We start from the raw sequence: 461373 nt of genomic DNA, 5'->3' as shown, positions 1-461373 counted from the left end.
GATCACGGTCGACGGGTGGGAGGCGCACCGTTTCGAGCCCGGCACCACCGTCGTCCGCGATCCGGCCGTCGTGCGCGCAGCCGGTCGGCTCCTGCATGCACGGCTGGCGATCGAGGTGCGTCGGCCCGCCGGGGTGGGGCTCCCCGATCTCGTCGAGCTGCCCGCGACCTCGCCGACGGGGGAGCAGCAGCGACTCCTCCAGCGGATCGAGGAGGCCGGCCGGAGCCTGGCAGCACCGCCGTCGCGTACGCCCCAGCTGGTGCATGCCGGCCTGCCGGGTCGGGTGCTGCTGGACCCCTCCGGCTCCCCGGTGGTCCTCCAGGTGGTGCCGGCGTGGGACCTGGCGGCGCGAGCGGACGCGCGGTGCGTGGTCACGGCCGTCCTCGACGGTGACGCGCCCGGCGAGACCCTGGCGGCGCTGTCGTCGGTGCAGCGCACTCGCGTGCTGGAGGTGCTTCCGGCGATGCTGACCCGCGACACGCTCCACGACGCCACGGCGTACGCGGAGGTGCTCGACGAGCTTGGGGCCTGATCTCGGCCCGACGCTCACGGACCGCGCGGCAGGATGGGGACGATGCCACCCCTGCTGCTGCCCCTCGCCCCCGAGCAGACCTACGCCCGCGACCTCGACGGCCTCTACGCGCCCTGGCAGGGCGCGGCCCTCAGCGCGCCGCAGGTGCTGCGACTGAACCGCCCGCTGGCGGCCGAGCTCGGGCTCGACGCCGACGCGGTCGCGGCCCTCGACTCGGCTGCCGGCGCGCTGCTGCTCACCGGTGCCATGGCGCCGGAGCAGGGCACACCGCTGGCGATGGCGTACGCGGGCCACCAGTTCGGTGGTTTCTCGCCGCTGCTCGGCGACGGCCGCGCGATGCTGCTGGGCGAGGTCGTCGACACGGCCGGGCGCCGGCGCGACGTGCACCTGAAGGGCTCGGGGCGTACGCCGTTCTCCCGCGGTGGCGACGGCAAGGCGGCGCTGGGCCCGGTGCTGCGCGAGTACCTCATGGGCGAGGCCATGCACGCGCTGGGCATCCCCACCACCCGGGCGCTGGCGGCGGTGACGACAGGTGAGTCCGTGCAGCGCGACGAGCCGGAGGTCGGCGCCGTCTTGGCCCGTGTGGCCGCCTCCCACCTGCGCGTCGGCACCCTGCAGCTGTTCGCCTCTCGCGGGCAGACCGAGGACGTACGCCGCGTCGCCGATTTTGCGATCGCGCGCCACGACCCGGACCTGCTCGATCTGCCGGCCGAGACCGGGGAGCGGTACGTCGCGCTCCTGACCCGGGTGCGGGACCGCCAAGCCGCACTGGTCGCCTCCTGGATGGCCGTGGGCTTCGTCCACGGCGTGCTGAACACCGACAACGTGACGCTGTCGGGGGAGACGATCGACTACGGGCCCTGTGCCTTCGTCGACGCCTACGACCCTGCTGCGGTGTTCAGCTCGATCGACACCGGCGGGCGCTATGCCTTCGGGCAGCAGCCAGGCATCACGCAGTGGAACCTGGCGCGGCTGGCCGAGTCGATGCTGCCGCTGCTGGTGCCTGCGGCGCAGCGCGAGGACCAGGACGCCCAGGTCGCGGCAGCGGTCGGCGTGCTCGACGGCTTCCCCGCGGTCTACGCGAGGGAGTGGACGGCGCGGATGCGGGCCAAGCTCGGGCTGAGCCCCGAGCTCGACGAGGATGAGCGCGACCAGGCGCTGGCGACCGAGCTCCACGAGCTGATGCAAGCGCAGGGTCTCGACCTGACACGCACCAACCGGTCGCTGTCGGCGGTGGTGCGCGGTGACTCCGAGCTCCTCCGGGCGGAGTGCACCGACCTGGCCGCGGTGGACACGTGGCTCGACGCGTACGCCACCCGGAGCGCCCGCGAGACCCGCCCGCCCGAGGAGCGCGCCGCGGCGATGGACGCGGTGAACCCGGTGTACGTGCCGCGCAACCGCCTCGTCGACGAGGCGATCATCGAGGCTCGCGGCGGAGACATGCAGGCGTTCGACCGGCTGCTGGACGTGCTGGAGGACCCGTTCACCGAGCGGCCGGGTCTCGAGGCGTACGCCCAGCCGGCGCCGGACTCCTTCGGTCCGTTCGTCACCTATTGCGGCACGTGACCCGACGTCGCCTGGTCCGGACTGGTCGTTGCCGTTTTGTGATCGCGCTCACGCGGTAGGTCTCAGGGACAACTATCACCGACCGTGAGGTCGGGGGAGGAGTCACCATGGCCGAGAGCAACGGCAACCGGGTCGTCGTCTACAAGGGTCCGGGCGAGACGGCGGTCGAGTCCATCGACTACCCCAAGCTGGAGATCCCGAAGGAGGTCGCCGACCACTTCGGGATCAAGCAGGCGGCACCCCACGCAGTGATCCTGAAGCTGGTGACCACCAACATCTGCGGCTCCGACCAGCACATGGTGCGCGGCCGCACCACGGCCCCCGAGGGCCAGACCCTGGGACACGAGATCACCGGCGAGGTCGTCGAGTGCGGTGACGACGTGCTCTTCGTCAAGGAGGGCGACATCTGCTCGGTGCCCTTCAACATCGCCTGCGGGCGCTGCCGCATGTGCAACGAGGGCAAGACCGGCATCTGCCTGAACGTGAACCCGGCCCGCGCCGGCGCGGCGTACGGCTACGTCGACATGGGCGGCTGGCTCGGAGGCCAGGCCGAGTACGTGATGGTCCCGTACGCCGACTTCAACCTGCTGAAGTTCCCCGACCGCGACCAGGCGCTGGAGAAGATCCTCGACCTGACGATGCTCTCGGACATCTTCCCGACCGGCTACCACGGCGCCTACACCGCCGGCGTGACCACGGGCTCGACCGTCTACGTCGCCGGCGCCGGACCGGTGGGCCTGGCCGCCGCGCACGCCGCCCAGCTGCTCGGTGCCTCGGCCGTCATCGTCGGCGACATGGTGCCGGAGCGACTCGAGCAGGCGCGCAGCTTCGGGTGCGAGACGGTGAACCTGTCCGACTCCGGTGAGCTGCCCGACATGATCGAGCAGATCCTCGGCGAGCCGGAGGTCGACGCCGCGGTCGACGCGGTGGGCTTCGAGGCCAACGCGCACAGTGGTGAGGCGGCCCCTGCCGCGGTGCTCAACGCCGCCATGGAGGTCGGCCGCGCCGGCGCCGGGCTGGGCATCCCCGGGCTCTACGTCACCGGCGACCCGGGCGCGCCGAACGATGAGGCCAAGGAGGGTCAGATCGGCGTACGACTCGGCCTCGGCTGGGCGAAGTCGCAGTTCTTCATGACGGGCCAGTGCCCGGTCAAGAAGTACAACCGCCAGCTGATGAACATGATCCTGGCCGACAAGGCGCACATCGCGAAGGCCGTGAACGCGGTGACCATCGGCCTCGACGAGGCTCCGGCCGGATACCAGGAGTTCGACGGGGGAGCGGCGAAGAAGTTCGTCATCGACCCCCACGGCATGGTTCCGGCCTGACGACGAGAGGACTCCCGATGAGCGCCACACCTTCCCCCGCCGGCGGTGCCGGAGGCAGTCCCGGTCGCCGGAGTCTGACGCGGCCACGTCAGCGGTGGATCGCCGGCGTCTGCGCCGGGCTGGCGCAGCGCTTCGGCATGTCGCCGAACACCGTGCGACTGCTCTTCGTGCTCAGCGTGCTGCTGCCGGGACCGCAGTTCGTCGTGTACCTGATCCTGTGGGTCGTGATGCCCTCGGAGTGATCAGCCAGAGCGACAGGCAGTTCTCGCCCGCCGACGGGTCCCGAGCCCGTCGGCGGGCGAACTGCATGTCGTGATGGCGGTCAGGCGCGCCGGTGCAGACGCGCCATCGCCGTCGCGCCGACCGCGGGTCCGGCGGCGAGCAGGAAGAAGGCGTACTGCCAGCCGACGACACCGGCCACGAGCTCGGTGAGGTGGATCGTCGCCACCGTGACGGTGTAGCCCACGGCGGTCATCGTCGTCAGGGCGGTGCCCACGTAGCGCGGGTCGGCGACCTCGCTCAGCGCCGTGGAGAAGACCCCGGAGTCGGCGATCACCGCGGCGCCCCACACGAGGACGAACGCCAGCAGCACCGGCAGCGGACGACCGAAGGCGAGGGGTGAGAGCAGGCAGCAGGCGCCGCTGAGGGTCAGCGCACCGGCCGCGGCGACCGGTCTCCCGCGACGGTCCGCCACGCGCCCGCCGAGGACGCAGCCCACGAAGCCGGCCACGCCGATCGCCGCGAAGGCCGTCAGGTTCACCGCCGACCCCGTCACGGCGCCGCGGGACTGCTGACTGACCAGCACGAACGTCGGCAGCCACGTCCACAGGGCGTACAGCTCCCACATGTGGCCGTGGTAGCCGAGGTTGACCAGCCGCGGGCCCCGCTCGGTGAACATCCGAAGCGCGTAGCGGGGGTCCAGGCTCACCCGTCCTGCTCCGGCCAGGGGGCCGGGTCGCAACGCGTACGCCGCCACCACCCCGCCGACCAGGGTCGTCGAGGCGGCGCCGAGCATCACCCCCTGCCACGGCAACGCCGCGAAGCCGCGGATCAGCTGCGGCAGGGCGGACCCCATGGTGAGGGCGCCGATGAGGACGCCGAAGTGCCACCCACGTGTGGCCGAAGGCGCCCAGGTGGCCATGACCTTCATGAGCACCGGATAGACCCCGGCCAGCGCGGCGCCGGTCACGAACCGCAGCGCGACTGCCACGCCCAGCCCGTCGGCCAGCACCGCCAGCGCGGCCGTGGCGAGGGCAGCAGCGGCGCACGACCAGGCCACCACGCGGGTCGGGTCGACGCGGTCGGCGAGGTTCAGCGCCGCCGAGCCCACGGCGCCGACCACGAAGCCGACCTGGACGCTCGAGGTCAGCAGCACCGCCTGGCTGCCGCTGATGCCGAAGTCGGTCTGCAGCGAGGGCGAGACGGCCGTCGCGGAGAACCAGCACGAGAGTCCGAGCAGCATCACCAGCGAGACCAGACGACGCTGCCGTCGGGCGTACGCCGAGGTCTCGAGGTCCTCGACCGCGGTCACGAGAGGCAACCGGGGCGTCGGTCAGGGCTGGTTAGGGTCGGCCCATGAGCTTCCCGCCCGAGGTGACCGAGGCCGTGCTGAGCCACATGAACGACGACCATGCCCAGGACAGTCTCACGATCGTGCGGGCGCACGGGTACCCGGCGGCGCGCTCGGCGGAGATGACCGGCGTCGACGAGCACGGCGGCACCTGGCACGTGGTCGACGCGGTGGGGGAGGCCTCCGTGCGCATCGGCTGGCTCGGGGGAGAGGTGACCGAACGCGCTCAGCTGCGGCAGGAGGTCGTACGCCTCTTCGAGGCCGCCCGCGCCACCCTGCCGGACTGACCTGCTCGCGTCCCGCGTGGACGCCGGGGTCAGGATGGGGCCATGAGCACGGTCGTCTTCGTCCACGCCCATCCCGACGACGAGGGCACCGGCACCGCCGGGACCATGGTCCGGCTCGTGCGCGAGGGGCATCGCGTCGTCGTCGTGTACGCGACGGGCGGGGAGTGCGGCTCGGTCCCGGACGACCTGCGCGCGGACGAGTCGCTGACGATGCGCCGTCAGGCCGAGGCCGAGCGGTCCGCCGAGGTGACGGGCGTGCAGCGCCTGATCTGGCTCGGGTACGTCGACTCCGGCATGACCGGGTGGGAGCAGAACGCTGCCGACCGGGCCTTCGGGCGGGTCGACGTCGACGAGGCGGCCGAGCTGATCGCGACGAAGCTGGCCGACGAGACCGTCGACGTCCTCGTCGGCTACGACTGGCACGGCGGGTACGGCCACCCCGACCACGTCATGGTGCACCGCGCCACCCTTCGCGCTCGCGACCTGCTGCCGAGAGCGCCGCGGTACCTCGAGTCGACGATGAACCGCGACCGCATGCGCGCGATGTACGAGATGGCGAAGCAGATGGCCGACCCCGGCGCGGACCCGGAGATGTTCGACCCCGATGCGCCCGCCGACGACGGCAACCCCTTCGGCACCCCGGCCGCGGAGATCGACTGGGAGGTCGACATCGCCGAGGCCGTCGCGACCAAGCGCAAGGCGCTGGAGAGCCACGCCAGCCAGGGCGACGTGCAGCAGATCCTCTCCATGCCGGAGGAGATCTTCGCGCACGCCTTCGGCCGCGAGTACTTCGTCGAGCCGGGCCTCGGGCAGGACATGCAGACCGGCTGGCCCTTCACGTCAGACTGAAGGGATGCGCCTCCTCCTGAACGTCATCTGGCTGGTCTTCGGGGGCCTCTGGATGGCACTCGGCTACCTTCTCGCCGGGTTCCTCGCCTGCGTGCTGATCGTGACGATCCCCTTCGGCATCGCCTCGTTCCGCATCGCGGCGTACGCGCTGTGGCCCTTCGGGCGACGGGCGGAGCGGCGCCGCGACGCCGGGGCCGGCTCGACGATCGGCAATGTGGTGTGGGTCGTGCTCTTCGGGTGGTGGCTGGCGCTGGGCCACATCGTCACCGGGATCGCGATGGCGGTCACGATCATCGGGATCCCGCTCGCGATCGGCAGCTTCAAGATGGTGCCGCTGTCGGTGCTGCCGCTGGGACGCGAGATCAGACCGACCTGACGCGGGCGCGGGCTGGGTGGTGACGACGCGGTGGGGCTGACGGAGTCCACCGGCTGGTGCCGTTCGCTACGGTCGACGACGAGACACGGGGTGCCCGAGCGCGGGCTGAGATCACACCCGTCGAACCTGCTCTAGTTCGCACTAGCGAAGGGATGTCGCGGATGAGCGTCCGCCAGCCATCTGACCCTGCGACCGCGCTGCGCGCCCCCGACGTCGCGTCCTGTGCCGCGGTGCTCCAGCGCGTACGCGACCGGTCACCGCTCGTGCAGTGCCTGACCAACAGCGTCGTCATGCCGTTCTCCGCCAACGTCCTCCTCGCCGTGGGTGCCTCGCCCGCGATGGTCGACATCCCTGAGGAGGCCGGTCCGTTCGCCCAGGTGGCCGACGCGGTGCTCGTCAACGTCGGCACCCCGTACGCCGAGCAGCGCGACGCCATGGTGGAGGCCGCTCGGAGCGCCGGGTCCCACGGCACGCCCTGGGTGCTGGACCCCGTGGCGGTCGGCTCGCTGGCGGTCCGGACCCGGCTGGTGGCACAGCTCCTCGAGCTGGGACCCGACGTGGTGCGCGGGAACCCTTCGGAGGTGATGGCGGTCGCCGGGACGGCCGACGGCGGACGCGGCGTGGACTCCACGGCGGCCACCGAGGAGTCCCTCGACGCCGCCGTGTCGCTGGCGACCACCCTGGGCGGTGTCGTGGCGGTCTCCGGCGCGGTGGACGTCGTGACCGACGGCGACCGCACGACCCGCGTAGCCAACGGTCATCCCTGGCTCACGCAGGTCACCGGTGGGGGATGCGCGCTGGGGGCCGTGGTCGCTGCGTTCCGGGCGGTCGAGTCCGACACCCTGTCCGCGACGGTCGCCGCGGTGGCCTCCTACACCGTGGCGGCGGAGGTCGCCGCCGCCACGGCATCGGGACCAGGAAGCTTCGCGTCATCGCTGCTCGATGCATTGGCCGGTCTCGACGGCGAGACGCTGCGCGAGCGGATCGTCCTGCGGTGAGCACGTCGACACCCGCTCGTCCTCGGTTCGCTCCGGGGCCGTACCTGATCGCCGACACCGGTGTCTGTGCGGCTCGCGGCCCGATCGACGTCGTGCGTGCAGCGCTCGTGGCCGGCGTCACCGCGGTGCAGGTGCGGGCGAAGCACGAACCGTCCTCCCGCGTCCGCGACCTCGTCTGCGAGGCAGCCGAGGTCTGTCGAGGACGGGCGCTGCTCATCGTCAACGACCGGGTCGACGTCTTCCTCACGGTGCGCGAGCAAGGAGCGGAGGTCGCCGGCGTCCACGTGGGACAGGACGATCTCGACCCCGTGGTCGTCCGCGACGTAGTGGGGTCGCACGCCATCGTGGGGTGGAGCGCCTCGACGGCCGCGGAGCTCGCTGCGGCAGCGGCCCTGCCACCGGGCACGCTCGACTACCTCGGGGTGGGGACGATACGCGCCACCGCGACCAAGTCCGACGCTCCTGCGGCACTCGGCGTCGCGGGCTTCGCCGAGGTCTGCCGCGCCACCTCCCTGCCATGCGTGGCGATCGGGGGCATCAGAGCTGCGGACCTGCCGGGGATCCGTGCGGCGGGCGGCGCCGGTGCCGCTGTGGTCTCGGCGGTCTGCGCGTCGGAGGACCCTCGAGCCGTGTGCGAGTGCCTGGTGAGGGAGTGGGACCGTGGCTGACGACGGACGGGTGCCCCGGGTCCTGAGCATCGCGGGCACGGACCCCACGGGTGGTGCCGGAATCCAGGCGGACCTCAAGAGCATCGGAGCCAACGGCGGCTACGGCATGGCGGTGGTCACCGCGCTCGTCGCGCAGAACACGAGGGGCGTATGCAGCGTGCACACCCCGCCGCCGGCTTTCCTGCGCGAGCAGCTCGATGCCGTCAGCGACGACGTCGACATCGATGCCGTGAAAATCGGGATGCTCGGCAACGAGGAGACCGTCGACGAGGTGCGGACATGGCTGGGGAGCGCGCAGCCCCCCGTGGTCGTCCTCGACCCGGTGATGGTCTCCACCAGCGGCGACCGGCTGCTCGATGCCGCCGCCGAGGAGGCGCTGCGGGGCCTGGTGCCTCTCGCCGATCTCGTCACGCCGAATCTCAACGAGCTCGCCGTGCTCATCGACGCACCCGTGGCCACGACGTGGGCACTCGCTCTCGACCAGGCCCGGGCGCTCTCCTCCTCGACGGGGACGGTCGTGCTCGCCAAGGGCGGTCACCTCGACGGCGCCGACTGTCCGGACGCCCTGGTCGACGCGCGGGGCGCCCTTCCCGGCGAGATCGTCGAGGTCGAGGGTCGACGCGTCCGCACACGCAACACCCACGGCACGGGCTGCTCGCTGTCCTCGGCCATGGCCACCCGTCGCGTCGTCGACGGTTCGTGGCCTGAGGCGCTGCGACGCACCAAGCAGTGGCTCGCCGAGGCGATCGCGCGCGCCGACCGGCTGCACGTCGGCCGGGGAAACGGGCCCGTCCACCATCTGTACGAGCTCGACCCGACCTCCCGAGGGAGCCGCGCGAATGCAGCTGTCTGACCGAACCGTGCTGGTGACCGGCGCCGGTCGCGGACTGGGCCGGGCCATCGCCCGCGCCGTCGCGCGCGAGGGCGCCCGGGTCGTCGTCAACTACCGCCGCAGCCGCGAGACCGCGGAGGATCTGGCAGGCGAGCTGGGCGACCGCGCCGTCGCCGTGCGGGCCGATGTGACCGACCGCGAGCAGGTCGCCAGCATGGTGGAGCGGGCCGAAGCTCAGCTCGGGAGCCGCGTGGACACCGTCGTCAACAACGCGCTCGCCGACTTCTCCTTCGACGGGGACGACCGAGCTACCGCCGACGTCATCGACTGGCCCGCCTTCGAGTCGCAGCTGGCAGGAAGTCTCCGCGGCGCCCTGAACACGGTGCGGGCCTGTCTGCCGGGCTTGCGGACCTCCGGCGACGGCCGTGTGGTCAACATCGGCACCAACCTGCTGCAGAACCCGGTGGTGCCCTACCACGACTACACCGCCGCGAAGGCGGCTCTGCTGTCGTTCACGCGTACGTTCGCCGCCGACCTGGGTCCCGACCAGATCACCGTGAACATGGTCTCGGGCGGCCTCCTGCGCACCACCGATGCCAGCGTCGCGACGCCGGAGGCGGTCTTCGACCTGATCGCCGACACCACGCCGCTGCGTCGCGTCGTCACGCCCGACGAGCTCGCGGACGCCGTCGTGTTCTTCCTCTCGCCGTGGGCTCGCGCGATCACCGGCCAGAACCTGGTCGTCGACGGTGGCTTGGTCATGAACTGAGGGCCGGCGCAGAATCTCGGGGCGCAGCCTCGACATCTGATGAAGATTGATGAAAGCATGCCCAGATGATGAAGGATGATGAACGGCAGGGCCGTCTGCGTACGACGTCGCGCAGCCCCTTCCGGCCGTCCTTCGGGTCCAACCCGCCGCTGGTGACGGGCCGCGACGCGGTGCTGGACGAGATCGCCGACGCGCTCGACAGCGGCCCGGGAGCCGCCGGGCGCGCGGCGCTCATCACCGGCAACCGCGGCATCGGCAAGACCGTGGTGCTGAACGAGGCCGAGGCGCTCGCACGCGAGCGCGGCTGGGTCGTCGTCTCCGAGACCGCGACCCCGGGGCTGCTCCAGCGTCTGGCCGAGGAGGGCCTGCCCGAGGTGGCCGACGTGCTGCGTCAGGCGCCCGCGCCGGGCACCCGGCCCAGGCTGCGAGGTATCACACTGCCGGCGGGGCTCGGTGGTCTGCAGATCGACAACCCGCCGGCGTCGAGCCGAGGGGGCGTACGGCCACAGCTCAACGCCCTCACCGAGGCGCTCGAGGACCACGGCACCGGCATCATGCTCACGCTCGACGAGGTGCACGCCGGGGCCGCCCGTGAGGAGGTCGCCCAGCTGGCCACGGTGGTGCAGCACGCCTTCCGCGAGGACCGTCCGGTCGCGTTCGCCGCCGCCGGCCTGCCGGCCGCGGTGCAGGACCTGCTCACCGCTGACGTCTCGACCTTCCTGCGTCGCGCGCGCCGCTTCGTGCTCGCCCCGCTGAGCGAGGTCGCGGCGCGCGACGCGCTGCGTCTGCCGATCCGGGACGCGGGCCGCGAGGTCTCCGAGGAGGCGCTCGCGCTCATGGCGGAGGCGACGCTGGGCTACCCGTACCTCATCCAGGTCGTGGGGGACAGGGCCTGGAGGCAGGACACGCGCAGTGCGCGGATCACGACGGAGCACGCGCGGGTCGGGGTGGCAGAGGCGATCTCGGAGTCGTGGTTCGCGCTGCACGAGCCGGCGGTCAACGACCTGTCGGAGAAGGACCGCAGCTTCCTCGCCGCCATGGCCGCCGACGAGGCCGAGTCCTCGATCGCCGACGTGCAGCGGCGGCTCGACCGGGACCACGGGTACGTCTCGCGCTACCGGTCGCGGCTGATCGTCGCGGGACTCGTCGAGCCGAGCCGCCGCGGATACCTGCGCTTCACCATTCCCTACATGCGCGACTTCCTGCGCTCCCGGCTCGACGTCTGAGGACGGCACCGTCCGACTCCTGACCCTGCTGCGGCCGCACGCGTCGGGCGTACGCTCGCGCGGTGGACGCTGAGACCTCTCGGACGGACGGGCTCGATCCCGTGGGGGAGACGCTGCGCGCGTCGAGTGCGCCCGTCGCGTGGGCGGACGCGCGAGCCGCGAACCTGGCCAACTGGCAGGACCGGGTGTCGATCCACGAGGTGGCCTACGGTCTCGACGACTTCGACGACCCCGCGCATCTGAGCGACGTGGTGACGTACGACCTCGAACGGCTCGCCGAGCACCTGGGGGAGGGGCCGCTGGACGGTCTCGAGGTCTGCCACCTGCAGTGCCACATCGGTACCGACACCGTCTCCCTGGCACGTGCGGGCGCGGCACGGGTGGTCGGGGTCGACTTCTCGCCTGCGGCGCTGGCGTCGACGGCGACGCTGGCCGAGCGAGCGGGTGTCGCCGAGCGCACCGCGTGGGTCGAGACCGACGTGCTGGACGCGCGGGCGGCGGTGTCGGGGGAGTTCGACGTCGTCTACACCAGCATCGGCACCATCAGCTGGCTCGAGGACCTCGACCGTTGGGCACAGCAGATCGCAGCCCTGCTGGGGCCGGGGGCGCTGTTCTACTTCCGCGACGGCCACCCCTTCATGGACACCCTCGACGAGCATGCCCCCGGCCTCACCGCGGCGTACCGCTACTTCCCGAACGGCCGCGCCCGGGAGTGGGACGACGCTGGCAGCTACGTCGGCGACGGCACGGTCGAGCACTCCTGTCACTACGACTACCCGCACTCCATCAGCGAGGTGCTGAACGCCCTCGTCGGCGCCGGCCTGTCGATCGTGGCGATGCACGAGGACGACGTGCTGCCGTGGCAGTTCAGCCCGCGGATGGTGAAGGTGGCCGGCGGTTGGGCCTGGCCCGGCGTCGACCGCGAACGCGTCCCGCTGACGTGGACCGTCGTGGCGAGGGCGGCTCACCGACCGTGAGCACACCGCAGACCGAAGAGGTCTTCCGCGATCGTGAGCGTGCCGAGTCCTTCGGCTCCGTCGCCGAGGCGTACGACAGGTTCCGACCGGGCTACCCCGACGGGATGTTCGACGACCTCGGAGCCATGGCCCCAGGGTCGGACGCGACCCTGCTCGACATCGGCTGCGGCACCGGACGCCTGAGCATGGGCCTGGCGCGGCGGGGGATGGACGTGCTGGGTCTCGAGATCGACGCCGGGATGGCCAGGGTCGCCCGTGAGCACGGCCTCGATGTCGATGTCGACTCCTTCGAGGACTGGGACCCCGCTGGACGTTCGTTCGACCTGATCACCTGCGCGCAGGCATGGCACTGGCTGGACCCGGAGGGCGCCTTCGAGAAGGCTGTCTCCCTGCTCCGCCCGGACGGTCTCCTGGCCTGCTGCTGGAACTACCCGCGGTCGCTGCCGTGCCAGGACGACCACCTGGCGCTCTATCGACGGCTGGCGCCGCAGCTCGAGATCGAGCCGCCCACCGGCGTCGTCGAGCCGAACCTGGACCAGTTCGAGGCTGCTGCCGCCATCGAGGTCGTCTCCACGCATCGCTACGAGTGGACCGAGGTCATGACGGCGGAGCAGTGGATCGGCCGCGTCGCCACGCACAGCGACCACATCCGGCTCGACCGGCAGCATCGTGATCATCTGTTCTCGGAGCTCCAGCGTGTGCTCGAGCCGCAGGAGCCGTTCGAGGCGGCGTACGCGACCTGGCTCATCACCGCGAGGCCGCGCAGTCGGCAGGGGGGCCGGGGGCGTGGTCAGATCTAGACGAACTGACATAATGCATATTATCGGCGCTTTGCAGGAGCCGGCCACCACCCACCCTTGAAGGCTGATTGCGCGGGCTCCCAGGTGGCTACGGTCCTGAGCATGACGATGATCTTCAGCCGAACCCTCAGCGCTGCCACCGCGGCGTACGCCGGCTACTGCTTCGCCGAGCCGGCGCACCTGCCGCAGGCGCTCGGGTGGAAGGCCGACAGGACCGAGACCGGCAAGCGCATCGCGTACGCCCTTGGCATCCGCGACGCGGCCATCAGCTCGGTGGGTGTCTTCGGTGACCGGCACCAGGTCCGTCGCGCGATGCAGGCCCGCATGTTCTTCGACGTGTTCGACGCCGCAGTCCTCGCGCCGCAGGGTGCCGACCGCACCGCCCAGCTCAAGGTCGGCGGCACGGCGCTTGCGTACGGCGTGCTCAACCTCGCGGCGCTGACTGCCGACTCCCGTCGCGTACGCAAGGCCTCGCAGCTGCTCACGCTCACCACTCCGGCGGGCGTCGCGCGCAGCGTGCTGCGCTAGGTGGTCATCACCCGGCGGCCGTCCGAGGCCTGCGGGAGCCCTCCTCGGCATCTGAGAAGGTGCTGCCATGAGGATCGGACTCCTGACCAGCGGCGGTGACTGCCCGGGGCTCAACGCCGTCATCCGCGGCGCCGTGCTGCGCGGCGTCAAGACGTTCGGGCACGACATGGTCGGCATCCGCAACGGCTGGCGCGGCTTGCTCGACGGCGACGTCATGGCGCTCCCCCGGACGCGTGTGCGCGGCCTGGCCGGCGTCGGCGGCACGATTCTCGGCACCTCGCGGACCAATCCGATCGACGCGTCGGGGGGTGGTGTCAAGGCGATCCGCGCCAACCTCGAGCGGCACGACATCGACGCCGTCATCGCGATCGGCGGCGAGGGGTCCCTGGCCGGTGCGAAGCGTCTTTCCGACGCCGGCCTGCCGGTGGTGGGCGTGCCGAAGACCATCGACAACGACCTGGCCGGCACCGACTACACCTTCGGGTTCGACACCGCCGTCGCCATCGCGACCGACGCCATGGACCGCCTGCGCACGACGGGCGAGTCCCACCACCGCTGCATGGTCGCGGAGGTCATGGGTCGGCACGCCGGCTGGATCGCCCTGCACTCGGGCATGTCCGCTGGAGCCCATGCCGTGCTGATCCCCGAGCAGCGCGTGACCACGGCCGAGCTGTGCACCTGGGTGCGGGAGGTGCACGAGCGCGGCCGGTCTCCCCTGGTCGTCGTCGCGGAGGGCTTCATCCCCGAGGGCCACGGGGAGGTCGTCAACGGCAAGGGCGTCGAGCTCGACGGCCGGCCCCGGCTCGGAGGGGTCGGGGACTTCGTCGCGGCCGAGATCGAGCGCCTGACCGGCATCGAGACCCGTGGCTCCACGCTCGGCCACGTGCAGCGCGGCGGTGCCCCGACGGGATACGACCGGGTGCTCGCCACCCGGATGGGCATGGCCGCGACCGACATGGTCAACGACCGTGCCTGGGGTCAGATGGTCGCGCTCCGCGGCACCGAGATCGAGCGGGTCGACTTCGCCGAGGCCCTGACGGGGCTGAAGACGGTTCCGCAGCACCGCTGGGACGAGGCCAAGGCGCTCTTCGGTCGCTGACCTCAGTCCTGGCCGGTGTCCTGGCCGGTGTCCTCCTCGGCATCCTGCTCGATGTCGAAGGCCTCCCGGTCGACCTGGTCACCGGTCTCCGCGTTGCCCTCGGGCATCGCGTCCAGGGCCGCCGAGCGCTCCGCGGAGTCGTCGTGACCCTCGTCGAGTCCCGGGTCGTGGTACGCGGTCGCATCGGGGTCCTGGGGCAGTTCCGGAGTCATGAGAGGAACGTATCCACGACCTGCCGTCCGCACGCGGCCGCCGGTGTGGCGCACCTCTCCCCCACGAGTGTTCGTTCGGATTGCCCATGACGTCACGGCGTGGCAACATGAGTGTTGAGCCGGTTGGCTCATGACAGGGCGGAGGCGATCCGCCATCCACGACTCCACCAGGAGGTGCGTCTCATGACCCGCATTCGCAAGGCTTTCCACGCTATCGACCAGTTCACCGCGGCGTTCGAGCCGTGGTTCCTGGACACCAAGCGCAACGCTCGCTGACACGCGAGCTCCGCTCCGCCGGGCCGGTCACCGCGAGGTGACCGGCCCGGCGTGCGTCTCAGGCGGGGAGGCGTTCGGCCAGCTCCTTCCAGGTGAGCAGCTGCTTGCGGGCCATGACCAGGTCCCCCACGCTGACCGCCGGGGCGGCCCACCGGTGACGCCGCATCACGATCTTGAGCAGCAGCCGCGTCCGCCGGGCGCCCACGGGCACCAGCACGTACGACATCACGGCCCCGAGGATCTCACCGGTCAGCTCGCGACCGGGGTCGACCGCCAGCACCTCGCCGAGCGGCCGGCCGGCGCAGGCCAGGAACGGGTCGCCGACCCGCGGGTCGTCCAGGTCGCGGAGCTCTCGCGGCGACGTGCGACCCAGGTTGTCGATCCAGTCGTAGGAGTACGGCGCGAGCCGGATCTGGCGGACCCACCGCCACACGTGCTCCGCGGGGGCGTCGACGGTGATCCCCCGCCACGCCTCCATGGCCGGTGAGGGCACCAGCCGGTCGCACGGGTACGTCCGCGCCGTCTCCTCCCCCGACACGCCCCACCGGTCACCGATCACGCGACCATGATGCCTCGTGCGGCTCCCTAGGCCCGGACCTCGCCCAGTGCCTGGGCCACGGCGCTGCTGACCGCCGCTCCCCCGTCCTCGACGCTGGCGACGGCGACGCCGTCGACGAGCACCGCACCGGGTCGCATGGCCACGCTCGCCGCCCGCGCGGCGTGCAGCGGGCCGCGCTCGGGGCGGACACGACGGAACGCCCAGCCCAGCAGCCACACGTTGTCGGCCGGCGTGACCTGCACGTCCACCCCGGGGTGGTCCCGACGCAGGCGTCGGTACACCTCGCTCGTCGGACCACCGTGGTCGCGCGTACGCGGCCCCGCGAGGGCGAGCGGAGCGGGCGCGACGCCGTCGCGCACCGTGCCCCCGCAGCACCCGCCGCCCCCGTGGGCCTCGACCCAGGGGCGTACGACGACCACCCGCACCGTCACGGGCGCCTCACCGCCCGGCGCTCTCCGGCGTGGCCTCGACCTCCGGGACCGGACCGAGCTGACCCGAACGCGCCTTGCGGAGCGCCCCGAAGGCCTCGACGACGAGCCAGATCGCCAGCACGAAGATGACGCCGTCCAAGGGGGCGAGCACCCACTGGCCCGCCTCGACGAAGTTGAGGAGGTTGGCCACCAGGGCCCATGAGGTCATCACGAGCAGGAACACCAGCGGGACGAGCGTCGCGAGCGCGTTCGAGCCCTTGCGGGTCACCCACACCGCGATCACGGCGAGCGCCAACCCGGCCGTGAGCTGGTTGGTCGTGCCGAACAGCTGCCAGAGGACGCCGAAGGTGTAGCCGTCCTCGCCGCCACCGGGCAGCAGTGCCATCACCATCGGCACCGCGACCGCGACGAGCCCCGAGAGCGTGAGGTTGCGCGCGAGGGTGTTCCACCCGGCGAGCTCGGCGATCTCCTGGACGACGTAGCGCTGGAGGCGTACGCCGGTGTCCATCGTGGTGGCGGCGAAGGAGATGACCACGACCGCGGCGAACGTCGCGGCGATCGCGGCGGGCGCGCCGAGGTTCGCCGCGAACTGCGCGGTGCCCTCGACGAAGTTGCCGACCGCGCCGTCGCTGGCGGTGGTGAAGTCGGGATAGAGCGCGTCCCAGTCGGCGCGGCTCGCGGCGACGCCGGCGGTCACCGCGAGCAGGGCGCCGACGGCGAGCGATCCCTCGCCCACCGCGCCCATGTAGCCGACGTAGCGGACGTCCTCCTCCTTGTCGATCTGCTTGGCCGTCGTGCCCGACGCGACCAGCGAGTGGAAGCCGGAGATCGCACCGCAGGCGATCGTGATGAACAGGAACGGGAGGATGGAGGGTGAGCCCTCGGGCACGTCGTTGAGCACCGGCGCGACGATGCGGTCCATGCCGACGAGGATGCCGAGACCGATGACGCCCAGGGCGATGAACAGCTGGTGGGAGTTGATGTAGTCGCGCGGCTGCAGCAGCAGCCACACCGGCAGCCGCGAGGCGACGAAGGTGTAGACGAACAGCAGCACCACCCACACGTTGCGCGGCTCCATGCCGACGAGCTCGCCGACCGGGGTGATGTCCAGTGGCAGCACCTGCCCCACGGCGATGAGCACGTACAGCAGCACGACGCCGACCAGCGAGGGGATCAGGGCCGCCGAGCGGGTGCGGTAGATCAGCTGGCCGATGCCGATGGCGAGGGGGATCTGCACCAGGATCGGCAGGACCGCCTCGGGATAGGCGACGAAGAGGTTGCCGATGACGACGGCGAAGACCGCGTTGACCAGGGTCAGCAGGAAGAAGATGATCAGCAGGAACAGCGTGCGCGCCCGCGCGCTGATGACCTCGCTGGCGATCGTGCCGATGCTGCGGGCGCCCTGGCGCACCGAGACGGCCAACGAGCCCATGTCGTGCACGCCGGCCGCGAAGATCGTGCCGACCACGATCCAGGCGAGGGCCGGGCCCCAGCCCCAGAACGCGGCGATGGCAGGGCCCACGATCGGAGCCGCGCCCGCGACCGAGGTGAAGTGGTGGCCGAAGACGACGTGCTTGTTGGTCGGCACGAAGTCGACGCCGTCGTCGACGGCGTGCGCCGGGGTGACGAAAGCAGGATCCATGCCGTACACGGACTGCTGCAGGTAGCGCGAGTAGTAGCGGTACCCGAGGCTGAAGAGCACCGCGACGACGGCGGCGACGATGATGGCTGGCACGAGATCCCCTCCTGGCCGCACGCGGCCGGCGGGTGCCGGGCTCACGCATCGGACGATGCACTCTGCAACGAGTGGTGCCCGTCACGCAACACCCGGGGGGTGGACGAGCGGCCCCCTACGGTGGACAGGTGCCCCCTGTCGACCCCTCCGACCCCACTGAGCCCGCTGAGCCCGCTGAGCCCACCGTGGTCGCCGACGCCGTCCGCGCCGCCCGTCGCGGTGGACTCGCCGACCTCGCGTGGCGTCCCGCAGACGCCGACGGCCCGTGGCCTCGCGTACGCGGGGTGCTCCCCCTCCTCGACACCGCAGCCGACGCCACGAGGGAGGGACCGTCAGCCGGCACGCTGGTTATCGCGCTGACGTACGCGGAGGCGGCCGACGCCCGCTCGCTGGCGACGGGCGGACGGGCGACGCTGGTGCTGGAGGCGGTCGCGGGCGAGGTCGCCGTGCGGCGTGCGCTGGAGTGCGATGTCGACGTCGACCCGGACACCGAGGGGCACGAGTTCGTCGACCGGCTGCTCGACCAAGAGCTGCGACGGTGGCCGCCGTCGCGGCTGCTCGCCGACTCGCCGATCCTCCGCCGGGAGCACTGGTGGTACCTCCCGCGGCTGCTGGTGCGGCTGCACCCGCGGTCCGTACGGGACCTCCCGGTCACCGCTGCCGCGGATCACCTGCTCGTCGTCGACGCAGAGGGGGCGGGTTCCCGGGCGGGAGGGCCGCTGGATCTCGCTGCGGTGCCGAGGCCGGACGGGCTCACCACCGACCACCGTGGTCCGACTCCTCTCGATGCGCCGCGTGCTGCGGTCCCCGACGGACCCGCGACGCTGTACGGCCGCGCGCAGTCGCCGGACCGCGAGCGGTGGAGCCAGTGGTCCTGGCACGGGCCTCGGGAGGGCTCGGACCTGCACGTCGTCGGGGCGCGAGGTGTGGTGGGACTCGGTGCGACACCGGGGGTCCTCACGCGGTGGCGTACGCAACGTCGTCTCGAGCGCGCTTGTCGCGCGGAGCTCCGACGGACGGACGCGCTCGCCCCACGCCCCGTGGAATAGCTCGGGTCGCCGCGTACGTTCGACCGGCGTGAGCGACGCCGACGAGTACGCCTCCCTCTCCCCCCTGTCATCGGGCTCCGCCGGGGCAGGAAGTCCGGGGTCCACCTACCGTGACGCGCACGCGCTCCTGGTCGAGCGTGAGCCCGCCGCGGCGCTCGAGATCATCGAGCCGGCCTTGGACGTCTCCCCCGCCGACCGTGGCCTCCGGTCCCTGCGCGCCTGGGCGTTCCTGATGCGGGCGCAGCTGGAACGGGCGGAGTCCGAGCTCACCCGTCTCGTCGAGGACGACCCGAGCGACGCGTGGGCGCGTCACGCACTCGGACGCAGCCTCGAGCGGCAGTCGCGGCAGGCCGAGGCGTTGCCGCACCTGCGTCTGGCCGAGGCCATGACGGGCGACGCGGTGCACGGGGCTGCCGTCCGCCGGGTCGAGGCCGCCGTGAAGGCCGGCGCATGAGCCACTCCACCGCTGAGGTGGGCACCGACCGCGCCGCACCGGCCCCGCGCCGGCTCTTCCGGGTCGTCGCGGTGACCGAGGCCGTGACGTGGACGCTGCTGCTGGTCGGCATGTACCTGAAGTACGTCAGCGAGACCACGGACGCCGTGGTGTCGGTCGGGGGCATGCTGCACGGCATCGCCTTCATCGCGTTCGTCGTCACGACGGTCGCCGTCGCGATCGATGCACGGTGGGGTCTGCGTCGGACGGTGCTGGTGCTGGCGAGCAGCATCCCCCCGCTGGTCACCGTGCCCGTCGACCTGGTCCTCGAGCGACGGGGCGCCTTGCCCGAGCGGTGGCGTCTCCGCACGGAGGCGCCGACGACGCGGCTCGACAGGCTGCTGGCACCGGGCGTACGCCACCCCGGCCGGGGGCTGCTGGTCGGCGTCGCCGGCGTGGCGGTGCTCACCGGCGTCGCTCTCCTGGTCGGTCCGCCGGTCGGCTGACCGGCGGCTCACCCCTCGACGAGCTCGGCGACGGCGACAGTCCGCTCGCCGTGGGCGACGGAACGCAGACCCGCGACGACGGCGTCGAGCCACGCGGTCACCGACTGCTCGGCCTCCGGCGTGCCGGGGTAGCGGCAGCGCAGGTGCAGGCCCGCGGCGGTCAGGACGAACCAGACCATGACGCCGTCGGTCTCGATCACGGCGCCCACGAACTGTGCGTCCAGGGCGAGGGTGTCGACGTCGACGGGGAGCCGTCGCAGGTCCAGCCAGGACAGGGCGAACAGCCCGGGGGCCACGGGCATGTCGCCGTACGGGGCGAGCACGTCGGCCAACGGCCACGACCCGAGCACGACCGCGGCCGCGAGGGCCTCCCCGGACGCATCCAGGTCGGGGTCCGCGACCTCCAGCACCGAGTTGGTGATGAACCACCCGACCGCGTCGTGCCACCCCGCGTCGTGCCGGCTGTGCACGGGGAACAGCGCCCGCAGCGGTGCCTGCGCGAGGTCCCGGGTCACCGCCGTCATCACCGAGACGGCCACGGTGGCCGGGCGGGCGCCGTGGGCGCGCGCGCGTACGCCTCGAGGTCCGCTGCCTCGTCGGCGTCGAGGACGTCGCGCACGACGAGCCGTTCGGGCACGGGCGCGGTCACCTCGCCGAGCGGCAGGGGGAAGCACGGCATGGCGTCGCCCCCGGCGGCGAGGGCGCGCCACCAACGGTGGCGTACGGACGCCGGCGCGGGCGGCAGGGCCGCGAGCGCGGAGGTGTGGTCCGCGAAGTCCGCGGCACGCGGACCGAGGCGGTCGGGGCCGTCGGCCCAGGCGGTCACGAGGTCACGCAGCACCACGAGCATCGACCACATGTCGACGTGGGCGTGGTCGGACCCGACGACGACCACGGGGGACTCGGCCGCGTCGTGCGGGTCGATGAGCAGCAGACGGTGTGACGGCTCCGCGTACGGTCGGCAGGTCGCGTCGAGCACCTGCCGCACCAGGTGGCGCGTCTGCTCCTCGTCCTCACCCGCGCCGTGATCGACCCAGTGCGCGTCGAGCACCTCCAGCCGGTGCAGCAGCAGCCGGTCATCCGTGCGGGCGAACGCCGAACGGAAGGTCGGGTGCCGGGCGACCACGGCGAGCCACGCGGCAGCCAGACGACCGGGGGTCTCACCCGGGGTGCCACCGGGCGTGTCGCGTGGGAGTCGCGCGGAGACGGCCATCCAGGACCCGGGGCGGTCGACGAGACCGACATGACGTCGCTGGTCGAAGGAGATCGGCAGGGTCTCGGTGCCGCGCCGGCACGTCAGCGTGAGGCCGTGCACGCGCCCGGCGGGCAGCGTCATCAGGGCCACGCTCGTCAGCCGCACGTCGTCACTCTAGGTGCCGGACCGGCTGCGTACGTGTGCTCGCTCACGATCGGCACGCGGGGTGTCGGGATGAGGGCGGACCGGTCCTACGCTGGACCATGCCTTCCCTGACGGTCCGCGACGCGCGTCTCGCCCGCGACGTGCAGGGACGCAGCGGCCCGGCGGTCGTGCAGCTGCACGGGCTGACCTCCAGCAGGCTGCGCGAGACCCAGCTGGGGCTGGACCTGGCCCGCGAGGTCGTGCAGGACGCGTCACGAGCGCGCGTGCTGTCCTACGACGCGCGAGGTCACGGTCGCTCCACCGGCGCCCTCGACGGGACCGACCGACCCGCGGACTTCGCCTGGGAGCACCTGGCGAGCGATCTGCTCGAGGTCCTCGACCTGACCTTCGGGGACCAACCCGTGCACGGCGTCGGGCCGTCGATGGGTGCGGCCACGCTGTTGCACGCCGCGGTGCGCGAGCCGGAGCGGTTCACCGGTCTCACCCTCACCGTCCCTCCGACGGTCTGGGAGTCGCGGGCCGCGCAGGCGGCCTCGTACGAGGAGTCCGCCCGACTCGTCGAGACAGAGGGCGTCGAGGCGTTCCTCGCGGCGGGCGAGCTGGCACCGCGACCCCCGGCGGTGGCCGACCACCCGCTCACCCCGCCCGACGTCGCCGCCGAGCTGCTCCCGACGGTGCTGCGCGGCGCCGCGCTCAGCGACCTTCCCGCGCCCGAGGCCGTCGCCGGTCTGAGGGTGCCGACGCTGCTGCTCGCGTGGACCGAGGACCCGACCCACCCCCTGGACTCGGCCCGACGTCTGCAGTCGCTGATCGCGGGGAGCGAGCTGGTGGTCGCCGAGTCACCCGCGCACGTCGCGACCTGGCCGGCGCGGTTCCGCGCGCAGCTGGAGACCGCGGTCGAGGGCGGCCTCAGGCAGTCAGGAAGACCCGCAGCGACGCGGTGAATGCCTCGGGGCGCTCCGCGTGCACCCAGTGACCGGCGCCCTTGATGGTGAGCTGGCGCGTCCGCGGGAACAGCGCCCGCATCGCCGGGTCGTGCGCGTCCTGGACGTAGTCGGACCGCTCCCCCGCGATCCACAGCACGGGGTGGTCGAAGGTCGCGTCGAGCTCGGGGAAGCCGCCGATCACGGGGAGTCCCTCCCGCAGCAGGTCGAGGTTCGCGCGCCAGGAGAACTCCTCGCCCTGCTGGTGCAGGTTCTGCAGGAGGAACCCGCGTACGCGGGCGTCGTCGACCCGCTCCGCGAGTCGTTCGTCGGCCTCACCGCGACGCTCGAGCGTCGCGAGGTCGAGGGCGGCCAGCGAGTCGAGCAGGTGCGCGAACTCCCCGGACTCACCCGTGCCCTCGCTCTGCGTGGGGCTGATGTCGACCACCACCAGACGGTCCACGAGATCGGGGTGCCGCAGCGCGAGCACCATCGCGACCTTGCCGCCCATGGAGTGACCCACGAGGTGTGCGGGCTCGGCGTACGTCTCACGCCACCAGGCAGCGATGACGTCCGCGGTGGCGACGTAGTCGACGGAGTCCGTCCACGCGGACCGACCGTGGTTGGGGAGATCGACGAGGGTCGAGCGCAGGTCGGGCCGCAGGTCCTTCGCGATGGTCGTGAAGTTCTTGCCCTGCCCGAACAGGCCGTGCAGGAAGATCACCCGCTCGCCGGAGTCCCCGATCTCGCGGACGTGGAGCGGGTCGTCGCGGTGCTCGTGCTCGGCCACGGGACGAACCCTAGGCGCTGCGCGGTGGCGGGCGGCCGCTGGGCAACCGCGGTCTGCGTACGCTCGAGGTCATGTCCGTCATGTCCGGTTCGCGGGTGCGCGCCCTCGCCGCCGCCGCGGTGCTCGCGCCTGTGCTGGGCTGCGCGGACGCCGGGCCGAACACCGCGTCGGACGCCGGGCCGGACGAGACCGTGCGGACGGTGGACACGGCCGCGGTGGAGGAGCCGGCCCCTGAGGCGACACCGATCGAGGCCACGCCCGAGGCCGTACCGGCTGACGACCTGGAACCACCGAAGGCTCAGCCCTCGGACGGCCGCGCCCGTGACGCGCTGCTGAGCATCCCCGCGCTGGGCATCCGGGACGTGCAGGTCGTGTCCTACCGCGGGTTCACCGACGACGCCGAGGGCACCGACATCCGGAACGGCGGCGTCGCGGCCAGCCCCACCGGGCCCCGCGGCGGCGCCGGGCCCGGCGGTGTCGGCAACTACCAGGTCACCGCCCACCGGCTCTCGGCCGGCGGCATCTTCCAGTACCTGCCCGACCTCGGTCGGGGGGACCGCATCCGCGTCGCGGCCGGGGACACGACCTACGTGTACGCGGTGCGCCGCACCCGCATCACCAGCTTCCGCAGCGCCGAGTCGCTGCGCGAGCAGCGCGCCGCCGTCCCCGGTCGACCGGGCGTCGAGCCGACCCGCGCGATGGTGACGCTGTCGACGTGCCGGACGCTGGAGGACCACGCCGAGGGCAACTACTGGTCGGACGAGTTCGACAACCCCGAGAACCGCATCGACAAGATCGGTGTGCTCGTCCGCACCATCGAGGGCTGACCTCCACGCTCGCGGAGGGGTACCCTCGTGCGGCCCACTGGCCTCGGCCAGCCTCACGTCGCCCTCGGGAGCCCCGTGACTTCTCGTCCTACCGTACGCCGGCTCACGCTCGTGCCTCTCGTGGTGCTCGCCCTGTGGCTGCCGCTGTTGCCGGTCACCGCGCAGGCTGCGGACGCACCGTCGTCCGGGTCCACCTTCTCGGCGACGCCGCCCGGGGCGCGCAGCGCGGTCGTCCGCGACCTGCGTCGCGCGTTGCGCGCCGCCGACGCGAACCGCCGCATCCCTGCGGGCACCGAACCGGGCCGTGTCGACCTCGTGGGTGACACCCGCACCCTCTCCCCCGCGTGCACCGCGGACCCGGGCGAGACCCGACACCGCATCTGCGCCCGCGGACGCACCGGCTCCGACCACACGGTGGTCGTGCTCGGAAACTCCAAGATGGCGATGTGGTTGGCGGGCCTGGAGTACCACGCGCGCCGTGAGGGCGTCCGCCTCGTGCCGTTCATCAAGTACGGCTGCGCGCCGTACATGTTCGAGATGTGGCGCAAGGGCAGCCCGTGGCCCGAGTGCTCGAACTGGCGTGACTGGGCGCTGCGCAAGATCAAGCGGATGAAGCCCGACCTGGTCGTCACCGCGGCGCACACCTGGCTGGAGTTCGAGGGACCCAACGGAGGTCAGATGCCGAAGGGTCGTGCGTGGGACCGCACGTGGCAGACGGGCGTGGAGCGCACCGCACGTCGGCTGGGACGTTCCGCGGACCGGGTCGTCGTGCTCGGCGACGCACTCACGCGCAGGGACAATCCCGGCGACTGCGCCCGACGCCCCGGACCGACCATGCGGTTGTGCGAGGTGACGATGGTCGGTCGTACGCGACAGCTGCTGCGACTCACCGAGCGCGGCGCGACCAGCGGCGGGGCGGAGTTCCTCGACATGAACGCCTTCACCTGCATCGAGGACCGGTGCCCGATCGTCGCGGGCGGCAGCTACGTCTTCCGTGACAAGTGGGGGCACCTGACGGCGACGTACTCACGGCAGATCAGTCGTGCCTTCGCTACGTCGATCGGACTGCGTCGGTGAGGGCGCGGGTCACGTCGACCGCACTGGTCGCGCTGCTGGCGGTCGTGCTGGCCGTGTTGCCGAGCGGGGCGCCCGCCACTTTCGCCGCGGACCAGACCTCGACCGGCGGAGGTACGACGACGGCCACGGCTGCCGAGCAGACGTCGGCTGCGCGGATCGTGGACGTACGACCCCCGGGGCCGCGCAGCGGTGTCGTGCGGGCTCTGCGGCGTGCCCTGAGGGCGGCGGACCGTGGCCGGCCGATCCCGGCACGTACGCGACCGGCCGACGCCGACCTGGCTCGGGACGTACGCACCCTGCCGCCGCGGTGCACCGCCGACCGTGGCGAGTCGCGTCATGAGCTGTGCCCGCGCGGTGCCGTCGACTCCCCGGTCAGCGTCGCCGTGCTGGGCAACTCCCACATGGCGATGTGGCTGGCAGGTCTGGAGCCCGAGGCCGAGCGCCTCGGGATGCGGATCGAGCCGTACGTGAAGTACGGCTGTCTGCCCTATCGCGCTCAGCAGTACCGCGAGGGACAGCCGTGGACCGAGTGCTCGGACTGGGCCCGGTGGGCGACTGACGAGATCGCTGCGGGAGCCCACGACCTTGTTGTGGTGGCCTCCCACACGTGGCTCAAGCTGCTCGACGACAACGGTGAGCCGTCACGCCGGAGTGCCGCGTGGGACCGGCAGTGGCAGGAAGGCATCCGAGCGACCGTCGAGACGCTGCGTGCGAGCGGCGCCCGGGTCGTCGTCCTCGGGGACTCCACCACTCGCCGTTCCCAGCCCGGCCGCTGCGCGCAACGACGCGACGCCTCCATGCGCCGCTGCGAGCAGCGACTGACGCCGCACACGCTCAAGCTGTTGAGCATGACGTCGAGTGCGGCGACGGCAGGCGGCGCACAGTACCTGAACATGAACGACTTCCTGTGCCTGCGCGACCGCTGCCCGATCGTCTCGCGGCGCCTCTACGTCTTCCGCGACAAGCTGGGGCACATTCCCTCGACCTACTCCTTCGCGGTGCGCCGAGCCTTCTCGCGTTCGCTCGGGCTGCGCGCCTCGTAGCCCGGACCCGGCCGAGCACATGGCGCTCAGAAGGGTGCGGGTGTGCGTTCTCGTGCCGGCGCATGTACGGGGACGTGCTCGGCCGGCAGGGCTGGTGGGGGTGGTGGGTCGATGCGGATGGTGGCGGGTCCGTCGCGGCCTCCGGGGAGCCCGGCGAGGCGTCTGGTCTGCGGTGGTCCTCCGGGGCGGGTGGTGACGAGGAATCGTTGGCGGTGCGGAGAGGTCCACTCATAGGCACCGGGCCCGGTGCGGGCGTAGGCCCACCCGCCGTGGGTCTTGAGGCGGTGGTGGAACCGGCACAGCGGGGCGAGGTTCGCTGAGTTCGTCTGCCCGCCGGCCGTATAGGGGTGCAGGTGGTCCAGGTCGCAGGAGCGGGCCGGGCGGGTGCAGTCGGGGAACACGCACCCGGTGTCGCGGATGATGATCTGCTCGGCCAACTGGGTCGACGGCTCGTAGCCGTCGCTGGTGAGTTCAGCATCGGGGTCGAGGACGGGACGCAGGGTGATGCGGGTGGTGGACGCAGCACCGCACCACTGCCGCACCAGCTCCACGGGGACCTGCCGCAGCGGACCCTGCTCGACCCACGCGATGCTGGCCGCGGCGGGGTCGCCGAGCGCGGCTTCGGAGAGGTGGACGTGGAGCACGACCTCACGCGACGCCCGCGGCAGCGCCACCACCCCCGAGCGAGTGCCGGTGTCGGTCTCCTGGACTGCGGACTCGTCCAGGAGCATCTGGTCGCCGCGGGCGAGTGCGCCGAGGGCCTTCGCGCGGCGTACGTCGAGGGACTCGGTGGACCCGGCTGCGGCGAGTGCGGCGGCGCCGGCGGCGACGGCGCGTTCGAGGTCGAGGGCATCGAGGTGGTCCAGGGTCGCGGCGACGTCCGCGGTGAGGGTGTGAGTGCCGTCGCCGAGGAAGACCCGCACCCCGCGGGTCTGGGCGCAGCGGTCCAGCAGCGCGTGGGCCTGCTCGGGGTCGAGTCGGTGGCGGGTGCGTGTCACGACCTGGTCGATCGCTGCGGGCCCGAGGGTGTGGACCCGGTCGGCGACCTGGGCGTCGACCGCGGCGGCGACCTCGGGGTGCAGGTCCAGGGTGGCCTGGGCGACGCGGCGGGCCCGCCACAGCGGGACCTGGAGGTCCTCGACACGTGCCCAGCAGCCACGGAGCCGGTGACGGAGCTCGAGGAGGTCACCGACCAAACGACGGGTGCTCGCGACCGACAGCCCCAACGTGGCACCCAGCTCAGCCAACGCGAACTCGGCCACCAGAGGTGTTCCGGCCCCGCCCGGCTGCACCGCTCGTTCACCACCCAGCGCCGGGCCTGCACCCGCGCCGGCCTGATGGTCGGGCTCACCGTGCCACGCGATCGGCGCGGTGCCGTCGGACACGAGGTGGTCCCCGGGGTGCGCGTCGGCCCAGGCCAGCACCAGCTGCGCGCGGCGCAGCTCGACACCGGCCTGCTGGACCTGCACGCCCTGCAGCGCCGCGACCAGCAGGCGCGGCGTCTCAGGAACGGGCAGGGACTCGATCACGAGGACAACGCTAGGGACGACCACCGACACTTCCGACGCGATCGGCCCTGCACGTCTCGAGGTGTGGACAACACCTCCCACGGGGTCACGGCTCCGAGGGCACGCACCACCGGTACTGCAGTCGAGCGGCGGGGACGGAGAGAGTGGCGATCGTGCCGGCCAGCTGCGCGGCGCGCCCGAGCACCAGCGTGACGTGCCGATGCGCCGGACGGCTTCCGACGTAGAGCGCGGCGGGCCCCGGGGCGTCGGCGACGGCCAGGACCCTGGCGAAGGCCGCGGCGGATCCGAGGGCAGCAGGCTCGTGACGTACGCGTGGCGCGTCATGTCCTGCATCGTGCCTGCCAGTGCTCACGGCGAGGTGCGCACGGCATGCGGCCAGGGCGCCTGCAGACGCCTCGGCGCCGCACCTCCAGCTGCCCGTCACCCGGCCAGGTGCCCCCACTCCTCCTCGAGCTCGCTCCACGTGCCCGTTCCGACGACCTCGCCTGCGTCGAGCACGACCACCCGATCGGCCCGCGCCAAGGCTGCGCGCTTGGACGTCGACGCCAGCACCGTGCCGCCGCGCGCACGCAGGGTGTCCCAGAGCTCGATCTCCGTTGCCGCGTCCAGCGCCGACGACACGTCGTCGGCCAGCAGCAGGTCGGGCTCGCAGGCGAGCGCCCGAGCGAGGGCCAGGCGCTGCACCTGGCCGCCGGACAGGCGTACGCCGCGGTGCCCGACACGTGCCTTGGGTCCGCCGGCGTCAGCGACGTCCTCGTCCAGCCGCGCTGCCGACAGCGCCGCAGCCACAGGCCGGTCGTGGTGCATCGCGACGTTGTCCTCGAACGTTCCGGACAGCACCCGTGGCACCTGCGCGACGTACGCTACGTGCGGCGGCCGCAGCTCGCGCTCCGCATCCGTGATCGCGGTGCCGTCGCGGCAGACCTCGCCGGTCCAGGAGACCAGGCCCGCCAGCGCGGCGAGCACGCTCGACTTGCCGGAGCCGACCGGGCCGAGCAAGAGGACCAGCTGGCCAGGATCCAGAGTCAGGGAGACCCCGCGCACTCCGACCGTGCCGTCGTCGTGGACGGCCGTCAGGTCGTGCACCTGCCATGTCGCTGCCGGCGTCCGGTCCAGCGGATGCGGCGGCGGAGCAGCGCCCGCGACGAGGTCGACTCCCTCCGGCAGGTCGACCAGCTGGCCTCCCCCGCCGAAGGCCGAAGTGGCCTCGATCCAGGCCCGGGTGCCCGGCGCCTGGGTGACCACGGCACCGGCGACCCGTCCGAAGAACTCGAACCCGGCGATGGAAGACGCCAGCAGCAGCGCGGTGGGCAGCCCCCACCAGCCCAGCAGCAGACCCAGCCAGGCGACCACCGCGCCGGTCTGCACCATCAGCCGCGGCACCGCGTCGAGCAGCGCACGCACGCGGTGCTCCACGAGCGCAGCCTCCACGCGCCCGCCGTCGACATCGGCGAGGTGGCCGCGGGCGTACGCCGTCGCGCCGGCCAGCTTGATGGTGCGCAGCGACTCCAGCACCGAGACCAGGGAGCGACCGAAGCCGGCGCGGGTCGTCGAGGCCCGGCTCTCGGATCGCCCCGCGACCGCCCGACCACCCCACGACGCGCCAGCAGCCGCGAGCAGCACTGACGCGGGCACGAGACCGGCGAGCGGCTCTCCCGCCAGCGCTGCCGTGAGCACCACCAGCAGCGCGCCGTTGGTCAGGTCGACCCACAGGTCGCAGTAGTGCACGTAGCGGTCGGCGTCCATCGCCCGCCCGACGACCTCGCCTGCCGGGTCGCGGCGCAACCGTCGCGTGCGGGTCTGCCCGACCAGCACGGCGTTGCGTACGCGCAGCAGCACCTCGACCCACCAGCGCGGGTACAGCCAGATCCCCGCCGACAGGAAGAACGGAGCCACCAGCAGCGAGGCGCCGACGGCGACCAGCAGACGCGTCGGGTCCGCCCCGTCCTGCAGCCCCGCGACCAGGTTCCCCCACAGCCACGCCGTCGCCGCGCCGAACGCCCCCGTGGCTGCCGAGAAGAGGAAGAACGGCACCGTCGCGATCCCCCACAGCTTCCTCACCATCAGCGCCCGCCACGTGGCCGACACCAGGGACGGCGTCGGCTCCAGCACCGGCGCTGGAGGCGGCGCGGCCTCCCGTCGTGAGCCCGACCCGATCCCTGTGGAAGCACCGATCTCTGGCGCGGATGCGGCGTCCGCCTGTGACTGCTCGTCGCGCGCGGCAGCTCGCACCAGGTCCGCGAAGCGACCCGGCGTACGCGCCAGCTCGGCCCGCGGCCCCTGCTGCACGATCCGGCCGCCCTCCATCACTGCCACCAGGTCGGCGCGGTCCGTCGTCGCCAGCCGGTGAGCGACCAGCACGCCCGTACGCCCCTGCAGCAGTCGCGAGGAGGCGGCGACGACGCGGGCCTCGGTCACCGGATCCATCCTTGCCGTCGCCTCGTCGAGCACCACGACGCGTACGTCGCGCACCAGGAGCCGCGCGAACGCGACCAGCTGCTCCTCACCGGCGGAGAGGGTCGTCCCGCCGGGTCCCAACGGGGTGTCGAGACCGCGGGGCAGACCGGCGATCCACGCGGTGAGGCCCAGGTCCGCGACCGCGGCCTCGACGCGTGCGCGCGGCACCGGCGCCCACAACGTGATGTTCTCCGCCAGCGTGGCGGCAAGCAGCTCGGTGCGCTGGGTGACGACACCCACCTCCCGGCGCAGCGTGGCCAGGTCGACCTCGGTGATGTCGAGACCGCCGAGGAGCACGGTGCCGGGCGGCGGGTCCGCGGCGCGCGACAGCAGCGAGACCAGCGTCGACTTGCCCGAGCCCGTACGCCCCACGAGCGCCAGCGTGCTGCCGGCGGGAACCTCGAGGTCGAGGTCGCGCAGGGCGAAGTCGCCCGTGGGGTACGCGAAGCGCAGCCCTTGCAGCGAGATGTCGAGGTCTCCGTCGGGGAGGTCGGCCCCACCCGCGGGCTCCGCCGGCGACGCGAGCAGTTCCCGCAGCCGCAGCACGGCCCCGAAGCCGCTCTGCAGCTCGGGCAGCCGGCGCGCAGCGGAGTCGGCCTGCCCCACCAGCTGCGAGAAGACGAGGAACAGCGTGACCAGCTCCGCGACTCCCAGGCGACCGGCGTCCACGAGCAGCACCCCCGCCACCGCGACCGCTGCCAGCAGCGCATGCAGGAGCAGGCCCGTGGCCAGGCCGATGCCCGCCTCGAGGTTCAGCACACGGACGAACCGGCGATGCACCTCGGCCGCGAGCTCCGCGGTACGGCGCACGACGAAGGGCTGGCCGAGGCTGGAGCGGATGTCGTCGCGGGCCGCGATGCCCTCCTCGACCATCGCGGCGTGGTCCGTCCACGCGGCCTCCTCCACGACCTTGCGCTCGGAGATCTCGGCGAGACGGGAACGGACGACCCAGACGACGGCCGCGAGGCCGAGAGGGACGAGGACGAAGGCAGGAGTCCACGTCAGCCCCGCGACCACCCACAGCGGCACGAGCGCCGCGACGGTGCGCAGCGCCTGCCACGCGTCGCGCCGCAGCAGGTTGCCGACCTGGTGCGTGTCGTCATCGACCCGGTCCAGCAGCTCGCCGACGGCCTGCTCGGCGGCGACGTCCAACGGTTGCGCGAGGACGACGTCCACCAGGTCGGCGCGGAGCCTGCCCTCGGCACGGTCGACGACGGCGGACCAGGCGACGAGAGCGCCGTTCTCCAGCACCACCCCGCCCACGACCAGCATCGCGAATACGGTGACGAGGATGCCCGTGGCGGACTCGGCCAGGCGACCCGCGACCACCGTCGACGAGGCCGCTGCCGTCGTGGACACGACGAGCAGCCCGAGGGCTGCGACCGACCGTCCGTTGGCGACGCGACGCAGGTCCAGACGGCGCGACTCACCCGCCGTTTGCCCGACGATTCCGGGGCGCCCGAGAGACCCGGTGGCGTTGCGAGACACCACGTCACCCTAGGTGCGCCGTCGACCGAATTTTCGCGATCGCAAGCGGCGCATGCGGGCGCCGTCGGTGCTGCCGGTTCAGTCGGCGTCGAGCGCGGCGAGCTGCTCGTCGGTGAGCTGCAGGTCCGCCGCCGCGGCCGAGTCCGTGATCGACTCCGGCCGCTTGGCGCCCGGGATCGGGATGACGACGTCGGCCTGGGCCAGTTCCCACGCAATCGCGATCTGCTGCGCGGAGACCTCGTGCTCCTCGGCGACGCGGGCGAAGGCGGGGTGCTTCTCGGCGAGCTCCTTCGCGTCGTTGAGACCGCCCAGGGGCGACCACGGCAGGAACGCGATGCCCAGGTCCGCGCAGACCTCGATCTCACGCGCCGAGGAGCGGAACTTGGGGCTGAACTGGTTCTGCACGCTCACCAGGGCGCTGCCGAGCACCGCATGGGCGGTCTTGATCTGCTCGGGATCGGCGTTGGAGAGCCCGATCATGCGGACCTTGCCGGAGTCGTGGATCGCCTTCAGCGTCTGCAGCACCTCCTCGTACGGGGTGTCGGGGTCCGGCCGGTGGTGCTGCCAGAGGTCGATGTGCTCGACGCCGAGCCGCTCGATCGAGGCGTCGACGGCGTGACGCAGGTGCTCGGCGGAGGAGTCGGTGTCCCAGCCGCCGTCCGGATCGGTGCGCACGTGGCCGGCCTTCGTCGCCACGAGCGCGTGCTCGCGTACGCCGGCCTCGTCGAGCAGGGAGGCGAGCAACCGCTCGTTCTCACCGTTCGCCCCGGCTCCCAGCTTGCCGGGCCCGTACGCGTCCGCGGTGTCGAAGAGCGTGACGCCCGCATCGACCGCGGCACGCACGGTCGCGAGCAGCTGGTCGCGAGGGGCGCGGCCCTCCTGGTCCATGGTCATGCAGCCGATGCCGACCGCCCCGACCTGGTGGGTGCCGACGGTGTCGTTGCCGAGTGTGCGTGTGTGCATGCCCCTCCCCTGCCCCGCTCCGCGCCCGGCCAGTCGTGCGCTACCCCCGGGTAAGGGGCGGAGGTGGTTGAGTTCTCCCATGGCCGCCACCACCTCCTCGTACTCGATCACGATGCGTCTGCACACGACGACCGACTACAACGTCGTCGGTCAGATCGCCACCTGCGTGGGAGCGGCCGAGGGTGTCGTCACCGCCATCGACGTGGCGGAGTCACGGCACGACCGTCTGGTCGTCGACGTGACGTGCTCCGCGAGCAACGAGGAGCACTCCCACCGCATCGTCGAGAAGGTCGAGGAGCTCGACGGCGTCACCGTCCACAAGGTCTCCGACCGCACCTTCCTGCTGCACATCGGCGGCAAGATCGAGGTGTCCTCCAAGGTCTCGCTGAAGACCCGTGACGACCTCTCGATGGCCTACACGCCCGGCGTCGGCCGCGTCTCCCGCGCGCTGGCCGACAACCCCGAGGACGTCCCCCGCCTGACCGTCAAGGGCAACTCCGTCGCCGTGGTGACGGACGGATCCGCCGTGCTGGGTCTCGGCAACATCGGCCCCGGGGCGGCGCTGCCGGTGATGGAGGGCAAGGCCGCGCTCTTCAAGCGCTTCGCGGACATCGACGCCTGGCCGATCTGTCTGGCCAGCCAGGATCCCGACGACATCGTGCAGGCCGTCGCCATGATCGCGCCCGGCTTCGGCGGCATCAATCTCGAGGACATCGCGGCGCCGGGATGCTTCGAGGTCGAGCGTCGCCTGCAGGAGATGCTCGACATCCCCGTCTTCCACGACGACCAGCACGGCACGGCGATCGTGGTCACCGCAGCGTTGAAGAACGCGCTGAGGGTGGTCGAGAAGGACCTGAGCGACGTCACCGTCGTGGTCGCGGGCGCCGGAGCCGCCGGCTCGGCCATCGTCACCCTGCTCCTGGCCGGCGGGGTGGGCGAGGTCGTCGTGGTCGACAAGGAGGGCGTGCTTAGCCGCGATGACACGTCCCTGGCACCGGCCATGGCCGAGCTCGCCTCACGCACGAACCCGCGCCGCCTCACCGGCGGGCTCGACGTGGCGTTGCAGGGGGCGGACGTCTTCATCGGGGTCAGCGCGCCCGACATCCTCGCGGAGGAGTGGATCCCCACGATGGCGCCGGACCCCATTGTCTTCGCCCTCGCCAACCCCGACCCCGAGATCGATCCGGCGGTGGCCGGCCGTCACGCGGCGGTCGTGGCCAGCGGCAGGTCGGACTATCCCAACCAGATCAACAACGTGCTCGTCTTCCCCGGTGTCTTCCGAGGCCTTCTCGATGCCCGCGCCACCGATGTCACGGTCGAGATGATGCTCAAGGCCGCCGACGCGATCGCCCGGGTGGTGGGCGACGACGAGCTCAACGCGAGCTTCATCATCCCGAGCGTCTTCGACTCCCAGGTGGTCACCAGCGTCGCCGAGGCCATCGCGGGGGACGAGAAGGACTGAACACCCCGAGACCGGCTGCTGCGGCATTTCGCCCCAAGCCCCTCCAAGGTCGCGCAAACAGCCCCGGGCACTCCGGCGGATCGTCTACCGTGGATCCTGCCCTCGACCCGCCACGGCGGGGCCGTCCCGACGTGGAGACCGACCAGTGACGCCAGGCCCGCGAGCCGACGAGACCACGCCTCGGCGCCACGTGCGTCGCGGCGCGGCGGTCGTCGGCGCCCTCGGTCTGGTCGCGGCGATGATCGGCTGGTCCACCGCCAGGTCCGAACCCTCCACCGGCATCGCGCCGGCCGTCGACTCCGCCGTCAGCACGGCGGTCACCACGGTCGCCGTGGGGCGCTTCGACGCGACGTACGCGGGGCTGGTCACGCCCCTGACGACCGAGCGGGCCTCCCGCGCGGCCGGCCCGCGCTCGGTGCCCGCCGGAGCCGGTGGTGCGCTCGGCACGCCGCAGGTGGGCGTCGGTACGACCTCCGCGGTCGCCCCGGCCGAGACGCCGAGCCCCGTCAGCGCCATCGAGGGCGACCTGCGCGACGCCCTGCAACGGGCCGACCGGCGCGAGCGTCTCCCCCGCGGGCTCGCCGAGCAGGGCTCGGTTCTGCGGGACGACGCCCGTCCCCTCCCGGCCCGGTGCACCGCCGAGCCCGGGGAGTCGCGCCACCAGGTGTGTGCCGTCGGTGACCGGGCGAGCGACCGCACCGCGGTGCTCATCGGTTCCTCCCACGTGATGATGTGGCTCCCGGGCCTCCGCGACCAGGCCGAGCGTGCCGGCGTACGCCTCCTCGTCTACGTCAAGTACGGCTGCGCGCCGTACACGTTCACGATGCGGCGCGGCTACGTCCCGTGGACGGAGTGCATGCAGTGGCGCGACTGGGCGATCGACGACGCCGTCGCGCAACGGCCCGAGCTCGTCATCGCCGGCTCGCACGCCTGGGTCGACATCTCCTCACCGAGCGGATCGGCACTGACCGGGTCCTCCTTCGACGACGCCTGGCGCGGGGGCGTCAGCGGACTCGTCACCAGGCTGGCGCCGGTGACGGACGCGGGCGGCCGGGTCACGGTGGTCGGTGACACCACGCGCCGCACCCTCGACCCGGGACGCTGCGCGGAGTCGCGGCGCGGCAACTACGGGCGGTGCGAGCAGCGCATCACACTGGACACCGTGCACCTCAACGACCTGACGCGTGAGGCGGCCGAGGGAGCCGGAGGCGACTACTACGACCCGGGCGAGCTCGTGTGCCTCGACGCCCGCTGCCCCGTCGCCTCAGGTGGACGCTTCGTCTTCCGTGACCGGCTCGGTCACGTCTCCGCCACGTACGCGCGTCACGTGGGTGCCGCGCTCGCCGAGCGTGTCGGACTGATGCGGTGAGGTCCGGACGCGGCGGTGCTCGAGCTCTCGTGACGACGGTCCTGCTCACCGCTGCCACGGCCCTCGGCGCCGCCTCCACCGCCTCCACCGCCGCGGCCGTCCCGACAGCGACACCCGCCGCCGCTGCCACGCAGGACCGTCCGCTCCCGAGCGTGGCCGAGCGCGAGGCGCTCGTGCGGCCCGCGACCGACAGGCTCGTCGCGCAGCTCCGCCAGTCGCTGACGCGGGCCGACGAGGGCCGGCGCGTCTCCGCGCGCCACCGACCCGCGGTCGACCGGATCCGCAGGAACCTGTGGGACGGACCCGGCATCTGCGCGAGCTCGGGGACGACCTCGCGCCACGGCATCTGCACCTTCGGCGACGTCGCCGGAGACCGCACCGTCGTAGCGCTCGGCAGCTCGCACATGACGATGTGGATGGCAGGGCTCACCGCCGCGGCCGAGCGGCGCGGCACGCGCGTCGTCGGCCTGTTCAAGTACGGCTGCACGCCCTACGACCTGCGCAGCACCCGCGACGGCACCGAGTGGCAGGCGTGCTCGGACTTCCGCGAGTGGGCCGTCGACACCATCGCGCGCATCGCTCCCGACACCGTCATCGTCGGGTCGCACTCCGCGTTCGACGTGCTCGGCGACGACGGGTCCCTCCTCGAGGGCCGGGCGTGGACGCAGGAGGTGACCGCGGGCGCGGCCCGCCTGGTCTCCCGGGTGCTCCCCCACACCGACGACGTCGTCGTGCTCGGCGACGTGACACCCCGCACCCGGGATCCGCAGCGTTGCCTGCAGCGCACGAAGCGGTCCTACCGCCGGTGCGAGTCGCCCGAGGACCCGGCGCACCGCGCCCTGGTGCGGGCGACCGGCGACGCGGTGCGCGCGGAGGGTGCGGACTTCTTCGACACCAACCACCTGATCTGCGTTCAGGGCCGCTGCCCGGTCGCTGCCGCCGGTCGCTACGTCTACCGCGACGCCTCGCACGTCTCGCGGGTCTGGTCCCAGCGGGTGGGCTCCCTCATGGCGACCCGGGTGGGTGTCCGATGAGCAGGACGCACGACGCGCGGCGGCGTACGCTCCTGGCCGTGATCCGAGCCCTCCTGCTGGTGCTTGTCGCCGGTCTCCTCCCCCTGCTGGGCACCTCCTCGACCTCGACGTCGGCCGACGGCGGCACCAGCGACGCGGCGAGCCGCGTCGCGAGCGGCGCCGATCTCCGGCTCGTCGCGCGCACCCGGGGGCCGGCCGCCGACATGGCCCAGCTGCGTCGCGAGCTGCGTACGAGCCTCCGTCGCGCCGATCGCGGCCGGGGTATCCCGCCCCGGACGCAGCCGAGGCTGCAGAAGCTGCGGCAGAACAAGTGGAACGGCCCCGCGCGCTGCACGGCGGATCCCGGTGAGACCACGGCCGACATCTGCGCGCTCGGGGACCTCGACGGCGACCGCACGGTCGTGCTGCTCGGCGACTCCCACCTCAACATGTGGATCCGGGGCATCCAGCGTCCCGCCCGCGAGGCGGGCATCAGGCTCCTGCCGATCATCAAGTTCGGCTGCCCGCCGTACGAGCTGCGGATGTGGCGCTTCGACCTGGGTCCCTGGGAGGAGTGCTTCACCTGGCGGGAGTGGGCCCACGAGCAGATCGAGCAGATCCGCCCCGACGTCGTGGTGACCTCGGGCCACCGCAACTTCACCATGAGCCGGGACGGCGAGACGACACCGATGCCCGAGGACGAGCGCGACCAGGCGTTCCTCGACGGTGTCTCGGAGACGATCGAGCGTCTCCAGGACTCAGCGGGCCGCGTCGTCGTGCTCGGTGACATCAACTACCTGAAGGAGGACCCGGTGAAGTGCCTGAAGCGCAAGCGCGCCTCGATGCGCCGCTGCGAGTCCCCCGTCACCGCGGACACCCGTCACCACAACGAGATCCTCGCGACCGCCGTCGCGCAGGCGCCGTCCCGTCTCTTCGACCCGCCCGTGGACTTCCACGACCCGAACGACCTCATCTGCCTGCGCGGGCGCTGCCCGATCCTCGCGAACCTGACCTACATGTACTTCGACTTCTTCCACGTCTCGCGCACCTGGTCCAAGCACGTCGGCCCGCTGCTGGCGCCGCAGATCGGCATCGCACCCCGGGAGCCGGGAGGACTGCTGTCGTGAGCGCCCCGGCCAGCTTCTGGCAGCGCTTCGGCACCCTGCCCGTGGGCGAGAAGGCCTCGCGCCGCGACATCCAGGGCCTGCGCGGCTTCGCCGTGCTGCTCGTGCTCCTCGCCCACGCCGGCGTCCCCGGCTTCGGCGGCGGGTTCCTCGGCGTCGACGTCTTCTTCGTGGTCTCCGGCTTCCTCATCACCGGGCTCCTGGTGCGCGAGGTGCGCAAGACGGGCACCGTGTCGATCGGCGGCTTCTACGCCCGCCGCGCCCGCCGCATCCTGCCGGCCGCGACGGTGCTGCTGGTGGTCACCGTGGCTGTCGCGGCGCTGATCCTCCCCTTCGTGGAGGCCGACCGGATCGGGCGCGACGCCTTGTGGGCGGCGTTCTTCGCCGCCAACATCCACTACGCCCTGCAGGGCGTAGACTACTTCGCCGCCGACCTGTCCCCCTCGGCGTTCCAGCACTTCTGGTCCCTCGCGGTCGAGGAGCAGTTCTACATCGTCTGGCCGGTGCTGGTGCTCGGCCTCGCCTGGGTCGCCGCACGACGCGGGCGCCGCACGACCGCGGGCACGGTCGGCATCGTGGCCGCCATCGCCGTGGTGGCCTGCTTCGCGTGGTCCCTGTACGCCACGAGCACCTCACCCAGCACGGCGTACTTCTCGACCCTCGCCCGCGCCTGGGAGATCGGCGTCGGAGCCCTGCTGGCCTGCGTGGCCGCTCCCCTGTCGGCGTGGCTGACCACGCGCCGCCGCGAGGTGCTCGCCGCCGGCGGCATGATCGCGATCGTCATCGGCCTGGCCTCGGTCGACCCGACCACGCCGTGGCCGGGAGCGTGGGCCCTGCTGCCGGTGCTCGGCACGGCGGCGATGCTCGCGGCCGGCCTGCCGCACCCCCGCAACCCCGACGGGTCCTTCCGCCCGATGCCCGGTCCGACGTACGCCAGCCGTCTCATCGAGATCGCCCCGGTGCGCTGGATCGGCGACATCTCCTACTCGCTCTACCTGTGGCACTGGCCCCTGCTCATCGTGACCGCGTCGTACCTCGGGCGCGACCTCACCGTGTGGGAGGCCACGGGCCTGATGGTGCTGGCGGTCCCGGTCGGCGCCATCAGCTACTACCTGATCGAGAACCCCTGGCGCCACGGCGTGGAGGAGCTCGACCTGCGAGGTCAGCGCCGCTCGCTGGTGCTGTGGCCCGCAGCCCTCGCGATCTCGGTGCTCGCGGTGCAGGGCTCGACCTGGTACGTCGCGGCGCAGCAGTCGAACGGCGCCTCGACCGTGGCCCTGGGCGCGCCCGCGGCGCCGTCTGCCGGCGACGGTGTCGCCGGCGCGGACGCGCCCGACGCAGGCGCACTCCTGACGGCTGCGCTCGACGTGGTCACCTCCGACGCCGCCCAGCAGGCGCCGATCCCCTTCCCGCTGGGTCAGGACCTGCTGGAGCTCAACGAGGACCGTGTGCAGTTCGACGAGCGCTGCACCGCCGAGCCCGACGAGACCAGCCACGACATCTGTCCCGCGGGCGACCGTGACGCCGCGACCACCGTCGTGCTGATGGGCGACTCCCACCTGAACATGTGGTCACCGGGTGTCGACCGGGTCGCCAGCCAGGCCGGCGTACGCGTGGTGCCACTCATCAAGTTCGGCTGCACCCCGATCGACATCGAGATCCTCCGGGTGGACGTCGACCGGTCCTACACCGAGTGCGACCAGTGGCGCGACTGGTCGCTCGACCAGATCGAGAAGCTCCAGCCGGCCGCTGTGATCCTCGGTACGCACACCCACTTCCAGGCGCTCGACGCCGGCGGCAGCGTCATCGAGGGGCCGGCCCGCGACGCGGCCTGGAGCGACGGCGTACGCCGCACCGCTGAGGCACTGGCCCCCGTGACCGAGGAGGTACGTCTGCTCGGCGACCTCAACTTCCTCGACCAGAGTCCGGCCGACTGCCTCTCCCGGCGCGACGCCACCATCGGCGACTGCACGTTCCCGATCAGCCGCACCGTCACCGCCATGGACCAGCTGGCGCAGGAGGCTCTCGAAGGCACCGGCGCCGAGCTGGTGCCCCTGACCGACATGTTGTGCGTGGACGGTCGGTGCCCGCTCGTGGCGGCCGACCTCAGCGTCTACCGCGACGTGCAGCACGTGAGCGCCTCGTGGGCGGAGTACGCCGCGCCCGCCCTGTGGGAGCGGCTGGACCTCGACATCGGACGCGGCGACACGACCGGGAGCTCGTCCGACGACGTGACGGCATCAGCAGGCTGAAGGGCCCGAACGACGCGATTCGGTCACGCGTCGCGCGACCTCGGCCCTGCGGGCCGTCCCGGGACTACCGTTCCTCTCGCAGCGTCAGTGATCGACCAGACCCACCCGGAGTCCGCCGTGCCCTCTGCCTTCCTCCCTCTCCTCACGGCGCTGACGGCGTCGCTCGCGCTCGCGGCGGCCCCGGCCACCGCCACCCCGCCGTCCCAGGTGGCCGCCTCGGTGGCCCCGTCGACGGCGACCGTCGCGGCGTCGGCAGCCGTCGACGACCGTACGTCGCTGTCCAGGCAGCTGCGCCGGGGTCTGGCTGCGGCGGACGCCGGTCGCCGTGCGCCTGCCCGCACCACCCCGCAGTTCAGCCGGCTCGGTGAGGACGGGTGGGGCTTCCCCGACAGCTGCGGCGCGGACAAGCGGGAGGTCAGGCACGAGATCTGCACCTTCGGTGACCCCGCCGGCGAACGCACGGTGGTGCTCCTGGGCTCCTCCCACGCGACCATGTGGGTGCCCGGGCTCGACGCAGCCGCCGCGGCGGGCGGCACCCGACTCGTGGGGTTCTTCAAGTTCGGCTGCTCCCCGATCGTGCGCAAGACGCAGGTCGACGGCAAGGCGTGGCCAGAGTGCGCCGCGTGGCGGGAGTGGGCGCTCGACCGCATCGCGGAGCTGGGCCCCGACGCCGTCGTCGTCGCCGGCCACCACTACGTCAACATCGAGGGTCGCAACGGTCGTCTGATCCGCGAGGACACGCCCCGCTACGACAAGGCGTTCGCTGCCGGCACCCGCAAGCTGGGACGCCGTCTCGGTGCGGTCGCCGACGAGGTCACCATCCTCGGCGACACGGTGGCGCGCGTGCCGCGCACGCGACCCACGGTCTGCCTCGAGGCCAACGACATGCGCCTGAAGCCCTGCGTGCAGCGTCTGGACAAGCGCACCCGGGCGATGAACGCCCGTGACCGCCGCGCCGTACTCGCCGTCGGCGCCTCGTTCTACGACCCGAACCGCCTGCTCTGCGTGAAGCGCCGCTGCCCGGTCGTGGCTGCCGGCCACTTCGTCAACCGCGACTTCTCCCACGTGACCCGCACCTGGTCACTGCACGTCGGCCCGCTGCTGGCCCGCGAGCTGCGGGTGGTGCTGTGAGAGCCGTCCGGGTGGCCCTGGCCGTGCTGGTCGTCCTCGCTCTCGCGGCGCCGGCCGCGGGTGCAGTGGGCGCGCCTCGGGCGGCGGCGGACGTCTCGACACTGCTGCCCTGGCCCTTCGATCCCGATCCCGAGCCGGAGCCCGGTGCACCGCCCACCACCGACCCGCCGCCGTCCTCTCAGCCGGCCACGGCGGCGCAGGTGCGGGAGTCGCTGCGCGTCGCCCTGCAGGCCGCCGACCGCGGTCGGCGTGTGCCCCGGCGCACCGGCCCCCCGCTGGAGACACTCGTCGACGACCGCGGCACCCTCGAGGACCGCTGCATCGCCGGCCTCGACATCGACGACACCCAGCACGACATCTGCCCCCTGGGCGACACCTCGGGTCGACGGACCGTCGCCATCATCGGCAGCTCACACGCCTCGATGTGGGTGAACGGCCTCGAGGGTCCCGCGGCCGACCGTGGCGTACGCCTGGTGCCGTTCGTGAAGTTCGGCTGCTCACCGCTGGTCATGCGCACCCGGGTGTACGGCAAGGCGTGGCCGGCGTGCGCGGAGTACCGGAAGTGGGCGCTCGCGCGCATCGCCGAGCTCTCGCCCGACCTCGTGGTCGTCTCGACCCACTCCTACACCAACATCGACAACGGCCGCGGCGGTCAGCTGCGAGAGGGCTCGAAGCGCTACGAGCGCACGTACGCCAGGGGCATGCGACGTCTCGTCTCGCGACTCGGAGCGGTCTCCGACGACGTCGTCGTGCTCGGCAGCGTGGCCCGACGCGGGCCGGCGGTCCGTCCGCTCAGGTGTCTCGAACGGGAGGACGACCGGCTCGCACCGTGCGAGAACCGCCTGGACCGCCGTGACAACGCGATCCGCGACCGCGACCGCACGGCAGCGCGCGCGGCCGGCGGCCGGTATGTCGACGCCAACAGGCTGACCTGCGAGCGCCGTCGCTGCCCGGTGGCGGCGGCGGACACCTACGTCTACCGCGACTTCTCCCACGTCTCGCGCACGTGGTCGCTCTACGTCGGTGGGGTGCTGGCGCAGCGGCTCGGGATGTGAGGCCCGGGCTCAGCCGTCGCCGCGGCCCGTCGCTGCCTGGAGACGCTCGATGTGCGAGGAGGCCTCGGCCTTGCTCATCGTCGGGTCGAGCTGCTCGCCGGCCTCCCGGGCGAGGGTGTCGAGGTAGCTGCGCTGCGCCTCGGTCATCGGCTCGTCTCCGGTGACCCAGGCGGCAGGGTCCTTCTGCGCCGAGGTGTCCGCGTCCTCGGGACGGGCGGCACCGAGCGGCTCGCGCTCGATCGGCTCGTTGGTCGTCGGGGTCTGGTTCGAAGAGATGTTCGAATCGGTCATGACCACGACGTACCCGGGGTCGCGGCCGGCAAACGGTCAGCGCACCGTGCGTACGCCGGTCTCGTCGACGTGCACGTCCGCGGCCAGGCGCAGCACCGGTCGGCCGTGGTCGTCGTCGACCACGTCTCCGGTCGCCCACCACATCCGCAACCCGGACGCGGTGACGTCCAACGTCGCGATGTTGTTCTCGAACCAGGGTCCTGCCTTCTGGTCCCAGCGCCACGGTGACCGGGGCGCGGTCCTCGTACGCCGGGTGACGCGGCCGATGACGTCGGCGACGCCGTAGGCGAGCGCGAAGGTGACGTGGCGGTAGACCCGGTGCAGGGGGTTGCGCATCGGTGAGCAGACGGCCTGCACGACGGTGCTGCGGTCGGGGACCCCGGAGCCGCGGCCGTCACCCAGGTCGACGACCTCGGCGACGTAGCTGTGGTGGACGTCGCCGGAGAGGAAGGTGACGGTGCGGGGCGCGGCTCCGCGGGAGCCGGTCGCGACCTCGGCGACCATGCCGCAGACCCGCTGGAAGCTGCTCTGGAAGGCCGCCCAGTGCTCGAGGTCGACCCCCTGGCGGATGCGCTCGCCCACGCGTGCCCACCGCGGGCCCCACGCGCCCTCGGCCAGCGCCTCGTCGAAGGCCTCGATGTGGTGCAGGCCGGTCGGCAGCAGGAACGGGATCGAGGTGCCGATGAGCAGGTGCTCCACGTCGCCGGTCAGCTGGCCGTCCAGCCACTCCATCTCGACGTCGTCGAGCATCTCGCGGCGGTCCTCGCGCAGCAGTCGGCCGGCGCGGGAGTCCACGACGACCAGGCGGCAGCCGGCGACCTCGCGGACGAAGGACCACCGGTAGGTCTCCGGCGCACGGTCGACGCGCTCGGCGAAGGCGTCGAGGGTCTCGGAGAGGTCCAGCTCCTCGGCGCCGTCGTGATCGAGCACCACGCGGTAGATCTCGTCCGCCGCCCGCTGGGCCGGTGAGAGGTTGCCGAGGTGCTGGTAGACCCAGTACGACGCGAGGCCGGCCACGATGCGACCGTGCCACCACTCCTCGGCGCGCACCTCCTGCAGCCACGGCAGCGAGGTGTTCCAGTCGTCGCGGACGTCGTGGTCGTCGAAGATCATCGCGGTCGGCAACGTCGAGAGCAGCCAGCGGTTCGCCGGGTCGCTCCAGGCGAGGCGGTACAGCTCGGCGTACTCGGTGAAGTCCGCGAGCTCCTCCCCCGGCGGCTGCTCGATGTCACGCCGCGCGGCGATGAAGTCGTGCATCGGCTCGGTGGTCTCGTCGGCGTACACCTGGTCGCCGAGGAACAGGGCCGCGTCGGGCCAGCGCATCGTGCCCGGGGGCTCGGTGATGCCGGCCATCGCGAGCGCGTACGCCCGCAGGGCGTCGACGCCGTGGGTGCGGTTGCCCTCCTCGTCGTGCGCGACCGAGGTGCGGCACGAGGCGAAGGCCAGGCGCAACGGCTTGTCGGGCTCCAGCGTCGCGAGCACCGGGGGCGGCAACGGGAGGTCGGGATCGGGCGGGGGCGGCCAGACGTGCCGGCCCGCGACGGTCACCTCGTACGCCGGGGCGCTGCCCGGCGCGAGTCCCTCGACCTCGACCAGCGCGTAGTGGTGGCCGTGGACGGCGAAGGTGCGCGCCGTCCAGGTGCCCTGGTCGGTGACGACCGCCACGTCGGCGTCGTCGCTGGTCTGGACCCACACCGCGGCCGTCGTCGTGTCGGTGTACCGCAGCAGCGGTCCCAGCACCAGACGGGCGTCGCCGGTGATCCCGGTCTCCTCGTTCATCACGACACCCTGTCCCCCGGGGCGACGCGGCTCAAGCAGCGGGGCCGCGCGCGTGCTGTCGGGGGCGCCGGCGAGATACCGTCCACCCATGACCGACGACCACCGTCAGCGCATCGGCCACCTGATCCGCGACGCCCGCTACCACCGCGGATGGACCCAGCGGCAGCTCTCCGAGGAGCTGGGCATGGACGAGGGCGCGGTGGCGCGTGTCGAGCAGGGCCACCAGGAGCTCACCTTCGACATGCTCGCCCGCATCGGCCAGGTGCTCGACTCCCAGCTCGTGTCCCTGGGGTCCGGGCCCGTGCACCTGCGTGTCTCCGGACCGACCCGCCTCAGCGGGTCCATCGACGTCAAGACCTCCAAGAACGCCGGCGTCGCCCTGCTGTGCGCCAGCCTGCTGAACAAGGGCCGCACGACGCTGCGCAAGGTCGCGCGCATCGAGGAGGTCAACCGGCTGCTCGAGGTGCTGGACTCGATCGGCGTCGAGACGCGTTGGCTGAACGCGCAGAACGACCTCGAGATCGTGCCGCCGGCCGAGCTCGACCTCAGCGCGATCGACGAGACCGCCGCGCGGCGTACGCGCTCGATCATCATGTTCCTCGGCCCGCTGCTGCACCGCGAGCAGCGCTTCGACCTCCCGTACGCCGGTGGTTGCGACCTCGGCGAGCGCACCGTCGAGCCGCACATGAGCGCCCTGCGTCCCTTCGGTCTGGAGGTCAAGCCCTCCGACGGCGCCTACCAGGCCGAGGTCACCCCGGGCACCGGCCCGGCGCGGCCCATCGTGCTCACCGAGCGGGGCGACACCGTCACCGAGAACGCCCTGATGGCAGCGGCGCTCCACCCGGGCACCACCGTCATCCGCAACGCCTCCTCCAACTACATGGTCCAGGACCTCTGCTTCTACCTCCAGGAGCTCGGGGTCGGGGTCGAGGGCATCGGGTCGACCACGCTGACCGTCACCGGACGCCAGGAGATCGACGTCGACGTCGACTACGCGCCCAGCGAGGACCCGATCGAGGCGATGAGCCTCATCACCGCCGCGATCGTGACCGACTCCGAGGTCACCGTGCGCCGGGTGCCGATCGAGTTCATGGAGATCGAGCTCGCCGTGCTCGAGGAGATGGGCTTCCGCTACGAGCTGAGCCAGGAGTACGTCGCCGGCAACGGGCGGACGCGGCTGGTCGACGTCACCACCAAGCCCGGTCCGCTGCGCGCGCCGCTGGACAAGATCCACCCGCTGCCGTTCCCCGGCCTCAACATCGACAACCTGCCCTTCTTCGCCGCCATCGCCGCGGTCGCCGAGGGCCAGACGCTGCTGCACGACTGGGTGTACGAGAACCGCGCGATCTACCTCACCGAGCTCAACAAGCTGGGCGGCGACGTGAAGCTGATGGACCCCCACCGCGTGATGATCCAGGGCCCGACGCACTGGTCCGGCGCCGAGCTGATGTGCCCGCCGGCCCTGCGCCCCGCCGTGGTCATCCTGCTCGCGATGCTGGCCTGCAAGGGCACCTCGGTGCTGCGCTCGGTGTACGTGATCAACCGCGGTTACGAGGACCTCGCCGACCGGCTCAACGCCCTGGGCGCGAGCATCGAGATCTTCCGCGACTGAGCCGACCGGCCACGTGCTCTCCCGACGGACGCCCGACTGGCGCGCGACCCCGCACACCGGCCTGCCGTTCCTCGACGTCGTCGCCGAGCGGCCGGGCAGCGTGATGGCCTTCGCGCACCGCGGGGGTGCGGGGCACCCGGAGCTGGAGGGGTTGGAGAACACCGCGGCCGCCTTCCGGCACGCCGTGGCTCTCGGCTACGACTGCCTGGAGACCGACGTGCACCTGAGCCGCGACGGGGTGCTGCTGGTCTTCCACGACGACGTGCTGGACCGCGTGACCGACCTGACCGGGGCGATCGCCGGCCTGGACCTCGCGGAGGTGCGTCGCGCCCTGATCGGGGGTCGGGAGCCGGTGCCGACCTTCGCGGAGGTGCTCGAGGAGTTCCCCGACGTCCGCTTCAACATCGACATCAAGTCCCCGGCGGCCGCGGTGCCGCTCGCGGACGCCGTGCTGCGGCGCGGTGCCGAGCACCGCGTGTGCGTCGGCTCCTTCTCCGCGCGGGTGCTGCGGGCGTTCAGACGCGCCACCGGGGGTCGTGTCGCGACCTCGGCACACCCGGTCGAGGTCGCCGCGTGGCGCTTCGCCCCACCGCGGGCCGCACGGCTCCTGGAGGGTGGCGACTTCGGCGTCTTCCAGGTGCCGGCCCGACGGGGTCCGGTCGACGTCGTGACGCCGGCCTTCGTACGCCGCGCCCACGCCGCCGGCAAGCACGTGCACGTGTGGACCGTCGACGAGGCCGAGGAGATGCACAGGCTGCTCGACCTCGGCGTGGACGGTCTCTTCACCGACCGCACCGACACGCTGCGGTCGGTGCTCATCGAGCGTGGCGCCTGGAGAGGACCGGTGTGAGCAGCCGGGCCACCACGGCTCCGCCGCCCGAGTCGCCGGAACGCCGGGCGGAGCAGCGCGCCTGGTACTGGTACGACTGGGCCAACTCGGCGTACTACACCTCGGTCGTCACGGTGCTCTTCGCGCCGTACATCATCGCGGTCGCGGGCGATGCGGCGGAGGCCGCGGGAACCGACCGGGTGAGCCTGCTGGGTCTGTCGGTGGCTCCGGGCGCGCTGCCGTCGTACCTCATCACGATGACCACGGTGCTCTCGGCCGTCCTGCTGCCCCTGCTCGGACCGGTCGTCGACAGGGTGGTGCGCAAGCGGCTGCTGCTCGGCGGTCTCGCCTGGACCGGTGCGGCGTTCGGGTCGCTGCTGTGGTTCGCGCGCGACGGCAACTGGCAGATCGGGGCGATCGCGCTGGTGGGAGCGAACCTGGCGTTCGCGGGATCGGTGGTCGTGCAGGACTCGATCCTGCCGCTGATCTCCTCCACCGAGCGACGCGACGCGGTCTCCTCGCGCGGATGGGCGTTCGGCTACCTCGGCGGTGGGCTGCTGCTGGCCCTGAACCTCGTCGTGGTGACCGCGCACGAGGCGATCGGCCTCACCGAGGGCGAAGCGGTGCGGGTGGGGATGCTCTCGGCGGTCGTGTGGTGGGCGGGGTTCACGATCATCCCCGTCGTGCGACTGCGCGACCACCCGCCGGTGGAGCTGAGCGAGCGGCGCCGTCCCTCCGGCGGCATCGTCTCGCAGAGCTTCGGGCAGCTCGCCGGCACGTTGCGCGAGCTCCCCCGCTACCCGATGGCACTGCTGTTCCTCCTGGCGTACCTCTTCTTCAACGACGGCATCCAGACCGTGATCGCCTCGGCCTCGACCTACGGTGCCGAGGAGCTCGACTTCGGGCAGTCGGTGCTGATCGCGACGATCCTGCTGGTGCAGTTCGTCGCCTTCGCCGGCGCGCTCGTCTTCGGACGGCTGGCGGCGCGCATCGGGGCCAAGCACGCCATCCTGCTGGGTCTGGCGATCTGGGGCGGCATCGTGACCGCGGCCCTCGTGGTGCCCGCCGGGGCGCTGGTGCCCTTCCTCGTGCTCGCCGTCGCCATCGGCGTCGTGCTCGGGGGCTGTCAGGCGCTCGCGCGGTCGTACTTCTCGGTGCTCATCCCGGTGGGCAAGGAGGCGGAGTACTTCGCCTTCTACCACGCAGCCGACCGTGGCACCTCCTGGCTCGGCACGCTCACCTTCGGCGTGGTCTTCCAGATCACGGGCTCCTACCGGCCGGCGATGTTCGCGCTGATCGCGTTCTTCGGCCTCGGCGCGCTGCTGCTCTCCCGAGTGGACACCGAGCGCGGCATGCGGGACGCTGCCCGCTCCGCATCAGCGCGCTGAGCACGGGCTCGCCTCGACTGGCAGCGCGGTCCCGAATCGGACATACTGGTGCGAATGTCGCATTCGTACGCGGTGTCGGTGGAACACACCGGTGCCGCCGTTCGTTACACACCTGAGCGGGTACGACTCACTCGCCGCCCGTCACGCATCGACGGGCGACACCACGAGTCCGGGAGGACAACCATGGCAGAGAGGACACTGCGAGGCGCACGCCTCGGAGGGCAGTCGTTCGAGGACGAGCGCGGCATCGAGTTCGCCGCCCGTCAGCAGATCGCCTACAAGTGCCCCAGGGACCACGAGTTCGAGATCACCATGTCGACCGAGGCCGACGTGCCGGCGACCTGGGAGTGCCCGCGCTGCGGCGAGGTCAGCATGAACGTGCAGGGCATCGAGCCGGAGAAGAAGGCCGAGAAGCCCGCGCGTACGCACTGGGACATGCTGCTCGAGCGTCGCTCCGAGAAGGAGCTCGAAGACATCCTCGCCGAGCGCATCGACTTGCTCCGCACCGGGCAGATCGGTCCGGCGCACCTGCACCGTCGTACGAAGAAGTCACGCGCTTCCTGACGTCTCCCGCGCCCCGTCGACGAGCTCCGGCTCAGCGGCGGGGCGCTGTCGCGTCCGGAGGACGCTCCGCCTCGGGCGGGTCCTGCCCGTCCTCGTGGGACTCCACGACGACTCCCTCGACGACCCCGTCGCGGGGCGTACGACCCCGGCCGGGGCCCGGGCGGCCGTACGCGCCCGGCTCGGCCGTGGGTCCGAACGTCACGCCGCCGAAGCGTCCCGCGGGACCACCCATCGTCTGCACCCGGGCTGAGAGCCGCCTCGCGAGCGCGCCCCGCAGCAACGGCCGCGTCACCGGGAGCACGAGCAGGAGGCCCATGGCGTCGGTCAGGAAACCGGGTGTCACCAACAGCGTGGCGCCGATGAGCAGCAGCGCTGCGTCGGCCAGCCCGGTGGTGGGCGCGCGTCCGGCCTGCAGGGTCGCCTGCAGGTCACGCCAGGCGCGCGTGCCCTCGCGGCGCACCAGCGCCACCCCGACCACGCTGTCGAAGACGAGCAGCAGGATCGTCCACCCGGCGCCGATGACCTGACCGACCTGCACCAGCAGGTAGATCTCGATCAGCGGGACCACGATGAACGCCGCGAGCAGCAGTCCCCAGGGGGCGCTGCGACGTCGGGAGCCGGGCGCGGACATGCTCACAGCCTAGGAGGTGGCCGAGAACGACCCCCGCACGCGGCGCCACGCCCGCCGCGCACGGTCCTCGGCCTCGGACGCGCGGGCCCGCACACCCCATCGGGTGACCAGCCGCAGGGACTCCCAGGCGACGTCCGCGGTCATCTTGGACTCGCCCCGGGTGCGCTCGACGAAGGTGATCGGCACCTCCACGACCCGCAGACCGCGCGCGATGGCGCGGCGGGCGAGGTCGGCCTGGAACACGTAGCCGTGGGACTCGACGTCCTCGAGCGAGATGGTCTCCAGCGCAGTGCGGCGGAAGGCGCGGAAGCCCGCCGTGCTGTCCCGCAACGGCACGCCGAGAGCGGCACGGATGTAGAGGTTGCCACCTCGGCTGAGCAGCCGGCGCGACAGCGGCCAGTCCTCGACGCTCCCGCCGGGGACGTAGCGCGAGCCGATCACGACGTCCGCGTGCTCGAGAGCCGCCAGCAACCGGACGAGCTGCTCCGGCTGGTGCGAGCCGTCGGCGTCCATCTCCACGACGACGTCCGCACCGTGGCGCAGGGCCCAGGCGAACCCGTGCAGGTAGGCAGCGCCCAGCCCCTCCTTCGTCGTGCGGTGCAAGACGTGGAGCCAGGGCGTACGCGCGGCGCGCTGGTCGGCGTACTCCCCGGTGCCGTCGGGTGAGCCGTCGTCGACGACCAGCACCTCCACCGCGAGCTCGAGGGCCTCGATGCGGTCCAGGAGCGGCGGCAGGCTCTCGCGCTCGTCGTACGTCGGCACCACCACGACGACCGAGCCCGGCCCCGAACCCGGACCCGCGTCCGGGTCCGCGAAGGCCGGGGTCACGCCGCCTCACCGCCGGACCGGACGGACGTCTCCCGGCGGCCCCGCAGCCGCGCAGCCATGACGGCGAGCAGCACACCGAGAGCGGCCACGAGCCACACGATCCGGTCGATGAGGAGCCCGTGCGCGACCGCGGGCACGAGGTCCGCGCGAGGCTTCACCGCCGCGGTCAGCACGCCGGTGTCCTGCAGGGGCAGCTGCGTACGCACCTCGCCGTCGGCGTCGACCAGCGCGGTGAGGCCGTTCGTGGCGGCGATGAGCAACGGACGATGCGTCGCCATGGCCGTGGTGCGGGCGATCTGGAGCTGCTGCGCGAGCTGCGGCGTGCCGAGGTACGTGGCGTTGTTCGTCGGCACGGCGATCACCTGCGCGCCGTCGGCCACCGCGTCGCGGGCGAGGCCGACGTCGGCCACCTCGAAGCAGATCAGCACGCCGACGGGGAGGGTCCGGGGCTGCTCCTCGGGTGCCTGGCCCCCGGCCGGAGCACGCTCGCCGACGCGGGGCACCGCCAGCACCCCCGGTCTGATGCCCGGGCGCATGTCCTGCGGCACCGCCGCCAGCTGGGGGAACAGCGGCGTCAGCAGGTCGCGGAGCGGGACGTACTCCCCGAACGGCACGCCGTGCTGCTTGTCGTAGGACCCGCGGGGCTCCCCCGCGGCGTCCCAGACCTGCACCCGGTTCGCCCAGCGCAGTCCCGCAGCTCGGGAGGCCGGGTCCCGGTCGACGACGATGCCGGTCAGGGCGGGCGCGCCCACGGCACGCACAGCACCCGTGATGGCGGCGAACACCGTGGGGTCACGGAAGGGGTCGTCGTCCGAGGCGTTCTCCGGCCACACCACCAGGTCCAGGGGCGGCAGCTCACCGGCATCGACCGCTGCCGCGAGCTCCAGCGTGGCGGCCACGTGGTTGTCCAGCACGATGTCGGGTGAGGAGATCGTCGAGGAGCCGGCGGTGATGCCGCCCTGCACCAGCGCGACCTGCAGGTCCTCCCCCGCGACGCCCGTGTCCGCCGCCGCGTGGACGGGCAGCAGCAGCAGCGTCACGAGACTCGTCCCGGCCACGACGACGACGCCCACGGTGGCGCCGAGCACACGGCGGGGCCGGCGGGCGTACGCCGCGAGCAGCACCGCGCACAGCGAGGTGCCCACCAGGGCCACGGCGAGACTCGTGCCGACGACGCCCAGCAGCGGCAGCAGCGAGGACAGCGGACTGTCGGGTGTGGTGTGCGCGAGCCGCAGCCACGGGAAGCCACCGAGCGGCCAGCTGCTGCGCACGGTCTCCACCGTCGCCCACAGCGCGGCCTGCCACCACGGAGCGGCCGGCAGGCGCGAGAGTGCTGCGAGACCCACGGCGAGCACGGCCACGTACACGCCCTCGACGAGGGCCAGGCCGGGCCAGGCGGCGAACGCCACCCGCGAGACCCAGGAGACCGCCACACCGAACCAGACGAGGCCTGCGAGGAGTCCCAGCCAGGCGGCCGTGCGCAACCTCGCCCGCCAGACGGCCAGGCCGAGCGCTGCGACACCCAGCGGCGCCGCCCACCACAGGGACAGCGGGGCGACCGAGACCGCGAGCAGCATGCCGGTCACGACGGCGGCGCAGGCGCGGGCGAACGTCACGCCCGGCAACCTACGTGAGGGGGCCGGCGCAGTGCCGGAGGGGATCCGCGTCCTTCGGACCTGACCGCGCCGACCTGGATGGCCGGTACGGAAAGTTGTCTAGCGAACGCGGGCCCCCTCCGGGTCCCTCCCCGCCTCGGGTCGCGCGGCGCGATGTGGTGCCGGCTGTCGGTGGACCCCCGACCCCGGCTCCCACTCCGTCTTTCCGCACTCTTCCTCGGCGTTCTGCACAGGATGACGGGGATCACTTTCTGATCTCGGCCCTGAGGTGTCAAGGCGGGTCTGACCTGGGGGAACGTGAAGAACCTGCAGGTCATGGGCAGCTCGCGGTCCATGAAATCTCCGAGAATTTTTCGCGCCATCGACGTTTGCGGGCGTGTCGTCAGGGAATTCGAACTCGCTCCGCTGGTGCGCAATAGTCACTTCGGGTCATGTCGGTCGACGCGTCGGCCGTTCACCCACAGCGATTCGCAAGTGGGGACCGGCACCGACGTCGTCGACGAAGAGCTCGTGAGCGTCCCCGGCAGCCAGCCCGAGTCCGTCGGCTCCTCCCGGACACGCCATGCGGCGAGGTGGGCTCGCCAGCCCGGGGCCAGACGCCCGGCGTCGTCGACACGGGCCGCGCGCCAGCCCCCGAGGGTGTGCGCCGCGAAGGCGGTCGCGGCGTCGATGCCGTGACCGGGCGTACGGTGCGCGACGGCAGCGCGGGTGGCCTCCCACGGGCCCACCGGGGTGACGGGGCCGTCGGAGCCCAGCGCCAGCGGCACACCGGCGCCGTGCATGGCGGCGAACGGGTTCATCTCGCGCCACCGCTCCCCCAGCCGGTCGGCGTACATGCCGTGCGGGCCGCCCCACAGCGCGTCGAAGACGGGCTGCACGGAGGCGACCACGCCCAGGCGCGCCATCGTGGCGCGGACCCGGGCACTGGGCATCTCGACGTGCTCGAGGCGGTGCCGACAGGCCCGCAGCGCCTCGTCGCCGACCGTGCGCGCCGCTGACTCGAACCCCGCCGCCACGACCTCCAGCGCCGCGTCACCGATGCAGTGGAATCCCGCCTGGACACCGCGGGAGGTGCAGGCCAGCACGTGCGCTGCGACCTCGTCGACACTCAGGAACTCGTGGCCACGGTGGGTCGATGCCTCTCCGTGACCGTCACCGTGACTGTGGTCGGGGAGCGCCGTGTACGGCGTACTCATCGCCGCGGTGCACGAGCCGATCGCGCCGTCGGCGTTGAGGTCGCCCGCCAGCCCGACGGCGCCGTACGCGTCCATCACGTCGAAGGCGTCCCGGGCCCCCCAGTAGAGGGTCGCGTGGAGCCCCCGCTCCTCGGCGGCGCGCCGCACCAGGCTCATCTCCTCGGCGGGGCCCAGGTGCGGGGCGGCGTTCTCGTGGAACCCGGCGATGCCGGCTGCGGCCATGGCCGCGACAGCGGCGCGGGCCGCTTCCAGGCGCTGGCCGGGACCCACCAGGGTGCCGAGGGCAGCGTTGACGGCGGCGTACGCCTCCCGCTCGACCAGCCCCGAGTCGTGCCAGCCGGGCAGGGAGCGCACGTCGGGGACCTGCTCGGCGAAGCGAGCACTGACGACCGCCGAGTGCCCGTCGACACGTGCGACGTAGACCGGCCGGCCGGGCGCGGCCCGGTCCAGCTCGACTCCGGTGGGGGCTCGCCGCTCGGGCCAGGCGGTCTCGTCCCACCCGGTGCCGAGCAGCACGTCACCCGATCGGTCGGGGTCTTCCCGGCGCTGCCGCTCGTCGTGCTCCGCGACCGCGCGCAGGCAGGCCTCCAGGCTGGGCAGGCCGATGAGATCGAGCTGGGTGCGGAGGAAGCCGGTCGCCACGGTGTGGACGTGCGCGTCGACGAACGCCGGTGCGACCCAGGCCCCGGCGAGCTCGACGACCTCGTCCGCGCCGTCGTATGCGGACGCCCAGGCGTCGTCCCCCGAGCCCACGAGGCGGTCGCCCTCGATCGCGAGGGCGGTGTGCCGCTCGTCGTGGCGCCCGGTGTGCACCACACCGCCGCGGAGCAGGGTGCGTCGCGTCGGTGAGGAGTCGGCAGCCACCCGCCCAGCCTAGGGACCGCCCGAGTCGTCCCGGTCTGGGCCGAGGGGTGAACTCTGCGTGTCCTGCCTGTTTCGTGCGGCGTGGCGTCACCTGGCGTTCATCCCGACCGCGTTGGCTCGGGTCCGGCCGATCGGGCGGCCCGCACCCATCCACCGATGACCGAGGACCACCGTGACCCCACGATCTCCCCGGACGGCCCTTGCCGTCCTCTGTGCCGCCGCAGTCGCCGGCGGCACCGCCGGCCTGACCGGCCTGTCCCCCGCGTACGCCGCCGTGCCCACGACGCCGTTCGTCTCCGAGCTGCACTACGACAACGCCGGCACGGACACGGGCGAGTTCATCGAGGTGCAGGTGCCGGACGGCACGAGCGTCGAGGGCTGGTCCGTCGTGCTCTACAACGGCAACGACGGCGCCCCGTACGGGTCCGCCCGCACGTTGGCCGACGCCGACGTCGTCGATGGCGTCCTCGTGCTCGACTACCCCTCCAACGGCCTCCAGAACGGCGCCTCCGACGGGCTCGCCCTCGTGCGGGGTGACGGGAGTGTCGCCGAGTTCCTGTCCTACGAGGGGACGCTCACCGCGGTCGGCGGTCCCGCCGACGGCATGACCTCGACCGACATCGGGGTCGCGGAGGACGGAACTGGCCCCGCCGGGGCCTCGCTGTCCCGTCAGGCCGACGGCACGTGGACCGTCACGGATCCCTCCTCCAAGGGGACGGTCAACCCGGGCCTCGGTGGTGAGCCCGGTGACGGCGGCGAGCCCGGTGACGGTGGTGAGCCCGGTGACGGCGAGGAGCCTGCTCTCGACGCCTCCCCGGACAACGGCGCGTACACCTCCGAGATCCACTACGACAACGACGGCGGTGACGTCGGGGAGTTCCTCGAGGTGACCGTGCCGGTCGGCGCGAGCATCGAGGGCTGGTCGCTGGTCCTCTACAACGGCAGCAACGGCATCGTCTACGGAACGATCCCCGTGAGCGGTGAGGCGCGCGACGCGACTCAGGCGTTCGCCTTCGACTACAGCGGGATCCAGAACGGCGAGCCCGACGGCTGGGCACTCGTCGCCGCGGACGGCACGGTCGTCGAGTTCCTCTCCTACGAGGGCGACTTCACCGCGACCGGCGGCCCGGCGAGCGGGTCGACCTCGACGGACATCGGCGTCGCGGAGACCGGCTCGACCCCGGTCGGCCAGTCGCTCCAGAAGCTCGACGGCGTCTGGACCGGGCCGTCCAGGGCGTCGCGGGGCATCGTCAACGGCGAGGAGGCGGAGGAGCAGCCCCCGGTCGCCCCTCCCGCCCCGAGCTGTGACGCCGGACCCACGCTCATCTCGGCCGTCCAGGGCCCGGGGGACGCCTCGCCGCTCGAGGGCCAGGAGGTCGTCGTGAACGCCGTGGTCACCCAGGTCGCGCCCGACCTCGGTGGCTACTTCGTGCAGGAGGAGGCCGCCGACGTCGACGACGATCCCGCGACCTCCGAGGGCCTCTTCGTCTACATCGGCGACCCGGCGGGCGCGGAGGCCGACTCGGTCCGCGACCGCGTCGGCGAGGTCGCCGTCGGTCAGCAGGTCGCCGTCGGTGGCACGGTGGACGAGTTCTTCGAGCTCACCGAGCTGACCGAGGTCACGGCCGCCGCCGTCTGCGCCACCGGCGTCGACGTGCCTGCGGCGACCGACCTCGACCTCCCGGCGACCGAGGAGGAGCGCGAGTCGCTGGAGGGCATGCAGGTCACGGCCTCCGACCTCACGGTCTCGAACCTGTTCGACACCTGGCGCTTCGGAGAGGTCGGCCTGTCCGTCGACGGCGTGCTGCGTACGCCCACCGACGTCGCCCCGGTGGACGACGGCGCCCAGGAGGTCGCCGAGCAGAACTTCGAGCGCGGCATCGTGCTCGACGACGCCGGCGACCGGGACGCGGCCCGCGCGAAGTACCTCGACGGTGAGGACGGCGCACGCCTCGGCGACACGGTGGAGTCGGTCACCGGGGCGCTGTCCTATGGCTTCGGCAAGTGGCTGCTCGAGCCCACCGTGCTTCCCGACCTGGTCGAGATGCCGCGTCCCGAGGCGCCCGAGCTCGACGCAGACGGCCCGCGGGTGGCCACGTTCAACGTGCTCAACCTGTTCAACGGCAACGGTGACGGCACCGGGTTCCCCGGCGCTCGCGGTGCTCGAAGCGTTGCGGAGTACGAGGCGCAGCTCGACGGCATCGTCACCGCCGTCAACGACCTCGACGCCGACGTCGTCGGGGTCATCGAGATCGAGAACGACTACGGCGACGGAGAACTGTCCTCGATCGCGCAGCTCGTCGACGCCCTCGACGCGGCCGACGACGGCGAGACCAACGATTCCTGGGCGTACGTCGACCCGGGCGCCGCGCTGCAGAACGGTGAGCTGGGCACCGACGAGATCGCGGTCGGCATCCTCTACCGGCCCGAGACGGCGACCGAGGTCGGTACCGCGGCCACCACGGACCTCGACGAGTTCCTGGTCGACGGCAGCGGTGCTCCGGCCTTCAAGAACCGGCAGCCGCTCGCGCAGACCTTCGACATCGAGGGCGAGGAGCAGACCCTGGTCGTGAACCACCTCAAGTCCAAGGGCTCCTCCTGCGAGAGCGATGGCACGCGCACGTCGGACGCCTACACCGGCGCCGGTGCCTTCGAGAGCGACCCCGACACCGAGCTCCTGGGCAACTGCAACAACACCCGGGTCTACGCCGCGAACCGGCTGCTCGACTGGCTCGAGGGCTCACCGACCGGGACGGACGACACGGACTACGTGCTCGGCGGTGACTTCAACGCGTACGCGATGGAGCCGCCGGTGCAGGTGATCAAGGACGCCGGCTACGTCGACCTCATCGCCGAGCTCGGTGAGAACGAGCCGACCTACAGCTTCGACGGGGCGGTCGGTCGTCTCGACGACCTGTTCGCCTCCCCGAGCGCCGTCGACAACTTCGACGACGCCACCGCCTGGCGGATCAACTCGGTCGAGCCGTACGTCTACCTGTACTTCGCGTACTCCAACGACCCGTACGACGCGCCCGGTCCGTACGCCTCGAGCGACCACGACCCGGTGATCGCCTCGATGGTGACGCCTGACCCGACGACCCCTGACACCACGGCGCCCGAGGTGACGGTCTCGGTCTCACCGGGCCGCATCAAGGCACCGAACGGCAGGCTCGTGCCGCTGACCCTCGACATCGAGGCCACCGACGACTCCGGCGAGGAGCCGACGATCGAGGTCGGCGTCACGAGTGACGAGGCCGACCGTGGGCTCTACGGCGGCGACCGTCCGGGGGATGTCCAGGGAAGCCAGGTTGACGGCTTCGAGGTGCGTGCCGAGCGCGATCCGCGCGGCGACGGCAGGACGTACACGGTGACCGTGACGGCGACCGACGCAGCCGGAAACGTCGCAACTGCAACCGACACCGTGGTCGTTCCTCACGACCAGGGCAAGGGGAACAAGGGCAAGGGCAACAGGGGCAAGGCCGAGAAGGGCAAGCCCGGCAAGGGCCGCTGACCCGCGGCACGCCCGCACAGGGCCGAGGAGGCGTTCATTCGCTTCCTCGGCCCTGCTGCGTCGAGGCGGTGGCAGGATGCCTGGATGACCGACCGGCGCCTGATGCTCCTCGACACCGCCTCGCTGTACTTCCGCGCGTTCTACGGGGTGCCCGACACCGTGACCGCCCCCGACGGCACGCCGGTCAACGCGGTGCGCGGCCTGATGGACTTCATCTCCCGACTGGTGGGTGAGTACGAGACCACGCACCTGGCCTGCTGCTGGGACAACGACTGGCGTCCGGCCTGGAGGGTCGAGCTGCTGCCGTCGTACAAGGAGCACCGTGTGGTCGAGGAGGTCGAGACCGACCCCGACGTCGAGGAGGTGCCCGATCCGCTCGCTGCGCAGGTGCCGGTGATCCGCGACGTGCTGGCCGCTTGGGGCATCCCGGTCGTCGGGGCGGACGGCTACGAGGCGGACGACGTGATCGGGACCCTGGCCACGACGTACGCCGGGCGCGGCATGCCGGTCGACGTCGTCACCGGTGACCGCGACCTGTTCCAGCTCGTGACCCCGGCCGACGTCGCACCGGCTGTCCGGGTCCTCTACGTCGCCCGCGGCGTCTCGAGGCACGAGCGGGTCGACGACGCCTGGATGCGCGCGAAGTACGACGTGACGGGTGCGCAGTACGCCGCCTTCGCAACCCTGCGCGGCGACGCGTCCGACGGTCTGCCCGGTGTAGCCGGAGTGGGTGAGAAGACCGCCGCCACCCTGCTGGGCAGGTTCGGTGACCTGGACGGCGTCAGAGCCGCCGCGGAGGACCCCGCCGCGGCCATGGCGCCGGGTGTACGCCGCAAGGTCAAGGACGCGGCCGACTACCTCGACGTCGCGCCGCGGGTGGTCGCGGTGGCTCGCGAGATCGACCTCGGCGACCCCGACCTGACGCTGCCGACGACCGGTCCGGTGGACCCCGAGGCCGCGGCCGGACTGACCGAGCGATGGGGACTGGGCTCTGCCGCCGAGCGTCTGACCGAGACGCTCGGAGGCTGAGTCGCGCGGCTGACGCTGTCGCCCGGCCCACAGGCCGTGTGCCTCGCCCGTGAACGGGCAGGAGTCGCTTATGAGTCGAATCGCAGTCGTCGGTGGCCACGGCCAGATCGCCATGCACCTCCACCCCCTCCTGGTGGAGAGCGGCAACACCCCCGTGGCCCTCATCCGCAAGCCCGAGCAGGTCGGTGACGTCGAGGCGGTGGGCGCCGAGGCCCGCATGCTCGACATCGAGAACACCGACGCCGAGGGCTTCGCCAAGCAGTTCGAGGGCTGCGACGCTGTCGTCTTCGCCGCCGGTGGTGGCCCCGACGGCGACGTCGAGCGCAAGAAGAGCGTCGACCTGGGCGGGTCCCTGAAGTCGATCGAGGGCGCGAAGATCGCGGGCATCACGCGCTTCGTACAGATCTCGGCGATCAGCGTCGACGAGGACCCCGGCGACGACGCCGGAGAGGTCTGGCAGGCCTACGTGCACGCGAAGCGTGACGCCGACACCGCCCTGCGGGACTCGGGTCTGGACTGGACGGTCATCCGTCCCGGCGGCCTCACCGACGACGCCCCGACCGGCAAGGTCACCGCGGCCGAGAAGGTCGAGCGGGGCGAGATACCGCGCGCGGACGTCGCGGACGTCGTACGCCGTTGCCTGCAGGACTCGACCACCGTCGGCAAGCAGTTCGAGCTCGTCGGCGGCGACACCGGCATCCCGGAGGCGCTCAGCGCTCTCTGAGCGCACTCTGAGCGCCAATGGTGGTCAGGGGTGGTCAGACCTCGGCCATCGAGGAGTACGCCACCACGCCGCGTCGCATCTGGTCCAGGCACTGCCTCGCGGTCTTCTGCAGCGGGGTCCCCGCGGCAGCGGAGGCGACCTGTCCGGCGAGGTCGAGGATCTGCTTGGTCCAGCGCACGAAGTCTCCGGCAGCCAGCCCGGAGACGCGCAGCACCTCGTCGAGGTCGTCGCCCTCGGCCCAGCGGTAGGCGGCCATCACGAAACCGAGGTCCGGCTCGCGCAGGAACTGGACCTTGTGCTCGCGCTCGACAGCCTCCAGCTCGGCGAAGAGCCTGTGCATGTCGGTGAGCACCCCCGGCAGGGGGCCTCGACCCGGCAGCCGCGGGGGCGGGCCGTCCTCGGCGCGGCGGGCCTCGTACACCAGGGCCGAGAGGGCCCCGGCCAGCTCCGAGGGCGTGAGCTCGACCCACAGGTCACGTCGCAGACACTCGGCCGCGAGCAGGTCCATGTCGGTGTAGATGCGGCGCAGCCGCTCGCCGCGGGCGGTGACCTGGTCACCGTCGAGGTACTCCAGGTGGGTCAGCACCTCGCAGACCCGGTCGAACTGGCGGGAGATGGTGTGCGTACGCGACTCGATGCGCTTGCGCAGCGTCGAGGCGTCGCGGTCCAGCTTGTGCCAGCGGTCGTACCACCGCAGGTGGTCGGTCAGGTCCGGGCAGCCGTGGCAGGGGTGAGCTCGCTGCGCGTTGCGCAAGGACTCGATCTCGCGGCGGGTGGCCGGGTCGACGTCGGGCATGGCGTCGCGGGCGTCACGACCGCGCTGCCCGGGCGGCAGCAGGAAGCCGTGCGTCTTCGCCTTCAAGGCGTTGGCGAGGTCCCGTCGCGACTGCGGGTTGCGTCCGTTGAAGGACTTCGGCACGCGCATCCGGGTGAGCGCCTCGACCGGGGTCGGGAAGTCGAAGGTGCCCAACCGGCGCGCCTGCGCCTGGGACGTCAGCACGTACGGCCGCTGCCCGTCGCGGTCGTGCGGGTTGCCCGGGTCGATGACCAGCGCCAGCCCGGAGAACTTGCCGGCGGGCACCTCGATGACGTCGCCGGGCCTCAACTTCGTCAGGGACTCCGAGGCCGCCTGCTGCCGGTCGGCCCGGCGCACCTTCGACGCCCGCTTCTCCAGCTCGGAGATGCGACGGCGCAGCGCGTCGTACTCCGCGAAGTCGCCGCGGTCGCAGCTCGCCGCCTCGGCGTACCCGGCGAGGGCCTCGTCGGCCTTGCGCAGCTGCTTGGCCAGCCCCACGACGGCCTTGTCGGCCTGGAACTGGGCGAAGGAGCTCTCCAGCAGCTGTCGTGAGGTCTCCCGCCCGACCTGCCGCACCAGGTTGACCGCCATGTTGTACGACGGGCGGAAGCTCGAGCGCAGCGGATACGTCCTCGTCGACGCCATGCCGGCCAGCGCCGAGGGGTCCAGCCCGGGCTGCCAGAGCACGACCCCGTGACCCTCCACGTCGATGCCGCGTCGCCCGGCACGACCGGTCAGCTGGGTGTACTCCCCCGGCGTCAGCTCGGCGTGGGTCTCACCGTTCCACTTGCTGAGCTTCTCGATGACCACCGAACGGGCCGGCATGTTGATGCCGAGGGCCAGGGTCTCGGTCGCGAACACGACCCGGCACAGGCCGGCCTCGAAGAGCGTCTCCACGCACTCCTTGAAGGTCGGCAGCAGACCGGCGTGGTGGGCGGCCACGCCGCGGGAGAGGCCGTCGAGGAAGTCGTGGTACCCGACCGCGTGCAGGTCCTCTGCGGGGATGTGGGCGCAGCGGCTCTCCACGAGCTCGATGATCGTGTCGCGCTCCGCCGGGGTCGTCAGCCTCAGGTTGGCGTCGAGGCACTGGCGTACGGCGGCGTCGCACCCGACCCGGCTGAAGATGAAGTAGATCGCCGGCAGCAGGGCGGCGCCCGCGAGCCGGTCCACCACCTCGAAGCGGCTCGGCACCCCGGGCCCGCGCTGGCTGGTGGGCTTGCGGCCGTGCCGTCCCGCTCCCCCGGACCCCTTCTTGCCGCGGTAGTCGCGCATGCGCGAGCGCTGGGCGTCGTCGCGGCTGATGCGCAGCACGTCGGGGTTGACCTTCGCCGACGCGGCGTCACCGGGGCGGGCGTCGCCCGGGTCGTCGAAGAGGTCGAAGATGCGTCGCCCCACCATCACGTGCTGGTACAGCGGCACGGGTCGGCTCTCCTCGACGATGGTGCGGGTCGAGCCGCGGACGGTGCCCAGCCACTCGCCGAACTCCTCGGCGTTGGAGACGGTCGCCGACAGCGAGACGACGGCGACGGACTCGGGGAGGTGGATGATGACCTCTTCCCACACCGCCCCGCGGTGACGGTCGGCGAGGTAGTGCACCTCGTCCATGACCACGAAGCCGAGGCCGTCGAGCGTGCGGGACCCCGCGTAGATCATGTTGCGCAGCACCTCGGTGGTCATCACCACGATGGGCGCCTCGCCGTTGACGGTGTGGTCCCCGGTCAGCAGACCGACGCGTTCGGGGCCGTAGCGGTCGACGAGATCGGCGAACTTCTGGTTGCTCAGCGCCTTGATCGGCGTCGTGTAGAAGGCCTTGCGTCCCTGCTCGAGCGCGAGGTGCACGGCGAACTCGCCGACGAGGGTCTTCCCCGACCCCGTGGGGGCGGCCACGAGGACACCGTCGCCGTCCTCCAGGGCACGGCAGGCCTCGAGCTGGAACTCGTCCAGCCCGAAGGAGTAGAGCCCGACGAAGTCGGCCAGCACAGGGTGCTGGGCGCGCTGGCGGGACCGGGCGTAGCGCTCGGCGGGGGTGCTCACGGCGGCTCGCATTCGCGGTGGAGGTCGGGTCCGGGTGCGACTGCGACACTAGCCCGCAGGGGCTCAGATCAGGCTCAGGGACGCAGCAGCGCGCGGAAGGTGTCCTGGCGCACGCCCACCGCGCGCGCCAGTCTCCCCAGCGCCTCGAGCACCAGGTCGGCGTCGAACGCGTACGCGGGGCACGCGAGCACGAGCCGTTCCCGGTCTCCGGCGCCTCCGTCGAGCAGCAGCACCTCGCCGCGGGCCCAGTCCGCGTGGGCGCGGGCTCGCCACCGCTCGCTCACCAGAGCGCGCGGGTGCGCCACGTCGACGGCGAGCAGGTCGCAGGCCAGCAGCGTGTCGGCCGGGTCCGTACGCCGCGTGGCCTCGGCGAGGTCCAGCGGTCGCAGCGCACCGACGGCACGTGCCACCCCCCGCGAGGAGTCCTCCGCCGCCCACACCACGGCACCCTGGGCGAGCCACTCGGGCAGGTCGAACGGGTCCGACTCGGCCGGCTCGACCAGCGGCGCGGGTGCGCTCACAGCGGTGACATCTCGTCGTCGGCGAGCTCGGCGAACGGATCGTCGCGCTGACGGCGACGATCCACGACCCGCGCGACGACCTCGGAGACGAAGAACAGCAACGTCATCGGGATCGCCAGCATCAGCATCGAGAACGGGTCGGTCGACGGGGTCGCCACGGCGGCGAAGATGAAGGTGCCGAGGATGATCCAGGGGCGGTGGCGGCCCAGCGTCTTGCCGGAGACCACGCCGGCGAGGTTGAGCATGATGACGAAGAGCGGGATCTCGAAGGCGATCCCGAAGACGAGCAGCATCTTGGAGATGAAGCCGAAGTACTCACCGAACTCGACCAGGTTGGTCAAGCCCTCGGGCGTGAAGCCGATGAGCACCCGGATGCCGGTCGGCAGCACGTAGTAGCCGGTGAGCACCCCGAGGATGAACAGCGGCCCGGCGACGGCGACGACCACGCGCGTCCACTTGCGCTCCTGGTCGTGCAGGCCCGGCACGATGAAGCCCCAGATCTCCGCCGTCCACCACGGCGCCGTCGCGATCAGCGCGGCGACTCCGCAGAGCTTCAGCTGCAGCAGCAGCGGGCCGCCGATGCCGCTGAGCACCGGCTCGGTGACGACGTCCTCGCCCAGCGCCACGCGGGCGTCGTTGTAGGGGCCGAGGAGCAGGGCGTACAGCTGGTCGTAGAAGAACAGCGAGACGATGAACCCGGCGACGACGACCACGATGCTGCGCAGCAGACGGGCGCGCAGCTCGCGCAGGTGGTCACCGAGTGCCATCTGGCCGCCGGGACCGGCGGCGGTGCCGGAGTGGGGACGGGTGCTGAAGAGTCGCAGGAACCCCTTGAGGGACACGGGGCCTCAGCCGACTCTCAGCGCTCGGTGCTGCGGCTCTCGGGCCGGCTCTCGAGGTCGGACTCGGCGTCGAGGACGTCGTCACGGCGGGTGTCGGGCTGCTGACGGATCGCACGCGTGCGATCGGCCTGCTCGGCGTCGTCGTAGTCGTCCCGGTCGTCATCGTCGTCGTGCAGGCCCTTGGTCTCGGCCTTGAAGATGCGCAGGGCTCGACCGGAGCCCCGGGCGAGCTCGGGCAGCTTCTTCGCGCCGAAGAGCAGCACGAGGATGATCGCGATGATGATGAGCTCTTGAGCACCGAGGTTCATTGTTCTCTCCCGTTCGCGACTGCGGTCGACGACGACCAGCCGTCCCGGTCATCGTACGTCGCCAGTCGCGAACGGGCGACGACCACGCGGTGTCCGCGTGGGTTCCGCGGGATGTCCCTCAGGTGTACGCCGCCAGGGCACGCCGCGCCTCGGCTCCGACGGCGTCGGCGAGTGCGGCCGGGCTCTCGATCTCCGCGTGGGGTGCCAGGCGCAGCGCGAGGCGTACGAGCCACTGCGGGTCCGAGGCCTGCAGCGTCACCCGCAGGCCACCCCCGGCGACCTCCTCGGCGTCGACGACGGGGTAGTACTCCGCGACCCAGCGGGCCTCCCGCCCCAGCCGGAGCGTCGCGAGAGCCGCGTCGGGCGAGCCCTGGAAGATGCCCTCGGAGACGTCCAACGGCGCGAGTCGTGGCGGGTCGGCCGCCACGTCGAGCACGTGGACCTCGACGATCCGGTCGAGCCGGAACGTACGACGGCCCTCCGCGAGGTGGCACCAGCCGTCGAGGTAGTCCCGGCCCTCGGCTCCCTCGCCGGTGAGGATCTCCAACGGGTCGACGTCGCGCTCGGTCGTCTCGTCGCGGCTGGGCGTCCAGTAGGACAAGCGCACCCGTCGCGACCGGGCCAGGGCGTCCTCGAGCGCGACGCGTACGGCCCGGGTGCGGGGGTCGGTGCCCTCCTCGCCCACGGTCACCTCCACACGGTCGGCGAGGTCGCTGCCGTCCTCGGCGACGGCCTCGAGCTTGACCAGCGTGCGGTCCACGAGCTCGCGCACCTCCGGGGTCACGGCGTCACGGAGCGTACGCAGCGCCACCACCAGCGCCGCGGCCTCGGTCGCGCCGAGGCGGAGCGGTCGGGCGAGGTAGTCGGCGTTGCTGACGCGCAGCACGCCGGCCTCCTCCGCCGCGGGGATGTCGACCTCGATGAGGTCGCCGCCGAACAGCCCGGGCAGGCCACACATCCACAGCACCTTGAGGTCCTTGATGAGCTGCTTCGGGGTCGTGCCCAGCCGTTCCGCCGCCAGGGCCAGCGGCAGCTCCCGCTCGGCCTGCACCCACGGCACCAGCGTCAGGAGGCGTCGCAGCTGGCCGGCGGACCCGCTGGCCGAGCCGCTCACCGGGTCTCCCCCGCCCCGGTGACGGTCAGCACCCGGAGCCTCCCCACCACGCGTTCGCGGAGCGCGTCGGGTGCGTCGACGACGACGTCGGAGCCGTAGGACAGCACCTCGTCCGCGGCAGCATCGAGGTCGGTCAGCTCGACCGCGACCTCGTCCCAGCGACGATCGCCGTCGCCGCCGGACGTCGTGGAGACCGCCCGTCGACGGAGACCGTGACCGCGACCCGGACGGACGCGCAGGCGGGCGGTGAACCGGTCGGTGTCGCGGACGACCTTCGCCGCGAGACCGCGGACGTCGGTGTCCGCCGGCACGTCGTACGCGCCTGGGCCGCCCTCGGGGCGCACCGGCCCGACGACGCGGGAGAGGCGGAAGACACGGTGGTCGTCGCGGTCACGGTCGAAGCCCACCAGGTAGGACCGGCTGCGCACGCTCACGACCCCCCACGGCTCCACGTGCCGTGTCTCGGGCGTGCTGCTGTCGCCGCGCCGGTAGTCGAAGGCGATGCGGGTGCGCGAGCCGAGGGCCTCCCACACCGGGTCGAACGCGGGCTCCGGCGCCGCGACGCGCGGTGAGACGACGTCGAGCCCCGAAGGGTCGACGTCCGCGCCGGCCGCACGCAGCTTCATCAGGGCGTCGGAGGTGGCCGAGGCCAGTCCGGCGTTCTGCCACACCCGCGCCGCGAGTCCGACGACGGCCGCCTCGTCGCCGTCGAGGGTGACCTCGGGCAGCGCGTACGCCTCGGGCCGGATGCGGTAACCCTGCTCGTCCTCGAAGTAGGAGTCCATGAAGCCGACCTCGATCGGCACACCGAGGCTGCGCAGCTCGTCCTTGTCGCGCTCGAACTTGCGCTCGAACGCTTCGTCGGTGTCACCGTGGTACTGCGGCACGACCTGCCGGATCGTCTCCTTGGAGACGAAGTGGCGCTGCACCAGCATCGCGATGAGGAGGTTGAGCAGACGCTCGCTCTTCGTCGTGGTCACCGTGCCCAGCGCTTCCTGCCGTCAGGAGACAGCGAGCACATCGATGATGAAGAGCATCGTGTCGTCGCCCCCGATGCCGGCGCTCGGCTGACCTTGCTCGCCGTAGCCCTGGGCCGGTGGCACCACCAGCGCGACACGACTGCCTGCCGGCACGCCCACCAGGCCCTGGTCCCAGCCCTGGATGAACTGGCCGAGGCCGATCGGCTGCACGAGCGGATCGGCGTCGAAGGACTGGTCGAACGGCTCGTCGGCACCCCAGACCTGTCCGAAGTAGTTGAAGGCGGCGAAGCTCGGCGCCTCGATCTCGGGGCCGTCACCACGGATCAGGTAATACAGCTGGAGCCCGCGCGGCGGCTCGGCGGCGGCGTCGGAGAAGTCGAGGCCGGTCACGGCGCCGTTCTCGGTCTCGATGCTCGGCAGGAGGTCCGGCACGTCCTGACGCTCGCCCTGCGGGAGGCGGGGGTACTCGGTGGGCGCGGCGGAGAGCAGGTCGACCACGACGACGAGGTCCTGGCCCGCCTCGAGGTTCAGCTGGGGCTGGCCTTCCGGGCCGTACCCGTCCTCGGGCTGCGCGACGATCGCGACGCGAGTGCCGGCCGGCTGACCCGAGAGGGCCTCGTAGGCCGCGGGGAAGACCGCGTCGGCGGACAGTGTCGTGGCGACCGGGGTGCCGCTCTCGTGCGAGGACCCGATGGTCTCGCCGGTCTCGGCGTTGGCCAGCCACAGGTCCAGGAGCACCGGGGTGCCGTCGGCGACGGGCTCGCCCTCGCCCTCGATGACGATCTCGGAGACGGTCTCGTCGAGGTCCAGCGGGGAGTCGAACTCGACCTCGGGCTCGCTGCCGAGATCGCCGGACACCTCGAGGGGGAACTCGCCGGAGACACCGCTGGTGCCTCCGCCGTCGTCGGCGGACGTCGAGGCCGAGGGCGTCCCGGAGGCGTCGGGGGTCTCGTTCTCCGCGCCACCGCCACAGGCGGCGAGCGTGGCCGTGAGCGCGGCGGCGACGGCGACGCTGGCCAGGGCGGGACGACGGGGGCTTCGGCGCACGGTGATCCTCGGTGACGGGGGCAGGGCGGTTCGAGACTACTGGCCGAGGCTGAGGACGACGCTCAGGCGCCCAGGCGTGGGACTCCGCCTCACATGCTCTCCACGAGTCGTGCGACCCGTTCGTCGGTGGCACGGAAGGGGTCCTTGCACAGCACGGTGCGCTGAGCCTGGTCGTTGAGCTTCAGGTGCACCCAGTCGACGGTGAAGTCGCGGCGGCGCTCCTGGGCGCGCTTGATGAAGTCGCCACGCAGCCGGGCGCGCGTGGTCTGCGGGGGCACCGTCTTGGCCCGGAAGATCTGCAGGTCGGTCGCGGTGCGTGCGACGGCGCCGCGCTTCTCGAGCAGGTAGTACAACCCGCGTCGCCGGTTGATGTCGTGGTAGGCGAGGTCGAGCTGCGCGATGCGGGGGTTCGACAGCTGCAGGTCGTGCTGGTGGCGGTAGCGGTCGATCAGCCGCCACTTGATCACCCAGTCGATCTCGCGCTCGACGAGGCCGAGGTCGTCGGTCTCCAGGGCGGTGAGGGTGCGGTCCCACAGCTCCAGGGCGCGGCGTACGACCGGGTCCTCGAGGCCACGGCGGTCGGCGAAGGCGGCGGCCTTGGCGTGGTACTCGCGCTGCAGGTCCAGGGCGCTCGCCTCGCGTCCGTTGGCGAGCCGCACGGTGCGACGGCCGGTCATGTCCGAGGCGATCTCCCGGATGGCCCGGATCGGGTTCTCCAGGGTGAGGTCGCGCATCACGACGCCCTCCTCGATCATCCGCAGCACCAGGTCGCAGGTCGCGACCTTGAGCATCGTGGTGGTCTCCGACATGTTGGAGTCGCCGACGATGACGTGGAGGCGGCGGTAGCGCTCGGCGTCGGCGTGCGGTTCGTCGCGGGTGTTGATGATCGGGCGCGAGCGCGTGGTCGCCGAGGACACCCCCTCCCAGATGTGCTCGGCGCGCTGAGACACCGCGTACGTCGCCCCGCGCGGGGTCTGCACGACCTTGCCGGCGCCGCAGATGATCTGCCGGGTCACGAGGAACGGGATGAGCACGTCGGCCAGTCGGGAGAACTCCCCCTCGCGGCTGACGAGGTAGTTCTCGTGGCAGCCGTAGGAGTTGCCGGCGGAGTCGGTGTTGTTCTTGAACAGGTAGACGTCACCGTTGACGCCCTCGTCGGCCAGACGCTTCTCGGCGTCGGCCACCAGGCCCTCCAGGATGCGCTCGCCGGCCTTGTCGTGGGCCACGAGCTCGCCGATGTCGTCGCACTCCGGCGTCGCGTACTCGGGGTGCGAGCCGACGTCGAGGTAGAGGCGCGACCCGTTGCCGAGGAACACGTTGGAGCTGCGGCCCCACGACACGACCTTGCGGAAGAGGTAGCGCGCGACCTCGTCGGGACTCAGGCGCCGCTGACCACGGAAGGTGCAGGTCACGCCGTACTCGTTCTCGATCCCGAAGATGCGGCGGTCCATCTCCCCACCCTAGACGCGCTACCAGCGAGGAACGCGGACACACAACGGGGAGCGTGGGACACACATGCTGTGTCCCACGCTCCCCGATGACGCAGGAGACAGGTCAGAGCAGGCCGAGATGGTCCAGGGCGAGGTAGGTCTGCTCGGTCGTCCCCAGCGAGCCCGTACGCAGCTCCTCGCGCAACCGGGTCACCGGCCAGGTGAGGACCTCGATGTCCTCCAGCTCGTCGAGGCGCTGCTCACCGTCGGGCACGCACCCGTACGCGATCGCGGACCACCGCGGGTTGACGGCGTTCGGCGCCTGGGTGGCCCCGACGACCTCCACGTGCGAGCAGGCGAAGCCCGTCTCCTCGCGGAGCTCGCGGGCCGCCGCGGTGGCGACCTCCTCGCCGGCGTCGACCAACCCGCCGGGCAGGCTGACCACCAGCCGACCCGGACCTGTGCGGAACTGACGCACCAGCACGGCCTCCTCGCGGTCCGGCGTCAGGGCGAGCACCGAGACCGTCGGGGGCACACCCTGCATGTCCCACTGAGCGAGCGTGCCGTCGGGCAGCTCGTACGTGCGCTGCCAGATGCGGTGGAAGCCTTCGTACGCCAGCCGGTCCTGCCCGACCTGCCGCCACTCACGACCGGTCACGACGACGCGGTCTGCCCGAGCAGCTCCTCGAGTCGGGCGGGCGAGAGACGCACGAACTTGCGCGTCAGGGTGCGGGTGCGGTCCAGCGCCGCGGCCTCGAGGTCGGGGGCCGGGATGTCGCGGGCCTCCCCCTCGCTGCCGTGGCCCAGGGCCGTGACGGCCAGTCGCAACGCGTCGGTCAGCGCCATCCCGTCGCTGAAGTGCTCGGAGAGGTAGGCCGCCACGTCGTCCGCGGCACCACCCATGGCGGCGTACCCGTGCTGGTCGGCGACCTGTCCGTCGTAGGTGAGGCGGTAGATCTGGTCGAGCTCGGCGGACTCGCCGAGCTCGGCGACGAACAGCTCCACCTCGTACGGCTTCTCGCCCCCGGAGGAGAAGATCGCACCCAGGGTCTGCGCGTACGCGTTGGCGAGTCCGCGGCCGGTGACGTCACGACGGTCGTACGCGTATCCCCGCATGTCGGCGTGCCGGACCCCGGCGATCCGCAGGTTCTCGAACTCGTTGTAGCGGCCGACCGCGGCGAAGGCGATGCGGTCGTAGATCTCGGAGATCTTGTGCAGCGCCTGCGAGGGGTTCTCGGAGACGAAGAGGACGCCCTCGGCGTACTGCAGCACCACGACCGACCGGCCGCGGGCGATGCCCTTGCGCGCGTAGTCCGCACGGTCCTTCATCTGCTGCTCGGGTGAGACGTAGTACGGCGAGCTCATCAGGGGTCCTCGGCAGTTCTGGGAGAAGACGGATCAGGTCAGCGGGGCGTGCGGTCCGTCGGGGCGTACGTGTCGGGCGGCGACGATGTCGTCGACGAGCGCTGCGACGGCGTCGTCGCTCATGCGGGTCTGACCGTCGGCGGTCAGCACGTGCACGATCGGGAAGATGCGCCGCGACATGTCGGGTCCGCCCGTGGCGGAGTCGTCGTCGGCCGCGTCGTAGAGCGCCTGCAGCACCACGGTGGCGCAGCCGGTGGCGTCGAGGTCCTCACGGTAGAGCTTCTTCAGGGCCCCGCGGGCGAAGAGCGAACCCGAGCCGACCGCGTGGAACGCGGTCTCCTCGTAGCGGCCGCCGGTGACGTCGTAGGAGAAGATGCGGCCAAGGTCCGCCACGAGGTCGTAGCCCGCGAAGAGCGGCACGACAGCCAACCCCTGCATCGCCAGGCCCAGGTTGCCGCGGATGAGGGCCGAGAGGCGGTTGGCCTTGCCGTCGAGGGAGAGCGTGGTGCCCTCGATCTTCTCGTAGTGCTCGAGCTCGGTCTGGAAGAGCCGCACCATCTCCACGGCGATGCCGGCCGTGCCGGCGATGCCGACGGCGGAGTACTCGTCGGTCGGGAAGACCTTCTCGATGTCGCGCTGGGCGATGATGTTGCCCATGGTGGCGCGACGGTCGCCGGCCATCACCACGCCACCGGGGAACGTCGCGGCGACGATCGTGGTGCCGTGGGGGGCGAGGTCGGCACCGCTCGCGCCCTCGGGCAGCCGACGGCGGCCCGGCAGCAGGTCAGGCTGCTGGGCGTCGAGGAACTCGGTGAAGGAGGCGGAACCGGTGGCGCGGTAGGCCGGCGGCAGGCCGCCGTGGAACGCCCCTTGGGTGCGGCCGGTGTCGTGGGAGGTCACTGGCCACCCTTCTGCACGAAGGACTTCACGAAGTCCTCTGCGTTGGTCTCCAGCACGTCGTCGATCTCGCCGAGGATCGCGTCGATGTCCTCGTCGAGCTGCTCCTTGCGCTCGGCCACGGACTCCTCGGCCGAGGTGGTGTCGACCTCGGTGTCCTCGGACTCGGTGGACTTGCGCGACTGCTTGCGCTCCTGCGCCATCTGCTGCTCCTCTGCGGTGCGGGGCCCGGCTGCCCAGACCCAACCTAGTCAGGAGGCGGTCAGCGACGCGTCAGCCCCCGGAACAGGTCGGTGGCCGTGTCGCTGGCGTCGATGAGGTCGCCCACGGTCTCGGCGGTGCCACGCAGCGGGTCGGTGGTCGGGATCCGCTGCAGGGTCTCGCGCCCGGGCAGGTCGAGCACGACCGAGTCCCAGGACGCGGCCGCGACCTGCTCGCCGTACTTCTCCATCACCCGGCCCCGGAAGTACGCCCGGGTGTCGCGCGGCGGCGCGTGCACCGCTGCCGCGACCTCCTCCTCGCCGAGCAGCCGCTGCATGCGACCGAGGCGTACGAGGCGGTGGTAGAGGCCCTTCTCGGGTCGCAGGTCGGCGTACTGCAGGTCGATGAGGTGCAGCTTCGGGTCGTCCCAGTCCAGGCCGTCGCGCGAGCGGTAGGAGTTCAGCAGCTTCAGCTTCGCGACCCAGTCCAGCTCCTCGGCCAGCAGCATCGGATCGGTCTCGAGGCGGTCCAGCACGGACTCCCACCGCGCGAGCACGTCCTCGGTCTGCTCGTCGGCACCGTCGGGCTGTGTGGCCGCGACGTGCTTCCGGGCCATCTCGAGGTACTCGCGCTGGATCTGCAACGCGGTGAGCCTGCGCCCGTCACGGAGCTCGACGGTCAGGTTCAACGACGGGTCGTGGGAGATCGCCCTCAGCGCGGCCACCGGGTCGGCGAGCCGCAGGTCCCGGTCGATCGCACCCGCCTCGATCATGTCGAGGACCAGGGCCGTGGTGCCGACCTTGAGGTAGGTCGAGATCTCGGACAGGTTCGCGTCACCGACGATGACGTGCAGGCGCCGCCACGTCTCGGGGTCGGCGTGCGGCTCGTCGCGCGTGTTGATGATGGGGCGCTTGAGCGTGGTCTCGAGGCCGACCTCGACCTCGAAGAAGTCCGCACGCTGGGACAGCTGGAAGGCGTGCACGCGTCCGTCCTGCATCAGCCCCACCCGTCCGGCACCGGTGACGACCTGGCGCGACACGAAGAACGGGGTCAGGTGGCGCACGATCGCGGCGAACGACGTGGACCGCTTCATCAGGTAGTTCTCGTGGGCGCCGTAGGAGGCACCCTTGTTGTCGGTGTTGTTCTTGTACAACGTGATCGGGTCCGAGCCCGGCACCTGCGCGGCCAGCCGCGCCGCCTCGACGATGACCGTCTCCCCCGCCTTGTCCCACAGCACGACGTCGCGGGGGTTGGTGCACTCCGGCGTGGAGTACTCCGGGTGCGCGTGGTCGACGTAGAGCCGCGCCCCGTTGGTCAGCACGATGTTGGCCAGGCCGAGGTCCTCGTCGGTGAGCTGGCTCGGGTCGGCCTCCTCGCGACCGACCTCGAAGCCGCGCGCGTCCCGCAGCGGCGACTCCTCCTCGTAGTCCCACCGCGAGCGTCGGGCCCGCGGGGTGACGCCGGCGTACGCGTTGACGAGCTGGGTGCTGGCGAGCATCGGGTTGGCCCGTGGCTGGCCCTGCACCGAGATGCCGAACTCGATCTCGGTGCCCATCACGCGTCGCACGGTCATGTCCCGGAGCGTACGAGAACCGCCCACCCCGGGGGTGGACGGCTCTCGAGGGTCGAGGGTCGAGTGCTCAGACCCGACGCCAGATGAAGAGTGCGAGCGCGATGATGGCCAGGACGATCAGGATCGTGTAGAGCACGATTACCTCCGTGTCGGGGATGGCGACGGTCTGTCGTGATCGCTACCTACCCCTGCGAGAGACACTTACGCTCCCGGCCAGACCGGTCTGGGTCCGGCTGCCGCACGAAACCGCAGGTCAGACCCCTGAGGGTGGGCCTCAGAGGTACTGCCCCGTGTTGCTGGCGGTGTCGATCGAACGGCCCGGCTCCGATCCCTGCTTGCCCGAGATCAGCGTGCGGATGAAGACGATGCGCTCACCCTTCTTGCCGGAGATGCGCGCCCAGTCATCAGGGTTGGTCGTGTTCGGGAGGTCCTCGTTCTCCTTGAACTCGTCCACGCACGCCTGCAGCAGGTGACCGACGCGCAGACCCTTCTGAGCGGGGTCCATGTCGGACTCCAGGAAGTCCTTGATCGCCATCTTCTTCGCGCGGTCGACGATGTTCTGGATCATCGCGCCGGAGTTGAAGTCCTTGAAGTACAGGACCTCCTTGTCGCCGTTGGCGTAGGTGACCTCGAGGAAGCGGTTCTCCTCGGTCTCGTTGTACATCCGCTCGACCGTCGCCCGGATCATGCCGTCGACGGTCGCCGCCCGGTCGCCGCCGAACTCGGCGAGGTCGTCGGGGTGCAGCGGCAGGTCGGCCACCAGGTACTTGCTGAAGATGTCGCGGGCCGACTCGGCGTCCGGACGCTCGATCTTGATCTTCACGTCCAGGCGACCCGGACGCAGGATCGCGGGGTCGATCATGTCCTCGCGGTTGGAGGCGCCGATCACCAGCACGTTCTCCAGCAGCTCCACGCCGTCGATCTCGCTGAGCAGCTGGGGGACGATCGTGTTCTCCACGTCGGAGGAGACCCCCGAGCCGCGCGTGCGGAACAGCGAGTCCATCTCGTCGAAGAACACGATGACCGGCGTGCCCATCGACGCCTTCTCGCGCGCCCGCTGGAACACCAGACGGATGTGGCGCTCGGTCTCGCCGACGTACTTGTTCAGGAGCTCGGGGCCCTTGATGTTGAGGAAGTAGCTCTTGCCCTCCTGCCCGGTCCTGGCCGCGACCTTCTTGGCGAGGCTGTTGGCGACGGCCTTCGCGATGAGGGTCTTGCCGCAGCCGGGAGGCCCGTAGAGCAGGACGCCCTTCGGCGGGCTGAGCTGGTGCTCGGTGAACAGGTCGGGGTGCAGGTACGGCAGCTCGACCGCGTCGCGGATCTGCTCGATCTGCCCGCCGAGACCGCCGATGGCCTCGTACGCGATGTCGGGGACCTCTTCGAGGACGAGCTCCTCGACCTCGGACTTCGGCACCTTCTCGTAGACGTAGCCGGCCTTGGTGTCGAGAAGCAGGCTGTCGCCGGCCCGGAGCGTCATCTGCTGCAGCGGCTCGGCCAGCTGCACGACACGCTCCTCGTCGGCGTTGGCGACGACGAGCGCACGCTCTCCGTCGCTCATCAGCTCCTTGAGCATGACGACCTCGCCCACGCGCTCGAACTGCAACGCCTCCACGACATTGAGCGCCTCGTTGAGCATGACCTCCTGGCCGCGGCGGAGATCGTCGAGCTCGACGCTCGGGCTGACGTTGACCCGCAGCTTGCGCCCGCCGGTGAACACGTCGATCGTGTCGTCGTCGTTGCGCTGCAGGAAGGTGCCGAAGCCGGCGGGCGGCTGGGCGAGCCGGTCGACCTCCTCCTTCAGCGTCGTGATCTGGTCACGGGCCTCGCGCAGCGTGGTCGCCAGGCGCTCGTTCTGCGAGGAGACCGCCGCCAGGTTGCGCTGGGTCTCGCCGAGCCGCTGCTCGAGCGAGCGCGACTCCGCCGGGGCGGTGCGTACGCGGTGCCGCAGGCTCTCGACCTCCTCGCGGAGGTAGCGCAGCTGCAGCTCGAGCTCCTCGCGCGTGCGCTCTCCGGGCCGGTCGTTCGCGTCGTACATCGAGCTCTCCCTCATCCGAGGACGTCTTTGCTCGACCCTACCCAGGTGCCCGGCAGTTCGGCGGGACCCGCGCTCCTCGCCGCGGAGCGCCGCTCAGTCCTCGGCGGGCTCCTCCGGCACCCCGGGCGGCCGGGGGCCGGCGTAGTCGGGCCCGTACGCCCCGGGTGCCGGTCGCCGCTTCTTGCGCGGGGCCTTCTCGCCTGGCGCCATCCGGCGCGCGGTGACGAGGAAGGCCGTGTGGCCGTTCATCTTGTGGTCCGGACGCACCGCCAGGCCCTCGACGTGCCAGTCGCGCACCAGCGACTCCCAGGAGTGCGGCTCGGTGAACTCCCCGTGCACCCGCACCGTCTCCACGAACTTGCTCAGCTGGGTGGTCGTGGCGACGTACGCGCAGAGGATGCCGCCGCCCCGCAGCGCGTCGGCGGCGACGTCGACGCACTCCCACGGGGCGAGCATGTCGAGGATGACGCGGTCGACGCTGTGGGCGTCGTGCGTACGCGGCAGGTCCTCGACCAGGTCGCCGACCGTGAGCCGCCAGGACTCCGGGCGCCCGCCGAAGAACTGGGTGACGTTCTTCTCGGCCACCGCGGCGAACTCCTCGCGGCGCTCGAAGCTGGAGACCGTGCCGCGTTCGCCGGCCGCACGCAGCAGCGAGCACGTCAGGGCTCCGGATCCCGCCCCGGCCTCGACCACGGTGCAGCCGGGGAAGATGTCGACGGCGGCGACGATCTGCGCGGAGTCCTTCGGGTAGATCACCGCGGCGCCGCGCGGCATCGACACCACGAACTCACTCAGCAACGGGCGGAAGACCAGGTAGTCGCCGCCGTGCGTGGAGCTGAGGGTGAAGCCCTCCTCGCGGCCGATCAGGTCGTCGTGGCTGATGGCGCCCTTGTTGGTGAAGAAGCCCTTGCCGGCCTCGAGCCGCAGGTTGTGCTTGCGGCCCTTCGCGTCGACGAGGCGCACCCACTCCCCCTCGACGAGGGGTCCGGAGCGGACACCGGCGAGCGGTGCGGGACGGTCAGGCTGGTCGGTCACCGGGCGAGCGTACGAGGCGCGGTCGCCTCGTCAGACCCTCAGGGGGCCGACCGGCGGAGCACCCGCTCGACGTCGGCGGTGACCAGCACGCCGTGCAGCGCGCCGTCGGCGAGGACGACGTACTCGGTGGCGGGTGTGGCCTGGAGCGCCCCGAGGAGGTCCATCCCGGCGAGGTCGGCGCCGAGCACGAGGCCGTCCTCGAGGGTGCGCGCGACGTCCCCCGCGGTGAGGGCGTGGCGTACGGCGGGCTCGGTCGCCGCCACGGCCTCCTCGCTCACGACGCCGTGGATCCCGCCGCCACGGGTGGTGACCATGCCGCCGACCGAGGACTGTCGCGCCCGGGCGAGCGCCTCGGCGAGCGAGAGGTCGGCCGGGACGCTCTCACAGGGCCGTGCGAGGTCCCCGGCGCGCAGGGCCGGCATCCGCGCCCGCCACCGCGCCACGGACACCGCCGCGCTGGCGCCCTGCCACAGGAAGGCTGCGATGACCACGCCGACCACGAGGTCGAGCACCGTCAGCGTGCCCTGGACCAGCAGGAGGAGCGGCAGCGCGAGAGCGAGCACGGCGACGACCCGACCCGTGAGGCCCGCGACCAGCAGACCGCGGTCGTTGTCGCCCGTGACCTTCCAGACCACGGCGCGCAGCAGGCGCCCACCGTCCAGGGGCAGGCCCGGCAGCAGGTTGAACACCCCGACGAAGAGATTCACCCCGGCGAGGCCGCGCATCACCAGCAGCGCGAGACCGTCGGGGCGGACGACGAGCTCCGTGGCCAGCACCGCGAGCCCGACCAGGATCGAGGTGATCGGTCCGACCACGGCGACCACGAACTCCCGGCCCGGCGTACGCGACTCCTCACCGACCTGGGTGACACCACCGAGGAAGTGCAGCGTGATGCCGTGCACCGGCATCCCCAACCGTCTGGCGACCACGGCGTGGGACAGCTCGTGGAGCAGGATCGACGCTGCCAGGAGCACGGCGAGGAGGAGGCCGACGGCGTACGCCCCGACCACGGAGACCCCGGGCGAGAAGCGCGTGGCGACCGGAGCCAGCGCCACGGCGATGACCGCGGCCAGGACCAGCCAGGAGGCGCTGACGTGGACGGGCACCCCGCCGATGCGGGCGATCCGCAGGCCCGTGACCGACGATCCGGGGTCGCGGGAGGTGCTCATGCGCGCACGGCAGCCAACGACGCCACGTCCAGGCCCGCGAGGGAGTCACGGAACCTCCGCCGCTCCCCCGTGGGCACCTCGACGTGGCAGGGCACGACGAGCACGGTGCAGCCCGCGGCCTCGGCCGAGGCGGCGCCCGTGGGTGAGTCCTCGATCGCCAGCGCGTCCTCGGGGGCCACACCGAGGCGGGCACAGGCCAGGGCGTACGCCTCCGGGTCCGGCTTGCCCCTCTGCACCTGGTCGCCGGTCACCACGGTGGCGAAGGTGCCCTCGGGCAGCGCCCCGACGACCGGTCGGGCCAGGCGCTCCCACGACATCGTGACCAGAGCGCACGGAGTGCCCGACACAGCGAGTCCGGACAGCAGCTCCCGGGCCCCCGGCCGCCAGGGCACCTCGGTCTCGACCTGGGCGACGACCGCGTCGAGGAGTCGCTCGACGATCTCGCGCGGCTGCAGCGGGACCCCGCCGCGGTCGCGGAGCGTCTGCCCCGTGACGAGCAGGTCGTTGCCGACGCAGCTCATCGCGTCCTCGTGGGTCCAGGTGCCGCCGTGCTCGTGCACCAGCGCGTACTCGGCGTTCATCCAGTACGGCTCGGTGTCGACGAGGGTGCCGTCCATGTCCCAGAGCACCGCTGCCGGCCAGGGACCGGGGTCGGTCACGTCGCGGACTCCGGCAGGTAGCCGAGGTTGGGGCTGAGCCAGCGCTCGGCCTCCTCCACGCTCCAGCCCTTGCGCTCGGCGTAGTCGACGACCTGGTCCTTGCCGATGCGACCGACCACGAAGTACTGGCTGGCGGGGTGGGAGAAGTACCAGCCCGAGACCGCCGCGCCCGGCTGCATGGCCATCGACTCGGTCAGGGTGATGCCGGTGCCCGCCTCCACGTCGAGGAGGTCCCACAGCGTCAGCTTCTCGGTGTGGTCGGGGCAGGCGGGGTACCCGGGCGCGGGACGGATGCCGTCGTACCGCTCCTTGAGCAGCGACTCGTTCGTCAGCTCCTCGCCGGGGGCGTAGCCCCAGTGCTCGGTGCGGACGCGCTCGTGCAGCCACTCCGCGGCGGCCTCCGCGAGCCGGTCGGCGAGCGACTCCAGCAGGATCGCGGAGTAGTCGTCGACGTCGTCCTTGTACGCCGCCACGCGCTCGGCAGCACCGTGGCCCGCGGTGACCGCGAAGCCACCGATCCAGTCCTCGAGCCCGGAGCCCTGCGGTGCGACGTAGTCACTGAGGCTGCGGTGCGGGACACCGTCGCGGTGGCTGCTCTGCTGACGCAGGTGGTGCAGCGTCGTGCGCACCTGCGTGCGCTCGGCGTCGGCGTACACGCACACGTCGTCACCGACGGCGTTGGCCGGCCAGAAGCCCCACGTCACGCGCACGTCGAGCCAGTCCTCGGCGACGATGCGGGCGAGCATCTCGCGGGCGTCCTCGTAGAGCCGGGTGGCCGCTTCCCGTGTGGAGGGGTTGTTGAGTATGTCGGGGAAGCGTCCCTTCATCTCCCAGGCGTTGAAGAACGGCTGCCAGTCGATGTAGTCGACGAGCTCACCCGCCGGCACCGAGGCGGCGCGGATGCGGCCCCCCGCGTACTCGGGGTGCGCCTCGTCGACCAGGTCCGCCGGCCGCGGCGGGGTGTAGCCGTCCCAGTCGATCGGCGTGGCGTTGGCACGCACGGTCTCCAGCGGCTCGCTGGGGCGTTCGGTCTTGGTCGCGTGGCGCTCGCGGAGGTCCGCGAAGTCCGTACGCACCTCGGCCAGCAGCGTCTCGCGGCGCTCCGGGCTGAGCAGCTGGGCCGCGACGGGCACCGAGCGGGAGGCGTCCTTGACCCAGACGACCGGACCCTCGTACGCCGGGGCGACCTTGACCGCGGTGTGTGCCCGCGAGGTCGTGGCTCCGCCGACGAGCAGCGGGATCTCGAACTGCTGGCGCTGCATCTCCGTGGCCATCGCGACCATCTCGTCCAGGCTCGGGGTGATGAGCCCCGAGAGCCCGATGATGTCGGCGGAGTGCTCCCGCGCGGCGTCGAGGATCTTCTGCGCGGGCACCATGACGCCGAGATCGATGACCTCGTAGTTGTTGCACTGCAGCACGACGCCGACGATGTTCTTGCCGATGTCGTGCACGTCGCCCTTGACCGTCGCCATGACGATCGTTCCGTTGGTGTCCTTGGCCTTCGCCAGGGCGGGGTCGTTCTTCTTCTCCTCCTCGATGAAGGGGATCAGGTAGGCGACCGCCTTCTTCATCACCCGGGCGCTCTTGACGACCTGCGGCAGGAACATCTTGCCGGCGCCGAACAGGTCGCCGACGACGTTCATCCCGTCCATGAGCGGTCCCTCGATGACCTCGATGGGGCGTCCGCCCCGCTCGGAGATCTCGGTGCGCAGCTCCTCGGTGTCGCTCTCGACGTGGGTGTCGATGCCCTTGACGAGCGCGTGTGTGATGCGCTCGGACACCGGCAGCTCACGCCACTCGTCGACGGCCTTGTCCGCGGGGCCCGCGCCGGAGTCGCGGTGGGCCTCGGCGAGCTCGAGCAGGCGCTCGGTGGCCTGCTGCGGGTCGTCGGTGCGGTTGAGCACGACGTCCTCGATGGCCTCGCGCAGCTCGGTGTCGACCTCGTCGTAGACGATCAGCGCACCGGCGTTCACGATGCCCATGTCGAGCCCTGCCTCGATGGCGTGCAACAGGAACACCGCGTGGATCGCCTCGCGCACGGCGTTGTTGCCGCGGAAGGAGAACGAGACGTTCGAGATGCCGCCGGAGACCTTCGCGCCCGGCAGGTTCTGCTTGATCCAGCGCGTGCCCTCGATGAAGTCGACGCCGTACGCCGCGTGCTCCTCGATGCCGGTCGCGACGGCGAAGACGTTGGGGTCGAAGATGATGTCGGTGGGGTCCCAGCCCTCCTCCTCCACCAGGATCCGGTACGCCCGCCCGCAGATCTCCCGGCGGCGCTCGAGGGTGTCGGCCTGGCCGTCCTCGTCGAAGGCCATCACCACGGCGGCGGCACCGTACTTGCGGCACAGGCGCGCGTGGGCCCGGAACGGCTCCTCGCCCTCCTTGAGGCTGATGGAGTTGACGATGCACTTGCCCTGGGTGACCTTGAGCCCGGCCTCGATGACCTCGAACTTCGAGGAGTCCACCATCACCGGCACCCGGCTGATGTCGGGCTCGGCGGCGATGAGCTTGAGGAAGCGGTCCATCGCCGCGACGCCGTCGATCATGCCCTCGTCCATGTTGACGTCGATGACCTGCGCGCCGTTCTCGACCTGCTGCGCGGCGACAGCGAGCGCGGTGTCGTAGTCGGCCTCGCGGATCAGCTTCTTGAAGCGCGCCGAGCCCGTGATGTTGGTGCGCTCACCGACGTTGACGAAGAGGCTGTCGTCGTCGATGGTGACCGGCTCGAGACCCGAGACGCGGGTCGCGGGCGACACCTCGGGGACCGTACGGGGCGCGAGGCCCGCCACCGCGCCGGCGATGGCGCCGATGTGTGCCGGCGTGGTGCCGCAGCAGCCGCCGACGAGATTGACCAAGCCGGACTCGGCGAACTCCTTGACGATGGCCGCGGTCTCCTCGGCGGCCTCGTCGTACTCGCCGAACGCGTTCGGCAGACCGGCGTTGGGATAGGCCGAGACGAAGGTGTCGGCGACGCGGCTCATCTCCGCGACGTACGGGCGCATCTCCTTCGCTCCGAGCGCGCAGTTCAGACCGACGAGCAGCGGGCGGGCGTGGCGTACGGAGTTCCAGAAGGCCTCGGTGACCTGGCCCGAGAGCGTACGTCCCGAGGCGTCGGTGATCGTGCCGGAGATGATGACCGGCCAGCGGCGCCCCGTCTGCTCGAAGAGCGTCTCGACCGCGAAGATCGCGGCCTTGGCGTTGAGGGTGTCGAAGATGGTCTCGATGATCAGCAGGTCCGCGCCGCCGTCGACCAGGCCCTGCGCGGCCTCGAGGTAGGCGTGCACCAGCTCGTCCCAGGTGATGTTGCGGGCGCCGGGGTCGTTGACGTCGGGGCTGATCGAGGCCGTGCGGCTCGTCGGGCCGAGCGCGCCCGCGACGAAGCGGGGCCGGTCGGGGTCGGCGGCGGTGACCTCGTCGGCGGCCGCGCGGGCCAGCCGGGCGGAGGTGTGGTTGAGCTCGTAGACGAGGTCGACCATGTCGTAGTCGATCATCGAGATCGCGTTCGCGTTGAACGTGTTGGTCTCGATGATGTCGGCGCCGGCCTCGAGGTACTCCCGGTGGATGTCGGTGATGATCTGCGGCTGGGTGAGGCTCAGGAGGTCGTTGTTGCCCTCGACGTCGCTGGGGTGGTCGGCGAACCGGGCGCCGCGGTAGCCGGCCTCGTCGGGCCGGTCGCGCTGGATCGCGGTGCCCATGGCGCCGTCGATGACGAGGACGCGCTCGCGCAGCATGGCGGAGAGGGTGTCGGTGGCGTCCGGACGGTGCTCGACGGGGAACTCGGGGGCGGCCGCCTCGGCTGAGGACTTGAGAGTGGTCACGACGCACCAGCGTACGGCGTGCTCGGCATCGGCGGATCGCGCGACTAGGCTGCGGACGTGATCGAGATCGAGGACGTGGGTGCGCTGGTCGATCCGGTGCTCATCGCCGCGTTCGAGGGCTGGAACGACGCCGCGGAGTCCGCCACCGGTGTCATCGACCACCTCATCGACGTCTGGGGCGCCCGGGTCGTCGCGGCGATCGATCCCGAGGACTACTACGACTTCCAGGTCAACCGCCCGGTCGTGGGCACCGAGATCGACGGCGAGCGTCGCCTCACGTGGCCCTCGACGCAGGTGGCGGTCGTCCGCCCACCGGGGTCCTGGCGCGACGTGGTGCTGGTGCGCGGCATCGAGCCCAACATGCGCTGGCGAGGCTTCTGCGCCGAGATCCTCGAGACCGCCGAGCGGCTCGGTGTCGAGCTCGTCGTGACCCTGGGCGCCCTGCTCAGCGACACCCCGCACTCGCGCCCGATCCCGGTCTCCGGCACGGCGTCGGACCCCGACCTCGCCGAGCGCCTGAAGCTCGAGCAGTCCAACTACGAGGGCCCCACCGGCATCGTGGGGGTGCTGCAGGACGCGTGCGTACGCCTCGACATCCCGGCGCTGTCGTTCTGGGCGGCGATCCCCCACTACGTCTCGGCGCCGCCGTGCCCGAAGGCGGTGCTCGCGCTGATCGGCTCGCTCGAGGACGTGCTCGAGGTCAGCGTCCCGCTGGGCGAGCTGCCCGAGGACTCACGCGCCTGGGAGCGCGGCGTCGACGAGCTCGCCGAGGAGGACGAGGAGATCGGCGACTACGTGCGCGCCCTGGAGGAGAACCGCGACACCGCAGAGCTCCCCGAGGCGTCCGGCGACGCGATCGCCCGCGAGTTCGAGCGCTACCTGCGCCGCCGCGACCTCGACGGTTTCTGACCGCTCCTCCACGGCCCCGACCGGGAGGTCAGAGGGCGACGCCGAGGCAGGCGTCGACAAGCGTGCGTACGTCTCCCCCGGCCGCCGAGGTCGTCTCGCCGCTCGCTGCGTCGCCGGCGAGTGCCTGCGCGGTCCACGCGTCGACCGCGGCCACCGCCCGGGGGGCGTCGAGGTCCTCGGCCATCGCGGCGAGCACCTCGCGCACGGTCGCGCGCGCGTCCGGGGCGGAGTCCAGCTGCACCGCCCGTCGCCAGCGCGCGAGCCGCTCCTCGGCCGCGAGCAGCAGCTGCTCGGTCCACTCCCAGTCGCTGCGGTAGTGCTGCGCGAGGAGCACGAGGCGTACGGCCATCGGGTCCCGCCCCGCTCTGACCAGCTTCGAGACGAAGACGAGGTTGCCCAGCGACTTGCTCATCTTCTCGCCGTCGAGGGCGACCATGCCGGCGTGCGCGTACGCCTTGGCGAACGGCTCCCCGTGGGCCACCTGCACGTGGCCGGCGCTCATCTCGTGGTGCGGGAAGACGAGGTCGGACCCGCCGGCCTGCACGTCGAACGTGCCGCCGAGGTGGTCGTACGCGATCGCGGAGCACTCGATGTGCCAGCCGGGGCGGCCGGGCCCCCAGGGCGAGTCCCAGGAAGGCTCGCCCTCGCGGTGGGCGCGCCACACGAGCGCGTCGAGGGGATCGCGCTTGCCCGCCCGGTCGGGGTCGCCGCCCCGCTCGGGGAAGACCTCGAGCATGCGCTCCCGGGCCCACCCCGAGACCGCACCGAAGGCCGTGTCGGCGGTGACGGAGGCGTACACGTCGCCGTCGACCGTGTACGTCGCCCCTGCCTGCTCCAGGCCCTCGATCAGCGCGACGATCTGCGGCACGGCCTCGGTGACCGAGGTGTAGTGGTCGGGCGCGATGACCCGCAGGGCCTCCATGTCGCCGCGGAAGAGATCGGTCTGGGACTCCCCCAGCTCGCGCCAGTCGACACCGTCCCGGGTCGCCCGCTCGAACAACGGGTCGTCGACGTCGGTGACGTTCTGGGCGTAGAGGACCTCGTGGCCGGCCGCACGCCACGCGCGCACCAGCAGGTCGAAGGCGACGTAGGTCGCGGCGTGCCCCAGGTGGGTCGAGTCGTACGGCGTGATGCCGCAGACGTAGAGCCGTGCCCGCTCCCCCGGGTCCGTGGCGATGACCTCACCGCGGGCGGTGTCGAAGAGGCGTACGGGTCCCGCGTCGGCGGCGTCCCACGGCGTCTGGTCGGGGAAGGTCGGGGACGTCCAGGCACGCATGCGGCGAGCCTATCGAGGCAGCTCGGCCGCCCGGCGCTCAGACCGGTCGCTCAGATCGGCGGCCAGGGGATGACCGGCCAGGCATCTCCGGGCTCGGGGAGCACGCGCGTGCGCAGCAGCCGCTGGCACCGACCGCGCAGGGCCTGCAGCTCGAGGTCGACCAGCAGGGCCGACAGCGCTTCGGTCAGGGGCGCCGCGGGGTCGAGCAGCTGCTCGAGCAGGCCCGCGACGTCGTCGACCTCGGCCTCGGTCAGCGGCTCGTCCGCCCACCCCCACAGCACGGTGCGCAGCTTCGGCTGGTGGTGGAAGGTCAGACCGTGGTCGATGCCGAGGGTGCGCCCCTCGGCCGTACGCAGCACGTGGCTCCCCTTGCGGTCGGCGTTGTTCGCGATGACGTCGAAGAGCGCGATGCGGCGCAGGGCGTCGGAGTCGTCGTGGACCAGGGTCACCTCGTTCTCGGCGCCGTCGAAGCCGTCGAAGACCGCGTGCCACCCCGGCGGCACGGCACCGGCCGGTACGACGTCGACCGGGTGTCCCTCGAGCACCACGTCCTGCCACTCCTGCACCATGCCGGTGCCCGCGGGACCGTCGCGCAGGACCGTGGGAGGGACCACGTGCCAGCCCAGCGCGTCCGAGACGAGGAACGAGGCGAGCTCGCGTCCCGCGAGCTGCCCGTGCGGGAAGTCCCACAGCGGGGCCTCGCCCGAGACGGGCTTGTAGATGCAGCGGACGGGCTCGCCCGCCCCGGTCTCGACCTCACCGAGGAACGCCACGTTGGACGCGGGCCGGATGCGACCCAGCACCGCGAGCTCTCCCCGCAGGAGTCTCTCGATCCGCGCAGCGGCGCCAGCGGTGTCGGCTGTCACTCAGCGACCGCCGGAGCGTCGGAACCCGTTCGCGCGGACGCACAGGTGACCGTTCGGGTCCATCGGCTCGCTGCAGAACGGGCACTGCGCACGGCCCGCGGAGACGACCTTCTCCGCGCGGGAGGCGAAGGCACGGGCCTGCCCGGCGCTCAACCGCACCAGCAACAGCTCGCCCGGCTCCCCCTCCTCGACCTCGACCTCGGCCTCGGTGCCGTCCTCGGACTCCTCGAGCACCGTCACCTGCGTCTCGGCCACCGAGAAGATCTCGAGCACGACGCGGGCGTCGGCCGGCTCCCACGACAGCGTCATCGTGCCGACGCGGAACTCCTCGTCGATGGGCTGCTCCAGCGGTGCGTCGTCGAGCAGCTCGTGCGGGGTCACGGCCGGCACGACGGCCTCGGTGTCGTCCCCCGACGAGCTGATGACCTCGTCGAGGAGCTCGTCGACGCGCTGGCCGAGGATCTCGACCTGCTGCTTCTCCAGGGCCACCGAGGTGATGCGGGTACCCGCGCGGGCCTGCAGGAAGAACGTGCGCGCGCCCGGTTCGCCGACGGTGCCGGCCACGAACCGCTCCGGAGGGTCGTAGGTGTGGGTCACGGGCGCCATTCAGCTCTCCTCGCTCGTGGGGCTCGCGGGGGTCTCATCGGTGCGTACGCCGGTCTCGCCGCCGACGACCGCGTCGCTGCTCGCGGCCGCCGTCTCACCCTCGGTGGGTGGGGCGTACAGGGAGGTCAGGTCGCCCGCGACGGTGTTGCTGGACACGACGAAGGCGCGGGTGGCCGTGTAGCGGATCACCGACAGCGAGGCGGTGTCGACCATGATCCGCTGGAAGCTGTCGAGGTGCAGCCCGAGCGCGTCGGCGAGGATCGCCTTGATGACGTCGCCGTGGCTGACCGCGAGCCACACCGCGTGGTCGCCGTGCTCCTCCTTGACGCGGGAGTCGTGGCGGCGGACCGCCTCGACGGCACGGTGCGCCATGTCCGCCATGGCCTCGCCACCGGGGAAGACCGCGGCCGAGGGATGCGCCTGAACGACCTTCCAGGTGTCCTCGCCGGTGAGCTCGGTGATCTTGCGGCCCGACCAGTCGCCGTAGTCGCACTCCACGAGTCCCGGCTCCCCCGTGAGGACGGGCGTCGGGGGCGCGTCGTGCTCGCCCGCGTACGCCTGGCGGCCGAGGATCTCCGCCGCGGTCTCTCGGCAGCGCTCGAGCGGGGAGCTGACCGCGGCAGCCAACGGCACCCCGGCCAGGCGGGAACCCGCCGCACGCGCCTGCTCGACGCCCGTGTCGTCGAGGTGGACCCCCGGGGTGCGGCCCGCGAGCACGCCGCCGGTGTTGGCGGTGCTGCGGCCGTGACGGGCCAGGACGAGAGTGGGCACGCGTCGAGACTAGCCAGACGGCCTGTCCGTGCGTCGCGCGCCGCTCCCCCGCCCCCGCGGACACCTAGAGTGACGCCCGTGCTCCAGGACAACGCGCTCTACCGCGACGGCGCCCGGGTCGACGTCGGCTGCGATGCCGACGATCTCGCGGGGGTCCGTGACCGTGCGCGCGAGGGCGACTTCACCTGGGTCGGCCTGTGGGAGCCGACCACCGAGGAGCTGGCCGAGGTGGAGCGGGTCTACGACCTGCCGTCCTTCGCGGTCGAGGACGCCCTGAAGGCTCACCAGCGGCCCAAGCTCGAGGCGTACGAGGGTCTGCAGTTCATGGTGCTGAAGACGCTGTGGTACTTCGACGAGCGCGACGCCGTGGAGACCGGTGAGATCGCCCTGTTCATCGGCGCGGACTTCGTGGTGACCGTGCGCCACGGCGAGGGCAACCCGCTGCACGACGCCCGGCGGCGCATCGACCAGCGGCTGCGCACCGACGCCCGGGGGCCCTCGGCCGTGGTCTACGTGGTGGCCGACTCGGTCGTGGACGGCTACGAGGCCGTGGCCACCGAGCTCACCGTCGACGTCGACGAGGTCGAGGCGGCCGTGTTCTCCGAGGAGCGTACGAACGACTCCCGGCGCATCTACACGCTCAAGCGCGAGATCCTGGAGTGCCGACGTGCGGTGATGCCGCTGCGCGAGCCGATCGGCCGCCTCGCGGGCGGGCGGGTCCAGGGCATCGACCCTGCGTCCTCGCAGGGCTTTCGGGACGTCGCGGACCACGTCGACCGGGTCGCGGAGATCATCGACTCGCTCGACGACCTGCTCTCCACGGCGTTCAACGCCCACCTGGCGATGATCGGCGTGCAGCAGAACGACGACATGCGCCGACTGTCGGCGGCCGTGGCGCTGGTGGCCGGACCGACGCTGATCGGGGCGGTGTACGGCATGAACTTCACGAACATGCCCGAGCTCGACTGGACCTACGGCTACCCGTACGCGCTGGGTCTGATGGCGGTGACCTCGCTGGTGCTCCTCTTCTTCTTCAAGCGCTCCGGCTGGTTCTGACACGTACGCGTGTCGGTATCGATGAGATACCGGTCTGCGGCGACCCCGACGTGAGGCGTGTGTGAGGTACGTCATGCGGGCACGGGCGTCGGAATCGTCCCGAGCCAGGAGGACCCGATGCCACGACCGACCCCGAGGTTCCCGACCCGCGTGCTGCTCGCGGTCGACGGTTCCGCCAGTTCCGACCTCGCCCGCGACCACGCGCTCGCCCTGGTGCACGACACGCGCAGCGAGCTCCACGTGCTGCACGTCGGCCTGCTCTCGGCGTGGACGAACTCCAAGACGCTGAACCGCGAGCAACGTGACCGCGTCGAGCAGGAGGCCCGCGTCATGCTCGACGCCGAGGTCGCCCACCTGCGCACGGTCGACCCCGGGTTGGACCTGCACGAGCACGTACGGGTGGGGCGCGCCGTCGACCAGATCCTGCGGCTGCGCGACGAGATCGAGGCCGACCTGATCGTCCTCGGGTCGCGAGGACTGAACACCTTCACCCGGGTGCTGCTCGGCTCCGACGCCGAGTCCGTCGTACGCCATGCGCCGTGCCCGGTGCTCGTCGTCAGGAGGGACCGCTGATGAGGCTGCTGAACGCCACCACGGACGAGGTCCTGCTCGCCGCCGAGGGCGGCGGGGGCGGTGGTGCCCCCAACTTCGCCGTCGGCTGGATCGACCTGTCGGTGATCATCGGCTACCTCATCCTCAGCCGCATCATCCCGCTCGTGTTCTCCCAGCGGGCCTCGAAGAAGAACAAGGAGGAGGGCGGCGACGAGTCCGAGCAGTACTTCCTCGGCGGCCGCAACTTCCTGTGGCCGTTCGTCGGCCTGTCGCTGGTGGCGACCAACATGAGCGGTGCGACGTTCGTCGGCCTGGCCGGCGGGGCGTACGACCAGGGCATCTCGATCTTCGCCTACGAGTGGATGAGCGCGGTCATCCTCGTCATCTTCATCTTCTTCATCCTGCCCTTCTACCTGCGCAGCAAGGTCTTCACGCTGCCGGAGTTCCTCGAGAACCGCTTCGACCACCGCTCCCGCAAGGCATTCGCCGGCTTCAACCTCTTCGCCAACATGTTCATCGACATGGCGGCGGCGCTCTATGCCGGCGCGATCCTCATCAAGGCGATCTACCCGCAGGTGCCGATCTGGGTGTCGATCGCCGCGCTGGCCCTGCTGGCCGCCGTCTACACGGTCATCGGCGGTCTCGGCGCGGTCATGATCTCCGACTCGATCCAGGCGACCATCACGATTGTCGGCGGCGCGCTGGTCTTCTTCTTCACCCTCGAGGCCGTCGGGTCGTTCGAGAACGTGCGCGAGGCCGCCGGCGACCGACGGATGAGCCTGATCCTGCCGCCCGGCGACCCCGACCTCCCGTGGCCCGGGCTGATCACCGGCGTCATCGTGATCGGGCTCTACTACTGGACGACCAACCAGCTCGTCGTGCAGCGCAGCCTCGGGGCGAAGAGCCTGGACCACGGCCGGTGGGGCTCCTTGCTGGCCGGCTTCATCAAGCTCGCGTTCCTGTTCCTGTTCATCTTCCCCGGCGTGATGGCGCTGGTGCTCTACCCGAACCTGCAGAACCCCGACACGGTCTTCCCGACGCTCGTCTTCGACCTGCTGCCGGTGGGGTTGCGAGGGCTGATCCTCGCCGCGGTCATCGCGGCGATCACCTCGACGGTGGACTCGATCCTCAACTCCGCCTCCACCATCGTCACGATGGACTTCGTCAAGCCGGTGAAGCCCGACATCAGCCAGCAGCAGCTCGTCCGCGTGGGACAGCTCTCCACGGTGGGCGCCCTGGTGGTCGCGGTGGTGTGGGCGCCGACGATCGCGCAGTTCGACACGTTGTACGGCTACCTGCAGTCGGTGCTGTCCTACCTGGTGCCGCCCGTGGTGGCCGTGTTCCTGCTCGGCATCGCGGTCAAGCGCATCAACGCGACCGCGGCGTTCAGCACGCTGGTGATCATGCAGCCGCTCGGGGCTCTCACGTTCGTGCTCATCGAGGTGATGGGCGTCTTCGAGACGCTGCCGGTGCCCTACCCGTCGGGGCTGATCGAGTTCTCGACCTTCGACATCCCCCTGCAGTTCCTCTACGTCGCGGGCATGAGTCTGACGTTGTCGGTCCTGCTGTTGTTCCTCATCAGCGCGCTGGGAGAGACGCCGGACACCGAGAAGACCGGTGAGCTCACCTGGGACAACCGCTACTGGACCGAGGAGACGACGCGGCTGAAGGAGCAGTCGGTGCCGGTCTGGGCGAACTACCGGGTGCTCAGCGTGATCCTGCTGCTGTGCACCGCCGGCCTCGTCTGGGCGTACGCCTGACCCCCGGCGAGAGGTCGATTGTCGCGACCGTAAAGCCGCGACAATCGACCTCTCGCGGGAAGTGACCTCTCGCGGGAAGTGACCTCTCGCGGGAAGTGACCTCTCGGCGTACGGGGGGGGTCAGGCGGCCAAAACGCCCGCCGAGAGCAGCACGAGCACGCCCGAACCGAGGATGATCCGGTAGATCACGAAGGGCGAGAAGGTGTTGCTCTGCAGGTAGCGCAGCAGGGCGGCGATGACGACGTAGCCCACGGCGAAGGCCACGACCGTCGCGGCGAGCGTCTGGCCGTTCGTGTACGCGTTGACGCACTCCTCCGCGGCCGACCCCGCGTTGCACTCGAGCACGGACTTGAGCTCGAAGACACCGGCGCCGATGACGGCCGGGATGGCGAGCAGGAAGGCGAAGCGCGTGGCGGCCGCACGGTCGTACCCGAGGAACCGTCCCATCGAGATGGTGCCGCCCGAGCGTGAGACGCCGGGCACGAGCGCCGCGGCCTGCGCGAGGCCGTAGAGCACCGCGTGGCGCCAGGTGAGGTCCTTCGCGGTCTTCTCCGTCGACCCGACCCGGTCGGCGATGCCGAGCACGATGCCGAAGACGATCAGGGTGGTGCCGACGATCCACAGCGAGCGGAACTGGTCGCGGATGACGTCCTGCAGCAGCAGCCCCAGGATCACGATGGGGAGGGACCCGATGATGACGTACCACCCCATGCGCGCATTCAGGTCGCCGCGCAGCTCGGGCTTCCACAGCGACTGCGTCCAGGTGGTCGCGATGTTCCAGATGTCCTTGCGGAAGTAGAGCAGCACCGCGACCTCGGTGCCGATCTGGGTCACCGCGGTGAACGCTGCGCCGGGATCGCCCCACCCGAACAGCTCGGGGAAGATGCGCAGGTGGGCGCTCGAGGAGATCGGCAGGAACTCCGTCAGCCCCTGGAGGGTGCCGAGCACGATGGCCTGCAGGTAGTCGATCACGCAGGTCAGCGTAGGGCGCGTGGGCTGCCGGTCAGGGCCCGACGCTCGCAGTAGCGTGAGCCTCATGCAGCAGCGCCACGTCGGAGCCTCGGGACTGCGCGTCTCGCGCCTGGGCCTCGGCACGATGACGTGGGGGCGCGACACCGACGAGCACGAGGCGCGCGAGCAGCTGCGCGACTTCACCGCGGCCGGCGGCACGCTCGTGGACACCGCCGCGGGCTACGGCGACGGTGCCTCCGAGGAGCTCCTCGGGTCGCTGATCGGCGACGTGGTCGCACGCGACGACGTCGTGGTCGCGACCAAGGCGGGCCTGGGGCGGCGCCGCGGCGTACGCGAGGTCGACCTCTCCCGCGGCGGCCTGCTGCGCGCGCTCGACGGGTCGCTGCGCCGCCTGGGCGTCGACAGCGTCGACCTGTGGCAGCTGCACACCTGGTCCGACGACGTGCCGCTGGCCGAGACGCTCTCGGCGCTGGAGACCGCCGTCTCGACCGGCCGTGCCGCGTACGTGGGTGTCTCGAACTACAACGGCTGGCAGACCGCTCGGGCCGCGACGCTGTGCGAGCTGCGCGACGCCTCGCCGACCCTGGTGGCGGCCCAGGTGGAGTACTCGCTGCTGTCCCGCGGCATCGAGCACGAGGTCCTCCCGGCGGCCGACTCCCTGGGGATGGGCGCGCTCGTGTGGTCGCCGCTGGGGCGCGGGGTGCTCACCGGCAAGTACCGCACCGGCACACCGGCCGACTCCCGCGGCGGGTCCGACCACTTCGCGGGCTTCGTCGCCCCGTACCTCGGCGCCGGTGCCCGCGGGGTGGTCGAGGCAGTCAGCAAGGCCGCCGACGGTCTGGAGTGGACGCCGCTGGAGGTCGCGCTCTGCTGGGTCCGCGACCGCCCCGGTGTGACGGCTCCCCTGGTGGGGGCACGCACGGCCGCCCAGCTCCGCGGGGCTCTCGCCACCGAGGAGCTGTCGTTGCCGCCCGCGCTGGCCTCCGCCCTCGACGACGTCTCGGTCGGCTTCGCCGGCGGGGTGGCGAGCCCGGGCGGCGCGGGGCCCACGTCGCTCTCCCGGGCCTGAGGCACACTGGCTCGCATGGCAGCCAAGGACCGCCGCGCGACCCGACCCGGCATCGAGTGGGAGTTCCGCTCGGTGCTCCTGGACCGCACCCTGTCACGCAACGTCGTCCGCAAGGTCCTGGTCGAGCACGCCGAGACCGGCGGCTGGGAGCTCGACCGGGTCCGTATCGGCAACGACGGCGTACGCCGCGTGAAGCTGCGCCGCAAGATCATCCGCCAGCGGCGCGAGGAGCTCTTCGTCTAGCGCCTCACCAGTCGGGTCTGCGCCTCGCGGCCTTGACCTGGCCCCGCTCCTTCTTGCCCTGCAACCGGCGCTCGTTGGAGCCGCGCGTACGCCTCGTGGGCCGCCGCTTCGGCGCGGGCGGGGCGAGCGCACCCCGCAGGAGCGTCGCCATGCGGTCGCGGGCCGCGCGACGGTTCGCCAGCTGCGTACGGTGCTCGCTCGCCGTCACCGTCAGCACCGATCCGGTGAGACGGTCCCCCAGCCGGCTGGTCAGCCGTGCCCGCTGGCCCTCGGTGAGCACCGCCGAGGCCGCGAGGTCGTAGAGCAGCTCGACCCGCGAGTCGGTGGTGTTGACGCCCTGCCCGCCCGGCCCCGAGGACCGGGAGAACCGCTCTCTCAGCTCCGCGTCGGGCACGACGAGCGAGCCGTTGACCCGAAGGCCGCTCACGACCGGCTCATGACCGCGCGGTGGCGACCTCGTCGAGGAACCTGTCGAAGACCCGCGTGCCGAACTGCAGTGCATCGACCGGGACCCGCTCGTCGATGCCGTGGAAGAGGCCGGTGAAGTCGAGGTCCTCGGGCAGCCGCAGCGGCGCGAACCCGAAGCACCGCATGCCAAGCTTGTTGAAGTGCTTGCCGTCGGTGCCACCGCTCATCACGTACGGCGCCACGAGCGCCTCGGGGTCCTCGGCGGCGAGCGCCGTACGGATGCCGTCGACGATACGGCCGTCGAAGGAGGTCTCCAGCGGGTCCTGCAGGCTGTGGAAGCCGATCTCGATGTCCTCGCCCACGAGGTCCTCCATGGTCGCGAGGAACTGCTCGCGCTGCCCGGGCAGGAAGCGTCCGTCGATCGAGGCCTCGGCCTTCTGCGGGATCACGTTCACCTTGTAGCCCGCGTCGAGCATGGTCGGGTTGGTCGTGTTCTTGATGACCGCGCCGAGCATGCGGCTCGCCGAGCCGAACTCGGCGACCAGGTCCTCGACGTTGTCGGGCGTCACCTGGGTGCCGGCCATCTCGGCGACGACCCCGAGCAGGGTCTCCATCGTCGGGGTCAGCTGCACCGGCCAGTCGTACGCCCCGACGCGTGCGACGGCCGCGGACAGGGCGGTCACGGCGTTGTCGGGGTGACGCATCGAGCCGTGGCCAGCGGTACCTTTCGCGGTCAGCCGCATCCAGGCCATGCCCTTCTCTGCGGTCTCGATGAGGTACAGGCGCCGTCCGCGGATGGTCGCGGAGAAGCCGCCGACCTCGCCGACGGCCTCGGTGGCACCGTCGAAGAAGTCGCGGTGGTTCTCGATGAGGTACTCCGCGCCCTTGTGGCCACCCGCCTCCTCGTCGGCGGTGAAGGCGAGCAGCACGGGTCGGTCGGGTACGCGTCCTTCGCGCTGACGCTGGCGTACGACCGACAGCAGCATCGCGTCGAAGTCCTTCATGTCGACGGCGCCGCGGCCCCAGACCATGCCGTCGCGGACCTCGCCCGAGAACGGGTGCACCTGCCAGTCGTCGGCCTCCGCGGGAACGACGTCGAGGTGCCCGTGGATCAGCAGCGGATCGCCGACGTCACCACCCCACCGCGCGAGGACGCTGGCGCGACCGGGCTCGGACTCGTGGATCGTGGCCTCGATGCCCACCTCGTCGAGCAGCCCGACGACGTGCTCGGCGGCCTTGCGCTCCCCCGGCCCGCCGGCGTCCCCGTAGTTCGTCGTGTCGATGCCGATGAGGTCCGAGCACATCTGCACGACCTCGTCAGCTGCCGTCACGTGGTCCGGGCCCGCGGTCTGGTTGTCGCTGTCACCTGCCATGCCGCCATCGTGGCATCCGAGCGGTGGGGGCACCACCCGGAGGCAGGCCTCTCTGCTGCTACAGTTGCGGCCGCGCAGGTGGCCCCGTGAGGGCTGCGTACGCACCACTCGTCCGGGTGGCGGAATAGGCAGACGCGCTAGCTTGAGGTGCTAGTCCTCGTATAGAGGGTGGGGGTTCAAGTCCCCCCTCGGACACCGACACCCCAGGTCCATGACCTGGGGTCTCTGCTTCTCCCCAGGTCGGCGCGTTCGAGGTCTTTCGAACGTGTGTTCGAGTAGTGTGTATGCATGACCTCGCTCCTCGACCCCACCCCGATCGCTGGGCGGTCGCGTGAGCGGGGTGCTCGGGAGACGGTCAGCTCGGTTCATGACGCCCTCGACGCTGCGGGTCCGGTCGAAGGGTTGTCATCGCGGGAGTGTGACGCGTTGATCGCGGAGGTCGCTCGGGCGAGGGCGCGGTTGCAGGCGTACGAGCTGCGGCTGGTCGCCGCGGCCGCGAAGACCACCGTGGCCTCTGATGCGGGGGTGCGTACCACCAGTGACTGGTTGGCTGCTCGCACCCGCACCACCGGTGCAGCCGCTGCCCGCACCGTGGGTCTGGCCTCCGACCTCGATGACCGCCTTCCCGCGACGAGTCAGGCCCTAGACGCGGGGCTGGTCTCGCGTGAGCACGCCGCGGTGATCGCGCACGCCACCGCGCAGCTCCCTGCCGGGCTGTCCGCGCAGGACAAGGCCATCGTGGAGCAGCGGCTCGTCGAGCGCAGCCGCACCCTGGACCCGACCCAGCTGCGACGCCACGCCCGCCGGGTCCTCGAGGTCGTCGAACCCGACCCCGCCGTGGTCGACGCCCACGAGGACGCCCAGCTGGTCGATGAGGAGACCCGGGCCCTGGCCAAGGCGCGGTTGACGGTGCATGACAACGCTGACGGCACTGTGACCGGTCACTTCACCGTCCCGCACCTGGCGGGGTCGGTGCTGCGGAAGATCCTGGCCGCGATGACCGCCCCCCGCCGCGCCGCCCTGGGAGCATCACACGCGCGGGGCGGTCAGAGCATCGATCGGGACTGGGCGCACGAGCGGGGGGTCGCGTTCGCGGACCTCCTGGAGCACCTGCCGACCGACCGGCTCTCGGGCAAGACCGCGACCACGCTCGTGGTGACGATGGACCACACCACGCTCGCGGGGGCGGTGAAGGCGGCTGGGATCGACACCGGTGAGCGGCTCTCTGCCGCGACCACCCGGCGGCTCGCGTGCAGCTCCGGTCTCGTGCCCGTGGTGCTCGGTGGGGAGTCCCAGCCGCTGGACCTCGGCCGGCAGCGGCGCCTGTTCTCCGAGGCCCAACGCCTCGCGGGAGCGACCCGGCACACCACCTGCGCCGCGACCGGGTGCCAGACCCCGTACGCCTGGACCGAGCTGCACCACGCCAGACCCTGGTCCCACGGCGGCACCACCGACCTGGCCGACATGGTCTCGCTGTGCGCGTTCCACCACCGCCGCATCCACGACGGCCGCTACCAGCATCGTCGAGAACGCGACGGCACCATCACCTTCACGCAGGGACGAGGCTGAGGTCGTCGTCCGGGCGCGACCGGTCGTGCCCGTACGGTCGTGGGACGTCGACGGTGTCAGTGGGGCGGTGTCGTGGCCGCCCGCCTGTCTAGGCGACGCGGACTGGTGGACCAGGCTCGAGGACTACCCCTGGGCGTTGTTCGGTGGCGTTCAGGACCAGGCCGAGTAGCCCGTCCGGTTCAGGACGTAGGACCCGGGTCCAAAGCCTTGGTCAAGGAACCGGGAAGTGAGCGCGGCAGGTGCCCTCGCGACCGCACTCTCGTGGCCTCATCCCGCCACGGAAGGCCCCCACGTGTTCCACGACCGCGCTCCCGGCGTGCCCCAGCAGGCCGCGCTCCCCCGCCGCTCCACCCACCTGGCCGTCATCCTCGGAGTCATGCTGCTCTGCGCCACGCTCCTCCCCGGTGTGGCGGGCTCTGCGCGAGCCGACACCGCGCCGTCGCCTCGCCTGGAGTTCGGGAGCCAGTGGCACGCAACCTGGAGCGGACAGACCGATTCGGACCGGACCCGAGAGGTCGACACCCTCGCCGCGCACGGCACGGGCTGGGTCCGCATCGACGTCGGCTGGGCGATGCTGCAGCCGAAGCGGGACAGCTTCGACACCGTCTGGGCCGTGCCGTTCGTCGAGCGGCAGATCGACGCGGCCCGTGCGCGGGGTCTGAAGGTGCTGCTGACGTTCTGGCTGACCCCCTCCTGGGCCAACGGCGGCAAGGGCGAACGCGTCGCCCCGACCGACCCCGCGGACTACGGCAAGGCGCTCGCCTGGCTGGTCGACCGGTGGGGCGACAAGGTCGAGGCGTGGGAGATCTGGAACGAGCCGAACTCCGGCGACTTCCTCGTCGGCGCCGACCCGGTCCAGTACACGGCGCTGCTCAAGGCGGCGTACACCGCAGCCCACGCCGTCGACCCGGACGTCACGATCGTCTACGGCGGACCCATGTACGTCGACACCGACTGGATAGCGAAGACGTACGCCGCCGGCGCCCACGGCTACTTCGACGTCATGGCCGTGCACCCCTACATGGGGGTCGCCGACCAGGCACCCGAGGTGCCCGACGACGGGACCATGTGGACGATGGGGCACACCGACGAGCTGGTGCGGCTCATGGCCCGGCACGGGGACGGCGACAAGCCGATCTACTTCACCGAGTTCGGCTGGTCGACGCACGTCAACGCGCCCGGACAGCCCAACTGGAGCCGCGGCGTGACGGCCGCCCAGCAGGCGGACTTCCTGGTGCGCAGCATGAAGCACATCGCCTCGCGGTGGCCCCAGGTCACGCTGGCCATCTGGTACAACTCCCGCGACAAGGGCTCCGGGGACATCCACCAGGACGGCTACGGTCTGATGAACCGCGACTTCTCCCCCCGCCCCGCGCTCACGGCAGTGGCGACGCTCGCCGGCTCGCCCACGCCCGAGCCCACGCCCGAGCCCACGCCCGAGCCCACGCCCGAGCCCACGCCCGAGCCCACGCCCGAGCCCACGCCCGAGCCGCAGCCCTCCACGGTGTCCGTCGACGCCGTCGCGGACGCCTGGGTCGGTCAGCGCGCCCCCACCAGCAATCACGCCGGCGCCTGGTCGCTGAGCTCGGACGGCTCCCCGCGCGAGCGCAGCTACCTCGCGTTCGACCTGCCTGCAGCCCCGGCGGGCACGCGCCTCGCACGGGTCCAGATGCTGATCAGCTCCGAGGGCTCCACCGACGGCGGCAGCGTCGACACCCACGTCGTACGCCTCACCGCCGCGGGGTGGTCGGAGACCGGTCTGACCTGGCGGACCCAGCCGCGCGGCATCGCCGACATCGGCTCGTTCCGGGCGCCCGACCGCGGGCGTCGCTACGCCATCGACCTGAACCCCGCCGCGTTCTCCGCGAACGGCGGTCGCACGTCGCTGATGGTGAGCAACAACGGGGGCGACGCGCTCCGGTTCTGCTCCCGCGAGCACGCCAACGTCGACGTACGCCCCCGCTTGCTCCTGACGTACGCGCCGATCACGAGGTGACCACAGTGAGCACGGGGGCGGGCCGCGCGTCAGTCCCAGCCGTACGCCGCGTCCACGGCCCGCCAGTACGCCCGCCCCATGCGCTCCGCCTCGCCTCGGTCGGCCCGGAGAGGACCGGGCAGGTCCACCCGACACGTGGCCCCGACACAGTCCTTGTAGTCGTCCCACAGGCCCCGCAGCGTCCTCACGAGCTCGCGTCGGTGGGGATCGCGCGCGACGTTGTCGAGCTGCAGCGGGTCGGCGAGCAGGTCGTAGAGCTCGACGAAACCGTCGGCGTACCGGGTGTAGGAGTACTGCGCCGTCCGGAGTCCGATCGAGACGCGGACGTCGGTGAAGCCCCGTCGCCGCTCGAGGGGCCGCAGGGGCCTGGTCAGCTTCTGCTCCCCCCACGCCCCCTGGGTGAGCACGGCGTGGCGCCACCCCGGCGACGGTGAGCCGCGCAGCGTCTCCCAGTGCGAGGCGCCGTCGGGTGTGTGCGGCGGGCGTGCGTTCGCCGCGTCGAGCAGGGTCGCGGTGAGGTCGACGAGCGTGAACGGCTCCCAGACGTCGCGACCGGCCTCGATCCCCGGACCGGCGACGACGAGCGGGATGCGCAGCGACGGCTCGTGGGCCTTCATCTTGCCGGCCCGCTGCCGGTGCTCGCCCTGGAAGTAGCCGTTGTCGGACACGAACACGAAGACCGTGCGCTCCCACTCCCCCGACTCCTCGAGCTGATCCACCAACCGCTCGACCTGCTGGTCGACGACGTGGATCGCCTCGGCGCGCTGGCGGGTGACCTCGCGGAGCGCCTCGCGCTCGTCACGGCTCAGCGGCGGCAGGTCGGCGAAGAACCGCGGAGTGCCCTCGACGGTGTCCGGCACGTCGGCGTCGTCGCGCGGCATCCCCGCACCGCGGTCGATGACGTCGTCGTAGATGCCGCGCACGTCCTTCGGCACCGACGGGGTCGAGTAGCCCTCGATCTCCCCGTCGGCCAGCCGGATCGGCGCCGGGTCGTCGGGGTCACGGGGCAGTCCCACGTGCGGAGCGACGTGGGAGAGCCACATGAAGAACGGCTCACCCGTCCGCGCCCGGTCCTCGGTGAACTGCCGCGTCATGTCCAGCGAGAAGTCACCGAGCACCTCGGTCTGGTAGCGCCCGTGCCAGTGCTGGCTGACCTCGCCGTCCATGGTGAACGGGGTGCGGCGGTAGTCGTACGTGCCGCCGACGATGCTCGGGTCGTCACGGTCGGGGTCAGAGATGCTGGCGCGCCAGTCGTCCCAGCCGGGCGGCACGTACGTCGCGGACGGCTCCCCGGTGACCAGGGAGGGATCGATGCCGTACTCGTTGAGGTACTTGCCGATGAACCCGGTGCGGTAGCCCGCATCGGAGAGCGACGTCGCCAAGGTCTCGGAGTCGTCGAAGGCACCGAACCCGTACGGGGGCTGGTGGCTGAGCACCTCGTGGTTGTGCGCGTACTGGCCCGTCAGGAACGACGCGCGCGCCGGGCAGCAGAGCGGGAAGGTGCTGAAGGCGTTGCGGGCCTCGGCACCGCGTGCGGCGACGAGACGGCGTACGGAGGGCGCGAAGCGCAGGTCGTCGACCCGCATGTCGTCGGTCATCACCACGACGATGTTGGGGCGCGGGTCCGCGTCACCGAGGTCGGCCGAGGGTCCGGACGACCCGGGACCGAGAGGTCGACAGGCCGCGAGCATGAGCACCAGCACCGCGATCAGCGAGGCCACCCGAGAGGTCCGCACGTCTGGAGACCGTACGTATCGAGAAGGTCCGGACCAAGTCCAGCACGCCGGCGTGACCGACCTGCAACGTGCGCTGTGCCGCGTACGCGGCGCCGCCACTAGATTCGGCGCGTGAGCGCCCAGGCCCCGACCTCCGTCATCCTCGTCCGCGCGCAGCGGTTCCTCCCCAACCCGGCCACGGCTGCCGACAACGCCTTCCAGACCTCGATGCCCGCAGGCAGCTCCGCGGAGGCGATCGCGTCCCGGGCCCTGGCCGAGATGGACGCCGTCGCCGACACGCTGCGGGCCCAGGGCGTCACGGTGCACGTCTTCGAGGACGCCGACCACACGCGGCCCGACAGCGTCTTCCCGAACAACTGGATCTCCACCCACGCCGGCGGCAGCGTCGCGATCTTCCCGATGTACGCCTCCAACCGACGGCACGAGCGGCGTGCCGACGTGCTCGAGATGCTGAAGTCGACCTATCGCGTGCAGACGATCGTGGACTACTCCGGGCTGGAGGCGGACGGCATCTTCCTCGAGGGCACCGGTGCGATGGTGCTCGACAACATCTCGCGCGTCGCCTACATGGCGCGCAGCCACCGGGGCGACAGCCACGTGCTCGAGCGCTTCTGCACCGACTTCAGCTACGAGCCGATGGCCTTCGACGCCGCCGACTCGACCGGGGTGCCGGTGTACCACACGAACGTCATGGCCTGCATCGGCACGGACGTCGCGCTCTTCGCGCTCGACATGATCGCCGACCCCGTACGCCGTGAGCAGGTGCGCGAGAGGCTCACGGTCAACGGGCGCGCCCTGATCGAGCTCACCGAGGCCCAGGTGCGTGAGTTCGCCGGCAACGCCGTCGAGCTGCATCGCCCGGCGCCGCACGACGGACGGCACTTGATCCTCGCGATGTCGGCTCGTGCCCGCCGCAGCCTGACCGCGGCCCAGGTCGAGCAGATCGAGCAGACCGCCGAGATCGTCGCGGTGGACATCCCCACCATCGAGCTGGCGGGGGGCTCCGTGCGCTGCATGATCGCCGGCGTGCACCTCGACCACCGTCGTCCGATCGACGCCTCCCGGCTCACCGACGCGGTCAAGGCGATCAACGAGGACGCCCCCCGCACCCAGGACGGGAGGTTCGTGCGATGACCGACGAGTCAGGGGTCGCGATGAAGGCGCTGGCGTACGACCGCTTCGGGGGCCCCGAGGTGCTGCAGTGGCGCGACGCGCCCGACCCGGGCGAGCCCGGACCCCGCCAGGTCCTCCTGGAGGCTGCGGCGGGGGGCGTCAACCCGAAGGACGTCTTCCTCCGCCAGGGCAAGTTCTCGAAGACGCTGGCACGCGATCCGTTGCCGCGTACGCACGGGCTCGACGTCGCCGGCACCGTCCTCGCGGTCGGGGCCGAGGTCTCGGACCTGTCCCCCGGCGACCCGGTCTTCGCGATGAGCAACCGCTTCATCGGAGCGGCGCACGCCCAGCGGGTGCTGCTGGACCGCGACGAGGCGGCTCGGGCGCCCGCGAGCCTCACACTCACCGAGGCCGCGGCGGTGCCGCTGGCGGCGCAGACGGCGTTGCAGGCGCTGCGGGACTGTGCGGACACCGGTCCCGGCACCCGCGTGCTCGTCGTCGGGTGCACCGGCGGGGTGGGGCACTTCGCGGTGCAGGTGGCGAAGGCGCTCGGGGCGCACGTGCACGGTGTCTGTGGTCCCGACAGCGTCGCGTTCGCCCGACAGCTCGGCTGCGACGAGGTGACCGACTACCGGGTCACGCGCGCGGACCGTCTGGAGCAGACCTTCGACGTCGTGCTCGACGTCTTCGGCCGCGGTGACGCGACGCAGCACCGGCACCAGCTCGGGGGCCGCTCCGGGGACGGCGTGTACGTCAGCACCACCGTCACCCGTGACTCGATCATCGGGGAGGCGCTGGCGCGCGTACGCCTGACCCGTCGCAACCGTCTCGTCACCGTGCGCTCGCGCAGTGCCGACCTCGAGCAGCTGGCGGCGTGGATCGACGCGGGCCTGGTGGAGCCGCGCGTCGACGCCGTCTACCCGGCCGCGCAGGCGTCCCGGGCCCACGAGCACGTGGCGACCTGGCACACCAGCGGCAAGGTCGTCATCGACCTGACCTGACCCGAGGGCTGCGCGAGGCGAGGTGACCCGTGCCGGCCCTGGTCACGGCCCGGTAGGTGGCGCGGGCGTTCGTACGGATCTTGAAGACGGCCGTGCCGCGGGCGTTCGTCCGCGCGACGCCGACCCTGCTCCACTTCTGCCGGGGCGCCTTGACCTTGAGCACGACCGGCGCGCTGGCCACAGGACCGAAGGCCGTGCGCACGACCGCCTTGAACCCTCGCCGGAACGCCGTGAGCGCCGTGGTGCTGGGCTCCTTCACCGTCTGCGGCGCCCCGCCCACCGTGACCGTGGTGCGCTCGCTGTCGGAGTCGCCGGCGCCGACCGCACTGGCCAACAGGGTCACCGGGCCCGAGGCGCCGGACCCGCAGCGGACCGTCGCCCGGTTGCCCGTGGGCGTGACGGTGCAGTCGTCGGCGTCGATCTCCCAGGTCACCGTGGCGGGGAGGTTGGTCCGGGCGGTGTACGTCGCGCTGCCTCCCTCGGCGAGTCGCGCGGGACCGTCGATGCGGACGGAGAGCTCGGGCACGACGTCGTACCCGGTGCTCAGGGTCAGCGCGCGGCCGTCGGTGAGGGTGACGACGACCTGCAGGGAGTCTTGCGACCGCTGGGTCGAGACCGGGGGCTCCACGGTGTACGACGCGCGGTCCGTGGCACCCGTGCCGTGACCGCCGCGACTGCTCCACGCGTACGCCGCGACGCGTGCCCCCTCGACGACGGCGCGGAAGCCGGCGGGGTCGCCGACCGCCACCTGGGCCGGCCCCTGGATGCCCACGGTCGGGAACCCGGGCTCCTGGATCTGCACCGGCACCGAGCGGTCCTGGCTCGACCCGTCCTCGGCGCGGGTGGAGACCGCCCCGACCAGCACGCGCGCCCCCTGGGCGGCCGCGCCGCAGGTCACGGTCGCGGACTCGGGTCCGGTCCGGCTCGCGCGGCAGTCGGGGTGCCGCGCGTACCAGGTCGTGGTCCAGGTGCCGCTGCGTCGGTTGAGGAGCTCGGCGGAGACGTCGAAGGAGGACCCGGCGCCGGTCACGAGCGGTGCGGAGACCGCGAGACGAGGCAGTCCGCTCGAGGTGAACGTGACCGGGACGCTCAGGTGCGAGGCGGTGGGACCGGCGCCCACGACGGTGCCGTCCACCATCACCGTGCCGGCGTTGAAGCAGCGGACGGTGAAGCCGAGGCCCGTGGCCGGTGCGTCGGCGGTGTCACACCGTGGGTCGTCCATCGCCCAGCGCACCGTGGCGCCGGGCGGCACCTCGGCCCGGAGGCGTGCGACCTCGCCGGCGACGGTCGACGGGGTCGTGGGCGCGGCGACGCCGACGGGTGCGGCCGGCATCGCGGGTGCGGGGTCGAGGAAGGAGGAGGACGCGAGGTTCCAGTGCGTCGCGAGGTACGACCCGGGCGCCGGGGCGGTGTTGAAGTAGTCGTCGCGCCCGCAGTCGAGCTGCCATCGCTGCTGCTCGGGACACACCTGGCGCGGCGCGCCGCCGCCGCTGGCCGAGTCGTCGTAGCACATCACGTCGGCGGCGTCGGAGCAGTGGCCGGAGCCCGAGGAGTTGGGTGCGCTGTCCTGCAGGGCACCCATGGTGTGGAGCAGCTCGTGGAGGGCGGCCGAGACGTAGGTGCGGTCGTCGACGCTCCAGCAGTCGCGGTCCACGCGTGCGTGCTGGGCGCGGGTGCCGTCGTTGGCGTTGCCGGTGGCGACGTCGTCGTCGAGCTTGTACGCCATCCCGCACGCGCCGCCGGGCAGCTGACCGACAGCGACATCGGCGAAGGCGAGGTACTTGCGGTCGGCGCGGTCGTGACCGAGCGCCTCCAGCGCGCGTGCGGTCGCATCGAAGGAGCGCAGGGACCCGTCCGGGACGACCACGTCGAGCACCTCCGGCGCGCACCCCGTGCCGGACCGGGACCAGCGCACGCGCCGGCCCTCGGTGCCCGGCTCGGCGGACATGGCGAAGACGTCGTCGATGTAGCGCAGCTCGGCGGTGATGACCGGCCGTGAGGCGGCGAAGCGGTCCGGCGCCGAGCGCTCGCGCACGTACATCGCGGTCACCCGCGGCCCGTCGCTGCCGGTCCCGCTGCAGGTCGGGTCGACGTGCCGGGCGAGGCCCGGCGGGACGACCTGACCGGACGCGTCACGGTAGACGACGACGCGGTCCGCCGGCGACGCCTCGTCGGCGACGAGAGCGGCCGTCGGACCTGCCGCGGCGGGAAGGGCCGACGCCGTCGCAGCCGGCGTCGTCGTGGGCAGCGTCGCCGCGAGAAGGGGCGCCGAGGCGAGGACCAGGGCCCCGACCACGGAGCGTGCCAACGACCGGCCGAGCGGGGAGGACGTCGTAGCGGCCATGCGGACTCCAGAGCAGGCGCGGGAGACCCGTGGTCGGTCGATCCCCTGCCCCGCGGCCCCCCGTGACGGACAGGTGGCGCCGATTCTGCGCGCGTCACCGGGCCGCTCTCAGCAGAACGGCGATTTGTCCCCTCCGGGGATCACCAGCTGCTGGAGAGAGGGCGCCCCTCGGTGAACCCGGCGCCGGACTGGACGCCGACGCGGGCGCGGTCGTGGAGCTGGGTCAGGTCGGCGGCACCGGCGTACGTCGCGGCCGACCGGACGCCCGCGCAGATGTGGTCCACGAGGTCCTCGACGCCGGGTCGCGCGGGGTCGAGGAACATCCGCGACGTCGAGATGCCCTCCTCGTAGAGCGCCTTGCGCGCCCGGTCGTACGCGGTGCCCTCACCGCCGGTGCGGTTCTTCACCGCCCGGGCCGAGGCCATGCCGAAGCTCTCCTTGTACGCCCGCCCGTCCGGGGAGGTGTGCAGGTCACCCGGCGACTCGTGGGTGCCGGCGAACCACGAGCCCACCATCACCTGGCTGGCGCCGGCCGCGATGGCGAGCGCGACGTCCCGGGGGTGGCGCACTCCCCCGTCGGCCCACACGTGCGCGCCGAGCTCGCGTGCCGCGGCCGCGCACTCCAGCACGGCGGAGAACTGCGGTCGGCCGACCCCGGTCATCATGCGCGTGGTGCACATGGCGCCGGGTCCGACGCCGACCTTCACGATGTCGGCGCCGGCCTCGACGAGGTCGCGTACGCCGTCGGCGGCGACGACGTTGCCGGCGCAGACGGGCACCGTGGGCGACTCCTTGCGGACGAGGGACAGCGCCTCGACCATGCGCTCCTGGTGGCCGTGGGCCGTGTCGACGACGAGGCAGTCGACGCCGGCGTCCAGGAAGGCCCGGGCACGCGCTCCCGCGTCGCCGTTGACGCCCAGGGCGGCGGCGACACGAAGCCTCCCGGCGTCGTCGGCCGCCGGGGTGTAGATGGTCGAGCGGAGCGCACCCGCCCGGGTGAGGACGCCGACGAGCGTCCCGTCGGAACCCACGACCGGTGCGATCTTGCGTCGCCGTCCGGCGAGCTCGTCGAAGGCGTCGCGTGCGCTGATGCCGTCGGGCAACGTCTGCAGATCGGTGCTCATCACCTGCTCGACCGTGGTGAAGCGGTCGACCCCGCGGCAGTCGTCCTCGGTCACGACACCGATCGGTGCGCCGGACGCGTCGACGACGACGGCCGCCCCGTGGGCGCGCTTCGGGATCAGGGCGAGCCCCTCGGCGACGGTCTGGTCGGGCGTGAGGGTGATGGGGGTGTCGTAGACGGTGTGACGGCTCTTGACGTACGCCACGACCTGCTCGACGACCTCGACCGGGATGTCCTGCGGGATCACCGCGAGGCCACCGCGGCGGGCGATGGTCTCGGCCATCCGCTTGCCGGAGATGGCGGTCATGTTCGCGACGACGAGCGGCACGGTGGTGCCGGTGCCGTCGCTGCTGGCGAGGTCGACGTCGTAGCGGCTGGCGACCGCGCTGCGGCGCGGCACCATGAAGACGTCGTCGTAGGTCAGGTCGTACGCGGGACGGTCGCCGAGGAACTCCACGTGGCGACGCTACCCCGCTCCGGGGACTCAGAGCTCCTTGGCGAGCTTCGTCTTGGGAGGCAGCGGCACGAAGCCGGAGGTGTTCTTGATGTAGTCGGCGTACCCGGGGCGTCGCTCCTCGATGTCCTTCTCGAGCAGTGCTGCGCCGGTGCCCTTCGCCAGGTTGAACACCATGGCGACAGGAGAGAGCACGAGCACCCAGATCCAGGCGTCGGCGCTGACGGCGACGAGGAACAGACCGACCATCACGCACGCGTCACCGAAGTAGTTCGGGTGACGGGTGTAGCGCCACAGACCGGAGTTCAGCACCTCGCCCTTGTTGGACGGGTCCTTCTTGAACTGTTCCAGCTGCCAGTCGCCGACGGTCTCGAAGAACATGCCGAGCGCCCAGACGAGCAGGCCGAGGAGCGTCAACCAGCCGAAGCCGGCCGAGGTGGCCATCGCCGCCTGGATCGGCAGCGAGACGAACCAGGCGACGGCCGCCTGGGTCAGGTAGACCTTGCGCAGCATGAACACCTGCGGGTTGCCGTCGGCGCGGGACTGCAGGTCCTCGTAGCGCGGGTCCTCGCCCTTGCCGCGCGAGCGGAGGAAGATGTGACCGCCCAGGCGCAGGGCCCAGATCCAGGTGAGGAGCAGGGTGAGTAGGGCAACGGCTCCGGGGGGCCCGTCGACGCCCGCGGCCGCGTCCCCGTCGGAGAAACTCGCGTGCACGTAGGTCGCGAGCGCAGCCACACCGAAGGCAGGCCCCCAGAAGATGTCGACGACGGCGTGCTTGCCGGTGACGAACGACAGCGCGAAGACGCCGCCGAACAGCACCACCAGGGCGACGGCTGCCCACAGCAGGCCGACGAGGAAGAGCGACCAGTCGATCATGGGCGCCTCCTACCCGATCCCGGCCCGCCTACGTCGGACCGACCGTGATCGGTTGCGCGTCACATCCAGGTGCGCGTCCAGGGCATGTGGCTGCGACCGTCCCTGGACGGCTTGACGGCCAGGATCTGGTCCACGCCCATGCGGTTCTCCTCGAACGCCAGCGCCCCGCCGACGAGGTACAGCCGCCAGACGCGGGCGACCTCCTCGCCGACCATGTCGACGACCTCGTCCCAGTTGGCGTCGAAGGTGGCGTACCAGGCGTCCACGGTGCGTACGTAGTGCTCGCGCATCGCGTGCACGTCGCGCACCTCGAGGCCGGCCTGCTCGATGAAGTTGACCGTCTCCCCCACCGGGCGCATGTGCATGTCGGGCGCGATGAACGCCTCGATGAAGGGCCCGCCCCCGGGCTTGGTGGTGCGCGACATCTGCTGGATCACCATGCGGCCGCCGTCGCGGAGCAGGCGGTGGATCTGCCCGACGTACACGGGGTAGTTCTTCTCCCCCACGTGCTCGCCCATCTCGATCGAGCTGATGGTGTCGAACGGACCGTCCGGCACGTCGCGGTAGTCCTGCAGGCGCACCTCAAGCTTGTCGCCGAGGCCGCGCTCGGCGATGCGGGCGTCGATGAACGCCTTCTGCTCCTTCGAGATGGTCACGCCGACGACCTGGCAGTCGTAGTTCTCCGCGATGTGCAGCACCATCGAGCCCCAGCCGCACCCGATGTCGAGGTGACGGCTGCCGGGCTGGATGTCGAGCTTGCGGCAGACGAGCTCGAGCTTGTCCCGCTGCGCGTCCTCGATCGTGTAGTCGGGCGCGTCGGAGGTGAAGTAGGCCGAGCTGTAGGCCATGTGCTCGTCGAGGATGAACTGGTAGAAGTCGTTGGAGAGGTCGTAGTGGTGCGCGATCGCCTCGCGGTCGCGACCGATCGTGTGGAGCCTGCCGCGCAGGTTGGCCTGCGACGCCGGCGGCACCGGCGGGCGACCGACGGCACCGAGCTCGCGGACCGCCTTCAGACCCTCGACCACCACGCCGGGACGCAGCTTCGGGGAGGCCCCCTGCTCGCGGACGGCCTTCCAGAGACGACGGAAGCCGTCGAGGAGGTCGCCCTCGACGTCGATCTCGCCGGTCACGTACGCCTGCGCCATGCCCAGCTCGCCCGGGTGCCACAGCAGACGGGTGAGGGCGTTGGCGGAGTTCACGACGACGGTCGGGGCGTCGTCGGGTCCGGCCACCGACCCGTCCCAGGCCTTCACACGCAGCGGCAGTGACCCACCGAACATCGGCTCGACGAGCCTGGCGAGCTGCTGGGCGGCGCCCTCGGCGTGGCCGCCGGGGCCCATGGCACGGTCGGGACGGGCAGCGGTGTCGGTCATGAGGTCCTCTCGCGGGTCGCGTCGTCGCGCTGGACGCGCGCGACACAGTCTGCCGTGGGTTCGCCGCCGGCGAGCGGGCGGATGGTCAGACGGGGTCCACGCCGCCGATGCGGCCCTCGCGGAACGCCTCGACGAACAGGGCGTGGTCCTCGCGCACGGTGGCGGCGTACTCGATGCCGAAGTCGACGAGCGCCGCGACGAACTCCTCGCGCAGCCCCTCCAGGCACGACACCACGGCCTCCTCGACCTGGAACGTCACGAGGTCCTGCTCGCTGTCCTCGTCGGAGGTGCAGTGCACCTTCGCCGTGGCCCGCCCGAGCACCTCGACCACGCGGGCCATGACGTCGGGGTCCACGACGTCGTCCCACTCCAGGTCGTGCTCGTAGGGCGAGACCTCGGAGACCATGTAACCGACGCCGTCGACGGTGGTCCAGCCGAGGAGCGGGTCCGTGTGGGCCTGCAGCGCACGCTGGCTGACGACGGTGCGCTGCCCCTCGTGCTCGAAGTAGGACTCGACCGCGTCGTGGTCCAGGAAGCGTGAGACCGCCGGCACGTTCGCCTGCTTCATGCTCAGCACGACGTCGTTGTCGAGCGCCTGGTTGAAGCCCTCGACGAGCACGCTGTACTTCGGCAACCCCGCCGACCCGATGCCGATGCCGCGCTTGCCGACGACGTCGATCACCTCGTAGAAGACGTCGCGGGTCATGCGCTTGTCGGAGGGGATGGTCTCGACGTACGCCGCGAAGGCCTCCTCGACCGTCGTGCGCTCGTCCTCGTCGAGCCGGCGCGTCGAGTCGTCGTCGAGGAACCGACGCCGGCCCTCGCGCACCTCGGTCATGCCGTCGAGCAGGTCCACGCGTGCCGTGGCCCGGGCCGTGGACAGCAGCGAGTGCACCACGCCCTCGGTGTTGTCCAAGCGCAGCGCGTACTCGTCGTCGTCGTGCCCGGCGTAGTGGTCCACCTGGTCGAGGTAGGCCCGCAGGTAGGTCTCGACGAGGCTGCGGACGGCGTCCTCGGGCAGCGCCTTCTGCCAGCCGAGCAGACCGATGCTGGCGGCGAAGCGCATGAGGTCCCAGGTGAAGTGCCCGACGTACGCCTCGTCAAAGTCGTTCACGTCGAACACGAGACGACCGTCGGAGTCCATGTAGGTGCCGAAGTTCTCCGCGTGCAGGTCGCCGTGGATCCAGATGCGCGCGGTGCGGTCGTCGACCCAGGGGTCCTCGCGGGCGGTGACGTCGTGGTGGAACAGGCACGCCGAGCCCCGGTAGAAGGCGAACGGGTCGGCGGCCATCTTGCGGTACTTCGTGCGGAAGGCGGCCGGGTCCGCCCGCATCAGGTCGCCGAAGGCGTCGGTCAGGGTGCCGACGATGGTCTCGGTGCGCTCGCTCATCCGACCAGCCTCCCCGTCGTCCGGCCGCGTACGCCGGACGACGGGAAGGCGGGTCACTTCAGCTCGGAGCTGGAGAGCCCCAGGATGCGGCGGGCGACGATGAGCTGCTGGATCTGCTGGGTGCCCTCGAAGATGTCGAGGATCTTGGAGTCGCGCGCCCACTTCTCGAGCAGCTCGGTCTCGGAGTAGCCGAGCGAACCGGCGAGCTCGACGCAGCGCAGCGTCACCTCCGAGCCCATGCGGCCGGCCTTGGCCTTGCTCATCGACGCCTCGAGCGAGTTCGGCTGACGGTTGTCGGCCTTCCACGCGGCCTCGAGCATCAGCAGGTACGCCGCCTCCCACTCCGCCTCCAGGTGGAGGAACGTGGCGGCTGCCGCGGACTGACGCAGCGCCGGCACGTCGTAGTCCACCTCGACCCCGGCGTCCTTCAGCAGGTCGCGGGTCAGGTCCAGGGAGGCCTTGGCGCACCCCACGGCCATCGCGGCGACCAGCGGCCGGGTGTTGTCGAAGGTCGCCATGGCACCGGCGAAGCCGGCCTTGGTGTCGATCTCCTCGTTGCCAAGGATGTTCTCCCGCGGCACGCGGCAGTCGGTGAAGGTGATGACCGCGGTGTCGGAGGCCTTGATCCCGAGCTTGTGCTCCAGGCGCTCGACCTTCATGCCGGGCGTGCCCTTGGCCACGACGAAGGACTTGATGGCGGCGCGGCCCAGGTCACGGTCCAGGGTCGCCCAGACCACGATGTGGTCAGCGCGCTCGCCCGAGGTGACGTAGATCTTCTCGCCGTTGATGACGTAGTCGTCGCCGTCCTTGACCGCGGTGGTGCGGATGTTGGCGGAGTCCGAGCCGACGCCCGGCTCGGTGATCGCCATGCCGGCCCACACGCCCTCGAACTTCTTCAGCTGCTCGTCGGTCGCCACCGAGGCGATGGCGGAGTTGCCGAGGCCCTGGCGCGGCATGCTGAGCAGCAGGCCGACGTCGCCCCAGCACATCTCCATGACCGAGAGCACCGAGGCGAGGTTGGTGCCGTTCTTCGTGCCCTCGGGGTTCTTGGGCTTCTTCTTGCCGTCCTCGTCCTCGGAGCGGCGTACGCCACCCGCGCCGGCACCGCTGGCGGCGCCGGACTCCGAGAGGCCGTCGATCATCGCGGCGAGCATGTCGAGCTCGGTGGGGTACTCGTGCTCGGCCTTGTCGTACTTGCGGCTGATGGGCCGCAGCATGTTGGCCGCGACCTGGTGGGCCTGGTCGGCGAGCGGGCGGAACTTCTTCGGGGCGTCGAGATTGATCACGGGAGTCTCCTGGTCAGCAGTCGATGAGGGCCGGGCGGGTCAGACGAGGACGCCGCCGTCGAGGACGCCGATGGCGCGCAGGTCGCGGTACCAGCGCTCGACCGGGTGCTCCTTGACGAAGCCGTGCCCGCCGAGCAGCTGCACGCCGTCGAGACCGATCTGCATGCCCTTCTCGTTGCAGACCTTGTGCGCGAGGGCGACCTCGCGGGTGAAGTCCTTGCCCTGGGCCGCACGCGAGGCGGCCTTGTACGTCAGGAGCCGCATTCCCTGCAGCTCGATCTGGATGTTGGCGACCATGAACGCCACCGACTGACGGTGGGCGATCGGCTCGCCGAACGCCTCGCGCTCCTTGACGTACGGGACGACGTAGTCGAGCACGGCCTGGCCGGTGCCGACCGCCAGGGCGCACCAGGCGAGCCGGGAGAGCTTGACGGCCTCGCGGTAGGTGGACCCGTCGTCGGCGCCGAGCAGGCTGATCTCACCGACCTCGACGTCGTCGAGGACCACGCGGCCCATGCCGGCAGCGCGTACGCCCATGCCGGGGTCGGACTCGATGTACATGCCGTCGCTGCCGCCCTCGACCAGGAACAGCGCCGGTCGTCCCTCGAGCATCGCGCCGACGATGAACAGCTCGGCGTCCGCTGCCCGGGGCACCATCGACTTGGTGCCCGACAGCACGTATCCCTTGCCCTTGCGGGTGGCGGTCGTCGTGGGCTCCATGGCGTCGAAGAGCATCGTGGGCTCGCTGAGCGCGAAGGCGGCGGCGGGCACGTCCTCCCCGGTGAACGCCGGGAGGTAGGTCTGCTGCTGGGTCTCGTCGCCGTACAGCCCGAGCGCCGTCGAGACCGCCCCGGCGGCGAGCGAGGCGACCGCGAGTCCCATGTCGCCGCGGGCGAGCTGCTCGGCCACCAGGACGCCGGCCATCGCCGAGCGCTCCTCGGAGATGCCGCCCAGCGCCTCGGGGACCCCGAGGATCGGCAGGCCGATCTCGAGGGTGGAGGCCAGCAGGTCCTCCGGTGCGGCGCAGGCCTCGTCCGCCGCGGTGGCGGCGGGGCGCAGGACCTCGTCGGCGAAGTCCTTCACGACGTCGACGAGCATCTGCTCGTCCTCGGTCGGGGTGAGGTCGAAGACACCTGCGGGGTTCGCGGGCTTCGTCCGGGTGCCCGAGCCCGAGCCCTGCACCCGCTTGAACCCACGCGAGACGGTGCCGACGGTCGAGAAGCCGGTCCTGGTCGTGGTGTAAACGACCTGCTCGGCGGTCTTGCGCAGACCCACCCGGTCGAGGAGGTCGCTCTGCGCGAGCCGGTTGAGGGCTGCGACCGCGAAGCCGATCGGGTCGGGCCTCTCCGAGCTCGCGAGCCCGTGCTTGCGGGGAGTGGTGGTGTTCGCCATGCATCGACTGTAACTGCGAGTTACAACGCGTGCCACAGGCTCGCCGCGTGGCGCAGCCCACACGCGGCTGCGTGGACGGCTCCGCCCCGGTGCGCTGCCCGCCGGTGGCGTCCTAGGGTCGTCCCATGTCCGCCGATCCCTCGTTCTTCCCTCCGGACGGCACCGTGCGCCCCGTCACCCGGTGGGGTGCGGAGGTGATGCACCGCCCGCAGCGCCGCGTCGAGTCCTACGACGAGGAGCTGCGGTCCCTCGTCGCCGACATGGCCGCCACGATGTACGCCGCCGACGGCGTCGGTCTGGCCGCCTGCCAGATCGGGGTCGACCTCGCCGTCTTCGTCTTCGACTGCCCCGACGACGACGACGTGTGGCACCGAGGAGTGGTCTGCAACCCCCAGGTGGAGGTCGCGGAGGGCAAGGACCGTCGCCTCGACGAGGACGAGGAGGGCTGCCTCTCCTACCCCGGCGCCTTCGTGAAGCTCGCCCGGCCCGACTACGCCCGCGTCACCGGCACCGGACTCGACGGTGAGCCCGTGACGTACGCCGGCGACGGGTTGCTGGCCCGTGCCCTCCAGCACGAGACCGACCACACGCTGGGCACGGTCTTCGCCGACAGGCTGGCGGCCAAGCCGCGCAAGAAGCTGGTCAAGGAGCACGACGCCGCCGCCGAGGACTACCCCGAGGGCTGGCCCGCCTGAGGCCTCCGTACGCGTCTGCGCGCCGTGCTGGTCGGCGGCGCTGCTCAGCGGCGCCGCAGCACGTAGCAGGCCACCGCGGTTGCCGCGGCCACGTTGAGCGAGTCCACCCCGGCCGCCATCTCGATCACCGCCCGCCGGTCGGCCGCCGCGCGCCAGTGCGGCGTCAGGCCGGGGCCCTCCGACCCCATCAGCAGTGCTGCCTTCTCCAGGCCGGCCACCGCGGTCTCCAGCGGCTCGGCGTCCTCGCCCAGGGCCATCGCCACGGTGGTGAAGCCGTGCTCCGCCAGCAGCGACGGGGCGGCGTACCAGTCCTCCAGCCGCGTCCACGGCACCGAGAACACCGCGCCCATCGCGACCTTGACCGAGCGGCGGTAGAGCGGGTCCGCGCACCGCGGTGAGAGCAGCACCGCGTCGACCCCGAGCGCCGCGGCCGACCTGAGCACCGCGCCGACGTTGGTGTGGTCCACGACGTCCTCGAGGACCACGACGGTGCGGGCGTCCGCCAGCACCGCCTCGACCGAGGGCAGCGGCGTCCGTTCCAGCGACGCCAGGGCCCCCCGGTGCACGTGGAAGCCGGTGACCGCCTCGGCCAAGGCTTCCGGCACCACGAAGCACGGGGCGTCGGTGGCGGAGAGCACGTCCGCGAGCCCGTCGAGCCACCGTGGGGCCATCAGCAGGGACCGCACCGGGTACCCCGCCTCGACGGCGCGACGCACGACCTTCTCGCCCTCGGCGAGGAACAACCCGTGCGCGGCCTCGAGCGAACGCCGCAACGTCACGTCGCGGAGGTCGCGGTAGTCGGCCAGCCGCGGATCGTCCGCGTCGTGGATCTCGACGAGCTCAGCCACCGGGAGTCCGCTCAGCCACGGTCGCCGGTCGCGGGGTCGAGGTCGGTCAGCCGGTCGGGGTAGGCGTCCGGGTGGCCGACCGCGACCACGTCACCCACGACGATGACGGCGGGCGGCTCGATCCGCGCGATGTCGGCGGCGAGGGACTCAAGGCGCGTCAGCACCCGCCGCTCCCCCGGCATCGTGCCCTCGGCGATGACGGCCACGGGCGTACGCGGGTCGCGCCCGCCCGCGACCAGCGCGTCGGCGATGGCGCCTGCGTTGGCGACCGCCATCAGGCACACCACCGTGCCGCGGAGGGCGCCCAGCGCGGACCAGTCGACCAACGAGCCGGGGTGGCCCGGGGCGAGGTGGCCCGAGACGACCGTGAACTCGTGGGCGACGCCGCGGTGCGTCACGGGGATGCCGGCAGTCGCCGGCACGGCGTAGGAGGAGGACAGCCCCGGCACCACCGACCAGGCGACACCGGCGGCCTCGCAGGCCAGCACCTCCTCGAAACCGCGTCCGAACACGAAGGTGTCGCCGCCCTTGAAGCGCACCACCTGCTTGCCGGCCAGTGCTTCCGCGACGCACCGGGCGTTGATGGCCTCCTGCGGGGTGTGACGGCCGCGCGGCAGCTTGGCGACATCGACCACCTCGACCCCGTCGGGCAGGTCGCCCAGCAGAGAGCGAGGGGCGAGGCGGTCGGCGATCACGACGTCGGCGTCCGCGAGGGCGCGGCGCGCGGCGACGTTGACGAGGTCGGGGTCACCCGGTCCGCCGCCGACCAGCACCACACCGGGCCGTCGCACACCGTCCTCCCGCGCCGAGACCAGGCCGTCGCGCAGCGCGGCCACTAGTGCGTCCCGCGTGCGCGCGGTGCGGCGCGGCTCGCGTGCGCCGAGCACGCCCACGGTGAGGGAGTCGTGGCGTCCCGTCGCGGGGGTCCAGGCGGTGCCGGCGTACGCGTCGTCGCTGCGCACGCAGAACACCCGCCTCGCCTCGGCCGCGGCACCCACGGCGGCGTTGACCTCCGCGTCGTCGGTGGCCGCGACGACGTACCAGGCATCGTCGAGGTCCTCCTCGACGAAGGTGCGGTCGTGCCAGGTGATCTCACCGGCGTCCGCGATCGCCTGCAGGGCGGGCGAGACCTCGGGCGCGACCAGCAGCACGTCGGCCCCGGCGTCGATCAGGGCCGGCACGCGACGCTGGGCGACCTGACCGCCGCCGACCACCACGACGCGACGCCCCTGGAGCACGAGGCCGGCGAGATAGGGGGAGGTCATGGACCCATCATCGTGCCTGCGGGCCCGCCCCGCGGACGCGGTCCAGGTCGCGGAACGCGTGGCCGGCCGCGCCCCGGGTAGGTACCGGGCGTACGCAACCGATCTCCAGGAGGAGCCCCATGAGCCTCGAGCGCCCCCGCGCCGCCAACCCGTACGAGATGCTGCCGGAGGTGCCGTCGTTCACCGTGACGAGCACCGACGTCACCGACGGGGAGCCCATCAAGGACGACCAGGTGCACGCCCAGGGCAACACCTCGCCGCAGTTGAGCTGGGAGGGCGCCCCCGAGGGCACCAAGAGCTTCGTCGTCACCTGCTTCGACCCCGACGCGCCGACCCCGTCCGGCTTCTGGCACTGGACCGTCGTGGACCTCCCGGCCGACTGCACCTCCCTGCCCGCCGGCGCCGGCTCGGGTGACGACGCCCTGCCCGGTGACGCCTTCCACGTGCGCAACGACATGGGCAGCCGCGACTTCGCAGGCGCGGCCCCGCCGGAGGGCGACGAGCACCACCGCTACTACTTCGTGGTGCACGCGATCGGTGAGGAGAGCCTGGGCATCGACAAGGACGCGACCCCGACCTTCGCCTCGTTCAACACGGTGTTCAACACGCTGGGCCGCGCGGTCCTGATGGGCACCTACCAGGCCTGATCGCCATCCGCACGTACGCTCGACGCGTGGACCACAGCGACACCGTCACCCGCAGCCTGCGCGACGCAGGTCTGCGGGTGACGCGTCCCCGCCTGGCCGTGCTGTCCGCGCTCGAGCACCGACCCCACGCGACCGCCGACGACGTCAGCCGCACCCTGCGCGACCACCCGGCCACCGCCGAGGTCAGCGTGCAGGCGGTGTACGACGTGCTCGCCGCCCTGCACCGGGTCGGACTGGTGCGTCGGTTCCAGCCGGCCGGTTCCTCCGCACGCTACGAGCTGCGGGTCGGCGACAACCACCACCACCTCGTGTGCCGCTCCTGCGGTGCCGTGGCCGACGTCGACTGCGCCACCGGCGAGGTGCCGTGCCTCGACGCCGGTGAGACCGCCGAGGTGGCGGGCTTCGTCGTCGACGAGGCCGAGGTGACCTACTGGGGCCTGTGCCTGCGCTGCGCCGGTCCTTCCGCCGCCGCCACCCAGCGGTAGGCCGCGACGGCGCCGAGCACGACGAGTGCCAGCAGGACCCACAGCGCACGCACGTACCAGCGTCGCGGGTCCTCGAGCCCGAGCCGCTCCGATGGCTCGCTGAAGGGGGCCGCCCACAGATCTGCGGCGAACTCCGGGGGGTTGATCCAGTCGCCCACGATCGGCAGGGGCAGCGGCTCGAGGCCGCCGGCGGTCGCGGTCGCGAGCCGGTCGATCCGGGTCCGCACGACGAGCGTCTCCTCGTCCCGCCATCCGAGGAAGGCCTGGAACGACCCCTCGGCCACGACGGTCTCCCGTGCGGCACGTGCCCCCTCGCCCAGGTGCAGCGACTCCTCGGCACCATGGCGACGTTGCGCTCGTGTCGGCCCTTGCACGTACGCCAGCGTGTCGCCGCTGGGCGAGGTCGTGGCGGAGTAGACGCGCGGTCCGAGATCGATCGACGTGCCCCGGCCTCCGAGGGGCAGCAGCGTCTCCAGACGGCCGTCCTGGATCCAGGAGACGCCGTCGGAGGGCTGCACCTCGGGGATGCCGAAGCTCGTTCCCGGCTCCACGAGCTGGATCTCGCGGCCGTCACGGAGGTCGAAGGCCACGAGCCTCGTCGCGCGCGGCCCTGGAGCCCCTCGTCCCAGTGCGTACGGCACCAGGAGGTAGCGGCCGTCCCCGGAGAAGCGGATCCCCCAGGACGGACCGGATGACAGCGGACCCGTGTCCGGCACCAGCTGTCGCCGCGTGCCGTCGACGAGGTCGATGACGTCCCAGCCGTCCACGCGCGGGACGCGGACACGGCCTCCGAGGCCGAGCCCAGCCGGGCCGCCGCCGCACGGAGATGCGCTCGACGGCCAGGTAGCGACCGTCGGGTGAGAGCGCGAACCAGTCGACCAGGCTGCGGGCACCGATCGTGCGCAGCTCGGGGAGCTGCAGCCAGGTGCTCGGGCCGCCGTCGGCGGGCACGCCGTACATGGCGATCCGCTCCCGGCTCTCCGTCAGCCCCACGGTCTCGCGCCGGTAGCCGAGCCCGACGGCGGCCATCGGTTCCTGGGGCGGCGCGGGTTCGGCCCAGGACCCGGGCAGTCTCAGCGCGGAGGGGATCGCCGGCCGGTCCGAGGGCGTCGTGCCGTCCGCGCGGCCCGTGCCCGCCGCGGCGACCGCGGACGGGGCAGTGAGCGCGAGGACGATGAGCACGAGGAGCAGCCGGGACACGACCGGATCGTGTCACGACCGGCGGTATCGCGCGATCAGCTGCTCAACACGAAGAAGACGACAGCCGCGATGCCGACGACCGCGATGACGCCGCGCAGCGCCCAGGGGGGCAGCCGACGGCCCACCGACGCGCCGAGCTGCCCGCCGATGGTCGAGCCGACAGCGATGAGGGCGACCACGAGCCAGTCGACGTCGGCGACGAGCACGAAGACGACGGCGGCCACGGAGTTCACCACCAACGAGAGCAGGTTCTTCAGCCCGTTGAGGCGCTGCAGCGCGTCGTCGACCCCCAGGCCGAGCACCGCCACGAGGATCACGCCCTGGGCGGCGCCGAAGTAGCCGCCGTACACCCCGGCGAGCGCCACGACCGGCCACACCCAGCGCGCGACGTCCCTCGATGCGTCGACGCCGCTGCCGGCGGCCGCCCGTCGCTCCCGTCGGGACGCGACCCAGCGCGACACCCGCGGCTGCACCAGCACCAGGACCACGCCCAGCAGGATCAACGCCGGCACGATCGCACCGAAGGCGGACTCCGGCAGCACCAGCAGCAGGATCGCGCCGACGGTGCCGCCGAGCAGCGACGCGACACCGAGCACCAGCGCCCGGCGTCGCTGGCCGCGCAGCTCTCGCCGGTAGCCGAACGTGCCCGACGCCGACCCGGGCACCAGCCCGATGTTGTTGGAGACGTTCGCGACCACCGGGGGTACGCCGAGCGCCAGCAGCGTCGGGAACGTGATGAGCGTCCCCGACCCGACGACGGCGTTGATGGCACCCGCTCCCACACCCGCGAGGGCGACGAGGAGCATCTGCCACCAGGCGAGATCGGTCACGCGATCACGCTATGCCGACACCCTCACCCCGGGGCGACCGGCCCCGGGATCAGGTCTGCGGGTTGCCCGGGGCGGGGGTGTCACCCTCGCCGCCGACGTCGTCACCGGAGAGCGCGCCCGGCTCCTGGGCGCGTGCGTTGGGGTTCGCAGCCTGGCGGGCCTCGGCCAGGGCCGCCTCGACCGACGCCGCGGCCTCCTCGCGTGCCTTCGCGGCGGCCTCGTCGACGTCACCGCCGCCGGGCAGCTCGACCTCGTCGAGGTCGATGCGGTGCTTGACGCCGTCGGTGTGGGCCGGGACACCGGAGACGTTGCCGCCGATCGCGTTGCCGAGTCCCTCGAGCGCCTTGCCCATCTCGCTCGGCACGATCCAGACCTTGTTCGAGGTGCCCTCGGCGATCTTCGGCATCATCTGCAGGTACTGGTAGGCGAGCAGCGCCTGGTCCGGCTGACCGTCGTGGATGGCCTGGAACACCATCTGGATCGCCTGCCCCTCACCCTGGGCGCGCAGGATCGAGGACTCCCGGTCGGCCTGGGCGCGCAGGATGGCGGACTCGCGCTCACCCTCGGCCTCCAGGATCGAGGACTGCTTGTTGCCCTCCGCGGTGAGGATCGCCGACTGCCGGTGACCCTCGGCGTTCAGGATCGCGGCGCGCTTGTCGCGGTCGGCGCGCATCTGCTTCTCCATCGAGTCCTTGATCGAGCCCGGCGGGTCGATGCCCTGGATCTCGACGCGGTTCGCCTTCAGACCCCACTTGCCGGTGGCCTCGTCGAGGACCGCGTTGAGGCTGGTGTTGATCTTGTCGCGGCTGGTGAGCGTCTCCTCCAGGTCCATGCCGCCGACGATGTTGCGCAGCGTGGTCATGGTGAGCGTCTCGATGGCGCGGATGTAGTTCTCGATCTCGTACGTCGCCGCGACCGGATCGGTGACCACGAAGTAGATGACGGTGTCGATGTTCACCGTCAGGTTGTCCTGGGTGATCATGTTCTGCGGCGGGAAGGCCACGACCTGCTCGCGCAGGTCGATGCGGTAGGCCGGCCGGTCCACGAAGGGGATGATCAGGTTCGGCCCGGCGTTCAGGGTCGTGCGGTACTTGCCGAACCGTTCGACGATGTCGACCCGCGCCTGGGGCACGAAGCGCACCGCCTTGAACAGCGACAGCGCTGCGAGCACCACCAGCACCAGCAGCACGATCAGCACGACGGATCCTCCGTCAGTCATCACTTCTCCCTCCCGAGCAGGTCAGCCCAGCTCGGTCATGTCAGGTCTCTTGACCACGTGCACGGAGGACCCCTGCACGTCATAGATGTCGACCAGGTCGCCGACGTCCATCGACTCACGCTCGTCGAGAGGACGAGCCGTCCAGATCTCGCCGTTGACGAGCACCTTGCCGGGCGTGCTCGCGCTGATCGGCTGGTCGACGGTCACGGTCATGCCGATCATGCTGCGCGGCCCCATCGTGATCTCCGGACCGCCGTGCAGCCGCTTCAGCACGGTGGGGCGCACGAACGCGAGGGTCGCGGCGCTGACGCCGACACCGACGAGGATCTGCAGCACCAGCGGCGCACCGACCAACGCTGCGACCCCGGCCGAGGCAGCCCCGGCGGCGAGCATGATCAGCACCAGGTCCAGGCTCATCAGCTCGGCGACGACGAGCAGGCCGGCGAGCCCCAACCAGGTGGCCCAGATCTGCTCGCCGAAGGGATCCATGACCCGAGCCTACGCGGGACCAGGTCTCAGGCCGAGGCGCGACGGGCCGTCCACCGGCCCGCTTCGTGACGGATCTTCAGCGGCATCCCGAAGGTCTCGCTCAGCACGGCCGGGGTGATCACCTGCTCGACCGGCCCCTGGGCCACGACCCGACCGCCGCGCAGCGTCAGGGCGTGGGTGAATCCCGGGGGCACCTCTTCCACGTGGTGGCTGACCATCACCATCGCGGGGCTGTCGAGGTCGTCGGCGAGCGTGGTCAGTCGCACCAGCAGGTCTTCGCGGCCCCCCAGGTCGAGCCCCCCGGCGGGCTCGTCGAGAAGCAGCAGCTCGGGGTCGGTCATCAGCGCCCGGGCGATCTGGACCCGCTTGCGCTCCCCCTCGCTCAGCGTGCCGAACGTCCGTCGCTCCAGACCACCGAGCCCCAGCTCCTGCATCAGGCGCGCGGCCCGCAGCACGTCGGCGGGCTCGTAGCTTTCGCGCCACCGGCCGAGCACCGCGTACGCCGCGGACACGACCAGGTCGCCGACCCGCTCGCCCCGGGGCACCCGCTCGGCCAGCGCGGCGGAGGTCAGCCCGATGCGCGGGCGCAGCTCGAACACGTCGACCGTGCCGAGCACCTCGTCGAGCAGCCCCGCCACGCCGGAGCTCGGGTGGATCTGCGCGGCGCACAGCGACAGGAGCGTGGTCTTGCCGGCGCCGTTCGGCCCGAGCACCACCCAGCGCTCGTCCTCCTCGACGCGCCAGTCGACGCCGTCGAGCAGGGTGTTGCCACCACGCACCACCGAGACGTCGGCGAGATCGATGACGGCGTCGGCCACGACGGGGTCCTCCCAGGACGTACGGGGGTGGGCGGGCAGGCCCCAACCTACGCACCGCCGCATCCGTACGCTCGGCACGTGTCTGCCGTGTCCTCCTCCGTCTCCTCGCGGGCTGCTGACGCCGACCCCGTGTGGCCCGACGCCGTGCGCTGCGCGGTCTGGCTGGGCGCCTGGCTCGACGGTGTCGCGGCCACCGACGACGTCCTCGACGCCATCACCGCGGACGACGTCGCCCACCACGTCGCCGGGCTGCCCGGGGGCGACCCCGACGAAGGTGCGGTGCCGTTGGCGCTGGCCCTGGGCCGGCTGCGGTCCTTGGGCGCAACCGGTGCCGGTGCCGCGTTGCCGACGCCCGGGGATCCGGTCGGGCTGGCCGGCCCGGCCGCCTTCAACACCGAGGCGATCGACGTGGGAGAGGCCGTCGTCGTCGCCGGCGCCGAGGTCGGGCTCGTGCCTCACCGGGTGGGTCGCGGGGTGGTGTGGCAGGCGTACGCCGCGCACTCGCGACGCCAGGTGCCCGACCCGGGCGAGGCGTCGACCACCCTGCGCCGCACGCTGCTGCAGACCCTGGAGGCACTCGCCGATCTCGAGGTCGCCCGCTGGCGTCCCGAGGTCGCGGACGAGCTGCAGTCCCTGCGCGCCGACCGACGCCTCGTGCTGCCCGAGGGGCTGCACCGGGCCGCCCTGCCCCTCATCGCCCAGGGCGACCGCTGCTGGCGCATCGTGGAGCTCGCGTTGGTCGACGACGGCGGCGCGGTGACGGCGGGTGAGGCCGAGCAGCGACGGGCGGCGCTCGTCCCGCTGGAGCGAGCGGCCAGACGCGCTCTCGTGGCGGCCTGCGAGCTGCCCGTCGGCGCGCCGTAGCCTTCTGGGCGTGACTGCGACCGCGCCTTCCTCCGCACCGGGCCCGGCGCTGCCGACGCTCCTGATCACCCTCACCGGCCGCGACCGGCCCGGCGTCACGGCACAGGTCTTCGGCACCCTCGCCGCGCACGGCTGCACCGTGCTCGACGTCGAGCAGGTCGTGATCCGCGGTCGGCTCGTGCTCGGCGTGCTCGTCACTCCCCCGGCCGGTGGCACAGGGAGCGCCTCGCTGGAGCAGGCCCTGGCCGCGCAGGCTGCCGAGCTCGGCCTGGAGGTCGAGCTCGAGCAGGGCTCCGGTGACGCCCCGGCGCGCGGGGCGGGGCGGACGCACGTCACCGTCCTCGGGCAGCCCCTCGCGGCCGCCGCCGTCGCCGCGATCGTCGACGAGATCGCCACCACCGGCGCGAACATCGACCGGATCGCCCGGATGGCGCGCTACCCCGTGACGGCGCTGGAGCTGAGCGTCTCCGGCGTCGACCCGGCGCGTCTGCGCGAGCTGCTCACCGCCGAGGGTGCGCGTCAGCAGGTCGATGTGGCGGTGCAGCCCGCCGACCTGCTGCGCCGCGGACGACGGCTGATCGTGATGGACGTCGACTCGACCCTGGTGCGCGGCGAGGTCATCGAGATGCTCGCCGAGCGCGCCGGCTGTCTCGAGCAGGTCGCGGACGTCACCGAGCGTGCGATGCGCGGCGAGCTGGACTTCGAGGAGTCCCTGCGTGAGCGGGTCGCCCTGCTCGAGGGGCTGCCCGCCTCGGCGCTCGACGAGGTCTACGAGTCCATCGAGCTCTCCCCCGGGGCACGCACCCTGGTGCGTACGCTCAAGCGGCTCGGCTACCGCTTCGCGATCGTCTCGGGGGGCTTCAGCCACGTCACCGACCGCCTCGCCGAGGACCTCGGCATCGACCTCGCCGAGGCCAACGAGCTCGAGATCCTCGACGGACGGCTCACCGGCAGACTGCTGGGTCGGGTCGTGGACCGGGCGCGCAAGGCCGAGGTGCTGCGCGAGTTCGCCGCCGAGCTCGGTGTGCCGCCCCGCGCCACCGTCGCCATCGGCGACGGCGCGAACGACCTCGACATGCTCTCGGCGGCGGGGCTCGGGGTGGCGTTCAACGCGAAGCCGGTCGTGCGCGAGGCCGCCGACACGGCGGTGAACGTGCCTTACCTCGACACCGTGCTCTACCTGCTGGGCATCAGCCGCGAGGAGGTCGAGGCCGCGGACGCCGACGACGGGTACGTCGGACCCACGGACTGAGCCGCGCCCTCAGGGGCGCCAGGAGCGCAGGAGACGCGCGGAGCCGTCGGCCAGGTCGGCCCAACCGCCCTCAACCTCGAGCAGGGCGCACGAGGCGGGCGGGAACCCGTCCATCACAGCCATCAGCTCGGCAGGGTCGCCGTCGCCGTCGTCCAGGGAGTTCGCCAGCCACGCGACTGTCGGGTTGTGGCCCAGCAGCAGGAGCGTCACCACCTCCTGCGGTACGGCTCGCAGCACGTCGAGGACCGCCTCGGGACCGGCGTTGTAGACACCGTCCTCCACCACGGGCTCGAGCGTGACTCCCGCAGCCTCCGCGAGTGCGGTCCAGGTCTGCTGCGTCCGGGTCGCCGAGGAGACCACGGCGTGGTCGGGCAACCACTCCTGGGCGGCCAGCCACCGGCCGAGCGCCTGTGCGTCCTCCGCACCGCGGGGCGTGAGCTCGCGCTCGTGGTCGTCGGCGGCGTACGCCTCGGCCCTGCCGTGGCGCACGATCACCAGGCGGCGCGCGCTCACTCGTCCTCGAGCCGGAAGCCGAGCTTCAACGTCACCTGGAAGTGCTCCACCTGACCGTCTTTCACGTGCCCGCGGATGTCGGTCATCTCGAACCAGTCGACGTGGCGCAGGGTCGCGGCCGCACGCTCGACACCGTTGCGGATCGCCTGGTCGATGCCGTCGGGCGAGGTGCCGACGATCTCGGTGACGCGGTACGTACGGCTCGACATGGCAGTCCTCTCTCCGCGGCGCCCGGACGGCGCCGACCGTGAAGGAGCAGGCTAGCCGCGTCGACGCGGCACGGTTGTTGTTCCCCCCGCTGCTGTGGCGCTCGCGACGCGATCGCTGCGGTTTTGAGATGTGCGGGCCGACATAGGATGGAGGCATGGCGAGGAACCGCAAGGACCAAGTCCAGGTGGTCGAGGTCACCACCGCCGCGGAGTCCCGAGAAGCCGAGATCTCCGCCCGCCAGCGCCGTTACGTCCTGTCGATGACGATCCGCACCCTGTGTTTCCTCGGTGCGGTGTTCACCTACTCCTTCAGCCCGTGGATCGCGGCCGTCCTCATCACCGCGGCGTTCCTTCTGCCCCTCATCGCGGTGACGGTGGCGAACGTCGAGGCCGAGCTGCGGGCCGGCGCGCCCGAGGTGGTCAACCCGTGGGAGAACGAGGGGTACGCAGCCCTCCCTCCCGGTGGTCCCGTGGTGCAGAGCGAGTCGCGGGCCTGACAGAGTCGGGTGCCATGAGCACCGGCCTGGAGGAGAAGTCCGCGCAGCTGCTGTGCTCGGCGAAGGACTGCCGGGCAGAGGCGGCGTACGAGCTGCGGTGGAACAACCCGAAGATCCACGACGCCGACCGGCGCAAGGTGTGGCTCGCCTGCGCCGAGCACCGGGAGTCGCTCGGGCACTTCCTCGACCTGCGAGGGTTCCTGCGCGACGTGGTACCGCTCGGGTCCTAGGTCGCGAGGCGTTCAGCCGCCGATGGCGGACATCGGTCGGGTCGGCTGCAGGAAGCTCTCGTCGTCGATGCCGTGGCCGGCGCGCTTGGTGGCCATCGCGGCCAGCCAGCGGCGCGCCAGCTCCTCGTCGTCGGCGCCGTCGCGCATGGCCAGCCGCAGGTCGGACTCCTCGCGGGCGAAGAGACAGTTGCGCACCTGGCCGTCGGCGGTGAGGCGTACGCGGTCGCAGTCGCCGCAGAACGGCCGGGTCACCGACCCGATGACCCCGACGGTGCCCGGTCCGCCGTCGACGACGAACTTCTCCGCGGGCGCGCTGCCGCGCGGCTCCTCAGCCGGTGTCAGCACGAAGCTGCGCTCGAGGCGCCTGAGGATCTCGTCGGCGGTGATCATGGTGTCGCGCCGCCACCCGTGCTGCGCGTCGAGCGGCATCTGCTCGATGAACCGCAGCTCGTAGCCGCGCTCGAGGCACCAGCGCAGCAGGTCGGGGCCGTGGTCCTCGTTGACCTCGCGCAGCAGCACGGCGTTGACCTTCACGGGGCCCAGTCCTGCGTCCTGCGCGGCCGCGAGACCACGCACGACGTCGTCGAACCGGTCGCGGCGCGTGATCTCGAGGAAGGTCGCCGGGTCGGTGGTGTCCAGGGAGACGTTCACCCGGTCGAGGCCCGCGGCAGCCAGCGCCCGCGCGGTCTTGTCCAGCCCCAGCCCGTTGCTGGTGATCGACGTCTCCGGTCGCGGCCGCAACGCCGCGGTGGCCGCCACGATGTCGATGAGTCCCTTGCGCACCAAGGGCTCGCCGCCGGTGAACCGCACCTCGGTGATGCCGAGTCGCTCCACCCCGATCCGGATGAGGCGCACGACCTCCTCGTCGGTGAGCTGCTGGCTCGTCGGCATCCAGTCCAGACCCTCGGCGGGCATGCAGTAGGTGCACCGCAGGTTGCACTTGTCGGTCAACGACACGCGCAGGTCGGTGCCGACACGACCGAACCGGTCGACCAGGGGCAACGTCGGCAGCGGGGTCGGAGGCGTCGGGGACATGCGGCAACCCTACGTTCCACAGAGACGTACGCCACCCTCTGTGACGATGCGTGGCCGGAACGGGCTCGTACGCTGGAGCCGTGCGGCTCTTCCTGTCCCGACGCTGGCTGCTGTTCGCGGTCACCGTCCTCCTGCTCGCGGCGCTGTGCTGGCGCCTGGGCGAGTGGCAGTTCGACCGGCGCGAGGCCCGCCTCGCGGAGAACGCGCTCGTGGAGCGCAACCTGGACTCCCCCGCCGTGCCGGTCGACCAGGTGCTGCGGGTCGGCGCCGACGCCGCGCCGGAGGACCAGTGGCAGCGGGTCACCGCCACGGGCACCTACGACGACGCCGCGACCGTGGTCGTGCGCTACCAGACCCGTGACGGTGCGGCCGGCGTCGACCTGGTGACACCGCTGCGCACCAGCGAGGGACCGTGGTTGCTGGTCGACCGGGGCTGGACCCCGACCCAGAACCGCGGCGGGGAGCGACCCGAGGGCGTCACGGCACCCACCGGGCAGGTCACGGTGACGGGCTGGGTCCGGTCCAACGCCAGCGAGGACGTAGCCACGGTCACCGACGGGTCCACCCGAGCCGTCAGCTCCGTGGCGATCGCACCGCTCCTCGAGGGTCCCGTGTACGGCGGCTTCGTCGACGCCGAGACCGAGTCGCCGCCCGCGGCGGAGCCGCTCGTGGCGACCGAGCTGCCCGAGCTCGGCGGCGGCCCGCACTTCTTCTACGGCCTGCAGTGGTGGTTCTTCGGGGCGCTCGCTGTCTTCGGGTTCTTCTACCTCGCGTACGACGAGCGCCGCCAGGCTCGCCGCGTGGCGGCCGGGCTGCCGGCACGCAAGCCGCGACGCCGCAACCAGCCCACCGCCCAGGAGCGCGACCTCGACGCGGGCCGCGCCACGGTCGGCACGTCACTCAGGCGCCGGTGAGCGTGTGGCCGGAGTCGTCGACGAACTGCGTGCGGTAGAGGTCGGCGTACAACCCCCCGGCCCGCAGCAGCTCGGCGTGGGTCCCGCGGGCGACGACCTGCCCGTCCTCGACGACGAGGATGAGGTCGGCGTGACGCACCGTGGAGAGCCGGTGGGCGATCACCAGGCTCGTACGCCCCTCCAGGGCGGTGTCCAGCGCCCGCTGCACCGCGACCTCGGACTCGGAGTCCAGGTGCGCCGTCGCCTCGTCGAGCACCACGATCGGCGGCGCCTTGAGCAGGAGCCTCGCGATCGCCAGCCGCTGCCGCTCACCGCCGGAGAGGCGGTAGCCGCGGTCCCCGACGACCGTGTCCAGACCCTCGGGGAGGCTGCGGACGAGCGCGTCGATGCGCGCCGCCGCCAGCGCGTCCCAGATCTGGTCGTCGCCGGCACCGGGCCGGGCGTACTGCAGGTTGGCACGGATGGTGTCGTGCCACATGTGGGCGTCCTGGGTGACGTACCCGACCATGTCCTCCAGCGACTGCAGCGTCACGTCGCGCACGTCGTGGTCGCCGACGCGCACCGACCCGCGGGTGGCGTCGTAGACCCGGGCCACGAGGTGGGTCACGGTCGTCTTTCCCGCACCGGAGGGCCCGACCAGGGCGACCATGCGGCCCGGTTCGGCGACGAAGGAGATGTCGCGCAGCACGTCCTCGTTGTCGCGGGCGTCGGCCCGGGCGATGGACTCCAGGCTCGCGAGCGACACCTCGTCGGCGCGCGGGTAGCGGAAGCCGACGTCGCGGAACTCCACGCGTGCCGGCGCACCGGTGACGTCGACCGCGTCCGGCTTCTCCTGCACCTGGCTCGGCAGGTCGAGCACCTCGAAGACCCGGTCGAAGCTCACCAGGGCGGTCATCACGTCGATGCGTACGTTCGAGAGCCCCTGCAGCGGCCCGAGCAGGCGGAGCAGCAGCGCCGCGAGCGCGACGAGCGTGCCGAGCGAGAGGTCCTGCTGGATGACCAGGTAGCCGCCGACGCCGTAGACCAGGGCGGTCGCCAGGGCGGGCACCAGGGTCATCGCCGCGGTGAAGACCCTGGTGATCAGCGCGATGCGTACGCCCAGGTCGCGCACCGCACCCGCCTTCTCCGAGAAGAGCCGGTCCTCCTCCTCGCGGCGCCCGAAGAGCTTCAGGAGCAGGGCGCCGCCGACGCCGAACCGCTCGGTCATCGTGTTGCCCAGCGCGGCGTTGCCGTCCATCTGCTCCCGGCTGAGGCCCGCCAGCTTCGCGCCGACCCAGCGGCTCGTCGCGAACAGGATCGGGAACAGCGCGAGGCACAGCAGCGTGACCTGCCAGCTCAGCGCCAGCATCGTGATGCCGACGACGACCACGGCGATCGTGTTGGCGACCGTGGAGGACAGGGCGGAGGTGAACGCGCGCTGCGCCCCGATGACGTCGTTGTTCAGACGCGAGACGAGGGCACCGGTCTGCGTCCGCGTGAAGAAGGCGAGGCTCATGCGCTGCACGTGGCCGAACACGCGACCACGCAGGTCGTAGATCAGCTGCTCCCCGATGCGTGAGGACATCCAGCCGAGGCCGATCGAGACGACGGCGGTGAACACGGCGGCGACCGCCATGAGGGAGGCGTAGAGAGCGACCAGCCCGGTGTCGCCGGGCACGATGGCGTCGTCGATGATGCGCTGGGCGAGCAGCGGGACGACCACCACGGTGGAGGCGTCGACGACGACGAGGGCGAGGAAGACGCCGATCAGCCGCTTCTGCGGTGAGGCGAACGCCAGGATGCGCCGCACGGTGTCGCGGCTGACGTACTGCTTGGAGACCGACCTGTCGGACCTCAGGTGGCGCCACGCCATCCCCATGCCGCCGTGCATGCTCGACACGTACGCCTCCTCTCACCGGCTCCTGGACCAGAGGACGGCGCCGCCGACCTCAGAGTCCGAACAACGCCGCGAGCTCGCGGAACCTTCCCACCTGCACCTCGCGCTCGAGCCGTGCCTGCTCCTCCAGGCTGTTGCCCGAGGCCTCGAGGAGGATCTGCTTGGTGCCGCGCACGGCACCGTGCATCGGGCTGGTCAGGGCACCCACGAGATCCTCGACGGCGCCGTCGACCTGGTCGCCGGGCACGACCACGTTCGCGATGCCGAGGGCCTGGGCCTCCTGCGCCGCCACCGTACGAGCGGTCGCGCAGATCTCCAGCGCCCGGCCGTAGCCGACGAGCTCGACCAGGGGCTTGGTGCCCGTGAGGTCCGGCACGAGCCCGAGCGCGGACTCCCGCATCGAGAACTTCGCGTCCTCGGCACAGACCCGCAGGTCGCAGGCGAGCGCGAGCTGGAAGCCGGCGCCGATCGCCCAGCCCTCGACCACGGCGACGGTGACGAGTTCGGGACGACGGGCCCACAGGAAGCCCTGCTGGTACTCCCCGATCTTCTCCGACATCTGGGCGTCGGTGAGCTTCATCAGGTCCAGGGTCGACTCGGTCTCCCCCGGCAGCTGCTTGCCCTCCAGCGCGCCCTTGTCGAGACCGGCCGAGAAGTGACCACCGTGACCGCGGACGACCACGACACGCACCTCCTCGGGCAGCGCGGCAGCGGCCTCCGCCAGGGCGTACCAGGTGCCCGGCGTCTGCGAGTTGCGCGAGGCGGGACGCTCCAGCGTGAAGTGCGCGACCGCTCCGTCGACGCGGGCCCGCAGCCCCACCTGCAGCCAGTGCTCCTCGTCGGGGAAGCCCGTGCTGGGGAGGGACTCGTCCTCGGACAGTGCCGCCATCGCGGACTCCGGCATCTCGCTCATGGCGGCGAGCGTACGCGGCGGTAACCTCGCCGGGTGATCGAGATCCTGAGCCCGGCCCAGGCCACGCGTGCCCGCGCCAGCGGGGCGCTCGTCGGCGAGATCCTGCAGACGCTCCGCCACCGGGTCGCGCCGGGCACGAACCTGCTGGAGATCGACGCCTGGACGCGGACGATGATCCTCGACGCGGGCGCGGAGTCCTGCTACGTCGACTACGCGCCGTCCTTCGGTCGCGGCCCGTTCGGCCACTACATCTGCACGGGTGTGAACGACGCGGTGCTCCACGGACTCCCCCACGACCACGAGCTCCGCGACGGCGACCTCCTGAGCCTGGACCTGGCGGTGCTGCTCGACGGGGTCGCGGCGGACTCGGCACTCAGCTTCGTGGTGGGCGACTCCCGTCCGGCCGAGAGCCTCGCGCTCATCGAGGTGACCGAGCGGGCGCTGGATGCCGCCATCGCCGCCACGGGCCCCGGCGCGCGTCTCGGCGACGTCTCCCACGCGATCGGCACCGTCCTCACCGACGCCGGCTACCAGGTCAACACCGACTTCGGGGGCCACGGCATCGGCTCGACGATGCACCAGGACCCCCACGTGCCGAACCTCGGCCGACCCGGCCGGGGCTACCGGTTGCGCCCCGGTCTCATGCTCGCGCTCGAGCCGTGGGTGATGGCCGACACCGACGAGCTCGTCGTCGACGACGACGGCTGGACCCTGCGCAGCGCGACAGGCTGTCTGACCGCGCACAGCGAGCACACCGTGCTCGTCACCGACGACGGCGTCGAGGTGATCACGGCCCGGGACCGGGTGGGTGGTCAGGCCAGCGAGACCAGCTCGGCGTAGTCGTCGTTCCAGAGGTCCTCGGTGCCGTCGGGGAGGATCAGCACCCGATCGGGCTCCAGCGCCGTGACGGCGCCCTCGTCGTGCGTGACGAGCACGATCGCGCCCTCGTACGAGCGGATCGCGGCGAGCACCTCCTCGCGGCTGGCCGGGTCCAGGTTGTTGGTCGGCTCGTCCAGCAGCAGCACGTTGGCGCTGGAGACCACCAGCGAGGCCAGGGCCAGCCGGGTCTTCTCGCCACCCGAGAGCACCGACGCGGGCTTGTGCGCGTCGTCGCCGGAGAAGAGGAACGAGCCGAGCACCGAGCGGGCGTCGGTGTCGGTGAGCTGCGGGGCGGCGGACTGCATGTTCTCCAGCACCGTACGGCTCGTGTCGAGCGTCTCGTGCTCCTGCGCGTAGTAGCCGAGCTTGAGGCCGTGCCCGGGCTCGAGCTGCCCGGAGTCCGGGGTGTCGACACCGGCGAGGATGCGCAGCATCGTGGTCTTGCCCGCACCGTTGAGTCCCAGGATCACCACCCGGGAGCCCTTGTCGATCGCGAGGTCGACGCCGGTGAAGACCTCCAGCGACCCGTAGTGACGTGACAGGCCGGACGCCATCAGCGGGGTCTTGCCGCACGGGGCCGGGGCCGGGAAGGCGATGCGGGCGACCTTGTCGCTCTGGCGCTCGGCCTCGACGCCGCTCATCATCTTCTCGGCCCGCTTGAGCATCGACTGCGCGGCCTGGGCCTTGGTGGCCTTCGCGCGCATCTTGTTGGCCTGGTCGGTGAGCTGCTTGGCCTTCGACTCGGCGTTGACGCGCTCGCGACGACGCCGCACCTCGTCGGTCTCGCGCTGGGTCAGGTAGCGCTTCCAGCCCATGTTGTAGACGTCGATGACCTGGCGGTTCGCGTCGAGGTGCAGCACCTTGTTGACGGTCTGCTCGAGCAGGTTGTTGTCGTGGGAGATCACGATGAACCCACCGGTGTGCGCCTTGAGGTAGTCGCGCAGCCAGATGATGGAGTCGGCGTCCAGATGGTTGGTCGGCTCGTCGAGGATCAGCACCTCGGCGTCGGAGAACAGGATGCGGGCCAGCTCGACCCGGCGCCGCTGACCACCCGAGAGCGTCTTGAGCGGTTGGTCGAGGATGCGGTTCTCGATGCCCAGGCTCGCCGCGATCGTGGCGGCCTCGGACTCCGCGGCGTACCCGCCCTGGGCCTGCATCTCCTCCTCGGCGCGGGCGTAGCGACGCATCGCCTTCTCGCGTACGCCCGGGTCGTCGGAGCCCATCTGCTCCTCCGCCTGACGCATGCGTCCCACCGCGGCGTCGAGGCCGCGTGCCGAGAGGATCCGGTCACGGGCGAGCACCTCGGGGTCCCCCGTCCGCGGGTCCTGCGGCAGGTAGCCGACGGGACCGGTGGAGCTGACCTGCCCCGCGGCCGGGAGCTCGTCGCCGGCGAGGATCTTGGTCAGCGTCGTCTTGCCGGCGCCGTTGCGGCCGACGAGGCCGACCTTGTCGCCCTTGCCGACGCGGAACGAGACGTCCTCCATGAGGAGTCGGGCTCCCGCGCGCACCTCGACCTTGCTCGCGGTGATCACGCTGCTGCTCCTGCACGGTCGAGGTCGGTGGGGCCGGACGGGCCCTCTGCACGGGCCCTCTGCACGCCCCGTGTGCCGGGGCCGGGGGCCAGCCCTCGAGTCTAGGACTCCGCGGTGGGTGAGCCGAACCGAGCGAGGCCCGCGTGAGCAAGGCGACACGCGCCGGACTGTCCGGTAACCGAGCGTCTGCGGTCTACTGACGGCCGTGAGCGAACAGACGCACGACGACAGGAGCGCGGACACCGCGACCATCGACCGCGCCCGTGAGCTGACGCTCGTGCCGGTGTTCGCCGGCATCGTGGCCGCTCTCGGTGCGGTGCCCGCGATCAGCATGCCGATCGGCGTGCCCATCACCGCGCAGTCGCTCGGCGTGATGCTCGTGGGGGCGATCCTGGGTGCGCGTCGGGGCTTCCTGGCACTGCTGCTCTTCGTGGTGCTGGTGGCCGTCGGACTCCCTCTGCTCTCCTCGGGCGCGGCGGGTCTCGGCGTCTTCGTCGGTCCCACCGGTGGCTTCGTCATCGGCTGGCCCTTCGCCGCGTACGCCGTCGGCTGGCTCACCGAGCGGATCGGCACGCCGTACTCCGTGCCGCGCGGCATCGTCGCAAACCTCCTCGGCGGCATCGTCGTGATCTACGCCTTCGGCATCGTCGGGCTCGCCCTCGTCGGCGACGTCACGCTGCTCGAGGCCACCACCGGGTCGGCGGTCTTCGTGCCCGGCGACGTCGCCAAGGCCGTGATCGCCGCGCTGGTCGCGAAGGGGGTCCACGCGGCGTACCCGGGTCTGATCCCCGCGAGAGCGGCGCGCACCCCGAAGGATCCGGCAGGCGTCTGACCGGTGCTCATCGAGCTCGACGACGTCTCCCACCACTTCGGCGACGGTCCGTCGCGGCGACAGGTGCTGCGCGAGGTGGCATGGCGCGGCGACGAGGCGCGCATCGGTGTGATCGGTGCCAACGGGTCGGGCAAGTCGACGTTGGCGCGGCTTCTGAACGGGCTCGTCCTCCCGGCGGACGGCCACGTGCGGCTGGACGGGCTCGACACGCGACGCAGGACGAAGGCCGTGAGACGGCGCGTGGGGTTCTGCTTCACCGACCCCGACAGCCAGATCGTGATGCCGACCGTCGCCGAGGACCTCGCCTTCGGACTGCGCAGGCGCCTCCCGAAGGAGCAGGTCGAGGAACGGGTACGCCACTACCTCGAGCGCTTCGGGCTCACCGAGCACCGCGACCATCCCGCCCACCTGCTCTCCGGCGGGCAGAAGCAGCTGCTGGCTCTCGCCAGCGTGCTCGTGACCGAGCCCGACCTGCTGGTCATGGACGAGCCGACGACGCTGCTCGACCTGCGCAACGCCGCCGAGGTCAGCCGCGTGGTCGCCGGTCTCGAGCAGCAGGTCGTGCTCGTGACACACCAGCTGGACCTGCTCGCGGACTTCGACAGGGTGCTGGTGGTGCACGAGGGACGCGTCGTCGAGGACGACGCCCCCGCCGCCGCGATCGCGAGCTACCGCGAGCTGATGTCCGTCGACGGCGCTCCGTGAGCCAGCTCGGGGTCTACCAGCCGGGCGGCTCGGTCCTGCACCGCGCACGCCCCGGGCTCAAGCTCACCGCGCTCGTGGCGGTGGGCGGCCTCGTCGTGGCCCTGCCCGGGTGGGTGTCCGTCACGGTCGCGCTGGGGCTGGTCCTCGCGGCGTACGCCGGGGCCGGACTCCCGATGCGGTCGGCCTGGAAGCAGTGCCGACCGCTGCTGCCGATCCTCGTGGCGCTCGGGGTCTTCCAGACGTTGTCGGTCGGTGCCGGCCGGGCGGCGGAGATCGTGCTGACGCTGCTCACCCTCGTGCTGCTCGCCGGACTGGTGACCTTGACGACGCGCACCACGGCGATGGTGGACGCGCTGGTCGTCGCCGTCGGTCCGTTGCGGCGGTTCGGTGTCGATCCCGACCGTGTCGGCCTCTCGCTCGCGCTGGGGATCCGAGCGGTGCCCCTGGTCGTCTCGCTGGCCCAGCAGGTGCGGGAGGCGCAGCTGGCCCGCGGTCTCGGGTTGAGTCCCACGGCCTTCGCGGTCCCTCTGATCGTCCGCGCGCTGCGACGGTCCGACGCCATGGCCGAGGCACTGGTCGCCCGCGGGGCGCTCGACGACGACATCGATGCCTCGACCTCCACTCGAGGGTGAGGCTCAGGTGAGCATCGGCTCGATGTCGGCGTACGCCCGCTGCAGAGCGCGCACCGACGGAGCCACGGCGGGATGGCGCAGCTTCGCCGACCACCCGCCCTCTCCCCCACGCACCCTCTCGAGCACGCGGTCGAGCCTGGTCAGCACGGTGAAGGCCATGTGGACCCGCGCCCCGAGCAGCACGTCGTCGGGCTGCACCCTCACGCCCGCCGCCTCGGCGGCGGTGACGTACGCGTCGGCCAGCGGCAGGAGTCTCGACCTCGTGTGGAGGGCGAAGAAGCCGAGGTCGAGACCGACCGGGCCCGTCCCGGCCGCCGACCAGTCGCAGGCGACCACGGTGGCTGCGCCCGGGCTCAGGCTGTGCGCGGCTCCCGCGCGACCGAGCAGGTTGCCGGGCGTCACGTCCCCGTGGGTGACCACGCGCGGCAGTGCGGCGAGGCGCCCACGCCACTCGGTCCGTCGGCCCCACACCGCCCGGGCGACCTCCGAGGCGGGGGTCTCCGCCAGCGTGGTCCACCCGCCGGTGGCCTCCACGCCGCGCCACCGGTCCCCGACCAGGTCGTCGCACACCCACGCGTCCGTCGGGATGCGCGCCGCCGTGAGCGTGCCGAGGGCGTGGGCGACGGCGACCTCGTCGGCTGGTGGTCGTTCCACCCACGGCCACCAGAGCGTGACGCCGTCGTCGTCCTCCTCGACGAGGCCGCCCCCGGGACCACGCAGGCCGGGCAGCCCCTCGGCCCACCGCGCCTGCACCACGTCCGCCTCACGCCGCCACCACAGGACGTGTCCGGGGTCCAGCGGCGCGAGGTCGGCCTCGTCGAGCTCGGCGCCTGCCGGGTGTCGCGCGAGCGGCGACACCAGACGCTTGCCCACCCACGGCCCGCGGTCGGGCACCTCGCGGCGCCAGACGCGGGAGCCGTCACCGACGGCTGCGAGCCGCTCCCAGGTCGGGTCGGGTGACCACACGGGTCGATCGTAGAGCCGGCGGAGCGAGGGATCAGGCGTTGCGGACGGTGACACGCACGGCGCACGCGGACTCCACGGCCGCGTCCAGCACCTTCCCCGTCGGGTCCGGCACGTCGAGGAGATCCCTGACGACGGCCTCGCCGAGCGTACGGAGCCGCGGATCGGCGAGCACGGCCTCGATCCCGGCGCGGTCCCCGCCGACGACGACGAGCGGCACCGCGGGAGCATCCGACGGCGCGAGGATCCTCGCCGCGTGACCGGCTGCCGCCTCGTACGCCGCGATCGCCTGGTTGGCCCGCCGCCTCGCGAACCGCTGCTGCGACTGACCTCCGGCCTTGGTGCGCCCCTGGACGTGCCGCTGCCCGACCTTGCGTCCGCGGGGCTCGCGCCCGCTCAGGCGCACCACGGCGAACCCGCCCCTCCGCACCAGCAGCACCCCCCAGTCGGGCGGCGGCTCGCACGCCGCGGCCAGTGCCTGGACGGCGGTGCCGGCACTCATCGCGGCTTCCGGTGGGACCTCGCGACCGAACGGCGCCTGCAGGTGCGCCCAGGAGCCGTCAGCGGCCTGCAGCGTCACGCAGCCGTCGTCGACCGCCCACACCGTCCCCCCGTGGGCGGCGACGAAGTTGTCGCACCATCGCGCGACGCGGTCGGCGGCCACGCGGACCACGCGCGCCGCCGGGTCGGTCACGGACTGATCAGACGTTGAAGCCCAGGGCGCGCAGCTGCTCCCGGCCGTCGTCGGTGATCTTGTCCGGGCCCCACGGCGGCATCCAGACCCAGTTGATGTGGACACCGTTGACGAGGCCCTCCAGGGCCTGGTCGGTCTGGTCCATGATGACGTCGGTCAGCGGGCACGCCGCCGAGGTCAGCGTCATGTCGATGACCGCGGACTGGTCAGGCTCGACGTGCACCCCGTAGACGAGGCCGAGGTCGACGACGTTGATGCCCAGCTCGGGGTCGACGACGTCCTTCATCGCCTCGGTGACGTCCTCGACCGTGACCGCGGTGCCGGCGACGGGCTGCGGGGAGTTCGCCGCGTCCGTGACCTGCTGCAGGTCGGAGTGGTCGGGCTGCGTGGCAGCAGCGGTCGTGTCGTGCTTGATCGGCTCGGCCATGGGGGCCTCCTCGTCGATTGTCAGGTCTGGTTGCTCTGGTGCAACGCGTCCTCGAAGGCCATCCAGGCCAGCAGGGCGCACTTCACGCGGCCGGGGAACTTCGCGACGCCCACGAAGGCGACGCCGTCGCCAAGCAGGTCCTCGTCGGGCTCGGTCTCGGGCCTGCCCTTGGACTGCATCAACGCCTTGAACCCCGCCAGCGATTCCAGTGCTGCGGGCACGGGACGACCGACCAGCTGCTCGTGGGCGACCGAGGCGCCCGCCTGGCTGATCGAGCAGCCCTCGGCGTCGTAGGAGACGTCGGCGACGCGCCGGTCGTCGCCGTCGCCCTCCAGGGTGAGGCGCAGGGTGATCTCGTCGCCGCAGGTCGGGTTCACGTGGTGCACCTCGACGGCGTACGGCTCGCGCAGACCCGCGCCGACGGGATTCTTGTAGTGGTCCAGGATGATGTCCTGGTACAGCGAGTCGAGCTGGCTCACCGCGCTCACCTCCGTCCGAAGTAGTCGAGGCACGCACCGAGACCGTCGATCAGAGCCTCCACCTCGGAGGGCGTCGTGTACAGGTAGCCCGAGGCGCGTGTCGAGCTCTGCACCCCCAGCCGCGCGTGGGCGGGCTTCGCGCAGTGGTGACCGGCCCGCACCGCCACACCCCGGCTGTCGAGCACCTGGGCGACGTCGTGCGGGTGCACGCCGGCGAGCTCGAAGCTCACCGCGCCCCCGCGGTCGGTCATGTCGGTCGGGCCCAGCACACGGACGCCCGGCACCGTCTGCAGGCCCTCGAGCAGCTGCGCGGTGACGGCGCGCTCGTGGGCGTGCACCGCGTCCATCCCGAGGTCCCGCAGGTAGGTCAGGGCAGCACCCAGGCCCACCGCCTCGACGATGGGTGGGGTGCCCGCCTCGAAACGGTGGGGCAACCCCGCGTACGTCGACCGCTCCATGGTGACCGTCTCGATCATCTCGCCGCCCCCCATGAACGGGGGCAGCTGGGAGAAGACCTCGGAGCGTCCCCACAGCACGCCGATGCCGGTGGGGCCGACACACTTGTGCCCGGTGAAGGCCAGGAAGTCCGCCCCGAGGGCACCGACGTCGACCGGCATCTGCGGCACGGCCTGGGAGCCGTCGACGACGACGAGCGCACCGAGGGCCTTGGCCTTCGCGGCGAGCCCGGCGACAGGATTGACGGTGCCGAGCATGTTGGAGACCCACGTCAGGCTGAGCACCTTCGTGCGCTCGGTCAGCAGGTCGTCGAGGTGCTCCAGGTCGAGGCGACCCTCGTCGGTGAGGCCGATCCACCGCAGCGTCGCGCCCGTCCGCTCGCACAAGAGCTGCCACGGCACGATGTTGGAGTGGTGCTCCATCTCGGTGACCAGCACCTCGTCGCCCGGCCCGACGCGCAGGTCGCCCGGTGCCCAGGCCAGGGTCTGGGCCAGCAGGTTCAGCGCCTCGGAGGCGTTCTTGGTGAAGACGACCTCCTCGCGCGCCGTCGCCCCGATGAACGAGGCCACGACGTCGCGGGCGACCTCGAACGCCTCGGAGGACTCGGCCCCCAGGGTGTGCATCGCGCGCGCGACGTTGGCGTTGTGGTGCTCGAGGTGGTCGACCATCGTGTCGATGACGACCTGCGGCTTCTGCGAGGTGTTCGCGGAGTCCAGGTACACCAGCGGCTGGCCGTCGCCGACGGTGCGGGACAGGATCGGGAAGTCCGCGCGCACGACCTCCAGGTCGGGCAGCAGCTGCCCGACCTGCGCCACGCGCGGCGTCTCCGTCACCTGTCCGGTGCTCATCAGGCCTGGGCCCCCGCCTTCACGAAGCGGTCGTAGCCCTCGGCCTCGAGCTGGTCGGCCAGCTCGGGACCGCCCTGCTCGGCGACGCGGCCGTCGACGAAGACGTGCACCTTGTCGGGCTTGATGTAGCGCAGGATGCGCGTGTAGTGCGTGATCAGCAGGACGCCCTTGTCACCGTTCGCGGCGAACCGGTTGACGCCGTCGGACACGACGCGCAGCGCGTCGATGTCGAGACCCGAGTCGGTCTCGTCCAGCACGGCGACCTTCGGGTCCAGCAGCTCCAGCTGGGCGATCTCGTGACGCTTCTTCTCACCGCCGGAGAAGCCCTCGTTGACCGAGCGCTGGCTGAAGGACTTGTCCAGGTCGACCTGCTCCAGCGCGGAGTTGACGTCCTTGACCCACGTGCGCAGCTTGGGGGCCTCGCCGTCGATGGCGGTCTTCGCCGTACGCAGGAAGTTCGCCACGGACACACCGGGCACCTCGACCGGGTACTGCATCGCGAGGAAGAGGCCCGCCCGGGCACGCTCGTCGACCTCCATGGCCAGCACGTCCTCGCCGTCGAGGAGCACCTCGCCGGAGGTGACCTGGTACTTCGGGTGTCCGGCGATCGAGTACGCGAGCGTCGACTTGCCCGAGCCGTTGGGCCCCATGATCGCGTGCACCTCGCCGTCGTCGATCACGAGGTCGACGCCCTTGAGGATCTCCTTGGGACCGTCCTCGGTGTCGACGCTGACGTGCAGGTTGCGGATCTCCAGAGTTGACATGTCGTGTCCTTCGTTCGAATCGGGTGGACGCCGGTCAGGCGTCGTTGGTCTGCTGGTCGATGTCGACGAGCACGAGGCCGTCCTCGATCTTGGTGGCGTACGTCGCGACCGGCTCGGTGGCGGGCGGGCCGCTCGGCTCGCCGGTGCGCAGGTCGAACATCGAGCCGTGCATCCAGCACTCGATGCGGCAGTTCTCGACGTCGCCCTCGGACAGGGACACCGCGGCGTGCGTGCAGAGGTCGTCCACGGCGTACACCGCGTCGTCGACCTTCACGACGGCCAGGTCGAACCCGTCGACGGTGAGCTGGTGCGGCTTGTTGTCGGCCAGGTCCTCGAGCCGGCAGACCTCCGCGTACGCCATCAGGACGCACCTCCGTCGTGCTCGACCGGACGCGGCGCCTCGGCCGGCACCGCGGTCGTCGGCGCCGAGGTGCTCACGGCGCCGACCTCCTTCGCGAGCTCCGCCTCGACGGCGGAGGAGAGCCGGCTCTCCAGCTCGGGCACGCCGATGCGTCGCACGAGCTCGTTGAAGAAGCCGTGCACGACCAGCCGACGGGCCTCGACCTCGTCGATGCCGCGGCTGCGCAGGTAGAACAGCTGGTTGTCGTCGAAGCGGCCGGTCGCCGAGGCGTGCCCCGCTCCCTCGATCTCACCCGTCTCGATCTCCAGGTTCGGCACCGAGTCGGCCTGGCAGCCGTCGGTGAGCACGAGGTTGCGGTTCTCCTCGTAGGTCTCGATGCCGGTGGCCTCCTTGCGGATCAGCACGTTGCCGATCCACACCGAGTGCGCGCCCTGACCCTGCAGGGCTCCCTTGTAGGAGACGTTGGAACGCGTACGCGGCTCGTTGTGGTCGACGAAGAGCCGGTGCTCGATGTGCTGACCCTCGTCGGCGAAGTAGAGGCCGAGCATCTCGACCTCACCGCCGGGGCCGGCGTACTCCGCGGTCGTGTCGTGGCGCACCACGTCACCCCCGAAGGAGACCGAGACGTGGCGCAGCCGGGCGTCGCGCCCGACCCTGGCGAACTGCGTCGAGTGGTGCACCGCGTCGTCGGCCCAGTCCTGCAGCGAGACCACGGTCAGCTCCGCGCCGTCCTCGACGACGATCTCGACGTTGTCGGCGGCGGTGGCACTGCCCTCGAACACGAGAGCGACCGTCGCCCGGGAGAACTTCTCCGCCCGGATGACCACGTGACCGGCCGTGCCGTCCTCGACGCCCGCACCCTTGAAGGTGAGCGTGGTGGCGGCCTCGACGACCTGCTCCGTGGGCACCGTGACGACGATGGCGCCGTCGGCGGCGTCCCAAGCGCGGGCCGAGACCCGGTCGCGGGGCACCAGGCCCGAGGAACCGCGGGCCGCGTGGTCGGCGCCCACCTGGTCGACGCTCACGCCATCCGCGGCCGACACCTCGACCTCCAGGCTGCCCGCCAGCGACGCGTCGTCGTGGAGGCCCTTGAGGCGCTTGAGCGGTGTGAAGCGCCAGATCTCCTCACGGCCGGTCGGCACCGGGTGGTCGGCCAGGTCGAAGGATCCCTCGGGGTGCAGGTGGGAGCTGACCTTGCCGCGCGGTGCGGTCTCGATCGCGCTCGACACAGCAGTCTCGTCTGTCACAGTCACTTCGCTATCGATGTCCTTGTTCTTGTGGTGACCCGATGGCCCCACCGTGTGCGTGGTCGTGGACGGCCGGAGGACGGCCGCCCCGAGGAGCGTCAAGCGGCTTGGCCGCGGCGAGCGCCGGCGGCGCGTGAGCACGGCGTACGCCATGCGCTCGACGCGCCGCCGCAGCGACGGGGGTGGCTGTCCGCAGGACGGCCGGGGCCACGTGCACGCCCGGCAGTCGGGTCGGCACCGCCCGCCGCGCAGGCGCTACCCGACCCCGCCCTCCATCTGCAGCTCGATCAGGCGGTTGAGCTCGAGGGCGTACTCCATCGGGAGCTCCTTGGCGATGGGCTCGACGAAGCCGCGCACGATCATCGCCATGGCCTCGTCCTCCTCCATGCCGCGGCTCATCAGGTAGAAGAGCTGGTCCTCGGAGACCTTCGAGACCGTGGCCTCGTGACCCATCGAGACGTCGTCCTCGCGGATGTCGACGTAGGGGTAGGTGTCGGACCGGCTGATCTGGTCGACGAGCAGGGCGTCGCAGAGCACGTTGGACTTGGAGCCGTACGCGCCCTCGTCGACCTGGATGAGGCCGCGGTAGGAGGTGCGACCGCCGCCGCGGGCCACCGACTTGCTCAGGATCGAGCTCGAGGTGTGCGGCGCGGCGTGCACCATCTTCGCGCCGGCGTCCTGGTGCTGGCCCTCGCCCGCGAAGGCGATAGAGAGCGTCTCGCCCTTGGCGTGCTCGCCCATCAGGTAGATGGCCGGGTACTTCATGGTCACCTTGGAGCCGATGTTGCCGTCGACCCACTCCATGGTCGCGCCGGCCTCGCAGGTGGCGCGCTTGGTGACGAGGTTGTACACGTTGTTCGACCAGTTCTGGATGGTCGTGTAGCGGCAGCGGCCGCCTTTCTTCACGACGATCTCGACGACGGCTGAGTGCAGCGAGTCGCTGGAGTAGATCGGCGCCGTGCAGCCCTCGACGTAGTGCACGTAGGCGTCCTCGTCGACGATGATCAGCGTGCGCTCGAACTGGCCCATGTTCTCGGTGTTGATGCGGAAGTAGGCCTGCAGCGGGATCTCGACGTGCACGCCCTTGGGGACGTAGATGAACGAGCCGCCGGACCACACCGAGGTGTTGAGCGCGGAGAACTTGTTGTCACCGGTCGGGATGACGGTGCCGAAGTACTCCTGGAACAGCTCGGGGTGCTCCTTGAGCGCGGTGTCGGTGTCGAGGAAGAGCACGCCCTGCTTCTCGAGTTCCTCGTTGATCGAGTGGTAGACCACCTCGGACTCGTACTGTGCGGCGACACCGGCGACCAGGCGCTGCTTCTCCGCCTCGGGGATGCCGAGCTTGTCGTAGGTGTTCTTGATCTCCTCGGGCAGGTCGTCCCAGGTCTGGGCCTGCTTCTCCGAGGACCGCACGAAGTACTTGATGTTGTCGAAGTCGATGTCGTCGAGCTCGGCGCCCCAGCGCGGCATCGGCTTGCGGCCGAAGAGCTTGAGGCCCTTCAGACGCATGTCGAGCATCCACTGCGGCTCGGACTTCTTCTCCGAGATGTCGCGCACGACCTCCTCGGTCAGACCCCGCTTGGCGGACTCGCCGGCGGTGTCGGAGTCGTGCCAGCCGAACTCGTACCGCCCGATGCCCTCGAGTCCTGGGTTGCGCTCGTCGATGGTCGTCATCGCGGTGCTTCTCCGTCCCGTTGCTGAATGGTGCTGAAGGATGCTTCTGTGCTGCTGTCCGGTGCTGCTGATCCGGCTGCTGAACCGGTGCGTACGTCCGGTGCAACGCCTCAGGTGCGCTGCGTAGTCCTGCCGTCCGGGATGCAGGTGGTGCACACGGCGTCGCCGTGCGCGATGGTGGCGAGCCGCAGCACGTGGCGGTCGAGCACCCGCCCGATCACCTCGGTCTCCGCCTCGCAGAGCTGGGGGAACTCCCCCGCCACGTGGGCGACCGGGCAGTGCTGCTGACACAGCTGCTGACCGGCCGGGCCCTGCTGGACCGAGGCGGCGTACCCGTGCTCGGAGAGAGCCCGGGCCATCGCCTCGGTCGGTGCCATGTCGGTCTCGTCGCTGATCCGCGCGTACGAGGTCTCGATGGCAGCAGCTCGCTGTCGCGCGAACGCCGTCACCGCCTCCTCACCCTGGGTGTCTGCGAGGAATCGCAGCGCCTGGGCGGCGAGGTCGTCGTACCCGGGCTTCAGCGCGTCGCGGCCCGACGGCGTGAGGAGGAACTCGCGCGCCGGCCGACCGCGGCCCCGGGTGCCCCGCACGGCGGCGTCCCGGGTCGTGAGGGTGCCGTCGTCCACCAGCAGCTCCAGGTGACGCCTGACCGCCGCCGGGGTGAGATCCAGCCGCTCCGCGAGGGAGGCGGCCGTCGCCGGACCGTGCTCGAGTAGGGCAGAGACGACCCGCTCACGGGTCGGCTGCTCACGCTCGGTCATTTGCACAACACCACTGTGACGTAATTCGGGTGGGGCGTTCAAGGAAGGGTGCCCTTGCCTGTCGCTTGCCTGTCGCTTGCCTGTCGCCTGCCTGTCGTGGCGCGTGCGCAGCATTCCTACACTGGCAGCATGCCGCCCCCCGACGCGTCCGCCGTGGCCGTCGAGGGACTCCGGATGACCTACGGCGACAAGACGGCACTCGACGACCTCGGGCTGCACGTCGAGCGCGGCTCGATCACCGCCCTGCTGGGCCGCAACGGCGCCGGCAAGACGACCCTGCTCGAGACCTGCGAGGGCTACCGCCGTCCCGACGCCGGCACCGTGCGTGTGCTCGGTCTCGACCCCGTCGCGGACCGGGCCGCCCTGATGCCGCGCATCGGCGTGATGCTGCAGTCCGGTGGGGCCTGGTCGGGCGTGCGCGCCGTGGAGATGCTCGAGCACCTCGCCCGTCTGCACGCGGACCCGGTGCCCACCGCCCTGCTCGTCGACAGGCTGGGGCTCACCGACTGCGGCAGCACGCCGTACCGCCGGCTCTCGGGGGGTCAGCAGCAGCGGCTCTCGCTGGCCATGGCCCTGGTCGGACGGCCCGAGCTGCTCTTCGTCGACGAGCCCACCGCCGGCATGGACCCCGGGGCGCGACGCACCACCTGGGAGCTCCTGGAGGAGGTGCGCGCCGACGGTGCGACGGTCGTGCTGACCACGCACTACCTCGACGAGGCCGAACGCCTGGCCGACACGGTGCACATCCTGGACCGGGGCCGCTTGGTGGCGTCCGGCTCCCCGGCCACCCTGACCGCCTCCACCGGCACCATCCGCCTGGTCGCCTCCGAGCCGCTGCCCGCCTCCGCGGCCGAGCAGCTGGCCGCGCACCTGTCCGTACGCGCCGCAGCCGCGACCGTGACCGCCACCGACGCCACCACGCTGCTCGTCGCGGGCGACGTGGACCTGGACCACCTCGGCGCCGTCGTCGCGTGGTGCCGCGAGCACGGCGTCGGCGCCGACCAGCTCACCCTGGGCAGGCGCACGCTGGAGGACGTCTTCCTCGACCTCACGAGGGTCGCGGCCACGCCTCCGGCCCAGCCCGCGGCCGACCCGGGGGTGGTCGTGTGAGCGGCACGTTCACCCCGTCGCCGGGCGGGTCGTCGTACGCAGCCCAGGTGCGTGCCCAGGGCCTCATGGAGACACGGCTGCTGCTGCGCAACGGCGAGCAGCTGGTGCTGGCCCTGGTGATCCCGGTGCTGGCCCTCGTCGCGGGCGTGCTGGGGGCTGCGCGCGTCGGGATCGACCTGGCCGAGCCCGCGGTCGACGTGCTCACCCCCGGGGTGCTGGCGCTCGCCGTCATGTCGACGTCCTTCGCCTCGCTGGCGATCGCCACGGGCTTCGAGCGGCGGTACGGCGTGCTCAAGCGCCTCGGCACCTCTCCCCTGCCCCGCACCGGCCTGCTCCTGGGCAAGGTCGTCGCGTTGCTGAGCGTGCAGGTCGTGCAGGTCGTCGTGATCAGCGCCGTCGGCCTGGGCCTGGGATGGCGTCCCTCGCCCGACCTGCCCGCCGCGGTCGCCGCCCTGGTGCTCGGGACGGCGGCGTTCGCCTCCCTCGGCCTGCTCGTCGCCGGGGCGCTGCGTGCCGAGGCGACGCTCGCCCTGGCCAACCTCGTCTTCCTGCTCCTGATGGTCGGCGGCGGGGTCGTGCTGCCGACCGAGGAGTACGGAGCCCTCGGTGGTGTCGTCGCGCTGCTGCCCTCCGGGGCGCTCGGGGACGCGATGCGTACGGCCTTCATCGACGGCGCCTTCGCCGGGGGCTCGCTCCTCGTCCTGGCGGCATGGGCCGCCGCCGGCACCGCCCTGACCGCCCGCACCTTCTCCTGGGAGTGACGTCGTGACCAGCTCCGCCCCTCGTGCGCCCGCCGGCCGGCCGGCCGGCCGGGACCCCCTGCGCAAGCGGCACACCGGACGACCCGTCGACCGCTGGCTGCCCCACGTCGCCTGGGCGACGCTGCTCGCGAACATCGGGATCATCCTGACCGGCGGGGCCGTGCGCCTGACCGGTTCGGGCCTCGGGTGCCCGACGTGGCCGCGCTGCACTGAGGACTCCTTCGTGCCGACCGGGGAGCTGCAGATCCACTCCGCGATCGAGTTCGGCAACCGGCTGCTGACCTTCGTGCTGACCGCGGTGGCGATCGCGACCCTCGTGGTGGTGTGGCGCTCCTCGCGACCCGACCTGCGACGGCTCGCCGTCGTGCTCGCCGTCGGCATCCCCCTGCAGGCGGCCATCGGTGGGATCACCGTGCTCACCGGCCTGAACCCCTGGACCGTCGGCGTGCACCTCGTCGTCTCGCTCGCCATGGTGAGTCTCGCGACGCTGATGCTGTGGCGTCTGGACCACCCGGTGCCCGACGAGCGGCCCGGGGCGATGCCACGACTGGCGCTCGCGACGTACGCAGCGGCATGGGCGGTGCTGGTCGTCGGCACCGTGGTGACCGGGTCCGGTCCCCACGCGGGCGATGCGGACGTGGCGCGCAACGGGCTCGACCCGCTGCAGCTCTCCCAGGTGCACGCCGACCTGGTGTTCCTCCTGGTCGGGCTGACCGTGGCGTGCGTGCTCGTCTCCCGCGGCCCGGTGCGGGCGGCCGCGCTCGCGCTACTGGCCGTGGAGCTGGCACAGGGCGTCGTCGGCTTCGTGCAGTACTTCCGCGACCTCCCGATCGTGCTCGTCGAGCTGCACCTGCTCGGCGCCGCGCTGGTCGCCGTGTACGCCACGCGGCTCCTGCTCGTCGCCCGCGAGGTGCGGCCCGACGAGCCGGCGACGGAGCGGGTCCAGGCAGCCGCCACGGTCCGCTGAGCCGTGACGCGTCTCTTCGTCGTCGCGGGCATGCCGGGTGCGGGCAAGACGACGAGGGCCGCCGCCCTCGCCGTACGCCACGACGCGGTGCACCTGCAGACCGACGCGTGGCTGTCGGCACAGGGCCTGGACCTGCTCGACGCGCCCCTGCGGCGACGGACGGAGCGGCAGCTGTGGCGGCACGGACGCGACCTGTTGGGCCGTCGGGTGAGCGTGGTGCTCGACTTCGGGGCCTGGTCCCGCCTGGAGCGTGAGCGCTACCGCCGCGGTGCCCGCGAGCTCGGGGTCGCGGTGGAGCTGCACTGTCTCGACGTGCCGCTCGAGGAGCGCGTACGCCGGGTCACAGCCCGCGCGGCCTCGGCAGCGGCCGCCGGCCGGGCGGTCGCCGAGCCGACAGCTGCGGAGCAGGCGGCCTGGGCCACCCTGTGGCAGCCCGCGACCCCGGACGAGCTCGCCGCGTACGACCCTCCGATCGCCCCACCGCGCATGTAACCCCATGTTGTCGCCGCTCCGCGCGGCCCCGGCGCCGCGCGGAGCGACCACAACACCGTCGGAGTCGTTTGAGTCGCGCGACAGCGTCGATCACCGTCGGGCCGGCGCGGACGACGTCACTCACTCGATCGCTCACCCCGTCAGGGAGACCGAGTCGCGAGTCTTCGACGGTGATGTGGCTGCTCCGCATGCTCCCGGCGACGCGCGAAGCCGCCACAACATGGGGTTACATGCCGGGTCGCGTGCCGGGTCGCGTGCCAGGTTGCACGCCCATGGGGTCAGCGCGAGATGAGGGGCTCCAGCGCCACCGCGACGAAGAGCAGTGAGAGATACATGTTGGACCAGTGGAACAGCCGCATCGGCTTGACGACGCTCAGCTCGTCCGAGTGCCTCGCCCGGCGCAGCAGCAGGTGCGCCTCCACGAGGAACGCAGCACCCAGCACCACCGCGGCCGACGGGTAGAACCAGCCGGTGTCGGCCACCGGCCACAGCAGCAGCGAGACGCCGACCATCACCCAGGAGTACGCCACGATCCGCTGCCCCACGGTGCGGGCGTCGGCGACGACGGGCAGCATCGGCACGTCGACCTGGGCGTAGTCCTCGCGGTAGCGCATCGCCAGCGCCCACGTGTGCGGCGGTGTCCAGAAGAAGACGACCGCGAACAGCACGACCGGGGCCCAGGCCAGCTCGTTCGTCACCGCGGTCCAGCCGATCAGCGCCGGGAAGCAGCCCGCGAGACCGCCCCAGACGATGTTCTGCGTCGTGCGTCGCTTGAGCACCATCGTGTAGCCGAAGAGGTAGAACAGCTCGGCGGCCAGTGCCAGCACAGCGGACAGGGGATTCACCAGGAACCACAGCAGCGCGGTCGCCAGCACCCCCAGCGCGACGCCGAAGACGAGCGCCGACCGTGGCGTCACCACGTGCCGGGGAAGGGCGCGCCGGCGCGTACGCCGCATCTGCTCGTCGATGTCGCGGTCGTAGACGCAGTTCAGCGCGTTCGCAGAGCCTGCTGACAGCGTGCCGCCGACCACCGTGGCGACCACGAGCCCCAGCGCCGGGACGCCGCGCTGGGCGAAGAACATGACCGGGACCGTGGTCAGCAGCAGCAGCTCGATGACCCGCGGCTTGGTGAGGCCGACGTACGCCGCGACGACGTCCTGCCAGCGCGCGCGCACGGGCGCGTCGGGGCTGGTGGTGCCGGTGCTGACACCGGTGTCGAGCGTCGCCACGCCTGGGGAGCCTCACGGTCGGGGACGGGCGCCGGTCGTGCTGGAGAACGGCGCCGGATCAGGTCTCCTGAGTCTATCGGCCCCCGCACGGACCCGTCTGCCCGGCGACCCCCGATCGCAGGTGGGGTCCGACACAGGATTGGGTAGGGCTCGAACAGCGCGGGACGCCTCCTCCACCGGGCTGTCCCCGACCAGACATCGACCACGGCACTCCCGTACGGAAGGACTCCCGTGAGCATCCCCTCCCCCCTGAAGTGGACCGACCTCGACGACCGCATCGTCAACACCGTCCGCGGTCTCGCCATGGACTCCGTGCAGAAGAAGGGCAACGGGCACCCCGGCACCGCCGTGAGCCTCGCCCCGGTGATGCACATGCTGTTCCAGAAGGTCATGCGCCACGACCCCACCGACCCGGGCTGGATCGCCCGCGACCGGTTCGTCCTCTCCTGCGGGCACTCCTCGATCTCGCTCTACAACCAGCTCTACCTCGGCGGCTTCGGCCTGGAGCTGGAGGACCTGAAGTCGCTGCGCACGTGGGGGTCGAAGACACCCGGCCACCCCGAGCTCGGCTACACCGCGGGCGTCGAGACGACCACCGGACCCCTCGGCCAGGGCATCGGCAACGCGGTGGGCATGGCCATGGCGCAGCGGCGGCTCAAGGGCATGCTCGACCCGAACGCGGGCGACGGCGCCTCGCCGTTCGACCACCACGTCTACTGCCTCGCCTCCGACGGCGACATCGAGGAAGGCGTCTCGGCCGAGGCGTCCTCGCTCGCCGGCACGCAGCGCCTGGGCAACCTCACCCTGATCTACGACAAGAACCAGATCTCCATCGAGGACGACACCTCCGTCGCGCTCAGCGAGGACGTCGCCGCGCGCTACGAGGCCTACGGCTGGCACGTGCAGCGCGTCGACTGGACCACCGCGGGCGAGGACGGCGGCTACAAGGAGGACGTGCAGGCCCTCCACGACGCCCTGAAGGCCGCCGAGGCGGACGAGCGTCCGAGCTTCATCGAGCTCTCCACGATCATCAGCTGGCCGTCGCCGAACCTGCAGAACACCGGTGACGCCCACGGCTCCGCGCTGGGCGAGGACGAGGTGAAGGCCACCAAGGAGCTCATCGGGCTCGACCCCGGGGCCACCTTCGCCGTCTCCGACGACGTGCTCGAGTCGACCCGCGGTCTGCAGAAGATGGGCCGGGAGGCCCGCGACCTGTGGCAGGCCGACTTCGAGGACTGGAAGGCCTCCAACCCCGACGGCGCAGCGATCCTCGACCGGCTCTCGACCCACAGCCTCCCCGACGGCTGGGACGCCGACCTCCCCACCTACGAGGCGGGCAAGGGCGTCGCCTCCCGCAAGGCCTCGGGTGAGGCGATCAACGCGATCGCCGCGCACATGCCGGAGTTCTGGGGCGGCTCGGCGGACCTCGCCGGGTCGAACAAGACCACGATCGACGACGCGACCTCCTTCATCCCGAAGGACCGGTCCTCGGACATGTTCACGGCCGACCCGTACGCGGGCCGCGTGCTCCACTTCGGCATCCGCGAGCACGGCATGGGCGCGGTCCTGAACGGCATCTCCGCCCACTCCGGCACCCGGGTCTTCGGCGCGACGTTCCTGGTCTTCAGCGACTACATGCGCCCCTCGGTGCGCCTGGCGTCGCTGATGAAGCTCCCGGTCACCTACGTCTGGACCCACGACTCGATCGGACTCGGCGAGGACGGCCCGACCCACCAGCCCGTCGAGCACCTGGCGTCGCTGCGCGCGATTCCGCGGCTCTCGGTGGTCCGCCCCGCCGACGGCAACGAGACCTCGGCAGCGTGGAAGGCGGTCATGGAGCACACCGACGGCCCCTCAGGCCTGGTGCTCTCCCGCCAGGACCTGCCGACCTTCCCGCGCGGGGAGGACGGGTTCGTCGACGCCGCCGGCATGACCGAGGGCGTCAAGCGGGGTGCCTACACCCTGGTCGACGCCGAGGACGGCCAGCCCGACGTGGTCCTGGTCGCCACCGGGTCCGAGGTGCAGCTCGCCGTCGAGGCGCGTGAGCAGCTCGCCGCCGACGGCGTCAGCGCCCGCGTCGTGTCGATGCCGTGCCGTGAGTGGTTCTTCGAGCAGGACCCCTCCTACCGCGACCAGGTCATCCCCCCGCAGGTCAAGGCCCGTGTCTCCGTCGAGGCCGGTGTGTCGCTCGGCTGGCGGGAGATCGTCGGCGACCACGGCCGCAGCGTCTCGCTGGAGCACTACGGGGCCTCGGCGGCGTACGAGAAGCTCTACGAGGAGTTCGGCATCACCACCGCGGCCGTCGTCGCCGCAGCCCAGGACAGCCTCGCCGCCGCCCGGACCTGAGCGTCCGCGCCCCGATCGCACACTCCACAGAAAGCAGGAGGAACCATGACCAACCCTCTCGCCCAGCTCTCGGACCTCGGCGTCGCCGTCTGGCTCGACGACCTCTCACGCTCGCGCATCCGCAGTGGCGGGCTCGCCGACATGATCCGTGAGGACCACATCGTCGGCGTGACCACGAACCCGTCGATCTTCGCCAAGGCGCTCGCCGACAGCGATGCCTACGTCGACCAGGTGCGCGAGCTCGCGCAGTCCGACGTGGATCTCAACACCGCGATCGAGGAGATCACCACCACCGACGTGGCTGAGGCGTGCGACGAGATGGAGCCCGTCTTCGAGCGCACGCGCGGCAAGGACGGCTGTGTGTCCATCGAGGTCTCCCCGCGGCTCGCCCACGACACCGAGGGCACGCTTGCCTCGGCACGCACGCTGTGGAACAAGGTCGACCGCGAGAACCTGTACATCAAGATCCCGGCCACCGAGGAGGGTCTGCCCGCGATCACCCAGGCGCTGGCCGAGGGCATCAGTGTCAACGTCACCCTGATCTTCGGGCTCGACCGCTACGAGCAGGTCATGCGCGCGTTCCAGGACGGCATCAAGCAGGCCCACCGCAACGGTCAGGACCTGTCCTCCATCAACTCGGTCGCGTCCTTCTTCGTGTCCCGCGTCGACGTCGAGATCGACGACCGACTCGAGAAGGCGGGCGCCGACGAGGGCCTCAAGGGCAAGGCGGGCATCGCGAACGCCCGCCTGGCGTTCCAGCGCTACGAGCAGTTCTTCGACACCGAGGCGTGGGCAGAGCTGAAGTCCGCCGGCGCCAACGAGCAGCGCCCGCTGTGGGCCTCGACCGGTGTGAAGAACCCCGACTACCGCGACACGATGTACGTCGTCGACCTCGCCGTGGACGGCACGGTCAACACGATGCCCGAGGACACGCTGCGCGCGGTCGCCGACCACGGTGAGATCCAGGGCGACCGGGTGCACGGGCACTACGACGAGGCGAAGGCACACATGGACGCCCTCGCCGAGGCCGGCGTCGACTACGACGACGTGATCGCCGTGCTCGAGAGGGAGGGCGTGGAGAAGTTCGAGGACGCCTGGGGCGATCTCGAAGGGTCCGTCCAGGAGCAGCTGGACCGCGCCAAGAACGGCGGCACGGGTGGTGCCGCGTGACCGGGACCCGCGTCCACGTCCACGCCGCGGTCCCGGAGGCGCTGGGCGCGACGATCGAGCAGCTCGTCGCCGACCAGGTGGCCTCGGGCATCGCCGCCCAGGACCCCACCCTGTGGGGGCCCGACGCGGAGGACGAGGCCGGCAAGCGGTTGTCCTGGGTCGACCTGCCCGAGCAGTCCCAGCACCTGGTGCCCCGCATCACCGCGCTGCGACAGACGCTCACCGAGCGGGGCGTACGCCGCATCGTGCTGTGCGGCATGGGCGGCTCCTCGCTCGCCCCCGAGGTGATCTGCGCAGCCCACGGCGTCGACCTGGTGACCCTGGACTCCTCCGAGCCCGACATGGTGCGGGCGGCGGTCTCGACCGATCTCGCGAGCACCGCGGTGGTGGTCTCCTCCAAGTCCGGCAGCACCGTGGAGACCGCCTCGCAGAAGCGTGCCTTCGAGCAGGCCTTCCGTGAGGCGGGCATCGACCCGGCCGACCGTGTCGTCGTCGTCACCGATCCGGGTTCACCGCTGGAGCGGGAGGCCACCGAGGCCGGCTACGAGGTCTTCCACGCCGACCCGGAGGTCGGGGGACGCTACTCCGCCATGACCGCCTTCGGGCTGGTGCCGTCCGGCCTGGCCGGAGCCGACATCCAGGGCCTGCTCGACGAGGGTCGTACCGTGCTCGACCAGCTGCGACTCGACGCGGCCGACAATCCCGCGGTGCAGCTCGGCGGCCTGCTGGGACTGGCCGCCAACGGTGGGGTGGACAAGCTCGTGCTGGCGGACGCCGGAGCGTCCTTCGCGCGCATCGGCGACTGGATCGAGCAGCTGGTCGCCGAGTCCACGGGCAAGCACGGCAAGGGAATCCTGCCCGTCGTCGTCGAGTCGGCGTCCGCACCGAACTTCGTTCCGTCCACGACCGACTCGGTGCTGGTCGCCACCGGGCCCGACGACGTGCTGGCGGGCACCTCCCCCGCGTCGGGCTGGGCAGCTCGCATCGACGCGTCGCTGGGCGCGCAGATGGTGCTCTGGGAGTTCGCCGTCGCCGTCGCCGGGCGGGTCATCGGCATCAATCCCTTCGACCAGCCCGACGTCGAGTCCGCCAAGGCAGCGGCGCGGTCGATGCTGGACGGGGGTGACGGGACGGGCTCCGAGCCGGACGCCGTCGACGGTGACATCGAGCTGCGGACGCCCGGGGGCTGGGCCGCCGAAGAGTCGACCGACACCCTCGAGGAGGCGCTGCGCGCGCTCCTCGCGCAGCTCGACCCCGCCCGCGGCTACGTCGCCGTCATGGCCTATCTCGACCGGCACGCGCTCGGAGAGCTCGAGCGCATCCGTGCCTCGTTGGCGACGCGCACGGGTCGTCCGGTCACGTTCGGCTGGGGGCCCCGCTTCCTGCACTCCACCGGACAGCTCCACAAGGGCGGTCCCGCCGTGGGGGTGTACCTGCAGATCACGGGTGAGCCCACCGCCGACCTCGAGGTCGAGGGTCAGGACTTCAGCTTCGGGCGACTGGTCGCCGCCCAGGCTGCCGGCGACGCCGGCGTGCTGGCCGACGACCACGGTCGGCCGGTGCTCCGCCTCCACCTGCGCGACCAGAGAGGCGGCATCGACCGACTTCTCGCCGCGGCGGAGGGCTGACCCGTGACCTCGACGCCCACCGGGCCGGGGGCACGCCCCGCCGGAGTCACCGACGAGGTGTGCGCCGACGCCGACACCCTCGCGACCGCGGTCGCCGAGGCCCTGATCGCGCGCATCGCCGAGCTGCAGACCCCGGACCGCATCCCCTCGGTGGTGCTCACCGGCGGCAGCATCGCGCGGCGCATCCACACCGAGGTCGCGCGGCTCAGCGGCGCGGGGCACGAGCCCGCCGTGGACTGGCGCCGCGTCCGGCTCTGGTGGGGTGACGAGCGGTTCGTCGCCCGTGATCACGACGAGCGCAACGCGGCCCAGACGTACGCCGACCTGCTCGACCACGTCGACATCGATCCGGACCACGTGCACACGGTCGGTGCGACCGGTGAGGTGCGCGACGTCGAGGCGGCCGCCGAGGCGTACGCGGCCACGCTCGCCGCCCACGGCCCGGAGACGTTCGACCTGGTGATGCTCGGGCTGGGTCCGGACGGCCACTGCGCCTCGCTCTTCCCCGGCCACGCCGCCCTCACCGAGACCGACGCCACGACGGTGTCGGTCACCGACTCCCCCAAGCCGCCACCCGAGCGCGTGTCGTTGACGTTCCCTCGTCTCAACGCCGCGGACGCGGTCTGGTTCCTCGTCAGCGGCGAGGAGAAAGCGGACGCCTGTGCTCGGGCCCGCCGGGACCAGGTCGGCCTCGCCGGCCTGGGGTCGGACCAGGTGCGGCAGACCCCGGCGGCGGGGGTGCTGGGGCGGAGCGAGACCGTCTGGTGGCTCGACGAGGCAGCCGCCGGACACCGTTGACCCGTCACACACGACGGGCCGGACACCTCGCGGTGTCCGGCCCGTCGTCGTCTGCGTCTGGTCAGAAGATGATCTCGCCGCTCTTGCGCTTGCTGCGCAGCGTCTTCACGGCCTCCTCCAGGATGACCTTCGCCTCGCCGTCCGATCGGCGCTCCTTCACGTACGCCAGATGGGTCTTGTAAGGCTCGATCCTGGGAGCCGGCGGCGGGTTGTCCGCGTCGGTGCTTGTCGGCAGCCCGCAGCGCGGGCAGTCCCACGACTCCGGCACGGCTGCGTCGTGCGCGAAGGCGAGCGCGGTGACGTGACCGTTGGCGCAGAAGAACTCGACCTCCTGCCGAGGAGCGGCGTGGCCTCGCTCCGCCTCGCCCATCGGTCCGGCGCCGACTCGGCTGCCCCTGATCGCGTTTCCTGCACCTGCCACCGTCGAGCTCCTCGTGTGCCGTGGGACGTGTTGCCTCGCAGCGGCCGTCGTGCGGGGCGCCGCAGGAGCACGCTAGTCGGTGTCGGTCCCCGGGTGAACCGCGGGCCCGCGTGTGTTGCCTACTTGTTGAGGAGGCCGATGCCGATGACGCAGGCGCCCCACACGACGCCGGTCATGACGGTGAGACGGTCGAGGTTGCGCTCGGCGACCGAGGAGCCGCCCAGACCGCCCGAGACGCCGCCGCCGAACATGTCGGACAAGCCGCCGCCACGCCCCTTGTGCAGCAGCACGAGGAGGATCATGAGGAGGCTGGTGGCGAAGAGGAGGACGGTCAAGGCGATACGCACGGTGCCTGATCCTACGCGACCCCGGGCCCCGGACCCACGTGCGCCCCGCTCGAGCTAGAGCACGGGCATGTCGCGGAAGCGGCAGATGCCCGCGAAGTCCTCGGCGTCGAGGCTGGCACCGCCGACCAGTGCACCGTCGACGTCGGTCTCGGCCATGATGCCGGCGACGTTGGCGGGCTTGACCGACCCGCCGTAGAGGACGCGCAGCCCCTGCGCCGCCTCGTCGCCCAGACGCTCCGCCACGTCGGCGCGGATCGCACCGCAGACCTCCTGGGCGTCCGCCGGCGTCGCGGTCTCGCCCGTGCCGATCGCCCAGACGGGCTCGTACGCGACGACCATCCCGGCGACCTCGTCGGCGGAGAAGCCCTCGAGCGAACCGCGCACCTGCGCGAGCACGTGGGGCACCTGCTCACCGGCCTGACGCACCTCCAGCCCCTCACCGACGCACACGATCGGTGTCATGTGCGCGTCGAGGGCCTTGCGGGCCTTGGCCGCGACCAGCGCGTCGTCCTCGGCATGGTTGTCGCGGCGTTCGGAGTGCCCGACGACGACGTAGGAGCAGCCGAGCTTGGCCAGCATCGAGGCAGAGACCTCGCCCGTGTACGCCCCCGCGTCGTGCGCCGAGACGTCCTGCGCGCCGTACGCGATCGTCAGACCGTCACCGTCGACGAGCGTCTGCACGCTGCGGATGTCGGTGAAGGGAGGGATCACGGCCACGTCGACCGTGCCGTGGTCGAACTTCTTGTCCGCCAAGGTGAAGGCCAGCTTCTGCACCAGGTGCACGGCCTCGGCGTGGTTCAGGTTCATCTTCCAGTTGCCCGCCATCAACGGGGTGCGGCCCGTGGCCACGCTCCTGGTGCTCACTGGTCGTCCTCCAGCACGTCGATCCCGGGAAGGTCCTTGCCCTCGAGCAGCTCGAGGCTCGCGCCGCCGCCCGTGGAGATGTGGCCGAAGGCGTCGTCGTCGAAGCCGAGCGTACGGACCGCCGCCGCCGAGTCACCGCCGCCGACGACCGACAGACCCTCGACCTCGGTCAGCGCCGCCGCGACCGCCCGGGTGCCACCGGCGAACTCCTCGACCTCGAAGACACCCATGGGTCCGTTCCAGAACACCGTCGCCGCCTCGCGGATGCGCGCGGCGAACGCCTCCCCGGAGTCGGGGCCGATGTCCAGACCGATCTGGTCGGCTCCGATGGCGTCGGCCGGCACCGTCTCGTGCTCGTGGGGGCCGTCACCGGAGGGGAACGAGGTGCCCACGACGACGTCGGTGGGCAGCACGATGTCGACCCCGGTCTCCTCCGCACGCCGCAGGTAGTCCCGGCACGTCTCGACCTGGTCGGACTCCAGCAGGCTCGAGCCGACCTCGTGCCCCTGGGCCTTCAGGAACGTGAAGACCATGCCGCCGCCGATGAGCAGCGTGTCGGCCTTGCCCAGCAGGTTGTCGATGACCCCGAGCTTGTCGGAGACCTTCGACCCGCCGAGGACGACGACGTAGGGCCGCTCAGGGTCCTCGGTCAGCCGCCGCAGGACCTCGATCTCGGTCGAGACCAGCCCGCCCATCGTCGAGGGCAGTCGCCGCGCGACGTCGTACACGCTCGCCTGCTTGCGGTGGACGACGCCGAAGCCGTCGGAGACGAAGCCGTCGGCGAGGGCGGCGAGCTTGTCGGCGAACTCCCCGCGCTCGGCGTCGTCCTTGCTGGTCTCGCCCGGCGCGAACCGGACGTTCTCCAGCACGAGCACGTCGCCGTCCCCCATCGCCAGGGCCGCCTCGGAGGCCGAGGCACCCACCGTGTCGTCGGCGAACGCGACGTCCCGTCCGAGCAGCTGCCCGAGCCGCGCCGCCACCGGCCGCAGGGAGTACGCGGGGTCCGGCTCGCCCTTCGGCCGGCCGAGGTGCGCGCAGACCAGCACGCGGGCGCCGGCATCCGAGAGCTCCCGGATGGTCGGCACGCTCGCGCGGACGCGGCCGTCGTCGGTGATGCGGGCACCGTCGAGCGGCACGTTGAGGTCGGAGCGGACCAGGATCCGCTTGCCGGCCAGGCCGCCCAGGGCCTCGGACAGCTGCTGGAGGCTCACCGGCTCAGAGGCTCGTGCCGACGAGCTCGGTGATGTCGACGAGGCGGTTGGAGTAGCCCCACTCGTTGTCGTACCAGCCGACGACCTTGACCTGGTTGCCGATGACCTTGGTCAGCGGCGCGTCGAAGATGCAGGACGCGGGGTCGGTGACGATGTCGGTGGAGACGATGGGGTCCTCGGAGTAGCGGAGGAATCGTCCGTCGGCTGCCTTCTTGATGATCTCGTTGACCTCCTCCACGGAGGTCTCGCGGGACGCCTCGAAGGTCAGGTCGGTCGCCGACCCGGTCGGTGTCGGCACGCGCAGGGCGTAGCCGTCGAGCTTGCCCTTCAGCTCGGGCAGCACCAGACCGATGGCCTTCGCGGCGCCGGTGGACGTCGGCACGATGTTGATGGCCGCCGAGCGGGCGCGGCGCATGTCCTTGTGCGGGGCGTCGAGCAGGTTCTGGTCGCCGGTGTAGGCGTGGATCGTCGTCATCAGGCCTGTGACGATGCCGAGCCCGTCGTTCAGGGCCTTCGCCATCGGCCCGAGGCAGTTCGTGGTGCACGACGCGTTCGAGATGATGTGGTGGTTCGCGGCGTCGTAGTCGCCGTCGTTGACCCCCATGACGATGGTGACGTCCTCGTTCTTCGCGGGCGCGGAGATGATGACCTTCTTCGCGCCGCCCTCCAGGTGAGCCTTCGCCTGCTCGGCGTCGGTGAAGATGCCGGTGGACTCCACCACGACGTCCACGCCGAGGTCGCCCCACGGCAGTGCACCCGGGTCGCGCTCGGAGAAGACCTTCAGCAGCGTGCCGTCGACGGTGATGCCCTCCTCGGAGGCGGAGACCTCGGCGTCGAGGCGACCCAACGTCGAGTCGTACTTCAACAGCGTCGCCAACGAGGCGTTGTCGGTCAGGTCGTTGACGGCGACGATCTCGATGTCGGCGCCGAGGACCCGCACCGCCCGGAAGAAGTTGCGGCCGATGCGGCCGAAGCCGTTGATGCCCACGCGTACGGTCACGGTGGTGTGCTCCTGTCGAGGTCGGGATCGAGGCACGGTCCGTCCTGAGGGACCGGTTCGACCCTAGCGCTCGACGGCCGCACGAGGCACCCCGGGCTGAACGGCCACGGGCCGCCGGTCAGGCCTCGTCGGCCAGCATCTCCTCGGTGAGCGCGGACTCCGTGCCGGGGATCCCCAGCTCGGTCGCGCGCTTGTCCGCCATCGCGAGCAGCCGTCGGATGCGGCCTGCGATCGCGTCCTTGGTGAGCTGCGGGTCGTGGAGGCGACCCATCTCCTCGAGGGAGGCCTGCTTGTGCTCCAGGCGGAGGCGGCCGGCCTGCCGCAGGTGGTCGGGCACCTCGTCACCGAGGATGTCCAGCGCACGCTCCACACGAGCCCCCGCGGCGACGGCCGCGCGGGCCGAACGGCGCAGGTTGGCGTCGTCGAAGTTGGCGAGCCTGTTCGCGGTCGCCCGGACCTCGCGCCGCATGCGCCGCTCCTCCCACGCCATGAGCGCCTCGTGGGCACCGAGCCGCGTCAGCATCGCGCCGATGGCGTCGCCGTCGCGGATCACGACGCGGTCGACGCCGCGAACCTCGCGCGACTTCGACGCGATCTGGATGCGGCGGGCAGCACCGACGAGGGCCAGGCCTGCCTCCGGACCGGGGCAGGTCACCTCGAGGCTGGAGGAACGACCGGGCTCGGTCAGCGACCCGTGCGCGAGGAACGCACCGCGCCACGCGGCGACGGAGTCGCAGACGGAGCCGTTGACGACGTGCGGAGGCAGGCCCCGGACCGGCCGGCCCCGCTGGTCGAGCAGACCCGTCTGGCGGGCGAGGGCCTCGCCGTCGCGGACGACGCGTACGACGTAACGAGACCCTCGACGGATGCCGTTGCCGGAGACCATGCCGAGGTCGGCGACGTGGCCGTACACCTCCGCGATCTCCCGACGCAGACGCCGGGCAGCGGCGCCCGTGTCCAGCTCGGCCTCGACGACCACGCGCCCGGACACGATGTGCAGACCGCCGGCGAAGCGGAGCATGGCCGTCACCTCTGCCTTGCGGCAGCACGTCCTGCTGACAGGGACAGCTGCCAGCTCGGCCTTGACCTGAGCGGTCATCGCCATGATGCGAGCCTCCGGTGGTCTCGGTGCAGACCGGTCGTCGGTGAGAGGAAGGATCCCGTCCTGTGGGAGGGACGCCGCACAGACTACGACCCTCCCAAGATCTCCGTGAAGGCACGGGCGAGCTTCACGGGGTCGTGCGCGGCGGCGCCGTCGTCGTGCCTGACGTCCCTCACCACCAGCTCCGCGCCCAGCCGCTCGACCATGGCGTCGAGCCCGCGGTCGCGGCCGACGCTGCTGGGGTCCGCGAGCACGACGTCGAGTCGCAGGTCAGGAGCATGGTCGAGCAGCGCGCAGAGATGATCGGCGGCCGAGTAGCCGTCGGTCTCACCCGACTGCGGCGTCAGGTTCATCACCACCAGGCGACGGGCGTCGGCCTCCACCAGGGCGGATCTGAGGTCGGGGACCAGCAGGTGGGGGATCACCGAGGAGTACCAGGACCCGGGACCCAGCACGAGCCAGTCGGCCGCCCCCACGGACTCGACGGCCTGGGGGCAGGCGGGCGGGTCGTCGGGGTGCAGGGCTATCGACACGACCTCCCCGGGCGTCAGGGCGACCTGCTCCTGACCCCGGACGGTCGTGACCGCCTCCGGTGCGCCGGGGTGCTCCCCGCGGACTCGCGCGGTGATGTCGAGGGGTTCCAACGACATCGGCAGGACACGTCCCTCGACGCCCAGCAGCCGGGCCACCCACTCCAGCCCGAGCACGCGGTCCCCCATCAGGTCCCACAGGCCCACCATGAGCAGGTTGCCGACGGCGTGCCCGCCCATCGGACCCTCGCCGGGGAACCGGTGCTGCATCAACCGCGCCCAGGTGCTGCCCCACTCGTCGTCGCCGCACAGCGCGGACAGCGCCATGCGCAGGTCGCCCGGCGGCAGCACGTCGTACTCACCGCGGAGCCGGCCCGAGGAGCCGCCGTTGTCGGCGACGGTGACGACCGCGGTGAGGTCGTCGACCACGCGACGCAGCGCCGACAGCGAGGCCGCCAGACCGTGGCCGCCGCCGAAGGCCACCACCCTGCGCGGGAGGAGTCCGTCGCCGGACCAGCGGGCCGGCGCGGGCCCCGCGCCCGGGCTCTCACTCACGGCCGAGGTCCCGGTGCACCGCGACGGCGTCCATGCCGGTGCCGCGCAGTCGCAACGCCATCTCCTCGGCCATCGCGACGCTGCGGTGCTTGCCGCCGGTACACCCGACGGCCAGGGTCATGTACCGCTTGTTCTCCCGCAGGTAGCCCCGTCCGACCGTGCGGACGACCTCGACGTACTGGTCGAGGAACGTCTGCGCCTCCGGGCGTTCGAGGACGTACTCGCTGACTGCCTCGCTTCGGCCGTTGAACGGCCTCAGCGCGGGCACCCAGTACGGGTTGGGCAGGAAGCGCATGTCGGCGACGAGGTCGGCGTCGACCGGGATGCCGTACTTGAAGCCGAACGAGACCACCGTGATCCGCAGCCGTGTCGCACGGTCGCTGCCGAAGAGGTCCGCCATCTTGCTCGCCAGCTGGTGCACGTTGATCGAGGAGGTGTCTACCACGACGTCCGCGACGCCCCGCACGCTCGCCAGCAGGTTGCGCTCGGCCTCGATGCCGTCGAGCAGCCTGCCTCGTCCCTGCATCGGGTGCGGCCGGCGGGCGGCCTCCTGACGTCGGACGAGCACGTCGGTGTCCGCGTCGAGGAAGACCAGCGTCGTGTCGCGTCCCGACACGTCCTGCGCCAGCTCGTCGAGGTGGGACTCGAAGAACACACCCGATCGCACGTCGAGCACGACCCCGACCGGGAGCGTGGGACCCGAGGACTTGTCGACCAGGGACACGACCGCTCCGACGAGCTCGCTCGGGAGGTTGTCGACCACGTAGTAGCCGAGGTCCTCCAGCGCCTTCGCCGCGGTGCTCCGCCCGGCGCCGGTCATGCCTGTGACCACCACGAGGCTGCCCGGGTCCCCCGCCGGGGCCGGACCGGTGCCCGGACGGCACAGGGTCGGGTCGGACGCGTCGTCGTCCTCGGCCATCAGTCCTCCTCGATCTCGCCGGTCGCGGTGTTCACCCGCAGGCCGGGCTGCGTCCCCTCGGCTGCAGGTGCATCCTTGCCCACGCTGACCGCCGAGGCGATCGCCTCGGCGGTGCGGGGACCGATGCCCGGCACCTCGGCGATCTGCTCGGGTGTCGCGGCCCGCAGCTTCCTGAGCGACCCGAAGTGCTTGAGCAGCGTCTTGCGCCGCACCTCGCCGAGCCCCGGGACGTCGTCGAGCGCGGACTCCACCATCGTCTTGGAGCGACGCGATCGATGGTGGGTGATGGCGAAGCGGTGGGCCTCGTCGCGGATGCGCTGCAGCAGGTACAGACCCTCGCTGGAGCGCGGGAGGATCACCGGGTCCTCCTCGGCGGGCAGCCAGACCTCCTCCAGGCGCTTCGCGAGTCCGCAGACGGGCACGTCGTCGATACCGAGCTCGTCGAGGGCACGCTGTGCCGCAGCGACCTGCGGCGGTCCGCCGTCGACCACGAGCAGCCCGGGGGCGTACGAGAACTTGCGGGGTCGCCCGGTCTCCGGGTCGACCAGCATCGGTCCGCCGTCCTCCGATACGGACGGAGGACCGTCCACCTCGCCGAGCTCGGCCCGCTCGTCGAGGAGGCGGCGGAAGCGCCGGGTGACGACCTCGTGCACGGACGCGACGTCGTTCTGCCCGTCGACGCCGCGGACGACGAACTTGCGGTACTCGCCCTTGCGCGGCAGGCCGTCCTCGAAGACCACCAGGGAGCCGACGACCTCGGTGCCCTGCAGGTTGGAGATGTCGATGCACTCGACGCGCAACGGTGCGCCGGGCAGGTCCAGCGCCTCGGCGATCTCCTCCAGGGCGAGGTTGCGGGTGGTGAGGTCCGAGGCGCGCTTGGTCTTGTGGAGCACCAGGGCCTGCTTCGCGTTCTTCGCCACGTTCTCCATCAGCGACTTCTTGTCGCCGCGCTGGGGCACCCGGATCGCCACCCGCGACCCCCGGCGCTCGGCGAAGAGCTGCTCGAGCTCGGCGTGGTCCGGTGGCAGCGCCGGCACCAGCACCTCGCGCGGGAGGGCGTCGGCGTCGTCGGCGTACAGCTGCAGCAGGAAGTCCTCGACCAGCTGCGCGGAGTCCGACTCCTCGACGCGGTCGGCCACCCACCCCCGTTGACCTCGGACGCGCCCGCCGCGGACGTAGAAGATCTGGATCGCGACCTCGAGGGGGTCCTCGGCCATGGCGATGACGTCCGCGTCGGTGCCGTCGCCGAGCACCACGGCCTGCTTCTCGAGAGCCCGGTTCAGCGCCCCGAGGTCGTCGCGCAGCCGCGCGGCCCGCTCGAAGTCCATCTCGGCGGACGCGGCGTACATCTGCCTCTCGATGCGCTTGGTGAACTGCGCCGTGGACCCGGCCATGAACGAGCAGAAGTCGTCCACGATCTCGCGGTGCTCGGCCGGCGAGACCGACCCGACGCACGGGGCGCTGCACTTGTCGATGTAGCCGAGCAGACAGGGGCGCCCCACCTGCTGGGACCGCTTGAACACCCCGGCGCTGCACGAACGCATCGGGAAGACCCGCAGGAGCGTGTCGACGGTGTCCCGGATCGCCCAGGCGTGGCTGTAGGGACCGAAGTAGCGCGTGCCCTTGCGCTTGGCACCCCGCCCGACCATCACCCGCGGGAACTCCTCCCCCGTCGTCACCGCGAGCCAGGGGTAGGACTTGTCGTCGCGGTACTTGACGTTGAAGCGCGGGTCGTACTCCTTGATCCAGGAGTACTCCAGCTGCAGGGCCTCGACCTCGGTGCCGACCACGGTCCACTCGACCGAGGACGCCGTACGCACCATCGTGGCCGTGCGCGGGTGCAGCGCGGTGATGTCCTGGAAGTACGAGGACAGCCGGGCACGCAGGTTCTTCGCCTTGCCGACGTACACCACGCGACGCTGGTCGTCGCGGAACCGGTAGACGCCGGGATCGGTCGGGATGGAGCCCGGGGCCGGGCGGTACGTCGACGGGTCGGCCACGGACTCCACCCTACGGAGAGCCCTCCGGGATCGGCCAAGCAGCGCCGCAGGCGTCCGGTCCTCGCTAGCGTGGCGGCATGGACCTCGTGCCGGGCGTCGACCGCGACCTGTGGAGCGACCTCGCGCTGGCGTCGCAGAACGTCTTCGCGACCCCCGAGTGGCTCGAGACGTGGTGGCGGCACTACGGCAGCGGTGAGATCGTCTCGGTCCACGACGACCGGGTGGTCCTGCCGCTCCACGTCACCGGCGGTCTCGTCAGGCAGCTGCGCTTCATCGGCAGCGGGCAGTCCGACCAGCTGGGCCCGGTGTGCGCGCCGGAGCACCTGCCGCACGCGATCGACATGCTCATGGACGTCGCCGCGCGCGAGAAGGTGGACGTCGTGCTCGTCCAGGACGTACCGGTGCAGGACGAGTGCTGGGACCGTCTGCACGGCACCCGGCTGCGCCTGACCGCATCCCCTGTCACCTGCTTCGACGAACGCTTCAACGACCCCGGCGAGGCCGAGGTCAAGGATGGTGTCGAGGCGTGGGAGCGCTTCGTCGCATCCCGGTCGCGCAACACGCGCGGACAGCTGCGCAAGAAGCCCGACCGGTTGCGGTCGGAGTTCGCGGACGTGGCGTATCGCCTCGCCGACGTCTCGACCGTCCACGGCGACCTGGACCGCCTGCTCGAGCTGCACGAGGACCGGTGGGAGGGCGAGACCCCGCTCGCCTCCGAGCAGCTCCAGGCCTTTCTGCACGACTTCGTCGACGTCGCCCGCGAGCGGGGATGGCTGCGGCTGACCAGCCTCGAGCTGGACGGCACGGTGCGCGCCGCGCAGCTCGACTTCCGCTACGGCGACCACGAGAGCTGCTACCAGGTCGGGCGGGATCCCGCCTACGACGAGCACTCCCTCGGCTACGTCCTCATGGCGCACTGCATGGAGGCGGCCGTCGCGGACGGCGCCCGCGAGTTCCGGTTCCTCCGGGGCAACGAGTCCTACAAGTACCGCTTCGCGACCCACCACGGCGACGTCCACGGTCTCGCGGTCGCGCGCACCCTCAGGGGCAAGGCAGCCGTCAAGGCAGCCACGTTGCGCGACGAGCCCGACGAGTCACCCGTCACCGAGCTGCCCGCCCGGCCCCGCTGAGCCCCGGGCTGCGGGAGGTCAGGAACCGAGGACGTCGGCGACGATCTCCTGCGCGGCTGCCTGCACCTGCGCGAGGTGGTCGGCGCCGCGGAAGGACTCGGCGTAGATCTTGTACTTGTCCTCGGTGCCCGAGGGTCGCGCCGCGAACCAGGCGCTCTCCGTGGTCACCTTCAGGCCGCCGATCTCCGCGTCGTTGCCGGGCGCACGGGTGAGCCTCGCGGTCACGGGCTCCCCGGCCAGCTCCTCGGCCGTGACGTCCTCGGGGCTCAGCGCCTTCAGACGAGCCTTCTGGTCGCGGTCGGCCGGGGCGTCGAGGCGTGCGTACGCCGGCTCGCCGTGCGCCGCCACGAGGGAGGCGTACCGCGCGCTCGGCGTCTCCCCGGTGCGTGCCGTGATCTCCGAGGCCAGCAGCCCGAGGACGATGCCGTCCTTGTCCGTGGTCCACACCGACCCGTCGAAGCGCAGGAACGAGGCCCCCGCGGACTCCTCGCCGCCGAACCCGATCGACCCGCCGAGCAGTCCGTCGACGAACCACTTGAAGCCGACCGGTACCTCGACGAGGTCCGCCCCGACGTCCCGGGCCGCCCGGTCGATCATCGAGGAGCTGACCAGCGTCTTGCCGACCGAGGCCGCCGGCCAGTCGGGGCGCGCCCCGCCGAACAGGTACCCGATCGCCACCGCGAGGTAGTGGTTCGGAGCCATCAGACCGGCGTCCGGGGTGACGATGCCGTGGCGGTCGGCGTCGGCGTCGTTGCCGGTGGCCAGGTCGAACTCCCCACGCTGCTGCACCAGGGAGGCCATGGCGTCGGGAGAGGAGCAGTCCATCCGGATCTGCCCGTCGCTGTCGAGCGTCATGAACCGCCAGGTCGGGTCCACCAGGGGGTTCACGACGGTCAGGTCGATGCGGTGGCGGTCGGTGATCGCGCCCCAGTAGTCCACGGCTGCTCCGCCCAGTGGGTCCGCCCCGATGCGGAGACCCGCGTCGCGCACGGCGTCGAGGTCGACCACCGCGGGCAGGTCGTCGACGTAAGTGCCGAGGAAGTCGTACGCCTCCGCCGCGGCGCGGGCGCGCGCGAAGGGCACGCGACGCACGCCGTCCAGTCCGGCGCGCAGCAGGTCGTTGGCACGATCCGCGATCGCCGCGGTCACCTCGCCGCCGGCGGGTCCGCCGTGGGGCGGGTTGTACTTGAAGCCCCCGTCGCGCGGCGGGTTGTGGGACGGCGTGACGACGATGCCGTCCGCGGTGCCGCGTCCCTGCCCGTCCCCGCGGTTGTGCCGCAGGATCGCGTGCGAGACCGCGGGGGTGGGTGTCCAGCGGTCGTCGGCGTCCACGAGCACCGTGACGTCGTTGCCGACCAGCACCTCCAGCGCCGTCGCCCACGCGGGCTCGGACAGGGCGTGGGTGTCACGGCCGAGGAACAGCGGACCGTCGTACCCGTGCGCGGCGCGGTGCTCGCAGATCGCCTGGGTCGTGGCCACGATGTGGTCCTCGTTGAAGGCGACGTCGAGGCTGCTCCCCCGGTGCCCGGAGGTGCCGAACGAGACCTGCTGGGCCACGTCCTCGGGGTCGGGACGCAGCGCGTAGTACGACGTCACCAGGTGCGCGACGTCGACGAGGTCCTCGGGCTGGGCAGGGGTTCCGGCGCGGTCGTGGCTCACACGCCCACCCTTCCCGTCCGCGTACGCCTGTGCAACGTCGGGACGGGTAGGGGACCGACATGCGCATCTTCTTCACCGGAGGGTCCGGCAAGGCCGGACGTCACGTCGTCCCCCTGCTCGCCGAGCACGGGCACCAGGTCACCAACGCCGACCTCACCCCGCTGGGTCACCCCGGTGTCCACGACCTCAGGGTGGACCTCACCGACGGAGGACAGGTCTGGTCCGCTCTCCGGGCACCCGTGCACGGGGGCGAGCTGGAGCCGGGCGGCCCGGGCTACGAGCCGGCGTACGACGCGGTGGTGCACTTCGCCGCGATCCCCGCACCGTTCATCGCACCGGACTCCGAGACCTACCTCAACAACATCGAGAGCACGTTCCACGTGCTCGAGGCGGCCAGCAAGCTCGGGATCCCCAAGGTCGTCTTCGCCTCCTCGGAGACGACGTACGGCATCTGTTTCGCCGCCGGTGAGCGCAAGCCGCTCTACGTGCCCGTCGACGAGGAGCACCCGACGGTGCCCGAGGACACGTACGCGATGAACAAGGTCTGCAACGAGGTCACCGCACGGTCGTTCGCCCAGCGCACCGGGCACGACGTGTACGGCCTGCGGATCAACAACGTGATCGAGCCCCACGAGTACGCCGAGTCCTTCCCCGCCTACCTCGAGGACCCGTCGCTGCGACGCCGCAACGTCTTCGCCTACATCGATGCCCGCGACCTCGGCCACATGGTCCAGCGGTGCCTGGAGACCGACGGGCTGGGTTACGAGGTGTTCAACGTCGCGAACGCCGACATGTCGGTGGCCGCGAAGACCGACGAGATCATCGCGGAGTTCTACGAGGGCGTGGAGGTGCGACGCGAGATGGGCGCCGACGAGACCTTCTACTCGATCGAGAAGGCGCGAGAGCTCGTCGGGTACGAGCCGAAGCACTCCTGGCGCGACGTCCTCGCGGACCCGCGGGCCTAGGAGTCCCTGAGGAGTCCCCTAGAAGTCCTCGTCGTCCTCGACCGCGTCGAGCTCGGCGTCCGTGGGGACGTGCTGCCCTTTCGCGATCACCGTCAGGCCGTCGTCGACGGCGAAGCCGCGACGGCGGTCCGCGTCCTGCGAGAGGCCGATGGAGACGCCCGCGGGCACGGCCACGGACTTGTCGATGATCGCGCTGCGCACGACTGCGCCGGCGCCGACGCGTACGCCGGGCAGCAGCACGGCGTCGGTGACCTCGGCGCCGGACTCGACGACCACCCCCGTCGAGAGCACCGAGTGGTGCACCGTGGCGCCGGCGACCACGCAGCCCGGCGCGAGGAGCGAGGCGGAGACGCGCGACTCCGTGCCGTCCTCGCCGGTGGTCACCTTGGCGGGCGGCAACGGTCCGTACCTCGTGTGCAGCGGCCAGTCCCGGTTGTGGAGGTTCAGCACCGAGTCCGGCCCGACCAGGTCCATGTGCGACTCGTAGTAGGAGCGCAGTGTGGACATGTCGGCCCAGTAGCCCGCGTCCCGGTCGGTGGCTCCGGGCACGTCGTTGTCCGAGAAGGAGTACCAGCCGGCCCGTCCCTCCGCGACCAGGCGTGGCAGCACGTCGGCACCCATCTCGTGGGAGGAGTCGTGGTCCTCGGCGTCACGGCAGACGGCCTCGCGCAGCACGTCGGCGTCGAAGACGTAGTTGCCCATCGAGGCGAGCACCTGGTGGCGGGCGTCGGGGAGGCCGGTCACCCGGCTGGGCTTCTCGGTGAACTCCGCGATCACGCCGTCCTCACCGGGCGTGATGACGCCGAGCCGGCCCACGTTGCCCACCGGCTGCCTGATGGCGGCGACCGTGCACGGCAGCCCCGAGGAGACGTGGTGCTCGACCATGGCGGCGAAGTCCATCCGGTAGACGTGGTCGGCACCGACCACCAGCACCAGGTCGGGACGCTCGTCGTCCAGCAGGTTCAGGCTCTGGAAGATCGCGTCGGCCGACCCGGCGAACCACCGCTTGCCCGTGCGCTGCTGCGCGGGCACCGGAGTCACGTGGTTGCCGAGCATCGTCGACATGCGCCAGGTCGTCGTGATGTGGCGGTCGAGGCTGTGCGACTTGTACTGCGTCAGCACGACGACCTTCAGGAAGCCCGAGTTGACGACGTTGGAGAGCGCGAAGTCGATCAGTCGGTACATCCCGCCGAACGGCACCGCCGCCTTGGCCCGCTCCATCGTCAGGGGCATCATGCGCTTGCCCTCACCGCCCGCCAGGACGATGGCGAGCACGTTGCGGCGCGTCCCGGGAGAGCTCATGGACCGAACATAGCGATCCGAGCGGTCATCGGCTCCTGACCGGATCGCCGAGGGCCACCCGTCCAGCCCGGCTCACCCGCGCCTGCACCCCGAACCACGGCTCCTCCCCCGGTCCGAGGTCCTGGGCGGCGGCGAGCGCACGGAGCAGCCGTACGTCGCGTACGCCGGTCGCCGGGTCGAGGTCGATCACCGCGCAGCGCGGCACCGTGCCCCGGACCTCGAGGACCGCCGACCCCACCTCGAGCGAGCGGCCGACCCACGCCTGCTCGGGTGGGACGCGCTCGGCGTCGGTGCGCACCACCAGCGTGGAGCGGAACCGCTCGGCCGCCGCGTCCATGCCACCGAGTGCGCGGAGCGCGGGCAGACGCGCCAACGAGGCGGTGGTCAGGACCGTCACCGCCTCGCCGTAGACCACGCCGCCGGCGGGCGCGCGGACGAGGAGGACCTCGTACCCGAGATGGCGCGAGCAGGCCGCGCTCCAGGGCCCGGGCACCACCTCGACCGTGGTGGGCCGACCCCAGTAGTCGACCTCGAGGGTCTCCCCGCCGCGCCCCGGGTCGCCGGGGGTGCCGTCGTGGCTGCCGGGCGGGCCTGCGAGCCTCAGCATCCCCTGCTCCCAGCGCCACGTGAGCGCCATCAGCGAGGGGTTCTCCACGGTGCGGAGCACACGACGGCGGGCGGGATCGACGAGGCAGAAGACGCGGTCGCCCACTGGGCCGGTCGCCGACAGCTCGACCGAGGCAGGGGTGGCGTGTCTGCCTCCCTTGACGGGGGTGAGCCCGATGCGTACGACCTCCACGGGGGCGCCGACCCGGTCAGGCCAGGTCGAGACCGGGGTAGAGCGGGTGGGCGTCGAGCATCTCCTCGATCGCGCCGTGGCTGCGGTCGGAGACCCCGTCGCCCAGCACGTACGACGCCTTGGAGGTCCGGCCGTCCTTGGTGGTGCCCGCGGTGGTGCCGGACAGCACGTCGACGACGAGGTCGGCGACGCGGTCGAACTCGTCGTGGCCGAAGCCCCGCGTGGTCAGCGCCGGGGTGCCGAACCGGATGCCAGAGGTGTACCAGGCGCCGTTGGGATCGTTCGGCACGGAGTTGCGGTTGGTCACGACGCCCGCCTCGAGCAGCGCCTGCTCAGCCTGCCGACCGGTGAGCCCGAAGGAGGTCACGTCGAGCAGCACGAGGTGGTTGTCGGTGCCGCCGGTGACCAGGTTCGCCCCGCGCGAGGAGAGGCCCTCGGCGAGCGACTGGGCGTTGTCGGCGACCGCCTGGGCATAGGTGCGGAACTCCGGCGTCTTCGCCTCGGCGAAGGCCACGGCCTTGGCCGCCATCACGTGCGACAGCGGGCCGCCCAGCACCATGGGGCAGCCGCGGTCGACCGAGGGGGCGTACTCCTCGGTGGCGAGCACGATGCCCCCGCGAGGACCGCGCAGCGACTTGTGGGTCGTGGAGGTGACGACGTGGGCGTGCGGCACCGGGTCCTCGTCGCCGGTGAAGACCTTGCCGGCCACCAGGCCCGCGAAGTGGGCCATGTCGACCATGAGGGTCGCGCCGACCTCGTCGGCGATCTCGCGCATCTTCGCGAAGTCCACCCGGCGGGGGTAGGCGGAGTAGCCCGCGACCAGCACGAGCGGCTTGAACTCCCGCGCCTTCGCGGCCACCTGGTCGTAGTCGAGCAGGCCCGTCTCGGGGTCGGTGCCGTACTGCTGCTGGTGGAACATCTTGCCGGAGATGTTCGGCCGGAAGCCGTGGGTGAGGTGACCGCCGGCGTCGAGGCTCATGCCGAGCAGCCGCTGGTTGCCCATCTGGGCGCGCAGCTTCTCCCAGTCCTCGTCGGTCAGCTCGTTGACGTTGCGCATCCCCCGGCCCGCGAGCTCGGGCTGCTCGATGCGGTGGGCCAGGATCGACCAGAAGGCCACCAGGTTCGCGTCGATGCCGGAGTGCGGCTGCACGTAGGCGTGCTCCGCGCCGAACAGCTCCCGCGCGTGGTCGGCGGCGATCTGCTCGACGGTGTCGACGTTCTGGCACGCGGCGTAGAAGCGGTGCCCGACGGTGCCCTCGGCGTACTTGTCGGAGAACCAGGTGCCCATGGTCAGCAGCACGGCCGGCGAGGCGTAGTTCTCGCTCGCGATGAGCTTCAGCGAGGCCCGTTGGTCGGCGAGCTCCTGGCGCGTCGCCTCGGCGATGCGGGGCTCGACGGAGCTGATCACCTCGAGCGCGTGGCGGTACGCGGCGCTGGCGGAGTCGTTGCGGTCGGCGCTGGTCGCGGTCATGCTCGAATCGTACGGCGCCCCGCTGCTGTCGCCCGCTGGTCCAGGCGGCGAATGGCTCACACGGGACGCCCCTGCGGCGCAGTCACTGGGCCTCGTCTCGACACGTGAGATGTCATCCCGCATAGCAGGATGTCGGCTTGGTTGAGTGCGGCCGCGCGGAGCAGACTGTCCGCATGCACCGTGACGCGACCACCCATCTCGTGACGCGTCGTCACGTGGACCTGGGTCGCCTCCAGAGCATGATCTGTCGTCCTGCCTGACGCTGCCGCCCCCGACCACCGCGTGGTCGATCCATCGCACCTCCGGGTGCCGGGCGCCGTCGGCACCCCGGGCTGGCCCCGGCGGGTCGACGTGCGCCTGCACGACACCTGCCTGACAGAGGACTCATCGTGACCGAGACCCCCACCCGTCCGCGACCGTCGCGCGCCAAGGGCCAGGGCCAGTGGGCCCTGGGCCACCGCGAGCCGCTCAACGCGAACGAGCAGCAGAAGAAGGACGACGCCCCGCTCAACGTCGAGGCGCGCATCCGCCACGTCTACGCCAAGCGCGGCTTCGACTCCATCGACCCCGCGGACCTGCGCGGCCGCATGCGGTGGTTCGGCCTCTACACCCAGCGGGCCCCCGGCTTCGACGGCGGCAAGACCGCGACCGTCGACCCTGCGGAGCTCGACGACCGCTACTTCATGATGCGGGTGCGCTCCGACGGCAAGCTGCTGGGCGCGGATGCCGTCCGCGCGCTGGGCTCGGTGGGCGTCGACTTCGCCCGCGACACCGCCGACATCACCGACCGGCAGAACATCCAATACCACTGGATCCGCATCGAGGACGTGCCCGAGATCTGGGACCGGCTCGAGGCCGTCGGTCTGTCCACCATGGAGGCCTGCGGCGACTCGCCCCGCGCCGTGCTCGGCTCTCCCGTGGCCGGCATCGCCGCCGACGAGCTGCTCGATGCCACGCCCGCGGTCGAGGAGATCACGCGCCGCTACCTCGGCGACCCGGAGTACGCCAACCTCCCGCGCAAGTTCAAGAGCTCGCTGTCGGGCCATCCCTCGCAGGACGCCGCGCCGGAGATCAACGACGTGTCGTTCGTGGGCGTCGAGCACCCCGAGCACGGCCCGGGCTTCGACCTCTGGGTCGGCGGCGGTCTCTCGACCAACCCGATGCTCGCCAAGAAGCTCGGCGTGTGGGTGCCGCTCGAGGACGTCGCCGACGTCTGGGAGGGCGTCATCAAGATCTTCCGCGACTACGGCTACCGGCGCCTGCGCAACCGCGCGCGCCTGAAGTTCCTCGTCGCCGACTGGGGCGTGGAGAGGTTCCGGGAGATCCTCGAGACCGAGTACCTCGGTCGCGAGCTCGTCTCGAACCCCTCCCCCGCGTCGCCGTCCAGCCAGGTCACGGGCGACCACATCGGGGTGCACGCCCAGAAGGACGGCCGCAACTACATCGGTGCCACCGCCACGGTCGGGCGCATCGACGGACACACCCTCCTGGGGCTGGCCGACCTGCTCGACCGCCACGACGTCGCGGGCGTACGCCTCACGGCCTACCAGAAGCTGGTGCTCATCGGTGTGCCCGCGGAGGCCACGGACGCCGTCGTCGCGGAGCTGGAGTCGCTCGGACTCAGCGCGAAGCCCTCGGCCTTCCGCCGGGGCGCCATGGCCTGCACCGGTATCGAGTTCTGCAAGCTCGCGATCGTCGAGACGAAGAACCGTGCGATCCGGCTCATCGAGGAGCTCGAGAAGCGGTTCCCCGACCTCGACAGCCCCATCACCGTCAACATGAACGGCTGCCCGAACTCCTGCGCCCGGATCCAGGTGGCCGACATCGGACTGAAGGGCCAGCTCGTCCCCGACGCGGACGGCAACCAGGTCGAGGGCTTCCAGGTGCACCTGGGCGGCGCCCTCGGCGCCGAGGCCGGCTGGGGACGCAAGCTCCGCGCACACAAGGTCACCAGTGCGGGCCTCGACGACTACGTCTCGGCGCTGGTCACGGCCTACCTCGCGGAGCGCACCGAGGGCGAGAGCTTCGCCGCCTGGGTCGCCCGCGCCGAGGAGCCGACGCTGCGAGCCGAGACGGCGCTCGAGGGGGCCGACGCATGAGCGGGCGCGCCGTCCCCTTCCACTGCCCGTTCTGCGGCGACGAGGACCTGCGGCCCCACCTGCCCGCCGACGGCAGCGAGGGCCACGGCCAGTGGGAATGCCACAGCTGTCAGCGCGCGTTCAAGCTCAGCTTCATCGGGCTGCTCTCCCGGGCGGCCGACACGACCGGCACCGGAGGTGCGTCATGACCACCGCGAGCTCACGCGCCGCCTACGCCTACCGGGGCAGCCACACCGAGGGGCGCTCCCGCGACGAGCTGCGCGAGATCGTGCGGCACGTCGGCATGGAGCTGGAGCTGGCGCCGGCCGAGGACATCATCGAGTGGGCGGCTGCGACCTTCGGTCCGCGCTTCGCGGTGACCTCGTCGATGTCCGACGGCGTGCTCGCCCACGTCGCCTCGCGCGTCGTGCCCGGCATCGACGTGGTCTTCCTCGACACCGGCTACCACTTCGCCGAGACGATCGGCACGCGCGACGCCGTGGCGGCCACGATGCCGGTCAACGTCGTCTCGGCGCGTCCCGAGCTCACCGTCGCCGAGCAGGATGCCGCGTACGGCAAGGACCTCTTCGCCCGCGACCCCGACGCCTGCTGCCGCATGCGCAAGGTCGAGCCGCTCTCCCGGATGCTGGCGGGCTACGACGCCTGGGCCACCGGACTGCGTCGCGCGGAGACGCGCGACCGCGTGATCGCCCCCGTCATCGGCTGGGACGAGTCCAAGGGCAAGGTCAAGGTCTCACCGCTCGCGCGCTGGACGGACGAGGACGTCGAGGCGTACGCCACCGAGCACGGCGTGCTGGTGAACCCGTTGACCTACGACGGCTACCCCTCGATCGGCTGCGAGCCCTGCACCCGTCGGGTCGAGCCGGGCGAGGACGCCCGCGCGGGTCGCTGGTCGGGCACCGGCAAGGTCGAGTGCGGGATCCACCTGTGAGGTCGCGATGAGCGCTCCAGCGCTCGTGCTGCTCGGGTACGGCTCGCGCGACGCCCGCGCCACCGGTGTCGTCGATGCGTACGCGGCGCGCCTCCGCGCGAGACGTCCCGACCTGCCGGTGTCGGCGGCGTACCTCGCACACTCCTCGCCGACGCTCGACGTCGTCGTCGCCGGTCTCGCGGCAGCCGGTCACGACGAGGTCGTCGTCGTCCCGCTGCTGCTGACCGGCGGACGCCATGCGTCTCGCGACGTGCCCGCCGCCGTGGACGCCGCGCGGTCGGCCGCACCGGGCATCCGCGTGACGACGGCACCCCGCCTCGGGCTGCGCCCGACGTGGCTCTCGGTGCTCGACGAGCGGGTCCGGGACAGTCTGCGGGTCGCCCGCGTCGCCGAGCTGGACGCGCTCGTGCTCGCCTGCGCCGGGTCGGCGGACCACCGGGTGACCGCGGCCGTCGCGCGGCTGGGCCGCCTGTGGTCCCAGCAGCACCGGCTGCCGGTGCTCACCGCGTATGCCGCCGTGGCCCCGCCCTCGCCCGGCGAGGCGGTCCGTCAGCTGCGCGCCGAGGGCCGCCGGGCGGTGGCCGTCGGCTCGTTCTTCCTGGCGCCGGGTGTCATGAGCGACCGTTCGGCCGAGCTCTCGCTCGAGGCGGGAGCCGTCGCGGTCTCGGCGCCGCTCGGCGTGCACGAGGCATTGGTCGAGCAGCTGCTGCACCGCTACCAGGTCGCCGCGCTCGGTGCGCTGACACTGGCCTGACGCGGCCCCGCCGGAGCGCCCGGCTCAGTCGTCGGAGCGTCCCCGCTCCTTGTCCTCGTCCTCGTTCATGCGCTGCATCGCTGAGGCGTTCTCCGCGTCCTGGCCGTACTCCACGTGTCCGTCGCCGCCCGGCTCGCTGCGGGCCTGGTCGGCCGGCGGTACACCGTCCGCGTTGACCTCGTTGGCGCCGGTCTCGCTCGGTGACAGCTTGGAGACCTCGCTGACCTGACCTTCGTCGTTGCTCATGGCTCCCTCGTACCCACCCGGTGGCGATCCGAGTGCGATCCGGGTGCGATTCGGCTGCGTCGTCCCTGTGACGTGCATCTGCCGGTCAGCGCAGCAGCGTTCCCGCCAGCCGGGCCAGCTCGCCCCCCGGGTCCTGCGCGAGACCTCCGTGCACCGGGCCCGGCTGCACGACGGTCGAGCGGGGTGCCTTGAGGAACCCGAACCGCACTCCGGCGGGCTGTTCCGCCACCAGACCCACGGAGCGGTCCCCGCGGCACACGGCGTCGACACGGTCCAGCGCGTCCCGCACCGCGCCCGGGTCGAGAGCGGGCCAGAGGGCGGCGAGTCGGGCCTCGTCGACGTGGGTGGCGCACTGCAGCAGCGGAACCCCCTGCGCGTAGAGGACGACCCCGACGTTGACGAACTCCTCGCGGTCCACCCGGGGCACGCAGCGCAGCACGACGTACTGGTAGGCGTGCTGCGTCGAGGGGTCCGGGCCGTTCACGCCGCGCCCCCGGGCAGCCAGGGGCGTACGCCGTCGACGCCGGCGATGCGCGCGGCGAGGAAGTCGACGTATGCCGCCCGCAACGCCTCCGCGTCCTCGGCGCCGGGCACCGGCTGGAGCCACGCGTGGGGCACCTCCGCGACGACCTCGGTGAGCAGGGCGCGCGTCACCTGCGGGGCGAGGGCCGCGTCGGCCTCGCGGACGCCGGGCAGCCAGTCACGCAGCACGTGGTCCTCCACGCTCCACGGCTGCGCCGCGAAACGCGAGGGTCGGGTCAGCCCTCCCGCCCAGGCGTGGTGGAAGTACAACGAGGCGCCGTGGTCGATGAGCCACACGTCACCGTGCCAGAGCAGCAGGTTGGGGTTGCGCCAGGAGCGGTCGACGTTGGCCAGGAAGGCGTCGAGCCAGATCACGCGTGCGGCGAGAACGGGGTCCGGGTCGCAGCCGGCGTCGAACCCGAACGCGCCCGGCAGGAAGTCGACGCCGAGGTTGGGGCCGAGCGAGGCGGTGAGGAGGTCCTGCACCTCCTCGTCGGCCTCGTAGCGGGCGATGTCGCGGTGCAGGTCGAGCACCACGAGACGGGGCGTGTCGAAGCCGAGGCGGCGAGCGATGCCCGCCGCGATGACCTCGGCGACCAGCACCTTCGGGCCCTGGCCGGCCCCGGTGAACTTGCAGACGTAGGTGCCGAGGTCGTCGGCCTCGACGAGGCCGGGCAGCGAGCCCCCCTCGCGCAGCGGGGTCACGTACCGGGTGACGCGGACGGTGGGCAGCACCCCGGGATCCTACGAGGCGCGGAGCCGCGCCAGCTCGGCCTCGACGTCGATGTCGGGCTCGGGCCAGTCGAGGCCGAGGCCCTCGAGGGTCTCCAAAAGCAGAGAGGTCACGGCCAGCTTGCGGTACCACTTGCGGTGCGCCGGCACGACGTGCCACGGCGCCCGATCGCTGCGGCACCGCGCGAGGACCGTCTCGTACGCCGCCGTGTAGTCCTCCCAGAAGGCACGCTCGTCCACGTCTGACGGGTCGTACTTCCATCGCTTGCCCGGGTCGGTGAGACGCTCCTCCAGGCGCTCGGCCTGCCGCTCCTTCGACACGTGCAGCATCACCTTCAGCACGACGACACCGGCCTCGGTCAGCTCGGCCTCGAACTCGTCGATGGCGCCGTACCGCCTCTCGATCTCCTCCGGCGGTGCGAGGCCGCGCACCGCGGCGATGAGCACGTCCTCGTAGTGCGAACGGTCGAAGACACCGACCTGTCCCACGCCCGGCAGCTCGCGGCGCACCCGCCACAGGAAGTCGTGCGCGAGCTCCTCGGACGTGGGCCGACCGAACGCCGCCACGTGCAGCCCCATCGGTGCCACGGCGCCGGTCGCCGCAGTCAGCGCCCCGCCCTTGCCGCTGGTGTCCATGCCCTGCAGCACCAGCAGCACGCGAGGTGGCTCCGACCCGGCGACGCCGTGGGCCCACATGCGCTCCTGCAGCTCACCCACGCGACGGGTACGTACGGCGAGCGCTGCCGCACCCGCGTCGCGGCCTTCGCTCCATGCCGGGGTGGCCCGGGTGTCGATCGCGGCGAGGTCGACGCGGCCCTCGGGCAGCCGCAGGGCGTCGGTGAAGGGCGTCGCGGGCTCGGGGCTCGCGCTCACCGAGGACTCACCCAGCCTGCGTGCGCGACCCCGTACGGCGAGGTGGTCGTGCCCACGCCGTCGGCGTACGCGTACGCCTGCCTACCCCGGACGAAGACGCGCTCGACGCGGCTCATGACGTCCAGCGGGTCCCCGCTCCAGATGACGACGTCGCCGTCGAGGCCCGCCCTCAGCGCGCCGACGCGGTCCTCGACGCCGCTGATGCGCGCGGGGTTGACGGTGATCGCACGGAGCGCGGCGTCGCGGTCCATGCCCGCCTTCACGGCAAAGGTGGCCTGGTGCACCAGGAAGTCGATCGGCACGACCGGGGCATCGGTGGTGATGGCCACCTCGACGCCGGCCGCTGCGAGCAGGCCGGGCGTGCCCATCTGGCGCTGCCGCAGCTCGGCCTTGGAGCGCGTCACGATCATCGGCCCGACGACGCACGGGATGCTGCGCTCGGCGAGGTAGTCGGCGAGCAGGAAGCCCTCAGTGGCGTGGTGCACGACCAACCGGTAGCCGAACTCCTCGGCCAGGCGTACAGCGGTGGCGATGTCGTCCGCGCGGTGGCAGTGCTGGTTCCAGGGGATCTCGCGCTCGAGCACCCGCACCAGCGTCTCCATCGTGAGATCACGCTCGAAGGGCGTGCCCTCGGCTGCACAGTGGTCCCGCTTGGCTCGGTAGTTCTGCGCCTTCACGAAGGCGCCGCGGATCACCGCGGCCACCCCCTGGCGCGTCGACGGCGTCTGCTTCTTCTCGCCGTAGATGCGCTTGGGGTTCTCCCCCAGCGCGCTCTTGACCGCCACGGGCGACCGCATCACCATCTCGTCGACGACGCGGCCCCAGCTCTTCAGCGCCACCGCCTGCCCGCCGATCGGGTTGCCGCTGCCGGGCTTGACCACCAGCGAGGTGACGCCCCCGGCGAGGGCGTCGCGGAAGCCCTCGTTCGCCGGGTCGATGGCGTCGATGGCACGGAACCTGGCGCCGACGGGATCGGTCATCTCGTTCGTGTCCTCGCCCGACCACCCCTCGCCCTCCTCGTGGATGCCGACGTGGGCGTGGGCGTCCATGAAGCCCGGCAGCACCCACCGGCCGGCGGCATCCACCGTCTCGACCCCGTCGGGCACCACGACGTCGGCCGTACGCCCGACCGCCGTGATGACGCCGTCCTGCACGAGCACCGTGCCGTCGTCGATCGGGGCGCCGTCCACGGGCACCACGTGCCCGCCGACGACGGCGACGCTGCCTCGGGTGGCGGCAGGGACGTCCGCGGGAGAGTCGGTTGCGTTCTGCAAGGTCGTCATGGAGCCACCGTAGGGTGCGGTCGTGGACCTGCCTGTGATGCCTCCCGTGCGGCCGATGCTCGCGAAGTCGGTGGCCAAGACGCCCGCGAAGCTCGTGGGCTCGACGGCCGGGGCGGCGGGGGTCAGCTTCGAGCCCAAGTGGGACGGCTTCCGCTGCCTGGTGTTCCGCGACGGCGACGAGGTCGAGCTGACCAGTCGCAACACCAAGCCGATGACGCGCTACTTCCCCGAGGTGGTGGCCGCGGTGGCGCGTCAGCTGCCCGACCGCTGCGTGCTCGACGGCGAGATCTTCACCGTCGACCCCCAGGCCGGGGACAGGCTCGACTTCGAGACCCTCCAGCAGCGGATCCACCCCGCCAGCTCGCGGGTCGACATGCTCGCCGCGACGACGCCGGCCTCCTTCGTCGCCTTCGACCTGCTCGCTCTCGGCGACGAGGACCTGACGGGCGAGCCCTTCGCCGTACGCCGGGCGCGCCTCGAGGCCGCGCTGTCCCACCTCGACGCGACCGGACCCTGTCACCTCACGCGCACGACGACGGACCCCGAGACCGCTGCCCGATGGTTCCACCAGTTCGAGGGCGCCGGTCTGGACGGCATCATCGCCAAGCCCCTCGACGCCGTGTACGAGCAGAACGCACGCACGATGCTGAAGCTCAAGCACGCACGCACCGCCGACGTCGTGCTCGCGGGATACCGGCTGCACAAGAACTCCACCGACGCCGAGCCCCTGCTCGGCTCGATGCTGCTCGGCCTGTACGACGACCGGGGCCGGTTGCAACACATCGGTGTCGCCGCCTCCTTCACCGCCGCCCGCCGCGCCGAGCTGGCGCAGGAGCTGCGCGCCCTGGAGATCCCGGCGGCTGAGCACCCGTGGGCCGCCTGGGCGGACCCCGAGGCGCACGAGGGTGCGGACGGCGACAGGATGCCCGGCGGCCAGAGCCGGTGGTCCGCGGGGAAGGACCTCTCGTTCGTGCCCTTGCGCCCCGAGCGGGTGCTGGAGATCGGCTACGACCACATGGAGGGCTCGCGGCTGCGCCACACCGGCCAGTTCAAGCGGTGGCGACCCGACCGCGACCCCGAGTCCTGCTCGTACGCCCAGCTCGAGGAGGTCGTCTCCTACGACCTCGCCGAGGTCCTCGGCGCCTGACCACCCGCCAGAAGCCACTTCTCGCCAGGGGTCACTTCTCGCGAGGGGTCAGTTACCGCGGTCAACCATCCGGGTAGGCGACCTGCATGCGAGCCATCGGAGTGACCGAGTTCGGAGGACCTGACAAGCTCCAGGCCCTCGACCTGCCGACCCCCGAGCCCGGTGCGGGCGAGGTGCGGATCCGCGTGCACTACGCGACCGTCAACCCCACCGACACCAAGCTCATCGAGGGTGCGTACGGACCCGAGATGCAGGGTGACGTCGGACCGTGGGTGCCGGGGATGGACGTGGCGGGCATCGTCGACGAGGTCGGCGACGGCGTCGCGGACCTCGCTGTCGGCGACCGGGTCATGGCCATCGTGACGCCGACGGGGGCCCACGGTGCCTACAGCGAGCAGGTGGTGGTGCCGGCCATGTCCGCGGTACCGGTCCCGGCGGGGATGGACCTCGACGCCGCGTCGACGCTGCCCATGAACGGCCTGACGGCCCAGGTGTCCCTGGCCGACCTGGCGCTGGGTGAGGGGGACACGCTGGCGGTCACCGGTGCCGCGGGGTGCTACGGCGGCTACGTCGTGCAACTGGCGAAGACGAGAGGACTGCACGTCGTCGGCGACGCCAAGGACGACGACGTCGACCTCGTCCGTTCACTCGGAGCCGACGAGGTGCTGACCCGGGGGCCGGAGTTCGCAGGTCGCGTACGCGAGAACCACCCCGACGGCGTCGACGCGTTGGCCGACGGCGCGGTGCAGCACGGGGAGGTCGCCGATGCGGTGCGCGACGGCGGACGCATGGCGGTGATCCGTCCCTACGAGGGTGAGCCGGGCCGGGGGGTGTCGGTGCACACGACGTTCGTCTTCGACCACGCCACCCGCCACGACTGGCTCACCGAGATGGCCCACCTCGCCGCGCAGGGCGCCGTGACCCTGCGGGTCAACCGCGTGCTCCCCGCGGAGCGGGCGACCGAGGCGCAGCAGCTGCTGGCCGAAGGCGGTCACCGTGGACGGATGGTCCTGGACTTCACCTGAGCTCGCGCGGCACGTCGGGTGCGACGACCTCCAGCCGGCTCAGTGCTCGGCCGGCGTACCGGCTCCACTGGGGACGCAGCAGCGACTCCAGGGCGCCGGAGAGCCGGTTCGGAGGCGTGACCGCCCAGCTCCAGGCCACTCGGGAGCCGTGTCGGTGGGCCTCGAAGGTCCAACAGACCTCGATGTGTGAGGCGATGAGGCGGAGAGGCCCGCGCATCGAGGTCATCGTGTAGCCGATCCGGTCCGGTCGGTGCACGTCGAGGAGCGTCTCGTCGAACGAGCTGCCGTCGGAGGTCCGCAGCTGCCTCCGGCCACCTGGGTGACCCCAACCCGGAAGCGTGTCGTACGCGACCACGTGCGAGAAGACGAGGTACCTGCGGTCGAAGATGCGCAGCAGATCGCCGTGCAGCACCCCGTCGAACGCCGCCTCCGGGGAGATGGCCAGCGTCCTGGCGAACGTCAGACGATAGGACATGTCTCCATGAGAACCGACCGCGGACGATGTTGTCTCGCAGACGCCAAATCCGAGCGCAAGCGCTTGCCCGTTGATCAGTCCAGCCTGTTGCCGTCGGCGTCCCAATGGGCGTCGACCTTGCGACTGGGCTGCACCCGCGGCGGCTCGCCCGGCATCTTCGGGTGATCGGGTGGATAATTCATCTCCCGCGGGTCCTCAGCCCACAGCTCGAGCAGCGGCTCGAGCGAGCACGCGGCCTCGTCCATCGCGGCCCAGGCGTCGCCCCGGTCACGCAGCAACGCCGGCACCGTCCTGGCGGTGAACCGGGCCGGATCCTCGACCTCGGCCAACCCGTCCCAGGTGAGCGGCATCGAGACCGGCGCGCCCGGCAGCGGTCGCAGCGAGTACGCGGAGGCGATGGTGCGATCACGTGTCATCTGGTTGAAGTCGACGAAGACACGCTCACCCCGCTCCTCCTTCCACCAGGCGGTCGTGACGCCGGGGTCACGGCGTTCCAACGCGCGGCCGAAGGCGATCGCAGCGTGTCGGCACTCGGTGAAGGTCCACCGCGGCTCGATGCGTACGAACACGTGAACGCCGCGGTTGCCCGACGTCTTCGGCCAACCCGTCATGCCGAGGTCGGCGAGCAGGTCGCGCGCCACGCCGGCGACGCGGCGTGCGTCGGCGAAGTCCGTGCCCGGCTGGGGGTCGAGATCGATCCGCAGCTCGTCGGGATGGTCGACGCTGCCGCGCCGCGAGGGCCAGGGGTGGAAGGTGACCGTGCCCATCTGCGCCGCCCAGCACGGCACCGAGGCGTGGTCGGGGCACATCTCGTGCGCGGTGCGTCCTGAGGGGAAGGTGACCTCGCAGGTGTTTACGTACGCAGGGGCCCCTCGCGGCAAGCGCTTCTGGTAGAACGCGTCCGCCTTCTCCCCCGGTCGACCAGTCGCGAGGCGCATCCCCGGCTGGACCCCGGCGGGCCACCGCTCCATGGCGGTCGGACGGTCCCGGAGGGCGTTCAGCAAGCCCGGCGCGACGTCGGCGTAGTACTGCACGACGTCGAGCTTGGTGAGCGCCGGGCCCGCCGCCGTCTCCGGGAAGATGACTCGATCGGGGCTGGTGACGCGCACGGCGCGACCGTCGGCGTCGATCTCGACGGCGGGAGCAGGCACCCGACCAGGCTAGCGGTGGAGCACCGGCATCCGGCCGATGACCGCGTTCGGGCTGAGCCGGGGGCGGTTGTCGGCGTCCCCCTTGCCGGCGCGGTGGTGCTCGAACCCGCCGGTGGTGACGATCTCCCACTGGTGCACGGGCCCGTCCTGACCGAGCATCTCCCACGCGTCGCCATGGTCGGCGACCAGCTGCTCGGCGCACTCCAGGTGCATCGGGGGAAGCACGAAGACGTTGGACCGCACCGCCTCGCCGTCACCGAGGAACGCGATGGGGCGTCCGAGCGAGCCGGCGCAGACCCCGCAGATGCGGGAGAGCGCGCACTGCGTGACGCGAGCACGACGCAGCCGAGGGCTGCCGTCCGCCGTGAGCTCCACGGCGAACGGCAGACCCTCGTGCATGGGTCGCTGGGGAAGCGGCGCCATCAGGCCGTCTGCCTCCCGTTGTTGCTCCAGCCGCCGAGCTCCGAGCGCTTGCCGGGCAGCTCCTCGGGCTTCTTGCGACCCCGCGGCACCTCGGGCGACTCGGCGGGCGAGGCGTACACGCGGTCGGGCTTCGTGTACTTGTTCGGCAGCGACAGCTTCATGATGGTGCGGAGCGTCTGGCCGTACTGCTTGTGCAGCGGTCCCGTCGTGTAGGGGATGCCGTACTCGGCGAAGAGCGGCCGGACGCGCTCGGCGATCTCGGCGTAGCGGTTCGACGGCAGGTCGGGGAACAGGTGGTGCTCGATCTGGTAGCCGAGGTTGCCGCTCATGATGTGCAGCACCTCGCCACCCTCGAAGTTCGCCGAGCCGAGGGCCTGGCGCAGGTACCACTCCGCGCGGGTCTCCTCCTCGACCTCGTCCTCGGTGAAGTGCAGCGCCCCGTCGGGGAAGTGTCCGCAGAAGATGATCGCGTACGCCCACACGTTGCGCATCAGGTTGGCCGTGACGTTGGCCGTCATCGTGGACTTCCAGTTCGGACCCGAGAGCGCCGGGTACACGACGTAGTCCTTCACGAACTGACGGCGACCCTTCTTCCAGATCTGAAGAAGCTGCTTCTTCATGACCTCGGGGTCCTTCTCGAGCTTGCGGATCGCCTCGATGTCGAGGTCGTGCAGCGCGACGCCCCACTGGAACAGCAGGGCCAGGAGCGTGTTGTAGACCGGCTGGCCGAGGTTGAAGACGTTCCACTTCTGCTCGCGCGCCATCCGGAGGATGCCGTAGCCGATGTCGTTGTCGTAGCCGAGCACGTTGGTGAACTGGTGGTGCACGTAGTTGTGCGAGTGCTTCCACTGCTCGGCCGGCTGGGCGGTGTCCCACTCCCAGGTCGAGGAGTGGATCTCGGGGTCGTTCATCCAGTCCCACTGGCCGTGCATGACGTTGTGGCCGATCTCCATGTTCTCCAGGATCTTGGCCGTGCCGAGCATGGCGGTGCCGGCGACCCAGGCCGGCTTGAAGCCGGAGGCGAACAGCGTGATGCGGCCGGCGGTCGCGAGGCGCCGCTGGAAGGTGATCATCTTGTGGATGTACGCCGCGTCGTCGGCGTTGCGCGAGTTCTCGATGTCCTCGCGGATCTGGTCCATCTCGGCCCCGAAGGCCTCAACCTGCTCCTCAGTGAGGTGCGCGTACTCCTTGACGTCCGAGATGGCCACGGGCGCCTCCTTCTGTGGTGTGGATGTGCGGGACGGTGGTGGGTCCTGTTCCCCGGCGGGGTCGGATCACTCGTTCTGTGTACAGGTGTCTCAGATGTCGATCGTGCAGTCACCGGCTGCTGCAGTGACACAGGTCTGGATCTTCTCGTTGGGACCGGTGAACTCCTCACCGTTCCGCAGGTCGCGTACGCGGCCCTCCACGAGCGTCAGTGTGCAGGTGTGGCAGATGCCCATGCGGCAGCCGTACGGCATGCCGATGTTCTTCTCCTCGCCGGCTTCCAGGATGGTGGTGGCACCGTCGGCCTCGATCGTCTTCTGCGAGTTCTGGAAGGTCACCGTGCCGCCCTCGGCACCGTCGCCGCCCAGGTCGAGGCTGAACCGCTCGAGGTGCAGCCTGTCGCCGACCTCGTGCTCCTCCCAGTGCTCCTCGGCCGCGTCGAGCATGGGACCGGGACCGCAGGCCCAGGTCTCGCGCTCGAGGTAGTCAGGGCAGATGCCCTCGATGTCCTCCATGCCGAGCATGCCCATGTCGTCGGTGAACTGCTCGTGCAGCGTGAAGCCCGGGTGCTTGTCCTGCATCGCCTCGAGCTCCTCGCGGAAGATCATGCGGTCCTTCGTCGGCGAGGAGTAGATGACCATGACATCAGGCATCACTCGGCGACGGTCGAGGGTGCGCAGCATGGACATCACCGGGGTGACACCCGAGCCGGCGACCAGGAACAGCACCTTCTCCGGAGGCGGGCTCGGCAGCACGAAGTCGCCCTTGGGCGTGGCGAGCCGCACGATCGTGCCCGGCTCCACACCGTTGACGAGGTGGTCGGAGAGGAAGCCTTCGGGCATGGCGCGCACCGTGATCGTGATGGTGCCGCCGGAGCGTCGAGGAGCCGAGGACAGCGAGTACGAGCGCCAGTGGATCTTGCCGTCGACGTCGAGCCCGATGCCGACGTACTGGCCGGCCTCGTGGTCGTAGCGCCAGCCCCAGCCCGGGCGGATCACGACGGTCGCCGCGTCGTCGGTCTCGGGGACGACCTTCTCGATGCGGCCGCGGAGCTCGCGCGAGGACCACAGCGGGTTGATGAGGGTCAGGTAGTCGTCGGGTAGCAGCGGGGTGGTGAGCTGGCGGCCGAGACGGCGCACCTTCTCCCACGAGACGTTGGTCGACATGCGCGTGGCTGCTCCTTAGCGACTGGCTGTCCGTGACTTCAGTGAACATGCGTCCACAGAATGCGTCAAGCGTTTGCCTGACGTCCTGAGTGACTTCCGTCGCACAGTAGCGTCGAAACGTGCCCTATGACGTCCGGAAATCCGATTCGCAATGGAGGGCCGAGCTGACGGCCGAGGAGCACGCCGTGCTGCGGCAGGGCGGCACCGAGCGGCCGTTCGTCGGCGAGTACGTCGAGACGCGTACGCGCGGTGTCTACCGGTGCCGTGCGTGCGCGGCGGAGCTGTTCTCCTCGGCCGCGAAGTTCGACGCGCACTGCGGCTGGCCGTCGTTCTTCACCCCGCTCGCCGGGGACGCCGTGGAGCTGCGCGAGGACTCCTCGTTGGGCGGCGCGAGGACGCGTACGGAGGTGCTGTGCGCGACCTGCGGATCGCACCTCGGCCACGTCTTCGAGGGCGAGGGGTACGACACCCCGACCGACCAGCGGTGGTGCATCAACTCCATCTCGTTGACCCTCGAGCCCCACGAGGCGTTCGTGGAGGGTTGATCTGCTCTCCGAGGCCCCGCGGGCGTCAGGGCAGCTGCGCGAGCAGCGGACCGACCTCGATGCGTCGGCCCGTGTAGAAGGGGATCTCCTCGCGCACGTGTCGACGGGCGGAGGAGGCTCGCAGGTCGCGCATCAGGTCGACGATGCGGTGCAGCTCGTCGGCCTCGAAGGCCAGCATCCACTCGTAGTCGCCGAGCCCGAAGGACGCCACGGTGTTGGCCCGCACGTCCGGGTACGGCCGCGCCTGCATGCCGTGCTCCTTGAGCATCTCCCGGCGCTCGGCGTCGGGCAGCAGGTACCACTCGTAGGAGCGGACGAAGGGGTAGACGCAGACGTAGGCGCGCGGTTCCTCGTCGGCGAGGAAGGCGGGGATGTGCGACTTGTTGAACTCCGCCGGGCGGTGCAGCGCCATCTGTGACCACACCGGCTCCAGGCGCCGCCCGAAGGCGGTGCGACGCAGCGCGTGGTAGGCCTCCTGCAACGCGTCCGAGGAGCCGGAGTGCCACCAGACCATGACGTCGGCGTCCGCGCGCAGGCCGGCGACGTCGTAGACACCGCGCACGGTGACGTCCTCGGTCGCGAGCTTCTCGACCAGCTCGGTGACCTCGGCAGCCTCGGCCTCGCGCAGGTCGGGCGCGGCGTCGCCGTAGAGGTCGGCGAGGCGGAACACCGACCAGGTGGTGTAGCGGATGACCTCGTTGAGCTCCTTGGCCGCCTTGCCCTGTCCGGGCCGCTTGCCGCTCGGCCTCGCGGCGGTCTCGGACGAGGTCGGGGCGGGGGTCTCGCTCATGTCGCCCATTGTGCCGCGTCGGCAAGGAGAGCCTCGGCGGCCCTCGTGCCGGAGGCGATGCAGGCGGGCACCCCCACGCCGTCGTACGCCGCGCCGCACACGGCCAGTCCCGCCACGCCCGCGACCTGGTCGCGGACGGAGGCGACCAGGTCGAGGTGACCCGGCGCGTACTGCGGGAGGCCGCCGCCCCACCGGGTCACGCGGGCGTCGACGACAGCGGGCAGCGGTGCGCCCAGAGCTGCGGTGAGGTCGACGAGACAGCGGCGTACGAGCTGCTCGTCGTCGACCTGCAGGTGATGCTCCTCCCCCACCCTGCCCACCGAGACCCGGATCAGGGCGACCGGCCGGTCGGCGGTGGCCCCGGCCTCGTGCACCCAGGACCACTTGCGTCGGGAGAAGGTCGCGGCCTTGACGAGACGACCCTCCACCGGAGGAACGAGGAAACCCGAGCCCTCGAGCGGCACGTCCGCGCCGTCGCTGCCGGCCTCGAGCGCGAAGGTCACGACGGCACTGGAGGCGTACGCGATGCCGCCGAGGGCACCCGCGGCGGACGGCAGCAGGTGCGCGAGCAGGCGGCTCGACGGTGTCGCGGGCGTCGCCAGGACGACGGCGTCGACGTCGAGGTGCTCCGGCGCGGGCGCGGGGCCCGTGGTGAGGCGGAAGCCGCTGGGCGTCCGCGTCACCTCGCGCACGGTGACCCCGGTGCGCACGGTGGCGCCGCGTCGCTGCAGGTCCGCCGCGAGCGCGGCGGGGAGACGGCCGACGCCACCGCGGAGCCCGGCGAAGACCGGCACCTGGCTCGCGGGCGCCGCGAGGACCGAGGCAGCGGCCGCGGTGAGCGACGTCCCCTGGTCGGTCAGGGCGAGCACCTGAGGGGTGCAGGCGCGCAGCGAGAGACGTCGGGCCTCACCGGCGTACACGCCGCCGAGGAGGGGTTCGAGGAGCCGGTCGACCACCTCGTCGCCGAAGCGGGCGGCGACGAGCTCGCCGACGCCCACGTCCTCCCCCGCCGCGATCAGCCGCTCCACGTCGGTCTCCGGCAGGTCGGGTTCGGCGAGGGCACGGCGCAGTCCCTCGGCGGAGAGCAGCCCGGACTCCTCGAGCGAGGCCTGGTCGCCGGGCACACCCATGACCGACCGTGGCAGCGGGCGCCGGGCGCCGCGGCTCCACACGCGGGCGGCGTAGGTCGCCGGGTGCTCGAGGTCGTCGCCGAGCCCGACCTCACGGGCGAGGTCGACCGCCTCGGGTCGGCGGAAGAGCAAGGACTCGGCGCCCACGTCGACCTCGACGCCGCCGACCTCGGCGAGGCGGAGCTTGCCGCCGACCCGGTCGGCCGCATCGAGGACCACGACGTCCAGGTCCGGCCGTCCCAGCAGCAGCCGCCGAGCCGCGGACAGGCCCGCGATGCCGCCTCCGACCACCGCCACGACCGGTCGCGGGCCCGGTCGCACGGCCGGTTGCCAGGCCGGTCCGGGGTCGGTCACTCCTCGGTGCCGCTGCCCAGACGGCGGACGAACAGCTCGGCGGCCCAGGCCACGACACCCGTGGCCACGATGCCGGCGACGATGAGGAGACCCATGGAGTAGTCCCGGTCGAGGAGCGACGGGTTGGACGGCACGACGCGCCACTGGACGAGCACCGGGATCGCCATGATCGTGATCGATCCGAGCACCACCACACCGCCGGCGAGCGGGCCGGAGACGACCGCCGGCAGGTACCGGCGCGCGAGCCACCACGCGCCGACGGTCAGGGGCGCGAGCACGAAGTCGTGCAGGATCACTCCCGCCACGAGCCACTTCGCCACGCCGACGAGGGTGGAGCCGGCGAGCTGCAGCATCAGGGCGGCGCCGTAGACCCCCACCAGGACGCCGATCGTGCCGATGGCGCCGCGGACGGCCAACCCGGCGCTCACGTCATCACCTCGATGCGGGTGACCCATTTCGTCTGCATCACGCCAGGCCTGTTGGGCGCGATGACACGGGCGGGGTAGCCGTGGTCGAGCACGAGGTCATCGCCGTAGAGCTTCAGGGCGAGCAGCGTGCTCGGGTGGCGGGCGAAGTTCGCCGGCATGACGGTCTGGGAGAACGCGCCCCGCTCCTGCAGGGAGATGATGCGCAGGTCGGCGTCGCGGGGGGCGTCGACCGCGTCCAGCAGCGCGGCCACGCGGGGGCCGGTCCAGGTGCCGTCGGCCGACCACCCCTCGACGCAGGCGATCGGCAGGGTCTCGGTGACCTGCGGCATGTCCAGGAGCTGCTGCCGCGTGAAGGTCTCGGTGCGGTCTCCGACGACGATCTCCAGGGCGTACGACGGGTCCTGCGCCGCGTCGATGACGCGGGCCTGGTCGGCGGTGACGTTGATCGGCACGCCCTGGGGGCCGGTGCCGGACCGCGTGGCGAGCACCGAGACCTGCCTGAAGCCCGGCAGCGACTGCCCGACGGTGGTCAGCAGGGCGCCCAGGCCGGCGATGCCCGTGACGGTCAGCAGTCCTCTCCGCGACAGTCCGGAACCGGACTCCAGGTGGTCCGGATCGAGGTCGCGGGACTCCAGTCGTGACCCGAGTGCGGCGCTGATGGTCGGAAGCTTCACCGCGATGTGCACGACGAGTGCCCCGATGAGCACCCAGGACATCGCGTAGTGCACGGACCGGAAGGGGAACGGGAAGACGTACTGCTGGGCCTGGTTGAGGACGCCGATGGCGACCTGGAAGACCGCGGCGGCGACCAGGACGGCGATGGAGAGGCGTTCGGCCACCTCGAGGGCCAGGGCCTTGACCCGGCGCAGCGGCGGGGGCCTGCGGAACAGCTTGGGATAGACGACACCGAGCTTGACCAGGAGAAGCGGCACGCTGACGAAGCCGGACGCGATGTGCAGCCCCTGATTCAGGCGGTAGCCCCAGGACGGGGCGGTCGGGAAGGGGATCCAGGGGTTCGGCGCGTACGCCCAGTGGCTCACGAGTCCGGTGACGAAGCAGATCGTGAAGGCGATGCCGAGCCAGGACCCGACCCGCGCGGTCACAGCGGGACTGTGGACGTCGGAGGTGAAGGACTCGGGCGTGGGGACCCGTTCGTCGATGCGTGTGGCGATCTGGCTCACTGCTCGTCCTCCCTGGTCAGGGCGGCCACCCAGCGCGAGTTCTCACCGCGGCCGATCCGGTGGATCTCCGTCAGCTCGAGCGGGAGATCCCTCACCAGGTGTTCGACGTGGTCGACCGCGAGGACTGCCCACGGGAACGGCGAACTCTGCAGCTGCCCGGCCTGGAGCCGCACCTCGTGCACCTGGAGACCGCCACCCGGAGGGGCCGCCTCGACGATCACATGGCCGCCGGGGGTGACGAGCTCGACCATGCGTGCCAGCAACGTCACGGGGTCGCCGCCGATTCCGATGTTGCCGTCCGCCAGCAGCGCCGTCTGCCAGCGACCCTCGCCCGGGAGGCGCTCGAAGAGGTCGCGCTGGATCGCGGACACGCCACGGTCGCGCGTGCGGCGCACCGCGGCGGCGACGATGTCGACACCGAGCACGACGTGCCCGAGCTCGGCCAGCCGCGAGGCCATGCGCCCCGGACCGCATCCGACGTCGAGCGTCGGCCCCTCGCAGAGCGCCAGCAGCGTGTCGTCGGAGTCGTCGGCCTCGCCGGCCCACCGGGCCATGGGCAGCTGCTGCTCACCCACCGCGTCGCCGATGACGCTGCAGGTGGCGCCCGCCAGCGCCGCGGCGAAGACCTCGTGGAACTCGACCGTACGGGTGTCGTCGGGCAGCTGGTCGGCGGAGCGGCGCCGGCGGCGCGCCGGGGTCGGCGTACTCCCCTGGAGACTCGTCACGGGGCCTCCTCCGCGGGCGGGTGGAGCTCGGCGGCCGCGTCGCCGCGGGTCGTCGTCGCCGCGAGGGCCGTCCAGGCGCGCCCGAAGCGTGAGTGGGGTGCCTGCGCGGCGACGCGGGCGGCGTCGCCGACGTGGTCGACGTCGGTGAGCACACGGCAGGGCCCGACGATGACGCCGCTGCCGACCAGCGCGGCGAGCGTGTCCGCGTACGTCGTGGGGGTGCTCATGGGAACCGTCGCGACCGCGTCGGCCACCCGGGGATCGCGCGTGCCGAGCACCCACCAGCCGCCGTCGGTGGCCTCGCCGAGCAGAGCGTCCGGCCCCGCAGGGTCGAGCAGCGCGAGGGCGAGCTCGTGCAGACGGTCGACGTCGACCTGGGGGGTGTCCATGCCGACCTGCAGCACGGGGCCGCGGACGCCGGCCTCGGCCAGGTCGCGGTGGGCCGCGGCGATGCGTACGCCCAGCTGGCCGTCGACCTGGGGTCGCACGGTCCAGTCCAGGAGCGCCTCGCGCAGCTCGCGGGAGCGTACGGCTTCCAGCAGGTCGCCTTCGAGGGCGAGATGGCAGTGCTGCGGTCCGAAGGCGCCGGCTCCCGCCTCCAACGCGTCGAGCAGGCTGAGGGCGGCGAGGTCGGCCGCCGCCTCCGCGCCGATGTCCGCGCCGAGACGTGTCTTGACCCGGCCGGGCACGGGCGCCTTGGCCATGACGAGGTACTCGGTCACGTCAGGACCCTCGCGAAGTCGCGTGCGACCCGGACGGTGCCACGCACCGAGCCGGAGACCTTCGACCGGGTGCCGGCCGCCCGCGGGTGGTAGGTGACGTCGTGCTCGACCAGGCGCCAGCCCGCGTCCTGGGCGCGGGAGAGCAGCTCCAAGGGGTAGCCGAAGCGCCGGTCCTCGACCCCGAGGTCGAGGAGTGCCTGGGTGCGGCACACGCGCATCGGGGCGATGTCGTGGGCCGCGAACCCGCTGCGGCGGCGCAGGATGGCGACGACCAGGCGGTTGCCCGCGCGGGCGTGCCACGGCCAGACGCCGCGCCCGACCGGTCGGCGGCGCCCTACGGCCATGTCGGCGCGCCCCGAGACGACGTCGTCGAGCATCGGGAGGAGCTCGTCGGGGTCGAAGGACCCGTCGCCGTCCATGACGGCGAGGTAGTCCGCCCCGGCGGCCTCCACTCCTGCGTGCACGGCGGCGCCGTACCCGGACACCTGCTCGGTCACGACCGTGGCGCCGTGGGCCAGGGCCACGCTCGCGGTGTCGTCCACCGAGCCGTTGTCCACCACGATGACGTCGAAGACCTCCGGGACCCGCGGCAGGAGGCCGCGCAGGGCGGGACCCTCGTCCTTGCAGGGAAGGACGAGATCGCACAGCCCTGGCATGGCTCCACCGTAGAGGGTGCACCAGACCCGCACGGACGGATGGCGGCGCGGCGCGTCCCCGACAGGTCACGCGCGGCCTCGGCCACCGCCCGCACCCGAACACCTAGGGTGACCGGGTGCCGACCACCGACTCCGCGTCCGACCGCGGGGCCGTGGCCGGGTCGGCGTCCGGTCCTGCGGCGGCGTCCCTGGACCACGGCGTGCGCGTCGGGCTCGTGGTGGCCGTGGTGCTGGTGCTGCTGACCATGTCGGTGCCGGAGATCTTCGGCTGGCTCGTCCACCCCTTCGGCGGGCCGAACGGCGTCGAGCCGCTGCACTCGCGCTGGTCGCCGCACCTCGGTCCGGGCACGGTGCCGGCCGTGGTGCTCGCCGTGCTCGGTGTGCTGCACGGCCCCCGGCTCGCGGCCGAGCTCGGCTGGCGTCGACTGCTGCTCGCGGTCTTCGGGCTGGGCTGGCTGTGGATCGTGTCGCTGGCGCTGGTCGACGGCGTCTCCGGGCTGGGATCGGTGCTGGGAGAGCCGTTCGAGTACTTCCGCGAGGCACGGCGTACCGAGGACGTGGGTCTGCTGCTCGAGCAGTGGGTCGATCGCATCCCCTTCGCCCACCCCGACACGCTCGCCGCCAACGTCGCCGGCCACCCGCCCTTCCTGTTCCTGCTGTTCGTGGCGATGGAGCGCCTCGGCTTCGATCCCGCCCCCTTCTCCGGGCTGATCGTGGTCACCGTCTCCGCCACGGCGCCCGTCGCGGTGCTCGTCGCCGCGCGACGGCTCGCAGGCGAGGCGTACGCGCGGCGTGCCGCGCCGTTCCTCGTGCTCGCACCGATGGCGGTCTTCATCGGGGTGAGCGCGGACTCGATGGTGACGGCGGTCGGGGCCTGGGGCATCGCGCTGCTGGCGTACGCGGCGACATCGCGAGGGCTCCGCGCGGTCGCGTGGTCGCTCGCGGCGGGGCTGGTGCTCGGGTCGGCCGTGATGATGTCGTACGGGGCCGTCCTTCTCGGACTCGTGGCGCTCGCGGTGCTGCTCGCGGTGCGCTCGTGGTGGCCCCTACCCCTCGCTGCCCTGGCCGCGTGCGTGCCGACGCTGCTGGTGCTGGCGCCGTTCGGATGGCACTTCTTCCCCGCGTACTTCGCGCTCGAGGACCGCTACTGGAACGGCATTGCCGGGATGCGCCCGCCCGCGTACTGGGTGTGGGGCAACGGCGGCGCGCTGCTCCTGTCGGCCGGTCCTGCGCTCGCAGCGGCACTGGCGGTGCTGGTCGTGGTGCTCCGGTCGCGACGTCGGTCCCGGGGACGGTGGGCGGATCTGTTGGACGACGGGTCCGACCTCGCTGTCGTCGTTGGCGGTCCGCTGGCCGATGCTCAGGTGCGTACGAGGGCCGCCGTGCTGCTCCCACTCGGCGGTCTCGCCTGCGTGCTCGTCGCGGACCTGTCGCTGATGAGCCTGTCGGAGGTCGAACGCATCTGGTTGCCCTTCATGCCGTGGATGCTGCTGGCGGCCGCCCACGTGCCGAGGTGGTGGTGGACGCGGTTGCTGGGGCTGCAGGTGACCGTGGCGCTGCTGCTGAACCACCTGCTCGACACGCACTGGTAGCCGGCGGCCGGCCGTCGTGGTGCCGTCTCACGCCGATGGCGAGGTGTGAGACTCCGGCAACCCGGTGGTCGAGGTGCGAGGCGCCAGCCGAGCCGCGAGACCCGGTGACCCATGACCCTTTAAAACCGATCCACAGACCGTCTCATCATTCGAACACGCGTTCGAAGAACTGTCGGTGGTCGCACCTAGATTCATGCTCGTGACCAGCACCCACGACAGCGCCGAGGGATCAGGCGGATCGGGCACGCCCGCCGATCTGCTCGCGGCCGTGCGCGCCGGTGACCGGGCAGCTCGTGCTGGAGAGGTGGCCCGCGCCAGGGCGGTGCTGGCCTGGCTCGACGCTCACCCGGCGGAGTCGATCCATGATGCCGCCGGTCACGGCCCGGACACCGGTGGCGCGCTCCACGGCGACCGTGCCCTGCTCCTCGGTGGGCCCGGGACCCTGATGATCGCCGAGTTCTGTGTGGCCGACCTCGGTGCCGCGCTCGGAACGACGACCGACTCCGCCCGGATCCTGGCCTCGGACCTCCTCGAGCTGCGCCACCGCCTCCCCGCCACGTGGGCACGGGTGGAGGCATTGGATCTGCCGTTGTGGCGGGCCCGACGCATCGCCACCCGCACCACCGTCCTCGACCTTGACCGGGCTGGTGCCGCGGACCGGTGGCTCGCTCTCAAGGCGCACCGGCTCGGGGTGCCGGCGCTGGACCGCACCCTCACCGGCCTGCTGCGCGTGCAGCAGGCCGAGGCGGAGCTTGTCCGTGAGGCCGGCGGTCTCGAGGCGCTGGCGCTGACCGACGCGACCACGGTGCACGAGCGTCTGCGCGAACAGACCCGCGCACTGTCCGAGGCGGCCGCAAAGCTGCGGAACCAGCAGCACGTGCGGATCGCGCTTCCGGTGCAGAACCGGTCCGGGTCACCCACCGCCGAAGACCTCGCCGGGCTGGCGTGGGTCGACGGGCGCATCGATGCCCTCGACGCCGCCGACCTCGACACCTCCCTGGACCTCATCGCCACCCGCCTCGCAGCCACCGCACCCGCTCACACGAGCGACGGGTGCCTCCGCGCCTAGGCCCTGGGGGTCCTCGCCCGCGGCGAACTCGTCCTCCCCTACGACACCAGCGACGCCGATACCGCGGAGAGGTCGACCGACGGTGCCGAGCGGATCATCGACCGCGAGCACCGCACCCGCGCAACCCGCGAGCTCGTGCTCCACGTCCACCTCTCCGCCGCCGCCCTCACCCGCAGCACCGATGGGCTCATGCACGCAGCCGGGTTGGCGACCATCGAGTCCGGCCCCGTACGCCTGGTCGACGAAGCCACCGTCCGGGCCTGGGCCCACGCCGCCCTGACCGACACCGGCCCCACCGCCGGACAGACCCGCCTGACCATCCGGCCCGTCCTCGACCTCACCGAAGAACGCACGAGCAACGGGTACACCCCCGGGCCCCGGCTCCGCGAACAGGTGATCCTGCGCGACCGCACGTGTGTGTTCCCGCACTGCCACCGCCCCGCCCGCGCAGCCGACCTCGACCACATCGACAGGTGGCGACCACCGGACCCCGGCGGCCAGGACCCCGACCCGCACGACATGCCTCAGACGTGCACCGACAACCTCGCCGCGCTCTGCCGCTTCCACCACCGCCTCAAGACCCACAGCGGCTGGACCTACCGACGCACCGGACCACCCACGTCCGCGACGTACGAGTGGCGCTCACCCACCGGACACACCTACCGCCGTGGACCCGACGGAGATATCGACGACCTCGGGCCACCCGCGCCACCGATCTGACGCTGCCCCGACGCGGCCGTTCTCACTGCCGTCGGCGAGCCGTCCTCACGACCGCCCACCCGAGAAGCACCAGCAGTGCCACCACCGGTGCGGTGTAGACCCACTGATCGACCGGGGGTCCCTGACCCACCAAGCCTGACGAGACGGGTTGGCGTGTCAGCAGCGCGGGAGGCGGTTTCTCGTCATCATCGAGACGGAAACTCGAGCACGTGCCTGTCGCCAGGTGGGTGCGCGAGCCGTACGCCCCGATCGCATATCTGGCGCCTGGCACCACGCTCAGGTCGACGGAGCTGGAGACATCGCCGCCGAGCAGGCTCGACGGCCAGCCCGCCGTCGGGGTCCCCGTCAGCACCCACACCTCCGGCGCCAATGCCGGCCCCGTCGACGCCTGACCGAGCACCCGGAAGCGGGCGTACGGACCGTCGGTCTCGACGACGCGACCCACGAATGCCTTCTCGGCGCGAGCGGGCTCCGGCGGGCCTGCGCACGAAGCCGCCGCGGGCCAGGCGGGAACGGCCATCAGTCCGACCCCCAGCACCACAGCACTGATTCCCTGCGCCGTGCGTCGACCCGTCATGACCATGGGACGCATCAGCTTCTCGACCGGTTCCGTTCCCCGGCTCGGACCCTGCCGGGGTCAGGCTCGCAGCGGCGCCGTGGCGAAGGCCGCTAGCCCCTCGGCAGGCAGCACCTCGGCCGAGAATCCCAGCTCGCGACGCGCCTTCTCCGGTGAGGCCACGACGTGCCGCACGTCTGCTGACCGGTACCCGCCCGTCACCTCCGGAGCGATGTCGCGGCCCGTCCCGGCTGCGACCATCTCGGCGACCTCCTTGATCGAGATCGGATGGCCCGAGGCGACGTTGTACGCCGCGTACGCCTCCGCCGCGCCCGTCGGCATGCCGACGACCGCGTCGATGCTCACCACGTTCGCCCGCGCGACATCGGAGACGTGCACGAAGTCGCGCACCTGCGCTCCGTCCTCGTACACGGTCGGTGGCTCGTCCCGTTCCAGCGACGACCGGAACATCGCGGCGACCCCGCTGTAGGGCGTGTCCTTGGGCATCCCGGGGCCGTACACGTTGTGGTACCGCAAGGCGACCGCCGCGGCCTCGGCCTGCCTGACCCACGCGCTCGTGTAGTGCTCCTGGGCGACCTTCGAGGCGGCGTACGAACCCCGAGGGTCGAACCGGGCCGACTCGTCCACGAGCGCCCACCCCATCGGCTCACCACAGATCGGGCAGGGGTTGTCGAAGCGTCCGGCGTCGAGGTCGGGGACGGCGCGCGGCCGCGCAGGCTGCTCCCCGTGCTCAGGACACTCGTAGCGGCCCTCTCCGTAGACGACCATCGACGACGCGAGCACCAGACGGTCGACGTCCGCCTCGTGCATCGCCGCCAGCAGGGCGGCGGTGCCGAGGTCGTTGTGCGAGGCGTACGCCGGCAGGTCCGCGACCTTCACCCCCGCGCCCACCACCGCGGACTGGTGGCACACCACGTCGACGCCGGAGAGCAGCTCGGCCCACCGCATCGACTCGGCGGCGTCGCGGACATCGAGCTGCTTGACACCCTCGGGCGGCGCCGCCGACCCGTGCGCCATCGGCAGCATCAGGTCGATCGCCACGACCTCGTCACCGCGCTCGGTCAGCTGCCGCGCGATCTCGGCGCCGATGAACCCGGCCGCGCCGGTCAGCAGCACCTTCACCGTGTCGCCCCCGACGCCGCACCCGGGATCTCGTACGTCAGCTCCATCCCGTCCGCCCAGGACGCGCAGCTGCAGCCGGCCGGGTCCGGCAGGTCCGCGATCACGCCGGCGATCAAGGTCTTCAGCCGGTCGATGTTCTTCGCGAACAGGGCGAACACCTCCTCCTGGCCGACACCCTCGCCGGACTCGACCCCGGCGTCCATGTCGGTCACCAGCGCGATCGCGGCGTAGCACATGCGCATCTCGCGGGCGAGGACGGCTTCGGGGTGCCCGGTCATGTTGACGAGGTTCCACCCCGCGGCCGCGTACGACCGCGACTCCGCCCTGGTGGAGAACCGCGGCCCCTCGATCACCACCATCGTGCCGCCGAGCGTCACGGACTCCTCGGCGGCGAGGGCGGGCGAGAGCCGGGGACAGTACGGGTCCGCGAACGGCAGGTGCACCGCCCCGCGCTCGACGTAGGACTGCACCCGGGCGTACGTCCGGTCGACCAGCTGGTCCGGCACCACGAGGTCGCCGGGTGCGACACCGTCCGCACCGCCACGCAGCCCGCCGACGGCACACGGTGCGATCACCTGGCGCACCCCGAGCGAGCGCAGCGCCCACAGGTTGGCGCGGTAGTTGATCTGGGTCGGGGGGTACGCGTGACCCGTCCCGTGCCTCGGCAGGAACGCCACGCGCCGTCCCGCCACCGTGCCCAGCGCGATCTCCGCGCTGGGGTCCCCGTACGGCGTGCTCACCGCGACGTGTCGCGGCTCCTCCAGGAAGGAGTAGAAGCCGCTGCCCCCGATCACCGCCACGTCGGCCTGTGCGGCGTCCGCCGGCGGCTCGAGCTGGGTGTCAGGCGGCTGGACCGGCAGGGAGCGGGTCTCATCACTCGAGGACATGGGTGCCACTCTGCCAACACGGTGCGGCCGACACACGGTCGGGGAACCGCGGCCGGCCCTGGCGCGTCCCAGCACCATGACCGCCACCACCACGCCCCGCCCGGGCCGCCGTCCGGGCTCCCGTCCAGCTCTCGCGTACGCGGCCCTCGTGGCCGCCGGAGCCTTCGCCCTCGGTGCCTGCAGCGGTGGCGCCGAGACACCGGCCGGGGTCGCCGGAGCGCCCTCGACCGCGTCGATGGACGACGGCATCTCCTCGCAACGGTCCTTCGGTGCCGGCGAGTCCCTCGCCGGCACCGCCGAGACGGCGTACGACAGCACCGCGCGTGTCCCGGTGAACCGCGCGTCCGCGGTCGAGCCGGGCGACATCAGTGACGGCCGCTCGATCATCCGCACCGGGAGACTGGACCTCACCGCCGACGACGTGCCGGGCGTCCGGGCCGACCTGGTCACGGAGATCGCCTCGCTCGGCGGCGAGGTGGCCTCCGAGGAGTCCGAGGGCGACCGACAGGGCCGCCTGCGGCGCGTGCTGCTGGTGGCCGAGGTGCCGACGGAGTCCTTCGCGGACGCCATGGACGCCTTCGCCGGTCTCGCACGCACGACGAGCCGCAGCTCCGATGCCACCGACGTCACCGAGGAGGTCGTCGACGTCGCCGCCCGCGTCCGCACCCAGGCCGCGGCGGTGCGTCGCATGGAGGACCTGCTCGACCGTGCCGACACCATCGGCGAGGTGATCCGCGTCGAGAATCAGCTCGTGCGCCGCCAGGCCGCGCTGGAGGCTCTGCAGGCTCGGCAGGAGTCGCTGGCGCAGAAGACGTCGTCGGCGACCATCCGCGTGGACCTGCAGCGAGCGGCGCCCTCGCGGGAGGAGACCGACCGCAGCCCCGTGCAGGCCGGCCTGGTCACGGGATGGGACGCCTTCGGTGACGCCACCCGGTCCCTGGTGGTGCTCGTCGCGACCGCCCTGCCGTTCCTCGTGACAGCCGCGCTGCTCGGTGCGCCCCTGCTCTGGTGGCGACGACGCCGGACGGCCTGAGCGACGGCCCGGACGACCCACCTCTCCGCGCCGGCCTGCCAGACTCGTCCGACGTGGAGCAGTCGAGGGCCGTCGAGAGCGTCGTCGAGGAGGGCCCGGCGAGACCGCCGACCCTCCTGCTGCTGCACGGCGTCAGCCCGACCGGGGCCTACGAGGGCTGGCACGACGCGATCGAGGAAGGGCTCCGCGCCGCGGGCTTTCCCGGCCTCGACGACGTCACCGTGATCGCCCCCTCCTACGCCGACCTGCTGCTCGGCGACGGACCGCTCGAGGACGCGCCGTCCCTCCCGTCGCGCACCGACTTCAAGCTCGGCGCGACCGAGTGGGGGCGCTTCCGACGGCTCCGGGAGCGGCGCACCCACGAGTTCGAGAGGCTGCTCGGGCACCACCAGCGGGGCAGGCTGCAGCCGCGCTTCGACACCACCGCCCACCTCGCGAACATCTGGTTCCCCCAGGTGCGCGCCTACCTCGGCGAGCCCACCCGCCGCGCAGCGACCGTCGCCCGGGTGCTGGAGCACATCCCCTCCGAGGGCGACCTCGTGGTGGTCGCGCACAGCCTCGGGAGCGCGGTCGCCCTCGACGTCCTCGCACGCCTCCCCCGCGGTGTGCGCGTGCACGGGCTGCTGACCATCGGCTCCCCCGCCGGGCGTCGCGACCTGCACGTCGGCAGCGACCGGTTCGACCTGGCCGAGCGACGCGTGCCCGTCGAGGTGTGGGTCAACGTGTGGAACCCCGCCGACGTCATCTGCGGCCGACGCGGGGTGTCCCGCATCTTCGGCTGGGCGCTCGACGTGCCCGTCGACCTGGGCGTACGCCACTCCGCCGCCACCTACCTGACCTCGCCGCCGGCCCGCGAGGCCCTCGGCCGGATGCTCCACGGGAGCCCCGGCAGCGAGCTGGTGCTCGCCGGCAGCTCCCCGGACGTGGTGCCGACCGACGCCGAGCGCGCCCTGCTCCTCAGCATGCTGACGGCACATCTCATCGGAGACCGTCTCTCCGGTGACAAGCAGGAGCGCTGGCGCGACGCGCTCGCGATCGTCCAGCGCGACGCGGCGCACCAGGCCGTGGCCCCGTACGCCGCCTCCGGTCGGCACGCCCCGCTGGTGCTGCAGCGCCTCGAGGCCGGTGAGCGTCCCGACCCGTCCCCGGACCTCTCCGTCGACGCCGCGATCGACCTGCTGGTCGCCCTGGGCACGGCGAACCTGGTCGCCCCGTACGAGATCCGCGTCGAGGGCGCCGTCGTCCGCGGGGCACTGCAGGACCTCACGGCCGCGCTCGAGCTCGGCACCTCGGTCGGCATCGACGTGTACGAGTCCCTCCGCGAGGCCGCCGCCGCGCTCACCACCAAGAAGTCCTCGGCGACCCGGTGGCTCCTCGCCGGGGGCGGGGTGGCCATCCTGGCCCTGGGCCCGATCGGCCTGGCCGTCGCGGCACCCGCCGGGCTGGCAGGCGGGGCCGCGGTCGTCGGAGCGCTCGCGGCGTTCGGACCGGGCGGCATGGTCGGCGGACTGGCGACCGTCATGGCCCTCACCGGCGCCGGCGCCGGCACCACGTCCGCGGCACTGGCCCGAGCCGACGCCACCCCGGAGGCGGTCGAGGGCGTCGTGCTGCAGACACTCTCCGCCGCGCTGGTGAGGCACCGTCAGGGCATCGAGCAGGACCCCGGCACGGTCAGCGGTCTGCTGGAGCTCGAGATGGCGCTGTCGCGCAAGGTCGCCCACCTCGAGCGGTTCTCCGACGGTCGGGCCCCGAGCGTCCGGGAGACGCGGACGAAGCTGGCGACCGCCTCGCTCGCCCTGCGCCACCTGCGCAAGCAAGGACTGGTCCCCATCCAGCCTCTCCTCGAGGAGCCCGAGCAGCCGACGTCGACCTGACCGGCGACGGCGACCGCCGGTGGCCTCACCGCGGACGGAAGTCCCGCTGCCCGGATCGGATCTGCTCGACGAGCTCGTCGATGCGTCGCCGTGAGGCTTCTTCGCCCTCGACGCGTTCGGTGTGCGTCACCCGCGGGCCCGACCAGGCTTGGAACGTGTCGGCAGCCGGCAGCGCCACGATCCCCACGACCCACTGATCGTCGCGGGCGGCCCTCGCTCGGCGTACCCGTCGCCACGACCAGAGCAGGAACGCGAACGGGAGGAAGACGAGCGCGATCGGATCGGCCGACCACCACGCGACGTTCCCCGACGTCAGGCTCGTCTCGTCGCGCACCTGGCGTACGTAGTAGACGACGTCGCCATGGCGTACGCGCTCGTCGTTGACGTGGAAGCGTTGGTCGGGGAACAGATCCCTCCGGGCGCGCTCGGCGTCGACGGCCACGACGACCGGCCTCAGGCCTGCGTGGTCTCGTGCACGTGGTCGACCAGCTTCGTGAGCTGGTCGGGGTCGGTGGAAGGGATCACGCCGTGACCGAGGTTGAAGATGTGGCCCGGCGCGGCCTGGCCCGCCGCGATGATCTCGTCGGCCCGCGCGGTCATCACCTCGGTGGGCGCGAAGACCAGGGTCGGGTCCAGGTTGCCCTGCACCACGCGACCGCCGACACGGCGTACGCCCTCCTCGAACGGCACGCGCCAGTCGACACCGACGACGTCGGCGCCCGCCTCCCCCATCAGTGCGAGCAGCTCACCGGTGCCGACGCCGAAGTGGATCCGCGGGACCCCGAGGTCGGCGACCTCGGCCAGCACCCGCGCCGAGCTCGGCATCACGAAGCGCTGGTAGTCGGCCGGTGACACCGCCCCCGCCCAGGAGTCGAAGAGCTGCACCGCCGAGGCGCCGGCCTCGACCTGGACCCGCAGGTACGCCGCGGCGATCCCCGCGATCTTGTCCATCAACGCCGCCCACACCTCGGGCGCGCCGAACATCATGGCCTTGGTCTTGGCGTGCTCCTTCGACGGACCGCCCTCGACGAGGTAGGACGCGACCGTGAACGGTGCTCCGGCGAACCCGATGAGCGGCGTGGAGCCGAGCTCACCGACGAGACCCTGCACGGACTCGGTGATGAAGTGCACGTGCTCGGGCCTCAGGTCGGGGATGCGCTCGACGTCCGCGAGCGTCCGCACCGGCTCCGCGACCACCGGACCCACACCGGGCTTGATGTCGAGGTCGACCCCGACCGCCTTGAGGGGCAGCACGATGTCGGAGAAGAAGATCGCGGCGTCGACGCCGTGGCGCCGCACCGGCTGCATGGTGATCTCCACGACCATGTCGGGCCGCATGCAGGCGTCCAGCATCGCGACGCCCTCACGGATCGCGAGGTACTCCGGCAGCGACCGCCCCGCCTGGCGCATGAACCACACCGGCGTGTGCGGCACCTCCTCCCCGCGGGCGGCGCGCAGGAAGGCGGAGTCGCGGACGGCGGTGTCGACGGAGGCGGCAGCAGGCACGGCCACATCCTCGCAGGCACCCCGAGACCCGTCCCCGGGCGTGTCCCGGCGGACGATCGGCGCACGGGCGGCATAACCTGCACAACATGTCGGCAGGTCAGGGCAGCCGCGTGGATCCCTCCGCATGGCCCGAGGAGTTCCGCGAGGCCGTGGAGCGCATGAAGGCGGCCGCCGTGCGGCCCGATGTGCTCGTCGAGCCGATGCCGGCGCCGCAGCGCATCGCTCCGTACGCCTCGGCGCTTTCGGCCGACGTCACCGTCAGGGGCGAGGACCTCGCCACGGGCCGCATCGTGCTGCTGCACGACCCCGCCGGCAACGACGCGTGGGGCGGCACCTTCCGGTGCGTCGTGTACGCCCGCGCCGAGATCGACCGGGAGCAGGCACAGGACCCCCTGGTCGGCGAGGTGGCCTGGTCCTGGATCGACGAGGCCCTCACCGAGCACCGGGCCACCGCGGCGAACCCCTCGGGCACCGTCACGGTCGTCTCCACCGAGAGCTTCGGCGGCATGGCCGAGGAGGCCCCCACCGCGCAGCTGGAGATCCGCGCCTCCTGGACACCCTGCGACGACGTCGCCGGTCACGTCGAGGCCTGGGCCACGCTGCTCTGCCAGGTCGCAGGCCTGGAGCCCGTCCCGGCGGGCGTCGCGGTGATGCCGAGCCGACGCGGGCAGCGCGGCTCGGTCTGATGACCTCCGACCCCCCGGAGCAGCCGGAGCAGCCCGAGCAGCCCGAGGTCCCGCTGCTGACCCTGCGCGACGGTCTGCCGGCCGTGGTGGACACGCCCGAGGCGTACGCCGAGACGGTCGCGGCCATCGCCGCCGGCACCGGGCCGGTGGCGATCGACGCCGAGCGTGCGTCCGGCTACCGCTACTCCCAACGCGCCTACCTGGTGCAGCTGCGTCGCGAGGGTGCCGGCACCCACCTGGTCGACCCCATTCCGCTCACCGCCGACGGCGGCGACCTGAGCGCGCTCGACGAGGCGATCGGCGACGCCGAGTGGATCCTGCACGCCGCCACCCAGGACCTCGCCTGCCTGCGCGAGATCGGGCTGCAGCCCCGCGCGCTCTTCGACACCGAGCTCGGTGGTCGCCTGCTCGGCTTCCCGCGTGTCGCGCTCGGCACCATGGTCGAGCAGCTCCTGGGTCGGCGGCTGCGCAAGGAGCACTCCGCCCAGGACTGGTCGAAGCGTCCGCTGCCCGAGCCCTGGCTGGAGTACGCCGCGCTCGACGTCGAGGCGCTCATCGAGCTCCGCGAGGCGATGACGACGATGCTCGCCGAGCAGGGCAAGACCGAGTGGGCACGTGAGGAGTTCGCCTCTCTGCTGGACTTCACCCCGGCCGTCCGCGCCGAGCCGTGGCGGCGTACGTCGGGCAGCCACAAGGTGCGCGGCGGGCGCCGCGGGCTGGCGCTGGTCAGGTCGCTGTGGCAGGCCCGCGACGACCTCGCCCGCCAGCGCGACACGACGCCCGGCCGCCTGCTGCCCGACAGCGCCCTCGTCGCCGCCGCCTCCGCGGCGCCGACGTCAGTCCCCGACCTGCTCGCGGTGCCGGGGTTCCGGGGTCGTGGGGCCCAGCGGTACGCCCGCACCTGGGTCGCGGCGATCAACGAGGCCCTGGAGCTGGCCGAGGACGACCTGCCGGCCCGCCGGGCCGCGAGCACCGGACCTCCGCCTCCGCGCGCCTGGGCCGAGCGCGACCCCGAGGCCGCCGAGCGGCTCACCCTCGCCCGCGCCGCCGTCGGCGAGATCGCCGAGGCGCACGACCTTCCGGTCGAGAACCTCCTCGCCCCCGACCACCTGCGCCGCGCGATGTGGCAGCCTCCCGCCACCCGCGACGAGGACGACGTGCGCGCTGCGCTGACGTCACGACTGGTCGAGCTCGGCAGTCGCACCTGGCAGGTGGAGATGTGCGTCGACGCCCTCGTCGACGCCGTGCTGCGAGCTCCCGAGGTCGTGGCGACACGGCTCGCGACCGAGGCCACCGCGGAGAACCCCGGCCCCGCAGAGGCCACCTGAGCGCAACGGCCCCGACGCCGTGTCGTGACCCGCCCGCGTCCTCGCGCTGCCTAGCCTGGAGCCATGATCCGCACCCGTCACCGCGCCCCCGCCGCGCGCGCCGCCGTCGCCGCCCTCGCCGTCCTGCTGCCGCTCTCGGCCTGCGGGAGCGACACCGAGGAGCCGCAGAACGCCTCGGGTACGGCCTCCCCGACCTCCTCCGCGAGCGAGACCCCGAGCCCCTCGCCCTCGGCCGACGCGACGGCCACGCCCACCGACGCTGCGAGCGAGGACACCCCGAGCCCGTCCCCGGCGAGCGATCCCGGGACCGGGTCCGGCGAGGAACCCGCCGCCGGCCAGGAGGGTCAGGAAGGGGTCGCCCCCGCCCCCGGCGCTCCCACGCCGACCGGCGGTCGCTACGGCCGCCTCCTCGACGCCGGTGAGCTCCCGGGCTTCGGCGACGACTGGGCCTGGAGCGAGTTCGAGACCGTCCCTCGTGATCGCGGGCCCTTCACGGTGTGCCAGCGCTTCAGCTTCTCCGACATCGGCGCCACCGGGGTCGTCGTACGCCGCTTCGACGCCGCCGTCCCGGGCGCCGACGGCGACACCGCCGGCCAGGCGGTGGCGACCTTCCCCGACGCCAAGCAGGCCCGTCAGGCACTGTCGGTCTTCGAGTCCTGGGCGGAGGACTGCCAGACCTCCCAGAGCGGCATCGACGCCGAGGTGTCCCGCTGGACGAAGGTGCAGGTGCCGGACGCGACCGCCTACTGGTACGCCGCCCGCATCAACTCCTCCAGCCCCGAGGAGGCCCGCACCGAGCGGGTCACCGTCGTGCAGCGCGGCCCGCGCCTGGCCGTGGTGCGTACGCAGCTCCTCGGTGACGAGCGCGAGTACCCCGCCGCCCAGGACCCGGCTGCACTGACGGCGACGCCGACCGCGAGCAAGCTCGGTGGCTGACGGCGACGACGCCGGTCGGCGCGCACACCGCCACCACCGTCCGTCGCTGCCGGGTGCCCGCGCCTTCGAGCACCAGCCGGGTGGCGAGGACCACGCGCTGCGGGCCGCGGCCGCCGAGCGGGCCGCCGAGGTGCTCGTGCGCGGGTCCCGCGCCGACCTCGACGAGGCGGCCGTCTCCCGCGTGGTGACGCTGGCGCGCGACGAGGGCATCGACGCGCTCGCCGAGGTGTGGGCCGGTTCGCCCGCGGACTCCCTGTCGGGCTGTCTGTGGCGGCTGTACGTGATCCGCGAGTTCGTGCACGCCAACCCCCTGACCGTGGCCCGCGACTTCGCGGCGGGTCGTTCCGCCAGCGAGGTCGCCGAGGTCGTCGCCGGCGTCGTCGACCCGCCGGGACCCGACGCGGTCCGCGACCTCACCGACCAGGTGCTGCGCGGCATCGTCACGGGCGACTTCGCCGACACGCTGTTCCGGGCAGCCGCCTTCACCCGCGTCCTGGCCCACGGCCACGCCGTGCTCTCACCGGGCCGCCGTGAGACCGGCGGCACGGTCGAGGACGACGCCGAGCCCCTCGACGCAGGACGTCTGCTCGGGATGGCCGAGCAGCTCGAGGCAGCGGGACACCTGGAGCTGTCCGGTCAGCTCTGAGGCCGACCCGGACTCACCGAGAAGAAGAGCGAGGAACGCCGGACCGGGAGCGCCTCACGGCGCGTGGCCGCTCGTAGCGGCTTGTGTTGGGACCCGGGGCTGCCGCGGCCCGGCGCCCTCGCCCACCAGTGTGCACGGCGATCGGCTCATGACAAACCCTCGACGGGGTGTCGAGGCGCACGTGTCGCGCGGGAATTGCCCGCAGGTGGTCGGCGGCGCTCAGCTGCCGTCCAGCGCCGTACGGATGCGCTTGTCCGACACCTTCTGCGCGGTGCCGAGCTGCTGCGCCCACAGCGAGACGCGGTACTCCTCGATGAGCCACCGGGCCTCGCGCAGCGACGCTCCGGGCGGCCGCCCTGCGGGCAGCGCCTCGACCCGGTGCAGCCACGATTGCTGCAGCGGCGCCACGGCCTCGTGCTTGCGCCGGTCGTCGGTCGGCGCCTGCTCCAGGCGCGCGCGCCGCAGACCGACCGCCCGCAGGTAGCGCGCGAGGTGTCGCAGCCGTGCCGCCCCGACCTCACCGACGAACCCGTCGTGCACCAACCGGGCCACCTGGGCCCGCATGTCGGTCAGCGCCGGCAGCTGGGCGATGTCGGCCCGCCCCGTCAGGGCCCGGTCGGCCTCACGCCACGCGGCGAGCACGCGGCGCACCTCGGCGAGCACCTCCGACGCACGTGCCGGCACCTCGGCACGCACTCTGGCCACGAGGGCGTCGTACGCGGCCCGGTCCCACACCCCGCCCTCGGCGGTGAGCGCCTCGTCGACGAGGTCGGTGACCACGGCGGCACCGCAGTCGGCGAGGAGGTCGCCGACCGAGGCGTACGGGGTGCCCGCGATCTCCAGCTTCGCGGTGTTGTCCAGCGCGTCCTTGAGCGTCCGACGCACCGAGGGGGCGGCGAGCAGGGCGAGACGGCGTACGCCCTCGCGGTGCACCGCCTCCTGCTCGGCGGTCGACCCGCACACCCGCAGACCCACGGTGGTGCCCTCGTCGACCAGGGCGGGGTGCACCCGCACCTCCTGGCCCGCCCGGACCGTCGTCACAGTGCGCTCGAGCGTCCCGACCTCCCAGGTCGTCATCCCGCTGCGCCGCATCCCCGCCTCGGCGGCGACCTCGGCGATGGCGTCGTCGAAGGAGCCGCGCAACGGAGCCTTGAGCGCATCGAGGTCCTTGCCCTCCCCGACACGCGCGCCCGAGGCATCGACGACCGCGTACGTCGGACGGAGATGGTCGGGGAGCCGCGAGAGGTCCCACGCCTCCCGGGGCACGTGCACGCCGGTCGTGGCGCGGCACCAGCGCTCCAGGGCGTCGAGCAGGGGCTCCTCCCCCGCCGGCACCTCGGCGAGGAACCGAGCTGCGTGGTCGGGCGCCGGGACGAACGACGTGCGCAGGTTCTTCGGCAGCGACCGGAGCAGGGCGATCACCAGCTCCTCGCGCAGTCCCGGGACCAGCCAGGAGAACTGGTCGGCCCCCACCCGGTTCAGCACCGCCACGGGCACCTCGATCGTCAGGCCGTCATGGGCCGACCCCGGCTCGAAGCGGTAGTCGATCGGCAGGGTGAGGTCCTCGCTGCGCCAGCTGGTCGGGAACTGCTCGTCGGTGATGCCGGCCGCGGCCTCGTTGACGAGCATCGCGGGGTCGAAGGTCAGCAGGTCGGGCTGCTCGCGGCGCACCTGCTTCCACCAGGAGTCGAAGTGAGCGCCTGAGACGACGTCGGCGCCGACACGCTCGTCGTAGAAGTCGAACATCGTGTGCTCGTCGACGACGAGATCGCGGCGTCGGGCACGGTGCTCGAGCTCGCCCACCTCCTCCAGCAGCTCACGGTTGTGGTGGAAGAACCGCTGCCGCGTTGACCACTCGCCGTAGACGAGCGCGTGGCGGATGAACAGCTCGCGGGAGAGCTCGCGGTCGACCGTGCCGTACTGCACGAGCCGGTCGGCGACCAGCGGGACGCCGTAGAGCGTCACCCGCTCGCGGGCGACCACCGCGGCGCGCTTGCGGGACCAGTGCGGCTCGGCGTACGACCGCTTGACGAGGTGAGCCCCGAGCCGCTCGGCCCACTCCGCCTTGATGCCGGCGTTGGTACGTCCGAACAGGCGCGAGGTCTCCACCAGCTCCGCCGCCATCACCAGCTGCGGCTGCTTCTTCGCCAGGCCCGACCCGGGGAAGATCGAGAAGCGCGTGCCCCGCGCACCGAGGTAGTCGCGGGTCTCGGCGTCCCGCAGCCCGACGTGGGACAGCAGCCCGGCGAGCAGCGACTGGTGGATGGCGTCGGCGTCCGGCTCGTCGGCCGGCTGCCCCACGGTCAGACCGATGTCCTTGGCCACGCGACGCAGCTGCGACTCGTAGTCCTGCCACTCCCGGATGCGTACGTAGTTGAGGAACTCGCCCCGCACCTCGCGCCGGAACGCCGAGGACCCCTGCGCCTGCTGCCGCTCCCGCAGGTGACGCCACAGCGTGAGCCAGGTGAGGAAGTCGCTGCTCGGGTCCTTGAAGCGGGCGTGCAGCTGGTCGGCCTGCGCCTGCTTCTCCACCGGGCGCTCCCGGGGGTCCTGCACCGACAGGGCCGCCGCGATGACCAGCACCTCACGCAGGCACCCCCGACGGTCCGCCTCCAGGATCATGCGGGCCAGGCGCGGGTCGATCGGCAGCCGGGCGAGCCGACGGCCGGTGTTCGTGAGACGCACCTGTCCCCCGGATGCCCCGGAGGCGGCGGGGGCGACGGCCCCCAGCTCGGTCAGCAGCTCCACGCCTGCCCGTACGTTGCGTCGGTCCGGTGGCTCGACGAAGGGGAACCGTTCGACCTCTCCCAGCCGCAGCGAGGCCATCTGGAGGATCACGGACGCGAGGTTGGTGCGCAGGATCTCGGGATCGGTGAACTCCGGGCGTCCCTCGAAGTCCTCCTCGGCGTACAGGCGGATGCAGATGCCGGCCTCCACCCGGCCGCACCGTCCGGCCCGCTGGCGTGCCGAGGCCTGGCTGATCGGCTCGATCGGCAGGCGCTGCACCTTGCTGCGCGTGGAGTAGCGCGAGATGCGCGCGACGCCGGAGTCGATGACGTACCGGATGCCGGGCACCGTCAGCGAGGTCTCCGCGACGTTCGTGGCGAGCACGACGCGGCGTCTGGTGTGCGGTGCGAAGACCCGGTGCTGCTCCGCGGCGGAGAGCCGTGCGTACAGGGGCAGCACGTCGAACCCGGGTCGGGTGCGCGCGGCCAGTGCCTCCAGCTCCTCGGCGGTGTCGCGGATCTCCCGCTCGCCGGGCAGGAACACGAGGATGTCGCCCTGCCCCTCGGCGCACAGCTCCGTCACTGCGTCCGCGACCGCCTCGGTCTGGTCGCGGACGACGAGCTCGCCCTCCTCGTCCGGGTCGTCGCTCTCGTCGACCTCCAGCATCAGTGGCCGGTAGCGGACCTCGACCGGGTACGTACGCCCCGACACCTCGATGACCGGCGCCGGCTCGCCCGCCGCGTCGGCGAAGTGTCGCGCGAACCGCTCGGGGTCGATGGTCGCGGAGGTGATGACGACCTTCAGGTCCGGGCGCCGGGGCAGCAGTCGCTTGAGGTAGCCCAGGATGAAGTCGATGTTGAGGCTGCGCTCGTGCGCCTCGTCGATGATCAGGGTGTCGTACGCCAGCAGGTCCCGGTCGTGCTGCAGCTCCGCGAGGAGGATGCCGTCGGTCATCACCTTCACGCTGGAGGCCGCCGAGGTCTTGTCGGTGAAGCGCACCTGGTAGCCGACCGTCTCGCCCAGCTCGCTGCCGAGCTCGCTCGCGATGCGCTCGGCGACGCTGCGCGCGGCGATACGGCGGGGTTGGGTGTGCCCGATGCGTCGTCTGCTGCCACGGCCGAGGTCGAGGCAGATCTTCGGCAGCTGGGTGGTCTTGCCCGACCCCGTCTCGCCGGCGACCACGACGACCTGGTGGTCGCGGATCGCCGCGGCGATGTCCTCGCGGCGGGCGCTGACCGGCAGCTGCGCCGGGTAGGTCACCGGCACCGGTGGACGCTGTGGCAGGTCCTCCTCACGGACCGCGCCCCGCCCGCCGTCGCCGCGGCCGCCGTCCCCCCGGCGACGGCCTCCGCGACGGGAACGACTCGAGCGGGACCGCCGTGTCTGCTCGCTCAGGGCAGGTCCAGCCGCTCGTCGGCCGCGGCCGCCGCGAGGTCGGCCGCGCTCAGCTCGGCGATGTCGACGGCCGAGACGATCACCTTCTGGCCCCCGGGCTGCTCGAAGCCGACCGAGATCTGCGTACGCCCCGTGGCCAGCGCCTGCGCCGTCGCGCCCTCGACACCGGGCACCGGGACGCTGCGGCACCCGGGGTAGGCGTCCACGCACAGCCACCCGTCGGGCCAGCTGTCCGCCACGACCAGGCCGACCAGGCCGCGGGGACTCCACTCGGCGTTCATGCTCCACCCACCGCGCACCGTGCCGGCACCCACGCCCGAGGCGGGCTCGTTCGTGCCGTCGTAGGCCGCGAGCCGCTCCTGCCGGGGATCGAGGCGGTCCGCCAGCACGGCGTACATCGTGGCCGGCACGTCGCTGGTGTCGGGGACCGGCGACTCGGACTCGGTGAAGGGGACGTCGGTCTCCTCCAGGGGCACCTCGGGGCTCGCGGCACCCGAGCCCTGAGTCGAGCCCTGACTCGAGCCCTGAGTCGAGCCCTGTGTCGCGCTCGGTGTCGGACCTGGGGAGCCGCCCCCCGTCTCGGAGCACCCCACCACGGCGGTGGCCAGCACCACGGCGAGACAGGAGAGACGACGCATGGGACCCATCATGCAGGGACCCCGGGGACTAGGCCTGTCGGGGCAAGGAGGTCAGCCCGGCCCAGAGCGCCGAGGTCAGCGAGGTGATCAGCTGGTCCTCGCTCAGTCCGGCGTCGTCGAGGACCCAGTCGAGCACCGCGTCCTCGGCCATCGACGCCCAGGCGCGCGCGAGCCGGCGGCTGGCGGTGGTGTCGGTGATGCCGAGCTCCGCGAGCGCCCCGGCTCCGGCGGCGGCGAAGATGCGGTCGGTGAGGTCGCCGCGGGCCCGCTCGTAGACACCTCGCAGGTCGTCGCTTCCGCCGCGAGCCGCCCGCACCAGCGAGGCGTAGCCGGTGTGGTTCGCGCGCACGTACCGCACGTACACGCGCATCGACTCCAGCATCTGGGTCAACGCGTCACCGTCTCCGGTGGGCGCGGTGGCCTCGAAGATCTCCCGGGCTGCCCGCTCGACGACGGCCACGTGGAAGTCGTGCTTGCCGCCGAAGTAGTGGTACAGCAGCCCGCGCGAGATGCCTGCCTCCTCGGCGAGCAGGTCGATGCTGAGCTCGTCGAGCTGCCGGGTGCCGAGCAGCCGGACGCCGTGGTCGAGGAGCTGCTCCTTGCGTTCACGGGGGGTCAGCCGGGTTCGGCGGGCGGGCTGACTCATGGCGGCAGCCTAGCCGCGACGACGCGGGCGCGCGTGATCTGTTGAACATTGTTCAGCACATCTGTTGACGGTCGTTCAACAAGCCTCTAGGTTCCTGCCATGACGACATCCCTCACGGTCCTCCCGGACCACACCCGGGTCGCGGTCGTCGGGTCCGGCTTCGCGGGCCTCGGCACGGCCATCCAGCTGCAGCGCCACGGGCGTACGGACTTCGTGGTGCTCGAGAAGGCGTCCGAGGTCGGTGGCACCTGGCGCGACAACACCTACCCCGGCGCCGCGTGCGACGTGCCGAGCCAGCTGTACTCCTTCTCCTTCGCCCTCAACCCCGAGTGGTCGAGCAGCTTCAGCCCGCAGCCGGAGATCCAGGACTACCTGCGGCGCACCGCCGCGGAGTCCGGTGTGCTCGACCGGTTCGCCTTCGACACCGAGGTGCTGGAGGCGACGTGGGACGACGAGGCGGCCCGCTGGCGCATCAGCACCAGCCGTGGCGAGATGACCGCCGACGTGCTCGTCACCGGGTCCGGAGGCCTCTCGGAGCCGAAGATGCCCGACATCGAGGGCATCGACGAGTTCGGCGGCACGATCTTCCACTCGGCTCGCTGGGACCACGACGCCGATCTGACCGGCAAGCGCGTGGCCGTCATCGGCACCGGCGCCTCGGCGATCCAGATCGTCCCCGAGCTCGCCGAGAGCGTCGACCACCTCGACGTCTACCAACGCACCGCGCCGTGGGTCATGCCGCGCCACGACCGCCGCTACACCGCGGTCGAGCGCTTCGGCTTCCGCCACGTGCCCGGTCTGATGCGGCTCTACCGCACCGCGATCTACTGGGGCCGCGAGGCGTACGTGCCCGCCTTCGTCTGGAAGCCCGCCATCGCCAGGCCGGCGCAGCTGATGGCGAAGGCCAACATCGCCCGCGGCATCGACGACCCGGCCCTGCGGGAGAAGGTCACCCCCGACTTCGCCTTCGGGTGCAAGCGGGTCCTGATCTCCAACACCTACTACCCGGCCCTGGGCAGCGACCACGTCGACGTCGTCGACACCGGGATCGCCCGCGTCACCCCCACCGGCATCGTCGACCGCGACGGCGTCGAGCGCGAGGTGGACGCCATCGTGGTGGCCACCGGGTTCCACACCACCGACCAGCCCATCGCGCACCACGTCACCGGCCGCGACGGTCGCACCCTGGCCGACGTCTGGTCGGCCCGCGGCATGGCGGCCTACAAGGGCACGACCATCAACGGGTTCCCGAACCTGTTCCAGCTCGTCGGCCCCAACACGGGGCTCGGCCACTCCTCGATGGTCTTCGTCATCGAGAGCCAGATCCGCTACGTCCTCGCCGCGCTCGACGCGATGGACGCCGACGGCATCGCCGCCCTCTCCCCCACCCCGGCCGCGCAGGAGGCGTGGACCGAGGAGGTGCGGGAGCGCATGGAGCCCACGGTCTGGAACACCGGCGGCTGCGCCAGCTGGTACCTCGACGAGCACGGCAACAACACCACCCTGTGGCCGAGGGCCACGTTCACCTTCAGGCGTCTGCTGGGAGACTTCGACGTGGCCGCGTACGAGACCGTCCCGGTCGCGGCCGAGACCCGAACCGCAGCAGACGCCGCCACCACCGAGAGGGAGACGATCTCCGCATGAAGACGCTCAACGACAAGGTCCTCGTCATCACCGGGGCCGGCTCCGGCATCGGTCGTGCGCTGGCCGTGCGCGCCGCAGGCCAGGGCGCCAGGCTGGCGATATCGGACGTGAACGCCGAGGGTCTCGACGAGACGGCTCGCCAGGCCAAGGACGCGGGTTCCCCCGAGGTGCAGTCCCTGCGGCTCGACGTCTCCGACCGCGAGGCGTTCGGGGCGTACGCCGAGCTCGTCGTCGAGCAGTTCGGCCGTGTCGACGCTGTCGTCAACAACGCCGGCGTCGCGCTGCACGGCGACTTCGAGGACATGGACTACTCCGAGATCGAGTGGATCGTCGGGGTGAACTACTGGGGCGTCGTGCACGGCTCGAAGGAGTTCCTGCCGCACCTGATCGCCTCCGGCGACGGCCACCTGGTCAACGTCTCGAGCCTCTTCGGTCTCATCTCGATGCCCGGGCAGAGCGCCTACAACGCCACCAAGTACGCCGTGCGCGGCATGAGCGAGGCGATCCGCGAGGAGATGATCGTGGCCGGCCACCCCGTGGCCGTCTCGGTCGTGCACCCCGGCGGCATCAAGACCGGCATCGCGCGCAACTCCCGGGTGACCAAGGGCCAGGACCAGGCGAGCACCGCGAAGTTCTTCGACGAGAAGCTCGCGAAGATGACCCCGGAGAAGGCGGCACAGATCATCCTCGACGGGATGCTGGCCTCCAAGCCCCGCATCATCGTCGGCATGGACGCCCACGCCCTGTTCACCCTGTCGAAGGTGGTCGGCCCCCGCTACCAGGACATCGTGGCGCGCACCGCGCGCAAGGTGCTCCCCCGCACCACCGCGCGCTGAGCTGATGGGCCGCGGGCGCCCGGCGACGCTGCTGGCAGCCGTGCTGCTGGTCGGCGTCGCCGGCTCCTGCACCGGGACAGACCCCTCCCCGGGCCCGGCCGCTGGTCCGGCGTCCGGTCCGGCGTCCGGCCCGGCGCCCAGCGGGGGCCCCGCGCCGCTCTACCCCGGGCTCGGCAACCCGGGCTACGACGTGCTCGACCAGGCCGTCGACGTGACCTGGGTGCCGCAGACGCGGGGCATCGACGCCACGGCGCGCATCACGCTGCGCACCACCGAGGTCCGGCGCACCGTGCGATTCGACTACCGCGGGCCGTACGTGCTCGCCGTGCGTGTCGACGGCGCCATGACCTCCTTCGACCGCACGGCCACCAAGCTGCACGTCGGGCTCGGACGGCGTGCGGGCGCCGGGGAAGAGGTCGTCGTCGAGGTGCGCTACCGCGGACGGCCGGCGCAGCTGACCTCACCCGCGGAGCGTGCACCCGGCTGGTTCCCCACCGACGACGGGCTGCTCGCCTACGGCGAGCCCTCGGCCCCCGCCGCCTGGACGCCGGCCAACGAGGCGGTCACCGACAAGGCCACCTGGACCGTGCGCCTCACCACACCCGAGGGCCTCCTCGGCGTTGCGGGCGGCACGCTCGCCGACCGCGTGGACGCCGACGGCACCACGACCACGACGTGGCGCCTCGCCCAGCCGGCCGCCCCGTACCAGCCCTACCTCGCGATCGGTGAGTTCGAGGAGGTCGTCGAGCGCGTCGGCGGCATCGAGCTGCGCTCCTACCTCGAGCCCGGCGTCGACGACGCGGTGACCTCCGAGGCGTTGGCGGTGCAGTCCGAGGGGCTGCGCTGGATGGTCGAGCGGTTCGGCCCGTACCCCTTCGACGTCGGCGGCTTCACCCTCGACGACAGCGGCGGCGAGATCGCCCTGGAGAACCAGACCCGCCCCGTGTACGACGGACTCGTCACCGAGACGCTGGTGATCCACGAGCTCGCCCATCAATGGTTCGGCAACGCGGTGACGGTCAGCTCGTGGCCGGACATCTGGCTGAACGAGGGGTTCGCCACGTACGTCGAGTGGCGCTGGCGCGCACGCAACGCGCCCGAGCGCGCCAGCATCGCCGCCCAGCTGACCGGCGCGCTCGACTTCTACCCCGACGAGTTCTGGGACTTGCCGCCCCACCCGATCCGCCGCACCTCGCAGGTCTTCGCACCGCAGGTCTACGTGCGCGGCGCGATGACGCTCGCGGCACTGGAGCTCCGGATCGGCACGGACACGGTCGACGAGCTGCTGCGCACCTGGGTTGAGCGCCACCTGTACGGCAACGCCTCCTCCGCGCAGTTCGAGCGGCTCGCCGCGCAGGTGGCCGGTGAAGACCTCGACGCATTCTTCGAGGAGTGGCTCAGGACCCCGGGTCGACCGGACGCCCCGCAGGACTGAGCCACCGGGCTCGGGCTCTCGCAGCGGCGCTTAGCGACGGTCGAACAGGCCGCGCACGTTGTCGGGGGTGCCCTCGACCCTGCGCTCGTCGCCCGAGACGTGCTCGGGGCGCTCGTCCCTCTCGCTGGGATGCATCGGCCCCTCGCGTTCCTCCGAGGCGAGAGCGGGGCGGCTCCGTGGCGTGATCGCACCGTCGAGTGCCACGGGCAGGAGCAGGCACACCCTGCTGCCGCCCAGGTCGCTCGGCTCGACCCAGCAGCGACCCCCGTGGGACTGCGCCACGGCGCGGACGACGGCCATGCCCAGTCCCCGGTCCCCCTCGTCCGTGCCGCCCGCCCCGCCGTCGAGGGCGACGCGGAGCTGGCGAGCACGACCGGGCGGCCCGTCGTCGTCGAGGCTGACGACCACCTGGTCGCCCTGCACCTGGGCGTCGATCTCGACGTGCTCTGCGCGCTCGTGCTCACGGCCGGCGATCAACGCGCCGGCGAGCACGTGGTGCAGCGCCCTCTCCACGGCGGCACCGTCGACCAGCAGCCGCACGTCACGGCTGCTGACCACCGACACACCGCTGCCGGCGGTGACGTGGCCCTGCGCGACGAAGTGGTCCAGGGCTGCCTCGACCAGGTCCTCGAGCCTGTGCACCTCCGGCTCGCCCGGCTCGAGACCCTCGCGAGCCACCGAGGCGTCGTCGAGCACTCCGCGGAGCTCGGTCGCGAGCGCCTGGGCCCGCTCGAGGGGCGCCCGGTCGGCTGACGTCTGCGTAGCCGCGATCTCGCGCAGCACCGTCCTCAGCTCCCCCAGGTGCGTCCGCAGGCTGCCCGCCACGTGGAGGCGCAGCTGCTCCTCCTGCGCCATGCGGCGCTCCACGGCACCCTGGGTCATCGTCACCGCGGAGGAGAGCTCCTTCTCGGTGCGCAGGAGGTCCTGCACGCTGAGCAGGTCACCGACGGCGTCCGCGGTGGTCAGGAGGCGCCGGTGCGCCCCGGCCCCCAGCGGGGTCCGGGCGCGGGCAGGGGTGTCGTACGCCACGAGCCGGCCTCGCACGCCCCCGGCGCGGTCACGCACCTCGACCTCCTCGCGCTGCCAGGAGCCCGGCACCCCGACGTACGCCTCCAGGTCGGCGGCGTGCGGATCGGTCGGATCCGGGACGACGCTGAGCGCTGCGACGCCGCAGGCGGCCCGGCCGAGGTCGAGCAGGGCCTCCAGGCGCGCGACCGACGGGTCACGTTCGGGGGGACTGATCTGCGGCTCCTCTCGGGGCGTACGGTCGTGGCAGCCCCAGTGGATCACGGGCCGCGTCGACCCGCACGGGAACCAGGAGCAAGCATGAGCGTGGCGTTCGCCGACTCCCCCGCGCACACCCTCGGCGTGGAGTGGGAGTTCGGCCTCGTCGACCGTCGCACCCGTGACCTGGTCAACTCCGCCGAGCTGGTGCGCTCGTCCTTCCACGGCGCCCACCCCGACCACGCGCCCCGGCTGCACCGTGAGCTCCTGCGCAACACCGTCGAGGTGGTCAGCGGCGTCGGGGAGGACGTCGAGGAGGTGATGGTCGACCTGCGCGACATGGTCGACCGGGTCCGCGGGGTCGCCGCCGACCACGGGTGCGCGCTCTACTGCGCCGGCACGCACCCCTTCGCCACCTGGTCCGCGGAGTCCCTGACGCCGTCGCCCCGTTACGAGGAGCTGATCACCCGCACGCAGTGGTGGGGACGGCAGATGCTGATCTGGGGCGTGCACGTGCACGTCGGGGTCAAGCAGCACCACGTGATGCCGGTCATCTCGGCGCTGCTGACCTGGTTCCCGCACCTCCAGGCGCTCTCGGCCTCCTCCCCGGTGTGGGCGGGCACCGACACCGGCTACGCGTCGAACCGGGCGATGATGTTCCAGCAGCTGCCGACCGCCGGGTTGCCCTTCCAGCTGGCCGACTGGGGCGAGTACGAGCGGTTCGTCGAGGACCACCGCACCACCGGCATCATCGACTCCGTCGACGAGATCCGCTGGGACATCCGCCCCGCGCCGAAGACCGGCACCATCGAGGTGCGGGTGATGGACGGCATCTCGACCTTCTGGGAGATGCGCGCCCTCGTCGCCCTCGTCCACTGCCTGGTGGTCGACCTGTGCGAGCGCACCGACGCAGGTGAGCAGCACGACGTGCTCCCGCCGTGGTTCGTCCAGGAGAACAAGTGGCGCGCGGCCCGCTACGGCCTCGACGCCTGGGTGATCACCGGTTCCCACGCGACCGAGCGGCTCCTCGCCGACGACCTGCCCGACCTGCTCGCACGCCTGGCGCCCGTGGCACGACGTCTCGGCTGCGTCGAGGACCTCGCGCTGGTGGCCGCCATCCCGCGGTCCGGGGCGGCGTACGCGCGGCAGCGGGCCGTCGCCGAGCGCACGGGTGGCGACCTGATGGCCCTCGTCGACTCGGTGCTCGACGGGCTCGACGAGGACGCGCCCGAGCCCGACCGGGCCTGAGCCGGCTTGACCCCCGGGACCTGACCTCAGCCCGGCGCGGGCGGCAGGGCGTCGGTGGCCTCCAGCACGTCCATGCCCGAGAGCTGCAACAGGTCCGCGACGAGGGACCGCACCTGGGCGAGCACGACCTCACCCGAGAGGCTGTGGGCCCGGGAGACGATGCCGGTGTGCTCACCGACCTCGAGCAGGCGTACGCGCGCCCCGACGACGGGCTGGCCGGAGCGCAGCTCGTCGGTGATCTCGTCGAGGGCCGCGGCGAGCTCGGCCAGCAGCGCGACGTACTCCTCGGGGACGTGCTCGTGCCGGTGCGCCGCCACGGCCACCCGGCGGGTCAGCACCCGGGTGTTGACCATCGCCCGGCGCAGCGGGCCGACGAGCTCGCCCATGCGTTGCACCTCGCCGGTGTGGCGGTGGCGCACCCACGGGGAGGAGGTGACGACCGAGAGCCCCTCCGAGGCCGCGTCGGAGAGCTCGCGCAGCAACGGCTCGGTCGCCCGCGCCCGCGCCAGCACTGACAGCGCGTTGTCGACGTCGCGGTCCTGCAGGCAGCTCGCGGCGGCACGCACCAGGTCGGCCATCGTCGCGGTGACCACCGCGGCCTGGGTGCGTGGGCGGCGTACGACCGAGGCCGGGACGACCGCGGCGGCGACGATGGCGACCGTCCCCCCGATGACGGCGTCGAGCCATCTGGTGAACGAGGCCTCGGCCGTGGTGGCGAAGGCGGTGATGATGATCGACTGCACCGCCGCCTGCGTGACGAAGAGCGTGCCGGCGTCCAGGAGCAGCGCCGTGCTCATGGCCAGCGCGACGACGATGCCGATCTGCCACCAGCCCGAGCCCAGACCCAGCACGAGCAGGTCGGCGAGGAGCACCCCGACGGCGACGCCGAAGGTCACCTCCAGCACGCGACGCAGCCGCTGCCCGTAGGAGGTGCCGAGCCCGATCACCGCCGCGATCGGGGCGAAGAACGGGTTCTGGTGCCCGAGCAGGTCGGCGGCGATGAACCACGCCGCCGCGGCGGCCAGGGCGCACTGCGCGACGACGAAGCCCTTCTCGCGGAGCCGCTGCCAGCGAGCGGCGGGTGCGAGCCTCGTGGCCGCCGACCGACCCAGCAGCGCACCCGCGTGGCGCAGACGGGGCACCCGGCTGCCGGGCGCCGACCCGGAGTCGTGTGCGGCGGACATGAGGTGATTCTCCCGCACGCGGCCGCAGCTCAGTCCTGCGTCGCTGCCGGTTAGGCCGTGCGCAGCGAGGGGCAGGAACGACGAGACAAGCGTCACTCCGGCGATCATCAGGCTTCCCGGGCGCACGTTCCCGTACCGACTCCTCAGGAGGACCATCCGTGGCCCGCATCGTCGACCCGACCTCAGCCGGCTTCCTCACTGTCGAGAGTCGGTCGCAGCCGATGCACGTCGGCGGGCTGCAGCTGTTCACGCCGCCGGAGGGCGCGGGTCCGGAGTACGTCCGTGAGATGTACGAGTCGGCGCTCGCCGACACCGACGTGGCTCCGCTGTTCAGGAAGCGTCCGCAGCGGGGCGTCGGCACCGCCGGGCAGTGGACGTGGGCCGAGGACGACCAGTTCGACATCGAGCACCACGTACGCCACAGCGCCCTGCCGCGACCCGGTCGCGTCCGTGAGCTGCTCGAGCTGTGCTCGCGACTGCACTCGACCCGCATGGCGCACGAGCGGCCCCTGTGGGAGGCCCACATCATCGAGGGGCTCGACGACGGGCGCGTCGGCCTGTACACGAAGATGCACCACGCCCTGGTCGACGGTGTCGCGGCGATGCGCCTGACCCAGTCGGTGCTCTCCACCGATCCCACGCAGCGCGGCATGCCCTCGGCGTGGGCGCGCCGACCCGAGACGGACAACCTCGAGTCCGAGCGGGAGGAGCGTGACGCGTCGCTTCTCGAGATCCCGTTGAGCGCATTCCGCACGGCGTACGGCATGGCGGCCGAAGCGGCCGGCATGCCCGCGGCGCTGCTGAAGACGCTGAGCCGCTCGATGCGCAACGAGAACGCACCCGTCGCGCTGTACGCACCCCGCACGATCTTCAACGAGAAGATCACCGGGTCCCGCCGATTCGCGGCACAGGACTGGTCGATGGAACGCCTGAGCGCGGTGCAGCGCGCGGCCTCGGCGACGTTGAACGACGTGGTGCTGGCGATGTGCTCCGGCGCGATCCGCTCCTACCTCCTCGAGCTGGACTCCCTGCCCGACGCCGGACTGGTCGCCATGGTCCCGGTCAGCCTCAAGCTCGACAAGGCGCAGGAGGCCTCGGGGGCCGGCGGCAACGCCGTGGGCCTCGTGATGGCGCAGCTCTCCACCCATCTCGCCGACCCGGTCGACCGGCTCAGTGCCATCAGCAGCTCGATGGACGACGGCAAGGAGGCGATGCGCGCGATGAGCTCGGTGCAGCTGCTCGCCATGAGCGCGCTGGGCATCGCCCCTGCGGTGCTCCCGCCGCTGCTGGGCGTCCACGGGGTGGGGCGTCCGGCGTTCAACCTCATCATCTCCAACGTGCCGGGCCCTCGGCAGACGATGTACTACAACGGCGCCGAGCTCGACGGCCTCTATCCGCTGTCGATCCCGATCCACGGCATGGCGTTGAACATCACCTGCACCAGCTACGTCGACAAGCTCGCGTTCGGGTTGACCGGCTGCCGCCGCACGGTGCCGAGCCTGCAGCGTCTGCTGGGGTTCCTCGACGACGAGCTCAGCGCCCTGGAGAGGGCCCTCGGCGTCGCCTGAGATCCTCGTGGTGGGCAGGCAGTGTGGCCGGCGACGCGAGGGAGGTGTGCCATGAGCTCGTCCCCCGACCCAGGTGCCTCGCGCGCGCAGGCACGACAGGCGCAGCGGGCACAGCGGGGTCGCACCTCGGCGGTGGTCCTGCTGACGCTCGGCTTCCTGCTCGGCGTGATCGTGCTGGCGCCGGGTGAGGGACCGGTCGACGGCGTACGCCGGGTGCTGGGCGTGACTCCCGAGCGGCCGCTTCCCGTGGTCGAGCCCCCGACACGGAGCGGGGCGTACGCGTTCATGCAGACGACGGCCGAGGGCGAGCCGATCGGCTTCGACCCCTGCACGCCGGTGACGGTCCGCATCAACCCGGACCGTGCGCCCCGGGGGTCCGAGCGGCTCGTGGAGTCCGCCGCCTCTCAGCTGTCGCAGGCCTCCGGTGTCGCCCTCGAGCTCGGTGAGGAGACCGACGCCCGCCCCCTGCTGGGCCAGGTCGGCGAGCTGCAGCGTCAGCAGAGCGCGGCACCGCCGGCGGAGCCGGAGATCGTGGTGCTCTGGTCCCGGCCGCGTGAGACACCGACCCTGTCCAGGCGCACCGTGGGCGTCGGTGGCTCCACGGCGTACGCGATCGGGGAGGCCAGGCCCTACTTCCGGCAGGGTGCGGTGGCGCTGGACACCGGTCCGCTGCGGGAGGCGTTGCTGCGCGGCGACGGCGCACGCCGCGTGACCGCGGTGATCATGCACGAGCTGGCCCACGCCCTCGGCCTCGACCACGTGGCCGCCGACGGCGAGCTGATGAACGCCCGCAGCCTCGGCCGGCTGGAGCTCGGCCCCGGGGACCGCACCGGGCTCGCCCTGCTCGGCGCCGTCCCCTGCGCCTGAGGACGCGGCCGAACTGACCCGGTGCTGACCCGGTGCTGACCCGGTGGGGTCCGGTGGTCAGTCGCGCAGCGGGGCAGCCGACGGAGCGAGGGTCGCATCGTCGCCGTCGCCGTCGCCGTCGCCGTCGGCCGCGGCGTGCGCCGCGTCGCGCACCTCGCCGATCAGCTCCTCGAGCAGGTCCTCGAGGGTCACCAACCCCAGCAGCGTCCCGTCGTCGGCCACGACGCGGCCGAGGTGGGCACCCCGGCGTCGCAGCGAGGCCAGGGCCTCGTGCAGCTTGTCGCCGGGACGCACGGTGGCGAGCGGACGCAGCCACTTGTCCTCGATGGGACCGCGGTCGCCGTCGCGCTCGGCGTCGAGCACGTCCTTGATGTGGAGGTAACCGACGAGCTCGGTGTCGCCGCCCGTCGGGGAGGCCGCGCCGGTGACGGGGAACCGCGAGAAGCCGGTGTCGGCGCAGAGCTCCTCGACGTCGTCGACGGAGGCGCCCCGGGCGACCGTCACGACGGTCTCGCGGGGCAGCAGCACGGTGCGTACGTCGCGCTCGGTGAACCCGAGAGCGCCGGCGAGCCGGTCGTACTCGCCGTCGTGGAGCGCGCCCTCCTGGCGGGACTCGTCGACCATCGCCGCGACCTCGTCGCGGGTGAAGGTCGAGGAGACCTCGTCCTTGGGCTCGATGCGCACCATGCGCAGGATCATGTTGGCGACCGCGTTGAGAGTCACCACGATCGGCTTCATCACGTAGACGATCGCCATCATCGGCGGACCGAGCACGAGGGCGGCGCGCTCGGGACCGGCCAGCGCGAGGTTCTTCGGCACCATCTCGCCCAGCACGACGTGCAGGTAGACCACGAGGCCCAGCGCGATCACGAACGAGATCGGGTACACCATGCCCTCGGGCACGCCCACGGCGTCGAAGATCGGCTCGAGCAGGTGCGCGATCGCGGGTTCGCCGATCGCACCGAGCCCCAGGGAGCAGGCGGTGATGCCGAACTGGGCGCCGGCCATCACCAGCGAGACGTTCTCGATGGCCTTCAGGGTCGTACGCGCGGCGCGCGACCCCTCGGCCACACGCGGCTCGATCTGCGTACGCCGTGCCGAGATCAGCGCGAACTCCGCGCCCACGAAGAAGGCGTTCAGGGCCAGCAGCAGGACCGCCAGCGCCACGCCCCACCAGTCACCCACGGGTCCGCTCCCGATCGCTCGCGTGCTCGTCCTCGTCGCTGACCGCCGCCTCGAAGGTCGTCATCGTCAGGCGGTCCACCCGCAGACCGGCCATGCGCTCCACCGTCAGCACCGCCGTCGTGGCCGGCAGCGGGTCGCCGTCCTCGTCGACGAGCACCGGCAGGGCGATCTCGACGGCGTCGCCGGCCTCGGGGATGCGGCCCAGGTGTCGCACGAGCAGACCGGCGACGGTGTCGTACGCCTCGTCCTCGGGCAGCGGCACACCCGTCTCGGCCTCCACCTCGTCGGGGCGCAGGAGACCCGAGAGCGACCACGCGCCGTCCCGGCGCCGCCGGGACCTGCCGCCGATCTCGCGGCGGTCGTGCTCGTCGGTGATCTCGCCGACGATCTCCTCGACCACGTCCTCGAGCGTGACGATGCCCGCGGTGCCGCCGTACTCGTCGACGACCACGGCGACCTGGAAGCCCTCGGTGCGCAGCAGCTGCATCAGCGGGTCCAGCCGCAGCGACTCGGGGATCGTGGCGATGTCGACCATCAGCTCTCGTACCCGCGTGGCACGGCGGCGGTCCCGCGGGACGGCGACCGCGTGCTTGACGTGGATCGCGCCCACGACCTCATCGGCGTCGCCGGTGACGACCGGGAAGCGGGAGAAGCCGGTGACGCGGGCGAGGTCGATGACGGTGGCGGCGGAGTCCTTGACCGTCACCGAGGCCATGCGTACGCGGGGCGTCATGATCTCGCCGGCGGTCCGGTCACCGAACGCGACCGATCGCTGGACGAGGCCCGCGGTGTCCTCGTCGAGGGTGCCCTCGGACGCCGACCTGCGCACGAGGGACGCGAGCTCACCGGCGCTGCGGGCCGAGCGCAGCTCCTCCTGGGGCTCGGCCCCGAGTCGACGGACCAGGGCGTTCGCGGTGCCGTTGAGGACGCGGATGGGACGCGCCATCACCGCCGTGAAGAGGCGCTGGGGCCCCTGGGTGGCGCGGGCGGTCGCGAGGGGGGCGGCGATCGCGATGTTCTTGGGGACCAGCTCGCCGAAGATCATGGTGAGGAACGTCGCCAGCACCAGGCCCACCAGCAGGGCGATGCCGCGCACCGAGCTGTCGGGCACACCGAGCGCGGTCAGCGGCCCCGACAGCAGGCCGGCGAGCGCGGGCTCGGCGAGGAACCCGATGGCGAGGTTCGTGATCGTGATGCCGACCTGCGCGCCGGAGAGCTGGGTGGACAGCTGGCGCAGCGCGGTCTGGACACCGTCGGCGCCCTTGACGTTGTCGTCCACGGCACGGTCGACGGCGTTGCGGTCGACGGTGACGAAGGCGAACTCGGCCGCGACGAAGATGCCGCAGGCCACGATGAGCAGCACGGCTGCGATGAGGGCGATCGCCTCGGTCACGAGACGATCCCGGGTTGGACGGGGTCGGTCATCGGGTGGCGCTCACAGCATGGTCCCCTGGGGTCACGGGCCTACGGTACCGGCTGGCGGGACCTGGTCGGCACCTCACCGGCACCTCACCTGCTCAGGGCGTGGAGCTCCTGCCACCACGACAACCGGTCGGGGCGTCCGTCGTAGGTGTGCCGACGGTTCGCGCCGCTGGATCCCGGCAGCACGAACACCGCGCAACCTGCCCAGTCCCACCCGGTGGGTCCCAGGCCCGGCGCCTGCAGTCCGAGGTGGCGGGCCACGATGCCGCCGACCGTCTTGCTGCTCAGGGCCAGCCAGGTGGGCTGCCACCGAGCCAGGTCCGCCTCCAGCTCCTCGACCGCGTACGCCCGTCCTCTCCCGTCGGCACCGGTGCGCTCGGCCGGGATGTCGGTGAGCCCGAGCCCGAGTCCGGGAAGCAGGTCGTCCTCGTCCGGCGCGAGTCGACGCCCGGTGAAGCCGCTGGTGTGCAGCAGCTCCCAGAAGGCGTTCCCGGGCGTCTCGAAGTAGTGGTCGCGGTGCCGGTGGTCGCCGACTCCGGCGACACCGCAGAACACGACGTCGGCGCGTCGCGGCGGCGGGGGCACCAGGGGCGGGAGCAGGTTGACCATGTCGAGAGCAGTGTGCCCAGGAATCCGCGGACGCCCACGCTCGTTCTGCCTCGTGGGGAGACTGGCTGTGACGAGGTCCGATCACCGGGAGGGGGCGTGGCGTGGGCGAGTGGGAGCTGTCCGAGCCCGAGCGGCGACGCAACGCCCGCGAGCTCGAACGTCTCATGGCCGAGCTCGACGAGGTCGACCGTCGTCACGGCCTCGGGGCGCACCCGGCGACCCTGGGATCCCCGGGCGAGAGCCGCACGAGGCGCGAGCGGCCTGCTCGTGGTCGCTCCGGCCGTGGTCGCTCGAGTCGTACGAGCCGCCGTCGTACGCGGGGCGAGCGGAGTCGTACGGCCCTGATCACGTTCGTCGTGGCCGTCACGATGTTCGGCTTCGTCGTCGTCGACACCGTCGACGTCGGTCTGACCGTGGCGCGCGTGCAGGCCTGGCTGACCGGCGAGCCGGCGCCGCCGCGCGAGGGGCGCGGGTACTCCTTCGCCCAGACCCAGCCCAGTTCCGACGAGCCGGTGGGCTGGAGCCCGTGCGAACCGATCCGCGTCCTCGTCAACAGCGACGGGGCACCAGCGGGCGGCGTACGGATGGTCGAGGAGGCGTTGCAGAAGACGAACGAGGCGAGCGGCCTCGACCTGCAGCTGGTCGGCTCCAGCGACTCCCGAGACTTCTTCGACGCGGGCCGCGACCTGGAGGAGCCGGTGCTGGTCGGCTGGGCGGGCCCCCAGGAGGTCCCGGCGCTGTCCGGCCGCATCGCCGGTCTCGGTGGTGCGGTCAGCGAGGGCGTCCAGGGTGCGCGGCAGTACCTCGTGTCGGGCACGGTGGTGCTCGACAGTCCGCTGTTCCGGACGCTGTCGCGCTCGTCCGGGGGCATGCGGGAGGCGCAGGCGATCGTCGACCACGAGATCGGACACCTCGTCGGGCTCTCGCACGTGCGGGACTCGACCCAGCTGATGAACGCCGAGTCCGGCGCGACCGACTACGGCGCGGGCGACCTGGCCGGTCTCGCGGCGCTGGGCGAGGTGCCCTGCCGGGTGCCGGGCTTCTGACCCGGCGCCCCGGGCGCGGCTCAGCTCGCTCGCAGGAAGCGCCCGTGGCGTCGTGACCCGAGGTCGTCGGTCGGTCGGCCGTGCTCGACGACGGTCTGTCCGGCGACCATGACGCGGCGTACGGCGTCGTCGTTGCGGTTCACTATGCGCGAGAGCCCGTCGTAGGCCGGCACGGTCGCCTCGGCGTAGTCGTCGAGTCGGTCGTCGAGGGCCTGCGGGTCGATGACCACGAGGTCGGCGCGGTCCCCCACGCGCAGGTGGCCGGCCTCGAGGCCGTACCAGTCGGCCAGCTCACCGGTGAGCCGGTGCACCGCCCTCTCTGCGGTCAGGAACGGGACCCCGTCCGCCTCGGCGGTGAGCACGTGCCGCAGGAACCGCAGACCGAAGTTGTAGAAGGCCATGTTGCGCAGGTGCGCGCCCGCGTCGGAGAAGCCGAGCTGCACCGCGTCGCTCGCACCGAGGCGTCGCAGCACCTTCGGGCGGTGGTTCGAGATGGTCGTACGCCAGCGCAGCTTCGTGCCGTGCTCGACGACGAGGTCGAGGTAGGCGTCGACGGGGTGCGCTCCCCCACGCTGCCGACCCACCTCGCCGAACGTCATGCCGATCACGTCGGCGTCGGGGCAGTCGACGATCTCGGCGTCGAAGAGGTCGCGGTGCCACACGCGCATGCTGAACCGCTCGTCGTACTCCTTGCGGAAGCGGGCCCGGTAGTCCTCGTCGGCCAGCAGCGTGCGGCGCTCCACCTGGTCGGCCAGGTGCAGGGCGGCGGCGCCGGCGTTGAGCTCCTCGAAGATGACGAGGTCGATGCCGTCGGCGTACACCTCGAAGGGCACCGGCAGGTGCTGCCACCGGAAGTCGCCCCCGCCGCCGTTGACGGCGCCGGCCAGCAGGGGCATCAGACGCCACAGCAACGGGTTGGCCTTCAGGTCGGCGGCCGAGAGCAGGCTGGTGCGCAGCGGCTCGCCGCCCGAGCGGCGCCACGGCAGCGGGACGGCACCGAGCGTCATGGCGCCGATCGAGACCGGTGAGGCGATGTCGGGCCCGCCCTGCAGGACGCGGCCGGACTCGCGCAGCAGGCGGTTCAGCCCCCGGCGCTCGCGCCGGGACGCGTACGTCGACGGCAGGGTGCGGGAGCGTGCTACGTCGCCGTCGAGCTTGTCGAAGAGCAGCTCCTGCGCGGACATGCCGACGAAACCGGCCTCGAGGGCCGCCGTGAGACGCCGCTCCATGGTGCGCTGCTCGGCAGCGGTGGGGCGTACGCCCTTGCGGGTCGCACGGTCCAGGCCCATGCCGGCGGCGCGCAGGTCGCTGTGCCCGATGAAGGTCGCGACGTTCGGGCCGAGCGGCAGCGTGTCCAGGGCATCGGCGTACTCCGCGGCGGTGCTCCACCCGCCGTGGGTCTCGAGGGCCTTGATGACGTGCTGGCGCGGGATCGCCTCCACACGACCGAAGAGGTCACCGGCAGTCACGGGGTCGACGTGCACCGTGGACAGCGAGCAGGAGCCCACCAGCACGGTGGTGACACCGTGGCGTACGGACTCGGCCAGGCCGGGCTGCTCGAGCACCTCGACGTCGTAGTGGGTGTGGATGTCGACCATGCCCGGTGTGACCCAGCAGCCGTGGGCGTCGACGACGTCGGGACAGCCGTCGGCGTCGAGGTCGATGCCGACCGCCGCCACGTGTCCGTCACGCAGCCCGATGTCGCGGACGGCTGACTCACCCCCGGTGCCGTCGAACCACCGGGCGCCGCGGATCAGCGTGTCGAAGGGCATGCTCCATTGAGGACCGTGACAGCGATGGTGTCAAGGACCGTCGTCGTCGCAGCGGCGGCACCGCCGGACATGAGCCGACATGAGCGGACATGGGCCGACCCGGCCCCGTGGGGACGGGACCGGGTCGGCGGGGGTGCTCCGGCGTCCTGGGAGGGAACGCTTGGGGGTGGAGCACCGGGCGCCCCTGGGAGGGTGGCGCCCGGGTCTAGCGGGTCAGCTGCAACCCGAGGTGGAGCCGCAGCCCTCGCAGACGAAGCACGAGCCGGCGGGGCGCATCTTCGTGCCGCAGGTGAAGCACAGCGGGCTGTCCACGGCCTGGCCGGTGATCTTCTCCATCAGCTCGGCGGAGGTGTGGGCCTCGCTGGTGGCGGTGGCCGGCACCTCGCGCTGGTCGGACCCGGTGGTGTCCTTCGTGACCACCGGGGCGGTCGACGCGACGGGCTCGGTGACCTCGGCGGCGGCGCCGGTCTCCTCGACGATCGGCTCGTACGAACCGGTCTCGAGGTGACGCTGGCGCTCGTCGGCGGAGTAGATGCCCATCATCGACCGCTCGGAGAAGGACAGGTAGTCCAGCGCCAGGCGACGGAAGATGTAGTCCATGATCGACTGCGCCATCCGCACGTCGGGGTCGTCGGTCAGACCGGCCGGCTCGAAGCGCAGGTTGGTGAACTTCTGGATGTAGGTCTCCAGCGGCACGCCGTACTGCAGGCCGATCGAGACTGCGATCGAGAAGGCGTCCATGACGCCGGCCAGGGTCGAGCCCTGCTTGCCCAGCTTGAGGAAGACCTCGCCCAGCTCGCCGTCCTCGTGGGCGCCGGAGGTCATGTAGCCCTCGGCACCGCCCACGGTGAAGCTCGTCGTGCGCGAGGCACGCGACTTCGGGAGCCTCTTGCGGGTCGGCCGGTAGACGACCTTCTCGACGACCTTGACGTCGGCGTCGGACTGCTCGCTCGTGTCGACGTCCTTGGCCTTGGCCTTCGCGTCGGCGAGCGGCTGGCCCACCTTGCAGTTGTCGCGGTAGACGGCGAGGGCCTTCAGGCCGAGCTTCCAGCCCTGGACGTAGACGTCCTGGATCTCCTCGACCGAGGCGTCCTCGGGGAGGTTGACGGTCTTGGAGATCGCTCCGGAGAGGAACGGCTGGCAGGCCGCCATCATGCGCACGTGGCCCATCGGCTTCAGGGCGCGGGCCCCCATCGCGCAGTCGAAGATCTCGTAGTGCTCGGTCTTCAGACCCGGCGCGTCGATGACGTGACCGTTCTCGGCGATGAAGGCGACGATGGCCTCGACGGTCTCCTCTGCGTACCCGAGCTTCTTCAGCGCCCGCGGGATCGTCTGGTTGACGATCTGCATCGACCCGCCGCCCACGAGCTTCTTGAACTTGACCAGCGAGAAGTCCGGCTCGATGCCGGTCGTGTCGCAGTCCATCATGAAGCCGATGGTGCCGGTGGGCGCGAGCACCGACGCCTGGGCGTTGCGGTACCCGTTCTTCTCGCCCAGCTTGACGACCTCGTCCCAGGCCTTGGTCGCGGCCTTGAGCACCGCGGTGTCGGCGACGTGCATCGGGCGCAGGTCGTCGTTGGCGGCCTGGTGCTTGCGCATGACGCGCTTGTGGGCGTCGGCGTTGCGGGCGTAGCCGGCGTACGGACCGACCACGCCGGCGAGCTCCGCGGAGCGCTTGTAGGAGCGCCCGGTCATCAGCGAGGTGATCGAGGCGGCCATGGCGCGGCCGCCGTCGGAGTCGTAGCCGAGACCCATCGCCATGAGCAGGGCGCCGAGGTTGGCGTACCCGATGCCCAGCTGGCGGTAGTCGCGCGTGGTGTCACCGATCGGGTCGGTCGGGAAGTCCGCGAAGCAGATCGAGACGTCCATCGCGGTGATGATCAGCTCGACGGCCTTGCCGAACAGCTCGGCGTCGAAGGTGTTGTCGTCCTTGAGGAACTTCAGCAGGTTCAGCGACGCCAGGTTGCACGAGGAGTTGTCGAGGGACATGTACTCCGAGCACGGGTTCGACGCGGTGATGCGGCCGGTCTCGGGGTTGGTGTGCCAGGCGTTGATGGTGTCGTCGTACTGGATGCCGGGGTCCGCGCAGGCCCAGGCGGCCTCGGAGATCTTGTTCATGAGCTCGCGGGCGTCGACGGTCTCGATGACCTCGCCGTCCATGCGGCCTCGCAGGCCGAACTCGCGGCCCTCCTCCACGGCGCGCATGAACTCGTCGGAGACCCGCACCGAGTTGTTGGCGTTCTGGTACTGCACCGAGGTGATGTCGTTGCCGCCGAGGTCCATGTCGAAGCCGGCGTCGCGCAGGGCGCGGATCTTGTCCTCCTCGCGGGCCTTGGTCTCGACGAACTCGACGATGTCGGGGTGGTCGACGTCGAGGACGACCATCTTGGCCGCGCGTCGGGTGGCACCGCCCGACTTGATGGTGCCGGCGGAGGCGTCGGCGCCGCGCATGAACGACACGGGTCCCGAGGCGGTGCCGCCGGAGGACAGCAGCTCCTTCGAGGAACGGATGCGCGAGAGGTTGAGGCCGGCGCCGGAGCCGCCCTTGAAGATGAAGCCCTCCTCCTTGTACCAGTTCAGGATCGAGTCCATGGAGTCGTCGACCGAGAGGATGAAGCAGGCCGAGACCTGCTGCGGGCTCTGGGTGCCGACGTTGAACCAGACGGGGCTGTTGAACGAGAAGTACTGGTGCACCAGGAGCCAGGTGAGCTCGTGCTCGAAGACCTCGGCGGTCGCCTCGTCGGCGAAGTAGCCGTGCTCGAGACCGGCCGCCGTGTAGGTCTTCACGACGCGGTCGATCAGCTGCTTGAGGCTCCACTCGCGGGCGTCGGTGCCGACGGCGCCGCGGAAGTACTTCGTGGTGACGATGGTCGAGGCGTTGACGGACCAGAAGTCCGGGAACTCGACGTTGCGCTGCTCGAAGACGGCCTCGCCGGTCTTCCAGTTCGTCTGGACGACGTCGCGACGCTCCCAGGTGAGCTCGTCGTAGGGGTGCACGCCCTCGGTCGAGAACACTCGCTCGATGCTCACGCCCTTGGCCTTGCCGCGTCCCCGGTTGCTGCGGCTGCTGACCGTCTCCGTCATGGTCTCCCTCTCGTCGTGCTTCGTTCAGCGGCGCCTCGCGCCGGACTGGTGTGGTGGTGCTCCGGCCGCTTCCGTGCGGCCCTCCCGGTGGTGCTCCTTGCTGGGAGACCCGGCGCGCAGCTTCCCCACCACGCACCGGGTCGACTGTGGGTCAGTCCGCCCCGGAGGGCATGACCGACGCGGGTCGCGACGAGTGCTGCATCGACGCGATCTCCTTCTCGAAGTCCTCGGCGGACTCGAAGGCCTTGTAGACGCTGGCGAACCGCAGGTAGGCCACGGCGTCGAGCTCGCGCAACGGCTCGAGCACGGCCATGCCCACCTCGTGAGCGGCGACCTCGCCGCCTCCGCGGGCCCGCAGCGTGTCCTCGACCTGCTGGCCGAGACGAGCGAGGTCGCCGTCGTCGACGGGACGCCCCTTGCAGGCTTTGCGGGCTCCTGCGACGGCCTTGTCACGGAGGAACGGCTCGGCCGCTCCGCTGCGCTTGCGGACCAGCAGCTGGATCTGCTCGACGGTCGAGAAGCGACGCTCGCACTGCGGGCAGCTGCGGCGACGGCGGATCGCGCCGCCGTCATCAGCAGCCCGGCTGTCGACGACCCGCGTGTCGTCGTGCTGGCAGAACGGACAATGCATCGCGGGCCTCCTTCCGTCGTCTGCTGCGGGTGCTGTGGTCACCTGATCAGTTCACCGGTCACCACCGACACTTCTGGTGACCCAGCCCCTCACACAGGGCCCTCTGTGGAGGAAACTGTGGATGGCCTGGGGAGAAGTCCCGGATCCGTGTGCGTAACTCACCACAACCTGTGGAGAATCACACCTGTGTAACTACTAGATGTTGTGGTGAACCGTACGCACGCACACCAAGCCGTGCAACAGGTCTGGCGCGTCGTCACCGAAAGATTTTCGCGGCGTACGAAGTTGCAGGTCAGAGCACGGGTCGACGACGACGCGCGGCGTGTCGCAGACCACAAGAGGTCGGTACGGGCCCGCACGGGCAGCGTGGCCGGGCGCCGCAGGAACGCCACGAGCGCCGCCCCCTGACAGGGGACGGCGCTCGTCGTACACGCAGCGTGGGGGCGTCTCGCCCGGAGGTCACCAGGCGCCGAAGGGCTCCCCGGTGACCACGTTCTCGCAGCTGATCAGACGATCGCGGGCGTCGCGGCGACCCGCGTACGCCACCGTGTCGATGCCGTTGCCGCAGTCGATCTCGTCCCGCTTGCCGTCGCGGCGCAGCTCGATGATGTCGTGGCCGCCGTTGCCTTCGACCCGGTCGCGTCCGGGGCCGGGGTTGATGACGTCGCCGCCGCCGCCGCCGTAGATCACGTCGTTGCCGCGGCCTCCGTAGATGATGTCCATCCCACCGCCGCCGGAGATGGCGTCGGGGCTCCCCTGGCCGTAGAGGTAGTCGTAGCCGCCGTTGCCCCAGATGAAGTCCAGTCCGTCGCCACCGCGGACGACGTCGTCGCCACGGTCGCCGTAGAGCTTGTCGCGACCGTTCTGGCCCAGGACGGTGTCGTTGCCCGGGCCGCCGTGGATGCTGTCGTCGGCGTTGCGCCCGGCGATCCTGTCGCCACCGGCACGGCCGCCCATGCTGTCGGGGAAGCCGGTGCCGGTGAGGCGATCGTCGCCGGCGGTGCCACGGACGGTGTCGGCGAAGGCAGGCGCCATCACCATGCCGGTGGCGAGTGCGACAGCGCAGGTCACGGAACGGATACGAGACATGCACGCGAGTATGGAGAGCCGACGGCGTCGAGGCCAACCGAGACCGCCTGGTGTGACGAGCCTGACGCGCTGCGGCGGGCACTGGGACCTGCCCTCACTTGACCCGGAATGTCCGTTTCGGTGTGATAGGGCGGGCGCTGCCTGTGGATGACGCGGCCGCCCGACTCACCGCCGGCACTAGCGTGCCGGTGACGCAGACACCCGTGACGACCCGAGGTCCACCGTGAACCTGACCTTCGATGCCGCCTCTGGCCTCCGCACCGCCGCGACCGTCGCCGCGACGACAGTCGCCGCCGTGGTCTTCGCCGGCTGCAGCGGGGAGACGAACAGCCCCACTGGCACGACGACCACGGCAGCGCCCTCGCCGTCCAGCACCGCCACGGCCACGCCCAGCCCCACGCCTTCCCCGACACCGGCGACACCTACCCTGCCTGCAGCTGCTCAGGGGTCGGGCAAGCAGGCCGCCGAGGCGTTTGCCCGCTACTGGGTGGCCACCTTGAACGCCAGTGGCGAACGCCTCGACGGCAGCGCCCTCAGACGTATTTCGGCAGAGACCTGCGGCGCCTGCTTGGGCATCGCCGACTCCATGGACTCAATCCGCGAGCAAGAAGGGTTCTCGGAGGGTGGGACTTGGAAGGTACTGCGCGCGGGCGCTATTCGTTCTGAAGGATTCGTCGAGGTGTCCATGCGAATCGAGTCCGAGCCCCAGAGGTATCAGAACACAACTGGTTCACAAGTCATTCGCGCTCGGAGCAACGAGTTTGGAGTCGTTCTGCGCGCGCAGCGACGCGGGGACACTTGGATTGCCCAGAACCTCATCTTCGTTGACGAGTGAACACATGCTTTCGACCTTCACTCTGGCTGTCGCACTGACGCCTGCGACGCTCAGCGCAGGCGGCATTGATGGCGTCGCCGACAATGGGGCATGGGAACTTAGCGGTAGAGATACTCAAAGCAGCAGTACTGCACCCGCTTCCCGCGAGGACGAAGTGGTCTCGATAGCGGAGGAAAACGATGCACCGTCGGCCTATGCCTGGACTTACGCCTGCACACTGACGTACCCAGGCCCCGTACGAAGCCCGGATTGCGGCATCAATAGTTCCTGCGGCGATCCAGATGAGGTCTTGTGGCGCCTATGGGGCCAACTGCCAGACGGATCTTGGGCCGATCTTGACACTCGTTCGTGCTTTGACGCGGACGCTGACCCGGCCGCCCCCTCAGCTCCCGCAGCGGTCATCACGCCGGCGATGGTGCTCAACGAGATCCGGCGGATCGGCCTGCCCGACCCTGAGCTGACCACCGAGCCACCCGGCAGCACGCTCATCAACCTCGACACTCGGTTCCTCACCACCGACGAGACGTTCACCGCGGACACGACGCTCCTGGGCCGTCCGGTCGCGCTGAGCGCCGTTCCCGTCAGCTACGCGGTGGACCACGGAGACGGCACCTCCGGCACCAGCTCCACGACGGAGGACTCCTCAGGACTCCTGATGCACACGCACACCTACGGTGCGACCGGCCGAGTGAACCCCCAGGTGACCACCGTCTGGGCAGCGTCGTTCTCCGTGGCGGGCGGCCCGGCGACCGACATCGACGAGACCATCACCGTCGTCTCCCCCGCCACCGATCTCTTGGTGCGCTCCTCGACGCCGCGACTGGCGGGCACCGACTGAGGTCAGCTGCGATCAGCCAGAGGTCGTTCGCTGAATGCCCGCCCAGGCCGACGCACGTGACTAGCCTCGCGACGTGAAGCCGTCCCGTAGGCGCGTCGCCGCATACATCGTCGCTTCGACCGTCGACGCCGCCATCGCCGGCGCCGACCGCGGCACATGGCAACCTCGACGCTGGGCGACCAAGCCGCTGCTCATGCCCCTGCTGATGATCGACACCGTCACGGATACGAGCCGCCGCCCCCACGCGCTCACCCTCGCTCAGACGGCGACCTGGGCAGGCGACGTGCTGCTGATGCGCGACAGCGACGACCGGGCTTTCCGTGCCGGGATCGCCTCGTTCGCCGTCGCGCACCTCGCGTACACCGCAGCACTCCTGCCGCACGCTCGCCTCAGCCGATCGGGCCGACGACGCGCTGCCGCGGTCACCGCCGTCTCGGCACTCGGCGCGGTGATGCTGCGTCGCGACGCGACGCGCACCCGGCCTGACCTGGCAAATGCGGTGGCCGCGTACAGCCTCGTCATCGGTGCGATGGGAGCCACGGCGGCCGCCGTGCCCACGGACCGCGCCAGAGGGCGGGCGTTGCGGGCCGGCGCCGTGCTGTTCATGGCTTCGGACTTACTCATCGGCGTGACGACCTTCACGGTGCCGGAGGCGTCTCGGCGCCTCGAGACACTCGTCATGGCGACGTACACCGCAGGTCAGCTCATGCTCGACCGCGGCATCACCGAACTCGCCGAGCGCTGAGGCCGAGGCTCAGCCCAGCGGGACCTCGAGACGCTGACCCACGGCGAGCGAGACCGACGCCAGCGAGTTGAGCCGCTGGATCTCGATCACGGTCGCCTGGGTGTCACCCGGCTCCGCGACCTCTGCAGCGATGTCCCACAAAGTGTCTCCCGAGGAGACGGTCACCGTGCGTGTGGGAAGAACCGAACCGCCCTCGTCGGTCGCTTCGGACCTGCCCGCGGTCAGCACCAGTGCCAGGACCAGCAGCGACAGGAGCGTGAGGGTGACGGCCAGTCGTCCGCGCCGGGTGAGGCTGACGGAGGACGACGTGAGCTGCGGACGGATGCTGTGGGACAGGGGAGACATGGGGTACCTCTCGACGTGGGGAAGGACGGGGCTCACCAGGAGCGCTCGGTCGGCGTTGCGGGCTGTCTCGGTCATGCATCCAGGTGTAGAAGTGACCACTGACAGTTCTGCGTCGCCGACGTACGCAGCCGCTGCACCAGCTGTCGATCGTCGAACACGTGTTCGAACCTAACGACAGGCTTCTACCCCGGTCAAGCCGGATCGAACATGTGTTCGTTCCGTTACCGAGTGCTCGGCGCCGCGACACGCTTCGAACAGGTGTTTGAACCCGGCACCCCGCCGGGTCTAGCGTGCTGCCACACCGTCGAGGTCCCAGACCCACTTCCCCGGGTCGCCAGACGGCCGGCAGAGAGGACACCGCCATGGCCGAGTCACGCGGCAGCACCCGCCACGAGAAGGGCGCGACCGCGCCGACCGTCCGCGAGCTGCCCGACGGTCCGGCGGACGCCACGGGGCTCACGCCGCGACAGCAGCGCGTGCTGACGGTCATCAAGGAGGCCATCGAGCGGCGCGGCTACCCGCCGAGCATGCGCGAGATCGGCGAACAGGTCGGCCTCACGAGCTCCTCCTCGGTGGCGCACCAGCTGCGCACGCTCGAGGAGAAGGGCTTCCTCAAGCGCGACCCCAACCGTCCTCGCGCGATCGAGGTCCTCTCCCCCGACTCGCTGGCCGCGTCCCGCACGCTCGGTTCCGCGGAGGAGACGAGCATCGACGAGACCGGGGTGGGCGACTCGGTGCCTCCCGCGACGTACGTGCCCGTCCTCGGCCGCATCGCTGCCGGCGGGCCGATCCTGGCCGAGGAGCGGGTCGAGGACGTGTTCCCCCTCCCCAAGTCCCTGGTCGGCGACGGCACGCTCTTCCTGCTCGAGGTGTCCGGCGACTCCATGATCGACGCCGCGATCTGCCACGGCGACTACGTCGTGATCCGTCAGCAGCCGACCGCCGACAACGGCGACATGGTCGCGGCGATGATCGACGGCGAGGCCACGGTAAAGACCTTCATGCGGCGCGACGGAGGCGTGTGGCTGCTGCCGCACAACGAGGCGTACGACCCCATCGACGGCACACACGCCACCATCCTCGGCAAGGTCAGCGCGGTCCTTCGCAGGGTCTGAGGTGGCCAGCGCGTGAACGGCCCCTGAAGGTTGGGGCGCACCCGGACGACATGCCCTGAATCGGTCGCGTCCGCCCGCGGCGGGCCGCACACTTGCCTCCACCGTCACATCGACCAGGAGGACCGGTGACCACCGAGCCCGCCCCCACCGCCGAGACATCGGCCCGGCCCTCGCGCCGCACCGTCCTCGCCGGCACCGCAGCAGGCACCACGGCCATCGGCGTGGGCCTCGGCGCCACCGTCCCGGCCGAGGCGGCGGGGCGCCGCCGCCAGGTCTTCGCCCACGGTGTCGCCTCGGGCGACCCGCACCCCCGCAGCGTGATCCTGTGGACCCGTGTCACTCCGACACCGGCGAGCCGACCCGGGTCCCGCAAGGGGCCGCGGGTGCAGGTGCGCTGGGAGGTCGCCACCGACCGTCGATTCCGCAGCGTCGTGCGCCGAGGGTCGATCACGACCGGGCCCTCCCGCGACCACACCGTCAAGATCGAGGCCGGCCGCCTCGAGCCGGCGACCGACTACTTCTACCGCTTCACGTGCCGCGGCGTGCGCTCGGCGACCGGTCGCACGCGTACGGCACCCGCACCCGACGCACGCGTGCGTCGCCTGCGCTGGGGCGTGGTGTCCTGCGCGAACCTGCAGGCGGGCTGGTTCAGTCCCTACCGCCACCTCGCCGACCGGGACGACCTCGACCTCGTGCTCCATCTCGGCGACTACCTCTACGAGTACGCCCCGGGCGAGTACGGCTACGGCAACGACCAGACCGACATCCGCTCCCACGTCCCGGCTCGGGAGATGGTCAGCCTGGCCGACTACCGGCAGCGACACGCGCAGTACAAGACCGACCGTGACCTCCAGCGTCTCCACGCTCGCTACCCGTTCGTGGTCACCTGGGACGACCACGAGACGACCAACGACGCCTGGCGCCACGGGGCCGAGAACCACCAGGCCGGTGAGGGCGCCTTCAAGCGGCGCAAGCGCCGGGCGCACCGCGCGTACGACGAATGGATGCCGGTGCGCATGGGGCGTACGGGCTCGGCCGACCTGAAGGACGGTCGCCGGCTGTTCCGTCGCCTCACCTTCGGCCGGCTGGCCGAGCTGACGATGCTGGACCTGCGTTCCTACCGGTCGCTGCAGTCCCAGACCGAGGTGAGCGACCCCGCACGCACCATCACCGGGCAGCAGCAGATGGACTTCCTGAAGGCCTCGCTCGACGAACGGCGCGCGCAGTGGAAGCTCGTCGGCAACCCCGTGATGATCACCCCGGTCGTCTTCCCGCCCCTCCCGGCCGAGCTCACCGCCCAGGTCAACGACGTCACCGGGATCCTCCCGGACAACGGGGTGCCCTACAACGTCGACCAGTGGGACGGGTACACCGCCGACCGGCGCGAGGTGCTCGAGCACATCGTGGACGAGGGCGTGAAGAACACCGTCTTCCTCTGCGGCGACATCCACTCCTCGTGGGCCAACGACGTGCCCTTGGACGCCGGCACCTACCCGCTCGAGCTCGGCCGTTCCGTGGCGAACGAGCTGGTGTGCACGTCGGTGACGAGCAACAACCTCGACGACATCACCGGTACGCCTGCAGGCACCAGCAGCCGCCTGGTCGAGACGGCGTTCAAGGTGTCCAACCGTCACGTGAAGTACCTCGACTTCGACCTGCACGGCTACTCGGTCTTCGAGGTCACCCCCGGCCACGCCCAGATGGACTACTTCGTCATCAGCGACCGTGCCGATCGCCGCGCCACCTCGCGGCTCCTCACCTCCTGCGAGATTCCCACCGACACCGCCACGGTCCGACCGGCCGCTCAACCCTTGCGGGAGCGCTGATGTGCACACACCACGACCGGTCCGGTCGGACGTGCTTCACCGATCACGGCGCTGATGCCGCAGACCTCGGTCCCGGCGAGTCACGGGCGGTGGGTCCGGGCCGACGCACCCTCCTCACCGCCGCAGGGGCCGGAGGTGCGGGGTTGCTCTTCAGCAGCATCACCTCCCCCGCCGACGCCGCCGGGCGTGCGCGCGCCGGACGGCTGAGGTCGAGACGACGCGCGTACGTCATCGTGCTCGACGGGTGCCGGCCCGACGAGATCACCTCGACGCTCATGCCGACCACGGCCCGCCTCCAGCGCAACGGCCACCGCTTCCCCAGGGCGCGGTCGATGCCGGTCATGGAGACCATCCCCAACCACGTCATGATGATGACGGGCGTACGCCCGGACCGGAACGGCGTACCGGCCAACGCCATCTACGACCGTGACGAGGGCGTCGTACGCGAGCTCGACAGGCCGAGCGACCTGCGCTTCCCGACTCTGCTGCAGCGGATGAACCGCCGTGGCTACACCACCGGCACCGTGCTGTCCAAGGACTACCTCTACGGCATCTTCGGCACCCGGGCGACCCACCGGTGGGAGCCGGCGCCGATCATCCCGGTCTCGGGTCACGCGCCCGACAACTTCACCATGGACGCGACGCTCGCGATGATCGAGGAGTTCGACCCGCACCTCGTCTTCGTGAACCTCGGCAACATCGACCGGCTCGGCCACACCGACTTCACGGGCACGTCCCTGAGGCTCGCGCGTCAGGCGGCCCTGCTGACCACGGACATGCAGGTCGCCCGCCTGGAGCGGGAGCTGAAGGGTTCGGGTCGGTGGGACGACTCCCTGCTCCTCTTCCTCGCCGACCACTCCATGGACTGGTCCCTGCCGAACAAGGTCATCACCCTCACCGACGACGTCGAGGCCGACCCGTTCCTCGCCGGCCGCACGGTCGTCGCGCAGAACGGCGGCGCAGACCTGGTGACCTGGACCGGCCCCGAGAACGCGAGAGCGCGGGCCGTACGCCGTATCATCGCCCTGGCCGAGGCCCAGGAAGGCGTGCTGCGGGCCCACGACATCCGGGCAGAGCAGCGTCGGCTCCACCTCGGTGAGCGGGGCGGTGACGTGCTCGTCTACTGCAAGGCCGGGTGGCGCTTCTCCGACCCCGACCCGTTCGCGAACCCCATCCCCGGCAACCACGGCCACCCGGCGACGCGGCCGATCCCGTTCTTCCTCTCCGGCGGGCACCCCGCGGTGCCGCGTCGACGCACCACCTCACGGCTGGTGCGCACCATCGACGTCGCGCCGACCGTCGGCGACTTCTTCGGGATGGGAGCCCCCCGCGGCGGCTACGACGGGACCTCCCGGCTGTAGACCGGGTGGTCCGCACGTCCAGAGCGGCTGGTCGAGACAGCTGCGGCGCCGCTCCGCGGCCTGTGCGCCCCATCGTCCGATTCGCACCCGGGGCCGGTGTAAAGGCAGCCTCAAGATCCGCCCGACACGGTCCGTGGACGCCGCGGACGTCGCACTCTTGTGGTGCGGCTCCTCAGGCCCCGCGGCCGCGGGTCTCGGAACCGTGCGGCAGCCGCTGCGTCACCATCCCCTCCCCGGAGACGTGGCGGCTGCCGAGGCCTCCCTTGGCAGCCGCTGTCGGCCGCTGTCAGCCGCCCGTCAGCCGCGTCAGGGCTCCTCGGGCCACCGCCGGGTCCGTGGTGCGCCAGAGCGGCGGCAACGAGGCGGCGAGGAAGGCGCCGTAGCGCTTGGTGACCACACGCGGGTCGAGGATCGCGACCATCCCACGGTCCTCCGTGGAGCGTACGAGGCGGCCCGCTCCCTGGGCGAGCAGCAGCGCGGCGTGCGTCGCGGAGACGCTCATGAAGCCGTTGCCACCCGCCTCGTCGGCGGCCTTGGCGCGGGCCGACATCAGCGGGTCGTCCGGTCGGGGGAAGGGGATGCGGTCGATGATCACCAGCGAGCACGTCTCCCCCGGTGCGTCGAATCCCTGCCACAGGCTCAGGGTGCCGAACAGCGAGGTGTGGGGGTCGGCCATGAACTGGGCACGCAGCTCCGGCAGCTGCGCCTCGCCCTGCACCAGCGTCGTCAGGTGGGGAAGACGCTCGCGCACCACCTCGGCCGCCGCCTCGGCCGCGCGGCGGGAGGAGAACAGTCCCAACGTGCGTCCCTCGGCGGTGTCGACGAGGTCCACGATCTCGTCGAGCTGCGCCGGACCGAGGCCGTCGCGCCCCGGCGGGGGCAGGTGCCGGGCGACGTAGAGGATGCCCTGGCGGGGGTAGTCGAACGGTGACCCGACGTCCACGCCCCGCCACGGCACCGGCTCGGAGGGGTCGATCTCCTCGCTGTCGCGGCGGTGCGTGACCACCAGCTCCGGCTGCTCGGTCCTGGAGTCGTCGGGCAGCTGGGTGACCTGCTCGTCGGGCACGAGGCCGACCGAGCGCGCCAGCGTGGCGAAGTCACCGCCGAGCATGAGGGTCGCCGAGGTCATCACGACGGTCTTCTCCCGCATCAGCTGGTTGCGCATCTGGCGCCACACCTGCAGCGGCGCGACGTGGAGCTGCGGGCCGCCCCGTGAGCGGTCGCGGTCGGAGACCCACAGCACGTCCGCGTCGGAGAACGCCGCCATGCGTTCGGCGTGGTCGAAGAGCTCCTGCGCCCAGGCCTTCGCCTGCTGGCGTGTCGCGTCCACCTCTCCCTCACGCTCGCGGGGGAACGCCGAGACGAGACCTCGGGCCGCGTCCCGGACGCCCGCCAAGGCGTCCAGGAGATCGTGCCCGGGCCGGTCGATGCGGCCCGCGCCCGTGGACTCCAGCACCGCGGCGAGCTCCTCGCCCGCGTCGGCCAGCAGGTCAGCGGGGTTGTCGAGGGCGCCCTCCCGGGCCTCGACGTGCTTGCGGGAACGTCGTGCCACCCGGTCGACCTCGGTCGGGCTCAGGTCGTCGGTGGATGCCTGCGTGACGCGGGCGACCAGCTCGTGCGCCTCGTCGACGACGACGGCGTCGTACTCGGGGATCATCGGGACGCCCTCGATGGCGTCGATGGCCAGCAGGGAGTGGTTGGTCACCACGACACGGGACTGCCCGGCACGCTCCTTGGCGCGCTCGGCGAAGCATTCCTCGGCGAAGGCACAGCGCGTCGCACCGAGACACTCACGGGCCGAGACCGAGACCTGTGACCAGACGCGCTCGGTGTGCCGGGGGGCGATGTCCCGCTCACCGGTGCCCTGCGTACGCGCCTGCTCCTCGACCCACTCCCGCAGCGCGAGCACCTCCGAGCCCAGCGAGCCGTCGGCCGGGACGTCGACGAGCGTGCCCTGGTCGTCGGGCACACCCTCGCGCACCCGGTGCAGGCAGGCATAGTTGGAGCGGCCCTTCAGGACCGCGTACGAGGCCCCCTTCGGCAACCGGTCGCCGGCCGCCTCGACCAGCGCGGGCAGGTCGCGCTCCACGAGCTGGTGCTGCAGCGCCAGGGTCGCCGTCGCGACGACGACCCGGCGTCCGTGCAGCAGAGAGGGCACCAGGTAGGCCAGCGACTTGCCCGTGCCCGTGCCCGCCTGCACCAGCAGGTGCTCGCCCACCGACAGGGATCGCGAGACCTCTTCGGCCATGCGCACCTGCCCGGAACGCTCGGTGCCGCCCAGCTCCTCCACCACGGCCGCGAGGAGGTCGCGCACCCGCCCCTGGCGGGCGGCCACGGTCTCGGGCCCACGCGCGTCGTCGGCGGGCACGCCGGACGGTTCGATGTCGACGGCGTCGTCCTGCTCGGTCTCGCTGGGCACACGCGAACCCTACGATCCGACCCCGACGCATCCGACCCGCCGCGGCGGGGCCTGTGGAAGGGACTGCTTGACTCCAGACGTGGGCAGACGACGCGACACCACCGAGGAGCCAGGGGACGCGTACGCCCCGAAGACGTGCGCCTCGTGCGGGCGCGAGATGACCTGGCGCAAGGCCTGGGCCAAGAACTGGGACTCGGTGCGCTACTGCTCGGACGCCTGTCGTGCCCGCAAGGTCACCGACGTCGACAAGCGGCTCGAGGCGTCGCTGCTCTCGTTGCTCGAGCGCCGCGCCCGCACCGCGACCGTCTGCCCGAGTGAGGCGGCCCGCCAGGTCGGGGGCGAGGACGAGGAGGCGTGGCGACCGCTGATGGAGCCCGCCCGTGCCGCCGCTCGTCGGCTCGTCGCGGCCGGCGAGGTGGAGATCACCCAGCGTGGTCAGGTCGTCGACCCGTCGACGGCCACGGGCCCGATCCGGGTACGCCGCGCCCGCTGAGCAGCCGGCGGCAGCCACGAGGGTCCGGGGCATGCTCGTCACCACCGACGTCGACGCCCCGGCCGAGCGCGTCTGGGAGATCCTCACGGACCTCGACGGCTCCCCCGCGCGCCTCACGGCCATCGAGTCCGTGGAGCGGCTCGACGGCGGCGGCCCCGTGCAGGTCGGCACCCGCTGGAAGGAGACGCGCCGCATGTTCGGTCAGTCGGCCACCGAGGAGATGGAGGTCGTCGCGATGGACGCGCCCCGGTCGTACACGGTCGGTGCCGAGAGCGGCGGCGCCGTCTACCGCACGGTGCTGGCCGTCGACCCGCTCGGCGAGGAGCGGTCGCGGCTGAGCATGAGCTTCGACGCCGCGCCGACCGGCCGCGTGGCCGCGGTGCTGGCCACGGTGATGTCCCCGGTGGTCTCGCGCTCGATGCGCAGGGCTCTCGCCCGCGACCTCGCCGACATCAAGGACGCCGCCGAGAGCGCCTGAAGACCGAGCCTCGGGCCTCAGGCCTCAGGCCTCGGCGACCGCGTACGCCTCGAGCTCGGCCGCGAGGTCCGGAGCCACCAGGGCGTCGACGCGGGTGCCCTCTCCGGTGTGCTCGAGAGCGCTGACCTCGCCGTGCAGGTGGATGCGGTTCAGCAGGTCGCCCCGCTCGTACGGCAGCAGGATCTCCACCGCGACGTCCGGGCGCGGCAGGTCGTGCTCGACCGCCGCCAGGGCTGCCTCGATGCCCTCGCCGGTCTTGGCCGAGACCACGACGGAGTGCGGCTCGCGCTGCAGCAGCCGAGCGACGACCAGGGGGTCCGCTACGTCGGACTTGTTGAGCACGACGAGCTCGGGCACCTTGTCGGCGCCGATGTCGGCCAGCACCTCGCGCACCGAGGCGATCTGGCCCTCGGGGTCGGGGTGGGAGGCGTCCACGACGTGCACGAGCAGGTCGGCGTCGGCGACCTCCTCCAACGTCGAGCGGAACGCCTCGACGAGCTGGTGGGGCAGGTGGCGTACGAAGCCCACGGTGTCGCTCATCGTGAACACGCGACCGTCGGAGGTCTGCGTCCGCCGGGTGGTCGGGTCCAGCGTCGCGAAGAGCGCGTCCTCGACGAGCACGCCGGCACCGGTGAGCCGGTTGAGCAGCGAGGACTTGCCGGCGTTGGTGTACCCCGCGATCGCGACGGCCGGCACGGCCTGCCGCTTGCGGCCCGAGCGCTTGGTCTCCCGCGTGACCGACATGTGCGCGAGGTCCTTGCGCAGCTTCGCGATCTTGGTGTTGATACGACGACGGTCGGTCTCGATCTTGGTCTCACCCGGACCGCGACCGCCGATGCCGGCACCGGCGGCGACGCGGCCACCGGCCTGGCGCGAGAGGTTGCCACCCCAGCCGCGCAGACGCTGCTTCATGTAGGTCAGCTGGGCCAGCTCGACCTGCGCTTGACCCTCCTTGCTCTTCGCGTGCTGGGCGAAGATGTCGAGGATCAGTGCGGTGCGGTCGACGACCTTGACCTTGAGCTTGTCCTCGAGGTTGCGCAGCTGGCTCGGGGCGAGCTCGCCGTCGCAGATGACGGTGTCCGCGCCGGTGGAGCGTACGACCTCGGCGAGCTCGGCCACCTTGCCCGACCCCACGTACGTCGCCGGGTCCGGTCGCTGCCGGCGCTGCACGAGAGCCTCGAGCACCTCCGAGCCGGCCGTCTCGGCGAGCAGGGCGAGCTCGGACATCGAGTTGTCGGCGTCGTCGGCGCTGCCCTCGGTCCAGACGCCGACGAGCACGACCCGCTCCAGACGGAGCTGCCTGTACTCGACCTCGGTGATGTCCTCGAGCTCGGTCGAGAGACCGACGACGCGTCGCAGCGAGCGACGCTCCTCGAGGTCGTAGGAGCCTGCGCTGTCGTCCTCGGCGTCCCACCCCTCGGTCTCGGCGAGCGCGCCGGAGAGGTCGTGCTGGGCACCCGCCCCGTCGCGGGCGTGGAAGTCGCCGTCCAGGCGGATCGACCCGTCGCGGGAGGACACGGCGGGGACGCGGCCGTCGCCGGCCAGGGTCTGTGCGTCGTCGTTGTCGTCGAGGGCGGCGTTGCCGCGGGTCTCAGCAGCGATCGTGATGATCCTTCGCTCGGGTGCAGGGGGTGGTGCTCAGAAGTGTCTCAGGGCAGATAACGCCCGGTCGAGGCATTTTCTTCCCCTTCGCTGGGCGAGGAGGCGAGGAACGAGCCCCCTCGGAACCATCCCTCCGCGACCAGCACGGCCGGACCGCTCATCAGGACCCGGCCTTCCCCGGTCCACTCGATCTCGAGCGTGCCGCCGGGCAGGTCGACGGTGTACGGCTCCGCACCTGCGCCCTGGCCGTCCTCGAGCGCGGTCGCCACCATGACCGCGCACGCACCGGTGCCGCACGACCACGTCTCGCCGGACCCGCGCTCGTGCACGCGCATCGCCACGTGCCGGGCACCGACCCGGCGTACGAACTCCACGTTCACGCCCTCGAAATAGACCCCGCGGTCGTAGGCGGGCTCCGCCGTCAGGGCGCCCGCGTCGGCGAGGTCAGCGACGTAGGCCACGGCGTGCGGGTTGCCCATGTCCACGTGCCGGGCGCGCAGCGCGGCGCCGGCAGCGGGGCCGTCCGCGACGGAGACGACGGAGTGCCCGAGCACCTCCGGGGCGCCCATGTCGACGGTGATCCAGGCGGCCGGGTCCCCGTCGCGCGCGGCGAACCGGAGCGTCTTGATGCCACCACGCGTACCGATCGGCAAGGGTCGGGCCGGGTCGTGCCCCTCGTGCTCGACGAGGTAGCGGCCCAGCACCCGGACCCCGTTGCCGCACATCTCCGAGACCGACCCGTCGGCGTTGCGGTAGTCCATGAACCACGTCGCCTCGTCGCGGGCGCCCACGGCCCAGGGGTCGTCGTACGCCTCGGTGCGGACGACCCGGATGACTCCGTCGGCGCCGATCCCCGCGCGTCTGTCGCACAGCTCGCGCACCAGGTCCTCGGACGGCTCACCGAGGGCTCCGTCGGGGTCGGGGAGCAGCACGAAGTCGTTGCGGGTGCCGTGGCCCTTGAGGAACCGCAGGCCGTGTCGGATCTGCTCGCCACCGGTGGTCTCGGACACGGCTCGGAGTCTACGGGCGTGGGCGCGCGCGGACCTCGCTAGATTGACCTCGTGCTGCGCAACGCTCTGATGGGTCACCTGTGGCCACAGGTGCGTCGCGCTCTGCTCGGACTTCTCGGCCTGCAGGTCGCCCTGGCCCTCATCCTGACCCTCGTCGACTCCTGGCGGCGGCGCGGTCGCAGGCCCAAGCCCTTCCCTCGCGTCGATCCCGTCTCGGCGCAGGTCGGCGGCTCGGAGCTGACCGTCTACACCTACGGCGAGGACCTGTACGGCGACATGCTCGCCGCCATCGAGAGCGCCCGCGAGACGGTGCTGATCGAGTCCTACATCTGGAAGGGCGACACGCTCGGGGAGAAGTTCCGCGACGCCTTGGCGCGCGCGACCGAGCGGGGCGTCGAGGTGTACGCGGCGTACGACGGCTTCGCCAACCTCGTGGTGCGGCGCAGCTTCTTCGCGAACTTCCCCCCCGATGTGCGCCTGCACCGTGTGCCGGTCTACAACGCCGGGTGGCGGTTCTGGGACCTGCGTCGCTACGGGCGGAACCACCGCAAGATCCTCGTGGTCGACAACGAGGTCGGCTTCGTGGGTGGCTACAACATCGGCACCGCGTTCGCGACGCAGTGGCGTGACACGCACGTACGCCTCACCGGTCCCGCGGTGACCGACCTGACCAGGGCCTTCGCCGACCTGTGGAACATCTCGAAGGAGGGTCGCCGCGACCCGCTGCGGTTCCGGTCGACCCGGGAGTGGGAGCCGCGGGTGCGGGTGCACCGCAACGTGCCGCGCACGTGGGTCTTCCCGATCCGCGGCATGTACCTGGAGGCGATCAATCGCGCCGAGCGCAGCCTGTGGATGACGCACGCGTACTTCACTCCCGACGACGACTTCGTTGCCGCCCTGACCGACGCGGCCCGACGCGGTGTCGACGTGCGCCTGCTGCTCCCGCGTACGTCGAACCACGTCGTCGCCGACTGGATCAGCCGTGGGTACTTCGACCGCATGCTGCGGCACGGCATCCGCGTGTTCCGCTACGAGGGCGCGATGGTGCACGCCAAGACCGCGACGGCCGACGGGCGCTGGGCCACGGTGGGCACGGCCAACATCGACCGTCTCTCGATGAGCGGCAACTACGAGATCAACCTCGAGATCATCGACGAGGGGTTCGCCGAGACGATGGAGAAGGTGTTCCTCACCGACCTCGGCAACTGCAGCGAGCTGTCGTTGAACGACTGGCGCGAGCGAGGGCCGGAGCGGCGCTTCACCGAGGCCGTGCTGCGGCCGTTGCGCCGCATCCTCTGATCAGGCGTACCGCCCCGGTGTCGACGGGTAGTGCGTCGGCAGACTCATCCGCGCGCCTCTCCGCGGTCGATGCAACCCCGCGGCCTCGACGAGCCGTTGCACCCGGCCCCGGTGCGGCCTGAAGGGCTCGAGAAGCACGGCGAGCCCGTCGTCGTCGAGGTCGTCCTCGCACTTGGTCAGCGCCCAACCGATGTTCTTCGCGACGTGGTAGTCGTAGAAGCTGACCGCATCGGCGTGGCCGTGGGCGCGTTGACGCACCTCGGCGGAGGTCCACACCCCGATCCCGCGGATGCTGCGGAGCCGCCGGTCGACCTCGTCGGCGCTCAGTCCGACGGTGCGCTCGAGGGCGTCGGCCACGCGCGCGGCCGTCACGGCCGTGCGCGCGCGGGCCGGGTCGACGTGCAGGCGTGTCCACTCCCAGCTCGGCAGCATGCGGACGACCTCGGCAGTCGGCGGCACGTGGAGCCGCAGCGAGGAGTCGGGGGCGCCGGCCGGGCCCGGTGCGGGCTCGCCGTGCCGGTAGACCAGCGCCCGGTAGCTGCCGAAGGACTCCTTGCCGGTGACCTTCTGCTCGAGGATCGAGGGCAGCAGGCTCGACCAGACCTGGTCGGAGGCGCCGAAGCGGATGCTCGGGAAGCGCCGCCACAGGTCGGCGACCACGTCGTGCCGCTCGGCCCTGAACGAGGTGACGTCGTCGTCGCAGCCGAGCATGCGCGGCAGCCGGTCGAGGGCCCACTCGGCGCCCGGACCCCACGCGCGTGCGTGCACCTCGCCGGCACCGGCGCCCGACCCGGCACGCTGGGAGACGGCGAGCGTGGTGTCTCCTGCCTGCGTACGCATCCCGCGCCAGTGGGTGCCCGCGTCGTCGATGCGATAGGTCGGATCGCCGGAGCCGCGGCGGTGCACGCGCAGCGTCTGCGGCATATTGCACGGGAAGTCAGGGCGCCAGGTGCGCTCCCTCGCCGCCTCGTGTGCCACGGGCCCAGGCTACGGATCGCGTCCACCGGGCACGGTGCAGACGTGCTCCTCACCGATCTCGTCGACACGTCCGCCGTCGTCTCCGCGACCCGCTCACGACTGGCGAAGACCGCGGCGGTCGCCGAGCTGCTCGCCGCCGCAGAGGTCACCGAGCTCGAGGTCGTGGTGTCCTACCTCTCGGGGTCGCTCACGCAGCGGCGTACGGGACTCGGGTGGAAGGGGGTCGTCGACCTTCCTCCACCCTCCGTGGAGCCCGAGCTGGAAGTGGCCGAGGTGGACGCGGTGTTCGAGGAGATCTCGACCGTGTCCGGCACCGGTTCCCAGGCCCGCCGGCGGGCGTTGGTCGACGACCTCTTCGGTCGCGCGACCACGCAGGAGCAGCGACTGCTGCGGGGCCTGGTCACCGGCGAGCTGCGTCAGGGCGCACAGGAGGGCACCGTCGTGGAGGCCATCGCGAAAGCCTCCGACGTGCCGGCAGCAAGCGTCCGCCGCGCGGTCATGCTCGGCGGATCGCTCGGCCCGGTGGCTGTCGCGGCGCGTACCGGTGGGGTGGAGGCCCTGGAGGAGTTCTCGCTTAAGCTGATGCGGCCGGTCCGCCCGATGCTCGCCGCCTCTGCCGCGACCGTCGAGGAGGCTGCCGCGAACCATCCCGGCGAGGACCAGGTCTGGGACACCAAGCTCGACGGCATCCGCATCCAGGTGCACCTAGATCGAGCAGCGGACCAGCACGTACGCATCTGGACGCGTTCTCTCGACGAGATCACCTCGCGCCTCCCGGAGGTGGTCGAGCTGGTGCTGTCGTTGCCCGCCGAGCGGCTCGTGGTGGACGGTGAGGCCATCGCCCTCGACGACGGGGGTCGACCTCGGCCGTTCCAGGAGACGGCGTCGCGCACGGCGACACGGTCGCCGGCGAGCGCCGAGGAGGTGCCGGTGACCGCGTTCTTCTACGACATCCTCCACGCGGACGGTCGAGACCTGCTCGACGAGCCGCTGGCCACGAGGTTGACCGAGCTCGACCGGGTGGTCCCGGAGGACTCGCGTACGCGGCGACTCGTCACGGCCGACAGCGGAGCGGCACAGGACTTCTTCGACGACCTCGTCGCACGCGGCCACGAGGGCGTGATCGTCAAGCGGCCGGAGTCGGCGTACGAGGCGGGGCGGCGTGGATCGGGCTGGGTGAAAGTGAAGCCGGTGCACACCCTCGACCTCGTGGTGATCGCGGTGGAGTGGGGCTCGGGACGGCGCCGGGGAAAGCTGTCGAACCTGCACCTCGCGGTGCGCGACGCCGACTCCCCCACCGGCCTGACGATGGTGGGCAAGACGTTCAAGGGGATGACGGACGAGATGCTGGCCTGGCAGACCGAGCGGTTCCTCGCGCTTGAGACAGGGCGGGACGGCCACGTCGTGCACGTGCGCCCGGAGCAGGTGGTCGAGATCGCGTACGACGGGGTGCAGACCTCGACCCGCTACCCCGGCGGCGTGGCGCTGCGGTTCGCGCGGGTGCTGCGCTACCGCGACGACAAGACGCCCGAGCAGGCCGACGTGCTCGACGCCCTTGCAGCCGGTCTCTGACCGAGTCGTGCCTGTGTCGACGACCTGGGGCTCGTCCTCGCACGCACGACATGCATCGACGGGACAGCTTCACGAACCCGCGCGCGCTTACGGGCCACGCCATGCTCGTAAGGGGGCGTACGCCGCACGACCTCTTCGAGCCGAAGCGCCGCCTGCGAAGGCTCGCGGCCGCGTGACAGTTCGCGATGCTCGGCCCACGGGACGGGTATGGGTTGCCGCATGTCAGTCTCGGAGAGCCGGTGGTCCAACAAGCAGCGCGAGTACCCGGCGGCGGTCTACCTGCTGCTGGGGGCGGCGTTCGCAGCAGCCGGGGTCTCGCTGCTCACCGCGGGCTACGACCCCGACACGGCCAAGGGTGAGAGCCTCCCCTTCATCTTTCTCGCGGTCGGTCTGCTAGTGATATTCGGCGGTCTGCGCGAGTGGCGCCGCACGGGATCGCCACTCAGGAGGCGCGTGAAATCCGCGGAGGAGATCCGCGAGGACCAAGCCCGTGCCCGATCTCATCGACGTGCTCAGTACTGGCGCCTCGCGCTCACCGTCGTCGTCGTGGGCGTCGCGGTCGTCCTGGCCGCGAGTGGAGTCCTGTGAGCTCCGACGACGGCCTGGGCCCGCGGTGTGCACCCGTCCGCCCTCGGCAACGTGTTCTTCGCAGGCCTGCTCGGCATGGGCGCCTGAGCCATCTGGGGTGACACTGCTGCTGGTCGTCCTCCAGATCGGCGCGTTCGCCGCTCTGCAGGAGTGACGCGCAAGGCGACGCGGCTCACATGTAACTCGCAGTTGCACATCTCGTACAGTGACCCTCGTGACCTCGACCCGCGCCTCACGCTCGGACGGTCGCCGCACCGCGGTGGCCGCCCGCCGCCGTGAGCGCGAGGCAGAGATCATCCAGGCGACACGCGCTCTCTTCGACCGCCAGCGCTCCGGCGAAGCCCAGATCGGCGAGATCGCCGAGGCCACCGGTCACAACCGCGCGATCCTCTACCGCCACTTCACGGGCAAGGAGGAGCTGGTCGCGCTGACGCTGGTGGACTACCTCGACGAGCTGAAGCAGCGCCTCGACACGGTCACCGGCGCCACCCCCACCGAGCGCGTCGCCCGCCTCACGGAGACCTTCGTCGACTTCGGCATGGAGTTCCCGGCCTTCGTCGACTGCGCGTACGCCCTCATGCGTCGCCCCGGGCCCGAGCTGCTCGACGAGATCTCCGAGAGCGCGATGCTGCGGCTGGGCCGCGCCATCTCGGCCTGCCTCGGCGTCCCCCGCCGCACGCTGCACGAGGGCAACGCGACCGGCGAGTTCGCCGTCGAGGACCCCGACCTGCTCTCCAACACCCTGTACGCCGTGCAGCTCGGCGGCATGCAGCTCGCCCGGGTGGGGCTCGCCGTCACCGAGGGCGGAGCCGGCGCGCCCGGGGTGGCGTCCGTGTCTCCTGAACAGGTGCGGGAGCACCTGGTCGCCAGCGCCCTTGCGATGGCGACGAACGGCGTACGGACCTAGTCCAGCAGATCACAGCACCCAGACGTCGTCGAGGGCCGTACGCAGCAGGTCGCAGTCGAGCTCGATGATGCGGTGGAGCGGCAGCGCCTCGCACTCGAGCCGGATACGCAGGGCCCTCACGTCATCCGGCACCGGCAGCATCCACGAACCGTTCGCCGTCGTCGCCGTGAACCCGGCGCTGTCCGAGACGATCTGCCCGCTCGAGGAGCGTAGTTCGACCCCATCGACCACGGCGACCACGTCGATAGGCAGCCGCGGCGCCATGCCCAGGTCTTCGAGTTCGTCGTCGTTGAAGGCGCCGTCGGGGTGGGCGAACCACGGCACGCGCTCGGACACCGTCAACCTCACGCTCGTCTGGAACGACAGCGCCCCGCGCCAGCGACGGAACCCGTCGAGCCACAGCACGGTGTCCCGGTCCGGAGTGATGCGCACCTGGATCGGGAGCTGCGACGGCACCTGGCGTCGGGTCGGGACGGCGATCGCTTCGTAGAGCGCCGCCCCCGACAGCGGCTCGCCCTCAAGCACCGGAGATGACCGAGTCCGGGGTGACCGCCTCCATCCCGTGGGCCTCCCCCACCGCCAGGTTCGTCAACACGCCGTCGTGCGAGCTCAGCCCTTTCAGCAACGCGTCATCGGCGGCACAAGCCTGCTCCCACCCCTTGTCGGCGACGGCCACGACGTACGGCAGCGTCGCGTTCGTCAGCGCGTACGTCGACGTGCGCGGCACCGCGCCCGGCATGTTCGCCACGCAGTAGAAGATCGAGTCCGCCACCGTGAAGGTCGGGTCGTCGTGCGTCGTCGGTCGCGTCGACTCGAAGCAGCCGCCCTGGTCGACGGCGATGTCGACCAGCACCGACCCGGGCTTCATCTTCGCGACCAGCTCGTCGGAGACCAGCGTCGGCGCCTTGGCCCCGGGCAGCAGGACCGCGCCGATCACCATGTCGGCGCCCATCACCTGCTCCTCGATCGTCAGCGACGAGGAGTGCAGGCCCTTCACGGCGTTGCCGTAGCGCCAGAACGTCATGCGCAGCTTGTCGAGGTCGGTGTCGAGGATCGTCACGTCGGCACCCATGCCGAAGGCGATGTTGGCGGCGTTCTGACCGGAGGTGCCGCCGCCGATGACGACGACCTTCGCGCTCTGCACACCACCGATGGCGCCCATCAGCACCCCGCGGCCACCCTGGGCCCGCATCAGCGTGTGCGCGCCGACCTGGGGCGCGAGGCATCCGGCGACCTCGCTCATCGGGTACAGCAGCGGCAGAGCCCCGGAGTCCAGCTGCACGGTCTCGTACGCGATCGAGGTGCACCCGGAGTCCAGCAGCCGATCGGTCAGCGGCTTGTCGGCGGCCAGGTGCAGGTAGGTGAACAGGGTCAGGCCCTCACGGAGCATCGGGTACTCCGACTCGACCGGCTCCTTCACCTTCAGCACCGTCGAGGCGTCCCCCCACACGTCCTCGGCGGTGGGCACGATCTGGCCGCCCGCCTCGACGTACTCGGCGTCGGTGATCTGCGACCCGAGGCCCGCACCCTCCTGTACGAGCACCTCGTGGCCGTGGTCCACGAGCGCGCGTACGCCGATCGGTGTCAGGGCCACCCGCCCCTCGCCGCTCTTGACCTCCGTGGGGACCCCGATGCGCGTCATCGCAGCAGCCTAGGGAGTTACCCCCGCGTACGCACGGAGGCCCCGACCGCCGGAGCGGTCGGGGCCTCGTTAGCGACGTGGGTCAGGCGGCTTCCATGATCGCCGTGACGCCCTGGCCACCCGCGGCGCAGATGGAGATGACGCCCTTGGAGCCCGAGCCCTTCTCGGCCAGCAGCTTCGCGAGGTTGGCGACGATGCGGCCGCCGGTCGCGGCGAAGGGGTGGCCCGCGGCAAGCGAGGAGCCTTTCACGTTGAGCTTGGTGCGGTCGATGGAGCCCAGCGGCTCGTCGAGGCCGAGGCGGTTCTTGCAGAACACCGGGTCCTCCCACGCGGCGAGCGTGGTGAGAACCTGCGAGGCGAACGCCTCGTGGATCTCGTAGAAGTCGAAGTCCTGCAGCGTCATGCCCTCGCGTTCGAGCATGCGGGGCATCGCGTACGCCGGGGCCATGAGCAGGCCCTCGCCGCCGTGCACGTAGTCGACGGCGGCGGTCTCGTACGCGGTGAAGTAGGCCAGCGGCGTCTGGCCGTGCTCCTTCGCCCACTCCTCGCTCGCGAGCAGCACCACGGATGCACCGTCGGTCAGCGGCGTGGAGTTCGCGGCGGTCATCGTGGCCGACTCACCCTTGCCGAAGACCGGCTTGAGGCTCGCGAGCTTCTCCAGCGAGGAGCCGGGACGCAGGTTGTTGTCCTTGTCCAGGCCCTTGAAGGGCGTCATCAGGTCGTCCTGCCAGCCCTCGTCGTACGCCGCGGCGAGGTTGTGGTGCGAGGCGACGGCGAGCTCGTCCTGGGCCTCACGGGCGATCTTCCACTCCACGGTGGTCAGCGCCTGCGACTCGCCCATGGACTTGCCGGTGCGGGGCTCGGAGTTCGCCGGGATGGAGGGGATCAGGTCCGAGGGGCGCACCTTCGCCAGGGCGGCGAGCCGGCCCTGGGTGGACTTGGCACGGTTGGCCTCGAGCAGCTTCTTGCGCAGACCCTCGCCGAGGGCGATGGGCGCGTCGGAGGTGGTGTCCACGCCACCGGCGATGCCGACGTCGATGGTGCCGAGGGCGATCTTGTTGGCGACCTGGATCGCGGCCTGGATGCCGGTGTCGCAGGCCTGCTGGATGTCGTACGCCGGGCTGTCGGCGTCGAGCTTGGAGCCCAGCACCGACTCGCGGGTCAGGTTGAAGTCGCGGGCGTGCTTGAGCACGGCGCCGGCGACGACCTCGCCCATGCGCTGCCCCGCGATGCCGTAGCGGTCGACCAGGCCGTCGATGGCCGCGGTGAGCATCTCCTGGTTGGACGCCGTGGCGTACGCGGTGTTGGAGCGGGCGAACGGGATCCGGTTTCCACCGATGACGGCTACGCGTCGAGTCTCTTTCTGCATGGCAGCATCCTGTCGTCTCAGGTGTGGGCGGGGAACAGTCTGAGGGTCACGTCACGAAAAGTGGACCGTGAGTTACACCGCTCGTTACATTTTCGCCGGGCCCGGCCCTGCTCTCGACTCCCCTGCACTCGACTCCTCGGAGGAACCTCGCACATGAGCGACCGCTACCAAGCCTTCACCAAGACCCCCGTCGGCAAGCTGCTGGTGAAGAACCTCGGTCTGCCCGACCCGGTCGAGCTCGACCGCTGGTCCGAGGGCGACCCGCTGGTGCAGGGCACCGTCGTCATCGGCGGCGAGGGTCGCCTCGCCGACGCCGTCGCGACCTCCTGCCAGGCGCTGGACATCTCCGCGGTGCGCACCACCAGCCAGGGCGAGAAATACAAGGCCCTGGTCTTCGACGCCTCGGGTCTGACCGACCCCACCCAGCTGGTCGCGCTCACCGAGTTCTTCACCCCGCTGCTGCGGAGCCTGGAGAAGTGCTCGCGCATGATCGTGCTCGGCACCCCGCCCGAGCTGTGCAAGGACAACAACGAGCGCATCACCCAGCGCGCGCTCGAGGGCTTCGTACGCTCCCTGGGCAAGGAGGCCGTCAAGGGCGGCACCGCCCAGCTCGTGTACGTCGCCGAGGGCGCCGAGGGCTCGCTCGACTCCACCCTGGGCTTCCTGCTCTCGCCGAAGTCGGCGTACGTCTCGGGCCAGGTCGTGCGTGTCGGGGCCGTCGGCTCGAAGAAGGCGCAGCCCATCGCCGACGCGGCGAAGCCGCTGGCCGGCAAGGTCGCGATCGTCACCGGCGCCTCCCGGGGCATCGGCGAGCAGATCGCCCGCGTGCTGCAGCGCGACGGCGCGAAGGTGCTCGGCATCGACGTGCCGCAGGCCGCCGACGAGCTCGTCGCCGTCACCACCGAGCTCGAGGGCGACCACCTCGCCCTGGACATCACGGGCAAGGACGCGCCGCAGCGCATCGCTCAGTACGTCAAGGACACCTACGGCGGCGTCGACGTCGTCGTGCACAACGCCGGCATCACCCGCGACAAGAAGCTCGCCAACATGAGCGAGGACCGGTGGACCTCCACCATCAACGTCAACCTCGTCGCGCCGCAGAAGATCACCGCCGAGCTGCTCGAGCAGGGCCTGATCAACGACAACGGCCGCGTCATCGGGGTCTCCTCGATCGCCGGCATCGCCGGCAACATGGGCCAGACCAACTACGCCGCCTCCAAGGCCGGCGTGATCGGCTTCGTCGACTCCCTCGCGAAGGACCTGAAGAAGGGCGTGACCGTCAACGCCGTCGCCCCGGGCTTCATCGAGACCAAGATGACCGCCGCCGTGCCGCTCGCCACCCGCGAGGTCGGTCGACGACTGAACTCGCTGTCCCAGGGCGGCCAGCCCGAGGACGTCGCCGAGACCATCGCCTGGTACGCCTCCCCCGGCTCCACCGCCGTCAACGGCAACGTGGTGCGGGTCTGCGGCCAGATGATGCTGGGCGCCTGATGGCGGGCTCCACGACCGAGACCCGCCTGGTCGAGGACCCCTCGGCCGGCATCGGCACGATCCTCAAGGCCGCCCTGCCGCTGGTGCCCGGCCTGAACCAGGTGCCGGGCATCAAGAAGTCCGGCGGCGACCTGCCCGACCTCACCCTGCGGTCCGAGGGCGTCGAGATCGACCCCGAGCACGTGCGGGCGTACGCCGAGCTCTGTGGCTTCGAGCCGAGCGAACGACTGCCGCTGACCTACCTGCACATGCTGGCGTTCCCGCTGCACATGGGCATCCTGACCGACAGCTCCTTCCCGTACCCGGCGGTCGGCACGGTCCACCTGGAGAACCGCATCACGCGGCACCACCACGTGGCCCGGGGCGCGAAGGTGGACGTCGAGGTGACCGCGACCAACAAGCGTCCCGCCGCGAAGGGCAGCGTCTTCGACATGGTCGCCTCGGTGACCAGCGAGGGCGAGGTCGTGTGGGAGTCGACCTCGACCTACCTGCGGGTCGGCAAGCGCAACGAGGACGGCGAGAAGGGCACCGAGTTCGCCGAGGTGCCCAAGGGGCCGATCACCTGGAAGCTCGACGCCGACCTCGGTCGGGAGTACGCCGCCGTCTCGGGCGACTACAACCCGATCCACCTCTACCCGCTCACCGCGAAGGCGCTCGGCTTCCCCCGCCAGATCGCCCACGGCATGTGGACCAAGGCGCGCTGCGTCGCCGCTCTGGAGAACCGGATCCCCGAGAGTGCGACCGTCGCGGTGGCGTGGAAGAAGCCGGTGCTGCTGCCCACGAAGGTCGACTTCGGCTCGGCCCGCGCCGAGGGCGGCTACGACTTCTCCCTCACCCGTCCCAAGGACGGCGCACCGCACCTGCTGGGGTCCGTCCGCGCCACCTGACGCCGAGAGGGGTCAGTAGCGCGGTCGGCCGAACTTCTGGCTGCGGGCCGCTGCGGCGCGCCGCTCGAGGGAGTTCACGACCCAGCTCGTCCACGTGGCGGTCGCCGGGTCCCACAGGCCGAGGTCGTCGCGGCCGTCACCGTCCCAGTCGCCCACGGCGGGCAGCAGGGCCGAGGCGAGGTCGGTCTCGGTGTTGAGCTCGAAGGCCTCGGGCTCGGGCGCCGGCTCCGGGGTCGTGGGCGGCGCCTCCGCGGTCTCCGGCTCGGCCGGGTCGGCCTCGGGGTCGGTGAGGGTCGGGTCCGGTGCCGGATCGGCCTCGGGGTCGGTCGGCTCCTCGACCTCCACCTGGCCCGTCACCGGGTCGGGATCGGTCACCGGGTCCTGCTCCACGTCCTTCTCGACCGGCCCGGTCACGGGCACCCGGACATCGAAGGGCTGACCGGTCCCCGGGTCGATGACACGCAACGAGAACTCGGCCGCGGCCGGGTCGAAGGAGCCGACGTCGTCGAGGCCGTCACCGTCCCAGTCCCCCACCAGCGGCAGGGAGCCGTCGCCGCCCCACCGCACCCGCGTACGCTTCTTGTCCGCCCGCGGCATGACGAACATCCCGGCCTTCGGTCGGTAGAACGCGAGGGTGTCGCGGCCGTCGCCGTCGAAGTCGCCGGCCAGGAGCTGTGCCGTCCGCGGGGCGAAGCGGCGCGAGGTCTCCTGCCCGTCGAGCCCGCGGAGGACGACGGTACGGCTCAGCGCGTCGCGCGCTGCGACCCCGTCGCGCCCGTCGCCGTCCCAGTCGCCGGCCACGACCTGGTCGGTCGCGGACCCCAGGGCCACGCGCTGCACCTGCTTCGGCGCCACCTTGACCCGGAAGACACCCTGGGCGCCACGCGCGAAGACCCCGCGGTCGCTGGTGCCGTCACCGTCCCAGTCGCCGGTGAGGGGCGCGTTCGCGCAGTTCTGGCTGCGCAGCTCCCGGTCGTAGACGAACGGGTACTGGTGGAAGAACGGTTGGCCCACACTGGAGCCGTAGCGCTGCTCGTAGTGCAGGTGCGCACCGTAGGAGCCGCCGGAGTTGCCCAGCAGCCCGATGACCTCGCCCTGGTCGACGTACGCGCCCTCCTGCACCAGGAACTTCGACAGGTGGGCGTAGACCGTCGACTCGCCGTTGCCGTGGTCGATGAAGACGTACTTGCCGTAGCTGGTGTCACCCACGTCGTTGACGCGGTAGACGTGGCCGGCCGCCGAGGCGACCACGGGCTTGCCGAAGTCGTCGGCGGCGTTGAAGTCGATCGACCAGAAGCTGGGCGAGTGCGACGCCCGGGTGCTGCCGGCCCACCGCTCCCCGCACGGGAACGGCAGCTCCTGGTCCACCGACGGCGCCGCGTACGCGACTCCTCCGCTGCCCCAGATCAACGCAGCGGCGAGTCCCGCGGTCAATGTCGTGGTCCGAGCCGTTCTCAGAGCAGGCTTGCGCACGGGCTTCCCCTCCCAGGTCAGGCCGCGACCCTTCCCCAGGCCCCGACCGCGTGGATCTCACGCTAGGTCGGGGTGTCCCCCCACGTCCGACCAACGGACCGAACTTGACTCTGGCGTCCGGTCCGCTCAGGGACTCTGCCACGCATCCGCGCCGCTGCCCACCCTTTCGGGTAGATCCGCCGGGCGGCCGCCGCTCAGTCGCGCAGCCGGATGAGGCCTTCCTGGGCGACCGTCGCGGCCAGCACCCCGTCACGGGAGAAGACCCGGGCCAGTGCCAGACCGCGCGATCCGACGGCCGAGGGCGAGGCCTGATCGTAGAGCCACCACTCGTCCGCGCGGAGCGGTCGGTGGAACCACATCGCGTGGTCCAGGGAAGCAGGCTGGAGGCGCGGCGAGCCGATCGAGATGCCGTGCGGCACCAGCGCCGACCCCAGCAGCGTGAGGTCGCTGGCGAAGGTCAGCACGGCGGTGTGCTCGACCGGGGAGTCCGACAGCTCGCCGGCCACGCGGATCCACAAGCGCTGCTGGGCCACGTGCTCGGGGGACTCCAGCTGCCCCTGCGGTGCGCTGGAGCCCGCGTACCGCACCTCCAGGGCGGACCACTCGCGCTCCCAGTGGTCGGCGCGCTCGGGAGAGCGGGCACGGAAGACGTCAGCGATGCTGATGCAGTCCTCGGGGTCGGGGACGTCCGGCATCGGCTCGGCGTGGTCGAGACCCTCCTCGATCACCTGGAAGCTGGCGGTCAGGTAGAAGATCGCGTGCCCGTGCTGCCGGGCGACGACGCGACGCGTCGCGAAGGATCGCCCGTCACGCAGCGCCTCGACGTCGTAGATGATCGGGACGCTCGGGTCACCGGGCCGCAGGAAGTAGCTGTGCAGCGAGTGCACCGGCCGGTCGGCGTCCACGGTGCGCGCGGCGGCCACCAGCGCAGAGGCGGCGACCTGCCCGCCGAAGACCCGCTGGAGCGTGGTGTCGGGCTGCTTGCCGCGGTAGAGGTTCGGGTCGATGCACTCGAGGTCGAGCAGGTCCAGGAGCTCGTGGACGCTGCTGGGCATCAGAGATCGCCGTCCTGGTCGTCGCCGCGCTGCTCGGGCCGGTCCGGGCGGGGCGGACGGTCGGGGTCGAGCCCAGCGAGGAACGCCTCGAACTGCGACCCGAGCTCGTCGCCGGTGGGCAACGGCTGCTCGGTGGCCAGCAGCCCCGCGCCGGACTCCTCGGCACGGGCGAAGGCGTCGTACTGCTGCTCCAGCCCCTGCACCACCTCGCGCACCTCCTCGGAGTCCGCGATCTGCGCGGCGATCTCGCCCGCCTTGCGGGCGGCGTGCTCGCGCAGCGCCTCGCCGTCGAGCTGCAGGTGCAGGGCGCCGGTGAGCGCCTCGAGCAGGGCGACGGAGGCGGCCGGGTAGTCGAGGTTGGCGAGGTAGTGCGGGATGTGGGCGACGTACCCCATCGCGTCGTGGCCCCACTCCCCCAGGCGCAGCTCGGTCATCGACGACGCCGAGGCGGGTACCCGGATCTCGCCGGACCACATGTTGGCCTGGCTCAGCAGGTGTGCGCCCGTGGCGTGCTGGGTGAGCTTCACCGGCCGGGTGTGCGGCACCGCCATCGGCACCGAGCCGATGCCGACGGTCAGGCGTACGCCCAACCGGTCCACGACGTGCTTGACCGCCGAGGCGAACCCCTCCCAGTGCATGTCGGGCTCGGGACCGTGCATGAGCAGGAACGGGGTGCCCTCGGCGTCGGTCATCGCCCGGACGACCAGGCGCGGGGTGTCGTACGCCTCGTAGTGGTCCTGCGCGAAGGTCAGGGCGGGGCGACGGGCGCGGTAGTCGTGGAGCTCGTCGACGGCGAAGCTGGCCACGACCTTGCCCGGGCCGGCCACCTCGGTCGAGAGCAGGTGCTGGACCAGCAGCGAGCCGGCGTTGCCGGCGTCGAGGAAGCCGTCCAGGCAGTGCAGCAGCACGGGGCCCTCACCGTCGTCGGCGCCCTCGACCTGCCTCACGACGTCGTCGACGACGTGGACGAAGCGGGTGGGGTCCGGCATGGGTCTCCTCGTGGTGCGTACGGATGGGTCCGCCCAGCCTAGTGAGGTGCGGGGCGCGCGTGCTCACCGGTCGTAGGTGGTGAGGACCAGGTCCACCGCGTTGCGCACCAGCTGCTCGGAGTCGATCCCGATCACGGCTCGGAGCACGGCGTCCTGGTCCTCGTCGCTGGTGCCGTCCCCGGCCGCCATCCGGCGCACGAGCCGCCACACCGCGGCCTCGCCGCGCTCGGCCGCGATCCACTCCATGGCGTACCAGGACAGGCCGTAGTGCCAGTCGGCCCCAGGACCGTTGAACGTGGCGGACGCAGGCAGCGACAGGTCCACCGGGCGCCCTTCGGCCAGTCGGGTCTCGATGCGGCGGGCCCGCTGCACGACGCTGATCGCGATCCTGGTCTCGGTCGGTGCGAGACCGAGTGCGCCGACGTACTCCGCGAGGCCCTCGGAGACCCACACCGGTGCGCCGTCGTCCCTGGTGCCGACCGCGACGTGGAGCAGCTCGTGGGTCACCAGGCGCCGCAGGAAGAGGCTGTCGGACCGCAGCACCTCGGGGTTCAGCGCGAACCGGAACGAGGCGATGCCCGGCCGGCCCGGCTCCTCGTAGACGGGGAAGGCCAGCGCCCCCACCCGCGCGACGTCACCGCCGGGCACGTCGTCGATGGCGGCGATGACCTCCTCGGCGCCGGTGGCGTAGGCGACCACGTCGCCGTCCCAGTCGAAGGGCACCGCCTCACGCACGCGCGCCGTGCCCTGCGCCATCTCCTCGAGCAGTGTCGGGGCGCGGTCGGCGCTGGCCGCGTCGAGCAGCAGGAGCGTACGGCCCACGTCGTCCTGGCGGCGCACGTCGAGCTCCACCAGGTCCCACGGTGCCCGCCCCAGGGCAACGTCCTCGGTGCCCTCGACGTCATCGACCGCCACGACCTTGTACCCCTCGTCGGTGCGCGAGACCGTGAAGCCGCCGACGCGCGAGACCGGTGCGTCGTCGAAGCCGCGCAGCCTCATGGTGGTGGTCACCACCGGCAGGAACATGCCGCTCGCGCGGCCGCGCCGGGCCGGCAGCGCGGCCGGATCCCACTGCTGGGTGCCGACCTCGTAGCTCAGCACGCCGACGGGCAGCTGCTGGAGGTTGCGGAACCACCGGCGCTGCTGCTGGACGAAGCCCTCGGCCACCCCGGGCCCGGTCGCCAGACCTGCGGTGAACGCGGTGAGGTCACCGGCACGGACGGCGGCCGCGCGCTCGTCGAGGAGCTGCTGCACCAGGGCGTAGCGAGGGTCGGCGGTGGGCCCGTCCGGGCCGAGGGTCGGCCCGGCTGTCGGGTCCGGCGATTCGGTCCCCGGCGTGGGATCAGAGGTCGGTTCGGTCGTCGCGGCGGGTGTTGCCGGCGCAGAGGGCGTGCACCCGGCAAGCAGCAGGGCGCCCGCACCGAGGGTCGCGGCCAGGCTCCGGCGTACGCCAGCCCTCACGGTCGCTGCTCAGGACCGGTCGGCGGGTTCACCGGTCGAGGTCCCGGTTGCTCCGGCTGTGTCGCCGGCGGTCTCCCAGCTGGTGACCTCCTCGACGATGCCGCGGGCCAGCGTCTGGGCGGACAGGCCGCTGCGCTCCAGCAGCACCGGTCGCTTGGCGTGCTCGAGGAACTCCTGGGCGATGCCGTGGACGCGTACGGGCACGTCGACACGGGCGTCGGAGAGCAGCTGGGCGACAGCGGCGCCCACGCCGCCGACACGGCCGTTGTCCTCGACGGTGACCACGAGCCGGTGCTCGCGGGCGACGTCGACGAGGGCCGGGTCGAGAGGCTTGACCCAGCGGGGGTCGACGACGGTGACGCCGACTCCTTGGGCGACCAGTCGCGAGGCGACGTCGAGGCTCGTGGTGGCCATCGCGCCCGCCGAGACGATCAGCACGTCCTTGGCTCCCTGACGGGCCAGCACGTCGCACCCACCGACGGTGTCGACGGCCTCGACGTCCTCGGGCGGGGCGCCCTTGGGGTAGCGCAGCACCGTCGGCGCGTCGTCGACCGCGACGGCCTCGCCCAGCAGCTCGCGCAGCCTGGCCCCGTCGCGCGGCGCCGCCAGCCGCAGACCCGGCACGACCTGCAGGATCGACATGTCCCACATGCCGTTGTGGCTGGCGCCGTCGTCGCCGGTGACGCCGGCGCGGTCCAGCACGAAGGTGACGCCGCAGCGGTGCAGCGCGCAGTCCATCAGCACCTGGTCGAAGGCGCGGTTGAGGAAGGTGGCGTACACCGCGACGACGGGATGCAGGCCGCCCATCGCCAGACCGGCGGCGGAGGTGGCGGCGTGCTGCTCGGCGATGCCGACGTCGTAGGTGCGGTCGGGGAACGCCGCCGCGAAGCGGTCGAGGCCCACCGGGTGCATCATCGCCGCGGTGATGGCCACGAGGTCGGGACGCCGGGCGCCCAGCGCGACGATCTCCTCGGCGAAGACGTCGGTCCAGATGCGGCCCTTGGGTGCCTCGACGCCGGTGTCGATGTCGAACTTGCCGGGGGCGTGGAACTGGTCGGCCTCGTGGCGCTCGGCGGGGTCGTAGCCGAAGCCCTTGCGGGTGATGACGTGGACGATGACCGGGCCGTTGAACTTCTTCGCCGCGGCCAGGGCCTGCTCCAGGGCCTCGAGGTCGTGCCCGTCGACCGGCCCGACGTACTTCAGGCCCAGGTCCTCGAAGAGACCCTGGGGCGCGAAGGCGTCCTTCATGCCCTTCTTCATCGCGTGCAGCGCGTCGTACACGGCGGGCCCGACGCCGCGCACACCGTGCAGTCGGTGCTTGACCAGGTCGAGCACCTGCTCGTACCGAGGGCTCGTGCGCAGGCTCGTGAGGTGCTCCGCGACGCCGCCGACCGTGGGGGTGTAGGAGCGTCCGTTGTCGTTGACGACCATGACCAGGCGCCGGTCAGGGCCGGCCGCGATGTTGTTCAGCGCCTCCCAGGCCATGCCGCCGGTGAGCGCCCCGTCGCCGATGACGGCGACGACGTGGCGGTCCTCGCCGCGCACCGCGTACGCCTTGGCGAGCCCGTCGGCGTATGACAGCGCCGTGGAGGCGTGGGAGTTCTCCACCCAGTCGTGCTCGGACTCGGTACGGCTGGGGTAGCCCGAGAGGCCGCCCTCCTGCCGCAGACCGTCGAAGTCCGCCAGGCGCCCGGTGAGCATCTTGTGGACGTAGGTCTGGTGGCCGGTGTCGAAAACCACGGGGTCGCGCGGGGAGTCGAAGACGCGGTGGATCGCCATGGTCAGCTCGACGACGCCGAGGTTGGGGCCGAGGTGGCCGCCCGTACGCGCCACGATGCTCACCAGCGCGTCGCGGATCTCCGCCCCGAGGTCGGTCAGCTGCTCGGCGTCGAGCGCGCGCAGGTCGCGCGGGGAGGTGATCGACTGCAGCAGACCCATGGCACCGATTCTAGGGGGCCGACGAGGGCCGGACCCGTGACCGGTCAGAGGTCGACGACCGCGACCGCGGGCTCGACCAGGCTGCCCAACCACAACCGCCCCTCGTGCTCGCGCGCTCCGGTGACCATGTGGAAGCTCCCGGCGTCGAGATCGATGTCGCGCTGGGTGCGGCCCTGGTCGTCGACCGCGAGGGCCCGCGCGGTGCGGCGTACGCCCGGCTGCAACCTCTGCGGCAGCCGGAGCGCGGCACGGCGTACGCCCAGGGGCATGCGGTGCTGCAGGATCTCCAGGGTCCGGTCACGCGGCGAGGCCAGCGTGATCCAGATGCGGTCCTCGTGCCGGGAGAGGTTGTCCGGATAGCCCGGCAGGTCCTCGCACAGGGCATCGGTCTGCCCCGCCCGACGGCCCGTGAGCCAGTAGCGAGTCACTTCGCGCCGACCGGTCTGCGCGACGGCGACGAAGCTCTCGTCGCGTGCCATCACCACGCCGTTGGCGAAGGCCAGACCCTCGAGCTCGACGGTCACCGTGCCGTCCGGTCGCAGCCGCAGGAGCCGTCCGGTGCAGGTGTGCTCGGCCAGGTCGTGCTTCCAGCCCTCGACGCCGTGCTCGGTGCTGGAGTCGGTGAACCACACGTCGCCGTTGCTCGCGACGGTCGCGTTGTTGCAGAACCGCATCGGCCGGCCCATGACGAGGCCCACGAGGGTGCGTACGCGGCCCGTCTCGACGTCGACCGCCAGCACCCCCTTCGACGCGTCGCAGACCAGCAGCCGGCCGTCGGGCAGCCACTCCAGACCCAGGGGCCGGCCGCGGGTGCGGGCGAGCACCTCGCAGGTGCCGGTGTCGGGGTCGACGCGGTGGATGATGCCGTCGTCGGTGCCGGTGAGCACGCGTCCCGCGGTGTCGACCAGCACGTCCTCGCAACCGTTGCCGGGCACCGGGACCACCGTGGGGGCACCGGTGGTCGTGCGGGCAAGCATGCTGCTGAGACTAGACGCGCGTCGGTGGTCACACGGCGCGCATCGACGACGCGTCGTCCTGGGACAGCTGCGCGCGCAGTCGTCGCAGGCCCGCGTGGGTCTGGGACTTCACCGCGCCCACCGAGCACCGCATGGTCTCGGCGGTCTCGCGCTCGGAGAGCCCGAGGTGGTGTCGCAGGACGACAGCCGTCCGCTGCCGTGGCGTGAGGTCGGCGAGCGCCTGCCGCAGGGCGAGGACGTCGGCGGTGTCGGCGCGACCGGTGTCGGGCGGTGGTTCCGGGATCTCGGCGTGTGCCACGACGCGGCCGCGGTGACGGCGCCACCGGGACACGTGCTCGCGGGCGATGACGGTACGTACGTACGGCTCCGGATGGTCGGCCAGGCGCTCCCAGCGCGAGGCCGCCTTCACCAGCGCTGCCTGCACCAGGTCCTCGGCGTCCGGTTCGGACCTGGTCAGCAGTGTCGCGAAGCGTACGAGCGGCGTCCAGCGATCGGCGACGTACGCCTCGAAGTCGGCCTCGAGCTCAGCGGGCAGCACGACGTCTCCTGACCAGCACAGCCGCGGCCGTGAGGAGCAGGACGGCGGTTGCGCCACCTGTGAGCACGGCGCCGACCGACACCGAGCCGGGCATCGGCAGCGCGAGGAACGACGACCGCGTGTCAAACTCCACGCCCGCCACGAAGGGCTCCGCGAGCAGGCCGGCGGCGACCACGACGCCACCGTCCCCGACCCTGGACGTGTCGAGGACCCGTGTGCCGGCCACCTCCCCGGAAGGGCGGAACAGCTGCCATCGGCTCTGCCCCGGGATCGGGATGCCGCCTCGGTCGGCCGGGCGGGTCAGCTGCACCACGATGCGTCCGTCGGGCAACCATGCCGCGACAGAGCCTCCGCCCGGGATGTCGCGCAGGCTGTCCACGTCCGGCGGCACGTCGAACCCACCGACTCGGAGCGTCGCGATGTCAGGTGAGCTCCCGGGCTGGAAGTCCGTCTCGACCGTTGCGAGGGTGTCGCCGTCGCGTGAGACGCCCGCCGCACCGAGGCTGAGTCCACGCGGACCTCGATAGTCCGCGTTGCGTCCTTCGACGGGATCCGCGCCGATGTAGACCCGGCGCCCGACCGTGAGGACGGGCTGCTCGGACGCAGCCCCGGCGAAGGTCGGCACCTCGGCGCCTGACACCAGCGTCGTCACCTCGCCGGTCGCGGGCTCGACGGCGTACAGAGACTGGCCAGGCGCCTCGTCGGTCGGGACCAGCAGCACGCCTCCGCTGAAGCCCATGGGACGAAGTCCGCTGATGCGGAGGACCTCACGCGAGGGCATGTCGGCGACCAGGTCCTGCCCGGAGCGCAGGTCACGGACGACCAGCTCGGCACCCTGCCCCTGCCCCATGCCGAAGCGGCCGCCGCGGGCGTACGCGAGAAGCGTGCCGTCGGGCGACAAGGCGTAGCGCGGACCCCCACCGACGCCGTCACCTGCCGTGGCGGGGACGCCTGGCAGGACGACCGTGCGACCGTCAACCGCGGAGACACCTGCCACGACCGAGCCGCCGTCGTCGTCGAGGTTCGTGAACGCGTACGCCGCGGCCAGCTGCCCGGGCGCCCGCGCCGCGGGTGCCTCGTCGGGCACCGGGTAGAGCGTGTCCGGGATCGCCGGTGCCGAGCGCTCGGTGTCGGAGGTGCCGGCCGGGTCGACCCCCTCGTCGGATCCGACCCCGACCACCGCGGCCGCGGGCAGCACCAGGGCGATGGCGGCTGCCACGGCGCCGATGCCGGCGGCGACATGACGCGTACGCCGGCGTCGTCGCCCCTGCTGCCACAGACCGTCGGGAGGCGCGGACGGGTGCACGGCGCCCGCCGTGGCGTCCAGGTCGTCGGACAGGTGCGCGGGGAGATCTTCGGGCTGGCTCACGAGCCCTCCTTCTCGGGGTTCACCTCTTCTCACGCTGCACGCCCCAAGAAGGTTCGGTCACAGTCAGGTCACGGTCTCAGGCGTTCGGCAGCTCGGGCGGCAGGCGTGCGGCCTCACGCTGCAGCTGCGGACGCTCCGCCGAGGCGAGGAACTCCTCCAGGATGATGCCGCCGGACTCGGATGTCGTCAGCGTCGCAATCTCGTGCGGGTCGACGAAGACGATCTGACGGCCCTCCCCCAGCACGATGTCGTCGTCGGTCGCGGTCGTCGGGGCGACCCACACCGAGAACCGGCTGGGTCGGTCGCGGCCATCCACGTCCTCGAGCACGACGGTGCGCCAGTGCCGGAGGAGCTGATCGGTGAGACCGGTCTCCTCCGCGAGCTCCCGGTGGGCCGCCGTCTCGTCGTCCTCCCCGGCTTCGACATGGCCGCCGCAGAGACTCCAGCAGTCCGGCGCGATCGGAGCGCCGGAGTCCCGCTCCTGCAGGAGCAGCCGGCCGTGGGGGTCGACCAGCAGGACCACCGCGAGGCGTACGGGCTCCGTCACGAGCGCACGTGGTCGCTGAGCAGCTCGTCCATCGCGGCGACCAGCTCGCGGCGGAGGTCCGCGTCCCGCGCGTCGGCGTGCGGCTCGGCGAACTCACCCGCCTGGCCCGCATCGCCGTCGAACCAGGCTCCGTCGGCCTCACCGAACTCCTCGCCGACCGCGGCCTGCTGCAGGATGCGGGCGCCGCGGTCCGGGTCGTTGGCGCTCGAGCCGCTCAGGCCGAACGCGTCGGCGACCATCTTGGTGGCCATGAGCGAGCTCGGGTTGAGGGCGACGTACGCAGGCTTCGGCCCCGGGCTGCTCTCGGCGGACAGGTGCAGGGTCCACATGGTCATGGCCAGCTTGCTCTGGGCGTACGCCGCGCCGTCGGACAGCTGCAGCTCGCCGCGGAGTGCAGCCAGGTCGACGGTGCTCTGCGCGGCCGAGGCGACCGACACCACGCGGGATCCGGCGCCGAGGAACGGCCCGAGCCGACGCGTGAGGAGGTAGGGCGCGAGGGTGTTGACCACGAAGCGCACGTCCAGCCCGTCGGCGGTGCGCGGGTCCTCGGCGCCGTAGACGCCGGCGTTGTGCACGATCGCGTCCAGCGAGGCACCGTCGTCGGCGTCGAGCTGGGTCTCGAGCAGGACGGCCAGGTCGCTGACGGCGGCGAGCGAGGACAGATCCGCGCGCAACGTGGTCACCGAGCTGGCACCGGCCTCCTCCACCTCGGACTCGACCGCGGCGAGCTTGCGCGCGCTGCGGCCGTGCAGCAGCAGCTCGTGACCCTCCTCGGCGAGGCGCAGCGCGGCGAGCCGGCCGATGCCGTCGGTCGCTCCGGTGATCATCACGGTCCTGGCTCGCGAGCTCATGCACCCATCGGAACACAGTCGGGCTCAGGTGCGCCCCTTTGGCTCGGGCACCAGCTCGGGGGCCAGCGCGGGCAGCAGCGACCGCAGGCGCCGGAGCGCGTCCGAGGTCTGCGACTTCACGGTGCCGGTGGAGCAGCCGAGAGCCTCGGCGGTGGCTGCGACGTCGAGGTCCTCGAAGAAGCGCAGCACGACCACGGCCCGCTGGCGCGGAGCGAGCGCTGACAGAGCCGCGGCAAGGGAGAGCGAGTCCTCGATCCGTTGCGTCTCGTCCTGGCCGCCGGCAGCGTGCGCGGTGCCGGGAACCTCTGCCACGGTGCACGTGCGTCCCCGGTGCCGACGCCACCAGGACACGTGCTGATTGACGATCGAACGTCGCACGTACGCCTCGGGGTCATCAGCGAGACGGGACCACCGCGACGCCGCAGAGACCAGCGCGGCCTGCACGAGGTCCTCGGCCTGCGCGTGGTCGCCGCACAGCAGGTAGGCGGTACGGAGCAGGTGGTCGCGCCGGGCGGTGACGTAGGCGCCGAAGGACTCGCGGAGGTCAGCGCGCATCGCCGTCCCACCAGTCGTCGGAAGTCGTTCCCCGGCTCGCTCGCTGTCGCTGGGTGCTTACACCCAGCCAGACGAGGCTCGCGATGACCGCGCCGACGAGTCCGAGCACGGCCGTCGTTCGCACCGCCGGGGCGCGGTACCAGTACGACGGCGCCTGGGCCGCGGGTCCGAGCGGACGGTCGAGCAGTTCGACGGCCAGCGCCGTCGAGGCGTGGTCGACCACCTCAGGGGGCAGGTCGGCGCCGTAGGGCCTGCTCGACCCGTCGAGGCTGCGCACGGTCAGCGAGTCTGCATCTCGCTCCTGAACCACGACGGCGTCACCGCCGACCCACCCGACGACCTGGGCCACGGCAGGACCGGGCACGGTCGACCAGGAGCCGTCGGTCGGGGGCCACGCCGTGGTGCGCAACGAGCCGTCGTCGGTGACGCCGACGGCCTGCGGGGCGAAGGGAGCGACCACGACCTGCCGGGCACCCTCGGCAGGACCGACGTCGCGGACGCCCTCGCGGAACTCCCACTGATGCACCACGTCGTCACGGGTCCACAGAACTCCCGCGGGGGAACGTCCGACCACGATGTCGGACGCCTGGTCGATCTTTCGGATCGCCATGGAGTCGGACACCTGGTGGCGGTCGACGTACAGGGCCGGCTGATCGTCGAGCTCGGTGAGCAGCAGGCTCACTGCGCGTCCGTCGCCGGACCAGGCGAGGCTGCTGTCGCAGATGGTCCATTGGCGTCCGCCTCGACCCACCTGGGCTCCCCTCAGGTCGCGATCGACCGTCTCGTACGTCAGGAGCGGGGCGTTGCTGCTCCGGCAGCCGTCGGGGGCCGTCGAGCCGGAGTCCGAGAAGAGGGACAGGCGTGCGACGGCCGTGCCGTCGGTCGCCAGCGCCGTCGAGGAAACATCGAGTGCGGACGACCTGAGGTCGAGGAACCGGTACGTCCCGTCGGTCGTCAGCGCGTACACCCAGGAAGCGTCGTACTCGGTGCCCACCTGCCACGGCAGGGGGGCCGGGCCGCTCTCGCTGTCGGTGGTGATGGTGGCCTCGCCCAGCATCGCGACGCGCACTCCGTCAGCGGACGCATCTGCCAGTCCGGCGAGACCTTCACCGTCGAGGACCGGAGTACGCGGCGCCGGCTGCTCGACCGAGGCCGGGATACCCGGTGCGCGGTCGAAGCCGTCCGCGACGCCGGTCGACGGCGCGCCGTCCACGACCAGGAATCCGATGCCGGCCATGCCCACCGCCATCGCTGCGACTGCTCCGCCGGCGACGGTCTGGCGCAACCGGCGCCGACGCGTGCCGCGGCGCCACAGGTCGTCGACTTCGAGGCCGGCTCCTGGTGCCGGGGCCGGCGCGGCCTCGCGCTCGAGCGCGACGCGCAACGCGGTGGTGTCGGGGTGGGTCATGGGTCCTCCTGGTCGATCCTCACCCCTCTCCACGCAGGCGGCTCCGATCTGGTTGGGCCTTCCTGCGAAATCCTCCGCGCTGCTTCACAGTCGTGCCACGAACCGCTTGCCGCGCAGCGCCTCCTCGACCAGGGCGACGGCGCGGCGTACGCCGGTCAGGCGAGCCTCCTCGGCCAGCCACGTCTCGACGGCCGCGTCGATGACATCGGGGTGCGCGACGTCGCGCAGCTCACCGCGTGCCTCGGACAGTCCTCGCTTCGTCGCGACGAGACACCCCTGGACGTGGATCGCAGCAAACCGGGCCAGCACCACGTCGTGGCGACGGAGCACCGGGATCGTGCGGTACTCCGGCGGACAGATGTCGAGCAGCCAAGCCACAGCCGTGCGCTCCCAGTCCGGCGCGTCGGGCGGTCGCACCTGGTGCGGCCACCCCGGAGGAGCGACGAGACGGTCGGGCATGCACGGAGCGTACGCGACGCTTCGAACATGCGTTCGACACCAGGTGGACTCTCAGCCCGCCAAGAAGCTGAACCTGACCTCGCGCTCATGGTTGTCGACGTTGAGGTCCACCAGGCACACGCTCTGCCACGTGCCGAGCGCGAGCCGACCCTCGACCACGGGGATGGAGGCGTACGGCGGGATCAGCCCCGGCATCACGTGCGAACGACCGTGGCCCGGCGTGCCGTGCTGGTGCTTCCACCTGCCGTCGGCGGGCAGCAGGTCCTCCAGCGCGGAGAGCAGGTCGTCGTCGGACCCGGCGCCGGTCTCGATGATGGCGATGCCGGCCGTCGCGTGCGGTACGAAGACGTGGGCGAGGCCGTCGCCACGACCCTGCACGTACGAGGCGAGGTCGCGCGTGATGTCCATGACGACGTCGGAGCCGCCGGTGCGGTACTGCTGCAGTTCGGAGTCCATGCCTGACGACTACCCGCCCCGCTCGACCTGACGCCGCCCGTCACGTCCGGTTCGACGTCAAACCGCCCTGATCCGACAAGCTCCCGACAGGCTCCGGTCCGGTTGCGACAGATTGCGCGCCATGGAGTCGACAGCGTTTCGTACGCCGTCGGCCCCGGGCATGCGACGAGTGCGCCGCGACGGCACGCCGCCGGCGCCTCGGATCCGACAACGGATCGCCCTCACCGCGTGCCGTCGACGAGAGGACACCTCATGGCCGATGTCAACACCTCCACCACGCTTCACGTCGAGGACTCCGGCGGCGATGGCCGTCCCGTGATCCTCATCCACGGCTGGCCGCTGAGCGCCGAGGCCTGGGGCCACAACGTCGACGCCATCAAGAACGCCGGCTTCCGCACCATCGCGTACGACCGTCGTGGCTTCGGTCGGTCGGAGAAGCCCGAGGGCGACTACGACTACGACACGCTGGCCAAGGACCTCGACGAGATCATCGACAGTCTGTCGCTGAGCGACGTCACCCTGGTCGGCTTCTCCATGGGCGGCGGCGAGGTCGCCCGCTACGTCGGCAACCACGGCGAGGACAAGATCCACTCGCTCGTCTTCGCCTCCGCGGTGCCGCCGTACCTCTACAAGGGCGACGACAACCCCGAGGGTCCGGTCGACGACGAGCTCGCCGGGCAGTTCGAGGACGGCGTGAAGAACGACCGCGAGAACTTCATGGCCGGCTTCGTCAACGACTTCTACTCCGCAGACGGTGAGCTGAAGGTCTCCGAGGACGAGGTCAGCAAGGCCAAGGAGCTGTGCGGCCAGGGTCGCCAGGAGGCCGTGCTCGGCACGATGGAGGCCTGGGCGACGACCGACTTCCGCAAGGACCTCGACAAGATCACCAAGCCCACGCTCGTCATCCACGGCGACAGCGACGGCGTCGTGCCCTTCGAGGGGTCCGGCAAGCGCACCCACGAGCAGGTCGACGGCGCCGAGCTCGTGCTCATCGAGGGCGCGCCCCACGGCGTGAACGTCAGCCACGCCGAGGAGTGGAACAACGCGGTCGTGGAGTTCCTGAAGAAGTGAGCTGACCGCTAGCGCATGCGCTCCCAGTGACGCTGCGGCTGCGTGAGCCTCCGCTCCTCAGCCTCAGCGTCACTGGGAGCTCTACCGTCGTCGAGCAGGTGCGGCGCGACGCGGCGTACGGCTGCCAGCGCCTCGCGCGCCGTCGACTTCACGGTGCCCAGCCGCATGCCGGTGAGTTCCGCGGTCTCTCGCTCGGTGAGGTCCTCGACGTAGCGGAGCACCAGCACGGTGCGCTGTGTGCGGGTGAGTTGGCTCAACGCATCGCGTACGTCCCACTCGACCCCTTCAGGTCCGCCGGTCATTGGCTCGGCCCGGCTCCGCGACGGATCGTCGGCCGGGTGCTCGCGTCGTGTCCGCCGCCACCGCGAGATGTTCGTCGTCACGATCGCGCGGCGTACGTACGCCTCCCGGTCGCCGGTCAGGCCGTGCCAGCGGGGAATCACCTTCTCCAGTACCGACTGCACCACGTCCTCGGCGGTGGCGACGTCGCCGGTGTGCATGACGGCGTAGCGGACGAGCGCCTCCCAGCGATGGCGGACGAACTCCTCGACGCTGTCGCGCCCAGCCTCAGGCACGACGACGCCTGAGCAGGAGCAGGCCGACTGCGAGCACCAGGCCGATGACTCCTGCCCCAAGGCCGGCGACCAGGCGCGGACTCGTCGGTGTCTCCGGCGCGGGACGCGTCACCGTCGGGACGGCCCAGAGATCCGACGCGTACGACGGGGGCGTAGAGACGCCGCTCTCATCAGTCGTCTGCGGCGTCGTCCCGGGGCCTCGGATCAGAATCTTTTGCTGCGGCCCGCCTCCGAACTGGATGCTGAACGGCAAGCGCACCACGCGCGACTTGCCGCCTCGCTCGTCTCGGACGATCACCGACTGCGTTGTCTCGACTGCAAGCAACTCCCTGACGACGGTCCCGTCGAGCGTGACGACCGCCGGATCACCCGGCAGACCACGCGACGGCTTCCGAAGTTCTAGGCGAGAGCCGTCGATCGCCGCGACGACTATCCCGATGAACACAGGCGACCCGATGCGTGCGCTCTCCACCGAGGCACCGTCGGGAACGAGCAGTTGAGCCTTCTCCTCGTCAGTCCCGGCGCCGCGGGTGATGATCGATGGGCGGAGACGTCGTCCGTCGGCGTCGGTGGAGATGTAAGTGACCCCGTCGGACGTCGCTATTGCCCGGACCGGCAAGCCGGGTGAATACGTGTCCGGACCGAATCCCTTCATCGTGGGCCATCGGACAGCTCGGACCGACATCCCGACGGTGCCACGGCCACTGACGTCGGGACTCGTCGCGCTCCAGTCGACGGTGACGTAGGCGATCGTCGAGTCACCCACCCACGAGAGCAGGCTCGGCGTCGTCGTCGCCCCCGGCATCGGCGCCGGCTGACGCCGACCTGTTCGCAGGTCCACGATCTGGAGCGACGTCACGGGTGACGCGTCGCTGCCGACCACTTGCCAGTACGCCAGAAGCGACCCGTCAGGCGACAAAGCGAAGGGCTTACCGTCGGCACGGAAATGCACACGAGGATCGGCGAGGTCCGCGAGCGGCAGCCACGTGTACTCCCCGGTCGTCGCCGACACGACGAACACCCCCTCACGTGACGTCGACGTGAGCGTCTTGTGCTCACCCGCCAGGACGACCGCTGCCCGCCCCGGCGTCTCGTCGACCGGCAACCACGGCGACGGCACCTCGAGCCGATTCGGGATCGCCGCCTCGCCGCTCCGCGCCTCCTCGGTCCCCACGGCGTCACCACCACGGTCACCGAGCAGCGCTCCCATCCCACCGATGACCAGCGCCAGGATCACGAGGACGCTCGTAGCCGCGAGCAGCGCCGGCTGCCAGGTGGGACGCAGGCGGGCCGGACCACCGCTACGTGCACCTGTCGCTCGCTGCAACAGGTCCGCCGGCGGCGGGCTGACCTCGACGCCGTCGGCGTACGCCCGGACGTGGTCGGCCAGACGCGGGTGGGATGGGCTCATGGTGCCTCCGAGGATCTCTGGCTCGCGGCGTGCGCCGAGCCTTTCACCATGAACACGCGCGAGACGGCCTCTTCGGAGGGGTCTGCCGCCACTTCGACATGCAGTTCTGACTCACTGGCGTCGTGAGGCCACGGATCTCGGAGAACTGCCTGTCGAGATGGCGGGGTCAACGTCGAGCAGATGGGGAGCCAGGCGGCGCACCGCTGCCAGCGCCTCCCGGGTCGTGGACTTCACCGTCCCCTCCCGCATGCCCGTGAGGTCTGCGGTCTCGGCGATGCTGCGGTCCTCGACGAAGCGCAGCACCAGCACCGTGCGCTGTCGCGGCGTCAGCCTCCGCAGCGCAGGCCCGACGTCCCATTCCGCCGTCTCGGGCCCCGCAGCAGCGCCTTCGCGCCCGGACGTCGGGTCGGCAGCCAAGACCTCCCGCCCGCGATGCCGTCGCCACCGCGAGATGTTCGTGGTCACCATGACGCGGCGTACGTACGCCTCCGGGTCGCCCTGCATCCGGTGCCAGCGCGGCGCGACCTTGAGCAGCGCGCTCTGCACGAGATCCTCACCGTCGAGGTGGGAGCCGGTGAGCATGGCCCCGTGCTTGAGGAGCGCCTGCCACCTGTCGCGCACGAAGGACTCGAGGTCGGGCGCGGAGGAAGGCGAGGCCGCGTCCGTCATCGGCCACCCCCGGCCCGTCGGCGCCGAGCGAACCGGATCGCCACGACTCCCACGACGAGCACGAGCACGCCTCCGACGACCCGGTAGGGCCCGCTGGGTGACGCGTCGACGTCGCGGGAAAGCGTCGGTCGCGCCCACAGGTCGCTGGCGAACGTGGCGTCGGCCCGCACCTGGGTGAGCGACTGCGACCTGCCCGTCCGCACGTCCACGCTCAAGACGCGATACGCAGCGCTGGTGGACGCGTCCGCCCCCCTGTCGGCGGCGGCTTCCGCGAGAACGTGCCGATCGTCGCGCCACCCGATCAGCGACAGCAAGGCGGCCGACGGCTCGGTCTCGACGATCTCGCCCTCGCGCTCGGCATCGTCGATCCCGACGTCCGCCTGCTCCGCGTCGCCGGGCTCGTACGGTTCGACGCCCGCGCGGTGCAGGATCTCGAGGCGCGGGTCAGGGTTGTTGACCTCGATCGACACGATGCTCGTACGGGAGGGTGAGATGGTCATCGCGCCCAGCAGGCCCCCGGTGGGGAGCGGCTGCCGATAGCGACCGATGATCGCCCCGTCGAGAGCGAACTCCACGAGCCTGGCCGAGGCGCCGTCGCCGCGGGCAGCCACGAGAGGATTCCCCGGCACGCTGAAACCGGTCCGGATGGACCGAGCGAGCTCCGTGCCCCCGACCTGACGGACTGCGCCGGAGACCGCGTCGAAGACGACCGGTACGCCGGCTTCGCCCTCGCCATCGCCGACGCTCCGCGAGAAGGTGACGAGCGCCTTCTCTGCGCCCACCCAGCTTGTCTCGAAGAATTGGATCCCACCGGGCTGGTCCTCGGGCCGCCAGCTCCGTTCCGTGCCGGTGACCAGATCACGCACGACGAAGCGCGAGTACGGGCCCGGGACGCCGTCGGCGGCAGCCCAGTAGGCGAGGAACCTCCCGGTCGGCGACAGACTCACGTCGCCCCCACGGACGTCGACGTCGCGACCCTCGGGCAGAGGCAGCTCCAACCAGGTGTAGGCACCAGTCCTCGCAGACACGACAGCGACGCCCGGCTCCCCTGTCCCCCACGGCAGCCTGCTCGGCCCCTCACTGCCGCCGACGACCGCAGCAGCCACGCCCGGCGCCGGGTCGACGTCGATCCACCGCCCGGGCTCCTCGACGCGGTCGGGGATGGCTCCGACGAGCTTCTCGGGCGCCGGCAGGTCCTGGCTCGTCTGCCCAGTCACCGCTGCGCGGTCGTCCCCCGTGAGTAGCACCGGGAGGCCCGCGACGAGCCCGACCACGACGGCGATCACCGATGCGGCGGCAGCAAGAGCCGGCACGTACGCGGGCAGCGTCCGCCTCCTGCGCTGACGTCGGCGGAGCGTACGCATCAGCTCCGCCGGCGGCGTGCGCGACGGCTCAGCTCCCGCTGGCGGTGCGTCCGCGAAGCGCTCGACTGCCTCACGCAGTCTCGTCGTCTTCGTGCTCATCTCTCACCCCGAGGTGTCACGCCTGCCGGACACAGGCTCTCACCCTCCTCTACGCGTTCGGAGCCCGTCGGGAGGTGTGTGGTTTCGAGACGGCCCGCTCAGCCGCTCAGCGACCTGACCAGCAGCACCAGCGCCGACAGCCCGCACACCGCCAGCACGGCACGACGACTCGCCCGCGTCGGCAGGACCGGCCGCAGCCGCCGCCCGGCGAACTCCCCCACCAGCAGCAGCGGCGCCATCACCAGGGCCAGGAACAGGTGCGACACCTCGAGCTCGCCACTGAGCCACAGTCCGACCAGGCTCATCACCGCGCCGACGAGGAAGAACACCGCGAGGGTGGTGCGCAGCTGCCGTGCGGGACGGTGCTGCAGCAGCAATGCCGTCGGTGGACCGCCGATCGAGGTGGCGGTTCCTGCGACGCCGGATGCGAGGCCGGCGCCGATCAGGGTGGTCGGGGTGATGGGCAACCTGGGCGCGTACGCCGTGGCGGTGACCGCCACCAGCACCATCACGGCGACGGCGATCCCGATGACCCGCGGGCCCACGAGCGCCACCACGGCCACCCCGACCACGGTGCCGGGAACGCGCGAGGGCACCAGCCACGCCAGCGCTCGCCAGTCGATGTCCGCCCGTTCCCGGGCCAGCGTCGCCACCGGCAGCAGCATCGCGAGGGTGATCGGGAGCACCGGCACCAGCTCAGGTGCCGCGAGTGCCGTGATCGGTGCGGCGACCAGCCCGAGACCGAGCCCGACGAGGCTCTGCACCGTCGCGCCGACGAGCACCGCGACCGCGAGGACGAGGAGGACCGAGGTGGGTTCCGCCGGGAGGCTCACTCCGGGACCTCGACGCGACTCCGCACGCCTCGATTGTAGGAGGCAACGATCGTCACGAGGGGCGGGGCCGCACACAGCGACGCCCCGGTCTCGGCTGAGACCGGGGCGTCGAAGCGGTGGTCGCTCAGACGGTGCCGCGCAGCGAGCGCAGCACGTACTGCAGGATGCCGCCGTTGCGGTAGTACGCCGCCTCACCGGGGGTGTCGATGCGCACCTTGGCCTCGAACTCGACGTCGCCCGCCTTCACGGTCAGCGTCCGCGGCATGCCGTCGTTGAAGCCGTCGATGCCAGAGATCGAGATCTCCTCCTCACCGGTCAGGCCGAGCGACTCGTGGTCCTCGCCCTCGGGGAACTGCAGCGGCAGCACGCCCATGCCGATGAGGTTCGAGCGGTGGATGCGCTCGTACGACGTCGCGATGACAGCCTTCACGCCCAGCAGCAGGGTGCCCTTGGCGGCCCAGTCACGGCTGGAGCCGGTGCCGTACTCCTTGCCGGCCAGGACGACCAGCGGGGTGCCGGCCTCCATGTAGTTCGTGGCCGCGTCGTACACCGAGGTCACCGGGGCGTCCTCGCCCTCACCCTGGGTGAAGTCGCGCGTCCAGCCGCCCTCGGTGCCCGGCGCCAGCTGGTTGCGCAGCCGGATGTTCGCGAACGTGCCGCGCACCATGACCTCGTGGTTGCCGCGGCGCGAGCCGTAGGAGTTGAAGTCGCGGTGCTCGACGCCCTTGTCCTGCAGGTAGCGACCGGCAGGGCTGTCCTTCTTGATGGCGCCGGCGGGCGAGATGTGGTCGGTGGTGACCGAGTCGCCGAGCTTCAGCAGCACCCGGGCGCCGCTGATGTCCTGCATCGGCTCGGGCTCGGCGCCCATGTCCTCGAAGAACGTGGGGCGGCGTACGTAGGTGGAGTCCTCGTCCCACTCGAAGATCTTGCCTTCGGGCGTCGGGAGCGACTTCCACTTCTCGTCGCCCTCAAAGACGTCGGCGTAGTCCTCGACGAACATCTCCGAGGAGATGGTCTCGCCGATGATGCGGTCGATCTCCTCCAGCGACGGCCAGATGTCCTTGAGGTAGACCGGCTCACCGTCGCTGCCGGCGCCTAGGGGCTCCTCGAAGATGTCGACGTCCATCGAGCCGGCGAGCGCGTACGCCACCACCAGCGGCGGGGACGCCAGGTAGTTCATCTTCACGTCGGGGCTGATGCGACCCTCGAAGTTGCGGTTGCCGCTCAGCACCGAGACGACCGCCAGGTCGGCCTCGTTCACGGCCTCGCTGACCTCGGGGATGATCGGGCCGGAGTTGCCGATGCAGGTGGTGCACCCGTAGCCGACGAGGTTGAAGCCGAGCTTGTCGAGGTACGGCTGGAGGCCGGCCTTCTCGAAGTAGCCGGTGACGACCTGGGAGCCGGGCGCGAGGCTGGTCTTGACCCAGGGGCGACGCTGCAGGCCCTTCTCGACCGCGTTCTTCGCCAGCAGGGCGGCGCCGATCATCACCGAGGGGTTCGAGGTGTTGGTGCAGGAGGTGATGGACGCGATCGCGACGTGGCCGTGGTCCACGTGGACGGTCTCGCCGTCGATCGTGATCTCCTGCGGGTTCGACGGACGGCCCTCGGCCTTCTTGCCGCCGTGCGCCGGCGGCTCGGCCGCCTCGGTGCCCCCGCTCGCGGCGGCGTCGGAGGCGGGGAAGGTGCCGGCGACCGCCTGGTCGTAGCCCTTCTCGCTGTGGTCGTCGCCGTTGCAGAAGTCCGGCAGCGAGCCGCGGAAGGACGACTTCGCGGCGGTCACGGCGATGCGGTCCTGCGGGCGGGTCGGTCCGGCGATCGAGGGGACCACGGAGGCGAGGTCGAGCTCGAGCGTGGAGGAGAACCGCGGCTCGCTGGCCGGGTCCAGCCACATGCCCTGCTCCTTGGCGTACGCCTCGACCAGCGCGAGCTGGTGGTCGGTGCGGCCGGTCAGGCGGAGGTACTCGATCGTCTGGTCGTCCACCGGGAACATCGCCGCCGTCGAGCCGAACTCGGGGCTCATGTTGCCGATCGTCACGCGGTTGGCCACCGGCAGCTTGGCGCAGCCCTCGCCGTAGAACTCCACGAACTTGCCGACGACCCCGTGGTCGCGCAGCATCTCGGTCACCGTGAGCACGAGGTCGGTCGCGGTGGCACCCTCGGTCAGCTCGCCGGTCAGCTTGAAGCCGACGACCTGCGGGATGAGCATCGAGACCGGCTGCCCGAGCATGCCGGCCTCGGCCTCGATGCCGCCGACGCCCCAGCCCAGGACGCCGATGCCGTTGACCATGGTGGTGTGGGAGTCGGTGCCGACCAGGGTGTCGGGGTAGGCCTGCAGCACGCCGTCGATCTCGCGGGAGAACGTCACGCGGGCCAGGTGCTCGATGTTGACCTGGTGCACGATGCCGGTGCCGGGCGGCACGACCTTGAAGTCGCTGAAGGCGCCCTGGCCCCAGCGGAGGAACTGGTAGCGCTCGCGGTTGCGCTCGTACTCGATCTCGACGTTGCGCTCGAACGCCTCAGGGGTGCCGAAGACGTCGATCTGCACCGAGTGGTCGATGACCAGCTCGGCAGGCGCGATCGGGTTGATGCGGTCGGGGTCGCCGCCCAGCTCCGCGAAGGCCTCGCGCATGACGGCGAGGTCGACGATGCAGGGCACGCCGGTGAAGTCCTGCATGACCACGCGGGACGGCGTGAACTGGATCTCCTGCTCGGGCTCCTTCGCCGGGTCCCAGGCGGCGATCGCCTTGATGTCCTCGGCGGTCGTGTTCTCGGCGTCCTCGGTGCGGAGCAGGTTCTCCAGCAGCACCTTCAGCGAGTACGGCAGCGACTCGACGTCGAGGCCGTCACCCGCCACGGCGTTGATGTCGAAGATCTCGTACGTCGTGCCGTCGACATCGAGGTCCTTCTTCGCTCCGAAGCTGTTGGTGCTGCCCGCCATCGGCGTCTCCTCACGTGGTCCCGTGCGGCCGATACCGACCGCCTGCGTGGCGCGTCGCGCGTCATGCGCCCCCTGCCCACTGACGTGGCACCTAAGCCTCCGGGACCGGGTCGCGACACGATGGCGACGCTCCGTACGCCACCCTATCGGCGCGGACGGCCCGCCCGGTCCGGGCTCGTCAGAAGCCGAGCACCTTGCCGACCGCGGAGAAGAAGGAGTTGAACGTCCGGACCAGAGGATTGGCCTGGTCCTCGCCCACGGACTTCTGCCAGAAGAAGACCTCCTCGCCGGTGAACCTGCGGTCCACCAGCGGCCGTTTGCCCCACAGGTACGGCCAGAAGACGTCGGTCCGGGACACCCCGGCGAGCAACCGGGAGTCGAAGCCCATCAGCAGGTCCTGGTCCATGCGCGTGGGCCGATGACCGGGACTGGTGGCCTGCACGTCCCCCGAGCCCTGCACGATGAGGCTGCCGGTGCCCGCGAAGAGGATGTGGCGCACCTGCCCCGTGGCCAGCGCCTGCAGCCCCCACCGCCATCGCGTGGTCACCTCCGGCGCCCCGATCACCGCCACGACGTGTCTCGGGTGCATCGAGATGCCCGGGTGATCGGCGAAGTCCACGCGCATGAGGTAGGCGTCGGGGTCGTCCGGCGGAGCGAGCGAGGCCTCGGTCGGCTCGCCCTCCGCACTGATGCGGCTCAGCCCGAACAGGCCCGCGGCGAAGCTCACGAACGGCGAGCCCCAGTCGTACAGGATCCGGCTCGAGATCCGGCTCCCCTGCACCGGGCGTACGTGCTCCGAGCGGGCCGAGAGCACCTCGTCCTCGGTCAGCGGCACCACCAGCGTGCGTACGGCCGTCGACGTGCGCAGCGTCGCCTCGGGAGCGGGCCGGCCCTCCGCCAGGTGGATGGGGCGGTGCGAGCGCTGCACGAGGGGCATCAGGACGTAGTAGGCGAGGGTGCGGAACAGCAGCGGGGCCACCAGCACCGCCGCCGCGATCAGTGCCAACCAGCGCCACGAGGCCGCCCACTGCCGTACGACCCAGCCCGCGGCGGAGTCCTGACTCTCCTGCAGACCCGCCTGCACGCTCCGTACGCGACCCAGGTCCGCGCGCGCGTTCTCGATCTCACGCAGCAGGTCCGCGCGGCTCTCCTCGCCGTCTATCCGGGCCAGCTTCTGCTCGTTCGTGAGGGTCGGGTCGGTGAGGACGGCGAGGTCCTGCTGGGCCGAGTCCAGATTCCCCTCGAACGTCGTGAGGGCGCGCTGCGCAGCCCGCACCCTCTGCTGCGCCAGGTCGCACGGGTCGGGGCCGGGCAGGATCTTCTCGGGGAGCGACGTGAGGAACCCGCAGACCTCCCCCTCCGCCGACCTCAGTCCCGCCACCCGCGAGCGCAGACCGGTCACCTGACGCCGGGCCGCCGCGACCTCGCGCGTCACACCCGCGGTCAGGGTCGCCACCGCCTGCTGCTGCCCCTCCGCGTACGCACGCTCGAGCCGGGCGACGTCGGCCTCCAGGGCTCTCCGCTCCTGGGACACCTCGGTCAGACGCTGCTGGTCGGCCCGCGCCTGCTGCAGCGCCGGCACCAGGGCCGAGACGATCAGCACCACCAGGAACAGCGAGAGCACCAGGCCCACGAACAGACCGGCCTTGCGCAGGACGAACCCGAGGACGGCCGAGATCAGGCGCATTCCGCCGAGGATAGGCCTCGGACGGCGCCCCTCTCAGGAGCCGGGCACCAGCCGCGCCACGCACTCCACGTGCTGGGTCATCGGGAAGAGGTCGAAGGCCCGTAGGACCTCCACCCGGTAGCCGTGCTCGGCGTACAGCGCGACGTCGCGCGCCAGGGCTCCCGGGTCGCAGGCCACGTGGACGACCGCTCGCGGCGAGCGGGCGAGGACCTCCTCGACCACGGCGCGGCGAGCACCCGTGCGCGGCGGGTCGAGCACGACGACGTCGGCGTCGGGGGGCACCGAGCCGTCGCCGAGCGCCTTCTCGACGTCGGCCGCGACGACGGTCGCGGTCGGCAGGTTGCGTCGCGCGGACGCCGCCGCGCGTCCGTCGCCCTCGACCGCGACGAGCCAGCCCGTGCTGCCCGCGGCGCGGGCGAGCTCGACGCTCAGCAGACCGGCGCCGGCGTACAGGTCGAGCACCGTCTCGCCCTGGCGTACGCCCGCCAGCTCGGCCACGACGCTCGCCAGGGTGACCGGCGCGCCGGGGTGCACCTGCCAGAACGAGCGCGTCGAGACCTCGAAGTCGTGGTCTCCGGACGGGAGCGCCACCCGCTCGGTCAGGCGGCGGGGGCCCTCGACGCGCACGCGTTCGCGCCGGTCGACGGGATGACGGACGCGGGCCGTCTCACCGGTGGCGGACACGACGGTCTCCAGCGCGGTCGTACGCCGCCAGGGTCGCTCGTGCACCGCGGGCGCGTCGGGGTGCGCGATACGGCAGGGCCCCAGCTCCTCGGTCAGCACCACGAGCTCGCGCGAACGGTGCTGCCGCAGCCCGGCGCGTCCGTCACGGCCCACCGCGTACTGCACCCGCGTCCGCCAGCCCAGGCCGTCCGGTGCCCCGGGCACCTCCTCGACCTGCACGTCCCAGGACAGCCCGGCCACACGCTGGAGCTGTTCGGCGACCACGGCCGCCTTGAGCCGACGCTGGGCGTCCAGCGTCGCGTGCTGGAAGTCGCAGCCACCGCAGACGCCGGCGTACGGGCAGGGCGGCTCGACCCGGTCCGGAGACGGCTCGAGCACCTCGACGGCGTCCGCCCGCAGGAAGCTCGACCCGGTGTCGCCCTCGGTGACGCGTACGCGGACCCGCTCACCGGGCAGCGTGTGCCGCACGAACAGCACCCGGCCCTCGTGCCGCGCGACGCAGTGCCCGCCGTGCGCGACGGCGCCCACTTCGACCTCCCACTCGGTGCCGACCAGGGAGTCGCCCCGGCTCTGCCTGGTGCGCGCCCCGTCGCGGCCCCTGCTGCGCTGCCCTGCCACCCCTCAGTCCTCGTCGCGGGTGGAGTCGTAGATGCGGGAGACCTGCTTGCGCTGCGCCCGGATCTCCGCCCGCGCCTGCGGGTTGTCGACCACGCGGCCCCGGCGCAGGTCCCCCGGCCGCGGCCGCAGCTCGTCGCGTGCGTCGCGCTCCACCGCGGCCGCGGAGGACTGCAGCTGGAACGGCACCGAGATCACCATGATGCCGGGGCTGAACAGCAGACGGGCCTTCAGGCGCAGCGCCGTCTGGTTGTGCAGCAGCTGCTCGTACCAGTGGCCAACGACGTACTCGGGCAAGTAGACCGCCACCACGCCGCGCGGGTTCGCCTCCCGGATCGAGGCCGTGTAGTCGACGATCGGACGGATGATCTCGCGGTAGGGCGAGTAGAGGATCTTCAGCGGCGCCTGGATGCCGCGGGCGTCCCACTCCCCGGTGAGGCGGTCGGTCTCGGCGGCGTCGGTGGAGACGTAGACGGCCTCGAGGATGTTGGGGCGGGAGGCCTTCGCGTACGCCAGCGCCCGCATGGTCGGGCGGTGCAGCTTCGAGACCAGCACGACCGCGTGCACCCGCGTGGGCAGGTGCTGGTCGACCTCGGTGATCGTCAGCTCCTCGCTCACGGCGTCGTAGTGGCGGCGGATGCTGCGCATGCCCATAAAGAACACCGCCATCACCACCAGCGTGATCCAGGCGCCCAGCAGGAACTTGGTGATGAGCACGACCACGAGCACCGTCGCCGTCATGATCAGGCCGAAGGTGTTGATCGCGCGACTGCGCATCATGCGGCGCCGCGCCGCAGGCTCGGCCGAGGGCATCTCGCGCGTCCAGTGCCTGATCATCCCGAGCTGCGACAACGTGAAGGAGACGAAGACACCGACGATGTAGAGCTGGATGAGCCGGGTGGTCTCCGCGTCGAAGGCGAGGACGAAGGCCGCAGCCATCGCGGCGAGGATCAGGATGCCGTTGGAGTACGCCAGTCGGTCGCCGCGCGAGGCGAGCTGGCGCGGCAGGAACCCGTCGCGGGCGAGGATCGAGGCCAGCACCGGGAAGCCGTTGAAGGCCGTGTTGGCCGCGAGCACGAGGATGACGCCGGTCATCGTGATCACGAAGTAGAAGCCCGGCGGGAACCCGTCGAAGACCGCCAGCGCGATCTGTGCCAGCACGGTGTGCTGGTCGTACCCGTCCGGCAGCGGCGACCCGTCGGCCTGGCGCAGCCGCTCGATCTCCAGCGGGTCCACGTAGTTCACCGCGACCTCGCGGGCCAGGATGATGACGCTCATGATCATCGTGATCGCGATCATTCCGAGCAGCAGCAGCGTGGTCGCGGCGTTGCGCGACTTCGGCTTGCGGAACGCGGGTACGCCGTTGCTGATGGCCTCGACACCGGTCAGCGCCGCACAGCCCGAGGAGAAGGCTCGGGCCAGCAGGAAGATCAGCCCGACCTGCGTGATCTCCTCGCCGTAGCCCTCGGTCGGCACGATGATGTAGTCCGCGGACTCCGAGGCCGGCAGCTCCCCGAACGTCAGGCGCAGGAACCCGAAGGCGGCCATGCCGAAGACCGCGACCATGAACCCGTACGTCGGGATCGCGAACGCCGTGCCCGACTCGCGCACCCCGCGCAGGTTGATCGCCGCCAGCACGAAGACGACCACCGCCGCGATCAGCCCCTCGCGTCCAGAGATGAACGGCAGCGCCGCCGCGGCGTTCTGCACGCCGGCCGAGATCGACACCGCCACGGTCAGCACGTAGTCGATCAGCAGCGCGCTCGCGACCGTCGTGCCCGCCGTACGCCCCAGGTTGACGCTGGCGACCTCGTAGTCACCGCCGCCGGAGGGGTAGGCGTGCACGGTCTGGCGGTAGGAGGCGATGACCGCCGCCATCACCACCGCCACGGCGATGCCGATCTGCCAGCTGAAGACGTACGCGGACGCGCCCGCCGCGCTGAGCATCAAGAAGATCTCGTCCGGCGCGTACGCCACGCTCGAGAGCGCGTCGGAGGCGAAGACCGGCAGCGCCACCCGCTTCGGCAGCAGGGTCTCCCCCAGCTGGCTCGACCTCAGCTTGCGCCCGATCAGCAGTCGTTTGCCGACGTCGGTCATCCCCACGCCGCAAAGGCTACGCCTGGTCAGGCGCGCGGGAGACCACCACCGCCGCCACCGCGGGTAGTAGCGTCGCACCCGTGCACGTCGTCATCATGGGCTGCGGCCGGGTGGGCTCCACCCTCGCGCGCAGCCTCGAGCAGCGGGACCACACCGTCGCGGTCGTCGACTCCAACCCCGACTCGTTCCGGCGGCTCGGGCCCGAGTTCGCCGGCACCAAGGTCACCGGGGTCGGCTTCGACCGCAAGGTGCTGCGCGACGCCGGCATCCACGACGCCGGCGCCTTCTGCGCCGTCTCCAGCGGCGACAACTCCAACATCATCGCCGCCCGTGTCGCGCGCGAGCAGTTCGGCATCGAGAACGTCGTCGCCCGCATCTACGACCCCGGCCGCGCCGAGGTGTACGAGCGGCTCGGCATCACCACCGTCGCCACCGTGCGGTGGACCGCCGACCAGGTGATGCGTCGCATCCTCCCCGCCGGCGACGAGCCCGACTACCTCGACCCCTCCGGCACCATCCGCATCGACACCGTCGAGGTGCCCGACGCGTGGGTCGGGGGCCGCAGCATCACCTTCCAGTCCGAGTCGCGCTCCCGCATCGCCTGGATCGACCGACTCGGCCGGGGCATGCTGCCCACCCGCGAGACCGTGCTGCAGGAGGGCGACCGCCTGCACCTCGTCATGCGCGAGGAGGACGCCGCCGGCGTCTGGTCGGCACTCGAGTCCGGACCGGAAGGGGACTGATGCGCGTCGCCATCGCCGGAGCGGGGGCCGTCGGCCGCTCCATCGCCGCCGAGCTCATCGAGAACGGCCACCAGGTGCTGCTCGTGGACAAGGACGCCCGCGCCATCAAGCCCGCCCGCGTGCCCGGCGCCGAGTGGCTGCTCGCGGACTCCTGCGAGATGTCCTCCCTCGAGGAGGCCCAGCTGCAGGACTGCGACGTCGTCATCGCCGCCACCGGCGACGACAAGGTCAACCTCGTCACCTCGCTGCTGGCGAAGACCGAGTTCGCCGTGCCCCGCACCGTGGGCCGCGTGAACCACCCCGACAACGAGTGGCTCTTCACCGAGGCCTGGGGCGTCGACGTCTCGGTCTCCACCCCGCGCATCATGTCGGCCCTGGTGGAGGAGGCCGTCGCCGTCGGCGACGTCGTACGCCTCTTCACCTTCCACCAGTCCAACACCAACCTGGTCGAGCTCACGATCCCCGCCGAGAGCCCGTACGTCGGCACCGCCCTCGGCCTCGTCCCCTGGCCCGAGAACACGTCGCTGTGCACGATCCTGCGCGACGGCCAGGTCTACGAGCCCGACGACGACCAGGCGATCGAGGCGGGCGACGAGCTGCTGTTCGTCGCCAAGGAGGACCGGGAGGCGGAGCTCAAGGAGCTCCTGAGCCCCAACTAGTCCGCGCCCCGGTCACGCCGGGGTGTACGCGGTGCGGTTGCGGCTCAGCAGCCAGGCCATCCCGGCCAGGGCGGCGATCTGCAGCGGCCACCCCATCACGATCTTGCTGGCACCCAGCAGCGCGATCATCGTCTGCGGGTCGGCCCACTCGTTGCTGCCCGCGAGCCACAGCGGCGCCTGCACCACGACGCGGACGACGCACGGCAGCGCCAGCAACCACGTCAGCCGTGCGCACAGGCGGACGACGGCCGGGTCCGAGCGCCACGCGGTGGCGTCCCCGGTGACCGACCCCACGACGAAGCCGAGGGCGGGCCACCCGACGACCACCGACAGCGCGAAGACGCCCGCGTACGCGGCGTTGTAGAGGATGCCCGGCAGGAAGTACGCGAGCGCCGCGTCGTCGGCGTCCCCGCCACCGGCCAACGCGCGGTAGGCGAAGAACGCCCCGATGCCGATGCCCACGAGCGCGTTGACCACGAACTGCACCGGGCTGCGCTGCACCACCCTGATCACGAGCAGCACCACGGCGATGCCGACGCTGACCAGCAGGGGCGTACGGATCTCGTCGAGCAGCAGGAACAGCACCGTGAAGGTCGCCGTCGGCACCGCCGCCTCGACCATGCCGCGCCGACCGCCGAGGGCGTCGCTCAGCTGCGAGCGCACGACCTCCTCGACCGTGAGCGGGGTCGGCTGCCCTGGCTTCTCGGGCAGCTCGCGCTCGGACGAGGGCTCCGTCACGCGGTGAACTCGTAGCGAGGGTTGTACATGACCGGGCCCTCCGCGGCGTGACCGACGCGTCCGCACACCGTCAGGGCGCGGCCCGGCTCGATGCCGCCGATGCGGCGACGCCCGAGGAAGACCAGGGTGATCGAGCCCGTGCCGTCGTACAGCTCGGCCTCGAGCGCCGGGGTGCCGCCGCGCGGCCGCAGGGTGACGGTGCGGAGCGTGCCGTGCAGCTCCAGCCGGGAGCGCTCGTCCGCCTCCTCGATCGGGCAGCAGCCCGACGCACGCGTCTCGCGGAGCAGGTCGCGGTCGTGGGCCTGCTCGCTGCTGGCCCAGCGGTTCAGCGAGCGCCGCAACCGACCGCGGCCGCTGCGCTCCGTCGTGTCCCGCCCCATGTCAGGACCCCTGTGTCCCGCCGGAGCGCTGTTGCATCTCCGCCTGCGCCTCGGCCAGACCCTCGGGGTCGTCGCTGAAAGCGCCGGGCGGCATCGTCAGCGGCAGCGGGTCACCGGGGGCCATCGCGTCGTTGCCTCGCACCACGACCACGTGGGAGAGCGCGTCCCACCACGCGGCGTCCTCGGCGACCTCCACGGCGGGCCGGCCCAGCATCGTGGCCCGCACCATCCACCGCGGACCCTCGATGCCGAAGACCCGGGAGGGCTGCACGACCTGCTGACCGTCGGGCGCCTTCAGCGGGATGACGACCCGCAGCTCGGTCCCGTGCGGGCCCTCGGTCTCCTCGCTCTTGCCGCCCAACCGGGTGACCTCCTCGACCACCCCGGGCCGGATCTCCTCCCAGAGGCCGCCGCTGCGCGGCGCCGCGAAGGGGCGCAGCTCGACGGCGCCCTCCTCGTTCGCCAGCAGCACCGAGGCGATCTGCTGGTTCTCCTCGTCGACCTGCAGGCGGATGTCGAGACCGTCGAGGGGCGCGATCATCAGCGACCCGAGGTCGACGGTGCGCGCGATGTCCACGGAGTGGTCCTCGTCGACGTCCCACGGGCCCGTGCGTGCAGCACCGGCCGCAGAGGCCGTGGCGGAGGGGGTGTCCGCCGGCACCGTCACGGCGTCCGCAGAGTCGCTCGTGTCCTCGGCGACACCGGTCTCGGACGCGGGCACGTCGGCTGTCTCGTCTGCCTTGCGGCGGAATCTCACTCGTCTCTCCTGGCCTCGGCGGGGCGGGCCTCACAGACCTGCGTGGCCCCCGGTAGAACCGTAACCCCCGGCGCCGCGATCGGCCGCCGGAAGGGTCTCGACCTCGACGAACCTGGCGTACGCCACCTCCTGCACGACCAGCTGGGCGATGCGGTCGCCCCGGGCGAGCCGGACCGCCTCCCGGGCGTCGGTGTTGACCAGCAGCACCTTGACCTCGCCGCGGTACCCCGCGTCGACCGTGCCCGGCGTGTTCACGATGCTCAGCCCGAGGCGCAGCGCCAGGCCCGAGCGCGGGTGCACCAGCCCGACGTACCCCTCCGGCAGCGCGATCGCCAACCCGGTCGGCACCAGCGCCCTCTCCCCCGGCTCCAGCACCACGTCCTCCGTGGTGACCAGGTCGGCTCCGGCGTCACCGTGGTGGGCGTACGTGGGCAACGGCGCGACGGGATCCAGGCGCTGCACCTCGACGACGGGGCGGGCCTCGGGTCCGTTCACGCTCCTGACCCTAGAGCCAGCCGGTCGTGACCTCGGTCGCCCCGACCCCTCCGACTCCCGTGCCTGGCCGCGGGTGGGATCCTGGGGTCGTGTCCGCACCGTCGGCCCCCGAGGGCCCCACCACGCTGTACCGCGAACGGCTCGCCGTGCCGCTGCGCTGGTGGGTGCAGGGCACGATGTTCGTCGCGAGCGTCTTCCTCGCCGTCGTCGTCGCGCTGCCCTTCGCCGGCGCCCTGGTCGTGACGGTCGTGGCCTCCGCGATCGTGTACGGCGGCATGGTGTGGTTCGGCAGCGCCATCGTCGAGGTGCGTACGCACGGCCCCGGGGAAGGCGACCTCCTCGCCGGACGCGGTCGGCTGCCCGTGCACGTCATCACCTCGGTCGAGCAGCTCGACCGCGAGCGCACCCGGGCGGTCGCGGGGCGCGAGGCCGATGCGCGCGCCTTCCTGGTGCTGCGGGGTTGGCTGAAGCAGGCGGTCCGCGTGCACCTCGCCGACCCGCGCGACCCGACGCCGTACTGGCTGGTCTCGACACGCCATCCCGAGCAGCTGGTCGCGGCCCTGCGCGAGGCCCGACAGACTGGACCGGTCGCCGGATCGCATGGTGCGCCCCCCGCCGGGTAGGGGCCGCCCACGTCCACCCGGTCGGACACCCGTCCACCCCCCTTCACCCCCGCGAGGCCGTCCGGTCACGCACGAGAGGAACCCATGGCCAAGAGCTCGAAGTCGTGGAGCCTGATGTCGACGGTCTCGACGATCCTCGCCGGCATCGTCGCCCGCAAGGCCATCGCGTCGACCTGGTCCGCCGCCACCAGCAAGGAGCCGCCGGCGAACCCGGCCGACCCGGACGTCTCCATGAACGAGGCCGTGGCCTGGGCCGTCTTCTCCGGCGCCCTGGTGCAGGTCGCGCGCATGCTCGCCGCTCGTCGGGCCGCGGTCTACTACACCCGCTCGACCGGTCACCTGCCCCCCGGGCTCGAGAAGGACTGAGCCACCCGCACACCGTCACCCGCCCGCGCTCGTGGCGTAGGCCCGGCGTACGACGCAGCAGAGGCCGCCCACCGGCTCGGTGGGCGGCCTCCGTCGTCGGGGGTCGTTCTCAGGCGCAGTCGTAGCAGATCATCTTGGCCTCGTCGGCCAGCTGTGACCGGTGGTGCACCAGGAAGCAGCTCATGCAGGTGAACTCGTCGACCTGTCGGGGCTTGACCTCGACGGCCAGCTCCTCGTGGGAGAGGTCGGCACCGGGCAGCTCGAAGGACTCTGCGGCCTCGACCTCGTCCTCGTCGACCTTGCCGGAGTTCTTGTCGTGACGACGAGCCTTCAGCTCCTCGATGCTCTCCTCGTTCTCGTCGTCGTTCTTGCGCGGAGCGTCGTAGTCGGTAGCCATCCTCGTCCTTCTCGTGCGTGGGCGTCGGGCCCGGCACAGCCCTGACGCGTGCCCTCGGGCAGCCGGTCCAACGACCGACGCCCCGCACCCTATTCCGCCCTGCAAGCCACCTACTCCACCGCGCCCCCCGCACGGGTGTGAGAGCGGACACCCGGCGACGTCGTCGCAGGTCAGCGAGTGGTCGGCCGCACCGGGCCAGCCAGGAATCCGCAGGTCGAGACGACCTCGAGCACGGCGTCGTGGCCGTCCTCGGGGACGACCAGCACCAGGGTCGCTCCCCCGGCGCCCTCGAGCAGCGACAGCCGGGCACCCGCCTCGGTGGCGATGAGGCCGGCCGCGGCGTGGTCCCACAGCTGCGGACCCTCCTCGACGTACGCGTCCGCACGACCGGCGGCCACCGCGCAGATGTCGAGCGCGGCCGACCCCATCCGGCGGATGTCGCGCACGCGCGGCAGCAGCTGCGCGACCGCGCTGCCCTGCAGGGCCCGCGTACGGGGGTCGTAGGAGAAGCCGGTGAGCACCAGGCTCTCGGCCAGCGGCGGCACCGCCCGCACCGCCAGCGGCGCCCCGTCGAGGCTCGCCCCCCGGTCCTTCGCCGCCGACCAGCTCTCGTCGCGTGTGACGTCGTGCACGGCTCCTGCGACCACGACGCCGTCGACCTCGGCGGCGACCGAGACCGCATACTGGGGGATGCCGTAGAGGAAGTTCACCGTGCCGTCGATGGGGTCGACGATCCACCGCACCGACGTCCGCGTCGCCGCTGGGCTCCCCTCCACGAGGGGCTCCTCACCGCCCTCCTCGCCGAGCAGCGTGTCGCCGGCGCGGCGCACCGAGAGCAGTCGCCGCACCAGCCGCTCGGTGTCGGTGTCGACCCGGGTGACGACGTCGGTGGCCGAGGACTTGGTCGCGGTCACCTCCGGACCGCTCGAGGCACGCGAGCGGGCGACGTACGCCGCGGCCTCGCGCGCCACGTCGACGGCGACGGCCCGCAGCAGGTCGGCCTCGGGGTGGTGCGCGGTCACGTCGCCGACCGCAGCTCCCGCTGCGCCGGGAGGTCGCTGCCCGAGGCCGCGGGCCGCTCCGGCGCCCGCGCGTTGAGACAGCAGCCCGCGGGACAGACGTCCCAGCAGGCCGAGCCCGGGCCGGAGACCGCCCGCTCCACGTGGTGGGACCGCTCCGCGGCCGCGCGCTCCAGCAGCAGGTCGCGGACGAGGGCGACGAAGCGCGGGTCCACCCCAGCGGTCGCCGCGCGCCGGAACGGCAGGCCCAGACGCTCCGCGGTCTCCGCCGCCTCGGTGTCGAGGTCGTAGATGACCTCCATGTGGTCGGAGACGAAGCCGAACGGCACCACGACGGCCGCTGTCGCGCCCTCGGCGTGCAGTGCCTCGAGGTGGTCGTTGACGTCGGGCTCGAGCCACGGCACGTGCGGCGGGCCCGAGCGCGAGCAGAACACCAGCTGATGCGGGTGCGTCGTGCCGGTCTCCTGGGCGACGCGGTCGGTGACCAGGCGGGCGAGCTCGGCGTGCTGCGCCGTGTACGCGTGGCCGCCCTGCTCCGGCGGCCCGGCGGCCGCGTCCATCGACTCGGGGATCGAGTGCGTCACGAAGACCAGGTGCGCACCCTGCCTCTCGGCCTCCGCCAGGTCGGCCAGCGCGGCGAGCACCGCGTCGCCGACGGCTGCGACGTAGCCGGGGTGGTTGTAGTAGTGCCGCAGCTTGTCCAGGCGCGGCAGCTCCCCCGCGGCGACCCGTGCCAGCACCTGCTCGTACGCCTCGGCGTCCCCCTTCTCGTGACCCGCGAGCACGAGCTGGGCATCGGCGAGGTTCTCGCGGTACTGCCGGCAGCCCGAGTAGGAGGAGTAGGCGCTCGTGACGAAGCAGGCGGCCCGGCGCACCCCGTCGGCGTGCATCTGGGCCAGCACGTCGTCCAGGTAGGGATCCCAGTTGCGGTTGCCCCAGTAGACCGGCAGGTCGATGTCGTGGGCGGCGAGGTCCTCGCGGATCGCGGCGAGCAGCGCGCGGTTCTGGTCGTTGATCGGGGAACGACCGCCGAAGAGCCGGTAGTGCTCCCCGACCTCCTCCAGCCGGGCGTCGGGGATTCCCCGGCCGCGGGTGACGTTCTGCAGGAACGGGAGCACGTCCTCCTGCTTCTCCGGCCCGCCGAAGGAGACCAGCAGGAGGGCGTCGTACGGGCTCGTGTCCTCGGGAGCGGGCATGTCCCGATCGTAGTTGCCGCCGCCCGAGGTGACACCGTCCGAGGGCACCCGCACCGTGCCCGAGTCGTGCCCGGACCGTGCCCGAGCCGGCGCTAGCCTGCGGAGGTGCTGATGCCCTACCGACGGGTGCTCGCCCATGCCGGGGCGCGCTCGTTCTTCCTCACCGGACTCCTGGCCCGGGCCCCGATGGCGATGATCGGGCTCGGCATCGTGCTGCTGGTCGAAGGCGTCCGCGGCTCCTACGCCCTGGCCGGCCTGGTGACGGCCGCGTTCGTGCTGAGCGAGGGGGCCCTGGCGTTGGTGCAGGGCCGGCTGCTGGACCGCTTCGGCCAGGCGGCCGTGCTGGTGCCTGCCACAGTGGTCTCGAACCTGAGCCTGGTCGGCCTGGTCGTCGCCACCACGTCGGGGGCACCGCTGGCGCTGCTGCTGGTGCTCGCGGCGCTCGGCGGTGCGACGTTCCCGCAGGTCGGGTCGGCCGTCCGCGCCCGCTGGAGCTTCCTGCTCGCCGACCGGACCGCCGAGAAGGACACGGCGTACGCCCTGGAGGGCGTCGCCGACGAGTCGGCGTTCGTCGTCGGTCCGGTGCTGGTGACCGTGCTGGCCACGACGGTGCACCCGACCGCGGGCCTTCTCACCGCAGCCGTGGTGGCGCTCGTCGGGACCCTCGGCTTCTCGCGGCTGCGCGCGACCCAGCCGCCGGTGCGGCTCACGGACGACAGCGTGGGCCCGGTCGCACCGCTGGCGTGGCGGAGCCTGCTGCCCGCCACCGGCGTCGCGATCGGCCTGGGCGTCCTCTTCGGTGGCATGGAGGTCGCCACGGTGGCCTTCGCCGACGAGCGCGCGAACCAGTCCGCCGCCGGGCTGCTGCTCGCCCTGTGGGCCGGGGCCAGCCTGGTCGCCGGCGTCGCCACCGGGCTGGTGTCGTGGACCGTGGACGCAGCCACCCGCATGCGCCGCTTCACCGCCGCCTTCGCGCTGGTGGTGCTGCCCCTGCCCTTCGTGCCCACCCTGACCCTCATGGCCGGGCTCCTCCTGCTCGTCGGGCTGGCCGTCGCACCCACGCTGATCGCGATGGTGTCCGCCGTCGAGGCAGGCGCCCCGCGGGACCGTCTGACCGAGTCGCTCGCGGTCGCCCACACCGGGTTGGCCGTGGGCGTCGCGTCCGGGGCGGCCCTCGCGGGCCTGGTGGTCGAGGAGCTCGGGGTGAGCGCGGCGTACGCGGTGCCCGTCGTCGCCATGGCGCTCGGGGCCCTGGCGGCCCAGGTGTCACGGCAGGCGGGAAGCCCCGGCCGGGTCGCAGGATCGCTGCCCGACACGCCCATCTCCCCGCGTGTCGGTGCCACCTTCGCGCCCCCGGCTGACCAGTAGGCTCACCGGAGCCCACGCCGAGGCCCCGTCGCGATCCGGAGGATCGACCTGATGACCAGTCAGCTGCCGCCCCGCGAGATCCAGTCGAGGATCCGGGCCGGGGAGACACCGGAGGACGTCGCGACCGCCGCCCAGACGACGCTGGAGAAGGTGCTCGTGTACGCCGGCCCGGTGCTCGCCGAACGAGCCCACCTCGCCGGGCTCGCCCAGGCGGCGTCGGTCCGTACGCCCGGGGGCACCAGCGCCGGCGTGCTCTCCGACCTCGTCGAGACCCGGCTGCGCGCCTCCGCGCTCGACGCCTCCGCCGTGAACTGGGACGCCTGGCGTCGCCCCGACCGTACGTGGGCCGTCGTGGCCGAGCTGCCCCTCGACGGCGTCGCGCGCACGGCCACGTTCACCCACGACATCGCCGGCCGCTACGTCGTCGCCGAGGACGACCTCGCCCGTTGGCTCACCGGTGAGCTCGACCACCGGCCCGGCCTCGCCCGCACCACCGCGGATGACGCCGCCCCCGGCGACGGTGACAGCCCGGCACCGCAGTCCTCGGCCGACGGTGAGATCCCGCTGCCGCCCGCCCCGGCGGAGCAGACGCTGCGCGCCGTGCGCGACGGCGACCTGTCCGGTCCCCCGGCCGAGGTCGCGCCCGCCTCCGGCGTCGACGCGCCCGCACAGATCCCCGACCCCGCCGAGACACCCGAGGCACCCGAGGCGTCGGACGACGATCAGCTCGCCCTCGGTGACGACGCGATCGCCATGGTCACCGGAGGACAGGCCGCACCTGCGACACCACGGGCCTCGACGAGTCCCGCGACAGGCTCCGCCACCGGCTGGCGCGACGACGTCGACGCCCCGTCCTGGCTCGAGCAGCCGGGTCCCGAGCCGACACCCGCACCGGCGCCCGCGCCCACGCCGGATCCCGCACCGGAGCCGACGCAGGACGTGCTGTTCGGTGAGCCCGCCGACGCCTCGCAGGACGCCCCGGCAGCGAAGCCTGGCCGCCGCCGCGGACGGGCGGCCATCCCGAGCTGGGACGAGATCATGTTCGGCGGTCCCACCGAGGGGGCGCCGCTCGCCGAGGGAACCCCCGACGCGCAGGTCGACGAGCAGGTCGACGACCGCGAGGACGAGCGCCGGGACTGACGCCGGCGTCGGGCCGGACCACTTGGCCTCAAGTTGAGCCGAGCGGTCGCCAGGGCCCCGGCGTCCCTCTAGCCTTCGTCCATGTCGTACTTCGTGACGGGTGCCACCGGATTCCTGGGCCGCTTCCTCGTGCAGGAGCTGCTGGACCACCACGACGGCGAGGTGTTCGTCCTCGTCCGCCCGTCCTCCCGGCACAAGCTCGACCAGGTGCGGCGCACCTGGGGTGATGACGCGCGCGTCGTACCGGTCGAGGGTGATCTGACCCAGGACGACCTGGGTGTCTCGCACCAGTGGGCCACAGCCCACCGTGACGACGTGACCCACTTCTTCCACGTCGCCGCCGTCTACGACATGACCGCCGACGACGCCGTCAACCAGGCGATGAACGTCGAGGGCACCCGTCACGCGCTGGACCTGGCGGCCAAGCTGGACGTGCGGTGCTTCCACCACGTCTCCTCCGTGGCCGTGGCCGGCGACTACCGCGGCATGTTCGACGAGTCGATGTTCGACGAGGGGCAGGGCTTCTCCTCGCCCTACCACCGCACCAAGTTCGACGCCGAGCAGCTCGTACGCCGCTCGGACCTCACCTGGCGCGTCTACCGCCCTTCGGTGATCGTCGGGCACTCCGAGACCGGACAGATGGACAAGGTCGACGGGCCGTACTACTTCTTCCCGTTCCTCAAGCGGATGCGCGACACCCTGCCCAGCTGGACGCCGCTCGTCGGCGTCGACCTCGGCGACACCAACGTCGTCACGGTCGACTACGTCGCCTCCGCCATGGCGTGGCTGGCGCACCAACCCGGCCTGGACGGGCGCGCGTTCCACCTGGTCAACCCCGACCCGCAGCCGGTCGTCGAGGTGGTCAACACCTTCGCCGACGCCGCTCACGCGCCCCGGTTCGCGACCCCCATCGACCGCAAGGTCACCGGTCTGCTGCCCGACGGCCTGCTGCCCAGGGCCGTGCAGCCCAGCCGCCTGCTGCGCAGGGCGGTCGCCTCGGCTCCGGCCCAGCTCGCCCTGCGCGAGACGGTCGGGCGGCTCGGCATCCCGCCCGAGGTCGTCGCCCATTCCTCGTTCTCGGCCCTGATGGTCTCCTCACGGACCCAGAAGGCGCTCAACGGCTCGGGCATCAGCGTCCCCGATCTCGAGGCCTCCGCCGACGCGCTGTTCCAGTACTGGGAGGAGTTCCTCGACGACTCCATCCGACGCGACAAGAAGGTCGTGGGCGCCCTGCAGGGCAAGACCGTGCTCATCACCGGCGCCTCCTCGGGCATCGGCCTCGTCACGGCCGTGAAGGTCGCGAAGGCGGGAGCGATCCCGTTGCTCGTGGCGCGCGGCAAGGACAAGCTCGAGGACCTCCAGGCCGAGATCGAGGCCGACGGGGGCGCCGCCTTCATCTATCCCTGCGACCTCTCCGACATGGACGCCATCGACTCGATGTGCGAGCAGGTGTGCCGTGAGCAGAAGCGCGTCGACTTCGTCATCAACAACGCCGGACGCTCGATCAGACGGTCGCTGAAGCTGAGCGTCGACCGCTTCCACGACTTCGAGCGCACGATGCAGCTCAACTACTTCGGCGCGATCCGCCTCGTGATGGGGCTGATGCCGGCGATGACCGAGTCCGGCGGCCACGTCGTGAACGTCTCCTCGATCGGCGTCCAGACCAACCCGCCGCGGTTCAGCGCGTACGTCGCCTCGAAGTCGGCGCTGGACTCCTGGAGCAACGTCGTGAGCTCCGAGCTGGTCGGCGACGGCATCAGCTTCACCACCATCCACATGCCCCTGGTGCGGACGCCCATGATCGCGCCGACGAAGATCTACGACCGCTTCCCCACCATCAGCCCCTCGCAGGCGGCCGAGATGGTCGTGAAGGCGATGGTCGACAAGCCACACCAGATCAACACGGCCCTGGGCAACCTCGGCGCCGTGGCCGGCACGGTCAGCCCGAAGCTGACCTTCCGCATCCTGCACCTGGCGTACCAGGTGTTCCCCGACTCGGCCGCCGCCCGGGGCGACAAGACCGACCCGACCAACGAGCAGATGCTGCTGGCACGCCTGATGAAGGGCGTGCACTGGTGATCACGCGCCGGTCGTGACCTCACGGTCGGTATCGGCGATCCAGTCGCTGAAGGAGCCTGCGTACAACGCGGCGTCCCGCCCGGACTCCATCAGGGTGAGGATCCCGAGCGTCGCGGTGACACCGGAGCCGCACATGACCGCGACGTCACCCTCGGGATAGTCCTCGACGACGTCGAGATCGACGAGTCCGGCGTCCAGGTGCTCGCCGAGCGGCACGTTCACCGCGCCCGGCACATGGCCCGCCACCGGGTCGGGGCTCGTGCCCTCGCCCCGGAACCGCTCGGCGGGTCGCACGTCGACGAGCTTGCCCTCCGCCGCGTACGCCTCGGCCTCCTCGGCGCCGACCACCGCCAAGCGGGGCTCTCCCACCTCGAAGTCGCCCTCCTCGATGCTGGGCTCCCCCTCCTCGACCGCCGCGCCGGCGTCCTTCCAGGCCTGCCACCCCCCGTCGAGCACGCGGACGTTGTCATGCCCGTAGTGCCGCAGCAGCCACCAGCAACGGGCAGCCGAGGCGTTGTTCCAGTCGTCGTAGACCACGACCGGCACGTCGGAGCGCACACCTGCCGCGCGCATCGCGGGAAGGAACCGGTCAGGGTCGGGCAGCGGATGACGCCCGCCCTCCCCGCCAGGGGCGGGGTCGGCCGCCAAGGCGGTCTCCAGGTCGACGTACGCCGCTCCGGGCACGTGGCCGGCGAGGTACTCCGCGTGTCCGTCCTCGACACCGAGCGCGTACCTCACGTCGAGCACGGTCACCTCTCCCGGAGGTCCGGTGAGGATCGCTGAGAGGAACTCGTCGACGGAGATCAGGTGCTGTCCCATGACCGGAGCGTGCCCCGCGGTGACGCCTGCTGAATCCTCGCCGCGCTCAGCCGAACGGCAGCGGTTCGGCCTGGGCCGCGGCGTGAGCCCGCGCGGCGGTGAGACCGCGGCGGTGGTGGCGCCGGCACAGCACCTCGTACGCCACCTCCCCGGCCGGAGCCTCGCCCGCCGCCTCGCCGGCGACGTCGCCCACCACCACCGTCTCGCCCTCGGTGACCATCGCCCCGGCGACCGTCCGCGCGTTGTGGGTGCCGGTGCGGCCGCACCAGCACAGGGTCTCCACCTGCAACCGCCGGACACGGTCGGCCAGCTCGACCAGGCGGGCCGCCCCCGGGAACAACCGGGTGCGGAAGTCGGTGAGGATGCCGAAGCAGAAGACGTCGACGTCGAGCTCGTCGACGACCCGCGCGAGCTGGTCGACCTGGGCCGGGCTGTAGAACTGGGCCTCGTCGCAGACCAGGTAGTCCAGGCGCGCGCCACCGGTGAGGGCCTCGACGACGTGGGCCAGGAAGTCGAAGTCGTCGTCGACCTCCGTGGCCGCGACCTGCAGTCCCAGCCGTGAGGACAACGACCCGGTGCCGGCCCGGTCCTTCGCCGTGAAGATGCGCCCCACCCGACCGCGGACGGCGTGGTTGTGGTTGGTCTGCAGCGCCAGGGTCGACTTGCCGGAGTCCATCGTGCCGGTGAAGAACTGCAGCTCGGCCACTCAGCACACCACCAGGGGCACGTCCATCTCGACCGGGGTCAGCGACCCGTGGAAGCCGACCATCCGCGTCTCCAGCGGGAACTGCTCCGCCGAGAGCACGGCCCAGTCGTCCCGCGCCGCCACGACGACGTCGCCGATGCGCTCGGTGACCGCCTCGTCGATGCCGCCGAACCAGTCCGCGACCTCCTCGCGGACCCGCACCACGGCGCGGTCGCCCAGGGTGTCCGCCCAGGTCTCGGCCACGTCGTGGGCGGCCCCCTCGGCGCAGTAGAGGTGCCGCAGTCGTGCCTCGCCGCCGAGGCGGCGTACGCCGTCCGAGAGCTCCGGCAGGTCGCCCACCTCGATGCGTCGGTCCACGGGCACGTCCAGCATGCCGTGGTCGGCGGTGACCAGCAGGCGTACGTGGTCGGGCAGCTCCTCGCGCAGGCGGTCGAGGGTGTCGTCGACGCCCGACAGGGCGGTGCGCCACGCAGGTGAGTCGACGCCCTTGCCGTGGCCGGTGTGGTCCACGTCGTTGAGGTAGAGGTACGTCAGGCTCGGGGAGGTACCCGCCTCGCGGTGCGCCGCCAAGGCGCCGTCGACCTGCTCGTCGACGTCGTCGGCGTCGAGACGGCGGGCTCCCCGGAAGGCCGCGACCGAGAGGCCGGAACCGGCGAACTCCCGCTTGTCGGCGACGGTGACGTGCATGCCCGCGTCTGCAGCCAGTCCGAGCGCGGTGCGGTGGGGCTGCCAGTCGTGAGGATCGACGTCGGCGTCCCACTTCAGGGCGTTGAGCAGGGTGTCGGTGCCGGGGACCCGCGAGGTGTAGCCCACCACCCCGTGGCGACCCGGCACCAGGCCCGTGCCGAGCGACGTCAGGCTCGTCGCGGTCGTGGACGGCACCCCGGCGGTGAGCGTACGGACGACCGTCCCGCCGCTCCCACCCCCGGTCGCCGAGCCCGCAGCGGCCAGCACGTCGGTGAGGAACGGCGCGTCGCGCGGGTGGTCCTGCAGCAGCTGCATGCCGAGACCGTCGACCAGCACGACCACCCAGTGCTCACCGTCCGGCAGCTCCAGGGAGGTGCGGGGCAGGTCGGGCGAGGTCACGCCCGCGGCCGCGACGACGGCCGGCAGCACGTCGGCGAGCGCACCCCCGCCGTACGCGGGCAGCCTGAAGCCGTGCGCGTCGAGACCGGTCACCCTCAGCCCACCTCAGCCGCGACGGGTGAGCCGCTGCAGGTGCTCGGCGAAGTCGAGGAGCGAGGGCACCGCGTCGGGGCCGTCGGCGGCGACGGACGCACGGATCGAGAAGTCGTCACCCGAGAGCGTTCCCGACAGTCCGTGGTCGGCCGTGCACTCCGGGTCCGCACACACGGCGGGCTCCAGGTCGACGCGCGAGACCATGCCCCACCCCACGGTCAGCACCGCCTCGCGGACCTCGGGGCGTACGCCGCGCCCGGCGCGCTCGGGCTGCGCGACGTAGCGGTTCACCACGACCGACTTCACCTCGGCCAGCGGCACGGTCTCCGTCGACGTCGTCGTGTACGGCTCGGGGAGCAGGTCGTCGGGGGCGTGGTCGTCGGTGTGCGCGACGATCAGGCGTCCGCCGGTCAGGACCACGACGGTGAGGTGCCGGCGGACCTCGTCGTGGTCGAAGGTCGGCTCGTGGTGCACGTGGAAGGCCACGACCTCCTCCCCCGCCAGCGCCGAGGCCACCGCGTCGGCCACGATCTCGGGGTAGAAGCCGGTCTGCTCGATGGCGCGGACCAGGTCGCGGGACCGGTCGCTGCGCGTGGCACGGAACTCCACCATGGGCGCATCCTCGCACGTGGCCCCTCGGGGACCGTCAGCCGCGCTGCTCGACCCCGTCGAGGGCGTCGCCGGGCATGGAGGAGAGACGACGTGCGAACCACTCGGCGCGGTGGTCCGGCACCTCCTCGACCCGTCCGTGCGCCGTCAGCACCGCGGCGCCCAGCGTGGAGACCAGCACCAGCGACAGGTCCAGGTGGCGCACCTCGGGCACGTCGTTCTTCAGCTGGGCGATGCGCAGCAGCAGCCGTTCGACCGAGGACAGGTCGACGGTCTCCGAGCCGCGGTACCCGTGCAGGAGCGGGGCGGCCTTGATCTCGCGCACCATCGCCGCCGCGTCCCGCTCGGTCATCGGGGGGATGCGGTAGACCCGGTCACCGAGCAGGTCGGTCAGCGGACCGGAGATGCCGAACGACAGCACCGGGCCGAACAGCGGGTCCTCGGTCGCCGCCATGGAGACCGGTACCCCGTGCCGGGCACCACGCTGCACCACGAACGCGGGGTCGTCGGGTGAGTCCAGCGCCTCCAGCAGGGTCTTCCAGGCCGCGGCGAGCTCGTCGCGGTCCTCGATGTCGCGGCGTACGTGGCTCGCGTCAGGGGTCTGCCGCAACCGCTCCGTGGTGGCCTTGAGCACCACCGGCCACCCGAGCTGGTCGGCCGCCTCGCACGCCTCCTGCACCGACCCGACCGGGCGCGCGGGCCAGAGCTCGACCTCGTAGCACTCCAGCAGCTCGCGCAGCTCGTCGCCGGAGAGGTCATGGCCCTCGGGATGGTCGATGAGGAGCTGGGCGACCAGACGCTGGGCGCCGCGCACGTCCGGTGCGTCCTCCATCGCGGGCGGCCGCCCGACCTCGACCGCGTCGTCGCGCTCCTCCTCGTCGGTCTCGTCGGTCCCAGCGGCCTCGGCGGCGACCTGCGTGCCCGGCTCCGGGTCGTCCTCGGTCTCGCGCAGCCACGCGGCGTACGACACCACCTCGGCGAGCGCCCGCACGGCGGCCTCGACCGCCGGGTAGGACGGCACCGACCCGCGACCGGCGAGGCCACGGCCCACGTCGGGGATGCGCAACAGCTCGGGGACGCCCTCGGTGCCGAGGAAGGTGCTGACCAGCGGCTTGTCGGACTGCTCCCCCACGGCGGCGAGCACGTCGGCGACCTCGTCGCCGACGGTGGTGAGGGCGGAGACGTACACCGCCACGACCGCGTCGACCTCGTCGTCGTCGATGGCCGCGTCGAGCGCGAGCTCGAAGTCCTCGGCCGTGGCGTCGGCGCCGAGCAGCCCGTTGCGGGTGACCTGCAGGCCGACCGAGACCGCCGCGTCGGCGGCGAGCAGGCCCAGGGCGTCGGAGTTGCCGACGATCGCCACCCGCTCACCGCGCGGCAGCGGCTGGTGGGCGAGCAGCTGGGCGACGTCGAACATCTCGTCGAGCGTGTCGACCTGGATGACCCCCGCCTGCCGGAACATGGCGTCCACGGCGGCGCCGGGGGCCGAGAGCGTACGCACCGCGTGCCCCATCGGGACGCCCTGCGTCGCGCGACCCGAGCGCACCGCGACGATCGGCTTGCGCCGGCTCACCCGGCGGGCGATGCGGGAGAACTTGCGCGGGTTGCCGATCGACTCCAGGTAGAGCAGGACGACCTCGGTGTGGTCGTCCTCGTCCCAGTACTGCAGCAGGTCGTTGCCGGAGACGTCCGCGCGGTTGCCCGCCGAGACGAAGGTCGACAGACCCAGACCACGGCGCTGGACCTTCTCGAGGATGGCCGTGCCGAGCGCACCGGACTGGCAGAAGAAGCCGACCCGACCGCGGTCCGGGAGCAGCGGCGAGAGCGAGGCGTTCATGCGCGAGTCCGCCGCGGTGTTGATGACCCCGAGTGCGTTCGGGCCGATCAGCCGCAGGCCGTACGAGCGCGCGAGACCGACCAGGCGGCGCTGCCGCTTGCGTCCCTCCTCACCGGTCTCGGCGAAGCCCGCGGAGACCACGACCAGGCCGTGCACACCCTTGGCGGCACAGTCGAGCACGACGTCGGCGACCGCGTCGGCCGGGACCGCGACGACCGCCACGTCGACGTCGTGCGGGATGTCGGTGACCGTCGGGTAGGCCGGTACGCCCGAGACGGCCTCGGCGGCGGGGTTGACCACGAAGACGCGACCCTGGAAGTCGCTCTGCACGAGGTTGCGTACGAGCGCCTGCCCGACCGTCTGCTGACGTCGCGAGGCGCCGACGACCGCGACGGACCGGGCATTGAGGAAGGCCCGGATCGAGGAGGACTCGCTGCGGTGCTCCCGGTCGAGCATCACCCCGATCGCCGTCTCGGTCGGATCGATCGGGAACTCGACGGTGACGAGGCCGTCGTCGTAGCCGCCGGCCACCTTGTAGCCCGCCTCACGGAACACCCGCAGCATCCGCGCGTTCTCCGGCAGCACCTCGGCGCTGAAGCGCTGCACGCCGCGCTCGCGGCCGGCCTGGGCCAGGTGCTCGAGCAGCAGCTGCCCGATGCCGCGGCCGTGGTGCTCGTCGGAGACGAGGAACGCGACCTCGGCATCGCCCGGCTTGACCGTCTCGTAGCGACCCACGCCGATGATCCGGTCTGCCAGCGTCATCACGAAGCAGACCCGCTTGTCGTGGTCGACGTGGGTGAAGTGCTCCACGTCCTTCGCCGAGAGCCGCGGCCGCGAGGAGAAGAAGCGCAGGTACTTCGACTGCTCGGAGACCGTCTCGTAGAACGCGACGAACCGCTCCTCGTCCTCGCCCTCGATCGGGCGCAGGTGGGCGGTGCGGCCATCGCGGAGGACGACGTCGGCCTCCCAGTGCTCGGGGTAGTCCCCCTGCCCCGGGCGTTGGGGCAGGGTGTCGCGCAACCTGTCCCGATCCGTGCTGCCTGCCACGTCCCGCAATCTACCCGGGACGGACGCGACGCGCCGGTGACCGGCCCTGCCGGGGCCGGGTGCCGGGGGCTCGGCGAGAATCGCCCACATGGCACGGCGTACGCAGGCTCCCCCGCCCGAGGACGACTTCGAGGAGCACATCCTCGACACCGACGTCGGTGAGGAGATGCGCTCCTCGTTCCTGGAGTACGCCTACTCCGTCATCTACTCCCGGGCGCTGCCCGACGCCCGCGACGGTCTGAAGCCCGTGCAGCGCCGGATCCTCTACACGATGAACGACATGAGCCTGCGGCCCGACCGTGGGCACGTGAAGTCCGCCCGTGTGGTCGGCGAGGTCATGGGCCGGCTGCACCCGCACGGCGACGGGGCCATCTACGACGCCCTCGTGCGCTGCGTGCAGCCCTGGGCGATGCGTCTGCCGACCATCGACGGCCACGGCAACTTCGGCTCGCCCGACGACCCGCCCGCGGCGATGCGCTACACCGAGTGCCGCATGGCGCCCGCCGCCCTGTCGATGACCGCCTCCATCGAGGAGGACACGGTCGACTTCCGACCTAACTACGACTCCCGCGAGATGGAGCCCTCGGTGCTCCCCGCCGCGATCCCGCACCTGGTCGTCAACGGTTCGACGGGCATCGCCGTCGGCATGGCGACGAACATGGCACCGCACAACCTCGTCGAGGTCGTCGCCGCGCTGCGGCACCTGATCACGCACCCCCGGGCCGACGTCGCCGACCTGATGCGCTTCGTCCCCGGACCCGACCTCCCCACGGGCGGCAAGATCGTGGGCCTCGACGGCATCCGCGACGCGTACGAGACCGGCCGCGGCACCTTCCGCATGCGCGCCACGGCCAAGATCGAGTCGTTGACGCCGCGACGCAAGGGCATCGTGGTGACCGAGCTGCCGTACGCCGTGGGCACCGAGAAGGTCATCGAGAAGATCAAGACCCAGGTGCAGGCCAAGAAGCTCACCGGCATCAGCGACGTCAAAGACCTCTCGGACCGCGAGAAGGGGCTGCGGCTGGTCATCGAGGTGAAGAACGGCTACCACCCCGAGGCGCTGCTCGAGCAGCTCTACAAGCAGACGCCGCTGGAGGACACCTTCGGCATCAACAACGTCGCCCTCGTGGAGGGTCAGCCCCGCACCCTGGGACTCGTCGAGCTGCTGCAGGTCTTCCTCGACCACCGTTTCGAGGTCGTACGCCGCCGCTCGGAGTTCCGGCGGGCGAAAGCCGCCGACCGGCTGCACCTGGTCGAGGGCCTGCTCGTCGCGATCCTCGACATCGACGAGGTGATCGCCCTGATCCGGGGGTCCGACGACGCCGCGACCGCCCGCACCCGGCTGATGCAGGTCTTCGACCTGAGCGAGCCGCAGGCGACGTACATCCTCGACATGCCCCTGCGTCGGCTCACGAAGTTCTCCACGATCGAGCTCGAGAGCGAGCGTGACGAGCTGCAGCAGACCATCGCCGCGCTCGAGGAGATCCTCGGCGACGACACCAAGCTCCGCAAGGTCGTCTCCACCGAGCTCGCCGAGGTGGCCAAGACCTACGGCACCCCCCGGCGCACGGTGCTGCTGGAGTCCTCCGGCGCGACCTCGACCGCAGCGGTGCCGCTGGAGGTCGCCGACGACCCGTGCTTCGTCTACCTCTCGGCCTCGGGCCTGATGGCCCGTACCCTCGACCGGTCCGAGCCCGGGGGCTCGGGCTCCTCGGCCGTGGGCACCGCCGACCGCTCCCGGCACGACGTCGTCGCCTCGGCGGTCATCGCCACGGCGCGCGGCGAGGTCGGCGTCGTCACCACGCTCGGGCGCGTGCTGCGGCTGCCGGTGCTCGACCTGCCGACCCTGCCGGGCACCGCCTCCCACCCGCACCTGCAGGGCGGGGCGCCGGTCACGGAGTTCGTCGACCTGGAGAAGAAGGAGCGCGTCCTCGCTCTGTGCTCGCTGTCGGAGGACTCCCCCGGCCTCGTGCTCGGCACCCGGGCCGGTGTGGTCAAGCGGACGCGGCCCGAGTACCCGACCAAGGAGGCCTTCGAGGTCATCGGCCTCGACGACAAGGACGAGGTCGTCTCGGCCGTCGAGCTCGCCACCGGCGAGGAGGACCTCTTCCTGGTCACCACCGACGCGCAGCTGCTGCGCTTCAACGCCTCGCTCGTGCGGCCCCAGGGTCGGGCCGGGGGTGGCGTGGCCGGCATCAAGCTCGCGCCGAAGCAGCAGCTGCTGGGGCTCTTCGTCGCCCCGGCCGAGGGCGACGAGCAGCCCGCGTCCGTCGTCGTGACCGTCGCCGAGGCCGTCGAGGGAACGCTCGACGACGACGCGGGCACGGTGAAGGTCACGACCACGCAGGTCTTCCCGACCAAGGGCCGGGCCACCGGCGGCGTCCGTGCGCACCGCTTCCTCAAGGGTGAGGCCCGTCTGGAACGGGCCTGGGTCGGCGTCGGTCCGGCACGCGCGGCCACGGCCGGGGGTGCGCCGCTGGAGCTGCCCGCCGTGGACGAGCGCCGGGACGGCTCGGGCACACCGTTGGAGCAGCCGATCACCGCGCTCGGAGGCCCTGTCGGCGCGCTCGTCGCCGGTCGCACCACCGACCCGTCACACTGAACGCATGACCGTGTCCCCGTACGCTCCGTCCGCGTCCGCCGCGACGCGGCGTCGCGCCCTGCTCCCGACCCTGCTGGCCGCCGTGCTGCTGGTCACGACCGCGTGCAGCGGCGAGGAGGAGCCGAGCCTCACCCCCGCGCAGGCGCTCTCCCAGGCCAAGCAGCAGCTCGACCGGACCTCGGGCATCAGCCTCGAGCTCTCGACGCCCGAGCTGCCTGCCTCGGCGACCGGACTGCTCTCGGCGACCGGGGTCGGCACCTCCGCCCCCGCTTTCGACGGAGAGATCAGGGTGTCGGTCGCCGGGGTGGGCGCGACGGTGCCGGTCGTCTCCCTCGAGGGCACGACGTACGCGACCCTGCCCTTCACGACCGAGTTCGTGGAGGTCGACCCGGCCGAGTTCGGGGCACCCGACCCGGCGCAGCTCTTCGGACCCACCGACGGGCTCTCCTCGCTGCTGACCGAGGCGGAGGAGACCTCTCCGGGTGAGCAGGTGCGGGAGGGATCCGACGTCGTCACGAGGTACGCCGCCTCGCTCCCCGGCGCGGCCCTGCAGTCGATCGTGCCGGTGGCCCCCGACCAGGTGGACTTCGACGCCACCTTCACCCTCGACGCCGACCAGCGGCTCACGAAGGCGACGCTGACGGGGCCGTTCTACGGGGCCGACACCGACTCGATCACCTACACGGTGCTGATCACCGAGTACGGCATCTCGCCGCAGATCACGGCCCCCTGAGCAGGTCGCGGTGACCGCCGGATCGGGGCTCGGCGACGAGCGGGTGCAAGCAAGGGTGCCCGTGGCGAGTCTCGTGCTGCTGGTCGTCGCGGCCGTCGCCGTCGGCTTCGCGGCCGCCGACACCTACGTCGTGGTGCTCGCGCTGCCCGACATGATGACCACCGCCGGGCTCTCGATCGACGAGCTCCAGCGAGCGGCGCCGATCGTGTCGGGCTTCCTGCTCGGCTACGTGGCGGTGCTCCCCCTGGTGGGACGCATCGCCGACCTCCGGGGACGGGTGCCGGTGCTGGTCGGCTCGCTGGTGGTCTTCGCGGTGGGCTCCGCGGTGACGGCACTGGCGTACGACCTGCCCAGCATGGTGGTCGGCAGGTTCTTCCAGGGCGTGGGCGGCGGCGGTCTGGTGCCCGCCACGCTGGCGCTCGTCGCGGACCTCTATCCCCCTGGTCGCCGCGGGCTTCCCCTCGGACTGGTCTCGGCGGTGCAGGAGCTCGGCGCCGTGGTCGGTCCGCTGTTCGGCGCAGTCGTGCTGGCGTTCTCGCGGTGGCAGACGATCTTCTGGATCAACCTGGCCGTCGGCCTGGTGCTCGCTGCGGCGATCCGCGCCATGGCGGTGCCCTCGACGGCACCGGTGGCTTCCTCGCCCACGGACGGGTCGCGATGGCGGCGTGATCCGCTGTCGTGGCTCCTGCTCGCCGCCGTCCTCGCGGCGTGGTTGCTCGTGCTCCTCCAACCGCCGTCGCTGACGAGCAGCGTCAGCCTCGGGCTGCCGTTCGTCCCGCTCGTCGGCGAGTCCCGGTGGGCCGCGCCGCTCGCGCTCGGTGGTCTGGCGGCGCTCGTGCTCCTGCTGGTACGCAGCGCTCTCGCCACGCGTCCGCTGCTGCCGGCGGCCGACTGGTGGCGTACGGCCCGCGAGGCCGACCTGGTCGGTGCCCTGTGGCTCGCTGCCGCGCTCGGTGGTGTCGTCCTGGCCTTCGCCTCGGCCGACCCCGAGGAGGCTGTGCTCTCCCTCGCCGGGCTGGCGTGGCTGGTGCTCGCCGCGCTGGGCGCCGTCGGCCTGCTCGTGCACCTGGGCCGGGCCGAGCGCCCGTTGTTCCCGGCCGGCACCTTCCGGGCGCGAGCGGCCTGGGGTTCGCTGCTGGTCAGCCTGCTCGTGGGCGTCGCGCTGATCGCCGCCCTCGTCGACGTCCCGCTGTTCGCCCGCGTCACCATGGCCGGTGACTCGCAGCTCGACGCCGCCCTCGTGCTGATGCGTCTTCTGATCGCCCTGCCGATCGGAGCCGTCGTCGGTGGCCTCGCCCTGCGCGGGGTCTCCGCCGGCGTGCTGACGCTCACGGGCATGCTCATGAGCGCGGTCGGCTTCCTGATGATGGGCCAGTGGGGTCTCGAGACCCTCCAGGACTTCTGGCTGCCGACGATCGCGCTGGTGCTCGCCGGGTTCGGCTTCGGGCTCTCCCTCGCGCCCATCAACGACGCCCTGCTCGCCGCGACGGACGCGGCCTCGCACGGTGTGGCGAGCGCGTTCGTCGTGGTGGCGCGCATGGTCGGGATGCTCGTCGGTATCTCCGTGCTGACCACCATCGGCTCGCGCTTCTACTTCAGGAGCGTTGCCGACCTGCCGCCGGCCGCGGAGGTCTGCGCGGGTGGCGGCACCTGCGCGGCGTACACCGACCTGCTGCGCGAGGCCAGCCTCGTGGTGCAGCACACCGTCTTCCACGGTGCGGCGGTCGCCGCGATCCTCGCCGGGGTCCTCGGCCTCGTACTGCTGCGTTCGTCCGGGCGACACGCGGTTGAGGCGCGATCGTCGACGGCCGAGGTGTGACCACCCTCCGGGGTGAGTAGATTCGCGGTATGAGTGGACCGTTCGACGACCTCCTGGCCAACAACCGCGCGTTCGCGGACGACTTCGACCTCGGCGGGTTCGACGGCGTCGCCAAGGCCGGTGTCGCCCTTGTGACCTGCATGGACTCGCGCATCGACCCGTTGCGGATGCTCGGGCTCACCCACGGTGACGCCAAGATCTTCCGCAACCCCGGAGGGCGGGTCACGCCGCAGGCGCTCGAGGCCCTCGTGCTCGCGACGCACCTGCTGAACGTGGACCGCATCCTCATCGCGCCCCACACCCGCTGCGCCATGGCGTCCAGCTCTCTGGACCAGGTGCGGGAGAAGGTCGGTGCCTCCGCCGAGCAGGACGCGTCCTGGATGACCTTCGGCGTGGTCGAGGACCAGGTCGCCGCCCTGAAGGACGACATGCACAAGGTCATCGCGCACCCGTTGATCAAGGCCGACGTCAAGGTCGGCGGCTTCATCTACGACGTCGACACGGGGCTGCTGAACCCCGTCGACTGACGCCCAGAGGTCACTTCCCGCGAGAGGTCACTTCCCGCGAGAGGTCACTTCCCGCGAGAGGTCACTTCTCGCGAGGGGTCACTTCCCGCGAAGGGTCAGTTCCCGCGAGAGAACGTACGGGTCTCGCGAGAATCGACGTCTCGCCAGAATCGACGTCTCGCCAGAATCGACGTCTCGCCAGAATCGACGTCTCGCCAGAATCGACGTCTCGCGAGGAGTGACCCCTCGGCGGTCAGGCGAGCTTCTCGAGGATCAGCTCGCGTACGCGTCCCGCGTCGGCCTGGCCTCGCATCGCCTTCATCACCGCGCCGATGAGAGCACCCGCGGCGGCGTGCTTGCCGTCACGGATCTTCTGTGCGACGTCCGGATTCGCGGCGATGGCCTCGTCGACGGCCGCGCCGAGTGCACCGTCGTCGCTGACGACGGCGAGTCCGCGTGAGGCCACGACCTCGTCGGGGTCGCCCTCGCCGGCCATGACTCCCTCGAGGACCTGCCGGGCGAGCTTGTCGTTGATGGTGCCCTCGTCGACGAGCGCCTGGACGCGCGCGACCTGCACCGGCGTGACGCCCTGGTCCGTGACCGGCGTCTGCGACTCGTTCGCGCGACGCGCGATCTCACCGAGCCACCACTTGCGGGCGGCCTGCGGGGAGGCGCCCGCCGCCACGGTCTGCTCGATGGCGTCCAGTGCACCGGCGCCGACGGTGTCGCGCATCTCCAGCTCGGAGAACCCCCAGGCCTCGGCCAGGCGAGCACGGCGTACGCGCGGCGGCTCGGGCAGGGTGCCGCGCAGCGTCTCGACCCACTCCCGGCTCGGGGCGACCGGGGTCAGGTCCGGCTCGGGGAAGTAGCGGTAGTCCTCGGCGTCGGACTTCGGGCGGCCGGAGGTGGTGATGCCGGTGTCCTCGTGCCAGTGCCGCGTCTCCTGCAGGATCGAGCCGTCGCCGGCCAGGATCGCGGCGTGGCGGCCCATCTCGTAGCGCACAGCGCGCTCGACCGATCGCAGGGAGTTGACGTTCTTGGTCTCGGTGCGGGTGCCGAGACGCTCGGAGCCCGTCGGGGCCAGCGACAGGTTGACGTCGCAGCGCAGCGACCCCTGCTCCATCTTGACGTCGGAGACGCCCAGGCCGAGCAGGATCTCGCGCAGCTGCGCGACGTACTCCCTCGCCACGACCGGCGCGAGCTCGCGGGTGCCGGTGATCGGCTTCGTGACGATCTCGATCAGCGGGATGCCGGCGCGGTTGTAGTCGACGAGGGAGTAGTCGGCGCCGTGGATGCGTCCGGACTCGCCGACGTGCAGCGACTTGCCGGTGTCCTCCTCCATGTGGGCCCGCTCGATGCCCACGCGGACGACCCGGGACCCGCCCTCGGCGGTCTCGTCCGGCACCTCGACGTCCAGGTGTCCCTCGAACGCGATCGGCTCGTCGTACTGGGAGGTCTGGAAGTTCTTCGGCATGTCGGGGTAGAAGTAGTTCTTGCGCGCGAAGCGGCACCACTCGGCGATCTCGCAGTTGAGCGCCAGGCCGATGCGGATCGCGGACTCGACCGCCGCGTGGTTGACCACGGGCATCGCGCCAGGGAGTCCCAAGCACGTCGGACAGACCTGCGTGTTCGGCTCGGCGCCGAACTCGGTCGGACAGCCGCAGAACATCTTCGTGGCGGTGCCGAGCTCGACGTGCACCTCCAGACCGAGCGCGGGGTCGAAGCGCGCGAGGGCCTCGTCGAAGGACAGCACCTGGTCGGTGTCGTGGCGGGTGGCCGTCATGGCTGCTCCCGGTCGTCTGGGTCGGAGTCGTCAGGGGTCTGGTGGCCGGGGTCGGACCCGGACCGTGGGGGCGGCGGGTGGATGGCGCCTCCCGCGGGAGGGCCCTCTCGCGGTGGCCGCGGTGGCCGCGGTGGCCGCGGTGGGCGTACGCCGAACCCTGCCGAGGTGTCGCGCCGGTCGATCTCCTCGGCCTTGATGCGCGCCCAGGCACCGAGCCCGAAGGCGACGGCCCCCGCCACGGCGACGAGACCGACCACGCCCAGCCCGATCGACCGGTTGCGGATGTCGCGCTCGACGTCGAGGTCGATACGGGCCGGGTCGACGCTGTCACCGCCACCGAGCACCAGCAGAAGCCCCGCGAGGACGATGAGCAGCCCCGACCCCACCCACGCGAGGAGTGAGAGGAGGCGCAGACCGCGGGAGGACTGCATCAACGCGGCCCCGCGAGCAGCGACTCCGCGGCGGCCCCGACGCGGTAGAGGCGGTCGTCGGCGAGCGCGGGTGCCAGCACCTGCAGCCCCACGGGGAGCCCGTCGGCGAAGCCGCTGGGCAGCGAGATGCCGGGGATGCCGGCGAGGTTCGCCGGGATGGTGGTGATGTCGTCGAGGTACATCGCCACGGGGTCGTCGAGCTTCTCCCCCAGCGGGTACGCGGTGACCGGGCTGGTTGGGCTGACCAGCACGTCGACCTGCTCGTACGCCGCGGCGAAGTCGCGCTGGATCAGCGTGCGCACCTTCTGGGCCGACCCGTAGTAGGCGTCGTAGTAGCCCGAGGACAGCGCGTACGTGCCGAGGATGATGCGCCGCTTCACCTCGTCGCCGAAGCCGGCGTCGCGCGTGGCTCGCATGACCTGCTCGGCCGTCGGCGAACCGGCGCCCTCGGGCAGCTGCGGCATCGTGCGCAGGCCGTACCGCATCGCGTCGAACTTGGCGAGATTGCTCGAGGCCTCGCTCGGCATGATCAGGTAGTAGGCGCCCACGGCGTAGGAGAAGCTCGGGCAGGAGACCTCGACGACCTCGGCGCCGGCCTTCGTGAGCAGCTCGAGCGCGTCGCGGAAGCTGGACTCGACGCCGGCCTGGTAGCCCTCGCCGGACAGCTCGGAGATGACGCCGACGCGTACGCCGGTCAGGTCTCCGGCGGCTCCTTGCCGCGCGGCCTCCACGAGCGCGCCGACGGGGTCGGGCAGGGAGGTGGAGTCCTTGGGGTCGTGACCTCCGACGACCTCGTGGAGCAGCGCCGCGTCGAGGACGGTGCGCGAGCACGGCCCGGCCTGGTCGAGGGAGTTCGCCATCGCCACGAGGCCGTAGCGGGAGATGCCGCCGAAGGTCGGCTTGACCCCGACGGTGCCGGTCATCGACGCGGGCTGGCGGATCGACCCGCCGGTATCGGTGCCGATGGCCAGCGGCGCCGTGAAGCTGGCGACCGCGGCCGCGGAGCCGCCGCCGGACCCACCGGGGATCCGTGTGGTGTCCCAGGGGTTGCGCGTGGGCCCGTACGCCGACCGCTCGGTGGTCGAACCCATCGCGAACTCGTCCATGTTGGTCTTGCCCAGCATCGGCAGTCCGGCGCTGCGGAGCCGGGTGACGAGGGTGGCGTCGTACGGCGGGACCCACCCCTCGAGGATCCTCGAGCCGCAGGTCGTGGGCACCCCCTTCGTGGCGAGCACGTCCTTCACCGCGACGGGCACCCCGTCGAGCGCGGAGGCGCTGGTGCCGGCGGCGCGCCGGGCGTCGGACTCGCGGGCGGCGGCCAGCGCTCCGTCGGCGTCGACGTGGAGGTAGGCCGCCACCTCGCCGTCGACCTCGGCGATGCGGTCGAGGTGCGCCTGCACCAGCTGCTCGGAGGTCACCTCGCCCTCGGCGAGCGCGCGGGCCATCTGCTCGGCGGTGGCCCCGATCGGCCCGTCGGGTGCCGTGGTCAGGTCGGTGCTGGGCGCACTCATGCCTCCTCCCCCAGAATCCGCGGCACCGCGAAGCGCTGCTGCTCGCTCTCCGGGGCGGCCGCGAGCGCCTCCTCGGCGCTCAGGCCCGGGGTGACCACGTCGTCGCGGAAGACGTTCGTCAGCGGCAGGGCGTGGCTCGTCGGGGGGATCGAGTCGTCGGCCACCGCCTCGCTGATCTGGGCGACCGACTCCAGGATCAGGCTCAGTTGCGGAGCGAGGTGGTCGAGCTCGGAGTCGGTGAGGTCGATCCTGGCCAGCTCGGCCAGGTGGGCGACCTCGTCGCGGGTGATGTCGGGCATGGGGTGAGTCTAGGGACCGGCGCGCGCGGCGCCTCCCCCGCCTTCACCGGTGCACCCGGCACGTTCGACGGGTGCCGAGGGTGTCGTACGCACCGGTCACGCGTCGTCGCCGGGCGTCGCCATCTCCGACGGGAGCGCGTCCGGTCCCTGCTCCAGCAGCACCGTGAACCCGGCCTCGTCGAGGACCGGCACGCCCAGCTGCTCGGCCTTGTCGGCCTTGGAGCCGGGTGAGTCGCCGACGACGACGTACGCGGTCTTCTTGCTCACCGACCCGGCCGCCTTCCCGCCGCGGGCGAGGATCGCCTCCTTGGCCTGGTCGCGCGAGTAGTTCTCGAGCGACCCGGTGACGACGATCGACATGCCCTCCAGGTGGCGTACGACGCTCGCGTCGCGCTCGTCGGCCATCGTCACCCCGGCGGCCTCCCACCGGTCGACGATCGAGCCGTGCCACTCGTTGCCCGGTGCGTCGAACCAGCGGCGCACCGAGGCGGCGATCGTCGGGCCGACACCGTCGACGGCCGCGAGCGTCTCCTCGTCGGCCTCGCGGACGGCGGCCATGGAGCCGAGCTCGGTGGCGAGGGCGCGTGCCGCGGTGGGACCGACATGACGGATGGACAGCCCGACGAGCACCCGCCACAGCGGCGCCTCCTTGGCCTTGTCGAGGTTGTCGAGCAGCCGTTGCCCGTTGGCGGAGAGCTGCGGGCCCTCCTCACCCTTCTTCGGGGCACGCGTGAACAGGTCGGTCTGCCGGAGCTTGTCGGCGTCGAGGTCGAAGACGTCGCCCTCGTCGGCGATCACCCGCGCTTCCAGCAGGGCCGTGGCGGCCTCGTAGCCCAGACCCTCGATGTCGAAGGCGCCGCGCCCGGCGACGTGGAAGACCCGCTCCCGGACCTGCGCGGGACAGTGCTGGTGGTTGGGGCAGCGGAGGTCCTTGTCACCCTCCTTCTGCTGGGCCAGCTCGGTGCCGCACACCGGGCAGTGGGTCGGCATCGTCCACGGCTCGAGTCCCGCGGGCCGCAGGTCGAGCACCGGCCCGAGGATCTCGGGGATGACGTCGCCGGCCTTGCGGAGGATGACGGTGTCGCCGGGGCGTACGTCCTTGCGCTTGACCTCGTGCGCGTTGTGCAGGGTCGCCATCTCGACCGTGGAGCCGGCGACCGGTGTCGGCTGCATGCGTCCGAACGGCGTGACCCGTCCGGTGCGGCCGACGTTCACCTCGATGGACAGCAGCGGGGCGTGCACCTCCTCGGGCGGGTACTTGTACGCGATCGCCCACCGCGGCGCCCGCGATGTCGAGCCGAGCCGACGCTGGGCGGAGACGTCGTCGACCTTCACGACCACTCCGTCGATCTCGTGGTCGACGAACTCCGGGTCGTGGCGCCGCTCCCCCGCCTCCTCCACGAAGGCCTGCACGTCCGGCAGCGAGGTCAGCACCCTCGCCCGCTCCGAGACCGGCAGCCCCCAGGCGGCCAGCGCCTCGTACGCGTGGGACTGGGAGTCGGGCCTGAAGCCCTCGGCCGCCCCCATCCCGTGGCAGACCATCGCGAGCGCCCGCGTCGCGGTGACCCGCGGGTCCTTCTGGCGCAGTGAGCCGGCGGCGGCGTTGCGGGGGTTCGCGAAGGGTGGCTCCCCGGCGTCGAGGCGGGTCTCGTTGAGCTGCGCGAAGGCCGTGACCGGGAAGTAGATCTCGCCACGCACCTCGACCAGGTCGGGCACGGGGTGATCCTCGCTGCCGCTCAGACGGTGCGGGATCCCGGCGATGGTGCGGACGTTGTGGGTGACGTCCTCCCCCACCCGGCCGTCCCCGCGGGTGGCGGCCCGCTCGAGCCGCCCGGCGCGGTAGAGGAGGTTGATCGCCAGTCCGTCGACCTTCAGCTCGCACAGCAGTGCCGGCGACGGGACGCCGTCCCGCTCGACGCGGGCGAGCCACTCGGCGAGGTCGTCGGCGTTGAACGCGTTGTCGAGGCTCAGCATGCGCTCGAGGTGCTCGACCGGCGTGAAGTCCGTCGACACGGCGCCGCCGACGGTCTGGGTCGGCGACTTCGGCGTCCGCAGGTCGGGGTACGCCTCCTCCAACGCCTCGAGCCGCTGCATCTTCTCGTCGTACGCCGCGTCGCTCAGCGTCGGCTCGTCGCGCACGTAGTAGCGCCACCGCGCGTCGTCGATCTCCTCGGCGAGCAGCCGGTGCTCGGCCCGCGCGTCGTCAGGGGTCGTCTGCGGCACCGACTCGTCGGACTCAGGGGAGCTCACAGCGCCATCATGCCCACCTCCACCGACATCCGGGTGCGCCGGCGCCTCAGACGCTGGTGTCCGCGTGCGGCGTGCGTACGCCGTGCAGGCGGTGGGCGTCGGGCAGGCGGCGCCGACGACGCATGTGCCACAGGATGAGCAGCGAGGTCACCGCGGCGTACACGCACCACAGCGATGCGAACGCCTGTGTGTAGAGGACGGCGACGACCGTCAGGCCGACGAGGTTGGCTGCCCCGAAGCCGATGATCGTGGGGTAGCCGGACAGCAGGCAGGGCCCGACGACGGCCACGACGTACAGCACGGCCCACAGCGGCCCCCAGCTGAGGTCGACGCCGTAGACCAACGCGTGCGGTTCCTCGCGCACGTCGATCGGTCCGGAGAACATCGCCCACGCGAGGTAGCCCGCGACCACCAGTCCCAGGGCCGCGAAGGGGGCGACCCTCAGTCGCGCGCCGGTCGGTTCGAGCAGCAGGATCGCGAGCGGCACCAGCGCCGGGAGGAACGGCAGCGCGATGAAGACGTAGGTGGTGGCCGCCGCGGCGGACACGCACGCCGACACCGATCCGTCCTGGCCGGCCCACACGAGAGTCTCGACGAGCTGGTGCAGGGCGAAGACCAGAGGCAGCGACGCGGAGGGCAGCTCCCTGACGTGCCGCACCTCGCGGAGGGTCAGACCGGCGACGGGGAGCAGCGCGACGCCTGCGACGACATCGGCCTCGAGCGAGAAGCACACGAGGCCGGCTGTTCCCACGGCCGTCGATCTCCACACCATGCCGTCACCTACCCTGCACCCGTGGACCCTGCCGGCACGAGCACCGACGTCGAGGAGTTCCTGCCGCGCCGTCGTCCGACGCAGGAACGGGGTCACCGGCGCTTCGACGCGATCCTCACCGCGGCCCGGACCCTGCTCACCGAGGTCGGCATCGAGTCCTTCACCGCCGACCAGGTCGCCTCCCGGGCGGGGGTGCCGATCGGGTCAGTGTACCAGTTCTTCGGCAACAAGCACGCCATCGTCTGCGAGCTCGACCGGCTCGACACCCGGCACGTCATGGACGCGCTCGCCGACTTCGCCGCCGAGATCCCCAGCCTCGACTGGGCCGAGCTGCTGGAGAAGCTCCTCGACCACCTCGCGGGGCTCTGGCGCACCGACCCCTCGCGCCGGGCGGTATGGCTGGCGATGCAGTCCGTGCCCGCGACGCGCAGCCTCGCCGCCCAGCACGAGCGAGAGCTCGCCGCCGAGGTCACCCGTCTGCTCGCGCCGCTGACACCGGGGTCGGCCATCGCGCACCGGCAGAGCATCGCCGAGGTGCTCGTGCACGTCACCTACTCGATGCTCAACTTCTCGATCCGCGACGGCCAGTCGCACCCCGATGCCGTCGTGCAGCTGAAGATGATGCTGACCGGCTACCTCGTGCGCGCCGAGGCCGACGCCGCAGCCCGACGGGCCTGATCCGGCACCGCGGCGCCAGCGACGGGGTCGGGCTCGAGCAGGCCCGCCATGCGTACGACGGTCTCCCGCAGGTGCGAGGGCCGCACGACCTCGTCGACCGAGCCGACCTCGGCGGCGCGTCGTACGTCGTGCACCCGGTCGAACTCCCGAGCGACGGCAGCCTGCTCGATGCGGCGCAGCCTCTCCGGGTCCGCCCCCGGGGCGGAGGCCAGCTTCTCCTTCACCCGGCGGTCGACCTCGCGCACCATCACGACGCCCGCGGCGGAGTCGCCACCGATGACCGAGACGTACGTGCCGTCCAGCGCCACGATCCTCACCTCGGGGTTGAGCGCCTTGGAGAACACCACGTACGCCCCACCGTGGAAGCGACCCAGCACGGCCACCACCAGCGGGCCCTCGAAGTTCGTCACGGCGCGGGCGATCTCGGCGCCGAACTCGAGCTGCCGACCGCGCATGCTGCGCGCCGAGCCGTCGAAGCCGGCGAGGTTCGCCAGCACGACCACGGGCCGGTTGCCGGAGGCTGCGTTGATGGCGTGCGCGACCTTGCGCGACCCCTCCGGGTGCAGCGTCTGGCCGCTGAGCCAGCCGTCGCCGGTGTCCCGCGGCACAGGGCGCGACTCGATACCGATGACGCTCGCCGGGGCGCCGCCGAGACGGGTGTCCCACACGATCGTCCCGCCGGCGTCCGCCATGTCGCTCCACCGCTCCAGCACCGGCGCGTCGCGGTCGGCGAGCGCGGCCATGACCGGCCGCATGGCGAACGCCTGCTTCCGGTCGGGGTGGGTGAGCTCCTCGAGGATCTCGCCGATGGAGTCGAAGGGCTCCGGCTCGGTGTAGGCGTCACGGGTCACGTCGCGCACCACCGGGTCGGGGCTGCCGACCCGGGCCGGCGAGCCGTCGGTGCGCCGGGTGCACAGCGAGTGGTGGGTGAAGACGAGGCGGTACGCCTCCACGACGTCTGCGACCCTGTGGTGCGCCTCGCCGTTGGGGCCCATGACCTGGTCGTAGCCGCCGATCGCCGCGTCGTCGCGGTGCTTGCCGCCGCCCGACAGCGCGAGCGCGTTCTTGCCGGTGAGCACCATCGCCTGGTCACCGACCATGACGAGCATGCCGGAGTGGTGGCCGAGCATGGTGGCCTCGGCGTTCCAGTAGGACTGTGCCCCGACGTTGACGCCGTTGACGATCACGACGACCGAGCCGCCGGTCTGCGTGAACTGCACCAGCCGGGCGACGACGGCCGCGCACCAGTCCATCGTCTCGGTGCCGGTGTCCCACGCGATGCGGGCGCCCGCGGAGACCGCGACCCACTCCAGCGGCAGTCCGCGCTGCTCGGCGAGGTCGATCGCGGCGAGGATGCGGCGGCACTCGGCCTCGCTGACCGCGCCCATCGCCCTCGAGGAGTCCCCACCGATCCAGACGCGGGAGACGCCGTCGGGGTGGCCGTCGACGACGTGGGTCATCACACCGACCATGACGCCGCTCGTACGCACGTGGCCCGGACCCACCTCGGTGAGCCGGTCGCCGGTGCGCGGCGAGGGACGCAGGGTGCCGCCGTCGAGCCGCAAGGGCTCGCTGTCCTCGGCGAGGTCGAGCTCGACGAAGCTGCCCGAGCGCGCGGCTGCACCCAGGCGCGGGTCCGCCTCGGGTCCGCAGACGGTGGCGACGACCTGATGGGGCGGGAGGGGTCGCGGCTTGCGCACGCGGCCCGGCGCCACGGCCTCCTCACCGGCCGGGGCGTCGAGGGACACGACGGCCTCACCGGGCTCGAGCACGTCGCCAACGGGCGCGAGGCTGCGTACGACACCCGCGGAGGGGGCGACCACGGTGCTCTCGCACTTCATGGTCTCGGTGACCACCAGTGCGTCGCCGGCCGCGACCGCGTCGCCGACGGCGACGACGTGGCGTACGACGAGCCCGGGCAGCTGCACGGAGACGTCGGTGGATTCGATGCTGTCGCGGGTGCTCATGCGGTGGTCTCCTCGGTGGTGGGTCTGCGCGGGATCAGCACGGCGTACGCGCAGGCGACGTCGGCCTCGGCGTCGTGGCTGAGGGACACGAGGACCTCGTGTCCGGTGAGGGCGTCGGCGACCGCGCCGTGCAGGCGGATCGCGACCCGGCCCAGGGCGTCGGAGCGCACCTCGATCTCACGCCAGTCGAGGTGGTCGCGGCCGATGACGTCGGCGCGACCGAAGCGGCTTGCCGACCACGCCTTGACCACGGCCTCCTTGGCCGCCCACCGCGCCGCCAGGCTGGCGTCGGGGTGGGGGCGGGAGGTAGCCGTACGCCGCTCCCCGGGCGTGAACACCGCGGCGAACCGGGTGCCCGGCGCGCCCAGCTGGGCGGCGAAGGCGCTGATGCCGACGACGTCCACGCCGACTCCCGTGGCCGGGCTCAGGTCGGGCAGGTCGAGGTCGTGAGCCCCTCGCTGCAGCGGCACGCTCACGCGCCGCTCACCGGGTAGGTCCCGTCCTCCCCGAGCCGTGCGGCCGGATCCAGCAGCAGGGCCTGCTCGTCGCGGCGGGTGGCGAGCTGGTCGGCGTCGTCGAAGCGGCGTCCGTCGACGCGGGTGAACAGCGCCTCGCCGCCGCACATGGCCTCCTGACGACGCCGTTCCCCCGCGGCGAGCCGCTCGCTCGCGGCGACCAGCCACGTCTCGCGCTCGGCGTCGGTGAGCGTCGCCGCGAACGCCGCCGGGTGGGCGAGCGCGATCAGCGCGGAGACGTGCCCGAACCCGAGACTGGTGACCAGGCCGGCCCGGAGCGGTCCGGTACGCAGCGTCTCGCGCAGCCACACCAGGTGCGGGTTCTCCGCGAGCTGGGCGTCGACGCAGTCCAACGACCGGTTCGGCGGGATGGTGCCGGTCGTCAGCAGCTGGCTGAGCCCGATCAGCTGGAAGGCGGCCGCGCCGCCCTTGGCGTGACCGGTGAGCGACTTCTGGCTCACGACGTACATCGGTGCGCCGGCCGAGCGGCCGAGCGCCCCGGCGAGCGCCTCGTGCAGACGGGACTCGTTCGGGTCGTTGGCCGCGGTGGACGTGTCGTGCTTGGAGACCACCGCGACGTCGTCGGCACCCAGGCCGACGCTTGCCAGCCCACGGGCCAGCGGTGAGTCGGTACCGCCGATGCCCGCACCCATCGCGCCCAGGCCGGGGGCCGGGATCGAGGTGTGGATGCCGTCGGCGAAGGAGCCCGCGTACGCGACCACGCCGAGCACGGGCAGCCCCATCCGCAGCGCGACGTCACCGCGGGCGAGCACGACGGTGCCGCCGCCCTGGCCCTCGACGAAGCCGCCGCGACGACGGTCGTTGGGGCGGCTGACGTGTGCGGGCTCGATGCCCTTGCCGAGCATCTGGTCGGTGTCGGCCGTGGCCGACATCGAGCCGAAGCCGAGGATCCCCTCGAGCCCCAGGTCGTCGAAGCCGCCGGTGACGACCACGTCGGCCTTGTCGAGGCGGATCTTGTCGACCCCCTCCTCGACGCTGACCGCGGCCGTGGCGCAGGCGGCGACCGGGTGCACCATCGAGCCGTAGCCGCCGAGGTACGCCTGCACCGTGTGCGCCGCGATGACGTTCGGCAAGGCCTCCTGGAGCACGTCGTTCGGGGGCTTCTCGCCGAGCATGGCGTCGACGTACATCTTGCGGGTCGACTCCATGCCGCCGATGCCGGTCCCCTGGGTGTTGGCGAACCGGGTCGGGTGGATCCAGCGCAGCATCTCCGCCGGGGTCACACCCGAGGAGACGAAGGCGTCCACGGTCGCCACGAGGTTCCACGCGGCGAGGCGGTCGGTGGTGCCGACCATGTGGCCGAGGCCCCAGACCGCGGGGTCGAAGCCGTCCGGCACCTGCGCACCCACGTGGCGCGAGAGCTTGAACCGGCGCGGCACCCGGATCTCGGAGCCGGCCAGGCGGGTGACCCGCCAGTCCGAGGAGCCCGGGTCGGGAGCGATGCGCGTGTGGTCGGGGTCGGAGGCCAGCAGGGCGCGGGCCTCGTCCTCGGTGCGCACCGTGAAGGAGGTGTCCTCGTCGAGGTAGACGGGCACCACCAGCGGCGCGGTGCCGTCCTGCAGCGCGTTGTCGTCGCGGAACGGGCGGATGCCGACCGCGTCGGTCACCTGCTCGGCGAACCGCTCGACGACCTCGGCCTCGGTGAGCAGCTCGCCGGTGGCGGAGTCGCTCCAGCCGGGCTCGGGGTCGTTCTCCCAGGTGATGAGCCCGGTCGTCCATGCCAGCTCCAGCACCCCGGCCGGGCTGAGGGCGTCCTCGACCTCCAGCTCGAAGCGGGTGCGCGAGGAGCCGATCGGGCCGAGCTCGCCCGCGCCGACGACGACCACGAGGTCCTCGGGGCGCGCGGTCGTCTCGGGCCACGGGTCGGAGTCCGGCATCGTCGGCTGGGACACGCCCCACCCGGCCGGGTGGGTCAGGGCGAGCAGCGGCTCGACCGAACTCTGTGCCCCCTCGGCGTGACTGTGTGTCCTCTCGGCGGTGTGGGCGTCACGGGCGAGAGCGGCGAGGTCCAGGTCGACCTCGCCCAGCCCACCGGTGAGGTCCACGGTGACGGGGGCTCCGGCGGCCCGGTCGCGCGTCCGCGGGTCGCACAGCGTGAGCAGCTCGGCGGCCATCTCGGCCGGCGACCAGGTGCGTACGCCGGCCTCGGTCACCGCGTCGACCAGCGGGTCGTTGTGGCCCATGAGGCCGGTGCCGCGGACCCAGCCGATGTGGGCGTGCACCAGGGAGGTGCGGGCGGCCCAGGCGGTCTCGGCGTTCCAGCGCTGGCAGAAGGCGTCGAAGGCAGCCTTGGCCTCGCCGTACGCGCCGTCGCCGCCGAAACGGCCACGGTTGGGCGAGCCGGGGAGCACGACGTGGATGCGGGACCCGACCCGGTGGTCGGCGCCGGCGGCGCCGAGCCCGGTGACGAGCCGCTCGACACCCCACACGAGCACACGGAAGGCGACCTCGGAGGTCGGTCCGGCGTCGGCCGCGCTGCCCTGCACGCCGGGGGCCGCGAACGGGAAGACCAGCGTCGGGGCGAGCGCCGGACGCACCTCGGTACGCGCCCCGCCGGCGGTCTCGGTGACCGGGGAGGTGATCCACCGCGTCAGGGCGTCGACGTCGGCGAAGGACGCCAGGTTGGCCGGCAGCACCCACAGGGCCGCGCCGACCGCGGCGTGGTCGCGGTAGAGCTGCTTGAAGAACGCGAGCCGCCTCGCGTCGAGCCGCGAGGTGGTCGCGACGACACACGCCCCGCCGCGGAGCAGGTCGGCGACGACGGCGGCGGCGATGGAGCCGGGGGCCGCGCCGGTCACGACGGCTGTCTCCCCCGCCCACTCACCGCTGGTGTCGGCCTCGGCGAGCACGCGGCCGTAGAAGCTGACGAGGTCGGTGCGCTGCGCGGCACGCGCCCGGTCGAGCCACCAGCGGGCCTGGGTCGCTGCGGCCTCGTCAAGTGCGGTGAAGCACCGCGCCGTCACCTCGCCGTCGGTGTCGTCGTGGTGCCAGGCACGGGCCAGGTCCTCGCGGACCGAGGCCCACCGGTCGTCGAGGAGCACCGCGCGGCGCTCGTCGAACGTGCCGGTCACCGCGCGGGCCCAGTCCGACCCGAGCTCGGTCTCCACGAGACGGGCGAGCTCGGCGTCCAGGTCGGCGCTGTCGGGGGTCTCGTCCAACACGTCGGGACCGTGGCCGTGGTCGGCCAGCCCGAGGCGGCCCAGCAGGTCGCGGGCGGTGCCGGCGAGCACGCCGTCGGCGCCGGTGATGGCGTCGGTGATCTCCGCCAGCGCGGCGGAGTCGACGGTGGCTCCGCCACCGGTGGAGGCGGCGGGCTTGGCCACCGCGACGCCCTGTGCCGAGGCGACGACGCCGACGGCGTGGTCGACGACGGCGGCGAGGTCGCCGCCGAGCACGGACGCGTCGTAGCCGAGGTCTCCGCCGCGCGCCGACGTGCCGTCGCGCAGGCCGAGCGTCAGCTCGGCGACGACGTGGGAGACCCAGCCGGCGCCGAGCTGCCAGGTGCCGGTGACGTGGTCGGCGATGGCCTGGGGCTTGGCACCCTTGGAGCCGGCGAAGGAACGCAGGGCGTCGGCACTGGCCTCGGTGAGCACCGGGCCGAACGCCGTGTAGGTGCGCGCCAGCTTGTTCACGGTGCCCGCGAGCGCCTTCCAGTCGGCCTCGGCCGCGCCGTCGATGGCGCCGAGGTTCAGCTCCGCCCCGAGGTCCACGAGCAGCTGGTTGCGTCGCGAGGAGACGCCGTCGCACAGCGCCTCGATCGTGTCGGCGGACCCGATCTGGTCCGGACGCACCTTCGTCCGCAGGGCCACCAGGGCGGCGGTGGCATCAGCGGCGTCGAAGGACAGGTCGGCCGGGCGCGGGGCTCCCGCCTCGGCTGCGGGAGCTGCCGGTGCGACGGCCGACGGCGAGGGTGCGGGTGCCGCCTCGGTGGTGGTCCCGACCGCTTCGAGCGTCTCCTCGGCGGTCTCGCTCGGCTCCTCGGGCAACGTGCGCTCGTCGGTGGCGAGCACGACGGCCGCGTCCCGGGAGGAGTTGAGCACGGCCGGCCTCGTGGTGCCGGTGAAGCTGTCGAGCGCGACCGTCTTGGTCGCCAGGTTCGCCAGCGTCGGGGCGTCGGCGACGCCGACCTCGATGAACCGCTCCACGCCGAGCCCGCCCCCGACTCCGTCTGCGTCAGCGAAGAGCAGGTCCTGGGTCTCGATCCAGCGCACCGGGCTGGCGAACTGCCACGCGAGCAGCTCCACCAGCAGCGCCCGGCCGAGCTTCAGCGGGGTCCTGGACCAGGTCTTCCAGCGCTTCAGCACGCCGGCGAGCACCTCGGAGTCGACCGTGGCGGCGACCTCGGCGACGTACGCCTTGTCCAGCGCGAAGGGCTTCGGCACCAGGTTCGGCACGTAGCGGCCGACCAGCGGCGTGACGTCCATGTCCTCGGGCAGCAGGTCCTCGAGATGACGTCGGAAGTCGGCGACGCCGTCGTGCAGCTCGGAGGAGTGGAACGGCACGTCGATGCCGGGCACCAGCACGTACGCGGCCTTGCCGCCGTGCTCGGCGCGCCGCTTCTCGATGGCGGCCTCGAGCACCTCGAGGCCGGCGATCGTGCCGGCGACCGCGTACTGCGAGCCCCGCAGGTTGTAGTTCACGATCTGCAGGAACTCGTCGCACCCGGCGGCCACACCCGCGACGAAGTCGGTGACCTCCTCGTCGGACAGGCCGGCCTGCGCGGGACGGATCGCCGCGAGGCGGTAGTTGCTGCGGCCCTGGGCGTCGCGCGGCACCAGGGCGTGCATCGACATGCCGCGACGGAAGACGATCTCGAGCAGCGACTCCAGCGGCAGGGTGCCGGTGACGGCGGCGAGGGCGTTGTACTCCCCCACCGAGTGACCGCAGGTGACGGCGTCCTCGACGAAGACGCCGGCCTCGCGCAGCTCGGCGACCTGGGCGACCGCCAGGGTCGCCATGGCGACCTGGGTGAACTGGGTCAGGAACAGCACGCCGTCGGGGTGGCGGTGCGTCGCGCCGTCGGCGAGCATCTCGACGGGGTTGTCCCGCACGACCGCGAGGATCGAGAAGCCGAGCCGGGCCCGGGTGTGGGCGTCGGCACGGTCCCAGACCTCACGGGCCGCGGCCGAACGGGACCGGGCCTCCAGGCCCATCCCCTGGCTCTGGATGCCCTGCCCGGGGAACGCGTACGCCGTGCGCGGCGCCGCCACCACGGCGTCCGCGAGCATGACGAGCTCGCCGTCGACGCGGGCGGAGACCTCGAGCACGGTGTCGCCGTCGCGTACGCCGGTGCGCTCGACGGTGACCTCGACGGCTGCGCCCAGCGCCAGGGGCGCGGTCCACCGCACCGACCAGGCGCGGACCGGTCGCGGGGCGCGGGTCGCGTCGACGCCGGCGGCGGCGTGCTGGCCGACGGCCGAGAGCCACATGCCGTGGGCGATCGGTGCGTCGAACCCGGCGAGGCGTGCCGCAGCCGTCTCGGTGTGCAGCGGGTTGTGGTCACCGGTGACGGAGGCGAAACCGGCCATGTCGACGGGGGCGTCGACGGTGAAGCGGTCCAGCTTGGTGCGGGGTCGCTCGACGGCGCCGTCGGTGACCGACGGCGGGGCGGTGACCTCGGCGGCGCCCTGAAGTCCGCTGCGGCCGCGCACGAGGAAGCGCTCGTGGGCCGTGGCGAGCAGCGCGTCCTCGTGACCGAAGGTCACCTCGACGCAGATCAGCCGACCCGCGGTCGTGGTCTCGGTGGCGGTGCGTGTGGCGCGTACGCGGATCTCGGTCCCGTCGGGGATCCGGGTGAGGTCGACGCCCGGCGCGAGCTCGAGGGTGTGGTCGGCGTGGACGAGGTCGAGGAGTCCCTCGACGGGGCCGATGGCCGCGAAGGTGGCGGGCCAGGCGAGACCCAGCAGCGCGTCCGGCACGGCCCCGGCGGCCGGGTCGACGACCTCGGTGCCCTCACCGTCGGTGGGACGACGGCGCACCGGGTCGGTCACGCCCACGTGGTCGGCCACGAGGCCCGGACGCCAGGTGGTGGTCCACGTGGCGGTCGGGCCCTCCGGGGAGTCGACGAGCTCGGGCAGGCTGCCGCCCGCGGTCACGCTGAGCAGCTCGCCCATGGCGGCGGTGGCGGCGTCGTCGCTGATGACGGGCAGTCCGCCGGTGCGGACGTCGGTGAGGTCGACACGCAGCCTCAGCCGGCCACGGGACAGCGGCACGGTGATCTCGGCCGTCTCGCGCTCCTCACCGGCGACGAGCTCCACCCGCCCGGCACCGGCGAGGCGGTGCAGGGGGTTGGTCACCGTGCGGCCGGCCCAGACGACGTCGTGGCTGGCTCGGAGCGCGTCGAGCAGGTCGGCGGCGTCACCGACGGCGGTCCGGCCGACGGCGGGGGTGACGACCGCACCGGTCTCACGGAGACGGTCGGCGATGCCGGCCTCGAACCGGTCGAGCAGGTCGGCGACGGGCTCGTCCGCGCGCTCGATGCCGGCCACGGCCACGGGGCCGGGGATGACGCAGACGGCGTCCGCGGCGTACGCGGGGTCGTGGGCCTGCCACAGGGAGTCCGAGCGCCACCAGCGACGCACGTCCGCGTCGACGACCGGCACGAACGGCACCGGCTTGCCGGGGCGCCGGAAGACCTGGAGCACGTGGGACACGTCGGCCGGGTGCAGCACGCAGGCGGCGGCCTCGGGGTGCGTCGCGACGAGGGCGTCGATCGCAGCCGCGGGGTCGGCGTACGCGGCGGTCTGCTCGACGGGGCGGTCGATCTCGCCGGAGTCCGCCGGGTGCACGCGGGCGACGGCGCGGTCGAGCAGGTCGGTGAAGCGGGCGGCGAGCGAGTCGTCGAGCCAGACGCTGTCCTCGACGGCGCCGGCGTCGCTGGCGGACCCCGCGGCCGGGGTGCCGGGACGGAAGCAGAGCTCGACGTAGCGGCGCAGGAGCTGCTCGTACGTCATGGCGGCGAGGTCACCGAAGTACGGCTTGGCGGTGGCAGCCATCGCGGCGACGATCTCGTCGCGACGCGCGGCGACGGCCTCGGCGTCACCGGCGACCTCGTCCAGCAGCACGCCGCAACGAGCCGCGGCGTTGTCGATCTCGTGGATGTCGGCGCCGAGCTGGCTGCGCCCGGAGACGACACCGCCGGCGGCGCGACCGGCACCGACCCAGCCGCCGTTCTCGGTCCGGGTCAGACCCGGGGTGTCGACGAGCAGCTGCTTCACGGCCGGTGAGGTGGTGGCCTCGGCGACGGCCATCGCGGCGGTGCCGACGAGCACGCCGTCGACGGGCATGGGGGTCTCGCCGTGGGCGGTGGCCCACTCGCCGGTGAGGTAGGTGGCCGCGGCCTCGGGGGTGCCGATGCCGCCGCCGACGCAGACGACGAGGTTCGCCACGGCGCGGAGGTCGGCGTACGTGGCGAGGAGCAGTTCCTCGAGGTCCTCCCACGAGTGGTGACCGCCGGCGACGCCGCCCTCGACGTGGGCGATGACGGGCACGTCGTCGTCCCGCAGGGCCTTCGCGATGGCCACGACCTGGCGGATCTGGGCGACGGTGCCGGGCTTGAAGGCGACGTGGCTGAGCCCTGCCTCGCGGAGCTCCCGCACGAGCGCGACCGCGTCGTCGAGCTCGGGGACACCGGCGGAGACGACGACGCCGTCCAGCGGGGCACCGGCCGCACGCGCCTTCTGCACGAGGCGCTGACCGCCGACCTGCATGCGCCACAGGTAGGGGTCGAGGTAGAGCGCGTTGAACTGGGCCGTGCGCCCCGGCTCGAGCAGCTCGCCGAGACGGGCGACGTTCGCCGCGAAGATCTCCTCCGTGACCTGGCCACCACCGGCGAGCTCGGCCCAGTGGCCGGCGTTCGCGGCCGCGGCGACGATCTCCGGGTCGACGGTCGTGGGGGTCATGCCGGCCAGCAGCACCGGCGAGGTGCCGGTGAGCCGGGTGAAGGCGGTGTCGACGACGGGGGTGCCGTCGCCGCGGTCGATCAGGCGCGGGGCGTGGTCGGACCAGTCCTGCACGCTCGGCAGCGTGGCGCCGGGGGTGAAGAGCTGCTCGCGACCGCGGCGGGTCGCGGCGGGCAGCACGCGGGCACCGCGGCCGCGCAGTACGCGGCTGGTCAGGTCGGCGGTCAGGGTGCCGGGACCGAGGTCCACGACGGTGCGCAGCCCGGACTCGGGGTGGCCGTCCTCACCGACGACGTCGGCGAGGTCGGCGGGCCAGTCGACGGGGTCGACGAGGATCGCCCGGGCGAGCTGGGCGATGAAGTCGCCGTCGAGCTCGCAGGCGTTCGCCCAGGTGACGGCCAGGTCGACCGCGTCGGTCATCGCGGGGTGGTGGAAGCCGACGGTCGTGGCGACGGCGTCCAGGGTGGGCGCGAACGCGCGACCTCCGCGCCTCTTGGCCTCGATGTCGGCGGCCTCGACCGCGGCCCGGGCCTCGACGGCACGGCGTACGCGGGCCAGCGCCGTGGCCGAGCCGCTCACGACGACCTGGCGGGGACCGTTGACCACGGAGACGACGGGGGTGTCCGCGGTGATCGGCTCCGCCGGGTCGCCCTCGGTGGTCGCGACCCCGGCGACGAGCTCGCGGACCACGGCGACGTCCTCGCCGCTGATGGCGAGCATGGGCGAGTCCTCGGGGCGACGACCACCCGCGAGCCCGACCCGGCGGGCGGTGATGGTCGCGGCGGCACCGATGAGACGGGCCATGGCGAGCAGGATGCTGTCGGCGTCGTCACCGGGCAGGTCCTCGCCCTTGGCGCGACGGCGGCCGGCGTAGGCCACCTGGCCGAGGATGCCCTGGGAGTGGCCGGCCACGGCGTGCGGCGAGGTGCGACCGAGGTCCAGGCCCTCGTCCGCGAGCAGGTCAAGCGTCGCGATCTGGCTCAGCAGCACTCCCGGCACCGACAGCGCGGCGGCGTCGGAGTCGGCCGGCGCGGACGTACGCGCCCACTGGATCGGCGTGAACGGCCGGGACAGGGCCGGGGCGACCTGACCCGTCACGGGACCGAGGATGCGGGTGGACCGCTCCACGACGCGCGACAGCCTCTCGCCCCGGTCTCCCTCGTCGAGCACCTCGCTGAGCGTGCCGAGCCAGTCCGAGCCCTGTCCACCGAAGGTCAGGGCGAAGGGTTCACCGTCGGTCAGACGGTCGGCGAACGGGGTCGCGGAGGCGGAGGAGGAGGTGCCACGGACGGTTGTCGAGGGATCGCTCATATGACAACACCATCAGGTTTTCGTCGTACGCGACAGTAACCTCACGTTTCTGGCGGGTCGCACGCTCAGAACGGTCCAGACGAACGGATTCGACCCGAGGCTCCCGGGCACCCTCGCTCGGCTGGCGACCCGACCCCTCAGGCCTCGTCGAGCTGCCTTGCCACGCGCGGCAGCTGCGCCATGACGTGCCGCGCGTACGCCGGGTGCGCACCCGCCAGGCCGCACGCGGGCGTGAGCACCAATTGCTCGCCGACCTCGGCCGGGTCGAGGCCGAGCATGTCGAGCAGCCGGCGTACGCGGTTGAGCACGGCGCTGTCCCCCGCGGGCTCGCCCGTCGCGGGTCCCGTCGAGGGGGCGACCCCGAGCAGCACGAGATCGCCGGCGTCGAAACGCTCGGCGAGCGGGTCGTACGCGGCCGTCGTCAGCACCCCGAGGTCGACGGAGATCCCGGCGGCGCCGGCTCCGGCGAGCAGTCCCGTGGGCGGCGAGGCCGCACAGCAGTGCACCACCGGGACGGCACCGGCGCCCCGGGCCGCGCCGAGCACGGTCTCCAGGAGCGCCGAGGCGACGGGCGGGTCGACGCGGCGGTGCTTGCCGAAGCCCGACGCGGTCGGGATGCGCGCCGCCATGACCGCGGGCAGCGCCGGCTCGTCCACCTGCAGCACCACGCGCGCCCCGGGGACCCGTCGCTGCACGTCCGCCACGTGCCTCGTGACCGCTTCCGCCAGGGCCTCGGCCAGCTCGCGCCGGGCGCCGTGGTCCCCGAGCACCCGGTCGCCACGCGGCTTCTCGACGCTCGCGGCGAGGGTCCACGGGCCGGCCACCTGGATCTTCAGGTCGTCGCCGGTCGAGCCGTAGCCACCGGAGCCCCCGGCCTCCTCCTCGAGGATGTCGAGGTCGTGGTCGAGCAGGGACCGGGCACGCCGCTGGTCCCGGCCGCTCTGCCCGCTGGCCTCCGTCAGGCGCCAGCCCGCCGGCTGCACGTCCGCGCCGAGCTCGTCGATGAGCCCGAGCGTGCGGCCGACCATCTCCGCGCCGACGCCACGTCCGGGCATCTCGGGCAGGTGCGCGAGCGGCGCGTACGCCTCGGAGGTGCGGCGCACCGCCTCACGGAAGGCCTCCGCCGGGTCGGCCGTGCCGGGCCCGGGCACCGAGCCCACCCCGGTCGCGCGCGTCATGCCGCACCGACCCGCGTCGTGGACTCGATCGTCGCGGACCCGACGACCCGGGTGCCGTCGTAGAACACGACGGCCTGGCCGGGCGCGACGCCCTCGGCCGGGTCGTGCAGCGTCACGGTGACGGCGTCGCCGTCGATCTCGACGCGGGCGCGGTGCTCGGAGCCGTGAGCCCGCAGCTGCACGCTGCCCTCGAGGGCCTCCCCCGCGGGGCGCCCGCACCAGACGGGCCGCGATGCCGCGATGCGGTCCACCGCCAGCGCCTCGCGCGGTCCCACGGTCACCGTCCCCGAGACCGGCTCGATGTCGAGCACGTAGCGGGGCTTCCCGTCGGGCGCCGGACGACCGATGCGCAGTCCACGCCGTTGACCGACCGTGAAGCCGTAGCTGCCCTCGTGGGTGCCCAGCGTCTCACCGGTGGCGTGGTCGACGACGTCGCCGCCGTGGGGCAGGTCGCGTTCCGCGAGGCGGGCCGCCAGCCACCCCGAGGTGTCGCCGTCCCCGATGAAGCAGACGTCGTGGGAGTCCGGCTTGTCGGCGACGAGCAGGCCGCGTGCGTGGGCCTCGGCACGGACAGCCGGCTTGTCGGCTGCGGTGCCGAGGGGGAAGACCGCGTGGCGCAGTTGGGCGGCGTCGAGCACGCCGAGCACGTACGACTGGTCCTTGCGGGGGTCCGGGGAGCGGTGCAGCTCGGGCACCGTGCCGCCGGTCCCGTCGTCGACGGTGTCGACCCGTGCGTAATGACCCGTCGCCACGGCGTCGAAGCCGAGCGCGAGCGCCTTGTCGAGCAGGGCTGCGAACTTGATCTTCTCGTTGCAGCGCAGGCACGGGTTGGGCGTACGTCCGGCTGCGTACTCGTCGAGGAAGTCCTCGACCACGTCGGTGTGGAACCTCTCCGAGAGGTCCCAGACGTAGAACGGGATGCCCAGCACGTCCGCAGCGCGGCGCGCGTCGTTCGAGTCCTCGATGGTGCAGCAGCCGCGCGCCCCCGACCGGTACGAGGCCGGGTTGCGGTTCAGCGCCAGGTGCACCCCGGTGACGTCGTGGCCCGCGTCGACCAGGCGGGCGGCAGCCACGGCGGAGTCGACCCCGCCGGACATCGCGGCGACGACGCGCATCAGCCGACCTGCCGCAGCGACCCGGCGGCGCGCCCGCGCTCGACGGCTGCACCGATGGCGCCGGCCAGGGCTGCCACGTCGGCGGCGGTGCTCGTGTGACCGAGGGAGAACCGCAGCCCCGACCGCGCCTCCGCCTCCGTACGCCCCATGGCCAGGAGCACGTGGGACGCCTCGGGCACACCGGCCGAGCAGGCGGAACCCGTGGAGCACTCGACCCCGGCGGCGTCCAGCAGCATCAGCAGGCTGTCGCCCTCGCAGCCGGGGAACGACAGGTGGGCGACGCCCGGCAGCCGCGGTGCACCCTCGGCGTTGAGGACGACGTCGGGCACCTGGGCGCGTACGCCGGACACGAGGTCGTCGCGGAGCGTTGCGAGTCGTGCGGACTCCAGCTCGCGCGTGGTCACGGCAGCCTCGACCGCCGCGGCGAAGCCGGCGACGAGCGGCACGGGCACGGTGCCCGACCGCAGGTCGCGCTCCTGGCCGCCGCCGTGCAGCAGCGGGGACAGGTGGGCCTCGCGGCGTACGACGAGCGCACCCACCCCGTGCGGCCCACCCACCTTGTGGGCGCTGAGCGTCATGGCGTCCAGCCCGGAGGCGGTGAAGTCGACGGGCAGGTGGGCCAGCGCCTGCACGGCGTCACTGTGCAGACCGACCCCGTGCCGGCGCGCGAGGGAGGCCAACCGGGCGACGGGCTGCACGGCGCCGACCTCGTTGTTGGCCCACATGACGCTCGCCGCGGCGACGCCGCCCCCCGCGACCGCCTCGGCGAACGCCGCCTCGTCGACGACACCGTCGCGGTCGACCGGAAGCGGCTCGACGAGAGCTCCCTCGCAGCGCTCGAGCCAGGACGCAGGATCCAGCACGGCGTGGTGCTCGACCGCGGAGACCAGCACCCGGCGCGGCGCCGGGGCGGCGTGACGCGTGGCCCACCAGGCGCCCTTCAGGGCGAGGTTGTCGGCCTCGGTGCCGCCGGAGGTGAAGACGACCTCCCCGGGTCGGGCACCGACGTGGTGCGCGATCAGCTCCCGGGACTCCTCCACGATCCGGCGCGCCCGCCTGCCGGAGCCGTGCAGCGAGGCGGCGTTGCCGACGTCGCCGAGGTGACGCGCGACGACATCGGCCACCTCGGGGCGTACCGGCGAGGTGGCGGCGTGATCGAGATAGGCCGACATGACGGCCTCCACCCTACGCAGCACCCCGGCAGGTCCACGCCGTGGCAGGCTCGGGGCGGTGAGCAGCGAGACTCCCCCGTACGCCCGCCTCGTCGCCGCCGTGCAGGCGCAGGTCGCCTCCGGTGAGCTGAGCGCCGGCGACAGGTTGCCGCCGGTGCGCACCTGGGCCGAGCGTGAGGGGCTCGCAGCCGGCACCGTGGCCCGCGCCGTCAAGGAGCTCGAGGCCCGCGGGGTGGTCGAGACCCGCGGCCGGGCCGGCACGTTCGTCCGGGGCGAGGGGACCGAGCAGGCCGCTCGCGCGGCGGCGGTGGCGTACGCCCGGACGCAGCACCGCCTCGGCCTGGAGGAGGCCGAGGCGGTGCGGTTGCTGCAGCAGGCCTGGCGGGCGCTGCGCGGATGACCGGGCGGGTGGTTGTCTGCCGGTCGCTCAGGCGGCCTGGGACGCGAGACGGTTGAGGCTCTCCTCGAGACCCTCCTGCGGCACCAGCGGGAAGGAGACCTTGTCGAGCAGGTCCTGGTCGGTGACCTTGCTCCAGTCGTAGGTCACGGTCACCTGGGTGCGGTCGGGGCCGTCCTCCTCGAGCGTCCAGATCCACTCCCAGCCGGGCGGGTCCGTGTCGGCCGGGGCGGTCTGCCAGGCGAGGAGCTTGTCCTTGTCGTAGCCGGTGACGTGGTTGTCGGTCTGGTACTCCCCGCCCACGTGCGGGCCCTCCATGTTCATGCGGAAGGTCTGGCCGCGCTCGGTGATGCGGTCGCCCTGGTCCACGCTGCGGACGTAGCCGGACCCGTCGAGCGCGACGTGGTTCGCGGGGAGCGTGAGCACCTCGAAGACGTCTGCCACGTTCTTGTCGATGAGGCGGGATGCGGAGATCTGTGATTCAGCCATGCACGACTCATTCCCGGACCCCCTGCAGCCAATCAGTCCCGCGATCCGCCCGCGCGTGAGTCATCCCTCAGCACCAGGTCCACGCTCAGGGCGAGGTGGTCGGTGCCCGCGACGCGATGGGTGGCGGTGCCCTGCACCAGCCAGTCGCCCCGCACCAGCACGTGGTCGATGGTGATGAGCGGGGGCAGCCACGAGACCGCCGGGAAGGTCGGCTGCCAGCCCGACCCCGATGCCTCCGCGGCGTCGCGGAAGCCGGCGGCGCCCAGGGTGCGCAGCGGTGGGTGGTCCAGGGTGGCGTTGAGGTCGCCGATGACCAGGGCGGGACCCTCGGTCGCGGCGGCCGCCTCGGCGAGCGCCGCGTGGTCGGCACGCCAGGCCTCCGCGTCGAGGGCGGGGCTGAAGGGGTGGACGCCGAACGTCTCGACGACCTGTCCGCCGACGTCGAGCTCCGTGCGCCACCCGGCGAGCGTGAGACCCAGCTCCTCGGCCCCCGGAGAGGCGTACCGGGAGAAGATCTGCGTGTCCACGCGGTATCCGGAGCCGGCCACCCGCGGCAGGTACGTCGGGACGATGTCCTCCAGGGAGGACCGCACCGGCTCCCAGACCTCCTGCAGCACGAGGATGTCCGGGTCCACCTCGCGCACCAGACGGCGCAGGGCCTCCGGGTCCGCCTGCCCCTTGCGGAGGTTGGCGGTCAGGACCCGCACGGCCGTGCCGTCACGCGCCTGCTGGTCGGTGGCCACGGTGGACACGAACGACGGCAGCACCCAGGTCACGTGCAGTGCGAGACCGAGCAGCGCGACCGCTCCCAGGGCGAGCCCTGGCAGCCGGGCGGACGGTCGCGACAGCGCGTACGTCGCGACGAGCGCCAGGGCCGCGTACGCGAGCACGGCGTACGGGGTGAAGCTGACCAGGAGGGTCGGCACGTACGCCGTGGCTCCTGTGAGACGCGCGAGCGTGGTGGTCGCGGCGGCGACCCCGACGCCGGCGAGCAGGACGAGCGCGACCAGCTGTGCCCTCCTCACCCGGCGACCCTAGCCGGGACGACACCACCGGGGACGGCGCTGACGAGACGACGACGGGGCCCTGCCTCCTCGGCAGGACCCCGTCGCGCGGAGCGGTGACGCGTACGCGTCAGCCCTTGTTGGCGTTGATCTTCTCGGTGGCCGCGGGCAGCACGTCGAAGAGGTCGCCGACGACGCCGAAGTCGACGAGCTCGAAGATCGGCGCCTCCTCGTCCTTGTTGACGGCGATGATCGTCTTCGAGGTCTGCATGCCCGCCCGGTGCTGGATCGCGCCGGAGATGCCGTTCGCGACGTACAGCTGCGGGGAGACGACCTTGCCGGTCTGCCCGACCTGGAACGCGTGGGGCATCCAGCCGGAGTCGACCGCGGCGCGCGAGGCGCCCACGGCCGCCCCGAGGGAGTCCGCGAAGCCTTCGACGGGCGAGAAGTCTCCGCCGGTGCCACGGCCGCCGGAGACGACGATCGCGGCCTCGGTCAGCTCGGGGCGACCGGAGGACTTGCGCGGCTCGGAGGCGACGATCTTCGTCTTCTTCGCGGCGTCGGACGGTGCGAAGTCGACGGTCACCTGCTCACCGGCCCCGGCGGACTCCTCCGGGGCGGCGGAGTTCGGCTTCACCGTGATGATCGGCGTGCCCTTGGTGACCTTGGCCTGCACCGTGTAGTTGCCGGCGAAGACCGACTGGGTGGTGACCGGTCCCTCCTGCACGTCGACGGCGTCGGTGATGAGACCGGACTCCAGCTTCACGGCGAGACGTCCGGCGATCTCTTTGCCCTCGGCGGTGGACACGAGCAGGATCGCCGCCGGGTCGGCGTCGCCGGCGATCTGCTTGAGCACCTCGGCCTTGGGGGCCACGAGGAACCCCTTGGTGGCGGAGTCGTCGACGACGTAGATCTTCTCGGCGCCGAACTTCTTCAGGGTCTCGGCGGCAGCATCGAGCTTGTCGGCAGGACCGACGTAGACCGCGGACGGGGAGCCGAGCCGACGCGCGATGGTCAGCAGCTCGTTGGTGGGCTTGCGGACAGCACCCTCGATGTGGTCGACGAGGACGAGAACTTCACTCATGTCAGTGCTCCTCAGATGAACTTCTTCGAGGCGAGGAACTCGGTGAGCTTGGTGGCCCCCGAGCCCTCCTCGTCGGTCACGATCTCGCCGGCGGTACGCGGCGGCCGGGCCTCGGTGTCCTCGACGGCGGACCAGGCGGCGGACAGGCCGACCATCTCGGCGTCGACGCCGAGGTCGGAGAGGCTCCAGGTCTCGATCGGCTTCTTCTTCGCCGCCATGATGCCCTTGAAGGACGGGTAGCGCGCCTCGCCGGACTGGTCGGTCACGGACACGACGAGCGGTGCGGCACCCTCGATGACCTCGGTGGCGGTGTCACCGTCGCGCTTGGCGCGGAACGTGCCGTCCTGCTGCTCGACGACGGCCGCCCAGGTGATCTGCGGCAGGTCGAGCCGCTCGGCGAGCATCGCGGGCACAACCGAGCCGCCACCGTCGGTGGAGGCCATGCCGCACATGACGACGTCGGCGTCGCCGATCTTCTTGACGGCCTCGGCGAGCACCAGGCTGGTGCCGAGGTAGTCGGAGCCGGCGATGGCCTCGTCGGAGACGTGGATGCCCTTGTCGCACCCCATCTGCAGGGCCTTGCGGACGGCGTCCACGGCCTGCTCGGGACCGATGCAGAGCGCGGTCACCTCGGAGTCGTCGCCGAGCTTCTCCTTCAGCTGCAGCGCCTGCTCGACGCCGTACTCGTCGAGCTCGGACAGCAGGCCGTCGACACCCTCGCGGTCGACGGTGCCGTCGGAGTCGAACTTGCGGTCCGCGGTGGCGTCCGGGACGTACTTCACACACACGACAATGTTCATGACAGCCTCTCGGCCCTCCTACTGAGTTGGGAGATCCAGCGCGTTGAGATCGTTTCCGAGGCTACCCCGGCGCACCGACCCCCGGTGAGGGGTGACGCCGGTGCGAAGCGTCACACGCCTGTCGGACTCAGGGCTGCACGATGCGCTGCAGCAGCTTGCCGACGACGAGGTAGACGATCGCTGCGATGCCCCAGTTCACCAGGGCCGACTTGGCCTCGGCGTTCTCGCCGTTGAAGGTGAAGATGCCGTCGTCGCGGCTGAAGATGCCGAGGTCGAGGTTGGCGGCGGTGTCGATGATGAACTGGACCCCGCCGTTCTGGCGGTTCACGTTGTCGCCGAGCGCGATCAGCAGCGCCCCGGCGATCAGCACGAGCGCCAGCACGGCGAAGACGATCCACACGAGCGGCGCCACCCGGCGCCGCGCCTCGTTCATGCCCTCGGCGGCCTTGCCGAGTCCGGCGCCGAACTTCTCCGACCTCGTCTTGCCGGCGCGCTTGCCGTCCGCCATGGTCTCGCTCCTCTGCTCACGTGCCGCCGGGGAAGAAGGGCGGTCAGACCGGTCTTCTTCCCGGCTCAGCGTCCGCTGAACGTCGCCTTGCCGGGACCGTTCTCGACGAAGGATGTCATGCCCGCGCGCCGGTCGTCGGTGGCGAACAGCGCGGCGAACTGCTGGCGCTCGATCTCCAGGCCGGTGCCGAGGTCGGTCTCCAGGCCGCGGTCGACGCTCTCCTTGGCCGCGCGCAGGGCCAGGGCCGCTGCGTCGGAGAACTGCGCGGCCCACGCGCGGGCCTCCTCCGCCAGCTGCTCGGGCTGCACGACACGGTCGAGCAGACCGATCGCGAGTGCCTCCTCGGCGTCGACGAAGCGTCCGGTGAAGATGATGTCCTTGGCCTTGGCCGGGCCGACCAAGCGTGCGAGCCGCTGGGTGCCTCCGGCCCCGGGGATGATGCCGAGCAGCACCTCGGGCTGCCCCATCACGGTCTTCGGCGTCCCGAAGCGCACGTCCGCCGCCAGCGCGAGCTCGCACCCGCCGCCGAGGGCGTACCCGGCCACGGCGGCGACGACGGGCTTGGGGATCTGCGCGATCGCGGTGACCGCCTGCTGGAGGGGCGCCGAGCGCTTGACCATGTCGGCGTGGCTCATGTCCTTCATCTCGACCACGTCGTTGCCGGCGGCGAAGACGCGGTCGCCGCCGGTGAGCACGACGGCGCGTACGTCGTCGCGTGCGGTCGCCTCGGCCGCGACGGCGGCGAGCTCGTCCTGCACGGCGACGCTGATCGCGTTCATCTTGGGACGGTCGAGACGGATCGTGCCGACCCCGTCGGTCACCTCGAGGCTGACGAACTCACCCATGCGGCTGCTCCTGTGCGGTCGGGATCGGTGCGGGTGCTCACGCTAACCAGCCGACCGGGATGATGGGCCGGTGACCCACCATCGCTGGACCTGGACCTCGCGCGAGGAGACCGCGCCGGTGTGGCCGGGGCGCCACCAGCAGCTCGGAGCCACGTGGTCGCCCGTCTCGACCAACTTCGCGGTGCACGCGCCCAACGCGACGCGGGTCTGGCTGTGCCTCTTCGACGGCCCCGCGGCCGACGGCGAGGAGATGCGGCTCGAGCTCACCGAGACCACGCTGGGCATCTGGCACGGCGCCGTGCCGGACCTGCCGGTCGGCCAGCGCTACGGCTTCCGTGTCGACGGGCCGTGGGATCCCGCCCACGGCATGAAGCACAACCCCGCGAAGCTGCTGCTCGACCCGTACGCGCGAGCCGTGTGCGGCGGCATCGCCGCCGACGCCCCCGACGGGGCGCTCCTCCCCCACGACCCGGCCGACCCGGACGTTCGCAGCGAGATCGACTCCGCGCCGTACGTGCCGCGGGGTGTGGTGGTCCACGACGAGTTCGACTGGGGTGACGACGCGCCGCTGCGTACGCGGCTGCGGGACACGGTCGTCTACGAGCTGCACGTCAAGGGCTTCACGAAGCTCCACGACCGGGTGCCCGAGGAGCACCGCGGCACCTACGCCGGGCTGGCGACGCCCTGGGTGCTCGACTACTTGGGCGACCTCGGGGTGACCGCGGTGGAGCTGCTGCCGGTGCAGCAGTTCGCCTCCGAGCCCGGCCTGGTCGAGCGCGGGGTGCGCAACTACTGGGGCTACAACACGCTGGGCTACTTCGCCCCGCACGGCCCGTACGCCGCTTCCGGTGACGGCGGGGAGCAGGTCACCGAGTTCAAGCAGATGGTCAAGGACTTCCACGCCGCGGGCATCGAGGTGATCCTCGACGTGGTCTACAACCACACGGCCGAGGGCGGCTCGCTCGGCCCGTCCCTGAGCTTCCGCGGCCTCGACGACGCGGGCTTCTACCGCCGCGCCGCCCCCGCTGCCGAGCCCGACAAGCAGACGAAGCGGCGCAAGGGTCCCCAGCCGCGCGGGGCGGAGGCCGACCACTACTGGGACGTCACGGGCTGCGGCAACACCGTCGACACCGACGACGACTCCGCGCTGCGGCTGATCCTGGACTCGCTGCGCTACTGGGTCACCGAGATGCACGTCGACGGGTTCCGGTTCGACCTCGCCTCGGCGCTGGCGCGCACGGGTCACGAGGTCGACATGCGCTCGGCCTTCCTGACGACCATCCGCCAGGACCCGGTGCTGCGTCACGTGAAGCTGATCGCCGAGCCGTGGGACGCCTCGATGGAGGGGTGGCAGGTCGGCCAGTTCCCGCCGCCGTGGACGGAGTGGAACGACCGCTACCGCGACACGATGCGTGACTTCTGGCGGGCCGCGACCGACGGCGTCCGGGAGGTGGCCTCACGGCTGGCGGGGTCCAGCGACATGTACGCCGACGACGGCCGGAGCCCGTACACCTCGATCAACTTCCTCACCGCCCACGACGGCTTCACGATGCGCGACCTCGTGTCGTACAACGACAAGCACAACGAGGCCAACGGCGAGGACAACCGCGACGGCACCGACAACAACCGCTCGTGGAACCACGGCGTCGAGGGACCGACCGACGACCCGGCCATCGACGCCCTACGCCGTCGTCAGGCGGCGAACATGCTGGTCACCCTGGCCCTGAGCTCCGGTGTCCCGATGCTCACCGCGGGCGACGAGCGGGGGCGTACGCAGGGCGGCAACAACAACGCCTACTGCCAGGACAACGAGATCTCCTGGGTCGACTGGCGACCCGACGACGCCTGGCTCGACGTGTACGAGACCGTGCGCACGGCGCTTCGTCTGCGCAGCGACCACCCCGCCCTGCGCCAGCGGCACCACTTCTCCGGGGAGCCCACCATCGAGGGCGGACCCAAGGACCTCGTGTGGCTGCACCCGGCGGGACGCGAGATGGGCGACGCGGACTGGTTCGACGACGGGCTGCACGCCTTCGGCATGTTCGTCTCGGGTGACCCCCTGCGGGCCCCGGGCCCCCGAGGGGAGCAGCTGCACGACGACTCGTTCCTGCTGGTGCTGAACGCCCAGCCCGAGGACATCGAGTTCACCGCACCCGAGCAGCCCTGGTTCTCCGGCGGCGAGGTCGTGCTGTCGACGGATCCGAGGATCGCCGTGGGCGACACCTTCACCGCGGGCTCACCGGTCGGTGTCGAGGCGCGCTCCCTGGTGCTCGTCCGCGCCCACTGACCGACTAGTCCGGGACGCCGCTCAGCGTCCCTGGGGCAGCGTCGCAAGCACGGCCCGGGCCAACGCGGTCTCCGCCGCGAGGTCGACGTGCCGCACCGGCGTACCGTCGGGTCCGCGCACGGTCACGACGAACCCGTGCGGCACCGCCTCGAGGCTCACGAACGCCCCGCTCAGCAGTCGCCGCAGCTGGTCCTCACGAGGCAGCCACACGACCTCGTCCGCCTCGATCGAGTCCAGCGCCCACTCCGTCGTGCCGTTGAAGGCCAGCAGCCGACCGGTCGGGAGGTCCCGCACCTCCACCACGAGGTCGCTGATCACGAACACCTCGTCGTCGAGGTCACGGTCCGGGACGTGGAACCGGTCGCCGTTCGCCGGTGTCCAGCGGAGCCCGGCTCGCTTGAGCCGGACGGCCAGGTCGACCTCGGACATCAGCCGGCGTACGCCACCTTGCCGAGCTCGGCGTGGCTCGCCAGCCCGGCGTGCCGGGGCACGACGCGCACGGTGTAGCCGAGGGAGCCCGCCCGCTGCAGGACGAGGGTGCCGGCGAAGCGGTGCCGTCCGCCCTCGTAGCTCTCCTCGACCTCGAGCAGCTGGGTCTCGGTCTCGGAGAGGGTGTCGTCGCTGGTCGTGCGGCCGGAGACGACCTCCACGCGCACGTCCTCCGGTGAGAGTGCACCGAGGGCGACGAAGGCCGTGAGCCCGATGCGGCCGCCCATCTGCGCGTCGGTGGCCCCGTCGGCCTCGATGTGCTCGACGCGGACACCGTCCCAGCCCTCGCGGACGCGCCCCTTCCAGGCGGCGAGCTCGCGCGCGCCCTCGTAGTCGGAGTTCACGCGGTGCGCAGCAGCGGCGGCGGGGCCGTACAGCTCGCGGGTGTAGTCGCGCAGCATGCGCGTCGAGAGCACCTTGGGGCCCAGGGAGGTCAGGGTGTGCCGCACCATCTCGATCCAGCGCGGGGGCACCCCGTCGGCGTCGACGTCGTAGAAGCGGGCCGCGACCTCGTGCTCGAGCAGGTCGTACAGCGCCGTGGCCTCGAGGTCGTCGCGCTGGTCGGGGTCGGGCAGGCCGTCGGCCGAGGGGATCGCCCAACCGTTGCCGCCGTCGTACCACTCGTCCCACCAGCCGTCGAGGATCGAGAGGTTCAGGCCGCCGTTGAGGGCGGCCTTCATCCCCGAGGTGCCACAGGCCTCGTACGGGCGGAGCGGGTTGTTGAGCCACACGTCGCAGCCCGGGTACATCGGCTGCGCCATGGCGATGTCGTAGTCCGGCAGGAACACGATGCGGTGCCGCACCTCGGGGTCGTCGGCGAACCGCACGATCTGCTGGATCAGCCGCTTGCCGCCCTCGTCGGCCGGGTGGGACTTGCCCGCGATGACCAGCTGGATCGGCCGCTCGGGGTGCAGCAGCAGCCTCTTGAGCCGCTCGGGGTCGCGCAGCATCAGGGTGAGCCGCTTGTACGACGGCACCCGTCGCGCGAACCCGATCGTCAGCACGTCGGGGTCGAGCGCCTCCTCGACCCACCCGAGCTGGGCCGGGGTGGCGCCGCGCTGCACCTGCGAGGCGGCCAGCCGCTTGCGCGCGTCCTCGACGAACCGCTGGCGCAGCGTGCGCTTCAGCGCCCAGATCTCGGCCGGGGGCACGTCGTCGACCATGTCGAAGACCTGCGGGTCGGTCTCCACGTCGCCCCCGAGCCCGGCGGCCATCTCGATGACCTCGCGGGCGATCCAGGTCGGTCCGTGCACGCCGTTGGTGATCGAGCTGATCGGCACCTCGGCCTCGTCGAAGGCGGGCCACAGCCCGTGGAACATGCCGCGGGAGACCTCGCCGTGCAGCTGCGAGACGCCGTTGGCACGCTGGGCGAGGCGGAAGCCCATGACGGCCATGTTGTGCACCCCGGGATCGCCTCCGTCGTAGTCCTCGCTGCCGAGCGCGAGGATCCGGTCGGTGGGCACGCCGTCGAGCACGGCACCGTGGGAGAAGTACTGCGCGACGAGGTCTCGCGGGAACCGGTCGATGCCGGCCGGCACCGGGGTGTGCGTGGTGAAGACCGTGCCTGCCCGGTTCACCTCGAGCGCGGTGTCGAAGTCCAGCCCGGGTCCACCCTCGCCGGCGGTGAGCTCGCGGATGCGCTCGAGACCGAGGAAGCCCGCGTGGCCCTCGTTGGTGTGGAACACCTCGGGGGCAGGCGCCCCGGTCAGTCGCGACCAGGTGCGCAGGGCGCGTACGCCACCCACGCCGAGCAGCACCTCCTGGCGCAGCCGGTGCTCGGTGGAGCCGCCGTAGAGGCGGTCGGTGACCTCCCGGATGGACGCGTCGATGTTCTCCTCCACCATCGTGTCGAGCATCAACAGGGGCACGCGGCCGACCTCGGCGTACCAGATCTGGGCGACCATCTGCTGGTCGCCCGGCAGCCCGATCGTGATGCGCGCGGGGCGGCCGTCGTCCTCACGGAGGATCTTGATGGGCAGGCCGTCGGGGTCGAGCACGGGGTAGCGCTCCTGCTGCCACCCCTCGGCGGAGAGCGACTGGCTGAAGTAGCCGTGGCGGTACAGCAGACCGACGCCGATGATCGGGATGCCCATGTCCGAAGCCGTCTTGAGGTGGTCCCCGGCCAGGATGCCGAGGCCGCCGGAGTACTGCGGCAGCACGGCGGTGATGCCGAACTCGGGGCTGAAGTAGGCGATGGAGGCGGGCCCGTCCTCGACCTGGGTCTGGTACCAGCGGTCGGAGGTCAGGTAGTCCTGCAGCCCGGCGTGGGTCTCGGCCACGCGGGCCACGTACGCGTCGTCGCCGGCGAGCTCCTCGAGCCGTGACGGGTCGACCGCTCCCAGCAGTCCGACGGGGTCGTGCCCGACGGACTCCCAGAGCTCGGGGTCGATGGCGGCGAAGAGGTCCTGCGTCGGCGGGTGCCAGCTCCAGCGGAGGTTGGACACCAGTTCCTCGAGCCCGGCGAGGGCCGCGGGCAGGACGGGGCGGACGGTCAGTCGACGGATGGCGCGCACGCAGCGACGCTACCGTCTTTGATCGATCAAAGAACATGCGCGCCATGAGTTGCATGCGGCCCCGGGGACCGGGAAGGTGGATTGCATGGTGGCTCAGTCGGTGGATCAGCAGGGTCGGGCGCCGGTCGGGCGCATCCCGGTCATGGACGTCACGCCGCTCGTCGAGGGCGGGGCGTTCCCGGTCAAGGCCGCCGTCGGCGAACCCTTCGAGGTCACCGCACTGGTCTTCCGCGAGGGTCACGACGAGCACTGCGCCGACGTCGTCCTGACCGACCCCGAAGGCGTACGCCGCGCCCCGGTGCGGATGCAGCGGTCCAGCCCGGAGCCCGACCGTTGGGCCACGACGGTCGCCTGCGACGCGGTCGGCGCGTGGACGTACGAGATCGAGTCCTGGGACGACCCCCTGGCCACCTGGCTGCACCACGCCGAGGTGAAGGTGCCGGCCGGTGTCGACGTGGAGCTGGTCTTCCTCGAGGGGTCGCTGCTGGTCGAGCGGGTGCTGTCCGAGCACGCGGTGAGCGGAGACGCCGAGCACGTGCTGCGCGGTGCGCTCACCGCCCTCACCGACCGTCGGCGCCCCGACGAGGCACGGCTGGCTGCCTCGACCAGCGCCGAGGTGCGCGAGCTGTTCGCCTGCTTCCCGTTGCGCGACCTGCTGACGACGACGGGACCGTTTCCCGTCTTCTGCGACCGCCGCGAGGCGCTCTTCTCCAGCTGGTACGAGTTCTTCCCCCGCTCCGAGGGTGCCGTCGAGCACGAGGACGGGTCGATCACCCAGGGCACCTTCGCGACCGCGGCGAAGCGGCTCGACGCCGTCGCCGCGATGGGCTTCGACGTGCTCTACCTCCCCCCGATCCACCCGATCGGCGAGGTCAACCGCAAGGGCCGCAACAACACGCTCGACCCGGGCCCCGACGACGTTGGGTCGCCCTGGGCCATCGGCTCGCGGCACGGCGGGCACGACGCGATCCACCCCGACCTCGGCGACGAGGCCGACTTCGAGGCCTTCGTGGCCCGCGCCCGCGAGCTCGGTGTCGAGGTCGCGCTCGACATCGCCCTGCAGGCCGCCCCCGACCACCCGTGGGTCACCGAGCACCCCGAGTGGTTCCGCCACCGCGCAGACGGCTCCATCGCGTACGCCGAGAACCCGCCGAAGAAGTACCAGGACATCTACCCGGTGCACTTCGACGACGACCCCGTGGGCATCACCGACGAGGTCGAGCGCATCCTGCGACTGTGGATGAGCCGGGGCGTCCGGATCTTCCGGGTCGACAACCCGCACACCAAGCCGGTCGGCTTCTGGCACGAGCTGCTCGGACGCATCCGGGCCACCGACCCCGACGTGCTGTTCCTGAGCGAGGCCTTCACGCGGCCGTCGATGATGCAGGGGCTCGGCAAGGTCGGCTTCCACCAGTCCAACTGCTACTTCACCTGGCGGGTCGGCAAGGAGGAGCTGGCCGAGTACCTGCTCGAGGTCAGCCACGACACCGCGGCCCAGATGCGACCGAACTTCTTCACCAACACCCCGGACATCCTCCCGTTCCACCTGCAGCGCGGCGGTCTGGCGATCTTCGCGATCCGCGCCGTGCTCGCCGCGACGGGCTCACCGGCCTGGGGTGTGTACGCCGGCTTCGAGATCGGCGAGCACCTCGCGCTGGCGCCGGGCAAGGAGGAGTACCTGGACTCGGAGAAGTTCCAGGTCCGCATCCGCGACTGGGCCCGCCACGACAAGGAGGGCACCACCATCGCGCCGCTGATCACGCGGCTCAACCGGATCCGGCGCGACCACCCGGCGTTGCAGCAGCTGCGCAACGTCACCGTGCACCGGTCCGACGACGACCAGGTGCTGGTCTTCTCGAAGACCACGTGGGTGCCGGGCACGACGGCGCACGACGGCGCGCCCGGGCGCGACACCGTGCTCGTCGTGGTGAACCTCGACCCCGACCATCCCCACGAGACCACGGTCCACCTCGACACCGCGGCCCTCGGCGTCGCCCCGGGCTCCGAGCCGCGGCTCGAGGTGCGCGACGAGCTGACCGGCGCGACGTACCTGTGGGGCGAGCACAACTACGTACGCCTGGACCCCCACGCCGACGTCGCGCACATCCTCAGCGTGCGTGCGCTGTGAGGCAGCGCTTCGACGCACACCTCGAGGACTACGTGCTCGCCGCCCGCTGGTTCGGCGGCAAGGGCCGCCATGTCGGCCACACGTCGGTCGATCGGAGGGGCGAGGTGCCGACCGGTGTCGCGGGCTGCCGGCTGGTGCACGACCTCGTGGAGGTCCACTACGTCGGCGGCGACCAGGAGACCTACCACCTGCCGCTCACCGTGTACGGCACGGAGCAGCCGCACCTCGAGCACGCGCTCGTCGACCACCCCGCCGGCTCCTGGATGTACGACGCCGTGCACGACCCGCTCGCCCACGCCGCGTGGGTGCGGGCGTTCCGCGAACGGCTCTCGTCCGCGGGTCTTCAGATCACCGCGGACGAGCAGGCGGTCGGCCTCAGCGAGACGAGGGCCGAGCTGTTCTCCGGCGAGCAGTCGAACTCCTCGCTGCGATACGGCGAGCAGGCGCTGCTGAAGATCTTCCGCAAGGTGACGCAGGGCTCCAACCCCGACATCGAGATCCACGCCGCGCTGACCGCGGCCGGGGAGCCGCACGTCGGCGCCCTCTACGGCGTCATGCGTGCCGACGGCACCGAGCTGGCGATGCTCCAGGAGCTCATCGTCGAGGCCCGCGACGGGTGGGAGACCACCGTTGCCGACGCTGAGCAGGGACGCGACGAGGTGAGGCGTACGCGCGACCTCGGCAGCGCCATCCGGGACATCCACACGCATCTTGCCGCGACGCTGCCGGTGCAGGACGCGTCGGTGACCGCCGCGTCGGTCGCCGCACAGATGGCACGACGGCTCGACGCAGCCGTCGACATGGCCCCGACGCTCGCGGCGCTCGGGCCGCGACTCCGGGAGGCGTACGCGGCGCTCGGCGCGTTGACCCCCGCCGACTTCGACCGGCAGCGCATCCACGGTGACCTGCACCTGGGTCAGACGCTCGTGACCGACGCCGGCTGGAAGGTCGTGGACTTCGAGGGCGAACCCGCCAAGACGCTCGCGGAGCGGCAGGCGCCTGACTCGGTCTGGCGTGACGTCGCGGGCATGATGCGCTCCTTCGACTACGCCGCGCAGGTGGCCGGTCTGACCGACGACGCGGCGACATGGCGACGGGGGCAGCAGCAGGCGTTCCTCGCCGGCTACCTCGGCGTGGACGACGGTCGCGACCCCCTCGCCGCCCTCAGCCCGGCGCAGCGTGTCCAGCTGCGCGCGTACGAGGCCGACAAGGCCGTCTACGAGGTCGTGTACGAGACCCGCAACCGACCCGACTGGGTCGGCATCCCGCTCGGTGCCCTGCACCGGCTCTTCGGCGACACCCAGGAGGCGACCGCCGTGACCAGCTCCGACCAGACCCCCACCACTCCCCTGCCGGTCGACCACGGGGTGCTCGAGCAGCTCGTCGCCGGTGAGCACGGCGATCCGCACGCCGTGCTGGGGCCCCATCCGCACCCCGACGGCACCGGCACCACGCTGCGGGTGCTGAAGCCGCTCGCCGAGTCGGTGGTGGCCGTGCTCGGCGGGGGCGACGACGCGACGCGCGTCGAGCTGGCGCACGAGCACGAAGGCGTGTGGGCGGGGGTCCTGCCGACGCCCGAGGTGCCGGACTACCGCCTCGAGGTGACCTGGCCCGGCTCCGCACCGAGCGCGTACGACGACGCCTACCGCTTCCTGCCCACGGTCAGCGAGACCGACCTGCACCTGTTCAACGAGGGCCGCCACGAGCAGCTGTGGACAGTCCTCGGCGCGCGGGTGCGCACCTACGACGGCATGGGCGGGCCGGCCGTCACCGGCACCTCCTTCGCGGTGTGGGCGCCGGGCGCCCGGGGCGTCCGCGTGCGCGGCGACTTCAACTCCTGGGACGGTCGCGAGCACCCGATGCGACAGCTGGGCACCTCCGGCGTGTGGGAGATCTTCGTGCCGGGCGTGGGATCGGGCACGGCGTACAAGTACTCCGTGCTCGGTCGCGACGGTGACTGGCGGGAGAAGGCCGACCCGATGGCCGCCTACGCGGAGGTGCCCCCGGCGACGGCGTCGGTCGTGTTCGACTCCTCCTTCACCTGGGGCGACGAGGCGTGGATGTCCGCCCGCGCCGAGGGTCGGGTGCAGGAGAGGCCGATGAGCGTCTACGAGGTGCACCTGCCGTCGTGGCGGCGCGGCAGGTCCTACGTCGAGCTCGCCGAGGAGCTCACGGCCTACGTCACCGACATGGGGTTCACGCACGTGGAGTTCATGCCGGTCATGGAGCACCCGTTCGGCGGGTCGTGGGGCTACCAGGTGACGGGCTACTACGCACCGACGTCCCGACTCGGCGACCCCGACGGCTTCCGTACGCTCGTCGACGCCCTGCACCGGGCGGGTGTCGGTGTGCTCGTCGACTGGGTGCCGGCGCACTTCCCGAAGGACGAGTTCGCGCTCGCCCGCTTCGACGGCGGACCCCTCTACGAGGACCCCAACCCGCTGCGCGGCGAGCACCCGGACTGGGGCACGTACGTCTTCGACTTCGGGCGCCGCGAGGTGCGCAACTTCCTCGTCGCCAACGCGCTCTACTGGGCCGAGGAGTTCCACGTCGACGGGCTGCGGGTGGACGCCGTCGCCTCGATGCTCTACCTCGACTACTCCCGCGAGCCCGGCCAGTGGCAGCCCAACCAGCACGGCGGGCGGGAGAACCTCGAGGCCGTGCAGCTGCTGCAGGAGATGACCGCGACGGTCGCGAAGCGGGTGCCGGGTGTCGTCACGGTCGCCGAGGAGTCGACCTCCTGGCCCGGCGTCACGAAGCCGACGACCGAGGGTGGGCTCGGCTTCGACTTCAAGTGGAACATGGGGTGGATGCACGACTCCCTGGAGTACGTCGCGAAGGACCCGCTGTACCGCTCCCACCACCACGGGGGGCTGACGTTCTCCCTGGTGTACGCCTGGAGCGAGCACTACGTGCTGCCGATCAGCCACGACGAGGTCGTGCACGGCAAGGGGTCGCTGCTGCGCAAGATGCCGGGTGACCGGTGGAAGCAGCTGGCCGGCGTCAGGTCGTTCCTGGCCTACATGTGGACCCACCCGGGCAAGCAGCTGGTCTTCATGGGCTCGGAGTTCGCGCAGGACTCGGAGTGGGCCGAGCACCGCGAGCTCGACTGGGGTCTGCTGGAGGACCCGCAGCACGCCGGCGTGCAGTCGCTGGTGCGGGACCTGAACCGTGTCTATGCCGCGCGTCCCGCCCTGTGGTCGCGCGACGACTCCCACGAGGGCTTCAGCTGGCTGCTGGCCGATGACGCGGAGCACAACGTGCTGGCGTACGCCCGCCGCGGCCGGGACGGTGAGGAGCTCGTGTGCGTCGTGAACTTCTCGGCGGTTCCGCACCACGACTTCCGGCTGCCGCTGCCTGCGGCGGGCACGTGGACCGAGCTGCTCAACAGCGACGCCCAGGTGTACGGCGGCTCCGGGGTCGGCAACCTGGGCCGTGTCGTGGCGAGCGACAGCCCGTACGCGGGCCAGCCGGCGCACGCGTCCGTGTCGCTCCCTCCCCTGGGAGCGCTCTGGTTCGTCCGCGAGAGCTGAGCGGGAGGACCCCGTGGTCGCCGGCGTCGAGGCGTACGACCCGCACTGGGCTGATCGCGGGGCCGAGCTCGTCACCGACGTGCGGGCCGCGATGGCTGGGCTGCCGGACTCCTGCGACGTGGCGGCCGTCGACCACATCGGGTCGACGTCGGTGCCGGGCCTGCCCGCCAAGCCGTTCATCGACCTGCAGGTCGCCGTGCTCCCGTTGCCCTCCGATGCTGCCCTGGCGGACGTGCTCGCTCCGCTGGGCTTCGTCCGCGAGCCGGGTGCTCGACCGGACTCCCCCGGCGTGAGCAGTGACGTGCCGCGATGGGACGTCGCAGCGCCCGCCGAGGTCTGGCGCAAGTCGCTGTGGACGCGCGGGGACCCGATGGTCGCGGGCGCGGTCATCCTGCACGTACGCCGCGCCGACTCCCCGTGGGCCTGCTGGGCCGTCGCGTTCCGGGACTGGCTCCGGGCACATCCTGCAGAACGCGACGCGTACGCCGCCGTCAAGCAGGAGCTCATGGCAGCGAATGCGGGGCGCCCCGACTACGACGACTACACGCGCGCGAAGACGACGTACTTCGATCGTGTCGAGCCGCTCGTGCGGGCGTGGCGTGACGCCGAGCAGGACGGTTGAGTCCTCAGAAGGATGCAGGTTCCAGCTCTCGTGCCGGTGCATGTACGGGGACGTGCTCGGCTGGCAGGGCTGGTGGGGGTGGTGGGTCGATGCGGATGGTGGCGGGTCCGTCGCGGCCGCCGGGGAGCCCGGCGAGGCGTCTGGTCTGCGGTGGTCCTCCGGGGCGGGTGGTGACGAGGAATCGTTGGCGGTGCGGTGAGGTCCACTCATAGGCACCGGGCCCGGTGCGGGCGTAGGCCCACCCGCCGTGGGTCTTGAGGCGGTGGTGGAACCGGCACAGCGGCGCGAGGTTCGCTGAGCTCGTCTGCCCGCCGGCCGCATAGGGGTGCAGGTGGTCCAGGTCGCAGGACCGGGCCGGGCGGGTGCAGTCGGGGAACACGCACCCGGCGTCACGGATGATGATCTGCTCGGCCAACCGGGTCGACGGCTCGTACCCGTCGCTGGTGAGCTCAGCATCCGGGTCGAGCACCGGCCGCAGGGTGATGCGTGTGGTGGACGCAGCACCGCACCACTGCCGCACCAGCTCGACCGGGGCCTGCCGCAGGGGGCCTTGCTCGAGCCACGCCGACTCCCCGCGCGTGCCATCTGAGGTCCTGGCTGCTCGGGCTGGGCTGAGTGCTGCGTGGGAGAGGTGGACGTGGAGCACGACCTCACGCGACGCGCGCGGCAACTCCACCACGCGTGCAGTGTCGGTCTCCTGGACGGCGGACTCGTCCAGGCGCATCTGGTCGCCGCGGGCCAGTGCACCGAGGGCTTGGGCGCGGCGGACGTCGAGGGACTCGGTGCACCCGCCCGCGGCGAGTGCGGCGGCGCCGGCGGCCACGGCGCGTTCGAGGTCGAGGGCGTCGAGGTGGTCCAGGGTCGCTGCGACGTCTGCGGTGAGGGTGTGGGTGCCGTCGCCGAGGAAGACCCGCACCCCGCGGGTCTGGGCTGAACGGTCCAGCAGCGCCTGGGCCTGCTCGGGGTGGAGTCGGTGGCGGGTGCGTGTCACGACCTGGTCGAGGGCTGCGGGCCCGAGGGTGTGGACCCGGTCGGCGATCTGGGCGTCGACCGCGGCGGCGACCTCGGGGTGCAGGTCCAGGGTGGCTTGGGCGACGCGGCGGACCCGCCACAGCGGGACCTGGAGGTCCTCGACACGTGCCCAGCAGCCGCGGAGCCGGTGACGGAGCTCGAGGAGGTCACCGACCAGCCGGCGGGTGCTCGCGACCGACAGCCCCAACGTCGCGCCCAGTTCAGCGAGCGCGAACTCAGCGACCAGAGGGGTACCTGCCCCGCCCGGCTGCACCGCTCGTTCACCGCCCAGCACCGGACCCGCACCCGCGCCGGCCTCGTTGTCGGGCTCACCGTGCCACGCGATCGGCGCGGTGCCGTCGGGCACGAGGTGGTCCCCGGGGTGCGCATCCGCCCAGGCCAGCACCAGCTGCGCGCGGCGCAGCTCGACACCGGCCTGCTGGACCTGCACGGCCTGCAGCGCCGCGACCAGCAGGCGCGGCGTCTCAGGAACGGGCAGGGAATCGATCACGAGCACAACGCTAGGGACGACCACCGACACTTCCGCCCCGCCAACGCCCCCAGATTTCACGATGTGGGACGTGACACCCGATCGCCGAGTTGAGCTTCGTCGACTCCGCCAGGACCCGGCACACCGCGCACATGGCTGGCTGGACGGTCACCCGCCCACGACCTCCGGGGCCTGACCCGTCCCCGGCTACCGTGTCGAGGTGCCCGTACGCCACGTCACCGTCTCCCCCGGCGTCGCCAGGATCGCGTGGGACGACCTCCCCTCCGGCTTCTCCCCCGCCGTCACCGCGCTCGACGCCGAGATCGAGAGGGCGCTGACCGACCACCACCGCGTCGAGGTCCACATCGATCCAGCCGACGCCCACGCCCACCGGGTCGTCACGTGGTCGGGCATGCGCAAGGAAGGCCTCCTGCGCGGCGTCGCCACGACCGAGCAGGGCCCGGCCGACCGTCTCGTCTTCGCCCGGCTGATCGACGACGTGCCGGCCAGTGAGCCCGAGGGCTTCCGTGCGCTGCTCAACTCCTTCCTGCCGCGCAAGCGGGCAATCGCGCAGACGCTGATCCGCGACACCGAGAACCGCGTGCTGGTGTGCCAGCTGACGTACAAGAAGGACTGGGACCTCCCCGGCGGCGTCGTCGAGGTCGGGGAGTCGCCACAGGTCGCGGTGGGTCGCGAGGTCAGCGAGGAACTCTCCCTCACGATCGAGCCGGGTCGGCTGCTCCTGACGGACTGGCTGCCCGCCTGGTCCGGGTGGGACGACGCGCTCTGCCTCGTCTTCGACGGCGGCGTCCACGACGTCTCCGTGCTCGACCGGGTGGAGGAGGACGGGCGCGAGATCGCCGGCGTCGCGTTCCTCGACGCCGCCGAGGTGGCGGCCCGCTGCTCCCCGATCACGGCCGCGCGGGTCGCCTCGGCGCTCGCGACGGCTCGCGGCGAGGGAGTCGCGTACGTCGAGGGTGGCGGTTCCTGAGGCCCACGAGCCTCAGCGTTGCTCGGTCCACACGTAGTCGATCTGCCGCGCCGTGGCCTCAGCGAGCGGCCGGTCACCGAAGCGCTCGACCAGGTGGAGCGCCATGGCGATGCCCGAGCTGATCCCCCCGGAGCTCACGACCGCGCCGTCATCGGTCCATCGCACGTCGTCGCGCACCTGCGCTCCGGTCTCCCGGAGGAGGCCGACGTCCTCCCAGTGCGTCGTCAGCACGGCATCGCCGGCCAGCCCCGTGCGCCGCAGGAAGAACGCACCCGTGCACACCGACGCGAGCACCGTGCCGCTCCCCGCCAGTCGTCGCAGCGCCTCGTCGGGCGAGGCGGCCTCGATGTCGATCGCTCCGGGAACGATCAGCACATCGAGCGGTCCTGCGTCCTCGACATCGGTGGTCGGCACGAGGCCGAGACCTCCGTACGCCCGCACCGGCTCCCCGACGACCAACACCTCGGCCAACGGGTCGAGTCCCCCACGCTCGCACAGACGGTTCGCCGTGATGAGCACCTCGTACGGCCCGACGACGTCCATCGCGTCGCACCCTTCGAAGACGAGCAGACCAACCCTCACGACTGCGTCTCCAGCTCGAAGCCCTCCTGCTGCCAGCCCCAGACACCGCCGAGCATCTCGCGGACGCCGAACCCGAGCGCGGCGATCCGAGAGGCCAGCTTGGTCGCCCCGTTGCAGTGCGGTCCCCAGCAGTAGGTGACCAGCAACGCGTCGTCGCCGAACGCGGCAAGGCTCTCGACCGTGGGCTCGGGAAGACGCACAGCCCCGGGCAGGTGCCCGGCCGCGTACGCGTCGGCGGATCGCGCGTCGATGACCACGAGCCGCCCCCCGAGGTCCGGGTCGGCCCGCGCGACGGCGACGTCGGCGCAGTCGGTCTCGCACGCCAGGCGGGCGGAGAAGTACCCGGCGGCGGTCGCCGCGTCGGCGGGGTGCTCCCAGTCGGTCATGAGCACAGCCTGGAGCACGCCGGCCGCCGCCGACCAGAGGCCCGGATGCCATCGACCATCGACATCCGGCCACCCGTCCGTCCCGTGGCCGGTCGGGTCAGCCTGGCGGGTCAGAAGAGGGTCGAGGCCAGCTTCATGCGCCCGTTGCGTACGCGGGGGTCGTCGTTGCCCACCGCGTTGAACAGCCCGACCAGGTGCTCGCGCACCTGGTCGCGCTCCTTGTCGCTCGTGCGGGCGACCAGACCGATGAGGCGCGCGAAGGCGTCCTCGACGTGGCCGCCGAGCAGGTCGAGGTCGGCGACCAGGGTCTGGGCGTCGATGTCGTCCGGGTTCGCCGCAGCGGCCTCGCGCGCCGCGTTGAGGTCGGCGTCGGCCGTGCGCTGCAGCACCCGCGCCATCGCCAGGCCGGCCACGGCCTCGGCGTCGGCAGGGCTGTCGGCCAGGAGCTTCTCGTACTCCGCGACCGCGGTGTCGAGGTCGTTGCGCTCGAGCGCCTCCTGCGCGGGCAGGTAGCGCGGGTCGGTCGTGGGTCCCTCTTCGTCACTGTCGTCCGCGGCCGGAGCGGCGTCCCCGAAGGGCTGGTGGCGACCCGTCATGCCCTGCGAGGCGATCTGGTCGAGCACCTGGCTGAAGGCGGTGCGCAGCTCGGCCATCGGCACGGGGTCCTGCAGCAGCGGCATCGGACGCCCCTGGAGCACCATCACCACGAGCGGCACCGACGGGATCTGCATCGCCTGCGCGATCGACGGCACCGCGTCGACGTCGACACGTCCGACGACCAGGCGGCCGTCGAACTCCTCGGCCACCGCGGCCACGTCGTCGGCGAGCTGCGTGCTCGCCGGAGACTGCGACGGCGAGTGGAACGCCAGCACGACCGGCGCGGTCATCGAGCTCTCCACCAGCGCCTGGAAGTTCTGCTCCGTGACCTCCGTGGCGTACGAACCGCCCTGCCCCGCACCCCCGCCGGCACGGCCCCCGCTACCGGGCGGCGGCGTCGCGGGACGCTTCAGGGCGGACAGGTCGACGGCTCCGGGGCGCATGAAGGGCTGCTGCGACATGACACCCATCCTGGCCGACAGCCCCAGCCGACCTCCACCCGGCTGCGAACCTGGGCGCATGAGCCTCCGTCACGACGCCCACGCCTGGGTCATGGGCAAGCTCGCTCCGATGACCGTGCGGTACGGCGACGAGCTGCAGTTGGCCGGAGGCGACCTCGCCAAGCCACGGCGTCACCGGGTGCCGACCCGGCACGGCAAGGTCCCGGTGCTGATCTACGAAGCCGGCACCCGCGAGCACCCGAGGCCCGCGTACGTGCACCACCACGGCGGCGCGTTCGTCATGCGGCACCCCGGCATGGACGACTTCTTCTGCCGTTTCGTCGCCGTCCGGGCTGGTGTCGCCGTCGTCAACGTCGACTACACGGCCGCGCCGCAGGCGCGCTACCCGCAGGCGCACGAGGAGTGCCACGACGTGTACGCCTGGCTCACCGGCCACGGAGCCGAGCTCGGGCTAGCTCCCGACCGGCTCGCCGTCGGCGGCTTCAGCGCCGGCGGCAACCTCGCCGCCTCGCTGTGCCTGCAGGCCCGGGACGCCGGAACACCGCTCCCCCTCCTGCAGGTGCTCGGCGTCCCGTCCCTGGACGTGGCCGAGGACTACGTCGACAAGCAGCCGGTGGGGCGCCCGATGCTCGGCCCGGAGATCCTCGCCCTCGTGCGCGGCACCTACTTCCGCGACGCGTCACGTCGCGCGGAGCCGTACGCCTCGCCGCTGCGCGCCGACGACCTGGCCGGTCTGCCCCCGGCCGTCGTCGTCACCGCCGAGCGCGACCTGCTGCGCAGGGAGGGTGACGCGTACGCCGCCCGGCTCGTCGACGCAGGCGTCGCGGTCGACCACCACGTGGTGCCGCGCGCCGACCACTACTTCCTCGACCCGGGCGACCAGCGGCAGGCCGAGCGCGAGATGCAGCGACTGGCCGACGCCGTCGCCGCCGCGCTGACCGGTGCCGGGCCTAGGCTCGCCCGATGACCGCGACGATGGACGAACCCGACGAGCTCTCGACGCTCGCCCGTGACCTGCACCGGTTGATGGAGCCGATCCACACCGTCAGCTACTTCTCCCCCGAGTCCCGTGACGCCATCGCCGCCTGCGGCTTCAAGGGCTACTGGATGGGCTACTTCGCCGCGCGTGCCGCGCCGTTGGGAGCCGTCGGGCCCGCCGTGGTGGAGGCGACCTTCTACAACTTCGCACCCGACCGCGTACGCCGTGCCCTCCCCGACGCGTGGACCTTCGCCACGCCGGAGGAGGCGATGGCCGCCCGGCTCACCGGCGCGACCGCGGCGCTGCGGCGCGCGATCACCGACCGGTCACCGGGCGCCGACGACGCGGCGGTGCTCGAGCCGGTCGTGACCGTGCTGGAGCGTTGCGCCGACGCGGCGCCGTCGGAGGGCCGCGTGCTGTTCGCCGCGCAGCGCTCGGCGCCGGCCCCCGCCGAGGCGGACCTGCTGGGCCGGCTGTGGCAGGCCGTCACCTCGCTGCGTGAGCACCGCGGTGACGGTCACGTCGCGGCGCTGCTGACCCTGGGCGTCAGCGGGCGCGAGAGCCACGTGCTCGCCGCGGCACGACGCGGCCGCACCGAGCCGGGCATGTACGCCGCCCTGCGCGACTTCACCGACGAGGAGTGGGCCCTGCGCCAGGACTCGCTCCGCGACCAGGGCGTGCTCGACGAGGCGGGCAAGGCGACCCAGATGGGCGCGGTGCTCATCGAGGAGCTCGAGGCCGTCACGGACCGCCGCGCCTCGACGGCCTACGAGAGCCTCACCGACGACGAGGCCGCCATGCTCCGGTCCGTGCTGGCCCCGCTGTCGGCCGCCGCGAAGCCCGAGGCGGCCGGCTGAGAGATCTGCTCGGCCGGCGCCCCGGGCCGAGGCTCAGAACGTCGACTGCTCGACGTACACGCCCCACTCGCCACGCAGCGCGTCGCAGATCTCGCCGAGCGTCGCCTCGGCGCGGCACGCGTCGAGCATCGCGGGGATCATGTTGTCCTCGGTGCGCGCCACCTCGGCCAGGCGTACGACAGCCGCGCGTGCCGCGGCGTCGTCGCGGGACGAGCGACGCTCGCCCAGCACCCGCACCTGCTCGCGCTCGACCTCGTGGCTGACCCGCAGGATCTCCAGCTCGCTGGTCACGGACTCGGTGTGGCAGTTGACGCCGACGATCTTCTTCTCGCCCTTCTCGACCGCCAGCTGGTAGTCGAAGGCCGCGTCGGCGATGTGCCCGGTGAACCAGCCGTCCTCGATCCCGCGCAGGATGCCGCGGGTCATCGGGTTCTCCCCCGCCGCCACCGCGGCGGCCAGACGCCCGGGCTCCGCGTGCGTCGCGCTGGTGCCACCGAGCGCGAGGATGCGGTCGAAGATCGCGGAGGCGTCGGCCTCGATCTTGTCGGTGAGCGCCTCGACGTACCAGCTGCCACCGAGCGGATCGGCCACGTTGGTCACGCCCGTCTCCTCCATGATCACCTGCTGCGTGCGCAGCGCGATCTCGGCGGCGTGCTCGCTCGGGAGCGCGAGGGTCTCGTCGAGAGCGTTGGTGTGCAGGCTGTTGGTGCCGCCCAGCACCGCCGACAGCGCCTCGATCGCCGTGCGCGTCACGTTGTTGTACGGCTGCTGGGCCGTCAGCGACACCCCGGCGGTCTGGGTGTGGAAGCGCAGCTGCTGCGCCTTCTCGGTCTGAGCGCCGTAGACGTCGCGCAACCAGCGCGCCCAGATGCGGCGCGCGGCACGGAACTTCGCGATCTCCTCGAAGAAGTCCAGGTGCGCGTCGAAGAAGAACGACAGGCCGGGCGCGAACCGGTCGACGTCGAGGCCGCGTGAGAGGCCGAGCTCGACGTACCCGAACCCGTCGGCGAGGGTGAACGCGAGCTCCTGCGCGGCCGTCGCCCCGGCCTCGCGGATGTGGTAGCCGGACACCGAGATCGGCTTGTACGCCGGGATCTCGGCGTTGCAGTGCTCCATCAGGTCACCGATCAGGCGCAGGTGCGGCTCGGGGGCGAAGAGCCACTCCTTCTGGGCGATGTACTCCTTGAAGATGTCGGTCTGCAGCGTGCCGTTGAGCTTCGAGGTGTCCACCCCGGCCCGCTCCGCGGCCACGAGCATCATGCAGAAGACGGGCACCGCCGGCCCCGACACCGTCATCGACGTCGTGACCTGGGCCAGGTCGATCTCGTCGAACAGGATCTCCATGTCGGCGGCGGAGTCGACGGCGACACCGCAGTGGCCGACCTCGCCCTCGCTCATGGCGTCGTCGGAGTCGCGACCCATCAGCGTCGGCATGTCGAAGGCGACCGACAGGCCGCCGCCGCCGCGGTTCAGGATCATCTTGTAGCGCTCGTTGGTCTGGGCGGCGTTGCCGAAGCCCGCGAACTGCCGGATGGTCCACGGCTTGCCGCGGTAGCCCGTGGCGTGGAGACCACGGGTGAAGGGGAACTCCCCGGGCCACTCCGAGGTCTCCGTGCCGTACGCGGGCGCCACGTGCTCACCGGACAGCGTCGTGAAGTCGGCGTCGCGGACGCGCCCGCGGCTCAGCGCGTCGTCGTAGCGCTGCTGCCAGCGCGAGCGGGCGTCGGTGGGGTCAGCGGAGGTGGAGTCGTCGGCCATGGGAAAATACTAGGACGTCCAACTATTTTCCGCCACCACCGGACTGGGCACGGGTGAGGCGTGACCGACCTCGACCAGCTCCGCGCGCTGTACATCAACACGACCCTGAAGAAGGATCCCGGCGAGAGCCACACCGGCCTGCTCCTCGGCGCCTCGGCCGCCATCATGGCCAAGCAGGGCGTCGCCGTGGAGCAGGTCCACCTGCTCAGCCACGAGGTCCCGCCGGGCGTGTACCCCGACATGACCGAGCACGGATGGGATCGCGACGACTGGCCCCAGCTGTGGCAGAAGGTGCTCGACGCGCACATCCTCGTCATCGGCACGCCCCTGTGGCTCGGGGAGGTCAGCTCGGTCTGCCGCGTGTTGATCGAGCGCCTGTACGGCCAGTCGGGCCAGCTCAACGAGCACGGTCAGTCGATCTTCTACGGCAAGGTCGGCGGCGCGATCGTGACCGGCAACGAGGACGGCATCAAGCACGCGGCGATGTCCACGCTCTACTCCCTCTCCCACCTCGGCTACACCGTGCCACCGCAGGCCGATGCCGGCTGGATCGGCGAGGCCGGCCCCGGCCCCTCGTACGGCGACGAGCGCGACGACGGCTCGCGGGTCGGCTTCGACAACGAGTTCACCCAGCGCAACACCACGATCATGACGTGGAACCTCCTGCACCTTGCCCGCATGCTCTCCGGCGGCATCCCCCGCGAGGGCAACGACCGCGAGGCCTGGGCGGCGGGCGCCCGCTTCGACTACGAGAACCCCGAGTACCGCAGCTAGCCGGTCGACGCCGGCCTCAGAAGTCGCCCGCCTCGCGCCGCAGGCCGCGCAGCACGTCCGAGAGCTCGCGACGCTGGGGGTCGTCCAGGGCGTCGAGCCCCATGTCGATCGCGAGCAGGTCCGCGGTCGTCCGCTCCACGAGGTCGCGGCCCGCCGCGGTCACCTCGGCGAGGACGGCGCGCCCGTCCTCGGGGTGAGGACGACGCTGCACCCATCCCGATGCCTCCAGCCGTCGCACGATGGAGGTGACCGACGTGGGGTGCACCTGCAGCCGCTCCCCCATCTTGCCCAGCGGAAGCGAGCCGCGCGAGGAGAAGACCAGCAGCACGAGGGCCTCGTACCCGGCGAAGGAGATCCCGTACGGCTTCAGCACCGCGTCCAGCCGCGCGAGCACCAGCTGCTGTGCCCGCATCAGGGAGGTCACGGCGTGCATCGCCGGCACACCGTCCCAGCGCAGCCCCCACTGCCGCGCCGCCTCGTCGATGGGATCGAAGGGCAGCGCTGGCTCAGGTGCAGCGGGCTCGGGCATGCTCGGATCGTAGGACGCCGCCGACAGCGGCGGCGGCGCGGTCACCCCAGGTCGAGGCCCCAGATGGTCGTCGTGCCCGAGACCTCGTTGCCCACGATGAGCAGTGGCTGCCCGGTCGGGCTGTCCCCCGCGGCCACGAACGCGAGGCCCTCGGGTCCGAGGTCGCCCACAGCGGTCGGGTCGTCCTCCCCCGGCTCCGTGTCGCCGACCGTGAGGTCGCGGTTCACCAGCAGGTCGACGTACGCGGGCTCGCGAGGGTCGCTCACGTCGAGCACCACGATGCCGGAGTGCCGCTCCAGACCGACGAAGGCGTACGTCCGGTCGCCCACGACGCCGGTCACCACACCCTCGGGCTCCGGACCCTTGTTGTCGCTGCGTCCGTCGAATGAGTCCTGCTCGGCGTTGTCGGCGTTGAAGATGCCGGGGGTGGCCGCGGCCGTGACCTGCTCGAAGAGGTCGCCCGAATCCCACACCTTCTCCCCCGCGACGCTGAAGATGGTCGCGGAGCGGGTGCCGAGGGACTCGAGCCCGGTGTACACGGTCCCGCCCTCGGCGTCGGTGTAGCTCGGGGAGGTCAGCAGGCTCACGCCCAGTCGCCCGAGGTTCTCGTCGTTCTGCAGGTCCGCGGCGGTCGGGAAGACGGTGGGCGCGAGTGTCAGGTCGCCGATGCGCGCGTCCTCGGCCTGCTCCTCACCGGAGTCGTCGAGGAGGCACGCGTACTCCCGCGCGTCGCCCTCGTTGGCGGTGATGAGGTAGGACTGCCCAGCCGCGCGGAAGGCGGCGATCGCGTCCGGCAGGCGCAGACCCTTGACCGGTCGGGTGGCGATGTCGATGGCGTCGTCCCGGTCGGAGGCGTCGATGCCGTGGCCGGGCACGGCGTGGTTCTCGGTACCGAGCGGCACCAGGGTGACCACGCGTCCCCGCTTCAGGTCGACGACAGCGATCGCGTTGTTCTCCTGCAGGGTCACGAACGCGAAGCCGCCGGTGGTGGTGATGTACTCCGGCTCGAGGTCCTGTGCCACCGAGGCGCCGGGGCCGAAGAGGCGTACCCCGGCCCGCTCGAGCGCGCCGGCCACCCCGTTGAACTGGCCGAAGCCGACCTGGGTGACCCGCAGCTTCTTGCGCTGCGCCGGCAACCGCACGATCGTCACCGAGCCGACCGGGTCGACCTGGCCGGCGCAGTACCCCTCGGGCTCGCCCTCGTTGGCCGCGATCACGTAGCGGCCGTCGGCGCTGAAGGTCACCATGTCCGGGAGGGCACCGGCGCGCACCCGAGCGAGGGGCTTCAGCGTGCGCGCGTTGAAGAAGGCCAACGTGCCACGGTCGGTCTTCGTCTTCGCCTGCTGGGCGACCACGAGCAGGTTCCGGCGGACGGCCACGCTGTTGGCGCCCGGGGTCGCGATCTCACCGACCTTGGTCGGGGCGGTCGGGTCGGCGACGTCGAGCACGTCGAGGGTGCCGGCACCGGAGTTGACCGTGAAGACCCGCTGCAGGCGCGGGGCGTGCGCGACGATCTCGGCAACGCCGGCGTCGAAGAAGCCCGACGCGTACGTGCCGAGCACCGACCCGGCGGAGCTCGCGCCCCGCTCCACCGCAGGGACGTCGCCGAGATCGGCGCCGTCGGCGGCGCTCGCGGACGTCGTCGCACCGCTCAACGCCAGCGCGGACGAGGTGGCGATGGCGGCCGCAGCCAGACCCAGACGGCGCCCGCGGCGCTCAGAAGTCCTCATGGCGCGAGATCCTTCTGAGCAGGTGTGGATCCCGGCGGTCCGGCGCGTGTCGTGTCGGTGAACAGCGTTGGGCACGCAGGTGGCCGCCCGTGTGTCCCAGGAGCCGGTCTCAGGAGCCGGACTCAAGACCCGGTCTCAGGTGTCGATGTTGATGTCCGGCCGCCGCGAGGCGACCGTGCGCAGCACCTGGTCCTGGATGGTCTGTTCCGACCCGTCGGGGTCCGGCACGTACGTGATCTCGCGCAGCCCCTGCTCCTGGGCGGCCGACTCGAAGATGAAGTGGCCGTAGCCGAGCATCCGCCCGATCAGCGGCTTGCGCACCGTGATGTCCAGGACGCGGCGCAGGGGCGTGGAGGCCGACTGCTGGTCGAAGACCCCCGTGACCCGGAAGACCCGCAGGTTCGTGACGACGAAGCGGTCGTTGTACTGCTCGAGGAAGCGGTAGAGACCCCACAGCACCAGGCCGGCGCCCAGGATCAACAGCAGCCAGCCCACCTGCCACCACCACAGCGTGAGGCTCATGACGCCGAGCCCGAGCAGGAGCCAGCCGACCGGCTTGAGGTACACCACCCAGTGCTTGCGCACCTCGACCACGAGCGTCTCGTCGAGGTGCCGCTGCAACCGCGACGCGACCTGGGGGTCGGCGAGGTGCCGCCGCAACCAGTCGAGCACTCGCTCAGCCGCTCGTCGACCCGAGGCTGCCCGCGTTCTCCGAACCGGAACCGGTGAAGAGCCGGTCGCCCATGTCGATGAGGCCGCCGAAGACCTGCTGCGTCATGTCCCAGGTCCAGGCACCGGCGGTCTGGGTGAAGTCGGCAGCCTGCGCAGGGCGCTGGATCATCGCCCACAGGACGAACACGATCAGGAGCGCGATGACGATCTTCTTCATGGTGGCCTCGTGTCGGGGGAAGGGGCACGGAGCTGATGCGGGCTGATGCGGGCTGACGCGGGGTAATGCGGGGTGGCACCGACACGCAGCGCCGAGTCGTGTCTAGCAGACTCCTCACTCACGCCACAGGAGCCACACCGGTCACACGGTGAGGCAGTCGCGCGCGGGCCGAGGCCGCGCTCAGCCCTGGCCGTACGCCTCGAGCAGCGCGTCGGCCGCGGCGTACGGGTCGGTCTCCGCCGCCACCACCTGGGCGGCGAGCTCGTCGAGCTCGGTGCGCTGGGACACGTCGGCCCAGCGCGACCGCAGCTTCGTCAGCGCGATCGACTCCACCTCGTCGCGGGCACGGCGTACGCGTCTGCGGTGCAGCTCGCCCGAGGCCTCGAGGTGGTCGTGGTGCTCGGCGAGCGCGGCGACGACGTCGTCGAGACCCTCGGCCCTCGCCGCGACGGTCTTGAGGATCGGGGGTCGCCAGGCGTCCGCCGGTCGCTCGGCCAGCGCCAGCATCGCGCGGAGCTCGCGCCTGACGGTGTCCGCCCCGTCACGGTCGGCCTTGTTGACGACGTAGATGTCGCCGACCTCGAGGATGCCGGCCTTCGCCGCCTGCACCCCGTCACCCATGCCGGGGGCCAGCAGCACGATGGTGGAGTCGGCCAGCCCGGCGATCTCGACCTCGCTCTGTCCCACACCGACGGTCTCGATGAGCACGACGTCGCAACCGGCCGCGTCGAGCACGCGCAGCGCCTGCGGGGTGGCCCACGAGAGTCCGCCGAGGTGGCCGCGGGAGGCCATGGACCGGATGTAGACGTCCGGGTCGAGCGCGTGGTCCTGCATGCGTACGCGGTCTCCCAGCAAAGCCCCGCCGGAGAACGGCGAGGACGGGTCGATCGCGAGCACCCCGACCCGCTTGCCCGCCGCACGGAGCTGGGAGACCAGCGCCGAGGTCGAGGTGGACTTGCCCACCCCCGGTGAGCCGGTGATGCCGACGACCTGCGCATGGCCGGTGTGCGGCACCAGGGCCGCCATCACCTCGCGCAGCAAGGGCGACTCGTCCTCAACGAGCGAGATGAGGCGCGCCACCGCGCGCGGCCGGCCGGCCCGCGCCTCCTCGACGAGATCGGGGACGGAGACGGCCGACCGGCCCCGTCGAGGGGACCGGTCGGCCGTGCTCACGTCAGGCCTCGTGCCGGAGCCAGGATCAGCTGGGGACACGGATGATCAGCGCGTCGCCCTGTCCGCCGCCGCCGCACAGCGCAGCGGCGCCGACGCCACCGCCGCGGCGCTTGAGCTCGTGTGCCAGGTGCAGGGTGATGCGTGCACCGGACATGCCGACGGGGTGCCCGATGGCGATGGCGCCACCGTTGACGTTGACCTTCTCCTGGGAGATGCCGAGCTGCTTGGCCGACTCGATGCCCACGGCGGCGAACGCCTCGTTGAGCTCGAAGAGGTCGATGTCGTCGACGGAGATGCCTTCCTTCTCCGCCGCGGCGCGCACCGCGCGCGCGGGCTGCAGCTGCAGCGTCGAGTCGGGACCGGCCACCTGGCCGGAGGCTCCGATCTCGCACAGGTAGTCCAGCCCGAGCTCCTCGGCCTTGGCCTTGCTCATGACCACGACGGCGGCAGCGCCGTCGGAGATCTGGGAGGCGGAGCCGGCGGTGATGGTGCCCTCGCGGTCGAAGGCCGCGCGCAGCTTGCCGAGGCTCTCCGGCGTCGTGTCGCCGCGCACGCCCTCGTCCTCGGTCACCATGACCGGGTCGCCCTTGCGCTGCGGGATCGGGACCGGCACGACCTCGTCCTCGAACAGACCGTTCTTCCAGGCGTTGGCCGCCCGCTGGTGGCTCTGCGCGGAGAACGCGTCCTGCTCCTCACGGGAGAGCTTCTCGCCCGCGGCGTTGCACTGCTCGGTCAGCGCACCCATGGCCTGCTGGGTCTTCTGGTCGAACAGCGCGTCGTAGGCCATCGAGTCCACCAGCTTGGTGTCGCCGTACTTGAAGCCCGTGCGCGAGTTCGGCAGCAGGTGCGGCGCCTGGCTCATGGACTCCATGCCACCCGCGACCACGACGTCGAACTGGCCCGAGCGCACCAGGGCGTCGGCCAGGTGGATCGCGTTGATGCCCGAGAGGCACACCTTGTTGATGGTGATCGTGGGGACACCCATCGGCAGACCGGCGAGCTCGGCGGCCTTCTTCGACGGATTCTGGCCGGCACCGGCCTGGATGACCTGGCCCATCACGACGTAGTCGACCTGGTCGGGGCTCACGCCCGCCTTCTCGAGCGCGCCCTTGATGGCGACGGCGCCGAGGTCGGCCGCGGAGAGGCTGGAGAGGCCACCGAGCAGGCGGCCGACGGGCGTACGCGCTCCGGCGACGATGACGGACGGGGACTGCTGGCTCATCAGGGACTCCAGAGGTCGGGAGACGACGGTCGGTCAGGCGCCCTGACCCTAGCCGCCGGCGGCCGGTCACGACGAGGGGCAGATCACGCCCGCCGATGAGGCGCCGCTCACACACCAGGCGCGGGGCGTTGCCCTCGCGTGCGGGGCGTACGACGATGCGCTGCATGAGCATCGCCGCTGACATCGAGATCCCCGACCCGCTGTTCGTCTGCATCGACCACGTCGGTGTCGCCGTGCCCGACCTCGACGAGGCCATCGCGCTCTACCGCGACGTCTTCGGCATGCAGCTCGCCCACGAGGAGGTCAACGAGGAGCAGAAGGTGCGCGAGGCGATGATGCGCGTCGCCGACACCGAGCAGTGCATCCAGCTGCTCGCGCCGCTCGACGAGACCGCGACGATCGCGAAGTTCATCGACCGCTCCGGTCCCGGCCTGCAGCAGCTCGCCTACCGCGTCACCGACGTCGAGAAGGTCGCCGACGCGCTCCGCGCGAAGGGCCTGCGGCTCCTGTACGACACCCCCAAGCGCGGCACGTCGAACTCCCGCGTGAACTTCGTGCACCCCAAGGACGCGGGTGGCGTGCTCGTCGAGCTGGTCGAGCCGGCCGCCGACTCCGCGCACTGAGGGCGTCTGCCGGACCCAGCACTACGGGCTGCTCCGGCGGGCTCACGGCACCAGCAGGTCCGCGTCCCTGCCATCGGTGATCAGCATGTGCCCCGGCGCGTGGGTGATCGCCAGCGGTGGGCGCGACTCCGCGACGACCGCCTGAGGGGTCACCCCGCACGCCCAGAACACCGGCACCTCGCCCTCGCGGACCGTGACGGGCTGCCCGTAGTCGGGTCGCGCGAGGTCGGCGATGCCCAACGCGGCCGGGTCACCGACGTGCACCGGTGCACCGTGGACGCCGGGATAGCGCGATGTCACGCGAACCGCGTCGGCCACCTGGTGCGCCGGCACCGGACGCATCGACACCACCAGGGGTCCGGCCAGGTCGCCGGCGGGCCGGCAGCGGCGGTCGGTGCGGTACATCGGGACGTTGCGGTCCTCCTCCACGTGCCGCACCGGCAGCCCCGCCTCCAGCATGGCTCGCTCGAAGGTGAAGCTGCAGCCCACCAGGAAGCTCACGAGGTCCTCGCGCCACCACCCGGTGACCTCCGGCGTCTCCTCGACCAGATCCCCGTCGACGAAGACGCGGTAGGCAGGCACGTCGGTGCGGATGTCGCCGTCCAGGAGCGCGCCCGCGGTGGCGCCGGCGTCGAGCACGTCGAGCAGCGGGCAGGGCTTGGGGTTGCGCTGGGCGAAGAGCAGGAAGTCGTACGCCTCGCTGCGCGGCAGCACCACCAGGTTGGCCTGGGTGAACCCGGCGCTCCACCCCGCCGTCGGCGTGACCAGCCCGTCGCGGAAGAGCGCCCGCGCCTCCTGCGGGGTCGCCGCCGCCCGCTGCTCGGGCGTCACGGCCTGACCCAGCGGAACCGCAGAGCCTGTCCCGGCCGCAGCTGTGCGGCCCGGTCGACGTCGGCGTCCACCACGACCGCCACGACCGGGTAGCCGCCCGTCACCGGGTGGTCGGACCCGAAGAGCACCGGCTCGCCACTGGGCGGCACCTGCACCGCACCCCGGCGTACGCCCTCGCTCGGCAGCTCCGCGGCACCTGCGTGAGCGAGTCCTGGGCCGTCGGCGACCTCGAGGCGGGCGCCCACGCGGTTGCTGCGGTCGCTCACCCGCCACGTCGTGGTCGTGAGCGCCTCGGGGTCGGCGAGCCAGTCCTCCCGGGGGCCGCGGACGGCGCGGAGCTCGACCGGCTGGTCGTCGGTGCGCAGGTCCGGGGTCGGCACCATGTCGGCGGCCGGGAGGTCGGCGGTGCTCGGCCCCACGGCGAGCACGTCGCCGGCTCGGAGCGGGCCCGGTCCCAGCCCCGAGAGCAGGTCGGTGCTGCGCGAGCCCAGCACGACCGGCACGTCGATGCCGCCGCGGACGCACAGGTAGGACCTGGCACCGCGCGACGGCGTCCCCAGCCGCACCGTGCTCCCCGGTGCCGCGGAGAACACCCGGTGCGACCCGACGGGCCGCTCGTCGACGTGCACGTCGCAGGGCGCGCCCGTGACGCACATCCACAGCGGGTCGCCCCCGACCCCGACGGCGAGGCCACCGAGGAGCGTCTCGACGGCGGCGGCGCCCGGTTCGTTGCCCAGGGCGCGGTTGCCGGCGGCGTACGACCCCAGGTCCGCGGCGCCGCTGCGGCCCACCCCGATGCCCGCGTGACCGATCCGTCCCGTGTCCTGCACGAGCGCCTGCGGACCGACTGCTGCCACCCTCATGCCCTTCACGACCGCACCTCCCGGAAGCGCACGCGGACGCCGGGCCGCAGCAGCGCGGCGGGCTCCCGGTCCAGGTCGAACATCCGCTCGCGCGTCCTGCCGATCAGCTGCCAGCCGCCGGGGGACTCGGTCGGGTAGACCCCGCTGAACTCCCCCGCCAGACCGACGGCCCCCTCGGGCACGGCCGTGCGCGACTCCTCGCGCCGGGGCACGTGGAGCCGGTCGTCCTCGCCCACGAGGTAGCCGAACCCCGGCGCGAAGCCGCCGAAGGCGACCTGCCACTCCTGGCCCGTGTGGGCCGCGACCACACCGTCGCGGTCGAGGCCGGTGAGCCGGGCGACCTCCTCGAGGTCGTCCCCGTCGTAGACGACGGGGATCTCGACGACCTCCTCGTCGGCGACCTCCTCCGCAGCCAGGGGCGTCACGTCCTCGACCACCGCGCGGAGGTCTCCGACCGAGGCGCCGTCGGCGGCGGCGACCAGCACGGTCCGGGCCGCGGGCACGACCTCTCCCACAGTCGTTCCCGCGCTCTCCGGCGGCCGCTCGGCGAGGCCGCGTGCCCACGCGACGGCGGCGGCGGTGTCGTCGAGCTCGACGAGCAGGGCCCGGTCCCCGTACGGCAGCACCCTCATGCGAACGCCTCGATGCGCACGCCCGCCGCGACCAGGGCGTCGCGGACGGCCGTCGCCATCTCCACCGCCCCCGGGGAGTCGCCGTGGACGCAGACCGAGTCGCACGCCACCTCCACCTCTGTGCCGTCGACCGCGGTCACCACCCCCTCGGTGACCAGGCGCACGACCCGGGCCGCGACCTCGTCGGGGTCCTCCAGCAGGGCGCCGGACTGAGTCCGCGGCACCAGGGTGGCCTCGGCGGTGTAGCCGCGGTCGGCGAACGCCTCCCTCACGGTCCGCAGCCCGGCTGCGTCCCCGGCCGCGAGCAGCGCCGAGCCGGGGAGCCCGAGCAGCGGGAGCGAGGGGTCGTACGCCGTGACCGCGGCGACCACGGCCGCGGCCTGCTCCTCGTGCGTGACGCAGGTGTTGTAGAGCGCCCCGTGGGGCTTGACGTACGCCACCCGGGCGCCCGCGACGCGGGCCATCGCCTCGAGCGCGCCGAGCTGGTACAGCAGGTCGTCGGTCAGCTCCCCGGCGTCGTAGTCGATGAACCGACGACCGAACCCGGCCAGGTCGCGGTAGCCCACCTGGGCACCGATCACCACGCCGCGCTCGGCTGCGGTGGCACAGCACCGGCGCAGCGTCGAGGCGTCACCGGCGTGGAAGCCCCCGGCGACGTTGGCGCTGGAGACGGTCGCGAGCACCGCGTCGTCGTCGCCCAGGCGCCACCGCCCGAAGGACTCCCCCACGTCGCTGTTGAGGTCGACCGTCCTCGCGACCCGGCTCACAGCTTGCCCAGTTCCGAGGCGGCCAGGACCGCGATCCACAGCGAGATGCCCCAGCCGACCAGGCCGACGGACGCGAGCCAGCGCGGGTAGGCGTACCCGCCCATGAGGTCGCGCCGCCGCCAGGCGACCCACAGCAACAGGGTGAGGCCCAGCGGCAGGATCAGACCGTTGAAGGTGCCCGCGAAGATCAGCAGCGTGGTCGGCGTCTGCTCGACCGCGACGAAGATGCCGGCCGTGAGCACGATGAAGCCGCACGTCAGCGCGGTGACGACGCGACGCGGCGTGTTCTTGGTGGTCAGGAACGACACCGAGGTGTACGCGGCGCCGATCACCGAGGTGAGGGCCGCCGCCCAGAGGATCAGGCCGTACATGCGCAGACCGAACTCCCCGGCGGCGGCCTGGAACGCGGATCCCATGGGGTCGCTCTCGGAGAGCTCCGCGCCGGCGGCGACGACACCGAGGATCGCGAGGAACAGGATCGTCCGCATGACCCCGGTGGTCACGATGCTGATGACCGAGGACCGGGTGATGGCGCCGACGTTCTCCATGCCGGTGGCGCCGGAGTCCACCAGGCGGTGGGCGCCCGCGTAGGTGATGTAGCCACCGACGGTGCCGCCGATGATGGTGACGATCGCGACCGCGTCCACCGTGCTGGGGGCGACGCTCTCGCGCAGGGCCTGGGCGTACGGCGGGTCGCTGGTGAAGGTCATGACCAGCGCGGCGACCAGCATGACCACGCCGAGCACGACCACGATGCGGTCCAGCGCCGCCCCGGCGCGCTTGGAGAGGAAGATCGCGATGGCGATCGCCGCGGACACGGCTCCGCCGACCCGCGGGTCGATCTCGAGCAGCGCCTGGGTGCCCAGCCCGGAGCCGGCGACGTTGCCGATGTTGAAGACCAGCCCGCCGATCACGACGAGTCCGGCGAGCGCCCAGCCGGCCCCGGGCAGCACCTTGTTACCAAGCTCCTGGGCACGCATCCCGCTGACCCCGATGACACGCCACACGTTCATCTGGACGGCGATGTCGACGAGCACCGAGACGAGGATGGCGAAGGCGAACGCCGCGCCGAGCTGGGCGGTGTACTCCGCGGTCTGCGTCAGGAACCCGGGGCCGACGGCGCTGGTGGCCATGAGGAAGATCGCGCCGAGGATGGTCGACCTCGTGACCACGCCCGGCCCGCCGGTCCCGGACCCGTCCGTGCCCTCGGCACCGGAGGGGGCTGGTGTGGGCTGAGTCATACGGCCACGACATCACATCTGCCGACGATCCCGCACCCCGTGCGCGGCGTCCGTCACACCTGGCTGACGCGCGGCACCCGCGTCGATACCTTGCTCGCGGGCGCGTCCTGTGCGGTCGCGCCGCCGTCCTGCCCGACACCCGCCTGACTCCACCCCCCGAAGGAGCCACCCCGTGCAGCAGATCCTCGACGCCATCCTCGCCGGCGACACAGCCGGCGAGGAGTTCGCGAACCTCGCCCTGCCCGAGTCCTACCGCGCCGCGACCGTCCACAAGGACGAGGTCGACATGTTCGAGGGTGTCGAGTCCCGCGACAAGGACCCGCGCAAGTCCCTCCACGTCGAAGACGTCGCGATGCCCGAGCTGGGCCCGGGCGAGGCGCTGGTCGCCGTCATGGCCTCGGCCATCAACTACAACACCGTGTGGACCTCGATCTTCGAGCCCGTCTCCACCTTCGGCTTCCTCGAGCGCTACGGCCGCATCTCGCCGCTCACGGCCCGTCACGACCTGCCGTACCACATCGTGGGCTCCGACCTGTCCGGCGTCGTGCTGCAGACCGGACCGGGCGTCACCAAGTGGAAGCCCGGCCAGGAGGTCGTCGCGCACTGTCTCTCCGTCGAGCTCGAGGACCCCGAGGGCCACGACGACGCGATGATGGACCCGCAGCAGCGGATCTGGGGCTTCGAGACCAACTTCGGCGGCCTGGCGCACGTGGCGCTGGTGAAGTCCAACCAGCTGATGCCGAAGCCGGACCACCTCACCTGGGAGGAGGCCGCCTCCCCCGGCCTCGTGAACTGCACCGCGTACCGCCAGCTGGTCTCCAGGAACGGCGGCGCGATGAAGCAGGGCGACAACGTCCTGATCTGGGGCGCCTCGGGTGGTCTCGGCGGCTTCGCCACGCAATACGCCCTCAACGGCGGAGCCAACCCGGTCTGCGTGGTCTCCAACGAGGAGAAGGCGCAGATCGCGCGGTCCATGGGCGCCGAGATGGTCATCAACCGCTCGGAGGAGGACTACCGCTTCTGGAAGGACGAGCACAACCAGGACCCCAAGGAGTGGAAGCGCTTCGGCGCCAAGATCCGTGAGCTCACCGGCGGCGAGGACATCGACATCGTCTTCGAGCACCCGGGCCGGGAGACCTTCGGCGCCTCGGTGTACGTCACCCGCAAGGGCGGCACCATCACCACCTGCGCGTCGACCTCGGGCTACATGCACCAGTACGACAACCGCTACCTGTGGATGAACCTGAAGCGGATCATCTCGAGCCACTTCGCGAACTACCGCGAGTCGTGGGAGGCCAACCGCCTCGTGGCGCAGGGCAAGATCCACCCGACGGTCTCGCGGGTCTACTCCCTCGACGAGGTCGGCCAGGCCTCGCTCGACGTCCACCACAACAAGCACCAGGGCAAGGTCGGCGTGCTGTGCCTGGCCCCGGAGGAGGGTCTCGGCGTAGGCGACGAGGAGATGCGCGCCGAGCACGTCGACGCCATCAACCGCTTCCGCGGCGTCTGACCAGGGCCGTCGCACGACGGGCTCCCAGCGACCCCCACAGCGGCTCCGCAGGGCCGCGTCCCGCCGGTTCACGAACCCCCGGCGAGGCGCGGCCCTGCGTGCGTCGTGGCGGGCTTCCCGAGAGGTACCCTCTGGCCGCAGAGACCCTCGAGCAGCCGCTCGACCACCCTCGACGAGAAGGTATGCGAGCCCAGATGAGCAACGACACCTCCACCACTCCCTCGCACTACACGCAGGCTGCTGGCCCGTCGGCCGGGACGCCCTTCACGATCGCCCGACGTGGCGGCTACGAGCGTGCCGAGGTCGACCGTCGCCTCGCCGCCCTGGCGACCGAGCGCGCGGCGATGAAGGCGAGTCTCGAGGAGGCGTCGGCCCGCATCACCGAGCTCGAGTCCGCCGAGGGCGGCGCGGCCCAGGGTGAGGCGCAGGCACCCTCGTACGCGAGCCTCGGCGGCAAGGCGAGCGAGATGCTCCGCCTGGCCGAGGAGCAGGCTGCCGAGGTCATCGACAACGCCCGCCGGCAGGCCGACGACATCCGCGAGCAGGCCGAGCGCGAGGCGCGACGCATGACGCAGGAGGCGCACCGCGACGCCGAGGACATGAAGATGGTGCAGCTGCAGGAGCTGGACCAGCAGCGAGCCGAGCAGACCGAGCGTCTCGACCGCGAGCGCGCGCTCGCCAAGTCCGAGGCCGAGTCGGTCCTGGGTGACGCCCAGCGGGAGGCCGAGCAGGTGCGCCTGGCGGCCAACCAGGAGTCGACGTCGCTGCGCACGTCGGCCAAGCGCGACGCGGAGGCCATGCGGGCCGCCGCCGAGCGCGAGGTCCAGGAGGCTCGACGCACGCTCGCCGTGGAGAAGGAGCGCCTCACCCGCGAGGCGGCCGAGCACCACGACACCGCCGTCGCCGAGACCGACCGCATCGTCGCCGAGGCCGAGGAGCGAGCCACCGCGGCCGACCACCGCGCCCGCGAGGTCACCCAGCTCGCGACCGAGCAGCGCGACTCCGCCGCACGGGAGGCGGAGCAGCTCCTCACCCGTGCGCGTCGCGAGGCCGAGCAGACCGTCGCCCGCGCACGGGGTGAGGCCGAGACCCTGATCGACGAGCGCAAGGACGAGGTCGAGCGCGAGCTGGCCGACCTGCGCTCGGAGGTCGAGCGGCTCACCAAGCGACGCGACGGCATCGTCGGGCAGCTCGGCGCGCTCCGCGACGTCGTCTCCGGCTTCGGCGGCGGCGAGACCGAGGACTGATGTCCGACGAGACGTCCCCGCGCGCCCTCGGCGCACGGGGACGTCCTTTCGACCGGCGGTCTCCGCTGGCCATCGGTTTCCTGGGGGCCACCGGTGCCCTCACGGCGTACTTCCTGCTCAGCCTGCTCGCCGACCTGCGCCAGGTGCTCGTCCTGGTCGTGGTGGCGGCGTTCCTCGCCGTGGGGCTGGAGCCCCTCACCTCACGTCTGCAGCGGCGAGGGCTGACCCGAGGCCGGGCGGTGGCCGCCGTAACGGTCGGTCTCCTGCTCGTGCTGGTCGGCTTCGTGCTGCTGCTGGTGCCCGTGCTGGTGGACCAGGTCGTCGCGCTGCGCGACTCGGTGCCCATGTGGCTGGACGCGCTGGCCGGGAACGAGGCCATCCGCACCCTGGACGAGAACTACCAGGTCGTCGAGCGCATCCAGAGCTTCTTCCTCGACGGCGGCCTGGTGAGGACCGCCTTCGGCGGGGCGCTGGGGTTCGGGCTCGCCTTCCTGGCGGGTCTGGTCAACGCCTTCTTCCTCGTGGTGCTGACGCTGTACTTCCTGCTGGGTCTCCCCCAGATCAAGGCCGCCGCGTACCAGCTGGCGCCGGCGAGCCGTCGCGACCGCGTGAGCGCGCTGGGCGACGAGATGCTGCGCACCGTGGGCGGCTACGTCTCGGGCGCCGTGGTGGTCGCAGCCGTCGCCGGGGTGACCACATTGGTCTTCCTGGTCGTGGTCGGGCTGGGCGAGTACGCCGTGGCGCTGGCGCTCGTCGTGGCGCTCCTGGACGTGATCCCCCTGGTCGGCGCGACGATCGGCGGCGCGCTCGTGGTCGGCGTCGGCTTCGCCACCGACATCCCGACCGGCATCGCGTGCCTGGTGTTCGCCGTGGTCTACCAGCAGGTGGAGAACTACCTGGTCTACCCGCGGGTGATGGCGCGCACCGTCGATGTCCCGGGCCCGGTGATCCTCGTCGCCGCCCTCACCGGGGCCACGCTCCTCGGCGTGCTCGGGGCACTGCTCGCCGTGCCGGTGGCGGCGTCGCTGCTGGTGCTGCACCGCGAGGTGCTGGTGCCGTCCCAGGACCGGCGGTGACCGTCTGCTCCCGCAGCTGCTCGCGCGCCTGACCGAGGCGTACGACCAGCACGCCGCCGAGCACGACGACGCCCCCGACCACCTGCACCGGCCGGGGGAGCTCCCCCAGCAGAGCCCACGCGAAGAGCATCGCGAAGAGCACCTCGCTGAGCGCCACGAACGACGCCAGCCGTGACCCGAGCCGCCGGCTCGCGACGATCCCGGTGGCGTACGCCGTGGCACCGCAGACGGCGCCGAGCGCCAGGATCGGGACCCAGACGGGTACGACGACGCCCGCGTACGCGACCGTGTCCGAGGAGGCCGCCAGCGGCACCACACCCACGAGTCCCGCCACCAGGAGGAGGACCGCGCCCACCGCCATCCCTGCGGCAGCGAGGACGACCGGCGGGAGCAGGGGCGAGGAGTCGGCCGACATGATGAAGTACCCGGCCAGGCCGACCGCTGCGAGCAGCGCCCAGGCGACGCCGCCCATGTCCATGGGGCCCACGCCGGCCAGGTCGAGGACGAGCGCGAGGCCTGCGAGCGCGACCGCTCCTCCCGTCCAGGTCAGCCGGTCCGGCCGCCTGCCGTGGACGATCCAGGCCCAGATCACCACGAGCACCGGGCCGAGGTACTCCAACAGCAGGGCCACCCCGACGGGGATGGTGCGCACGGCGGAGAAGAAGGCGAGCTGGACGACCGCGACAGCCAGCACGGCGTACCCGAGCACCAGGGGCACGTGCGCGGCGAGCAGACCCCACCGTCCGCGCAGAGCGCGGAGTGCGGGCAGCGCCAGCACAAGGGCTCCGAGCCCGACCCGCGCGACCACCACGGCGCCGGCGCTCCACCCTGCCTCCAGCAAGGGTTTGGCGACCGCGCCGGAGAGGCCGAAGGCGGCCGCGCTCACGAGGGCGACGACGAGTCCGGCCCAGGCGCCGGACCCGGCGGGGATGTTGACACCGGCAGCGTCATGGGCGGCGTCATGGGCAACAGCGGTCATGGCGCGTGACACTAGTGCAGAATTGGTAAGGTCTCAACATGGCTTTCGCACATGACACGCTGGTGGCACTCAAGGCGCTCGAGGACCTGGTGAACACCGCGCCGCACGGTGAGGACCCGGTGGAGGTGCTGGAGACCCCCGAGGACCTCGCCGATTTCCTGGAGGAGCGCTACTACTCGGGTCGGGTGTCCGGCGACGACGACGAGCTCGCTGCCGTCCGCGCGATGCGACCCCGCCTGCGCGAGCTCGTGCTCGCCGACCGCGACGACGCCGCCGAGATCGTCAACACGATGCTCACCGAGTGCCGCGCGATGCCCCAGCTCGTCCGCCACGGCGGTTTCGACTGGCACGTGCACGCCGTGCCGGCTGACGCGCGCCTGGACCGTCGCATCATGGTGGAGTCGGCGATGGCCGTGCTCGACGTGATCAGGGCGGACGAGTACGGCCGCATGAGCACCTGCGACGCCACCGACTGCAGCGGGGTGGTCATCGACCTCTCCCGCAACCGCTCCCGGCGATTCTGCTCCACCTCCTGCGGCAACCGCATCGCGGTCGCGGCGTACCGCGCCCGCCAGGCGCAGGAGGCCGGCTGATGTCCCCGACGCTCCAGGTCACCTTCGATGCGGCCTCGCCCGCGCTGCTGGGGCGCTTCTGGCTCCACGTGCTCGACCCGGAGGGGTACGCCGTCGACCCTCCACCGAACTCCGAGGAGGCCGCGGACGCGTCGCGTGACCCCGAGGAGGTCCTGGCCCGCTGGCACGCGTTCCTGGCCGAGCAGCACGTGCCCCGCGAGCAGTGGGACTCCGCGTACGCCATCGTCGACCCGACGGGCACCGGCCCCCGGCTGCTGTTCCTCCGGGTCCCCGAGGCCAAGACGGCCAAGAACCGCGTCCACCTCGACCTGCGGCGTGGCGGCGACCTGCGCGGTCAGGCCCGCATGGACGCGCTCGAGGCCGAGGCGGCGCGGCTGGTCGCCCACGGCGCCACCCGCACCGCCCGCTTCGAGCCGGCGGCGTTCGAGCTGGGCTTCATCGTGATGGCCGACCCCGAGGGCAACGAGTTCTGCCTCACCTGAGACGACCCACGGGGCGTACGCCTCAGCGTCTGCTGTAGTCCCGGAAGCCCTTGCCGGTCTTGCGGCCGAGGTAGCCCGCGGTGACCAGGTGCTGCAACAGCGGTGCAGGCTTGAAGCCGGGCTCGCGGAACTCGGCGTACAGCTCCTTCTGGATCGCGAGCGACACGTCGTTGCCGACCACGTCGAGCAGCGCGAAGGGTCCCATCGGCAGGCGGCAGCCCTGCTTCATCGCCGTGTCGATGTCGTCGGCGCTGGCGTAGTGCGCCTCCAGCATCGAGACCGCGTCGTTGAGGTAGGGGAACAGCAGCGCGTTCACGATGAAGCCGGCGCGGTCGCCGCAGTTCACCGGCACCTTGCCGATCGCGGAGCAGAGCGCCGTGACCGACTCCGTGACGTCGGCGTCGGTGGAGACGGTGGAGACGACCTCGACGAGCTTCATGATCGGCGCCGGGTTGAAGAAGTGCATGCCGATCACGTCGCCGGGCCGCTTCGTGACGGCAGCGCACTGCGCGATCGGCAGCGAGGACGTCGTGGTGGCGAGGATGGCCCCGTCCTTGCAGATGCGGTCGAGGTTCTCGAAGAGGGCGGTCTTGATCGCGAGGTCCTCGGCGATGGCCTCGACGACGATGTCGACGTCGGCGAGGTCCTCCATCGAGGTCGACGGCCTGACGCGCGCAACGGTCTCGTCCTTCTTCGACTCCTCGAAGCGGCCCTTCGCGATCGCCTTGTCGATGCTCGTCGCCAGGCTGTCGGCGACGGCCTGGGCCTTCGCGTCGCTGCGGCCCACGCAGACCACGTCGTAGCCCGCCTTCGCGAAGACCTCGACGATGCCGGCGGCCATCGTGCCGGTGCCGACGACGCCGACGGTGCTGATCGTGTGCTTCAGCTCGGGCTTGTCGTCCGCCGAGGGCGTCCGGGAGTCGGGCACGGTCGAGGACGAGCCGACCCCCTCGTAGGTGTAGAAGCCGGCACCGGTCTTGCGACCCAGCAAGCCTGCGGTGACCATCTGCTTGAGGATCGGCGCCGGGGCGTGCAGCCGGTCGCCGGACTGCTCGTACATCGAGGCGAGGATCTCGTACGCCGTGTCGAGCCCGACCAGGTCCAGCAGCGCCAGCGGTCCCATGGGGTAGCCGCAGCCGAAGCGCATGGCCGCGTCGATGTCCTCGCGGGAGGCGTACCGCTCCTCGAACATGCGGACGGCGTGGTTGAGGTAGGAGAAGAGCAGCGCGTTGGCGATGAAGCCCGCCTTGTCGCCGACGGTGACGACGGTCTTGCCCAGCTTCTCGGCGAAGGCGGTCGCGGTGGCAACGGTCGTCGGCGAGGCGACGACGGTGGTGACGACCTCGACGAGCGGCTGCACGGGGGCGGGGTTGAAGAAGTGCAGCCCGACCACACGCGCGGGGTCCTTGGTGACGGTGGCGATCTCGGTCACCGAGAGCGAGGAGGTGTTGGTCGCGAGCACGGCGTCCTCGGCGACGATGCCGTCGAGGGCTGCGAGTACCTCGGTCTTGGTCGCGACGTCCTCGGTGACGGCCTCGATGACCAGCTGGGCGTCAGCGAGGTCGGCGAGGGAGGTCGTGAAGGTCAGGCGGCCGAGCAGCTGCTCGCGCTCCTCGGCGCTGAGCTTCTCCGCCGTGACGGCGCGCTGCGTCGACCGCTCGACGGCCTCACGGCCACGGTCCAGCGCCGCCCGGTCGCGCTCGACGGCGACGACGGAGACGCCGTGGCGGGCGATGACCTCGGTGATGCCCGCACCCATGGTGCCGAGCCCGACTACTCCTGCGGTGGTGATCTCTTCAGCCATGGCGGCATCCTCTCAGGACGACGACGCCGTCCGCCTCGTGTGAAGTCTCACGTGGCGGACGGCGCGTCTCAGTTGTCGATCACGTGCCGATCGGTGTCGCTCAGGTCGTGGCGCGCTCCTCCACCGGCACGACCGCGATGTCGCCCGACTGACGACCCTGGCGGAAGTTGCGCACCTCCTCGCGCACGATCGGCAGGAGCACGTAGCAGGCGGCCAGGTTGAACAGGGCGCACACGAAGAGCATCGCGTCGGCGAAGTCCAGCACCGAGCCCAGGTTGACCACCGCGCCGAGCACCGTGAACACCAGGAAGATGATCTTGAACGCGTTTTCCTTGGCCCGGCTGCGACCGACGAGCGTGGTCCACGCCTTGAGCGTGTAGTAGCTCCAGGTGATCAGCGTCGAGAAGGCGAAGAGGGCCACCGCGATGGTGAGCATGACGTCGAAGCCGGGGATGAAGGTGTCGAAGGACCGTGAGGTGAGCACGACACCCGCATCGTTGCTGATGCTCGAGCCGATGTTGTCGGTGTACTGCGGCACGCCCGCGATGATGATGGTCAGCGCCGTCATCGAGCAGATCACGACGGTGTCGATGAAGGGCTCGAGCAGCGCGACGTACCCCTCTGAGACCGGGTGCTTGGTCTTCACCGCCGAGTGCACGATCGGTGCCGAGCCGACGCCCGCCTCGTTGGAGAACGCCGCACGCTGGAAGCCGACGATGAGCACGCCGATGACACCGCCGGAGACCTCGGGGATGCCGAACGCGCCGGTGATGATGTCGCCTGCCGCCGAGGGCACCTGGCCCAGGTTGGAGCCGATGACGAACAGGCAGGCGCCGACGTAGAGCAGGCCCATGATCGGCACCAGACGGCTGGTCACCGCCCCGATCGACTTGACGCCGCCGATGATGACGACGCCGACCAGTCCCGCGAGGATCAGGCCGAAGATGAGCGAGGCGAGGGCCGAGTCGAGCAGTCCACCCTCACCACCGGTGATCTCGCGCGCCTGCGCGAACGTCTGGTTGGACTGGAATGCGTTGCCACCCAGGGCGCCGAACAGGAGCAGTGCGATGGCGAAGCCGGCGACGGCCGCGCGGTTCAGGATGCGCCCGACCGTCCTCATGCCGTCCGACGGGTTCTTGACGAGCTTCTGCCCGAGCCGGTCGTACGCGACCGGCAGGTAGGTGAACGGGCCCCCCGTGACGGTTCCGTCCTCGTGGACGATGCGGTACCGGACACCGAGGGTGCACTCCACGAACTTCGTGCACATGCCGAGCAGACCCGCCACGACCATCCAGAACAGCGCGCCCGCGCCGCCCACGGTCATCGCCACCGCGACTCCCGCGATGTTGCCGAGGCCGACCGTGCCCGAGAGCGCCGATGACAGGGCTTGGAAGTGGGTCACCTCGCCGGGATCACTCGCGCGTGAGTACTTGCCCCGCACGAGGTCCCACGACGTGCGCAGGCCCGTGACCTGCGGCGCCTTGAAGTAGATCGTGAAGATCACGGCGGCGATCACGAGCCAGAAGACGATGGGCGTGATGGCGACGCCCCCGACGGTGAAACTGAAGAAGATGACGTTCGTGGCGACCTCGGCCACCGGTTCGAAGATCGAGTTGATGGCCTCCTCGAGACGAGGGATGAACCCCGTCGGCTCGTCGCCCTCGGCCGCGAGTGTCACGGCACGTTCGAGCGGGGCGACCAATTGCGCGATCACGGGAGTCATCCCGACAGGGAACACCACCGAGGTCGTGATGTGAAGCACCCCGCGCGGATCGGTACGCGCCGTTCACACGAGTCGTCCCCGCCCGGACCGCCGGAACAGGTCCACGACGTACGCTGTCGCCCCGTGAGACTCCTCGTCGCCCGCTGCCAGGTCGACTACGCCGGTCGGCTCAGCGCCCACCTCCCCATGGCCACGCGGGTGGTGATGGTCAAGGGCGACGGCTCCGTGCTGGTCCACTCCGACGGCGGCTCCTACAAGCCGCTGAACTGGATGAGTCCTCCATGCACCCTGCGTGAGGCCCTTGACGACGACGGTCGCGCGGTGTGGACGGTCGCCGCGGCCAAGAGCGACGACACCCTCCGCATCACCATCGAGGAGGTGCTGCACGACTCCAGCCACGACCTCGGCGTCGACCCGGGGTTGCAGAAGGACGGCGTCGAGAAGCACCTCCAGGAGCTGCTGGCCGAGCACCCCGCCACCCTGTCGACCGGCCTGACGCTCGTACGCCGGGAGTTCCCGACCGCCATCGGACCGGTCGACCTGATGTGCCGTGACGGGGTGGGCGGCTCGGTCGCGGTCGAGATCAAGCGTCGGGGTGACATCGACGGCGTCGAGCAGCTCACGCGCTACCTCGAGCTGCTCAACCGCGACCCGCTCCTCACCGCGAAGGGGCCCGTGCGCGGCATCTTCGCCGCCCAGGAGATCAGGCCCCAGGCCCGGGTGCTGGCCGAGGACCGCGGCATCACCTGTGCCGTGGTCGACTACGACGCGCTGCGCGGCGTCGACGACCCCTCGTCCAGGCTCTTCTGACCTACCTTCGTCGGCCGGCCGGGGGCGAACAGCGCCGCCCAAGCCAGCGAGGCCGTGCCCGCGCCGAGCAGGAGCATTCCGACCAGTCCCAGCGGGGAGAAGATGTGGTCGGTGTGCACGAGATAGGCGCCGGGCAGCAGCAGCAGGCCGCCGACAGCGCGGAGGCGGTGGCGCACCAGGTGGTCCACCGCCACGACGAGCACGCAGATCATGAGCGCCCACGAGCCGACGTACCCCAGCTGGTCGCCGATGCTGAAGATGAGCCCGATCTCCTCGCGGTCGCCGGTGTCCTCCTTGCGCATCAGGACGTAGCCGTTGCCCACGCCTGCGAGCACGTCCAGGGCGGTGTAGAACGTGGCGTAGACGTAGCCGGTCACGCCGACGACGCCTCTCACGGCCCAGCGGGCGAGCCACCCGCCCTCCGGGTCCGCCGGACCGAGCAGGTGCCGGTGGTAGAGCGCGATGAGCGCGACACCCACCAGGGGGAACCCCAGGATGCCGACGACGTGCAGCTGGAACCACAGCTCGGCGGTCTCCGGCCGGAACGCGTTCGGCGGGCTGGGGTGCAGCACGGCGCCACCGGCCATGGCGAGACCGGGCAGGGCGAAGAGCGCGACGAGCAGACGACGGTCCATGCCGTCAGGCTAGGCGTCGACGCCTGAGAGTTGCCGGGGCGAGGTCGAGCGCTGCTTCGGGAGGATCACCCGGAAGGTGGTGCCGCGACCGGGTGCGGACTCTCCGACCAGCCTCCCGCCGTGACCCTCGACGATCGCCTTCGCGATCGGCAGACCGAGTCCGGCGCCCTGCCGCTCGTCGCGGACGGCGTCCGCCCCGCGGAACAGACGCTCGAAGACGTGCGACAGCTCTCCGTCCCCGATGCCCGGTCCGTCGTCGCTCAGCTCGAGCACCACCGAGTCCTCGGTGGCGTGGACGCTGACGTCGAGACGCGTGCCGCGCGGGCAGTGCTTGACCACGTTCTGCGTGAGGTGTGCCAGAGCCATCGTGAGGCGCTGCTCGTCCAGCTCGACGAACAGACCCTCCGCGAGCTCGTCGTCGAGGCCGATGAGCCGGATCTCCTGACCGGCCTCGTGCGCGGCCGGCGCGGCCTCGGCGACGGCCTGCCGGACGACGGCCACCAGCGACGAACGCGTGGGGTTGACGTCGAAGCTCGAGTCCTCGATCGCCACCAGCGTCAGCAGGTCGTCGACCAGGCGCAGCTCGCGTGCCGCGCTGCGCGAGATCACCTCGAGGAAACGGCGTGCGACCGGACTCATGCTGTCGTCGTCCATGTCCTCGAGCATCTCGCCGTAGCCGATGATCGAGGTCAGGGGCGTACGCAGCTCGTGCGACAAGGTCGCGAAGAACTCCGACTTCATGCGCTCGGACTCCGCCTGCAGGGCCACCCGCTCGGAGATGTCGCGCACCGCCGCGGAGACCAGCACCCCGTCCTCGGTCTGCAGGGGGGCCAGCGTGATCTCGACCGGGAAGTACGACCCGTCCTTGCGCAGGGCTCGCAGGTCGTTGCCCGCCCCCATCTGCAGGGGGCGCTCCGCGTGCCGGAAGCCGGCACGGTGCGCGCGGTGACGCTCGCGCAGCTCGAAGGGCAGGAGCATCTCGATCGGGGAGCCGATCATCTCCTCGCGCGTCCAGCCGAACAGCTCCTCGGTGCGCTGGTTCACCAGCACGATCAGGCCGTCCTCGTCGGCGATCACCTTGCCGTCAGGCGCCGACTCCAGCAGGTCACGGAACCGTCGTTCGGCCATCCTGCGCTCGGTGAGGTCCCGCACCGCCGCCGAGACCAGCAGGCCGTCCTCGGTCTGCAGCAGGCTCAACGACACCTCGACCGGGAAGTCGGTGCCGTCGGCGCGACGGCCCACCCAGTCCGCGTCGCCGGACACGATCGTGTGTCGTCCGGCGGCGCGGTCCGGGTCCTCACGGAGCTCGCGCAGGTAGCTGCCGACCGCGTCGGGCAGGAGCAGCTCGACCGGTCGACCGACCACCTGGGTCCGGTCGTAGCCGAACACGTGCTCGGTCTGGGCGTTGACGAGGGCGATCGTCCCGTCCTCGTCGACGATGACCTTCGCGTCCGGCGCGTGCTCGACGAGCTGCTGGAAGCGGTGCTGGGCGAACCACTTGTCGCTGACGTCGCGGATGGCGGCCAGCACGGCGCGGCCGGAATCCGTCCGCACCGAGGCCAGGGACACCTCGGCGGGGAACGCGCTGCCGTCCCGTCGACGGGCGGTGATCTCACGCACCGAGCCCGCATCGTCGCCGAGCGCCTCGGCACCGGTGACCTCGCCGGGCAGGATGGCGGCGACCGGCAGTCCGAGCAGCTCATCACGCAGGAAACCGAACATCTTCTCGGTGCGTGCGTTCACCAGCGCGATGGCACCGGTCTCGTCGACCAGGATCTTGGCGTCCGGGTCGACCTCGACGAGGTTGCGGAACAGCTCGAGCCCGCTGGTGGAGGTCGAGGGGCGCACGACGAGCAGCACGACCCCGGCGTCCACGCCCTCCAACGACTTCTCCGACACGTCGACACGCGCCAGCTCACCGCCCGCGCGGCGCGCCATCGTGGCGTACGGCCGCGCTCCGTCGCGGGCCGGTGTCGTGCGGCGGCGCCACCCCGGCAGCAGCTCCTCGACGCCGGCGCCGAGCAGCGGGGCCTGCCCGAAGAGGTCGCGCGCGCAGCCGTTGTCGGCGAGGACGCGGCCCCCGGGGTCCAGCACCAGGATGGCGTCAGGGAGCCACTCGACCCACGCGAACTCCGGCGACGAGGCGCGTACGGGCGCGACCGGGGACACCGGCGCCCGCGGAAGCCGTTCCGGCCCCGCCTCGTGAACCGTCATCGCGCAGACTCCCCCTCGCCGGCCCCCCGGCGCCAGACGACGCCTCCGTCGTGGAGCCTAGGTCTGTCGCGGGTCCGGCGTGGCGGAAACGCCCGTTCTTCACCCTGGGGCCGGAGACGCGTGAGGAGTCAGGCCAGGCCGTTCGCTTCGCGGATCACGTCGACGATGCCACCCATGATCTCGGTGAGCCCGAAATCCTTCGGCGTGAAGACCGCGGCCACACCCTGCTCGCGAAGCCGTGCCGCGTCCGAGCCGGGGATGATCCCGCCGACGATCACCGGCAGGTCTCCCAGCCCGGCCTTGCGGAGGCCTTCGAGGACGGCGGGCACCAGCTCCATGTGCGAACCGGACAGGATGGAGAGCCCGACGCAGTGCACGTCCTCGGCGACCGCGGCGGCGACGATCTGCTCCGGGGTCAGCCGGATGCCCTGGTAGACGACCTCGAAGCCCGCGTCGCGCGCCCGCACCGCGACCTGTTCGGCGCCGTTGGAGTGTCCGTCGAGACCGGGTTTCCCGACCAGCAGGCGCAGTCGTCCACCCAGCTCGTCACCGGTGTCGGAGACGCGCGTACGCACCGCGGTCAGCTCGTTGCCGGCCTCGACCACGCCGACGGCGCCGGTGACCCCGGTCGGCGCACGGAACTCGCCGAAGACCTCGCGCAACGTGCCGGCCCACTCCCCCGTCGTGGCACCGGCCCGGGCGGCCGCCAGCGTGGCGGCCATGAGGTTCGCGTCGGACTTCGCGTCCGAGGCCAGCCGCTCCAGCGATGTCGTCACAGCGTGCTCGTCCCGCTGCTCCTTCCACTCCGCCAGACCGGCGAGCGCCGCGCGCTCGGCCTCGGGGTCGGCGACCTGGATGGCGCCGTCGAGGTCGGCGGTCAGCGGCGAGGGCTCGGTGGTGGTGAAGGCGTTGACGCCCACGACCTTGTCGTCGCCCGCCTCGATGCGTGCGCGTCGCCGTGCGTGGGAGGACACGAGCGCCTGCTTCATGTAGCCCGTCTCCACCGCCGCGATCGCACCGCCCATCGCCTGCACGCGGTCCATCTCCTCGCGCGCGCTCGCCACGAGCTCGGCGACCTTCCGCTCCACCACGTGGGAGCCGTCGAAGAGGTCCTCGTACTCCAACAGGTCGGACTCGAAGGCCAGCACCTGCTGCAGCCGCAGCGACCACTGCTGGTCCCACGGGCGCGGCAGGCCGAGGGCCTCGTTCCAGGCAGGCAGCTGCACCGCGCGCGCACGGGCGGTCTTCGACAGCGTCACGCCCAGCATCTCCAGGACGATGCGCTGCACGTTGTTCTCCGGCTGGGCCTCGGTCAGCCCCAGGCTGTTGACCTGGACGCCGTAGCGGAAGCGGCGCATCTTCTCATCGGTCACGCCGTAGCGCTCGCGCGTGATCTCGTCCCAGAGCTCGACGAAGGCGCGCATCTTGCACATCTCCTCGACGAAGCGCACCCCGGCGTTGACGAAGAAGGAGATGCGCCCGACGACCTTCGCGAAGTCCTCCTCCGCGACCTGACCAGAGGCCTTGACCTCGTCGAGGACCGCGATGGCCGTGCACAGCGCGTACGCCAGCTCCTGCGTCGGTGTCGCGCCCGCCTCCTGCAGGTGGTAACTGCAGATGTTGATCGGGTTCCACTTCGGGATCTGGTGGACGGTGTAGCTGATCATGTCGCTGATCAGCCGCAGGGAGTGCTCGGGCGGGAAGACGTAGGTGCCCCGGGAGAGGTACTCCTTGATGATGTCGTTCTGGGTGGTGCCCGCCAGCTGCGCGGCCACCTCCTCGGCGGACAGGTCGGGGTTCTGCTCCTCGGCCGCGACCTGGTAGAGCGCGAGCAGCCACATCGCGGTCGCGTTGATGGTCATCGACGTGTTCATGTCGGTGAGCGGGATGTCCTCGAAGAGCCGCCGCATCTCACCCAGGTGCGGCACGGGGACGCCGACCTTGCCGACCTCCCCCCGCGCCAGCGCGGAGTCCGGGTCGTAGCCCGTCTGCGTCGGGAGGTCGAAGGCGACCGAGAGGCCGGTCTGTCCCTTGGAGAGGTTCGTGCGGTACAGCTTGTTCGACTCCGTGGCCGAGCTGTGCCCGGCGTAGGTGCGCATGACCCACGGACGCGACTTGGGCTTGGGCTCGTCTCCGGCGCCGGCGGGGTGCTGCTCGCTCTCGCTCATGGCCGGATCCTACTGGCGGGTCACCTCGCCGCGGCAGGTCGATGACGTGAGACGAACCCCACCCGCCGGGGGGCTCGTGGCTGGTTCAGGCAGCGGAGTCGGACCGGTCCCAGCGCAGCCAGCGACCGAGCCCGGACAGCTGGACGCACCGGCGTACGGCCGCAGGTCCTCCGCGCAGCACGACATGCACGCCGGCACGTTCGGCGTGGCGCGAGGCCACCGCGACCGCTCGCAGCACGGTCAGGTCGACCAACGTGGCGGCGGAGAGGTCCACGGTGCAGGTGCCCCCGTGGCGTACGGAGGCGAGCGTCTCGTACAACGCCGCGCGCACCGCCGGCGCATGGCGTCCGTCGAGCACCCCTTCGAGGCGCACGACGTCCTCGGCCGTTGCCTGTGCGTTCCCCATGTGCGCCCCCTCCGCGACCGCCGGTACTCAGTCTGCGGCCCTCGAGGGACATCGAGGTCACGACACGTCAGGACGTGTCCGTTTTGTGATCAGTGGATGTCGCGGTGGACGCGTCAGCGCTCCCCGCCGGGCTGCCACAGCACGTCGCCCTGCGCGAGGTTCGCGTGCCTGGCGAGGATGAACAGCAGGTCGGAGAGACGGTTGAGATAGCGGGTCGCGAGCGGATTCATCGACTCCGCGTGCTCGTCCCAGGCGGCCCAGGCCGCCCGCTCGGCGCGACGGCAGACCGTGCGCGCCACGTGCAGCTGCGCCGCGGCAGGAGTGCCGCCCGGCAGGATGAAGGACCGTAGCGGCTGCAGGTCGGCGTTGAAGGTGTCGCAGTGCTCCTCGAGCCGGTCCACGTAGACCTGCTCGATGCGCAGCGGAGGGAACTCCGGGTCCTCCACGACCGGGGTGCACAGGTCGGCGCCGAGGTCGAACAGCTCGTTCTGCAGACGCTGCAGCAGGTCGTCGACCTCCGGTGCGAGATCGGTGCACGACCGCACGACGCCGAGCTGGCTGTTGAGCTCGTCGACGTCCGCGTACGCCACCAGGCGCGGGTCGGTCTTGCGAGTCTCCGACATGTCGCCCAGCCGGGTCGTGCCGCCGTCACCCGTCCGGGTGTAGATCCGCGTCAGGTTGACCATGCCCCGAGCGTACGGCCCACCTCGACGCTTCCTCAGCCCGCCCGGGGTGCGGTGCGCGGCGGCCCGGACTCCAACCACGACTGCAGGCCGAGCAGGCTCGGCTCGCTCATCGCGAGCTCGAGCTCGCGGCGCTCACCGCCCACCCGCTCGGCGCAGCGGACCACCACGTGGCCCGTGAACAGCGTGTACGACTCCGCGCCCACCGGGTCGCGCCGGCCCTCGATGGTCAACGCGTGACGCTTCCACCTGCGCAGCGGGCGGGGAGAGAGCGAGAAGATGCGGAAACACTGGAGCGACTCGCCGTCGTACCGGCCGATCCCCAGCACCCAGCCGCGGCCGGGTCGCCCGTGGCGTACGCGGACGCTGAGCTCGAACGTGCTGCCCTGACGAGCCAGCAACCGGCGGCGCAGCACGACCGAGACACCGGTGAGCACCACGAGGGCGAGCACCAGGAGTGCGCCGTCCAGGAACCAGACGGCGACGGAGCCGGGACTGGTCAGGCGGACCGCTCCGCTGCCCGCACCCGGGCCTCCTGACGGGCCAGCTCGCGGCGGGCGTCGTCCTCGTCCTCCCCGGCGGAGTGCAGTCGCTCGACCTCGGACCGAGCGTGCTCGAGGTCGATCTCGTGCGACATCTCGGCCTGCTCGGACAGGATCGCCACACGGTTGCGAGCCACGGAGAGGAAGCCGGAGTCCACGGCGGCCACCCACTCCTCGCCGTCGGTGGTGCGCACCTCGACGACCGACTCGACCAGCACCGACAGCATCGGGCTGTGGTTCGGCAGCACGCCGACGTCGCCGTCGCTGGTCCGTGCGATGACCATCGTGGCCTCGCCCGACCACACCAGCCGGTCGGCCGCCACGAGATCCACCTGCATGACGTCGTCGCTCACGCCGCTACCCTCTCACTTCGTTCGTCGACCGGACCGGCTGCCGGTGCGGTGTGACGCGGTGGGCCCGGCCTCGTGCCGGGCCCCCGCGACGGGGGCTGGAGCTCTCGCTCAGCCCTCCTTCTGGATCTTCGCCCACTTCTCCTCGACGTCGTCGAGACCGCCGCACATGAAGAACGCCTGCTCGGCGACGTGGTCGTACTCGCCCTCGGCGATCTTGTTGAACGCCTCGATGGTCTCCTCGATCGGGACCGTCGAGCCCTCGATGCCCGTGAACTGCTTGGCCACGTAGGTGTTCTGCGAGAGGAAGCGCTGGATGCGGCGCGCCCGCGAGACGGTGACCTTGTCCTCCTCGGAGAGCTCGTCGACACCGAGGATCGCGATGATGTCCTGCAGCTCCTTGTTGCGCTGAAGGATCTCCTTGACACGGATGGCGCAGTCGTAGTGGGCCTGGCCGATGTACTGCGCGTCGAGGATGCGCGAGGTCGAGGTCAGGGGGTCCACCGCCGGGTAGATGCCCTGCGACGCGATCTCGCGGGAGAGCTCCGTGGTCGCGTCGAGGTGGGCGAACGTCGTCGCCGGCGCCGGGTCGGTGTAGTCGTCGGCGGGCACGTAGATCGCCTGCATCGAGGTGATGGAGTGACCGCGCGTGGAGGTGATGCGCTCCTGCAGAGCACCCATCTCGTCGGCCAGCGTCGGCTGGTAGCCCACCGCCGAGGGCATGCGGCCCAGCAGCGTCGAGACCTCGGAACCCGCCTGGGTGAACCGGAAGATGTTGTCGATGAACAGCAGCACGTCCTGGTTCTGCACGTCGCGGAAGTACTCCGCCATCGTCAGCGCCGACAGCGCCACGCGCAGCCGGGTGCCCGGGGGCTCGTCCATCTGCCCGAAGACCAGCGCCGTCTGACCGAGGACGCCCGCCTCCTCCATCTCCACGATGAGGTCGTTGCCCTCGCGGGTGCGCTCACCCACACCGGCGAAGACCGACACACCACCGTGGTTCTTCGCGACTCGCGCGATCATCTCCTGGATGAGCACGGTCTTGCCCACGCCGGCACCGCCGAAGAGGCCGATCTTGCCGCCCTGGACGTACGGCGTCAGCAGGTCGATGACCTTGATGCCGGTCTCGAACATCTGGGTCTTGGACTCGAGCTGGTCGAAGTCGGGAGCCTTGCCGTGGATGCCCCAACGCTCCTTGACCTCGAGCTCCTCGCCCTCCTCGAGGTTGAGGCAGTCGCCGAGCGCGTTGAAGACGTGGCCGAGGGTGGCGTCGCCGACCGGGACGGAGATCGGGTCGCCGGTGTCCTGCACCTGCTGACCGCGCACCAGGCCGTCGGTGGGCTGCATGGAGATCGTGCGGGCCATGCCGTCACCGATGTGCTGGGCGACCTCCAGCGAGATGACTCGCTTCTGGCCACCGAGCTCGAGCTCGACCTCGAGCTTGTTGTAGATGTCGGGCATCTCCTGGGCGGAGAACTCGACGTCGACGACGGGGCCGATGACGCGGGAGATCCGGCCGACGGCGCCCTTCTCGGAGCTGACGCTGCGCTTTTCCTGGATGGACGTCATGGTCACTCGCCTCTTCCGTTCGAGCCGGACAGCGCCTCGACGCCGCCGACGATCTCGCTGATCTCTTGGGTGATGGCCGCCTGGCGGGCCTGGTTGGCGACCCGCTTGTACTTCTCGATGAGGTCCTCGGCGTTGTCCGTCGCGGACTTCATGGCCTTCTGCCGGGCTGCCAGCTCGGAGGCCGCGGCCTGGAGCAGGGCGAAGTAGATGCGGCTCTGGACGTACTTGGGCAGCAGCGAGTCCAGCACCTCCGAGGCGGAGGGCTCGAACTCGTAGAGCGGGAGGACCTCGTCGCCCGAGGGGGCCTCGTCGGCCTCGACGATCTCGAGGGGCAGCATCCGGATGGTGATCGGCTGCTGGCTGATCATGGACTGGAACTTGGTGAACACCACGTGCACCTCGCCCACGCCCTTGCCACCCGGCTCGTCCTCGCCGGCCTCCTCGTCCTCCTCGCGCACGAACGACGCGATCAGCGCCTCGCCGATCGCCTTGGCGTCGGCGTAGGAGGGCTGGTCGGAGAAGCCCGTCCAGGACTCGACGATCGGCCGTTCACGGAAGGAGTAATAGGCCTGCGCCTTGCGTCCGGTGACGTAGAGCTCGACCTCCTTGCCCTCCTCGCGCAGCCGCTTGATGAGGCTCTCGCCCTCCTTGATCACCGAGGTCGAGTACGCGCCGGCGAGGCCGCGGTCGCTGGTGATGATGAGCACCGCGGCGCGCCCGACGTCCTCGGGCTCGGTGGTCAGCGGGTGGTCGACGTTCGCGTACGTCGCGATCGCCTCGACCGAGCGCGTCAGCTCCCGGGCGTACGGCGCCGCCGCACGCGCCCGCTGCTGCGCCTTGACGATGCGGGACGCAGCGATGAGCTCCATGGCGCGCGTGATCTTCTTCATCGACTCGGTCGACTTGATCTTCGAGCGCAGCTCTCGCAGCGAGTCAGCCATGCGTCAGCCTCGCTTCTGCCTGGTGATCTGCTCCTGCTCCTCGTCCTCGGCGTCCGCAGCCTCGATGTTCTCCTGCTTGGAGGGCTTGATGGACTCGCCCTCGGACGTCTCGAACTGGTCCAGGAAGGACTCGTACGCCGACTCGACGGTCGACTCGGTGTCGTCCTCGAACTTGTGCGTCTCGCGGATGGTGTCGAGCACACCGCCCTCGGTCCGCTTCACGAACTCGATGAACTCCTCCTCGAACCGCAGCACGTCGTCGGTGGGGACGCGGTCCAGGCGGCCGGTGGTGCCGAGCCACAGCGACAGCGTCATCTCCTCCACCGGGTACGGCGAGTACGCCGGCTGGCGCAGCAGCTGCATCAGCCGCTCGCCGCGGTCGAGCTGACGGCGCGACGCGGCGTCGAGGTCGGAGGCGAACATCGCGAACGACTCGAGGTCGCGGTACTGCGCGAGGTCCACCTTCAGCGAACCGGTCACCTTCTTCATCGCCTTGGTCATGGCCGCGCCACCCACGCGGGAGACGGACACACCGACATCGATGGCCGGCCGCTGGTTGGAGGCGAAGAGGTCGGACTGGAGGAAGATCTGGCCGTCGGTGATCGAGATGACGTTGGTCGGGATGAACGCCGAGACGTCGTTGGCCTGCGTCTCGACGATCGGCAGACCCGTCATCGAGCCCTTGCCCATGTCGTCGGAGAGCTTGGCGCAGCGCTCCAGGAGCCGGCTGTGCAGGTAGAACACGTCACCCGGGTAGGCCTCACGGCCCGGCGGGCGGCGCAGCAGCAGGGACACGGCGCGGTAGGCGTCGGCCTGCTTGGAGAGGTCGTCGAACACGATGAGGACGTGCTTGCCGTCGTACATCCAGTGCTGACCGATGGCCGAGCCGGTGTAGGCGGCGAGGTACTTGAAGCCGGCCGACTCCGAGGCCGGTGCAGCCACGACCGTCGTGTACTCCAGCGCGCCCGCGTCCTCCAGCGCACCGCGCACCGCGGCGATGGTCGAGCCCTTCTGGCCGATCGCCACGTAGATGCAGCGCACCTGCTTCTCGGGGTCCCCGGTCTCCCAGTTGCCCTTCTGGTTGATGATCGTGTCGATCGCGATCGTCGTCTTGCCCGTCGAGCGGTCGCCGATGATCAGCTGACGCTGACCGCGGCCGATCGGGGTCATCGCGTCGATCGCCTTGATGCCGGTCGCCAGGGGCTCGTGCACCGACTTGCGCACCATGACGCCTGGAGCCTGCAGCTCGAGCTCACGACGGCCCTCGGCCTCGATGTCGCCCAGGCCGTCGATCGCACGACCCAGCGGGTCCACGACGCGACCGAGGAAGTTGTCACCGACGGGGACCGAGAGGATCTCCCCCGTGCGGCGCACGGATTGACCCTCCTCGATGCCGTCGAAGTCACCGAGCACGACGACACCGATCTCACGGGTGTCGAGGTTCAGCGCGAGACCGCGCGTGCCGTCCTCGAACTCCAGCAGCTCGTTCGCCATCGCGGACGGCAGACCGGTCACGGTCGCGATGCCGTCACCGGCCTCGGCGACGGTGCCGACCTCCTCCTTGCTGGCGGCGTCGGGCTCGTACTCCGACACGAACTTCTGCAACGCGTCCCGGATGTCGTCCGGACGGATCGAAAGCTCCGTCATGATTCCTGCTCTCTTTGTCGGGCTCGTATGCGATGACTGTGAATCTACTGCGGGGGCCGAGGTCGTCCGCGTCAGCGGGAGACCAGGCGCTGCGCCTCGTGGAGGCGGGCCGCCACGGTGCCGTCGATGACGTCGTCGGCGACCTCCACCTTGACCCCGCCGAGGACGGCCGGGTTGACGATGGTGTTGACCTGCACACCGGTGCCGTACAGGTCGGACAGGGCGGAGGCCAGTCGCTGTGACTCCTCCGCGGTGAGCTCCGTGGCCACCGTGACGGTCGCGACCCTGCGGTCGTGAGACGCGGCCGCGACCTTCTGGTAGTACGCCAGCGCCAGTTCCATCGACCGGTGGTCGCTCACGACCGCCTGCTCGACCAGGCGCACGGTGGCGTCCGCCGCGGAGCCGGCCAGCAGCGTACGGACCAGCTCCTGCTTGCTCTCCGCGGAGCGGCTGCGGTCCGCGAAGGCGTCGCGCAGCCCCGGCTCGGCGTCCAGCGCCCGGCGGACCGCGAAGAGCTCCTCGGCGACACGCTCGTCGTCGTGGTCGGCGTCGGCCGACCGGACGACCGCGTGGACGCCGAGCTCCTCGATGGCGCGCACCAGGTGCGAGCCCGCCGTCCAGCGGGAGGCGACGGCCTCGGCGACGATCTCACGGGAGACCTCACCGAGATCCTTTCCGACGACCTCACGGACCAGACGCTGCTTCACCTCGGCCGGGAGACCCGGGTCGGTCAGCGCCCGACGCAAGGCCACCTCGCTGCGGATCAGCCTCGTGACGGAGAGGAGCTCATCGCCCGTCGACGCCGCGTCCTGGCCGCTGCCCAGCCGCCCCGACATGTCGTCGAGGAGCTTCTGCAGCGATTCCTCGGAGGAACCGCGGAGATCGGGAGCGACGGCCATCAGGCGTTCCCGCCCTGACCGGCGAGCGTCTCCTGCGCCTCGAGGTCACCCAGGAAGCGCTCGACGACGCGCGACTGCCGTGCCTCGTCCTCCAGCGACTCGCCGACGATCTTGCTCGCGAGCGAGGTGGCCAGCGTGCCGACCTCCGCACGCAGCGAGGCGACCGCCTGCTGGCGCTCGGCCTCGATCTGCGAGCGCCCCTGCTCCTTGATGCGGTCGGCCTCGGCCTGGGCCTCCTCACGCATCTCGGCGATGATCGCGGTGCCCTGCTCGCGCGCCTCCTCGCGGATGCGCGCCGCCTCGTGGCGGGCGTCGCTGAGCTGGCGCTCGAGCTCGGCCAGCTTGGCGTCGGCCTCGGCCTGCTTGGCCTCGGCCGCGTTGAGACCACCCTCGATCGCCGTGGTGCGCTCGTGGAAGGTCTTCTCGAACGCGGGCACGACGAAGCGGCGAACCAGCTCGAACAGGATCGCGATGACCACGAGCTGCAGCAGGATCTCGGCGAGAACCGGGATCAGGGGGTTGGGTTGTTCACCCGCTGCGAGGATCACAGACTCCATGGATCAGCCCTTCGATTGAACGGGATCGGTCAGGTCACTGAATGGCGAAGGCGAGACCGATACCGATGATGGCGAGCGCCTCGGTCAGCGCGAAGCCGATGAACGCGATGGTCTGGAGGCGGCTCTGCGCCTCCGGCTGCCGGGCCACACCGTTGATGTAGGCGGCGAAGATGAGGCCGATGCCGATACCGGGGCCGACTGCGGCGAGACCGTATCCGACCATGTTCAGGCTTCCACTCATGGTGGGGTTCCTTTCGTCGCGACCAGCTCCGTGCTGGTCTTCGTGATGGTGCGTCAGGTTGAGCGGGTGATGCGATCTGTGAGCGGCGCCGACCAAGGCGCCGCGGCCTGTCTCAGTGCTCCTCCTCCAGCGAGCTGGAGATGTAGAGCGCCGTCAGGATCGTGAAGATGAAGGCCTGCAGGAACTGCACGAGCAGCTCCAGGAAGCCGATCAGGATGAACATGACCCAGGCCAGGATGCCGACCGGCTTCAGCGCGGCACTCGCCTCGAGCAGGAGGTACTCGCCGCCGACCGCGAAGAGGACGACCAGCAGGTGGCCCGCGAACATGTTGGCGAACAGACGCAGCCCGAGCGTGATGGGCCGCACCAAGATGTTGGAGAGGAACTCCAGCGGGATCAGCAGCACGTACATGAGCTTCGGGACACCGGGCGGCATGGTCTGCAGCCGCAAGAACTTCAGGAAGCCGTGCTGCCGGATGCCCACACCCATGTAGACGAACCAGACGAGGCCTGCCAACGCGTACGGGAAGCCTGCGCGCGCCATCGTCGGGAACTGGATGAGCGGGACGGCCGCGAAGAGGTTGTTGATGAGGATGAAGAAGAACAACGTGACCAGGAACGGCACGTAGCGCAGGAAGTGCTCACTGCCGATGACGTCGCGGCCGAGGGTGTTCCGCACGAAGGAGTAGCTCACCTCGCCGACGTACTGCACGCGGCCGGGCACCATCTGGCCCTTGGCGGCCGCCCAGTAGAGGAGGCCGAAGGTGAGGATGCCACCGAGGACCAGCAGCGCCATGGGCTTGGTGATGCCCTCGGCACCCAGCCACGCGAACTCCAGGCCGGGGATCGGCGGGAACTCGAAGTCGATCGGCCCGGGGGACGTGAAGCCCTCACCCTCGCTGGCCAGAACCAGTGACATGGCGCTCACTGCGTCTCCTGCTCCGTCGTCGTCTCTGCGGTGTCGTCTGCGTGGCGGCGGCGCCCGGTCCGGGGGTCGAAGTCTGCCGGGGGTCTGCCCCAGCGCATCCAGACCATCAGCACGCCGAGCCCGGTGCCGATGACGATCCCGACCCCGACCAGGAACGACGTCCCCAGCCACACATCGAGTCCGTAACCAGCCAGACCGTAGACGATGAGACCCGACAGCATGTAGCTCACTGCCTGCCACGGGTCGGGCGCCTGCGCATGCTGCGCGGGCGTGCCGTCCGAGGTGTCCATCGCGTGCAGGACACTAGCAGCAGACGGCGCCGGTCGTGACGGCGGCTCGGGCCCTCAGCCGGCGCGTGCGGCGCGCAGCTGGTCGGTCACGACCCCGACCGTGGCGACGACCGCGAGGACCACCAGCGCGACGCCGAGCCAGCGGGCGTCGAGGACCCCGTCGAGCGCGCCACCCGGCCCTCCTTCGCGGAGCAGCAACGCGCCGAGCAGCACCTGCAGGACGTAGGTGCTCAGTGCCACCAGGAAGGCGAGGTGCGGCGCGAGGCCCATGGCCGCGAGCACGGGAAGGCTGAAGGCCGCCACGACCAGCAGCATCGCCATCGCGACGCAGACCGCGACCACCGCCTCCGCATCACCGACGGTGGCCGCGAGCGCCACCAGCACGGTTGCCGCCACGGACGAGCCCAGGACGGTCGTGGCCCACGGGACGAGTCGTCTCACGGCGTCGCCCCCGCCTCGGGTGACGCCTCGTGCCGGTCCGTCCGGTCCAGCTCGTCCCAGCTCGTGACCGCCCCGGGCTGGTTGACCCGCGGGAGGATGAAGGTCGCCGCCAGCACCAGCAGCGAACTGATCGCGATCGTGAGCACGACCACGCGTCCGGTGAACAGCGAGGCGACGACCAGGATCTCGGCGATGAGGCCGGCCCAGAGGTACAGGATGAGGACGGCACGCCGGTGGGAGTGGCCGAGCATCAGCATCCGGTGGTGCAGGTGCTGCTTGTCGGGGGCGAACGGCGAGACCCCGGCGCGCAGCCGGCGCACGACGGCGAGGACGAGGTCGACGAACGGCAGCAGCATCACCGCCAGGGGAAGCAGGACCGGGATGACCAGAGGCAGGAAGCTCGCCTCGCCCAGCGCCCCCTGGGACAGGTCGAAGAGCACGAACTGACCGGTCAGCGTCAACGTCGAGGCCGACAGGACGAGCCCCAGGAGCATCGAGCCCGAGTCGCCCATGAACATGCGGGCCGGGAAGAAGTTGTGCGGCAGGAAGCCCGCACACGCCCCGGCCAGGGCGGCGCACAGCACCGCCGCGGTGATGGCGCGCGACTCGCCGTTGAGCGCGGCCAGCACGTACGAGAACGCGAAGAACCCGACCGCGCCGAAGCCGACCACGCCCGCCGCGAGACCGTCCAGCCCGTCGACGAAGTTGACCGCGTTCACCGAGGCGACCACCAGGACGATCGTCAGGATCGCCGCCTGTCCCTCGTCCAACGACAGCTGCGCACCCCCGGGGAGGGGCAGCACGTAGTACTGCACGCCGAAGAGCACGAGCAGCCCTGCAGCGAGCACCTGGCCCCCCAGCTTCGTCAGCGCGTCGAGCTCGAGGACGTCGTCGAGGACCCCGAAGAGGCACACGAGCGCGCCGGCGAGCAGCACCACCGCGGCGTCGCGGAAGACCGTGTCCGCGGCGCGTGAGAGGAAGGGCAGCTGACGCGCCACGAAGTACGCGGCGAGGAGCCCCCCGAGCATCGCGACCCCGCCGAAGTACGGCGTCGGGACGGCGTGCACGTCACGGTCGCGCACCCGCGCGACGGCTCCCACCCGCATCGCCAGCTCGCGGGCCAGGACGCCGAGCAGCCAGGTGACCACGGCGGCCACCAGGAAGACGACGACGTACTCGCGCACGGTCCGCTCAGTCCTCGGTCTCGGTCGTCTCGGCCGCCTCGGTCGTGCCGGTCGTGCCGTTCGCCGAGGGAGTGTCCGTCTCCGGGGCCGCGGGGCCGTCCCCGCCCTCCAGGGAGAGGCCCATCTCGCGGAGGATGGCGCGCACCCGGTCGTCCGCCGCGCCCGCGCGGAGCAGCCGTGGCTGCTCGGTCGTCGCGTCAAGGATCGTCGACGCCACGGCGCCAGGGCTCGGGCCGGCGTCGAGCACGACGGCCGCGTCCTCGCCCAGGGCTGCCTCAGCGGCGTCGGCATCGAGCGCGGCCGGCTCGCCGGTGCGGTTGGCGCTGGAGACGGCCAAGGGGCCCGTCCGCGCCAGGAGCTCGGTTGCGACGTCGTGGTCGGGCATCCGCACCGCGACGGTCTGCCGGCTGTCGCCGAGGTCCCACTGCAGCGACGTCTGCTGCCGGCACACCAGCGTCAGACCACCGGGCCAGAGCTGCTCGACGAGGGCGCGGGCCCACCGGGGCACCCCGACGGCCAGGGCGTCCAGGGTCGCAGCGGTCGAGACCAGCACCGGTGGCGGTTTCTCCCGGCCGCGTCCCTTCGCCTCGAGAAGGGCCGCGACGGCCTCGGGATCGAAGGCGTCAGCCGCGACGCCGTACACCGTGTCGGTCGGCAGCACGACCAGCTCGCCGCGCTGCAACGCCAACGAGGCGGCCGCGACACCCTCGGCGCGCTGGTCCTCCTGGCTGACGTCGAACCTCTGCGATGCGGTCACAAGCAGTCATCCTCGCAGGCGTGCCGTGGTGAAGCGGGGTCGGTCGAGCAGGTCGGCGTGGTCGCGCACCCGGGTCCACCGCCCGGCCGAGACCAGCACCCCTGGTGCCGTCCGTGCCTGTTCGCTCGCGTGCTCGAAGCCCAGCCAGCCCCCTGGGCGCAGCAGACGCGCCGCCGTCACCTCGAGCGCGCGCACGGCATCGAGGCCGTCCTCCCCGGAGAACAGGGCGCGGTCGGGCTCGTGCGTACGCGCCTCGAGGTCGACGCCCTCGAAGGCCGTCAGGGGCACGTACGGCGGGTTGCACACCACGACGTCGACCTGACCGTCGAGGTCGGGGCAGGCGTCGCGCAGGTCGCCGGCGCGCAGGTCGACCGAGGTGGCCGCCAGGTTGCGCTCGGCCCACACCAGGGCAGACGGCTCCAGCTCCACGGCGTGCACCCGGGCGTACGGCACCTCCTGCGCCACCGACGCGGCGATCGCGCCGCTGCCGGTGCAGAGGTCGACCACGACCGGGGTGCTGTGTCCGTGCGTGCCCGGGGCGCCGCCCGCAGCCTCGATCGTCGCGTCGATCGCCGCGCCGGCCAGCAGCTCGGTCTCGGGACGGGGCACGAAGACACCCGGGCCCACCGCCAGCTCGAGGTGGCGGAACGGCGCCAGTCCGGTGAGGTAGTACAGCGGCTCACGTGCCTGGCGCCGCGTCACGAGGGCCTCGTACGCCTCGACCTGCGGCGTGGCGACCGGCCCGGAGAACAGCAGTGACCCGCGGGACCGACCGGTCACGTGGGCGAGCATGATCTCGGCGTCCGGCCGGGGGGACGGCACGCCGGCGGCCTCGAGCCGCGCCGCGGCGGCCGCGAGGAGGTCGGGCGGCCTCACCGCTGCTCCAGAGCCGCCATGCGCTCGCTCAGCTCGGCGTCCACGCAGCTCGCGACGACCGCCTCGAGAGCGCCGTCGAGCACCTGGTCGAGGTTGTAGGCCTTGAAGCCGGTGCGGTGGTCGGAGATGCGGTTCTCGGGGAAGTTGTAGGTGCGGATGCGCTCGGACCGGTCCACCGTGCGCACCTGGGACCGCCTCGCGTCCGAGGCCGCCGCCTCGGCCTCGGCCGTGGCCGCGGCCAGCAGCCGCGCGCGCAGGATGCGCATGGCCTGCTCCCTGTTCTGCAGCTGCGACTTCTCGTTCTGGCAGCTGGCGACGGTGCCCGTCGGGAGGTGGGTGATGCGGACGGCGGAGTCGGTGGTGTTCACGCTCTGCCCTCCGGGGCCCGAGGACCGGAAGACGTCGATGCGCAGGTCCTTCTCCGCGATGTCCACGTCCACGGGTTCCGCCTCCGGCAGCACCAGCACCCCGGCGGCCGAGGTGTGGACCCGACCCTGGCTCTCGGTGACCGGGACCCGCTGCACCCGGTGCACACCGCCCTCGAACTTCAAGAGGGCATGCGGCGCCTCCCCCGGCTGGGGTGTGCCCTTGGCCTTGACCGCGAGCGTGCACGACTTGACCCCACCGAGGTCGGAGGGCGTCGTCTCCACGACCTCGGTGCTCCAGCCCCGGCGCTCCGCGTAGCGCACGTACATGCGGACCAGGTCGCCAGCGAAGAGCGCGGACTCCTCACCGCCCTCCCCCGACTTCACCTCCACCAGCACGTCACGCCCGTCGGCCGGATCGCGCGGCACCAGGAGTCTGCGGAGGCGCTCCGCGAGCTCGTCACGGCGTCGGCCCAGACTCTCGATCTCGTCCGAGAGCTCGGTCTCGCTGTCGCTGTCACCCATCTCGGCCAGCTCCCGCGCCGCGCCCAGGTCGTCCTCGACCCGGGTGAGCTCGTCGTGGGTGCGGACGACCGCGCCGACCTCGGCGTAGCGCTGCCCGACCCGTCGGGCGGCGACGGGATCGGCGTGGAGGTCCGGGTCGGCGAGACGCTGCTCGAGGTCCGCGTGCTCCTCGGCGAGCGAGGCCAACACCGTCTCGGTGGCGTGGTGATCGTTCGGATCACGCGCATCAGGCACGAGAGGCCTCCGTGATCTCGGGTGGCTGCTGGGGACGGGGCGGGTCCGGTCGGGTCCGGACGCACGCGACGCCGGCCCCACGGGCTGTGGTGGGACCGGCGTCGAGTCGGCGATCAGCTGGAGGCGTCAGCCTTCTTCTTGCCGTAGCGCGCCTCCCAGCGGGCCACACGGCCGCCGGTGTCGAGGATCTTCTGCTTGCCCGTGTAGAACGGGTGGCACTGCGAGCAGACGTCGGCGTGCATCGTGCCGCTCGACGACGTGCTGCGTGTCGTGAACTGAGCACCGCAGGTGCAGGTGACCTGGGTGACCGTGTAGTCCGGGTGGATGTCGTTCTGCATGCTCTTCTCCTGACTGGTCGCCGGGTCGCTCACCGGCGGTGAGCGTGAACCGGGGCCGACTCACCAGTATGACAGTCGCGACGAGGATCTCCCAGCCGGCCGGCCTGCGCCCCTCCCGCGAGGATCGACCAGGTCGTCCGGAGGCGCGGCAGGGTGGTCAACCAGCGCCACACGGTGTGCAGCAGCACCACGCCCCACAGGGCGGCGAGCAGGTCGCGTACGCCGGTGTAGCGACTCAGGGACAGCTCGTCGACCAGCAGCGTCGCCCACCCCAGGAGCACCCCGGCCACCGGCCAGCTCAGCGCAAGGAGCACGAGCGCACCCCATCCGGGCAGCGCGGCGTCCACCTCGACACCGGCCACCCGCAGCGCGGTCACGCCCAGCACCACTGCGCTCAGCGTCATCGCGACCAGCTCGACGACCGGACTCAGCAGGGAGAAGACGAGCAGCCACGGGTAGGACAGGAGACCCGCGGCGCCGTACCGGGACCTGCCCAGCAGCCGGGCATGGTGGCGCAAGGCCGTCGCCACCCCGGCCTGCTCGCGGGCGGACGCAGCGATCGCCCCCGCCCGGTCAGCGGCCACCGGGACCCATGCCACGGGCTCGGTGACGAACACGAGGCGGGCCGCCCGGCCGTTGTCGCCGGCCCACCGGTGCAGGCGGGCGACCAGCTCGACGTGAGGCTGGGCCAGGTCGCTGCGCCATCCGCCCACCTCGCGCAGCCGGTCCCGCCGGAATGCAGCGATCTCAGGAGCCAGACGGGGCAGCGCCCCGAGCGAGGACCACCCGGCCCGGTCGACCAGGAAGCCCTGCAGGTAGTCCACCACCTGCACCCGCTCGATCCACCGTCGCGGCATCGCCACCTCGGTCACACGTCCGCCGCGCACCGTGCAGCCGTTGAGGACACGGACCACGCCGGTGGTGGCGACCATGCGCTGCGGGTCGTCCGCGAACGGGCGGGCGACGTGCAGGAGGGCGTCGGGGTCGAGGGTCACCTGCGCGTCCACCACCACGCACAGCGGGTGACGAGCGACGTCCGCCCCGGCGTTCCACGCGTCCGCGAGCCCTGCGGCCTCCTTGCGCAGAAGCGTGACGCCGACCCCGCCGCGCCGGCCGTGCCAGCAGGCGGTCACGGGCGCTCGGACCATCAGAGCACCGGAACCGGTCACGGGTACCTCGCGGAGCCCGAGGGCCTCCACGAGGACCGTCGCCGTGCCGTCCTCGGAGCCGTCGTCGACCACCACCAGGTCGAACTCCGGGTAGCGCAACGAGGTCATCGAGCGCACCAGGTCGACGACGTCGTCGGCACGGTCACGGACGGCGACCACGAGGCTGACCCCGCGCGCCAGCGGGTCGCCGAAGCTCTCGTCGTACGCCGCGAAGGCCCGACGCCGCCGATACACCCGCGCCTCGGCGAAGGCGGAGCCCGTGAGGGCCAGGAGCCCGAGGTGGCGCAGCGCCCCGTACGCAGCCGTCACGAGGACGAGCCACGTCACGACGACACCGGAGACCGCGATCGGGGTCATCGACATCACGGCCCCGGGACAGGCGACGGCGCCATCGCGAGGGCCTCCCTGGCGAAGGGCGACGCCGACGCCGCCAGGACCTGCGGACCCGACGGCAGACGCACCAGCGAGGCTGCGGCCTGCCGACCGATCTCGTGGTGATCGGAGTCCAGCCAGCGCGAGAGGGCGGACGCGGCCTGGTCCGCAGCCAGCTCACCGAGCGCCGTCACCGCAGCGAGCCTGACCGCCTCGTCATCGACCTCGAGGGCGGAGACGAGGGCCGGCAGCGCGTCGGGCACGCCGAGACGACCCAGTGCCTCCGCCGCCGCCACCTGCACCTCCGGACGACCTGACGCCAGCGCGCGCACCAACAGCGCAGCGCTGCCGACATCGCCGATCAGCCCGAGCCCGGTCGCCGCGAGGGCGGCCTGGCGGCCACCGCCGCCCCGCTGCTCGAGCGCACGGTGAAGCTCCGTCCGCAGGGCAGGGGCGGCGTCCAGCGCGAGGTGGTCGAGAGCGAAGACGAGGTCGTTGGTCAACCGCGGCTCCTCGCCCGCCACCTGGAGCAGCGGCGTCACCGACGCGGGCTCCCCGATCGCGCCGAGGGCGCGCACGGCGACGCGTCTGACCACGAAGTTCGAGTCGTCGAGCATCGGCAGCAGGATCGGTACGCCCGTGCGTGCGCCGAGAGCACCCAGCTCGTACGCCCCCTGGCAGCGTCGCACCCACGACCACGCGGCGGTCTTCGCGACGGCGCGCTCGGCGGCTCCCTTGTCGTCGAGGACCTGCACGAGCGCGGTGCGCGAATGACCCTTGATCTTGGGGAGCATGCCGAACGCCTGCTGCTCGGCGACGGACCAGGCCGCGCCGTGACGTCTCCCCAGGTCCGCGCGCGCTGCGACGGCCTCGTCGGGCTCACCCATGAGGGCGGCGAAGAGCAGGTCACGCACCGCCGCCTGCCGGGCGGCACGCGCCGCCGACTGCCGGGGCGCACGCAGACGCATCACGACCAGGGTCGCCACCAGGGCGACGGCAGAGCACGCCGCGAGGGCGGTGGGGACAGCGAGGAGGAAGGGGGAGGTGAGGGACCCGGAGGTCACGCCCGGCTCCGGGCGAGCACGGCGGCCACCCGGGATGCGAGCTCGCGAGGACTGAACGGCTTGACGACGTAGTCGTCGGCGCCGGCCTCGAAGCCCTGCTCGATGTCGGACTCCTGCGCCCGAGCGGTCAGCATGATGATCGGGAGTGCCAGGAAGCGTGCGTCGGAGCGCAGTGCACGCGCTGCGTCGAGGCCGCTCATGCCGGGCATCATCACGTCCAGGACCACGAGGTCGGGATCCTCCGCCTGGCAGGCCTCGACGGCGGCCGCACCGTCGCCGACGGGGACGACCTCGTGACCGGACTGCCGGAGCTTGAAGACGACGAGCTCACGGATGTCCGTGTCATCGTCGGCAACGACGATCTTGGCCATGTTCGGTGCCCTTCGGTCTGGTCGAGCGGCGTACGCAACCCGTCTGAGGGAGCATAACGACCGGATGTGTCCCCGCGGGCCGATTTCGGCCAGCGCGTCCGGCGTCCGGCGTCGAGGAGCCCGCACCGGGTCAGGCCCGGTCCTGACTCCTCAGCACCTCGACGTTGCTCCGACGCGACCCCAGACGGCCCAGGAGCACCGACAGAGCCCCCGCCGCCGTGGCCGGCTCGGCCGTGACCGCCTCCTGGCGCAGTGCGCGCACCTGCTCCAACCCGGCGGCGTCGCCGAGGAGCTCCTCCCGCAGCGTCCAGCACTGCCGGATGTCCACCGCGGGCACCAGACCGCTCTCGACGAGGTCCCGACGCAGGCGCACCTGACCGGTCGCAGCCCCCCGGACCTCCTCCAGGATCATCTCGTCGGCCTCGGACCCGTTGTCGACCGCCGCCGTCGCCACCATCGTCAGGGACCCCCCGTCCTCGACGTTGCGCGCGGCGCCGAACAACTGCTTCACGGGCAGCACGGCCGTGGTGTCGAGACCACCGGGGAGGACCCGCCCGCCCGCAGGCGCCGCCAGGTTGTAGGCACGGGCCAACCGCGAGAGACCGTCGAAGAGCACGACCACGTCGTGCCCGAGCTCGACGAGCCGCTTGGCTCGCTCGACCGCGAGCTCGGCCAGGGTGGTGTGGTCGGTCGCCGGACGGTCGCAGGTCGAGGCGATGACCTCGCCGCGGACCGTACGCTGCAGCTCGGTGACCTCCTCGGGGCGCTCGTCGACGAGCACGACCATGACGTGGCACTCCGGGTGGTTCTGCGGCAGCGCGGCGGCGACGCGCCGGAGCAGCGTGGAGCGACCTCCCGAGGTGGGTGAGAGCACCAGGGTGCGCTGGCCCTTCCCGAGCGGGGCGACGAGGTCGATCACCCGACCGGTCATCTCCTCGGGATCGGTCTCGAGCCGCAGCCGCTCGTCGGGGAAGACCGGGGTGAGCTCCTCGTAGACCGGGCGGGTACCCGTCTGGCCCGGCTCGGCGCCGTTGACGAGCTCGATCTTCACCAGCGGGTTGAACTTCTCCTTGCGCTCACCCTCGCGGGGCTGGCGGACCTGCCCGACGACCGCGTCACCGCGGCGCAGGCCGAACTTGCGCACCATCGACAGGGAGACGTACACGTCGTCGGGACCTGGCAGGTAGCCGCTCGTACGCACGAAGGCGTAGTTGTCGAGGACATCGAGGATGCCGGCCGCAGGAACGAGCACGTCGTCCTCGTACACGGCGAGGTCCGGCTCGCCCCGGCGGCCGCGCTCGTTGCGGTCCCGGCCCCGCCGACGACGGTTGCGGCGGCTGCCGTTCTCGTCGTCGTCATCATCCTGGTTCGACTGGTTGCCCTGGTTGCCCTGGTTGCCCTGGTTGCCGCGGTGGGGCTGGCCGCCCTGGTTCGACTGGTTCGACTGGTTCGACTGGTTCGACTGGTTCGACTGGTTCTTCTGGTCCGCCGACGCCTCGCCGCCCTGCTTCTTCCCACGCGCGGGCGAGTCACCGCCCTGGCCCTTCTGCCGCGCGGGCTGGTCAGCCTCTCCCCCGGGCCCACCCGACTTCTTGTCCGTCTTCTGCTGAGGCTTCTGCTCGGACTTCTGCTCGGACTTCTGGTCCGCCTTCTGGTCCGCCTTCTGGTCCGACGACCGGTCGGTCGCGGCGGAAGCCGCTGCTGTCTTGTCCTTCGCGACCGTGTCCTTCGCTGCCGTGTCCTTCGCTGCCGTGTCCTTCGCCGGCGGGCCTTCGCCGGCAGGGGCTGAACCGGCGCGGCCGGAACCCAGGCCCTGCGTCGCGAGGATCGCCTCGACCAGCGGTCCCTTGCGCAGGGACCCGGCGCCCTTGACGCCGAGCCCGGCCGCCAGGGTCTTGAGCTCCGGCATCTTCATGGACTCCAGACCCGCTCGCGGGTCGGGGCGGGCAGGTGCACCGTTGTCGGTCACGTGGTTCCTTCACGGGGAGGCTCGTACGAGCAGATGGTCGGGCGAGAGACGGAGGGCCGGCCGACGCGGTCGGCCGCCGTGGGTGGACCAGAGAGTCGACCCGGGGGGACGAGGGTCCCCGGGGGCCGTGGCGGCCCCGACGCCCGCACCCTAACAGTGCGCCGCAGCCTCAATCGTCGAGCACCTGCAGGCGCGCGCCCGCGGTGTCGGGGCGGAGCACGTGGCGGGCCCATCCCTGCGGTGCTGGTCCGACGAGGTCGTCGAGGTCCTCGCCGCCGAGCGCCAGCACGGTGGGCCCGGCACCGCTGACGGTCGCCGCCACGCCGCGGGCCCTCAGATCGCGCACCTGGGCCAGAGTCGCGGGCATCGCGGGCTCACGCTGCTGCTGGTGCAGCCAGTCGCGGGTCGCCTCGTGCAGCAGCTCGACGCGCTGGGCGAGGGCCGCGACGAGCAGGGCCGTACGCCCCGAGTTCGCGGCGGCCTCGGCGTGCGGCACGGTCGCAGGCAGCAGACCACGCGCGACCTCGGTCGACACCGGGTCCGGCGGCACCATGGCCACGGCCCGCAGGTGCGGGGAGAGGGGCGAGGGGACCGCGTACCAGCGCCCCGCCTCGTCGCGCCCACTGATGGTGAACCCGCCGAGCAGCGCCGGGGCGACGTTGTCCGGGTGACCCTCGAGGTCGGCGGCGAGACCCAGCACGCCGGCGTCGTCGAGCCGCTCGACGCCGTCGACCACCAGGGCGCGGGCGAGCACGACCCCGGCCACGATCGCCGCCGCGGACGAGCCGAGCCCGCGGCTGTGCGGCACCACGTTGCGGCACGCCAGGCGCAGGGGCGGCGGGGGCAGCTGCATCGCGCCGAAGCAGGCGAGCATCGCGCGTACGACCAGGTGCGAGGCGTCCGTGGGGACGGTGCCGGCCCCTTCACCCTCGACGTGCACCTCCACCAGCCCCGCGGGCGCGTCGGCGGGCACCTCGGCGGTGACCTCGTCGTACAGCGACAGCGCCATCCCGAGCGAGTCGAAGCCGGGCCCGAGGTTCGCGCTCGTCGCGGGCACGCTCACCCGGACGCGGCGCGGGGACCACACCGACCCCTGCGCCACGGTCAGACCAGTCCGGCGGCCCGGGCCGCCGCGTCCACGTCGGCGTCGATGACGGTGTCGACGAGGTCGGTGAAGGAGGACAGGGCCGTGTCGACGTCCTTCAGCCCGTGACCGGTGACCGTGACCACGACGGTCTTGCCGCGGTAGGACTCCCCACGCTCCACCTCGGTCAGCATGCCGGCGATGCCCGAGGCCGAGGCGGGCTCGACGAACACGCCGTCGTTGCACGCCAGCTGTCGCTGCGCGTGCAGGATCTGATCGTCGCTGACCGCCGCGAAGCGTCCTCCGGACTCCGCCGCCGCCGCGTCGGCGAGCTTCCACGAGGCCGGGTTGCCGATGCGGATGGCCGTGGCGACGGTCTCCGGCTCCGGGAACGGCTCGCCGGTGACCAAGGGGGCGGCCCCCTCGGCCTGGAAGGCCCGCATCACCGGACGCTTCGTCGTGCGGCCGGCCTCGGCGTACTCCTTGTATCCCATCCAGTACGCCGAGATGTTGCCGGCGTTGCCGACCGGCAACAGGTGGAAGTCCGGCGCATCACCGAGGCGGTCGACGACCTCGAACGAGGCTGTCTTCTGGCCCTGGAGACGGGCCGGGTTGACCGAGTTCACGAGAGCGACCGGGTAGTGCTCGGCCATGGACCGCGAGATCCGCAGGCAGTCGTCGAAGTTGCCGCGCACCATGATCACCTGGGCGCCGTGCACGATCGCCTGAGCCATCTTGCCGGCGGAGATCTTGCCCTGCGGCACCAGCACCAGGGGCTTCATGCGGGACTTGGCGGCGTACGCAGCCATCGACGCCGAGGTGTTGCCGGTCGAGGCGCACACGCACGCCTGCGCCCCCTCGGCCTTGGCGACCGACATCGCCGTGGTCATGCCACGGTCCTTGAACGACCCCGTCGGGTTGTCGCCCTCGACCTTCAGCCAGACCTCACCGCCGGTGAGGTCGGAGAGCCAGTCGGAGGCGACCAGGGGGGTGCCGCCCTCGCCGAGTGTCATCGCCGGCAGACCCTCGGGCACGTCGAGCCACGCGCGGTACTCCTCGATCACTCCGCGCCACTGGTGCACGCCGGTGCTCCGTCCCTCGACCCGTGTCGCCGTCATTCGCCCTCCACTCGCATCACCGAGGTCACCTCACGCACGAACGCCATGCCCTCGAGCGACCTCACGGTCGCCGCCAGCGACTCGTCGGTCGCGCGGTGGGAGACGACGCTCAGCTCTGCGTCGTCACCTCGACCCTGCTGCTTCACCGTCTGGATCGAGACGCCGTGCTCGGCGAAGGCCTGCGCCACGCTCGCGAGGACGCCGGCCTTGTCGTCGACGTCGATGGCCACGAAGTAGCGCGTCTCGACCTCGCCCATGGCACGCACCGGGTGCGACTCGTACGCCGTGTCGCCGCCGTGGCTGACCCGGGCCACGCGGTTGCGGGCGGCGGTGACGAGGTCGCCCATGACGGCGCTGGCCGTCGGCGCCCCCCCGGCGCCCGGGCCGTAGAACATCAGCTCGCCCGCGGCGTCGGACTCGACGAAGACCGCGTTGTACGCCTCGCGCACGCTCGCCAGCGGGTGCGTCTCGGGGATCATCGCCGGGTGCACCCGCGCGGAGACCGTGGTGCCGGTCGGGGTGACGTGCCGCTCGCAGATCGCCAGCAGCTTGACGACGCACCCCATCTCGCGGGCGGCCGCCACGTCCCGGGCGGTGACCTCGGTGATGCCCTCGCGGTGGACGTCGGCCGCGTTCACGCGGGTGTGGAAGGCGAGGCTGGCGAGGATCGCGGCCTTCGCCGCGGCGTCGAAGCCCTCGACGTCGGCCGTCGGGTCCGCCTCGGCGTAGCCGAGCGCCTGCGCCTCCTCCAAGGCGTCGTGGAAACCCGCCCCGGAGGTGTCCATCCTGTCGAGGATGAAGTTGGTGGTGCCGTTGACGATGCCGAGCACGCGGGTGACGCGGTCACCGGCCAGGGACTCCACCAGGGGGCGCAGGATCGGGATCGCGCCCGCGACCGCCGCCTCGTAGAACAGGTCCCGGCCGGCGGTCGCCGCCGCGTCGAAGAGGGTCGGCCCGTCCTCGGCGACCAGCGCCTTGTTGGCGCTCACCACGCTGGCCCCGTGCGCGAGAGCACCGAGGATCAGGGCGCGAGCCGGCTCGATCCCGCCGATCACCTCGACGACGAGGTCGACGTCGTCACGCGCGACCAGCGCCTCGGCGTCTGTGGTCAGCAGCTCCCCCGGCACGTCCACGTCGCGCTCGTGGTCCAGGCGCCGGACGGCGACGCCACGAAGCTCCACGGGCGCCCCCACGCGGGCGGCCAGGTCCGACGCCTGCTCCCTGAGCAGCCGCACCACCTGGCTGCCCACGACACCGCAGCCCAGCACCGCCACCCCCAGCGGTCGGGCGGTGGACGGGGCGGAGGACTCCTCAGACGTGCTCATCGCCACCCATCCTCGCACCGTCGCGGCCCGCCGTGCCCGCCGCCGCACCGCCGTCGCCCAGCGACACATCGGTGGCGAAGAGGTCGGCGTAGGTCTCACGGCGCAGCAGGACGCGGCTGCGACCGTCCGCGACGGCGATCACCGGCGGACGCAGGGCGTGGTTGTAGTTGCTGGACAACGAGCGGCAGTACGCCCCCGTCGCGGGCACCGCGACCAGGTCGCCGGGGGCCAGGTCGCCCGGCAGGAACTCGTCCTTGACCACGATGTCGCCGGCCTCGCAGTGGGACCCGACCACGCGGCTCAGCACCGGGGCGGCCTCGGACGCGCGGGAGGCCAGGGTGCAGGAGTAGTCGGCGTCGTAGAGCGCGGTGCGGACGTTGTCGCTCATCCCGCCGTCGACGGAGACGTACGTGCGTGCGGCACCACCGTCGAGGGCGACCCGCTTGACCGTGCCGACGGAGTACACGGTGCACGTCGCAGGCCCGGCGATCGCGCGACCCGGCTCGATGGACAGCCGCGGCACCGCGAGCCCCGAGCGTTCGCACTCCTCGGCCACGATGCGATCCATGGACCCCGCGAGGCGGACCGGGTCGGCCGGGTCGTCCTGGGTCGTGTACGCGATGCCGAACCCGCCGCCGAGGTCCAGCTCGGGCAGCTCCACCCCGAGCTCGGCGCGCACCCGCGCCGCGAGGCCGAGCACGCGGCGGGCGGCCACCTCGAAGCCGGCCGTGTCGAAGATCTGCGATCCGATGTGGGAGTGCAGGCCGAGGACCTCGACCCCGCCGTCGGTGTCCGTCGCCACGGCGAGGAGTCGGCGTACGCCCTCGAAGGCGTCGCCCGCAGCGAGGGAGAAGCCGAACTTCTGGTCCTCGTGGCTGGTGGCGATGTACTCGTGGGTGTGTGCCTCGACGCCGGCCGTGACGCGCACCATCACGCGCACCGGTGGCGCTCCGGTGCGAGCGAGGGCGGCGATGCGCTCGATCTCGTCGAAGCTGTCGACCACGACGCGTCCCACCCCGCGCGCCACGGCGTGCGCCAGGAGACCTGCGGACTTGTTGTTGCCGTGCAGCGTGAGGCGTGCGGGGTCGAACCCTCCGCGCAGGGCCAGCTCCAGCTCGCCGGCGGAGCAGACGTCGAGGTGCAGACCGTCCTCGGCCAGCCAGCGCACCACCTCACCGCACAGGAACGCCTTGCCGGCGTAGCAGACGTCCCACCCGGCGAAGGCGTCGCGGAAGGCGCGCGCCCGGTGCCGGAAGTCCTCCTCGTCGAGCACGTACGCGGCGGTGCCGTGCTCCGCCGCCAGGTCGGTGAGTGCCACTCCCCCGACCTCGAGCACCCCGTCCTCGCGCTTGCGCGCCGTGCGCGACCACAGCCGTGGCACCAGCGCGCCCACGTCCTCGGGCGCACGCAGCCACGGGGGCCCCGAGAACGCTCCGTCCGCGTGGGCCCAGCCGGCCTCGTGCGCCCTCATGCCGCCACCCGCCTCACATCCGCTCCGGGGCGGTGACGCCCAGGAGTCCCAGCCCGTTGGCGAGCACGGTGCGCGTGGCGGCGACCAGCAGCAGGCGGGCCCGGTGGAGGTCGGTCGTCTCCTCGTCGCCCATGGGCAGCACCCGGCACACGTCGTAGAAGCGGTGGTAGGTGCCGGCGAGCTGCTCGAGGTAGCGCGCGACGCGGTGCGGCTCGCGCAGCTCGGCGGCCGCGGCGACCACACGGGGGAACTCGGCCAGGGCGCGCAGGAGCTCGCCCTCCTTCTCGTGGTCGAGCAGGGACCCGTCGAAGTCCGTGCCGCCGGTGCCGCCGGGGACGACGCCCAGGTCGGCCGCGTTGCGCATCAACGACGCGACGCGGGCGTGGGCGTACTGGACGTAGAAGACCGGGTTGTCGTTGCTGGCCGAGGCCCACAGGTCGAGGTCCAGGTCGATGTTGGAGTCCGCGGAGTAGCGCGCCAGCGCGTAGCGCGCCGCGTCGTTGCCGATCGCCGAGACGAGGTCCTCCAGCGTCACGACGGTGCCCGCCCGCTTGGACATCCGGACCGGTTCGCCGTCCTTGACCAGGTTGACCATCTGACCGATGAGGATCTCGAGGTTCTGCCCCGGGGTGTCGCCGAAGGCAGCACACATGGCCATCATGCGCCCGACGTAGCCGTGGTGGTCGGCGCCGAGCATGATCACGCAGCGGTCGAACCCGCGCTGGCGCTTGTCGAGGTAGTACGCGAGGTCGCCGGAGAGGTAGGCCCCCTCGCCGTCGGACTTGATGACGACCCGGTCCTTGTCGTCGCCGTACTGCTCCGTACGCAGCCAGGTGGCGCCCTCGGAGCGATAGATGTTGCCGCGCTCGTCGAGCCGCTCGACGGCACGTTGTACCGCGCCCGAGGCGTGCAGCCGGTCCTCGTGGAAGAAGACGTCGAAGACGACCCCGAAGTCGGCGAGGCTCTGCTTGATCTCGCCGAACATGAGGTCGACGCCCTCGGCGCGGAACGTCTCCTGCGCCGTCACGTCGTCGGCGTCGAGCGCGTCGGGCCGGCGCGCGAGCACCGCTGCGGCGATGTCGGCGATGTACTGGCCGCCGTAACCGTCCTCGGGCGCCTCCTCACCGCGGGCACTGGCCATCAGCGAGCGCGCGAACCGGTCGATCTGCGACCCGTGGTCGTTGAAGTAGTACTCGCGGGTGACCTCGGCCCCGGACGCGCTCATGACGCGGCCGAGCGCGTCGCCGACCGCCGCCCACCGCACGCCGCCGATGTGGATCGGGCCGGTGGGGTTCGCCGAGACGAACTCCAGGTTGACCTTCTCCCCGGCCATCGAGGTGTTGGATCCGTACGCCGCCCCGGCGGCGACGACGTCGGACGCGACCTGCCCCTGCGCGGCTGCGGCGACGGTGACGTTGAGGAAGCCGGGACCCGCGATCTCGACGCCGTCGACGGCCTCGACGCGCTCGAGCCGCTCGGCGATGTGGCCGGCGAGCTCACGCGGGGGCACCCCCGCCTTCTTGGACAGCTGCAGCGCGACGTTCGTGGCGTAGTCGCCGTGACCCTTCTGCCGGGGTCTTTCGACGGTGACCTGGGCCGGGACCCCGTCGGGCAGCGTGAGGGAACCGTCTGCCACGAGCCCGGAGAGGACGTCGACGACGGTGGCGGAGAGCTGCTCGGGAGTCACCGATCCAGCCTATCCGCGTCCACGCCCCGACCCCCTCGCCTCCCGAGGTCGGTTGCGCCACACCGGGGGGATACAGTGACGACCGGTCTCAGGCGTCCTCGGGCGTCACGCGGCCGTGCCTCCGTAGCTCAGGGGATAGAGCACTGGTTTCCGGTACCAGGAGTCGCAGGTTCGAATCCTGCCGGGGGCGCCCATGAGGACCGGTCAGTCCACCGGTCCCGCACCGTCTGCCGGCGTCACCCGATGACAGCCCGGCGGCGCCAGGCCCGCCGCCGCGTACGCCTCGGTCAGACGGGACTCCGCCTCTCCGACGCGTTCCCGGGCGAGGAGTGCCACGACCGCGCCCCCGAACCCCCCGCCGGACATGCGTGCGCCGAGCGCCCCGGCGGAGACGAGCGTGTCCACGGTGAGGTCGACGACGGGGTGGGAGTTGCCGAGGTCGTCGCGCATGGAGACGTGCGAGGCGCTCATCACGGGTCCGACCCCGGCCAGGTCCCCAGCACGACACCGTCGCACGGCCTCCGCGACGCGGGCGTTCTCGGTGATGACATGGCGCGACCTCCCTGCCTCTCGAGCGCCGACCCCGAGGTCGGCGAGCTCCTCGAGCGCTCGCTCGGGACCCAGCCGGTCGGCGAACCGGCGCAGGGATCCGACGCCGAGCCGGCCCCTCACCCGGTCGAGGTCTGCCCGGATCTCCGCGTACCTCCCGTCGCCCAGGTCGTGCGGCGCACCGGTGTCCACGACCAGGATCACGAGGTCTGCGCCGACGGGGTCGCACGCCACCAGCGACGTCCGGGCAGGAGCGTCCTCGGCCGCGTCGACCAGCACGAGACGGTCACGTCGGGCCGAGAGGATGGCGAGCTGGTCGAGCACACCGGACGGCACCCCGACCTCGTCGTTCTCGACGCGGCGAGCCAGCTCGACCAGGTCCTCGCGGGACAGCGTGGCGCCCGCGAGGTCGGCGAGAGCGCCGGCCACCGCCAGGACCAGGGCGTGCGACGACGAGAGCCCGGCGCCCGGCGGCACCGCACTCTCGACCCGGAGGTCGGCGCCGGGCACCTCGACCCCCGAGTGGGTCAGCACCCGCACGACGCCCGCGACGTACGCCCCCCAGCCCTCGACCTCGCCGCGCGCCACCGGTCGGGACAGCTCGACGGGCTCACCCGGCACGACAGCGGACGTGGCTCGCACGGTCGCGTCGGCACGTGGCCGGGCGCGGACCACGGTGCGCAGCGGGAGCGCGAACGGCAGTGAGAGGCCTCCGTCGTGGTCGGTGTGGTCGCCCACCAACGTCACCCGACCCGGCGCCGACCACGCAGAAGTCGCCACGGTCCCCGCTCGGTCCATGCGTCACACCCTCCCCCGCGGTGGTCTGCGACACGCACGCTCACCGCGGTCAAGCGGTCTAGACCTCTGTGGCGTCGATTCGCACCGAAGCGTCCGACATCGTCCTGACGTCCTGTCTGAACCGGGACCGATCTGCATAACCGCGCTTCACAGGGGGCGTTGAGACACCACGATCGACCCATCGTCCACGCCTTCGTCCAGCGCCAGGGAGCCCCCATGTCAGGCAAGCACACCGCACGGCGACTCGCCGCCGTCACCACCGTCGCCGCAGCGGCCCTCACCAGCGCCTCGCTCGCTCCGACCGCGGCGGCCGAGCGCGACACCTCGGGATGGAGCCAGACCGGTTACGCCTTCCAGAACAACTCCTGGGCGGCGCGCATCACCGCTGTCGACGACCTGCGCACCGTGCGTCTGAACTCCAGCCGCATCGACTGCACCCGCTCCACGGGCCGTCTCTCGCGCAACGACCTGGCCCAGACGCTGGGCGGTGACATCGCGAGCTCCCTGGAGGAGTACGGCGTCAACCTCTCAGGCCTCTCCGGAACCAACGTCACCTACAGCGAGGGCGGGCGCAACGGCTCCCGCGCGACCAACGTGATCGGCGACATCTCGATCGCGCCGCCGCTCCCCGACGGCATCGCGGGCAGCGCCGGACGCATCGTGCTCACCAACGTCACCACGGTCGCGGACGCCTACGAGGACGCCGACGGCTTCCACGCCGACACCGACATCTCCTGGGGCGACCTGGAGCTCGAGCTGCCCAGCAGTCCGCAGCTGGAGCCCCTGACCAAGCCGGCGCAGCAGCTGGTCGACCTGTTGACCAAGACGGTCAACGACACCGTCATCAAGCAGGTGGTCCAGCTGCTGATGGACACGCCGGTCCCGATCGAGATCCCGGGACTGGTGAGCTTCGACCTCGGCTACGAGCGCCAGGTCGAGAAGAAGGACTTCGCCATGGCCGGTGCGTACGGGCTGCTCATCGAGGTCGCCGACAACGGCCGCACCAACGGTCCGAAGATCGAGCTGGGCCGCGCCTACGCCCGCACCGACGGGCGCGCGCCGTCCGGCGTCATCAACGGGTACGCCGCCGCCATGGACTCGACCGGCCTCATCGACCGCTACGGCTCGGCCAAGATCCCCTGCGTCGGCACCGGCGGCAAGGTCCGCACCGAGAAGGTGCGCGGCCTCTCGATCGGCGACCTCGCGGTCATCGGGGGCGGCACCAACAGCTACATGGGCAAGCAGACCGCAGACGGTGACGTCGTCGCCTGGGCCAAGTCCGAGACGAAGTTCATCGAGGTGCCTGCCCTGGACCTGCGCCTGCAGGACATCGTCGGACGCGCCTTCGTCAAGCAGCGCGCCGGGCGCATCCTGCGGACCAACATCAAGGGCAGCACCGTCGGTAGCCTGATCGTCGGCGGCGAGCGACTGGACCTGCCCAAGCCCGGCAAGCGCATGCGGCTCCCCGGGGGTGCCATCCTGCGGACGCTCGTCCAGATCCCGAACGGTCGCGGCCTCTCGGTGGCCTCGGCAGTCCTCGACATGCCCAACGACGGGCCCCAGCTGAAGTTCGGCGTCGCGAACGTCATCGCGAAGCGCCGCTGAGACCGGCGCACCCCCGGCCGGACCCCTCGCCCTCCCGGCGGGGGGTCCGACCGCGTCCGGCCGAGGGTCGGGGAGATCCCCGGCACACCGGCGTGTCGGATGCCTCCGGACCTGGCGACTTCGCATGGGCGAGGGGCTAGCCTGGCGCGTGCACGTCACGCGCCGTGCGCACCTCACGCAGACCAGCAAGCCCGCATCGGAAGAGGCGAAGCAACCCGTGGCCGAGTCGCCGACAGACAACGCATCCTTCGGAGCCAACGAGTGGCTCGTCGACGAGATGTACGAGCAGTACAAGAAGGACCCGGACAGCGTCGACAAGGCGTGGTGGGACTTCTTCGAGGGCCAGGACGACGGCGGCTCGAGCAACGGCTCGGGCAACGGCGCCTCGGCGAAGACGCCCTCGAACGGCGCGACCGGGCAGGAGTCGAAGCCGAAGCAGGCTGCGGAGAAGAAGACCGAGCCCAAGCAGGCTGCGAAGAAGACCGAGCCCAAGCAGGCCGCGCAGAAGGACGAGAAGGCCGCGACCTCGAAGGCCACCTCCGCCTCGGACAAGCCGACGACGAAGGAGCCGGAGAAGAAGCCGAAGCCCGAGGCGTCGGACGACCCGGACAAGACCACGCTGCGCGGCGCTCCGGCCCGCACCGCGCAGAACATGGAGACCTCGCTCCAGGTCCCGACGGCCACCAGCGTCCGCTCGGTGCCGGTCAAGCTGCTGTGGGACAACCGCATCGTCATCAACAACCACCTCGCCCGCGCCCGCGGCGGCAAGGTGAGCTTCACCCACCTCATCGGCTTCGCGCTGGTCAAGGCGCTGGGGGCCGTCCCGGCGATGAACAACTCCTACGAGGAGATCGACGGCAAGCCCCACCTCGTGCAGCCCGCGCACGTCAACCTCGGCCTCGCGATCGACCTGCCCAAGGACGACGGCACCAGGCAGCTCCTGGTCCCCTCGATCAAGGCTGCGGAGTCGATGGACTTCGCGGAGTTCTGGACGGCGTACGAGGAGCTGATCCGCAAGGCGCGCAACGGCAAGCTGCAGATCTCCGACTTCGCCGGCACCACCGTCAGCCTGACCAACCCCGGCACCATCGGCACGAACCACTCCGTTCCTCGGCTGATGCAGGGACAGGGCCTCATCCTGGGCGTCGGCTCGATGGACTACCCGCCGGAGTACCAGGGCGCCGCTCCGGAGACCATCAGCCGCAACGCGGTCAGCAAGGTCATGACGCTGACCTCCACCTACGACCACCGTGTGATCCAGGGTGCGCAGTCGGGCGAGCTGCTGGCGAAGCTGCACCAGCTGCTGCTGGGGCAGGACGGCTTCTACGACGAGATCTTCCGTGCACTGCGGATCCCGTACCAGCCCATCCGCTGGGCGACCGACATCGCGACGAACCACGACAACGACATCTCCAAGCAGGCGCGGGTGCTCGAGCTGATCCACGCCTACCGGGTGCGCGGCCACATGATGGCCGACACCGACCCGCTGGAGTACCGGCAGCGCAGCCACCCCGACCTCGACGTCGAGACGCACGGCCTGACGATGTGGGACCTCGACCGCGAGTTCGCGACCGGCTCCTTCGGCGGCTCGGACCGTCCGTTCATGAAGCTGCGCAACATCCTCGGCATCCTGCGCGACTCCTACTGCCGCACCGTGGGCGTGGAGTACATGCACATCATGGATCCCGACCAGCGGGCCTGGCTGCAGAAGCGCATCGAGCAGCCGCACCAGAAGCCTCCGCGCGAGGAGCAGCTGCGCATCCTGCACAAGCTCAACGAGGCCGAGGCCTTCGAGACCTTCCTGCAGACCAAGTTCGTCGGTCAGAAGCGCTTCAGCCTCGAGGGCGGCGAGACGACCATCCCGCTGATCGACGAGATCTGCGAGAGCGCCGCCGAGGTCGGCCTCGACGAGGTCTGCATCGGCATGGCCCACCGTGGTCGGCTCAACGTGCTCGCGAACATCGTGGGCAAGCGCTACAGCCAGATCTTCCGCGAGTTCGAGGGCAACATCGACCCGCGCACCGTGCAGGGTTCCGGCGACGTGAAGTACCACCTCGGCGCCGAGGGACTGTTCTCCTCCGACCGCGGCGACACCATCAAGGTGTCGGTGGCAGCGAACCCGTCCCACCTCGAGGCCGTCGACCCCGTCCTCGAGGGGATCGCCCGGGCCAAGCAGGACGTGCTCAACCGGGGCGAGGAGTTCCCGGTGCTGCCGCTGCTGGTGCACGGTGACGCGGCCTTCGCCGGCCAGGGCGTCGTCGCGGAGACCCTCAACCTCTCCCAGCTGCGCGGCTACCGCACCGGCGGCACGATCCACGTCGTCGTCAACAACCAGGTCGGCTTCACCACGGCCCCGACGTCGTCGAGGTCCTCGCTCTACTCCACCGACGTCGCGCGCATGGTGCAGGCGCCGATCTTCCACGTCAACGGCGACGACCCCGAAGCCTGCATCTACGTCGCACGGCTCGCCTTCGAGTACCGCCAGGCGTTCAACAAGGACGTCGTCATCGACCTGGTCTGCTACCGCCGGCGCGGTCACAACGAGGGTGACGACCCCTCGTACACCCAGCCGCTGATGTACGACCTCATCGAGGCGAAGCGCTCGGTGCGCAAGCTCTACACCGAGTCCCTCATCGGTCGCGGTGACATCACGCTCGAGGAGGCCGAGCAAGCGCTCAAGGACTTCCAGCAGCGCCTGGAGAACGTCTTCAGCGAGGTGCGCGAGGCCTCGAGCTCCCCGGACCCCGATGAGTGGACGACGGTGCCGGACTACCCGGAGAAGTCGACCAGCACGCGCGGCACCTCGATCAGCCGCGAGGTGCTCAAGCGCATCTCCGACGCGCACACCTCCGCGCCCGACGGCTTCACGGTGCACCCGAAGGTCAAGCCGCAGCTCGACCGCCGGGCAGGCGCCATCACGGACGGACCGATCGACTGGGGTACCGGCGAGATCCTCGCGTTCGGTTCCCTCCTCCTCGACGGCCGCCCGGTGCGTCTCGCGGGCCAGGACTCCCGGCGAGGCACCTTCGTGCAGCGCTTCGCGACCGTCATCGACCGCACCGACGCCCGCGAGTGGACCCCGCTGGCGAACCTGTCGGAGGACCAGGCGTCGTTCTACGTCTACGACTCCCTGCTCAGCGAGTACGCCGCACTCGGCTTCGAGTACGGCTACTCCGTGGCGCGACCCGATGCGCTGGTGCTCTGGGAGGCCCAGTTCGGCGACTTCGTCAACGGAGCCCAGACGGTCATCGACGAGTTCATCACCGCCGGCGAGACCAAGTGGGGCCAGCAGTCCGGGGTGGTCATGCTGCTACCGCACGGCTACGAGGGCCAGGGGCCGGACCACTCCTCGGCGCGCATCGAGCGGTTCCTCACCATGGCCGCCGAGGACGCATTCACCGTCGCGCAGCCGTCGACGCCGGCGAGCTACTTCCACCTGCTTCGTCGCCACGCGCTCGGGGACGAGCACCGACCGCTGATCGTCTTCACGCCGAAGTCGATGCTGAAGCGCAAGGACGCCGCGAGCCAGCCCGAGGACTTCACCTCCGGTGAGTTCCGTCCGCTGATCGGTGACGACACGGTCGATCCCGACCAGGTCACCCACCTGGTGCTGTGCTCGGGGCGCGTCACCTGGGACCTCGTCAAGGAGCGTCAGAAGCAGCAGGGCGACTCCCCGACGACGGCGATCGCCCGCTTCGAGCAGCTCTACCCGCGGCCGGTGCGCGAGCTGAAGGCCGAGATGGCCAGGTTCCCGAACCTCACCGACGTGCGCTGGGTGCAGGACGAGCCCGCCAACATGGGTCCGTGGCCGCACCTGAAGCTGAACCTGTGGCCCGAGCTCGACCTGGAGGTCACCCGGGTCTCGCGTCCGGAGTCCTCCTCGCCGTCGGTGGGCCAGGCCTCCCGTCACCAGGAGGAGAACAAGTCGCTCATGCGGGACGCCTTCGAGCGTCGCGGACGCTGACCGCGGTCGGCGGAGGAGTCGGCCCGGTGTACTTCACCGACCGTGGGATCGAGGAGCTGGCGGCCCGCCGGGGGGACGAGGAGGTCTCGTTCGCCTGGCTGGCCGAGCGGCTCGTGGAGTTCGTGGACGTGCATCCCGACCACGAGAACGCCGTCGAGCGGCTCGCCACGTGGCTGGCGAGGCTCGACGACGCGGACGACGACCTCTAGCCGCGCGGACGCACCTGCAGGTCGGTCACCGTGGAATCGGAGGGCAGGTCGAGCACGGTGAGGATCGCGTCGGCCACCGTCTGCGCGTCGGACCACTCGGCAGGGTCGTAGTGCTTCCCCTCCTGCTCGTGGACCTTCTGCTGCATCGGCGTCGCGGTGCGCCCGGGGTAGACCGACGTGACGCGCACGCCGCTGTCGGTCTCCTCGTCACGCAGCGCCTCGGCGAGACCACGTAGCCCGAACTTGCTCGCCGCGTACGCCCCCCAGGTCGCCTTCGCACGGAGCCCGGACCCGCTGTTCACGAAGACGACCGTGCCCTGCGCACGCCGCAGCGGGCCCAGCGCGATGCGCGTCAGCTCGGCCGCGCTGACGAGGTTGACCGCCAGGGTGCGGCTGAGCTCGACGTGGTCGAGGTCCGCCACGCTCGTGAGCTCCACGACACCCGCGGAGTGCACCACCGAGTCGAGGCGGTCCGGCAGGTCGTCCTCGAGGCCGGCCACGGTGGAGGGCTGACCGAGGTCGGCCACCACCGCCCTCGCACCGGCGAACTCGCGCTCGAGTTCCCCTGCGCGGTCACCGCTGCGCGCGACCAGGAGAACCTCGTCGCCCCGCGCGAGCAGGGATCGCACCAGGGCGGACCCGATGCCCGAGCCGCCGCCGGTCACGAGGTGCGTACGCCGCCGCCCCTGGCTGGTCGTGTCCTGCGCCGGGCTCACCGGGTGAACACGATCTTGCCGAAGACGTCACCTGCCGCCATGGCGGCGAAGCCGTCGCGCGCCTCGGTCATCGGGATCTCCCGGTCGATGAGCGGGGCGGTGCCGGTGGCGTCGAGGAGGCTGACGAGGCCGGCGAGCTCCTCGCGGGTGCCCATGGTCGACCCGTGGACACGCAGCTGCAGGAAGAAGATGCGCGTGAGCTCGGCCTGGTCGGGGTTCGGACCTGACGTGGCACCGGAGATCACGATCGTGCCGCCGGGGCGCAGGCTCTTCACCGAGTGCGACCAGGTGGCCGCACCGACGGTCTCCATCACGGCGTCGACCTTGCCGGGGAGCCGCTGCCCCGAGTCGAACGCCTGATGGGCACCCAGCTCGACGGCCTTGGCCTGCTTCGCCTCGTCGCGACTCGTTGCCCAGACCTGCAGTCCCGCGGCACGAGCCAGCACGATCAGGGCCGTGGCGACCCCGCCGCCCGCCCCCTGGACGAGCACCGTCTGCCCGGGCTTGAGGTCGGACTGGGTGAAGAGCATGCGGTACGCCGTCAACCACGCCGTCGGCAGGCAGGCAGCCTCCGCGAAGCTCAGGGACTCCGGCTTGGCAACGATGTTGCGCCGCGGAACGACGACCTGGTCGGCGAAGGTGCCCTGGTGCTTCTCGCTCAGCAGCGACCGTCTCGGGTCGAGCGTCTCGTCGCCGATCCAGGCGGGGTCGGAGACCACGGCGTGCACGAGCACCTCGTTGCCGTCGTCGTCGACGCCCGCGGCGTCGCAGCCGAGGATCATCGGCAGCGCCTCCTCGCGCAGCCCCACACCTCGCAGCGACCACAGGTCGTGGTGGTTCAGGGAGGCGGCGCGGACGTGGACACGCGCCCACCCCTCGGGCACCTCGGGGTCCGGACGTTCTCCCACCGTCAAGGCGGACAGCGGGTCGTCGGAGGAGAAGGAGTCGGCGTAGACGGCGAACATGCCTCCGACCCTAGCCTTCGGCGGGGGCGCCTGGCAGTCCCCGGTGGGTCGCCGGTCAGTCGCGGGGGGTGGCAGCGGCGGCCACCGCTGAGGCCACCGCCGGGCCGACCCTCTTGTCGAAGGGCGACGGGATGATGTAGTCCTCGGCCAGGTCCTCGCCGACGAGGTCGGCGAGGGCGCTCGCCGCGGCCAGCTTCATGTCCTCGGTGATGCCGTTGGCCCTCGCGTCGAAGGCGCCGCGGAAGATGCCGGGGAACGCCAGCACGTTGTTGATCTGGTTGGGGAAGTCGCTGCGACCCGTCGCGACGACCCGGGCGTACTTGTGGGCCACGTCGGGGTGGACCTCGGGGTGGGGGTTGGCCAGCCCGAAGATGATCGCCTCGTCGGCCATGGTCGCCACCACCTCCTCGGGGACGGTGCCGCCGGAGAGCCCGATGTAGACGTCGGCGCCTTCCATGACCTCGGCGAGCGTGCCGCTGCGGCCGGTGAGGTCTGCTGTGGTACGCGCCATCGCGGTCTTGACCGGGCTCAGGTCGGTGCGCTTGCTGGACAGCACGCCGCGGCTGTCGAGCACGGCGACGTCGCGCAGACCGGCGGAGAGCAGGATGCGGGTGACGGCCACGCCTGCAGCCCCGGCACCGGAGACGACGACGCGCGTCGCGCTCATCTCGCGCCCGGTGATCGTGAGGGCGTTCTGCAGGGCGGCGAGCGCCACCACGGCGGTGCCGTGCTGGTCGTCGTGAAAGACCGGGATGTCGAGGGCCTTGCGCAGACGGTCCTCGATCTCGAAGCAGCGGGGCGCCGAGATGTCCTCGAGGTTGATGCCGCCGAAGCTCGGGGCCAGGCGACGCACCGTCTCGATGATCTCCTCGGTGTCGGTCGTGTCCAGGCAGATCGGCACGGCGTCCACGCCGCCGAACTGCTTGAACAGGACCGCCTTGCCCTCCATCACCGGCATGGCGGCCTTGGGACCGATGTCGCCGAGGCCGAGCACGGCGGTGCCGTCGGTGACGACGGCGACCGTGTTGTTCACCCAGGTGTACGTCGCGGCGAGCGTCTCGTCCTCCGCGATCGCCTCGCAGACGCGCGCCACGCCCGGGGTGTAGGCCATCGACAGCTCGTCGGGGCCGGCCAGCTCCACGGTCGAGCGGATGTGCATCTTGCCGCCGCGGTGCAGCTCGAAGACCGGGTCGCCGGCGAGGTGGTCGGGCACGGGTTGCGGAGTCGGGCGGGGCGTCTCGGGCATGGCGCGATCCTGGCACAGCGGCCGGATCCACCCGGGTCCACCCCGACCCGCCTCAGAGCCGCCGGGGGGACGGCCAGACCCTCGCGACGACCACGGCGACCACATCGGCACGCGGTACCGCGCCGACGCTCCACGAGTCGACACCCTCCGCCGGGTTGTCTCGCTCGACCCACCACGACCCGTCGGGCTCCCGGTGACCGAGCCGCTTGACGGCCACGACGCCGCCGGGCAGGCGGACGACCGCGACCCTGCCCGGCCGGGCCTCGCCCCGGTAGTCCGCGAGCAGCCGGTCCCCGTCGGCGAGGGTCGGTCGCATGGACCTCCCCCGGACGACGGCCAGTCCCCACCGGCCGGGGCCGGACGGGTCCTTCGCGCGACGCACAGGCATGACACCTCCGGAGGGCGGGAACGTGGCTCGGGACCGAGTGTGCGCGAGCGGGCCGAACCCGGCCGGCAGCGTACGAGAGGATCCCCGAGGACGTCGCCCGCGGCCGCGCTGGCCGCTAGTGTCCGAGTCGGGAGCATCCCGGCCCGGCACCAGCCGGGAGCCGACACCGATTGCGACACCGAGAGAGAGAGTGACGCGAATGTTCGCCAAGCTGTTCGCCCCGACCATCGAGGTGCAGGCGCACTGCGACCTCCCCTGCGGCGTGTACGACCCCGCCCAGGCCCGCATCGAGGCGGAGTCGGTCAAGGGCATCGCCCAGAAGATGGCCGACAACGACGACCCCGACTTCCGCGCTCGCGGCATCCTCATCAAGGAGGAGCGCTCGGAGCTGGTCAAGCACCACCTGTGGGTCCTGTGGACCGACTACTTCAAGCCCCCGCACTTCGAGAAGTACCCGCACCTCCACACGCTCTTCAACGAGGCCACCAAGCTCGCCGGCACCGGCGGCACCAAGGGCCACCACGACGTCGAGACGGCCGACAAGCTGCTCGGCAAGATCGAGGAGATCTCCGACATCTTCTGGGAGACCAAGAAGAGCTGAACCACCCCCGCGACGCGCCGGTCACCTCAGCAGAGGTGACCGGCGCGTGGCTGTCCGGACCGCTCGGTAGGGTCGGGGCGGCGGTCCGTCATCGCCCTCGGCTCCACACCGGCTCGACCACGGCTCCACCACCGCACGAACTCAGGAGAGACAGTGTCCACTCCCCCCGCCCCCGACGCTGCCGGCCAGGCGGCCGACATCGAGCTGCGGACGCCCGCCGACAGCGCGTACCTGTCGGTGCTGCGCACGACCGCGGCCGGCCTCGCGGCGCGACTCGACTTCACCCTCGACGACATCGAGGACCTGCGCATCGCCGTCGGCGAGGCAGGGGCGATGCTCCTCCCGCAGGCCGAGGTCGACAGCAGGCTCGAGGCTGGCTTCAGCATGAGCCCCGGGCAGCTGACCGTCGAGATGACAGTCACCGCGCAGACGCCCACGGCGCCGGCGCGCGACGACTTCGCCTGGCAGGTGCTCACCGCGCTGACCAGCGAGGTCGACGCGAGCGTGAGCGACTCGACCCTCACGCTCGTGCTCACCCGACGAGCGTCGACCGCGGGCTGAGAGCGTGAGCATGTACCGCGGCTCCCGCTCAGCCGACGAGACACGGGCCAAGAGCGCCGCCTTCTTCGCCGAGATGCACGAGGCTGAGGCCGACGGCAACGAGGTGCGCCAGCACGTGGTGCGCGACCAGCTGGTGCAGCTGCACCTGCCGCTGGTCGACCACTGCGCCCGGCGGTTCCGCAACCGCGGCGAGCCCTACGACGACCTGCTCCAGGTCGGCACGATCGGGCTCATCAAGGCGGTCGACCGCTTCGACTCCGACCGTGGCGTCGAGTTCTCGACCTACGCCACCCCCACCATCGTGGGCGAGATCAAGCGTCACTTCCGCGACAAGGGCTGGACGATCCGGGTCCCTCGCCGGCTGCAGGAGCTGCGGCTTGCGATCGGCGCGGCGACCGGCGATCTCACCCAGGAGCTCGGACGCTCCCCCACCCCCTCGGAGCTCGCCGAACGCCTGGACGTCAGCGTCGAGGACGTCATCGAGGGCATCGAGTCCTCCGGCGCCTACTCGACCCTCTCCCTGGAGTCGGGCGAGAGCGAGGACGGTGTCGGCAGCCTGCTCGACACCATGGGCGACGTCGACAGCAACATCGCCACGGTCGACGTACGCGAGTCCCTCAAGCCGATGCTCGCGCAGCTGCCGGACCGCGAGAAGAAGATCCTCATGCTGCGCTTCTTCCGCGGCATGACCCAGTCCCAGATCGCCGGCGAGATCGGGGTCAGCCAGATGCACGTGTCGCGTCTGCTGAACCGCACCCTCACGCAGCTGCGCGAGGGTCTGGACCAGGAGGACTGAACCGGCGCCTCGGCGCCGGGACGCGTCACTCGGAGTCGAGGTACTCCGAGGACGCGGGGTTGAGCAGGCCGGCGAGCGCCACCAGGGCGTACACGGCCAGGCCGATGGCCGCGACCGGCACGGACCGGAAGTTCCAGGCCAGCCCCAGCTGCACCAGCTGCACCACCAGCACGGGCCCGCGCGCCAGGGTCCAGCGCCGTGTCAGGCCGAAGGCGGACACGCACAGGAGCAGCCCCAGGCCGAGGAAGAAGACCGTCGTCGTCGCGCCCATCACCAGGCGGTCGGCGTTCACCGAGACCGCCTCGGCGATCCCCAGGGCCAACAGCACCATGCCCTGGACCGCGGCGAGGCTCGCGGCGACGGACAGAGGTGCGGGCGGGCGCGAGGCGGCGTAGGATCCTGACACGGGAGCATCGTAGGCACTCCGTGCCACCTCGGCCGTGAGACGAGCCGGGCTGGACCAGCCGTGCCTGCTGCCCCTGTGACCCACTCGACCAACCGCAACCCTTGTCAGTGACACGGGTTGTTGCCAGAGTGGTGCCTTCCGGCCGACACGGCCGTCTCCTGCGCCGACGTCGCGACCCGACCGAGGCTCCTCGCCGTCGCGAGCAGGACCCCGATCCCACCGCACCCCCAGTATGTGAGGAGCTCCCGCCCGTGGACTGGCGAGACCGTTCAGCCTGCCTCGACGAGGACCCGGAGCTGTTCTTCCCCATCGGTAACACCGGCCCCGCGATCCTGCAGATCGAGGAGGCCAAGCTCGTCTGTCGCCGTTGCGAGGTGCGCGAGCAGTGCCTCGCCTGGGCCCTCGAGGCCGGTCAGGACCACGGTGTCTGGGGCGGCATGAGCGAGGACGAGCGACGCGCCCTGAAGCGGCGCAACGCCCGCGCCCGGGTCCGCACCAGCGCCTGAGCCCGGCCGCACGCCGCTCACAGGGGTACGACGACCCGCGCGATCGTCCCTCCCCCGTCGTCGGCGTCGAGGGTGAAGGTGCCGCGGAGCTCGGAGTCGACGAGCGTCCTCACGATCGACAGGCCGAGGTGCCCTGCTGCCGCCTGCTCGAGATCCGCAGGCAGACCGACGCCGTCGTCGACGACCTCGACGACGAGCTCCTCGACGCCCTCGATGACCGTGTCCCCCCGGGCAGGGACCACGGGGTCGCCGGACGAACGACGCCGGACGCGTGCTGCGCGCAGCTCCACGTGACCCGCTCCCTCGGCTCCGAACCCGTGCTCGAAGGCGTTCGCGAGCAGCTCGGTGAGCACCATCGCGAGGGCGGTGGCCTGGGCTGACCCCACCTCGCCGAAGCTGCCCGTCCGGTGCGTCGTGACGGCGCCGCGGCTCGTCATGTCCGTCACCGCGGCGCGCAGGCGGTCGGCGACCTCGTCGAAGGCCACCCGTTCCTCGGGCGCGAGGCTCAGTGTCTCGTGCACCAGCGCGATCGACCCCACCCGGCGCACGGCCTCCTCCAGTGCTCCGCGCCCGGGACCGTCGAGCCGCCGCGCCTGCAGCCGCAGCAGGGCGGCGACGGTCTGAAGGTTGTTCTTCACCCGGTGGTGGATCTCGCGGATCGTGGCCTCCTTGCTCAGGAGCTCGCGGTCCCGCCGCCGCAGGTCGGTGACATCGCGGACCAGCAGCAGGGAGCCCGCGTCCCCCGCCTGGGTCCGCAGCGGTACCGAGTGCACCGCGAGGCTCACCACGCCGTCGCCGATCTCGAGGTCGGCCGCGACGCGACCTCCCATGACGGCGCCGAGACGCTCCTCGTCGTCACGCCGTTCCGCCGCCACGAGGGTGCGGGTGAGGCTCGGCAGGTGGTGGCCCTGCAGATCGGCGGCGAGCCCCAGGCGACGGAAGACCGACTGCGCGTTGGGGCTGGCGTAGGTCACCCGTGCATCAGGGCCGAGGCGGACGAAGCCGTCGCCGACACGCGGCGAGTCCGGCGCCGTGCCACCGGTGCCGGGCGGTGGGAACGCCCCCGTCGTCATCATCTCCACGAGGTCCCCCGCGGTCGCGAGATAGCTGCGCTCCAGCGGTGAGGGGGTCACCGTGCCACGCACGCCCGTGGCCCTGGTGGCAACCGCTGCCACCGCCCCGCCCGGACGGCGTACGGGCACCGCCTCCACGTGCAGGGCCCGCGGGCTGTCCGCGCGGTCCTCGATCTCACCCGCGACGGGCTGCTGGCGCAGCACCGTGCCCTCGGCCTCGGCCCGGTGGAGGAGCGCGGCGAGGGCGGGCGGGGCGGAGGAGCCGACGAGGTCCTCGACGTACGCGGTCGGCGCGGTGGTCGGCCGGACCTGGGCGACGGCACGCCAGGCCCCGCCCTGCCTGGTCCACAGCACGAGGTCGGCGAAGGAGAGGTCGCTGACGACCTGCCACTGCGCGACCAGGCGCTGCAGCCAGTCGGCGTCCGCGGGGCTGGCGCCGCCGCGGACCAGCTCGGTGACCATGGCCGACATGACGACAGGCTAGAGGGCACCCGCGTCCCGACCTCGTGACCGGTAGCGTGCGCGACATGAGCGACGACGGTCACGACGAGCCCACCGCACCAGCCACCGCCGAGGACGCGCACCGCGCCGAGGGTGAGCTGGAGGGCCACGGCGGCGTCCACGCGGTCGCGGCCGCGCGAGCACACGGCGTCGAGACCATGTTCACCCTCTCGGGCGCCCACGTGTTCCCGATGTACGACGCCGCGGTCAAGCCCGAGCCCACCATGCGACTGCTCGACGTACGCCACGAGCAGACCGCGACCTTCGCGGCCGAGGCGACGGGCAAGCTGACCCGACGGCCCGGACTCGCGGTGCTCACGGCCGGACCCGGCGTCACCAACGGCGTCTCCGCGATCGCCCAGGCGAACTTCAACGGCGTCCCGATGGTGGTCGTCGGAGGGCGTGCCCCGGCCAACCGCTGGGGACAGGGCAGCCTCCAGGAGCTCGACCACCCGCCGATCGTGGAGTCGGTCAGCAAGCTGGCGCGCACGATCCACACCGTCGAGGAGATCCCCGGCGGCATGGACCAGGCCTTCACCGTGGCCGGGTCCTCCCACCGCGGCCCGGTGTTCGTCGACGTGCCGATGGACCAGTTCTTCGACACCACGACGGCCGCGGCCCCGATCCCGCCGTCGCCGGCGCCCCTCGAGCCCGACGGCGACGCCGTGGCGGCCGTCGTCGACCTGCTCGTACGCGCGGAGCGTCCGGTGCTCGTCATGGGCACCGACGTGTGGACCGACGGCGCCGAGGACGCCGCACTGCGTCTCGTCGAGGGCCTCGAGCTCCCCACGCTCACCAACGGGATGGGCCGCGGTCTCGTGCCCGGCGGGCACCCGCTCCTGATGACGAAGGCCCGGGGTGCGGCGCTGAACCAGGCCGACCTCGTGGTGGTGATCGGCACCCCGCTGGACTTCCGGCTCGGGTACGGCCGCTTCGGCGGCAAGGACGGTGCCGACCCCGCGCGGGTCGTGCACGTCGCCGACTCCCCCGGACAGGTCGCCACCCACGCCGACCTCGCTGTCTCGGTCGCCGGTGACCTCACCCTCGTGCTCGACGGCATCCACGCCGGGGTCACCGACGGCGACCGGCGCCCCGACTGGGGGCGCTGGACCGAGCAGCTCGCCGACATCGCCGCGAAGAAGGCGGCTGAGGACGAGAAGCTGCTCACTGCCGAGGCCGACCCCATCCACCCCGCACGCATCTACGGCGAGCTGCTCCCCCGGCTCGCCGACGACGCCGTCGTCATCGGCGACGGGGGTGACTTCGTGTCGTTCGCCGGCAAGTTCGTGGAGCCACAGCGCCCCGGCTGCTGGCTCGACCCGGGCCCGTACGGCTGCCTCGGCGCCGGTCTCGGTGCCTCCATCGCGGCGCGCATCGCCCGACCCTCCTCCCAGGTCGTCACGCTCTTCGGCGACGGCGCCGCAGGCATGAGCCTGATGGACGTCGACACCCTGGTGCGCCACGACCTGCCCGTGGTCATGGTGATGGGCAACAACGCTGCGTGGGGCCTGGAGAAGGGTCCGATGCAGATGCTGTACGGCTACGACGTCGCTGCGGACCTCTCCCGCGACACGCGCTACAGCGAGGTCGTGAAGGCGTTGGGTGGCGCCGGGGAGCGCATCACCGACCCGCGCGAGATCGGCCCTGCCCTCGACCGGGCGTTCGCGTCCGGCGTGCCGTACCTGCTCGACGTGGTGACCGACGTGGACGCGGCCTACCCGCGCAACACCTTCGGGATCTGACCTGGACCCCGCGCCCCCGGCGGGGCCAGTCGTCCGGCGCGCGACCGCGGACGACCTGCCAGCGGTCGGTGCGCTGACGCCCGCGGCGTACGCGCCGTTCCTCGAGCCCGAGGACCCCTACGCCGATCGTCTGCGCGACGCCCGACGGCGTCACGAGGAAGCCGAGCTGTGGGTCGCGGTCGACCCCGACGGCCCACTCGTCGGCACGGTGACCACGTGCCCGCCGGGCTCACCCTGGCGCGAACGAGCCGTCGAGGGCGAAGGGGAGTTCAGGATGCTCGCCGTGGCGCCGTCGGCACAGGGCCGCGGAATCGGCGAGCTGCTGCTGCGGCACGTGCTCGGCCTCTTCACCGACCGCGCGTACGACGGGGTCGTGCTGTCCTCGCTGGACCGGATGCACACCGCGCACCGGCTCTACGCCCGTCACGGCTTCGTCCGCGACCCCGGCCGCGACTGGACCCCGACCCCCGGGGTGCACCTGCTGGTCTTCGTACGCCGGCTCTGAGGTGCGGACGGTGCCGCAGGTGCCGAGGGCGCGACGGGGTCGGTCAGGACCCGAAGCCCGCCTCGTCCACCTCGGCCCGCCGCACGAGGGCGCGGGCGACCACGGTGCCGTCGCCGTGGGTCGCCTCGACCTCGAACTCCCAGCGGCGCCCCTCGTGGGAGGCGAGGGTCGCCGTCACGACGACCTGCTCCCCGACCGGGCTGGGGCGCAGGTGGTCGACCTCGACCCGGGTGCCGACCGTCGTACGCCCCGGGGCGAGCCCCACCTGCTCGGCCAGGGCGACGGTGGCCGCCTCGCACCAGGCGACCACCCTCGGTGTGCCGAGCACCGCGACCGTGCCCGACCCCACCGCCGCGGCGGTGTCCTCCGCGGTCACCTCGAACCGTCGCGTCGTGCGGGTGCCTGCGGCGTCGTCGCTCATGGGCGCATCGTGCCCCATGGCCGCCGGGATGAGAGGATGAACCCACTGGACCCCACCCCGTAGGAGGCGACATGGGCAAGACAGGACGCAAGCGCCGCGCGCGCAAGAAGAAGAACGCCAACCACGGCAAGCGGCCGAACGCCTGACCCGCACGGGTCAGCGCGGGGCCAGAGCCCCGGAGACACGAGCCCCCGACCGGTGACCGGTCGGGGGCTCGTGCGGTGTCCGGGCCGTCGCGGACGCAGGTGAAGCAAGGTCAGCTGGAGGTCAGCTGGAGGTCAGCGCTCGTCGCGCTGGACCCAGGTGCGGCTGGCGCGGGTGACGGTGCCCTCGGGTCCGGAGGAGCGCTCGTACGTCGTGTGCACGTACGTCTCCACCGACGCGCCCTGCTCGCCGGCGGCGTCGTCGCCGACGCCCTCGCGGATACGGCCGCGTACCCGGTCCAGCAGGCCCTGCGGTGCGAGCTCGCTGCACGACCGGGCGACGAGCGACTTCACGATGCGGTCGATGTCGTACTCGGAGTGGCACGGACCGCACTGCTGCAGGTGGGCGGCGACGACGCGGTGGTCGACCTCGCCGAGCTCGTCGTCGAGGTAGGCGACGACCTGCAGGACGTAGTCCTCGCACGGCGTCGTGCCCGAGCAGTCACCCACGCGCGGGACGGAGTCCCCGGCCTCGGGGCCCGTCATGAGAGGACCTCCGCGTCGGCGGTGGCCACCCGGTCGTCGGCCGCCTCGGCGCCACCGCGCACGTAGTCCGCCAACGCCTCGCGCAGCTGCTTGCGGCCGCGGTGCAGACGGGACATGACCGTGCCGATGGGCGTGCCCATGATCTCGGCGATCTCCTTGTACGCGAAGCCCTCCACGTCGGCGTAGTACACCGCCATGCGGAAGTCCTCGGGCAGCGCGGCCAGCGCGTCCTTGACCTCCGAGCCCGCGAGCTTGTCCAGGGCGTCCATCTCGGCGGAACGCAGGCCCGTGGAGGTGTGGGCCTCGGCGCGCGCGAGCTGCCAGTCCTCGAGCTGGTCGGCCATCGACTTCTGCGGCTCGCGCTGCTTCTTGCGGTAGGTGTTGATGAACGTGTTCGACAGGATGCGGTAGAGCCACGCCTTGAGGTTGGTGCCCTCACGGAACTGGTGGAACGAGCCGAACGCCTTCGCGTACGCCTCCTGCACCAGGTCCTCGGCGTCGCTGGGGTTGCGTGTCATGCGCATCGCGGCGGCGTAGAGCTGGTCGAGGAACGGCAGGGCGTCACGCTCGAACCGCGCGGCACGCTCGGCGTCGGTCTCCTCCGCGCGGACCCGGTCGTCGGGGTCGTCGCCGACCTCGATCGCGAGGTCGCTGGCTGCGGGCAGGCCGGGCTCGGGAGCGTCCGCGGTCTCAGGGTGCTGGGTCATCGTCGGCAAGCCTAGCCGCGGCCCCGTGGCGGGGCCGACGACCCGGACCGGCCGGGGCGGGGCTGTGCAGGTAGGACTCACGCACGGTGCAACCGGCGCGGGACCGCCCCTATTCCGTGCCCCGCTCCCCGGCGATGCGGTCCACGGCGCGTCCCACGGCCGCGGCGACCTGGTCCAGCGCCTGCTCCGTCGAGGTGCCCGCGGCGGCTCCGGCGCGTCGAGGCACCGCGAAGGAGTGGTCCGCCAGCGGGATGCCCACGACCTCCCCGAAGTCCGTCACGGGGTCGCGGCTCGCGAGCACCCCCTCGATCTCCGCGGGCCCGCCGAAGCTGTCGCGCTCTCCCTGTACGACCACGAGGGGCGTGCCGGCGCCCACCGCCAGCAGCTCCCCGGCACGGCTGCGCTCGGGGCGACCCGGCGGGTGCAGGGGGAACGCCAAGACCACGACTCCGGCCGGTCCGTCGGCGTCGACTGTCGCCGCGACGCGGCACGCGGACCTGGCTCCCGCGCTCCTCCCCCCGAGGACGAGCGGTGAGGACGTGCCGCCCGGCTGCATCCACAGCGTCGCCAGCACCGCGCGCAGCGCCTCGTCCAGGGACGCCGGGTTGCCGGCGACGCGACGGCCGGCGACACGCCAGGGCTGCTCGAGCCGGAGGACGGTGACGCCGGTGGCGGGCAACCGCTCGGCGAGCACGGCGAGGTCGGGGGCCTCGACGCCCCCGCCCGCACCGTGGCCCATCAGCAGCCGGGCCCGCTCCGCGCCGCGAGCGGCATCGACGTGCAGCCTCGCGGGTCCCCGGGGGGTGTCGACCTCGAGGACCTCGCTCACGCGTCGTCGCCCAGCAGTGTCTCCTCCGCGGGCAGCGGCTCGAGCAGCTCGGCGGAGTTGTTGCGTACGTTGCCGACCGCCGGGCTCACCGGCCACGCCCGCAGGCTGCCGGGCGCCGCGGGCCTCAGCAACCCCAGCAGGGTGTCGCGGTCGTCCTGGCCCGGGTCGAGCCATGCCTCGTACGACCCGGGCTCGAGCATCATCGGCATGCGGTCGTGGATGCGGCCCACGTCGTCGGTCGCGGTGGTCGTGATCACCGTCGTCGTCCACAGCCAGCGGTCCGGGTCGTCGTCCGCCTTCTGGGGGTCGGGCCACATCTCGAACAGTCCGGCCATCACCAGCAGCCCGCCGTCCGCCGGGGAGATGAAGAACGGCTGCTTGCGGGGCTTGCCCTTGGCGGTGAGGGACTCCGTCTCGTACCACTCGTAGTAGCCGTCGGCGGGCAGCAGGCACCGACGCCGGGCGAAGGCGGCGCGGAAGGCGGGTTTCTCGGCGACGGTCTCGGCGCGGGCGTTGATCATGCGGGATCCGATGCCCGGGTCCTTCGCCCAGCTCGGCACCAGGCCCCAGCGCAGGGTGCGCAGCTGCTTCGCGCCCGGGCCCCCCTCGTCCCGCGCGGGACGCTGCACCACCGCCGGCACCTGCGTGGTCGGCGCGACGTTGTAGTCCGGGGTCAGCGGGCGTTCACGGAGCGCAGGCGCGACCTCGTCGACGGGCAGCTCCTCGAGGAGCTCCTCGACCTTGCGGGTGGAGGCGTAGCGACCGCACACGGCGCCCACCGTACCGTCGGGCCGTCCCGGATTACATCGTAAGGCTGTCCGACGTCGTGTGCTTGCCCACCGGATCAGCGGGTAGAGGCGGACCATGACGATCTCTCGACGCCTCGCCCGACCGCTCCTGGCCACCTCCTTCATCGTGGGTGGCTCGCTGGCCATCTCCAAGCCCCAGATCTTCTCCGGTGACGTGCGCCCGCTGAAGAAGAAGGTCGCCGCCCAGGTGCAGGAGGCCGACGTCGACGTGCCGGTCCCCGACGACGCGACGCAGGACGTGCGCATCTGGGGCGCTGTGCACGTCGTCGGCGGACTGATGCTGGCCACCGACCGCGCCCCGCGTCTGGCCTCCACGGTCCTCGCCGCCTCGATGGTGCCGACCATCGCCGGCACCCACCGCTTCTGGGAGAAGGACGGCGAGGAGCGCGTACGCGACGCCGTGCACTTCGCCAAGGACACCTCCATCCTGGGCGGTCTGCTCATCGCGGCCCTGGACAAGGAGGGCCGGCCGAGCATGAGCTACCGCGCCGGCAAGGCCGTCAAGGACGCCAGGCGCGAGGCCAAGCACCTCGGTGTCCACGCCGGCCAGGAGGTCCGGGCCCAGAAGAACAAGCTGTCCTGACCCCGGTGTCTCCCCGCCCCGCCCCCGGGCAGCCGTCGGCACCGTGGGCGAGACTGGCTCCATGAGCCACCGCGACACCGATCTCTACGCGGCCCCGCACCCGGTCGACCCGGTGCGGGGTCGCGTCGTGCTCCCCGGCTCCAAGTCGCTCACGAACAGGTACCTGATCCTGGCCGCGCTGGCGACAGGACCCTCCGTGGTGCGCCGCGCCCTGCGCTCCCGCGACACCGAGCTCATGGCCCGCGCCCTGACCGCGCTGGGTGCCCGGGTGGACACCGCCGGGGAGGACTGGACGGTCGAGCCCGGCCGGGCCGGGGGCAACACGTCCGTCGACTGCGGCCTCGCCGGCACCGTGATGCGGTTCGTGCCCCCGGTCGCCGCGCTGGGTGAGGGCGCCGCCCGCTTCGACGGGGACCCGCATGCGCGTACGCGCCCGATGGGCGAGGTGCTCGTCGGTCTGCGTCAGCTCGGTGTGCAGGTGGAGGACGAGCGCCGCGGGACGCTCCCGTTCACGGTGCACGGCACGGGGTCGGCGCGGGGCGGCCGTGTCGTCATCGACGCCTCCGCCTCCTCGCAGTTCGTCTCCGCACTGCTCCTGGCCGGTGCGGCGTACGACGAGGGCGTCGAGGTCGTCCACGAAGGGCGCCCCGTGCCCTCGCTGCCGCACATCGAGATGACCGTCGCCGCGCTCCGCACCCAGGGCGTCGAGGTCGAGACGGGACCTGACCGATGGCGCGTCACGCCTGGTCCGGTGGCGCCCGTCGACGTGAGGATCGAGCCGGACCTGTCCAACGCCGGGCCGTTCCTCGCCGCCGCCGCCGCGACCGGAGGTGAGATGCGCGTGGCCGACTGGCCCGACTCCACGCAGCAGGCAGGCGACGCCTGGCGCGACCTGCTGGCGCGGATGGGTGCGGAGATCTCCCGTGACGGTGGTGACCTCGTGGTGCGAGGCCCGGCCGACGGGGCCCTGCAGGGCATCGACGTCGACCTGCACGACCTGGGCGAGCTGACCCCGGTGCTGGCCGCTCTCGCCGCGACCGCGACGAGTCCGTCGCACCTGCGCGGCATCGCCCACATCCGCGGTCACGAGACCGATCGGCTCGCGGCGCTGGCGACCGAGCTGACCCGGCTCGGCAGCGACGTCACCGAGCACGAGGACGGGCTGACCATCCGCCCCGCCTCGCTGCACGGGGCGACGTTCGGCACCTATGCCGACCACCGCATGGCCCACGCCGGCGTGGTGCTCGGTGCCGTGGTGCCCGGCGTCCACGTCGAGGACGTCGCGACGACGGCGAAGACCTTCCCCGGCTTCGCCGACGTCTGGGACGGCCTGCTGGCCCCGACCGGGGTCGGGGCCGGCCCGTGAGCCGTCGCTACACCGACCGGGACCCGGAGTACTACGAGCGCCCGAGGCGGCGTACGCGCCCCCGCACCAAGGAGCGTCCCTCCTACGACGACGCCGTGCTCGGTCGCGTGGTCACCGTCGACCGCGGACGCCTGACCCTCGTGCTGGACGATCCCGGGGCCGACGACGCCGACGGAGAGCTGTGGGCGGTGAAGTCGCGCAACCTCGGACGCAAGGGCGTCGTTGTCGGCGACCGGGTGAAGGTCGTGGGCGACCTCTCCGGCGACGACGGGTCCCTGGCCCGGGTCGTCGAGCTGGTGCCGCGCACCAACGTGCTGCGGCGCACGGCCGACGACTCCGACCCCGTCGAGCGCATCGTGGTCGCCAACGCCGAGCAGATGGTGGTGGTCGCGGCCCTAGCCGATCCCGAGCCGCGGGCCCGGCTGATCGACCGGGCGCTCGTCGCCGCCTTCGCGGCCGGCATGGACCCGCTGCTCTGCCTGACCAAGGCCGACCTGGCCGACCCGGCCGACCTGCTCGCCGCGTACGAGCCGCTCGGGGTCCCGGCCGTGGCCGTCGAGCGCGGCGGTGATCTCGATGCCCTGCGGGAGCGGCTCGCCGGGCGTACGTCGGTGCTCGTCGGCCATTCCGGCGTCGGCAAGTCGACGCTGGTGAACGCGCTGGTCCCCGGCACCGACCGCGCGGTCGGTGTCGTCAACGACGTGACCGGACGCGGCCGGCACACCTCGACGTCGGCGTACCTGCTCGAGCTGCCGGTCACCGACCCCGCCGCCGCACCCGCGGAGACCGACGGAGGCTGGATCGTCGACACGCCGGGCATCCGCTCCTTCGGACTGGCGCACGTCGGTCCGCAGGAGCTGCTCGGAGCCTTCGACGACCTGGAGGCGGTGACGACGGCGTGCCCGCGCGGGTGCGAGCACGCGGAGGCCTCTCCCGAGTGCGCGCTGGACGACGCCGCGGAACGCGGCGAGATCAGCCAGGCTCGACTCGGGTCGTTCCGTCGGCTGCTCGCGAGCCGGGAACGCGCCGAGGGCGACTGAGACGTCCAGCCTCTAGGGTGCGCCTGTGCCCTCCTCCTTCACCGATGACCTGCGGCTCGCCCACGTGCTCGCCGACGACGCCGACGCGGTCTCGATGGACCGGTTCAAGGCCCTCGACCTCTCGGTGCAGACCAAGCCCGACCTCACGCCGGTCACCGACGCCGACCGCGACGTCGAGGCCGGCATCCGCCGCACCCTCGCGAAGGCGCGTACGCGTGACGCGATCCTCGGCGAGGAGGAGGGGGCGACCGGCTCCGGGGACCGGCGTTGGATCGTCGACCCCATCGACGGGACCAAGAACTTCGTGCGCGGCGTGCCCGTGTGGGCCACGTTGATCGGGCTGGAGGTCGAGGGCGAGGTCGTCGCCGGGCTGGTCTCGGCGCCCGCGCTGCAGCGTCGCTGGTGGGCCACCACGGGCCAGGGCGCGTTCACCGGCAAGTCGCTGATGAAGGTGTCCTCGATCGGCGTCTCCTCGGTCTCACGGCTCGAGGACGCGTCGCTGTCGTACTCCTCCCTGCAGGGGTGGGAGGAGCGCGGCCGGCTCGAGGACTTCGTGCAGCTCACCCGTCGCTGCTGGCGCACCCGGGCGTACGGGGACTTCTGGTCCTACATGCTCCTGGCCGAGGGGGCGGTCGACCTCGCGTGCGAACCCGAGCTCGACACCCACGACATGGCGGCGCTCGACGTGATCGTGCGCGAGGCCGGTGGTCGCTTCACCTCGCTGACGGGTGTCCCCGGACCGCACGGTGGCAACGCCCTGGCCAGCAACGGACTGCTGCACGACGCCGCCCTGTCCTACGTCGGCGACGTCGACGGCTCCCCCGGTCCCCCCGGGGAGCGCGCCGGTCGTCGCCCGGGTGGTCGTCCTGTCGGTGGCTCGGTGCACGACATCGCCTCGCGCCGCCGCGGCTGAGAGGACGGCTGGTCACAGGCTGGTCGCTGGTCGGGCGCGGGTCTGGTCACCGCCGGCGAACCTCGCTACCGTCGCAGCAGGCAGTGTGAGCCACGACACGACATCCCCGACCGCGGAGGCGTCCGATGCGCATCAGTCAGATCCTGTCCGGCAAGCCCGAGCCGCGCATCGCCACGATCGCGCCGGACGCGACCCTGCGTGAGGTGCTCGCAGGTCTGGCCGAGGCCAACGTCGGCGCCCTCGTGGTCACCGAGGACGGTCACCGGGTGGTGGGCATCGTCTCCGAGCGCGACGTCGTACGCCGGCTCCATCTCGACGACGTCGGTCTCGACGCCGGGGTGCGCGAGGTGATGACCGCCGACGTGCAGACCACCGAGCCCGGCGCCGACGTCGACGCCGTGATGAGCCGCATGACCAGCGGACGATTCCGGCACCTGCCGGTCTGTGAGGACGGACGGCTGGTCGGTGTCGTGTCGATCGGGGACCTGGTGAAGGCCCGCATCGACCAGCTGGAGTTCGAGCGGGACCAGCTCGGCAGCTACGTGCAGGGCTGACCTAGGGTCGGGGGCATGAGCACCTCCGAGAAGCCCGAGATCGACTTCCCCGACGGCCCCCCGCCGACCGACCTGCAGGTCACCGACCTGGTCGAGGGCGACGGGCCCGAGGCCACCGCCGGCTCGACGGTGCAGGTCCACTACGTCGGCGTGGCGCACTCCACCGGTGAGCAGTTCGACGCCTCGTGGGACCGCGGCGAGCCGCTGCAGTTCCGCCTGGGCATCGGCCAGGTCATCAGCGGGTGGGACCAGGGCGTGCAGGGCATGAAGGTCGGCGGTCGTCGTCGCCTGGAGATCCCGTCGCACCTGGCGTACGGCGACCGGGGCGCCGGCGGCGTCATCGCGCCGGGCGAGGCCCTGATCTTCGTCTGCGACCTCGTCGCGGTGCGCTGAGTCCAGCCGATCGGCCGCGCAGCGGCTACCAGGGCAGACCGTCGTCGTACGACCCGTCCTCCGCGGCCCCGTCGACGACCTGCACCGCCTCCTCCCCCAGCGTGACGACGCTCCCGGGGCGCACCTGTGCGCCCCGGCGGGTGTCGACCTCCCCGTCGACGGTCACCAGGCCCTCGGAGATGACGGTGCGTGCCTCGGCTCCGTCCTCGACCATGCCGGCGAGCTTGAGCAGCTGGCCCAGCCGGATCATCTCGTCCCGGATCGGCACGCCCCGAGGTGCCGGTGGCTCGTCCGTCGGCAGGTCCGCCTGGTGCTCCGCGCCGCGACGGCGCCCGAAGATCCTCACGGGAGCAGGATGCCCACGGCGTGGATCACGATGCCGACCAGACCGCCGACGACGGTGCCGTTGATGCGGATGAACTGCAGGTCGCGGCCCACGTGCAGCTCGATCCGGTCGGCCGCCTCCCGGCCGTCCCAGCGCTCGACGGTGGTGGTGATGACCGAGGTCAGCTCGGTGCCGTAGCGCTGCACCGCGTACACGACCGCGTCCGCGGCCCGACGGTCGAAGCGGGCGCGGGCCCCTGCGTCACCGGCCGTCGTGCGCGCCCAGGTGACCAGGGCGGCCGTGAGCCTGCTGCGGACCGGACCCTCACGGTCCTCCAGCGCGTCGCGGAAGGAGCGCTCGAGGACTCCCCACACCGCCATGCCCGAGTCGACGAGCTGCGGCTGTTCGAGCAGTCGCAGCTTCAGACGCTCGGCGCTGGCCTGGGTGTCGGGGTCGCGCTGGAGGTCCTCGGCGACCTGCGCGAGCAGCGAGTCCAGGGCGTACCGGGCGTGGTGGTGCGGGTCGCGTGCGATGTCCTGCAGCCACCGCACCACCTCCAGGTGGAGCCGTTGCACGACCTTGTCGTTGAGGCTGGTCGGGGCCCACCAGGGCGCGCGCTCGGAGACGACGTCGATGAAGGTCTCCTCGTGGAGCTCCAGCCAGCGCAGCGCCTCGGCCACGACCAGGTCGACGACGCCGACGTGCGACCGGTCGGCCACGACCTGGGCGAGCAGGGCGCCCAGCACCTCCGCCGCCGGCTCCTCCCGCAGCCGCGGCAGGATCACGTCCTCCACGACGCTGCGGACGTCCTCGGGACGCAGCCGGTCCAGTGCCCGACCGGCGAGGTGGGCGGCCTCGTCCGCGGCACGCTCGGCGTTGGCCTCGACCGAGAGCCACTCGCACGCCCGCAGCGTCGGCTCGGATGCCAGCACCCGCTCGCGTACGACGTCCTCGACCAGGAAGTTGTCGGCGACGAAGTCCTGGAGGCTGCGCCCGAGCTCGGCCTTGCGACGAGGCACCAGCGCGGTGTGGGGCACGGGCACCCCCAGCGGGTGACGGAACAGCGCGGTGACCGCGAACCAGTCCGCGATCGCACCGACCATGCCCGCCTCGGCGGCGGCGTTGACGAAGCCCAGCCAGCCGTCGGTGTCACGGGTCAGGACGAAGACGACCGCCGCGAGGGCCAGCAGACCGGTGGCGACCAGACGCATCCGGCGCAGCCCTCGACGCCTGTCGGCATCGGTGACCGCGCCGGAGGTCGCGTCCGACGGCCTGGTGACGGGTGCGGTGGCGTTCACACCGCACAGGGTCTCAGCAGGCGTCGCTCACACCGTGAATCGACCCACCAGCCCCTTCAGCTCGCTCGCCATCGAGGCCACGTCGCCCGCCGACTGCAGGGTGTTCTCCGAGCCGCGACGCGTGCCGTCGGCGGCGGTCGCGACCTGGGTGATGTCCTCGCTGATCTCGTTGGCGCCCGTCGCCGCCTCGGTCACGCTGCGGGCGATCTCGTTCGTCGTGGCCGTCTGCTCCTCGACCGCGGAGGCGATGGTCGTCTGGATGTCGCTGATCCGCTCGATGACCTCCGAGATCTCCGCGATCGCCGAGACCGCACCGGTGGTGTCGGACTGGATCGCCTCGATCTTCGTCGAGATGTCCTCGGTGGCCCGGGCGGTCTCCTTGGCCAGCTCCTTGACCTCGTTCGCGACGACCGCGAAGCCCTTGCCGGCGTCGCCGGCACGGGCCGCCTCGATGGTCGCGTTGAGCGCGAGCAGGTTGGTCTGCTGCGCGATGGAGGTGATGACCTTGACGACCTTGCCGATCTCCAAACTGGACTGGCCGAGGTTCGCGACCGTCTGCTGCGCCGAGGCCGCCACGGCCACCGCGCTGCCCGCGACCGTCGCGGCCTCGCTGGCGTTCTGGGAGATCTCCCTGATGCTCGCGGTCATCTCCTCCGCGGCGGAGGCGACGGTCTGGATCGAGGCGGAGACCTCCACCGCGGCGTGCGAGCTGCTCGCGGCGCGGTCGGAGGTCGTCGTCGCGCCCTCTCCCATGCCCTGGGAGAGGATCGTCAGCTGCTCGGCCGCGACGGCCAGCGTGTCCGCCGTCGTGCCGATCTCCCCCATGGAGGCGCGCAGGGTGTCCAGGAGGGTGGCGAGGCCTCCGGCGAGACGGTCCACGGCGCTGTCGCCGTGCAGGTCCAGCGGCCGCGTGAGGTCGCCCTGCGCGGCCGCGCTGACGACCTCGAGCACCAGGTCGACCTTGCGGGCGGTCTCGGCGGCGACACGGCGCTCCTCGTCCTGGGCGACGACGCGGTCCAACGCCTGGGAGACCAGACGTCCCACGTTGCGCAACGCCTCGAGCCGCTGGTCGGTGGGCACCAGGGTCTCGGTGGCGAAGAAGTCCATCGTGCCGACGATCTCGCCGCCGACACGGATCGGGAACACCACACCGGACTTCACCCCGACCCGCTGCGCCGCCGGCGCGCGGACGCAGTCGGTCATCTCGCCCAGGTCGGGGGTGAAGAACAGGTCGCCGCTGGCCCACGCCCGCCCCGAGAGACCCACGCCCCTGGCGAACGAGGCCGCCAGCGTGACCTGGCGGAACTCCTCCCCCGCGTCGCCGGACTCCAGCACGAACTTCAAGGTGTCGTCGGCCGGGTCGATGCGCCAGAAGGACCCGTACGCCCAGCCGAAGCGGGCGCGCACCGCGTCCAGCGCCTCGCGGACCGCGGTCTCCTCGTCCGCGGCCGTCGCCAGCCGCGAGAGCACGTCGTTGACCGCGTCGACGTCCTGCGCCGCCTCGCTCTGCGTCGCCTCGCGCCGCAAACGGTCCAACGCCGCGGAGACCAGCTCACCGACGCTGCGCAGGGAGTCCAGGCGCTGCGCGGTGGGCTCGAGGGTCTCGGTGGCGAAGAAGTCCATCGTGCCGACGATCTCGCCGCCGACACGGATCGGGAACACCACACCGGACTTCACCCCGACCCGCTGCGCCGCCGGCGCGCGGACGCAGTCGGTCATCTCGCCCAGGTCGGGGGTGAAGAACAGGTCACCGCTGGCCCACGCCCGCCCCGAGAGACCCACGCCCTTGGCGAAGGACGCGGCCAGCGTGACTTGGCGGAACTCCTCCCCCGCGTACCCCGACTCCTGCACGAAGCGCAGCGTCCCGTCGGTCGGGTCGATGCGCCAGAAGGACCCGTACGCCCAGCCGAACTCCTCACGGACGGTGTTCAGGGCGTCGCGGACCGCCGTCTCCTCGTCGTGGCACGCGCCGACGCGGCGCAGCACGGTGGAGACGGCCTGGGTGTCCGAGACGGCCTGGTCGCGCTCCTCGAGGACCCTGCGCCGGTCCGTCAGGTCCTCCCAGGCGACGAGGGATCCGCCCTCGCACGGCGTCCGGCGAACGGACAGGACGCGACCCTCGACCGTCTGCTCGGTGACCCCGATGTCGGGGTCGACGCCGAGGACCGAGCCGACGTCGGCGCCGACGACCATCCCGGCGGTGCCTGCCGCGCCGCTGCGGGTGGCCGACGCCAGCGCGGCGGGGTTGGCGTGCGTGACGCGCCCGTCGTGGTCGAGCAGGAGGACCGACGTCGGGACGGCGTCGAGGAGATCCAGCGTCGGCGTACGCCGTGGGCTGCTGCGCACGGGCAGGTCCTCGTCGCTGGCGCGGGGTTCGAAGAGCTCGGTCATGGGTTCCCTCCGGAGGTGTCAACGGGTGAGTCGATGGCGGCGTCGGGGTCGAGCACCAGCAGGGACGACCCCGCGTGGCCGATGACGCCGGAGACCACCGCGCGGATCCGCGCGGGGACGTTGCTGGGGACCGCGACGGGCGCCGCGTCCACGGGGACGACGTCCCCGATGTCGTCGACGACGAGGCTGACGACCTCGCCGCGACTGCGGACCACGATGTTCATCGCGGGTCGGCCGGTCGGGCGCGGCCTCAGACCCAGGCAGCTGCGCAGGTCGATGGCCGTGACGATCTGTCCGCGCAGGTTGATCAGGCCCAGGACCGCGCCGGGTGCCCGCGGCACCGGGGTGAGCGGCTGCTCGCGCAGCACCTCCTGGACCCACTGCACGGGGACGCCGAAGAGCTGGCCGTCGACCCAGCAGGTGCAGACCTGCTCGATGTCGGAGGTCATCGGGGCCGCGCTCATGCGACCACCTCCGCCGCCCGTACGACGTCGTGCAGGTCGACCAGGTCGGTGACCTGGTCGGCGACGACCGCCGAGCCGGTGACGCCCGGGCGACGCCCCACCGAGGAGGGCACCGCTGCGCTCTCGACGACGTCGACGACCTGGTCGAACACGAGCCCGACGCGGGTCCCGTCGCCCTCGTGCACCACGAGGCTCAGCCGGTCGCGGCCGTCCGAGGTGTCGGGCAGGCCGATCGCCGTCGCGAGGCGTACGAGGGGCAGCAGGCCGTCGCGGTACTGCACGACCTCCCGGTCGCCGGTCCACTCGACGGTGTCGGCGGCGATGTCCTCCAGCCGTGCCACCTCGGCGAGCGGCAGGGCCGCCCGTCGGCCACCCGCGACCTCCAGCACCAGCAGCGACCGCGAGGTCTCGAGGGTCTGCGGAGCCGCGGTCGACGCCGTGACCGCGACGTCGGCGTGCAGGCCGTGCAGGCCGTGCAGGCCGTGCGAGGCGGCGATGCCGGCGACGTCGAGGATCAGCGAGACCCGGCCGTCGCCCATGATGGTGGCGCCGGCGTAGGTCCCGAGGCCCTTGAGCGCACGGCCGATGGGCTTCACGACGATCTCCTGGGTGTCGTGGACGTCGTCGACGGCCAGGCCGAAGCGGGCCCCGTCGGCCTCGACGACGACCACGACCAGGGCGTCCGGCCGGGTCGGTGGCAGGCCGAGCTCGTCGGCGAGCCTGACCAGGGGCAGCCGGTCGCCACGCAGGTGCAGCACCGGGGCGCCGGCGACCTGCTCGACCTCGGGGGCGTCCTGACCACCCTCCAGCCGCACGAGCTCGACAAGGTCGCTCTGGGGGATCGCGTACCGCTCGCCCGCCTCGGCGACGACCAGCGCCGGGATGATCGCCAGGGTCAACGGGATACGCACCCGGCAGGTGGTGCCCCGACCCGTCTCCGAGGTGAGGTCGACCGTGCCGCCGATGCGCTCGATGTTGGTGCGCACCACGTCCATGCCGACGCCTCGGCCGGAGACGTTCGTGACCTCGGCGGCGGTGGAGAAGCCGGGTCGGAAGAGCAGCTCGACCAGCTCCTTGTCGGTCATGCGGTCGGCCTCGTCGCGACCCACGACCCCACGCGACACGGCTGTCCGGGCGATCCTCGCCGGGTCGAGGCCGGCGCCGTCGTCGCTGATCTCGATGACCACGAGGCCGTTCTCGTGACTGGCGCGCAGGAGCAGTCGACCGGTGCGGGCCTTGCCCAGCTGCTCCCGCGTCGACGGGGGCTCGATGCCGTGGTCGAGCGCGTTGCGCACCAGGTGCGCCAAGGGGCCCTTGAGGGCCTCGAGCAAGGAGCGGTCCAGCTCGGTGTCGTGCCCCTCGAGCCGCAGGTCGACCTCGCGGCCCAGCTGACGCGCGAGGTCGCGGACGACGCGCGGCATCTTCGCCCACACCTGACCGATGGGTTGCATCCGCGTCCGCATCACCGACTCCTGGAGCTCCGAGGCCACGAGGTCCAGGCGCTGCGAGGCGCGCAGCAGCTCGACGTCGTCGGTCACCGAGGTGCGCTGCAGGATCTGGTTGCGCGTGAGCACCAGCTCACCGACGAGCTGCACGAGGTCGTCGAGCAGCGCCACGTCGACGCGGATGCTGGCGTCCACGACGCTGCCCGGTGGGTCGACCTCGGGCGGGGGATCGTCGGACTGCAGCTCGGGCTGCGGCGCGGACTCGGGACGGGGCTCGGGACGGGGCTCGGGCTGGGACTCGAGCTCGGGGAGGGGCTCGGCTCGCTGCAGGTCGGTCGCCGGGGGCGGCGTACGGCCCTCGAGCGCGGCCTGGAGGGCGGCCACGACCTCGTCGACCTCGGGGACGCCGTCGGCGTCGGTGCGGTGCTGCTCGACCTGCACCAGCAGGGCGCGGACGGTGTCGACCATCCGCAGCAGCTGCTCGCCGATGTCGGGGGTCAGCTCCATCTGCCCGTCGCGCAGGCGCGAGAGGAGGTTTTCCCCGACGTGGGTCAGGTTCTCCAGGCGCGTCAGCGCGAGGAATCCGCTGGTGCCCTTGATCGTGTGGATGGCGCGGAAGATCCCGCTGAGCAGCTCGCGGGAGGACGGGTCGCGCTCCAGCTCGACCAGGTCCCGGTCGAGCTGGTCGAGCTGCTCGTGGCTCTCCACGAGGAACTCCTCGACGATCTCCTCGTCCTCGTCCATCGTGTGCCTCCCCCGGCTCCGACTGCGTCACGGCGCGGTTGCCGGGGTCGGACGACACCGGGAGCCGCATCGGGACCATCGGCGGTCGGAGGTCTCGGCTGAGACGAACGCGTGCGTGCCGCGGGAAAGCGGCGAATCTTTTGCCCTCGGGACGTTTGCCCGAGCGCCCCTCAGGGCTGGGAGGACGGGCCTGCGTCGCCGCCCCGGCCCGGGCGATCGGCGCGGGGCAGGTCGAGGCCGCCGCGGCGACCGAGCAGCGCGCCCTTGAGCTGGTCGACGGCGGAGTCCGCCGGCGAGGCCGCGTCGCGGTTGGACTCGCCGATCTGCTCGAGCAGCTCGGCGCGGTGGACCGCGACCGAGCGCGGCGCATCGATGCCCACACGCACCACGTCGCCACGCACCTCGAGCACGGTCACGGTGACGTCGTCGCCGATGACGATGCTCTCTCCGATGCGACGGCTCAGGACCAGCATGGGGGCACGCTACCCGCCCGCCCGCGGTGCGGGGCGGAGGTGAGCGGCGCTCACGGCGTGGCGAGTCCCGCCTTCACCGGCCAGGCGGGGTCCTCGAGGATCACCTGCGCGGCCTGCATCGTCGAGGCGTTCACGACGATGGGTGCCGCCAGGTTGACGGTGGTCTCCGCGAGCGACTGGCCGGCCGTGACCACGAGGAGCAGCATCACGTCCTCGGCGCGCTGCACGCCGAGCTCGCCGACGGTCTCGTCGTCGATCACGGGGGCGTACTCGGGGAAGAAGGGGTGCGGCGGCACGACCAGGAAGCGCAGGGCCTCCTCCTCCAGCGACTGCAGGCTGCACAGGAGACTCGCGTCGTCGAGCGCCACGAGGGTGAAGTGGCGGTGCTCGGGGAAGCCCGGCATCGGCCGGGCGAGCTCGATCACGGGCAGGTCCACGTCGGCTCCCTCGGTGGCGGTGTGGTGGGCTGGGGCGGCAGTCATCATCGCAGGAAGTCCAACAGGCTGGGCTGGATCACCCGTGCGGTGGAGGCGAGGGCGGCCTGGTACGCCACCTCCTGGGTGCTGACCTCGATCGAAGCCTCGGCGAGATCTGCGTCCTCGATGTCGGAGAGCCGCGTACGCAGCGAGATCTCGATGTCGGTGGACTGCTGGTATGCCTTCTCGACCTGGGCGTACCGCGTGCCCGCGTCGGCCTGGGCGGTGACGACACGCTCGACCCCGGCCTTGACGGCCGTGATGCCCTCGCCGATGGCGGTGGTGTCGCCGGCACGGACGGCGTTGGCCAGGGCGGCGAGCTGGGTGAAGATCTGCCCGCCCGGGCCGACGACCTGAGTCGCGTCGAGGTTCACGCGCACCTTGATCCCCTCGCCGATGGTGCGGACGACGGCTCCGCTGTCGCCCGCGACGCTGCCGTCGGGGTTCACCGCGACGCCACCGGCGGTGGTGCCCCCCAGCACCGGGCGGTCGAGGTAGGTCTGGTTGGCGGTGGCGATGAGGCTGCTCCTGAGCACCTCGAGCTCCGTGGCGATGGCCTCACGGCCCGCCACCGACAGACCGCCGGTGTTCGCGCCCGCGATGGCCAGCTGGTGGGCGCGCTGCAGCTGGCTCGTCATGGACTGCAGGGTGGAGTCGGTCTGCGCCAGCCAGCCGAGGCCGTCGGAGGCGTTGCGCTCGAACTGCGCCTGCTGCCGGAGCCCGGCGCGCAGCCGCATCGCAGCAGCGGTGTCGGCCGGGGAGTCCGAGGGCCGGTTGAGCACCTTGCCGGTGGACAGCTTCTCCTGGGCGTCGGCGAGTCGACCGAGGCTGCCCTGCAGACGGTCGACCGACCGCTGCGTGAGCATGGTGTGGGTGACGCGAGAGATGCCCATCAGCGGATCCCGGTGCGGTTGATGAGCGTGTCCAGCACCTCGTCGAGCGTACGCATCAGCCGCGCGGCCGCCTCGTAGCCTCGTTGCGCCGCGAGCATGTTCGTCATCTCCTCGTCGAGGTTCACCCCGGCGCCCTGGTCGCGGGCGGCGTCGACCTGGTCGGTCAGCACCCGCTGGTTGGTGGCGAGCCGGGTCGTGGAGGCCACGGTCGCTCCGAAGCCGGAGACGAGGCGGCGGTAGTCGGCGTCGACCCGCACCGCGTCGGCGAGCGCGTCGGCGTTGCCGGCGTCGAGGTTCGCGGGGCCGGAGACCGAGGACGCGGCGACCTGGCGAGGGTCGCTCACGACGACGCGGAGCGTACGGGCCTCGTCCCCGGCGGTGACCGCGACGAGGTCGCCGCCCGGGTTGCCGTCCTGGTCGTGGCCACCGCGATGAGCGGTGTTGACGGCAGCGGCCAGGTCGGCGGCGATCCGGTTCAAGCCGTCGAGGTGCGCGGCGAGGTCGACCTGGACCAGCGCCGTGCGGGCGGCGATCTCGCCGGAGCCCGGCGGCACGTCCGTCGCGGTGAGGGTGGCGGTCTGCTGTCCCTGCACGAGCGCGACGGAGCCAACGGTGAAGTCGTAGCCCCCGTCGGGTCGCAACGAGGCGGAACCGCCGGTCAGCTCGGCGAGGCGCAGGGCGATCCTGTCGCGGTTGTCCATCAGCGTGCTGGCATCGACCTCGGTCAGCGTCGCGGTGTTGATCGCCTTGTTGGTCGCCGCGAGGTCCGAGGCGAGCGTCTCGACCTCGCTCAGCGCCTCGGTGATCGCGACCTGCTGGTCGGTCATCTCGTCCAGCACGTTGCCGGCCTGGCCGCGCAGCGCGTCGCCCACGATGGCGGCCTTCACGAGCACCTGCTGGCGCGCGGCCTGGTCGCCGGGGTTGTTGGCGAGGTCGTCGAAGGAGGCCTTGAGGTCCGCGAGCGCCGCGGCGAGGCCGTCCGGGCCGGGCTCGCCGATCCCGGACTCCAGCCGGCTCAGCGACGTGGCGCGGGTGTCCAGGAAGGTCTGGGAGCCGTGCTCGCGCCGGCTGCGTACGTTGGCCTGCTCCTCGACCATCCGGGTCAGGCCCGCCACGGCGACACCGTCGCCGCCGACCCGGTCGTAGCGCGACCACAGCGCGGGCTGCACGGGAGCACCCACCGAGGCTCCCTCGACGCGGCGGCGTACGTAGCCCTCGGTGCCGACGTTGGCGATGTTGTTGCCGGCGACGTCCATGACGCTCTGGCTGTAGCGCATCGCGCTCAGGGCGATGCCGAGGGAGCCGAAGGTGCCGGCCACGTCACAGGCTCCGGTCGACGAAGTGCTGGCGCGAGGACTCGGTCGTACGCGCCCGGCCGTCGGCGGCGTAGCCGTCGAGGGTCTCGGTGACCGCCATCAGCGACTCCCGCGCCGAGCGCAGGCCCCCGGCGATGAGCGCGCGGTTGGAGTCCGCGGACTCGCCGATCTCACGCGTGAGCTGCTCGAAGGCGTCGCGGTGCTCCAGCAGGATCGACTGCCACGGCTCCTCGCACGCCTCGGCCAGGTCCTTCAGTGAGGCGTTGACCTCCAGACCCACCTCGGCCGCGGCCTGGTCGGCGGCGGCGGAACGCACGATCTCGGTCTGCCGCAGCTGCTCGAGCACGGCCTCGACCTCGCGCGCCGACCGCATCAGCCACCGCGTCCTGCCCGAGGCGAGCACGAGTGTCTCCTGCTCGAGCTTGAACAGCAGCGTCTCCATCTGCTCCCGCTCACGCCACAGCACCAGGGACAGTCGCTCCACGATGGTCCTCCTGGGCTCGAGTGGTGAGTGCGGGTGCGCCGGGATCCGGCGGACGGCGTCGGTAACAGACGAATCGGACGTCGACAGGAAGCCGATCGGCCGGGCCATGGCCCACCTGAGTCATTCGCCCGAGGAGAACTCCGTGCCGAGGTAAAGAAAAGCCGGTTCCGCCACGAAAACGATGACGTCCGCACGAATCTCGCTCCCGTGGACATCACCTCCCGCGCCGACGAGGACGCCGCCGAGCGCTGCCGGGTCACCGCGCACATGCCGCTGGTCGGCCACGTCGTCCGCGAGACGATGGGTCGCGTCCCGAGCCACGTCAGCCGCGACGACCTGACCTCCGCCGGACTGACCGCCCTGGTCAGTGCCGACAGGTCCTTCGACGGGAGTCGCGGGGTGCCGTTCGCCCGCTACGCCGCGACCCGCATCCGGGGCGCCGTGCTGGACGAGCTGCGCAGCGTCGACTGGGCGTCCCGGTCGGTGCGTCGCCGCGCCCGCGACCTGGACCGTACGCGCTCGGAGCTCGCGACGGCACTCGGACGGCCCGCCTCGACCGCAGAGGTCGCCTCGGCCCTCGGCCTGAGCGCGGAGGAGGTGCTCGCCAACGACGAGGACACCGCTCGCGCCCAGGTGATGAGCCTGCAGGCCGGCGAGGGATCGCCCGTCGAGCTGCTGCTCGTGGACAACGCCCCCGCGCCCGAGGAGGTGCTCCTGCGAGGCGAGCAGGTGGCCTACCTCCACGAGGCGATCGCAGAACTGCCGGAGCGGCTGCGCACGGTGGTGGAGCAGTACTTCCTCGCCGAGCGCCCCATGGCCGAGATCGCGGCCGAGCTCGACGTGACCGAGTCGCGGGTCTCCCAGATGCGCGCCGAGGCGCTCGCCCTGATCCGACACGCCCTCGCGACCGCTCTCGAGCCCTGGCTCGTGATCCCCCACCAGCGGCCCGACGGATGCGCCGCGCGCCGCAAGGACGCGTACGTCGCCGCCGTCGCGGCACGCCACGCCGCCGGGGCTGCGGCCGGGGTGCGGCAGGCGTACTCCTCGGTGAACGCCGCGGGCTGAGCCCTCGGTTCGCCCCAGGTCGCGCCAGGTCGCCCCAGGTCGCCCCAGGTCGCGCCCGGGGCCCCTGAACGCCCGCGTATGCGGGCGTCCAGGTGCTTCTGCGGGCTTGCATGCCCGCGCAAGCACGGGAACGCCCGCGTACGCGGGCGTCCAGGGGCCGGCTGACTGGCTGGATGACTGACTGGCCAGCCGGCCGGCTGGCTGGACCGGCAAGGCCCGGCCATGACCCCGCGTACGCCAAGTCGTTGCTGCACCCGGGGACGTCCAGCGAGGCGCACCGGCGTACGCCGTCCTCCGCGGGGGGAGGCAGCCGTGCTGCTCGGGGTACGCCACAACGCACCTGCGTGGGCGGCATCCCACGCACTCGGGGCCCATGCGTCCGACCGTCAGGTCGCCGCGGCACGGCTCGCGTCGGGGCTGCGCATCGCCACGGCCGCCGACGACGCCGCCGGTCTCGCCGTGTCCGAGGGGTTGCGCTCGACCATCGGGGGCAGCAGGGTCGCCCTCCGCAACGTGCAGGACGGCATCGGCATGGTGCGTACGGCCGAGGGCGCCCTCGGCTCCGTCCACCAGCTCGTGCAGCGGATGCGTGACCTGGCCGTTCGGCGCGGCAACGCCGACGCGCTCGGCCCCCAGGCGGTCGCCACGATCGACACCGAGCTGCAGATGCTGCGTGCCGAGGCCGGACGGACCCTCGCAGCCGTCAGCGGACCCGCACGCCGGATGCTCGACGGGTCGACGTCCTCGCTGCAGGTCGGGCCGGCCGCCGACGACCACCTGCTGATGCGTACGCCGGGCCTGACGGTGCTCGCAGCGTTTCTGGCCGGAGACCACGTCGGCGCGACCGGCACCCTCTCCCCTGCTGCCACCAACGCGCCCGCAGCGGTGCAGCCCCACAGCCCGGCCGAGCCGGGTGGGCCGACGGCGACCGCAGCACCGGCGGCGTCGACGGAGCAGGAGGAGCCGGCCGCCACGAACCCCGTGCTGACGGCGACGTCGACCGCGGCAACGACGACGACCGGCTCCACGGTGCGGATCTCGGGTGTGGACCTGCGCGATCCCGACAGCTACGACCGGCTCAACGGCACGATCACCTACCGCGGTGCCGCTCTCGACCTCGCGACGGTGGTCTTCGCGGGCGGCACCTCGGCCGAGACCCGGCTCGCGAGCTTGCAGCAGGCTCTCGACGGCGCCCTCGGAGCCGGCGCCGTCACGGTCTCGGCCGACGGGGTCGATGCCGTCTTCACGGGAGCGGGCGTCGTCGTGCCTCCGGGCAACGGAGGTCCGGGCAACGGAGGTCTGGGCGGTCTGATCGGCGGAGTCGTCGGGGTGATCGGCGGCACCGGCGGCCGTCCCGGCGTCACGGCGCAGGAGGTGCAGGTGTCCTTCACCCCGGCGTCCGCCCCAACGCCGGTGCGGACCCAGCCGGACCCCCTGCCGGACGCGACGCCCCCGCCCGAGAACCCGCCGCCGGCCCCGCAGTCGCCGGAGGATCCCGGAGCGCCGACGGTGCCGGTCACGCCACCACAGGGCGGTCTGATCGCCTCGATCGACGCGGTGCTGGACGACCTGTCCTTGGCTCGTGCCTACCTCGGCGCGGTCGAGAACCGGCTCGGACACACCGCCAGTCGCCTCGGCGCGAGTCTCGGCGCGAGCATCGCGGCTGAGAGCCGCATCTGCGACGCCGACCACGCGCTCGAGGCGTCACACCTGGTGCGGGCGCAGCTGCGGGCGGACGTCGCGTCGGCGATGCTCGCGCATGCCCTGCGTACGCCGGAGCAGCTGCTGTCCCTCCTCCGCTGATCGGGTCGATCCGCCACCTGCGGAGGCGAATGTCGGATTCGCCTCAGGTGCGAGCTCGCGCCGCCGATGGGTGCGTACGAGCGACCACGGACGGGAGCCCATCCATCCACCTCCAGGGACGGCCGGGACCTCCGAGGACACCCCATGGGTCTGCGCATCAACCAGAACATCGACGCCTTCAACAGCTACCGCAACCTCTCGGCGACGCAGGGCGACATGAGCCGGTCGCTGGAGAAGCTCTCCAGCGGTCTGCGCATCAACCGTGCCGCCGACGACGCCGCGGGTCTCGCGATCTCCGAGGGGTTGCGTACGCAGATCGGCGGCCTGAAGGTCGCGGCGCGCAACGCGCAGGACGGCATCTCGGTCGTGCAGACGGCAGAGGGTGCGCTCACCGAGGTGCACGCGATCCTCCAGCGGATGCGCGACCTGGCGGTGCAGTCGGCGAACGGGTCGAACAACCAGGCGTCGCGGGACGCGCTGCAGGCGGAGACCGAGCAGCTGAAGGAGGAGCTGAACCGCATCTCCTCCTCGACGTCGTTCAACGGCGTGAAGCTGCTGGACGGCACGTTCACCTCCACGAGCTTCCAGGTCGGTTCGGACGCCGCCGACAGCATCGAGATCATGATCGGGTTGAAGGTGCCGGCGGCGACGCCGGCGACGTTCGCGAACACGGTGGACCTGGAGAACGACTACTCGGGCACCCCGCTGACGTTCACGATCGACGGGGTCGCTGTCTCCGTGAGCCGCAACCTGGCCGGCGCCGACGGCGACACGGTGGCGACGGCGCTCCAGGCGGCGTACGACAGCGCGCGGGGTGGCCTCGACGAGGACTACCGCTTCGACTACGACGAGACCGCGAACTCTCTGGTGGTGACCAGCACGAGCCGTGGGCCCGGCGCCACCGCCCCGGTGGTCACCGGAGGCATCGCTGCAGGCACGCCCACCGCCACTGCTGGCGCGGCCTCGGCGGCGGCGCCCACGTACGACGCCATGAACACCGCCGGGATGGGCATCGACACGCTCGACATCTCCTCGGCCGACGGTGCGACCGCTGCGCTGAACAGCCTGAGCACCGCCATCACCAAGGTGTCCACGGTGCGCGCGGACCTCGGTGCGATCCAGAACCGCTTCGAGCACACCATCGCGAACGTGAACGTCGCGGTGGAGAACCTGTCCGCGTCGGAGTCCCGGATCCGCGACACCGACATGGCGATGGAGATGACCAGCTTCACGCGCAGCCAGATCCTCAGCCAGGCCGGCACCGCGATGCTCGCGCAGGCGAACCAGTCGATGCAGGGCGTGCTGCGTCTGCTGCAGGGCTGACCGGGCGCTGCAGCAGACGTGGTCGAAACGCGGCGGAGGTAAAGATTCGCCGGATCGGTCGTCGCGAATGGGTCGAGTTCGGCGTTTTCTCACGCAGACCCTTCCGGTCCACGAGACTCGCGTCATCACCCGGTGGTCCAGGACGGACCGCCTCCGAATGTGAGCCCACGGACGGGCTCGTCCCGATGGACAACCGATTCCAAGGACGAGTGCACCATGGGTCTTCGCATCAACCAGAACATCGATGCCTTCAACAGCTACCGCAACCTCTCGGTCACGCAGGGGCAGATGAGCAAGTCGCTGGAGAAGCTCTCCAGCGGTCTGCGCATCAACCGTGCCGCCGACGACGCCGCGGGTCTCGCGATCAGCGAGGGGTTGCGTACGCAGATCGGCGGCCTGAAGGTCGCGGCGCGCAACGCGCAGGACGGCATCTCGGTCTCCCAGACCGCGGAGGGTGCGCTCACCGAGGTGCACTCGATGCTGCAGCGCATGCGGGACCTCGCGGTGCAGTCGGCGAACGGGTCGAACAACCAGGCCTCGCGCAACGCGCTCGACGCCGAGGCGCAGCAGCTCAAGGCCGAGCTCGACCGCATCAGCCAGGCGACGAACTTCAACGGCGTACGCCTGCTCGACGGCACCTTCTCCGCCGTCTTCCAGGTGGGCTCCGAGGCCTCGGACTCGATCACCATCGACATCGACGGGGTCGACACCACCTCGTTGGGCATCGGCGCGGTCGACCTGCTCAGCGACGCGAACGCACGGACCGCCATGGGCACGCTCGACGACGCCATCACCGCGGTGTCGACCGTGCGGGCCAACCTCGGTGCGGTGCAGAACCGCTTCGAGCACACCATCGCCAACCTGAACGTCGCGGTGGAGAACCTCTCGGCCTCGGAGTCCCGCATCCGGGACACCGACATGGCGCTGGAGATGACGCAGTTCACCAAGAGCCAGATCCTCAGCCAGGCCGGCACCGCGATGCTCGCGCAGGCCAACCAGGCGCCGCAGGACGTGCTGCGACTGCTCAACGGCTGATCACGGCGAACGCCCCGCGCTGTCCGTATCGGACATCGCGGGGCGTTCTGCTGTCTCGAGTGGCCGGAAGGTAAAGGTCTGCGCTCGATATCTCAGGTGAGGGAAGCCCGGGCCGAAGGTCCCGGCACAGGAGCCCACGGATGGGCTCGGAGTCCGACCTTGAATTCCAGGAGGGAATCACCATGGGTCTTCGCATCAACCAGAACATCGAGGCGTTCAACAGCTACCGCAACCTCTCGATGACGCAGAGCGACATGAGCAAGTCGCTCGAGAAGCTGTCGTCCGGCTTCCGCATCAACCGCGCCGCCGACGACGCCGCCGGTCTCGCGATCTCCGAGGGCCTGCGCTCGCAGGTCGGTGGCCTGAAGCAGGCCTCCCGCAACGCGCAGGACGGCATCTCCGTCGTGCAGACCGCCGAGGGCGCTCTCACCGAGGTTCACGCGATCCTGCAGCGCATGCGTGACCTGGGAGTGCAGGCATCCAACGACACCAACAACACCGAGGCTCGCGCCGCCATCACGACGGAGGTCACACAGCTGCAGGCGGAGCTCTCGCGCATCTCGGAGAGCACGAACTTCAACGGCACCAACCTGCTCAACGGCGACTCGGCCTCGCTCAACTTCCAGGTGGGTGCCGATGGTGACGCCAACAGCCGAATCAACGTCGCACTGACCGACGTCTCCGTCATCGCGGACACCTTGACCTCGTCGGCGAAGGGCACCAACAACGTCAACACGAGCGACATCGCCGCGGGCGACGTCATCAGCATCACCAACGGCACCTCCACGGTTGACTACACCGCCGTCGCCGGTGACTCTGCCTCACTCGGGGCGTTGGTTGACAACTTGAACGCGAGTAGCGACTTCAGCAACACCTTCACCGCATCGGTAAACGCGAACGGTCAGCTGGAGATCGTGTCGAAGAGTGGCGGTACCGTCGCCGTCACCTCCGACGGCGATGGTTTCGACACCACCAGTGCCTCGACTGCGGCGATCAGTTTTGGGTCCCACTCCGCCGCCCAAGCGGCCATCGGGGTGATCGACACAGCGATCGCCGACATCTCTGAGGCGCGTGCCAACCTTGGCGCCTCGCAGAACCGCCTCGAGCACACGATCAACAACCTGAACGTGTCGGTCGAGAACCTCTCGGCGTCTGAGTCCCGGATCCGCGACACCGACATGGCCACGGAGATGATGGAGTTCACGCGCTCCCAGATCCTCAGCCAGGCCGGCACCGCGATGCTCGCCCAGGCCAACCAGGCCTCGCAGGGCGTACTCTCGCTGCTCCGCTGATCCACCCGCACGACCAGCAGCAGCACCACCGCAGCACCCACCCACGACCCGGGTCGGGCGGAGAACCCGCCCGACCCGGGCTTCGTGGTTGGTGGCCAGACCGATCGGTGAAGAACCGCGCAATCGTCTGCGGCCCGCCCGCGCGGCACCCTAGCCTCGATCGACCACCCGTACGCCCCGCGTCGCCCCGAGTCACGCGGGCGCCAGCAGAGGAGGACCGCATGGCCAACGCCAGCATCGGCGGACTCGCCAGCGGCCTCGACACGTCCTCGATCATCAGCCAGCTGATGCAGCTCGAGGCGATCCCGCAGACCCGGCTGCAGCAGCGGCTGGACAAGACCAACTCGCTGCTCACGACGATGCGTACGGTCAACTCCAACCTCGCCGGCATCGGCACCAAGGCCGAGAAGCTCGCCGACCCCGCGAACTGGACGCCCACGAAGGCCACCAGCTCCGTCGACACCGTCTCCATCACGGCGTCGAAGGACGCCCAGCCCGGCTCCTATGACCTCACCGTCGACCAGGTCGCCCGCTCGCACCAACTCGGCTACACCGCCGCAGCGGCCCTGACCGACGTCGTGCTCACCGGCTCCACCCAGATCCGCCTGGACCGACTCGACGGCACCACCGTCGACGTCGGGACCACCGACGGCACCCTGCAGGGCGTCATCGACGCCCTCAACGACCCTGCCAACGACACCGGCCTGCGAGCCAGCGCCGTCAAGGTCGCCGACGGCTCCTACCGGCTGCTGGTCGAGTCCAAGGACACCGGCGCCGCCTCGGACTTCACGCTGACCAACACCGACGGGTCGGCCGTGCTCGGCGGAGCCACCGTCCGTGCCGGGCAGGACGCCCAGGTCACCTTCGGCGCCGGCATCACCGCCACCTCGGCGACCAACACCTTCGCCGACCTCCTTCCCGGGGTCACCGTCACCCTCGGCGCCACGACCGCGACCGGGAGTGCCGTACGCCTCGATGTCAGCCGTGACACCGCCGGCCTGGTGAAGGACGTCAAGGCGCTCGTCGACGCGATGAACACCTCGCTGACCGAGATCGACAACCTCACCAAGTACAACGCCACGACCAACGCCTCCGGCAAGCTCGCCGGCGAGAGCTCCGTACGCGCGGCCCGGACAGCGCTGGCATCCGCCGTCTTCTCCGCGACCGGAGGCTCGCTCTCCGAGATCGGCATCGAGCTGACCCGCGAGGGCACCCTGACCTTCGACGACGCGAAGTTCACCGAGGCCTACAACGCAGACCCCGCGGGCGTCGCAGCACGCTTCACCGGCACCGACGGCTTCGCCGGACGGGTGCAGACCGTCGCCGAGGGCGCCTCTGACAAGACGGACGGCACCGTCACCGCAGCCATTCAGGGCAAGGAGTCGACCACCAAGCTCCTGAAGGACGACATCGCGCGGTGGGACGACCGACTCGAGCTGCGGCGCACCACCCTGACGCGTACGTTCACCGCCCTGGAGACGGCGCTGTCGCGTCTGCAGGCCGAGGGCAACTGGCTCGCCGGCCAGCTCGGGTCGCTGCCGTCGTACAGCTCCGGCCAGGGATGACCTGCTTAACCCGAGGTCACCTCAGGCGTACCGGCTGGCGGCCGATTGGCAGGGCGTCCACCCGCAGTTCACTCACATAGCCACGGAAGGCCGCTGAGATGATCCCCAACGCCCGCAACGCGTACGCCGCCAACTCGATCGCCACCGCCTCACCGGGACGGCTGCTCGTCATGCTGTACGACCGGCTCGCCCTCGACGTCCGTCGGGCCGGCGTGGCCCAGGACGCGGGCGACCACGACGCAGCGCGGACACAGCTGCTCCACGCCCAGGAGATCGTCACCGAGCTGCACTCGACACTCAAGGTCGACCTGTGGGAGGGCGGGCCGGCACTGTCCGGGCTGTACGCGTACCTGACCAAGCGGCTCATCGAGGCCAACATCGGTCGCGACCGGGCCGCGACCGCGGAGTGCCAGACCATCATCGACGACCTCGCCGGTGCCTGGCGCGAGGCGCTCCTCACCGGCGCCGCCGGCCCCAACGTGCCGGTGGTCGCCAGCGCATGAGCCACTCCCCCGCGCCGGCGGCATCGGCATCAGACTGGGACTCCACCCTCGACGGGTTGGAGACCTCGCTGCTGGCGTGGGAGGCATGGCTCGAGGACGTCTCCGGCGAGCCGCCGGACCAGTGGTCGCCACCATCACAGCTGGCCCCGCTGACCACGGAGCACGTCGCCCGCGCCGAGGCTCTGCATCGTCGCTACACCGAGGTGTCCGCTCTGGCCGGTCGCCGGCTCGACGAGGTCCGGCGTGAGCGGGCGCAGGTGAAGGCGCCGCGTACGGGTGGTGGATACGCGCCGACACCTCAGTCGGCGTATCTCGACCTGGAGGCGTGAGGGCGGATCGCGTGCTTCCGAGGCCTTGGCATTTGATTCGTCCACAGGTCGGCGCGTCCCAACCACGATCGAACATATGTTCGAGTAATATGTGTGCATGACCTCGCTCCTGGACCCCGCCCCGATCGTTGGGCGGTCGCGTGAGCGGGGTCCCCGGGAGACGGTCAGCTCGGTGCATGACGCGCTCGACGCCGCGGGTCCGGTCGAGGGGCTCTCATCGCGGGAGTGCGACGCGTTGATCGCTGAGGTCGCACGCGCGAGGGCGCGGTTGCAGGCGTACGAGCTGCGGCTGGTCGCCGCGGCTGCGAAGACGACCGTGGCCTCTGATGCAGGGGTGCGTACCACCAGCGACTGGCTCGCGGCCCGCACCCGCACCACCGGTGCAGCCGCTGCCCGCACCGTCGGTCTGGCTGCCGACCTCGACCAGCGGCTCCCCGCCACCGGGCAGGCCCTGGACGCCGGGCTGGTCTCCCGCGAGCACGCCGCGGTGATCGCGCACGCCACCGCCCAGCTCCCCACCGGGCTGTCCGCCCAGGACAAGGCCACCGTCGAGCAGCGGCTCGTCGAGCGCAGCCGCACCCTGGACCCGACCCAGCTCCGCCGCCACGCCCGCCGGGTCCTCGAGGTCGTCGAACCCGACCCCGCCGTGGTCGATGCCCACGAGGACGCGCAGCTCGTCGATGAGGAGTCCCGCGCCCTGGCCAAGGCCCGGTTGACGCTGCACGACAACGCAGACGGCACCGTGACCGGACACTTCACCGTCCCCCACCTGGCCGGGTCGGTGCTGCGGAAGATCCTGGCCGCGATGACCGCCCCCCGCCGCGCCGCGCTCGGCGCCACCCAGGCCCAAGGAGCTCAGCCGCTGGGTCACGGTGGACGGGACTGGGCCCACGAGCGCGGTGTCGCGTTCGCGGACCTCCTCGAGCACCTGCCGACCGACCGGCTCTCGGGCAAGACCGCGACCACCCTCGTGGTGACCATGGACCACACCACACTCGCGGGGGCGGTGAAGGCGGCCGGCATCGACACCGGTGAGCGGCTCTCCGCCGCGACCACCCGGCGCCTCGCGTGCAGCTCCGGGCTCGTGCCGGTCGTGCTCGGTGGGGAGTCCCAACCGCTGGACCTCGGCCGGCAACGCCGCCTGTTCTCCGAGGCCCAACGCCTCGCAGGAGCGACCCGACACACCACCTGCGCCGCGACCGGGTGCCAGACCCCCTACGCCTGGACCGAGCTGCACCACGCCAGACCCTGGTCCCACGGCGGCACCACCGACCTGGACGACATGCTCCCGCTGTGCACGTTCCACCACCGCCGCATCCACGACCACAGCTACCAGCACCGACGACAACCCGACGGCACCATCAATTTCTCACGCCGACGGTGCTGACGCCCCCCGGACAGCGCGTGCGTCGTGACCGTCATCCTGCCCGGCGGCGGACGAGCTGTCCGATACGGGCGGCCATCGAGGCGAGCGGCAGCACCTCGTCCGCGGCGCCGGCGGCGACCACGGCGCCGGGCATCCCCCACACCACCGAGCTGTCCTCGTCCTGGGCCAGCACACTTCCTCCGGCCGCCGCGACGGCGCGCGCGCCGGCGGCGCCGTCCGATCCCATGCCCGTCAGCACCACGGCGAGCGCGCGGGGCCCGTACGCCGCGGCCACCGACTCCAGCGTGGGGTCGACGGCGGGGCGGCAGAAGTGCACCGGGGGCTCCTGATCCAGGTGCAGCCTCGCGTGGCCGGCGCGGCGGGACACCCGCAGGTGGAAGTCACCGGGCGCCAGGGTGACCTGACCGGCGGAGAGCTCCTCCCCGTCGACCGCCTCGCGCACGGGCAGCGGACACACCCGGCCCAGCCGTTCCGCGAGCAGCGTCGTGAACACGGCCGGCATGTGCTGCACGACGAGCACCGGCACCCCCAGGTCAGCAGGCAGGTCACGCAGCAGCAGCGACAGCGCGTCCGGACCACCCGTGGAGCAGCCCACGACCACGACCTCGGGCTGTCGACGCGCGGCCTTGGCCCCCGCCCCACCGCCCTGTACATCGGCCGGGACCGAGGCCGACACCGCACCCGCGAGCACCGCGACCTCGCGGCGTACCCCCAGGGCACGAACCTTCGGCAGCAGCTGCTCGCGCACCGCCGCCATCGAGGCCGTCACCGCTCCCCCGCCGGCCGGCTTCTGCACGTAGTCGCTCGCCCCTGACGTCAAGGCCGTCACCGTGGTGGCGGCGCCCTGCTCGGTCAGGGAGGAGAACATGACGACAGGCAGCCGCGGGTTGTCGGTCCGCAGGCGTCGCAACGTCGCGAGGCCGTCCATGCGAGGCATCTCGACGTCGAGCGTGACCACGTCGGGACGTTCCCGCGCGACGACCTCGAGCGCCTGCATCCCGTCCTCCGCCTGGCCCACGACCGTGATCTGAGGGTCGGAGCGGAGCACGGCGCAGACCACCCGGCGTATGGCCGTCGAGTCGTCGACGACGACGACCCTGATCACCGGAGGACTCCCACGACCACCCATTCGGCGTCCGCATCACCCGCCTGAGCGCAACGCAAACGCGTTTGCGTTTCTTCACCGTCGAAGACCTCAAGGTCGTCCGCGCAGGTCCGATGAGACTGCCATGGGGGTATCGACAGCAAGCTTCTCGTTCGTCGCTGAGCTGATGCAGCGCGAGACCTCGATGCTGTACGGACCGGGCAAGGAGTACCTCGTCGAGGCCCGACTTCTGCCCCTGGCGCGCGAGGCCGCAGCGACCGACGTCGACGCGTACGTCGAACGCATCCGCACCGACAGCCGTGAGCGCGCCCGCGCCGTCGACGCCCTGACCATCAACGAGACCAGCTGGTTCCGCGACAACGCCCCGTACGAGGCCTTCCGCTCCACGGTCCTGCCGAGCCTGGTCCAGGCGCGGATGCACCGCCGTCACCTGCGCATCTGGTCGGCGGCGTGCTCCAGCGGTCAGGAGGCGTACAGCATCGCGATGCTCCTCGACGAGCACCTCCCGGCCGGCTGGACCGCCGAGATCCTCGCCACCGACGTCTCGCACGCCATGGTCGACCGGGTCGCCCAAGGCCGCTACAGCCAGGTCGAGATGAACCGCGGCCTGCCCGCCCCGATGCTGGTCAAGCACTTCACCCGCGAGGGTCGCGACTGGGTCATCTCCCCGCGGCTGCGCGCGATGGTGCGCAGCCGCCAGATGAACCTGTGCACCCCCTTCGTCGGGCTCCCCACCTTCGACCTCGTGCTGGTGCGCAACGTCCTCATCTACTTCGACGTCGAGGTCAAGCGCGACGTGCTCCGCCGGATGCACCAGCACGTCGCCCCCGACGGCTTCCTGATGCTCGGTTCGACCGAGACCAGCCTCGACCTCGACCCGGACTCCTGGCAGCGCGAGCTCGCCGGCACCGTCCCGCTGCACCGACCCCAGCACGGCCCGCAGCACAGCCCCACCAGCTCTGCGCCGGCCCGCTCGCTGGCCATGTCCCGAGGAGTCTCCTGATGCTCGCCCTCGTCGTCGACGACTCACGCACGATGCGATCCATCCTGCGGCGCACCCTCCGGTCGCTCGGTTACGACACCGTCGAGGCCGAGAACGGTGCCGACGCGCTCGCCGTGCTGGAGTCCGGCGTCGCACCCGACGTGTGCCTCATCGACTGGAACATGCCCGTTCTCGACGGTCTCGGGTTCATCCATGCCGTGAAGCAGCGCCCGCACTGGCGACACCTGGTGCTGATGATGGTCACCAGCGAGGCGGAGACCAGCGCGATCGTGCGGGCTCTCGCCGCGGGCGCCCACGAGTACCTGGTCAAGCCCTTCACGGCCGACGCGATCGCGGACAAGCTCCAGATCCTCGGCCTCCCCACCCACCGTCACGACGAGGTCCCCGCATGAGCATCCACCCGGCCCCCCTCGACCCCGGCGTCGACCCCACGGTCGCAGCGTCAGCACCCACCAGCGCCGACCTGGAGGCCCTTCTGGTCGAGACCTGGGAGAGCTACCTCAGCGACGGCGGACCCGCGATCCCGTGGCCCACCGCACCGGTCGACGACGAGACGGTCGGCTGGTCCGCCTCCGTCTGCTTCGACGGCACCTGGCGCTGCCTGGTGGCGCTGGAGATGCAGGGCACCACCGCGGAGGCCGCGACCCGCGAGCTCCTCGCGCTCGACGGCGACGAGGAGATCACCGACGAGGACATCTCCGATGCCGTCGGCGAGCTCGTCAACATCCTCGGCGGTGCGGTGAAGTCGATCGTCGCCGCGACCAGCAGCCTCTCGCTGCCCGTCGTCGCGGCCGGACGGGTCGCCCTGCCCCGCCACAGCACCCGCCTCTGCGACGTCGCGGTGCGCTGGCACGGCCGCCCCGTCCGCGTCCACCTGCACGCGGTCGGTTCCACCGCGGACACCGGTGAGCACACCGGCCACACCGGCCTGACCGGGGAGGTGCCGTGAAGATCATCGTCGCCGACGACAGCAAGGTGATGCGCCGCATCGTCGTGCGTACGCTGCGTCAGGCCGGCCACGGCGGCCACGAGGTGATCGAGGCCGAGAACGGCCGCGAATGCCTCGACCTGGTCACCGACCGGACCCCGGACCTGGTGCTCTCGGACTGGAACATGCCGGAGATGACCGGCATCGAGTGCCTCGACGCCCTCCGGGCGCAAGGCACGGAGGTGCCCTTCGGCTTCGTCACCTCCGAGGGGTCGCCCGAGATGCGAGAGCGTGCCGCCCGGTCCGGAGCACTGTTCCTCATCGCGAAACCGTTCACCGCCGAGACGTTCGCCGAGGCGCTCGACCCGCTGCTCGGGAGCTGAGCACCGTGCAGGGTTCACAGGCCACCGTTCCGGCGTCGGTCCACCTGCCCTCCCCGACCGAGGTCAGGGAGGTGCTGGGTGCGCTCGTGGGGAAGCCCGTCGAGCTGCAGCCGGCCGCCGCACTCGTCCCCTCCACCCGATCTGTCTGCAGCGTCGGCACCTATGCCGACGAGAGCGGGCGTACGCGTGCGGTCGCCGTGCTCGACCGTTCCCTCACGGTGCGTCTCGGCGCGGCGCTGAGCCTCCTGCCCCGTCAGGAGGCCGAGGAGCTCGTCGCGGCCGCCGGCCGGGGTGAGCCCCTGGGCGAGGAGCTCGGCGAGAACGTCGAGGAGGTGCTCAACGTGCTCGCCACCGCGTTCAACGCCGTGCCCGGCGTCCACGTGAAGCTCCACGCCTTCCACGTCGCGGGCACCGAGGTGCCCCAGCAGACCCGGATGGGCTGCTACTCGCTGGGCCGTCGTGAGGACCACGAGGTCAGCGTGGAGGGCTACGGCACCGGCCGACTCGCCCTCGTGCTCGTGTCCTGATCGGTGCAGGTCAGAAGGCGTTCAGTAAAGAAAGACAGCGCTTTCGTGAATCCCCGGCGGTGACCCCGCCCCCTCTCCAAGATGTCACCTGAGCAGGATCGCTCACACCCCTGGCCGACGGACCGGCCCCCTCGTTGCCCCGCATCGACCAGGAGGTCCGACGTGCCGTTCTCAGCCAACGACGCCGTGATGGCGACCCTCGGCTCGGCGCTCGACGCCGTCTCGCTGCGCCAGCGCGTCACCGCCGACAACATCGCGAACCTGGACACCCCCGGCTTCCGTGCGGTCTCCGTGGAGTTCGAGTCCTCGCTGCGCTCCGCGCTTGCCGACGGCGACCCGCGCAACGACACCGTCACCGCCAGCACCCGCCTGACCGACACCCCCGTCGACGGCACCGGCAACTCCGTCGACCTGCGCAAGGAGACGCTCGCCGCGATGCAGAGCCAGTACCAGTACGCCATGCTCACCCGCGCCGTCACCAACCGCTTCGAGCTGCTGAAGACGGTGGCCTCCTGATGGGCGGCTTCGACGTGCTCGCCATCGCCAACTCGGCGCTGGGTGCCCACCAGACCTGGCTCGACGCGCTCGGCCACAACATCGCGAACGCCAACGTCGTACGCCGCACCGACGAGGAGGCCTTCCGCGAGCAGCTCGTCGACGTCGTCACCGCCCCCGAGGGCGGTGTCGCGGTGCGCTCGATCCAGCAGGGCGACGGCGAGGGCCGCATGGTGCACGACCCCGACCACCCGTTGGCGGACGAGAACGGCTACGTGCGGATGACGTCCATGGACATGAACACCCAGATGACAGCGCTGATCGTCGCGCAGCGTGGCTACCAGGCCCAGGTCAGCGTCACCCAGACCGCCCGGGCCGACTACGACGCCGCCCTGCAGATCGGACGATGACGTGAGCGTCCCAGGCATCGGCGGCGTCGGTGGCATCGGCTTCACGCCGTTCGTCACCCCGCGCGCCGGCGACTCCCCGGTCGTCAGCTCCCCCACCGCCGCCGGGGGTGCCGCGAGCACCGGCAGCACCGCGGCGACCGGCCCGGGTGGGCAGTCCTTCGGCGACATGGTCGTCGACGGCATCGAGCGGCTCGAGCAGACCCAGGACCGCGCCGACCAGCTCTCGGTGCAGGCCGCCACCGGCGACGCCGCGAGCATGCACAGCTACATGATGGCCGCCACCGAGGCGTCCGTGACCACCCAGGTGACCGTCGCCGCGCGCAACAAGGCGCTCGAGGCGTTCACCGAGATCATGCGCCTCCCGATCGGCTGACCTGACTGATGAAAGACCTCCTCCTCCGCCAGGGGAACTCCCTGCAGCGCCAGCTCTCCGTGCTCTCCGCCGCCCAGAAGGCCTCGGCGGCCGTGGGCGTCGTCGCGCTGCTGGTCGCGGCCGTCATGCTCTTCAACTGGGCGACGAAGCCGACGTACACCCCGCTGTTCACCGGCCTGTCGAACAGCGACGCCGCGGCGGTGATCCAGGAGCTGGACGCCCGCGGCCTCCCGTACGAGCTCGTCGACGGCGGCGCCACGATCCGGGTGCCGCAGGCCGACGTGTACGCCACCCGCATCGCGCTGAGTGCCGAGGGCCTCCCCGCCGGCGACGAGGGTGGCTACGCGCTGCTCGACGAGCAGGGCATCGCCACGTCGCAGTTTCAGGAGCAGACGGCCTTCAAGCGCGCCATGGAGACCGAGCTCGGCAACACGATCGCCTCCATCGACGGCGTCAGCTCGGCCGTCGTGCACCTCGCCCTACCGGTCAAGCAGGTCTTCGCCGAGGAGCAGGCCCCGCCGACGGCCTCGGTCCTCCTCACCTCCGGCGGCGGCGACACCCTCGACGCCCAGCAGACCCAGGCCGTGGTGCACCTGGTCGCCTCCTCCATCGACGGCATGGACCCCGACGACGTCACCGTCGCCGACTCCAGCGGTCAGGTGCTCTCGGCCGGCGACGGCAACGACGCTGCCGCCGCGAGCACCCGGACCCAGCAGACGATGACCGTGCAGAACGAGATGCGCAGCCGCATCCAGACCATGCTCGACCGCGTCGTCGGACCGGGCAACTCCACGGTGCAGGTCACCGCCGACCTCGACTTCGACAACACCGTGCGCGAGTCGACCTTCTACAACGCCGACCCGAACCGTGCGCCGCTCTCTGAGTCCACCACCACCGAGCGGTACGACGGCCCGGGCGCCGCGGCCGCCGGCGGCGTCCTGGGACCCGACGGCCAGACCGAGATCGGCAACGCCGGCGACGACGAGACGACCTACCGCAACACCAGCACCACGCGCGACAACGCCGTCGACAAGACCGTGGAGCGGCGTGAGGAGGCGCAGGGACAGCTCGAGGCGCTGCACGTCGGCGTCGTGCTCGACGCCCGCAACGCCGGCACCGTCGACCCCAACGAGATCAGCCGCCTGATCTCCTCCACCGTCGGCATCGACCGCCAGCGCGGCGACACCGTGCAGGTCGCGTCCCTGCCCTTCGACCGCACCGCCGAGGAGGCCACGGCTGCCGAGATCGCCGCCGCCGACGAGGCAGCGGCCGCCGCGGCCCGCATGGACCTGTACCGCAACCTCGGTCTCGGACTCGTGGTGCTGCTGGTGCTCCTGCTCGCCTGGCGTCGGGCCCGACGCAGCGCTGCGGACCGCGAGGCCGCCCGCCAGTACGTCGTCGAGCAGCTGCGGGCCGACCAGGACGCCCGCCGTGCGCCGGCCGAGCTCGAGGACATCGACTCGCCGGCCCTCGCCGCCCTCGAGGCCGCGCAGGAGCGGGAGGCCCAGAACCTCAAGGAGCAGCTCGAGCAGCTCGTCGACAGCCAACCCGACGACGTCGCCGCGCTGCTGCGCGGCTGGCTCGTGGAGCCGCGCCAGTGAGCGCCGCAGTCAGCACCGACTCCGGGGTGCACAAGGCCGCCGTGCTGCTGATCCAACTCGGCAAGGACAAGGCCGCGGCCATCATGAAGCACCTCTCCGAGGCCGAGGTCGAGGCGATCACCAGCGAGGTGGCCCGCCTGGACCGGGTCAGCGGCGAGGAGGCGCGCAGCGTCCTGGAGGAGTTCTCCGAGATGACCGCCGCGCGCGCCCACATCAAGAACGGGGGCCTCGGGCTCGCCCAGGAGCTCCTCGAGCAGTCCCTCGGCAAGGAGCGCGCCGAGGAGGTCATCGCCCGGCTCAACGCCGCCGCCGTGGCCATGCCGTTCCAGTTCCTCCATCGTGCCGACCCCGCCCAGCTGCGGTCCTTCATCGCCGACGAGCACCCGCAGGTGATCGCCCTGGTGCTCTCGCACATGACCCCGGACAAGGCCTCACTCCTGCTCTCCGGCCTGCCGCCCGAGCAGCAGGCCCGCGTCGCCCACCGCATCGCGGTCATGGACCGCACCTCCCCCGACATCGTCCGCGCCGTCGAGGCGACGCTCGAACGCAAGCTGTCCTCGGTGCTGCAGAGCAACACCATGTCGAAGGTCGGCGGCATCGGCCCGCTCGTCAACATCATCAACCGCTCCGACCGCAGCACCGAGCGCACCATCGTCGAGGGGCTCGCGACCCTCGACCAGCAGCTCGCCGACGAGGTCAAGTCGCGGATGTTCATGTTCGAGGACGTCGTCAACCTCGACGACCGTTCGGTGCAGCTCGTGCTGCGGCAGGTCGACACCGCCGACCTCGCGCTCGCCCTCAAGGGCGTCAAGGACGAGGTGCGCGAGAAGATCACCGGCAACCTCTCCTCCCGAGCCGCCGAGAACCTCCTCGAGGAGGTCGAGCTGCTCGGCGCCGTACGCCTCGCCCAGGTCGAGGAGGCCCAGCAGGCCGTCATCCGGGTGATCCGGACGCTCGAGGAGCAGGGCCAGATCATGGTCGCCCGTGGAGGTGACGATGAGTTCGTCAGCTGAGCCGCGCGGGGGGTCTGCGGGCGAGCCGCGCCCCGCGCCGGTCCCCGACCTGCGTCTCGTACGCCTCCCGGCGCAACGCACCGGAGCGGAGCCGCTGTCCCTGCTCCGCCCCGAGGACCGGGCGCGCACCCGCGCCGAGGCCGACGGGTACGCCGCAGGCTACTTCCGGGGCATCGCCGACTCCCGCCGCCGTGCGGCCGCCGAGCTCGCCACCGGCCGCGCCCGACTCGAGCAGTCGGCCGCCACCACCGCGGAGCACCAGGCCGCCGAGCACGCCGCGGCGGTCCGCGCCCTGACGGACGCCGCCGCAGCCCTGACCGACCAGCTGACCGCACTGCGTGAGGAGCTGACCGCCGACGCCGCCGACCTCGCCGCGGTCCTCGTCGAGGCGATCCTCGGGCGCGAGCTCGGGCGGCTCGACACCCGGAACGCCGCCGACGACGTCGTCCGCCGCGTCCTGGGGGCGCTGGGCGAGCTCGCCGCCGAGTCCGGTCAGGGTGACCAGGGCGACCAGCTGCGCGCCACCGTCCGGCTGTCACCGGCCGTCGTCGCCGTCCTCGACGACACCGCCCGCGAGGGACTCGCCCGGCACGGCGCCCGGGTCGTCGCCGACCCCGGCCTCGAGCGCGACGACGCCGTCGTCGACGCCGCCAGCACGCGCGTCGACCTGCGCCTGGCCAGCACCGTCCGCCGCGTCCGCGCCGCCCTGTGCGACGACCAGGGCGACGACCTGGGCGCGGACCTGGGTGAGGACCTGGACGCGGACCTGGCTGAGGACCCGTCATGACGCTCACCGCAGAGCGCCGCGCCGCCGCGTTGGCCGCCACCCGCGCACCGCTGCTCGGGCGGGTCACCGAGCTGGTCGGCCTGCACGTCCGCGTCGCCGGGGTGCCCGCCGGGGTCGGCGAGCTGCTCGAGGTCGATGCGGGCCGCCACCGGCGCCCGGTGCTCGTGGAGGTCGTCGCCAGCCGACCGGACGGACTGGTCTGCCTGCCGCTCGACGACCTCACCGGTCTGCGCACGGGTGCCCTGGTGCACGCCACCGGATCGCCGCTCCGCGTCCCCGTCGGCGAGGACCTGCGTGGTCGGGTCCTCGACGGGCTCGGCCGTCCCATCGACGGCGGCGCCTCGCTCGCGCACCTGCCGAGGGTCGGCATCAACGCCTCCGCCCCACGGCCGCTGGACCGCGCACCCATCACCACACCGGTGGGACTGGGCGTCCGCGCCCTCGACACGCTGGTGCCCTGCGGGCGCGGGCAGCGCATCGGCATCATGGCGGGCTCCGGCGTCGGCAAGTCCAGCCTGCTCTCGCAGATCGCCCGCGGCACCGACGCCGAGATCTCCGTCATCGCCCTGGTCGGCGAGCGTGGACGCGAGGTGCGCGAGTTCATCGAGAACGACCTGGGTCCTGAGGGACTCGCCCGCTCCGTCGTCGTCGTCGCGACCTCCGACGCCCCGGCCGTCGAGCGCCTGCGCGCCGGCTTCACGGCGACCCGCATCGCCGAGCACTTCCGTGACGCCGGCCGCGACGTGGTGCTGATGATGGACTCGCTGACCCGCATCGCCTTCGCCCAGCGGGAGATCGGGCTGTCCGCCGGCGAACCGCCCGCCACCCGCGGCTACCCGCCGAGCGTGTTCGGTCTGCTGCCGAAGCTGCTCGAGCGGGCCGGCACCGCGGCGACCGGCAGCATCACCGGCCTCTACACCGTCCTCGTCGAGGGCGACGACCTGCAGGACCCGATCGGCGATACCGCCCGCTCGATCCTCGACGGCCACGTCGTGCTGACCCGCCGCCTCGCCACCTCCGGCCACTTCCCCGCCATCGACGTGCTCGAGTCCGTGTCCCGCCTGACCTCCGCCGTCACCTCGCCAACGCAGCGGGAGCTCGCCACCCGGCTGCGCCGGATGCTCGCGGCGCACCGCGACGTGCGCGAGCTCGTCGAGATCGGGGCGTACGTCGCCGGCACCGACGCCGACGCCGACGCGGCGCTGGCCCGGATGAGCCAGATCGACGCGTTCCTCCGACAGCCGCTCGGCGACGTCAGCGACCTCGACGGCGCCTGGTCCCGCCTCGCCTCGGTGGTGGCCGCATGAGCACCCGGATGCACACCCACGACCGCGGGCTGCACGCCGTACGACGCGTCCGCGCGGCCCGCGAGGAGGACAGCCACCTCGGGCTGGCCCGCGCGGTCGCCGAGCAGCAGGAGCGAGAAGCGACCGTCGTACGCCTCACCGACGGCCTCCGCGGCGTCGCGACGACGACGGCGGCCACGAGCGCGACCGCGTACGCGGTGCACCACGCCCACCTGGTCGCCCTCGGGGAGCGCCTCGGCGCGGCCCGGGCCGAGGCCCGGGCGGCAGCGCGGGTCGTCGACAGCGCGCGCGAGCACTGGATCGCCGACCACCGGCGTCTGGAGTCCGTCGACGGACTGCTGGAGCGCCGCCGCGAGCAGCGCGCCGAGGAGGCGTCACGCCGAGCCGCGCGCGAGGACGACGAGACGGCGGCGACGCTGTGGCGCCGCACCACCGCCCGTTCCCACGGCGGTGCGTCATGACGTTCGGCGGCCTGGCCGCCGTGCAGGCGCGCATCAGCGAGATCCAGGCGCAGTTCCCGGCCCCGGCGCCGGTCGTCTCCCTGCCGGCCGCCCGGACCGGCGGCACCGCCTCCGGCGCCGCGCCGGCACCGAACTTCGCCGGCGCCCTCGCCGACGCCTCCTCGCTGCTCCGCTCCGCGATCCCCGTGCAGCAGGCAGGCGGACTCGACCGTGCCGGGTCCGCCGGCGGTCCGACCGGCAGCGACGTCGTCGCCGGAGCGCGGAAGTACCTCGGCGTCCCGTACGTCTGGGGCGGCACCGACCCCTCGGTCGGCCTCGACTGCTCCGGCCTGGTGCAGCGCGTCTACCGCGACCTCGGCATCGAGCTGCCTCGCGTGTCCCGGGACCAGGCGCAGGCCGGGCGGCCCGTCGCCTTGCTGGCCGACGCCCGGCCCGGCGACCTGCTCGCCTTCAACTCCCCCGTCAGCCACATCGCGATCTACATCGGCGGCAACCAGATGATCGAGGCGCCGCGCCCCGGCAAGGACGTGCAGGTCTCGCCCGTCTACGACACCCCGACCGCGATCCGCCGTGTGCTGCCCGAGGCCTCCGTGACCGGCGCGGGCGCCCTCGCCCGGGCCGGTGCGGTCGGTGGCTCGAACCTGACCGGTGTGCCGTACGCCGACCTGTTCACCAGTGCCGGACGTCGCCACGGTGTCCCGCCCGTGCTGCTCGCCGAGGTGGCACGCGCGGAGTCCGCGTTCGACCCGCGCGCCGTCAGCCACGCCGGCGCGCAGGGGTTGATGCAGCTGATGCCTGCCACCGCCGCCGGACTGGGGGTCAGCAACTCCTTCGACCCCTCCCAGGCCGTCAACGGGGCTGCGAAGCTCCTGCGTGACCTGCTGGACCGCTTCGGCCGCACCGACCTCGCGCTCGCGGCCTACAACGCCGGACCGGGCGCGGTGCTGCGCTACGACGGCATCCCCCCGTACGCCGAGACCCAGGCCTACGTCAGCAAGATCATGGGCCGGCTGGAGGTCGCCGCATGACCAGGACCACGTCCCTCGGGGGCACCGTGATGGCCACCGTGCCCGGCGCCGTGCCCTCGCGACCGGGGACCACCGTCGCCCCGGCCGGCGGGGTGGACGCGTCCTCGTCGTCGCGCTCCGGCGCGACCTCCGGCGAGGTGCTCGCCCTGCTGGGAGGACCCGGTGCCGCACCGGGCGGATGCGGCACGACGGACTCCGCCGTGGCCGGCTTCGCCTCGCTGGTGGCGAAGGCTCTCGCCGCCTCGGTCCCGCCGCAGCGCACTGCCGGGCCGTCCGCCGCCCCGACCCCCGAGCCCACAGCCGCCCCAGGCGCGGCGGACAACGAGGGCATCGCGGGTGCCGCGTCTGCCGCGGACGTGGAGGGCGCCGTGGGCGTCATGGACGGCGTATCCGTCGGGGGCGTCGTGGGCGTCGACGTCGCACGAGAGGCTCCGCCGGCCGCCCTCCTCGCTCTCCTCGGTGCGCCCGTGGGACGTACGACGCCGGCACCGCCTACGGGAGGCCCCGCGGCGACTGCGCCGACGGCGGAGCAGTCCCGGCCCCCCGCGGCGGGATCCGCCGCCGCACCGCTGACGGTGGACGCCGTACAGGCGCCTGCGGCTGCTCCGGTCGGACCCGTCGCCGGCCGGTCGACCGCCGCCGACACTGCCGGGATCACGACTGCCGGGGCCACCACCGGGGCCACCACCGAGCGGCCCGTGACGTCCGCGGCCGCGCCCTCGTCGATCTCCGTCACCGCCTCGAACCCGAGTGCCCCTGCGGTCGCCACGGTGTCCGCGACGTCCGCGACGTCCGCGACGTCCCCGGCGCCCCCGGCACAGCTGGCGCCGGACGCGGCGCCGACCGCCGTCGCTAACCCGGTGACGACGCCGGTGACTGCGCCGGTGACAGCGCCGGTGGCTGCGCCGGCCGACCAGGCACGGAGCGTCGGTGCCCAGGTGATCCCGGAGGTCGCCGAGCACGCCCGACGGGGCCCGGGCGTGCACCGCGTGACCCTGCAGCTGCACCCGGAGACGCTCGGTGAGGTCAAGGTCGTGCTGACGATGCGAGCCGGCGAGGTGCACGTCAGCCTCGCCGCGGGTCAGGAGGCTCGCGGGATGCTGCGCGAGTCCCTTCCCGAGCTGCAGCGTCTGCTCGAGGGCGGCGGCGCACGCGAGGCCCAGGTGGCACTCCGGGAACTCGCCGGCTCCGGGTCGGCCCTGTCCGGCTCGTCGCCCGGCACGCTCGGGGGTCAGCCGCACGACCAGGCCGC

The 461373-nt window shown here is 72.0% G+C and carries 431 protein-coding genes, 2 tRNA genes and 1 riboswitch (2 of these 434 only partly in view); of the genes, 175 read left to right on the top strand and 258 right to left on the bottom strand.

What is annotated here, in order from left to right:
- The 4 genes from KLP28_16460 to KLP28_16445 form a co-directional block, all read left to right on the top strand.
- Positions 1-532: the 3' portion of a hypothetical protein gene (locus tag KLP28_16460; GenBank protein QWC85093.1), read on the top strand. It extends 302 nt beyond the left edge of the window; 532 of the gene's 834 nt are visible here — the last part of the coding sequence; the start codon falls outside the window, past its left edge; its stop codon occupies positions 530-532.
- A gap of 42 nt (positions 533-574) precedes the next feature.
- Positions 575-2098: a YdiU family protein gene (locus KLP28_16455; protein QWC85092.1), complete on the top strand. Its 1524-nt coding sequence runs from the start codon at positions 575-577 to the stop codon at positions 2096-2098.
- Positions 2099-2205: 107 nt separating this feature from the next.
- Positions 2206-3423: a formaldehyde dehydrogenase, glutathione-independent gene (gene fdhA, locus KLP28_16450; protein QWC85091.1), complete on the top strand. Its 1218-nt coding sequence runs from the start codon at positions 2206-2208 to the stop codon at positions 3421-3423.
- 17 nt (positions 3424-3440) lie between these two features.
- The gene (locus tag KLP28_16445) at positions 3441-3665 is read left to right on the top strand and encodes a PspC domain-containing protein (protein ID QWC85090.1); all 225 of its coding nucleotides are present in this window, start codon (positions 3441-3443) and stop codon (positions 3663-3665) included.
- 80 nt (positions 3666-3745) lie between these two features.
- Here KLP28_16445 and KLP28_16440 read toward each other — a convergent pair whose 3' ends face one another.
- Entirely contained in the window at positions 3746-4954 is a 1209-nt protein-coding gene (locus KLP28_16440; GenBank protein QWC85089.1) for an MFS transporter, read from the bottom strand.
- Between the two features lie 44 nt (positions 4955-4998).
- Here KLP28_16440 and KLP28_16435 point away from each other — a divergent pair, with 44 nt between their 5' ends.
- The 12 genes from KLP28_16435 to KLP28_16380 all read left to right on the top strand — a co-directional run bounded on the left by KLP28_16435 (position 4999) and on the right by KLP28_16380 (position 14402).
- Positions 4999-5280 (top strand): DUF2470 domain-containing protein, encoded by a 282-nt coding sequence (locus KLP28_16435; GenBank protein ID QWC85088.1) that lies wholly within the window; start codon positions 4999-5001, stop codon positions 5278-5280.
- A 42-nt stretch (positions 5281-5322) separates the two neighbouring features.
- On the top strand, positions 5323-6129 hold the full coding sequence (locus tag KLP28_16430) for a PIG-L family deacetylase (GenBank protein ID QWC85087.1): 807 nt from the start codon (positions 5323-5325) through the stop codon (positions 6127-6129).
- A 4-nt stretch (positions 6130-6133) separates the two neighbouring features.
- Positions 6134-6505 carry a YccF domain-containing protein gene (locus KLP28_16425; protein QWC85086.1) on the top strand — a complete coding sequence of 124 codons (372 nt, stop codon included), beginning with the start codon at positions 6134-6136 and terminating at the stop codon, positions 6503-6505.
- Positions 6506-6581: 76 nt separating this feature from the next.
- A riboswitch (TPP riboswitch) is annotated at positions 6582-6675 on the top strand.
- Positions 6667-7503: a hydroxyethylthiazole kinase gene (gene thiM, locus KLP28_16420; GenBank protein ID QWC85085.1), complete on the top strand. Its 837-nt coding sequence runs from the start codon at positions 6667-6669 to the stop codon at positions 7501-7503. It overlaps the preceding riboswitch by 9 nt.
- Positions 7500-8171, top strand: coding sequence for a thiamine phosphate synthase (thiE, locus tag KLP28_16415; GenBank protein ID QWC85084.1), 672 nt, complete (start codon positions 7500-7502; stop codon positions 8169-8171). Before thiM ends, thiE begins: the two co-directional genes overlap by 4 nt.
- 10 nt (positions 8172-8181) lie before the next feature.
- Positions 8182-9024, top strand: coding sequence for a bifunctional hydroxymethylpyrimidine kinase/phosphomethylpyrimidine kinase (gene thiD, locus KLP28_16410; GenBank protein ID QWC87052.1), 843 nt, complete (start codon positions 8182-8184; stop codon positions 9022-9024).
- On the top strand, positions 9011-9772 hold the full coding sequence (locus tag KLP28_16405; protein QWC85083.1) for a 3-oxoacyl-ACP reductase: 762 nt from the start codon (positions 9011-9013) through the stop codon (positions 9770-9772). Before thiD ends, KLP28_16405 begins: the two co-directional genes overlap by 14 nt.
- 65 nt (positions 9773-9837) lie before the next feature.
- Positions 9838-10998: an ATP-binding protein gene (locus tag KLP28_16400; GenBank protein QWC85082.1), complete on the top strand. Its 1161-nt coding sequence runs from the start codon at positions 9838-9840 to the stop codon at positions 10996-10998.
- Positions 10999-11060: 62 nt separating this feature from the next.
- Entirely contained in the window at positions 11061-11975 is a 915-nt protein-coding gene (locus KLP28_16395) for a class I SAM-dependent methyltransferase (GenBank protein ID QWC85081.1), read from the top strand.
- Positions 11972-12775: a methyltransferase domain-containing protein gene (locus KLP28_16390; protein QWC85080.1), complete on the top strand. Its 804-nt coding sequence runs from the start codon at positions 11972-11974 to the stop codon at positions 12773-12775. The genes KLP28_16395 and KLP28_16390 overlap by 4 nt, the downstream gene beginning before the upstream one ends.
- A 102-nt stretch (positions 12776-12877) precedes the next feature.
- On the top strand, positions 12878-13303 hold the full coding sequence (locus KLP28_16385; protein ID QWC85079.1) for a hypothetical protein: 426 nt from the start codon (positions 12878-12880) through the stop codon (positions 13301-13303).
- Between the two features lie 67 nt (positions 13304-13370).
- Entirely contained in the window at positions 13371-14402 is a 1032-nt protein-coding gene (locus tag KLP28_16380; GenBank protein QWC85078.1) for an ATP-dependent 6-phosphofructokinase, read from the top strand.
- 2 nt (positions 14403-14404) lie between these two features.
- On the opposite strand, the gene KLP28_16375 is transcribed toward KLP28_16380, so the two are convergent.
- The 5 genes from KLP28_16375 to KLP28_16355 all read right to left on the bottom strand — a co-directional run bounded on the left by KLP28_16375 (position 14405) and on the right by KLP28_16355 (position 18142).
- On the bottom strand, positions 14405-14614 hold the full coding sequence (locus KLP28_16375) for a hypothetical protein (GenBank protein ID QWC85077.1): 210 nt from the start codon (positions 14612-14614) through the stop codon (positions 14405-14407).
- 334 nt (positions 14615-14948) lie between these two features.
- Entirely contained in the window at positions 14949-15449 is a 501-nt protein-coding gene (locus tag KLP28_16370) for a hypothetical protein (GenBank protein QWC85076.1), read from the bottom strand.
- 26 nt (positions 15450-15475) lie between these two features.
- Positions 15476-15880 carry a hypothetical protein gene (locus KLP28_16365; protein QWC85075.1) on the bottom strand — a complete coding sequence of 135 codons (405 nt, stop codon included), beginning with the start codon at positions 15878-15880 and terminating at the stop codon, positions 15476-15478.
- A 7-nt stretch (positions 15881-15887) separates the two neighbouring features.
- Positions 15888-17615 carry a carbon starvation protein A gene (locus tag KLP28_16360; protein ID QWC85074.1) on the bottom strand — a complete coding sequence of 576 codons (1728 nt, stop codon included), beginning with the start codon at positions 17613-17615 and terminating at the stop codon, positions 15888-15890.
- A gap of 332 nt (positions 17616-17947) precedes the next feature.
- Positions 17948-18142 (bottom strand): hypothetical protein, encoded by a 195-nt coding sequence (locus KLP28_16355; protein ID QWC85073.1) that lies wholly within the window; start codon positions 18140-18142, stop codon positions 17948-17950.
- 259 nt (positions 18143-18401) lie between these two features.
- Between KLP28_16355 and KLP28_16350 the strand changes: the two genes are divergently transcribed.
- Together KLP28_16350 and KLP28_16345 are read left to right on the top strand one after the other, a co-directional pair.
- Positions 18402-19118, top strand: coding sequence for a tetratricopeptide repeat protein (locus KLP28_16350; protein ID QWC85072.1), 717 nt, complete (start codon positions 18402-18404; stop codon positions 19116-19118).
- A complete protein-coding gene (locus tag KLP28_16345; GenBank protein ID QWC85071.1) occupies positions 19115-19603 on the top strand; it encodes a DUF3817 domain-containing protein in 489 nt (162 codons plus the stop codon). Before KLP28_16350 ends, KLP28_16345 begins: the two co-directional genes overlap by 4 nt.
- 8 nt (positions 19604-19611) lie before the next feature.
- On the opposite strand, the gene KLP28_16340 is transcribed toward KLP28_16345, so the two are convergent.
- Both KLP28_16340 and KLP28_16335 read right to left on the bottom strand, forming a co-directional pair.
- The gene (locus KLP28_16340) at positions 19612-20118 is read right to left on the bottom strand and encodes a hypothetical protein (protein QWC85070.1); all 507 of its coding nucleotides are present in this window, start codon (positions 20116-20118) and stop codon (positions 19612-19614) included.
- Positions 20119-20126: 8 nt separating this feature from the next.
- The gene (locus tag KLP28_16335; GenBank protein ID QWC85069.1) at positions 20127-20963 is read right to left on the bottom strand and encodes a hypothetical protein; all 837 of its coding nucleotides are present in this window, start codon (positions 20961-20963) and stop codon (positions 20127-20129) included.
- A gap of 98 nt (positions 20964-21061) precedes the next feature.
- Here KLP28_16335 and KLP28_16330 point away from each other — a divergent pair, with 98 nt between their 5' ends.
- Positions 21062-21907, top strand: coding sequence for an alpha/beta hydrolase (locus tag KLP28_16330; GenBank protein QWC85068.1), 846 nt, complete (start codon positions 21062-21064; stop codon positions 21905-21907).
- Here the strand turns inward: KLP28_16330 and KLP28_16325 are convergent.
- A complete protein-coding gene (locus tag KLP28_16325; GenBank protein QWC85067.1) occupies positions 21873-22676 on the bottom strand; it encodes an alpha/beta fold hydrolase in 804 nt (267 codons plus the stop codon). The genes KLP28_16330 and KLP28_16325 overlap by 35 nt on opposite strands.
- An 80-nt stretch (positions 22677-22756) precedes the next feature.
- On the opposite strand from KLP28_16325, the gene KLP28_16320 reads away from it, so the two are divergent.
- From KLP28_16320 to KLP28_16310, 3 genes are all read left to right on the top strand, one after another.
- Positions 22757-23503: a sortase gene (locus tag KLP28_16320; GenBank protein QWC87051.1), complete on the top strand. Its 747-nt coding sequence runs from the start codon at positions 22757-22759 to the stop codon at positions 23501-23503.
- Positions 23504-23578: 75 nt separating this feature from the next.
- Positions 23579-24580, top strand: coding sequence for a hypothetical protein (locus KLP28_16315; protein QWC85066.1), 1002 nt, complete (start codon positions 23579-23581; stop codon positions 24578-24580).
- A complete protein-coding gene (locus KLP28_16310; GenBank protein QWC85065.1) occupies positions 24577-25623 on the top strand; it encodes a hypothetical protein in 1047 nt (348 codons plus the stop codon). The genes KLP28_16315 and KLP28_16310 overlap by 4 nt, the downstream gene beginning before the upstream one ends.
- 26 nt (positions 25624-25649) lie before the next feature.
- Here KLP28_16310 and KLP28_16305 read toward each other — a convergent pair whose 3' ends face one another.
- The 4 genes from KLP28_16305 to KLP28_16290 form a co-directional block, all read right to left on the bottom strand.
- The gene (locus KLP28_16305) at positions 25650-27152 is read right to left on the bottom strand and encodes an HNH endonuclease (GenBank protein QWC85064.1); all 1503 of its coding nucleotides are present in this window, start codon (positions 27150-27152) and stop codon (positions 25650-25652) included.
- Positions 27153-27237: 85 nt separating this feature from the next.
- On the bottom strand, positions 27238-27504 hold the full coding sequence (locus tag KLP28_16300) for a hypothetical protein (GenBank protein ID QWC85063.1): 267 nt from the start codon (positions 27502-27504) through the stop codon (positions 27238-27240).
- Positions 27505-27572: 68 nt separating this feature from the next.
- The gene (locus KLP28_16295; GenBank protein ID QWC85062.1) at positions 27573-30968 is read right to left on the bottom strand and encodes an ABC transporter ATP-binding protein/permease; all 3396 of its coding nucleotides are present in this window, start codon (positions 30966-30968) and stop codon (positions 27573-27575) included.
- A 207-nt stretch (positions 30969-31175) separates the two neighbouring features.
- The gene (locus tag KLP28_16290) at positions 31176-32060 is read right to left on the bottom strand and encodes an aldo/keto reductase (protein ID QWC85061.1); all 885 of its coding nucleotides are present in this window, start codon (positions 32058-32060) and stop codon (positions 31176-31178) included.
- A gap of 79 nt (positions 32061-32139) precedes the next feature.
- On the opposite strand from KLP28_16290, the gene KLP28_16285 reads away from it, so the two are divergent.
- The 7 genes from KLP28_16285 (at position 32140) to KLP28_16255 (ending at position 41466) form a co-directional block, all read left to right on the top strand.
- Positions 32140-33522: an NAD-dependent malic enzyme gene (locus tag KLP28_16285; protein ID QWC85060.1), complete on the top strand. Its 1383-nt coding sequence runs from the start codon at positions 32140-32142 to the stop codon at positions 33520-33522.
- Positions 33523-33667: 145 nt separating this feature from the next.
- The gene (locus KLP28_16280; GenBank protein ID QWC85059.1) at positions 33668-34891 is read left to right on the top strand and encodes a hypothetical protein; all 1224 of its coding nucleotides are present in this window, start codon (positions 33668-33670) and stop codon (positions 34889-34891) included.
- A 29-nt stretch (positions 34892-34920) separates the two neighbouring features.
- The gene (locus KLP28_16275) at positions 34921-35925 is read left to right on the top strand and encodes a hypothetical protein (protein QWC85058.1); all 1005 of its coding nucleotides are present in this window, start codon (positions 34921-34923) and stop codon (positions 35923-35925) included.
- On the top strand, positions 35922-37031 hold the full coding sequence (locus KLP28_16270) for a hypothetical protein (protein QWC85057.1): 1110 nt from the start codon (positions 35922-35924) through the stop codon (positions 37029-37031). The genes KLP28_16275 and KLP28_16270 overlap by 4 nt, the downstream gene beginning before the upstream one ends.
- Positions 37028-39280, top strand: a complete 2253-nt coding sequence (locus tag KLP28_16265; protein QWC85056.1) for an acyltransferase — start codon at positions 37028-37030, stop codon at positions 39278-39280. The genes KLP28_16270 and KLP28_16265 overlap by 4 nt, the downstream gene beginning before the upstream one ends.
- 117 nt (positions 39281-39397) lie before the next feature.
- The gene (locus KLP28_16260) at positions 39398-40411 is read left to right on the top strand and encodes a hypothetical protein (GenBank protein ID QWC85055.1); all 1014 of its coding nucleotides are present in this window, start codon (positions 39398-39400) and stop codon (positions 40409-40411) included.
- On the top strand, positions 40408-41466 hold the full coding sequence (locus tag KLP28_16255; protein QWC85054.1) for a hypothetical protein: 1059 nt from the start codon (positions 40408-40410) through the stop codon (positions 41464-41466). The genes KLP28_16260 and KLP28_16255 overlap by 4 nt, the downstream gene beginning before the upstream one ends.
- Positions 41467-41475: 9 nt before the next feature.
- On the opposite strand, the gene KLP28_16250 is transcribed toward KLP28_16255, so the two are convergent.
- Complete coding sequence (locus KLP28_16250) at positions 41476-41757, bottom strand: DUF3072 domain-containing protein (protein ID QWC85053.1); 282 nt, start codon at positions 41755-41757, stop codon at positions 41476-41478.
- A 36-nt stretch (positions 41758-41793) separates the two neighbouring features.
- Complete coding sequence (locus KLP28_16245) at positions 41794-43536, bottom strand: alkaline phosphatase family protein (GenBank protein QWC85052.1); 1743 nt, start codon at positions 43534-43536, stop codon at positions 41794-41796.
- 88 nt (positions 43537-43624) lie between these two features.
- Between KLP28_16245 and KLP28_16240 the strand changes: the two genes are divergently transcribed.
- The 4 genes from KLP28_16240 (at position 43625) to KLP28_16225 (ending at position 47929) form a co-directional block, all read left to right on the top strand.
- Positions 43625-45148 carry a UDP-N-acetylglucosamine 1-carboxyvinyltransferase gene (locus KLP28_16240; GenBank protein QWC85051.1) on the top strand — a complete coding sequence of 508 codons (1524 nt, stop codon included), beginning with the start codon at positions 43625-43627 and terminating at the stop codon, positions 45146-45148.
- Between the two features lie 103 nt (positions 45149-45251).
- Positions 45252-45998: a glycerophosphodiester phosphodiesterase gene (locus tag KLP28_16235; GenBank protein QWC87050.1), complete on the top strand. Its 747-nt coding sequence runs from the start codon at positions 45252-45254 to the stop codon at positions 45996-45998.
- Entirely contained in the window at positions 45995-47365 is a 1371-nt protein-coding gene (locus KLP28_16230; protein ID QWC85050.1) for an MFS transporter, read from the top strand. The genes KLP28_16235 and KLP28_16230 overlap by 4 nt, the downstream gene beginning before the upstream one ends.
- 183 nt (positions 47366-47548) lie before the next feature.
- Positions 47549-47929 carry an RNA polymerase-binding protein RbpA gene (locus KLP28_16225; protein QWC85049.1) on the top strand — a complete coding sequence of 127 codons (381 nt, stop codon included), beginning with the start codon at positions 47549-47551 and terminating at the stop codon, positions 47927-47929.
- A gap of 31 nt (positions 47930-47960) precedes the next feature.
- On the opposite strand, the gene KLP28_16220 is transcribed toward KLP28_16225, so the two are convergent.
- The 4 genes from KLP28_16220 to KLP28_16205 form a co-directional block, all read right to left on the bottom strand.
- Complete coding sequence (locus tag KLP28_16220) at positions 47961-48560, bottom strand: FxsA family protein (protein ID QWC85048.1); 600 nt, start codon at positions 48558-48560, stop codon at positions 47961-47963.
- 9 nt (positions 48561-48569) lie between these two features.
- Entirely contained in the window at positions 48570-49388 is an 819-nt protein-coding gene (locus KLP28_16215) for a polyprenol monophosphomannose synthase (GenBank protein ID QWC85047.1), read from the bottom strand.
- The gene (gene lnt / locus KLP28_16210; protein QWC85046.1) at positions 49385-51004 is read right to left on the bottom strand and encodes an apolipoprotein N-acyltransferase; all 1620 of its coding nucleotides are present in this window, start codon (positions 51002-51004) and stop codon (positions 49385-49387) included. Before lnt ends, KLP28_16215 begins: the two co-directional genes overlap by 4 nt.
- A 419-nt stretch (positions 51005-51423) precedes the next feature.
- Positions 51424-53064, bottom strand: a complete 1641-nt coding sequence (locus KLP28_16205) for an amidohydrolase family protein (GenBank protein QWC85045.1) — start codon at positions 53062-53064, stop codon at positions 51424-51426.
- A gap of 172 nt (positions 53065-53236) precedes the next feature.
- Between KLP28_16205 and KLP28_16200 the strand changes: the two genes are divergently transcribed.
- The 3 genes from KLP28_16200 to KLP28_16190 all read left to right on the top strand — a co-directional run bounded on the left by KLP28_16200 (position 53237) and on the right by KLP28_16190 (position 58328).
- A complete protein-coding gene (locus KLP28_16200) occupies positions 53237-56575 on the top strand; it encodes an ExeM/NucH family extracellular endonuclease (protein QWC85044.1) in 3339 nt (1112 codons plus the stop codon).
- Between the two features lie 102 nt (positions 56576-56677).
- Complete coding sequence (locus tag KLP28_16195; protein ID QWC87049.1) at positions 56678-57604, top strand: 5'-3' exonuclease; 927 nt, start codon at positions 56678-56680, stop codon at positions 57602-57604.
- 70 nt (positions 57605-57674) lie between these two features.
- Positions 57675-58328: an SDR family oxidoreductase gene (locus tag KLP28_16190; protein ID QWC85043.1), complete on the top strand. Its 654-nt coding sequence runs from the start codon at positions 57675-57677 to the stop codon at positions 58326-58328.
- Positions 58329-58362: 34 nt separating this feature from the next.
- Here the strand turns inward: KLP28_16190 and KLP28_16185 are convergent, their stop codons facing one another.
- The 18 genes from KLP28_16185 to metH form a co-directional block, all read right to left on the bottom strand.
- On the bottom strand, positions 58363-61170 hold the full coding sequence (locus KLP28_16185; protein QWC85042.1) for a DEAD/DEAH box helicase: 2808 nt from the start codon (positions 61168-61170) through the stop codon (positions 58363-58365).
- A gap of 62 nt (positions 61171-61232) precedes the next feature.
- Positions 61233-61679 carry a hypothetical protein gene (locus KLP28_16180; GenBank protein ID QWC85041.1) on the bottom strand — a complete coding sequence of 149 codons (447 nt, stop codon included), beginning with the start codon at positions 61677-61679 and terminating at the stop codon, positions 61233-61235.
- Positions 61676-62446, bottom strand: coding sequence for a twin-arginine translocase subunit TatC (gene tatC, locus KLP28_16175; GenBank protein ID QWC87048.1), 771 nt, complete (start codon positions 62444-62446; stop codon positions 61676-61678). Before tatC ends, KLP28_16180 begins: the two co-directional genes overlap by 4 nt.
- A 92-nt stretch (positions 62447-62538) precedes the next feature.
- Positions 62539-62829 carry a Sec-independent protein translocase subunit TatA gene (gene tatA, locus KLP28_16170; protein QWC85040.1) on the bottom strand — a complete coding sequence of 97 codons (291 nt, stop codon included), beginning with the start codon at positions 62827-62829 and terminating at the stop codon, positions 62539-62541.
- Positions 62830-62947: 118 nt separating this feature from the next.
- Positions 62948-63943, bottom strand: a complete 996-nt coding sequence (locus KLP28_16165; GenBank protein ID QWC85039.1) for a WYL domain-containing protein — start codon at positions 63941-63943, stop codon at positions 62948-62950.
- The gene (locus tag KLP28_16160; GenBank protein ID QWC85038.1) at positions 63940-64923 is read right to left on the bottom strand and encodes a WYL domain-containing protein; all 984 of its coding nucleotides are present in this window, start codon (positions 64921-64923) and stop codon (positions 63940-63942) included. The genes KLP28_16165 and KLP28_16160 overlap by 4 nt, the downstream gene beginning before the upstream one ends.
- 21 nt (positions 64924-64944) lie before the next feature.
- Entirely contained in the window at positions 64945-65970 is a 1026-nt protein-coding gene (locus tag KLP28_16155; protein QWC85037.1) for an FKBP-type peptidyl-prolyl cis-trans isomerase, read from the bottom strand.
- An 89-nt stretch (positions 65971-66059) separates the two neighbouring features.
- Positions 66060-67421: a Pup--protein ligase gene (gene pafA, locus KLP28_16150; GenBank protein QWC85036.1), complete on the bottom strand. Its 1362-nt coding sequence runs from the start codon at positions 67419-67421 to the stop codon at positions 66060-66062.
- 103 nt (positions 67422-67524) lie between these two features.
- Positions 67525-68058 (bottom strand): NUDIX hydrolase, encoded by a 534-nt coding sequence (locus KLP28_16145; protein ID QWC85035.1) that lies wholly within the window; start codon positions 68056-68058, stop codon positions 67525-67527.
- A complete protein-coding gene (gene prcA / locus KLP28_16140; protein ID QWC85034.1) occupies positions 68055-68765 on the bottom strand; it encodes a proteasome subunit alpha in 711 nt (236 codons plus the stop codon). Before prcA ends, KLP28_16145 begins: the two co-directional genes overlap by 4 nt.
- Positions 68766-68798: 33 nt before the next feature.
- A complete protein-coding gene (gene prcB / locus KLP28_16135) occupies positions 68799-69617 on the bottom strand; it encodes a proteasome subunit beta (GenBank protein QWC87047.1) in 819 nt (272 codons plus the stop codon).
- Between the two features lie 44 nt (positions 69618-69661).
- Positions 69662-69865 carry a ubiquitin-like protein Pup gene (locus tag KLP28_16130; GenBank protein QWC85033.1) on the bottom strand — a complete coding sequence of 68 codons (204 nt, stop codon included), beginning with the start codon at positions 69863-69865 and terminating at the stop codon, positions 69662-69664.
- Between the two features lie 59 nt (positions 69866-69924).
- Positions 69925-71430: a proteasome accessory factor PafA2 gene (locus KLP28_16125; GenBank protein QWC87046.1), complete on the bottom strand. Its 1506-nt coding sequence runs from the start codon at positions 71428-71430 to the stop codon at positions 69925-69927.
- Between the two features lie 280 nt (positions 71431-71710).
- Positions 71711-73471, bottom strand: coding sequence for a proteasome ATPase (arc, locus tag KLP28_16120; protein QWC87045.1), 1761 nt, complete (start codon positions 73469-73471; stop codon positions 71711-71713).
- Positions 73472-73564: 93 nt separating this feature from the next.
- The gene (locus KLP28_16115; GenBank protein ID QWC85032.1) at positions 73565-74506 is read right to left on the bottom strand and encodes a tRNA (adenine-N1)-methyltransferase; all 942 of its coding nucleotides are present in this window, start codon (positions 74504-74506) and stop codon (positions 73565-73567) included.
- 38 nt (positions 74507-74544) lie between these two features.
- Positions 74545-75675: a M50 family metallopeptidase gene (locus KLP28_16110; protein ID QWC85031.1), complete on the bottom strand. Its 1131-nt coding sequence runs from the start codon at positions 75673-75675 to the stop codon at positions 74545-74547.
- Entirely contained in the window at positions 75672-76292 is a 621-nt protein-coding gene (locus KLP28_16105; GenBank protein QWC87044.1) for an HAD family phosphatase, read from the bottom strand. Before KLP28_16105 ends, KLP28_16110 begins: the two co-directional genes overlap by 4 nt.
- 38 nt (positions 76293-76330) lie before the next feature.
- Positions 76331-80065, bottom strand: a complete 3735-nt coding sequence (metH, locus tag KLP28_16100) for a methionine synthase (GenBank protein ID QWC87043.1) — start codon at positions 80063-80065, stop codon at positions 76331-76333.
- A 144-nt stretch (positions 80066-80209) separates the two neighbouring features.
- On the opposite strand from metH, the gene KLP28_16095 reads away from it, so the two are divergent.
- The gene (locus KLP28_16095; GenBank protein QWC85030.1) at positions 80210-81061 is read left to right on the top strand and encodes a PAC2 family protein; all 852 of its coding nucleotides are present in this window, start codon (positions 80210-80212) and stop codon (positions 81059-81061) included.
- A 28-nt stretch (positions 81062-81089) separates the two neighbouring features.
- On the opposite strand, the gene mshC is transcribed toward KLP28_16095, so the two are convergent.
- From mshC to KLP28_16075, 4 genes are read right to left on the bottom strand one after another with little or no spacing between them, the layout of a single operon-like run.
- On the bottom strand, positions 81090-82337 hold the full coding sequence (gene mshC, locus KLP28_16090) for a cysteine--1-D-myo-inosityl 2-amino-2-deoxy-alpha-D-glucopyranoside ligase (protein ID QWC85029.1): 1248 nt from the start codon (positions 82335-82337) through the stop codon (positions 81090-81092).
- 50 nt (positions 82338-82387) lie between these two features.
- On the bottom strand, positions 82388-83170 hold the full coding sequence (locus tag KLP28_16085; GenBank protein ID QWC87042.1) for an SCO1664 family protein: 783 nt from the start codon (positions 83168-83170) through the stop codon (positions 82388-82390).
- Between the two features lie 33 nt (positions 83171-83203).
- Entirely contained in the window at positions 83204-83809 is a 606-nt protein-coding gene (locus KLP28_16080; GenBank protein ID QWC85028.1) for a DUF3090 family protein, read from the bottom strand.
- On the bottom strand, positions 83810-84580 hold the full coding sequence (locus tag KLP28_16075; protein ID QWC85027.1) for an MSMEG_4193 family putative phosphomutase: 771 nt from the start codon (positions 84578-84580) through the stop codon (positions 83810-83812).
- 78 nt (positions 84581-84658) lie between these two features.
- Between KLP28_16075 and KLP28_16070 the strand changes: the two genes are divergently transcribed.
- The 3 genes from KLP28_16070 (at position 84659) to KLP28_16060 (ending at position 87948) form a co-directional block, all read left to right on the top strand.
- Positions 84659-85636 (top strand): magnesium and cobalt transport protein CorA, encoded by a 978-nt coding sequence (locus KLP28_16070; protein ID QWC85026.1) that lies wholly within the window; start codon positions 84659-84661, stop codon positions 85634-85636.
- A 117-nt stretch (positions 85637-85753) separates the two neighbouring features.
- On the top strand, positions 85754-86209 hold the full coding sequence (locus KLP28_16065; protein ID QWC85025.1) for a universal stress protein: 456 nt from the start codon (positions 85754-85756) through the stop codon (positions 86207-86209).
- Positions 86209-87948, top strand: coding sequence for a sodium:solute symporter (locus tag KLP28_16060; protein ID QWC85024.1), 1740 nt, complete (start codon positions 86209-86211; stop codon positions 87946-87948). The genes KLP28_16065 and KLP28_16060 overlap by 1 nt, the downstream gene beginning before the upstream one ends.
- 120 nt (positions 87949-88068) lie before the next feature.
- Here the strand turns inward: KLP28_16060 and KLP28_16055 are convergent, their stop codons facing one another.
- Positions 88069-88917 (bottom strand): undecaprenyl-diphosphate phosphatase, encoded by an 849-nt coding sequence (locus KLP28_16055; GenBank protein ID QWC87041.1) that lies wholly within the window; start codon positions 88915-88917, stop codon positions 88069-88071.
- Between the two features lie 67 nt (positions 88918-88984).
- Here KLP28_16055 and KLP28_16050 point away from each other — a divergent pair, with 67 nt between their 5' ends.
- Positions 88985-89989, top strand: coding sequence for an aldo/keto reductase (locus KLP28_16050; protein QWC85023.1), 1005 nt, complete (start codon positions 88985-88987; stop codon positions 89987-89989).
- A 15-nt stretch (positions 89990-90004) separates the two neighbouring features.
- The gene (locus KLP28_16045) at positions 90005-90232 is read left to right on the top strand and encodes a hypothetical protein (protein ID QWC85022.1); all 228 of its coding nucleotides are present in this window, start codon (positions 90005-90007) and stop codon (positions 90230-90232) included.
- Positions 90233-90236: 4 nt separating this feature from the next.
- Here KLP28_16045 and arfB read toward each other — a convergent pair whose 3' ends face one another.
- A complete protein-coding gene (arfB, locus tag KLP28_16040; GenBank protein QWC85021.1) occupies positions 90237-90734 on the bottom strand; it encodes an aminoacyl-tRNA hydrolase in 498 nt (165 codons plus the stop codon).
- Positions 90667-92013 carry a M20/M25/M40 family metallo-hydrolase gene (locus KLP28_16035; GenBank protein QWC85020.1) on the bottom strand — a complete coding sequence of 449 codons (1347 nt, stop codon included), beginning with the start codon at positions 92011-92013 and terminating at the stop codon, positions 90667-90669. The genes arfB and KLP28_16035 overlap by 68 nt, the downstream gene beginning before the upstream one ends.
- Before the next feature lie 110 nt (positions 92014-92123).
- Here KLP28_16035 and KLP28_16030 point away from each other — a divergent pair.
- The 3 genes from KLP28_16030 (at position 92124) to KLP28_16020 (ending at position 95578) form a co-directional block, all read left to right on the top strand.
- A tRNA-Leu gene (locus tag KLP28_16030) sits at positions 92124-92208 on the top strand.
- A gap of 93 nt (positions 92209-92301) precedes the next feature.
- Entirely contained in the window at positions 92302-93582 is a 1281-nt protein-coding gene (locus tag KLP28_16025) for an HNH endonuclease (GenBank protein QWC85019.1), read from the top strand.
- Positions 93583-93874: 292 nt separating this feature from the next.
- The gene (locus KLP28_16020) at positions 93875-95578 is read left to right on the top strand and encodes a DNRLRE domain-containing protein (GenBank protein ID QWC85018.1); all 1704 of its coding nucleotides are present in this window, start codon (positions 93875-93877) and stop codon (positions 95576-95578) included.
- 29 nt (positions 95579-95607) lie between these two features.
- Here KLP28_16020 and KLP28_16015 read toward each other — a convergent pair whose 3' ends face one another.
- Entirely contained in the window at positions 95608-97314 is a 1707-nt protein-coding gene (locus KLP28_16015; protein QWC85017.1) for a sulfatase, read from the bottom strand.
- A 102-nt stretch (positions 97315-97416) separates the two neighbouring features.
- Between KLP28_16015 and KLP28_16010 the strand changes: the two genes are divergently transcribed.
- Complete coding sequence (locus KLP28_16010) at positions 97417-98448, top strand: amidinotransferase (protein QWC87040.1); 1032 nt, start codon at positions 97417-97419, stop codon at positions 98446-98448.
- A complete protein-coding gene (locus KLP28_16005) occupies positions 98445-99428 on the top strand; it encodes an NADP-dependent oxidoreductase (protein ID QWC85016.1) in 984 nt (327 codons plus the stop codon). Before KLP28_16010 ends, KLP28_16005 begins: the two co-directional genes overlap by 4 nt.
- Here KLP28_16005 and KLP28_16000 read toward each other — a convergent pair.
- The 7 genes from KLP28_16000 to KLP28_15970 form a co-directional block, all read right to left on the bottom strand.
- Positions 99412-101772, bottom strand: a complete 2361-nt coding sequence (locus KLP28_16000; GenBank protein ID QWC85015.1) for a hypothetical protein — start codon at positions 101770-101772, stop codon at positions 99412-99414. The two genes, KLP28_16005 and KLP28_16000, sit on opposite strands and share 17 nt — an antisense overlap.
- Positions 101773-101912: 140 nt before the next feature.
- Entirely contained in the window at positions 101913-103352 is a 1440-nt protein-coding gene (locus KLP28_15995; protein QWC85014.1) for a GuaB1 family IMP dehydrogenase-related protein, read from the bottom strand.
- Positions 103353-103379: 27 nt separating this feature from the next.
- The gene (locus KLP28_15990; protein QWC85013.1) at positions 103380-104225 is read right to left on the bottom strand and encodes a DUF1295 domain-containing protein; all 846 of its coding nucleotides are present in this window, start codon (positions 104223-104225) and stop codon (positions 103380-103382) included.
- A gap of 59 nt (positions 104226-104284) precedes the next feature.
- Positions 104285-105565, bottom strand: coding sequence for a cyclopropane-fatty-acyl-phospholipid synthase family protein (locus tag KLP28_15985; protein ID QWC87039.1), 1281 nt, complete (start codon positions 105563-105565; stop codon positions 104285-104287).
- Positions 105566-105683: 118 nt separating this feature from the next.
- Entirely contained in the window at positions 105684-106988 is a 1305-nt protein-coding gene (locus KLP28_15980) for a DUF2252 domain-containing protein (GenBank protein QWC85012.1), read from the bottom strand.
- 53 nt (positions 106989-107041) lie between these two features.
- A complete protein-coding gene (locus KLP28_15975; protein QWC85011.1) occupies positions 107042-108274 on the bottom strand; it encodes an acyl-CoA dehydrogenase family protein in 1233 nt (410 codons plus the stop codon).
- Between the two features lie 39 nt (positions 108275-108313).
- Positions 108314-109666: an acyl-CoA dehydrogenase family protein gene (locus KLP28_15970; protein QWC85010.1), complete on the bottom strand. Its 1353-nt coding sequence runs from the start codon at positions 109664-109666 to the stop codon at positions 108314-108316.
- 125 nt (positions 109667-109791) lie between these two features.
- On the opposite strand from KLP28_15970, the gene def reads away from it, so the two are divergent.
- On the top strand, positions 109792-110361 hold the full coding sequence (gene def, locus KLP28_15965) for a peptide deformylase (GenBank protein QWC85009.1): 570 nt from the start codon (positions 109792-109794) through the stop codon (positions 110359-110361).
- Between the two features lie 44 nt (positions 110362-110405).
- Here def and KLP28_15960 read toward each other — a convergent pair whose 3' ends face one another.
- Complete coding sequence (locus tag KLP28_15960; GenBank protein ID QWC85008.1) at positions 110406-111209, bottom strand: RNA methyltransferase; 804 nt, start codon at positions 111207-111209, stop codon at positions 110406-110408.
- Between the two features lie 11 nt (positions 111210-111220).
- Positions 111221-112474 (bottom strand): uroporphyrinogen-III C-methyltransferase, encoded by a 1254-nt coding sequence (gene cobA, locus KLP28_15955; protein QWC85007.1) that lies wholly within the window; start codon positions 112472-112474, stop codon positions 111221-111223.
- Positions 112475-112593: 119 nt separating this feature from the next.
- Between cobA and KLP28_15950 the strand changes: the two genes are divergently transcribed.
- A complete protein-coding gene (locus KLP28_15950) occupies positions 112594-113121 on the top strand; it encodes a YbhB/YbcL family Raf kinase inhibitor-like protein (protein ID QWC85006.1) in 528 nt (175 codons plus the stop codon).
- A gap of 26 nt (positions 113122-113147) precedes the next feature.
- The gene (locus KLP28_15945) at positions 113148-113606 is read left to right on the top strand and encodes a transcriptional repressor (protein QWC85005.1); all 459 of its coding nucleotides are present in this window, start codon (positions 113148-113150) and stop codon (positions 113604-113606) included.
- Here KLP28_15945 and KLP28_15940 read toward each other — a convergent pair.
- From KLP28_15940 to KLP28_15920, 5 genes are all read right to left on the bottom strand, one after another.
- Entirely contained in the window at positions 113549-114373 is an 825-nt protein-coding gene (locus KLP28_15940) for a hypothetical protein (protein ID QWC85004.1), read from the bottom strand. The two genes, KLP28_15945 and KLP28_15940, sit on opposite strands and share 58 nt — an antisense overlap.
- Positions 114374-114841: 468 nt before the next feature.
- A complete protein-coding gene (locus KLP28_15935; protein QWC87038.1) occupies positions 114842-115612 on the bottom strand; it encodes a sulfite exporter TauE/SafE family protein in 771 nt (256 codons plus the stop codon).
- Positions 115613-115685: 73 nt separating this feature from the next.
- Entirely contained in the window at positions 115686-116855 is a 1170-nt protein-coding gene (locus KLP28_15930) for an SPFH/Band 7/PHB domain protein (protein QWC85003.1), read from the bottom strand.
- A gap of 21 nt (positions 116856-116876) precedes the next feature.
- Positions 116877-117344 (bottom strand): NfeD family protein, encoded by a 468-nt coding sequence (locus KLP28_15925; GenBank protein QWC85002.1) that lies wholly within the window; start codon positions 117342-117344, stop codon positions 116877-116879.
- 26 nt (positions 117345-117370) lie between these two features.
- Positions 117371-118225 (bottom strand): ABC transporter ATP-binding protein, encoded by an 855-nt coding sequence (locus tag KLP28_15920; protein QWC85001.1) that lies wholly within the window; start codon positions 118223-118225, stop codon positions 117371-117373.
- Between the two features lie 66 nt (positions 118226-118291).
- On the opposite strand from KLP28_15920, the gene KLP28_15915 reads away from it, so the two are divergent.
- Both KLP28_15915 and serB read left to right on the top strand, forming a co-directional pair.
- On the top strand, positions 118292-119026 hold the full coding sequence (locus KLP28_15915) for a hypothetical protein (GenBank protein QWC87037.1): 735 nt from the start codon (positions 118292-118294) through the stop codon (positions 119024-119026).
- A gap of 10 nt (positions 119027-119036) precedes the next feature.
- Complete coding sequence (serB, locus tag KLP28_15910; GenBank protein QWC85000.1) at positions 119037-120278, top strand: phosphoserine phosphatase SerB; 1242 nt, start codon at positions 119037-119039, stop codon at positions 120276-120278.
- 9 nt (positions 120279-120287) lie between these two features.
- Here serB and KLP28_15905 read toward each other — a convergent pair whose 3' ends face one another.
- Together KLP28_15905 and KLP28_15900 are read right to left on the bottom strand one after the other, a co-directional pair.
- A complete protein-coding gene (locus KLP28_15905) occupies positions 120288-120791 on the bottom strand; it encodes a histidine phosphatase family protein (protein ID QWC84999.1) in 504 nt (167 codons plus the stop codon).
- Positions 120788-121000 (bottom strand): dodecin family protein, encoded by a 213-nt coding sequence (locus KLP28_15900; protein QWC84998.1) that lies wholly within the window; start codon positions 120998-121000, stop codon positions 120788-120790. Before KLP28_15900 ends, KLP28_15905 begins: the two co-directional genes overlap by 4 nt.
- 155 nt (positions 121001-121155) lie before the next feature.
- Between KLP28_15900 and KLP28_15895 the strand changes: the two genes are divergently transcribed.
- Positions 121156-121497, top strand: a complete 342-nt coding sequence (locus KLP28_15895) for a DUF3099 domain-containing protein (protein ID QWC84997.1) — start codon at positions 121156-121158, stop codon at positions 121495-121497.
- Positions 121498-121511: 14 nt separating this feature from the next.
- Complete coding sequence (locus tag KLP28_15890) at positions 121512-121727, top strand: acetone carboxylase (GenBank protein QWC84996.1); 216 nt, start codon at positions 121512-121514, stop codon at positions 121725-121727.
- 12 nt (positions 121728-121739) lie between these two features.
- Here the strand turns inward: KLP28_15890 and moaA are convergent, their stop codons facing one another.
- A complete protein-coding gene (moaA, locus tag KLP28_15885) occupies positions 121740-122762 on the bottom strand; it encodes a GTP 3',8-cyclase MoaA (protein ID QWC84995.1) in 1023 nt (340 codons plus the stop codon).
- 80 nt (positions 122763-122842) lie between these two features.
- Here moaA and KLP28_15880 point away from each other — a divergent pair, with 80 nt between their 5' ends.
- Positions 122843-123676: an SURF1 family protein gene (locus KLP28_15880; GenBank protein QWC84994.1), complete on the top strand. Its 834-nt coding sequence runs from the start codon at positions 122843-122845 to the stop codon at positions 123674-123676.
- On the opposite strand, the gene KLP28_15875 is transcribed toward KLP28_15880, so the two are convergent.
- Positions 123663-125546, bottom strand: coding sequence for an ABC transporter ATP-binding protein/permease (locus KLP28_15875; protein ID QWC87036.1), 1884 nt, complete (start codon positions 125544-125546; stop codon positions 123663-123665). The genes KLP28_15880 and KLP28_15875 overlap by 14 nt on opposite strands.
- Positions 125547-125604: 58 nt before the next feature.
- Positions 125605-126441, bottom strand: a complete 837-nt coding sequence (locus tag KLP28_15870) for an enoyl-CoA hydratase/isomerase family protein (GenBank protein QWC87035.1) — start codon at positions 126439-126441, stop codon at positions 125605-125607.
- Positions 126442-126498: 57 nt separating this feature from the next.
- On the opposite strand from KLP28_15870, the gene map reads away from it, so the two are divergent.
- A complete protein-coding gene (gene map, locus KLP28_15865) occupies positions 126499-127305 on the top strand; it encodes a type I methionyl aminopeptidase (GenBank protein QWC84993.1) in 807 nt (268 codons plus the stop codon).
- Here map and KLP28_15860 read toward each other — a convergent pair.
- Positions 127278-128876: an ATP-binding cassette domain-containing protein gene (locus tag KLP28_15860; protein ID QWC84992.1), complete on the bottom strand. Its 1599-nt coding sequence runs from the start codon at positions 128874-128876 to the stop codon at positions 127278-127280. The genes map and KLP28_15860 overlap by 28 nt on opposite strands.
- Before the next feature lie 331 nt (positions 128877-129207).
- Between KLP28_15860 and KLP28_15855 the strand changes: the two genes are divergently transcribed.
- The 3 genes from KLP28_15855 to KLP28_15845 are packed head-to-tail and all read left to right on the top strand — an operon-like array spanning position 129208 to position 131045.
- On the top strand, positions 129208-129708 hold the full coding sequence (locus tag KLP28_15855) for a biotin transporter BioY (GenBank protein ID QWC87034.1): 501 nt from the start codon (positions 129208-129210) through the stop codon (positions 129706-129708).
- Positions 129709-129711: 3 nt separating this feature from the next.
- On the top strand, positions 129712-130413 hold the full coding sequence (locus KLP28_15850) for an energy-coupling factor ABC transporter ATP-binding protein (protein QWC84991.1): 702 nt from the start codon (positions 129712-129714) through the stop codon (positions 130411-130413).
- Positions 130410-131045 carry an energy-coupling factor transporter transmembrane protein EcfT gene (locus KLP28_15845; protein ID QWC84990.1) on the top strand — a complete coding sequence of 212 codons (636 nt, stop codon included), beginning with the start codon at positions 130410-130412 and terminating at the stop codon, positions 131043-131045. Before KLP28_15850 ends, KLP28_15845 begins: the two co-directional genes overlap by 4 nt.
- A 3-nt stretch (positions 131046-131048) precedes the next feature.
- On the opposite strand, the gene KLP28_15840 is transcribed toward KLP28_15845, so the two are convergent.
- The 10 genes from KLP28_15840 to KLP28_15795 form a co-directional block, all read right to left on the bottom strand.
- Positions 131049-132011, bottom strand: a complete 963-nt coding sequence (locus tag KLP28_15840; GenBank protein QWC84989.1) for a phosphotransferase — start codon at positions 132009-132011, stop codon at positions 131049-131051.
- 31 nt (positions 132012-132042) lie between these two features.
- Positions 132043-132681, bottom strand: a complete 639-nt coding sequence (locus KLP28_15835; protein ID QWC87033.1) for a hypothetical protein — start codon at positions 132679-132681, stop codon at positions 132043-132045.
- Positions 132682-132709: 28 nt separating this feature from the next.
- Entirely contained in the window at positions 132710-133129 is a 420-nt protein-coding gene (locus tag KLP28_15830) for a metal-sulfur cluster assembly factor (GenBank protein ID QWC84988.1), read from the bottom strand.
- 20 nt (positions 133130-133149) lie between these two features.
- Positions 133150-133608, bottom strand: coding sequence for an SUF system NifU family Fe-S cluster assembly protein (locus KLP28_15825; GenBank protein QWC84987.1), 459 nt, complete (start codon positions 133606-133608; stop codon positions 133150-133152).
- A 5-nt stretch (positions 133609-133613) separates the two neighbouring features.
- Entirely contained in the window at positions 133614-134912 is a 1299-nt protein-coding gene (locus tag KLP28_15820; protein ID QWC84986.1) for a SufS family cysteine desulfurase, read from the bottom strand.
- Complete coding sequence (gene sufC, locus KLP28_15815; protein ID QWC84985.1) at positions 134912-135676, bottom strand: Fe-S cluster assembly ATPase SufC; 765 nt, start codon at positions 135674-135676, stop codon at positions 134912-134914. Before sufC ends, KLP28_15820 begins: the two co-directional genes overlap by 1 nt.
- 34 nt (positions 135677-135710) lie before the next feature.
- Positions 135711-136037: a non-heme iron oxygenase ferredoxin subunit gene (locus tag KLP28_15810; protein QWC84984.1), complete on the bottom strand. Its 327-nt coding sequence runs from the start codon at positions 136035-136037 to the stop codon at positions 135711-135713.
- Entirely contained in the window at positions 136037-137437 is a 1401-nt protein-coding gene (gene sufD / locus KLP28_15805) for a Fe-S cluster assembly protein SufD (GenBank protein QWC84983.1), read from the bottom strand. Before sufD ends, KLP28_15810 begins: the two co-directional genes overlap by 1 nt.
- Positions 137438-137539: 102 nt before the next feature.
- A complete protein-coding gene (sufB, locus tag KLP28_15800; protein QWC84982.1) occupies positions 137540-138958 on the bottom strand; it encodes a Fe-S cluster assembly protein SufB in 1419 nt (472 codons plus the stop codon).
- A 110-nt stretch (positions 138959-139068) separates the two neighbouring features.
- On the bottom strand, positions 139069-139719 hold the full coding sequence (locus tag KLP28_15795) for an ArsR family transcriptional regulator (GenBank protein ID QWC84981.1): 651 nt from the start codon (positions 139717-139719) through the stop codon (positions 139069-139071).
- A 174-nt stretch (positions 139720-139893) separates the two neighbouring features.
- Between KLP28_15795 and KLP28_15790 the strand changes: the two genes are divergently transcribed.
- The 4 genes from KLP28_15790 to KLP28_15775 all read left to right on the top strand — a co-directional run bounded on the left by KLP28_15790 (position 139894) and on the right by KLP28_15775 (position 143049).
- Positions 139894-140829, top strand: coding sequence for an ABC transporter ATP-binding protein (locus KLP28_15790; protein ID QWC87032.1), 936 nt, complete (start codon positions 139894-139896; stop codon positions 140827-140829).
- Positions 140830-140894: 65 nt separating this feature from the next.
- Positions 140895-141590: an ABC transporter permease gene (locus KLP28_15785; GenBank protein QWC87031.1), complete on the top strand. Its 696-nt coding sequence runs from the start codon at positions 140895-140897 to the stop codon at positions 141588-141590.
- A gap of 97 nt (positions 141591-141687) precedes the next feature.
- A complete protein-coding gene (locus KLP28_15780; protein ID QWC87030.1) occupies positions 141688-142557 on the top strand; it encodes a COX15/CtaA family protein in 870 nt (289 codons plus the stop codon).
- Positions 142558-142560: 3 nt separating this feature from the next.
- Positions 142561-143049, top strand: coding sequence for an ATP-binding protein (locus tag KLP28_15775; protein QWC84980.1), 489 nt, complete (start codon positions 142561-142563; stop codon positions 143047-143049).
- Between the two features lie 278 nt (positions 143050-143327).
- On the opposite strand, the gene KLP28_15770 is transcribed toward KLP28_15775, so the two are convergent.
- The gene (locus tag KLP28_15770; GenBank protein QWC84979.1) at positions 143328-144278 is read right to left on the bottom strand and encodes a heme o synthase; all 951 of its coding nucleotides are present in this window, start codon (positions 144276-144278) and stop codon (positions 143328-143330) included.
- A gap of 231 nt (positions 144279-144509) precedes the next feature.
- Between KLP28_15770 and KLP28_15765 the strand changes: the two genes are divergently transcribed.
- From KLP28_15765 to pgl, 4 genes are read left to right on the top strand one after another with little or no spacing between them, the layout of a single operon-like run.
- Positions 144510-146624: a transketolase gene (locus KLP28_15765; GenBank protein QWC84978.1), complete on the top strand. Its 2115-nt coding sequence runs from the start codon at positions 144510-144512 to the stop codon at positions 146622-146624.
- A 45-nt stretch (positions 146625-146669) separates the two neighbouring features.
- The gene (gene tal / locus KLP28_15760; GenBank protein ID QWC84977.1) at positions 146670-147794 is read left to right on the top strand and encodes a transaldolase; all 1125 of its coding nucleotides are present in this window, start codon (positions 146670-146672) and stop codon (positions 147792-147794) included.
- A complete protein-coding gene (locus KLP28_15755; protein ID QWC84976.1) occupies positions 147791-149422 on the top strand; it encodes a glucose-6-phosphate isomerase in 1632 nt (543 codons plus the stop codon). Before tal ends, KLP28_15755 begins: the two co-directional genes overlap by 4 nt.
- A 57-nt stretch (positions 149423-149479) precedes the next feature.
- On the top strand, positions 149480-150220 hold the full coding sequence (gene pgl, locus KLP28_15750) for a 6-phosphogluconolactonase (GenBank protein QWC87029.1): 741 nt from the start codon (positions 149480-149482) through the stop codon (positions 150218-150220).
- A 61-nt stretch (positions 150221-150281) separates the two neighbouring features.
- On the opposite strand, the gene KLP28_15745 is transcribed toward pgl, so the two are convergent.
- From KLP28_15745 to uvrC, 9 genes are all read right to left on the bottom strand, one after another.
- A complete protein-coding gene (locus KLP28_15745; protein ID QWC84975.1) occupies positions 150282-150641 on the bottom strand; it encodes an RNA polymerase-binding protein RbpA in 360 nt (119 codons plus the stop codon).
- A gap of 119 nt (positions 150642-150760) precedes the next feature.
- Complete coding sequence (gene secG / locus KLP28_15740; protein ID QWC84974.1) at positions 150761-150988, bottom strand: preprotein translocase subunit SecG; 228 nt, start codon at positions 150986-150988, stop codon at positions 150761-150763.
- Between the two features lie 54 nt (positions 150989-151042).
- Complete coding sequence (gene tpiA / locus KLP28_15735; GenBank protein ID QWC87028.1) at positions 151043-151813, bottom strand: triose-phosphate isomerase; 771 nt, start codon at positions 151811-151813, stop codon at positions 151043-151045.
- A gap of 35 nt (positions 151814-151848) precedes the next feature.
- A complete protein-coding gene (locus KLP28_15730) occupies positions 151849-153063 on the bottom strand; it encodes a phosphoglycerate kinase (protein QWC84973.1) in 1215 nt (404 codons plus the stop codon).
- Positions 153064-153067: 4 nt separating this feature from the next.
- Positions 153068-154063 carry a type I glyceraldehyde-3-phosphate dehydrogenase gene (gap, locus tag KLP28_15725; GenBank protein QWC84972.1) on the bottom strand — a complete coding sequence of 332 codons (996 nt, stop codon included), beginning with the start codon at positions 154061-154063 and terminating at the stop codon, positions 153068-153070.
- 118 nt (positions 154064-154181) lie between these two features.
- Positions 154182-155168: a DNA-binding protein WhiA gene (gene whiA / locus KLP28_15720; protein QWC84971.1), complete on the bottom strand. Its 987-nt coding sequence runs from the start codon at positions 155166-155168 to the stop codon at positions 154182-154184.
- 83 nt (positions 155169-155251) lie between these two features.
- On the bottom strand, positions 155252-156178 hold the full coding sequence (gene yvcK, locus KLP28_15715) for a uridine diphosphate-N-acetylglucosamine-binding protein YvcK (GenBank protein QWC87027.1): 927 nt from the start codon (positions 156176-156178) through the stop codon (positions 155252-155254).
- A gap of 64 nt (positions 156179-156242) precedes the next feature.
- Positions 156243-157169, bottom strand: coding sequence for an RNase adapter RapZ (rapZ, locus tag KLP28_15710; protein QWC84970.1), 927 nt, complete (start codon positions 157167-157169; stop codon positions 156243-156245).
- Positions 157169-159169 (bottom strand): excinuclease ABC subunit UvrC, encoded by a 2001-nt coding sequence (gene uvrC / locus KLP28_15705; GenBank protein QWC84969.1) that lies wholly within the window; start codon positions 159167-159169, stop codon positions 157169-157171. Before uvrC ends, rapZ begins: the two co-directional genes overlap by 1 nt.
- A gap of 77 nt (positions 159170-159246) precedes the next feature.
- On the opposite strand from uvrC, the gene KLP28_15700 reads away from it, so the two are divergent.
- The gene (locus tag KLP28_15700) at positions 159247-160299 is read left to right on the top strand and encodes a GNAT family N-acetyltransferase (protein ID QWC84968.1); all 1053 of its coding nucleotides are present in this window, start codon (positions 159247-159249) and stop codon (positions 160297-160299) included.
- Positions 160300-160317: 18 nt separating this feature from the next.
- On the opposite strand, the gene pgm is transcribed toward KLP28_15700, so the two are convergent.
- Positions 160318-161958 (bottom strand): phosphoglucomutase (alpha-D-glucose-1,6-bisphosphate-dependent), encoded by a 1641-nt coding sequence (gene pgm, locus KLP28_15695; protein QWC84967.1) that lies wholly within the window; start codon positions 161956-161958, stop codon positions 160318-160320.
- A 59-nt stretch (positions 161959-162017) separates the two neighbouring features.
- Here pgm and KLP28_15690 point away from each other — a divergent pair, with 59 nt between their 5' ends.
- Positions 162018-162923: an NAD(P)-dependent oxidoreductase gene (locus KLP28_15690; GenBank protein ID QWC84966.1), complete on the top strand. Its 906-nt coding sequence runs from the start codon at positions 162018-162020 to the stop codon at positions 162921-162923.
- Between the two features lie 18 nt (positions 162924-162941).
- On the opposite strand, the gene KLP28_15685 is transcribed toward KLP28_15690, so the two are convergent.
- From KLP28_15685 to KLP28_15675, 3 genes are read right to left on the bottom strand one after another with little or no spacing between them, the layout of a single operon-like run.
- Positions 162942-164225, bottom strand: a complete 1284-nt coding sequence (locus KLP28_15685; GenBank protein QWC84965.1) for a glucose-1-phosphate adenylyltransferase — start codon at positions 164223-164225, stop codon at positions 162942-162944.
- A gap of 25 nt (positions 164226-164250) precedes the next feature.
- On the bottom strand, positions 164251-165024 hold the full coding sequence (locus KLP28_15680) for an MOSC domain-containing protein (protein QWC84964.1): 774 nt from the start codon (positions 165022-165024) through the stop codon (positions 164251-164253).
- A 16-nt stretch (positions 165025-165040) separates the two neighbouring features.
- Positions 165041-166495, bottom strand: coding sequence for a glycine hydroxymethyltransferase (locus KLP28_15675; protein ID QWC84963.1), 1455 nt, complete (start codon positions 166493-166495; stop codon positions 165041-165043).
- A gap of 368 nt (positions 166496-166863) precedes the next feature.
- Here KLP28_15675 and KLP28_15670 point away from each other — a divergent pair, with 368 nt between their 5' ends.
- From KLP28_15670 to KLP28_15655, 4 genes are read left to right on the top strand one after another with little or no spacing between them, the layout of a single operon-like run.
- On the top strand, positions 166864-168594 hold the full coding sequence (locus KLP28_15670) for a nitrite/sulfite reductase (protein QWC87026.1): 1731 nt from the start codon (positions 166864-166866) through the stop codon (positions 168592-168594).
- Entirely contained in the window at positions 168591-168782 is a 192-nt protein-coding gene (locus KLP28_15665) for a hypothetical protein (GenBank protein ID QWC84962.1), read from the top strand. The genes KLP28_15670 and KLP28_15665 overlap by 4 nt, the downstream gene beginning before the upstream one ends.
- Entirely contained in the window at positions 168779-169525 is a 747-nt protein-coding gene (locus tag KLP28_15660) for a phosphoadenylyl-sulfate reductase (GenBank protein QWC84961.1), read from the top strand. The genes KLP28_15665 and KLP28_15660 overlap by 4 nt, the downstream gene beginning before the upstream one ends.
- Positions 169526-169532: 7 nt before the next feature.
- Positions 169533-170279 carry a sirohydrochlorin chelatase gene (locus KLP28_15655; protein QWC84960.1) on the top strand — a complete coding sequence of 249 codons (747 nt, stop codon included), beginning with the start codon at positions 169533-169535 and terminating at the stop codon, positions 170277-170279.
- Between the two features lie 24 nt (positions 170280-170303).
- On the opposite strand, the gene KLP28_15650 is transcribed toward KLP28_15655, so the two are convergent.
- The 5 genes from KLP28_15650 to KLP28_15630 all read right to left on the bottom strand — a co-directional run bounded on the left by KLP28_15650 (position 170304) and on the right by KLP28_15630 (position 173935).
- Positions 170304-170525 carry a hypothetical protein gene (locus KLP28_15650; GenBank protein QWC84959.1) on the bottom strand — a complete coding sequence of 74 codons (222 nt, stop codon included), beginning with the start codon at positions 170523-170525 and terminating at the stop codon, positions 170304-170306.
- An 85-nt stretch (positions 170526-170610) separates the two neighbouring features.
- Positions 170611-171009, bottom strand: coding sequence for a DUF3037 domain-containing protein (locus KLP28_15645; GenBank protein QWC84958.1), 399 nt, complete (start codon positions 171007-171009; stop codon positions 170611-170613).
- Positions 171006-171782, bottom strand: a complete 777-nt coding sequence (locus tag KLP28_15640; protein QWC84957.1) for a hypothetical protein — start codon at positions 171780-171782, stop codon at positions 171006-171008. Before KLP28_15640 ends, KLP28_15645 begins: the two co-directional genes overlap by 4 nt.
- 9 nt (positions 171783-171791) lie before the next feature.
- On the bottom strand, positions 171792-172652 hold the full coding sequence (locus tag KLP28_15635; GenBank protein QWC84956.1) for a polyphosphate kinase 2 family protein: 861 nt from the start codon (positions 172650-172652) through the stop codon (positions 171792-171794).
- Positions 172649-173935: an amidohydrolase family protein gene (locus tag KLP28_15630; protein ID QWC84955.1), complete on the bottom strand. Its 1287-nt coding sequence runs from the start codon at positions 173933-173935 to the stop codon at positions 172649-172651. The genes KLP28_15635 and KLP28_15630 overlap by 4 nt, the downstream gene beginning before the upstream one ends.
- A 22-nt stretch (positions 173936-173957) precedes the next feature.
- Between KLP28_15630 and KLP28_15625 the strand changes: the two genes are divergently transcribed.
- Together KLP28_15625 and KLP28_15620 are read left to right on the top strand one after the other, a co-directional pair.
- The gene (locus KLP28_15625) at positions 173958-175082 is read left to right on the top strand and encodes an ATP-dependent DNA ligase (GenBank protein QWC84954.1); all 1125 of its coding nucleotides are present in this window, start codon (positions 173958-173960) and stop codon (positions 175080-175082) included.
- Positions 175083-175168: 86 nt separating this feature from the next.
- Entirely contained in the window at positions 175169-176107 is a 939-nt protein-coding gene (locus KLP28_15620) for an NADP-dependent oxidoreductase (protein QWC84953.1), read from the top strand.
- Here the strand turns inward: KLP28_15620 and KLP28_15615 are convergent.
- The 5 genes from KLP28_15615 to KLP28_15595 form a co-directional block, all read right to left on the bottom strand.
- Positions 176100-176582, bottom strand: a complete 483-nt coding sequence (locus KLP28_15615) for an SRPBCC family protein (protein QWC84952.1) — start codon at positions 176580-176582, stop codon at positions 176100-176102. The genes KLP28_15620 and KLP28_15615 overlap by 8 nt on opposite strands.
- Positions 176583-176656: 74 nt before the next feature.
- Entirely contained in the window at positions 176657-177733 is a 1077-nt protein-coding gene (locus tag KLP28_15610) for a DNA polymerase domain-containing protein (GenBank protein QWC84951.1), read from the bottom strand.
- 9 nt (positions 177734-177742) lie between these two features.
- Positions 177743-178156 (bottom strand): hypothetical protein, encoded by a 414-nt coding sequence (locus KLP28_15605; GenBank protein QWC84950.1) that lies wholly within the window; start codon positions 178154-178156, stop codon positions 177743-177745.
- A complete protein-coding gene (locus KLP28_15600) occupies positions 178156-179364 on the bottom strand; it encodes an acyl-CoA desaturase (protein ID QWC84949.1) in 1209 nt (402 codons plus the stop codon). The genes KLP28_15605 and KLP28_15600 overlap by 1 nt, the downstream gene beginning before the upstream one ends.
- Before the next feature lie 90 nt (positions 179365-179454).
- Positions 179455-180528: a ferredoxin reductase gene (locus tag KLP28_15595; GenBank protein ID QWC84948.1), complete on the bottom strand. Its 1074-nt coding sequence runs from the start codon at positions 180526-180528 to the stop codon at positions 179455-179457.
- A 119-nt stretch (positions 180529-180647) separates the two neighbouring features.
- Between KLP28_15595 and msrB the strand changes: the two genes are divergently transcribed.
- Complete coding sequence (gene msrB / locus KLP28_15590; GenBank protein ID QWC84947.1) at positions 180648-181073, top strand: peptide-methionine (R)-S-oxide reductase MsrB; 426 nt, start codon at positions 180648-180650, stop codon at positions 181071-181073.
- 25 nt (positions 181074-181098) lie between these two features.
- Here the strand turns inward: msrB and KLP28_15585 are convergent, their stop codons facing one another.
- The 7 genes from KLP28_15585 to KLP28_15555 are packed head-to-tail and all read right to left on the bottom strand — an operon-like array spanning position 181099 to position 187059.
- The gene (locus KLP28_15585; protein QWC84946.1) at positions 181099-181863 is read right to left on the bottom strand and encodes a chlorite dismutase family protein; all 765 of its coding nucleotides are present in this window, start codon (positions 181861-181863) and stop codon (positions 181099-181101) included.
- Entirely contained in the window at positions 181860-183290 is a 1431-nt protein-coding gene (hemG, locus tag KLP28_15580; protein QWC84945.1) for a protoporphyrinogen oxidase, read from the bottom strand. Before hemG ends, KLP28_15585 begins: the two co-directional genes overlap by 4 nt.
- Positions 183291-183343: 53 nt before the next feature.
- On the bottom strand, positions 183344-183775 hold the full coding sequence (locus KLP28_15575; GenBank protein ID QWC84944.1) for a hypothetical protein: 432 nt from the start codon (positions 183773-183775) through the stop codon (positions 183344-183346).
- The gene (locus KLP28_15570; protein ID QWC84943.1) at positions 183772-184956 is read right to left on the bottom strand and encodes a molybdopterin-dependent oxidoreductase; all 1185 of its coding nucleotides are present in this window, start codon (positions 184954-184956) and stop codon (positions 183772-183774) included. The genes KLP28_15575 and KLP28_15570 overlap by 4 nt, the downstream gene beginning before the upstream one ends.
- A complete protein-coding gene (locus KLP28_15565) occupies positions 184953-185681 on the bottom strand; it encodes a methyltransferase domain-containing protein (protein QWC84942.1) in 729 nt (242 codons plus the stop codon). The genes KLP28_15570 and KLP28_15565 overlap by 4 nt, the downstream gene beginning before the upstream one ends.
- Complete coding sequence (locus tag KLP28_15560) at positions 185678-186403, bottom strand: DUF2064 domain-containing protein (protein QWC84941.1); 726 nt, start codon at positions 186401-186403, stop codon at positions 185678-185680. The genes KLP28_15565 and KLP28_15560 overlap by 4 nt, the downstream gene beginning before the upstream one ends.
- Positions 186400-187059, bottom strand: coding sequence for a glycosyltransferase family 2 protein (locus KLP28_15555; GenBank protein QWC84940.1), 660 nt, complete (start codon positions 187057-187059; stop codon positions 186400-186402). Before KLP28_15555 ends, KLP28_15560 begins: the two co-directional genes overlap by 4 nt.
- A 116-nt stretch (positions 187060-187175) precedes the next feature.
- Between KLP28_15555 and KLP28_15550 the strand changes: the two genes are divergently transcribed.
- The 3 genes from KLP28_15550 (at position 187176) to KLP28_15540 (ending at position 190440) form a co-directional block, all read left to right on the top strand.
- Entirely contained in the window at positions 187176-188651 is a 1476-nt protein-coding gene (locus KLP28_15550; GenBank protein QWC84939.1) for a hypothetical protein, read from the top strand.
- A gap of 199 nt (positions 188652-188850) precedes the next feature.
- Positions 188851-189720, top strand: coding sequence for a hypothetical protein (locus KLP28_15545; protein QWC84938.1), 870 nt, complete (start codon positions 188851-188853; stop codon positions 189718-189720).
- A 312-nt stretch (positions 189721-190032) separates the two neighbouring features.
- On the top strand, positions 190033-190440 hold the full coding sequence (locus tag KLP28_15540; GenBank protein QWC87025.1) for an HNH endonuclease: 408 nt from the start codon (positions 190033-190035) through the stop codon (positions 190438-190440).
- 22 nt (positions 190441-190462) lie between these two features.
- Here the strand turns inward: KLP28_15540 and KLP28_15535 are convergent, their stop codons facing one another.
- From KLP28_15535 to KLP28_15525, 3 genes are all read right to left on the bottom strand, one after another.
- Positions 190463-190885, bottom strand: a complete 423-nt coding sequence (locus tag KLP28_15535) for a hypothetical protein (GenBank protein ID QWC84937.1) — start codon at positions 190883-190885, stop codon at positions 190463-190465.
- A gap of 192 nt (positions 190886-191077) precedes the next feature.
- Positions 191078-192139: an NAD-dependent epimerase/dehydratase family protein gene (locus KLP28_15530; protein ID QWC84936.1), complete on the bottom strand. Its 1062-nt coding sequence runs from the start codon at positions 192137-192139 to the stop codon at positions 191078-191080.
- Positions 192136-193026 carry an S-methyl-5'-thioadenosine phosphorylase gene (locus KLP28_15525; GenBank protein ID QWC84935.1) on the bottom strand — a complete coding sequence of 297 codons (891 nt, stop codon included), beginning with the start codon at positions 193024-193026 and terminating at the stop codon, positions 192136-192138. Before KLP28_15525 ends, KLP28_15530 begins: the two co-directional genes overlap by 4 nt.
- A 76-nt stretch (positions 193027-193102) precedes the next feature.
- On the opposite strand from KLP28_15525, the gene KLP28_15520 reads away from it, so the two are divergent.
- Both KLP28_15520 and KLP28_15515 read left to right on the top strand, forming a co-directional pair.
- Positions 193103-194059 carry a DUF4349 domain-containing protein gene (locus KLP28_15520; GenBank protein QWC84934.1) on the top strand — a complete coding sequence of 319 codons (957 nt, stop codon included), beginning with the start codon at positions 193103-193105 and terminating at the stop codon, positions 194057-194059.
- 53 nt (positions 194060-194112) lie between these two features.
- A complete protein-coding gene (locus KLP28_15515) occupies positions 194113-195933 on the top strand; it encodes a hypothetical protein (GenBank protein ID QWC84933.1) in 1821 nt (606 codons plus the stop codon).
- Positions 195934-195958: 25 nt separating this feature from the next.
- Here KLP28_15515 and KLP28_15510 read toward each other — a convergent pair whose 3' ends face one another.
- Together KLP28_15510 and hemE are read right to left on the bottom strand one after the other, a co-directional pair.
- Complete coding sequence (locus tag KLP28_15510) at positions 195959-196375, bottom strand: hypothetical protein (protein QWC84932.1); 417 nt, start codon at positions 196373-196375, stop codon at positions 195959-195961.
- A gap of 11 nt (positions 196376-196386) precedes the next feature.
- Positions 196387-197565 (bottom strand): uroporphyrinogen decarboxylase, encoded by a 1179-nt coding sequence (hemE, locus tag KLP28_15505; protein ID QWC84931.1) that lies wholly within the window; start codon positions 197563-197565, stop codon positions 196387-196389.
- Between hemE and KLP28_15500 the strand changes: the two genes are divergently transcribed.
- The 4 genes from KLP28_15500 (at position 197526) to KLP28_15485 (ending at position 201035) form a co-directional block, all read left to right on the top strand.
- A complete protein-coding gene (locus KLP28_15500) occupies positions 197526-198125 on the top strand; it encodes a DUF3000 domain-containing protein (protein QWC84930.1) in 600 nt (199 codons plus the stop codon). The two genes, hemE and KLP28_15500, sit on opposite strands and share 40 nt — an antisense overlap.
- Positions 198125-199453 carry an HRDC domain-containing protein gene (locus KLP28_15495; GenBank protein ID QWC84929.1) on the top strand — a complete coding sequence of 443 codons (1329 nt, stop codon included), beginning with the start codon at positions 198125-198127 and terminating at the stop codon, positions 199451-199453. Before KLP28_15500 ends, KLP28_15495 begins: the two co-directional genes overlap by 1 nt.
- A gap of 63 nt (positions 199454-199516) precedes the next feature.
- Positions 199517-200389, top strand: a complete 873-nt coding sequence (locus KLP28_15490; protein ID QWC84928.1) for a hypothetical protein — start codon at positions 199517-199519, stop codon at positions 200387-200389.
- Positions 200390-200435: 46 nt separating this feature from the next.
- The gene (locus tag KLP28_15485; GenBank protein ID QWC87024.1) at positions 200436-201035 is read left to right on the top strand and encodes a hypothetical protein; all 600 of its coding nucleotides are present in this window, start codon (positions 200436-200438) and stop codon (positions 201033-201035) included.
- 219 nt (positions 201036-201254) lie between these two features.
- On the opposite strand, the gene hrpA is transcribed toward KLP28_15485, so the two are convergent.
- The 3 genes from hrpA to KLP28_15470 form a co-directional block, all read right to left on the bottom strand.
- Positions 201255-205028 (bottom strand): ATP-dependent RNA helicase HrpA, encoded by a 3774-nt coding sequence (gene hrpA / locus KLP28_15480; GenBank protein QWC84927.1) that lies wholly within the window; start codon positions 205026-205028, stop codon positions 201255-201257.
- Positions 205029-205153: 125 nt separating this feature from the next.
- Positions 205154-205795 (bottom strand): hypothetical protein, encoded by a 642-nt coding sequence (locus tag KLP28_15475; GenBank protein QWC84926.1) that lies wholly within the window; start codon positions 205793-205795, stop codon positions 205154-205156.
- Positions 205796-205823: 28 nt separating this feature from the next.
- Positions 205824-206441 (bottom strand): TetR/AcrR family transcriptional regulator, encoded by a 618-nt coding sequence (locus KLP28_15470; protein QWC84925.1) that lies wholly within the window; start codon positions 206439-206441, stop codon positions 205824-205826.
- 99 nt (positions 206442-206540) lie between these two features.
- Here KLP28_15470 and KLP28_15465 point away from each other — a divergent pair, with 99 nt between their 5' ends.
- Genes KLP28_15465 through KLP28_15455 form a run of 3 tightly spaced genes read left to right on the top strand, consistent with a single transcriptional unit; the run spans position 206541 to position 210356 of the window.
- Positions 206541-208085, top strand: a complete 1545-nt coding sequence (locus KLP28_15465; protein ID QWC84924.1) for an NAD(P)/FAD-dependent oxidoreductase — start codon at positions 206541-206543, stop codon at positions 208083-208085.
- Positions 208082-208921, top strand: coding sequence for an SDR family NAD(P)-dependent oxidoreductase (locus tag KLP28_15460; protein QWC84923.1), 840 nt, complete (start codon positions 208082-208084; stop codon positions 208919-208921). Before KLP28_15465 ends, KLP28_15460 begins: the two co-directional genes overlap by 4 nt.
- Positions 208922-208925: 4 nt before the next feature.
- Entirely contained in the window at positions 208926-210356 is a 1431-nt protein-coding gene (locus KLP28_15455) for a M1 family metallopeptidase (protein ID QWC84922.1), read from the top strand.
- A gap of 30 nt (positions 210357-210386) precedes the next feature.
- Here the strand turns inward: KLP28_15455 and KLP28_15450 are convergent, their stop codons facing one another.
- Positions 210387-211646 (bottom strand): hypothetical protein, encoded by a 1260-nt coding sequence (locus KLP28_15450; GenBank protein ID QWC84921.1) that lies wholly within the window; start codon positions 211644-211646, stop codon positions 210387-210389.
- 36 nt (positions 211647-211682) lie between these two features.
- Here KLP28_15450 and KLP28_15445 point away from each other — a divergent pair, with 36 nt between their 5' ends.
- Complete coding sequence (locus KLP28_15445) at positions 211683-212828, top strand: glutamate--cysteine ligase (GenBank protein ID QWC84920.1); 1146 nt, start codon at positions 211683-211685, stop codon at positions 212826-212828.
- Between the two features lie 26 nt (positions 212829-212854).
- Here KLP28_15445 and KLP28_15440 read toward each other — a convergent pair whose 3' ends face one another.
- Positions 212855-214012 carry an FUSC family protein gene (locus tag KLP28_15440; GenBank protein ID QWC84919.1) on the bottom strand — a complete coding sequence of 386 codons (1158 nt, stop codon included), beginning with the start codon at positions 214010-214012 and terminating at the stop codon, positions 212855-212857.
- A 158-nt stretch (positions 214013-214170) separates the two neighbouring features.
- On the opposite strand from KLP28_15440, the gene KLP28_15435 reads away from it, so the two are divergent.
- Positions 214171-215580: a wax ester/triacylglycerol synthase family O-acyltransferase gene (locus KLP28_15435; GenBank protein QWC84918.1), complete on the top strand. Its 1410-nt coding sequence runs from the start codon at positions 214171-214173 to the stop codon at positions 215578-215580.
- A 51-nt stretch (positions 215581-215631) separates the two neighbouring features.
- The gene (locus KLP28_15430; protein QWC84917.1) at positions 215632-216447 is read left to right on the top strand and encodes a hypothetical protein; all 816 of its coding nucleotides are present in this window, start codon (positions 215632-215634) and stop codon (positions 216445-216447) included.
- 57 nt (positions 216448-216504) lie between these two features.
- Here the strand turns inward: KLP28_15430 and KLP28_15425 are convergent, their stop codons facing one another.
- From KLP28_15425 to KLP28_15415, 3 genes are all read right to left on the bottom strand, one after another.
- Positions 216505-217632, bottom strand: a complete 1128-nt coding sequence (locus KLP28_15425; GenBank protein QWC84916.1) for a hemolysin family protein — start codon at positions 217630-217632, stop codon at positions 216505-216507.
- Entirely contained in the window at positions 217625-219025 is a 1401-nt protein-coding gene (locus tag KLP28_15420; protein QWC84915.1) for a hemolysin family protein, read from the bottom strand. The genes KLP28_15425 and KLP28_15420 overlap by 8 nt, the downstream gene beginning before the upstream one ends.
- Before the next feature lie 116 nt (positions 219026-219141).
- Positions 219142-219663, bottom strand: a complete 522-nt coding sequence (locus KLP28_15415; GenBank protein QWC84914.1) for a hypothetical protein — start codon at positions 219661-219663, stop codon at positions 219142-219144.
- A 101-nt stretch (positions 219664-219764) separates the two neighbouring features.
- On the opposite strand from KLP28_15415, the gene KLP28_15410 reads away from it, so the two are divergent.
- Positions 219765-220709, top strand: coding sequence for a hypothetical protein (locus KLP28_15410; protein ID QWC84913.1), 945 nt, complete (start codon positions 219765-219767; stop codon positions 220707-220709).
- A 20-nt stretch (positions 220710-220729) separates the two neighbouring features.
- Here the strand turns inward: KLP28_15410 and KLP28_15405 are convergent, their stop codons facing one another.
- From KLP28_15405 to KLP28_15390, 4 genes are all read right to left on the bottom strand, one after another.
- Positions 220730-222481, bottom strand: coding sequence for an amidohydrolase family protein (locus KLP28_15405; GenBank protein ID QWC84912.1), 1752 nt, complete (start codon positions 222479-222481; stop codon positions 220730-220732).
- Between the two features lie 213 nt (positions 222482-222694).
- A complete protein-coding gene (locus KLP28_15400; protein ID QWC84911.1) occupies positions 222695-225565 on the bottom strand; it encodes a vitamin B12-dependent ribonucleotide reductase in 2871 nt (956 codons plus the stop codon).
- A gap of 151 nt (positions 225566-225716) precedes the next feature.
- Positions 225717-226196, bottom strand: coding sequence for a transcriptional regulator NrdR (gene nrdR / locus KLP28_15395; GenBank protein ID QWC84910.1), 480 nt, complete (start codon positions 226194-226196; stop codon positions 225717-225719).
- A 459-nt stretch (positions 226197-226655) separates the two neighbouring features.
- Positions 226656-227285 carry a hypothetical protein gene (locus KLP28_15390; GenBank protein ID QWC84909.1) on the bottom strand — a complete coding sequence of 210 codons (630 nt, stop codon included), beginning with the start codon at positions 227283-227285 and terminating at the stop codon, positions 226656-226658.
- A 223-nt stretch (positions 227286-227508) separates the two neighbouring features.
- On the opposite strand from KLP28_15390, the gene KLP28_15385 reads away from it, so the two are divergent.
- The 3 genes from KLP28_15385 to KLP28_15375 all read left to right on the top strand — a co-directional run bounded on the left by KLP28_15385 (position 227509) and on the right by KLP28_15375 (position 229703).
- Entirely contained in the window at positions 227509-228120 is a 612-nt protein-coding gene (locus tag KLP28_15385; GenBank protein QWC84908.1) for a hypothetical protein, read from the top strand.
- A gap of 412 nt (positions 228121-228532) precedes the next feature.
- Positions 228533-228958: a hypothetical protein gene (locus KLP28_15380; protein ID QWC84907.1), complete on the top strand. Its 426-nt coding sequence runs from the start codon at positions 228533-228535 to the stop codon at positions 228956-228958.
- Positions 228959-229031: 73 nt separating this feature from the next.
- Positions 229032-229703, top strand: a complete 672-nt coding sequence (locus KLP28_15375) for a lysoplasmalogenase (protein ID QWC84906.1) — start codon at positions 229032-229034, stop codon at positions 229701-229703.
- A 9-nt stretch (positions 229704-229712) separates the two neighbouring features.
- On the opposite strand, the gene KLP28_15370 is transcribed toward KLP28_15375, so the two are convergent.
- Positions 229713-230123 (bottom strand): LysM peptidoglycan-binding domain-containing protein, encoded by a 411-nt coding sequence (locus KLP28_15370; GenBank protein ID QWC84905.1) that lies wholly within the window; start codon positions 230121-230123, stop codon positions 229713-229715.
- A gap of 287 nt (positions 230124-230410) precedes the next feature.
- Here KLP28_15370 and lexA point away from each other — a divergent pair, with 287 nt between their 5' ends.
- From lexA to KLP28_15355, 3 genes are all read left to right on the top strand, one after another.
- Entirely contained in the window at positions 230411-231163 is a 753-nt protein-coding gene (gene lexA / locus KLP28_15365; protein ID QWC84904.1) for a transcriptional repressor LexA, read from the top strand.
- A gap of 221 nt (positions 231164-231384) precedes the next feature.
- Entirely contained in the window at positions 231385-232989 is a 1605-nt protein-coding gene (locus tag KLP28_15360; protein QWC87023.1) for an alkaline phosphatase D family protein, read from the top strand.
- Entirely contained in the window at positions 232989-234350 is a 1362-nt protein-coding gene (locus tag KLP28_15355) for an alkaline phosphatase family protein (GenBank protein QWC84903.1), read from the top strand. Before KLP28_15360 ends, KLP28_15355 begins: the two co-directional genes overlap by 1 nt.
- 286 nt (positions 234351-234636) lie before the next feature.
- On the opposite strand, the gene KLP28_15350 is transcribed toward KLP28_15355, so the two are convergent.
- Positions 234637-236598 carry an ATP-dependent DNA helicase gene (locus KLP28_15350; GenBank protein QWC87022.1) on the bottom strand — a complete coding sequence of 654 codons (1962 nt, stop codon included), beginning with the start codon at positions 236596-236598 and terminating at the stop codon, positions 234637-234639.
- 250 nt (positions 236599-236848) lie between these two features.
- On the opposite strand from KLP28_15350, the gene KLP28_15345 reads away from it, so the two are divergent.
- Both KLP28_15345 and KLP28_15340 read left to right on the top strand, forming a co-directional pair.
- Positions 236849-237262 carry a DUF2256 and DUF3253 domain-containing protein gene (locus KLP28_15345; GenBank protein QWC84902.1) on the top strand — a complete coding sequence of 138 codons (414 nt, stop codon included), beginning with the start codon at positions 236849-236851 and terminating at the stop codon, positions 237260-237262.
- A gap of 31 nt (positions 237263-237293) precedes the next feature.
- On the top strand, positions 237294-237740 hold the full coding sequence (locus KLP28_15340) for an SRPBCC family protein (protein QWC84901.1): 447 nt from the start codon (positions 237294-237296) through the stop codon (positions 237738-237740).
- Between the two features lie 24 nt (positions 237741-237764).
- Here the strand turns inward: KLP28_15340 and hflX are convergent, their stop codons facing one another.
- Both hflX and dapF read right to left on the bottom strand, forming a co-directional pair.
- The gene (hflX, locus tag KLP28_15335) at positions 237765-239237 is read right to left on the bottom strand and encodes a GTPase HflX (protein QWC87021.1); all 1473 of its coding nucleotides are present in this window, start codon (positions 239235-239237) and stop codon (positions 237765-237767) included.
- A gap of 152 nt (positions 239238-239389) precedes the next feature.
- Positions 239390-240313: a diaminopimelate epimerase gene (gene dapF / locus KLP28_15330; protein QWC87020.1), complete on the bottom strand. Its 924-nt coding sequence runs from the start codon at positions 240311-240313 to the stop codon at positions 239390-239392.
- Between the two features lie 108 nt (positions 240314-240421).
- On the opposite strand from dapF, the gene KLP28_15325 reads away from it, so the two are divergent.
- Positions 240422-241651 (top strand): phosphatidylserine/phosphatidylglycerophosphate/cardiolipin synthase family protein, encoded by a 1230-nt coding sequence (locus KLP28_15325; GenBank protein QWC87019.1) that lies wholly within the window; start codon positions 240422-240424, stop codon positions 241649-241651.
- Here KLP28_15325 and KLP28_15320 read toward each other — a convergent pair whose 3' ends face one another.
- Positions 241652-242575, bottom strand: coding sequence for a DNA-3-methyladenine glycosylase 2 family protein (locus KLP28_15320; protein QWC84900.1), 924 nt, complete (start codon positions 242573-242575; stop codon positions 241652-241654).
- 96 nt (positions 242576-242671) lie between these two features.
- Here KLP28_15320 and KLP28_15315 point away from each other — a divergent pair, with 96 nt between their 5' ends.
- From KLP28_15315 to KLP28_15305, 3 genes are all read left to right on the top strand, one after another.
- Positions 242672-244201, top strand: coding sequence for an ATP-dependent DNA ligase (locus KLP28_15315; GenBank protein QWC84899.1), 1530 nt, complete (start codon positions 242672-242674; stop codon positions 244199-244201).
- Between the two features lie 219 nt (positions 244202-244420).
- Entirely contained in the window at positions 244421-244789 is a 369-nt protein-coding gene (locus tag KLP28_15310; GenBank protein QWC84898.1) for a hypothetical protein, read from the top strand.
- A gap of 214 nt (positions 244790-245003) precedes the next feature.
- Positions 245004-245696, top strand: a complete 693-nt coding sequence (locus KLP28_15305; protein QWC84897.1) for a TetR/AcrR family transcriptional regulator — start codon at positions 245004-245006, stop codon at positions 245694-245696.
- Positions 245697-245705: 9 nt separating this feature from the next.
- On the opposite strand, the gene KLP28_15300 is transcribed toward KLP28_15305, so the two are convergent.
- From KLP28_15300 to KLP28_15290, 3 genes are all read right to left on the bottom strand, one after another.
- On the bottom strand, positions 245706-246221 hold the full coding sequence (locus KLP28_15300; GenBank protein QWC84896.1) for a hypothetical protein: 516 nt from the start codon (positions 246219-246221) through the stop codon (positions 245706-245708).
- On the bottom strand, positions 246214-247338 hold the full coding sequence (gene ald, locus KLP28_15295) for an alanine dehydrogenase (GenBank protein ID QWC84895.1): 1125 nt from the start codon (positions 247336-247338) through the stop codon (positions 246214-246216). Before ald ends, KLP28_15300 begins: the two co-directional genes overlap by 8 nt.
- A gap of 82 nt (positions 247339-247420) precedes the next feature.
- Positions 247421-248707, bottom strand: coding sequence for an acetyl-CoA C-acetyltransferase (locus KLP28_15290; GenBank protein ID QWC84894.1), 1287 nt, complete (start codon positions 248705-248707; stop codon positions 247421-247423).
- Between the two features lie 153 nt (positions 248708-248860).
- Between KLP28_15290 and KLP28_15285 the strand changes: the two genes are divergently transcribed.
- Together KLP28_15285 and KLP28_15280 are read left to right on the top strand one after the other, a co-directional pair.
- Positions 248861-250198 carry a 3-oxoacyl-ACP reductase gene (locus KLP28_15285; protein QWC84893.1) on the top strand — a complete coding sequence of 446 codons (1338 nt, stop codon included), beginning with the start codon at positions 248861-248863 and terminating at the stop codon, positions 250196-250198.
- Positions 250198-251085 carry a hypothetical protein gene (locus tag KLP28_15280; GenBank protein QWC84892.1) on the top strand — a complete coding sequence of 296 codons (888 nt, stop codon included), beginning with the start codon at positions 250198-250200 and terminating at the stop codon, positions 251083-251085. Before KLP28_15285 ends, KLP28_15280 begins: the two co-directional genes overlap by 1 nt.
- Before the next feature lie 12 nt (positions 251086-251097).
- On the opposite strand, the gene KLP28_15275 is transcribed toward KLP28_15280, so the two are convergent.
- The 14 genes from KLP28_15275 to KLP28_15210 form a co-directional block, all read right to left on the bottom strand.
- The gene (locus KLP28_15275; protein ID QWC84891.1) at positions 251098-252519 is read right to left on the bottom strand and encodes a peptidoglycan DD-metalloendopeptidase family protein; all 1422 of its coding nucleotides are present in this window, start codon (positions 252517-252519) and stop codon (positions 251098-251100) included.
- 233 nt (positions 252520-252752) lie between these two features.
- On the bottom strand, positions 252753-253613 hold the full coding sequence (locus KLP28_15270) for an acyl-CoA thioesterase II (protein QWC84890.1): 861 nt from the start codon (positions 253611-253613) through the stop codon (positions 252753-252755).
- Positions 253613-254602: a PAC2 family protein gene (locus KLP28_15265; protein ID QWC84889.1), complete on the bottom strand. Its 990-nt coding sequence runs from the start codon at positions 254600-254602 to the stop codon at positions 253613-253615. The genes KLP28_15270 and KLP28_15265 overlap by 1 nt, the downstream gene beginning before the upstream one ends.
- A gap of 63 nt (positions 254603-254665) precedes the next feature.
- Positions 254666-255856 carry a DUF1570 domain-containing protein gene (locus tag KLP28_15260; GenBank protein QWC84888.1) on the bottom strand — a complete coding sequence of 397 codons (1191 nt, stop codon included), beginning with the start codon at positions 255854-255856 and terminating at the stop codon, positions 254666-254668.
- Positions 255857-256072: 216 nt separating this feature from the next.
- Positions 256073-258001 (bottom strand): 1-deoxy-D-xylulose-5-phosphate synthase, encoded by a 1929-nt coding sequence (gene dxs, locus KLP28_15255; GenBank protein ID QWC84887.1) that lies wholly within the window; start codon positions 257999-258001, stop codon positions 256073-256075.
- Positions 258002-258045: 44 nt separating this feature from the next.
- A complete protein-coding gene (locus KLP28_15250; GenBank protein QWC84886.1) occupies positions 258046-258978 on the bottom strand; it encodes an SMP-30/gluconolactonase/LRE family protein in 933 nt (310 codons plus the stop codon).
- Positions 258979-259006: 28 nt separating this feature from the next.
- Entirely contained in the window at positions 259007-259513 is a 507-nt protein-coding gene (locus KLP28_15245) for a SigE family RNA polymerase sigma factor (GenBank protein ID QWC87018.1), read from the bottom strand.
- Complete coding sequence (locus tag KLP28_15240; protein QWC84885.1) at positions 259503-260885, bottom strand: hypothetical protein; 1383 nt, start codon at positions 260883-260885, stop codon at positions 259503-259505. The genes KLP28_15245 and KLP28_15240 overlap by 11 nt, the downstream gene beginning before the upstream one ends.
- Positions 260886-260961: 76 nt before the next feature.
- Positions 260962-261402 carry an NUDIX domain-containing protein gene (locus tag KLP28_15235; GenBank protein ID QWC87017.1) on the bottom strand — a complete coding sequence of 147 codons (441 nt, stop codon included), beginning with the start codon at positions 261400-261402 and terminating at the stop codon, positions 260962-260964.
- Between the two features lie 26 nt (positions 261403-261428).
- A complete protein-coding gene (locus tag KLP28_15230) occupies positions 261429-262283 on the bottom strand; it encodes an SDR family NAD(P)-dependent oxidoreductase (GenBank protein ID QWC84884.1) in 855 nt (284 codons plus the stop codon).
- A gap of 24 nt (positions 262284-262307) precedes the next feature.
- Entirely contained in the window at positions 262308-262838 is a 531-nt protein-coding gene (locus KLP28_15225; GenBank protein QWC84883.1) for a SigE family RNA polymerase sigma factor, read from the bottom strand.
- Positions 262828-264246 carry a hypothetical protein gene (locus KLP28_15220; protein ID QWC84882.1) on the bottom strand — a complete coding sequence of 473 codons (1419 nt, stop codon included), beginning with the start codon at positions 264244-264246 and terminating at the stop codon, positions 262828-262830. Before KLP28_15220 ends, KLP28_15225 begins: the two co-directional genes overlap by 11 nt.
- 84 nt (positions 264247-264330) lie before the next feature.
- Positions 264331-264705 (bottom strand): hypothetical protein, encoded by a 375-nt coding sequence (locus KLP28_15215; GenBank protein ID QWC84881.1) that lies wholly within the window; start codon positions 264703-264705, stop codon positions 264331-264333.
- A 51-nt stretch (positions 264706-264756) separates the two neighbouring features.
- Entirely contained in the window at positions 264757-265161 is a 405-nt protein-coding gene (locus tag KLP28_15210; GenBank protein ID QWC84880.1) for a secondary thiamine-phosphate synthase enzyme YjbQ, read from the bottom strand.
- A gap of 252 nt (positions 265162-265413) precedes the next feature.
- On the opposite strand from KLP28_15210, the gene KLP28_15205 reads away from it, so the two are divergent.
- Positions 265414-266232 (top strand): alpha/beta hydrolase, encoded by an 819-nt coding sequence (locus KLP28_15205; GenBank protein ID QWC84879.1) that lies wholly within the window; start codon positions 265414-265416, stop codon positions 266230-266232.
- Between the two features lie 8 nt (positions 266233-266240).
- On the opposite strand, the gene KLP28_15200 is transcribed toward KLP28_15205, so the two are convergent.
- The 9 genes from KLP28_15200 to KLP28_15160 form a co-directional block, all read right to left on the bottom strand.
- Positions 266241-266807: a sigma-70 family RNA polymerase sigma factor gene (locus tag KLP28_15200; GenBank protein QWC84878.1), complete on the bottom strand. Its 567-nt coding sequence runs from the start codon at positions 266805-266807 to the stop codon at positions 266241-266243.
- Complete coding sequence (locus tag KLP28_15195) at positions 266800-268044, bottom strand: hypothetical protein (protein QWC84877.1); 1245 nt, start codon at positions 268042-268044, stop codon at positions 266800-266802. The genes KLP28_15200 and KLP28_15195 overlap by 8 nt, the downstream gene beginning before the upstream one ends.
- 285 nt (positions 268045-268329) lie before the next feature.
- Positions 268330-268887, bottom strand: coding sequence for a SigE family RNA polymerase sigma factor (locus KLP28_15190; protein QWC84876.1), 558 nt, complete (start codon positions 268885-268887; stop codon positions 268330-268332).
- Complete coding sequence (locus KLP28_15185; GenBank protein QWC84875.1) at positions 268884-270350, bottom strand: hypothetical protein; 1467 nt, start codon at positions 270348-270350, stop codon at positions 268884-268886. The genes KLP28_15190 and KLP28_15185 overlap by 4 nt, the downstream gene beginning before the upstream one ends.
- 98 nt (positions 270351-270448) lie before the next feature.
- Positions 270449-271183, bottom strand: coding sequence for a sulfite exporter TauE/SafE family protein (locus tag KLP28_15180; GenBank protein QWC84874.1), 735 nt, complete (start codon positions 271181-271183; stop codon positions 270449-270451).
- Between the two features lie 124 nt (positions 271184-271307).
- Positions 271308-274121 (bottom strand): aconitate hydratase, encoded by a 2814-nt coding sequence (locus tag KLP28_15175; protein QWC84873.1) that lies wholly within the window; start codon positions 274119-274121, stop codon positions 271308-271310.
- Positions 274122-274299: 178 nt separating this feature from the next.
- The gene (locus tag KLP28_15170) at positions 274300-275808 is read right to left on the bottom strand and encodes a hypothetical protein (protein ID QWC84872.1); all 1509 of its coding nucleotides are present in this window, start codon (positions 275806-275808) and stop codon (positions 274300-274302) included.
- A gap of 33 nt (positions 275809-275841) precedes the next feature.
- Complete coding sequence (locus KLP28_15165) at positions 275842-277110, bottom strand: TRAM domain-containing protein (GenBank protein ID QWC84871.1); 1269 nt, start codon at positions 277108-277110, stop codon at positions 275842-275844.
- A 3-nt stretch (positions 277111-277113) separates the two neighbouring features.
- On the bottom strand, positions 277114-279204 hold the full coding sequence (locus KLP28_15160; GenBank protein QWC87016.1) for an APC family permease: 2091 nt from the start codon (positions 279202-279204) through the stop codon (positions 277114-277116).
- A gap of 80 nt (positions 279205-279284) precedes the next feature.
- On the opposite strand from KLP28_15160, the gene KLP28_15155 reads away from it, so the two are divergent.
- Together KLP28_15155 and KLP28_15150 are read left to right on the top strand one after the other, a co-directional pair.
- Complete coding sequence (locus tag KLP28_15155) at positions 279285-279947, top strand: TrkA family potassium uptake protein (protein ID QWC84870.1); 663 nt, start codon at positions 279285-279287, stop codon at positions 279945-279947.
- Positions 279947-280606 carry a TrkA family potassium uptake protein gene (locus tag KLP28_15150; GenBank protein QWC84869.1) on the top strand — a complete coding sequence of 220 codons (660 nt, stop codon included), beginning with the start codon at positions 279947-279949 and terminating at the stop codon, positions 280604-280606. The genes KLP28_15155 and KLP28_15150 overlap by 1 nt, the downstream gene beginning before the upstream one ends.
- Before the next feature lie 12 nt (positions 280607-280618).
- Here the strand turns inward: KLP28_15150 and KLP28_15145 are convergent, their stop codons facing one another.
- The 4 genes from KLP28_15145 to dut all read right to left on the bottom strand — a co-directional run bounded on the left by KLP28_15145 (position 280619) and on the right by dut (position 282976).
- Positions 280619-281227, bottom strand: coding sequence for a DUF3159 domain-containing protein (locus KLP28_15145; GenBank protein QWC87015.1), 609 nt, complete (start codon positions 281225-281227; stop codon positions 280619-280621).
- Positions 281228-281340: 113 nt separating this feature from the next.
- Positions 281341-281724, bottom strand: coding sequence for an OB-fold nucleic acid binding domain-containing protein (locus KLP28_15140; GenBank protein QWC84868.1), 384 nt, complete (start codon positions 281722-281724; stop codon positions 281341-281343).
- 1 nt (position 281725) lies between these two features.
- The gene (locus tag KLP28_15135) at positions 281726-282445 is read right to left on the bottom strand and encodes a DUF3710 domain-containing protein (GenBank protein ID QWC84867.1); all 720 of its coding nucleotides are present in this window, start codon (positions 282443-282445) and stop codon (positions 281726-281728) included.
- A 66-nt stretch (positions 282446-282511) separates the two neighbouring features.
- A complete protein-coding gene (gene dut, locus KLP28_15130; GenBank protein ID QWC84866.1) occupies positions 282512-282976 on the bottom strand; it encodes a dUTP diphosphatase in 465 nt (154 codons plus the stop codon).
- Positions 282977-283065: 89 nt separating this feature from the next.
- Between dut and KLP28_15125 the strand changes: the two genes are divergently transcribed.
- Both KLP28_15125 and KLP28_15120 read left to right on the top strand, forming a co-directional pair.
- Complete coding sequence (locus KLP28_15125; GenBank protein QWC84865.1) at positions 283066-283599, top strand: DUF3093 domain-containing protein; 534 nt, start codon at positions 283066-283068, stop codon at positions 283597-283599.
- Positions 283600-283683: 84 nt separating this feature from the next.
- The gene (locus KLP28_15120) at positions 283684-283965 is read left to right on the top strand and encodes a DUF4235 domain-containing protein (GenBank protein ID QWC84864.1); all 282 of its coding nucleotides are present in this window, start codon (positions 283684-283686) and stop codon (positions 283963-283965) included.
- Positions 283966-284074: 109 nt separating this feature from the next.
- Here KLP28_15120 and KLP28_15115 read toward each other — a convergent pair whose 3' ends face one another.
- The 3 genes from KLP28_15115 to KLP28_15105 all read right to left on the bottom strand — a co-directional run bounded on the left by KLP28_15115 (position 284075) and on the right by KLP28_15105 (position 286577).
- On the bottom strand, positions 284075-284362 hold the full coding sequence (locus tag KLP28_15115) for a DUF4193 domain-containing protein (protein ID QWC84863.1): 288 nt from the start codon (positions 284360-284362) through the stop codon (positions 284075-284077).
- Positions 284363-284532: 170 nt separating this feature from the next.
- Positions 284533-285384, bottom strand: a complete 852-nt coding sequence (locus KLP28_15110) for an inositol monophosphatase (protein ID QWC84862.1) — start codon at positions 285382-285384, stop codon at positions 284533-284535.
- Positions 285381-286577 (bottom strand): ferrochelatase, encoded by a 1197-nt coding sequence (locus KLP28_15105; GenBank protein QWC84861.1) that lies wholly within the window; start codon positions 286575-286577, stop codon positions 285381-285383. The genes KLP28_15110 and KLP28_15105 overlap by 4 nt, the downstream gene beginning before the upstream one ends.
- 105 nt (positions 286578-286682) lie before the next feature.
- Between KLP28_15105 and KLP28_15100 the strand changes: the two genes are divergently transcribed.
- The 3 genes from KLP28_15100 to KLP28_15090 all read left to right on the top strand — a co-directional run bounded on the left by KLP28_15100 (position 286683) and on the right by KLP28_15090 (position 291164).
- Positions 286683-287945, top strand: coding sequence for an MFS transporter (locus KLP28_15100; protein ID QWC84860.1), 1263 nt, complete (start codon positions 286683-286685; stop codon positions 287943-287945).
- 51 nt (positions 287946-287996) lie between these two features.
- The gene (locus KLP28_15095; protein QWC84859.1) at positions 287997-289085 is read left to right on the top strand and encodes a DUF3071 domain-containing protein; all 1089 of its coding nucleotides are present in this window, start codon (positions 287997-287999) and stop codon (positions 289083-289085) included.
- A gap of 81 nt (positions 289086-289166) precedes the next feature.
- On the top strand, positions 289167-291164 hold the full coding sequence (locus KLP28_15090; GenBank protein QWC84858.1) for an SDR family oxidoreductase: 1998 nt from the start codon (positions 289167-289169) through the stop codon (positions 291162-291164).
- Here KLP28_15090 and KLP28_15085 read toward each other — a convergent pair whose 3' ends face one another.
- From KLP28_15085 to KLP28_15065, 5 genes are read right to left on the bottom strand one after another with little or no spacing between them, the layout of a single operon-like run.
- Positions 291165-291983, bottom strand: coding sequence for a sulfurtransferase (locus tag KLP28_15085; protein ID QWC84857.1), 819 nt, complete (start codon positions 291981-291983; stop codon positions 291165-291167). It abuts the gene before it with no gap.
- A 46-nt stretch (positions 291984-292029) separates the two neighbouring features.
- On the bottom strand, positions 292030-292689 hold the full coding sequence (locus KLP28_15080) for a thymidine kinase (protein ID QWC84856.1): 660 nt from the start codon (positions 292687-292689) through the stop codon (positions 292030-292032).
- On the bottom strand, positions 292690-293868 hold the full coding sequence (locus tag KLP28_15075) for an alkaline phosphatase family protein (GenBank protein QWC84855.1): 1179 nt from the start codon (positions 293866-293868) through the stop codon (positions 292690-292692).
- A 12-nt stretch (positions 293869-293880) separates the two neighbouring features.
- A complete protein-coding gene (locus tag KLP28_15070; protein ID QWC84854.1) occupies positions 293881-294480 on the bottom strand; it encodes a phosphodiesterase in 600 nt (199 codons plus the stop codon).
- Between the two features lie 34 nt (positions 294481-294514).
- Complete coding sequence (locus KLP28_15065) at positions 294515-297451, bottom strand: GNAT family N-acetyltransferase (protein QWC84853.1); 2937 nt, start codon at positions 297449-297451, stop codon at positions 294515-294517.
- Here KLP28_15065 and KLP28_15060 point away from each other — a divergent pair.
- Genes KLP28_15060 through KLP28_15045 form a run of 4 tightly spaced genes read left to right on the top strand, consistent with a single transcriptional unit; the run spans position 297450 to position 303042 of the window.
- Positions 297450-299963, top strand: coding sequence for a DNA topoisomerase IV subunit A (locus KLP28_15060; protein ID QWC84852.1), 2514 nt, complete (start codon positions 297450-297452; stop codon positions 299961-299963). The two genes, KLP28_15065 and KLP28_15060, sit on opposite strands and share 2 nt — an antisense overlap.
- 4 nt (positions 299964-299967) lie before the next feature.
- The gene (locus KLP28_15055) at positions 299968-300696 is read left to right on the top strand and encodes an LppX_LprAFG lipoprotein (protein QWC84851.1); all 729 of its coding nucleotides are present in this window, start codon (positions 299968-299970) and stop codon (positions 300694-300696) included.
- Between the two features lie 55 nt (positions 300697-300751).
- Positions 300752-302515: an MFS transporter gene (locus KLP28_15050; protein ID QWC87014.1), complete on the top strand. Its 1764-nt coding sequence runs from the start codon at positions 300752-300754 to the stop codon at positions 302513-302515.
- 29 nt (positions 302516-302544) lie between these two features.
- On the top strand, positions 302545-303042 hold the full coding sequence (locus KLP28_15045) for a carbonic anhydrase (protein ID QWC84850.1): 498 nt from the start codon (positions 302545-302547) through the stop codon (positions 303040-303042).
- A 232-nt stretch (positions 303043-303274) separates the two neighbouring features.
- Here the strand turns inward: KLP28_15045 and gatB are convergent, their stop codons facing one another.
- The 6 genes from gatB to KLP28_15015 form a co-directional block, all read right to left on the bottom strand.
- Positions 303275-304804, bottom strand: a complete 1530-nt coding sequence (gene gatB / locus KLP28_15040; protein QWC84849.1) for an Asp-tRNA(Asn)/Glu-tRNA(Gln) amidotransferase subunit GatB — start codon at positions 304802-304804, stop codon at positions 303275-303277.
- A complete protein-coding gene (locus KLP28_15035) occupies positions 304801-305235 on the bottom strand; it encodes a hypothetical protein (GenBank protein QWC84848.1) in 435 nt (144 codons plus the stop codon). Before KLP28_15035 ends, gatB begins: the two co-directional genes overlap by 4 nt.
- Entirely contained in the window at positions 305235-306746 is a 1512-nt protein-coding gene (gene gatA / locus KLP28_15030) for an Asp-tRNA(Asn)/Glu-tRNA(Gln) amidotransferase subunit GatA (GenBank protein ID QWC84847.1), read from the bottom strand. The genes KLP28_15035 and gatA overlap by 1 nt, the downstream gene beginning before the upstream one ends.
- Complete coding sequence (gene gatC, locus KLP28_15025) at positions 306743-307045, bottom strand: Asp-tRNA(Asn)/Glu-tRNA(Gln) amidotransferase subunit GatC (protein QWC84846.1); 303 nt, start codon at positions 307043-307045, stop codon at positions 306743-306745. Before gatC ends, gatA begins: the two co-directional genes overlap by 4 nt.
- A 96-nt stretch (positions 307046-307141) precedes the next feature.
- Positions 307142-309226: an NAD-dependent DNA ligase LigA gene (ligA, locus tag KLP28_15020; protein ID QWC87013.1), complete on the bottom strand. Its 2085-nt coding sequence runs from the start codon at positions 309224-309226 to the stop codon at positions 307142-307144.
- 115 nt (positions 309227-309341) lie between these two features.
- Positions 309342-310067, bottom strand: coding sequence for a hypothetical protein (locus KLP28_15015; protein QWC84845.1), 726 nt, complete (start codon positions 310065-310067; stop codon positions 309342-309344).
- 60 nt (positions 310068-310127) lie between these two features.
- On the opposite strand from KLP28_15015, the gene KLP28_15010 reads away from it, so the two are divergent.
- Positions 310128-310745: a TetR family transcriptional regulator gene (locus tag KLP28_15010; protein ID QWC87012.1), complete on the top strand. Its 618-nt coding sequence runs from the start codon at positions 310128-310130 to the stop codon at positions 310743-310745.
- Here the strand turns inward: KLP28_15010 and KLP28_15005 are convergent.
- The 6 genes from KLP28_15005 to KLP28_14980 form a co-directional block, all read right to left on the bottom strand.
- The gene (locus KLP28_15005) at positions 310700-312712 is read right to left on the bottom strand and encodes a hypothetical protein (GenBank protein ID QWC84844.1); all 2013 of its coding nucleotides are present in this window, start codon (positions 312710-312712) and stop codon (positions 310700-310702) included. The genes KLP28_15010 and KLP28_15005 overlap by 46 nt on opposite strands.
- Positions 312709-313140, bottom strand: a complete 432-nt coding sequence (locus KLP28_15000) for a holo-ACP synthase (GenBank protein QWC87011.1) — start codon at positions 313138-313140, stop codon at positions 312709-312711. The genes KLP28_15005 and KLP28_15000 overlap by 4 nt, the downstream gene beginning before the upstream one ends.
- A gap of 44 nt (positions 313141-313184) precedes the next feature.
- Positions 313185-322460 carry a DUF1729 domain-containing protein gene (locus KLP28_14995; protein QWC84843.1) on the bottom strand — a complete coding sequence of 3092 codons (9276 nt, stop codon included), beginning with the start codon at positions 322458-322460 and terminating at the stop codon, positions 313185-313187.
- A gap of 137 nt (positions 322461-322597) precedes the next feature.
- Complete coding sequence (locus KLP28_14990; protein QWC84842.1) at positions 322598-323638, bottom strand: methionine synthase; 1041 nt, start codon at positions 323636-323638, stop codon at positions 322598-322600.
- Positions 323635-324753, bottom strand: coding sequence for a tRNA 2-thiouridine(34) synthase MnmA (gene mnmA / locus KLP28_14985; protein QWC84841.1), 1119 nt, complete (start codon positions 324751-324753; stop codon positions 323635-323637). The genes KLP28_14990 and mnmA overlap by 4 nt, the downstream gene beginning before the upstream one ends.
- Complete coding sequence (locus tag KLP28_14980) at positions 324753-325925, bottom strand: cysteine desulfurase (GenBank protein ID QWC84840.1); 1173 nt, start codon at positions 325923-325925, stop codon at positions 324753-324755. Before KLP28_14980 ends, mnmA begins: the two co-directional genes overlap by 1 nt.
- On the opposite strand from KLP28_14980, the gene KLP28_14975 reads away from it, so the two are divergent.
- Entirely contained in the window at positions 325924-326325 is a 402-nt protein-coding gene (locus KLP28_14975) for a GntR family transcriptional regulator (GenBank protein QWC84839.1), read from the top strand. The genes KLP28_14980 and KLP28_14975 overlap by 2 nt on opposite strands.
- A gap of 27 nt (positions 326326-326352) precedes the next feature.
- Here the strand turns inward: KLP28_14975 and KLP28_14970 are convergent, their stop codons facing one another.
- The 6 genes from KLP28_14970 to KLP28_14945 form a co-directional block, all read right to left on the bottom strand.
- Positions 326353-326811 (bottom strand): hypothetical protein, encoded by a 459-nt coding sequence (locus KLP28_14970; GenBank protein QWC84838.1) that lies wholly within the window; start codon positions 326809-326811, stop codon positions 326353-326355.
- A gap of 32 nt (positions 326812-326843) precedes the next feature.
- Positions 326844-327836 carry an endonuclease/exonuclease/phosphatase family protein gene (locus KLP28_14965; protein ID QWC84837.1) on the bottom strand — a complete coding sequence of 331 codons (993 nt, stop codon included), beginning with the start codon at positions 327834-327836 and terminating at the stop codon, positions 326844-326846.
- A gap of 109 nt (positions 327837-327945) precedes the next feature.
- A complete protein-coding gene (locus KLP28_14960) occupies positions 327946-328899 on the bottom strand; it encodes an electron transfer flavoprotein subunit alpha/FixB family protein (GenBank protein ID QWC84836.1) in 954 nt (317 codons plus the stop codon).
- A gap of 11 nt (positions 328900-328910) precedes the next feature.
- Positions 328911-329699, bottom strand: coding sequence for an electron transfer flavoprotein subunit beta/FixA family protein (locus KLP28_14955; protein ID QWC84835.1), 789 nt, complete (start codon positions 329697-329699; stop codon positions 328911-328913).
- 127 nt (positions 329700-329826) lie between these two features.
- A complete protein-coding gene (locus KLP28_14950) occupies positions 329827-330132 on the bottom strand; it encodes a hypothetical protein (protein ID QWC87010.1) in 306 nt (101 codons plus the stop codon).
- 140 nt (positions 330133-330272) lie between these two features.
- Complete coding sequence (locus tag KLP28_14945; protein QWC84834.1) at positions 330273-331052, bottom strand: enoyl-CoA hydratase/isomerase family protein; 780 nt, start codon at positions 331050-331052, stop codon at positions 330273-330275.
- Positions 331053-331122: 70 nt separating this feature from the next.
- Between KLP28_14945 and glgX the strand changes: the two genes are divergently transcribed.
- Entirely contained in the window at positions 331123-333339 is a 2217-nt protein-coding gene (gene glgX / locus KLP28_14940) for a glycogen debranching protein GlgX (GenBank protein QWC84833.1), read from the top strand.
- 21 nt (positions 333340-333360) lie between these two features.
- Here the strand turns inward: glgX and KLP28_14935 are convergent, their stop codons facing one another.
- Both KLP28_14935 and glgP read right to left on the bottom strand, forming a co-directional pair.
- Positions 333361-333768 (bottom strand): pilus assembly protein CpaE, encoded by a 408-nt coding sequence (locus KLP28_14935; protein ID QWC84832.1) that lies wholly within the window; start codon positions 333766-333768, stop codon positions 333361-333363.
- Complete coding sequence (glgP, locus tag KLP28_14930; protein ID QWC84831.1) at positions 333768-336341, bottom strand: alpha-glucan family phosphorylase; 2574 nt, start codon at positions 336339-336341, stop codon at positions 333768-333770. The genes KLP28_14935 and glgP overlap by 1 nt, the downstream gene beginning before the upstream one ends.
- Before the next feature lie 85 nt (positions 336342-336426).
- Here glgP and KLP28_14925 point away from each other — a divergent pair, with 85 nt between their 5' ends.
- The 3 genes from KLP28_14925 to KLP28_14915 are packed head-to-tail and all read left to right on the top strand — an operon-like array spanning position 336427 to position 342624.
- Positions 336427-338469 carry an alpha-1,4-glucan--maltose-1-phosphate maltosyltransferase gene (locus KLP28_14925; protein ID QWC84830.1) on the top strand — a complete coding sequence of 681 codons (2043 nt, stop codon included), beginning with the start codon at positions 336427-336429 and terminating at the stop codon, positions 338467-338469.
- The gene (gene glgB, locus KLP28_14920) at positions 338466-342002 is read left to right on the top strand and encodes a 1,4-alpha-glucan branching protein GlgB (protein ID QWC84829.1); all 3537 of its coding nucleotides are present in this window, start codon (positions 338466-338468) and stop codon (positions 342000-342002) included. The genes KLP28_14925 and glgB overlap by 4 nt, the downstream gene beginning before the upstream one ends.
- A 13-nt stretch (positions 342003-342015) precedes the next feature.
- The gene (locus tag KLP28_14915; GenBank protein ID QWC84828.1) at positions 342016-342624 is read left to right on the top strand and encodes a GrpB family protein; all 609 of its coding nucleotides are present in this window, start codon (positions 342016-342018) and stop codon (positions 342622-342624) included.
- A gap of 4 nt (positions 342625-342628) precedes the next feature.
- Here the strand turns inward: KLP28_14915 and KLP28_14910 are convergent, their stop codons facing one another.
- A complete protein-coding gene (locus KLP28_14910) occupies positions 342629-344146 on the bottom strand; it encodes an HNH endonuclease (protein ID QWC84827.1) in 1518 nt (505 codons plus the stop codon).
- Positions 344147-344345: 199 nt separating this feature from the next.
- On the opposite strand from KLP28_14910, the gene KLP28_14905 reads away from it, so the two are divergent.
- Positions 344346-345116, top strand: coding sequence for an NUDIX domain-containing protein (locus KLP28_14905; protein QWC84826.1), 771 nt, complete (start codon positions 344346-344348; stop codon positions 345114-345116).
- 12 nt (positions 345117-345128) lie between these two features.
- Here KLP28_14905 and KLP28_14900 read toward each other — a convergent pair whose 3' ends face one another.
- The 3 genes from KLP28_14900 to KLP28_14890 all read right to left on the bottom strand — a co-directional run bounded on the left by KLP28_14900 (position 345129) and on the right by KLP28_14890 (position 347142).
- Positions 345129-345698 carry a DJ-1/PfpI family protein gene (locus tag KLP28_14900; protein ID QWC84825.1) on the bottom strand — a complete coding sequence of 190 codons (570 nt, stop codon included), beginning with the start codon at positions 345696-345698 and terminating at the stop codon, positions 345129-345131.
- Positions 345695-346084 carry a rhodanese-like domain-containing protein gene (locus KLP28_14895; GenBank protein QWC84824.1) on the bottom strand — a complete coding sequence of 130 codons (390 nt, stop codon included), beginning with the start codon at positions 346082-346084 and terminating at the stop codon, positions 345695-345697. Before KLP28_14895 ends, KLP28_14900 begins: the two co-directional genes overlap by 4 nt.
- 110 nt (positions 346085-346194) lie before the next feature.
- Positions 346195-347142, bottom strand: a complete 948-nt coding sequence (locus tag KLP28_14890; protein QWC84823.1) for a tetratricopeptide repeat protein — start codon at positions 347140-347142, stop codon at positions 346195-346197.
- Positions 347143-347200: 58 nt separating this feature from the next.
- Here KLP28_14890 and KLP28_14885 point away from each other — a divergent pair, with 58 nt between their 5' ends.
- Positions 347201-348109 carry an alpha/beta hydrolase gene (locus tag KLP28_14885; GenBank protein ID QWC84822.1) on the top strand — a complete coding sequence of 303 codons (909 nt, stop codon included), beginning with the start codon at positions 347201-347203 and terminating at the stop codon, positions 348107-348109.
- Entirely contained in the window at positions 348106-348978 is an 873-nt protein-coding gene (locus tag KLP28_14880) for a hypothetical protein (protein QWC84821.1), read from the top strand. Before KLP28_14885 ends, KLP28_14880 begins: the two co-directional genes overlap by 4 nt.
- Positions 348979-349011: 33 nt before the next feature.
- Here KLP28_14880 and KLP28_14875 read toward each other — a convergent pair whose 3' ends face one another.
- Positions 349012-350736, bottom strand: coding sequence for a methylmalonyl-CoA mutase (locus tag KLP28_14875; GenBank protein ID QWC84820.1), 1725 nt, complete (start codon positions 350734-350736; stop codon positions 349012-349014).
- A 60-nt stretch (positions 350737-350796) separates the two neighbouring features.
- On the opposite strand from KLP28_14875, the gene KLP28_14870 reads away from it, so the two are divergent.
- On the top strand, positions 350797-351510 hold the full coding sequence (locus KLP28_14870) for a flavodoxin family protein (protein ID QWC84819.1): 714 nt from the start codon (positions 350797-350799) through the stop codon (positions 351508-351510).
- 16 nt (positions 351511-351526) lie between these two features.
- Here KLP28_14870 and KLP28_14865 read toward each other — a convergent pair whose 3' ends face one another.
- The 6 genes from KLP28_14865 to KLP28_14840 form a co-directional block, all read right to left on the bottom strand.
- Complete coding sequence (locus KLP28_14865) at positions 351527-352039, bottom strand: MarR family transcriptional regulator (protein ID QWC84818.1); 513 nt, start codon at positions 352037-352039, stop codon at positions 351527-351529.
- Positions 352040-352080: 41 nt separating this feature from the next.
- Positions 352081-353769, bottom strand: coding sequence for a choice-of-anchor I family protein (locus tag KLP28_14860; GenBank protein QWC84817.1), 1689 nt, complete (start codon positions 353767-353769; stop codon positions 352081-352083).
- 135 nt (positions 353770-353904) lie between these two features.
- Positions 353905-354291 carry a PH domain-containing protein gene (locus tag KLP28_14855; protein ID QWC87009.1) on the bottom strand — a complete coding sequence of 129 codons (387 nt, stop codon included), beginning with the start codon at positions 354289-354291 and terminating at the stop codon, positions 353905-353907.
- Positions 354292-354445: 154 nt separating this feature from the next.
- The gene (locus KLP28_14850) at positions 354446-354658 is read right to left on the bottom strand and encodes a hypothetical protein (protein QWC84816.1); all 213 of its coding nucleotides are present in this window, start codon (positions 354656-354658) and stop codon (positions 354446-354448) included.
- A gap of 180 nt (positions 354659-354838) precedes the next feature.
- Positions 354839-355831 carry a methylmalonyl Co-A mutase-associated GTPase MeaB gene (gene meaB / locus KLP28_14845; GenBank protein ID QWC84815.1) on the bottom strand — a complete coding sequence of 331 codons (993 nt, stop codon included), beginning with the start codon at positions 355829-355831 and terminating at the stop codon, positions 354839-354841.
- Positions 355832-355856: 25 nt separating this feature from the next.
- Complete coding sequence (locus KLP28_14840) at positions 355857-357053, bottom strand: acetyl-CoA C-acetyltransferase (protein QWC84814.1); 1197 nt, start codon at positions 357051-357053, stop codon at positions 355857-355859.
- Positions 357054-357217: 164 nt separating this feature from the next.
- On the opposite strand from KLP28_14840, the gene mce reads away from it, so the two are divergent.
- A complete protein-coding gene (gene mce, locus KLP28_14835) occupies positions 357218-357676 on the top strand; it encodes a methylmalonyl-CoA epimerase (protein QWC84813.1) in 459 nt (152 codons plus the stop codon).
- Between the two features lie 42 nt (positions 357677-357718).
- Here the strand turns inward: mce and KLP28_14830 are convergent, their stop codons facing one another.
- Genes KLP28_14830 through KLP28_14810 form a run of 5 tightly spaced genes read right to left on the bottom strand, consistent with a single transcriptional unit; the run spans position 357719 to position 362010 of the window.
- Positions 357719-358507, bottom strand: a complete 789-nt coding sequence (locus tag KLP28_14830) for a putative hydro-lyase (GenBank protein ID QWC84812.1) — start codon at positions 358505-358507, stop codon at positions 357719-357721.
- Entirely contained in the window at positions 358504-359370 is an 867-nt protein-coding gene (locus KLP28_14825) for a biotin-dependent carboxyltransferase family protein (GenBank protein ID QWC87008.1), read from the bottom strand. The genes KLP28_14830 and KLP28_14825 overlap by 4 nt, the downstream gene beginning before the upstream one ends.
- A gap of 5 nt (positions 359371-359375) precedes the next feature.
- Positions 359376-360002, bottom strand: a complete 627-nt coding sequence (locus KLP28_14820) for an allophanate hydrolase subunit 1 (GenBank protein ID QWC84811.1) — start codon at positions 360000-360002, stop codon at positions 359376-359378.
- A complete protein-coding gene (locus KLP28_14815; GenBank protein QWC84810.1) occupies positions 359999-360769 on the bottom strand; it encodes a LamB/YcsF family protein in 771 nt (256 codons plus the stop codon). Before KLP28_14815 ends, KLP28_14820 begins: the two co-directional genes overlap by 4 nt.
- Positions 360766-362010 carry a divalent metal cation transporter gene (locus KLP28_14810; protein ID QWC84809.1) on the bottom strand — a complete coding sequence of 415 codons (1245 nt, stop codon included), beginning with the start codon at positions 362008-362010 and terminating at the stop codon, positions 360766-360768. The genes KLP28_14815 and KLP28_14810 overlap by 4 nt, the downstream gene beginning before the upstream one ends.
- A 172-nt stretch (positions 362011-362182) precedes the next feature.
- Between KLP28_14810 and ccrA the strand changes: the two genes are divergently transcribed.
- From ccrA to KLP28_14795, 3 genes are all read left to right on the top strand, one after another.
- Entirely contained in the window at positions 362183-363520 is a 1338-nt protein-coding gene (ccrA, locus tag KLP28_14805) for a crotonyl-CoA carboxylase/reductase (GenBank protein QWC84808.1), read from the top strand.
- A gap of 194 nt (positions 363521-363714) precedes the next feature.
- Positions 363715-364767, top strand: coding sequence for a hypothetical protein (locus KLP28_14800; GenBank protein ID QWC84807.1), 1053 nt, complete (start codon positions 363715-363717; stop codon positions 364765-364767).
- Positions 364767-365843 (top strand): AI-2E family transporter, encoded by a 1077-nt coding sequence (locus KLP28_14795; GenBank protein QWC84806.1) that lies wholly within the window; start codon positions 364767-364769, stop codon positions 365841-365843. The genes KLP28_14800 and KLP28_14795 overlap by 1 nt, the downstream gene beginning before the upstream one ends.
- Here KLP28_14795 and KLP28_14790 read toward each other — a convergent pair.
- Positions 365731-366774 (bottom strand): DMT family transporter, encoded by a 1044-nt coding sequence (locus KLP28_14790; GenBank protein QWC87007.1) that lies wholly within the window; start codon positions 366772-366774, stop codon positions 365731-365733. The genes KLP28_14795 and KLP28_14790 overlap by 113 nt on opposite strands.
- Before the next feature lie 86 nt (positions 366775-366860).
- Here KLP28_14790 and KLP28_14785 point away from each other — a divergent pair, with 86 nt between their 5' ends.
- Together KLP28_14785 and KLP28_14780 are read left to right on the top strand one after the other, a co-directional pair.
- Positions 366861-367415, top strand: coding sequence for a CGNR zinc finger domain-containing protein (locus KLP28_14785; protein ID QWC84805.1), 555 nt, complete (start codon positions 366861-366863; stop codon positions 367413-367415).
- A complete protein-coding gene (locus KLP28_14780; GenBank protein ID QWC84804.1) occupies positions 367415-367897 on the top strand; it encodes a VOC family protein in 483 nt (160 codons plus the stop codon). Before KLP28_14785 ends, KLP28_14780 begins: the two co-directional genes overlap by 1 nt.
- Positions 367898-367919: 22 nt before the next feature.
- Here KLP28_14780 and KLP28_14775 read toward each other — a convergent pair whose 3' ends face one another.
- Positions 367920-369701, bottom strand: coding sequence for an NAD(P)-binding domain-containing protein (locus KLP28_14775; protein ID QWC84803.1), 1782 nt, complete (start codon positions 369699-369701; stop codon positions 367920-367922).
- 100 nt (positions 369702-369801) lie between these two features.
- Entirely contained in the window at positions 369802-371424 is a 1623-nt protein-coding gene (locus KLP28_14770) for an alanine:cation symporter family protein (protein ID QWC84802.1), read from the bottom strand.
- Between the two features lie 123 nt (positions 371425-371547).
- Between KLP28_14770 and nucS the strand changes: the two genes are divergently transcribed.
- On the top strand, positions 371548-372234 hold the full coding sequence (gene nucS, locus KLP28_14765; protein ID QWC84801.1) for an endonuclease NucS: 687 nt from the start codon (positions 371548-371550) through the stop codon (positions 372232-372234).
- Here the strand turns inward: nucS and KLP28_14760 are convergent.
- The 30 genes from KLP28_14760 to KLP28_14615 form a co-directional block, all read right to left on the bottom strand.
- Positions 372186-372869: a hypothetical protein gene (locus tag KLP28_14760; protein QWC84800.1), complete on the bottom strand. Its 684-nt coding sequence runs from the start codon at positions 372867-372869 to the stop codon at positions 372186-372188. The two genes, nucS and KLP28_14760, sit on opposite strands and share 49 nt — an antisense overlap.
- A gap of 9 nt (positions 372870-372878) precedes the next feature.
- Positions 372879-375083, bottom strand: coding sequence for a PAS domain S-box protein (locus tag KLP28_14755; protein QWC84799.1), 2205 nt, complete (start codon positions 375081-375083; stop codon positions 372879-372881).
- 128 nt (positions 375084-375211) lie between these two features.
- Positions 375212-377251, bottom strand: coding sequence for a protein meaA (locus tag KLP28_14750; protein ID QWC84798.1), 2040 nt, complete (start codon positions 377249-377251; stop codon positions 375212-375214).
- Between the two features lie 85 nt (positions 377252-377336).
- Entirely contained in the window at positions 377337-377657 is a 321-nt protein-coding gene (locus KLP28_14745; protein QWC84797.1) for an STAS domain-containing protein, read from the bottom strand.
- Positions 377658-377770: 113 nt separating this feature from the next.
- Positions 377771-378343 (bottom strand): cob(I)yrinic acid a,c-diamide adenosyltransferase, encoded by a 573-nt coding sequence (locus KLP28_14740; GenBank protein QWC84796.1) that lies wholly within the window; start codon positions 378341-378343, stop codon positions 377771-377773.
- A 32-nt stretch (positions 378344-378375) separates the two neighbouring features.
- Positions 378376-378843 carry a DUF2550 domain-containing protein gene (locus tag KLP28_14735; GenBank protein QWC87006.1) on the bottom strand — a complete coding sequence of 156 codons (468 nt, stop codon included), beginning with the start codon at positions 378841-378843 and terminating at the stop codon, positions 378376-378378.
- Entirely contained in the window at positions 378840-379220 is a 381-nt protein-coding gene (locus tag KLP28_14730; protein QWC87005.1) for a F0F1 ATP synthase subunit epsilon, read from the bottom strand. Before KLP28_14730 ends, KLP28_14735 begins: the two co-directional genes overlap by 4 nt.
- Positions 379221-379343: 123 nt before the next feature.
- The gene (gene atpD / locus KLP28_14725; GenBank protein QWC84795.1) at positions 379344-380801 is read right to left on the bottom strand and encodes a F0F1 ATP synthase subunit beta; all 1458 of its coding nucleotides are present in this window, start codon (positions 380799-380801) and stop codon (positions 379344-379346) included.
- Positions 380802-380803: 2 nt separating this feature from the next.
- A complete protein-coding gene (locus KLP28_14720; protein QWC84794.1) occupies positions 380804-381742 on the bottom strand; it encodes a F0F1 ATP synthase subunit gamma in 939 nt (312 codons plus the stop codon).
- Between the two features lie 3 nt (positions 381743-381745).
- The gene (atpA, locus tag KLP28_14715) at positions 381746-383389 is read right to left on the bottom strand and encodes a F0F1 ATP synthase subunit alpha (GenBank protein QWC84793.1); all 1644 of its coding nucleotides are present in this window, start codon (positions 383387-383389) and stop codon (positions 381746-381748) included.
- Positions 383390-383460: 71 nt separating this feature from the next.
- The gene (locus tag KLP28_14710; GenBank protein ID QWC84792.1) at positions 383461-384288 is read right to left on the bottom strand and encodes a F0F1 ATP synthase subunit delta; all 828 of its coding nucleotides are present in this window, start codon (positions 384286-384288) and stop codon (positions 383461-383463) included.
- Positions 384288-384845 (bottom strand): F0F1 ATP synthase subunit B, encoded by a 558-nt coding sequence (locus KLP28_14705; GenBank protein ID QWC84791.1) that lies wholly within the window; start codon positions 384843-384845, stop codon positions 384288-384290. The genes KLP28_14710 and KLP28_14705 overlap by 1 nt, the downstream gene beginning before the upstream one ends.
- A gap of 34 nt (positions 384846-384879) precedes the next feature.
- Positions 384880-385086, bottom strand: a complete 207-nt coding sequence (atpE, locus tag KLP28_14700; protein ID QWC84790.1) for an ATP synthase F0 subunit C — start codon at positions 385084-385086, stop codon at positions 384880-384882.
- A gap of 112 nt (positions 385087-385198) precedes the next feature.
- Positions 385199-386005 carry a F0F1 ATP synthase subunit A gene (gene atpB, locus KLP28_14695; protein QWC87004.1) on the bottom strand — a complete coding sequence of 269 codons (807 nt, stop codon included), beginning with the start codon at positions 386003-386005 and terminating at the stop codon, positions 385199-385201.
- A gap of 5 nt (positions 386006-386010) precedes the next feature.
- Positions 386011-386304 carry an AtpZ/AtpI family protein gene (locus KLP28_14690; protein QWC84789.1) on the bottom strand — a complete coding sequence of 98 codons (294 nt, stop codon included), beginning with the start codon at positions 386302-386304 and terminating at the stop codon, positions 386011-386013.
- Positions 386305-386358: 54 nt separating this feature from the next.
- The gene (locus tag KLP28_14685) at positions 386359-386745 is read right to left on the bottom strand and encodes a hypothetical protein (GenBank protein ID QWC84788.1); all 387 of its coding nucleotides are present in this window, start codon (positions 386743-386745) and stop codon (positions 386359-386361) included.
- Positions 386742-387929 carry an undecaprenyl/decaprenyl-phosphate alpha-N-acetylglucosaminyl 1-phosphate transferase gene (locus KLP28_14680; protein ID QWC84787.1) on the bottom strand — a complete coding sequence of 396 codons (1188 nt, stop codon included), beginning with the start codon at positions 387927-387929 and terminating at the stop codon, positions 386742-386744. Before KLP28_14680 ends, KLP28_14685 begins: the two co-directional genes overlap by 4 nt.
- Positions 387930-387936: 7 nt before the next feature.
- A complete protein-coding gene (locus tag KLP28_14675; protein QWC84786.1) occupies positions 387937-388686 on the bottom strand; it encodes a threonylcarbamoyl-AMP synthase in 750 nt (249 codons plus the stop codon).
- A gap of 6 nt (positions 388687-388692) precedes the next feature.
- Entirely contained in the window at positions 388693-389562 is an 870-nt protein-coding gene (gene prmC, locus KLP28_14670) for a peptide chain release factor N(5)-glutamine methyltransferase (GenBank protein ID QWC84785.1), read from the bottom strand.
- Positions 389559-390641: a peptide chain release factor 1 gene (prfA, locus tag KLP28_14665; protein QWC87003.1), complete on the bottom strand. Its 1083-nt coding sequence runs from the start codon at positions 390639-390641 to the stop codon at positions 389559-389561. Before prfA ends, prmC begins: the two co-directional genes overlap by 4 nt.
- A 158-nt stretch (positions 390642-390799) precedes the next feature.
- Positions 390800-391024, bottom strand: a complete 225-nt coding sequence (gene rpmE, locus KLP28_14660) for a 50S ribosomal protein L31 (protein QWC84784.1) — start codon at positions 391022-391024, stop codon at positions 390800-390802.
- Positions 391025-391053: 29 nt separating this feature from the next.
- Entirely contained in the window at positions 391054-392556 is a 1503-nt protein-coding gene (locus tag KLP28_14655) for a glycosyltransferase family 2 protein (protein ID QWC84783.1), read from the bottom strand.
- On the bottom strand, positions 392556-393629 hold the full coding sequence (locus KLP28_14650; protein ID QWC84782.1) for a HEAT repeat domain-containing protein: 1074 nt from the start codon (positions 393627-393629) through the stop codon (positions 392556-392558). The genes KLP28_14655 and KLP28_14650 overlap by 1 nt, the downstream gene beginning before the upstream one ends.
- Positions 393626-394000 carry a response regulator gene (locus KLP28_14645; GenBank protein ID QWC84781.1) on the bottom strand — a complete coding sequence of 125 codons (375 nt, stop codon included), beginning with the start codon at positions 393998-394000 and terminating at the stop codon, positions 393626-393628. Before KLP28_14645 ends, KLP28_14650 begins: the two co-directional genes overlap by 4 nt.
- A 130-nt stretch (positions 394001-394130) precedes the next feature.
- Positions 394131-395969, bottom strand: a complete 1839-nt coding sequence (rho, locus tag KLP28_14640) for a transcription termination factor Rho (GenBank protein QWC84780.1) — start codon at positions 395967-395969, stop codon at positions 394131-394133.
- 169 nt (positions 395970-396138) lie between these two features.
- Positions 396139-397056, bottom strand: coding sequence for a homoserine kinase (locus KLP28_14635; protein ID QWC87002.1), 918 nt, complete (start codon positions 397054-397056; stop codon positions 396139-396141).
- Positions 397057-397073: 17 nt separating this feature from the next.
- The gene (locus KLP28_14630; GenBank protein QWC84779.1) at positions 397074-398171 is read right to left on the bottom strand and encodes a threonine synthase; all 1098 of its coding nucleotides are present in this window, start codon (positions 398169-398171) and stop codon (positions 397074-397076) included.
- Positions 398168-399496: a homoserine dehydrogenase gene (locus KLP28_14625; protein ID QWC84778.1), complete on the bottom strand. Its 1329-nt coding sequence runs from the start codon at positions 399494-399496 to the stop codon at positions 398168-398170. The genes KLP28_14630 and KLP28_14625 overlap by 4 nt, the downstream gene beginning before the upstream one ends.
- Positions 399483-400967 carry a diaminopimelate decarboxylase gene (lysA, locus tag KLP28_14620; GenBank protein ID QWC84777.1) on the bottom strand — a complete coding sequence of 495 codons (1485 nt, stop codon included), beginning with the start codon at positions 400965-400967 and terminating at the stop codon, positions 399483-399485. The genes KLP28_14625 and lysA overlap by 14 nt, the downstream gene beginning before the upstream one ends.
- 13 nt (positions 400968-400980) lie before the next feature.
- Positions 400981-402654 (bottom strand): arginine--tRNA ligase, encoded by a 1674-nt coding sequence (locus KLP28_14615; GenBank protein QWC84776.1) that lies wholly within the window; start codon positions 402652-402654, stop codon positions 400981-400983.
- Between the two features lie 117 nt (positions 402655-402771).
- Between KLP28_14615 and KLP28_14610 the strand changes: the two genes are divergently transcribed.
- Positions 402772-402844, top strand: a tRNA-Arg gene (locus KLP28_14610).
- A 14-nt stretch (positions 402845-402858) separates the two neighbouring features.
- Here KLP28_14610 and KLP28_14605 read toward each other — a convergent pair.
- On the bottom strand, positions 402859-404001 hold the full coding sequence (locus tag KLP28_14605) for a galactokinase (protein QWC84775.1): 1143 nt from the start codon (positions 403999-404001) through the stop codon (positions 402859-402861).
- A gap of 216 nt (positions 404002-404217) precedes the next feature.
- Here KLP28_14605 and KLP28_14600 point away from each other — a divergent pair, with 216 nt between their 5' ends.
- From KLP28_14600 to KLP28_14590, 3 genes are all read left to right on the top strand, one after another.
- The gene (locus KLP28_14600) at positions 404218-405606 is read left to right on the top strand and encodes a hypothetical protein (GenBank protein ID QWC84774.1); all 1389 of its coding nucleotides are present in this window, start codon (positions 404218-404220) and stop codon (positions 405604-405606) included.
- A gap of 124 nt (positions 405607-405730) precedes the next feature.
- Positions 405731-409570, top strand: a complete 3840-nt coding sequence (locus KLP28_14595; GenBank protein QWC84773.1) for a multifunctional oxoglutarate decarboxylase/oxoglutarate dehydrogenase thiamine pyrophosphate-binding subunit/dihydrolipoyllysine-residue succinyltransferase subunit — start codon at positions 405731-405733, stop codon at positions 409568-409570.
- Between the two features lie 26 nt (positions 409571-409596).
- Positions 409597-409779 (top strand): hypothetical protein, encoded by a 183-nt coding sequence (locus KLP28_14590; GenBank protein QWC84772.1) that lies wholly within the window; start codon positions 409597-409599, stop codon positions 409777-409779.
- Here the strand turns inward: KLP28_14590 and KLP28_14585 are convergent.
- The 4 genes from KLP28_14585 to KLP28_14570 are packed head-to-tail and all read right to left on the bottom strand — an operon-like array spanning position 409776 to position 413094.
- Entirely contained in the window at positions 409776-410495 is a 720-nt protein-coding gene (locus KLP28_14585; protein QWC84771.1) for an SDR family oxidoreductase, read from the bottom strand. The two genes, KLP28_14590 and KLP28_14585, sit on opposite strands and share 4 nt — an antisense overlap.
- Positions 410492-411460 carry a zinc-binding dehydrogenase gene (locus tag KLP28_14580; protein QWC84770.1) on the bottom strand — a complete coding sequence of 323 codons (969 nt, stop codon included), beginning with the start codon at positions 411458-411460 and terminating at the stop codon, positions 410492-410494. Before KLP28_14580 ends, KLP28_14585 begins: the two co-directional genes overlap by 4 nt.
- Positions 411461-411515: 55 nt before the next feature.
- Complete coding sequence (locus tag KLP28_14575) at positions 411516-412706, bottom strand: NADP-dependent malic enzyme (GenBank protein QWC84769.1); 1191 nt, start codon at positions 412704-412706, stop codon at positions 411516-411518.
- Between the two features lie 52 nt (positions 412707-412758).
- Positions 412759-413094: a S24 family peptidase gene (locus tag KLP28_14570; protein ID QWC84768.1), complete on the bottom strand. Its 336-nt coding sequence runs from the start codon at positions 413092-413094 to the stop codon at positions 412759-412761.
- Positions 413095-413293: 199 nt separating this feature from the next.
- Here KLP28_14570 and sodN point away from each other — a divergent pair, with 199 nt between their 5' ends.
- The 3 genes from sodN (at position 413294) to KLP28_14555 (ending at position 415052) form a co-directional block, all read left to right on the top strand.
- The gene (sodN, locus tag KLP28_14565) at positions 413294-413695 is read left to right on the top strand and encodes a superoxide dismutase, Ni (protein QWC84767.1); all 402 of its coding nucleotides are present in this window, start codon (positions 413294-413296) and stop codon (positions 413693-413695) included.
- Positions 413696-413848: 153 nt separating this feature from the next.
- Positions 413849-414256: an anti-sigma factor gene (locus KLP28_14560; GenBank protein QWC84766.1), complete on the top strand. Its 408-nt coding sequence runs from the start codon at positions 413849-413851 to the stop codon at positions 414254-414256.
- A 10-nt stretch (positions 414257-414266) separates the two neighbouring features.
- Positions 414267-415052, top strand: a complete 786-nt coding sequence (locus KLP28_14555; protein QWC87001.1) for an RNA polymerase sigma factor SigF — start codon at positions 414267-414269, stop codon at positions 415050-415052.
- A 25-nt stretch (positions 415053-415077) separates the two neighbouring features.
- Here the strand turns inward: KLP28_14555 and KLP28_14550 are convergent, their stop codons facing one another.
- Complete coding sequence (locus tag KLP28_14550) at positions 415078-415458, bottom strand: hypothetical protein (GenBank protein QWC84765.1); 381 nt, start codon at positions 415456-415458, stop codon at positions 415078-415080.
- A gap of 251 nt (positions 415459-415709) precedes the next feature.
- Between KLP28_14550 and KLP28_14545 the strand changes: the two genes are divergently transcribed.
- Positions 415710-415964 (top strand): WhiB family transcriptional regulator, encoded by a 255-nt coding sequence (locus KLP28_14545; protein QWC84764.1) that lies wholly within the window; start codon positions 415710-415712, stop codon positions 415962-415964.
- Positions 415965-415981: 17 nt separating this feature from the next.
- Here KLP28_14545 and KLP28_14540 read toward each other — a convergent pair whose 3' ends face one another.
- On the bottom strand, positions 415982-417508 hold the full coding sequence (locus KLP28_14540) for a PAS domain-containing sensor histidine kinase (GenBank protein ID QWC84763.1): 1527 nt from the start codon (positions 417506-417508) through the stop codon (positions 415982-415984).
- A gap of 56 nt (positions 417509-417564) precedes the next feature.
- Between KLP28_14540 and KLP28_14535 the strand changes: the two genes are divergently transcribed.
- Both KLP28_14535 and KLP28_14530 read left to right on the top strand, forming a co-directional pair.
- A complete protein-coding gene (locus KLP28_14535) occupies positions 417565-419280 on the top strand; it encodes an acetolactate synthase (protein QWC84762.1) in 1716 nt (571 codons plus the stop codon).
- 1 nt (position 419281) lies between these two features.
- Positions 419282-419785: a GNAT family N-acetyltransferase gene (locus tag KLP28_14530; GenBank protein ID QWC87000.1), complete on the top strand. Its 504-nt coding sequence runs from the start codon at positions 419282-419284 to the stop codon at positions 419783-419785.
- A 43-nt stretch (positions 419786-419828) separates the two neighbouring features.
- Here KLP28_14530 and KLP28_14525 read toward each other — a convergent pair whose 3' ends face one another.
- The 5 genes from KLP28_14525 to KLP28_14505 form a co-directional block, all read right to left on the bottom strand.
- The gene (locus KLP28_14525; GenBank protein QWC84761.1) at positions 419829-420206 is read right to left on the bottom strand and encodes a thioesterase; all 378 of its coding nucleotides are present in this window, start codon (positions 420204-420206) and stop codon (positions 419829-419831) included.
- Positions 420207-420484: 278 nt separating this feature from the next.
- Complete coding sequence (gene rsrA, locus KLP28_14520; protein QWC84760.1) at positions 420485-420895, bottom strand: mycothiol system anti-sigma-R factor; 411 nt, start codon at positions 420893-420895, stop codon at positions 420485-420487.
- Entirely contained in the window at positions 420892-421602 is a 711-nt protein-coding gene (locus KLP28_14515; protein QWC84759.1) for a sigma-70 family RNA polymerase sigma factor, read from the bottom strand. The genes rsrA and KLP28_14515 overlap by 4 nt, the downstream gene beginning before the upstream one ends.
- A gap of 109 nt (positions 421603-421711) precedes the next feature.
- The gene (locus KLP28_14510; GenBank protein QWC84758.1) at positions 421712-422431 is read right to left on the bottom strand and encodes a hydrolase; all 720 of its coding nucleotides are present in this window, start codon (positions 422429-422431) and stop codon (positions 421712-421714) included.
- Positions 422428-423201: an SOS response-associated peptidase gene (locus KLP28_14505; protein QWC84757.1), complete on the bottom strand. Its 774-nt coding sequence runs from the start codon at positions 423199-423201 to the stop codon at positions 422428-422430. The genes KLP28_14510 and KLP28_14505 overlap by 4 nt, the downstream gene beginning before the upstream one ends.
- 94 nt (positions 423202-423295) lie before the next feature.
- Here KLP28_14505 and KLP28_14500 point away from each other — a divergent pair, with 94 nt between their 5' ends.
- From KLP28_14500 to KLP28_14475, 6 genes are all read left to right on the top strand, one after another.
- Positions 423296-423823, top strand: coding sequence for a DoxX family protein (locus KLP28_14500; protein ID QWC84756.1), 528 nt, complete (start codon positions 423296-423298; stop codon positions 423821-423823).
- Positions 423824-423884: 61 nt separating this feature from the next.
- On the top strand, positions 423885-425189 hold the full coding sequence (aroA, locus tag KLP28_14495) for a 3-phosphoshikimate 1-carboxyvinyltransferase (protein ID QWC84755.1): 1305 nt from the start codon (positions 423885-423887) through the stop codon (positions 425187-425189).
- Entirely contained in the window at positions 425186-426229 is a 1044-nt protein-coding gene (gene rsgA / locus KLP28_14490) for a ribosome small subunit-dependent GTPase A (GenBank protein ID QWC84754.1), read from the top strand. Before aroA ends, rsgA begins: the two co-directional genes overlap by 4 nt.
- A gap of 25 nt (positions 426230-426254) precedes the next feature.
- A complete protein-coding gene (hisN, locus tag KLP28_14485; GenBank protein QWC84753.1) occupies positions 426255-427142 on the top strand; it encodes a histidinol-phosphatase in 888 nt (295 codons plus the stop codon).
- Between the two features lie 125 nt (positions 427143-427267).
- Positions 427268-427696: a CBS domain-containing protein gene (locus KLP28_14480; GenBank protein ID QWC84752.1), complete on the top strand. Its 429-nt coding sequence runs from the start codon at positions 427268-427270 to the stop codon at positions 427694-427696.
- A gap of 15 nt (positions 427697-427711) precedes the next feature.
- Positions 427712-428089, top strand: coding sequence for an FKBP-type peptidyl-prolyl cis-trans isomerase (locus KLP28_14475; GenBank protein ID QWC84751.1), 378 nt, complete (start codon positions 427712-427714; stop codon positions 428087-428089).
- Positions 428090-428114: 25 nt separating this feature from the next.
- On the opposite strand, the gene KLP28_14470 is transcribed toward KLP28_14475, so the two are convergent.
- From KLP28_14470 to KLP28_14425, 10 genes are all read right to left on the bottom strand, one after another.
- Positions 428115-428351 (bottom strand): RNA-binding S4 domain-containing protein, encoded by a 237-nt coding sequence (locus KLP28_14470; protein ID QWC86999.1) that lies wholly within the window; start codon positions 428349-428351, stop codon positions 428115-428117.
- Between the two features lie 80 nt (positions 428352-428431).
- Positions 428432-429625 carry a DUF445 domain-containing protein gene (locus tag KLP28_14465; protein ID QWC86998.1) on the bottom strand — a complete coding sequence of 398 codons (1194 nt, stop codon included), beginning with the start codon at positions 429623-429625 and terminating at the stop codon, positions 428432-428434.
- Positions 429626-429739: 114 nt separating this feature from the next.
- Positions 429740-432103 carry a GAF domain-containing protein gene (locus tag KLP28_14460; protein ID QWC84750.1) on the bottom strand — a complete coding sequence of 788 codons (2364 nt, stop codon included), beginning with the start codon at positions 432101-432103 and terminating at the stop codon, positions 429740-429742.
- Positions 432100-432567 carry a chemotaxis protein CheW gene (locus tag KLP28_14455; GenBank protein QWC84749.1) on the bottom strand — a complete coding sequence of 156 codons (468 nt, stop codon included), beginning with the start codon at positions 432565-432567 and terminating at the stop codon, positions 432100-432102. The genes KLP28_14460 and KLP28_14455 overlap by 4 nt, the downstream gene beginning before the upstream one ends.
- The gene (locus KLP28_14450) at positions 432564-434756 is read right to left on the bottom strand and encodes a chemotaxis protein CheW (GenBank protein QWC84748.1); all 2193 of its coding nucleotides are present in this window, start codon (positions 434754-434756) and stop codon (positions 432564-432566) included. Before KLP28_14450 ends, KLP28_14455 begins: the two co-directional genes overlap by 4 nt.
- A 170-nt stretch (positions 434757-434926) precedes the next feature.
- Positions 434927-435229 carry a carbon storage regulator CsrA gene (csrA, locus tag KLP28_14445; GenBank protein QWC84747.1) on the bottom strand — a complete coding sequence of 101 codons (303 nt, stop codon included), beginning with the start codon at positions 435227-435229 and terminating at the stop codon, positions 434927-434929.
- Between the two features lie 50 nt (positions 435230-435279).
- Complete coding sequence (locus KLP28_14440; protein QWC84746.1) at positions 435280-435711, bottom strand: flagellar assembly protein FliW; 432 nt, start codon at positions 435709-435711, stop codon at positions 435280-435282.
- The gene (locus tag KLP28_14435) at positions 435711-436598 is read right to left on the bottom strand and encodes a hypothetical protein (GenBank protein QWC84745.1); all 888 of its coding nucleotides are present in this window, start codon (positions 436596-436598) and stop codon (positions 435711-435713) included. The genes KLP28_14440 and KLP28_14435 overlap by 1 nt, the downstream gene beginning before the upstream one ends.
- Positions 436598-437917, bottom strand: coding sequence for a flagellar hook-associated protein FlgK (gene flgK / locus KLP28_14430; GenBank protein ID QWC84744.1), 1320 nt, complete (start codon positions 437915-437917; stop codon positions 436598-436600). The genes KLP28_14435 and flgK overlap by 1 nt, the downstream gene beginning before the upstream one ends.
- A gap of 1 nt (position 437918) precedes the next feature.
- The gene (locus KLP28_14425) at positions 437919-438398 is read right to left on the bottom strand and encodes a flagellar protein FlgN (GenBank protein QWC84743.1); all 480 of its coding nucleotides are present in this window, start codon (positions 438396-438398) and stop codon (positions 437919-437921) included.
- A gap of 267 nt (positions 438399-438665) precedes the next feature.
- On the opposite strand from KLP28_14425, the gene KLP28_14420 reads away from it, so the two are divergent.
- The 9 genes from KLP28_14420 (at position 438666) to KLP28_14380 (ending at position 448700) form a co-directional block, all read left to right on the top strand.
- Positions 438666-439463: a sigma-70 family RNA polymerase sigma factor gene (locus tag KLP28_14420; GenBank protein ID QWC86997.1), complete on the top strand. Its 798-nt coding sequence runs from the start codon at positions 438666-438668 to the stop codon at positions 439461-439463.
- A gap of 312 nt (positions 439464-439775) precedes the next feature.
- Complete coding sequence (locus KLP28_14415) at positions 439776-441266, top strand: hypothetical protein (protein ID QWC84742.1); 1491 nt, start codon at positions 439776-439778, stop codon at positions 441264-441266.
- Between the two features lie 144 nt (positions 441267-441410).
- Positions 441411-442589: a flagellin gene (locus KLP28_14410; protein ID QWC84741.1), complete on the top strand. Its 1179-nt coding sequence runs from the start codon at positions 441411-441413 to the stop codon at positions 442587-442589.
- Between the two features lie 216 nt (positions 442590-442805).
- Positions 442806-443624, top strand: coding sequence for a flagellin (locus KLP28_14405; GenBank protein ID QWC84740.1), 819 nt, complete (start codon positions 442806-442808; stop codon positions 443622-443624).
- 182 nt (positions 443625-443806) lie between these two features.
- Entirely contained in the window at positions 443807-444916 is a 1110-nt protein-coding gene (locus KLP28_14400; protein ID QWC86996.1) for a flagellin, read from the top strand.
- Positions 444917-445137: 221 nt separating this feature from the next.
- Positions 445138-446481, top strand: a complete 1344-nt coding sequence (fliD, locus tag KLP28_14395) for a flagellar filament capping protein FliD (GenBank protein QWC84739.1) — start codon at positions 445138-445140, stop codon at positions 446479-446481.
- A gap of 98 nt (positions 446482-446579) precedes the next feature.
- Positions 446580-446984 carry a flagellar export chaperone FliS gene (gene fliS, locus KLP28_14390; protein QWC84738.1) on the top strand — a complete coding sequence of 135 codons (405 nt, stop codon included), beginning with the start codon at positions 446580-446582 and terminating at the stop codon, positions 446982-446984.
- On the top strand, positions 446981-447313 hold the full coding sequence (locus KLP28_14385; protein ID QWC84737.1) for a hypothetical protein: 333 nt from the start codon (positions 446981-446983) through the stop codon (positions 447311-447313). Before fliS ends, KLP28_14385 begins: the two co-directional genes overlap by 4 nt.
- Before the next feature lie 97 nt (positions 447314-447410).
- Positions 447411-448700 (top strand): HNH endonuclease, encoded by a 1290-nt coding sequence (locus tag KLP28_14380; GenBank protein ID QWC84736.1) that lies wholly within the window; start codon positions 447411-447413, stop codon positions 448698-448700.
- A gap of 31 nt (positions 448701-448731) precedes the next feature.
- Here the strand turns inward: KLP28_14380 and cheB are convergent, their stop codons facing one another.
- On the bottom strand, positions 448732-449829 hold the full coding sequence (cheB, locus tag KLP28_14375; protein QWC84735.1) for a chemotaxis-specific protein-glutamate methyltransferase CheB: 1098 nt from the start codon (positions 449827-449829) through the stop codon (positions 448732-448734).
- A 100-nt stretch (positions 449830-449929) separates the two neighbouring features.
- Here cheB and KLP28_14370 point away from each other — a divergent pair, with 100 nt between their 5' ends.
- From KLP28_14370 to KLP28_14300, 15 genes are all read left to right on the top strand, one after another.
- Positions 449930-450808, top strand: a complete 879-nt coding sequence (locus tag KLP28_14370; protein ID QWC84734.1) for a protein-glutamate O-methyltransferase CheR — start codon at positions 449930-449932, stop codon at positions 450806-450808.
- The gene (locus KLP28_14365) at positions 450808-451200 is read left to right on the top strand and encodes a response regulator (protein ID QWC84733.1); all 393 of its coding nucleotides are present in this window, start codon (positions 450808-450810) and stop codon (positions 451198-451200) included. The genes KLP28_14370 and KLP28_14365 overlap by 1 nt, the downstream gene beginning before the upstream one ends.
- Positions 451197-451757 carry a chemotaxis protein CheX gene (locus KLP28_14360; protein ID QWC84732.1) on the top strand — a complete coding sequence of 187 codons (561 nt, stop codon included), beginning with the start codon at positions 451197-451199 and terminating at the stop codon, positions 451755-451757. Before KLP28_14365 ends, KLP28_14360 begins: the two co-directional genes overlap by 4 nt.
- Positions 451754-452119, top strand: coding sequence for a response regulator (locus KLP28_14355; protein QWC84731.1), 366 nt, complete (start codon positions 451754-451756; stop codon positions 452117-452119). Before KLP28_14360 ends, KLP28_14355 begins: the two co-directional genes overlap by 4 nt.
- 5 nt (positions 452120-452124) lie before the next feature.
- Positions 452125-452646: a hypothetical protein gene (locus tag KLP28_14350; GenBank protein QWC84730.1), complete on the top strand. Its 522-nt coding sequence runs from the start codon at positions 452125-452127 to the stop codon at positions 452644-452646.
- A gap of 162 nt (positions 452647-452808) precedes the next feature.
- Positions 452809-453162: a flagellar basal body rod protein FlgB gene (flgB, locus tag KLP28_14345; GenBank protein ID QWC84729.1), complete on the top strand. Its 354-nt coding sequence runs from the start codon at positions 452809-452811 to the stop codon at positions 453160-453162.
- Positions 453162-453551: a flagellar basal-body rod protein FlgC gene (locus tag KLP28_14340; GenBank protein QWC84728.1), complete on the top strand. Its 390-nt coding sequence runs from the start codon at positions 453162-453164 to the stop codon at positions 453549-453551. The genes flgB and KLP28_14340 overlap by 1 nt, the downstream gene beginning before the upstream one ends.
- 16 nt (positions 453552-453567) lie before the next feature.
- Complete coding sequence (locus tag KLP28_14335) at positions 453568-453924, top strand: flagellar hook-basal body complex protein FliE (protein QWC86995.1); 357 nt, start codon at positions 453568-453570, stop codon at positions 453922-453924.
- 8 nt (positions 453925-453932) lie between these two features.
- Complete coding sequence (gene fliF / locus KLP28_14330; protein QWC84727.1) at positions 453933-455525, top strand: flagellar M-ring protein FliF; 1593 nt, start codon at positions 453933-453935, stop codon at positions 455523-455525.
- Entirely contained in the window at positions 455522-456538 is a 1017-nt protein-coding gene (fliG, locus tag KLP28_14325; protein ID QWC84726.1) for a flagellar motor switch protein FliG, read from the top strand. Before fliF ends, fliG begins: the two co-directional genes overlap by 4 nt.
- Entirely contained in the window at positions 456522-457325 is an 804-nt protein-coding gene (locus tag KLP28_14320) for a hypothetical protein (GenBank protein ID QWC84725.1), read from the top strand. Before fliG ends, KLP28_14320 begins: the two co-directional genes overlap by 17 nt.
- Positions 457322-458632, top strand: a complete 1311-nt coding sequence (locus tag KLP28_14315) for a FliI/YscN family ATPase (protein ID QWC84724.1) — start codon at positions 457322-457324, stop codon at positions 458630-458632. Before KLP28_14320 ends, KLP28_14315 begins: the two co-directional genes overlap by 4 nt.
- Positions 458629-459093: a flagellar export protein FliJ gene (fliJ, locus tag KLP28_14310; protein QWC84723.1), complete on the top strand. Its 465-nt coding sequence runs from the start codon at positions 458629-458631 to the stop codon at positions 459091-459093. Before KLP28_14315 ends, fliJ begins: the two co-directional genes overlap by 4 nt.
- Positions 459090-460121, top strand: coding sequence for a transglycosylase SLT domain-containing protein (locus KLP28_14305; GenBank protein ID QWC84722.1), 1032 nt, complete (start codon positions 459090-459092; stop codon positions 460119-460121). Before fliJ ends, KLP28_14305 begins: the two co-directional genes overlap by 4 nt.
- Positions 460118-461373 carry the 5' portion of a flagellar hook-length control protein FliK gene (locus KLP28_14300; GenBank protein ID QWC84721.1) on the top strand. It continues 202 nt past the right edge of the window, so only the first 1256 of its 1458 coding nucleotides appear in the window; its start codon is at positions 460118-460120; its stop codon lies beyond the right edge, outside the window. Before KLP28_14305 ends, KLP28_14300 begins: the two co-directional genes overlap by 4 nt.

This window comes from Nocardioidaceae bacterium (assembly GCA_018672315.1).
In the GTDB taxonomy this organism is placed as follows: domain Bacteria; phylum Actinomycetota; class Actinomycetes; order Propionibacteriales; family Nocardioidaceae; genus TYQ2.
Note: the sequence above shows the minus strand (reverse complement) of the source record. Positions and strands in the feature narration are given on the sequence as shown.

Coding starts and splice junctions, on each gene's coding strand:
- KLP28_16240 (QWC85051.1), top strand. CDS start 43,625: ATGACCGACGACCACCGTCAGCGCATCGGCCACCTGATCCGCGACGCC.
- KLP28_14710 (QWC84792.1), bottom strand. CDS start 384,288: ATGGCCGTCGCTCCCGATCTCCGCGGTTCCTCCGAGGAATCGCTGCAG.
- KLP28_15085 (QWC84857.1), bottom strand. CDS start 291,983: ATGGGACAGCACCTGATCTCCGTCGACGAGTTCCTCTCAGCGATCCTC.
- KLP28_16290 (QWC85061.1), bottom strand. CDS start 32,060: ATGCACACACGCACACTCGGCAACGACACCGTCGGCACCCACCAGGTC.
- KLP28_14990 (QWC84842.1), bottom strand. CDS start 323,638: ATGACGCGCGCGACCGGGGTGGGCTCGGTGCCCGGGCCCGGCACGGCC.
- KLP28_14575 (QWC84769.1), bottom strand. CDS start 412,706: ATGCCCGAGACGCCCCGCCCGACTCCGCAACCCGTGCCCGACCACCTC.
- KLP28_15170 (QWC84872.1), bottom strand. CDS start 275,808: ATGCGCCTGATCTCGGCCGTCCTCGGGTTCGTCCTGCGCAAGGCCGGT.
- KLP28_15340 (QWC84901.1), top strand. CDS start 237,294: ATGCTCGTCACCACCGACGTCGACGCCCCGGCCGAGCGCGTCTGGGAG.
- KLP28_15105 (QWC84861.1), bottom strand. CDS start 286,577: ATGCCCGCTCCCGAGGACACGAGCCCGTACGACGCCCTCCTGCTGGTC.
- KLP28_16445 (QWC85090.1), top strand. CDS start 3,441: ATGAGCGCCACACCTTCCCCCGCCGGCGGTGCCGGAGGCAGTCCCGGT.
- KLP28_14770 (QWC84802.1), bottom strand. CDS start 371,424: ATGACTCCCGTGATCGCGCAATTGGTCGCCCCGCTCGAACGTGCCGTG.
- KLP28_15070 (QWC84854.1), bottom strand. CDS start 294,480: ATGGTGGAGTTCCGTGCCACGCGCAGCGACCGGTCCCGCGACCTGGTC.
- KLP28_15250 (QWC84886.1), bottom strand. CDS start 258,978: ATGCTTGCCCGCACGACCACCGGTGCCCCCACGGTGGTCCCGGTGCCC.
- atpA (QWC84793.1), bottom strand. CDS start 383,389: ATGACGGAGCTTTCGATCCGTCCGGACGACATCCGGGACGCGTTGCAG.
- KLP28_16430 (QWC85087.1), top strand. CDS start 5,323: ATGAGCACGGTCGTCTTCGTCCACGCCCATCCCGACGACGAGGGCACC.
- KLP28_16235 (QWC87050.1), top strand. CDS start 45,252: ATGGCCTTCGCGCACCGCGGGGGTGCGGGGCACCCGGAGCTGGAGGGG.
- KLP28_14405 (QWC84740.1), top strand. CDS start 442,806: ATGGGTCTTCGCATCAACCAGAACATCGATGCCTTCAACAGCTACCGC.
- KLP28_15225 (QWC84883.1), bottom strand. CDS start 262,838: ATGCGCGCTGACCTCCGCGAGTCCTTCGGCGCCTACGTCACCGCCCGG.
- KLP28_15455 (QWC84922.1), top strand. CDS start 208,926: ATGGGCCGCGGGCGCCCGGCGACGCTGCTGGCAGCCGTGCTGCTGGTC.
- KLP28_14360 (QWC84732.1), top strand. CDS start 451,197: ATGAGCATCCACCCGGCCCCCCTCGACCCCGGCGTCGACCCCACGGTC.
- sufB (QWC84982.1), bottom strand. CDS start 138,958: ATGACGACCATCGACGAGCGCAACCCAGGACTCGAGGGCATCGGGCGG.
- KLP28_15120 (QWC84864.1), top strand. CDS start 283,684: ATGGCCAAGAGCTCGAAGTCGTGGAGCCTGATGTCGACGGTCTCGACG.
- KLP28_15895 (QWC84997.1), top strand. CDS start 121,156: ATGGCGAGGAACCGCAAGGACCAAGTCCAGGTGGTCGAGGTCACCACC.
- fdhA (QWC85091.1), top strand. CDS start 2,206: ATGGCCGAGAGCAACGGCAACCGGGTCGTCGTCTACAAGGGTCCGGGC.
- KLP28_15095 (QWC84859.1), top strand. CDS start 287,997: ATGACCAGTCAGCTGCCGCCCCGCGAGATCCAGTCGAGGATCCGGGCC.
- KLP28_15685 (QWC84965.1), bottom strand. CDS start 164,225: ATGAGCTCTCCCGGGACGCGCCGCAACGTGCTCGCCATCGTCCTGGCG.
- KLP28_16285 (QWC85060.1), top strand. CDS start 32,140: ATGGCCGCCACCACCTCCTCGTACTCGATCACGATGCGTCTGCACACG.
- KLP28_15690 (QWC84966.1), top strand. CDS start 162,018: ATGCGCATCTTCTTCACCGGAGGGTCCGGCAAGGCCGGACGTCACGTC.
- KLP28_16025 (QWC85019.1), top strand. CDS start 92,302: ATGACCTCGCTCCTCGACCCCACCCCGATCGCTGGGCGGTCGCGTGAG.
- KLP28_15990 (QWC85013.1), bottom strand. CDS start 104,225: ATGATCGACTGGTCGCTCTTCCTCGTCGGCCTGCTGTGGGCAGCCGTC.
- KLP28_14960 (QWC84836.1), bottom strand. CDS start 328,899: ATGAGTGAAGTTCTCGTCCTCGTCGACCACATCGAGGGTGCTGTCCGC.
- KLP28_16375 (QWC85077.1), bottom strand. CDS start 14,614: ATGACTCCGGAACTGCCCCAGGACCCCGATGCGACCGCGTACCACGAC.
- KLP28_16035 (QWC85020.1), bottom strand. CDS start 92,013: ATGGCAGGTGACAGCGACAACCAGACCGCGGGCCCGGACCACGTGACG.
- tal (QWC84977.1), top strand. CDS start 146,670: ATGACCAACCCTCTCGCCCAGCTCTCGGACCTCGGCGTCGCCGTCTGG.
- KLP28_14855 (QWC87009.1), bottom strand. CDS start 354,291: ATGAGCCTCACGCTGTGGTGGTGGCAGGTGGGCTGGCTGCTGTTGATC.
- KLP28_14925 (QWC84830.1), top strand. CDS start 336,427: ATGGTGGCTCAGTCGGTGGATCAGCAGGGTCGGGCGCCGGTCGGGCGC.
- KLP28_16110 (QWC85031.1), bottom strand. CDS start 75,675: ATGAGCACCTCCCGCGACCCCGGATCGTCGGTCACGGGCCTGCGGATC.
- KLP28_14880 (QWC84821.1), top strand. CDS start 348,106: ATGACCGCGACGATGGACGAACCCGACGAGCTCTCGACGCTCGCCCGT.
- KLP28_15920 (QWC85001.1), bottom strand. CDS start 118,225: ATGCGGCGGTGCGTAGGTTGGGGCCTGCCCGCCCACCCCCGTACGTCC.
- dxs (QWC84887.1), bottom strand. CDS start 258,001: ATGGGTCTGCTGCAGTCGATCACCTCCCCGCGCGACCTGCGCGCGCTC.
- KLP28_16425 (QWC85086.1), top strand. CDS start 6,134: ATGCGCCTCCTCCTGAACGTCATCTGGCTGGTCTTCGGGGGCCTCTGG.
- fliD (QWC84739.1), top strand. CDS start 445,138: ATGGCCAACGCCAGCATCGGCGGACTCGCCAGCGGCCTCGACACGTCC.
- KLP28_15465 (QWC84924.1), top strand. CDS start 206,541: ATGACGACATCCCTCACGGTCCTCCCGGACCACACCCGGGTCGCGGTC.
- KLP28_16045 (QWC85022.1), top strand. CDS start 90,005: ATGGCAGCCAAGGACCGCCGCGCGACCCGACCCGGCATCGAGTGGGAG.
- nrdR (QWC84910.1), bottom strand. CDS start 226,196: ATGCATTGTCCGTTCTGCCAGCACGACGACACGCGGGTCGTCGACAGC.
- KLP28_15325 (QWC87019.1), top strand. CDS start 240,422: ATGGGTCACCTGTGGCCACAGGTGCGTCGCGCTCTGCTCGGACTTCTC.
- KLP28_16250 (QWC85053.1), bottom strand. CDS start 41,757: ATGACCGATTCGAACATCTCTTCGAACCAGACCCCGACGACCAACGAG.
- KLP28_15415 (QWC84914.1), bottom strand. CDS start 219,663: ATGGTCAACCTGCTCCCGCCCCTGGTGCCCCCGCCGCCGCGACGCGCC.
- KLP28_15390 (QWC84909.1), bottom strand. CDS start 227,285: ATGTCTCGTATCCGTTCCGTGACCTGCGCTGTCGCACTCGCCACCGGC.
- KLP28_16400 (QWC85082.1), top strand. CDS start 9,838: ATGATGAAGGATGATGAACGGCAGGGCCGTCTGCGTACGACGTCGCGC.
- KLP28_16060 (QWC85024.1), top strand. CDS start 86,209: ATGAGGCTGCTGAACGCCACCACGGACGAGGTCCTGCTCGCCGCCGAG.
- KLP28_15440 (QWC84919.1), bottom strand. CDS start 214,012: ATGTCCGCCGCACACGACTCCGGGTCGGCGCCCGGCAGCCGGGTGCCC.
- KLP28_14970 (QWC84838.1), bottom strand. CDS start 326,811: ATGGCTGAATCACAGATCTCCGCATCCCGCCTCATCGACAAGAACGTG.
- KLP28_15830 (QWC84988.1), bottom strand. CDS start 133,129: ATGGCCGAGCCGATCAAGCACGACACGACCGCTGCTGCCACGCAGCCC.
- metH (QWC87043.1), bottom strand. CDS start 80,065: ATGCTGCGCGAGCGCGTCCTCGTCATCGACGGCGCCATGGGCACCGCG.
- KLP28_15630 (QWC84955.1), bottom strand. CDS start 173,935: ATGACGACCTTGCAGAACGCAACCGACTCTCCCGCGGACGTCCCTGCC.
- KLP28_14935 (QWC84832.1), bottom strand. CDS start 333,768: ATGTCCGAGGTCGACCTGGCCGTCCGGCTCAAGCGAGCCGGGCTCCGC.
- atpB (QWC87004.1), bottom strand. CDS start 386,005: ATGTCACTGGTTCTGGCCAGCGAGGGTGAGGGCTTCACGTCCCCCGGG.
- KLP28_14400 (QWC86996.1), top strand. CDS start 443,807: ATGGGTCTTCGCATCAACCAGAACATCGAGGCGTTCAACAGCTACCGC.
- KLP28_15215 (QWC84881.1), bottom strand. CDS start 264,705: ATGCCCGACCGTCTCGTCGCTCCTCCGGGGTGGCCGCACCAGGTGCGA.
- KLP28_14890 (QWC84823.1), bottom strand. CDS start 347,142: ATGTCGCAGCAGCCCTTCATGCGCCCCGGAGCCGTCGACCTGTCCGCC.
- KLP28_15445 (QWC84920.1), top strand. CDS start 211,683: ATGAGCGTGGCGTTCGCCGACTCCCCCGCGCACACCCTCGGCGTGGAG.
- KLP28_14365 (QWC84733.1), top strand. CDS start 450,808: ATGCTCGCCCTCGTCGTCGACGACTCACGCACGATGCGATCCATCCTG.
- KLP28_14475 (QWC84751.1), top strand. CDS start 427,712: ATGAGCACCTCCGAGAAGCCCGAGATCGACTTCCCCGACGGCCCCCCG.
- KLP28_14340 (QWC84728.1), top strand. CDS start 453,162: ATGGGCGGCTTCGACGTGCTCGCCATCGCCAACTCGGCGCTGGGTGCC.
- KLP28_14975 (QWC84839.1), top strand. CDS start 325,924: ATGACGGCCTCCACCCTACGCAGCACCCCGGCAGGTCCACGCCGTGGC.
- KLP28_15115 (QWC84863.1), bottom strand. CDS start 284,362: ATGGCTACCGACTACGACGCTCCGCGCAAGAACGACGACGAGAACGAG.
- KLP28_14380 (QWC84736.1), top strand. CDS start 447,411: ATGACCTCGCTCCTGGACCCCGCCCCGATCGTTGGGCGGTCGCGTGAG.
- KLP28_15970 (QWC85010.1), bottom strand. CDS start 109,666: ATGGCGAACACCACCACTCCCCGCAAGCACGGGCTCGCGAGCTCGGAG.
- KLP28_15350 (QWC87022.1), bottom strand. CDS start 236,598: ATGGCCGAAGAGGTCTCGCGATCCCTGTCGGTGGGCGAGCACCTGCTG.
- KLP28_15495 (QWC84929.1), top strand. CDS start 198,125: ATGACCTCCGACCCCCCGGAGCAGCCGGAGCAGCCCGAGCAGCCCGAG.
- KLP28_15055 (QWC84851.1), top strand. CDS start 299,968: ATGACCGTGTCCCCGTACGCTCCGTCCGCGTCCGCCGCGACGCGGCGT.
- KLP28_16065 (QWC85025.1), top strand. CDS start 85,754: ATGCCACGACCGACCCCGAGGTTCCCGACCCGCGTGCTGCTCGCGGTC.
- KLP28_15870 (QWC87035.1), bottom strand. CDS start 126,441: ATGGCGGCACTGTCCGAGGACGAGTCCCTCCCCAGCACGGGCTTCCCC.
- KLP28_14500 (QWC84756.1), top strand. CDS start 423,296: ATGACGATCTCTCGACGCCTCGCCCGACCGCTCCTGGCCACCTCCTTC.
- atpD (QWC84795.1), bottom strand. CDS start 380,801: ATGACGTCCATCCAGGAAAAGCGCAGCGTCAGCTCCGAGAAGGGCGCC.
- sufC (QWC84985.1), bottom strand. CDS start 135,676: ATGTCAACTCTGGAGATCCGCAACCTGCACGTCAGCGTCGACACCGAG.
- gatB (QWC84849.1), bottom strand. CDS start 304,804: ATGACGGCCACCCGCCACGACACCGACCAGGTGCTGTCCTTCGACGAG.
- arfB (QWC85021.1), bottom strand. CDS start 90,734: ATGCACTGCAGTTCGGCACGCGGGTCTTCGACAGGTTCCTCGACGAGG.
- KLP28_14895 (QWC84824.1), bottom strand. CDS start 346,084: ATGACCGACTGGGAGCACCCCGCCGACGCGGCGACCGCCGCCGGGTAC.
- KLP28_14730 (QWC87005.1), bottom strand. CDS start 379,220: ATGCAGGTGGATCTCGTGGCGGCCGACCGGCTGGTGTGGTCGGGCGAG.
- KLP28_15210 (QWC84880.1), bottom strand. CDS start 265,161: ATGGACTCCGAACTGCAGCAGTACCGCACCGGCGGCTCCGACGTCGTC.
- gatA (QWC84847.1), bottom strand. CDS start 306,746: ATGAGTGCGCCCAGCACCGACCTGACCACGGCACCCGACGGGCCGATC.
- KLP28_14745 (QWC84797.1), bottom strand. CDS start 377,657: ATGGGGAACGCACAGGCAACGGCCGAGGACGTCGTGCGCCTCGAAGGG.
- KLP28_15045 (QWC84850.1), top strand. CDS start 302,545: ATGAGTGGACCGTTCGACGACCTCCTGGCCAACAACCGCGCGTTCGCG.
- KLP28_15290 (QWC84894.1), bottom strand. CDS start 248,707: ATGCAGAAAGAGACTCGACGCGTAGCCGTCATCGGTGGAAACCGGATC.
- KLP28_14750 (QWC84798.1), bottom strand. CDS start 377,251: ATGAGCGAGAGCGAGCAGCACCCCGCCGGCGCCGGAGACGAGCCCAAG.
- rsrA (QWC84760.1), bottom strand. CDS start 420,895: ATGACGGGCCCCGAGGCCGGGGACTCCGTCCCGCGCGTGGGTGACTGC.
- KLP28_15220 (QWC84882.1), bottom strand. CDS start 264,246: ATGACCCACCCCGACACCACCGCGTTGCGCGTCGCGCTCGAGCGCGAG.
- KLP28_15655 (QWC84960.1), top strand. CDS start 169,533: ATGAGCGCTCCAGCGCTCGTGCTGCTCGGGTACGGCTCGCGCGACGCC.
- KLP28_14525 (QWC84761.1), bottom strand. CDS start 420,206: ATGAGCGACGACGCCGCAGGCACCCGCACGACGCGACGGTTCGAGGTG.
- KLP28_15265 (QWC84889.1), bottom strand. CDS start 254,602: ATGCCGGACCCCACCCGCTTCGTCCACGTCGTCGACGACGTCGTGAGG.
- KLP28_14795 (QWC84806.1), top strand. CDS start 364,767: ATGTCCGACGAGACGTCCCCGCGCGCCCTCGGCGCACGGGGACGTCCT.
- KLP28_15660 (QWC84961.1), top strand. CDS start 168,779: ATGACCACCGCGAGCTCACGCGCCGCCTACGCCTACCGGGGCAGCCAC.
- sufD (QWC84983.1), bottom strand. CDS start 137,437: ATGGCGTACGCCGTGCTCACGCGCCGCCGGCGCTCGCCGCGGCCAAGC.
- KLP28_14860 (QWC84817.1), bottom strand. CDS start 353,769: ATGAGGACTTCTGAGCGCCGCGGGCGCCGTCTGGGTCTGGCTGCGGCC.
- KLP28_15280 (QWC84892.1), top strand. CDS start 250,198: ATGGCGGGCTCCACGACCGAGACCCGCCTGGTCGAGGACCCCTCGGCC.
- KLP28_16380 (QWC85078.1), top strand. CDS start 13,371: ATGAGGATCGGACTCCTGACCAGCGGCGGTGACTGCCCGGGGCTCAAC.
- KLP28_16080 (QWC85028.1), bottom strand. CDS start 83,809: ATGGCGCCCGTGACCCACACCTACGACCCTCCGGAGCGGTTCGTGGCC.
- KLP28_14955 (QWC84835.1), bottom strand. CDS start 329,699: ATGAACATTGTCGTGTGTGTGAAGTACGTCCCGGACGCCACCGCGGAC.
- lexA (QWC84904.1), top strand. CDS start 230,411: ATGGCCGAGTCACGCGGCAGCACCCGCCACGAGAAGGGCGCGACCGCG.
- KLP28_14885 (QWC84822.1), top strand. CDS start 347,201: ATGAGCCTCCGTCACGACGCCCACGCCTGGGTCATGGGCAAGCTCGCT.
- KLP28_14595 (QWC84773.1), top strand. CDS start 405,731: ATGGGCGAGGGGCTAGCCTGGCGCGTGCACGTCACGCGCCGTGCGCAC.
- KLP28_14760 (QWC84800.1), bottom strand. CDS start 372,869: ATGGACCGTCGTCTGCTCGTCGCGCTCTTCGCCCTGCCCGGTCTCGCC.
- KLP28_16345 (QWC85071.1), top strand. CDS start 19,115: ATGAGCCACTCCACCGCTGAGGTGGGCACCGACCGCGCCGCACCGGCC.
- KLP28_15790 (QWC87032.1), top strand. CDS start 139,894: ATGACCTACGGCGACAAGACGGCACTCGACGACCTCGGGCTGCACGTC.
- KLP28_16330 (QWC85068.1), top strand. CDS start 21,062: ATGCCTTCCCTGACGGTCCGCGACGCGCGTCTCGCCCGCGACGTGCAG.
- KLP28_15175 (QWC84873.1), bottom strand. CDS start 274,121: ATGGCGGGCAGCACCAACAGCTTCGGAGCGAAGAAGGACCTCGATGTC.
- lysA (QWC84777.1), bottom strand. CDS start 400,967: ATGAGGGCGCACGAGGCCGGCTGGGCCCACGCGGACGGAGCGTTCTCG.
- KLP28_14370 (QWC84734.1), top strand. CDS start 449,930: ATGGGGGTATCGACAGCAAGCTTCTCGTTCGTCGCTGAGCTGATGCAG.
- KLP28_15950 (QWC85006.1), top strand. CDS start 112,594: ATGAGCCTCGAGCGCCCCCGCGCCGCCAACCCGTACGAGATGCTGCCG.
- KLP28_15470 (QWC84925.1), bottom strand. CDS start 206,441: ATGAGTCAGCCCGCCCGCCGAACCCGGCTGACCCCCCGTGAACGCAAG.
- KLP28_14450 (QWC84748.1), bottom strand. CDS start 434,756: ATGGACGAGGACGAGGAGATCGTCGAGGAGTTCCTCGTGGAGAGCCAC.
- fliJ (QWC84723.1), top strand. CDS start 458,629: ATGAGCACCCGGATGCACACCCACGACCGCGGGCTGCACGCCGTACGA.
- KLP28_14515 (QWC84759.1), bottom strand. CDS start 421,602: ATGACCCAGCACCCTGAGACCGCGGACGCTCCCGAGCCCGGCCTGCCC.
- KLP28_16225 (QWC85049.1), top strand. CDS start 47,549: ATGGCAGAGAGGACACTGCGAGGCGCACGCCTCGGAGGGCAGTCGTTC.
- mshC (QWC85029.1), bottom strand. CDS start 82,337: ATGCGTGCCTGGACGTCCCCGACCTTCCCCGACCAGACGCCGTGGGAC.
- KLP28_14440 (QWC84746.1), bottom strand. CDS start 435,711: ATGACTGCCGCCCCAGCCCACCACACCGCCACCGAGGGAGCCGACGTG.
- KLP28_14320 (QWC84725.1), top strand. CDS start 456,522: ATGAGTTCGTCAGCTGAGCCGCGCGGGGGGTCTGCGGGCGAGCCGCGC.
- tatA (QWC85040.1), bottom strand. CDS start 62,829: ATGAACCTCGGTGCTCAAGAGCTCATCATCATCGCGATCATCCTCGTG.
- KLP28_14480 (QWC84752.1), top strand. CDS start 427,268: ATGCGCATCAGTCAGATCCTGTCCGGCAAGCCCGAGCCGCGCATCGCC.
- def (QWC85009.1), top strand. CDS start 109,792: ATGTCCGCCGATCCCTCGTTCTTCCCTCCGGACGGCACCGTGCGCCCC.
- mce (QWC84813.1), top strand. CDS start 357,218: ATGAGCATCGCCGCTGACATCGAGATCCCCGACCCGCTGTTCGTCTGC.
- KLP28_15665 (QWC84962.1), top strand. CDS start 168,591: ATGAGCGGGCGCGCCGTCCCCTTCCACTGCCCGTTCTGCGGCGACGAG.
- KLP28_15270 (QWC84890.1), bottom strand. CDS start 253,613: ATGCCCAGCAGCGTCCACGAGCTCCTGGACCTGCTCGACCTCGAGTGC.
- KLP28_15615 (QWC84952.1), bottom strand. CDS start 176,582: ATGTCCTATCGTCTGACGTTCGCCAGGACGCTGGCCATCTCCCCGGAG.
- KLP28_15785 (QWC87031.1), top strand. CDS start 140,895: ATGGAGACACGGCTGCTGCTGCGCAACGGCGAGCAGCTGGTGCTGGCC.
- KLP28_14580 (QWC84770.1), bottom strand. CDS start 411,460: ATGTTCGCCGTCTACGCCGACTCCTTCTCCTCCGACGACCCGCTGTCC.
- KLP28_15490 (QWC84928.1), top strand. CDS start 199,517: ATGATCCGCACCCGTCACCGCGCCCCCGCCGCGCGCGCCGCCGTCGCC.
- KLP28_15985 (QWC87039.1), bottom strand. CDS start 105,565: ATGGGCCCCGGCGGCCACGCCGAGGGCGCCGCCCAGCAGCTCGCCAGG.
- prcA (QWC85034.1), bottom strand. CDS start 68,765: ATGAGCTCGCCGTACTACGTCTCACCCGAGCAGCAGATGAAGGACCGT.
- KLP28_14435 (QWC84745.1), bottom strand. CDS start 436,598: ATGGGCATCTCTCGCGTCACCCACACCATGCTCACGCAGCGGTCGGTC.
- KLP28_14655 (QWC84783.1), bottom strand. CDS start 392,556: ATGTCGATGACCCCGATCGCGGTCTCCGGTGTCGTCGTGACGTGGCTC.
- cheB (QWC84735.1), bottom strand. CDS start 449,829: ATGGGTGGTCGTGGGAGTCCTCCGGTGATCAGGGTCGTCGTCGTCGAC.
- KLP28_15460 (QWC84923.1), top strand. CDS start 208,082: ATGAAGACGCTCAACGACAAGGTCCTCGTCATCACCGGGGCCGGCTCC.
- KLP28_14645 (QWC84781.1), bottom strand. CDS start 394,000: ATGGCCAAGATCGTCGTTGCCGACGATGACACGGACATCCGTGAGCTC.
- KLP28_15005 (QWC84844.1), bottom strand. CDS start 312,712: ATGAGCACCCGCGACAGCATCGAATCCACCGACGTCTCCGTGCAGCTG.
- KLP28_16185 (QWC85042.1), bottom strand. CDS start 61,170: ATGCGAGCCGCCGTGAGCACCCCCGCCGAGCGCTACGCCCGGTCCCGC.
- KLP28_15065 (QWC84853.1), bottom strand. CDS start 297,451: ATGTGGGCGATTCTCGCCGAGCCCCCGGCACCCGGCCCCGGCAGGGCC.
- KLP28_14785 (QWC84805.1), top strand. CDS start 366,861: ATGGCTTTCGCACATGACACGCTGGTGGCACTCAAGGCGCTCGAGGAC.
- fliF (QWC84727.1), top strand. CDS start 453,933: ATGAAAGACCTCCTCCTCCGCCAGGGGAACTCCCTGCAGCGCCAGCTC.
- KLP28_16050 (QWC85023.1), top strand. CDS start 88,985: ATGCAGCAGCGCCACGTCGGAGCCTCGGGACTGCGCGTCTCGCGCCTG.
- KLP28_16350 (QWC85072.1), top strand. CDS start 18,402: ATGCGCCGCGTGCTGCGGTCCCCGACGGACCCGCGACGCTGTACGGCC.
- KLP28_16000 (QWC85015.1), bottom strand. CDS start 101,772: ATGGCCGCTACGACGTCCTCCCCGCTCGGCCGGTCGTTGGCACGCTCC.
- KLP28_14455 (QWC84749.1), bottom strand. CDS start 432,567: ATGAGCGCGGCCCCGATGACCTCCGACATCGAGCAGGTCTGCACCTGC.
- KLP28_14875 (QWC84820.1), bottom strand. CDS start 350,736: ATGGCCGACGACTCCACCTCCGCTGACCCCACCGACGCCCGCTCGCGC.
- tatC (QWC87048.1), bottom strand. CDS start 62,446: ATGGCACTCGGTGACCACCTGCGCGAGCTGCGCGCCCGTCTGCTGCGC.
- KLP28_14460 (QWC84750.1), bottom strand. CDS start 432,103: ATGACCGAGCTCTTCGAACCCCGCGCCAGCGACGAGGACCTGCCCGTG.
- KLP28_15430 (QWC84917.1), top strand. CDS start 215,632: ATGAGCTCGTCCCCCGACCCAGGTGCCTCGCGCGCGCAGGCACGACAG.
- KLP28_15015 (QWC84845.1), bottom strand. CDS start 310,067: ATGGTGTGGAGATCGACGGCCGTGGGAACAGCCGGCCTCGTGTGCTTC.
- KLP28_16435 (QWC85088.1), top strand. CDS start 4,999: ATGAGCTTCCCGCCCGAGGTGACCGAGGCCGTGCTGAGCCACATGAAC.
- KLP28_15185 (QWC84875.1), bottom strand. CDS start 270,350: ATGAGCACGAAGACGACGAGACTGCGTGAGGCAGTCGAGCGCTTCGCG.
- KLP28_15595 (QWC84948.1), bottom strand. CDS start 180,528: ATGTCGACCAACGTCTCGTGGGAGAAGGTGCGCCGTCTCGGCCGCCAG.
- KLP28_14820 (QWC84811.1), bottom strand. CDS start 360,002: ATGAGGGTGCTGCCGTACGGGGACCGGGCCCTGCTCGTCGAGCTCGAC.
- KLP28_14625 (QWC84778.1), bottom strand. CDS start 399,496: ATGAGCACGTCTGAGGAGTCCTCCGCCCCGTCCACCGCCCGACCGCTG.
- KLP28_14840 (QWC84814.1), bottom strand. CDS start 357,053: ATGAGCCAGCAGTCCCCGTCCGTCATCGTCGCCGGAGCGCGTACGCCC.
- rpmE (QWC84784.1), bottom strand. CDS start 391,024: ATGCAGAACGACATCCACCCGGACTACACGGTCACCCAGGTCACCTGC.
- KLP28_14740 (QWC84796.1), bottom strand. CDS start 378,343: ATGGTCAACCTGACGCGGATCTACACCCGGACGGGTGACGGCGGCACG.
- KLP28_15355 (QWC84903.1), top strand. CDS start 232,989: ATGTGCACACACCACGACCGGTCCGGTCGGACGTGCTTCACCGATCAC.
- KLP28_16220 (QWC85048.1), bottom strand. CDS start 48,560: ATGTCCGCGCCCGGCTCCCGACGTCGCAGCGCCCCCTGGGGACTGCTG.
- KLP28_15875 (QWC87036.1), bottom strand. CDS start 125,546: ATGCACGGCGGCATGGGGATGGCGTGGCGCCACCTGAGGTCCGACAGG.
- KLP28_15370 (QWC84905.1), bottom strand. CDS start 230,123: ATGACCGAGACAGCCCGCAACGCCGACCGAGCGCTCCTGGTGAGCCCC.
- KLP28_15035 (QWC84848.1), bottom strand. CDS start 305,235: ATGCAGTCCTCCCGCGGTCTGCGCCTCCTCTCACTCCTCGCGTGGGTG.
- KLP28_14570 (QWC84768.1), bottom strand. CDS start 413,094: ATGCCTGTGCGTCGCGCGAAGGACCCGTCCGGCCCCGGCCGGTGGGGA.
- rapZ (QWC84970.1), bottom strand. CDS start 157,169: ATGGCCGAGGACGACGACGCGTCCGACCCGACCCTGTGCCGTCCGGGC.
- KLP28_16190 (QWC85043.1), top strand. CDS start 57,675: ATGAGTCGAATCGCAGTCGTCGGTGGCCACGGCCAGATCGCCATGCAC.
- KLP28_15060 (QWC84852.1), top strand. CDS start 297,450: ATGGCACGGCGTACGCAGGCTCCCCCGCCCGAGGACGACTTCGAGGAG.
- KLP28_14850 (QWC84816.1), bottom strand. CDS start 354,658: ATGAAGAAGATCGTCATCGCGCTCCTGATCGTGTTCGTCCTGTGGGCG.
- KLP28_15160 (QWC87016.1), bottom strand. CDS start 279,204: ATGACCGACGTCGGCAAACGACTGCTGATCGGGCGCAAGCTGAGGTCG.
- KLP28_15855 (QWC87034.1), top strand. CDS start 129,208: ATGCCGATCGGCGTGCCCATCACCGCGCAGTCGCTCGGCGTGATGCTC.
- KLP28_14630 (QWC84779.1), bottom strand. CDS start 398,171: ATGACGGCGACACGGGTCGAGGGACGGAGCACCGGCGTGCACCAGTGG.
- KLP28_14755 (QWC84799.1), bottom strand. CDS start 375,083: ATGACGGTTCACGAGGCGGGGCCGGAACGGCTTCCGCGGGCGCCGGTG.
- KLP28_14540 (QWC84763.1), bottom strand. CDS start 417,508: ATGTCGGCCATGGTCACCGAGCTGGTCCGCGGCGGCGCCAGCCCCGCG.
- KLP28_15555 (QWC84940.1), bottom strand. CDS start 187,059: ATGCCAGGGCTGTGCGATCTCGTCCTTCCCTGCAAGGACGAGGGTCCC.
- KLP28_14980 (QWC84840.1), bottom strand. CDS start 325,925: ATGTCGGCCTATCTCGATCACGCCGCCACCTCGCCGGTACGCCCCGAG.
- KLP28_15205 (QWC84879.1), top strand. CDS start 265,414: ATGGCCGATGTCAACACCTCCACCACGCTTCACGTCGAGGACTCCGGC.
- KLP28_15935 (QWC87038.1), bottom strand. CDS start 115,612: ATGCTCCTCGTCGCCCTCGCGGGTGTGGGAGCGGGTGCCATCAACGCC.
- KLP28_15525 (QWC84935.1), bottom strand. CDS start 193,026: ATGTCCTCGAGTGATGAGACCCGCTCCCTGCCGGTCCAGCCGCCTGAC.
- aroA (QWC84755.1), top strand. CDS start 423,885: ATGAGCCACCGCGACACCGATCTCTACGCGGCCCCGCACCCGGTCGAC.
- KLP28_14865 (QWC84818.1), bottom strand. CDS start 352,039: ATGCCCGAGCCCGCTGCACCTGAGCCAGCGCTGCCCTTCGATCCCATC.
- KLP28_16385 (QWC85079.1), top strand. CDS start 12,878: ATGACGATGATCTTCAGCCGAACCCTCAGCGCTGCCACCGCGGCGTAC.
- KLP28_15145 (QWC87015.1), bottom strand. CDS start 281,227: ATGGTCGAGGCGGCGGTGCCGACGGCGACCTTCACGGTGCTGTTCCTG.
- KLP28_16130 (QWC85033.1), bottom strand. CDS start 69,865: ATGGCGCAGGAGCGCAAGCAGTCGCGCAAGTCCACCGAGTCCGAGGAC.
- KLP28_14950 (QWC87010.1), bottom strand. CDS start 330,132: ATGAACGAGGCGCGGCGCCGGGTGGCGCCGCTCGTGTGGATCGTCTTC.
- KLP28_14720 (QWC84794.1), bottom strand. CDS start 381,742: ATGGCTGACTCGCTGCGAGAGCTGCGCTCGAAGATCAAGTCGACCGAG.
- KLP28_15405 (QWC84912.1), bottom strand. CDS start 222,481: ATGCCCTTCGACACGCTGATCCGCGGCGCCCGGTGGTTCGACGGCACC.
- KLP28_14945 (QWC84834.1), bottom strand. CDS start 331,052: ATGGGTGAGTTCGTCAGCCTCGAGGTGACCGACGGGGTCGGCACGATC.
- KLP28_16320 (QWC87051.1), top strand. CDS start 22,757: ATGTCCGGTTCGCGGGTGCGCGCCCTCGCCGCCGCCGCGGTGCTCGCG.
- KLP28_14305 (QWC84722.1), top strand. CDS start 459,090: ATGACGTTCGGCGGCCTGGCCGCCGTGCAGGCGCGCATCAGCGAGATC.
- KLP28_15675 (QWC84963.1), bottom strand. CDS start 166,495: ATGACCGCGACCAGCGCCGACCGCAACGACTCCGCCAGCGCCGCGTAC.
- KLP28_15795 (QWC84981.1), bottom strand. CDS start 139,719: ATGACCGAGCGTGAGCAGCCGACCCGTGAGCGGGTCGTCTCTGCCCTA.
- KLP28_15605 (QWC84950.1), bottom strand. CDS start 178,156: ATGGCGCCGCTTCCCCAGCGACCCATGCACGAGGGTCTGCCGTTCGCC.
- KLP28_15925 (QWC85002.1), bottom strand. CDS start 117,344: ATGGATCCCTTCGGCGAGCAGATCTGGGCCACCTGGTTGGGGCTCGCC.
- KLP28_15140 (QWC84868.1), bottom strand. CDS start 281,724: ATGGGGCGGGACACGACGGAGCGCAGCGGCCGCGGTCGGTTGCGGCGC.
- KLP28_15150 (QWC84869.1), top strand. CDS start 279,947: ATGCGCGTCGCCATCGCCGGAGCGGGGGCCGTCGGCCGCTCCATCGCC.
- KLP28_15400 (QWC84911.1), bottom strand. CDS start 225,565: ATGACGGAGACGGTCAGCAGCCGCAGCAACCGGGGACGCGGCAAGGCC.
- atpE (QWC84790.1), bottom strand. CDS start 385,086: ATGAGTGGAAGCCTGAACATGGTCGGATACGGTCTCGCCGCAGTCGGC.
- KLP28_15585 (QWC84946.1), bottom strand. CDS start 181,863: ATGAGCGAGACCCCCGCCCCGACCTCGTCCGAGACCGCCGCGAGGCCG.
- ald (QWC84895.1), bottom strand. CDS start 247,338: ATGACGCGCATCGGGGTCCCCACGGAGGTCAAGAGCGGCGAGGGGCGG.
- arc (QWC87045.1), bottom strand. CDS start 73,471: ATGTACGACGCGAACGACCGGCCCGGAGAGCGCACGCGCGAGGAGCTC.
- KLP28_14555 (QWC87001.1), top strand. CDS start 414,267: ATGTACCGCGGCTCCCGCTCAGCCGACGAGACACGGGCCAAGAGCGCC.
- KLP28_15285 (QWC84893.1), top strand. CDS start 248,861: ATGAGCGACCGCTACCAAGCCTTCACCAAGACCCCCGTCGGCAAGCTG.
- KLP28_15980 (QWC85012.1), bottom strand. CDS start 106,988: ATGAGCGAGCGCACCGAGACCATCGTCGGCACCCTGACCGACGCCTTC.
- KLP28_14535 (QWC84762.1), top strand. CDS start 417,565: ATGAGCGACGACGGTCACGACGAGCCCACCGCACCAGCCACCGCCGAG.
- KLP28_14825 (QWC87008.1), bottom strand. CDS start 359,370: ATGAGGGTGGCAGCAGTCGGTCCGCAGGCGCTCGTGCAGGACACGGGA.
- KLP28_14385 (QWC84737.1), top strand. CDS start 446,981: ATGAGCCACTCCCCCGCGCCGGCGGCATCGGCATCAGACTGGGACTCC.
- KLP28_14780 (QWC84804.1), top strand. CDS start 367,415: ATGTCCCCGACGCTCCAGGTCACCTTCGATGCGGCCTCGCCCGCGCTG.
- whiA (QWC84971.1), bottom strand. CDS start 155,168: ATGGCGATGACCGCTCAGGTCAAGGCCGAGCTGGCAGCTGTCCCTGTC.
- moaA (QWC84995.1), bottom strand. CDS start 122,762: ATGTCCCCGACGCCTCCGACCCCGCTGCCGACGTTGCCCCTGGTCGAC.
- KLP28_14690 (QWC84789.1), bottom strand. CDS start 386,304: ATGGACACCTCGGACGGCACGCCCGCGCAGCATGCGCAGGCGCCCGAC.
- KLP28_14420 (QWC86997.1), top strand. CDS start 438,666: ATGCCGCTGGTCGGCCACGTCGTCCGCGAGACGATGGGTCGCGTCCCG.
- KLP28_15230 (QWC84884.1), bottom strand. CDS start 262,283: ATGAGCTCGCGAGCCAGGACCGTGATGATCACCGGAGCGACCGACGGC.
- KLP28_15930 (QWC85003.1), bottom strand. CDS start 116,855: ATGACTGACGGAGGATCCGTCGTGCTGATCGTGCTGCTGGTGCTGGTG.
- KLP28_15700 (QWC84968.1), top strand. CDS start 159,247: ATGGACCTCGTGCCGGGCGTCGACCGCGACCTGTGGAGCGACCTCGCG.
- KLP28_14465 (QWC86998.1), bottom strand. CDS start 429,625: ATGCGTCTGGTCGCCACCGGTCTGCTGGCCCTCGCGGCGGTCGTCTTC.
- KLP28_14705 (QWC84791.1), bottom strand. CDS start 384,845: ATGGAGTCTGTGATCCTCGCAGCGGGTGAACAACCCAACCCCCTGATC.
- KLP28_14410 (QWC84741.1), top strand. CDS start 441,411: ATGGGTCTGCGCATCAACCAGAACATCGACGCCTTCAACAGCTACCGC.
- KLP28_16195 (QWC87049.1), top strand. CDS start 56,678: ATGCTCCTCGACACCGCCTCGCTGTACTTCCGCGCGTTCTACGGGGTG.
- KLP28_15890 (QWC84996.1), top strand. CDS start 121,512: ATGAGCACCGGCCTGGAGGAGAAGTCCGCGCAGCTGCTGTGCTCGGCG.
- KLP28_15090 (QWC84858.1), top strand. CDS start 289,167: ATGTCGTACTTCGTGACGGGTGCCACCGGATTCCTGGGCCGCTTCCTC.
- KLP28_15520 (QWC84934.1), top strand. CDS start 193,103: ATGACCGCCACCACCACGCCCCGCCCGGGCCGCCGTCCGGGCTCCCGT.
- mnmA (QWC84841.1), bottom strand. CDS start 324,753: ATGCGCGTCGTCGCCGCGATGTCCGGCGGGGTCGACTCCGCCGTGGCT.
- KLP28_14315 (QWC84724.1), top strand. CDS start 457,322: ATGACGCTCACCGCAGAGCGCCGCGCCGCCGCGTTGGCCGCCACCCGC.
- KLP28_14800 (QWC84807.1), top strand. CDS start 363,715: ATGAGCAACGACACCTCCACCACTCCCTCGCACTACACGCAGGCTGCT.
- fliS (QWC84738.1), top strand. CDS start 446,580: ATGATCCCCAACGCCCGCAACGCGTACGCCGCCAACTCGATCGCCACC.
- hemE (QWC84931.1), bottom strand. CDS start 197,565: ATGCGGAGGGATCCACGCGGCTGCCCTGACCTGCCGACATGTTGTGCA.
- KLP28_14995 (QWC84843.1), bottom strand. CDS start 322,460: ATGAGCGATCCCTCGACAACCGTCCGTGGCACCTCCTCCTCCGCCTCC.
- KLP28_15820 (QWC84986.1), bottom strand. CDS start 134,912: ATGAGCACCGGACAGGTGACGGAGACGCCGCGCGTGGCGCAGGTCGGG.
- KLP28_15620 (QWC84953.1), top strand. CDS start 175,169: ATGCGAGCCATCGGAGTGACCGAGTTCGGAGGACCTGACAAGCTCCAG.
- KLP28_15190 (QWC84876.1), bottom strand. CDS start 268,887: ATGACGGACGCGGCCTCGCCTTCCTCCGCGCCCGACCTCGAGTCCTTC.
- KLP28_16245 (QWC85052.1), bottom strand. CDS start 43,536: ATGAACGAGGAGACCGGGATCACCGGCGACGCCCGTCTGGTGCTGGGA.
- KLP28_15650 (QWC84959.1), bottom strand. CDS start 170,525: ATGAGCAACGACGAAGGTCAGGTCAGCGAGGTCTCCAAGCTGTCACCG.
- KLP28_14810 (QWC84809.1), bottom strand. CDS start 362,010: ATGACTCAGCCCACACCAGCCCCCTCCGGTGCCGAGGGCACGGACGGG.
- KLP28_14600 (QWC84774.1), top strand. CDS start 404,218: ATGTCAGGCAAGCACACCGCACGGCGACTCGCCGCCGTCACCACCGTC.
- KLP28_16405 (QWC85083.1), top strand. CDS start 9,011: ATGCAGCTGTCTGACCGAACCGTGCTGGTGACCGGCGCCGGTCGCGGA.
- KLP28_16270 (QWC85057.1), top strand. CDS start 35,922: ATGAGCAGGACGCACGACGCGCGGCGGCGTACGCTCCTGGCCGTGATC.
- csrA (QWC84747.1), bottom strand. CDS start 435,229: ATGCTGGTCCTGAGCCGTCGCATCGGAGAGAGCATCGTCATCGGCGAC.
- KLP28_14775 (QWC84803.1), bottom strand. CDS start 369,701: ATGGCTGAAGAGATCACCACCGCAGGAGTAGTCGGGCTCGGCACCATG.
- KLP28_16005 (QWC85016.1), top strand. CDS start 98,445: ATGACCGACGAGTCAGGGGTCGCGATGAAGGCGCTGGCGTACGACCGC.
- KLP28_16455 (QWC85092.1), top strand. CDS start 575: ATGCCACCCCTGCTGCTGCCCCTCGCCCCCGAGCAGACCTACGCCCGC.
- KLP28_15380 (QWC84907.1), top strand. CDS start 228,533: ATGGTGCTCAACGAGATCCGGCGGATCGGCCTGCCCGACCCTGAGCTG.
- gatC (QWC84846.1), bottom strand. CDS start 307,045: ATGCCCGACATCACCCGCGACGAGGTCGCCCACCTGGCCGAGCTGGCC.
- KLP28_16105 (QWC87044.1), bottom strand. CDS start 76,292: ATGGACGGCACCCTCGTCGACACCGAGCCGTACTGGATGAACGCCGAG.
- KLP28_15500 (QWC84930.1), top strand. CDS start 197,526: ATGTCGGCAGGTCAGGGCAGCCGCGTGGATCCCTCCGCATGGCCCGAG.
- KLP28_15320 (QWC84900.1), bottom strand. CDS start 242,575: ATGCCGCAGACGCTGCGCGTGCACCGCCGCGGCTCCGGCGATCCGACC.
- cobA (QWC85007.1), bottom strand. CDS start 112,474: ATGACCTCCCCCTATCTCGCCGGCCTCGTGCTCCAGGGGCGTCGCGTC.
- KLP28_15475 (QWC84926.1), bottom strand. CDS start 205,795: ATGCGTCGTCTCTCCTGTCTCGCCGTGGTGCTGGCCACCGCCGTGGTG.
- tpiA (QWC87028.1), bottom strand. CDS start 151,813: ATGGCGGGCAACTGGAAGATGAACCTGAACCACGCCGAGGCCGTGCAC.
- pafA (QWC85036.1), bottom strand. CDS start 67,421: ATGGACCGCCGCATCTTCGGGATCGAGAACGAGTACGGCGTGACCTGC.
- KLP28_15900 (QWC84998.1), bottom strand. CDS start 121,000: ATGTCGAGCCGTACGTACCGCGTCACCGAGATCGTCGGCACCTCGCCC.
- KLP28_15310 (QWC84898.1), top strand. CDS start 244,421: ATGTCAGTCTCGGAGAGCCGGTGGTCCAACAAGCAGCGCGAGTACCCG.
- KLP28_15810 (QWC84984.1), bottom strand. CDS start 136,037: ATGGCGTACGCGGAGGTCTGCCGGCTCGAGGACCTGGCCGACAACAAG.
- KLP28_14605 (QWC84775.1), bottom strand. CDS start 404,001: ATGGACCGAGCGGGGACCGTGGCGACTTCTGCGTGGTCGGCGCCGGGT.
- thiM (QWC85085.1), top strand. CDS start 6,667: ATGAGCGTCCGCCAGCCATCTGACCCTGCGACCGCGCTGCGCGCCCCC.
- sodN (QWC84767.1), top strand. CDS start 413,294: ATGTTCGCCAAGCTGTTCGCCCCGACCATCGAGGTGCAGGCGCACTGC.